Annotated in this window: 390 protein-coding genes and 1 tRNA gene (2 of these 391 cut by a window edge); 200 read left to right on the forward strand and 191 right to left on the reverse strand. The window is 70.1% G+C overall.

Going from position 1 to position 458,012, the window contains the following annotated elements; genetic code table 11:
* Positions 1–804, reverse strand: the 5' portion of a protein-coding gene (gene argA, locus R0232_RS17345) for an amino-acid N-acetyltransferase (protein ID WP_093341712.1). Its footprint begins 543 nt before the window's first position; the window shows 804 of its 1,347 coding nt (coding positions 1–804); its start codon is at positions 802–804; its stop codon lies beyond the left edge, outside the window.
* 43 nt (positions 805–847) lie between these two features.
* The gene (locus R0232_RS17350) at positions 848–2,863 is read right to left on the reverse strand and encodes an AAA family ATPase (RefSeq protein ID WP_431508862.1); all 2,016 of its coding nucleotides are present in this window, start codon (positions 2,861–2,863) and stop codon (positions 848–850) included.
* Positions 2,864–3,349: 486 nt separating this feature from the next.
* On the opposite strand from R0232_RS17350, the gene hrpA reads away from it, so the two are divergent.
* Complete coding sequence (gene hrpA, locus R0232_RS17355) at positions 3,350–7,135, forward strand: ATP-dependent RNA helicase HrpA (RefSeq protein ID WP_281077098.1); 3,786 nt, start codon at positions 3,350–3,352, stop codon at positions 7,133–7,135.
* A gap of 106 nt (positions 7,136–7,241) precedes the next feature.
* On the opposite strand, the gene R0232_RS17360 is transcribed toward hrpA, so the two are convergent.
* From R0232_RS17360 to lptF, 8 genes are all read right to left on the reverse strand, one after another.
* Positions 7,242–7,400 carry a DUF3309 family protein gene (locus R0232_RS17360; RefSeq protein WP_082321553.1) on the reverse strand — a complete coding sequence of 53 codons (159 nt, stop codon included), beginning with the start codon at positions 7,398–7,400 and terminating at the stop codon, positions 7,242–7,244.
* A 95-nt stretch (positions 7,401–7,495) separates the two neighbouring features.
* Entirely contained in the window at positions 7,496–7,963 is a 468-nt protein-coding gene (locus R0232_RS17365; protein WP_431508863.1) for a DUF3592 domain-containing protein, read from the reverse strand.
* A gap of 15 nt (positions 7,964–7,978) precedes the next feature.
* Positions 7,979–8,365, reverse strand: coding sequence for a rard protein (locus R0232_RS17370; protein ID WP_431508864.1), 387 nt, complete (start codon positions 8,363–8,365; stop codon positions 7,979–7,981).
* 37 nt (positions 8,366–8,402) lie between these two features.
* The gene (locus tag R0232_RS17375; RefSeq protein ID WP_431508865.1) at positions 8,403–9,572 is read right to left on the reverse strand and encodes a pyridoxal phosphate-dependent aminotransferase; all 1,170 of its coding nucleotides are present in this window, start codon (positions 9,570–9,572) and stop codon (positions 8,403–8,405) included.
* 53 nt (positions 9,573–9,625) lie between these two features.
* Positions 9,626–10,567 (reverse strand): CysB family HTH-type transcriptional regulator, encoded by a 942-nt coding sequence (locus tag R0232_RS17380; RefSeq protein ID WP_093341723.1) that lies wholly within the window; start codon positions 10,565–10,567, stop codon positions 9,626–9,628.
* A gap of 63 nt (positions 10,568–10,630) precedes the next feature.
* A complete protein-coding gene (locus tag R0232_RS17385; protein ID WP_431508866.1) occupies positions 10,631–11,005 on the reverse strand; it encodes a sirohydrochlorin chelatase in 375 nt (124 codons plus the stop codon).
* Complete coding sequence (lptG, locus tag R0232_RS17390) at positions 11,005–12,114, reverse strand: LPS export ABC transporter permease LptG (protein ID WP_093341727.1); 1,110 nt, start codon at positions 12,112–12,114, stop codon at positions 11,005–11,007. The genes R0232_RS17385 and lptG overlap by 1 nt, the downstream gene beginning before the upstream one ends.
* Positions 12,111–13,253 (reverse strand): LPS export ABC transporter permease LptF, encoded by a 1,143-nt coding sequence (gene lptF, locus R0232_RS17395; protein ID WP_398500235.1) that lies wholly within the window; start codon positions 13,251–13,253, stop codon positions 12,111–12,113. The genes lptG and lptF overlap by 4 nt, the downstream gene beginning before the upstream one ends.
* A 21-nt stretch (positions 13,254–13,274) precedes the next feature.
* Here lptF and R0232_RS17400 point away from each other — a divergent pair, with 21 nt between their 5' ends.
* From R0232_RS17400 to R0232_RS17415, 4 genes are all read left to right on the forward strand, one after another.
* Positions 13,275–14,822, forward strand: a complete 1,548-nt coding sequence (locus tag R0232_RS17400) for a leucyl aminopeptidase (protein WP_431508867.1) — start codon at positions 13,275–13,277, stop codon at positions 14,820–14,822.
* On the forward strand, positions 14,819–15,262 hold the full coding sequence (locus tag R0232_RS17405) for a DNA polymerase III subunit chi (protein WP_093341733.1): 444 nt from the start codon (positions 14,819–14,821) through the stop codon (positions 15,260–15,262). The genes R0232_RS17400 and R0232_RS17405 overlap by 4 nt, the downstream gene beginning before the upstream one ends.
* On the forward strand, positions 15,262–15,681 hold the full coding sequence (locus tag R0232_RS17410) for a hypothetical protein (RefSeq protein ID WP_208508718.1): 420 nt from the start codon (positions 15,262–15,264) through the stop codon (positions 15,679–15,681). Before R0232_RS17405 ends, R0232_RS17410 begins: the two co-directional genes overlap by 1 nt.
* Positions 15,682–15,830: 149 nt before the next feature.
* Complete coding sequence (locus tag R0232_RS17415; protein ID WP_093341737.1) at positions 15,831–17,039, forward strand: branched-chain amino acid ABC transporter substrate-binding protein; 1,209 nt, start codon at positions 15,831–15,833, stop codon at positions 17,037–17,039.
* A gap of 103 nt (positions 17,040–17,142) precedes the next feature.
* Here R0232_RS17415 and R0232_RS17420 read toward each other — a convergent pair whose 3' ends face one another.
* The 5 genes from R0232_RS17420 to R0232_RS17440 form a co-directional block, all read right to left on the reverse strand.
* Positions 17,143–17,532, reverse strand: coding sequence for a response regulator (locus R0232_RS17420; protein WP_093341739.1), 390 nt, complete (start codon positions 17,530–17,532; stop codon positions 17,143–17,145).
* A 138-nt stretch (positions 17,533–17,670) separates the two neighbouring features.
* The gene (locus R0232_RS17425; RefSeq protein WP_431508868.1) at positions 17,671–18,051 is read right to left on the reverse strand and encodes a hypothetical protein; all 381 of its coding nucleotides are present in this window, start codon (positions 18,049–18,051) and stop codon (positions 17,671–17,673) included.
* 211 nt (positions 18,052–18,262) lie between these two features.
* Positions 18,263–18,353, reverse strand: a tRNA-Ser gene (locus tag R0232_RS17430).
* Between the two features lie 44 nt (positions 18,354–18,397).
* On the reverse strand, positions 18,398–19,330 hold the full coding sequence (locus R0232_RS17435) for an SPFH domain-containing protein (RefSeq protein ID WP_093341743.1): 933 nt from the start codon (positions 19,328–19,330) through the stop codon (positions 18,398–18,400).
* A gap of 37 nt (positions 19,331–19,367) precedes the next feature.
* On the reverse strand, positions 19,368–19,793 hold the full coding sequence (locus tag R0232_RS17440) for an NfeD family protein (protein WP_093341745.1): 426 nt from the start codon (positions 19,791–19,793) through the stop codon (positions 19,368–19,370).
* Between the two features lie 208 nt (positions 19,794–20,001).
* Here R0232_RS17440 and R0232_RS17445 point away from each other — a divergent pair, with 208 nt between their 5' ends.
* Positions 20,002–22,299 carry an Orn/Lys/Arg decarboxylase N-terminal domain-containing protein gene (locus tag R0232_RS17445; protein WP_208508715.1) on the forward strand — a complete coding sequence of 766 codons (2,298 nt, stop codon included), beginning with the start codon at positions 20,002–20,004 and terminating at the stop codon, positions 22,297–22,299.
* A gap of 38 nt (positions 22,300–22,337) precedes the next feature.
* Here the strand turns inward: R0232_RS17445 and R0232_RS17450 are convergent, their stop codons facing one another.
* Together R0232_RS17450 and fabI are read right to left on the reverse strand one after the other, a co-directional pair.
* Positions 22,338–23,177 carry a DNA ligase gene (locus tag R0232_RS17450; RefSeq protein WP_431508869.1) on the reverse strand — a complete coding sequence of 280 codons (840 nt, stop codon included), beginning with the start codon at positions 23,175–23,177 and terminating at the stop codon, positions 22,338–22,340.
* A 141-nt stretch (positions 23,178–23,318) separates the two neighbouring features.
* Entirely contained in the window at positions 23,319–24,101 is a 783-nt protein-coding gene (fabI, locus tag R0232_RS17455) for an enoyl-ACP reductase FabI (RefSeq protein WP_431508870.1), read from the reverse strand.
* 38 nt (positions 24,102–24,139) lie between these two features.
* Here fabI and R0232_RS17460 point away from each other — a divergent pair, with 38 nt between their 5' ends.
* The 12 genes from R0232_RS17460 (at position 24,140) to R0232_RS17515 (ending at position 40,593) form a co-directional block, all read left to right on the forward strand.
* Positions 24,140–25,939, forward strand: coding sequence for an extracellular solute-binding protein (locus R0232_RS17460; protein ID WP_431508871.1), 1,800 nt, complete (start codon positions 24,140–24,142; stop codon positions 25,937–25,939).
* 40 nt (positions 25,940–25,979) lie between these two features.
* Positions 25,980–27,014, forward strand: coding sequence for a microcin C ABC transporter permease YejB (locus R0232_RS17465; RefSeq protein ID WP_093341754.1), 1,035 nt, complete (start codon positions 25,980–25,982; stop codon positions 27,012–27,014).
* A gap of 4 nt (positions 27,015–27,018) precedes the next feature.
* The gene (locus R0232_RS17470) at positions 27,019–28,077 is read left to right on the forward strand and encodes an ABC transporter permease (RefSeq protein WP_093341756.1); all 1,059 of its coding nucleotides are present in this window, start codon (positions 27,019–27,021) and stop codon (positions 28,075–28,077) included.
* Positions 28,074–29,720, forward strand: coding sequence for an ABC transporter ATP-binding protein (locus R0232_RS17475; RefSeq protein WP_431508872.1), 1,647 nt, complete (start codon positions 28,074–28,076; stop codon positions 29,718–29,720). The genes R0232_RS17470 and R0232_RS17475 overlap by 4 nt, the downstream gene beginning before the upstream one ends.
* A 40-nt stretch (positions 29,721–29,760) precedes the next feature.
* Positions 29,761–30,981 (forward strand): YbfB/YjiJ family MFS transporter, encoded by a 1,221-nt coding sequence (locus tag R0232_RS17480; RefSeq protein WP_431508873.1) that lies wholly within the window; start codon positions 29,761–29,763, stop codon positions 30,979–30,981.
* 234 nt (positions 30,982–31,215) lie between these two features.
* Positions 31,216–31,860 carry a ribosome maturation factor RimP gene (gene rimP / locus R0232_RS17485; protein WP_093341761.1) on the forward strand — a complete coding sequence of 215 codons (645 nt, stop codon included), beginning with the start codon at positions 31,216–31,218 and terminating at the stop codon, positions 31,858–31,860.
* A gap of 16 nt (positions 31,861–31,876) precedes the next feature.
* On the forward strand, positions 31,877–33,361 hold the full coding sequence (gene nusA, locus R0232_RS17490; RefSeq protein ID WP_093341763.1) for a transcription termination factor NusA: 1,485 nt from the start codon (positions 31,877–31,879) through the stop codon (positions 33,359–33,361).
* Between the two features lie 24 nt (positions 33,362–33,385).
* Positions 33,386–36,409, forward strand: coding sequence for a translation initiation factor IF-2 (gene infB, locus R0232_RS17495; RefSeq protein ID WP_093341765.1), 3,024 nt, complete (start codon positions 33,386–33,388; stop codon positions 36,407–36,409).
* A gap of 84 nt (positions 36,410–36,493) precedes the next feature.
* Positions 36,494–36,865, forward strand: coding sequence for a 30S ribosome-binding factor RbfA (gene rbfA, locus R0232_RS17500; protein WP_093341767.1), 372 nt, complete (start codon positions 36,494–36,496; stop codon positions 36,863–36,865).
* Positions 36,866–36,867: 2 nt separating this feature from the next.
* On the forward strand, positions 36,868–37,824 hold the full coding sequence (truB, locus tag R0232_RS17505) for a tRNA pseudouridine(55) synthase TruB (RefSeq protein ID WP_431508874.1): 957 nt from the start codon (positions 36,868–36,870) through the stop codon (positions 37,822–37,824).
* On the forward strand, positions 37,821–39,653 hold the full coding sequence (typA, locus tag R0232_RS17510) for a translational GTPase TypA (protein ID WP_093341770.1): 1,833 nt from the start codon (positions 37,821–37,823) through the stop codon (positions 39,651–39,653). Before truB ends, typA begins: the two co-directional genes overlap by 4 nt.
* A gap of 16 nt (positions 39,654–39,669) precedes the next feature.
* Positions 39,670–40,593, forward strand: coding sequence for a DMT family transporter (locus R0232_RS17515; protein ID WP_431508875.1), 924 nt, complete (start codon positions 39,670–39,672; stop codon positions 40,591–40,593).
* Positions 40,594–40,614: 21 nt separating this feature from the next.
* Here the strand turns inward: R0232_RS17515 and R0232_RS17520 are convergent, their stop codons facing one another.
* From R0232_RS17520 to R0232_RS17550, 7 genes are all read right to left on the reverse strand, one after another.
* Positions 40,615–42,543, reverse strand: a complete 1,929-nt coding sequence (locus R0232_RS17520) for a hypothetical protein (RefSeq protein ID WP_431508876.1) — start codon at positions 42,541–42,543, stop codon at positions 40,615–40,617.
* A gap of 115 nt (positions 42,544–42,658) precedes the next feature.
* Positions 42,659–43,054 carry a COG4315 family predicted lipoprotein gene (locus R0232_RS17525; RefSeq protein WP_093341773.1) on the reverse strand — a complete coding sequence of 132 codons (396 nt, stop codon included), beginning with the start codon at positions 43,052–43,054 and terminating at the stop codon, positions 42,659–42,661.
* 79 nt (positions 43,055–43,133) lie between these two features.
* Entirely contained in the window at positions 43,134–43,952 is an 819-nt protein-coding gene (locus tag R0232_RS17530; protein WP_431508877.1) for an anti-sigma factor family protein, read from the reverse strand.
* Positions 43,953–43,956: 4 nt separating this feature from the next.
* The gene (locus tag R0232_RS17535) at positions 43,957–44,508 is read right to left on the reverse strand and encodes a sigma-70 family RNA polymerase sigma factor (protein ID WP_431508878.1); all 552 of its coding nucleotides are present in this window, start codon (positions 44,506–44,508) and stop codon (positions 43,957–43,959) included.
* 21 nt (positions 44,509–44,529) lie between these two features.
* Positions 44,530–44,913, reverse strand: a complete 384-nt coding sequence (locus tag R0232_RS17540) for a COG4315 family predicted lipoprotein (protein ID WP_093341776.1) — start codon at positions 44,911–44,913, stop codon at positions 44,530–44,532.
* A 108-nt stretch (positions 44,914–45,021) separates the two neighbouring features.
* Positions 45,022–45,498, reverse strand: coding sequence for an SsrA-binding protein SmpB (gene smpB, locus R0232_RS17545; protein WP_057591776.1), 477 nt, complete (start codon positions 45,496–45,498; stop codon positions 45,022–45,024).
* 85 nt (positions 45,499–45,583) lie between these two features.
* Entirely contained in the window at positions 45,584–46,582 is a 999-nt protein-coding gene (locus tag R0232_RS17550) for an AraC family transcriptional regulator (protein ID WP_395347486.1), read from the reverse strand.
* 131 nt (positions 46,583–46,713) lie between these two features.
* Between R0232_RS17550 and R0232_RS17555 the strand changes: the two genes are divergently transcribed.
* The 6 genes from R0232_RS17555 to R0232_RS17580 all read left to right on the forward strand — a co-directional run bounded on the left by R0232_RS17555 (position 46,714) and on the right by R0232_RS17580 (position 51,530).
* The gene (locus tag R0232_RS17555; RefSeq protein ID WP_431508879.1) at positions 46,714–47,502 is read left to right on the forward strand and encodes an SDR family oxidoreductase; all 789 of its coding nucleotides are present in this window, start codon (positions 46,714–46,716) and stop codon (positions 47,500–47,502) included.
* A gap of 51 nt (positions 47,503–47,553) precedes the next feature.
* Entirely contained in the window at positions 47,554–48,828 is a 1,275-nt protein-coding gene (locus R0232_RS17560; protein WP_431508880.1) for a styrene monooxygenase/indole monooxygenase family protein, read from the forward strand.
* A 2-nt stretch (positions 48,829–48,830) separates the two neighbouring features.
* Complete coding sequence (locus R0232_RS17565; RefSeq protein ID WP_431508881.1) at positions 48,831–49,373, forward strand: flavin reductase family protein; 543 nt, start codon at positions 48,831–48,833, stop codon at positions 49,371–49,373.
* Positions 49,374–49,424: 51 nt separating this feature from the next.
* The gene (locus R0232_RS17570) at positions 49,425–50,663 is read left to right on the forward strand and encodes a dienelactone hydrolase family protein (protein ID WP_431508882.1); all 1,239 of its coding nucleotides are present in this window, start codon (positions 49,425–49,427) and stop codon (positions 50,661–50,663) included.
* Positions 50,664–50,740: 77 nt separating this feature from the next.
* On the forward strand, positions 50,741–51,187 hold the full coding sequence (locus R0232_RS17575; protein WP_093341784.1) for a type II toxin-antitoxin system RatA family toxin: 447 nt from the start codon (positions 50,741–50,743) through the stop codon (positions 51,185–51,187).
* Positions 51,188–51,194: 7 nt separating this feature from the next.
* Positions 51,195–51,530 carry an RnfH family protein gene (locus R0232_RS17580; RefSeq protein ID WP_431508883.1) on the forward strand — a complete coding sequence of 112 codons (336 nt, stop codon included), beginning with the start codon at positions 51,195–51,197 and terminating at the stop codon, positions 51,528–51,530.
* A gap of 15 nt (positions 51,531–51,545) precedes the next feature.
* Here the strand turns inward: R0232_RS17580 and R0232_RS17585 are convergent, their stop codons facing one another.
* Positions 51,546–52,064 carry a DUF4124 domain-containing protein gene (locus R0232_RS17585; RefSeq protein WP_431508884.1) on the reverse strand — a complete coding sequence of 173 codons (519 nt, stop codon included), beginning with the start codon at positions 52,062–52,064 and terminating at the stop codon, positions 51,546–51,548.
* Positions 52,065–52,266: 202 nt separating this feature from the next.
* On the opposite strand from R0232_RS17585, the gene guaB reads away from it, so the two are divergent.
* The 4 genes from guaB (at position 52,267) to guaA (ending at position 56,136) form a co-directional block, all read left to right on the forward strand.
* Positions 52,267–53,736 carry an IMP dehydrogenase gene (gene guaB / locus R0232_RS17590; protein WP_093341788.1) on the forward strand — a complete coding sequence of 490 codons (1,470 nt, stop codon included), beginning with the start codon at positions 52,267–52,269 and terminating at the stop codon, positions 53,734–53,736.
* 90 nt (positions 53,737–53,826) lie between these two features.
* Positions 53,827–54,075 (forward strand): type II toxin-antitoxin system Phd/YefM family antitoxin, encoded by a 249-nt coding sequence (locus R0232_RS17595; RefSeq protein WP_431508885.1) that lies wholly within the window; start codon positions 53,827–53,829, stop codon positions 54,073–54,075.
* Positions 54,072–54,506: a type II toxin-antitoxin system VapC family toxin gene (locus tag R0232_RS17600; RefSeq protein WP_057591696.1), complete on the forward strand. Its 435-nt coding sequence runs from the start codon at positions 54,072–54,074 to the stop codon at positions 54,504–54,506. The genes R0232_RS17595 and R0232_RS17600 overlap by 4 nt, the downstream gene beginning before the upstream one ends.
* 10 nt (positions 54,507–54,516) lie before the next feature.
* Positions 54,517–56,136 carry a glutamine-hydrolyzing GMP synthase gene (gene guaA / locus R0232_RS17605; protein WP_431508886.1) on the forward strand — a complete coding sequence of 540 codons (1,620 nt, stop codon included), beginning with the start codon at positions 54,517–54,519 and terminating at the stop codon, positions 56,134–56,136.
* A 58-nt stretch (positions 56,137–56,194) separates the two neighbouring features.
* Here guaA and R0232_RS17610 read toward each other — a convergent pair whose 3' ends face one another.
* The 7 genes from R0232_RS17610 to R0232_RS17640 all read right to left on the reverse strand — a co-directional run bounded on the left by R0232_RS17610 (position 56,195) and on the right by R0232_RS17640 (position 65,374).
* Positions 56,195–57,157 carry a zinc-dependent alcohol dehydrogenase family protein gene (locus R0232_RS17610; RefSeq protein WP_431508887.1) on the reverse strand — a complete coding sequence of 321 codons (963 nt, stop codon included), beginning with the start codon at positions 57,155–57,157 and terminating at the stop codon, positions 56,195–56,197.
* A 63-nt stretch (positions 57,158–57,220) separates the two neighbouring features.
* Entirely contained in the window at positions 57,221–57,523 is a 303-nt protein-coding gene (locus tag R0232_RS17615) for an ArsR/SmtB family transcription factor (protein WP_395352673.1), read from the reverse strand.
* Positions 57,524–57,577: 54 nt separating this feature from the next.
* Positions 57,578–58,615 carry an MBL fold metallo-hydrolase gene (locus tag R0232_RS17620; protein ID WP_431508888.1) on the reverse strand — a complete coding sequence of 346 codons (1,038 nt, stop codon included), beginning with the start codon at positions 58,613–58,615 and terminating at the stop codon, positions 57,578–57,580.
* A gap of 35 nt (positions 58,616–58,650) precedes the next feature.
* On the reverse strand, positions 58,651–59,241 hold the full coding sequence (locus R0232_RS17625; protein WP_431508889.1) for a TetR/AcrR family transcriptional regulator: 591 nt from the start codon (positions 59,239–59,241) through the stop codon (positions 58,651–58,653).
* A 199-nt stretch (positions 59,242–59,440) separates the two neighbouring features.
* Positions 59,441–60,385 carry an ornithine cyclodeaminase family protein gene (locus R0232_RS17630; RefSeq protein WP_431512903.1) on the reverse strand — a complete coding sequence of 315 codons (945 nt, stop codon included), beginning with the start codon at positions 60,383–60,385 and terminating at the stop codon, positions 59,441–59,443.
* A 31-nt stretch (positions 60,386–60,416) separates the two neighbouring features.
* On the reverse strand, positions 60,417–63,875 hold the full coding sequence (locus R0232_RS17635) for a molybdopterin-dependent oxidoreductase (protein WP_431508890.1): 3,459 nt from the start codon (positions 63,873–63,875) through the stop codon (positions 60,417–60,419).
* 17 nt (positions 63,876–63,892) lie between these two features.
* Positions 63,893–65,374, reverse strand: a complete 1,482-nt coding sequence (locus R0232_RS17640; RefSeq protein ID WP_431508891.1) for a short-chain fatty acid transporter — start codon at positions 65,372–65,374, stop codon at positions 63,893–63,895.
* A 123-nt stretch (positions 65,375–65,497) separates the two neighbouring features.
* Here R0232_RS17640 and R0232_RS17645 point away from each other — a divergent pair, with 123 nt between their 5' ends.
* On the forward strand, positions 65,498–66,436 hold the full coding sequence (locus R0232_RS17645) for a LysR family transcriptional regulator (RefSeq protein WP_431508892.1): 939 nt from the start codon (positions 65,498–65,500) through the stop codon (positions 66,434–66,436).
* 42 nt (positions 66,437–66,478) lie between these two features.
* On the opposite strand, the gene R0232_RS17650 is transcribed toward R0232_RS17645, so the two are convergent.
* Positions 66,479–67,345 (reverse strand): pirin family protein, encoded by an 867-nt coding sequence (locus R0232_RS17650; protein ID WP_431508893.1) that lies wholly within the window; start codon positions 67,343–67,345, stop codon positions 66,479–66,481.
* A 131-nt stretch (positions 67,346–67,476) separates the two neighbouring features.
* On the opposite strand from R0232_RS17650, the gene R0232_RS17655 reads away from it, so the two are divergent.
* The 3 genes from R0232_RS17655 (at position 67,477) to R0232_RS17665 (ending at position 70,046) form a co-directional block, all read left to right on the forward strand.
* Positions 67,477–68,379, forward strand: a complete 903-nt coding sequence (locus tag R0232_RS17655) for a LysR family transcriptional regulator (protein ID WP_208507833.1) — start codon at positions 67,477–67,479, stop codon at positions 68,377–68,379.
* 225 nt (positions 68,380–68,604) lie between these two features.
* Entirely contained in the window at positions 68,605–69,213 is a 609-nt protein-coding gene (locus tag R0232_RS17660; protein ID WP_431508894.1) for a nitroreductase family protein, read from the forward strand.
* A 176-nt stretch (positions 69,214–69,389) separates the two neighbouring features.
* On the forward strand, positions 69,390–70,046 hold the full coding sequence (locus R0232_RS17665; protein ID WP_431508895.1) for a 2'-5' RNA ligase family protein: 657 nt from the start codon (positions 69,390–69,392) through the stop codon (positions 70,044–70,046).
* Positions 70,047–70,054: 8 nt separating this feature from the next.
* Here the strand turns inward: R0232_RS17665 and R0232_RS17670 are convergent, their stop codons facing one another.
* Positions 70,055–70,714, reverse strand: coding sequence for an outer membrane beta-barrel protein (locus R0232_RS17670; protein ID WP_208509108.1), 660 nt, complete (start codon positions 70,712–70,714; stop codon positions 70,055–70,057).
* 262 nt (positions 70,715–70,976) lie between these two features.
* Between R0232_RS17670 and R0232_RS17675 the strand changes: the two genes are divergently transcribed.
* Positions 70,977–71,828 (forward strand): NAD(P)-dependent oxidoreductase, encoded by an 852-nt coding sequence (locus tag R0232_RS17675; RefSeq protein ID WP_431512904.1) that lies wholly within the window; start codon positions 70,977–70,979, stop codon positions 71,826–71,828.
* On the opposite strand, the gene R0232_RS17680 is transcribed toward R0232_RS17675, so the two are convergent.
* Positions 71,829–72,644 (reverse strand): AraC family transcriptional regulator, encoded by an 816-nt coding sequence (locus tag R0232_RS17680; protein WP_431508896.1) that lies wholly within the window; start codon positions 72,642–72,644, stop codon positions 71,829–71,831.
* A gap of 55 nt (positions 72,645–72,699) precedes the next feature.
* Complete coding sequence (locus tag R0232_RS17685; RefSeq protein WP_093341826.1) at positions 72,700–73,614, reverse strand: LysR family transcriptional regulator; 915 nt, start codon at positions 73,612–73,614, stop codon at positions 72,700–72,702.
* A gap of 128 nt (positions 73,615–73,742) precedes the next feature.
* Between R0232_RS17685 and R0232_RS17690 the strand changes: the two genes are divergently transcribed.
* The 6 genes from R0232_RS17690 to R0232_RS17715 are packed head-to-tail and all read left to right on the forward strand — an operon-like array spanning position 73,743 to position 78,182.
* On the forward strand, positions 73,743–74,735 hold the full coding sequence (locus tag R0232_RS17690; protein WP_431508897.1) for a 2Fe-2S iron-sulfur cluster-binding protein: 993 nt from the start codon (positions 73,743–73,745) through the stop codon (positions 74,733–74,735).
* Between the two features lie 30 nt (positions 74,736–74,765).
* A complete protein-coding gene (locus tag R0232_RS17695; protein ID WP_208509105.1) occupies positions 74,766–76,025 on the forward strand; it encodes an aromatic ring-hydroxylating dioxygenase subunit alpha in 1,260 nt (419 codons plus the stop codon).
* Positions 76,022–76,504, forward strand: coding sequence for an aromatic-ring-hydroxylating dioxygenase subunit beta (locus tag R0232_RS17700; protein WP_431508898.1), 483 nt, complete (start codon positions 76,022–76,024; stop codon positions 76,502–76,504). The genes R0232_RS17695 and R0232_RS17700 overlap by 4 nt, the downstream gene beginning before the upstream one ends.
* Before the next feature lie 3 nt (positions 76,505–76,507).
* Entirely contained in the window at positions 76,508–76,876 is a 369-nt protein-coding gene (locus R0232_RS17705; protein ID WP_208509103.1) for a chorismate mutase, read from the forward strand.
* Positions 76,873–77,832, forward strand: a complete 960-nt coding sequence (locus R0232_RS17710; protein ID WP_431508899.1) for a Bug family tripartite tricarboxylate transporter substrate binding protein — start codon at positions 76,873–76,875, stop codon at positions 77,830–77,832. The genes R0232_RS17705 and R0232_RS17710 overlap by 4 nt, the downstream gene beginning before the upstream one ends.
* Positions 77,833–77,861: 29 nt before the next feature.
* Complete coding sequence (locus R0232_RS17715) at positions 77,862–78,182, forward strand: non-heme iron oxygenase ferredoxin subunit (RefSeq protein ID WP_093341836.1); 321 nt, start codon at positions 77,862–77,864, stop codon at positions 78,180–78,182.
* Here the strand turns inward: R0232_RS17715 and R0232_RS17720 are convergent.
* Entirely contained in the window at positions 78,161–78,778 is a 618-nt protein-coding gene (locus R0232_RS17720) for a DUF2726 domain-containing protein (protein ID WP_431508900.1), read from the reverse strand. The two genes, R0232_RS17715 and R0232_RS17720, sit on opposite strands and share 22 nt — an antisense overlap.
* A 186-nt stretch (positions 78,779–78,964) precedes the next feature.
* Between R0232_RS17720 and R0232_RS17725 the strand changes: the two genes are divergently transcribed.
* Positions 78,965–79,447 (forward strand): RidA family protein, encoded by a 483-nt coding sequence (locus R0232_RS17725; RefSeq protein ID WP_093341840.1) that lies wholly within the window; start codon positions 78,965–78,967, stop codon positions 79,445–79,447.
* Position 79,448: 1 nt separating this feature from the next.
* Here the strand turns inward: R0232_RS17725 and R0232_RS17730 are convergent, their stop codons facing one another.
* Positions 79,449–80,510, reverse strand: coding sequence for a DUF72 domain-containing protein (locus tag R0232_RS17730; protein ID WP_431508901.1), 1,062 nt, complete (start codon positions 80,508–80,510; stop codon positions 79,449–79,451).
* 66 nt (positions 80,511–80,576) lie between these two features.
* Here R0232_RS17730 and R0232_RS17735 point away from each other — a divergent pair, with 66 nt between their 5' ends.
* From R0232_RS17735 to R0232_RS17770, 8 genes are all read left to right on the forward strand, one after another.
* Complete coding sequence (locus R0232_RS17735; RefSeq protein ID WP_431508902.1) at positions 80,577–82,064, forward strand: sensor histidine kinase; 1,488 nt, start codon at positions 80,577–80,579, stop codon at positions 82,062–82,064.
* Positions 82,061–82,690, forward strand: coding sequence for a response regulator transcription factor (locus R0232_RS17740; RefSeq protein WP_093341845.1), 630 nt, complete (start codon positions 82,061–82,063; stop codon positions 82,688–82,690). The genes R0232_RS17735 and R0232_RS17740 overlap by 4 nt, the downstream gene beginning before the upstream one ends.
* 122 nt (positions 82,691–82,812) lie before the next feature.
* Positions 82,813–83,331 carry a GlcG/HbpS family heme-binding protein gene (locus R0232_RS17745; RefSeq protein WP_208509097.1) on the forward strand — a complete coding sequence of 173 codons (519 nt, stop codon included), beginning with the start codon at positions 82,813–82,815 and terminating at the stop codon, positions 83,329–83,331.
* On the forward strand, positions 83,328–84,032 hold the full coding sequence (locus R0232_RS17750; RefSeq protein ID WP_431508903.1) for an ankyrin repeat domain-containing protein: 705 nt from the start codon (positions 83,328–83,330) through the stop codon (positions 84,030–84,032). The genes R0232_RS17745 and R0232_RS17750 overlap by 4 nt, the downstream gene beginning before the upstream one ends.
* 70 nt (positions 84,033–84,102) lie before the next feature.
* The gene (locus R0232_RS17755; RefSeq protein ID WP_296787924.1) at positions 84,103–84,756 is read left to right on the forward strand and encodes an FMN-binding negative transcriptional regulator; all 654 of its coding nucleotides are present in this window, start codon (positions 84,103–84,105) and stop codon (positions 84,754–84,756) included.
* Position 84,757: 1 nt separating this feature from the next.
* Positions 84,758–84,982 carry a hypothetical protein gene (locus R0232_RS17760; protein WP_431508904.1) on the forward strand — a complete coding sequence of 75 codons (225 nt, stop codon included), beginning with the start codon at positions 84,758–84,760 and terminating at the stop codon, positions 84,980–84,982.
* The gene (gene tadA / locus R0232_RS17765; protein ID WP_431508905.1) at positions 84,972–86,078 is read left to right on the forward strand and encodes a tRNA adenosine(34) deaminase TadA; all 1,107 of its coding nucleotides are present in this window, start codon (positions 84,972–84,974) and stop codon (positions 86,076–86,078) included. Before R0232_RS17760 ends, tadA begins: the two co-directional genes overlap by 11 nt.
* Positions 86,075–87,088, forward strand: coding sequence for an LD-carboxypeptidase (locus tag R0232_RS17770; protein ID WP_431508906.1), 1,014 nt, complete (start codon positions 86,075–86,077; stop codon positions 87,086–87,088). Before tadA ends, R0232_RS17770 begins: the two co-directional genes overlap by 4 nt.
* An 88-nt stretch (positions 87,089–87,176) precedes the next feature.
* Here the strand turns inward: R0232_RS17770 and R0232_RS17775 are convergent, their stop codons facing one another.
* Complete coding sequence (locus R0232_RS17775; RefSeq protein ID WP_431508907.1) at positions 87,177–87,512, reverse strand: hypothetical protein; 336 nt, start codon at positions 87,510–87,512, stop codon at positions 87,177–87,179.
* 346 nt (positions 87,513–87,858) lie between these two features.
* Here R0232_RS17775 and R0232_RS17780 point away from each other — a divergent pair, with 346 nt between their 5' ends.
* From R0232_RS17780 to R0232_RS17830, 11 genes are all read left to right on the forward strand, one after another.
* On the forward strand, positions 87,859–88,803 hold the full coding sequence (locus R0232_RS17780) for an adenylate/guanylate cyclase domain-containing protein (RefSeq protein ID WP_431508908.1): 945 nt from the start codon (positions 87,859–87,861) through the stop codon (positions 88,801–88,803).
* A gap of 134 nt (positions 88,804–88,937) precedes the next feature.
* Complete coding sequence (locus R0232_RS17785) at positions 88,938–89,285, forward strand: hypothetical protein (protein ID WP_208510616.1); 348 nt, start codon at positions 88,938–88,940, stop codon at positions 89,283–89,285.
* A gap of 210 nt (positions 89,286–89,495) precedes the next feature.
* Positions 89,496–91,337 carry a DUF1800 domain-containing protein gene (locus R0232_RS17790; protein ID WP_431508909.1) on the forward strand — a complete coding sequence of 614 codons (1,842 nt, stop codon included), beginning with the start codon at positions 89,496–89,498 and terminating at the stop codon, positions 91,335–91,337.
* A 43-nt stretch (positions 91,338–91,380) separates the two neighbouring features.
* Positions 91,381–92,853, forward strand: a complete 1,473-nt coding sequence (locus R0232_RS17795; protein WP_431508910.1) for a DUF1501 domain-containing protein — start codon at positions 91,381–91,383, stop codon at positions 92,851–92,853.
* Between the two features lie 5 nt (positions 92,854–92,858).
* Positions 92,859–93,227, forward strand: coding sequence for a hypothetical protein (locus tag R0232_RS17800; protein WP_398494211.1), 369 nt, complete (start codon positions 92,859–92,861; stop codon positions 93,225–93,227).
* A 170-nt stretch (positions 93,228–93,397) separates the two neighbouring features.
* On the forward strand, positions 93,398–94,108 hold the full coding sequence (locus tag R0232_RS17805) for an STN domain-containing protein (protein WP_431508911.1): 711 nt from the start codon (positions 93,398–93,400) through the stop codon (positions 94,106–94,108).
* The gene (locus tag R0232_RS17810; RefSeq protein WP_431508912.1) at positions 94,105–94,608 is read left to right on the forward strand and encodes a sigma-70 family RNA polymerase sigma factor; all 504 of its coding nucleotides are present in this window, start codon (positions 94,105–94,107) and stop codon (positions 94,606–94,608) included. Before R0232_RS17805 ends, R0232_RS17810 begins: the two co-directional genes overlap by 4 nt.
* Before the next feature lie 50 nt (positions 94,609–94,658).
* Positions 94,659–95,678 (forward strand): FecR family protein, encoded by a 1,020-nt coding sequence (locus R0232_RS17815; protein ID WP_431508913.1) that lies wholly within the window; start codon positions 94,659–94,661, stop codon positions 95,676–95,678.
* Between the two features lie 113 nt (positions 95,679–95,791).
* Positions 95,792–107,776, forward strand: a complete 11,985-nt coding sequence (locus R0232_RS17820; protein WP_431508914.1) for a filamentous haemagglutinin family protein — start codon at positions 95,792–95,794, stop codon at positions 107,774–107,776.
* A gap of 218 nt (positions 107,777–107,994) precedes the next feature.
* Positions 107,995–108,414, forward strand: coding sequence for a DUF4177 domain-containing protein (locus tag R0232_RS17825; RefSeq protein ID WP_208509218.1), 420 nt, complete (start codon positions 107,995–107,997; stop codon positions 108,412–108,414).
* Positions 108,415–108,559: 145 nt separating this feature from the next.
* Entirely contained in the window at positions 108,560–109,384 is an 825-nt protein-coding gene (locus tag R0232_RS17830) for a cupin domain-containing protein (protein WP_281077470.1), read from the forward strand.
* A gap of 7 nt (positions 109,385–109,391) precedes the next feature.
* On the opposite strand, the gene R0232_RS17835 is transcribed toward R0232_RS17830, so the two are convergent.
* The gene (locus R0232_RS17835; RefSeq protein WP_208509217.1) at positions 109,392–110,312 is read right to left on the reverse strand and encodes a LysR family transcriptional regulator; all 921 of its coding nucleotides are present in this window, start codon (positions 110,310–110,312) and stop codon (positions 109,392–109,394) included.
* Positions 110,313–110,406: 94 nt separating this feature from the next.
* Here R0232_RS17835 and R0232_RS17840 point away from each other — a divergent pair, with 94 nt between their 5' ends.
* Complete coding sequence (locus R0232_RS17840; RefSeq protein WP_208509216.1) at positions 110,407–111,354, forward strand: threonine/serine dehydratase; 948 nt, start codon at positions 110,407–110,409, stop codon at positions 111,352–111,354.
* Positions 111,355–111,377: 23 nt separating this feature from the next.
* On the opposite strand, the gene R0232_RS17845 is transcribed toward R0232_RS17840, so the two are convergent.
* Positions 111,378–111,731 (reverse strand): hypothetical protein, encoded by a 354-nt coding sequence (locus R0232_RS17845; protein ID WP_208509215.1) that lies wholly within the window; start codon positions 111,729–111,731, stop codon positions 111,378–111,380.
* A gap of 217 nt (positions 111,732–111,948) precedes the next feature.
* On the opposite strand from R0232_RS17845, the gene R0232_RS17850 reads away from it, so the two are divergent.
* The 19 genes from R0232_RS17850 (at position 111,949) to R0232_RS17940 (ending at position 153,978) form a co-directional block, all read left to right on the forward strand.
* On the forward strand, positions 111,949–112,674 hold the full coding sequence (locus R0232_RS17850; RefSeq protein WP_431508915.1) for a TonB family protein: 726 nt from the start codon (positions 111,949–111,951) through the stop codon (positions 112,672–112,674).
* 10 nt (positions 112,675–112,684) lie between these two features.
* Positions 112,685–113,245, forward strand: coding sequence for an RNA polymerase sigma factor (locus tag R0232_RS17855; RefSeq protein WP_431508916.1), 561 nt, complete (start codon positions 112,685–112,687; stop codon positions 113,243–113,245).
* Positions 113,246–113,291: 46 nt separating this feature from the next.
* Positions 113,292–114,254 carry a FecR family protein gene (locus R0232_RS17860; protein ID WP_431508917.1) on the forward strand — a complete coding sequence of 321 codons (963 nt, stop codon included), beginning with the start codon at positions 113,292–113,294 and terminating at the stop codon, positions 114,252–114,254.
* A 145-nt stretch (positions 114,255–114,399) separates the two neighbouring features.
* Entirely contained in the window at positions 114,400–127,986 is a 13,587-nt protein-coding gene (locus R0232_RS17865) for a filamentous haemagglutinin family protein (RefSeq protein ID WP_431508918.1), read from the forward strand.
* Between the two features lie 274 nt (positions 127,987–128,260).
* Entirely contained in the window at positions 128,261–129,922 is a 1,662-nt protein-coding gene (locus R0232_RS17870) for a ShlB/FhaC/HecB family hemolysin secretion/activation protein (protein ID WP_431508919.1), read from the forward strand.
* Positions 129,923–129,999: 77 nt separating this feature from the next.
* A complete protein-coding gene (locus tag R0232_RS17875) occupies positions 130,000–131,883 on the forward strand; it encodes a DUF2341 domain-containing protein (protein ID WP_296787966.1) in 1,884 nt (627 codons plus the stop codon).
* Between the two features lie 10 nt (positions 131,884–131,893).
* Complete coding sequence (locus tag R0232_RS17880) at positions 131,894–132,304, forward strand: ExbD/TolR family protein (protein ID WP_057590202.1); 411 nt, start codon at positions 131,894–131,896, stop codon at positions 132,302–132,304.
* Positions 132,305–132,314: 10 nt separating this feature from the next.
* On the forward strand, positions 132,315–133,061 hold the full coding sequence (locus R0232_RS17885; RefSeq protein ID WP_431508920.1) for an energy transducer TonB family protein: 747 nt from the start codon (positions 132,315–132,317) through the stop codon (positions 133,059–133,061).
* Positions 133,062–133,111: 50 nt separating this feature from the next.
* Complete coding sequence (locus tag R0232_RS17890) at positions 133,112–134,911, forward strand: putative porin (protein ID WP_093342445.1); 1,800 nt, start codon at positions 133,112–133,114, stop codon at positions 134,909–134,911.
* A gap of 10 nt (positions 134,912–134,921) precedes the next feature.
* The gene (locus R0232_RS17895) at positions 134,922–135,692 is read left to right on the forward strand and encodes a hypothetical protein (RefSeq protein ID WP_296787973.1); all 771 of its coding nucleotides are present in this window, start codon (positions 134,922–134,924) and stop codon (positions 135,690–135,692) included.
* A 22-nt stretch (positions 135,693–135,714) separates the two neighbouring features.
* Entirely contained in the window at positions 135,715–136,656 is a 942-nt protein-coding gene (locus tag R0232_RS17900; RefSeq protein WP_431508921.1) for a peptidylprolyl isomerase, read from the forward strand.
* Positions 136,657–136,702: 46 nt separating this feature from the next.
* Positions 136,703–137,242 (forward strand): YbjN domain-containing protein, encoded by a 540-nt coding sequence (locus R0232_RS17905; protein WP_431508922.1) that lies wholly within the window; start codon positions 136,703–136,705, stop codon positions 137,240–137,242.
* A gap of 26 nt (positions 137,243–137,268) precedes the next feature.
* Positions 137,269–137,502 carry a hypothetical protein gene (locus R0232_RS17910; protein ID WP_093341882.1) on the forward strand — a complete coding sequence of 78 codons (234 nt, stop codon included), beginning with the start codon at positions 137,269–137,271 and terminating at the stop codon, positions 137,500–137,502.
* A 231-nt stretch (positions 137,503–137,733) separates the two neighbouring features.
* Positions 137,734–138,330, forward strand: a complete 597-nt coding sequence (locus R0232_RS17915) for a secretin and TonB N-terminal domain-containing protein (RefSeq protein ID WP_431508923.1) — start codon at positions 137,734–137,736, stop codon at positions 138,328–138,330.
* The gene (locus R0232_RS17920; protein WP_431508924.1) at positions 138,327–138,845 is read left to right on the forward strand and encodes an RNA polymerase sigma factor; all 519 of its coding nucleotides are present in this window, start codon (positions 138,327–138,329) and stop codon (positions 138,843–138,845) included. Before R0232_RS17915 ends, R0232_RS17920 begins: the two co-directional genes overlap by 4 nt.
* 112 nt (positions 138,846–138,957) lie before the next feature.
* The gene (locus R0232_RS17925) at positions 138,958–139,968 is read left to right on the forward strand and encodes a FecR family protein (RefSeq protein ID WP_431508925.1); all 1,011 of its coding nucleotides are present in this window, start codon (positions 138,958–138,960) and stop codon (positions 139,966–139,968) included.
* 122 nt (positions 139,969–140,090) lie between these two features.
* Positions 140,091–152,639: a filamentous haemagglutinin family protein gene (locus R0232_RS17930; RefSeq protein ID WP_431508926.1), complete on the forward strand. Its 12,549-nt coding sequence runs from the start codon at positions 140,091–140,093 to the stop codon at positions 152,637–152,639.
* Between the two features lie 71 nt (positions 152,640–152,710).
* Positions 152,711–153,457 carry a S1 family peptidase gene (locus R0232_RS17935; protein WP_431508927.1) on the forward strand — a complete coding sequence of 249 codons (747 nt, stop codon included), beginning with the start codon at positions 152,711–152,713 and terminating at the stop codon, positions 153,455–153,457.
* Positions 153,458–153,495: 38 nt separating this feature from the next.
* Entirely contained in the window at positions 153,496–153,978 is a 483-nt protein-coding gene (locus R0232_RS17940) for a hypothetical protein (RefSeq protein WP_093341889.1), read from the forward strand.
* A 22-nt stretch (positions 153,979–154,000) separates the two neighbouring features.
* Here R0232_RS17940 and R0232_RS17945 read toward each other — a convergent pair whose 3' ends face one another.
* The 8 genes from R0232_RS17945 to R0232_RS17980 all read right to left on the reverse strand — a co-directional run bounded on the left by R0232_RS17945 (position 154,001) and on the right by R0232_RS17980 (position 163,242).
* Entirely contained in the window at positions 154,001–154,573 is a 573-nt protein-coding gene (locus R0232_RS17945; protein ID WP_208511738.1) for a hypothetical protein, read from the reverse strand.
* The gene (locus R0232_RS17950; RefSeq protein WP_431508928.1) at positions 154,570–155,658 is read right to left on the reverse strand and encodes a S41 family peptidase; all 1,089 of its coding nucleotides are present in this window, start codon (positions 155,656–155,658) and stop codon (positions 154,570–154,572) included. The genes R0232_RS17945 and R0232_RS17950 overlap by 4 nt, the downstream gene beginning before the upstream one ends.
* Before the next feature lie 31 nt (positions 155,659–155,689).
* Positions 155,690–156,058, reverse strand: a complete 369-nt coding sequence (locus tag R0232_RS17955; RefSeq protein WP_431508929.1) for a response regulator — start codon at positions 156,056–156,058, stop codon at positions 155,690–155,692.
* Positions 156,059–156,159: 101 nt separating this feature from the next.
* On the reverse strand, positions 156,160–157,383 hold the full coding sequence (locus tag R0232_RS17960) for a hybrid sensor histidine kinase/response regulator (RefSeq protein ID WP_431508930.1): 1,224 nt from the start codon (positions 157,381–157,383) through the stop codon (positions 156,160–156,162).
* On the reverse strand, positions 157,373–157,978 hold the full coding sequence (locus tag R0232_RS17965) for a chemotaxis protein CheB (protein WP_208511741.1): 606 nt from the start codon (positions 157,976–157,978) through the stop codon (positions 157,373–157,375). Before R0232_RS17965 ends, R0232_RS17960 begins: the two co-directional genes overlap by 11 nt.
* A complete protein-coding gene (locus R0232_RS17970; RefSeq protein ID WP_177239297.1) occupies positions 157,975–158,757 on the reverse strand; it encodes a CheR family methyltransferase in 783 nt (260 codons plus the stop codon). The genes R0232_RS17965 and R0232_RS17970 overlap by 4 nt, the downstream gene beginning before the upstream one ends.
* Before the next feature lie 146 nt (positions 158,758–158,903).
* A complete protein-coding gene (locus R0232_RS17975) occupies positions 158,904–162,407 on the reverse strand; it encodes a response regulator (RefSeq protein WP_431508931.1) in 3,504 nt (1,167 codons plus the stop codon).
* 142 nt (positions 162,408–162,549) lie between these two features.
* The gene (locus R0232_RS17980) at positions 162,550–163,242 is read right to left on the reverse strand and encodes a DUF899 family protein (protein ID WP_431508932.1); all 693 of its coding nucleotides are present in this window, start codon (positions 163,240–163,242) and stop codon (positions 162,550–162,552) included.
* Positions 163,243–163,447: 205 nt separating this feature from the next.
* On the opposite strand from R0232_RS17980, the gene R0232_RS17985 reads away from it, so the two are divergent.
* From R0232_RS17985 to R0232_RS18030, 10 genes are all read left to right on the forward strand, one after another.
* Positions 163,448–165,793 carry a helicase C-terminal domain-containing protein gene (locus R0232_RS17985; RefSeq protein ID WP_431508933.1) on the forward strand — a complete coding sequence of 782 codons (2,346 nt, stop codon included), beginning with the start codon at positions 163,448–163,450 and terminating at the stop codon, positions 165,791–165,793.
* On the forward strand, positions 165,780–166,436 hold the full coding sequence (locus R0232_RS17990) for an alpha-ketoglutarate-dependent dioxygenase AlkB (protein ID WP_431508934.1): 657 nt from the start codon (positions 165,780–165,782) through the stop codon (positions 166,434–166,436). Before R0232_RS17985 ends, R0232_RS17990 begins: the two co-directional genes overlap by 14 nt.
* 46 nt (positions 166,437–166,482) lie before the next feature.
* A complete protein-coding gene (locus tag R0232_RS17995; RefSeq protein ID WP_431508935.1) occupies positions 166,483–167,835 on the forward strand; it encodes an MATE family efflux transporter in 1,353 nt (450 codons plus the stop codon).
* Positions 167,836–167,903: 68 nt separating this feature from the next.
* Positions 167,904–168,773 (forward strand): helix-turn-helix domain-containing protein, encoded by an 870-nt coding sequence (locus R0232_RS18000; RefSeq protein ID WP_431508936.1) that lies wholly within the window; start codon positions 167,904–167,906, stop codon positions 168,771–168,773.
* Positions 168,774–168,810: 37 nt separating this feature from the next.
* Entirely contained in the window at positions 168,811–169,425 is a 615-nt protein-coding gene (locus R0232_RS18005; protein ID WP_431508937.1) for a DUF938 domain-containing protein, read from the forward strand.
* Positions 169,426–169,709: 284 nt separating this feature from the next.
* Positions 169,710–170,729 carry a patatin-like phospholipase family protein gene (locus R0232_RS18010; RefSeq protein ID WP_408908411.1) on the forward strand — a complete coding sequence of 340 codons (1,020 nt, stop codon included), beginning with the start codon at positions 169,710–169,712 and terminating at the stop codon, positions 170,727–170,729.
* Positions 170,730–170,766: 37 nt separating this feature from the next.
* On the forward strand, positions 170,767–171,294 hold the full coding sequence (locus R0232_RS18015; RefSeq protein WP_431508938.1) for an RICIN domain-containing protein: 528 nt from the start codon (positions 170,767–170,769) through the stop codon (positions 171,292–171,294).
* Positions 171,295–171,418: 124 nt separating this feature from the next.
* Positions 171,419–171,823 (forward strand): nuclear transport factor 2 family protein, encoded by a 405-nt coding sequence (locus R0232_RS18020; protein WP_431508939.1) that lies wholly within the window; start codon positions 171,419–171,421, stop codon positions 171,821–171,823.
* A complete protein-coding gene (locus R0232_RS18025) occupies positions 171,820–172,401 on the forward strand; it encodes a TetR/AcrR family transcriptional regulator (protein WP_208511671.1) in 582 nt (193 codons plus the stop codon). Before R0232_RS18020 ends, R0232_RS18025 begins: the two co-directional genes overlap by 4 nt.
* Positions 172,402–172,482: 81 nt before the next feature.
* Entirely contained in the window at positions 172,483–172,953 is a 471-nt protein-coding gene (locus tag R0232_RS18030; protein ID WP_431508940.1) for a Rid family hydrolase, read from the forward strand.
* On the opposite strand, the gene R0232_RS18035 is transcribed toward R0232_RS18030, so the two are convergent.
* Positions 172,919–173,464, reverse strand: a complete 546-nt coding sequence (locus tag R0232_RS18035; protein WP_431508941.1) for a hypothetical protein — start codon at positions 173,462–173,464, stop codon at positions 172,919–172,921. The genes R0232_RS18030 and R0232_RS18035 overlap by 35 nt on opposite strands.
* A 90-nt stretch (positions 173,465–173,554) precedes the next feature.
* On the opposite strand from R0232_RS18035, the gene R0232_RS18040 reads away from it, so the two are divergent.
* The 7 genes from R0232_RS18040 to R0232_RS18070 all read left to right on the forward strand — a co-directional run bounded on the left by R0232_RS18040 (position 173,555) and on the right by R0232_RS18070 (position 179,383).
* On the forward strand, positions 173,555–174,148 hold the full coding sequence (locus R0232_RS18040; RefSeq protein ID WP_431508942.1) for a DUF4304 domain-containing protein: 594 nt from the start codon (positions 173,555–173,557) through the stop codon (positions 174,146–174,148).
* A 136-nt stretch (positions 174,149–174,284) separates the two neighbouring features.
* Entirely contained in the window at positions 174,285–175,298 is a 1,014-nt protein-coding gene (locus R0232_RS18045) for an acyl-CoA dehydrogenase (protein ID WP_431508943.1), read from the forward strand.
* Positions 175,286–176,068, forward strand: a complete 783-nt coding sequence (locus R0232_RS18050; protein ID WP_431508944.1) for a PIG-L deacetylase family protein — start codon at positions 175,286–175,288, stop codon at positions 176,066–176,068. The genes R0232_RS18045 and R0232_RS18050 overlap by 13 nt, the downstream gene beginning before the upstream one ends.
* Positions 176,065–176,685, forward strand: coding sequence for a class I SAM-dependent methyltransferase (locus tag R0232_RS18055; protein ID WP_431508945.1), 621 nt, complete (start codon positions 176,065–176,067; stop codon positions 176,683–176,685). The genes R0232_RS18050 and R0232_RS18055 overlap by 4 nt, the downstream gene beginning before the upstream one ends.
* A 183-nt stretch (positions 176,686–176,868) precedes the next feature.
* Entirely contained in the window at positions 176,869–177,177 is a 309-nt protein-coding gene (locus tag R0232_RS18060; RefSeq protein ID WP_431508946.1) for a plasmid stabilization protein, read from the forward strand.
* Between the two features lie 25 nt (positions 177,178–177,202).
* Entirely contained in the window at positions 177,203–178,066 is an 864-nt protein-coding gene (locus tag R0232_RS18065; RefSeq protein WP_431508947.1) for an NmrA family NAD(P)-binding protein, read from the forward strand.
* Between the two features lie 96 nt (positions 178,067–178,162).
* Positions 178,163–179,383, forward strand: coding sequence for an esterase-like activity of phytase family protein (locus R0232_RS18070; RefSeq protein ID WP_431508948.1), 1,221 nt, complete (start codon positions 178,163–178,165; stop codon positions 179,381–179,383).
* Positions 179,384–179,417: 34 nt separating this feature from the next.
* Here the strand turns inward: R0232_RS18070 and R0232_RS18075 are convergent, their stop codons facing one another.
* On the reverse strand, positions 179,418–180,479 hold the full coding sequence (locus tag R0232_RS18075; RefSeq protein ID WP_431508949.1) for an aldo/keto reductase: 1,062 nt from the start codon (positions 180,477–180,479) through the stop codon (positions 179,418–179,420).
* Positions 180,480–180,673: 194 nt separating this feature from the next.
* Here R0232_RS18075 and R0232_RS18080 point away from each other — a divergent pair, with 194 nt between their 5' ends.
* From R0232_RS18080 to R0232_RS18095, 4 genes are all read left to right on the forward strand, one after another.
* Positions 180,674–181,666: an AraC family transcriptional regulator gene (locus R0232_RS18080; protein WP_431508950.1), complete on the forward strand. Its 993-nt coding sequence runs from the start codon at positions 180,674–180,676 to the stop codon at positions 181,664–181,666.
* A gap of 116 nt (positions 181,667–181,782) precedes the next feature.
* Positions 181,783–181,962, forward strand: coding sequence for a DUF3606 domain-containing protein (locus tag R0232_RS18085; RefSeq protein WP_093341927.1), 180 nt, complete (start codon positions 181,783–181,785; stop codon positions 181,960–181,962).
* Positions 181,963–181,985: 23 nt separating this feature from the next.
* The gene (locus R0232_RS18090; protein WP_431508951.1) at positions 181,986–182,909 is read left to right on the forward strand and encodes a cation diffusion facilitator family transporter; all 924 of its coding nucleotides are present in this window, start codon (positions 181,986–181,988) and stop codon (positions 182,907–182,909) included.
* A gap of 182 nt (positions 182,910–183,091) precedes the next feature.
* Positions 183,092–183,505 (forward strand): hypothetical protein, encoded by a 414-nt coding sequence (locus R0232_RS18095; protein WP_431508952.1) that lies wholly within the window; start codon positions 183,092–183,094, stop codon positions 183,503–183,505.
* A 115-nt stretch (positions 183,506–183,620) separates the two neighbouring features.
* Here R0232_RS18095 and R0232_RS18100 read toward each other — a convergent pair whose 3' ends face one another.
* Positions 183,621–183,818 carry a hypothetical protein gene (locus R0232_RS18100; protein ID WP_208511682.1) on the reverse strand — a complete coding sequence of 66 codons (198 nt, stop codon included), beginning with the start codon at positions 183,816–183,818 and terminating at the stop codon, positions 183,621–183,623.
* A gap of 306 nt (positions 183,819–184,124) precedes the next feature.
* On the opposite strand from R0232_RS18100, the gene R0232_RS18105 reads away from it, so the two are divergent.
* Complete coding sequence (locus R0232_RS18105; protein WP_208511683.1) at positions 184,125–185,360, forward strand: class I SAM-dependent methyltransferase; 1,236 nt, start codon at positions 184,125–184,127, stop codon at positions 185,358–185,360.
* 10 nt (positions 185,361–185,370) lie between these two features.
* On the opposite strand, the gene R0232_RS18110 is transcribed toward R0232_RS18105, so the two are convergent.
* Positions 185,371–185,772 (reverse strand): VOC family protein, encoded by a 402-nt coding sequence (locus R0232_RS18110; RefSeq protein WP_431508953.1) that lies wholly within the window; start codon positions 185,770–185,772, stop codon positions 185,371–185,373.
* A gap of 235 nt (positions 185,773–186,007) precedes the next feature.
* Here R0232_RS18110 and R0232_RS18115 point away from each other — a divergent pair, with 235 nt between their 5' ends.
* Complete coding sequence (locus R0232_RS18115) at positions 186,008–186,472, forward strand: (2Fe-2S)-binding protein (protein WP_093342451.1); 465 nt, start codon at positions 186,008–186,010, stop codon at positions 186,470–186,472.
* 1 nt (position 186,473) lies between these two features.
* Complete coding sequence (locus tag R0232_RS18120; RefSeq protein ID WP_431508954.1) at positions 186,474–188,669, forward strand: molybdopterin cofactor-binding domain-containing protein; 2,196 nt, start codon at positions 186,474–186,476, stop codon at positions 188,667–188,669.
* A 9-nt stretch (positions 188,670–188,678) separates the two neighbouring features.
* On the opposite strand, the gene R0232_RS18125 is transcribed toward R0232_RS18120, so the two are convergent.
* Both R0232_RS18125 and R0232_RS18130 read right to left on the reverse strand, forming a co-directional pair.
* Positions 188,679–189,494 (reverse strand): thioesterase family protein, encoded by an 816-nt coding sequence (locus R0232_RS18125; RefSeq protein WP_431508955.1) that lies wholly within the window; start codon positions 189,492–189,494, stop codon positions 188,679–188,681.
* Positions 189,487–190,482, reverse strand: a complete 996-nt coding sequence (locus tag R0232_RS18130; RefSeq protein WP_431508956.1) for a Rieske 2Fe-2S domain-containing protein — start codon at positions 190,480–190,482, stop codon at positions 189,487–189,489. Before R0232_RS18130 ends, R0232_RS18125 begins: the two co-directional genes overlap by 8 nt.
* A gap of 172 nt (positions 190,483–190,654) precedes the next feature.
* Here R0232_RS18130 and R0232_RS18135 point away from each other — a divergent pair, with 172 nt between their 5' ends.
* The 3 genes from R0232_RS18135 (at position 190,655) to mgrA (ending at position 194,105) form a co-directional block, all read left to right on the forward strand.
* Positions 190,655–191,302, forward strand: a complete 648-nt coding sequence (locus R0232_RS18135) for a TetR/AcrR family transcriptional regulator (RefSeq protein WP_431508957.1) — start codon at positions 190,655–190,657, stop codon at positions 191,300–191,302.
* Positions 191,299–192,954 (forward strand): acyl-CoA dehydrogenase family protein, encoded by a 1,656-nt coding sequence (locus R0232_RS18140; RefSeq protein ID WP_431508958.1) that lies wholly within the window; start codon positions 191,299–191,301, stop codon positions 192,952–192,954. The genes R0232_RS18135 and R0232_RS18140 overlap by 4 nt, the downstream gene beginning before the upstream one ends.
* Positions 192,955–193,064: 110 nt before the next feature.
* Positions 193,065–194,105, forward strand: a complete 1,041-nt coding sequence (gene mgrA, locus R0232_RS18145; RefSeq protein WP_208511690.1) for an L-glyceraldehyde 3-phosphate reductase — start codon at positions 193,065–193,067, stop codon at positions 194,103–194,105.
* Between the two features lie 18 nt (positions 194,106–194,123).
* Here mgrA and R0232_RS18150 read toward each other — a convergent pair whose 3' ends face one another.
* Entirely contained in the window at positions 194,124–194,330 is a 207-nt protein-coding gene (locus R0232_RS18150) for a dodecin (protein WP_093341942.1), read from the reverse strand.
* A gap of 171 nt (positions 194,331–194,501) precedes the next feature.
* On the opposite strand from R0232_RS18150, the gene R0232_RS18155 reads away from it, so the two are divergent.
* Complete coding sequence (locus R0232_RS18155; protein ID WP_208511691.1) at positions 194,502–194,702, forward strand: hypothetical protein; 201 nt, start codon at positions 194,502–194,504, stop codon at positions 194,700–194,702.
* Positions 194,703–194,719: 17 nt separating this feature from the next.
* Here R0232_RS18155 and R0232_RS18160 read toward each other — a convergent pair whose 3' ends face one another.
* The 13 genes from R0232_RS18160 to mltG all read right to left on the reverse strand — a co-directional run bounded on the left by R0232_RS18160 (position 194,720) and on the right by mltG (position 206,201).
* Entirely contained in the window at positions 194,720–195,895 is a 1,176-nt protein-coding gene (locus R0232_RS18160; RefSeq protein WP_431508959.1) for a c-type cytochrome, read from the reverse strand.
* A gap of 25 nt (positions 195,896–195,920) precedes the next feature.
* Positions 195,921–196,727, reverse strand: coding sequence for an ABC transporter ATP-binding protein (locus tag R0232_RS18165; protein WP_431508960.1), 807 nt, complete (start codon positions 196,725–196,727; stop codon positions 195,921–195,923).
* The gene (locus tag R0232_RS18170; protein WP_296782601.1) at positions 196,721–197,833 is read right to left on the reverse strand and encodes an ABC transporter permease; all 1,113 of its coding nucleotides are present in this window, start codon (positions 197,831–197,833) and stop codon (positions 196,721–196,723) included. Before R0232_RS18170 ends, R0232_RS18165 begins: the two co-directional genes overlap by 7 nt.
* A gap of 172 nt (positions 197,834–198,005) precedes the next feature.
* Positions 198,006–199,298, reverse strand: a complete 1,293-nt coding sequence (locus R0232_RS18175; protein ID WP_431508961.1) for an acyl-CoA dehydrogenase family protein — start codon at positions 199,296–199,298, stop codon at positions 198,006–198,008.
* 71 nt (positions 199,299–199,369) lie between these two features.
* On the reverse strand, positions 199,370–199,963 hold the full coding sequence (locus R0232_RS18180) for a phosphatase PAP2 family protein (protein ID WP_431508962.1): 594 nt from the start codon (positions 199,961–199,963) through the stop codon (positions 199,370–199,372).
* A 178-nt stretch (positions 199,964–200,141) separates the two neighbouring features.
* Positions 200,142–200,537 (reverse strand): hypothetical protein, encoded by a 396-nt coding sequence (locus R0232_RS18185; protein ID WP_256222424.1) that lies wholly within the window; start codon positions 200,535–200,537, stop codon positions 200,142–200,144.
* A 632-nt stretch (positions 200,538–201,169) separates the two neighbouring features.
* The gene (locus R0232_RS18190) at positions 201,170–201,385 is read right to left on the reverse strand and encodes a hypothetical protein (protein ID WP_431508963.1); all 216 of its coding nucleotides are present in this window, start codon (positions 201,383–201,385) and stop codon (positions 201,170–201,172) included.
* Positions 201,386–201,545: 160 nt separating this feature from the next.
* Complete coding sequence (locus R0232_RS18195; protein ID WP_093341954.1) at positions 201,546–202,211, reverse strand: ankyrin repeat domain-containing protein; 666 nt, start codon at positions 202,209–202,211, stop codon at positions 201,546–201,548.
* On the reverse strand, positions 202,211–203,017 hold the full coding sequence (locus R0232_RS18200; protein ID WP_203201000.1) for a TatD family hydrolase: 807 nt from the start codon (positions 203,015–203,017) through the stop codon (positions 202,211–202,213). The genes R0232_RS18195 and R0232_RS18200 overlap by 1 nt, the downstream gene beginning before the upstream one ends.
* A gap of 73 nt (positions 203,018–203,090) precedes the next feature.
* Positions 203,091–203,513 carry a PilZ domain-containing protein gene (locus R0232_RS18205; protein WP_431508964.1) on the reverse strand — a complete coding sequence of 141 codons (423 nt, stop codon included), beginning with the start codon at positions 203,511–203,513 and terminating at the stop codon, positions 203,091–203,093.
* Positions 203,510–204,523 (reverse strand): DNA polymerase III subunit delta', encoded by a 1,014-nt coding sequence (locus R0232_RS18210; protein ID WP_296795452.1) that lies wholly within the window; start codon positions 204,521–204,523, stop codon positions 203,510–203,512. The genes R0232_RS18205 and R0232_RS18210 overlap by 4 nt, the downstream gene beginning before the upstream one ends.
* Positions 204,520–205,182 (reverse strand): dTMP kinase, encoded by a 663-nt coding sequence (gene tmk / locus R0232_RS18215; RefSeq protein ID WP_296782616.1) that lies wholly within the window; start codon positions 205,180–205,182, stop codon positions 204,520–204,522. Before tmk ends, R0232_RS18210 begins: the two co-directional genes overlap by 4 nt.
* Complete coding sequence (gene mltG, locus R0232_RS18220) at positions 205,179–206,201, reverse strand: endolytic transglycosylase MltG (protein ID WP_431508965.1); 1,023 nt, start codon at positions 206,199–206,201, stop codon at positions 205,179–205,181. Before mltG ends, tmk begins: the two co-directional genes overlap by 4 nt.
* Before the next feature lie 158 nt (positions 206,202–206,359).
* Between mltG and R0232_RS18225 the strand changes: the two genes are divergently transcribed.
* Together R0232_RS18225 and R0232_RS18230 are read left to right on the forward strand one after the other, a co-directional pair.
* Positions 206,360–207,292, forward strand: coding sequence for a YgfZ/GcvT domain-containing protein (locus R0232_RS18225; RefSeq protein ID WP_431508966.1), 933 nt, complete (start codon positions 206,360–206,362; stop codon positions 207,290–207,292).
* 214 nt (positions 207,293–207,506) lie between these two features.
* Positions 207,507–208,421, forward strand: coding sequence for a hypothetical protein (locus tag R0232_RS18230; protein ID WP_431508967.1), 915 nt, complete (start codon positions 207,507–207,509; stop codon positions 208,419–208,421).
* A gap of 7 nt (positions 208,422–208,428) precedes the next feature.
* On the opposite strand, the gene R0232_RS18235 is transcribed toward R0232_RS18230, so the two are convergent.
* Genes R0232_RS18235 through R0232_RS18245 form a run of 3 tightly spaced genes read right to left on the reverse strand, consistent with a single transcriptional unit; the run spans position 208,429 to position 211,173 of the window.
* Positions 208,429–209,289, reverse strand: a complete 861-nt coding sequence (locus tag R0232_RS18235) for a YbgC/FadM family acyl-CoA thioesterase (protein WP_431508968.1) — start codon at positions 209,287–209,289, stop codon at positions 208,429–208,431.
* A 35-nt stretch (positions 209,290–209,324) separates the two neighbouring features.
* A complete protein-coding gene (locus tag R0232_RS18240) occupies positions 209,325–210,290 on the reverse strand; it encodes an alpha/beta hydrolase (RefSeq protein WP_431508969.1) in 966 nt (321 codons plus the stop codon).
* A gap of 1 nt (position 210,291) precedes the next feature.
* Positions 210,292–211,173 carry a 2-keto-4-pentenoate hydratase gene (locus R0232_RS18245; protein WP_431508970.1) on the reverse strand — a complete coding sequence of 294 codons (882 nt, stop codon included), beginning with the start codon at positions 211,171–211,173 and terminating at the stop codon, positions 210,292–210,294.
* An 83-nt stretch (positions 211,174–211,256) separates the two neighbouring features.
* On the opposite strand from R0232_RS18245, the gene R0232_RS18250 reads away from it, so the two are divergent.
* The 7 genes from R0232_RS18250 (at position 211,257) to R0232_RS18280 (ending at position 220,264) form a co-directional block, all read left to right on the forward strand.
* Entirely contained in the window at positions 211,257–212,393 is a 1,137-nt protein-coding gene (locus tag R0232_RS18250) for an iron-containing alcohol dehydrogenase (protein ID WP_431508971.1), read from the forward strand.
* Between the two features lie 166 nt (positions 212,394–212,559).
* Positions 212,560–214,905: a type VI secretion system Vgr family protein gene (locus tag R0232_RS18255; protein ID WP_431508972.1), complete on the forward strand. Its 2,346-nt coding sequence runs from the start codon at positions 212,560–212,562 to the stop codon at positions 214,903–214,905.
* 14 nt (positions 214,906–214,919) lie between these two features.
* Entirely contained in the window at positions 214,920–215,357 is a 438-nt protein-coding gene (locus R0232_RS18260) for a hypothetical protein (protein ID WP_431508973.1), read from the forward strand.
* A gap of 13 nt (positions 215,358–215,370) precedes the next feature.
* The gene (locus R0232_RS18265) at positions 215,371–218,028 is read left to right on the forward strand and encodes a DUF2169 family type VI secretion system accessory protein (protein ID WP_431508974.1); all 2,658 of its coding nucleotides are present in this window, start codon (positions 215,371–215,373) and stop codon (positions 218,026–218,028) included.
* Entirely contained in the window at positions 218,025–219,158 is a 1,134-nt protein-coding gene (locus R0232_RS18270) for a pentapeptide repeat-containing protein (protein ID WP_431508975.1), read from the forward strand. Before R0232_RS18265 ends, R0232_RS18270 begins: the two co-directional genes overlap by 4 nt.
* The gene (locus R0232_RS18275) at positions 219,155–219,832 is read left to right on the forward strand and encodes a DUF3540 domain-containing protein (protein ID WP_431508976.1); all 678 of its coding nucleotides are present in this window, start codon (positions 219,155–219,157) and stop codon (positions 219,830–219,832) included. The genes R0232_RS18270 and R0232_RS18275 overlap by 4 nt, the downstream gene beginning before the upstream one ends.
* A gap of 45 nt (positions 219,833–219,877) precedes the next feature.
* Positions 219,878–220,264, forward strand: coding sequence for a DUF4150 domain-containing protein (locus R0232_RS18280; RefSeq protein ID WP_057590264.1), 387 nt, complete (start codon positions 219,878–219,880; stop codon positions 220,262–220,264).
* An 11-nt stretch (positions 220,265–220,275) separates the two neighbouring features.
* On the opposite strand, the gene R0232_RS18285 is transcribed toward R0232_RS18280, so the two are convergent.
* The 4 genes from R0232_RS18285 to R0232_RS18300 all read right to left on the reverse strand — a co-directional run bounded on the left by R0232_RS18285 (position 220,276) and on the right by R0232_RS18300 (position 225,217).
* On the reverse strand, positions 220,276–220,590 hold the full coding sequence (locus tag R0232_RS18285) for a YciI family protein (protein ID WP_431508977.1): 315 nt from the start codon (positions 220,588–220,590) through the stop codon (positions 220,276–220,278).
* A 35-nt stretch (positions 220,591–220,625) separates the two neighbouring features.
* Positions 220,626–221,618, reverse strand: a complete 993-nt coding sequence (locus R0232_RS18290) for a tripartite tricarboxylate transporter substrate binding protein (RefSeq protein ID WP_431508978.1) — start codon at positions 221,616–221,618, stop codon at positions 220,626–220,628.
* Positions 221,619–221,735: 117 nt separating this feature from the next.
* The gene (locus R0232_RS18295; RefSeq protein WP_431508979.1) at positions 221,736–222,809 is read right to left on the reverse strand and encodes a patatin-like phospholipase family protein; all 1,074 of its coding nucleotides are present in this window, start codon (positions 222,807–222,809) and stop codon (positions 221,736–221,738) included.
* Positions 222,810–222,847: 38 nt separating this feature from the next.
* Complete coding sequence (locus tag R0232_RS18300; RefSeq protein WP_431508980.1) at positions 222,848–225,217, reverse strand: Tex family protein; 2,370 nt, start codon at positions 225,215–225,217, stop codon at positions 222,848–222,850.
* A 209-nt stretch (positions 225,218–225,426) separates the two neighbouring features.
* Between R0232_RS18300 and R0232_RS18305 the strand changes: the two genes are divergently transcribed.
* The 4 genes from R0232_RS18305 (at position 225,427) to R0232_RS18320 (ending at position 228,416) form a co-directional block, all read left to right on the forward strand.
* Positions 225,427–225,891, forward strand: a complete 465-nt coding sequence (locus R0232_RS18305; RefSeq protein WP_431508981.1) for a hypothetical protein — start codon at positions 225,427–225,429, stop codon at positions 225,889–225,891.
* Between the two features lie 65 nt (positions 225,892–225,956).
* Positions 225,957–226,334: a GIY-YIG nuclease family protein gene (locus R0232_RS18310; RefSeq protein ID WP_398493682.1), complete on the forward strand. Its 378-nt coding sequence runs from the start codon at positions 225,957–225,959 to the stop codon at positions 226,332–226,334.
* A gap of 103 nt (positions 226,335–226,437) precedes the next feature.
* Complete coding sequence (locus R0232_RS18315) at positions 226,438–227,007, forward strand: DUF2239 family protein (protein WP_431508982.1); 570 nt, start codon at positions 226,438–226,440, stop codon at positions 227,005–227,007.
* Positions 227,004–228,416, forward strand: coding sequence for an MATE family efflux transporter (locus R0232_RS18320; protein WP_208508021.1), 1,413 nt, complete (start codon positions 227,004–227,006; stop codon positions 228,414–228,416). Before R0232_RS18315 ends, R0232_RS18320 begins: the two co-directional genes overlap by 4 nt.
* A 3-nt stretch (positions 228,417–228,419) precedes the next feature.
* Here the strand turns inward: R0232_RS18320 and R0232_RS18325 are convergent, their stop codons facing one another.
* From R0232_RS18325 to R0232_RS18335, 3 genes are all read right to left on the reverse strand, one after another.
* Positions 228,420–228,896, reverse strand: coding sequence for a VOC family protein (locus R0232_RS18325; protein ID WP_057590272.1), 477 nt, complete (start codon positions 228,894–228,896; stop codon positions 228,420–228,422).
* A gap of 85 nt (positions 228,897–228,981) precedes the next feature.
* Positions 228,982–230,385: a sensor histidine kinase gene (locus tag R0232_RS18330; protein ID WP_431508983.1), complete on the reverse strand. Its 1,404-nt coding sequence runs from the start codon at positions 230,383–230,385 to the stop codon at positions 228,982–228,984.
* Positions 230,382–231,038, reverse strand: coding sequence for a response regulator (locus tag R0232_RS18335; RefSeq protein ID WP_093342454.1), 657 nt, complete (start codon positions 231,036–231,038; stop codon positions 230,382–230,384). Before R0232_RS18335 ends, R0232_RS18330 begins: the two co-directional genes overlap by 4 nt.
* A 116-nt stretch (positions 231,039–231,154) precedes the next feature.
* Here R0232_RS18335 and R0232_RS18340 point away from each other — a divergent pair, with 116 nt between their 5' ends.
* Positions 231,155–233,206 carry a prolyl oligopeptidase family serine peptidase gene (locus R0232_RS18340; protein WP_431508984.1) on the forward strand — a complete coding sequence of 684 codons (2,052 nt, stop codon included), beginning with the start codon at positions 231,155–231,157 and terminating at the stop codon, positions 233,204–233,206.
* A 3-nt stretch (positions 233,207–233,209) separates the two neighbouring features.
* Here the strand turns inward: R0232_RS18340 and R0232_RS18345 are convergent, their stop codons facing one another.
* The 8 genes from R0232_RS18345 to R0232_RS18380 all read right to left on the reverse strand — a co-directional run bounded on the left by R0232_RS18345 (position 233,210) and on the right by R0232_RS18380 (position 243,492).
* The gene (locus R0232_RS18345) at positions 233,210–235,618 is read right to left on the reverse strand and encodes a TonB-dependent siderophore receptor (protein ID WP_431508985.1); all 2,409 of its coding nucleotides are present in this window, start codon (positions 235,616–235,618) and stop codon (positions 233,210–233,212) included.
* 116 nt (positions 235,619–235,734) lie between these two features.
* A complete protein-coding gene (locus tag R0232_RS18350; RefSeq protein WP_431508986.1) occupies positions 235,735–236,781 on the reverse strand; it encodes a FecR family protein in 1,047 nt (348 codons plus the stop codon).
* An 88-nt stretch (positions 236,782–236,869) separates the two neighbouring features.
* Complete coding sequence (locus tag R0232_RS18355) at positions 236,870–237,373, reverse strand: RNA polymerase sigma factor (protein WP_296782652.1); 504 nt, start codon at positions 237,371–237,373, stop codon at positions 236,870–236,872.
* 140 nt (positions 237,374–237,513) lie between these two features.
* On the reverse strand, positions 237,514–238,341 hold the full coding sequence (locus tag R0232_RS18360) for an amidohydrolase family protein (protein WP_431508987.1): 828 nt from the start codon (positions 238,339–238,341) through the stop codon (positions 237,514–237,516).
* A gap of 27 nt (positions 238,342–238,368) precedes the next feature.
* The gene (locus tag R0232_RS18365) at positions 238,369–239,370 is read right to left on the reverse strand and encodes a hydroxyacid dehydrogenase (protein WP_431508988.1); all 1,002 of its coding nucleotides are present in this window, start codon (positions 239,368–239,370) and stop codon (positions 238,369–238,371) included.
* A 31-nt stretch (positions 239,371–239,401) separates the two neighbouring features.
* Positions 239,402–240,442 carry a LacI family DNA-binding transcriptional regulator gene (locus tag R0232_RS18370; RefSeq protein ID WP_208508577.1) on the reverse strand — a complete coding sequence of 347 codons (1,041 nt, stop codon included), beginning with the start codon at positions 240,440–240,442 and terminating at the stop codon, positions 239,402–239,404.
* A 49-nt stretch (positions 240,443–240,491) separates the two neighbouring features.
* A complete protein-coding gene (locus tag R0232_RS18375) occupies positions 240,492–242,447 on the reverse strand; it encodes a TRAP transporter large permease subunit (RefSeq protein WP_431508989.1) in 1,956 nt (651 codons plus the stop codon).
* A gap of 4 nt (positions 242,448–242,451) precedes the next feature.
* Positions 242,452–243,492, reverse strand: a complete 1,041-nt coding sequence (locus tag R0232_RS18380) for a TRAP transporter substrate-binding protein (RefSeq protein ID WP_431508990.1) — start codon at positions 243,490–243,492, stop codon at positions 242,452–242,454.
* Between the two features lie 454 nt (positions 243,493–243,946).
* Between R0232_RS18380 and R0232_RS18385 the strand changes: the two genes are divergently transcribed.
* A complete protein-coding gene (locus R0232_RS18385) occupies positions 243,947–244,480 on the forward strand; it encodes an HD domain-containing protein (protein WP_431508991.1) in 534 nt (177 codons plus the stop codon).
* On the opposite strand, the gene R0232_RS18390 is transcribed toward R0232_RS18385, so the two are convergent.
* Entirely contained in the window at positions 244,440–245,348 is a 909-nt protein-coding gene (locus R0232_RS18390) for a helix-turn-helix domain-containing protein (RefSeq protein WP_431508992.1), read from the reverse strand. The genes R0232_RS18385 and R0232_RS18390 overlap by 41 nt on opposite strands.
* 125 nt (positions 245,349–245,473) lie before the next feature.
* Between R0232_RS18390 and R0232_RS18395 the strand changes: the two genes are divergently transcribed.
* Entirely contained in the window at positions 245,474–246,292 is an 819-nt protein-coding gene (locus R0232_RS18395; RefSeq protein WP_431508993.1) for an alpha/beta fold hydrolase, read from the forward strand.
* On the opposite strand, the gene R0232_RS18400 is transcribed toward R0232_RS18395, so the two are convergent.
* The 10 genes from R0232_RS18400 to R0232_RS18445 all read right to left on the reverse strand — a co-directional run bounded on the left by R0232_RS18400 (position 246,280) and on the right by R0232_RS18445 (position 257,437).
* Positions 246,280–247,887, reverse strand: a complete 1,608-nt coding sequence (locus R0232_RS18400; RefSeq protein ID WP_431508994.1) for an MFS transporter — start codon at positions 247,885–247,887, stop codon at positions 246,280–246,282. The two genes, R0232_RS18395 and R0232_RS18400, sit on opposite strands and share 13 nt — an antisense overlap.
* 133 nt (positions 247,888–248,020) lie before the next feature.
* Positions 248,021–248,656: a PqiC family protein gene (locus R0232_RS18405; protein ID WP_431508995.1), complete on the reverse strand. Its 636-nt coding sequence runs from the start codon at positions 248,654–248,656 to the stop codon at positions 248,021–248,023.
* On the reverse strand, positions 248,653–250,305 hold the full coding sequence (locus tag R0232_RS18410) for an intermembrane transport protein PqiB (protein WP_431508996.1): 1,653 nt from the start codon (positions 250,303–250,305) through the stop codon (positions 248,653–248,655). Before R0232_RS18410 ends, R0232_RS18405 begins: the two co-directional genes overlap by 4 nt.
* Positions 250,302–251,030 (reverse strand): paraquat-inducible protein A, encoded by a 729-nt coding sequence (locus tag R0232_RS18415; protein WP_431508997.1) that lies wholly within the window; start codon positions 251,028–251,030, stop codon positions 250,302–250,304. The genes R0232_RS18410 and R0232_RS18415 overlap by 4 nt, the downstream gene beginning before the upstream one ends.
* The gene (locus R0232_RS18420; protein ID WP_431508998.1) at positions 251,027–251,665 is read right to left on the reverse strand and encodes a paraquat-inducible protein A; all 639 of its coding nucleotides are present in this window, start codon (positions 251,663–251,665) and stop codon (positions 251,027–251,029) included. The genes R0232_RS18415 and R0232_RS18420 overlap by 4 nt, the downstream gene beginning before the upstream one ends.
* A gap of 20 nt (positions 251,666–251,685) precedes the next feature.
* Positions 251,686–253,125 carry an MFS transporter gene (locus R0232_RS18425; protein WP_431508999.1) on the reverse strand — a complete coding sequence of 480 codons (1,440 nt, stop codon included), beginning with the start codon at positions 253,123–253,125 and terminating at the stop codon, positions 251,686–251,688.
* The gene (locus R0232_RS18430; RefSeq protein ID WP_208512690.1) at positions 253,125–254,342 is read right to left on the reverse strand and encodes a multidrug effflux MFS transporter; all 1,218 of its coding nucleotides are present in this window, start codon (positions 254,340–254,342) and stop codon (positions 253,125–253,127) included. Before R0232_RS18430 ends, R0232_RS18425 begins: the two co-directional genes overlap by 1 nt.
* A 70-nt stretch (positions 254,343–254,412) precedes the next feature.
* On the reverse strand, positions 254,413–255,708 hold the full coding sequence (locus R0232_RS18435) for an LLM class flavin-dependent oxidoreductase (RefSeq protein WP_431512905.1): 1,296 nt from the start codon (positions 255,706–255,708) through the stop codon (positions 254,413–254,415).
* 32 nt (positions 255,709–255,740) lie between these two features.
* Positions 255,741–256,610, reverse strand: coding sequence for a CmcJ/NvfI family oxidoreductase (locus R0232_RS18440; RefSeq protein WP_431509000.1), 870 nt, complete (start codon positions 256,608–256,610; stop codon positions 255,741–255,743).
* A gap of 17 nt (positions 256,611–256,627) precedes the next feature.
* On the reverse strand, positions 256,628–257,437 hold the full coding sequence (locus R0232_RS18445; protein WP_431509001.1) for an SDR family NAD(P)-dependent oxidoreductase: 810 nt from the start codon (positions 257,435–257,437) through the stop codon (positions 256,628–256,630).
* Positions 257,438–257,718: 281 nt separating this feature from the next.
* Here R0232_RS18445 and R0232_RS18450 point away from each other — a divergent pair, with 281 nt between their 5' ends.
* Positions 257,719–259,017, forward strand: coding sequence for an MFS transporter (locus R0232_RS18450; protein WP_431509002.1), 1,299 nt, complete (start codon positions 257,719–257,721; stop codon positions 259,015–259,017).
* Between the two features lie 6 nt (positions 259,018–259,023).
* Here the strand turns inward: R0232_RS18450 and R0232_RS18455 are convergent, their stop codons facing one another.
* The 3 genes from R0232_RS18455 to R0232_RS18465 form a co-directional block, all read right to left on the reverse strand.
* Positions 259,024–259,263 carry a hypothetical protein gene (locus tag R0232_RS18455; protein WP_296782680.1) on the reverse strand — a complete coding sequence of 80 codons (240 nt, stop codon included), beginning with the start codon at positions 259,261–259,263 and terminating at the stop codon, positions 259,024–259,026.
* A gap of 109 nt (positions 259,264–259,372) precedes the next feature.
* The gene (locus tag R0232_RS18460) at positions 259,373–259,996 is read right to left on the reverse strand and encodes a pyridoxamine 5'-phosphate oxidase family protein (RefSeq protein ID WP_431509003.1); all 624 of its coding nucleotides are present in this window, start codon (positions 259,994–259,996) and stop codon (positions 259,373–259,375) included.
* Positions 259,993–261,195 (reverse strand): MFS transporter, encoded by a 1,203-nt coding sequence (locus R0232_RS18465; protein WP_431509004.1) that lies wholly within the window; start codon positions 261,193–261,195, stop codon positions 259,993–259,995. Before R0232_RS18465 ends, R0232_RS18460 begins: the two co-directional genes overlap by 4 nt.
* 78 nt (positions 261,196–261,273) lie before the next feature.
* On the opposite strand from R0232_RS18465, the gene R0232_RS18470 reads away from it, so the two are divergent.
* Positions 261,274–262,176 (forward strand): LysR substrate-binding domain-containing protein, encoded by a 903-nt coding sequence (locus R0232_RS18470; RefSeq protein WP_431509005.1) that lies wholly within the window; start codon positions 261,274–261,276, stop codon positions 262,174–262,176.
* A 63-nt stretch (positions 262,177–262,239) separates the two neighbouring features.
* Positions 262,240–263,475 carry an MFS transporter gene (locus tag R0232_RS18475; protein ID WP_431509006.1) on the forward strand — a complete coding sequence of 412 codons (1,236 nt, stop codon included), beginning with the start codon at positions 262,240–262,242 and terminating at the stop codon, positions 263,473–263,475.
* Here R0232_RS18475 and R0232_RS18480 read toward each other — a convergent pair.
* Positions 263,468–263,857, reverse strand: coding sequence for a hypothetical protein (locus R0232_RS18480; protein WP_431509007.1), 390 nt, complete (start codon positions 263,855–263,857; stop codon positions 263,468–263,470). The genes R0232_RS18475 and R0232_RS18480 overlap by 8 nt on opposite strands.
* 107 nt (positions 263,858–263,964) lie before the next feature.
* Positions 263,965–265,659, reverse strand: coding sequence for a M24 family metallopeptidase (locus R0232_RS18485; RefSeq protein ID WP_431509008.1), 1,695 nt, complete (start codon positions 265,657–265,659; stop codon positions 263,965–263,967).
* Between the two features lie 81 nt (positions 265,660–265,740).
* On the opposite strand from R0232_RS18485, the gene R0232_RS18490 reads away from it, so the two are divergent.
* Positions 265,741–267,225 carry a PLP-dependent aminotransferase family protein gene (locus R0232_RS18490; protein ID WP_431512906.1) on the forward strand — a complete coding sequence of 495 codons (1,485 nt, stop codon included), beginning with the start codon at positions 265,741–265,743 and terminating at the stop codon, positions 267,223–267,225.
* A 108-nt stretch (positions 267,226–267,333) separates the two neighbouring features.
* Positions 267,334–269,610: a DNA/RNA non-specific endonuclease gene (locus R0232_RS18495; RefSeq protein WP_431509009.1), complete on the forward strand. Its 2,277-nt coding sequence runs from the start codon at positions 267,334–267,336 to the stop codon at positions 269,608–269,610.
* Between the two features lie 9 nt (positions 269,611–269,619).
* Here R0232_RS18495 and R0232_RS18500 read toward each other — a convergent pair whose 3' ends face one another.
* The 5 genes from R0232_RS18500 to R0232_RS18520 form a co-directional block, all read right to left on the reverse strand.
* The gene (locus R0232_RS18500) at positions 269,620–270,195 is read right to left on the reverse strand and encodes a methylated-DNA--[protein]-cysteine S-methyltransferase (RefSeq protein ID WP_431509010.1); all 576 of its coding nucleotides are present in this window, start codon (positions 270,193–270,195) and stop codon (positions 269,620–269,622) included.
* Positions 270,192–271,415, reverse strand: coding sequence for a YbfB/YjiJ family MFS transporter (locus tag R0232_RS18505; protein ID WP_431509011.1), 1,224 nt, complete (start codon positions 271,413–271,415; stop codon positions 270,192–270,194). Before R0232_RS18505 ends, R0232_RS18500 begins: the two co-directional genes overlap by 4 nt.
* Positions 271,416–271,487: 72 nt before the next feature.
* The gene (locus tag R0232_RS18510; RefSeq protein ID WP_431509012.1) at positions 271,488–274,694 is read right to left on the reverse strand and encodes an amidohydrolase family protein; all 3,207 of its coding nucleotides are present in this window, start codon (positions 274,692–274,694) and stop codon (positions 271,488–271,490) included.
* Between the two features lie 180 nt (positions 274,695–274,874).
* On the reverse strand, positions 274,875–277,946 hold the full coding sequence (locus R0232_RS18515; RefSeq protein ID WP_431509013.1) for an FAD-binding and (Fe-S)-binding domain-containing protein: 3,072 nt from the start codon (positions 277,944–277,946) through the stop codon (positions 274,875–274,877).
* Between the two features lie 29 nt (positions 277,947–277,975).
* Positions 277,976–278,683 (reverse strand): GntR family transcriptional regulator, encoded by a 708-nt coding sequence (locus R0232_RS18520; protein ID WP_261205684.1) that lies wholly within the window; start codon positions 278,681–278,683, stop codon positions 277,976–277,978.
* A gap of 131 nt (positions 278,684–278,814) precedes the next feature.
* Here R0232_RS18520 and R0232_RS18525 point away from each other — a divergent pair, with 131 nt between their 5' ends.
* The 3 genes from R0232_RS18525 (at position 278,815) to R0232_RS18535 (ending at position 281,981) form a co-directional block, all read left to right on the forward strand.
* A complete protein-coding gene (locus R0232_RS18525; RefSeq protein ID WP_422096961.1) occupies positions 278,815–280,059 on the forward strand; it encodes a pyridoxal-phosphate-dependent aminotransferase family protein in 1,245 nt (414 codons plus the stop codon).
* Between the two features lie 139 nt (positions 280,060–280,198).
* Complete coding sequence (locus R0232_RS18530; RefSeq protein ID WP_203201054.1) at positions 280,199–281,176, forward strand: Bug family tripartite tricarboxylate transporter substrate binding protein; 978 nt, start codon at positions 280,199–280,201, stop codon at positions 281,174–281,176.
* Positions 281,177–281,189: 13 nt separating this feature from the next.
* Positions 281,190–281,981 carry a fumarylacetoacetate hydrolase family protein gene (locus R0232_RS18535; protein ID WP_431509014.1) on the forward strand — a complete coding sequence of 264 codons (792 nt, stop codon included), beginning with the start codon at positions 281,190–281,192 and terminating at the stop codon, positions 281,979–281,981.
* Here the strand turns inward: R0232_RS18535 and R0232_RS18540 are convergent.
* The gene (locus R0232_RS18540; protein ID WP_431509015.1) at positions 281,930–282,892 is read right to left on the reverse strand and encodes a LysR family transcriptional regulator; all 963 of its coding nucleotides are present in this window, start codon (positions 282,890–282,892) and stop codon (positions 281,930–281,932) included. The two genes, R0232_RS18535 and R0232_RS18540, sit on opposite strands and share 52 nt — an antisense overlap.
* Before the next feature lie 103 nt (positions 282,893–282,995).
* On the opposite strand from R0232_RS18540, the gene R0232_RS18545 reads away from it, so the two are divergent.
* Both R0232_RS18545 and R0232_RS18550 read left to right on the forward strand, forming a co-directional pair.
* Complete coding sequence (locus R0232_RS18545; RefSeq protein ID WP_431509016.1) at positions 282,996–284,186, forward strand: MFS transporter; 1,191 nt, start codon at positions 282,996–282,998, stop codon at positions 284,184–284,186.
* 33 nt (positions 284,187–284,219) lie between these two features.
* The gene (locus R0232_RS18550) at positions 284,220–285,278 is read left to right on the forward strand and encodes an aldo/keto reductase (protein ID WP_431509017.1); all 1,059 of its coding nucleotides are present in this window, start codon (positions 284,220–284,222) and stop codon (positions 285,276–285,278) included.
* Here R0232_RS18550 and R0232_RS18555 read toward each other — a convergent pair.
* From R0232_RS18555 to R0232_RS18585, 7 genes are all read right to left on the reverse strand, one after another.
* The gene (locus R0232_RS18555; RefSeq protein ID WP_431509018.1) at positions 285,253–286,155 is read right to left on the reverse strand and encodes a 2OG-Fe(II) oxygenase; all 903 of its coding nucleotides are present in this window, start codon (positions 286,153–286,155) and stop codon (positions 285,253–285,255) included. The genes R0232_RS18550 and R0232_RS18555 overlap by 26 nt on opposite strands.
* 13 nt (positions 286,156–286,168) lie before the next feature.
* A complete protein-coding gene (locus R0232_RS18560) occupies positions 286,169–286,810 on the reverse strand; it encodes a hypothetical protein (protein ID WP_431509019.1) in 642 nt (213 codons plus the stop codon).
* A 5-nt stretch (positions 286,811–286,815) separates the two neighbouring features.
* Positions 286,816–288,213: a cytochrome-c peroxidase gene (locus R0232_RS18565; RefSeq protein ID WP_431509020.1), complete on the reverse strand. Its 1,398-nt coding sequence runs from the start codon at positions 288,211–288,213 to the stop codon at positions 286,816–286,818.
* Positions 288,210–290,531: a phosphoesterase gene (locus tag R0232_RS18570; RefSeq protein WP_431512907.1), complete on the reverse strand. Its 2,322-nt coding sequence runs from the start codon at positions 290,529–290,531 to the stop codon at positions 288,210–288,212. Before R0232_RS18570 ends, R0232_RS18565 begins: the two co-directional genes overlap by 4 nt.
* Positions 290,532–290,824: 293 nt before the next feature.
* Positions 290,825–292,261: an MFS transporter gene (locus R0232_RS18575; protein WP_431512908.1), complete on the reverse strand. Its 1,437-nt coding sequence runs from the start codon at positions 292,259–292,261 to the stop codon at positions 290,825–290,827.
* Between the two features lie 238 nt (positions 292,262–292,499).
* Complete coding sequence (locus R0232_RS18580) at positions 292,500–295,313, reverse strand: diguanylate cyclase domain-containing protein (RefSeq protein ID WP_431509021.1); 2,814 nt, start codon at positions 295,311–295,313, stop codon at positions 292,500–292,502.
* Positions 295,314–295,480: 167 nt separating this feature from the next.
* The gene (locus R0232_RS18585; RefSeq protein WP_431509022.1) at positions 295,481–296,191 is read right to left on the reverse strand and encodes an FMN-dependent NADH-azoreductase; all 711 of its coding nucleotides are present in this window, start codon (positions 296,189–296,191) and stop codon (positions 295,481–295,483) included.
* A 127-nt stretch (positions 296,192–296,318) separates the two neighbouring features.
* On the opposite strand from R0232_RS18585, the gene R0232_RS18590 reads away from it, so the two are divergent.
* The gene (locus tag R0232_RS18590; protein WP_431509023.1) at positions 296,319–297,260 is read left to right on the forward strand and encodes a LysR substrate-binding domain-containing protein; all 942 of its coding nucleotides are present in this window, start codon (positions 296,319–296,321) and stop codon (positions 297,258–297,260) included.
* Here the strand turns inward: R0232_RS18590 and R0232_RS18595 are convergent, their stop codons facing one another.
* Entirely contained in the window at positions 297,261–297,899 is a 639-nt protein-coding gene (locus tag R0232_RS18595; RefSeq protein ID WP_431509024.1) for a TetR/AcrR family transcriptional regulator, read from the reverse strand.
* Between the two features lie 94 nt (positions 297,900–297,993).
* Between R0232_RS18595 and R0232_RS18600 the strand changes: the two genes are divergently transcribed.
* Complete coding sequence (locus tag R0232_RS18600) at positions 297,994–298,866, forward strand: NAD(P)H-binding protein (RefSeq protein ID WP_431509025.1); 873 nt, start codon at positions 297,994–297,996, stop codon at positions 298,864–298,866.
* Positions 298,863–299,342, forward strand: coding sequence for a DUF1772 domain-containing protein (locus R0232_RS18605; protein ID WP_431509026.1), 480 nt, complete (start codon positions 298,863–298,865; stop codon positions 299,340–299,342). The genes R0232_RS18600 and R0232_RS18605 overlap by 4 nt, the downstream gene beginning before the upstream one ends.
* A gap of 3 nt (positions 299,343–299,345) precedes the next feature.
* Here the strand turns inward: R0232_RS18605 and R0232_RS18610 are convergent, their stop codons facing one another.
* Positions 299,346–300,251 carry an SDR family oxidoreductase gene (locus R0232_RS18610; RefSeq protein ID WP_093342066.1) on the reverse strand — a complete coding sequence of 302 codons (906 nt, stop codon included), beginning with the start codon at positions 300,249–300,251 and terminating at the stop codon, positions 299,346–299,348.
* Between the two features lie 351 nt (positions 300,252–300,602).
* Here R0232_RS18610 and R0232_RS18615 point away from each other — a divergent pair, with 351 nt between their 5' ends.
* On the forward strand, positions 300,603–303,233 hold the full coding sequence (locus R0232_RS18615) for an ExeM/NucH family extracellular endonuclease (protein WP_431509027.1): 2,631 nt from the start codon (positions 300,603–300,605) through the stop codon (positions 303,231–303,233).
* 39 nt (positions 303,234–303,272) lie between these two features.
* Here the strand turns inward: R0232_RS18615 and R0232_RS18620 are convergent, their stop codons facing one another.
* The 19 genes from R0232_RS18620 to R0232_RS18710 form a co-directional block, all read right to left on the reverse strand.
* Positions 303,273–304,211 (reverse strand): glutathione S-transferase family protein, encoded by a 939-nt coding sequence (locus R0232_RS18620; protein WP_431509028.1) that lies wholly within the window; start codon positions 304,209–304,211, stop codon positions 303,273–303,275.
* Between the two features lie 36 nt (positions 304,212–304,247).
* Complete coding sequence (locus R0232_RS18625; protein ID WP_431509029.1) at positions 304,248–305,897, reverse strand: isovaleryl-CoA dehydrogenase; 1,650 nt, start codon at positions 305,895–305,897, stop codon at positions 304,248–304,250.
* 26 nt (positions 305,898–305,923) lie between these two features.
* Positions 305,924–306,940 carry an NADP-dependent oxidoreductase gene (locus R0232_RS18630; RefSeq protein ID WP_431509030.1) on the reverse strand — a complete coding sequence of 339 codons (1,017 nt, stop codon included), beginning with the start codon at positions 306,938–306,940 and terminating at the stop codon, positions 305,924–305,926.
* 92 nt (positions 306,941–307,032) lie between these two features.
* Positions 307,033–307,494, reverse strand: a complete 462-nt coding sequence (locus R0232_RS18635) for a PaaI family thioesterase (protein WP_093342075.1) — start codon at positions 307,492–307,494, stop codon at positions 307,033–307,035.
* A 15-nt stretch (positions 307,495–307,509) separates the two neighbouring features.
* The gene (locus R0232_RS18640) at positions 307,510–308,307 is read right to left on the reverse strand and encodes an SDR family oxidoreductase (RefSeq protein WP_093342076.1); all 798 of its coding nucleotides are present in this window, start codon (positions 308,305–308,307) and stop codon (positions 307,510–307,512) included.
* 34 nt (positions 308,308–308,341) lie between these two features.
* Positions 308,342–308,644: a Dabb family protein gene (locus R0232_RS18645; RefSeq protein WP_093342078.1), complete on the reverse strand. Its 303-nt coding sequence runs from the start codon at positions 308,642–308,644 to the stop codon at positions 308,342–308,344.
* Between the two features lie 11 nt (positions 308,645–308,655).
* Positions 308,656–308,874 carry a hypothetical protein gene (locus tag R0232_RS18650; protein WP_296782740.1) on the reverse strand — a complete coding sequence of 73 codons (219 nt, stop codon included), beginning with the start codon at positions 308,872–308,874 and terminating at the stop codon, positions 308,656–308,658.
* Positions 308,875–308,888: 14 nt separating this feature from the next.
* Entirely contained in the window at positions 308,889–310,742 is a 1,854-nt protein-coding gene (locus R0232_RS18655; RefSeq protein WP_431509031.1) for an acyl-CoA dehydrogenase, read from the reverse strand.
* Between the two features lie 175 nt (positions 310,743–310,917).
* Entirely contained in the window at positions 310,918–312,093 is a 1,176-nt protein-coding gene (locus R0232_RS18660; RefSeq protein WP_093342083.1) for an acetyl-CoA C-acyltransferase, read from the reverse strand.
* Between the two features lie 37 nt (positions 312,094–312,130).
* Complete coding sequence (locus tag R0232_RS18665; protein WP_431509032.1) at positions 312,131–313,606, reverse strand: M20 family peptidase; 1,476 nt, start codon at positions 313,604–313,606, stop codon at positions 312,131–312,133.
* Between the two features lie 22 nt (positions 313,607–313,628).
* Positions 313,629–315,731: a 3-hydroxyacyl-CoA dehydrogenase NAD-binding domain-containing protein gene (locus R0232_RS18670; protein ID WP_431509033.1), complete on the reverse strand. Its 2,103-nt coding sequence runs from the start codon at positions 315,729–315,731 to the stop codon at positions 313,629–313,631.
* Positions 315,732–315,982: 251 nt separating this feature from the next.
* Positions 315,983–316,678, reverse strand: a complete 696-nt coding sequence (locus R0232_RS18675; protein WP_093342087.1) for an ABC transporter ATP-binding protein — start codon at positions 316,676–316,678, stop codon at positions 315,983–315,985.
* A 1-nt stretch (position 316,679) separates the two neighbouring features.
* Positions 316,680–317,456, reverse strand: coding sequence for an ABC transporter ATP-binding protein (locus R0232_RS18680; protein ID WP_431509034.1), 777 nt, complete (start codon positions 317,454–317,456; stop codon positions 316,680–316,682).
* Positions 317,457–317,459: 3 nt separating this feature from the next.
* Positions 317,460–318,770 (reverse strand): branched-chain amino acid ABC transporter permease, encoded by a 1,311-nt coding sequence (locus R0232_RS18685; protein ID WP_431509035.1) that lies wholly within the window; start codon positions 318,768–318,770, stop codon positions 317,460–317,462.
* A gap of 4 nt (positions 318,771–318,774) precedes the next feature.
* Positions 318,775–319,728 carry a branched-chain amino acid ABC transporter permease gene (locus R0232_RS18690; protein ID WP_431509036.1) on the reverse strand — a complete coding sequence of 318 codons (954 nt, stop codon included), beginning with the start codon at positions 319,726–319,728 and terminating at the stop codon, positions 318,775–318,777.
* A gap of 78 nt (positions 319,729–319,806) precedes the next feature.
* Positions 319,807–321,039 carry a branched-chain amino acid ABC transporter substrate-binding protein gene (locus tag R0232_RS18695; protein WP_093342094.1) on the reverse strand — a complete coding sequence of 411 codons (1,233 nt, stop codon included), beginning with the start codon at positions 321,037–321,039 and terminating at the stop codon, positions 319,807–319,809.
* Positions 321,040–321,240: 201 nt separating this feature from the next.
* The gene (locus tag R0232_RS18700; RefSeq protein ID WP_431509037.1) at positions 321,241–322,470 is read right to left on the reverse strand and encodes a branched-chain amino acid ABC transporter substrate-binding protein; all 1,230 of its coding nucleotides are present in this window, start codon (positions 322,468–322,470) and stop codon (positions 321,241–321,243) included.
* Positions 322,471–322,619: 149 nt separating this feature from the next.
* Positions 322,620–324,248 (reverse strand): 3-(methylthio)propionyl-CoA ligase, encoded by a 1,629-nt coding sequence (locus R0232_RS18705; RefSeq protein ID WP_093342097.1) that lies wholly within the window; start codon positions 324,246–324,248, stop codon positions 322,620–322,622.
* Between the two features lie 235 nt (positions 324,249–324,483).
* A complete protein-coding gene (locus R0232_RS18710) occupies positions 324,484–326,226 on the reverse strand; it encodes a carboxylesterase/lipase family protein (RefSeq protein WP_431509038.1) in 1,743 nt (580 codons plus the stop codon).
* A gap of 249 nt (positions 326,227–326,475) precedes the next feature.
* Here R0232_RS18710 and R0232_RS18715 point away from each other — a divergent pair, with 249 nt between their 5' ends.
* The 7 genes from R0232_RS18715 to R0232_RS18745 all read left to right on the forward strand — a co-directional run bounded on the left by R0232_RS18715 (position 326,476) and on the right by R0232_RS18745 (position 332,379).
* Positions 326,476–327,528 carry an AraC family transcriptional regulator gene (locus R0232_RS18715; protein ID WP_431512909.1) on the forward strand — a complete coding sequence of 351 codons (1,053 nt, stop codon included), beginning with the start codon at positions 326,476–326,478 and terminating at the stop codon, positions 327,526–327,528.
* 60 nt (positions 327,529–327,588) lie between these two features.
* Positions 327,589–329,115: a protein adenylyltransferase SelO gene (locus R0232_RS18720; protein WP_431509039.1), complete on the forward strand. Its 1,527-nt coding sequence runs from the start codon at positions 327,589–327,591 to the stop codon at positions 329,113–329,115.
* Positions 329,112–329,525, forward strand: a complete 414-nt coding sequence (gene msrB / locus R0232_RS18725; protein WP_057597047.1) for a peptide-methionine (R)-S-oxide reductase MsrB — start codon at positions 329,112–329,114, stop codon at positions 329,523–329,525. Before R0232_RS18720 ends, msrB begins: the two co-directional genes overlap by 4 nt.
* A 46-nt stretch (positions 329,526–329,571) precedes the next feature.
* Positions 329,572–330,117: a septation protein A gene (locus tag R0232_RS18730; protein ID WP_093342103.1), complete on the forward strand. Its 546-nt coding sequence runs from the start codon at positions 329,572–329,574 to the stop codon at positions 330,115–330,117.
* Between the two features lie 2 nt (positions 330,118–330,119).
* Complete coding sequence (locus R0232_RS18735) at positions 330,120–330,404, forward strand: BolA family protein (protein ID WP_093342105.1); 285 nt, start codon at positions 330,120–330,122, stop codon at positions 330,402–330,404.
* A gap of 135 nt (positions 330,405–330,539) precedes the next feature.
* Positions 330,540–331,325 (forward strand): peptidylprolyl isomerase, encoded by a 786-nt coding sequence (locus R0232_RS18740; protein WP_208509384.1) that lies wholly within the window; start codon positions 330,540–330,542, stop codon positions 331,323–331,325.
* Between the two features lie 112 nt (positions 331,326–331,437).
* Positions 331,438–332,379, forward strand: coding sequence for a helix-turn-helix domain-containing protein (locus tag R0232_RS18745; protein WP_431509040.1), 942 nt, complete (start codon positions 331,438–331,440; stop codon positions 332,377–332,379).
* A gap of 16 nt (positions 332,380–332,395) precedes the next feature.
* Here the strand turns inward: R0232_RS18745 and rnk are convergent, their stop codons facing one another.
* Positions 332,396–332,833: a nucleoside diphosphate kinase regulator gene (gene rnk, locus R0232_RS18750; protein WP_431509041.1), complete on the reverse strand. Its 438-nt coding sequence runs from the start codon at positions 332,831–332,833 to the stop codon at positions 332,396–332,398.
* 350 nt (positions 332,834–333,183) lie between these two features.
* Positions 333,184–337,224 carry a phosphoribosylformylglycinamidine synthase gene (purL, locus tag R0232_RS18755; protein ID WP_431509042.1) on the reverse strand — a complete coding sequence of 1,347 codons (4,041 nt, stop codon included), beginning with the start codon at positions 337,222–337,224 and terminating at the stop codon, positions 333,184–333,186.
* A gap of 185 nt (positions 337,225–337,409) precedes the next feature.
* Here purL and map point away from each other — a divergent pair, with 185 nt between their 5' ends.
* From map to R0232_RS18810, 11 genes are all read left to right on the forward strand, one after another.
* Positions 337,410–338,234 (forward strand): type I methionyl aminopeptidase, encoded by an 825-nt coding sequence (gene map / locus R0232_RS18760; protein ID WP_093342112.1) that lies wholly within the window; start codon positions 337,410–337,412, stop codon positions 338,232–338,234.
* A gap of 31 nt (positions 338,235–338,265) precedes the next feature.
* Positions 338,266–340,872 carry a [protein-PII] uridylyltransferase gene (locus R0232_RS18765; RefSeq protein ID WP_093342114.1) on the forward strand — a complete coding sequence of 869 codons (2,607 nt, stop codon included), beginning with the start codon at positions 338,266–338,268 and terminating at the stop codon, positions 340,870–340,872.
* A gap of 114 nt (positions 340,873–340,986) precedes the next feature.
* Positions 340,987–342,006: a GGDEF domain-containing protein gene (locus R0232_RS18770; protein WP_431509043.1), complete on the forward strand. Its 1,020-nt coding sequence runs from the start codon at positions 340,987–340,989 to the stop codon at positions 342,004–342,006.
* A 4-nt stretch (positions 342,007–342,010) separates the two neighbouring features.
* A complete protein-coding gene (locus tag R0232_RS18775; protein WP_431509044.1) occupies positions 342,011–344,035 on the forward strand; it encodes a diguanylate cyclase in 2,025 nt (674 codons plus the stop codon).
* A 327-nt stretch (positions 344,036–344,362) separates the two neighbouring features.
* Positions 344,363–344,836 carry a cellulose biosynthesis protein BcsD gene (gene bcsD / locus R0232_RS18780; RefSeq protein ID WP_093342118.1) on the forward strand — a complete coding sequence of 158 codons (474 nt, stop codon included), beginning with the start codon at positions 344,363–344,365 and terminating at the stop codon, positions 344,834–344,836.
* Positions 344,833–345,405 (forward strand): hypothetical protein, encoded by a 573-nt coding sequence (locus R0232_RS18785; protein ID WP_431509045.1) that lies wholly within the window; start codon positions 344,833–344,835, stop codon positions 345,403–345,405. Before bcsD ends, R0232_RS18785 begins: the two co-directional genes overlap by 4 nt.
* A 2-nt stretch (positions 345,406–345,407) precedes the next feature.
* Positions 345,408–346,235 carry a cellulose biosynthesis protein BcsQ gene (gene bcsQ / locus R0232_RS18790; RefSeq protein ID WP_296782783.1) on the forward strand — a complete coding sequence of 276 codons (828 nt, stop codon included), beginning with the start codon at positions 345,408–345,410 and terminating at the stop codon, positions 346,233–346,235.
* A complete protein-coding gene (bcsA, locus tag R0232_RS18795; protein ID WP_431509046.1) occupies positions 346,232–348,463 on the forward strand; it encodes a UDP-forming cellulose synthase catalytic subunit in 2,232 nt (743 codons plus the stop codon). The genes bcsQ and bcsA overlap by 4 nt, the downstream gene beginning before the upstream one ends.
* Positions 348,460–350,877, forward strand: coding sequence for a cellulose biosynthesis cyclic di-GMP-binding regulatory protein BcsB (gene bcsB / locus R0232_RS18800; RefSeq protein ID WP_431509047.1), 2,418 nt, complete (start codon positions 348,460–348,462; stop codon positions 350,875–350,877). Before bcsA ends, bcsB begins: the two co-directional genes overlap by 4 nt.
* Before the next feature lie 29 nt (positions 350,878–350,906).
* Positions 350,907–352,160 carry a cellulose synthase complex periplasmic endoglucanase BcsZ gene (gene bcsZ / locus R0232_RS18805; RefSeq protein WP_431509048.1) on the forward strand — a complete coding sequence of 418 codons (1,254 nt, stop codon included), beginning with the start codon at positions 350,907–350,909 and terminating at the stop codon, positions 352,158–352,160.
* Positions 352,136–356,458 (forward strand): cellulose synthase subunit BcsC-related outer membrane protein, encoded by a 4,323-nt coding sequence (locus tag R0232_RS18810; protein WP_431509049.1) that lies wholly within the window; start codon positions 352,136–352,138, stop codon positions 356,456–356,458. The genes bcsZ and R0232_RS18810 overlap by 25 nt, the downstream gene beginning before the upstream one ends.
* A gap of 70 nt (positions 356,459–356,528) precedes the next feature.
* Here R0232_RS18810 and R0232_RS18815 read toward each other — a convergent pair whose 3' ends face one another.
* Both R0232_RS18815 and R0232_RS18820 read right to left on the reverse strand, forming a co-directional pair.
* Positions 356,529–357,881: a putative bifunctional diguanylate cyclase/phosphodiesterase gene (locus tag R0232_RS18815; RefSeq protein WP_431509050.1), complete on the reverse strand. Its 1,353-nt coding sequence runs from the start codon at positions 357,879–357,881 to the stop codon at positions 356,529–356,531.
* A gap of 200 nt (positions 357,882–358,081) precedes the next feature.
* The gene (locus tag R0232_RS18820; RefSeq protein WP_296782794.1) at positions 358,082–358,417 is read right to left on the reverse strand and encodes a hypothetical protein; all 336 of its coding nucleotides are present in this window, start codon (positions 358,415–358,417) and stop codon (positions 358,082–358,084) included.
* A gap of 267 nt (positions 358,418–358,684) precedes the next feature.
* Here R0232_RS18820 and pgm point away from each other — a divergent pair, with 267 nt between their 5' ends.
* Both pgm and R0232_RS18830 read left to right on the forward strand, forming a co-directional pair.
* Positions 358,685–360,355 carry a phosphoglucomutase (alpha-D-glucose-1,6-bisphosphate-dependent) gene (gene pgm / locus R0232_RS18825; RefSeq protein ID WP_431509051.1) on the forward strand — a complete coding sequence of 557 codons (1,671 nt, stop codon included), beginning with the start codon at positions 358,685–358,687 and terminating at the stop codon, positions 360,353–360,355.
* A 13-nt stretch (positions 360,356–360,368) separates the two neighbouring features.
* Positions 360,369–360,779: a PPC domain-containing DNA-binding protein gene (locus tag R0232_RS18830; protein ID WP_431509052.1), complete on the forward strand. Its 411-nt coding sequence runs from the start codon at positions 360,369–360,371 to the stop codon at positions 360,777–360,779.
* 14 nt (positions 360,780–360,793) lie between these two features.
* Here the strand turns inward: R0232_RS18830 and R0232_RS18835 are convergent, their stop codons facing one another.
* The 3 genes from R0232_RS18835 to R0232_RS18845 are packed head-to-tail and all read right to left on the reverse strand — an operon-like array spanning position 360,794 to position 362,767.
* Entirely contained in the window at positions 360,794–361,852 is a 1,059-nt protein-coding gene (locus R0232_RS18835; protein WP_296782800.1) for an aldo/keto reductase, read from the reverse strand.
* Positions 361,849–362,217, reverse strand: a complete 369-nt coding sequence (locus R0232_RS18840; protein ID WP_093342132.1) for a TIGR04076 family protein — start codon at positions 362,215–362,217, stop codon at positions 361,849–361,851. The genes R0232_RS18835 and R0232_RS18840 overlap by 4 nt, the downstream gene beginning before the upstream one ends.
* Positions 362,218–362,230: 13 nt before the next feature.
* A complete protein-coding gene (locus R0232_RS18845) occupies positions 362,231–362,767 on the reverse strand; it encodes a helix-turn-helix domain-containing protein (protein WP_203201106.1) in 537 nt (178 codons plus the stop codon).
* 203 nt (positions 362,768–362,970) lie between these two features.
* Here R0232_RS18845 and R0232_RS18850 point away from each other — a divergent pair, with 203 nt between their 5' ends.
* On the forward strand, positions 362,971–363,270 hold the full coding sequence (locus tag R0232_RS18850; RefSeq protein WP_203201107.1) for a DUF3311 domain-containing protein: 300 nt from the start codon (positions 362,971–362,973) through the stop codon (positions 363,268–363,270).
* A complete protein-coding gene (locus R0232_RS18855) occupies positions 363,267–364,778 on the forward strand; it encodes a sodium:solute symporter family protein (protein WP_431509053.1) in 1,512 nt (503 codons plus the stop codon). Before R0232_RS18850 ends, R0232_RS18855 begins: the two co-directional genes overlap by 4 nt.
* Positions 364,779–364,785: 7 nt before the next feature.
* On the opposite strand, the gene R0232_RS18860 is transcribed toward R0232_RS18855, so the two are convergent.
* The 4 genes from R0232_RS18860 to R0232_RS18875 form a co-directional block, all read right to left on the reverse strand.
* Positions 364,786–366,141 carry a homoserine dehydrogenase gene (locus R0232_RS18860; RefSeq protein WP_431509054.1) on the reverse strand — a complete coding sequence of 452 codons (1,356 nt, stop codon included), beginning with the start codon at positions 366,139–366,141 and terminating at the stop codon, positions 364,786–364,788.
* A 264-nt stretch (positions 366,142–366,405) separates the two neighbouring features.
* The gene (locus R0232_RS18865; RefSeq protein WP_431509055.1) at positions 366,406–367,482 is read right to left on the reverse strand and encodes an amino acid ABC transporter permease; all 1,077 of its coding nucleotides are present in this window, start codon (positions 367,480–367,482) and stop codon (positions 366,406–366,408) included.
* Positions 367,479–368,486: an amino acid ABC transporter permease gene (locus R0232_RS18870; protein ID WP_431509056.1), complete on the reverse strand. Its 1,008-nt coding sequence runs from the start codon at positions 368,484–368,486 to the stop codon at positions 367,479–367,481. The genes R0232_RS18865 and R0232_RS18870 overlap by 4 nt, the downstream gene beginning before the upstream one ends.
* Positions 368,483–369,517 carry an amino acid ABC transporter substrate-binding protein gene (locus tag R0232_RS18875; RefSeq protein ID WP_203201111.1) on the reverse strand — a complete coding sequence of 345 codons (1,035 nt, stop codon included), beginning with the start codon at positions 369,515–369,517 and terminating at the stop codon, positions 368,483–368,485. Before R0232_RS18875 ends, R0232_RS18870 begins: the two co-directional genes overlap by 4 nt.
* Positions 369,518–369,737: 220 nt before the next feature.
* Here R0232_RS18875 and R0232_RS18880 point away from each other — a divergent pair, with 220 nt between their 5' ends.
* The gene (locus R0232_RS18880; RefSeq protein WP_093342144.1) at positions 369,738–370,127 is read left to right on the forward strand and encodes a DoxX family protein; all 390 of its coding nucleotides are present in this window, start codon (positions 369,738–369,740) and stop codon (positions 370,125–370,127) included.
* Between the two features lie 39 nt (positions 370,128–370,166).
* Here R0232_RS18880 and def read toward each other — a convergent pair whose 3' ends face one another.
* The 5 genes from def to smc all read right to left on the reverse strand — a co-directional run bounded on the left by def (position 370,167) and on the right by smc (position 378,149).
* Complete coding sequence (gene def / locus R0232_RS18885; RefSeq protein ID WP_057596930.1) at positions 370,167–370,706, reverse strand: peptide deformylase; 540 nt, start codon at positions 370,704–370,706, stop codon at positions 370,167–370,169.
* A 69-nt stretch (positions 370,707–370,775) separates the two neighbouring features.
* A complete protein-coding gene (locus R0232_RS18890) occupies positions 370,776–371,237 on the reverse strand; it encodes a hypothetical protein (protein WP_256222437.1) in 462 nt (153 codons plus the stop codon).
* Positions 371,238–371,348: 111 nt separating this feature from the next.
* Positions 371,349–373,442, reverse strand: a complete 2,094-nt coding sequence (gene ligA, locus R0232_RS18895) for an NAD-dependent DNA ligase LigA (protein WP_431509057.1) — start codon at positions 373,440–373,442, stop codon at positions 371,349–371,351.
* Positions 373,443–373,522: 80 nt separating this feature from the next.
* Positions 373,523–374,620 carry a cell division protein ZipA C-terminal FtsZ-binding domain-containing protein gene (locus R0232_RS18900; protein WP_093342147.1) on the reverse strand — a complete coding sequence of 366 codons (1,098 nt, stop codon included), beginning with the start codon at positions 374,618–374,620 and terminating at the stop codon, positions 373,523–373,525.
* A 13-nt stretch (positions 374,621–374,633) separates the two neighbouring features.
* On the reverse strand, positions 374,634–378,149 hold the full coding sequence (smc, locus tag R0232_RS18905; RefSeq protein WP_431509058.1) for a chromosome segregation protein SMC: 3,516 nt from the start codon (positions 378,147–378,149) through the stop codon (positions 374,634–374,636).
* A 148-nt stretch (positions 378,150–378,297) separates the two neighbouring features.
* Here smc and R0232_RS18910 point away from each other — a divergent pair, with 148 nt between their 5' ends.
* The 5 genes from R0232_RS18910 (at position 378,298) to R0232_RS18930 (ending at position 381,889) form a co-directional block, all read left to right on the forward strand.
* Positions 378,298–379,056 (forward strand): hypothetical protein, encoded by a 759-nt coding sequence (locus tag R0232_RS18910; protein ID WP_431509059.1) that lies wholly within the window; start codon positions 378,298–378,300, stop codon positions 379,054–379,056.
* A gap of 91 nt (positions 379,057–379,147) precedes the next feature.
* Entirely contained in the window at positions 379,148–379,504 is a 357-nt protein-coding gene (locus tag R0232_RS18915) for a helix-turn-helix domain-containing protein (protein ID WP_431509060.1), read from the forward strand.
* Positions 379,501–380,796: a type II toxin-antitoxin system HipA family toxin gene (locus tag R0232_RS18920; protein ID WP_431509061.1), complete on the forward strand. Its 1,296-nt coding sequence runs from the start codon at positions 379,501–379,503 to the stop codon at positions 380,794–380,796. The genes R0232_RS18915 and R0232_RS18920 overlap by 4 nt, the downstream gene beginning before the upstream one ends.
* Before the next feature lie 120 nt (positions 380,797–380,916).
* Positions 380,917–381,147: a hypothetical protein gene (locus R0232_RS18925; RefSeq protein WP_093342154.1), complete on the forward strand. Its 231-nt coding sequence runs from the start codon at positions 380,917–380,919 to the stop codon at positions 381,145–381,147.
* Between the two features lie 49 nt (positions 381,148–381,196).
* Entirely contained in the window at positions 381,197–381,889 is a 693-nt protein-coding gene (locus R0232_RS18930) for a mobilization protein (protein ID WP_093342156.1), read from the forward strand.
* Between the two features lie 7 nt (positions 381,890–381,896).
* Here R0232_RS18930 and fabG read toward each other — a convergent pair whose 3' ends face one another.
* The 10 genes from fabG to R0232_RS18980 are packed head-to-tail and all read right to left on the reverse strand — an operon-like array spanning position 381,897 to position 391,469.
* The gene (fabG, locus tag R0232_RS18935) at positions 381,897–382,628 is read right to left on the reverse strand and encodes a 3-oxoacyl-ACP reductase FabG (protein WP_296782834.1); all 732 of its coding nucleotides are present in this window, start codon (positions 382,626–382,628) and stop codon (positions 381,897–381,899) included.
* The gene (locus R0232_RS18940) at positions 382,625–383,101 is read right to left on the reverse strand and encodes a hydroxymyristoyl-ACP dehydratase (RefSeq protein ID WP_208513679.1); all 477 of its coding nucleotides are present in this window, start codon (positions 383,099–383,101) and stop codon (positions 382,625–382,627) included. The genes fabG and R0232_RS18940 overlap by 4 nt, the downstream gene beginning before the upstream one ends.
* A complete protein-coding gene (locus R0232_RS18945; RefSeq protein ID WP_431509062.1) occupies positions 383,098–383,862 on the reverse strand; it encodes a class I SAM-dependent methyltransferase in 765 nt (254 codons plus the stop codon). Before R0232_RS18945 ends, R0232_RS18940 begins: the two co-directional genes overlap by 4 nt.
* On the reverse strand, positions 383,859–384,680 hold the full coding sequence (locus tag R0232_RS18950) for a polysaccharide deacetylase family protein (protein ID WP_431509063.1): 822 nt from the start codon (positions 384,678–384,680) through the stop codon (positions 383,859–383,861). Before R0232_RS18950 ends, R0232_RS18945 begins: the two co-directional genes overlap by 4 nt.
* A 16-nt stretch (positions 384,681–384,696) precedes the next feature.
* Positions 384,697–387,114 (reverse strand): MMPL family transporter, encoded by a 2,418-nt coding sequence (locus tag R0232_RS18955; RefSeq protein WP_431509064.1) that lies wholly within the window; start codon positions 387,112–387,114, stop codon positions 384,697–384,699.
* Positions 387,111–387,764, reverse strand: a complete 654-nt coding sequence (locus R0232_RS18960) for a LolA-related protein (protein WP_431509065.1) — start codon at positions 387,762–387,764, stop codon at positions 387,111–387,113. The genes R0232_RS18955 and R0232_RS18960 overlap by 4 nt, the downstream gene beginning before the upstream one ends.
* Positions 387,721–388,737 (reverse strand): acyl-CoA synthetase, encoded by a 1,017-nt coding sequence (locus R0232_RS18965; RefSeq protein ID WP_093342166.1) that lies wholly within the window; start codon positions 388,735–388,737, stop codon positions 387,721–387,723. Before R0232_RS18965 ends, R0232_RS18960 begins: the two co-directional genes overlap by 44 nt.
* Complete coding sequence (locus R0232_RS18970) at positions 388,734–390,461, reverse strand: AMP-binding protein (RefSeq protein WP_431509066.1); 1,728 nt, start codon at positions 390,459–390,461, stop codon at positions 388,734–388,736. Before R0232_RS18970 ends, R0232_RS18965 begins: the two co-directional genes overlap by 4 nt.
* A 46-nt stretch (positions 390,462–390,507) precedes the next feature.
* Positions 390,508–391,158: a hypothetical protein gene (locus R0232_RS18975; protein ID WP_208513674.1), complete on the reverse strand. Its 651-nt coding sequence runs from the start codon at positions 391,156–391,158 to the stop codon at positions 390,508–390,510.
* Positions 391,159–391,163: 5 nt separating this feature from the next.
* Positions 391,164–391,469 carry a phosphopantetheine-binding protein gene (locus tag R0232_RS18980; RefSeq protein WP_057596224.1) on the reverse strand — a complete coding sequence of 102 codons (306 nt, stop codon included), beginning with the start codon at positions 391,467–391,469 and terminating at the stop codon, positions 391,164–391,166.
* Between the two features lie 101 nt (positions 391,470–391,570).
* On the opposite strand from R0232_RS18980, the gene R0232_RS18985 reads away from it, so the two are divergent.
* Positions 391,571–393,085 carry a helicase HerA-like domain-containing protein gene (locus tag R0232_RS18985; RefSeq protein WP_431509067.1) on the forward strand — a complete coding sequence of 505 codons (1,515 nt, stop codon included), beginning with the start codon at positions 391,571–391,573 and terminating at the stop codon, positions 393,083–393,085.
* Positions 393,086–393,108: 23 nt separating this feature from the next.
* Entirely contained in the window at positions 393,109–393,816 is a 708-nt protein-coding gene (locus tag R0232_RS18990) for a Crp/Fnr family transcriptional regulator (protein ID WP_431509068.1), read from the forward strand.
* A gap of 39 nt (positions 393,817–393,855) precedes the next feature.
* Here R0232_RS18990 and R0232_RS18995 read toward each other — a convergent pair whose 3' ends face one another.
* The 3 genes from R0232_RS18995 to R0232_RS19005 all read right to left on the reverse strand — a co-directional run bounded on the left by R0232_RS18995 (position 393,856) and on the right by R0232_RS19005 (position 397,562).
* A complete protein-coding gene (locus tag R0232_RS18995; RefSeq protein ID WP_431509069.1) occupies positions 393,856–396,198 on the reverse strand; it encodes a DUF6351 family protein in 2,343 nt (780 codons plus the stop codon).
* Between the two features lie 147 nt (positions 396,199–396,345).
* The gene (locus R0232_RS19000) at positions 396,346–396,987 is read right to left on the reverse strand and encodes a DUF1109 domain-containing protein (RefSeq protein WP_093342176.1); all 642 of its coding nucleotides are present in this window, start codon (positions 396,985–396,987) and stop codon (positions 396,346–396,348) included.
* On the reverse strand, positions 396,984–397,562 hold the full coding sequence (locus R0232_RS19005) for a sigma-70 family RNA polymerase sigma factor (protein ID WP_431509070.1): 579 nt from the start codon (positions 397,560–397,562) through the stop codon (positions 396,984–396,986). The genes R0232_RS19000 and R0232_RS19005 overlap by 4 nt, the downstream gene beginning before the upstream one ends.
* A 161-nt stretch (positions 397,563–397,723) precedes the next feature.
* Here R0232_RS19005 and R0232_RS19010 point away from each other — a divergent pair, with 161 nt between their 5' ends.
* From R0232_RS19010 to R0232_RS19055, 10 genes are all read left to right on the forward strand, one after another.
* Positions 397,724–398,155, forward strand: a complete 432-nt coding sequence (locus R0232_RS19010) for a hypothetical protein (RefSeq protein ID WP_093342478.1) — start codon at positions 397,724–397,726, stop codon at positions 398,153–398,155.
* Positions 398,156–398,198: 43 nt separating this feature from the next.
* Complete coding sequence (locus tag R0232_RS19015) at positions 398,199–398,681, forward strand: DUF6152 family protein (protein ID WP_208511535.1); 483 nt, start codon at positions 398,199–398,201, stop codon at positions 398,679–398,681.
* A gap of 127 nt (positions 398,682–398,808) precedes the next feature.
* A complete protein-coding gene (locus R0232_RS19020) occupies positions 398,809–400,161 on the forward strand; it encodes a GTP cyclohydrolase II (protein ID WP_208511534.1) in 1,353 nt (450 codons plus the stop codon).
* A complete protein-coding gene (locus tag R0232_RS19025; protein ID WP_431509071.1) occupies positions 400,158–401,588 on the forward strand; it encodes a URC4/urg3 family protein in 1,431 nt (476 codons plus the stop codon). Before R0232_RS19020 ends, R0232_RS19025 begins: the two co-directional genes overlap by 4 nt.
* A 58-nt stretch (positions 401,589–401,646) precedes the next feature.
* Positions 401,647–402,276 (forward strand): uracil phosphoribosyltransferase, encoded by a 630-nt coding sequence (gene upp, locus R0232_RS19030; RefSeq protein ID WP_093342184.1) that lies wholly within the window; start codon positions 401,647–401,649, stop codon positions 402,274–402,276.
* Positions 402,277–402,404: 128 nt separating this feature from the next.
* Positions 402,405–403,406 (forward strand): BMP family protein, encoded by a 1,002-nt coding sequence (locus R0232_RS19035; protein ID WP_057594817.1) that lies wholly within the window; start codon positions 402,405–402,407, stop codon positions 403,404–403,406.
* Between the two features lie 143 nt (positions 403,407–403,549).
* Positions 403,550–404,446 (forward strand): 5'-methylthioadenosine/S-adenosylhomocysteine nucleosidase, encoded by an 897-nt coding sequence (locus tag R0232_RS19040; protein WP_281078000.1) that lies wholly within the window; start codon positions 403,550–403,552, stop codon positions 404,444–404,446.
* 46 nt (positions 404,447–404,492) lie between these two features.
* Entirely contained in the window at positions 404,493–406,091 is a 1,599-nt protein-coding gene (locus tag R0232_RS19045; RefSeq protein WP_431509072.1) for an ABC transporter ATP-binding protein, read from the forward strand.
* Positions 406,091–407,155 carry an ABC transporter permease gene (locus R0232_RS19050; protein ID WP_172705451.1) on the forward strand — a complete coding sequence of 355 codons (1,065 nt, stop codon included), beginning with the start codon at positions 406,091–406,093 and terminating at the stop codon, positions 407,153–407,155. The genes R0232_RS19045 and R0232_RS19050 overlap by 1 nt, the downstream gene beginning before the upstream one ends.
* The gene (locus R0232_RS19055) at positions 407,152–408,075 is read left to right on the forward strand and encodes an ABC transporter permease (RefSeq protein ID WP_431509073.1); all 924 of its coding nucleotides are present in this window, start codon (positions 407,152–407,154) and stop codon (positions 408,073–408,075) included. The genes R0232_RS19050 and R0232_RS19055 overlap by 4 nt, the downstream gene beginning before the upstream one ends.
* Here R0232_RS19055 and R0232_RS19060 read toward each other — a convergent pair.
* Complete coding sequence (locus R0232_RS19060; RefSeq protein WP_431509074.1) at positions 408,054–408,950, reverse strand: hypothetical protein; 897 nt, start codon at positions 408,948–408,950, stop codon at positions 408,054–408,056. The genes R0232_RS19055 and R0232_RS19060 overlap by 22 nt on opposite strands.
* The gene (cysC, locus tag R0232_RS19065; protein WP_398501698.1) at positions 408,947–409,477 is read right to left on the reverse strand and encodes an adenylyl-sulfate kinase; all 531 of its coding nucleotides are present in this window, start codon (positions 409,475–409,477) and stop codon (positions 408,947–408,949) included. Before cysC ends, R0232_RS19060 begins: the two co-directional genes overlap by 4 nt.
* Positions 409,478–409,660: 183 nt before the next feature.
* Here cysC and R0232_RS19070 point away from each other — a divergent pair, with 183 nt between their 5' ends.
* On the forward strand, positions 409,661–410,110 hold the full coding sequence (locus R0232_RS19070; RefSeq protein WP_093342197.1) for a hypothetical protein: 450 nt from the start codon (positions 409,661–409,663) through the stop codon (positions 410,108–410,110).
* Positions 410,111–410,168: 58 nt separating this feature from the next.
* Entirely contained in the window at positions 410,169–411,449 is a 1,281-nt protein-coding gene (locus tag R0232_RS19075) for an amidohydrolase family protein (protein ID WP_296782877.1), read from the forward strand.
* 85 nt (positions 411,450–411,534) lie between these two features.
* On the opposite strand, the gene R0232_RS19080 is transcribed toward R0232_RS19075, so the two are convergent.
* On the reverse strand, positions 411,535–412,377 hold the full coding sequence (locus tag R0232_RS19080; RefSeq protein ID WP_431509075.1) for an NAD-dependent protein deacetylase: 843 nt from the start codon (positions 412,375–412,377) through the stop codon (positions 411,535–411,537).
* A gap of 114 nt (positions 412,378–412,491) precedes the next feature.
* On the opposite strand from R0232_RS19080, the gene R0232_RS19085 reads away from it, so the two are divergent.
* The gene (locus R0232_RS19085) at positions 412,492–412,902 is read left to right on the forward strand and encodes a GFA family protein (protein ID WP_431509076.1); all 411 of its coding nucleotides are present in this window, start codon (positions 412,492–412,494) and stop codon (positions 412,900–412,902) included.
* A 4-nt stretch (positions 412,903–412,906) separates the two neighbouring features.
* Here the strand turns inward: R0232_RS19085 and R0232_RS19090 are convergent, their stop codons facing one another.
* From R0232_RS19090 to icd, 9 genes are all read right to left on the reverse strand, one after another.
* Positions 412,907–414,589: a cyclic peptide export ABC transporter gene (locus R0232_RS19090; protein ID WP_431509077.1), complete on the reverse strand. Its 1,683-nt coding sequence runs from the start codon at positions 414,587–414,589 to the stop codon at positions 412,907–412,909.
* Positions 414,590–414,685: 96 nt separating this feature from the next.
* Positions 414,686–415,246, reverse strand: coding sequence for an N-acetyltransferase family protein (locus R0232_RS19095; RefSeq protein ID WP_431509078.1), 561 nt, complete (start codon positions 415,244–415,246; stop codon positions 414,686–414,688).
* Positions 415,233–415,628, reverse strand: a complete 396-nt coding sequence (locus R0232_RS19100) for a DUF3574 domain-containing protein (RefSeq protein WP_431509079.1) — start codon at positions 415,626–415,628, stop codon at positions 415,233–415,235. Before R0232_RS19100 ends, R0232_RS19095 begins: the two co-directional genes overlap by 14 nt.
* 73 nt (positions 415,629–415,701) lie before the next feature.
* A complete protein-coding gene (gene sbcB / locus R0232_RS19105) occupies positions 415,702–417,144 on the reverse strand; it encodes an exodeoxyribonuclease I (protein WP_431509080.1) in 1,443 nt (480 codons plus the stop codon).
* Positions 417,145–417,190: 46 nt separating this feature from the next.
* Complete coding sequence (gene cls, locus R0232_RS19110; RefSeq protein WP_431509081.1) at positions 417,191–418,636, reverse strand: cardiolipin synthase; 1,446 nt, start codon at positions 418,634–418,636, stop codon at positions 417,191–417,193.
* A 179-nt stretch (positions 418,637–418,815) separates the two neighbouring features.
* A complete protein-coding gene (gene clpA, locus R0232_RS19115; RefSeq protein WP_093342208.1) occupies positions 418,816–421,137 on the reverse strand; it encodes an ATP-dependent Clp protease ATP-binding subunit ClpA in 2,322 nt (773 codons plus the stop codon).
* 68 nt (positions 421,138–421,205) lie between these two features.
* Entirely contained in the window at positions 421,206–421,565 is a 360-nt protein-coding gene (gene clpS, locus R0232_RS19120) for an ATP-dependent Clp protease adapter ClpS (RefSeq protein WP_093342210.1), read from the reverse strand.
* A 741-nt stretch (positions 421,566–422,306) separates the two neighbouring features.
* Positions 422,307–425,141: a type VI secretion system ATPase TssH gene (tssH, locus tag R0232_RS19125; protein ID WP_431509082.1), complete on the reverse strand. Its 2,835-nt coding sequence runs from the start codon at positions 425,139–425,141 to the stop codon at positions 422,307–422,309.
* Between the two features lie 214 nt (positions 425,142–425,355).
* On the reverse strand, positions 425,356–426,615 hold the full coding sequence (gene icd / locus R0232_RS19130; RefSeq protein ID WP_093342214.1) for an NADP-dependent isocitrate dehydrogenase: 1,260 nt from the start codon (positions 426,613–426,615) through the stop codon (positions 425,356–425,358).
* A 223-nt stretch (positions 426,616–426,838) separates the two neighbouring features.
* On the opposite strand from icd, the gene R0232_RS19135 reads away from it, so the two are divergent.
* From R0232_RS19135 to R0232_RS19145, 3 genes are all read left to right on the forward strand, one after another.
* Complete coding sequence (locus R0232_RS19135; protein WP_057594841.1) at positions 426,839–427,162, forward strand: hypothetical protein; 324 nt, start codon at positions 426,839–426,841, stop codon at positions 427,160–427,162.
* A 167-nt stretch (positions 427,163–427,329) separates the two neighbouring features.
* Entirely contained in the window at positions 427,330–427,524 is a 195-nt protein-coding gene (locus R0232_RS19140) for a hypothetical protein (protein ID WP_093342215.1), read from the forward strand.
* Positions 427,525–427,628: 104 nt separating this feature from the next.
* Complete coding sequence (locus R0232_RS19145; RefSeq protein WP_093342217.1) at positions 427,629–428,099, forward strand: DUF192 domain-containing protein; 471 nt, start codon at positions 427,629–427,631, stop codon at positions 428,097–428,099.
* 108 nt (positions 428,100–428,207) lie between these two features.
* On the opposite strand, the gene R0232_RS19150 is transcribed toward R0232_RS19145, so the two are convergent.
* Together R0232_RS19150 and xseA are read right to left on the reverse strand one after the other, a co-directional pair.
* On the reverse strand, positions 428,208–428,789 hold the full coding sequence (locus R0232_RS19150; protein ID WP_093342218.1) for a superoxide dismutase: 582 nt from the start codon (positions 428,787–428,789) through the stop codon (positions 428,208–428,210).
* 59 nt (positions 428,790–428,848) lie between these two features.
* Complete coding sequence (gene xseA, locus R0232_RS19155; RefSeq protein WP_431509083.1) at positions 428,849–430,153, reverse strand: exodeoxyribonuclease VII large subunit; 1,305 nt, start codon at positions 430,151–430,153, stop codon at positions 428,849–428,851.
* A gap of 313 nt (positions 430,154–430,466) precedes the next feature.
* Between xseA and R0232_RS19160 the strand changes: the two genes are divergently transcribed.
* The 6 genes from R0232_RS19160 (at position 430,467) to adk (ending at position 434,498) form a co-directional block, all read left to right on the forward strand.
* Positions 430,467–431,099 carry a MotA/TolQ/ExbB proton channel family protein gene (locus tag R0232_RS19160; protein ID WP_093342221.1) on the forward strand — a complete coding sequence of 211 codons (633 nt, stop codon included), beginning with the start codon at positions 430,467–430,469 and terminating at the stop codon, positions 431,097–431,099.
* 55 nt (positions 431,100–431,154) lie between these two features.
* Positions 431,155–431,580 (forward strand): ExbD/TolR family protein, encoded by a 426-nt coding sequence (locus R0232_RS19165; protein WP_093342484.1) that lies wholly within the window; start codon positions 431,155–431,157, stop codon positions 431,578–431,580.
* 88 nt (positions 431,581–431,668) lie between these two features.
* The gene (lpxK, locus tag R0232_RS19170; protein ID WP_431509084.1) at positions 431,669–432,610 is read left to right on the forward strand and encodes a tetraacyldisaccharide 4'-kinase; all 942 of its coding nucleotides are present in this window, start codon (positions 431,669–431,671) and stop codon (positions 432,608–432,610) included.
* A complete protein-coding gene (locus R0232_RS19175; protein WP_057596378.1) occupies positions 432,591–432,773 on the forward strand; it encodes a Trm112 family protein in 183 nt (60 codons plus the stop codon). The genes lpxK and R0232_RS19175 overlap by 20 nt, the downstream gene beginning before the upstream one ends.
* Positions 432,770–433,537 (forward strand): 3-deoxy-manno-octulosonate cytidylyltransferase, encoded by a 768-nt coding sequence (gene kdsB, locus R0232_RS19180; RefSeq protein ID WP_431509085.1) that lies wholly within the window; start codon positions 432,770–432,772, stop codon positions 433,535–433,537. Before R0232_RS19175 ends, kdsB begins: the two co-directional genes overlap by 4 nt.
* 304 nt (positions 433,538–433,841) lie before the next feature.
* Entirely contained in the window at positions 433,842–434,498 is a 657-nt protein-coding gene (adk, locus tag R0232_RS19185) for an adenylate kinase (RefSeq protein ID WP_296784611.1), read from the forward strand.
* A gap of 73 nt (positions 434,499–434,571) precedes the next feature.
* Here the strand turns inward: adk and R0232_RS19190 are convergent, their stop codons facing one another.
* Positions 434,572–435,534 carry an asparaginase gene (locus R0232_RS19190; protein ID WP_431509086.1) on the reverse strand — a complete coding sequence of 321 codons (963 nt, stop codon included), beginning with the start codon at positions 435,532–435,534 and terminating at the stop codon, positions 434,572–434,574.
* A gap of 72 nt (positions 435,535–435,606) precedes the next feature.
* Between R0232_RS19190 and lexA the strand changes: the two genes are divergently transcribed.
* The 9 genes from lexA to R0232_RS19235 all read left to right on the forward strand — a co-directional run bounded on the left by lexA (position 435,607) and on the right by R0232_RS19235 (position 445,076).
* The gene (gene lexA / locus R0232_RS19195) at positions 435,607–436,281 is read left to right on the forward strand and encodes a transcriptional repressor LexA (RefSeq protein ID WP_431509087.1); all 675 of its coding nucleotides are present in this window, start codon (positions 435,607–435,609) and stop codon (positions 436,279–436,281) included.
* 177 nt (positions 436,282–436,458) lie between these two features.
* The gene (locus tag R0232_RS19200) at positions 436,459–436,842 is read left to right on the forward strand and encodes a hypothetical protein (RefSeq protein WP_431509088.1); all 384 of its coding nucleotides are present in this window, start codon (positions 436,459–436,461) and stop codon (positions 436,840–436,842) included.
* Between the two features lie 256 nt (positions 436,843–437,098).
* Positions 437,099–438,106 carry a D-2-hydroxyacid dehydrogenase family protein gene (locus R0232_RS19205; protein ID WP_093342231.1) on the forward strand — a complete coding sequence of 336 codons (1,008 nt, stop codon included), beginning with the start codon at positions 437,099–437,101 and terminating at the stop codon, positions 438,104–438,106.
* 4 nt (positions 438,107–438,110) lie between these two features.
* Positions 438,111–439,268: an MFS transporter gene (locus R0232_RS19210; RefSeq protein WP_431509089.1), complete on the forward strand. Its 1,158-nt coding sequence runs from the start codon at positions 438,111–438,113 to the stop codon at positions 439,266–439,268.
* Between the two features lie 168 nt (positions 439,269–439,436).
* Complete coding sequence (locus R0232_RS19215) at positions 439,437–440,957, forward strand: 3-hydroxyacyl-CoA dehydrogenase (protein ID WP_431509090.1); 1,521 nt, start codon at positions 439,437–439,439, stop codon at positions 440,955–440,957.
* A gap of 8 nt (positions 440,958–440,965) precedes the next feature.
* Complete coding sequence (locus tag R0232_RS19220; RefSeq protein ID WP_203201183.1) at positions 440,966–441,745, forward strand: oxepin-CoA hydrolase, alternative type; 780 nt, start codon at positions 440,966–440,968, stop codon at positions 441,743–441,745.
* Positions 441,746–441,822: 77 nt separating this feature from the next.
* Positions 441,823–442,542 carry a Crp/Fnr family transcriptional regulator gene (locus R0232_RS19225; protein ID WP_093342235.1) on the forward strand — a complete coding sequence of 240 codons (720 nt, stop codon included), beginning with the start codon at positions 441,823–441,825 and terminating at the stop codon, positions 442,540–442,542.
* A gap of 1 nt (position 442,543) precedes the next feature.
* Positions 442,544–443,632 carry a phosphotransferase gene (locus tag R0232_RS19230; RefSeq protein WP_431509091.1) on the forward strand — a complete coding sequence of 363 codons (1,089 nt, stop codon included), beginning with the start codon at positions 442,544–442,546 and terminating at the stop codon, positions 443,630–443,632.
* Positions 443,633–443,804: 172 nt separating this feature from the next.
* The gene (locus R0232_RS19235) at positions 443,805–445,076 is read left to right on the forward strand and encodes an acyl-CoA dehydrogenase family protein (RefSeq protein WP_203201185.1); all 1,272 of its coding nucleotides are present in this window, start codon (positions 443,805–443,807) and stop codon (positions 445,074–445,076) included.
* Between the two features lie 70 nt (positions 445,077–445,146).
* Here R0232_RS19235 and R0232_RS19240 read toward each other — a convergent pair whose 3' ends face one another.
* The 5 genes from R0232_RS19240 to R0232_RS19260 form a co-directional block, all read right to left on the reverse strand.
* The gene (locus R0232_RS19240; protein WP_431509092.1) at positions 445,147–445,629 is read right to left on the reverse strand and encodes a GNAT family N-acetyltransferase; all 483 of its coding nucleotides are present in this window, start codon (positions 445,627–445,629) and stop codon (positions 445,147–445,149) included.
* On the reverse strand, positions 445,626–446,963 hold the full coding sequence (gene glmM / locus R0232_RS19245) for a phosphoglucosamine mutase (RefSeq protein WP_431509093.1): 1,338 nt from the start codon (positions 446,961–446,963) through the stop codon (positions 445,626–445,628). The genes R0232_RS19240 and glmM overlap by 4 nt, the downstream gene beginning before the upstream one ends.
* A gap of 76 nt (positions 446,964–447,039) precedes the next feature.
* Positions 447,040–447,894, reverse strand: coding sequence for a dihydropteroate synthase (folP, locus tag R0232_RS19250; protein ID WP_431509094.1), 855 nt, complete (start codon positions 447,892–447,894; stop codon positions 447,040–447,042).
* A 71-nt stretch (positions 447,895–447,965) separates the two neighbouring features.
* A complete protein-coding gene (gene ftsH / locus R0232_RS19255) occupies positions 447,966–449,888 on the reverse strand; it encodes an ATP-dependent zinc metalloprotease FtsH (RefSeq protein ID WP_057591678.1) in 1,923 nt (640 codons plus the stop codon).
* A 160-nt stretch (positions 449,889–450,048) separates the two neighbouring features.
* Positions 450,049–450,756, reverse strand: coding sequence for an RlmE family RNA methyltransferase (locus tag R0232_RS19260; RefSeq protein ID WP_431512910.1), 708 nt, complete (start codon positions 450,754–450,756; stop codon positions 450,049–450,051).
* Positions 450,757–450,798: 42 nt separating this feature from the next.
* Here R0232_RS19260 and R0232_RS19265 point away from each other — a divergent pair, with 42 nt between their 5' ends.
* The gene (locus R0232_RS19265) at positions 450,799–451,278 is read left to right on the forward strand and encodes a YhbY family RNA-binding protein (protein WP_093342246.1); all 480 of its coding nucleotides are present in this window, start codon (positions 450,799–450,801) and stop codon (positions 451,276–451,278) included.
* A gap of 2 nt (positions 451,279–451,280) precedes the next feature.
* A complete protein-coding gene (locus R0232_RS19270) occupies positions 451,281–452,039 on the forward strand; it encodes a glycosyltransferase (protein WP_431509095.1) in 759 nt (252 codons plus the stop codon).
* 13 nt (positions 452,040–452,052) lie between these two features.
* On the opposite strand, the gene R0232_RS19275 is transcribed toward R0232_RS19270, so the two are convergent.
* The 5 genes from R0232_RS19275 to carA form a co-directional block, all read right to left on the reverse strand.
* Positions 452,053–452,472 (reverse strand): DUF4149 domain-containing protein, encoded by a 420-nt coding sequence (locus R0232_RS19275; RefSeq protein ID WP_057591674.1) that lies wholly within the window; start codon positions 452,470–452,472, stop codon positions 452,053–452,055.
* Positions 452,473–452,483: 11 nt separating this feature from the next.
* Positions 452,484–452,963, reverse strand: coding sequence for a transcription elongation factor GreA (gene greA / locus R0232_RS19280; protein ID WP_057591673.1), 480 nt, complete (start codon positions 452,961–452,963; stop codon positions 452,484–452,486).
* A 64-nt stretch (positions 452,964–453,027) separates the two neighbouring features.
* Positions 453,028–453,897 carry a Kdo hydroxylase family protein gene (locus tag R0232_RS19285; RefSeq protein WP_431509096.1) on the reverse strand — a complete coding sequence of 290 codons (870 nt, stop codon included), beginning with the start codon at positions 453,895–453,897 and terminating at the stop codon, positions 453,028–453,030.
* A gap of 8 nt (positions 453,898–453,905) precedes the next feature.
* Positions 453,906–457,154, reverse strand: coding sequence for a carbamoyl-phosphate synthase large subunit (carB, locus tag R0232_RS19290; protein WP_431509097.1), 3,249 nt, complete (start codon positions 457,152–457,154; stop codon positions 453,906–453,908).
* Positions 457,147–458,012: the 3' portion of a glutamine-hydrolyzing carbamoyl-phosphate synthase small subunit gene (gene carA / locus R0232_RS19295; RefSeq protein WP_431509098.1), read on the reverse strand. Its footprint extends 343 nt past the window's final position; 866 of the gene's 1,209 nt are visible here — the last part of the coding sequence; its start codon lies off the right edge, out of view — the gene reads right to left on this strand; the stop codon is at positions 457,147–457,149. Before carA ends, carB begins: the two co-directional genes overlap by 8 nt.

The raw sequence follows: 458,012 nt of genomic DNA on the forward strand, positions 1-458,012 counted from the left end.
CACGCCGGCCTTGCAGGCCTTCACGCAGTGCTGCAGGTAGAAGGCGGTGTCGGTCGGTTTCTGCGCCGGCGGCAGCGCGGCCAGCAGCTTCTCGGCGGCGTCCAGCGGCAGCTCGGTGTCGATCGGGTTGTCCTCGCTCTCGGGCAGCTCGCTGTGGATGCGGATGCCCGGGGTCTCGGTCAGGAAGATCAGCTTGTCGGCCTGGATCGAGATCGCCACGCTGGTCGCGACTTCCTCCATCGTGAGGTTGAAGGCCTCGCCGGTGGGCGAGAAACCGAACGGCGACATCAGCACCATCGCGCCGAAGTCGAGCGTGCGGCGGATGCCGGCCGAGTCGACCTTGCGCACGAGCCCCGAATGCTTGAAGTCCACGCCGTCGACCACGCCCACGGGCCGCGCGGTGATGAAGTTGCCCGAGATCACGCGCACCGTCGAACCCGCCATCGGCGTGTTCGGCAGGCCCTGGCTGAACGCGGCCTCGATCTCGTAGCGCAGCTGGCCCGCGGCTTCCTGGGCCGAGTCGAGCGCCACCGCGTCGGTGATGCGGATGCCGTGCGAGTACTTCGCCTCGTGGCCCTTGGCGGCGAGCTGCTCGTTGACCTGCGGGCGGAAGCCGTGCACCAGCACGATCTTCACGCCCATGCTCTGGATCAGGGCCAGGTCCTGCGCGATGCTCTGGAGCTTGCCGGCCGCGATCGCCTCGCCCGCGAGCCCGACCACGAAGGTCTTGCCACGGTGCGTGTGGATGTAGGGCGCGACGGAGCGGAACCAGGGCACGAAGGTGAAATTGAAGACGGTCGACATGGGGCGTGATTGTGCATTCTTGGGCGCGTTTTGGTGCAGCGCATCAGGCCAGGGCGCGCAGCAGCCGCGCGGCGCCCCCGGCCGGCGGCGTGCCGCGGGCCTTGAACGACGCGAGCTGGGTGGCGTAGGCGTCCAGCGGTTCGGCCTCCGGCGCGGCCGGCGGGCCCGCCGTGGCGAGCGGCAGGCCGAGCAGCGCGGCGAGTTCGGCCGGCGCGATCGAGCCCTGCGCCATCAGCGCATCGACCACGGCCAGGAAGGCCGTCGCGTGCGACTCGATCAGCTCGAGCGCGCGGATGTGCTCGCGCGCCAGGATCTGCTCGATCTCCCGGTTGGTGGCTGCCACGTCGGTGTTGAGGTTGTCGTTGGCGTCGGTCGTCACGTCGGTGCGGCTCCAGCGGCTGCCGAAGGCGTGGTGGCGCACGTGGCGCGCCGCGGTCTCGGTGGCCTGCGCCAGGTCCTGCTCGGCGCCGGTGGTGGCGCCGGCATCGCCGAACACCAGCCGCTCGGCCGCGCGGCCGGCCAGGCTCACGCAGATGCTGTCGAGCGTGTTCTGCTTCGACCAGGCCTTGCGCTTCACGTAGCTGTTGTAGCCGCCCTCGAACGAGGCCACGTTGATGCGGATCTCCTGCGGCGCGCGGCCGAACAGCAGCGCATAGACCAGCCCGTGGCCGGCCTCGTGCACCGCCAGCAGCGCGCGGAAGTCGGCATTGGCGCGCTGCTTGAGCCGGTTGAGCTCGAGCACCACCGGGAACTCGCGCCGCGCGAGGCGAAAGCGCGCCACCATCTTCGCCTGGCCCTGCGCACCCGGCGATCCGTCGCCCGCGTCCAGCATCAGCCACACCGGCTCGGCGCCGTTGGCGCCCTGTTCGAGCGCCCAGAGCGCCGCGTTGACCAGGGTCGCGCTGAGGATCGCGTGGATCGACGAGAACAGCGGCCGCGTGCCCTGCGCGGGGAACACCGCGTTGGCGTAGATCTGCTCGTAGACGCTGGCGTCGAGCACGAAGCGCACGCCCGAGCTCTCCTGGATCTCGCCCACGTAGCGGTCGCAGATCGAGAGGATCAGGCGCACGTAGGTCGCGCGGTCGAACGAGGGATAGATCACGTGGTTGTTGCCCAGCCGCGCGATCTGCTCGGGCTTGAAGCGTTCGGCCAGCGCCTTCTTGACGTCGATCAGCGAGAGTTTCTTCGTCAGCGCGTGGAAGATGTCTGCGTCGGTGTCGCAGTCCTCGACCCGCTTGGCGGTCTCGGCATACATCTCGTCGAGGTTGCCCGAGACGAAGACCAGCAGCTTCGAGTAGTCGGTCTCCCAGCTCTCCTGCGAGGCGCGGAAGGCGCGCAGCCGCTCCTGAATCTCGGCCGGCTTCCAGGTCATGATGTCGAGCAGCGATTCGCGCAGCTTGAGGCAGCGCTTGAACTCCTGCGCCTCCCACGGCGAGAGCTGCAGCCGGCGCTTGCGGCGCGGCTTGCCGTCCTTCTGGTCTTCCTCGTCGTCGTCCTCGTCCACGCCCTTGCGGTCCTGGTCGTACTCGGCCCAGGCCAATGAAGACTCGATCTCGCCGAGCACCGACAGCGAGGGCGGCAGGCGGCCGTCGGACAGCAGCGCCCAGACGTCCTGGTAGCGCTCGACCTTGGCTTCCTTGCCGTGCTTGTCGACGGTGCGAAAGCGCTGGAACTCGTCGAGCACCAGGATGCCGCGCTCGCCCTCGGCGATGCCCGACTCGGCCAGCATGGCCGAGATCGAGCCGGCGCTGCGGTGCCCCGAGCCGTGGCTGAAGCCGTCCATCTGCACTTCGATGAAGCGGTCGTAGAAGCCCAGGTGCTGGGCCAGGCGGCGCACCAGCTGCGTCTTGCCGGTGCCCGTGAGGCCCCAGAGGCAGATCACGACTGGGCGGCCGATGAGCTGCGGCAGCACGTACCAGGCGCGCAGCGAATCGATCACGCGATCGATGATGTCGTCGATGCCGAAGAGCTCGGTCTTCAGCGAATGGGCCACGGCCTGCAGGTGGCGCGAGCGCTCGGCGAGTGTCGCATGCAGGTCGGAATGGATGTCGTTGGACATGGCGGTCTTTTTCTTCTTCGGATGATGTTTCGGGAGACGGGAACGCGGCCGCTTCCCCGCGAACGGGGAGAGGCTGCATGCGAGGCGCTGGTCGGGATCAGGGCGGCGCGCTTCGGACTGCTGCCGAAGCGCGCGGGCGGCGTTCCGTGAAGGAGAACGCGGCGCGCGCGGGCTTCGTCAGGCCGGGCGGGTCGACTTGACCCCGCCACGTGCACTCACGTGGCCTGCGCGCAAACGCAGCGAGGGGGGGACAAGGATGGTGGTCATGGCCGCGATCGTAGCGGCGCGGGCTCGTGGCGTAAAGAATATTTACGCCGCGGTGTGGATGTGCTGCAACATCCATCGCGCGCGCCGATAATCGACGGTTTGCCCGAAGAGAACGGGCGCCTGCGCTTGCGACCCCCTCCCTTGACGACCACGACGACTTCCTCCCTTCGCATCGACTTTCCCGAATCGCTGCCGGTCTCGGCCCGGCGCGAGGAGATCATGGCCGCCATCCAGGCGCACCAGGTGGTGATCGTCTGCGGCGAGACCGGCTCGGGCAAGACCACGCAGCTGCCAAAGATCGCGCTGGCGCTGGGCCGCGGCAAGCTCAATGCCGAGCCCGGCAAGGGCCGCCTCATCGGCCACACGCAGCCGCGCCGCATCGCCGCGAGCTCGGTGGCCAAGCGCATCGCGGAAGAACTCAAGACGCCGCTGGGCGACGTGGTCGGCTTCAAGGTGCGCTTCCAGGACCGCCTGTCGCGCGATGCCTCGGTCAAGCTGATGACCGACGGCATCCTGCTGGCCGAGACGCAGACCGATCCGCTGCTCAAGGCCTACGACACCATCATCATCGACGAGGCCCACGAGCGCTCGCTGAACATCGACTTCCTGCTCGGCTACCTGCGCGAGATCCTGCCGCGCCGGCCCGACCTCAAGGTGATCGTGACCTCGGCGACCATCGACGCCGACCGCTTCGCGCAGCATTTCGCCTCGGCCAAGGGACCGGCGCCCACGGTGTTCGTGTCGGGCCGCACCTTCCCCGTGGAGCAGCGCTACCGCCCCTTCGAGGAATCGCGCGACCACGACCTCAACGACGCCATCGCCGATGGCGTCGACGAGCTCTGGCGCGATCCGCACCACGCGGGCGACATCCTGGTCTTCCTGCCCGGCGAGCGCGAGATCCGCGAGGCCGCCGACCATCTGCGACGGCACCTCACGCACCAGCCGCTGTACCGCAATGCCGAGGTGCTGCCGCTGTTCGCGCGCCTGTCGCAGGCCGAGCAGGACCGCATCTTCGACGGCCACACCGGCCGGCGCATCGTGCTGGCCACCAACGTGGCCGAGACCTCGCTCACCGTGCCGGGCATCCGCTACGTGATCGACGCGGGCACGGCGCGCGTGAAGCGCTACAGCTTCCGCAGCAAGGTCGAGCAGCTGCTGGTCGAGCCGATCAGCCAGGCCGCCGCCAACCAGCGCGCGGGCCGCTGCGGCCGCGTGGCCAACGGCATCTGCATCCGCCTCTACGACGAGAAGGACTTCGAAGGCCGGCCGCGCTTCACCGATCCCGAGATCCTGCGCTCGTCGCTGGCGGGCGTGATCCTGCGCATGAAGTCGCTGCGGCTGGGCGACGTGTCGCGTTTTCCCTTCCTCGAGGCGCCGTCGCCGCGCGCCATCGCCGACGGCTACCAGCTGCTCAACGAGCTCGGCGCGGTCGACGATGCCAACGAGCTGACCGCCACCGGCGCCGAGCTCGCCAAGCTGCCGCTCGACCCGCGCGTGGGCCGCATGATCCTCGAGGCCCGTTCGCGCGGCGCGCTCGAGGAGGTGCTGGTGATCGCCTCGGCGCTCAGCGTGCAGGACGTGCGCGACCGCCCGATGGAAGCGCAGCAGCAGGCCGACCAGGCGCATTCGAAGTTCGACGACGAGAAGAGCGAGTTCAGCGGCTACCTGCGGCTGTGGAAGTGGATCGCCGACGCGCGCGGCGGCCATGGCGACAGCCACAAGCTCAGCAACCGCCAGTACGAGCAGCTGCTGCGACAGAACTTCGTCAACGTGCGCCGCGTGCGCGAATGGCGCGACATCCATTCGCAGCTGCTCACGGTGGTCACCGAGCACAAGTGGCGCATCAATGCCGAGCCCGCGGGCTACGAGCCGCTGCACCTGTCGATGCTGGCCGGCCTGCTCGGCAACGTCGGCTGGAAACTCGAGGACGACGAGGCCTACCTTGGCGCGCGCGGCATCAAGTTCTACAAGCATCCCGGTGCGCACCTGAAGAAGAAGCCGGGGCGCTGGATCGTGGCGGCCGAACTGGTCGAGACCACGCGGCTGTTCGGCCGCGGCATCGCCAACATCGAGCCGCAGTGGCTCGAGGAAGTGGGCGGGCATCTGCTGAAGAAGCAACTGCTCGATCCGCACTGGGAGAAGAAGAGCGCGCAGGTGGCCGCGCTCGAGCGCGCCACGCTCTACGGCCTGGTGGTCTACAGCGGCCGGCGCGTCGACTTCACGCGCGTCGACCCGGTCGCCGCGCGCGAGATCTTCATCCGCGAGGCGCTGGTCGGCGGGCAGTGGGACAGCCGCTTTCCGTTCCTCGCGGCCAACCGCAAGCTGGTGCGCGAGGTCGAGGGCCTCGAGCACAAGTCGCGCCGGCAGGACGTGCTGGTCGACGACGAGCTGATCTTCGCCTTCTACGACGCGCAGTTGCCGGCCGACGTGGCCAGCGGCACGACCTTCGAGAACTGGTACCGGCAGGCCTCGAAGGAGCAGCCGCGGCTGCTGTTCCTCTCGCGCGACGAGCTGATGCGCCACCAGGCGGCCGGCATCACCACCCAGTCGTTCCCGCCGACCTTGCGGCTCGGCGGCGTGGATTGCGCCGCGACCTACCTGCACGAACCCGGCGACGCCAAGGACGGCCTCACCGTCAGCGTGCCGCTGTTCGTGCTCAACCAGGTCAGCGAGGAACGCTGCGAATGGCTGGTGACGGGCATGCTCAAGGACAAGATCCAGGCGCTGCTCAAGAGCCTGCCGCAGCGTCCGCGCTCGCGGCTGGTGCCGCTGCCCGAGTCGGCGGCGAAGCTGGCCGAGGCACTGTCGGAGCCAGAGCTGTTCGGCACGGGCTCGCTGACCGACGTGCTGCTCAAGCGCGTGCGCGACATGACCAGCATCGACGTGAAGCGCGCCGACTTCAAGCTCGACATGCTCGCGCCGCACCTGTTCATGAACCTGCGCGTGGTCGACGAGCACGGTCGCCAGCTCGGCATGGGGCGCAACCTCGGCGCGCTCAAGGCCGAGCTCGGCGCGAAGGCGCGCGGTGCGTTCCAGGCGCTGGCCGGGCTCAACGTGAAGGCCTCGGCCGAACCCGCCAAGACCGCGGCACCCGCCGACGCGCGCCGCGCCCAGGAGGCCGCGCCAGCCGCGCCCGCCACCCCGGCGCTGCCGGCCGGCCAGCGCTACACCGCCTGGAGCTTCGGCGAACTGCCCGAGCTGATGGAGGTGCGCCGCGGCGCCCAGTCGCTGGTGGGCTTCCCGGCGCTGCGCGACGAGGGCGACGCCGTCACGATCGAGGTCTTCGACGAACCCGCGGTCGCGGCCGCGAAACACCGCGCGGGCTTGCGCCGGCTGTTCGCGCTGCAGCTGAAGGACGCGCTCAAGTACCTCGAGAAGAACATCCCCGATCTGCAGAAGATGGCCGTGGCCTACATGCCGCTGGGCACCGCGGACGAGCTGCGCGCGCAGATCGTCGAGGTCGCGATCGACCGCGCCTTCCTGCAGGAGCCGCTGCCGGCCGACGAGTTCGCCTTCAAGCGGCGGCTCGACGAGGGGCGCGGACGGCTGACCCTGATCGCCAACGAGGTGGCGCGGCTGGCCGCGACGATCCTCGCCGAATACGCCGCGGCGGCGCGCAAGATCAAGGACACGAAGATCCAGCCCGAGTCGGTGCAGGACGCCGCGCAGCAGCTGCAGAAGCTGGTCGGCAAGCGCTTCATCGCCGATGCGCCGTGGACGCAGCTGCAGCATTTCGCGCGCTACCTCAAGGCCATCGTGCTGCGGCTCGACAAGCTGCGCGGCGACCCGGCGCGCGACACCGCCAAGCTGGCCGAGCTGCGGCCCCAGGAGCAGCGCTACTGGCGGCTGGTGGCCGAGCGCAAGGGCGTGGTCGACGATCGCATGCTCGAGTTCCGCTGGCTGCTCGAGGAGCTGCGCGTGAGCTTCTTCGCGCAGGAGCTGCGCACGCCGCAGCCGGTGAGCGTGAAGCGGCTCGACAAGGCCTGGGCGCAGTTGCAGGCCTGACGGACCGTTCGACGTTCCAAAGAAAAAGCCCGCTGTCGCGGGCTTCGTCCGAAGAGGCCTTCGCCTCGTCACGAAGGGCGAGGCAGCACGCCGCCTCGCCCGCGCGTCATATCCTGCCCATCAGCACCAGGATGATCACGATCACGAGCACGAGGCCAAGACCGCCGCTGGGACCATAGCCCCAGGTACGGCTGTGTCCCCAGCTCGGCAGCGCGCCGATCAGCAGAAGGATCAGGACGATCAGCAGAATGAACGAGAGCGACATGTTTTCTCCAGGGACGTTGTTATCGAGCCTCGATGCTCGTGACCCCGGGGTGCGCGCAGCGCAAGAGAGCCGCGCCTTCGCCGGTCAGGACTGTCCTACCGTGAGCGTCGGCGCCCGCGCCGGGTAGGCTGTGCCGGTGCGGCGGCCGCGGCGATGGCGAGCACCACCACGACCACCAGGAAGGCCGTGCCCATGGCACCGAAGACGATGGACATGCCCCAGAGCGAGAAGAAGCTGTCGATGCGCGCGTTGCGCGGATTGCCGGGCGCATGCAGCACCCGCACCGCCTCGCCGACTTCGTAGGAGGGCGGGTTGCTGCTGGTCGAGGACTCGAAATCGATCGTCTCGCCCGCGGCCGTGCGAAAGCGCACGCGCGGCTTCCAGGTGCCGTCGCCGTCGTCGTCCGACTCCACGTGCAGCAGGTCGATCACCTCGCCCTGCGCGTGCACCGCGGACCGGATGAAGTAGACGGTGTGGGCCGCCACGAGCAGTGCCACCACGAACAGGGCCGCGCCGACGCCGCCGAAGACCTTCTGCAGGGTACGAAGCTGGGGATTCGCCATGGCGCGTGTCCCCCTTCAGCCGCCGCGGTGCGATGCGCCCGCAGCGAAGTCGCCGAGCAGGCCGCCGAGGCTCGCGAGCAGCAGGCAGAAGGCGAGGAAGCCCACGGTGCGCAGCAGGCCGAGCAGCGCCTGCCGCCAGGGCCGCGTGCGCAGGAAGAACACTGGGACGCCCAGCAGCGGGAACACGCCCGCGAACAGCGCGATGCGCCCGCGCGGCACCTGGCCGCGCGCGAGCAGGTCGGCGCGGCACCAGGCGTAGCACAGCGCGGTGATCAGCGGCATGTGCAGCATGTCGACGACCGAGTACTGCCGACCCGGCAGCATCGGCACGAAGGCGTCGGCCACGCCGGCGGCGAAGAAGGACAGCGCCAGCGCGCCGAGGATGAGCCGGGGCGCCTTCATCGCGTGCGGTCCCGTGGCCCGGCGCCGGTCGATGGGCTCAGAGCTTGGCGAGCCGGTCGAGCGCGGCGACCAGCGTCTCGTCCTTCTTGGCGAAGCAGAAGCGCACCACGCGCTGGTCGAAGCCGTCGCCGTAGAAGGCCGACAGCGGGATCGCCGCCACGCCGATCTCGCGCGTGAGCCAGAGGCAGAAGTCGGCTTCGGAGAGATCGCTGACCGCCGAGATGTCGACGCACTGGAAGTAGCTGCCTTCGCTGCGCAGCAGCTTGAAGCGGGTCTTGGCGAGGCCGGCGGCGAACAGGTCGCGCTTGCGCTGGTAGAAGGCCGGCAGCTCGAGGTAGGGCGCGGGGTTGGCCATGTAGCGCGCCAGCGCATGCTGCATCGGCGTGTTGACGGTGAACACGTTGAACTGGTGCACCTTGCGGAACTCGGCCATCAGCGGTGCCGGCGCGGCCACGAAGCCGACCTTCCAGCCGGTGACGTGGTAGGTCTTGCCGAAGCTGCTGACGATGAAGCTGCGCGCCGCCAGGCCCGGGAAGCGAGCCACGCTCTCGTGGCGCGCGCCGTCGTAGACCATGTGCTCGTAGACCTCGTCGGCGATCACGAACACCTCGGTGGGCGCGAGCAGCTCCTCGAGCCGGCGCATCTCGGCCTCGGTCCACACGGTGGCGCTCGGGTTGTGCGGCGTGTTGACGATGATCGCGCGCGTGCGCGGGCTCAGCGCGGCCGCGATGCGGTCGAAATCGGGGCGGAAGGTGCCCGGCACCAGCGGCACGCGCACCACGCTGCCGCCCGCGAGTTCGATGTTGGGCACGTAGCTGTCGTAGCAGGGCTCGAGCACGATCACCTCGTCGCCCGCGCGCACCACCGCGAGGATGGCCGTGATGATCGCCTGCGTGGCGCCCGCGGTCACCGTGATCTCGGCCGCGGCGCTGTAGCGGTGGCCGTAGAGCGCCTCGATCTTGGCCGCGATCGCATCGCGCAGCGCGGGGATGCCGGGCATCGGCGGGTACTGGTTGTGGCCCGCGGCCATGGCGGCCGTCACGTCCTCGAGCAGCTGCGGATCGCAGTGGAAATCGGGGAAGCCCTGGCCCAGGTTGACCGCGTTCTTCTCGGCCGCGAGCGCGGACATCACGGTGAAGATGGTGGTGCCGACGGCGGGCAGCTTGGTCGCGATCTCGGGCGTGCGGGGGGAAAGGGCGGTGCTCATGGTGGGATGCGTGGGAGGAAAGTCGGGACGAGCGCGTGAACCTCGGCGGGCGCTCAGAGTTCGTAGTCCTGCTGGTGGCCGCTCAGGGCCTTGGCGATCAGGTTGCGGTCGAGCCGGTCGGACAGCAGCTCGGCGAACTTGAACACGAAGTTGCGCAGGTAGGCGCTGCGCTTGAAGGCCACGCGCGCGATGTTCTGGCCGAACACCTGGCCCATCGGGCGCACCACGAGGTCGGCATTCGATTCGTCGCGCACCGCCATCTCGGCCACGATGCCCACGCCGAGCCCGAGGCGCACGTAGGTCTTGATCACGTCGGAGTCGATGGCTTCGAGCGCGATGCGCGGCGCAAGCTTCTTCTGCGCGAAGGCATGGTCGATGCGCGTGCGGCCGGTGAACGAGGGGTGGTAGGTGATGATCGGCTCGGACGCCAGGTCCTCGAGCGAGATGCGCTCCTTGGTCGCCAGCGGATGTTCCTTGGGCAGCACCAGCACGTGCTGCCACTCGTAGCAGGGCAGGGTCACGAGCTCGGTGTAGTCGGCGAGCGATTCGGTCGCGATGCCGATCTCGGCCACCTCGTCGATCACCATGCGCGCCACCTGGTCGGGCGAGCCCTGGTGCAGGCTCACGTTGACCTTGGGATAGGCCTCGCGCAACTTCGCCACCGGCACCGGCAGCACGTAGCGCGCCTGCGTGTGGGTGGTGGCGATCGACAGCGTGCCGCTGTCCTGGGCGCTGAACTGCTCGCCGATGCGCTTGAGGTTGCCGACCTCGCGCATGATCAGCTCGATGCTCGCGATCACGTGCTGGCCCGGCTCGGTCACGCGCTTGAGGCGCTTGCCGTGGCGCGCGAAGATTTCCACGCCGAGTTCTTCCTCGAGCTCGATGATCGCCTTCGACACCCCGGGCTGGGAGGTGTGCAGCGCCTTGGCGGCCTCGGTCAGGTTCAGGTTGCGCCGCACGGCTTCCTGAACAAACTTGAACTGGTGCAGATTCATATCAAATTCCGTCTTATTGCGGAATTTATTATGCCTTCGGAATCTATGGAAATTGCCTAATGTTCAGATTTCCACCGCAATTCGGGCCAGCAGGTCGATCACCTGCGGCGATTCCCCCACGGTGGGCGCGAGCGTGAAGGCCAGCGCGGGCCATTCGGCGCGCAGCGCGTCGAGCTGGCGCGGAATGTCCTCGCGTGCGTGCTTGCCCATGCCGAGGAACAGCGGCACCACGCGGATCGCGTGGGCGCCTTCGTCGACCAGCGCGGCCGCCGCGGTGCGCAGGTCGGGCTCGGCCAGCTCGAGGTAGGCGCAGCGCACCCGGGCCTCGGGAGACAGCGCGCGCGTTCGCGCCGCCACGGCCTCGATCGGCTCGCGCCAGCGCGGGTCGCGCGAGCCGTGCGCCAGCAGCACGATGCCCTGCACCGTCGGCGTGGCCATCAGCGTCTGAGCACCAGCCAGCTGAAGGCCGCCAGCGACATCACCGAATAGATGAGCCCGGGCGCCGCCGCCGTGATCCAGGGCGACCAGTTGCTGAGATTGCCGAGGTAGCCGAACACGTTGTTCAGCAGGAAGAAGCTGATGCCGATCATCACGCCGCCGAACACGTAGGTGGTGATGCCGGCCTGGCGGAAGTGCAGGTAGGCGAAGGGCAGGGCGAGCACCACCATCACCAGGCAGGACAGCGGATAGAACACCTTGCGCCAGAACTCGATCTCGTAGCGCTGCGCGGTCTGGCCGTTGGCGTCGAGGTGGCGGATGTAGTCGAACAGGTCGATGGTGCTCATGCGGTCGGGCCGCAGCAGCGCCACCGAGACCATCTCGGCGGTCAGCGAGGTCGGCCAGTTGAGCTCGGCCATCCGTGTGGTGGCAACATGCGCCTTGCCTTCGGCGGCGCGGGTGTCGTAGTCCTGCTGCTCGATCTCCGACAGCACCCAGTAGCCGCGCTCGATGCGCGCCGTGGCGGCGGTCATCTGCTTACGCAGGTAGCCCTTGTCGTCGAACTCGAAGATGCGCGCGGTCTTGAGCCCGCCGTTGCGCGAGATCGACAGCACGTTGACGGCGTAGGACGCCTTGTCCTGCCGCTCCTTGAGCCAGGCGCCGGTGTTGCCCACGAAGGTGAAGGTGCCCTGGTAGCGCGATTTCACGAGCTGGGCGGCGCGCTCGGCGGCAGGCGCGAGGTAGTCGCCCACCGCGAAGGTCAGCACCACGAAGCCCAGGCCCAGCACCAGCAGCGTGCGCAGCGCGCGCCAGGGACCGAGGCCGCTGGTGCGCAGGATGGTGTATTCGGAGCTTTGCGCGAGCCGCGCCATCACGAAGATGCAGCCGATCAGCACCGTGATCGGCAGCAGTTCGTAGAGATGGCTCGGCAACAGTAAGGTCACGTAGAGCAGCGCCTGCGCCGGCCCGTAGGCCAGGCTCTCGGGGCGGCCCACGGCCTGCAGCTCGTCGACGAAGTCGAAGAAGAAGAACAGGCTCAGGAAGCCGAGGGTCACGAAGGCCACGGCCTTCAGCGCCTCGATGTAGATCAGGCGACGGATGGTTCTCATGGCGTGGGCTCCAGCCGGGTGGTGGAGGGCGGCGGCGTGGGTCCGGAGGCCTGGCCGCCGCGGCTCTTGCGGCGCGCCCAGTTGTTGTTGCGCAGCGTGAGCCACGAGATGGCGAACAGCGCCACGCCGCCGTGCAGCAGCAGCATGAAGCCGCCCATGCCGTAGCGGCCCGAGCTGATCCAGCTCTGGCCCAGGTTCAGCAGGTTGTAGTAGATGACGAAGGCGAACAGCGCGAACAGCAGGTTGCCGCTGCGGCCTACGCGCGGATTGACGCTGGAGACGGCCAGGGCCAGCAGCACGAAGTTGATGGCCGCCAGCAGCATGCCCACGCGCCAGGCGAGTTCGCCGCGCGCCGCGGTTGCGTTGAAGTCGCCGAGCAGCGACAGCGTGGTGCGCGCGCGGGGCGGCGTGGCGTCGCTGGTGCCGGCGGCGCTGCCGCCGGCGCGCGTGCCGTAGGTCTCGAACTCGCTGATCTTCAGGGCGCCGTTGGGCAGCAGCGGGCGCTCCAGGCGCTGGCCATTGCTCAGCATCAGGTAGCGCGAGTTGCCGAGCGTCTCGATACGGCCGCTGCGCGCCGAGGTCGTGATCTGCAGGTTGCGCTCGACCGACCAGATGAAGACGTTGGTGGCGGTGGCGCTGTCGGCGGAGTCCTTGTCGATGAAGAACACCCGCAGCCGGCCGGCCGATTCACGGAATTCGCCGGGCGACACGCGCTCGAGGTCGCCGCGCTGCTCGTACTGCTGGCGCATGCCCATGGTCTGCGAGTTGGCCCAGGGCCAGCCGATCAGCGCCATCGCGGCGATCAGCAGCAGCACCGGCCAGGCGAAGCGGAACAGCGGCTCGACGAAGTCGGACAGCCCGCGGCCGCTGGAGAACCAGATCACCATCTCGCTGTCGCGGTACATGCGCGACAGGGTGCCGACGATGGCGATGAACAGGCTCAGGCTGAGGATGGTCGGCATGTAGCCGAGCACCGTGTAGGCCATGACGAGGAACACTTCGGACGGGTTCACGCTGCCCTTGGAGGCCAGTCCGAGCGTGCGGATGAGCATCATGGTCATCACGATGGTGACCAGGACCACGAGGGTCGCTCCGAAGCTGCGCGACAGCTCCTTGCGTAGGGAAGAATGGAATAACATCGTTCGAGGAAAAAAAGGATTATGGACTTTCAACTCAAGACCCTCACAGTCGCCCGCGCAGCGGCCGAAAAATCCGACGTCCTGATCGTGCTCGTGGGCAGTGCGCCGCTCGCGTCCAAGGACCCCCTCTCCGTCCAGATCGCGGCCGCCCGCAAGGCCGGCGACCTGCCCGACAAGGCCGGCAAGCTGCTGTCCCTGTACCGGCCCGAGGACGTGGCCGCCGCCCGCGTGGTGCTGGCGGCCATCGGCGACGGCAAGCCGGCCTCGGTGCGCAGCGGCGTGATCGCCGCGGTCAACGCCGCCAAGGCCTCGTCGCCCAAGCGCGTGGTGCTGGCCTTCGCCCAGGACGCCGAACCGGCGGCCGTGGCGAGCGCCGTCATCGCGGCCGCCGACGCCAGCTATGTCTACACCGCCACCAAGTCCAAGGCCGAGCCGCGCAGCATCCGCCAGGTGACCGTGGGCGTGGCCGATGCGGCTACGGTCGGCGCGGCCTTCGAGCAGGCACGCGCCACCGTCGAGGGCATCGAGTTCGCCAAGGAGTGGGGCAACCGCCCCGCCAACCATGCCACGCCGACGATGCTGGCCGAGGCCGCCAAGGGCCTGGGCAAGCTGCCCGGCATCAAGTGCGAGGTGCTCGGTCCCAAGGAGGTCGACAAGCTCGGCATGGGCGCCTTCGCGGCCGTGGCTCAGGGCTCGGCCGAGCCGCTGCGCTTCATCGTGCTGCGCTACCAGGGCGGGTCCAAGGACCAGGCGCCCGTGGTGCTGGTCGGCAAGGGCATCACCTTCGACACCGGCGGCGTCTCGCTCAAGCCGGCGGCCGAAATGGACGAGATGAAGTTCGACATGTGCGGCGCCGCGAGCGTGCTCGGCACCTTCCGCGCGCTGGCCGGCATCAAGCCCGCGATCAACGTGGTCGGCCTGATCCCCTCGTGCGAGAACATGAACGACGGCCGCGCCATCAAGCCGGGCGACGTGGTCACCAGCATGAGCGGCCAGACCATCGAGATCCTCAACACCGATGCCGAAGGCCGGCTGATCCTCTGCGACGCGCTGACCTACGCCAAGCGCTTCGACCCCGCCGCCGTGATCGACATCGCGACGCTCACGGGCGCCTGCGTGGTGGCTCTGGGCGGCGTGCGCAGCGGCCTGTTCTCGAGCGACGACGCGCTGGCCGCGGCGCTCGAGGCGGCCGGCGAGAGCTCGCAGGACCGCTGCTGGCGCCTGCCGCTCGACGACGAGTACGCCGAGGGCCTGAAGACCAACTTCGCCGACGTGGCCAACGTGGCGGGTCGCGCGGGCGGCGCCATCACGGCGGCCAAGTTCCTGCAGCGCTTCACGGCCGACTTCGCCTGGGCGCACCTGGACATCGCGGGCACCGCGTGGAAGAGCGGCGCGGCCAAGGGCTCGACCGGCCGACCGGTCGGCCTGCTGGTCTCGTACCTCACGCGCCGCGCGCAGGACGGCGCGACCGGCGCCGGCGAGGGCAAGGCGAAAGCCAAGGCCGAGCGGAAGACCGAGGGCAAGTCCGAGAGCAAGGCGGCGGCCCGCAAGGCGCGTTCGGTGCAGTGACGGACATCGGCTTTCACTACAACGCGCCGGACAAGCTCAGCTACGCCTGCCGGCTCGTGCGCAAGGCCGTCGCCACGCGCGGCATGCGGGTGGTGGTGGTCGGCGAGGCGCAATGGCTCGACGCGATCGACGCCGGCCTCTGGCAACTGGCACCGACCGAGTTCGTCGCCCACTGCCGCGGCGATGCGCCGGCCCACGTGCTGTCGCGCTCGCCGGTGATCCTGGCCGACGAGGGCGCCGAGTCGGCCGCGCTGCCGCACCGCGAACTGCTGGTCAATCTCGGTGCGCAGGTGCCCGCGGGCTTCGAGCGCTACGAGCGCCTGATCGACATCGTGAGCAACGAGCCCGACGACCGCCAGATCGGCCGCGCGCGCTGGCGCCACTACGCCGACCGCGGCTACACGATCCAGCCGCACGACTTCGCGAGGAGCGCATCCTGATGACCACTCCGACCCGCACGCCGCCGCGTTTCGTTCCCACGCTCACGACCGTGCTCGACCTGCCCGCCGAGCCGGTCGCGGCGCATTCGCCCTTGGCGGACAACGCGGGGCCGGATGCCGTCGCGCCGGCCATGCCCGACCCGTCCCAGGCCGTCGCATTGCCGCCCGCGGTGCAGCGTTCCGAGGCCGACATCGTGCGGCTCGAGGAGCAGTTGCTGCACCGTGTTCTGCAGCGCGTGGACTTCTCGCTCGAGGAGCGTTTGAGCGACACCGTGGCCGCCGCCGTGCAGCAGCAACTCGACGCGATGGTGCCGCGTTTGCGCGGCGAAATCGAAGCCGTTTTGCGTGCGTTGGTGATCGAGGCGATGGCCGCCGAACTCTCGGAAAACCCAGGGTCTACGCCAACTTTCGAGGGGTGAAGCTTCAGCTAAACTGCGCGCCAGGTCGGGTGGGCCAAAGCTGGAGGGTTAGGGTGGCCCGGGTCTGCGGCGCGGAACTTGCGAGGTCAGGAGCGCCCGGATCACACGACCGGTTTCTCAATCTCATCATCCATGTTCTGGAGGTTCTCATGCAATTGAAATGGACTGCGGTCGCTCTGGCTGCACTCACGCTGGTGGCTTGCGGCAAGAAAGAAGAAGCTGCGGCACCCGCTGCTGCCCCGGCGCCCACCGCGGCCGCCCCGGCACCCGCTGCACCTCCCGCCGATGCACTGGTCGTGAAGATCGGCCACGTGGCTCCGACCAGCGGTCCGATTGCCCACCTCGGCAAGGACAACGAGTTCGGCGCCAAGATGGCGATCGAGGAACTGAATGCCAAGGGCCTCAAGATCGGCGACAAGGTCGCCAAGTTCGAGCTGGTCGCCGAAGACGACGCAGGCGATCCGAAGCAAGGCACGGCCGTGGCCCAGAAGCTGGTCGACAGCAAGGTCAACGGCGTGGTCGGTCACCTGAACTCGGGCACCACCATCCCCGCCTCGAAGCTCTACAGCGACGCCGGCATCCCCCAGATCTCGCCTTCGGCAACGAACCCCAAGTACACCCGCCAGGGCTTCAAGACCACCTTCCGCGTGGTGGCTGACGACACGCAACTCGGCGGCACGCTGGGCAAGTACGCGGTCGAAACGCTCAAGGGCAAGAACATCGCCGTGATCGACGACCGCACCGCCTACGGCCAGGGCGTCGCCGAAGAATTCGAGAAGTCGGCCAAGGCCGCCGGCGCCACCATCGTGGGCCACGAATTCACCACCGACAAGTCGACCGACTTCAACGCCATCCTGACCAAGCTCAAGGCCGCCAAGCCCGACGTGCTGTTCTTCGGTGGCATGGACGCCGTCGGCGGCCCGATGCTCAAGCAGGTCAAGCAGCTCGGCCTGAACGTCAAGTTCATGGGCGGCGACGGCCTGTGCACCGGCGAACTGCCGAAGCTCGCTGGCGATGCCATCGGCGAAGACATGGTGGTGTGCGCCGAAGCCGGCGGCGTGGACGGCGACTTCAAGCAGCCGCTGGAAGACTTCAAGGCCAAGTTCAAGACCAAGAACGGCGTCGACGTCCAGATCTACGCACCGTACGTCTACGACGCGGTCAACGTGCTGGCCGAAGCGATGGTCAAGGCCGGTTCGGCCGATCCCGAGAAGTACCTGCCCGAAGTGGGCAAGATCCAGTACAAGGGCGTGACCGGCCCGATCGCCTTCGACGAAAAGGGCGACATCAAGGGCGGCGCCCTGACGCTCTACACCTACAAGGGTGGCCAGCGCACGCAGATCGCCGTGGTGCGCTGATCGGCTTCGATCCGCGTTCCAACGAGAAAGGGCCTTCGGGCCCTTTTTTCGTGGGCGCTCGAAACGGCGGGGGAGAAGAAAGAGAAGGGCGGGTGCCCGCCGTTCAGAGCGGTGCGAGTCCCGAGGGGCGGTCGGTGTTGCAGTACTCGATGAAGGCGTCGAGGTCGCGCGACTTGTCGAACACCGCGTCCGCGCCGAGCGTCTCGCAGCGCGCGCGGATGTCGGCCGTCACGTAGTTGCTCAGCACCACCGCGCGCTGGCCGGGAAGGCGTTCCTTGCAGCCCGCGAGCACGCCCAGGCCCGAGCCTTCCTTGAGGAACAGGTCGACGATCAGCAGCTGCCACTCGGCCGGATGGGCGCGCAGCCACGCCAGCGCTTCGGATTCGGTTTCGGCAAAGCCAACGACTTGGGCATTCACCAGGTCCTCGAGTGCCGGAACCAGGTTGTCCCTGATGGTCTTGTTGTCCTCGACGAGGAACGTGATGAGGGCCATGCCACGGATAGGGTGTGAGAACCAATAGCGTAGCGTGCCGCGCGCGCTTGCTGCGTAGGAGAAAGGAGACGGAGAAACGCGGCGTGTCCCTATTTCATACGATGTCCGCGGCACTCCGCCGCCGGCGCGCGGGTCGCGTCAGTCGTTCGCGCGCTTGCCTGTGCCGGGCTCGGCCGCGGTGGCCTGCCGAGCCTCGAGCTTCTTCACGCGGGCCGCGCTCTCGTCGCGCTGGGCCGTGGCCTCGATGCGCTTCTCGATCTCCTCGCTGAGCGCCGCGTTGACCTCGGCGAGCTGCTCGGCCGATTGCGCGAGCTTTTCCTCGAGCTGGCTCGTGTGCGCGATGGCCAGCGCCACCTCGCCCACCTGCACTTCCTCGGGCAGCTCCTGCTCGAGCACCGTGTTGACCACCGCGAGGTTGTCGGAGGCCTTCTGCACGTCGGCGGCGACCTGCTCGGTTTTTTCGAGCGTGCGGTCGAGCGACGTGCTGCCGTGCGGCTTGGTGCTGGGATGTCCTGCCATGCGGCGCCTCCTGGGGAACTGAAAACCTGGGGATCGTACCGCCAGACGGGTCGGGGAGGGCGGTGTGAGGTCTGCGCGGGAGGTGGGGTCAGTCCGGCGCACGATGAGGGCAAGGGGCGCGCCACGCAACAGGCGCCCACAAAAAAGCCCAAGTGCCAATGGCAACTCGGGCTTTCTGCATGTTCGCGAACGGTTGCGAACAACGACTCTCTGGCGGAGCAGGCGGGATTCGAACCCGCGGAGGGCTATTAACCCTCACACGCTTTCCAGGCGTGCGACTTAAACCGCTCATCCACCGCTCCGAAGCCCACGATTGTAGCAGTCGCCGGGGCCGTTTCCGGAAGCCTCAGGCCGTGGGACCCGAGGATTTGCCGGCCTGCACCATGCGCATGGCCGAGGCGATCAGCGCGGCGGTCTCGGTCATGTTGCTCGGCACGATCAGCGTGGTCTTGGAATCGGCCGCGACCTTGCCGTAGGCATCGACCGCGCGTTCGGCCACCTTGAGCTGCACCGCCTGCTCGCCGCCCGGCTGCTGGATCGCGGCCGCCACGCGCTCGATGGCGTCCGCCGTCGCCGTGGCCACCGCGGTGATCGCGGCCGCCTCGCCCTGGGCGTTGTTGATCTGGGCCTGCTTCTCGCCCTCGGAGCGCGCGATGAAGGCCTCGCGTTCGCCGGTGGCGATGTTGATCTGCTCCTGGCGCCGGCCCTCGGAGGCCGCGATCAGCGCGCGCTTCTCGCGTTCGGCCGTGATCTGGCGCTGCATCGCCTGCAGGATTTCCTTCGGCGGCGTCAGGTCCTTGATCTCGTAGCGCAGCACCTTCACGCCCCAGTTGAGCGCCGCCTCGTCGATGGCCGCGACCACCTGGGCATTGATGACGTCGCGCTCCTCGAAGGTCTTGTCGAGCTCCAGCTTGCCGATCACGCTGCGCAGCGAGGTCTGGGCGAGCTGGGTCACGGCCACGATGTAGTTCGACGAGCCGTAGCTGGCGCGCATCGGGTCGGTGACCTGGAAGTAGAGGATGCCGTCGACCTGCAGCTGCGTGTTGTCGCGCGTGATGCAGATCTGGCTCGGCACGTCGAGCGGGATTTCCTTCAGGCTGTGCTTGTAGGCCACCCGGTCGATGAACGGGATCAGGAAGTTGGGGCCGGGCGTCATGGTGCCGTGGTACTTGCCCAGGCGCTCGCGCACCCAGGCGTTCTGCTGCGGCACGAACTTCACCGACTGGCTGATGAAGATGATCGCGATGACCAGGATGATGATGGGGACCGAATATTCCATGGCTCTGTACCTTTCCTCTTTCGTTCTCGGGTTCTAGCTAGACCTTGTCGACCACCAGCCGGCTGCCGACGACCTCGACCACGCGGTGTTCTCCGGTGGAGGGCGCATGGCCCGCGCGCTGCACGACGGTCCACTGGGCGCCGCGGTAGCGCACGGTGGCGGTTCCGTCGGGGTTCCATGCCTCGACCTGCACGCTCTCGCCGATGTCGAGATTGAGGTCGCGGTTGGCTTCGGTGGGTGGGGGCGGCGGGCGCTTGCGCTGGATCGAGTACCAGGTCAGCACCGCCACCACGCCGACGACGGCGGCCACGAGCAGTTGCGTGACGGTGCCGAAGCCCAGGTGGGCGGAGATCGCCGCGGCGGCGAACCCGCCGGCCAGCAGCAGCAGGTAGACCGTGCCGGACAGGAGCTCGACCACGATTGCCGTGCCAGCGATCAGCCACCAGATCGTGGAATTCGCCATGACATCTCCTCTGTAGTTGTTTCAGGCGACGCCATTCTGAGGCATGCGCTCCGGGCGGCCCGGACTCGCCTGCACTTTGTGGGGGCTCCCGGCGCGGCGGCGAAAAGCGGGTCGCACCGGCATTCGGCGGACATTCGACGCGTCGGCGAATTCTTCATCTGAATTCCGTACACTTCGCGCCTCATTGCCTGTCCCGGAGCTCCGCCCCATGAAATTCCGCTTTCCCATCGTCATCATCGACGAGGACTTCCGCTCCGAGAACACCTCGGGCCTCGGTATCCGCGCGCTCGCGCAGGCCATCGAGACGGAGGGCTTCGAGGTGCTGGGCGTCACGAGCTACGGCGACCTGAGCCAGTTCGCTCAGCAGCAAAGCCGTGCCAGCGCCTTCATCCTGTCGATCGACGACGAGGAATTCACGGTCGGCCCCGACCTGGATCCGGCGGTGCTGAACCTGCGCAATTTCATCGGCGAAGTGCGGCGCAAGAACGCCGACGTGCCGATCTACATCTACGGCGAGACCAAGACCTCGCGCCACATCCCGAACGACATCCTGCGCGAGCTGCACGGCTTCATCCACATGTTCGAGGACACCCCCGAATTCGTGGCGCGCCACATCATCCGCGAGGCCAAGAGCTACCTCGAGGGCGTGCAGCCGCCGTTCTTCAAGGCGCTGATCGACTACGCGGAAGACGGTTCGTACTCGTGGCACTGCCCGGGCCACTCGGGCGGCGTCGCCTTCCTCAAGAGCCCGGTGGGCCAGATGTTCCACCAGTTCTTCGGCGAGAACATGCTGCGCGCCGACGTCTGCAACGCGGTGGAGGAACTGGGCCAGCTGCTCGACCACACCGGCCCGGTGGCGGCCAGCGAGCGCAACGCGGCGCGCATCTTCAATGCCGACCACTGCTTCTTCGTGACCAACGGCACCAGCACCAGCAACAAGATGGTGTGGCACCACACGGTGGCGCCCGACGACGTGGTGGTGGTGGACCGCAACTGCCACAAGTCGATCCTGCACGCGATCATCATGACGGGCGCGATCCCGGTGTTCATGAAGCCCACGCGCAACCACTTCGGCATCATCGGCCCGATCCCCAAGAGCGAGTTCGAGCCCGAGGCCATCAAGGCCAAGATCAAGGCCAACCCGCTGCTGGCCGACGTCGATGCCAACAAGGTCAAGCCGCGCGTGATGACGCTCACGCAGTCGACCTACGACGGCGTGATCTACAACACCGAGACCATCAAGAACACGCTCGACGGCTACGTCGACACGCTGCACTTCGACGAGGCCTGGCTGCCGCACGCGGCTTTCCACCCGTTCTACGGCTCCTACCACGCGATGGGCAAGCGCCGCGTGCGGCCGAAGGAATCGCTGGTGTTCGCGACCCAGTCCACGCACAAGCTGCTGGCCGGCATCAGCCAGGCCAGCCACGTGCTGGTGCAGGACTCGCAGAACCGCCAGCTCGACCGCGACCTGTTCAACGAGGCCTACCTGATGCACTCGTCGACCAGCCCGCAGTACGCGATCATCGCGAGCTGCGACGTGGCCGCCGCGATGATGGAGCCGCCCGGCGGCACCGCGCTGGTGGAGGAGAGCATCCTCGAGGCGCTCGACTTCCGTCGCGCCATGCGCAAGGTCGAGGAGGAGTTCGGCAAGGACGAGTGGTGGTTCAAGGTCTGGGGCCCCGAGAAGCTCGTGGACGAGGGCATCGGCGTCCCGGACGACTGGATCATGCACGGCGAGAAGAACGGCAAGAGCCGCTCGAAGAAGTCGCCGCGCAACTGGCACGGCTTCGGCGAGCTGGTCGACGGCTTCAACATGCTCGACCCGATCAAGTCGACCATCGTGACGCCGGGCCTGGACCTCGAGGGCAACTTCGCCGAGACCGGCATTCCCGCCAGCGTGGTGACCAAGTTCCTGGCCGAGCATGGCGTGATCGTCGAGAAGACCGGCCTCTACAGCTTCTTCATCATGTTCACCATCGGCATCACCAAGGGCCGCTGGAACACGCTGCTGACGGCGCTGCAGCAGTTCAAGGACGACTACGCGCGCAACCAGCCGATGTGGCGGATCATGCCGGAGTTCTGCCAGCAGCACACGGGCTACGAGCGGCTCGGCCTGCGCGACCTGTGCCAGCACATCCACCAGCTCTACGCGCGCTACGACGTGGCCCGCCTGACGACCGAGATGTACCTGAGCGACCTCACGCCGGCGATGAAGCCCAGCGACGCCTTCGCCCACATCGCGCACCGCAAGACCGAGCGCGTGGAGATCGACGAGCTCGAGGGCCGCATCACCACCAGCCTGATCACGCCGTACCCGCCGGGCATTCCGCTGCTGATCCCGGGCGAGGTCTTCAACAAGAAGATCGTCGACTACCTGAAGTTCTCGCGCGAGTTCAACACGCAGTGCCCGGGCTTCGAGACCGACATCCACGGCCTGGTGGCGCGCGTCGACGAGACGGGCAAGAAGCGCTACTACGCGGACTGCGTGCGGAAGAGCGCCTGAGCGCCGGGGCGCGAAGCGGGCAGGGTGCGAGGGGCGGCTCAGCCGTCCTCGCGCACGCGCATGAAGCGTGCGAAGCGCGGCAGCCCGCCGGCCGTGAGCCCGTTGTAGCGGTAGGTGACCCAGCTGCCGATCGCGGGCGGCTGCTCGCGCTCGGCATCGCTCAGGCCGGTGCCCAGCTTGAAGCGCTGGCCGCCGGGCATCTCGACCAGCAGCGCCCCGAGCCGATGGGCATGCCTGCCCTTGCCGGGCACGTGGCCGACCACGCGGGCTTCCGCGTCGTCATGGGTCTTGACCTTGAGCAGGTCGTTGTTGCGCTCGGCACGGTAGAGCGAGGCGCCGCGGTGCAGCATCAGGCCTTCGCCGCCCATCTTCACGGTCTTGTCGAGCAGCGCCTGCAGCGCCTCGGCCGTGGTCGCGCGCTCCTGCGGCACCGCCACCACCCAGGGCGCGTCGGTGATCGGCAGCAGCCTGCGCAGCACGCCGAGGCGGGCGGTGAAGTCGCCGCCCTGGGCCGGCAGGTCGAACACCATGAACTTCATCTCGTGCCAGGCGACGTCGTTGGGCGTCTGGCTGCGCACCGTCGACACCGCATGCGAGAAGCGTCCGCGGCCGGCCCAGAGCTCGCCGTCGAGCGGCTGCCTGGGCAGCGCGGCGGTGAACCAGGCCGGCGCCAGGATGCGCTCGCCGCCGCGCGTGAAGAGCTGCCGGCCGTCCCAGTACGCGCGCACGCCGTCGTACTTCTCGCTGACCCAGTAGTCGGCCAGCGACATGCCCGGCTTGTAGACCTCGGCCAGCATCAGCGCGGGCGCGCCGGCGTGCGCCGGCAAGGTCAGCGCAAAGCCCAGGGTGGCGAGCAGCAGGGAACGTCGATGGAGCACGGGTGCTATGAAATGAGTAGCTGGAAACGACCGATGGATGCCCATTTGTGGCCGAAGTTCCTTCGCGAGACAAGCGCCGCGCGACCGGCGCGCATCGCCGTCCGACGGGCGCGAGAGCGCGCCCGGGAGCCGGGGTGCCGCTTACTCGGCCATGCCGACGACGACGTTGCTGAAGCCGCCGTCGACGTAGGTGATCTCGGCCGTCACGCCGCTCGCGAGGTCGCTCAGCAGGAAGGCCGCCACGTTGCCGACTTCCTCGATCGTCACGTTGCGGCGGATCGGCGAGGCCTCGGCGACGGCGCCGAGCATCTTGCCGAAGCCCTTGATGCCGCTGGCCGCGAGCGTCTTGATCGGGCCGGCGCTGATGCCGTTGACGCGCACGCCCTTCGGACCCAGCGAAGCCGCCGTGTAGCGCACCGAGGCCTCGAGCGAGGCCTTGGCCAGGCCCATGGTGTTGTAGTTGGGCAGCGCGCGTTCGGCGCCCAGGTAGGTCAGCGTGAGCAGGGCCGACTTGTCGTTGAGGTAGGGCTGGGCCGCCTTCGCCATGGCCGGGAAGCTGTAGGCGCTGATGTCGTGCGCGATGCGGAAGCCTTCGCGCGACAGGCCCTCGAGGAAGTCGCCCGCGATGGCCTCGCGCGGCGCGAAGCCGATGCTGTGCACGAAGCCGTCGAAGGTCGGCCAGACCTGCGACAGGTCGGCGAACAGCTTCTCGATCTGGGCATCGTCGCCGACGTCGCAGTCGAAGATCAGCTTCGAGCCGAAGTCGGCCGCGAACTCGGTGATGCGGTCCTTGAAGCGCTCGCCGACATAGCTGAAGGCGAGCTCGGCACCCTGTTCATGGCAGGCCTTGGCGATGCCGTAGGCGATGGAGCGGTTGCTCAGCACGCCGGTGATCAGGAGTTTTTTGCCGGAAAGAAAGCCCATGGAGTTGCCTCGTGAAAATCTCGGGGCAGAATTCTCGCATGCGAGGTTGGCTGCTCTGGTTCGGTTTGGCGCTCTCGGCGGCCCCTTCGTGGGCCGCCCATGCGTACGCGCAATTCGGCGACGTCAAGTACGCGCCGGGCTTCACGCACTTCGGCTACGTGAATCCGAACGCCCCCAAGGGCGGTGAATTCAGGCTGGTGCCGCCGACCCGGCCCACCAATTTCGACAAGTTCAATCCGTTCACGCTCAAGGGCACCGGGCCCTCGGGCCTCGGCCAGCTGATGTTCGAGAGCCTGATGACCGGCAACTCGGAGGAGCCGACCACCGCCTACGGCCTGCTGGCCGAAGACATCGACGTGGCGCCCGACGGCCTCTCGGTCACCTTCAGGCTCAACCCCAAGGCCCGCTTCAACGACGGCTCGCCGGTGCTGGCGGCCGACGTGGTCTATTCGTTCCAGACCCTGATCGGCCCGCTCGCGGCCCCGCAGTACAAGACCATCTATGCCGAGGTCAAGAAGGCGAGTGCGGTCGGCGAGCGCACGGTGCGCTTCGACTTCGCGAGCCCGAACCGCGAGCTGCCGCTGGTGGTCGGCGGCATGGCGGTGTTCAGCCGCAAATGGGGCGGCGGCAAGCCCTTCGACCAGATCGTGACCGAGGTGCCGATCGCCTCCGGTCCCTACAGGCCCGCGAGCGACCGCCTGGGCCGCGACATCACCTACGTGCGCCGCGCCGACTACTGGGGCGTCGACCTGCCGGTGCGCAAGGGGATGTTCAACTTCGATCGCGTCGCCTACAAGGTCTACCTCGACGAGACCGCGCGCTTCGAGGGCCTGAAGGCCGGCGAGTTCGACTTCATGCGCGAGTTCGTCTCGCGCAACTGGGCGCGCCAGTACAAGGGCAAGCAGTTCGACAACGGCGAGATCGCCAGGCGCGCCTTCGAGAACCACAACCCCGGCGACTTCCAGGGCTACATCTTCAACACGCGCCGCGACAAGTTCAAGGACGTGCGCGTGCGCCAGGCCATCGCCCTCGCGATGGACTTCGAGTGGCTCAACCGCCAGCTCTTCTACGGCATCTACACGCGCGTGCAGGGCTACTTCCCGAACAGCGACTTCCATGCCGACGGCCTGCCCGGGCCGGACGAGCTGGCGCTGATGGAGCCGCTGCGCGCCAAGCTCAAGCCCGAGGTGTTCGGTCCCGCGCCGGTGCCGGCGAGCACCGATCCGCCCGGCAGCCTGCGCGAGAACCTGCGCAAGGCGAGGGCGCTGCTGGCCGAGGCCGGCTGGACCTACCGCGACGGCGCGCTGCGCAACGCGAAGAACGAGGCCTTCACCATCGAGTTCCTCAACGACCAGCCCTCGCTGATCCGCGTGGCGACGCCGCTGCAGACCGCGCTCAAGAAGCTGGGCATCGAGATGAGCTTTCGCACCGTCGACTTCTCGCTGTCGCAGCAGCGCATGCAGAACTACGACTTCGACATGACCTCGATGCGGCTGCCGGGCAACACCGCGCCGGGCGGCGAACTGTTCGAGCTGTTCGGCTCGAAGTCGGCCGAGACGCCGGGCTCCTCCAACTACTGGGGCATCGCCGATCCGGCGGTCGACGCCATCGTCGGCAAGGTGGTGACGGCCACCACGCGCCCCGAGCTCACCACCGCCTTGCGCGTGCTCGACCGCGTGCTCTCGGCCGGCTACTACTCGATCCCGATGTACTACGGCAGCGCCTTCCTGGTCGGCTACCGGCCGGCCGGCGTGGTGCTGCCGCCGACGATTCCGCCGTACTACGATGTCGGCGATTGGGCCCTCGCGACATGGTGGGCCTCGCCGGCCAACAAGTAGCGCCCGCCGCACGAGAAGAGATCCGGAGCACGACAACCGCATGGCCAGCTACATCCTCAAGCGACTGCTGCTGATGATTCCCACGCTCCTGGGCGTGCTGATCATCACCTTCGGCGTGATCCAGTTCGTGCCGGGCGGCCCGGTCGAGCAGATGGTGGCGCAGTTGCAGGGCCGCGATTCGGGCGGCGAGCGGGCCGCGAGCAGCGGTGCCGGCTACCGCGGCCGCCAGGGCCTCGATCCGCAGCGCATCGAGGAGATCAAGAAGCTCTACGGCTTCGACAAGCCGGCCCACGAACGCCTGTGGACCATGCTCAAGTCCTTCGCGCGCTTCGACCTCGGCACCAGCTTCTACCAGCGCAAGGACGTGTGGGAACTGGTCAAGGAGAAGATGCCGGTCTCGATCAGCCTGGGCCTGTGGACCTTCTTCATCAGCTACCTGATCGCGGTGCCGCTGGGCGTGGCCAAGGCGGTGCGCGCCGGCTCGCGCTTCGACTTCTTCACCACGCTGATCGTGCTCGTGGGCTATGCCATTCCGGGCTTCGTGCTCGGCGTGGCGCTGCTGGTGATCTTCGGCGGCCAGCTGCAGTGGTTCCCGCTGCGCGGCCTCACCTCGCCGAACTGGGAGAGCCTGAGCTGGGGGGCGCGCATCGTCGACTACCTCTGGCACATCGCGCTGCCGGTCACGGCCATGGTGATCGGCAGCTTCGCCGTGACGGCGATGCTGACCAAGAACTCCTTCCTCGAGGAGATCCGCAAGCAGTACGTGCTGACCGCGCGCGCCAAGGGCCTCGCCGAGCGGCAGGTGCTCTGGAAGCACGTGTTCCGCAATGCGCTGATCCCGATCATCACGGGCTTTCCGGCCGCCTTCATCGGCGCCTTCTTCACCGGCTCGCTGCTGATCGAGACCCTGTTCACGCTCGACGGCCTGGGCCTGCTGAGCTACGAGAGCGTGATCCGGCGCGACTACCCGGTGGTGCTGGGCACGCTCTACCTGTTCACGCTGATCGGGCTGGTGACCAAGCTGATTTCCGATCTCTGCTACGTCTGGGTCGATCCGAGGGTGAAGTTTGACTGAATCGATGCCCACTCCCGCCGCGCCGCGTCCGCCGGCCAAGTCGGACAGCCCGGGCCGGCGCGCCTGGCGCCGTTTCCGCCGCAATCCGCTGGGCTTCTGGAGCCTGGTCCTGTTCTCCGTGCTGGTGGTGCTGAGCCTGTTCGCCGAGCTGCTGTCCACCGACAAGCCGCTGGTGGTGCGCTACGAGGGCCAGACCTACTTCCCGGTGCTGCGCGACTACTCCGAGAAGACCTTCGGCGGCGACTTCGAGACCCCGGCCGACTACCTCGATCCCTTCATCCGCGACCGCATCACGGCCGGCGCCAACTGGGCGCTCTACGCGCCCAATCCCTACGGTCCGCGCACGCTCAACTACTTCGCCAAGCAGCCCAATCCGGCCGCGCCCTCGGGCGAGAACCTGCTGGGCACCGACGACCGCGGGCGCGACCTGCTGGCGCAACTGATCTACGGCTTCCGGGTCAGCGTGCTGTTCGCGCTGGCGCTCACGGTCGTGGGCGTGGTGTTGGGCATCGCCATCGGCGCGATCCAGGGCTTCTTCGCGGGCAAGACCGACCTGTTCCTGCAGCGGCTGCTCGAGATCTGGGGTTCCATGCCCGAGCTCTACCTGCTGATCATCTTCAGCGCCATCTTCACGCCCAGCGTGCTGCTGCTGCTGGTGCTGCTGAGCCTGTTCGGCTGGATGGCGCTGGCCGACTACGTGCGCGCCGAGTTCCTGCGCAACCGCCAGATGGACTACGTGCGCGCCGCACGCGCGCTCGGCGTGAGCAACCTGCAGATCATGCGGCGCCACATCCTGCCCAACAGCATGGTGCCGGTCGTCACCTTCCTGCCGTTCCGCATGAGCGCGGCGATCCTCGCGCTGACCTCGCTCGACTTCCTCGGGCTCGGCGTGCCGCCGGGCACGCCCTCGCTGGGCGAACTGCTCAACCAGGGCAAGGCGAACATCGACGCCTGGTGGATCTCGATGTCCACCTTCGGCGTGCTGGTCTTCACCTTGATGCTGCTGACCTTCATGGGCGACGCGCTGCGCGACGCCCTCGATCCACGGAAGGCCGACAAGTGAAGCCGGGCGAATCCTCCCTCGCGGCCGGCGCGCCGCTGCTCGACGTGCGCGGCCTGCGCGTGGCCTTCGGCGGCAAGCCGGTGGTGCACGGCGTCGATTTCCGGATCGCGGCCGGCGAGAAGTTCGCGCTGGTGGGCGAGTCGGGCTCGGGCAAGACCGTCACCGCGCTGTCGCTGCTGCGGCTGGTGCAGAACGCCGAGCTCTCGGGTTCGGCGCGGCTGTTCGATGCAGAGCGTGCGCAGGACGGACGTGACCTGCTGTCGATCCCCGAGCGCGAGCTGCGCGGCATCCGCGGCAAGGAGATCGCGATGATCTTCCAGGAGCCGATGACCGCGCTCAACGCGCTCTACAGCGTGGGCGACCAGATCGCCGAGGTGCTGCAGCTGCACGAGGGCCTGCCGGCACGCGCCGCGCAGGAGGCTGCGGTGCAACTGCTGGCCGACACCGGCATTCCCGAGCCGGCGCGGCGCGCGCGCGCGCTACCGCACCAGCTCTCGGGCGGCCAGCGCCAGCGCGCCATGATCGCCATGGCGCTGGCCTGCCGGCCGCGCCTGCTGCTGGCCGACGAACCGACCACCGCGCTCGACGTGACGGTGCGGGCCCAGATCCTCGAACTGCTGGCCGAGCTGCAGCGCAAGTACGGCATGGCGGTGCTGCTGATCACCCACGACCTGAACCTGGTGCGGCATTTCGCCGACCGCGTCGCGGTGATGGAGCAGGGCCACATCGTCGAGCACGGCCCGGTGGCGACCGTGTTCGAGGCGCCGCAACATCCCTACACGCGCAAGCTGATCGACAGCCATCCCACGCGCGACGTGACGCCCGCGCCGGCGCGGCCCGACGCGGCGCCGATCCTCTCGGCCTCGGGCTTGCGCGTGAGCTACCCGGTGCCCAGGCCCGGTTTCGCCGGCTGGTTCGGCAAGGGCGAGTTCGTGGCGGTGCAGGGCGCCGAGTTCCGCATCGCGCCCGGCGAAACCCTGGGCGTGGTCGGCGAGTCGGGCTCGGGCAAGTCGACCCTGGCGCTGGCCGCGCTGGGGCTGCTGCGCTTCCAGGGCGCGCTCAAGGTCGAGGGGCAGGGCTGGGGGCAGGGCCAGGCTTCGGACCTCGCGCTGCGGCGCGCGATGCAGGTGGTGTTCCAGGACCCGTTCTCCTCGCTGTCGCCGCGCATGACCGTCGAGCAGATCGTCGGCGAGGGCCTGCTGGTGCATGCGCCCGAGCTCAAGGCCGCCGACCGGCGCGCGCGGGCGCTGCAGGCGCTGGCCGACGTCGGGCTCACCGAGGCGCAGTTCCCGGCGCTGCTCGACCGCTATCCGCACGAGTTCTCGGGCGGGCAGCGGCAGCGGCTGGCGATCGCGCGCGCGCTGATCGTCGATCCGCGCCTGCTGGTGCTCGACGAGCCCACCAGCGCGCTCGACGTCACGATCCAGAAGCAGGTGCTGGGGCTGCTGCAGCGGCTGCAGCGCGAACGCGGGCTGAGCTATCTGCTGATCACGCACGACGTGGAGGTGATCCGCGCCATGGCGCACCAGGTCATCGTCATGAAGGACGGGGCGATCCTCGAATCGGGCCCGGTCGACCGGGTGCTCGACGCGCCCGAACACCCCTACACGCAGAAACTGGTGGCCGCCGCGCAACTGGCCTGACGGCGATCGCGACCCACAACAACGAGCATTGCGCGAAAAGATGTCGGAAATCGGACAAGACAGGCGCGGCGCCTGGCGGGCGGCGCTCGCCTGCATGGTGACGCTGGCGGTGGCCATGGGGCTGGGGCGCTTCGCCTTCACGCCGATGCTGCCGATCATGCTGCACGAGGGCAAGCTCGAGCTCGAGGCCGGCGGGCTGCTGGCCTCGCTCAACTACCTCGGCTATTTCGTCGGCGCGGTGAGCTGCGCCGCCATCGGCGTGCGCGCCAAGACCATGGTGCGCGGCGGCCTGCTGGCCACCGCCGTGCTGCTGATCGGCATGGGGCTCTTGCACAGCTTCGGTGCCTGGGGCGTGCTGCGCGCGGCGGCCGGCGTGATGAGCGCCTGGGTGTTCGTGTTCGCCTCGAGCTGGGGCCTGCGCCGGCTGGCCGAAACGCGTTCGCCGGCGCTCGGTGGCGTGATCTACACCGGCCCCGGCGTCGGCATCGCCATGACGGGGCTGCTGGGCGGGGCGCTCGGCCGCTGGGGATCGGAAACCGGCTGGATCGGCCTGGGCCTGCTGGCGCTGGTGCTGATCGCGGTGATCTGGCGCGTCTTCAACGACGGCGAGCAGGCCGTGGCCGGCGGCGCGGCGCCCGCGCCGGTCGCGGCGCCGAGCGCGCAGGACTCGGCCGCGGCGCGCGCCGACGCCCTCTGGCTGGTGGCGCTCTACGGGCTGGCGGGCTTCGGCTACATCATCACCGCCACCTTCCTGCCGGTGATCGCGCGCCAGGCGCTGCCGGGCTCGTTCTGGCCCGACTATTTCTGGCCGCTGTTCGGCGCCGCCATCATCCCGGGCGCCCTGATCGGTGCGCGCGCGCCGGTGCACTGGGACAACCGGCTGCTGCTGGCGATCGCCTATGCGCTGCAGGCGGTCGGGGTGGTGCTGTCGGTGGCCTGGCCCAGCGTGGTCGGCTTCGCCCTCGGCAGCTTGCTGCTGGGCATGCCGTTCACCGCGATCACGCTGTTCGCGGTGCGCGACGCGCGCCGGCTGCGCGGCAACGCGGCGGCCGGGCTGATCGGCTATGCGACCGCCTCGTACGGCGTGGGGCAGATCATCGGCCCGCTGTTCGCGGCGCCGCTGGCGCAGCGCACCGGTTCGTTCCAGATCCCGCTGCTGGTGGCGGCGGCCGCGCTGGCGCTGGGCGCGGTGCTTTTCGCGGCCGTCTGGGCGCGTTCCAGGCGCGTCGCCGCCGCCCGCGAAAGGGCCGCCACGCCCTGAGCCGTGCACGGGTGTGGCCCGCTTGCAGAAGTGGCCCTTCATTTATCACAGAAGTGGCATATAATTCGAGGCTCACGACCAAACGGGCGGGTACCAACCGCCCGTTTTTTTTGGTCCATCCGTTCTCGGATCGCTGGGCAAGACCCGGTTTCTCACGGATTTTTTATCGATCGCGCGGTACCTGGCGGGCGGGTCCTGCGCATCGTTGACTGAATAAAAGGCACCTTCGAACACGTGGCATTGCAGCAGACAGTGGAACAAACCGTGGCCGGTCTCGGCTACGACCTGGTCGAGATCGAACGCTCGGCGGGAGGATTGCTGCGCGTGACGATTGATTTGCCGTGGACGGCCCCCACATCGGAGGCTCTCGCCGCCGGCACTCCCGAGCCCTTCGTCACGGTCGAGGACTGCGAGAAGGTCACGCGACAGCTCCAGTTCGCGCTCGAGGTGGATGGCGCCGACTACAAGCGGCTCGAGGTGTCCTCGCCGGGTATCGACCGTCCGCTGCGCCACGAGAAGGATTTCGAGCGCTTCGAGGGCGAGGTGATCGACATCACGCTGAAGGCGCCGATCGGCGAGGCGGCGGCCGGCCAGGTGTCGGCCAATCGCAAGAAGTTTCGCGGCACGCTCGAGCGGGCCGCACAGGCGGAAGGGGCCGACGGCCCTCAGGGCTGGCAGATCGTCTGGAGCGACGAGCCGGAGCCCAAGCCGGGTCAGAAAGTCAGCAGGAAGCGCGCGCCGGCACCGTTGCAGGCGCTGGGCTTCGTGCTGGACGAGCTGCGCGAAGCGCGGCTGGCACCCATCGTGGATTTCAAGGGGCGCAAGCCCAGGGCCCGTCAGGGCTCGCAGGACATTGGCGGAACAAAGGTTCCGGACTGACTAGAGGAGTGGTGGCATGAATCGCGAAATGTTGATGTTGGTGGATGCGATCTCGCGCGAGAAGAACGTCGAGCGTGACGTCGTCTTCGGCGCGGTCGAGTCCGCGCTGGCGCAGGCCACCAAGAAGCTGTACCAGGGCGAGGTGGACATCCGCGTCGCCGTCGACCGCGACAGCGGCGACTACGAGACCTTCCGTCGCTGGCACGTGGTGCCCGACGAAGCCGGCCTGCAGCAGCCCGACCAGGAAATCCTGCTGTTCGAGGCCAAGGAAGAGATGCCCGACATCGAGGTCGACGAGTACATCGAGGAATCGGTGGACTCGGTGCCGATCGGCCGCATCGGCGCCATGGCCGCCAAGCAGGTGATCCTGCAGAAGATCCGCGACGCCGAGCGCGAGATGCTGCTCAACGACTTCATGTCGCGCGGCGACAAGATCTTCGTGGGCACCGTCAAGCGCCTGGACAAGGGCGACATCATCGTCGAGGCCGGTCGCGTCGAAGGCCGCCTGCGCCGCAGCGAGATGATCGCCAAGGAAAACCTGCGCAACGGCGACCGCGTGCGCGCCATGATCATGGAGGTCGACCTGACGCTGCGCGGCGCGCCGATCATCCTGTCGCGCTCGGCCCCCGAGTTCATGATCGAGCTGTTCCGCCAGGAAGTGCCCGAGATCGAGCAGGGCCTGCTCGAGATCAAGAGCTGCGCCCGCGACCCCGGTTCGCGCGCCAAGATCGCCGTGCTCTCGCACGACAAGCGCGTCGATCCGATCGGCACCTGCGTCGGCGTGCGCGGCACGCGCGTCAACGCCGTGACCAACGAGCTCGCCGGCGAGCGCGTGGACATCGTGCTGTGGAGCGAGGACCCGGCCCAATTCGTGATCGGCGCCCTGGCGCCGGCCAACGTGTCGTCCATCGTGGTGGACGAGGAAAAGCACGCCATGGACGTGGTGGTCGACGAGGAAAATCTCGCGATCGCGATCGGCCGTGGCGGCCAGAACGTGCGTCTGGCTTCCGAGCTCACCGGCTGGAAGATCAACATCATGGACGCCAACGAGTCGGCCCAGAAGCAGGCGAACGAAACCGACGCCGCGCGCCGCCTGTTCATGGAGAAGCTCGACGTCGACGAGGAAATCGCGGACATCCTGATCTCCGAGGGCTTCACCAGCCTCGAGGAAGTGGCCTACGTGCCGATCTCCGAGATGCTCGAGATCGAAGCCTTCGACGAAGACACGGTCAACGAACTGCGCTCGCGTGCCAAGGATGCGCTGCTGACCATGGAAATCGCCAAGGAAGAGGGCGTCGATACCGTCTCGCAGAACCTGCGCGACCTCGAAGGCCTGAACCCCGACCTGATTCCGAAGCTGGCCGAGGCGGGGGTGAACACCCGCGACGACCTGGCCGACCTCGCGGTCGATGAACTCACCGAGATCACCGGCCTGAGCGCCGATGACGCCAAAACCCTCATCTTGAAGGCCCGCGAACACTGGTTCGCTGGCCAAGAGTGATGGTCATGGAGGCACGAAACGAATATGTCCAGTACCACTGTCGCCGAGTTCGCGAATGAACTCAAGAAGACTCCCGAAACCTTGCTCGATCAGCTTCGCAGCGCCGGCGTGCCCAAAGCGGCCGCCAGCGACGCGCTGACCGAGTCGGACAAGCAGCGCCTGCTCGGTTTCCTGAAGGCCAGCCACGGCACTGTCGAGCCCGAGCGCAAGAAGATCACGTTGACCAAGAAGTCGACCAGCGAGATCAAGCAGGCCGACGCCACCGGTCGCGCCCGCACGATCCAGGTCGAGGTGCGCAAGAAGCGCACCTTCATCCAGCGCGACGAAGGCCCCGCGGGTGCCGTCGAGGCCCCGGCACCGGTTGCCGCCGCGCCCGTCGCCGCGCCGGCCGAGCCGGCCGCGCCGCGCATCGATGAAGCCGAACTCGCCCGCCGCGAGGAGGAAGCCCGCCGCCAGGCCGAGCTGATCCGCCGCCAGGAAGAAGAGCTGGCCGAGAAGCGTCGCCAGCGCGAGGAAACCGAAGCGCGCGAACGCGAGAAGGTCGAACGCGCCGAGCAGGCCGAACAGGCCGAGCAGGCACGCCAGGAAGCCGCGCAGGCGGCTCGCCAGGAAGCCCAGAAGAAGGCCGAGACGGCCGCCGAAGCGGCCAAGCCGGTCGCGCGCAGCTCCGCCAATAGCGCCGCCAAGGCCGAGGCCGAAGTCGCCGCGCTGAAGGAAGCCGCGGAAGCGCAGGTCGTCGCCGCCAAGCAGGCCGCCGAGGCCAAGGCCGCGGCCCAGGCCGCCGCCACGCAGGCCAAGGAAGACGCGAAGGCCAAGGCCGCCGCCGAATCCAAGGCCCGTGCCGACGAGGAAGCCGCGCGTGCGCGCGATCTCGACGAGCGCCGCCGCAAGGCTCTGGCCGAAGCCGAAGCCATCCGCGCCATGATGAATGCACCGGCCCGCGTGCTGGTGCCGCACAAGGTCGAGAAGCCGGTCGCCGAGGTCAAGCCCGCCGGTGGCGTCAAGGGCACGCTGCACAAGCCGACCGCGCCCGCGGCCCGCGCCGGAGCTCCGGCCGCGCCGGGTGCTGCGGCTGCGCCTGCCGGCGGTGCCGCCGGCAAGGAAGTGAAATCGGCCAAGCTCTCCTCGAGCTGGGCCGGCGACACCGCCAAGAAGAAGGAAATCAAGACCCGCGGCGACGCGAGCGGCGGCGTGGGCCGTGGCAACTGGCGCGGCGGTCCGCGCGGACGCCGCGGCAACGACCGTGGCCACGACGACCAGCAGCACGCACCGGCAGCACCGGTCGAGGCCCGCATCATCGAGGTGCACGTGCCGGAAACCATCACGGTGTCCGAGCTCGCGCACAAGATGTCGGTCAAGGCGTCCGAGGTGATCAAGCAGCTGATGAAGCTGGGCCAGATGGCCACGATGAACCAGGCGCTCGACCAGGACACCGCGATGATCGTGGTGGAGGAAATGGGTCACAACGCGGTGGTTGCCGCACTCGACGATCCCGAAGCCTTCACCGACGAGGACGTGTCGGCGCAAACCGCCGAAGCCCTGCCGCGCGCACCGGTCGTGACCGTCATGGGCCACGTCGACCACGGCAAGACCTCGCTGCTGGACTACATCCGCCGCGCCAAGGTGGCCGCGGGCGAAGCCGGCGGCATCACGCAGCACATCGGTGCCTACCATGTGGAAACCGAACGCGGCATGGTGTCGTTCCTCGACACCCCGGGTCACGAGGCGTTCACCGCCATGCGTGCCCGCGGTGCGCAGGCCACCGATATCGTGATCCTGGTGGTGGCGGCCGACGACGGCGTCATGCCCCAGACCAAGGAAGCCATCAAGCACGCGAAGGCGGCGGGTGTGCCGATCGTGGTCGCGATCAACAAGATCGACAAGCCCGATGCCAACCTGGACCGCGTGAAGCAGGAACTGGTGGCCGAAGAGGTGGTGCCCGAGGAGTACGGCGGCGACGTTCCGTTCGTCGGCGTCTCGGCCAAGACCGGCCAGGGTATCGACGACCTGCTCGAGCAGGTGCTGCTGCAGGCCGAAGTGCTGGAACTCAAGGCGCCGGTGGATGCCGCCGCCAAGGGCCTGGTCATCGAAGCCCAGCTCGACAAGGGCCGCGGCCCGGTCGCGACCGTGCTGGTTCAGTCCGGCACGCTCAAGACCGGCGACGTGGTGCTGGCCGGCTCGACCTATGGCCGCGTGCGCGCCATGCTCGACGAGGACGGCAAGCCGACCAAGACGGCCGGTCCGTCGATCCCGGTCGAGATCCAGGGCCTGACCGAAGTGCCGCAGGCCGGCGACGAGTTCATGGTGATGAGCGACGAGCGCCGTGCGCGCGAAATCGCCACCTACCGTGCCGGCAAGTTCCGCAACACCAAGTTGGCGAAGCTGCAGGCCGCGAACCTGCAGAACATGTTCACCGACCTGTCGGCGGGCGAAGTGCAGACGCTGCGCATCATCATCAAGGCCGACGTGCAGGGCTCGCAGGAAGCGCTCGCGCAATCGCTGCTCAAGCTCGCGACCGACGAGGTCAAGGTGCAGGTGGTGTATGCAGGCGTGGGCGGCATCAGCGAAAGCGACATCAACCTCGCGATCGCCTCGAAGGCGGTGGTGATCGGCTTCAACGTGCGGGCCGATGCCGGCGCGCGCAAGCTGGCCGAGGGCAATGGTGTCCAGCTCAACTACTACAGCATCATTTACGACGCGGTGGACGAGATCAAGGTCGCCATGTCGGGCATGCTGGCACCGGAGCGCCGCGAGGAAATCATCGGCTCGGCCGAGATCCGCACGGTGTTCGTGGCCTCGAAGATCGGTACCGTGGCCGGTTCGTACGTCACCTCGGGCTATGTCACCCGCAGCTCGCACTTCCGCCTGCTGCGCGACAACGTGGTGGTCTACACCGGCGAAGTCGACTCGCTCAAGCGCATGAAGGACGACGTCCGCGAAGTGCGCGAAGGCTTCGAGTGCGGTATCAAGCTCAAGAACTACAACGACATCAAGGAAGGCGATCAACTCGAATTCTTCGAAATCAAGGAGATCGCCCGGACGCTGTAAACGGACGGTCGAACGCGCAGGTCGCGAAGCGCCGAGCTTCGCGATCTGCGCTTTCCACATCCGGGAACGCTTCCGCATTCGCCAATGCCCAAAAGAAAAGCCGCCACTCCCAACCGCGCCTTCAAGGTCGCCGATCAGATCCAGCGCGATCTGACGGAGCTGATCGCGCGCGAGTTGAAGGACCCGCGCGTGGGCATGGTCACGTTGCAGGCGGTGGAAGTCACGCCCGACTATGCGCACGCGAAGATCTTCTTCAGCCTGCTCACCGGCGACGTGGACGAGACCACCGAAGCGCTCAACCAGGCCGCGGGCTTCCTGCGCAACGGCCTGTTCAAGCGCCTGCACATCCATACCGTGCCCACGCTGCACTTCGTGTTCGACCGCACCACCGAGCGTGCCGCCGACATGAACGCGCTGATCGCGCAGGCCGTCGCTTCGCGTTCGAAAGACGACTAGCCATGAATGCGCCACGCACAAGGGTGCAGCGGCGCCCTGTGCATGGGGTGTTGCTGCTCGACAAACCGCTGGGACTGTCCAGCAACCAGGCCTTGCAGAAGGCCAAGTGGCTGCTGCGCGCCGAGAAGGCGGGCCATACCGGCACGCTCGATCCGCTGGCCACCGGCGTGCTGCCGCTGTGCTTCGGCGCGGCCACCAAGTTCAGCCAGCTGCACCTCGACGCCAACAAGACCTACGTCGCCACCGCGCGGCTGGGCATCCGCACCGCCACCGGCGATGCCGAGGGCGAGGTGATCGCCGAGCGCCCGGTCCAGGTCACGGCCAATGACCTGGCGCGCGCCGAGGCGCTGTTCACCGGCCCGATCCGCCAGGTGCCGCCGATGCACAGCGCGCTCAAGAAGGACGGCAAGGCACTCTATGAATACGCGCGCGAGGGCATCGAGGTCGAGCGCGCGCCGCGCGACGTCGTCATCCATGCGCTGAAGATCGCGCAGACCGCGGCCGATGCCATCCGCATCGAGGCCTCGGTCAGCAAGGGCACCTACATCCGCACCCTGGGCGAGGACATCGGCGAGGCGCTGGGCTGCGGCGCCCACCTGAGCTCGCTGCGCCGCACCGCCACCGGCGGCTTCGTGGCGGCCCAGTGCATCACGCTCGAGGCCCTCGAGGCCATGGACGAGGACGAGCGGCTGGCCCGGTTGTTGCCTGCCGAATGCCTGGTCGAGGGCCACACGATCGTCACGCTGGGCAGCGAGGATGCAGGGCGCTTTCTGTCCGGCCTGCGTCGGCGCGGGCCGTGGGCCGATGCGGCCCGGGTCGCGGTGTTCGGCGAATCGCCCCCGACCTTCCTCGGCACGGCCCACGTGGCCGCCCATGAACTGATCCCGGGGCGCTTGCTGAACCCCATCGAAATCCAGCAAATTCTTTTGAACGCACCACAGACCGAAGCGACACCATGACCAAGCAAATCCGCAATATCGCCATCATTGCCCACGTGGACCATGGCAAGACCACGATGGTCGACCAGCTGCTGCGCCAATCGGGCACCTTCGCCGAGCACGAGAAGGTCGTCGACACGGTGATGGACAACAACGCGATCGAAAAGGAACGTGGCATCACGATCCTGGCGAAGAACTGCGCCGTGACCTGGCAGGGCACGCACATCAACATCGTCGACACCCCCGGCCACGCGGACTTCGGCGGTGAAGTGGAACGCGCGCTGTCGATGGTCGACGGCGTGGTGCTGCTGATCGACGCGCAGGAAGGCCCGATGCCGCAGACGCGCTTCGTGACCAAGAAGGCACTGGCCCTGGGCCTGAAGCCGATCCTGGTGGTGAACAAGGTCGACAAGCCCGGCGCCAACCCCGACAAGGTGGTCAACGCCGCCTTCGACCTGTTCGACAAGCTCGGCGCGACCGACGAACAGCTCGACTTCCCCGTGGTCTACGCCTCGGGCATCAATGGCTGGTCCTCGCTCGAAGAGGGCGCGCCCGGCGAGCAGTGGGGTCCCGACATGTCGGCCCTGTTCGACACCATCCTGAAGCACGTGCCCTCGCAGAAGGGCGACCCGGCCGCGCCGCTGCAGCTGCAGATCTCGGCCCTCGACTTCTCGACCTTCGTCGGCCGCATCGGCGTGGGCCGTATCAGCCAGGGCACCCTGAAGCCGATGATGGACGTGCTGGTGATGGAAGGCCCGGACGGCCAGTCCGTCAAGGGCCGCATCAACCAGGTGCTGACCTTCCAGGGCCTGGACCGCGTGCAGGCCACCGAAGCCGGCCCGGGCGAGATCGTGCTGATCAACGGCATCGCCGACATCGGCATCGGCGTCACCGTGACCGACCCCGCGAGCCCGGCGCCGCTGCCGATGCTCAAGGTCGACGAGCCCACGCTGACCATGAACTTCTGCGTCAACACCAGCCCGCTGGCCGGCCGCGAAGGCAAGTACGTCACCAGCCGCCAGATCTGGGACCGCCTGCAGAAGGAACTGCAGCACAACGTGGCGCTGCGCGTGAACGAGACCGACGAAGAAGGCGTGTTCGAGGTCATGGGCCGCGGTGAACTGCACCTGACCATCCTGCTGGAGAACATGCGCCGCGAAGGCTACGAGATGGCCGTCTCGAAGCCGCGCGTGGTGTTCCGCAACGTCAACGGCGAGAAGCACGAGCCGATCGAGCTGGTGACGGCCGACATCGAGGAGCAGCACCAGGGCGGCGTGATGCAGGCCCTGGGCGAGCGCAAGGGCGAACTGGTCAACATGGAACCGGACGGCCGTGGCCGCGTGCGCCTCGAGTACCGCATCCCGGCGCGCGGCCTGATCGGCTTCACCAACGAATTCCTGAACCTGACGCGCGGTTCGGGCCTGATCAGCAACATCTTCGACAGCTACGAACCGCACAAGGGCGAGATCGGCAGCCGCAAGAACGGCGTGCTGATCTCGATGGACGACGGTGAAATCTTCACCTACGCCCTCGGCAAGCTCGACGACCGCGGCCGCATGTTCGTGAAGGCGAACGATCCGGTGTACGAAGGCATGATCGTCGGCATCCACAGCCGCGACAACGACCTGGTGGTGAACGCCACCCGCACCAAGCAGCTCACGAACTTCCGCGTCTCGGGCAAGGAAGACGCGATCAAGATCACGCCGCCGATCGACCTCACGCTCGAATACGGCGTCGAGTTCATCGAGGACGACGAGCTGGTCGAGATCACGCCCAAGAGCGTGCGCCTGCGCAAGCGCTTCCTCAAGGAACACGAGCGCAAGCGCGCGAGCCGCGAATCGGCCGTCTGAGGACCGCCTCCGCGCCATGCCCCTGCACCTGACCCACGGCGGCGCCGTGGGGCTGATGGTGGCCGTGACCCTGATGTGGGGCACGGCGGGCATGGTCACGCGCCATCTCGAGGGCGCGCACAGTTTCGAGATCACCTTCTGGCGCGGCCTGTTCACCGTGCTGTCGCTGTGCGCGATCCTGCCGCTGTGGCGCGGGCCGAAGGTGTTCCGCGCGCTGCTGGCCGGCGGGCGCGAGCTCTGGATCTCGGGCCTGTGCTGGGCCGTGATGTTCACGGCCTTCATGGTGGCGCTCACGCTGGCGTCCACCGCCAGCGTGCTGGTCACCATGTCGCTCGGGCCGCTGCTCACCGCGCTCGCGGCGCGGCTGTTCATCGGCCACAGGCTGCCGGCGCGCACCTGGCTCGCCATCGTGGTGGCGGGGCTGGGCATCGGATGGATGTACGGCGCGCAGCTGCTCGGTGGTGCGGGTGGATCGCTGCTGGGCACGCTGGTGGCGTTGTGCGTGCCGCTGGCCGGCGCCGCCAACTGGACCGTGGTGCAGCATGCGCAGGCCAAGGGCCAGCGCATCGACCTCGTGCCCGCGGTGCTGATCGGCGCCGTGCTGTGCACGCTCGCCACCTTGCCGCTGGCCATGCCGTTCCGCGCCAGCGCGCACGACCTCGGCCTGCTGGCTTTTCTCGGCCTGTTCCAGCTCGCGATCCCCTGCGTGCTGTCGGTGCTGTGCGCCAGTGTGCTGAAGGCGCCCGAGGTGGCGCTGCTGGCCCTGCTCGAGGTGATCTTCGGCATCGCGCTGGCCTGGCTCGGTGCGAACGAGAGGCCGGCCCCCAGCGTGCTGACCGGCGGCGCCATGGTGATCGGCGCGCTGCTGTTCAACGAGCTGCTGGCGCTGCGCGGTCGGCGCACGACGGTGGCCGACCAGGCCGTGCCGGGCGCGCACTGAGCGCGCCAATCGGCGCGCGGGTTATCGCGTCTTGGGCGGCGGCAGCTTCGGCATCACGAGCGTCGGCGGGGGTGGCGGCGGTTCGGGCAGTTCGAGCGGTCCCAGCGCGGCATCGCTCACGCCCTGTTTCATGAGCCGCGCCTCGACCACCGCCATCGCGAAGCTGCGCTCGAAATCGCCGGCCACGCGCCAGATGCCGGTGTCGTCGGGCGCCAGCGTGATCTCGGCGCGCAGCGGCAGCGACGCTGCATTGCTGGGGCGCACGCCGCCGAGCGCGCCGAGCCGGCGGTCGTCGTAGACCATCACCACCGGGCAGACCTGCTGCTGTCCGTCCCCGGCCTGGCAGGCGCCGGCGGGTTCGATCTCGGTCAGCGTGAGCCTGGGGTCCGGATCGATCGCCATGAGCGGCGCTTCGCGCAGCGCGCGCAGGCGTTCCTGCAGGTTCTTGGGCGCCCGCATGCGCGCTTCCAGGTTGTCCACGCCTTCGCGCAGCGCGTCCGCGAGCGCCAGCCGGCCGACCGGCTCGGCGTTGTGCTGCGGGCGGCCTTCGGCATCGAGCGCGCCGAAGCGCGCCTCGACGATCGCCGCCTCGGCGCCGCGCACCACCGTGTCGCCGTTCGAGCCGCCGCTGTCGGACCCGATGGTGAAACCGATGGTCTCGGTCTTCCCGTCGCGCGACAGCGTGGCCAGGCAGCCGCGCACGTTGTCGGCCTTGAGGAAGCCGATCTCGTGCAGCGCGCTCACGCGGGCCTCGACGCCGGGCTCGGAACGCAGCCGCTCGTCGTTGCTGGTGCTCGATACCAGGCCGTCGAGTTCGCGCCGCGCGAGGTCGCTGTTGCAGGCCGGCAGGGCGCTCAGCTTCCACAGGTACGCGCCCGCCGCGCCGATCATCGCGATCACCGCGAGCACGCCGAGCCAGCGCGGGGGCCGCAGCCCCGTCGAGCGCTTGCGCGCCATGACTTTCGAACTCGCGTTCTCGGCCGCGATGCGTTCGCGCGCCTGAGCGACGATCTGCCGCCGCTCGTCCGCGCCGACGAAGGCCGGCTCGGACTCCACGCGTGCGGCGATGGCCTCGAAGCGTTCTTCCTCGAGCCAGCCGTCGGTCACCAGCCAGGCGAGGGCGGTGGCCGGATCGGCGCGCTGGTCGGACACCAGCGGCACCCACGGCAGCGCCTCCTCGAGGTCTTCGGCGTCGAGCAGGCCGTCGTCGCGCAGTGCCTGCACCACCGCATGCGAGAGGCCGAGCGCGCCGGCCTCGAGCAGCTCGTCGGATTCGTCGAGCGTGTCCTCCGCGTCCTCGGCCATCGAATCGCCGTGGGTCGCGACGATGCGCTCGATCAGCGCATCCTGGTCCTCGTTCTCGGCCGGCAGCAGCCCGCGCAGCCGCATCCAGGCATAGGCATGGGCCGGCGTCGGCGGCTTGGGCAGGCTCGCGTATTCGGGATGGGCGCGCGCGATGGCGAGCCGGGGCGCGTCGACCAGGCCCTGGAGAACCAGAGCCTCGAAGGGCTCGGGGTCGAGCCAGGCGTGCGCGGCCTCGGGGTCGGGAGCGGCGCCGCTGACCGGCACGCGCTCCAGCGCCTCGTCGCGCGCCTCGGCGTCGAGGCGGCCGTCCGCGTGCAGCGCGAGCACGGCCTCGCGCACGATGCCGCGCTCGCCGAGCCGGTGCAGCGCCTCGGCCTGCTCGGCGACCTCCGCGGCCTCGTCGCGCGTGCCGCGGTCGAGTTCGTTGCGCTCGACGCGCCGGTCGAGCTGGATGCGCATCACGTGCGAGGCCACGGGATCGATCAGCCCCTGCTGCTGCATCCAGTCCAGCGCATGGGCCGGGCTCGGCAGCGGCGCCAGCGTGGGGAAGCCGGGGTGGGCCAGCACGGCATCGTGCTGTTCGTCGGTGATCAGCCCCAGGGGGAGCAGGGCGGCGAAGGCGTCGAGATTGGCATTCGAAGGCATCGGGCCATTCTGCCGTCTGTGCGCGCCGGGCCCGGAAACGAAAAAGGCGGCCGTTGCGGGCCGCCTTCGTGGCGTGGATCACCCGGGCGCGAGCCCCGGGGTGACGAGCGCGGTCTCAGGGACGCGCGAGCTTCCAGGCGCCGTTGGCGAAGCCGTCGCCGGTCTTGTCGCCCGGCTTGGCGTCCTTGGCCCAGTAGTACAGCGGCCAGCCCTTGTAGGCCCATTGGCGCTTGCCGTCCTCGCGGATGATGATGGTGTAGCCACCCATCGGCCGGGCGGTCTCGGCCACGCCCAGCGGCGGCCAGTTGGTCGCGCACTGGCCGTTGCAGGCCGAGGTGCCCGAACCGGCGGCATCCTTGGTGAAGGTGTAGAGCGTCATGCCGTTCGGGCCGACGAGCACGCCGTCGGCGGTGCGCGTCGGGGTGTCGGGCGCGCTGGCGCTCTGGTTGGACATGCTGCCGCAGCCGGCGAGCAGGGCGGCCGCGAGGATCGAGGCGCTGAGCAATTTCATGCAGTTTCTCCTTCGTTGAGTGATCGCGAACATGGAAATGAGGGAATGCATGCGCGAACCGGCCGAGTGTATGCCGCGCTCAAGACAGATCCCGGTAGGCCAGCGTCGCCAGTTTCATCAGGGTTTCGCGCGGCAGCCGGCCGGCCACCGCGTAGCCGAAACCCTGGTCGACCCAGTAGAAGCTGGGCACGGCGCCCTCGGTGGCGAAGCGGAACGCGGTCTCGGGCGCGGAGGGCGGTTTGGCGCCCGCGGTCTTGGGATCGAGCTGGCCGACATAGAGCGTGACGCGCTCGCCGGCCGCATCCTCGAACATGAACTGGGCCCGGGCGCCGTTCTCGCCGGGCAGCAGCCGGCCGCCGACCAGCGTGTAGCCCAGGGTCGAGAAGTCCGGCACCTTGAGCGGCCGGTCGAGCCGCCGCGACAGCCACTGCACCAGGTGCTGCTGCTCGGCCGCGGCGACCTCGACCGGATGGCGCTTCTCGGGCGTGTAGATCTGGTGCGCGAGCGAGGCCGCATGGACGAATTCGCGCACCGCCGGCGCACGCGCCAGCGCGGTGCCCGGGCGCTGGGTGGCGCTCCACTGGGCATTGCCGAGCCAGCCGGCGCCGAAGGCGACCAGCAGGCCGGCCGCGATGCCGCCCCAGCGCCACCAGCCGTCGCGCGGCGCGGCCTCGCGTTCGAGCACGGCCGACAGGTGGGCCGGCGCGGGTTCATGGAGCAGCTCGGCATGCAGTTGCCGCAGCGTGTCGCGCTGCGCCTGCCAGAGCGAGACCCGGGCCGAGAGGGCCGGATCGTCCGCCAGCGCGGCCTCGACGGCGGCGCGGCGCTCGGGCGCGAGCTGGCCGTCGACCCAGGCGTGCAGTTCGTCGTCGGAAGGGGGCGGGGCGGGGCGGTTCATGGCGTTACTTGAGGCGGCGCAGGCCGGGGCGCGGGGCCGCACTGCCCGCCAGTGTGCCCGCCGACGTGCCGGCTACGGCCGCGCCGTCGAGCAGTTCCTGCAGCCGCACGCGGGCGCGCGACAGCCGCGACATCACGGTGCCCAGCGGAATGCCGAGCACCTTCGCGACCTCGGCATAGGACAGGTCTTCGAGCGTCACCAGCAGCAGCACGGCGCGTTGCTCTTCCGGCAGCTGCAGCAGGCAGCGCTGCAGGTCGAGGCGCACGCCGTGGTCGCGGCCGGGATCGACGCCGCCCTGCTGTTCGAGCGGCAGTTCGTCGAGCGACACGGCCGCATGCGGCGGCGGCGCGCGGCGCACCTGGCTCGCGAAGAGGTTGTGCATGATCGCGAACAGCCAGGCACGCAGGTCGCTGCCCGCCACCCACAGCCGCCACTTGCTGCAGGCACGCTCGAGCGTGTCCTGCACCAGGTCGTCGGCCGCCCAGGCATTGCCGGTCAGCGCGCGCGCATAGCGGCGCAGGCCGGGAATGTGCGGGGCGAGCTGGCGGGCGTCCATGGAAGGCGGAAAGGCCCGGGCTCAGGGCTTGGCGGTCTTCCAGCTGCCGTTGACGCCGTCGCCGGTCTTGTCGCCGGGCTTCGTGTCCTTGATCCAGTAGTACAGCGGCCAGCCCTTGGCGGCCCACTGCTTCTTGCCGTCGTCGCGCGTGACGATGCTGAAGTCGCCCGCGGCCTTGTCGCCATCGGCCGCCATGTATGGCGGCCAGTTGGTGGCGCACTGGCCGTTGCAGACCGACTTGCCGTTGCCGGCCGTGTCCTTGTCGAAGGTGTAGAGGGTCATGCCGTTGGGGCCGACCAGGGCGCCGTCGGCGGCCTTGGGTTGGGCCGCGGCGGGCAGCGAGAGGAAACCGGCGGCCAGCAGCGTGGCGGCGAGGAAGGGAAGGCGGCGCGAGGTCAGCGGCATGGAAGAGCTCCTGGTTGTGGCGCCGGACGATCCGGCGACACCTGCATGAACGCCCGCGGCGCCGCGTTTATTCCATGGCCGCGCAAAAAAAAGCGCGAACGCCGCGGCTCAGCGGCTGCGGCTCTTCATCGCGCGCTCGACTTCGCGCTTGCCTTCGCGGTCCTTGATGGTGTCGCGCTTGTCGTGCTCGGCCTTGCCCTTGGCCAGCGCGATCTCGCACTTCACCTTGCCGGCCTTCCAGTGCAGGTTCAGCGGCACCAGGGTGTAGCCCTTCTGCTCGACCTTGCCGGTCAGGCGGCGGATCTCTTCCTTGTGCAGCAGCAGCTTCTTGGTGCGCACCGAGTCGGGCGTCACGTGGGTCGAGGCGCTCTTGAGCGGGTTGATCTGGCAGCCGAGCACGAACATCTCGCCGTCGCGGATCACCACGTAGCCGTCGGTGAGCTGCACCTTGCCTTCGCGCAGCGCCTTCACTTCCCAGCCTTCCAGCACCATGCCGGCCTCGAAGCGTTCTTCGAAGAAATAGTTGTACGCCGCCTTCTTGTTGTCGGCGATGCGGGAGGAGGTGTCTTGTTTCTTGGTGGCCATCGTTGTCATTTGGGGGCGCATGGCGCCCGGACAACCGCCCGGCATGCACAGGGCGTGGATTCTATGAAAGTGGCCGCGGGGACCTTCAGCGCTGCCGCTGCAGCGTGCGATGGGGCGATTCGCCGAAGCGGCGCGCGTAGTCCTGCGCGAAGCGCCCGAGGTGGGCGAAGCCGAACTGCAGCGCGACCGAGGTCACGGTGGTGTCGGCGCCCGGCTCGCTCAGGCGCTCGTGCACCGCGAGCAGCCGCCGCTCGCGCAGGTAGGCCATCGGCGTCTGGCCCGCATGCTGGCGGAAGGCCACCTGCAGGCTGCGCACGCACAGCCCGCTGGCCGAGGCGATCTCGTCGACCGTGAGCGCATCGGGCAGGTGGGCCTCGATGTACTCGCGGGCACGGCGCAGCGCGCGCGGCGAGACGTCGCCGCGCTCGGCGCCCAGGCGCGCGCTCTGGTTGTGCGGCAACTGGCCCAGCAGCGTGTGGATCAGGCCCGATTCGGCCTGGGCCAGGAAGGGCGTGGTCAGCGGCGTGCGGCCGCACGAGAGCTCCTGCGCGAGGAATTCGACCAGGTGCTTCACGCTCGCGCCCGCGCCCTCGTCGAGCGCGATCTCGGGCTCGAACTCCAGCGGCCGCGCGCCGGCCGCCTCGCCGCACAGCGATTCCCAGTGGCGCTGCACCACCGCCTTGCCGATCTTCACGATCAGGTGCGGCGTGTCGTCGCCCCAGCGCATGCGCAGCGGCTGGCTCGGCGAGGCCAGCGAGGCCCGGTGCGCGTCGGAGGTGAAGCTCTGGCCGGCCCACTCGATGCGGGCGTTGCCCCTGAGCGGGATCTGCAGCAGATAGAAGTCGCCGAGGCAGCCGGGATCGATCTCGACCTCGGCGCCGTACTGCACGTAGTTCAGCGAGATGTCGCCCAGCGGCGCGACGTGGTGGCGTGCGTCGAAGCGCGAGCTGCCGTGCCCGAGGTGCAGCCGGTGCGGACAGAAGATGCGCGCCACCTCGTCGCGCGCCTCGTCGAGGTCGGGCGTGGCGATGACGGCATAGCGCGACAGGGGAAGCGAGGCCGATGCAGCGACAGCGTGTTCCATGCGGGGCGGCGTGGGGGCAGCGAATAAATGCGTTTGCGGACAGCGGCTGCGCAATCCGGATTGGGGTCTGAATCCTTCAAATCTAAAGTAACTGCAAGCAATTGACAACGGGACCAACCAGGAGAAAAGGCATGAGCGACAAGGACTTGCAGGACAGGACGGTGCTCGTCACCGGTGGCGCGACCCTCATCGGTGCGGGCGTGGCCCGTTGCCTGCGCGATGCCGGTGCACGCGTGGTGCTGGCCGACATCGACGTGGCGCGCGGCGAGGCGGTGGCGCGCGAGATCGGTGCGAAATTCATCGCCACCGACATCACCGATGACGCCGCCGTGCAGGCCTGCGTCGAGCAGGCGGCCGATGCCGAGGGCCGCATCCACGCGCTCGTGAACCTGGCCTGCAGCTACCTCGACAACGGCCTGGCCTCGCCACGCGGCGAATGGCAGGCCGCGCTCGACGTCAACGTGGTCTCGGCCGTGATGATGGCGCGCGCCACGCTGCCCTTCATGCAGACCGCGGGCGGCGGCGCCATCGTCAACTTCACCTCGATCTCCTCGGGCGTGGCCCAGACCGGCCGCTGGCTCTATCCGGTGAGCAAGGCCGCGCTGGTGCAGCTCACGCGCAACATGGCGCTGGACCTGGCGGCGATGAACGTGCGCGTCAATTCCGTCTCGCCGGGCTGGACCTGGTCGGCCGTGATGGACCAGCTCACCGGCGGCAACCGCGCCAAGACCGACGCGGTGGCCCGGCCCTTCCACATGCTCGGCCGCGTCGGCGACCCGGTCGAGGTCGGCCACGTGGTGGCCTTCCTGTGCTCGCACAAGGCTTCCTTCGTCACCGGCGCCGACTGGGCCGTGGACGGCGGCTATTCGGCCCTGGGCCCGGAGCAGGGCGAGCCGGCCATTCCCAAGCTCGCGGCCTGAAGGCGGCCGGCGCATCCCTTTCATCATCCCACCCACGAACGAGGCATACCCATGAGCAACATCGCATCGCAGGGCGCCAAGCCGCGCCGTTTCATGATCGTCGGCGCGGGCCAGTCGGGCCTGCAACTGGCGCTGGGCCTCCAGCGCGAGGGCCACGAGGTGACCGTGGTCTCGAACCGCAGCGCCGAGGACATCCGCACCGGCCGCGTGATGTCGAGCCAGTGCATGTTCGACGCCAGCCTGCAGATCGAGCGCGACCTCGGCATCGACCAATGGGCCGACGCCTGCCCGCCGGTCGAGGGCATCGGCTTCGCCGTGCCGCATCCCGAGAAGCCCGGCGAGAAGCTGCTCGGCTGGTCGCACCGCCTCGACGCGCCCGCGCGCTCGGTCGACCAGCGCGTGAAGGTGCCGGCCTGGATGAAGACCTTCGAGGAACGCGGCGGGCAGATCCTGTTCCAGGACGCGGGCATCGAGGACCTCGAGCGCTGGACCCAGTCGCACGACCTGGTGATCGTGGCCGCCGGCAAGGGCGAGATCGCGCAGATGTTCGAACGCGACGCGCAGCGCTCGCCCTACGACAAGCCGCAGCGCGCGCTGGCCCTGACCTACGTGCACGGCATGACGCCGCGCCCCGAGCATTCAGCCGTCAACTTCAACCTGATCCCCGGCGTCGGCGAGTACTTCGTGTTCCCCGCGCTGACCGTGACCGGGCCGTGCGAGATCATGGTGTTCGAGGGCGTGCCCGGCGGCCCGATGGACTGCTGGGCCGACGTGAAGACGCCCGCGCAGCACCTCGAGCGCTCGCTGTCGATCCTCGACACCTTCACGCCCTGGGAGGCCGAACGCTGCCGCGACGTGCGCCTGACCGACGACAACGGCATCCTGGCCGGCCGCTTCGCGCCCACGGTGCGCAAGCCGGTCGGGCGGCTGCCCTCGGGCCGCGCCGTGCTCGGCATGGGCGACGTGGTGTGCCTCAACGACCCGATCACTGGCCAGGGTTCGAACAACGCCGCCAAGTGCGCCGATGCCTACCTGCGCGCCATCCTGGCGCAGGGCGAGGGCGCCTTCGACGCGGACTTCATGCAGTCGGCCTTCGACGGCTACTGGCGCTATGCGCGCCACGTCGTCGAGTGGACCAACGCGATGCTGCAGCCGCCGCCCCCGCACGTGCTCGAGGTGCTGGGCGCGGCCCAGGGCAACGCGGCCGTGGCACGGCGCTTCGTCAACGGCTTCAACGATCCGCGCGACTATGCCGAGTTCTTCATGACGCCCGATGCGAGCAGCGCCTACCTGCGCTCGCTGGCGCCGCAACCGGAGGCGGCCTGACCATGCGCGGCGAGTTCCGGGCCATCGAGTCGCTGCGCTGCGAACCCAACGTGGGCGCGGGCGACTTCCGGCGCGCCATGCGCTGCCTGGTCGGCGCCGTGACCGTGGTCACGAGCACCGACGGGCAGACGCCCGTGGGCCTCACGGCCACGGCCGTGACCTCGTTCTCGGCCGAGCCCGCGCGCATCCTGGCCTGCGTCAACCTGCAGGGCAGCAGCTTCCGCACCATCGCGCAGAGCCGCCGCATGGCGGTCAACCTGCTCGCGCTCGACCAGTCGGCGCTGGCGCTGGCCTTCTCGCGCCAGGGCGAGGCCGGCGAGCGCTTCGATTCCGCGCACTGGGAGACGCTGGTGACCGGCGCGCCCGTGCTGCGCGGCGCGCTCGCGGTGTTCGACTGCGTGGTCGACGAGATGATGGTGGCGCACAGCCACGCGATGCTGATCGGCGAGGTCAAGGCCGCGCGCATCACCGACGCGCAGGGGCTGCCGCTGCTCTATGCCTGCGGCCAGTTCACCACCCTGCGCGACGAGTGCGTGCCGGCCTGAGCGCCGGCCGTACCACCCCACGACTCAGAGATTCGGAACAAGGAGAAAGACATGACAGCTCAGAAGGGCCGCTGGTTGCAGGTGCCGGCCATCGACGGCAGCGGCAGCTTCCGCGCCTACCTCGCCACCCCGGCCTCGGGCAAGGGCCCCGGCATCGTGCTGGCGCAGGAGATCTTCGGCGTCAACGCCACCATGCGGCAGGTGGCCGACTACTACGCGGAAGAAGGCTACGTGGTGCTCGCGCCCGACCTGTTCTGGCGCCAGCAGCCCGAGGTCGAGCTCGGCTATGCGCCCGACGACTGGCAGAAGGCCTTCGCGCTCTACAAGGGCTTCGACGAGGACAAGGGCACCGAGGACGTGGCCGCTTCGCTGGCGCTGCTGCGCTCGCTGCCCGAGCAGCAGGGCAAGGCCGGCGTGCTGGGCTTCTGCATGGGCGGCAAGCTCGCCTACCTCGCGGCCTGCCGCACCGACGCCGACGTCTGCGTGGGCTACTACGGCGTGGGCATCGAGCAGCGGCTCGAGGAGGCCGACCGCATCCAGGGCCGGCTGGTACTGCACATCCCCGAGCTCGACGGCTTCTGCCCGCCCGAGGCGCGCTCACGCATCGTCGAGACGCTGGTCGCGCGGCCGGGCTGCGAGCTCTACGTCTATCCGGGCGTCGACCATGCCTTCGCACGGCTGGGCGGCGACCACTACCACAAGCCTTCGGCGCTGATGGCGCACGAGCGCAGCGTGGCCGCGTTCCGCCGCGAGATGGGGCCGCACTACGACTTCTCGGCGCTGTGGGACAAGCACTGCGAGTACGAGTTCGCCACCCGCAACGTGGCCGACACCATGGCCACCATGGTGGCCGAGCCCTACGTCAACCACATCCCGACCATGACCGGCGGCGTGGGGCACGCGATGCTGAGCCGCTTCTACCAGCACCATTTCGTGAACAGCAATCCGCCCGACACGCGGCTCGTGCCGATCTCGCGCACCGTGGGCGCGACGCAGATCGTCGACGAGATCCTGTTCAGCTTCACCCATACCTGCGAGATCGACTGGCTGCTGCCGGGCGTGGCGCCCACGGGCAGGCCGGTGGAGATTCCGCTGGTGGCGATCGTGAAGTTCCGTGGCGACAAGCTCTACCACGAGCACATCTACTGGGACCAGGCCAGCGTGCTGGTGCAGGTGGGACTGCTCGATCCGAAGGGCCTGCCGGTGGCCGGCGTCGAAACCGCACGCAAGCTGCTCGACGAGACGCAGCCCTCGAACACGTTGATGGCGGCCTGGTCGCGTTCGGGCTGAAGCGGCGGACTCTCGTCCGGCGAGAGGAGGGAGCCACGGAGGCTCCCTACAATGAATCGGTCTCTCGATCCGATTCAATGAAAACAGTCAACAAGTCCGTTCTCATCTGGTACAGCGCCGAAGAGATGTACGCGCTGGTCACCGATGTGGCGAAGTACCCCCAGTTCCTGCCCTGGTGCGACAAGGCGCGCGTCATCGAGCAGGACGAGGCCGGCATGACCGCCGAGGTCGGCCTGGCCTTCGCGGGCCTGCACCAGAGCTTCACCACGCGCAACACCCACGTGCCCGGCCGCGAGGTGCAGCTCAAGCTGGTCGACGGGCCGTTCTCCAACCTCGACGGCCACTGGAAATTCGTGCCGGTGGGCGAGGGCGGCGAACGCGCCTGCCGCGTCGAGCTGCACCTGAGCTACGGCTTCAGCAACTTCGCGCTACAGGCCCTCGTGGGGCCGGTGTTCGACACCATCGCCTCGAGCCTGGTCGAGGCCTTCGTCAAGCGCGCCGAGCAGGTCTACGGCGCGCCCTGAAGCACCGATGATCGAGGTGACCCTGAGCTGCTCGCCGGCACCGCGCGAGGTGTTCGAGGAGCCGCTGCGCCTGGCAGCGGGCGCCACCGTGAACGATGCGATCCGCGCCAGCACGCTGATGCAGCGCTTTCCCGCGCTCGATTGGCGCGAGACGATGACGCCCGGCATCTGGGGCCGGACCGCCGATTGGGACGATGCGCTCGAAGACGGCGACCGCGTCGAGCTGTGCCGCGCGCTCGAGGTCGACCCGAAGGTGGCGCGGCGCGAGCGCTTCCAGCAGCAGGGCGCGCGCGGCACCGGGCTGTTCGCGAACCGGCGCAAGGGCGGCAAGGCGGGGTACTGAACCCCTTAGCGCGGCTTACTTGCAGTCGCTGTCGATCACCGACTGCAGCCGGCGCTGCTCGGCCACGCGCTGGTTGTCGTCGAGGATCTCGCGCTCGCCCTTGGCGTTGACGCGCGCGATGCGCATGCCGCTGTCCATGGTGGCCTTGCTCTCGCGGGCGCGGCTGCAGTTCTCGGCCTTGGCCTTGGCGAGCTTCGCGGCCTCGGCCGCCTGCTTGGCCTTCTCGTCGGCCTCGGCCTTCTTTGTCTTTTCCTCGAGGTCCTTGTCGACCGTCGGCGCCTTCGGCGCGGCTGGTGCCGCGGGTGCCTCGGCGCCCTTGTCGGTGGTGGCCGTGCCCTCGGGCGCCGCCACGCCCGAGCCGGTGCGCGCCGGCGGGCCGGCGCGACGCACGATGTTCTTCTCGGGAATGTCGGTCGGCGGCGGCTGGTCGCTGAAGACCTTCTTGCCGTTCTTGTCGATCCATTGCCATTGGGCGTCCGCGGCCAGGGGCAGCAGGCAGATCGATCCGAGCAGGAGGCTGAGCAGGAGCTTCATGGGGCGCAAGTCTAGCGATGCCTTACGTTTTGCAACAGGCAGTGATTGGTTTTCGCCGCGGTCCGCAGACCGGGCAGTGGGCAAATGGCGACGCGGGAGGCGACGGGCGGGCGATAGGCCCGCACCGCGCGGGGCCGAGCCGCGGTCAGCCCGGCAGCATACCCCGCGGCCTCGTTACAATCCGTCTTTTGGAGCCTCACCCATGCGCCTTCTCGGCAAAGCGCTCACCTTCGACGATGTGTTGCTGGTGCCAGCGTTCTCCCAGGTCCTGCCCAAGGACACCTCCCTCGCCACCAAATTCTCCCGAAACATCACGCTGAACATCCCGCTCGTCTCGGCGGCGATGGACACCGTGACCGAAGCCCGCCTCGCGATCGCCATCGCGCAGGAAGGCGGCATCGGGATCGTGCACAAGAACCTCACCGCGCAGCAGCAGGCCGCCGAAGTGGCCAAGGTCAAGCGCTACGAATCGGGCGTGCTGCGCGATCCGGTGGTGATCACGCCCACGCACTCGGTGCGGCAGGTGATGGCGCTGTCGGACCAGCTCGGCATCTCGGGCTTCCCGGTGGTCGACGCCGGCCGGGTGGTCGGCATCGTGACCGGGCGCGACCTGCGCTTCGAGAACCGCTACGACGTGCCCGTGAGCGAGATCATGACGCAGCGCGACCGGCTGATCACCGTGCCCGATGGCACCACGCTGGCCGAGGCCAAGGCGCTGCTCAACAAGCACAAGCTCGAACGCCTGCTCGTGATCAACAGCGACTGGGAGCTCAAGGGCCTGATCACCGTCAAGGACATCACCAAGCAGACCACCTTCCCCAATGCCGCGCGCGATGCCTCGGGCCGCCTGCGCGTGGGCGCGGCGGTCGGCGTGGGCGAGGGCACCGAGGAGCGCGTCGAGGCACTGGTCAAGGCCGGCGTCGATGCCATCGTGGTCGACACCGCGCACGGCCACAGCAAGGGCGTGATCGAGCGCGTGCGCTGGGTCAAGCAGAACTATCCGCAGATCGACGTGATCGGCGGCAACATCGCGACCGGCGACGCCGCGCGCGCGCTGGCCGAGGCCGGTGCCGACGCGGTCAAGGTCGGCATCGGCCCGGGCTCCATCTGCACCACCCGCATCGTGGCCGGCGTGGGCGTGCCGCAGATCATGGCGGTCGACAGCGTCGCCACCGCGCTGCACGGCAGCGGCGTGCCGCTGATCTCCGACGGCGGCGTGCGCTACTCGGGCGACATCGCCAAGGCCATCGCGGCCGGCGCCAGCACCGTGATGATGGGCAGCATGTTCGCCGGCACCGAAGAGGCGCCGGGCGAGATCGTGCTGTACCAGGGCCGCAGCTACAAGAGCTACCGCGGCATGGGCTCCATCGGCGCGATGCAGCAGGGCAGTGCCGACCGGTACTTCCAGGAATCGACCACCGGCAACCCCAACACCGACAAGCTCGTGCCCGAGGGCATCGAGGGCCGCGTGCCCTACAAGGGCTCGATCGTCTCGATCATCTACCAGATGGCCGGCGGCGTTCGCGCCAGCATGGGCTACTGCGGCTGCGGCACCATCGAAGAGATGAAGAACAAGGCCGAGTTCGTCGAGATCACCACCGCCGGCATCCGCGAGAGTCACGTCCACGACGTGCAGATCACGAAGGAAGCGCCGAACTACCGCGCCGAGTAACGCGGTGGCTGAACCTGATTCTGGCCAGACCTTGAGAGTCGGGCCAGATCAGGTTTAGAATTCGGGCCAGATTCAAATTTTCTGGCCCCAATGCAATCCATCGGCATCGCTGAAGCCAAGAACAACTTCTCGGCCCTGATCGACTCGGTCGAGAAGGGCGAGGAGGTGCGCATCACCCGCCACGGCAAGGAGGTGGTGCGCATGCTGCCGGTGCGGCGCAAGCCGGTGATCACCGACGAGCAGATCGCGCGCGAACTGGGCCAGATCGACGCGCTGCATGCCGCCATCCTTCCCGGCACCTCGGCCCGCGCGCTGCTGAACCAGGGCCGCCAGCCATGACCGCCTTCGTCATGGATGCCTCGGTCACCGCCGCCTGGCTGTTGCCCGACCACGCCAACGAACACACGCGCAGGCTCTACGCCGCCATCCGCCGCGACGAGGTCGAGCCGCAGGCGCCCAATGCCTGGCAGTGGGAGTGCGCCAACGTCATCGCCAACGGCGTGCGCAGCGGCCGCATTCCCTCGTCGGCCGTCGAGGGCCTGTGGAGCGTGCTCGATGCCATCCGCCATCGCGTCGAGCTGCACGAGCTCGCGCCGGCCCAGCACAAGGCCGTGCTCGCCGTCGCCATCGATGCCGGCGTGTCGCTCTATGCCGCGGGCTACCTCTGGCTCGCGCGCTCGCTCGGTCTTCCGCTCGCCACCTTCGACGAGCAACTCATCCAGGCCGCGCCGCAAGCGGGCGTCCGGCTGTTCGACATCTCAACGCTCTGAGTCCCAGCCCATGCAACACGACAAGATCCTCATCCTCGATTTCGGCTCGCAGGTCACCCAGCTCATCGCGCGCCGCGTGCGCGAGGCCCATGTGCTCAGCGAAGTGCATCCCTGCGACGTCAGCGACGAGTGGGTGCGCGAGTACGCCGCCGACGGCCATCTCAAGGGCGTGATCCTCTCGGGCAGCCATGCCAGCGTGTACGAGGAGACCACCGACAAGTGCCCGCAGGCCGTGTTCGACCTCGGCATTCCCGTGCTCGGCATCTGCTATGGCATGCAGACCATGGCGCACCAGCTCGGCGGCAAGGTCGAGGGCGGCCACAAGCGCGAGTTCGGCTTCGCCGCCGTGCGCGCCCACGGCCACACCGCGCTGCTCGAGGAGATCGCCGACTTCACCACGCCCGAAGGCCACGGCATGCTCAACGTGTGGATGAGCCACGGCGACAAGGTCACCGAGCTGCCGCCGGGCTTCAAGCTCATGGCCAGCACCGACAGCTGCCCCATCGCCGGCATGGCCGACGAGACGCGCCGCTACTACGCCGTGCAGTTCCATCCCGAGGTCACTCACACCGTGCAGGGCAAGGCCATCCTCGAGCGCTTCGTGCTCGGCATCTGCGAGGCCAAGCCCGACTGGGTCATGCGCGACCACATCGCCGAGGCCGTGCAGAAGATCCGCGAGCAGGTGGGCGACGAGGAGGTCATCCTCGGCCTGTCGGGCGGCGTCGATTCGAGCGTGGCCGCCGCGCTGATCCATCGCGCCATCGGCGACCAGCTCACCTGCGTCTTCGTCGACCACGGCCTGCTGCGCCTCAACGAGGGCGACATGGTCATGGAGATGTTCGAGGGCAAGCTGCACGCCAAGGTCATCCGCGTCGATGCCAGCGAGTTGTTCCTCGGCAAGCTCGCCGGCGTGAGCGACCCCGAAGCCAAGCGCAAGATCATCGGCGGCGAGTTCGTCACCGTGTTCAAGCAGGAAGCCGCCAAGCTCAAGGCCGGCGACGGCGGCCACAAGGGCGCCACCTTCCTCGCGCAAGGCACCATCTACCCCGACGTCATCGAGAGCGGCGGCGCCAAGAGCAAGAAGGCCGTCACCATCAAGAGCCACCACAACGTCGGCGGCCTGCCCGAGCAGCTGGGCCTGAAGCTGCTCGAGCCGCTGCGCGACCTGTTCAAGGACGAGGTGCGCGAACTCGGCGTCGCGCTCGGCCTGCCGCCCGAGATGGTCTACCGCCACCCGTTCCCCGGTCCGGGCCTGGGCGTGCGCATCCTCGGCGAAGTGAAGAAGGAATACGCCGACCTGCTGCGCCGCGCCGACGCCATCTTCATCGAGGAGCTGCGCAACTTCACCGACGCCGAGACCGGCAAGACCTGGTACGACCTCACGAGCCAGGCCTTCACCGTGTTCCTGCCGGTGAAGAGCGTCGGCGTGATGGGCGACGGCCGCACCTACGACTACGTCGTCGCGCTGCGTGCCGTGCAGACCAGCGACTTCATGACCGCCGACTGGGCCGAGCTGCCGTATGCGCTGCTCAAGAAGGTGTCGGGGCGGATCATCAACGAGGTGCGGGGGATCAACCGGGTGACTTACGACGTGTCCAGCAAGCCGCCGGCGACGATCGAGTGGGAGTGAGGTCGGGTCCTTCGCGGACTGTCGCCCGCGAAGAAAACCCCATCGGCCTTCAAGAGACCTATGACCCGACCGTAATCGCGATCTTTCCTCGCACCCCGTTGTTGGGACTTTCCAGCCGCGCATGGGCAAGCGGAATGTCGGCCAGCGAATAGACGGCGCCCACGTGCGGCCGTAGCTGCCCGCGCTCGATCAAGGCGCTCAACTCATCGAGCTTGCCGCGGTTCTGTCGCGTGAAGACGAAGTGGTAGCTCGCGTTCTTGCCCCAGGCCTGGACGAGGTTCTGCGGCCGTGCGATGTCCACGATGCTGACGACGCGGCCCAGTTGGGCCAGGGCGTCGGGGCTGCGCGACAGGGTGTCGCCGCCGATGGTGTCGAACACGACATCGACGCCGCGGCCACCCGTCTCGCGCAGGACGGCGTCGACGTAGTCCTCCTTCTCGTAGTCGATGAGCACGTCGGCACCCAGGCTGCGTGCGAACTCTAAGTTGGCTTCGCGCACTGTCGTGAACACCCGGGCTCCGATGGCTCTGGCGAGCTGGATCGCCACATGGCCGACGCCTCCCGCGCCGCCGTGCACCAGGATGCTTTCGCCCACCCTGAGCGCCGCGCGCACGACCAGCGCTTCCCACGCCGTGCCACCCACCAGGGTCAGGCTCGCCGCCTCGAGATGGCTCAGCGAGGAGGGCTTCTTGCCGACGATGCCTTGGGCGGCGACGTGGTACTCGGCATAGCTGCCCGGCCCGTCGAAGATTTGCGGCGTGTACCAGACCTCGTCTCCCGGAGAGAAGGCCGTCACGCCCGGCCCGACTTCTTCGACCACACCCGATACATCGTGCCCGGTGATGGCCGGCAGTGGCACCAGGTCGGGATAGTCGCCGCGTCGGACCTGGTAATCGAGCGGATTGATCGAGGTCGCATGGACCCGGACCAGGACCTGTCCCGCATGGGGCACAGGGCGGGGCAGGTCGCACAGTTCGAACGATTCGGGGCCACCGAACGATGTGAGTCTCAGGGCTTTCATGGCATGTCCTTCATTTCTATAAAAAGGGATATCGGGAATTTCCGATGTTTCAGGGTAAAAAAGTCAAAGCTCCTTGCCGATGAGCTCGGCAAGGGCGCTGATGGTTGCCTCGTTGCGCTTGTAGTAGGTCCACTGGCCGATGCGCCTGACTTCGACCAGGCCCGCTCGCTGCAGGGTCGCCAGGTAGTCCGACACCGTCGACTGCGACAGCCCGACGCCTTCCTGGATGCTGCTGACGCAGACGCCCACCGTCAGGACGTCGCCTTCGTCCTGCGGAGGGAAGTTCTTCGCGGGATCCTTCAAGCCCTTCAGGATGTCGAGGCGCGTCCGGTTCGAGAGGGCCTTGAAGACTTCGAGCAGTTCCATGCGTCGATCATATCGAAATTTACCGATATCTCAATGCCGACGCCGTGATACCCCTCAGTTTCCGCCGGCCACCCACCACGCACGCCCAGTGCGCGGCGCCTCCAGCGCCACCCGTTCTCCCATCACCGGCGTGGCCAGCTTCACATCGCGAGCCTGTGCCAGCGCCTGGATGCGCTCGAACGGCTCGTTCCACGCATGCATCGCCAGGTCGAAGGTGCCGTTGTGCACCGGCAGCAGCCAGTGCCCGCGCAGGTCCAGATGGGCCTGCAGCGTCTGCTCGGGCTGCATGTGGACGTCGGCCCATTGCCTGTCGTAGGCGCCGGTCTCGAGCATGGTCACGTCGAAGGGACCGTAGCGATCGCCGATGGTCTTGAAGTCGGCGTGGTAGCCGGTGTCGCCGCTGAAGAAGAGCCGCAGGTCGCCGGCCAGGATCACCCATGAAGCCCACAGGGTGCGGTCCTCGTCGAGCAGGGTGCGGCCCGAGAAATGCTGCGCGGGCACGGCCGCGAGGCGGATGCCGCCGACGATGGTCTCGTCCCACCAGTCGAGCTGCCGCACCCGCGCCGGGTCGACGCCCCAGCCGATCAGGCGGTCGCCCACGCCGAGCGGCGTGACGAACACCTCGACCTTCGGCGCGAGCCGCGCGATGGCGGCGCGGTCCAGGTGGTCGAAGTGGTCGTGCGAGAGGATCACGCCCTTGATCGGAGGCAGGTCGTCGATGTCGATCGGCGGCGCATGAAAGCGCTTGGGGCCGGCCCATTGCACCGGCGACGCGCGCTCGGAGAACACGGGGTCGGTGAGCCAGAACTCGCCGTCGAGCTTGAGCAGCAGGGTCGAATGGCCGAGGCGGTAGAGGCTGCGGTCCGGCGCCGCCAGCAGGGCCGCGGTCGTCAGCGGCCGCACCGGGATCGGGGTGCTCGGCACGGTGGTGTCGCTCTTGCCGGTCAGGACCCGCCAGCCGATCGCCACGGTCTTCAGGAAACCCATCGGCGCGCGCGGCACGACATTGCGATAGACGCCGTCGCGCTGCTGCGGCGACTGGGGATGGGCCGTGGGGCGCGAGCCGCAGGCGCAAAGCGAGAAGGTGGACATGGCGAGGACTCCGTTCGTGAACAGGTGGAAGGGGCTCAGGCGCCGGCCGCCGGGCCGGGACGGCCGCAGACGAGGCGCACGGCGGTGCGGATGCCGGCCTGGTACTCGGCCGGCGTGCGGGCGTAGTGCTTGAGGCCGTGCGAGGCGGCATACAGGTGCTGCGCCAGCGCCTTGGCCGTGAGGCCGGCGCCGCGCCAGGGCACGGCGTCGCCGCTGGACTGGATGGCGCGCGCCAGTTCCTTGGGGACGGCCTGGTCGAACTCCTCGAGCACCGGGCCGACCAGCTCGCGCGCGGTCGCGACGATCTCGTTCATGTGCTCGAGCGACATCTGCGAACCGTCGTTCTGCGCGTGCAGCGCCGCGAAGGCGCCGACCAGCCGCTCCTCGATCGGCAGCTCCTCGCGCGCCAGCGCGGCCCGCATGGCCGCGAGGCCGCATTCCGCGAACCAGGTGACGGCCTGCTTGAAGAGTTCGTCCTTCGCGCTGAAGTGCAGGTAGAGGCCCTGGCGCGAGATGCCGGCGGCGCGCGCGAGGTCGTCCATCGAGGTCTTGCGGTAGCCGTAGCGCAGGAAGACGCCGATCGCGGCCTCCATGATCGCGACGCGCCGGTCGGGGGTGGCAGCCATCAGCGGGGCGCTCCGGCAAGGCCGAAGGAGATCGGGGACAGCGAAGGCATGGGGCGAACTCGACGGTGAGGGTGGATGTTCAAGGTCCCCGCCGGTCGACGCGCCGCGAAGCTCGGCCGCCGGTCCGTGAGGACAGGCGTCGAACTTTACAGTATTGATCTATTTTGTCAATTTGGTGCGGAGGTCGAAACCCCGCTCCTCACGCGGTTTCAACGCTCTCGTAGACGAGGATCGCCGCCGCGAGGTCCTCGAGCGCCGTGCCAACGGCCTTGAAGACGGTCCGTCCATCGGTCTCTGTTCGTCCCTGGACCCGGCCGGCTGCGAGGTCGGCCAACTCTCCCGCAACGTCCGTGGCCGCGAACACGCCGCGCGACATCGGACCGAGCAGCTCGCCGCTCTTCTGCAGCGCCTCCCGCGTGTCGATGAAGAGTTTCGCGCCGACGAACGCGGCGTCGTCGGCCTCGCGCATCTGCGGCGTGAAGCTGCCGATCAGGTCGAGGTGGCTGTGCGGCCGCAGCCAGGCGCCCTCGATCACCGGCTGCGTCGCGAGCGTGGCGCAGCTCACGATGTCGGCTTCGCTCGCGGCCTGGGCGAGGTCGGTGGCGACGAACGCATCGATATCTTGCGCTTGGAGGCGCGCGGCGAGTTCCTTCGCCGCCGCTTCGTTGCGATCCCAGACCGCGATGCGCTCGATCGGCCGCACGGTGCGAAACGCCTCGGGAACGAGGCCACCGACACGGCCGCAACCGACGACGAGCAGGCTGCGCGCTTCCACGGGTGCGAGGTAGGAGGCGGCGAGGGCCGACGCGGCGGCGGTGCGGCGCGAGGTGATCTCGTTGCCATCGATCTGCGCCAGCGGCTCGCCCGTGCTTGCGTCGTAGAGCGTGTAGGTCGAGAACAGCCCGGGCAGGCCGCGTTCGGCATTGCCCGGGAAGATGTTCACCGTCTTGATGCCCAGGTAGCGGCCCTCCTGCCACGCCGGCATGATCAGCACGGTTCCGCCCGCTTGTGGAGCCTGGTTCTGGAGCGTGTGTACATGCCGCAACGGCACTTCGCAGCCGGCGACGAACATGTCGCGCAGCGCGGGGATCAGGCGCTCGAAGCGCAGGGCGCGGCGGGTGGTTTCGGTATCGATGGTTCTCATGGGGCGGCGGGGTGGAAACGGAGGGCGGGGCTCATGCATCGAGCACGAGGTCTTCGAGCGGCACGGCCTGGCATGTCAGGCACACGGCCGGGTCTTCGGGTTCACGGCCATGCAGGTGCGCGACCTTGCCGGCGATCACGCGCACGGCACAGCTTTCGCATTGCCCCACGCGGCAGCCGCTGGGCAGTTGCAGGCCCAGCGATTCGCCGAAGCTCAGCAAGCTGCCCTGCCTGGGCGTCCACGTGGCCGGCCCGCGGCCCGAGCGCGTGAAGCGGACATCGAACTGCTGGGGACCGTCGGTCGGTGGCGCGGCGGGCGAACGGAACACCTCGCTGAAGATGTCGAAGCGCGGAACGCCGCGCGCCACCAGTCCCGCGATGACGCTGTCCATCATCGCGGGCGGCCCGCACAGGTAGAAGCGCGCCCGCTGCGCAATCAGCGCGTCGTCCACCACGCCGGCATCGATGTAGCGGTCCGACTGGTAGTCGATGCCGAGGCGGTCCTCGGGCAGCGGTGCGTTGTAGTGGTCGATCACCTGCAGTCGGGGCAGGCGCGCGCGGTGGTGTGCGATGCGTTCGCGGAAGGCGTGCGTCGCGCTGTTCTGGTTGGCGTAGTAGAGCCGGATCGCGGGGCCTTCGGCGCCATCGGGCAGCGACTCGAGCAGGCTGATGAACGGCGTGATGCCGATGCCGCCCGCGAACAGCACCAGCGGCTGGGACGAACGGCGCGGAATCACGAAGCCACCCGACGGTGCCCGCAGCTCGACCGTGTCGCCGAGCTTCAGCTCGCGATGCAGGTGGCCCGACATGCGCCCCTGGTACGGCGTGCCGTCGGCCGCGCGGCCGCGCTGGTGCCGCACCGCGATGCTGTAGCCGCGCCGATCCTCTTGCTCGGCCGCACCGGTGAGCGAATAGGCTCGCGAGACCGGCGTGCCATCGCCCAGATCGAGCTTGAGTTCGACATGCTGGCCGGGCCGGTAGTCGGGCAGGGCGCCATCGTCGACGGGCTCGAAGTGGATGCCCAGCACGCCCTCGGCCTCGGGCCGCAGTTCTTCGATGCGAAAGCGGCGCGTGCCCGTCCATGCGCGCTGTCGCAACGCCGTGGCGGGATCGCGTTCGATGTCGCAGAGAAAGGAACGGTGCGGCACCGAGCCGCTGACCGGGTCGCAATGGTCGGCCGAGATCAGCGCATTGAAATTGCTGCTCGACGCACTATCGACCGGCAGGCCCTCGCGGTCCAGCTCGCTGCAGCCCTGCCACCAGCCGAACTCGGCCACGACGAGGTCGTCGGCCAGGTCGGGCGTGATGCGCGCGACGAAGCGGGCCTCGCCCACGCGCGTGCGGATGCGCAGCCAGTCGCCGTCGACGATGTGCTTGGCCTGCGCGAGCGCGGGGCTCAGCTCGGCCACCGGCTCGGGCGCGCGCCTGCGCAGCGAGGGCAGGCTGCGATGCTGGCTGTGGCAGTAGAGACCGTTCTTGGCCGAGCTCAGCACGTAGGGGAAGCGGCCCTGTCCGGTCGCCCTGGCGTCGCGCGGCGTGTCCGCGGGCTCGACGAAGCTCGCCACGGGCGGCTGGCCGTGGCGCAGCAGGGTTTCGGAATAGAGCTCGACGCGGCGCGTGGGCGTGTCGAAGCCTCGCACGCCGGTGAGCGTTTCGCGCGCGTACTTCCGCTCGCCCGCGTCGATGTCGCAGGCCACGCCTTCGGGCCGTTCGCGCAGCTGCGCCACCGTGAGATCCAGTGGCTCGAGAATGTGGTTCCACCCGGCCTCCAGGCTGCCGTCGAAGAATGCGTCACCCATGCCGAGGCGTTGCGCGAGATCGAACAGCACCTCGTTGTCGGAGCGCGACTCCCCGCGCGGCGCCACCATGCGCTGGCGCAGTTGCACCCAGCCGGCCGCGCGGTCGTCGATCTCGAAGCCGATGCGCAGGCCCTCGCGCTCCCAGGGCGTGTCGATCGGCAGCAGGATGTCGGCGTAGCGCGCGGCCGGCGTCTCGAACAGGTCGCAGTGCACGTGGAACTCGAGCTGCGCCAGCGCCTGCTGCGCGAGCGCGGTGTCGGCCTGCGAGACCGGGAGGTTGGTGCCGAAGGCCATCATCGCGCGCACCTTGTAGGGCTCGCCCTCGACGATCGCGCGATAGGTGTCGCGCGCGGTCACCCAGCCATGGGCGGGCGGGCCGATCGGCCGTTCCTTCAAGCCGAGCGCCTTCGCGCGCTGAGCAGCGGGCAGCAGCGAGAGCGCATTGACCGTGTTGACGCGCGGACCGATGCGCACGCGGTTGCCGCCGATGCGATCGAAGCTGCCGCACAGCGCGTACAGCATGGCGACCGCGCGTTCCGACTGGGTCGCGTTGGTGTGCTGGCCGATGCCGGTCCAGGCGTGATAGGCCGTGCGGTGCCCGCCGCCGAACAGCTCGGCCGCGGCGCGCAGCGGGGCTTCGGGCACGCCGGTGATGCGTTCCACTTCTTGCGGCGTCCAGGCGGCGCAGGCCTGCGCCAGCAGATCGAAGGCCGGGCGACACGCGAGGCGCTGGCCGTTCTCCATCGTCACCGTGACCGCACCGCGCAGGCGGAAGTGAGCCGAGCCTTGAGCTCGTGCGGCCCGAGCGGTGTCGTAAGGCACTGCCCCCTGGTCCGCATCGCTCCAGACCATGAAGCGGTCGCCCCCGGCATCGGGCCGCAGGTCGCGCTCGCGCAGCAGATGCCCGTCGTCGTCGCGCACCAGCAGCGGCGCATTGGTCCAGTCGCGCACGAAGGCCGCATCGAAGCGGTCGTCCTCGATCAACAGGCGGATCAGCCCGAGCGCGAGCGCCGCGTCGGTGCCGGGCCGCACCGGCAGCCACACCTCGGCCTGGCGCGCCAGCGCCGTGGGGCGCGGATCGACCACGATCATCCGCGCGCCTTTCGCGCGGCCCTTCGCGATGGCGTTGGCCTGGGCCAGCCAGGTGTTGGTGGGGTTGTGGCCCCACAGCACGATCAGCTCGGCCTGCGCATAGTCGGCCGGCGGCATGCCGCAGCCGAAGGTGAAGGCATGGGCGAAGTCCTTGTGCCAGTTGCAGACCTCGGTCGCGTAGCAGATGTTGGGGCTGCCGAAGAGGCGCACGAAGCGCTCGATCCAGTCGATGCTGTCGGACAGCGGCGTGCCGCTCGGCGTGGTGACCGCGAACACCACCGATTCGGCACCGCTCTCGGCCTTGATGGCCCCCAGGCGCCTGGCGGTCTCGGCCAGCGCCTCTTCCCAGCCGATGCGCACCCAGCCCGGATCCGGGTCGCCCTTGGGCCGCGTGCGGCGCATGGGATGCAGCACGCGATGCGGGCTGTGCACGAGCTCGGGCGCGGCCTTGCCCTTCATGCACATCGCCTGGCCGGTCGGGTGTGCCGTGTCGGGCCGCACCGACACCAGCATGTCGCCGCGCACCTCGTTGAGCGTGCCGCAGCGCGAGCGGCAGAGCGTGCAGTAGCCGGGCTTGGTTTGCGTCGTGGCCGCGTCCATTCGAGTGCCCGGTCCGTTCAGGGCATCACGGGTGCCACGTAGCTCAGCGTGCGGCCCAGGAACCACAGCATGAAGAGCACCAGCGGCGCATGGACGAGCAGCTGCAGGAAGGTGAAGCCGACGATGTCGCGCGCCTTCAGCGAGAGCACGCCCAGCAGCGGCAGCATCCAGAACGGGTTGATCAGGTTGGGCAGCGCCTCGGCCGCGTTGTAGACCTGCACCGCCCAACCGAGGTGGACCTTGAGTTCGTTGGCCGCCTGCATGACGTAGGGCGCCTCGATGATCCACTTGCCGCCGCCCGAGGGAATGAAGAAGCCCAGGATGGCGGAGTACGCGCCCATCACCACCGCGAAGCTGTCGACGCTGGAGATGCTCACGAACAGGTGCGCGATGCGGTCCGACAGCGTGTGGCCGCCGTCGCCCTTGGCAGCGGTCAGCATGGCCGCGATGGCGCCGTAGAGCGGAAACTGGATGATCACGCCCGCGGTCGAGGGCACCGAGCGCGACACCGCGTCGAGAAAGCTGCGCGGGCGCCAGTGCAGCAGCATGCCGATCATCAGGAACAGCAGGTTGTAGGTGTTGAGCCCCGCGATCGCGATCAGCGGGCTCTTGGCCATGAACTCCTGCGCGAGCCAGCCGAAGCCGAGCGCGCACAGCAGCAGCGTGAGCAGCGGGCTGCGTTCGAGCCATTCGCCGGGGCGCCGCGCGGCGGTCGCGTCCGTTGCCGGCTTGGCCTCGGCCAGGTCGATGCCCAGCTCCTGCGCCGTGACCGCGCTCTCGGCCGTCGGTGCGGACCACAGCGCGATCGCGACCGAGACGGTGATCAGCACCAGCGCCATCACCATCGATTGCCACAGGAAGATGGTCTGGCTGAACGGGATCACGCCGGTGATGTCGAGGATGCTCTTGGGCAGGCTGGCGGCGTTCGCCTGCAGCTGAGCCGCCGAGGAGCTCAGGCCGAGCGCCCAGGTCGCGCCCAGCCCGAGATAGGCGGCCGCGCCGGCGGCGCGGTAGTCCATGCGCAGTTCGGTCCGGCGCGCCAGGGCGCGCACGTAGAGCGCGCTGAAGATCAGCGAGATGCCCCAGTTGAACAGCGACAGGATCATGCTGATCGCCGCCACGTAGGCGATGGCCTGGCGCCCCGACACGGGCACCGATGCCAGGCGACCGATGAAGCGCGCGGCCGGCGGCGAGGTCGCCACCACGTAGCCGCCGATCGCGACCAGCGCCATCTGCATCGTGAAGACGATCAGGCTCCAGAAGCCGTCGCCGAAGGACTTGGCCACGACCAGCGGGCTCGATCCATTGAGCAGCGCCGCGACCGCGACCACCGCCGCCGCGATGGCCGCGAACACGTAGGCATCGGGGAACCAGCGCTCGGCCCAGGCGGTGAAGCGCAGGCCCAGTCGGCTCAGCAGGCCGGGACCCGCAGGGCCAGGGTGCGCGGCGGAAGGGAGCAGGGCGTCTTGCCCAGGGGCTGTTCTTGATGTCGAGGGCATGGTGTCTCCAGTGGCTGGGCCTGGGGCGTCTTTCGCGCCCGGAATGTCGTGCGGGGCGACTATGGGCGAATGCCTGCGCCAATTCAAATATTGAATATCAATAGAGTGATATAGGATCGATCTATGTCGATCACGATCAAGCAGCTGCAGCACTTCGTCGCCACGGCCCACACGGGCCAAGTCTCGCGCGCGGCGCAGCGCTGCTACGTGAGCCAGCCTTCGTTGACGACCTCGCTGCGCAATCTCGAGACCGCGCTGAAGGTCCAGCTCTTCACGCGGCATTCCGACGGGCTGCGGCTCACGGTGCATGGCGAAGGCTTCCTGCGCCACGCGCAGCACATCCTGCGCACGCTCGAAGTAGCGGTGGAGGAGACCCACGGCTCGGCGTCCTCGGTCGAAGGGCGCGTGCGCATCGCCATCACGGACACGGTGTCCGAATACATGCTGCCGAAGATCATCGGCGCCATGCGCCGGCAGTTGCCGTTGATCGAGTTCGAACCGGTCGAGCGCAACCGCGAGGAGATCGAGGCGGGGCTGCGCAGCGGCGAGTTCGACCTGGCCGTGGTGCTGGTCTCGAACCTCTCGCAGGCGCCCGACATCCGGCGCGAGAACCTGCTGAAGTCGCAGCGGCGCCTGTGGACCTCGCTCGACCATCCATTGGCGACCGGGCAGTCGGTGTCATTGAAGGAGATCGCGGAGCTGCCCTTCGTGCTGCTCGACATGGACGAGCACGTGGAGACCGTGGGCCGCTACTGGGGCGCGGCGAAGCTCGCGCCCAAGGTCGTGTTCCGTACCAAGTCGATCGAGGCCGTGCGCAGCCTGGTCGCGCAGAACGTCGGCGTGACGATCCTGTCGGACCTGGTGTTCCGCCCGTGGTCGCACGACGGCGGGCGCATCCGCCGCACGGCGATGGCGGGCGCGGTGCCGTCGATGGACCTGGGGCTGGCCTACCGGCGCAGCGGCGTGCTGTCCGAGGCGGTCGCCGCCTGCGCGAGCACCTTGAGGCTGCTGGCCAAGACGGTGACGCGCGAGTCGGATCTGCGGGCTGGCGACGGCCCCTGAAAAAAGCCCCCGCGTCTTCCCGAAACGCGGGGGCTCGATCGCTCAGGCCGGCATGCGCCCGAAGCGGCCGCTGTTGAAGTCGGCCATGGCCTGGCGGATCTCGGCCTCGCTGTTCATCACGAACGGGCCGTAGCCCACCACGGGCTCGTCGATCGGTTCGCCCGACAGCCACAGCACCGTCGCGTCGCTGTTGGCCTCGATCTCCACGCCGCTGCCGGCGGTGGCCAGGTGCACCAGTTGCCCTTCGCGCGCGATCGTCTCGCCATTGACCAGCACCGTGCCATGCAGCACGACCAGCGCCAGCGTGCGGCCTTCCTTCGCCTCGAAGCGACCGGTGCGGCCCTGGGCGATGCGCAGGTCCCACACGTCCATCGGCGTGAAGGTGCGCGCCGGGCCGCGGTGACCGTCGAACGCGCCGGCGATCACGCGCACCCGGCCCGCGCCTTCGGGAAGGTCCACCGACGGGATCTGCGCGTCGAGCAGGGTCTGGTAGCCGGGCTCGGCCATCTTGTCCTTCGCGGGCAGGTTGACCCAGAGCTGCACCGTCTCGATCGTGCCGCCGCGCTCGGTGAAGGCACGCGAGTGGAACTCCTCGTGCAGGATGCCGCCGCCGGCGGTCATCCATTGCACGTCGCCCGGGCCGATCAGGCCGCCCGCGCCGGTGGAGTCGCGATGCTCGACCTCGCCCTGGTAGACGATGGTCACGGTCTCGAAACCTCGGTGCGGATGCTGGCCCACGCCGCGCGGGCGGACGGCCGGTTCGAAGGCGGTCGGCGCCGCATGGTCGAGCAGCAGGAACGGGCTCAGGTGCTTGCCCAGGCCGTCGTAGTCGAACAGCGAGCGCACCGGAAAACCGTCGCCCACCCAGTGCGTGCGAGGGGCGCTGTAGACACCGAGAACCTTCTTCATCTTCATCTCCTTGCGTCGCCAGGACGAGGGTCCTGGCCGATGGATAGAGAATATGGGTTGAACGATGAATGCGGTAGATGGCGATATTTGCCATCAGCGTTCTATTCTGTGAACGATGAGGTGTGCGAGCGATGAAGGACCTGAACGACCTCTACTACTACGTGCAGGTGGTGGACCACGGCGGCTTCGCGCCCGCGGGCCGCGCGCTGGGCATGCCCAAGTCCAAGCTCAGCCGGCGCATCGCGCTGCTCGAGGAGCGCCTGGGCACGCGCCTGATCCAGCGCTCGACGCGGCGCTTCGCCGTCACCGAGCCGGGCCAGACCTACTACGGCCACTGCAAGGCGATGCTGGTCGAGGCCGAGGCAGCCGACGAGGCCATCGCGCTGACCCATGCCGAGCCGCGCGGCGTGGTGCGCATGACCTGCCCGGTGGCGCTGCTCGACACGCGCATCGGCGACATGGTGGCCGCCTTCATGGTCGCGTACCCGCGCGTGCAGATCCACCTCGAGGAAACCAACCGCCGCGTCGACGTGGTGGGCGAGGGCGTCGACGTGGCCATTCGCGTGCGGCCGCCGCCGATCGAGGACAGCGAGCTCGTGATGCGCGTGCTCGCCGAGCGCGGGCAGTGCCTGGTCGCGCATCCGCAACTGCTGTCGGGCGGCATCCCGCGCGTGCCCGCCGACCTTGGCGGCCTGCCGAGCATGGACCTGGGCCTGCCGCAGCACGAGCATGTGTGGACCCTGATCGGGCCCGATGGCGCGCAGGCGGCCATTCGCCATCAGCCGCGCCTCGTCACGCGCAGCATGCTGGCGCTGCGCGCCGCGGCCCTCGCGGGCGTGGGCGTCGTGCAGCTGCCCTCGATGATGGTGCGCGAGCAGATCGCGCGCGGCGAGCTGATCCACGTGATCCAGGGCTGGGCGCCGCGGCGCGAGATCATCCACGCGGTGTTCGCTTCGCGGCGCGGGCTGCTGCCGGCGGTGCGGGCGCTGGTGGACTTCCTGGCGGAGCGCTTCGCGGCGCTGGACGAGGACTGAAGCAAGCCGCCTTACACGCACCCCGTGCGCGGGCAATGCGCCGCCGATACGATGGCCGCCTGTTCGTCGCCCCGTCGAACGATGGTGCAGCGCTCCCGCCGTCCCGCGCGAAGCGCCCGATGCCAGCCACCTCGCACCCGTCGCGAGGCCAGCCCGCCCCTGAAGCCCTTCAGCATCTGCCATCGGCGCGGCGATCCCCTCGTTTCAAAGTCAAAGGACGCCGAGATGCACCCGGATACCGCCATGCTTCGCCCGAGCCAGCGCGAAGCGCTCGACCTGCTGCTGCAACGCCATTCGCCCTGGCCGCTGACCGATCCCGCACCGCCGCAGCGGGAGCTCGACCTCGTCTTCCAGGCCGCGCTGCGCGCACCCGACCACGGCCAACTGCAACCCTGGCGCTTCATCACCATCCGCGGCGATGCCCGCATCGCGCTCGGCGAAGTGTTCGCACGAGCCGCGCGGCAACGCGATCCCGAAGAAGACGGCGAGCGCTTCCGCAACAAGGCGATGGCCGCGCCGCTGCTGATCGCGCTCTGCGCGCACGTGCTGGCGCCGCACAAGATCCCCGAGTCCGAGCAGGTGCTGGCGGTCGGCGCCGCCGCGATGAACATGCTCAATGCGCTGCACCTGCTGGGCTATGGCGGCTTCTGGGCCACGGGGCTCAACAGCTACGACCCGCGGGTGCAGCGCGCGCTGGGCCTGGGCGAGGCGGACCGGCTGCTGGGCTTCCTCTACGTCGGTACGGCGAAGGAGGCGACGCGCGCGCCCGAGCGCCGTGCGCCCGAGTCCTTCGTGCGCGAATGGACGGGCCCGGCGATCGACGCGGCGCGCTGAAATTTCTTCGCGCGGCGGTCCCGGATCGCGCCGGGCATCTGTACCATTCAGCCCCCCAACGAATGCCATCCGCCGTGCGGCCCTCGACCGCCACCGCACGCGCCCCCACGCTTGACTGCCGCCATCCGCCACACCTGCCGCCGCGCGCCCACGTCCCCGCACGAGGGCCGACGCGCATGAAGTCCCGCCGCACCGCCCCCGCGAGCGAACAGCAACTGCTGCTGCCCGGCATCGACGCACCGCCGCCACCGCTGCGCACGCGCAGCCGCGCCACGCCCGGCGAACGCGCGCCGCGCAAGCCGCCGCCGGCGCATGTGCTGTTCTTCGCGATCCATCCCGGCGAGGAAGATGCCGCGCGCATCGCGGCCTGGAGCGCGCAATGGCATGCGGAACGGGACCTCCGCGCCATGCATGTGGAGCCCGACCGGTTGCACGTCACGCTGCATGACCTGGGTGAGCACGACGAGTTGCCGCGCGACAAGGTCGAGCTCGCGATCGCGGCCGCCTCGCGGCTGCACCTGCCGTGCTTCGAGGTGGCGTTCGACAGCGCGATGCGCTTCGCCAAGGGTGCCTGCGTGCTGCTCGGCGGCGAGAACGCCGAGGTGGCCGCGCTCGCGGCCTTCAGGCAGCGCCTGGGCGAGGTGCTGGCCGATGCGGGCTTCGCGCCCAAGCGCGCCTTCACGCCGCACCTCACGGTGTCGTACATGCGCGGCGCGATGGAGCCGGCCACGGTCGAGCCGGTGCGCTGGACCGCCGCGAGCTTCGCGCTGATCGACAGCCGGCGCGCCGAGGGCGTGCACGAGGTGCTGGGCCGCTGGGCGCTGCCGGGCTGACGCCGGCGTCAGAAGTTCGCGCGCACGCCCACGGTCAGCAGGCCGGCCTTGGCGTGCTTCGAGACCTTGCCGAAGTAGTCGTAGTCGGCGGTGATCGAGAGATTGCGCGTCACGGCGTACTCGGCGCCGAAGCCGGCCATGAGGCCGGTGCCGTTGCCGCCGATGCTCTCGCCGCCGAACAGGCGGTGGTTGTTGCCGGCCGAGACCCGGCCGTGCGCCACGCCGAGCCGGCCGTTGAGCGCGAACGACTCGCCCAGCGGCAGCCGCGCGGTGGCGGCCGCGTAGAACACCTGGCCGGTGCCGTTCTCGAGCACCGAGTTCGCGCCGAACACGCTGTAGCTGGTGTTCCACTGCTTCACGCGGCCCAGCCGCGCATAGCCGCCTTCCACGCCGAAGGTGTCGGTGAAGCGGTAGCCGCCATAGACCTTGAACGCGGTGCCGCTCTTGCTGTTCTTCTCGCCGCCCCAGGGCACGGGCACGCGCGAAGACGAGGGCAGGCTGTAGCTCGAGCGGCCGATGGCGCCGCCGACGTACAGGCGCGTGGGTTCCTTGCCGTACTCGGCGGCACCGGCCTTCATCGACGCGGCGGCGCCCAGCAGCAGGGCGGACAGGAGGAGGGCGGTGCGCAGGGACGAGGTCTTCGGAAGCGAGGCGGGGTTCGAATGCATGGAATGCCTGGAAAAGTGGGATGAAAAAGAAGGGAGCCAACGGCGGCACGCGGTGCGCCGTTGGTTGCGTTCATTCTCGAAACCGAGCCTGAAGAAAGGCTGCGCCTCCCCTGAAGGCTTCGTGAAGGTGGCCGCCGCACAAAGCTTCAAGACGCGGCCTGCGCCGAGGGCTAAGGTGCCACGCCATTCCCCATCCATTCATGCATTCACGGAGACGCGGTTGACTGACATCGGACCCCTCGGATTCATCGGACTCGGCGTCATGGGCCAGCCCATGGCGCTCAACCTCGCGCGCGCGGGCACGCCGCTCGTCGTGTGGAACCGCTCGCCCGCGCGCGCCGAGCCCCTGCGCGAAGCCGGCGCGCAGGTCGCCGACACGCCCGCGCAGGTGCTGCGCCGCACGCGCATCGCGATCCTGATGCTGGCCCACGGCGAGGCGATCGACGAAGCGCTGGGCCGCGGCACGCCGGCCTTCGCGGACAACGTGGCGGGGCGCACCATCGTCCACATGGGCACCACCTCGGCCGCGTATTCGCAGGGGCTGGCCGACGCGGTCCGCGCCGCGGGCGGGCGCTATGTCGAGGCGCCGGTCTCGGGTTCGCGCAAGCCGGCCGAGGCCGGGCAGCTGGTGGCGATGCTGGCCGGTGACGCGGACGCGGTGGAAGCGCTGCGGCCGCTGCTCAAGCCCATGTGCCACGAGACCGTGGTCTGCGGCCCGGTGCCGCAGGCGCTGCTGATGAAGCTCTCGGTCAACCTGTTCCTGATCACCATGGTCACGGGCCTCGCGGAGGCCTTCCATTTCGCCGACCGCCACGGGCTCGACACGCGCAAGCTGGTGTCGGTGCTCGAGGCCGGGCCGATGGCCAGCGCCGTGTCGCGCATGAAGGCGCAGAAGCTGCTCGCGCAGGACTTCGAGGTGCAGGCCTCGATCACCGACGTGCTCAAGAACAACCGGCTGGTGGCCGAGGCGGCGCGCGCGGCCGGCGTGGCCTCGCCGCTGCTCGATGCCTGCCATGCGCTCTATGGCGAGACGCAGGCGCTGGGCCTGGGCGCGCTCGACATGGCGGCCGTGGTGCGCGCGATCGAGGCGCGCACCGACGCCGGCGCGCGCTGATCAGCCCAGCGCCGCGCTCCAGCGCGCGGGCGTGAGGCCGTAGGCCTGCTTGAACTGGCGCGACATGTGGCTCTGGTCGGCGAAGCCGGCCGCGTCGGCCGCATCGGCCAGCGAGCTGCCGCGCCGCAGCAGTTGGCGCACCGCGTCGAGCTGGCGCAAGGTGCGGAAGCGGCTCGGGCTGGTGCCGAAGGCCGCGCGGAACTGGCGCGCGAGCGACCAGCGGTCGAGCCCGGCCAGGCGCTCGAGCGCCGCCATCGCGGGGCGCTCGGTCGGCGTGGCGGCGATGTGGTCGCGCACGCGCGTGAGGCCCGCGAGTTCGAGCGAGCCGGGTGCCTGGGGCTGCCCGGTGGCGGCGTTGGCCAGCAGTTGCGCCACCGCGACCGCGAACTCGGTGCGCAGCACCTCGTCGTCGATCGCGGCGTCGAAGTCCCAGAGCTCGCGCGCGGTGCGCGGGCCCGTGCCGAGGGCCCGCAGCCGCGTCGCATCGAGCACCGGCTGCGCCACGAAGGGCAGCGGCTTGCCGTGCAGCGCGCGCTGCACCAGCGCCGGGTCGACGTAGAGGATGCGGTAGCCGAAGCCGTCGTCGGTGCCCGCGCCGCCGTCGTGCAGCTCGTCGGGATGCAGCACGTGGCACTGGCCCGGCAAGCACTGCTGCTGCGTGCCGCGGTAGCGAAAGCGCTGCACGCCCGCGAGCGTGATGCCGATCGCATAGGTGTCGTGGCGGTGCGGCGAGAAGGCCTGGCCGTGCAGATGGGCCTCGAGGCGTTCGATGCCTTCGGTGCCGGGAGCGATCCGGATGCGGGGGGAGGGCGCCATCGTGATGCGGAAAAGGGCGATGGCCGTGTTTGTACGCCGAACCCGAAGACCGTGCTCAGTCGCCGTCGGCGAACTGGTCGAACAACAGGCCGCGCAGCCACTGGTTGCCCGGATCGCGGTGCAGCTTGGCGTGCCAGAACAGGTTGATCGCGATCTGCGGCAGCGCCACCGGGTGCGGGCGCCACACCAGCCCGAAGGGCTCGGCGATGCTCTGCGCGAGCCGCTCGGGCACGGTGGCGATCATGTCGCCCGAACGCAGGATGTGGCCGATGGCCACGAAGTGCGGCACGCGCAGCCGGATGCGCCGCTGGATGCCCTGCGCGGCCATCACGTCGTCGGCCTTGCCGTGGCCGGTGCCCGCGGCCTGCACCAGCACGTGGTCGGCCGCGACGAAATCCTTGAGCGACACGCTGCGCTTCTTCGCGAGCGGATGGCTGCCGGCGAACAGGCACACATAGCGCTGGCGGAACAGCCGGCGCTGGAACACGCCCGACTTGAGTTGCGGCAGCAGCCCGATCGCCAGGTCGACATGGCCGGCCTCGAGCTCCTCGCGCAGGTTGGTCGCGGTGTTGTTGCGCACGGTGCTGATGGTCACGCCCGGTGCAACCGCCGACAGCGCGGCCATCAGCTTCGGCGTGAAGTAGATCTCGCCGATGTCGGTCATCGCGAGCGCGAAGGCGCGCGTGCTGGTGGCCGGGTCGAACACCACCTGCTGGTTGAGCGCGGTGTGCAGCGCGCCCATGGCATAGGCCACCGGCTCGGCCAGCTGCAGCGCGAAGGGAGTGGGCTCCATGCCGCGCGCGGTGCGCAGGAACAGCTCGTCGCCCAGCAGCTTGCGCAGCCGCGCGAGCGCGTTGCTGATCGCGGGCTGCGACAGGCCCAGCGATGCGGCCACGGCCGACACGCGTTTCTCGGCCAGCATGCGGTCGAACACCAGCAACAGGTTGAGGTCGATGTCCTTGAGCTGCATGCCGGACCTTTATTCATTTCGGTGATGAAGAGGATTCACGGAATTCTATTGGTCAATCGGAGACGGCCGCGCATCATCCGTCCCCGAGACAACCGGCGCAGCGCGCCCGCCCACGAGAAGAACATCCGATGGACCTGCACATCCACCCCCTGGCCCGCACGCTCGAGGTCCGCCCCGGCGCGAACCTGCTCGAGGTGCTGCGCGAGCACCATGTGCCGGTGTCGTACAGCTGCATGGCCGGGCGCTGCGGCACCTGCCGCTGCAAGCTGGTGTCGGGCCAGGTGCTCGACGCGGGCCAGGATGCCATCCGTCCCGACGGCCAGGGCGAGCGCTACGTGCTGGCCTGCCAGGCCACCCTGACCGAGAGCTGCGCGATCGAGATCCCCGATCCCGACGAGGTGGTGGTGCATCCGGCGCGGGTGCTCAAGGCCACGGTGACCGGCATCGAGACGCTGACCCACGACATCCGCCGCCTGCGCCTCAAGCCCAACAAGCCGCTCGAGTTCTCGCCCGGCCAGTACGCGCAATTGCAGTTCGCGCCGGGACTCGCGCGGCCGTACTCGATGGCGAGCCTCGGCCGCGACGACGAACTCGAGTTCCATGTGCGCCGCGTGCCCGGTGGCCGCGTCACCGCGCATGTGTTCGAGCAGCTGCGCGTGGGCGACGCGGTGCGCGTCAGCGGTCCGCTGGGCACCGCCTACCTGCGCACGAAGCACCGCGGGCCGATGCTCTGCGCGGCCGGCGGCACCGGGCTGGCGCCGATCCTGTCGATCGTGCGCGGCGCCATCGAGGCCGGGCTCACGCAGCAATCGATCCATCTCTACCTCGGCGTGCGCTCGGGGGCCGACGTCTATGGCCTCGCCGAACTGCGCGAACTGCAGGCGCTGCATCCGCGCCTGACGGTGCAGGTGGTGGTGGTCGCCGGCCCGGCCGAGGCCGGCCAGCGCCTCGGCCTGATCACCGACGCGATACGCGCCGACTGGCCCGGCAGCCTCGAGGGCTGGCGCGCCTACCTCTGCGGTTCGCCGCCGATGGTCGAGGCCGTGACGCAACTGGTGCGCGGCCGCGGCCTCGCGCCCGAGCAGATCCATGCCGATGCCTTCTACCTGCAAGGCACCTGAAGAATTGCCGGAAAGACAAGGAGACCCGCGATGACAACGCAAGCCGTGTTCCCCATCGAGCTGCGCTGGGAGAACGAGCAGACCAGCCGCATCCCGTTCAAGGCCTACACCGACGAGGAACTGCACAGGAAGGAGCTGCAGCGCTTCTTCTACGAGAAGCACTGGTGCTACGTCGGCCTCGAGGCCGAGATCCCGAACCCCGGCGACTTCAAGCGCACCGCCGTCGGCGAGCGCTCGGTGATCCTGGTGCGCGACATGGAGGGCGAGATCCACGTGGTGGAGAACGTCTGCGCGCACCGCGGCATGCAGTTCTGCCGCGAGCGCCAGGGCAACCGCAAGGACTTCGTCTGCCCCTACCACCAGTGGAACTACTCGCTCAAGGGCGACCTGCAGGGCGTGCCGTTCCGCCGCGGCGTGAAGCAGGACGGCAAGGTCAACGGCGGCATGCCGGGGGATTTCAAGCTCGAGGAGAACGGCCTCAACAAGCTCAAGGTCGCGCGGCGCGGCGGCGTGGTGTTCGCCTCTTTCGACCACGACATCGAATCCTTCGAGGACTTCCTCGGCCCCGAGATCCTGCGCTACTTCGACCGGCTGTTCGACGGCCGCAAGCTCACCATCCTCGGCTACAGCCGCCAGCGCATCCCGGGCAACTGGAAGCTGATGCAGGAGAACATCAAGGACCCGTATCACCCGGGCCTGCTCCATACCTGGTTCGTGACCTTCGGGCTCTGGCGCGCCGACAACAAGTCGGAGCTCAAGATGGATGCGCGCGGGCGCCACGCCGCGATGATCTCCACGCGCGGCAGCGCGGGCAAGGCCGCGCAGGTGACGCAGGTCTCCAGCTTCAAGGAGAGCATGCAGCTCAAGGACCCGCGCTTCCTCGACATCGTGCCCGAGCCCTGGTGGGGCGGGCCGACCGCGGTGATGATGACGCTGTTCCCGAGCCTGATCCTGCAGCAACAGGTCAACAGCGTGTCGACGCGCCACATCCAGCCCGTGGGCCACGATGCCTTCGATTTCGTCTGGACCCATTTCGGCTTCGAGGACGACAGCGAGGAGATGACGCAGCGCCGCCTGCGCCAGGCCAACCTGTTCGGGCCGGCGGGCTTCGTGTCGGCCGACGACGGCGAGGTGATCGAGTTCTCGCAGCAGGGCTTCGAGCAGAAGCCCTACCACCGCACGCTGGCCGAGCTCGGTGGGCGCGAGGTCGAGAACACCGACCACATGGTGACCGAGACGCTGATCCGCGGCATGTACCGCTACTGGCGCGAAGTGATGGAGGCCGCATGAAGCAGCTCGACCCCGCCGCCTACCTCGAGCTGGCCCGGCTCTACGCGGCCTATGCCCATGCGGTCGATTCGGGCCAGTGGAGCCTTTGGCCGGCCTTCTTCACCGAGCAGTGCAGCTACCGGCTGCAGCCGCGTGAGAACCACGAGCGCGGCCTGCCGCTGGCCACGCTGTCCTTCGAGAGCCGCGGCATGCTCGAGGACCGCGTCTACGGCATCCAGGAGACGCTGTTCCACGACCCGTACTACCAGCGCCACGTGGTCGGCCTGCCGGTGGTGCACGGCGTCGACGACGACGGCGCCATCCACAGCGAGGCCAACTACGCCGTGTTCCGCACCAAGCTCGACGGGCCCTCGACCGTGTTCAACGTGGGCCGCTACATCGACCGCATCGTGCCCACGGCCGAGGGCCTGAAGTTCGCGTCGCGCCTGTGCGTGTTCGACAGCGAAATGATCCCGAATTCCATCATCTATCCGATCTGAGCCATGCAGGACAAAGAACCCGAGACCCACGGCGCGCCGCTGCGCCGCTTCACCGACCCGGCCTACCGGCCGCTGTGCGCCAACCTCGCCGAGGTGCGCGAGAACATCGACGCGCTCGACCGCAGGATCGTCGCGCTGCTGGCCGAGCGCGGCCGCTACGTGAAAGACGCGGCGCGTTTCAAGCGCGATGCCTTCCAGGTCTCGGCGCCGCAGCGCCAGCAGGAAGTCATCGACAAGGTGAGGGCGCTGGCCGAGCAGGAGGGCGCCTATCCCGAGGTGGTGGAGGCCGCCTATCGCGCATTGATCGCGGGCTTCATCGCGCGCGAGCAGCAGGACCACCTGGGCATGGTGGACGTGGAGGCGCGGCCATGAAGACCCTGTTCGTGCTCGCGGCCACGGCCGCCATCGCCATGACGGCCCAGGCCCAGGACTGGCCGCAGCGCCCCGTGCGCGTGATCGTGCCCTTCGCCGCGGGCGCCTCGCCCGACATCCTCGCGCGCATCGTCAACGACAAGCTCGCCGCGCGCATCGGCCAGCCGCTGATCGTGGAGAACAAGCCCGGCGCGGGCGGCAACAGCGGCACCGACCAGGCCTCGAAGGCCGCGCCCGACGGCTACACCTTCCTGCTCTCGGTCAACGCGCCGCTGGTCTACAACACCATCCTCTACAAGAACCTGCCGTACGACCCGTTCAAGGACCTGGTGCCGGTGTCGCTCGCCGCCACCACGCCCAATGTGTGCGCGGTGTCGAACGGCATGAACGTCGAGTCGGTCAAGGGCTGGCTCGACGCGATGAAGCGCAACCCGGGCCAGTTCAACTTCGCCTCGACCGGCAACGGCTCGATCTCGCACCTGGGCGTGGAGCTCATCAAGCTCAAGACCCAGTCCTTCGCGGTCCACATTCCCTATGCGTCCTCGGGCCAGGCCGTCACCGCGATCATCCAGGGCGACGTGCAGTTCGCCTGCCTGCCGCCGGTGTCGGTGATGCCGCAGGCCAAGGCCGGCCGGCTCAAGGCCATCGCGGTGACCTCGGCCGAGCGCTCGGCGCTGCTGCCCGAGCTGCCGACCCTGCGCGAATCGGGCCTGCCCGACATCCAGGCCGTGCCGTGGTTCGCCTACATGGCACCCAAGGGCACGCCCGATGCGATCGTGCAGCGCATGAGCCGCGAGATCGCCGCGGTGCTCAAGGACCTCGAAGTGCAAAAGCGCCTGCAGACTGCGTACTTCGATCCCGTGGGCAGCACGCCCGAGGCGCTGGCGAAGTTCATGGGCGAGGAACTGCGGCGCTGGAAGCCGGTGATCGAGCGCACGGGCCTCAAGCCCGACTGACAGCCACCCACGCCACGAAGGAAAAGAACATGACCACGATCACCTGGATCGACGCCGCGGCGGTGGACGACGTCCCCGCCGACGACGTGATCGGCATCGACGTGCAGGGCCGCGACATCGCGCTCTACGGCACCGAGGACGGCATCCATGCCACCGACAACATCTGCACCCACGGCCATGCGCGGCTGTGCGACGGCTTCCTCGAGGGCCACGAGATCGAGTGCCCGTTGCACCAGGGCCGCTTCGACGTGCGCAGCGGCAAGGCGATGTGCGCGCCGCTCACCGAGGACCTGCGCAGCTACCCGGTGAAGATCGAGGGCGGGCGGGTCTACCTCGCGTTCGAGGGCTGATCGGCGGGCAGCTCGCGCGGGCGCTCGCGGCGCCGGCGCTTGGCCTTCGACGGATGCCACTGGTGCGTCGAGGGCTTGAAGGCCGGCCGCTCGAGCGTCATCGCCTCGAGGAAGCGCGGGCCGATCTGCAGCCGCGGCGTGGCCAGCGAGGGATCGAAGTCGGCCTCGACACGGCCCACGTCGGGCACGCGCGCATAGCGCAGCACGCGGTAGCCGGCATCGACCAGCAGCGCGTCGTGGGCCTCGCGCAGCGCGCGCTCCTTGCGGCCGGCCTTCTCGTCGAGCCCGACCACGGCCACCACCTCGAAGTTGCGGTCGCAGATGACGAAGTCGGCGATCTTGCGGCCGAAGCCGCTGCGCGCGGCGCGGGTGCGCGCCGTGAGCAGGGCGCCGAAGCTCACCTGCGGCAGCACCACGAGGTCGGGCAGCGTCTGCACCAGGCGGTGGTACATGGCCTGCTGGCGTTCGTTGAGCGGCGCGCGCGGGCGCGGGCGTTCGACGAAACCGCCGCGGCTGTCGTTGCGTTTCTGGGCGATCAGCACGACCAGGAGCAGGGCGAGGGTCGCCAGAACGACCACGAATAGAAATGTATTCATCTGTAACTCTCCTTCAGCGGCGAGTCTCGCACGAGTGAAAGCGAGGGCCTTGGCAAGCCCCTCGAAGCCTCGGACCAGGGCTTGCGCGCGGCCTCTGTTGCGGCTGCATTTCGCGGGCTCTGTATCTGTTCGCGGCGCGCCGGTGCGGCGAAGATGGCGCCTTTTCTTTCAGCTGGAAATTCCGCCATGACCGCCTCCGCCCATCGCCAACAGACTGCCGACCGCATCGCCGCCGCGCTCGGCCACAGCTTCGAGGGCGAGATCCGCGTCGGCGGCCACTACGCGTCGGCCGTGCGCGATGGCCAGACCGTCTACATCAGCGGCCAGGTGCCGCGCGTGGGCACCACGGTGATGGTCACGGGCCGCGCGGGCGATACCGTCTCGCTCGAGCAGGCACGCGAGGGCGCGCAGATCTGCGCGCTGCGCGCGCTCGCGATCCTGCGCCGCGAGCTCGGCTCGCTCGACGCGGTGCGCCAGGTGCTGCGCGTGGGCGTGTTCGTGCAGTGCAGCGCCGACTTCACGCAGCACAGCGAGGTGGCCGACGCGGCCTCGGACCTGCTGCACGAGGTGTTCGGCGACGCGGGCGTGCATGTGCGCACGGCGGTCGGCGTCTATGCGCTGCCGAAGAACGCGACGGTCGAGGTCGAGATGACCGTCGCGGTCGACTGATTCAGCGCAGCAGCAGGTCCGCCACTTCCTGCGCCAGGGTCGCCACGGTGCGCGGCGCGCAGCCCTCGGCGTTGTTGCTCACGGTGACGAAGGCGTTCTGCCCGGCCTTCACGGTGCCCGCGATCACGCGCGCCAGCGCCTGGCGCGTCTCGGGATCGGGGTCGACGATCTTGTCGAACGGGCCGTAGAGCTTCTCGGCGTCCTCGTAGCCGTAGCGGCCGTGGCGCCGGTGCAGGTTCCAGCGGCACACCAGCGGGCGCGGCCACAGCGCGCGCAGCATCGGCAGCTGGTCCTCGATCGGCGGCATCTTCGCGTGCAGGCCCAGGCACCAGGTGGCGCCCACGCTGCGCAGCATGGCGGCGAACTCGGGCGTCATGAGCTGCGGATCGCGCACCTCGACCGCGACCACCGCGTCGGGCGCGGTCGGCGTGAGCGCCGGCAGTGCGGCGATCATCGCGGCGAGGCGCTCGAGCAGCAGCGGCACATCGGCCAGCACGGGCCGCGGCAGCGGGCTCAGCTGGAACACCAGCGCGCCGATGCGGTGGCCCAGGCCCTGCAGCGCGGGCTCGGCGAATTCGCGCACCGCGAGGTCGGCACTGAGGAAGGCCGGATTGATCTGCGTGCCGCGGCCGCTCTCGTCGCGCACCGTGGCATCGGTCACCACGCTCGGCGCCTTCACCACGAAGCGGAAGTCGTCGGGCACCATCGCCGCGTAGCGCGCGTACTGGCTTGCGGTGAGCGCGCGGTAGAAGTTGCGGTCCAGGCTCACGGTGCGGAACAGCGGATGCTGGCCATAGGCCGCGAGGCCGTTCTTCGACAGCACGGTCTCGGCGTACTCGCCGTCCCACACGAGGCCGGCCCAGCCCGGGTAGTTCCACGACGAGCCGCCGAAGCGCAATTGCGGCGGCAGCTGCAGCGCGAGGTCGACCAGCGCGGGATCGGCCGGTGCCGGCTGCACGGTGCCGCCGCGCGATTTCTTCGCGGCCGGGGCGTCGTCCGTGGGAGGGGCGGGCGTCGCCGAAGGGGGAGATCCGGGGAGGTCGGGGAAAAGATGGTCCTGCATTGCACTGATGCCTCGGGCGCGCATTCTCGCCCGGCCGGCGCCTGCCTGCCGGGCACAATCCGCGCCATGAAACAGTGGTTGCGCACCCGCGGCGGATGGTGGCTGGCCTGGCTGGCGCTGTCGGCCACGGGCGCGGTCTGGCTCGCGCGCGCGGAGATCGAGCGACTGCACCAGGCCTTCGACACCGACGCGCGCATCGCGCACCGCCTGATGAGCCAGCAGGTGGTGCAGTACGACGCGGTGCTGGCCACGCTCGCGCTGCTCGAGCCCGCGAGCGGCGGCGGCGCCGCCGACCGTCCCGAACAGCGGCTGCCCGCCGTGTACGCGTCGATCCTCGGCGTGCAGCGGCGCGCGCGCGACGAGGCCTGGCCGCCGGGTCCGCAGGCCGAGGCGCTGGCGCGGGCCGAGGCGCGCTCGCGCGAACTGCACCGCGCCGAATACGCGGCGCTCGACCTGCCGCACGGGCGCTACCTGCTGGCGATCGGCGCCGACCCGGTCAGCTACGCGCTGGCCATCGACCTCGCGGGCACCGTGCCTTGGCGCGACTGGCCGATGAACCCGCAGCAGAGCCCGGTGCGGCTGAGCCTGCAGCGCGATGGCCAGCAGCTGGTGCTGCAGCCGGGCCGCATCGGCGAGGGCGGCTGGCGCTTCGACTTCACCAAGGTGCTGGCCTCGCCGAGCCAGCCCTTCGACCTCGTCGCGCAGCGCCAGGTGGGCTGGTCCGAACTGCCCTGGCGCGCGATCGCGCTGTGGACGCTGGCGATGGCGCTGCTGGTCGCGGGCCTGTGGACCGCGCAGCGCCAGCGCGTGGCGCGCCGCCGCGCGGAAGAGCTGTTGCGGCTCGGCCAGGTCGCGCGGCTCAACGCGCTCGGCGAACTGTCGGCCGGCCTCGCGCACGAACTCAACCAGCCGCTGACGGCCGTGCTCGCCAATGCGCAGGCCGCGCGCCGGCTGCTCGACGAGGAGCCGCCCGACATCGCCACCGCGCGCGGCGCCATGGGCCAGGCGGTCGAACAGGCGCGGCGCGCGGCCGGCGTGGTGGGGCGGCTGCGGCGCGTGATCGAGCGGCCCGAGGCCGGCGGCGAGCTGCGCCCGCTGGCGCTGCACGAGGTGGTGCGCGATGCGATGCACCTGTTGGCGCCCGAGTTCGAGCAGCGCGGTGTCGCGGTGCGCTTCGATGCCGCGGCCCAGCCGCCGCTGCGCGTGCTCGGCGAACCGGTGGCGCTCGAGCAGATCGTGCACAACCTGCTGATGAACGCGCTGCAGGCGCTCGAAGGCGTGCCCGCGGGCGAACGGCGCATCGAGGTCGAGCTCGCGCGCCAGGGCCAGGAAGGCACGCTGGCCATCGTCGACAGCGGCCGGGGCATCGCGCCCGAGGCCCTGCCGCGGCTGTTCGAACCCTTCTTCAGCACGCGCGAAGGCGGCCTGGGGCTGGGCCTGAGCCTCAGCGAGACGCTGGCCAGCGGCATGGGAGGCAGCCTGGAGGCCGCCCACGCGCTGCCGCGCGGCGCGCGCTTCACCCTGCGGCTGCGGCTGGAAGAAAGCGCCCGATGAACGTCCAACCCCAATCCCCGCTGGTGCACCTGATCGACGACGACCAGGCCGTGCGCGACAGCCTCGCGCTGCTGATCGGCACCGTGGGCCTGCGCGTGCAGGCCTGGGCCGATCCGCAGGCCTTTCTCGCGGGCTTCGACCGCAGCGGCATCGGCGCCATCGTGCTCGACGTGCGCATGCCCGGCATCGGCGGGCTGACCGTGCTCGACCGGCTGGTGGCGCAGGGCGTGGACCAGCCCGTGATCATGCTGACCGGCCACGGCACGGTCGAGATGTGCCGCCGTGCCTTCAAGGCCGGCGCGGCCGAGTTCCTCGAGAAGCCCGTGGACGACGAACAGCTGCTCGAGGCGCTGCAGCAGGCGGTGCGCCAGCACGTGCGCTCGCGCGAGCGTTCGCAGGCCGACCAGGCGGCGCGCGAGCGGGTGGCGCAGCTGTCGGAGCGAGAGCGCGAGGTGCTGGCCTTCATCGTCGCCGGCCTCACCAACAAGGAGATCGCGCGCGAGCTCGCGCTGTCGCCGCGCACGGTGGAGACGCACCGCGCGAACCTGTTCGCCAAGCTCGAGAGCGATTCGCTGGCGCAGCTGATCCGGCGCTACGCGCTGCTGGTCGACGGCGACGCGGCCTGAGCGGCGCTCCGTAGAACTACGGAGCGCGGCCCGCAGCCGTACGAATGGCCGCGCCGACGCGGCTTTCCTACAGTGGCGCAGCCGCCGGCAACGGGCCGGCGCCACTCACTGGAGACCCTTTCATGCATTCGTCGCTTCGCCTCGCCACCCTCGCTGCCGCCGTCGTCGGCCTGGCCGCCTCCACCCTGGCCCAGGCCCAGACCGCCGCGCCCGCCGCAGTGCGCACCGAGCGCAACATCTCGCTCGCGCTGGCCAACCAGATCGCCGCCGAGGCCGTCGCCGCCTGCGCCGCCAACGGCTACAACGTGGCCGCCACCGTGGTCGACCGCGCCGGCACCGTGCGCGCCGTGCAGCGCGCCGACAACGCCGGCCCGCACACGCTGGCCTCGAGCGAGCGCAAGGCCTGGACCTCGGCCTCGGCCAAGAGCCCCACGCAGGCCATGATGGAGAACGCGCAGAAGAATCCCGGCGCCGCGAACCTGGTCTACCTGCCGGGCTTCCTGCTGCTGGGCGGCGGCGTGCCCGTGAAGTCGGGCAACGAGGTGATCGGTGCCGTGGGCGTGGGCGGCGCGCCCGGCGGCCACCTCGACGACCAATGCGCGAATGCCGCGCTCGAGAAGGTCAAGGGCCTGCTGGGATGAGAACGCCGCGCGCGCTTCGGCTCGCCGCCGGCCTGGCGCTCGCGCTGGCCGCGGGCGTGCCGGGTGCGGCCATGGCCCAGGTAGCGCCCAGCGTGGCCGAGGCCAAGGCCTACGAGGGCCTGCATCGCGCGGCCTGGCAGGGCGACCTGCCGCGGCTGCGCACGCTGATCGCGGGCGGCGCGACGCTCGATGCGCGCGATGCCCGTGGCCGCACGGCGCTGCAGGTGGCCACGCATGCGCGCCAGCGCGAGGCGATCCGCCTGCTGGCGCAGGCCGGCGCCTCGCTCGACCTGCTCGAGGACGACCGCTACGACGCCGTGACCATCGCCGCGGTGGCCGACGATCCGGCCACGCTGGCGCTGTTGTTGTCGCTGGGCGCGAGCGCGAAGCAGGTCACGAGCCGCTACGACGGCACCGCGCTGATCGCGGCCGCGCACCTGGGCCACGACGAGGTGGTGCGCCAGCTGATCGCGGCCGGCGCGCCGCTCGACCACGTCAACAACCTGCACTGGACCGCCACCATCGAGGCCGTGGTGCTGGGCGACGGCGGCGCGCGGCACCAGCGCACGCTGGCGGCCCTGATCGGCGCGGGCGCCAGGCTCTCGCTGGCCGACCGGCAGGGGCGCACGCCGCTGCAGCTCGCGGTGGCGCGCGGCTACACGGCGATGGCCGACCAGTTGCGGGCCGCCGGCGCGCCTTGAGCAGAACGCGGGGCGCGGGCGCCGGGCGGCTCGGGGACAATCGGGCCTCGCCGTCCCAAGGATTCGTCCCATGTACATGCCCCCGCAGTTCAACGCCAAGGATCCCGCCGTCGCGCTCGAGCTGATGCGCGCCCATCCTTTCGCGAGCCTGATCTCGACCGACGACGACGGCCTGCCGTACGTGACGCACCTGCCCCTGGTGGCCGAGCAGAGGACGGGCGAGGGCGGCGGGCTGGTGCTGTGGGGCCACTGCGCCAAGCCCAATCCGCACTGGCGCTACCTGCAGGCGCGGCCGCGCGCGGTCGCCACCTTTCTCGGGCCGCATGCCTACCTGTCGCCGCAGGTCTATCCCGACCTCGCGCGCGTGCCGACCTGGAACTACCTCGCGGTGCACTGCACGGTCGAGGCCCGGCTGGTCGAGGACGCACCGGCCAAGGACGCGCTGCTCAAGCGCCTGATCGGCGAGCACGAGCCGGCCTATGCGCAGCAGTGGCGCGACCTCGGCGAGGAATTCCAGCTCAAGATGCTGGCCGGCATCGTGGGCTTCGAGCTGCGCGTGACCGCGCTGCAATGCAAGATCAAGCTCAACCAGCACCGGCGCGAATCGCATGCGGCGATGCACGAGCGCTACGCGGCCGGGTCGGGCGACGAGCGCGCGCTGTCGGTGTGGATGGAGCGCCTCGGGCTGACCGGTGCCGAGGCGCCCGCGAAGGGCGCGGCCTGAGATGCGCGGACTCGGACTGATCGGCCTCGTGGTGGCGCTCGCGATCGTCGCGCTGGTGGCGAAGAAGCAGTTCGCGGGCGTGGCCGCGCCGGTGGTGTCGACCGGGGGCGATGCCACGACGCCCGCCACGGTGCGCGACCAGGCGCGCCAGGTGCAGGACCAGTACAAGCAGGCCCTCGACGCCGCGATGCAGCAGTCGCAGCGCAAGATGCCCGATGACGAGTGAGCCCCTGAACGACGACGGCTTCATGGCGCTCGCGCTGGCCGAGGCGCGGCGCGCGGCCGAGGCCGGCGAGGTGCCCGTGGGCGCGGTGCTGGTGAAGGATGGCCGCGTGATCGCCACCGGCCGCAACACGCCCGTGGGCGGCCACGATCCGAGCGGCCATGCCGAGATCAATGCGCTGCGCGCCGGGGCCGAGGCGCTGCGCAACTACCGGCTCGAGGGCTGCGAGCTGTTCGTCACGCTCGAGCCCTGCGCGATGTGCGCGGGCGCGATGCTGCATGCGCGGCTCGCGCGCGTGGTCTATGGCGCCACCGATCCCAAGACCGGCGCGGCCGGTTCGGTGCTCGACCTGTTCGCGCTGCCCCAGCTTAACCACCGCACGCAAGTGCGGGGCGGCGTGCTGGCGGCCGACTGCGCGGCGCTGCTGCAGGACTTCTTCCAGCGCCGACGCACGGCCGCGCGCGAGCAGGCGCAGCCGCTGCGCGACGATGCGCTGCGCACGCCGCCCGAGCGCTTCGAGGCGCTGGCGGACTACGCCTTCGCGCCGCACCACGTGCAGGACCTGCCGTCGCAGCGCGGCTGGCGCCTGCACTACGTCGACGAAGGGCCGGCCGATGGCGGTGCCGTCGAGGCGACCTGCCTGTGCCTGCATGGCCCCGGCGAATGGGGCTATGCCTTTCGCCATCTCGTGGGCCTGCCCGGGCTGCGCGTGCGGGTGCCCGACCTGATCGGCTTCGGCAAGAGCGACAAGCCCAAGCGCGAGGCCGCGCACAGCCTCGAGTGGCATCGCGACCTGCTGCTCGAATGGCTGGCCCGGCTGCCGCCCGCGCCGATGGTGCTGCTGCACTCGCAGGCCGGCGCGGACCTGGCGGCCGCGCTCCATGCGGCCGCGCCCGCGGGCCGCTTCGCGGCGCTGCTGGCCGCGCCCGAGGGCGGCGAGCGCGTGCGCGATGCCTGGCGCGCGCCGTTCCCCGACCGCGGCTTCGAGGCCGCGCTGCGCGCGCTCGGCCCGCTGGCCCGGTCCTCGGGGCCGGATCGCGCGCAGGCATTGGCACTGGCCGAGGCCGCGCGCGCCGCGATGGGATACTCGACGCCGTGAGCAACAAGCACATCTACATCTATTCCCCCTCCAGCGCGGTGCGCGACAAGGCCGCGTTCCGGCGCGGCGTGGCGCGCCTGAAGGCACTGGGCCACGAGGTCGAGGTCGACGAGGCCGCGCTGTCCTTCCACCAGCGCTTCGCCGGCGACGACGCGACCCGCCTCGCGGCCATCGGCCGCGCGGCCGCGAGCGGGGCCGACATCGCGTTGATCGCGCGCGGCGGCTACGGCCTCACGCGCATCCTCGACGGCGTGCCGTTCAAGAAGGTGGCCAAGGCCATCGAGCGCGGCACCGAGTTCGTCGGCCTCAGCGACTTCACCGCGCTGCAGAACGCGCTGCTCGCGAAGACCGGCGCCGTGACCTGGGCCGGCCCCGCGGTGGGCGAGGACTTCGGCGCCGAGGCCGGGCCCGACGACATCATGGAAGCCTGCTTCGACGATCTCGCGAACGGGCAGGGCGAGGGCACCGGCTGGCGCATGCCGGTGCGCGATGCCGGGATCAAGCTCAAGCCCGTGCACGACGCCGTGCTGTGGGGCGGCAACCTCTGCGTGCTGACCAGCCTGCTCGGCACGCCGTACTTTCCGGCGGTCGACCAGGGCGTGCTGTTCATCGAGGACATCAACGAGCATCCGTACCGCATCGAGCGCATGCTCGAGCAACTGCGCATGGCCGGCGTGCTCGGCCGCCAGCGCGCCATCGTCTTCGGCCAGTTCACCGGCATGCGCAAGGTGCCGGGCTACGACCGCGGCTTCGGCCTCGACACCGTGATCGACCGGCTGCGCGCGCAATTGCGCAAGGTGCAGGTGATCGCGGGCCTGCCGTTCGGCCACGTGCCGACCAAGGTGCTGCTGCCGGTGGGCGCGAAGGTCGAGCTCGCGGCCGACGGGCGCGACGTGTTCATGGTGTGGGGCCATCACCCGCACGGCAGCGCCAGGCCGCACGGGCATGCGCATGGCCACGATCACGGCCACGCGCACGGCGACCACGCCGACCACGGCCACGCGCACTGAGGCGCCGCGCGCGCCCAAAAAAAAGGCGGCCCGGAGGCCGCCTCGAAGCGAACGACAGGCAGCTCGCGACCGCCTGCCGTCCGTTACATCAGTGGTGGGGAATGCGCTGGTGCGTGCGCGGTCCCATCGAGCCCGGCAATCCGCCTTCGAACATGCTGTTGATGCCCTTCATCTTGCGGCGCGCGGCGGTTTCGCCGTCGATCGCGCTCAGCGCGGTCATCACGTCCTGGCGCAGATACCAGAGGGTTTCGACATCGGCGGCGAAGCGCACGCGCTGACTCACGCGTTGCACCGAGTGGCCGCCGTGCGATTGCAGCAGCGACAGCATCGCGCTGCGGATGCGGCCGAGCTGCAGATCCTTGGTGCGCGCACTGGCACCACCCGAAAGGTGCAGCAGACGAAGCAGACGGCGGATGATCGACATGGCGAGTTACGTAACACCAGGAGCAAAGGTGACGGTTACCTTAATCGGGCGATGATCAAGACACAAGTTGTGGAACATTGTTTCTTGTTTGAAAACAACACACTTTACGTAGCAGTTCGAGCAAAAACTGAGGAGTGTTTTCTAAAGTATTAAGGCAAATGCAGGACTTTTCCTACATAGCCCACAGTATTTATCTGACAGCTCACTCTTCCTCTTCAGAATAGTGCGACTTGGTGAAGGATTTGACGGTACAAACCCGTCCAGGGATGACCGGATTTCGGCGTTCTCCGTGTCCGGTCGGAGATAAGAAAACTCAAAACAACGGCGGTGAGGCCGAATTCAGAACATGGTTGTCAACTCCACTGTGGTGTTTGCGGACCTGACCGGGAGCACCCGGGTCTTCGAGGCGATGGGCAATGCCCGGGCCACCGAGACGGTGACGCGCCTGACGCAATGGATCGGGGCGGTGTGCGAAAAGCATGGCGGCCGGGTGGTGAAGTCGCTGGGCGATGGCGTGTTCGCGCTCTTCGCCGAAGGCGCGGGCGCGATCCAGTCGGTGATCGAATTGCAGCGCCAGCACCAGAAGCGCCTGCTGGCCTGGCCCGCGCCGCTGCGCATGGAACTGCAGATCGGCGTGGCCAGCGGCGAGGTGCTCGAGGTCGACGGCGACTGCTTCGGCGACGCGGTCAACCTGGCCTCGCGGCTCAGCGATCTCGCGGGGCCGAGCCAGATCTGGGCCACCGAGTCGGTGATCGCCCAACTGCCCGAGGGCTCGGTCCATCACCGCGACCTCGGCCCGATCAACATCCGCGGCCGCAGCGAGCTCTCGGTGGTGCATCGCATCGACTGGCAGGAGGACGTGACCGCCTCGCTGACGGTGCCGGCCGCGCTGATGGCGAGCCGCCATGCCGATTCGAACTTCGGCCAGATCGAGCTGAGCTGGCTCGACGTGCGCTCGATGTTCCGCACCGAGCAGTTGCCGATCCACCTGGGCCGCGTCGACGACGCCGAGTTCGTGGTCAACGATCCGCGCGTGTCGCGCCTGCATGCGCGCATCGAGCTGCGCCAGGGCAGTTGCGTGCTGACCGAAATCAGCACCTACGGCACCTGGGTGCGCTTCCACGGCAATGCCGGGCCCAGCAGCGAGATCGCGCTGCGGCGCGAGGAATGCGTGCTGCACGGCAGCGGCGAGATCGGGCTCGGCGCGCCGCTCAGCGATTTCAGCGCGCCGACCATCGCCTTCAACACCATGGGCGGCGACGTGCTGCTGTCGCGCCGCTCGGTCGGCTGAAGGGCGGCCGCCTCGTCACGTTTGGCTACCAGAAGCGGTGGCCGGGCGTGCACGGGGCGCGGGGGCCGGGCGTTGCTCGTGCATCGGACCGCCGTTCGCGGTCGTTTCCAGCCAGCCTGGACCGGGAGCCCTCAGTGAACCTCAAGCCTTCTTCTTCCTCGTCCCGCGGCCTGCACCTGGCCGCGCTCGCCGCCGTGGCGGTCGCCTCGCTGTTCGCGGCCGGTGCCGCCAACGCGCGCGGCCACTGGTCGATCGAGATCGGCACGCCCGGCGTGGGCTATCCGCCCCCGTACTACGCGCCGCCGCCCGTCTACTACGAGCCCGCGCCGATCTACTACGCGCCGCCCCCGCCGGTGTATTACCGCCCGCCGCCGCCCGTGTACTACCGGCCGGCACCGCTGATCGCGCCGCCGCCGGGCCGGCTCTACTACGGCCCCGGCTACCCGTACCGCGCGCCCAACGATGACGGGGACGACGACTGACGCGCCCAGTGTCCGCCTGAGCGCTTGCTGAAGACAATTCACGACAGGAATTGTCAAATTGTGTTTCCTGAGCGACGAAAAAGTCACACAAGTTCACATTTCTAAGCCGAAAGTCCGTCGGTTTCAGCTCCTCGATCCACGGAAACCGGTAGGGCATGAGCCTTGCCTCCTGAGCCCCATCGGCGCGCGGGCGCCGCAGGAGCGAGGGTCATGTTCGACACGGAAGAAGCCGGCCAGCAGGCAGCGGCTCATGAGACGGGGGATGCGCCGCTGGCGCGGGACGGGGACGGCCACGGCACGCCCACCCACACGGGATCGGCCAAGGCGCTGAAGGGCCTGGCGCTGTTCGCCATGCCGGCGCTGATCGCGGGCTGTGGCGGCGGAGGAGGCGGCGGTGGCGCGGGCGGCGGCATCTTCCCGGGCGCGGGCGGCGGCGCCAACCCGCAGCCCGATCCGGCCACGCCGGCCGACACCGGCCCCTACCACTACCTGCAGGCCAAGAGCGACGCCGAAGCCGCGCGCTTCCTGCTGCAGGCGCAGTTCTCGGCCTCCGAGCCGGAGATCGCCGCGGTGCGCAGCCTTGGCTTCCTGCCCTGGCTCGAACAGCAGTTCAGCGCGCCGCGCACCCAGACTGCCTGGGAATGGGTCGAGAGCCAGCCCTACAACGCCACCGACATCGACGCCACCGTCTGGCGCCAGCTCATGCTGTCGGGCGACGCGGTGCGCAAGCGCATGGCGCTCGCGCTCAGCGAGATCTTCGTGGTCTCGGCCAACGACATCGGCTCGAGCTGGCCGACGCACATGATGGCCCAGTACTGGGACATGCTGGCCGTGGGCGTCTCGGGCAACTTCCGCCAGCTGCTCGAGGCTGTGACGCTCGATCCCGCGATGGGCTTCTACCTCAACACGCGCGGCAACCAGAAGGAGAACAACCGCGGCCGCCAGCCCGACGAGAACTATGCGCGCGAGGTCATGCAGCTCATGAGCATCGGCCTGCAGCAGCTCGAGGCCGACGGCACGCCGAAGACCGGCGCCGACGGCCAGCCGCTCGACAGCTACACGCAGAACGACGTGACGCAGCTCGCGCGCGTCTTCACCGGTTACGACCTCGACATCAAGCCCGGCGAGGAGAACGGCTTCCGCCCGCCGGGCGCGAGCTACACCGTCGAGACCAGGGACTGGACCACGCGGCCGATGGTGCTCGTCGCGAGCCGCCACTCGATGCTCGAGGCGAAGTTCCTCGGCGCCACCGTGCCCGCCAACACGCCCGGCGCCGCCGCGCTCAAGATCGCGCTCGACACGCTGTTCAACCACCCGAACGTCGGCCCCTTCATCGGCCGGCAGCTGATCCAGCGGCTGGTCACGAGCAACCCGAGCCCGGCCTACGTGAAGCGCGTGGCCGCGGCCTTCGCCGACAACGGCGCGGGCGTGCGCGGCGACATGAAGGCGGTGTTCGCCGCCGTGCTGATCGACGACGAGGCGCGCGCGCCGGCCGGCCTGGCCAACCCCGACTTCGGCCGCCTGCGCGAACCGATGCTGCGGCTCGCGCAATGGGGCCGCAGCTTCGGCGTGAGCTCCACCAAGGGCACCTGGCGCATCGGCGACCAGAGCAATGCCAGCTACGGCCTGGGCCAGAGCCCGTTGCGCTCGCCCTCGGTCTTCAACTACTTCCGGCCCGGCTACGTGCCGCCGGCCACCGCCATCGCCGAGCGCAAGCTGGTGGCGCCCGAGTTCCAGATCGTCAACGAGTCCAGCGTGGGCGGCTACCTCAACTTCCTGCAGAACGCGCTGCCCTACGGCATCGACAACGGCGACGTGCGCGCCGCCTACGCGGCCGAGAAGGCGCTGGCGCTCGACCCCGCGGCACTCGTGAAGCGGCTCAACCTGCTGCTGACCGGCAACCAGCTCTCGAGCGCCACCGTGAGCCTGATCGTCAATGCGCTCGCCACGCCCGCGCTCAACGCCAGCAGCAGCGAGGGCGCCCGGCTCAACCGCGTCTACGCGGCCGTGATGCTGGTGATGGGCGCGCCCGAATACCTGGTGCAGAAATGAACCCCATGACCCCGACGAACACGGCCAGCCAGGAGCGGCGCCCATGCATCTGATCGATCCCGCGCGCCACACCCGGCGCGCCTTCCTGCGCCGCTCGGGCCAGCTCGCGATGGCCGGCACCGCGCTGCCGTTCGCGCTCAACCTCGCGACCATGGGCGAGGCCGCGGCCCAGGCCGCGCCCGGCGACGACTACAAGGCGCTGGTCTGCGTCTTCCTCTACGGCGGCAACGACTACGCCAACACGGTGGTCACGTACGACACCGACAGCTACGGCAAGTACAGCCAGATCCGCGGCGGCAACGGCGATGCCGGCGGCGGCATCGCGATCGCGCGCGCCCAGCTGCTGCCCACCTTGCTCGCGCCCACCAGGGCGCTCGCGGACGGACGCCAGTACGCGCTGCATCCGTCGATGACCGCGCTGGCCGACCTGTTCCACAACGAGGGCAAGGTGGCGGTGCAGCTCAACGTCGGCCCGCTGATCGCGCCGATCACGCGCGCCCAGTACGACAGTGGCAACCGCAAGTCCTGGCCGGTGCCGCCCAAGCTGTTCTCGCACAACGACCAGCAGTCGGTCTGGCAGTCGTCCTCGCCCGAGGGCTCGACCGTGGGCTGGGGCGGCAACATCGGCGACCTCGTGCTGTCGGGCAATACCGGCGCGCTGTTCACCTGCATGTCGGTGTCGGGCAATGCCGTGTTCCTCTCGGGCGACCAGGCGCTGCAGTACCAGGTCGGCACCGGCGGCGCGGTGCGCATCTACAGCGTGGGCACCAACACCGGCAACCTGTTCGGTTCCGACACCGTCAAGGCCGCGATGCAGCAGCTCGCGCAGCAATCGCGCGGCCACACGCTCGAGGAGGAATACAGCAAGGTGGTCCGGCGCGCGGTCAAGGCCGAGGGCCAGGTCACGGCGGCGATCCAGAGCGACTTTCCCGCCGGTGCCTTCCCGGCCAACAACGGCCTCGCGAGCCAGCTCAAGATGGTCGCGCGCCTGATCCGCGGCCGCGCCTCGCTGGGCGTGAAGCGCCAGGTCTTCTTCGTCTCGATGGGCGGCTTCGACCTGCACGACAGCCTGATGACCATCCAGCCCGGCCTGATGCAGCGGCTGTCCGATGCGATGGCCGCCTTCCATCGCCAGATGGCGACGCTGGGACTCGCCGACCAGGTCACGGCCTTCACGGCCTCCGACTTCGGCCGCACGCTCTCGTACAACAGCGACGGCTCCGACCACGGCTGGGGCGGCCATCACTTCGTGGTCGGCGGCGCGGTGAAGGGCAGGGCGATCTACGGCACGCCACCGCCCGTGAGCATCGGCAACACCGCGGCCGATGCCGACCAGTGGCACGTGGGCCAGGGCCGCCTGCTGCCCACCACCTCGGTCGACCAGTACGCCGCCACGCTCGCGCGCTGGTTCGGCGTGCCCGACAGCCAGCTCGACGGGATCCTGCCGAACCTGAAGAACTTCGGGCGCACGGCGAACGGCATCGCGTATCCGCGCGACATCGGGTTCATGGGATGAACATCATGGGCCACGTGACACTGATGGGCAGCCTCGACAGCGTCGAGGGCGGCATCAGCGTGGACTTCGGTCCGAAGCCGCGGCGCGAGGCACCGCCCTCGACGCCGGGCCTCGGCCTGGCGCGGCGCCGGCCCTTCGCCAGCGTCGCAGCCGCGATCGCGGCCATCGAGGCGCTGGACCGCGAGCTGCGCAAGTTCGAGCTCGCGGTCGACGACGTGCTGCAGGACTATCTCGGCGTGCAGATGGCGCAGATCACCGACTGCGCGCTGACGCGCGGCTGGGAGCCCGTGGGTTTCGTGCAGGACGAGGGCTTTCGCGTCTACCGCTACGAGCGCGTGCGCGGCCGCTCGAGGCAGGCCGGCACGGGCCGCTGAAGCGCCGGGCGGCCAGCGCGGCGCCGCCTGTCATCGTACCGACACGAATCCGTCACGCAGCGCAGTCACCATCCGGCTCGCCCAGGCTGCGATGGTCCCGACGTCCACGGCCCGGCTCCTCCGAACACGCCGCGCATGCACCTTTCCTGCACCTCCTTCCTCGATCCGGCATGCCCGCAGCGGGTTCACAGCTCGCGGCGGGACTGATGGCGGTGGCGGTGCTCCTGGGCGGCATGCCGGCCGCGCGCGCCGACGCGCCACGGACCGCCGTGGCCGACCCCGCGGCGCCGATGCACTTCGACATTCCGCGCCTGCCGCTGGCCGCGGCGCTGAGCCGCTTCCATGCGCAGACCGGCCAGTCGCTGCTCTACGACGACGCGATCGCCGACGGACGCATGGCCGGTCCGCTGCAGGGCGAGCACACGCCCGAGGCCGCGCTGCGCGAGCTGCTCGCGGGCAGCGGCATCGTGGTGCGCTACACCTCGCAGGCGGCCTTCATGCTGATGCGGCCCGAGGCGCCCGCCGCCGGGACGTCGCCGGTTGCCCCGACGGCCGACACGCGAACCGCCATCGCGGCGACCGCCGCGCGCCGCGCTTACTACGCGCAGTTGCAGGCCCGCGTGACCGCCGCGCTGTGCGGCGATCCCGTCACCATGCCCGGCAGCTACCGGCTGGCGCTCAACCTCTGGATCGATGCCGGGGCCCCGGTGGTCGAGCGCGTGGTGCTGCATGCCACCGGCAACGAACGGCGCGATGCGCGCATCGCCGCGCGGCTCACCGGCCTGGCGCTCGAGTCGGCGCCGCCCGAGGGCCTGGCGCAGCCGATCGCGCTGCTGATCCTGCCGCGCCAGCCGGCGCAGACCGGCGATTGCCGCCCATGACCGCCGGCCTGCTGAACTTCCTGGTCGAGCGCTACGACGTGCTGCGCCGCAAGCTCTCGCACCGGCTCGGCTCGGTCGAGCTGGCCGAGGACGTGCTGCACGACACCTACGTCAAGCTCTCGGTGCGCGCGCCGGCCGGCCCGGTGCACAGCCCGCAGAGCTTCCTCTTGCGTACCGCGGTCAACATCGCGATCGACCGCATCCGCGCCGACCGGCTCGAGCTCTCGGGCGAGGAGGTCGACGAGCTGCTGATGACCGACGAGAAGGCCATCGACCCGGCGGTCGCGGTCGAGGCGCGCATCGACCTCGAGGCGGTGGCGCGCGCGATGGAGCTGCTGCCGCCGCTGCGCCGGCAACTGCTGTTTGCCTCGCGCGTCGAGGGCATCCCGCAGAAGGAGCTGGCGCAGCGCTACGCGATCTCGCTGCGCCGCGTCGAGCGCGAGATCCACCTGGCGCACGAGTTCTGCGTCGAACAGATGCGAGGGCCGCGCAAGGATTGATCGAATTGGCGGTCGGCCCCGGCGCCGAACGTCCAGTCAGCAGCACACCGATGATCTCGAACATGGCCGACGACGATTCCGAAGTCCTTGCCTCCCGTCTCGACGAGGAGGCGCGCGCCTGGGTGCGCCGGCTGCGCTCGGGCGCGGCCACGCGCAAGGACGCGCGTCAGCTCGCGCAGTGGCGCGCGCGCGGCCCGAGCCATGCGCAGGCCTTCGAGCGCGCCAAGCGCGAGTGGCAGGCGATCGGCGGCGTGGCGCAAGCGCACCAGCGGCTCTTTCCCGAGGCCGCCGCCGCGCCGGGCCGCGCGGCGGTGCAGGCCGCGGTGGCGGTCGATACGCGCCGGCGCTGGCTGCTCGGCGCGGGCTTCGCGAGCGCGGGCGCCGCGGCCATCGCGGCGGTGGTGCATCCGCCGCTGGCGCTGTGGCCCTCGTGGTCCGAGCTGGTGGCCGATTACCGCACCGGCACCGGCCAGCAGGCCACGGTGACGCTGGCGGCCGACGTGGAGCTGATGCTCAACACCCAGACCAGCCTCGCGGTGCAGCCCGGCGCCGCGGCCGGCGGCGGCGAGCGCATCCGGCTGATCGCGGGTGAGGCCACGCTGCGGCGCGGCCCCGGCGCGCCCTTCGTCGAGCTGGTCGCGGGCGAGCTGCGCATCGTGCCCGGTGTGGGCAATGTCGCCGTGTGGCGCCAGGACGAGCGCTACCGCGTGAGCTGCATCGAGGGCCGCGTCGAGGTGATGCATCCCACGCGCACCATCGCGCTGCGCGAGGGCGAGCAGATCTGGTGCGGCGCGACCGGCGTGTCGCCGGTGGCGCAGGTGGACATGGCGCAGACCCAGGCCTGGCGCCGCGGCGAGCTGGTGTTCCGCGCCACGCCCCTGAGCGAGGCGGTGGACGAGATCAACCGCTACCGCAACGGCCGGGTCGTGCTGGCGAGCGACTCGCTCGCGCGCCACCGGCTCAGCGGGCATTTCCGGATCAATGCGCTCGACGAGGCGATCGAGCAGATCGAGGTGCTGTTCGGCGCGCGCGCGACACGCTGGCCGGGCGGGATCGTGATGCTGGGCTGAGCGCGGCCGCGGGTCCGCAAAAAAAGTCGGATTTCCTTGGCGGGTCTTCGCTGCGCCAACGTCTAGGTCAGGACTTCAACGACCGACCCCGACGCCTACACGGACCCGCCACCATGTCTTCGACCCCGCGACGCGCCACCGACCGAACCCCGCCGCACCATCCACCCCGCGCCACGGGCGCCATCCCGCGCCAGGCGCAGCCGCTGCATCCGGTCGCCTGGGCCATCGCCGGCCTCGCGATGGCGCTGGCCACAGGCGGCGCGCAGGCGCAGCGCGCCTTCAGCGCCGGCTGGATGGCGCAGAAGAACATGGCGCAGGCCACGGCCACCGCCACCGGCCGGCTGCCCAACGGCCAGCCCGCCGCGCTGCTGACCCACCCGCAGGCGCAGCAGCAGCGCGCCAACGCCGAGCTGCAGCGCTCGCTCGACAACCTGCAACTGGCCGCGCGCGGCATCGCGGCCCAGCAGGCGGCCCAGGCCGCGGCGCGGCTGGCCGCGCAGGGCGAGGCCTCGGTGCCCGACGGCCTGGCCGAGGGCGGCCTGCGCGTGGACGGCAACAGCCTCAGCGCGGGCTGGCTCAATGCGCAGGCACCGCAGCAGACGCAGGCCGACGGCCGCACCACGGTCGCGATCCGCCAGACCGGCGAGCGCGCCATCCTCAACTGGGAGACCTTCAACGTCGGGCGCAACACCACGGTCGAGTTCCAGCAGCAGCCCGACTGGGCGGTGCTCAACCGCGTCAACGATCCGCAGGCGCGCCCCAGCCGCATCCAGGGCCAGATCAAGGCCGACGGCACGGTGCTGATCGCCAACCGCAACGGCGTGGTGTTCAGCGGCACCAGCCAGGTCGACACGCGCAACCTGGTGGCGGCCGCGGCCCGCATCGGCGACGAGCAGTTCAGGAACAACGGCCTCTACAGCGCCCAGGTCAACGGCCAGCCGCAGCCGGTGTTCACCGACGCGCTGGGCAAGGTCGAGGTGCAGGCCGGCGCGCGCATCGCGACCCGGCAGCCCGTGTCGGTCACGCAGGGCGGCGGCTACGTGCTGCTGCTCGGTCACGAGGTCGAGAACGCCGGCAGCATCGCCACGCCGCGCGGCCAGGCACAGCTCGCGGCCGGCGACAGCTTCGCGATCCGCAAGGGCGTGGGCACCGAGGCCAACACCTTCTCGACCACGCGCGGCAACGAGATCGCGCCGCAGTTCGCGCCCGACAGCACGGCCGGCTTGGTGCGCAACAGCGGCCTGATCGTCGCGAGCGAGGGCGACATCACGCTGGCCGGCCGCACGGTGCGCCAGGACGGCGTGGCGCTCGCCACCACCACCGTCAACGCGCGTGGCACGGTGCACCTGCTGAACTCGGCGGCCGATGCCAAGGGGCGCGTGGCCACGGGCCGCGAGGCGGTCACCGCGGTGCTGATCGACGCGGACGACCGATTCACCGCGCTGGACAGCCAGCGCGACGTGCTGATGGCCGACTCGGCCCGCCTCGACCGGCTGCGCACCCAGGCCACGCCCGGCGTGTTCGACAACCTCTCGCGCCAGCAGGACCGCCGCGACCTGTCGCGCGTGGAGATCGTGTCGGGCGGCGACGTGCAGTTCGAGGGCGGCTCGCTGGTGCTGGCGACCGGCGGCCAGGTCGCGGCGAGCGCGGCGCGGCGCGTGCTGGTGGCGAACGAGGCACGGCTCGACGTGGCGGGCGCCGTCGGCGTGAGCGTGGCGATGGCGTCGAACAACGTCCAGGTCAACATCCAGGGCAACGAGCAGCGCGACGCGCCGCTGAACCGCGACACCGGCAAGCTCAACAACGCCAACGTCTGGATCGATCGCCGGCGCCTGAGCTACGTGCCGGCCAAGCCGGGCGTGTACGACAGCGATCGCTACTACACCGCCGGCGGCCTGCTCGAGGTCGGCGGCTACCTGGGCAACCAGCCGCACGGCATCGGCGAATGGCTGGCGCAGGGCGGCACCGTCTCGCTGGGCGCGGCCGAGGTCGTGACGCAGCGCGGCTCGGCGATCAACCTGTCGGGCGGCTCGATCGACGTGCGCACCGGCTATCTCCAGCAGAGCTGGCTCAAGGGCAGCGACGGGCGGCTGTACCGGCTCGACAAGGCACCGGCCGACATGGTGTTCGAGGGCGTGTACCGCGGCTTCGAGGACGCGCATGCGCGCTGGGGCAGGAAGACCACCGGCTATTTCTACAACCCGCTGATCGGCCCGCAGCGCCTGCTCGAGAACGGCTACACGGTGGGGCGCGATGCCGGCCGGCTGGTGGTGAGCGCGCCCACGGCGGTGCTCGAGGGCGACATCGAGGCGACGGTGTTCCGCGGCCCGCGCCAGACGCAGGCGCGCAGCGCGGCGCAGGACGGCTATGCGCAGTCGCAGCTCGCGGTGGCGCGGGCCGGCACGCTGGCGCTGCGCCGCATGGGCGGCGTGGGCGTCGACGGCGCCTTCGACACCCGGGTGCGCATCGGCGAGGTCGCCGACGTGGCCGATGCGCTGGCGGGCGACCCGGCCGCCGCGCTGCCCGCCGAGCGCATCGGCACCGCCTTCCTCGATGCCGCGCGGCTGTCCGGCTTCGGCCTGGGCGGGCTCGAGATCGTCGCCAACGGCGAGGTGCGCATCGAGCGCGCGCTGCGGCTGGCCGATGGGGGCCGGCTCGAGATCGTCGCGCCCACCACGCGCATCGAGGCCGACGTGAGCGCGCGCGCCGGCAGCATCGTGGTCGGCAACGTCGCGCCGGTGGCGACCACCAGTTCGCCGAGCCTCGGCACGCTGCTGCTGCGCGACGACGGCGCCTCGAGCTTCGTGCTCGCGCCGGGCGCGCGGCTCGACCTGCGCGGACTCTGGAGCAACCAGCAGCGCGAGGGCGGCGACATCGACGGCGAGGCCAGCACCGCCTTCGTCGACGGCGGCAGCCTCTCGGTGCGCATGACGCACGGCAGCATCGCGCTCGAGCGCGGCAGCGTGGTGGACGTGTCCTCGGGCGCGACGCTGGCGCGCAACGGCCGGCTCGTGGGCGGACGCGGCGGCAGCGCGAGCCTGCTGGCCGGCGCGGCCTTCGTCGAGGCCAACCTCGAGGAGAACCCCGCCGGCGTGCAGCTGCGCCTGGACGGCGAGCTGCGTGCCAGCGGCGTGCTGGGCGGCGGCACGCTGACGCTGCAGTCGCCCGCGAGCGTGGTGTTCGGCGAGCACGCCCTGCTCGAAAGCGGCCGGCTCGCGGCCGGCACGGCGGTGCCGCTGGCGGTGGTGCTCGCGCGCGAGGTGCGCATCGCGCTCGGCGAGCGGCTGCCGATGCGCGCCTCGACCACGCTGACGGTGACGGTGCAGGACGTCGCCCTGGCCGACTACGTCTCGGCCCAGATCACGACGCCGATCGTGACGGGCGCCGACTGGGTCGTGCCAGTGGGTGTCACGCTCGGCACCTCGCTCGGGTCCCTGGAGGCGGGCAGCCGCATGCCCGCCGGCACCCGGATCGACTTCATCCAGGGCCAGCTCATGCCGGGCACCGTGCTGCCGTCGGCGGTCTTTCCCGCCGGCCTTCCGACCTTTCCCTACACCTTCACCCAGCAGGCCGGCGAGCGCGCCGCGATCCCGACGGTCTATGCGCCGGGACGGATCGTCGATGGCGACACGCGCTTCGCGCAGGACGTCGACTTCGTGCCGGCGCAGCGGCTCGATCCGGCGCTGCTGCAAAGCGGCTTCTCGCGCTACCGCCTCACCAGCTTCGGCGGCGTCCTGGTGAACGAGGACCTCGCGCCGCGCATGCCGGTGCTGCGTGCCGCGGCCGATGCGCGCGAACTGCCGAGCGGCACCGACACCGCGCGCGCGCTCGAGCGCTGGCTGCCGCCGCTGTACGCGGAGGATGCGCTGCGGCACCGCCTGACGGCGCGCACCGGCGCCGACCTGAGCCTGCATGGCGCCGAACTGCTGCTGCCGGGCGGCGTGCAGATCGATGTCGATCCCGGCCGCCAGGCGCGGCTGGTGGCGCAGGGCCAGCTCACGGTCGAGGGCCGGGTGGTCGCGCCCGGCGGCGACATCGTGCTGACCAGCGCCGTCACGCGCGGCACGAACGCCCTGGGCCTCGCGCCGCTCGGCACCTCGATCTGGATCGGCGGCGACGCGGTACTCGACGCCGCCGGCCGCGCGTACACCGCCTTCGACGGCGACGGCCTGCGCTACGGCATCGCGCCCGACGGCGGCTCGATCCGCATCGGCCTCGAGGACCACACCCGCGCCAGCCGCGATTTCCTCAAGACCACCGGCGCGCACGTGATCATCCGGCCCGGCGCGCGGCTCGACGCCTCGGGCGCCTACGCCGAGGTCGACACGGCGCAGGACAACCTGCCGCCCGGCGGTGCGCGCCTCCAGCGGCTGGCCGGCGACGGCGGCCTGATCCGCATCGGCTCGTCGCGCGGCATCCTCAACGACGGCAGCCTGCGCGCCGCCGCGGGCGGCGAGGGCGCGGCCGGCGGCACGCTGAACCTGGCGCTCGAGAACCCACCGGGCAACGCGCACCGCGTGCAGGTCATGACGCTGACGCAGGACCGCGTCGCCAGCGGCGCCGCCGCCGGCCTGCGGCCCGGCGTGGCCGACGGCTCGCTGGTCGATGCGCGTGCGCGCCTGAGCGCCGAGGAGGTGCGCGCGGGCGGCTTCGGCACGCTGGAACTGTGGAACCGCGACATCCTCGAGATCGAAGGCGACCTCGAGCTGCGGCTGCCCGAGAGCCTGATCCTGCGCCGCGGCGCCTTCGCCGCTTCCACGGCCGCGCCGCCCGCGCGGGTCGTGCTGGCCGCGCCGTACGTGCTGCTCGACGGCAAGGTCGCCATCGAGGTCCAGGCACCGGAATTCCTGTCGGGGCTGGTGCCCCGGAGCACCTCCACCGCCAACAGCGGCCGCCTCGACATCCAGGCCGAGCTGATCGACGTGCGGGCCTCCAACCCGTTCGGCCCGACCGGCGTGAGCCAGGGCCTCGTGGCCACGCCCTTCGGCTGGCTGGTCGAGGCCCGGCCGCTGGACCTCCACGGCTTCGACGAGGTGGCGCTGACCAGCCGTGGCGACGTGCGCTTCACCAACGGCACGCTCGAGACCGGCGGCAACCTCACGGTGACCGCGGCCCAGCTCTATCCCACCACCGGCGCCACCGGCGAGCTGCGCGTGGCCCTGCGCTCCGTCGTCGGCCAGACGGACAGCTACGATCCCGCGCGCCGGCTCACGATCCGCGGCACCGGCGCGCCGCCCGCGATGCCGGCCTCGGCCTTCGGCACGCTCACGCTGGCGGCGGCCACCATCGACCAGGGCGGCGTGGTGCGCGCGCCGCTGGGCTCGATCATCTTCGGCACCAAGCCCGCCTTCGGCATCGGCACGTCGCCGCTGCGCGAGCAGATGTTCGAGGTGCTGCTGCGCGACGGCAGCCTCACCTCGACCAGCGCCGCCGGCATGGTCATGCCCTACGGCGGCACCGTGGACAACATCCGCTACGCCTACAACGGCCAGACGGTCGAGTACCTGCCGCTGGGCTCGGTGGCCGGCCGGCCCGAGCTGTATTCCGAGCAGTTCGTGCGCCCCGGCGTGGCCTTCGGCCAGTCGCGGATCACGGCCGAGGCGGGCGCGGTGCTCGACGTGTCGGGCGGCGGCCGGCTCACCGGCGCCGGCTTCTTCACCGGGCGCGGCGGCTCGGTCGACGTGTTGCGCACGCCGCTGGTCGACGCCAATCCCTTCTACGGCTTCAGCAGCGCGGGCGCCGGCGTCTATGCGCTGGTGCCGGGCTTCGCGGGCGGCTACGCGCCGGTGGCCCCGGATGCGGGCGCCGGCGCACCGCGCATCGGCCAGCAGATCCGCTTCGATGCGCCCGTGGGCGGCCTGCCCGCGGGCACCTACACGCTGATGCCCTCGACCTACGCGCTGCTGCCCGGTGCCTGGCGCATCGAGCTCGGCGGCGGCTCGGGCCAGGCCTTCGAGTCGCTGCGCGCCAGCGGATCGGTGCGCGCCAGCGGCTACCTCGGCATCGCCAACACCGCCGTGCGCGACGCGCTGCCCACCGCCGTCACGCTGACGCCGGGCAGCGCGGTGCGCAGCCTCTCGCAGTACAACGAGACCAGCTACGCCGACTTCGCGCTCGCGCGCGCCGCCACCTTCGGCGAGGTGCGCGCGCGCCTCGAGCGCGACGGCCAGAGCGTGCACATCGACACCGGCAGCGCGACCGGCCGGGCACTGTCCTTCGAGGGCGTGGCGCGGCTGCGCGGCGAGGCGGGGGCTGGCACGGGCAGCGCGGCCGCGCTCGACGGCAACCTGTTCCTCACCGGCCGGCGCGCGGCGGAGGTGGTGGCGTCGGGGGCTGTGGCCACGCCGGGCTTCGTCTCGTTCGACGCGGCGCAGCTCTCGGCCTTCGACGCGGGCACGCTGATCGTGGGTGGCGTGTACGGCCTGCGCGACGTGTTCGTGGTGGTCGGCTCGGGCCAGGTGCCGGTCGGTCCGCACGTGGTGATCACGGGCGCCGAGCAGGCGGCCGTGGTCGTGCGCGACGGCGCGCGGCTCGCGGCGGGCCAGGTCTTCCTGACCGGGCACGAGGTGCGCGTGGAGCGCGGCGCGCTGGTCGACACCTCGCGCAGCAGCACCGCCGGCTTCGATTCCAGCTACGGCTACGTCTACCTCGATTCGGCGAGCCAGGGCGCCAACGCGATCCTCGCGGTGGGCAACGGCGTCTACGACTTCGCGCCGCCGCAGGGCGATCCGTCGGCGACGCGGGGTTCGATCACCATCGCGGACGGCGCGATGCTGCGCACCCGCGGCACCGTGAGCTTCCTGAGCAGCGGCCCGGTGACGCTCGGCGAGGCCGAGATCAACGCGCGCTACCTGGCCATGGCCGCGCCCGCGATCAACGTCGGCACGCGCGAATCCTTCGCGGCCGCCGAGGCGCAGGGTGCGATCGCTCCCGGCGTGCGCCTGAGCCAGGAGATGCTCGAGCGGCTGCTGCGGCCCACGGTGCCGGGCCAGACGCCGATCGAGCAGCTCACGCTGACCGCGGGCAACGCGCTCAACTTCTTCGGCAGCGTCGACCTCGACCTGCGCGCGGCGCACGGCGCGGGCATCGCGCCCGCGGTGCTGCAGCTGAACACGCCCGCCGTCTACGGCTGGGGTTCGGCGGGGGACAGGGCGCGCGTCGCGACCGACACGCTGATCTGGAACGGCCTGTCCACCGGGGCGGGCACGCCCGAAGCGCCGTTCGCGAGCCGCGCGCCCGGCGCGGTGGCGCCCGGCGGCCCGGGCACCGGCGCCGGCAGCCTCGTGGTCGATGCACGCCGCATCGAGTTCGGCTACGGCCCGCTGCAGCGGGCGCAGGACCAGGTCGCGCTCGACCGGCTGATCCTGGGGTTCTCGCGCGTAGCGCTCGACGCCACCGAGCGCATCACGGCCAACCGGCGCGCGACGCTGTCGGTGTACCGCGAGGGCGCCGATGCGGCCAGCCGCCGTGGCGGCGAACTGCTGCTGAACACGCCGCTGCTGACCGGCGAGGCGGGCTCGTTCATGGCCTACCGCGCGGGCGACGCGGTGCGCGTGACGGCGCCGCAGTGCGCGGGCAGCGGCGGCGCGGGCGTCGCGGGTGCCGAAGCACTGGGCGCCGAAGTGCGCCTGGCCGGACGCTCGATCGAGCTCGACACCGCCGTGGCGCTGCCCAGCGGCCGGCTGGTGCTGGAGGCCGAGCGCGACGTGCGGCTCGGCGGCGGCGCGGCCATCGACCTCGCGGGGCGTGCGCTGGGCTTCTTCGACCTCACGCGCTTCAGCAGCGGCGGCGACCTGCTGATCGAATCCGCCCATGGCGCGGTCGAACAGGCCGCCGGCTCGCGCATCGACGTCTCGGCGGCGGGCAAGCCGGCGGGCTCGGTCCGCGTCACCGCCACGGGCGCCGACGGCCGCGTGCAGCTCGCGGGCGCCATCCTCGGCGCCTCGCCGGCGGCGCGCGAGTCCGGCAGCATCGACATCCGCGCCCGCTCGCTCGACGACTTCGCGGGACTCAACCGGCGCCTGAACGAGGGCGGCGTCTTCGGCGGCCGCGGCTTCGTCGTGAAGACCGGCGACCTCGCGATCGGCGACGAACTGCGCGCCAACCGCATCGAGGTGTCGGCCGACGGCGGCTCGCTCACCGTCAACGGCCGCATCGACGCCAGCGGCGAGGACGTGGGCAGCATCCGGCTGGCCGCGCGCGACCGGCTGCTGCTGGCGCCGGGCGCGGTGCTCGATGTGCATGGCACGCGCCTGGCGCTCGACGGCCGCGGACAGGTCATCGAGGCCTCGAACCGGGCCCAGGTCGAACTCGCATCCGCGGCCGGCACGGTGCGGCTCGACGCCGCCGCCACCATCGACCTGCGTTCGGCCGACGCGGTGGCGCGCGGGCGCCTCGAGATCAACGCACCGCGCCTCGGTGCCGACGGCGTGGCGGTGGACGCGGCCGCCGGCCTCACGGTGCGCGGCGCCGAGAGCATCGCGGTCAATGCCTTCGCGCGCCACGCGCCGGCCGATGGCGTGGTCGACAGCGCCTACCTCGAGACGCTGCACGCCGACAGCCGCGCGTTCATCGACGCGGCGAACGCCAGCGGCGCCACCCGCGCGCGGCTCGCGGGGTTGCGTGCCTTCGGCGATGCCTTCCACCTGCGCCCCGGGCTTGAGCTGCGCAGCGAGGGCGACCTCACGGTGCGCGGCGAGCTCGATTTCTCGGGCTGGCGCTACGGGCCGGGCGCCGATGCATCGCGGCGCGGCTCCGGCGAGCCCGGCGTGGTCGTGCTGCGCGCGGGCGGCAACCTGGTGATCAACGGCAGCATCTCCGACGGCTTCGCGCCGCCACCCGACACGCCCGACGACTTCGGCTGGAGCCGGCGCCCCGACGGGCAGGGCCGCATGATGGTCGTGGCCGACATGCTCGCGCCGGGCATGCGCTCGTGGTCGATGCGGCTGGTGGGCGGTGCCGACCTCGCGTCGGCCGACACCCGCGGCGTGACCGCGGCATCGCTGCTCGGCGCGCGCGGCGACGTGCTGCTCGACGATCCGCACCTCTCGTCGACGCAGTCGGGACCCGAGGACGCGATCTCGGTGGTGCGCACCGGCACCGGCTACCTCGACGTGCTGGCCGGGCGCGACTACCGGCAGTCCTCGCGTTTCGGCGTCTACACCGCCGGCACCCAGATCGCCGGCAGCGAGGCCTGGGACGCCCCGCGCGCGCGCACCTGGGACGGCTCGGTGCTCGGCTATCCCGACTACGAGGCCACGCTCAACGCACGCCGCATGTTCTTCACCGAGGGCGGCGGCGACCTGCTGCTGTCGGCGCAGGGCGACGTGCGCGGCTTCGCGATCGGCGACACCGGCAACCTCAAGTCGAGCAACGGCATCGGCTACTGGCTCTGGCGCCAGGGCGGCGCCGAGCTCGGGCAGCGCGCGGCCTGGGGCATCAATCTCGGCCAGTACACCCTGTCGCCGCTCTCCGGCGGCATCGAGCTGGCGGGCTTCGGCGGCATCGGAACGCTGGGCGGCGGGCACCTGAGCGTGCGCGCCGGCGGCGATGCCGGATCGACCTCGAACCTCGGCCTGACCGACTTCGGCGGCACGACCTCGGCGCTCGACCTGGTCGTGGCTTCCAGCGGCCGCGTCGGCGCCGACGGCACCGTGCTCGCATCGGGCGGCGGACGCCTGAGCGTGGACGTCGGCGGTCGCATCAACGCCGGCCGCGATATCGGCGAGATACCGACCACCGGCGGCCAGCTCGTCAACCTGCGCGGCGACAGCCGCGTCAGGGCGGGCGCGGTGGGCATGACGCTGGAATCGGGCTATGGCCTGAAGTCCGATCTCGACCCGCGCGCGGTCGACGCGCAGGCGCCGCGCGACCGGCTCGGCTACGGCTGGCTCGGCCTGGTGGTCGGCGACGGCACCATGGCCGTCGATGCGCGCGGCGACCTGATGGCGCTCACCTCGCGCGACGCCGGGCGTGTCGTGCTGCTCGGCGGCGCGACGCAGGCCTCGTTCGACGGGCAGGAGAATCCGGCGCTGACCTCGTTCACGCTGTGGACCGAGCGCAGCGGGCTCGAGCTCTTCTCGGCCGGCGGCGACATCCAGCAGCGCAAGTCGATCACGAACAACGGGGAGTGGATCCGCTACGACCCGGGCCGCCTGTCGGCGATCGCGGCCAACGGTTCGATCGCCACCAACATCACGCTCGCGCCGTCGCGCCAGGGTCGGCTCGAGCTGCTGGCGCGCGACCGGGTGTCCGGCACCTCCGCGATGTCGAGCGGACCGCTGTCCGCGCTGGCGACGCCCGAGCGCCCGCTGTGGCTGATGGGTTCCCCCGGCGCGTGGGTGGCCGGCAACTTCTACGGACCGCTCGATGTGCCGTCGCCGGAGGCGGACCTCTACGACCTGCTGATCGAGGGCAGCGTGCTGTTCGGCCACGGCGTCGACCGCGCGACCCTGCTGCACGCACCGGGCAGCGAGCCGATCCGCCTGTATGCCGTGCGCGGCGACATCCTGGCCAACACCGGCCGCTATGTCGCGCGCTACGAGGGCGGTGCCGCGGTGGAGAACTTCTACATCGCCGGCAAGCCGGTGCAGATGCGCGCCGGTCGCGACATCATCGCGACCGGCTACATCGCGCACAGCGGCGCGCTCGACATCTCGCTGCTGGATGCGGGGCGCGACGTGCTGAACGCCACGCTCGACGTGGCGGGGCCCGGCCTGCTGGACATTTCGGCCGGGCGCAACATCCTGCAGGGGCAGCCGCTCTCGGGCAACCAGGTGAGCGCATCCACGCTGCGCAGCATCGGTCCGGTCGCCGAGGGCGACACCCGTCCCGGCGCCTCGATCGTGCTGTCGGCCGGCGTGGGCGCGGGCGGGCCCGACTACGCCGGCTTCGCCGCGCGCTATTTCGATCGCGCCAGGCTCGCCGATGCCGCCAGCCCGCTGGCCGACCAGGCCGGCAAGGTCGCGAAGACCTACGAGGACCGGTTGCTGGCCTGGCTGCGCGAACGCTTCGGCTATGCGGGCGGTGCCGAGGGCGCGCTCGCGGCCTTCCTCGCGCTGCCGGCCGAGCAGCAGGGCGTGCTGGTGCGCGAGGTCTTCTACGAGGAGTTGCGCCAGGGCGGCCGCGAATACAACGACCCCGAGAGCCGGCGCGTGGGCAGCTACCTGCGCGGGCGCGAGGCGATCGGCGCCTTGCTGCCGCCAGCCGATGCCCAGGGGCAGCCGGTCGAGCGGCGCGGCAGCATCGTGTTCCAGGGCGCGGCGGGCACGCACACGCTGTTCGGTGGCGGCATCCAGGTGCTCGCGCCCGGCGGCGGGCTCACGCTCGGCGCGAACGGCGTGCTGCCGCCGCCGAGCACCGGCCTGCTCACGCAGGGCGCGGGCGAGGTCGAGATCTTCACGCGCGGCAGCGTCCTGCTGGGCCTGTCGCGCATCATGACCACCTTCGGCGGCGGCATCCTGGCCTGGTCGGCCGAGGGCGACATCAACGCCGGGCGCGGCGCCAAGACCACCGTGGTCTATACGCCCCCCAAGCGCAGCTACGACGCCCTCGGCAATGCCACGCTGGCGCCCAACGTGCCGAGCACCGGCGCCGGCATCGCCACGCTGGCACCGATCGCCGAGGTGCCGCCGGGCGACGTCGACCTGATCGCGCCGCTGGGCACCATCGATGCGGGCGAGGCCGGCATCCGTGTCTCGGGCAACGTGAACCTCGCGGCCTTGCAGGTGGTCAACGCGGCCAACATCCAGGTCAAGGGGGAATCGAGCGGCCTGCCCGTGGTGGCCTCGGTCAACGTGGGCGCGCTCACCAGCGCCAGCGCCGCCGCCTCGCAGGCCGCGATGGCCGCGCAGGACACGGTGCAGCGCGAACGCACGGCCGCGCGGCAGGCGCTGCCCTCGGTGTTCACGGTGCGCGTGCTGGGCTTCGGCAACGAGCCCATGCCCGGCACACCCGCCGCGCCGGCCGGCAACGATGCCGCGCCGCAGCGCACCGGCTATCGCAGCGGCAGCGCGGTGCAGGTGCTCGGCGATTCGGCCATGGGGCCGGCCGAGCGCAACCAGCTCACGCCGGCGGAGCGGCGAACGCTGGGGTATTGAGAAGGGCGCCCGGCATCGCGAAGAGAGGCTGCGCAACGCAGCCTCTCTCGCGCTATTCGGCCAGGGTGGGGCGACTTTCTGCAGGATTCCGGTCCGCTGTCGCAAGGCTGTCGTACGTTTGCCAGGGTGTTGCCGCAAGCCATGCGTGAAGCTTTCCGGCGCTTCCATGCATCATTGCCGCGGCCCTTCACACACCAAGCACCGGGACAACACAAGGAATGAACATCAACGCCGAATTGGTCAAGCGACTCCGGTCCGAGAAGTCCTGGACGCAGGAAGAACTGGCGATCGCCTCGGGACTCAACTTGCGCACGGTGCAGCGCATCGAGAAAGAGGCGTCGGCTTCGCTGCAGTCGAAAAAGGCGCTGGCCTCGGCCTTCGGCGTCGCCATCAAGGACCTGGAACTCGTGGAATCACCCGCCATGCCCAAGCACGAATACAAGACCCTCGATATCGCGTGGAAGCAGGGATTCCTGGCCGGCATCAAGGCGGCGCCGTTGCCGGACCTTCGGTCCCTGTTGAACAAGGAAGGCCAGGACGGCTGGCGCCTGGTCCAGATACTGACGCCTGACCTCCTGATGTCGGGCAAGGCCACGGAGAAGCTGGTGGCGATCCTCGAGCGGCCGATCGTGGACTGACAGGCCCGTAGGGCAGAGTCCGTTGGCCCTACACTCGCTCTCCCCACGAAGTTCCGGAGTACCAGAAGCAGGAACCCGGCGGGCCCGCAGGTCGCCGCATCCGCCACGCACTCCTTCTTCGATGTCGATGTCAGGGAGAGATGCAATGAGAACGAACGTGAGCGCGGTGCTGGCCGCGGACTGGCTGCTGGGCTGCGCGCAGCTGCCCGGCATCGAGCGGATGACACGGGAACAGGCCTCCATCAAGGCCATGGAAACGCGGCCCGCACCGACGTCCGACGAGGCCAGGCTGTCGGGCTACGTGCAGTCCTCGCTGCCGGTCTGCATGGCCTTGCTGCTCACGATGCAGGGGGCTGCAGGACGTCAAGGTCAGGGAGGCCGCCGCCTATTGCGATTGCATCCAAGGCGCCAGCGTCGAGGGACTGACCGGCGCCGACCTCGACGAATTCAGGACACCGGGCCTCGATGGCAAATACGCCTCCGAGAGGGGATTGCTGATCGGCAGCGGAATGGCAGCGCGCGCGAATGCCGCCATACCGGCATGCCGGGCGAAAACGTTGGCTGCGTATTGACTTCGCGCCGCACTGTGGCGCATCCGAGCGATCGTTCGGGTCGCATTCAATCCAGGGAGTTTCGATCCATGAATCCAGTGAATCCAGGCATCGCGTTGCCGGCATCGTCGATGCCGTGGGAGCCCACCGCAGTGGCGCGCTTCAACGACAACCAGATCATGGTGGTCAAGGCACAGGGCGCTTACGAATGGCACCGGCATGACGACACCGATGATTTCTTTCTGGTCCTCAAGGGAAGCCTCACCATCGAAATGCGCGACCGCAGCGTCACGGTCGCGGCCGGCGAACTGTTCGTGGTTCCACGCGGCGTGGAGCATCGTCCCGTTGCGCAGGAGGAAGCTCATTTCCTGCTGATCGAGCCATCGGGCACCCCGGGCTCGGCGACCGGAGGCGGCTGAACGGCGCTCAATGCGCGGTCATCAGTGACCGCAGCAGCGAGACGGCTCTTTGCGCCGCGGGGGCCAATGGCCGCGCGGCGGAACGGACCAGGGTGATCTTCGTCTTCGACAGGCGCTTCTCCCGCAGCGCGACGGTGGTCAATGCGCCGGCCTCGACTTCATCGAGAACCGCATGCCGCGGCAGGAAGGTCACGGCGATTCCGTTGGCAGCGATCTGGCGCATCAGGGCGATGGAGTTGGTCTCCATCGCCAGATCGAGCTGAATGCCACTCAGCGCAGCGACCCGATCGATTTCCTGCCGGATGCCGAAACTCCTGTCGGGCATCACGACGGGGTATCCGACCGTTTCGGCGACCGAGCAGGACTTGCTGCGTGCCAGCGGATGCGTGGCCGAAACCACCAGGTACAGCGGCTGTCGCATGAATGCGAGTTCGATGAGGTCGCCGCGCGGGGCGGGGCCGAACAGCAGTCCCAGATCTGCTTGTTGCTCCGCCACCATGTCGGCCGCTGCGTTGGAGCCGACGATCGCCAACGACATCCTGACCTGCGGATTCGCAGGATGGAATGCCTTGGCGAACTCCGAGAGCAGGCGAGGGATGACGCCCTCGATTGCGGCGATCCGGACATGGCCTCTGGGCAGTTTCAGGTATTCGTCGAAGCGCGCACGGAAGTCCGCGGTTTCTTCCGCCTGCCTGGACAGGAATTCCAGCAACAGCGTGCCGGCCGCGTTCAACCGCATGCCCCTGGCTTCGCGGCTGAAGAGGCGGGCGCCGAAGTGATCCTCGAGCATCCGCACTTGCCGGCCGATGGCACTGGTCGCCACACCCAGCGTTTCCGATGCGGCCGTCAGAGATCCGGTTCGCGCAACCTCGCGGAAGTAGCGCAGCACCGTGGTTTCGATCATCGGCAGCCCCTTCATGCTTTCCATTGATTCGCAAGCTTGTTGCCAATCGACCCCCTGTGATTGGCAAGGAACACAGCATACGCTCGGGTTCGTCCACCATGAATTCAGAGGATCTCCCATGGGCTCTGTCATTTCGCGAGAAGCCATCGAGGCGGCACATGCCCGGATCGGCAACTTCGTTCGCAAGACACCGGTGCTCGAACTGCCGCGTGGCGAACTGTCCGACCGGGCCCAGGTCTGCCTGAAGCTCGAGTTGTTGCAGCGCACCGGATCGTTCAAGCCACGCGGCGCGTTCAACAACGTGCTTCAGCGCGAGGTGCCGGCGGCCGGTATTGCCGCCGCATCGGGCGGCAACCATGGCATTGCCGTGGCCCATGTCGCGAGAACGCTGGGGATCCGGGCCACGTTGTTCGTTCCCGAGAGCGCGAGTCGCGTCAAGATCGACGCGATCCGGTCGCTCGGCGCGGATCTGAGGCTGCATGGCACGTCCTACGATGAGGCGCAGTCGGCTTGCCTCGACCACGTGGACCGGACGGGCGCGCTGCACGTGCATCCGTTCGACGACGAAGCCACGATCGCGGGACAGGGAACGATTGGCAAGGAATGGGAGGCCCAGTGTCCGAGCCTCGACGCCGTTCTGGTGGCGACGGGCGGAGGTGGCCTGGTCAGCGGGATGGCCTCTTGGTACGCAGGACGAGGGGTGAAGGTGATCGCCGTGGAGCCGATAGGGGCGAACGCACTGCACGCATCGATGGCAGCCGGACATCCCGTTGCGATCCAGGTCCGATCGATCGCGGCAGATTCGCTGGGGCCCAGCAGGGTCAGCGATCGTGTCCACGAGATCTGCGCGTCATCGGTCGATCGCGTCGTGCTGGTTTCGGACGACGCGATCGTTCGAGCGCAGGCCTTGCTGTGGCAAGCCCACGGTCTGATCGCGGAGCCCGGAGGCGCCACCGCGCTGGCTGCCTTGCTCGACGGGGCCTTCGTTCCGGCGCAGGGGAACCGCGTCGGCGTGCTTCTTTGCGGGCGCAATGCGGTGCTGGATGCCCGAACTTTCGGGGACTGAGGCTTCTTTCGGGCGCGTGGCCCTCAACGCCCCGGCATCAACGGCGACACCGGCGCCACCGTCGGCGGCCGCTGCGGATACACCGAGGTGCCGAAGGTATTGCCCATGCGGGTGCTGGTGGCCGCGCGGTTGAACAGGCCGAGCTGGTTCGAGGGCCGGTTGGCGATCGCTTCCGAGGCCAGTTGGGGCGTGCCGTCGGCGTCGCGCGGCGCCGACGCGGGCGGGCGCATCTTCTGCGTCAGGCAGTCGTAGGAGGGCGCGCGTTCGCCGTTCACCGTCACCTCCACGCAGGGATTGGCCGGGGCGGCTTCCTGCGCCATGGCGCCCTGGCCGCCGAGGGCGGCCAGCATCGCGATCCATCCACAGGCTGCGCGCATCGAAGTCTCCGATCCCTGGAAGAAAAAAACGCGCCAGTGTAGGCCGGAAACAAGTCGCGGCGGTGTCGCGAACTCGGGAGTCCGTCACCTGTCATGGGTCGGTCATGTCAGCCGAATAGCCTCAGGCCGCGAACATCGAGCCAGGCCGCGAGGCGGACGGCCGCGCCAGTCGTCCACCCATCCCCGCCGCACCTCCTTGCCTCCCTGTCCCCGTCCCATGACACGAGCTTCCAATCCGGGCAGTGCCCTGTCGCTGTCCTGGTGCCTGGTCGTGCTGCTGATGATGGGCGCGCGCTTCGCCCATGCGCAACTGCCCGCTCCGCGCGAAGCGGCCGGCGCGGTGAATTTCGACCTGCGGGCCCAGCCGCTGCATGACGCGCTGGCCGAGTTCGCCCGCCTCACGGGCCATTCGGTGCTGGTCAGCAGCAGCCTGACGGCGGGCCGCGACGCTTCGTCGGTGCAAGGGCGCCTCGCACCGCGCGAGGCGCTGCGGCAGCTGCTCACGGGCTCGGGCCTGGTGGCGCGCTATGTCGGCGAACAGTCGTTCACGCTGGTGCCCGAGTTCGAGGCGGAGGCGAACGGTCCGGCCGCCCCGCGTGACGAGGCCCCCGCCGGCAGCGACGAAGCCGCCGCCGAGCTGCGCGCCTACGCGGCCCCGCTGCAATCCTCGATCACGCGCGTGCTGTGCATCGCGCAGCCCGATGCCTTCGGCCGCTACCGGCTCGGCGTGCAGCTGTGGATCGACGACGACGGCACGGTGCGCGACATCCGGGTGCTCGAGGGCAGCGGCCAGCGGGAGCGCGACGCGCGCGTGCTGCGCAGCCTGCGCGACCTGGTGGTGGACGCGCCGCCGCCCACGCTGCAGCAACCGATCACGATCCTGCTGACCCCGCGCACCGACCCGGCGCGCGATTGCCGGCCCCATCGGTCGCGCGCGGGCTGAGGGAGCGGCGATGCCCGACCGCTTCAAGGCCGCACTGCGGACGCTGTTCCTCGCGCGCTACGCCCAGTTCAGGAAGCACCTGCACATGCGGCTGGGCTCGGAGGACCTGGCCAACGACGCGCTGCAGGAAACCTACCTGCGGGTGGAGAACAGCACGGTGCGCAGCGAGGTGCGCTATCCCTCGGCCTACCTGTTCCGCATCGCGCTCAACGTGGCCGAGGACCAGCGCAAGAGCAATGCGCGCCTGCTGAGCGTGGGCGAGGTCGAGGCGCTCTACGACATGGCCGACGAGATGGCCGACCCGGCGCGCGGCGCCGAGGCGCGCGACCAGCTCGCGGCGCTCGAGCGCGCGCTGGCCGAGCTGCCGCGCCGGCGCAAGGCGATCGTGCTGGCCGCGCGCGTGGACGAGATGCCGCACAAGGACATCGCGACTCGCTACGGCGTCTCGGTGCGCACGGTCGAGAAGGAACTGCGCGCCGGCCTCGAGCATTGCTGCGAGCGATTGGGCCGGGATTTCATCCAGCGCTTCGGTCCTGGCGCCGGAAAACAGTCGAAGCAAGATGAAGGCTGAAAACGATGAAGCCGCGCCCATCGACGAACCCGGAGATCCCGACGCGATGAAGACCCTGCAACGCGAAGCCCAGGCCTGGGCGGTGCGGCTGGCCTCGGGCCAGGCGAACGAGGACGATGCGCGCGCCTTCAAGGCCTGGTGCGCGCGCAGCCGCGCCCATGCGCAGGCCTTCGCGCAGGCGCGCGAGGTCTGGCGCGCGATGGCGCCGGCCGGGCTGCAGCTGCGCCGGCAGGAAGAGCGCGCGGCGCGCGGCCGGCTGCCGATGCCGGGCCGCCGCGCCTGGCTCGGCGGCGCGGTGGCGGCCTCGGTCGCCTACCTCGCGGTGTCGCCGCCGCTCGGGCTCTGGTCGCCGGTGACCGACTGGAACGCCGACTACAGCACCGCGACCGGCGAGCAGCGCGAGGTGCACGTGGCCGGCGGCGTGGTGCTGCAACTCAACACGCGCACGCGCGTGAACCTGCGCCGCGCGGCGGGCGATGGCGGCGGGGGCGACAGCGTCGAACTCGTGGCCGGCGAGGCCGAGTTCGCCAACGAGGCCTCGGGCTCGGCGCACTTCACCGTCACGGCCGCGGGCGGCACGGTGTCGGCGCAGCGCGCGCGCTTCAATATCCGCAACCTCGACGGCGAGGTCTGCGTGACCTGCCTGTCGGGCCAGGTCGAGGTGGCGCGCGGCACGCAGCGCGTGCGGCTCGACGAAGGGCGGCAGCTGCGCTGGAGCGCGGCCGGCCTGGGCGCGGTCGCGGCGGTCGACACCGGCGCGGTCAGCGCCTGGCGCCGGCGCCAGCTGGTGTTCGACCGGGTGCCGCTGTCGGAGGTGGTGGCCGAGGTCAACCGCTACCGCCATGGCCGGCTGGTGATCACCAACGCGGCGCTGGGGCGCACCAAGGTACAGGCCAGCTTCTCGATCGACCGGCTCGACGACGTGGCCTTCCTGGTGCGCGACGTCTACGGCGCCGAGCTCACGCAACTGCCGGGCGGCATCGTGCTGCTGGGCCTGGCCAGCGCCTGAACGCCGGGGTGGCGCGGGCCGTTCGTGAAGTTTTCGTGACATGGTGCAGTCGCGCCGTGGCTTCGCTGTCATAGCTCGGTAGACCACGAGGCCGCGGCCTCGCGGCATCGATCGAGCAACGCAACACGAACCCATGGAAGTCCGCATGCAACGCAGCAGCAGCACGGTGTCCCGGCGCAACGAGAGCAGCCCCTTTTCATTCACCCCGCACAACCGCTTGCGGCCGCTGGTCCATGCCATCGCGCTGATGCTGGCCGCGGGCGCCACGGTGCCCGCCGCGCATGCGCAGCGCGCCTTCAGCGGCGCCTGGATGGCGCAGAAGAACATGGCGCAGAGCACCGCGCTGGCCACCGGCCGGCTGCCCAACGGCATGCCGGCCTCGGCGCTGGTGAGCCCGCAGGCGCAGCAGCAGCGCGCGGGCGAGCAACTGCAGCGCTCGATCGGCAACCTGAACCTCGCGGCGCGCGGCATCGCGGCCCAGCAGGCGGCGCAGGAAGCGGCGCGGCGCACGGCCATCGCCAGCGGCCAGGGCGTGCCCGACGGCCTGGCCGAGGGCGGGCTGCGCGTGGACACGGCCAGCCTCACGGCCGGCTGGGCCAATGCCAATGCGCCGGTGGAATCGCGCAGCGGCGGCCAGACGCAGGTGACGATCGCGCAGACCGCGCCGCAGGCGATCCTCAACTGGGAGACCTTCAACGTCGGGCGCAACACCACGCTGAAGTTCGAGCAGCAGCCGAGCTGGGCCGTGCTCAACCGGGTCAACGATCCGCAGGCGCGGCCCTCGCAGATCCAGGGCCGGATCCAGGCCGACGGCACGGTGATGGTGGTCAACCGCAACGGCATCGTGTTCAGCGGCAGCAGCCAGGTCGACACGCGCAACCTGGTGGCCTCGGCCGTCGGCATGAGCGATGCGCAGTTCAGGAAGGGGCTCTACAGCGAGGCCCAGGGTACGAAGTTCATCCCGAGCCTGGCCAACGACCTGCAGACCACGGCCAACAGCTTCAGCCATGGCGCGGCCACGGGCGACGTGGTGGTCGAGGCCGGCGCGCGCATCGCGACGCGCCGCCCCGAGACGGTGACCGAGGCCGGCGGCTATGTGCTGCTGGCTGGCCGCGAGGCGCACAACCACGGCCAGATCAGCACGCCGAACGGCCAGGTCATGCTGGCCGCGGGCGATGCCTTCGTGATCCGCAAGGGCCTGGGCACCGACGAGAACCAGGCCTCGACCACGCGCGGCAACACCATCACGCCGCTGCGCCTCGAGGGCAGCGGCGCCGGGCTGGTGCGCAACACCGGGCTGCTGCAGGCGGAGCAGGGCGACATCACGCTCACGGGCCGCGACGTGCGCCAGCAGGGCGTGGCGGTGTCGACCACCTCGGTCCACACGCGCGGCACGGTGCACCTGCTCAACGACACGGCCGATGCCGCGGGCAAGGTGACGCTCGAGACCGGCAGCGTGACGGCGATCCTGCTCGACGAGAGCGCGACCACCGCGCTCGACGTGCAGCGCAACGCGATGATCAAGGACTCGGACAAGGCCGGCGACGGCGTGGCGCACCGGCGCGACCAGTCGCTGGTGCGCATCGCCAGCGGCGGCGAGGTCGAGTTCCTCGGCGACTCGCTCACACTGGCCACCGGCGGCCAGGTGCTGGTCGACGCCACCAGGCGCAGCAGCGTGCGCGAGGGCGCGCGCATCGATGTGGCGGGCGCGGTCGGCGTGCGCGTGGCGATGGAGGCCAACAACGTCGAGATCAACGTGCAGGGCAACGAGCAGCGCGATGCGCCGCGCAACCGCGACGGCCGCGCGCTGTTCAACAACAACATCTGGCTCGACCGCCGCTACCTGGTGCGCGTGCCCGCGGGCACCAACGGCTACGAGACCGACCGCTGGTACACGGCCGGCGGCCTGCTCGAGGTCGGCGGCTACCTCGGCATCGCGGGCCACGGCATCGGCGAATGGTCGGCGCAGGGCGGCACGGTGCAGTTCGGCGGCGGCGAGCTGCGCACGGACAAGGGATCGAGCATCAACCTCGCGGGCGGCACGCTCGACGTGCAGACCGGCAAGATCCGCCAGACCTGGCTCAAGGGCTCGGACGGCCGGCTCTACGAAGCCTCGCGCGCGCCCGGCGACCTGCTCTACACCGGCCTGTACAAGGGCTTCGAATCGGAGCACAAGCGCTGGGGCGTGACCGACGCCTTCTACAACCCGCTGATCGGCGCCAAGGAACGGCTCGAGAACGGCTACACCGTGGGCCGCGACGCGGGCCGGCTGGTGGTGGCCACGGCCAAGGCGCAGCTCGAGGGCGACATCGACACCAGCGCCTTCCAGGGCCAGGGCCAGACGCAGGCGCGCGACAAGTCCTTCGACGGCTACCGCCAGGCGCAGACCGCGGTGGCGCTGCGCGGGCAACTGATCGTCGGCAAGCAGACGCCGGTCTACGACAAGGCGACCGAGGGCCTGCGCTACATGGAGGACGCGGTGGCGCAGCGCATCGCCATCGGCGGCGCGGCCGAGGAGGGGCTGGACCTCCACCTCGACGCCGGCTGGCTCGACGCGCTCGAACTCGGCGCGCTGCGCCTGCATGCCTCCGACAGCATCGCGGTGCGCGAGGCGGTGCGCGTGGCGCCGGGCGGCGACATCGCGCTGCATGCCACGCAGGTGCAGGTCGACGCGGGACTCGAAGCGCGCGGCGGCAGCATCGCGTTGGGCAACGTGTTCCAGAAGTGGAGCGCCAGCCTCGGCTGGGTCGACCGCCTCGCGGCGCCGCTCAAGCCCGAGCTCGCGGCCGGCGTGAAGATCGCCGACAACGTGCTGCTCGATGCGCGCGGCCTGTGGTCCAACCTCGCGCTCGACCGCGCGGGCACCGCGGGCGTGCCCTTCGTGGCGGGCGGCAGCATCCGCGTGCAGTCCAGCGGCGACGTGGTGCTGTCGCAGGGCGCGGTGCTCGACACCTCGGCCGGCGCCATCTACCGCGCCGACCACAGCGTGCAGGGCGGCCGCGGCGGCGACATCGCGCTGGCCGCCAATGCCTACCAGGCCGGCACCGCGGGCCAGCCGGTCGGCGAACTGGTGCTCGGCGGCGCGCTGCGCAGCCAGGGCATGAAGGGCGGCGGCACGCTGCGGCTGCAGTCGGGCGGCGCGGTGGTGATCGGCGGCGAGATCGCGGGCGGCCGCGGCGTGCTGGCCGCGGGCGAGGTCGCGCCGATCGACCTGATCGCGAGCGAGGGCTTCGTGGTGAAGGCCGGCGCCACGCTGCCGGCCGACTTCAGCTACATGCGCACGCGCGCCCAGCCCGGCGAGGCGCTGGGCGCGGCGCCGCGGGTGGACCGCGCGCGGCCCGAGACCCACCTGACGCTGGCCGCGAGCTGGACCCCGCCGAAGCCCATCGGCAACAACGACAGCTACGTGCTGCAGACCGCGGCCGGCCAGTCCTACTCGATCTATTCGTGGAGCCAGGTGCCGACGCTGCCGGCCGGCACGGTGATCATCGGCCTCGCGAACCAGTCCGGCAGCGGCTTCCCGAGCCGCTACGTGGTGTCGCCCGAGGTGTTCCCGCAGGGCATGGGCATCCAGCCGACCGCGGCCATGCTCCCGGCCGGCACCGCGGCGCCGCGCGACCTCGAGTTCGCGGCCGGCACGCGCATCGCCGTGGGCGCGCGCTTCGACCGCGACGTGGCGGTCGGCCGCGTGCTGCATCTCGACGGCGAGCTGCTGCGCACGGGCTTCTCGCGCTACGAGCTCGTCGGCCACCAGGGCCTCGCGGTCGCGCCCGGCGCCGCGCTGCGCGTGGAGATGCCGGTGCAGCGCGCCGACACCACCGCCGCGCGCAGCCTGCCCACGGGCGCCGACACCGCCGGCGTGTTCCAGATCTGGCTGCCGCCCGAGTACACCGAGAACGCGGCCAAGGGCCTGCTGACGCAGCGCCAGGGCGCCGACCTGCAGCTCACGGCCGGCTGGGGCTACGGCTCGCTGGCCCCGCTGGACGTGGGCCGCGACGCGCGGGTGCAGGTCGATGCCGGCCGCGCCATCACGCTCGTCGGCAACGGGCAGCTCACCGTCGACGGCACGCTGCGCGCCGCGGGCGGGCGCATCGAGCTGCAGAACTTCGGCTACGGCTCCGACGGCGCCTCGTCCAAGGGCCATGACCGCTCGATCTGGCTCGACGACCACGCGGTGCTCGACGTGTCGGGCGAGGCCCGCATCGCGACCGACCTGCGCGGCCGGCGCTACGGCCTGGTCGGCGACGGCGGCAGCATCCAGATCGGCGGGCGCTACAACGCCAGCGCCACCAGCACGGTGGGCGCCGACAACTTCATCGTGGTGCGCCCCGGCGCGCGGCTCGAGGCCTCGGGCACCAGCGCGACGCTGGACCTGCCGCTGGCCGGCGCCACGGCGGTCGCCTCCGACGGTGGCCTGATCTACCTGAGCAGCTTCAACGGCCTGTTCATCGACGGCACGCTGCGCGCCGCGGCGGGTGGCGCGGGCGCGGCCGGCGGCACGCTGGGCCTGACGCTGGAGGCGCCGGCCTATCCCGAGGCCAACGCGCCCGACGCGCGCGTGCGTTCGCTGCGCGAGATCAAGGTGGGTGCGCGGCAGGGCCCCGATTCGCTGCGCGCCGACCTGCGCCCGGGCCAGGCCGATGCCGCGCTCGCCTACGGCCGTGCGCGCATCGGCGTCGACCGCATCGAGGCCGGCGGCTTCGACAGCCTCTCGCTGCTGGTCAACGGCGTGATCAGCTTCGAGGACGGCGTGAACCTGCGGCTCGGCCAGGCCCTGCGCATGACCTCGGGCAGCTTCAGCCTCGCGCAGGGCTCGGGCGACGGCTCGCAGGTGCTGCTGGCGGCGCCCTACGTGCGCCTCGGGGGCAACACCGGCCTGGGCCGCGACAGGTACATCCTGCCGATCCCGGTCAATCCGCGCGTGCCGCGGCTGGCCGCCGGCTCGGGCCTGCGCATCGAGTCCTCGGTGCTCGACGTGATCGAGACCGTGGCCTTCGGCACCGCGGGCGCCCAGCCCGAGCTCGAGGGCAACGTGCAGGTCGAGCGCGACGGCTTCGAGCGCCTCGAGCTGCGCAGCCAGGGCGACCTGCGGCTGCAGGCCTCGCTGGTGCGCGACCGCACCTCGCTCGAGACCGCGGGCGACCTGGTGCTCGCGGCCAGCCAGATCTATCCGGCCACCGGCGCGCGCGCCGAGATCCGTGCCGGCAAGATGGGCCAGTTCGACACCTGGGGCAACTACAAGAACCTCTACGACCCGGCGCGCAGCCTGCGCGTGGAGCGCATCGGCGAAGGCGAACCCGCGGTGCCGTACTCGGCCTTCGGCACGCTGCTGCTGATGTCGGCCAACGTCGACCAGGGCGGCGTGGTGCGCGCGCCGCTGGGCAGCGTGACGCTGGGCCGTCCCGAGGGCCAGTCCGAGGACCTCGCCTCCACGGTGCTGCTGCGCGCCGGCAGCATCACCTCGACCAGCGGCGCCGGCCTGGCCATGCCCTACGGCGGCACCAAGGACGGCCTGACCTACGTCCACAACGGCCTCGACGCCGGCTACGTGGGCATCGGCGGCTCGGCGTCGGCCTTCGGCGGCGTCACGCTGCTCGGCGAGCGCATCGACGTGCAGGGCGGGGCGCTCATCGACCTGTCGGGCGGCGGCACGCTCACGGGCGCGGCCTTCCTCTCGGGCCGCGGCGGCTCCACCGACGCGCGGCTCAACCCGCTGGTGCAGAGCGGCACCGGCCGCGCGGCCTTCGTGCTGCCGGGCCTCGCGACCAACCCGGTCTACGCCATCGTGCCGGGCGCGCAGCCCGGCGCCGCGCCGATCGCGCCCGAGAAGGGCGCTGGCGACCCGATGGTCGGGCGCCAGGTCACCATCGGCGCGGGCGTGCCGGGCCTGCCGCCGGGCACCTACACGCTGCTGCCCTCGACCTACGCGCTGCTGCCGGGCGCCTTCCGCGTCGAGCTCAACGGGCTGGCGAGCGGCCAGGCGGCCTTCGGCGCCACGCAGGCGATGCGCAACGGCTCCTTCAGCACCGCGGGCCGGGTCAGTGTCGCCAACACCGGCATCCTCGACGCGCTGACCACGCAGCTGGTGGTGACGCCGGCCGACCTGCTGCGCACCTATTCCCAGTACAACGAGACCAGCTATGCCCAGTTCGGCCTCGACTGGGCCGCGCGCGACGGCGTGCCGCGCCCGCGCCTGGAACGCGATGCGGGCCGGCTGACGCTGACCCCGGGCATCAAGCCGCTGGAGGACCGCGGCATCCGCATCGCCGAGGGCACGGTGCGGCACGCGGCCGCGCCGGGCGGCTTCGGCAGCGAGCTGGTGGTGAGCGGCCCCACGCGCATGTTCGAGATCGTGGCCGCGGGCAAGGGGCCCACCGACGGCTTCACCGGCGTCACGCTCGACGCCGGCATGCTCAACGGCATCGGCGCGGGCACCATGGCGATCGGCGGTGCGCCGCAGTCGCGCTTCGAGTCGGAGCGCAACACCCAGTCCTCGTACCTTGCGGGCTTCGGCACGGCCTACCAGGCCGCCAGCGGCATCGTGCTGCGCGAAGGCGCCATGCTGTCGGCGCCGCAGGTGTTCCTGGTCGCGGGCCAGCGCGACGGCGGCATCGTGCTCGAGCAGGGCGCGGCCATCGACACGCTGCGCCGCGGCCCGGTCTCCTGGGACTCGAAGGCCGGCTACGTCTTCAAGCCCGGCGATGTGTCGGTGCTCGCGGTCTCCAACGGCTGGCTCGACATGCTCGCGCCGTCGCTGGTCACCGACACCCGCTACGGCCAGGGCCCGATCCGCATCGGCGTGTGCGGCGGTAGCGTGCAGTGCGGCGGCACCACGCGCCTCTATGCCGAAGGCACGATCACGGCCGCGACCGACAGCGCCTTCGAGCTCGGCGAGTCGGTGCGCTACGGCGCGCGCAACCTGGTGCTGGCCGTGGGTGGCATCAACGTCGGCAGCGCCGAGGCGCTGGAGCGCGCCCGCGCGGGCGGCGCGCTGCCCGCGGGCATGACGCTGAACCAGCAGGTGCTCGACCGCCTGCTGCGCGGCGACACCAGCGCCGGCGCGCCCGCGCTCGAGAACCTGATCCTGACCGCGCGCGACTCGGTCAACTTCTACGAATCGGTGCGGCTGTCGACGCTGTCCTCGGCCAACGGCCAGCCCTCGCTGGCGCAACTGGTGCTGACCACGCCGGCCATCTACGGCCATGGCGGCGCCGGCGACGTGGCGCGCATCGAGACCGACACGCTGGTGTGGAACGGCTCGGCCTCGCCGGCCGGCGGCGTGATGAGCGGTGGCGCCGGCACCGGCAGCGGCCGGCTCGAGGTGGACGCGCGCGAGATCGTGTTCGGCTACGCGGCCCAGACCCAGCCGAAGTCGGTGATCTCGCACGACCGCCTGACCCTGGGCTTCGGCACGGTGGCGCTGAACGCCAGCGAACGCATCACGGCCAACCACCGCGGCAGCCTCGGCGTCTACCAGTCGCAGGGGGCCTGGAACGACAGCACCAAGGCCTTCGACCGCAGCGGCGGCGAGCTGCTGATCGCCACGCCGCTGATGACCGGCAAGGCCGGCTCGGTCAACGCCATCCGCGCGGGCGGACGCATCGCGGTGACGACCCCCGAGGGCGCGGTCGTGCCCGCCATCGATGCGGTGGCACCCGAGGCGCTCGGCGCCGAGCTGCGCCTCGACGCGGGCGGCCAGCTGAGCTTCGACACCGCGGTGCGTCTGCCCAGCGGCAAGCTGAGCCTGGTCGCGCAGGGCGACCTGCTGCTGGGCGAGCGTTCGATGCTCGACCTCGCGGGCCGGCGCGTCGATTTCTTCGACGTCAGCAAGTACGGCTGGGGCGGCGATCTGGTGCTCGAAAGCCGCGGCGGCAACATCGCGCAGGCGGCGGGCGCGCGCATCGACCTGTCGGCGCGCAACAACCGCGCGGGCCGCCTCGATGCATTGGCGCTCGACGCCGGCGCGGGCACGATCGACCTGCGCGGCGCCATCGCGGCCGGCAGCAGCGGCGCCTATGACGCGGGCGGCACGCTGGTGCCCTACGCAGCGGGCGACATCGAGCTGCGCGCGCAGACCATCGCCGACTTCCAGGGCCTCAACGCGCGCCTCAACGAGGGCGGCGCTTTCGGCGTGCGCAGCTTCCAGCTCAAGCGCGGCGACCTGGTGGTCGGCGACGAGCTCAAGGCGCGCGAGATCAACCTCTCGGTCGACGGCGGCCGGCTCACGGTCGCGGGCCGCATCGACGCCAGCGGCGAGCAGGCCGGCAGCATCCGGCTGGCCGCGCGCGACGGCGTGTCGCTCGCGGGCACGGCGGTGCTCGATGCCAGCGCCAGCGTGCTGCGGCGCGACAGCTACGGCCAGGCGATCGACGCGCCCAACCGCGCGGTCATCGAGCTCGATGCCGGCAGCGGCACGCTCTCGATCGCCAGCGGCGCGCGCATGGACCTGCGCGTGGCCGGCGCCGCGAAGGACTACGGCACGGTGGCGCTCAATGCACCGCGCCGCGGCGCCGACGACGTGGCCATCGAGGCCGCGGGCAGCATCGTGATCCAGGGCGCGAAGTCGGTCGCGGTCAATGCCTTCGTCACCGACAAGAGCGCGACGAAGGGCACGGACACGAGCGTCGACGGCCGTACCTACCAGGTCATCGACCAGGCCTACCTCGACCGCCTGCACGGCCAGAGCGAGACCTTCATCGAGGCCGCGCTGCGCAACGGCGCGCTGATGAACGGCCGCCTCGCGGGCCTGCGCGCGCAGGGCGAGCGCTTCCACCTGCGCCCCGGCGTGCAGATCGTGACCGACGCCGCGATCAACCCCGACGGCGACCTGCACGTGGACGGCGACATCGACCTCTCGGGCCACCGCTACGCGAGCGTGAACCCGCGCACGCAGAAGACCCTGGCCTACGGCTCGGGCGAACCGGGCGCGCTGGTGATCCGCGCGCCGGGCAATCTCGAGGTCTTCGGCAGCATCAACGACGGCTTCGACGGCTCGCGCCTGGTGCGCGGCGCCACGCCCGACGACAAAGGCTGGATCCTGCCGAGCGGCCGGATTCCCTTCGGCGGCGACCTCGTGATCCCGCACGGCGGCCTGGTCACGCTCGACACCGGCACCGGCTTCGAGCAGGGCCGCACGCTGAACTTCGACCTGCCGGCCGCCGCCGTGACGCTGCCCTCGGGCACGCAACTGCCGGGGGCGATGGTGCTCGACCAGCCGCTGACCGTGCCCGCGGGCCTGGTGCTCGGCGCGGACGTGCGCGACGCCGCGGGCAAGCTGCTGCACGCGGCCGGCTCGGTGCTGGGCGAGCCCGTGACGCTGCCGGCCGGCACGCGCCTGGCCGCGGGCTTCCGCCTGCCGGCCGCGGTGCGCATGGCCGCGGGCATCTGGCCCGCGGGCGTGCCGCTGCCGGTGGGCATGTCGCTGTCGCGCCCGCTCGCGCTGGCCAAGGGCGCGGTGGTGCCCTCGGAAACCCAGGTCAAGCTGCCCGGCGGCGTCGAGATGATCAACCTGCGGCCCGCCGATGCCGACGGCAACCAGGGCCGCACCTGGGCGCTGGCGCCGATGCTGCCCGCGGGCTCGCTGTCGTGGGACCTGCGCCTGGTGGCCGGTGCCGACCTCGGCGCCGCCGACACGCGCCTCGCGCAGCCGCACGCCAGCGGGCGGCTGCAGCTGGCCGACACCCACTTCGGCCTCGGCGCGAAGGTCAGCGACGTGCCGGGCACCGGCTCGCCGGCTACCTACTTCTGGGGACCGGACGCGGGCGAGAAGCTGGTGATCGATTTCTTCGGCGAGTACGTGCTGAGCTTCCAGATCGTTCCGGGCACGCCCATCACGCCCGAGCAGGTCGAGGAGCTCCAGATGATCGGCCTGGTCAGCAGCGACCCCGGCGAGATGAACGACTTCGGCTACGGCCAATACGCCACCGTCGACAAGCCGGCCGTGCCGCCGGACCGCGTCGCGGCCTACCACCCGGCGCGCGAGCAGCTGTTCAGCGTGCTGCGCACCGGCACCGGCGACCTCGACCTGGTCTCGGGCGGCGACCTCACGCTGCGCTCGCCCTATGGCGTCTACACGGCCGGCACCGCCACGGCGCCCGGCGTGGGCGGCGCGGCCGACCGGCTCTACGACCAGGCCCGCGGCCTGCTCAAGGACGGCTCGCTCCTGTTCCCCATCGAAGGCAAGCCCTACGAGCACCTGATCGACGGCGGTGCGCGCAGCCTCTACGCGGCCTGGTATCCGGAGCAGGGCGGCAACCTGCTGCTGCGCGCCGGCGGCGACCTGCGCGGCGACCTGGTCGGCAGCGGCGGCACCCCGCGCCAGGGCTTCGAGCTGTCCGAGATGCGCGGCCAGATCGGCTCGACCGCCACCGGCACCTGGCTCTGGCGCCAGGGCAGCGGCAGCGTCGCGACCGGCGCCGACGCGCGGCCCGCGGCCTGGTGGATCAACTTCGGCACCTACGTGGTGGGCTCGAACGGCGAGTACTACCCGTACGGGGGCAACAGCTACAACAACGACCCCTACCTCGTGGGCTTCACCGGCTTCGGCACGCTGGGCGGCGGCAACCTGGTGGTGGAGGCCGGGCGCGACGCCGGCATGATCGGCCCGCGCGGCGAGGTCTACTTCAACGACGGTCCGCTGCGCAGCTACACCACCCGGGTGCCGCGCAGCGAAGGCCTGCACCTGGCCGTGGCCAGCACCGGCCGCATGACGCCCGGCGGCGAGCTCGTGCTCACGGGCGGCGGCGACCTCGACCTGCGCATCGGCGGCACCCTGAACCCGAACGCGACGCTGCGCAGGAACGAGCACGACCTCAACAGCACGCTGGTCAACCTGCGCGGCGCGCTGCGCGTGCAGGCCGGCGCCATCGGCGGCATCGACGTGGGCGTGGGCACGCGCGACCAGCTCGACTCGCGCGGCGGCGATCCCTACAGCGCGGGCCGCGCCGGGGCCAGCGGCGGACCGGTGCTGGTGCTCGGCGACTCGGCGGCGCGGCTGGACGCGCGCGGCGACCTGGTGCTCGGCGGCGTGGCCGACGCGGGCCGCACCAAGCTGCTCAACGCCACGCCGTTCGGCTACCAGGGCAAGGAATACACGGGCCAGGGCTACAGCTGGTTCTCGCTGTGGACCCCGGCCACCGGCGTGGACCTGTTCAGCGCCGGCGGCAACCTCACGCCGACCACCGCCTGGGGCGAGGGCGGCGTGAACGAGGACGTGGTGAAGGCGCGCCGCGACACCAACCTCGGCGCGACCTACCAGGGCCATTTCTATCCGTCGATCCTGCGCGCGGTCGCGGCCAGCGGCAGCCTCTACTACGGCGTGGGCACCGCGAACCTGCTGGCCAACAACGGCGCGGCCTTCACGCGCACCGAGTTCGGCCTCACGCTCTCGCCGGCACCGCAGGGCGGGCAGTACGCCAATGCCACCGGCAAGGGCGTGCTCGAGCTGCTGGCGCGCGACTCGATCCAGGCCAGCGGCTATGCGATCACCGCGTCGACCGCCGACCCGGCGGCGCTCACCAGCCCGTTCCGCCCGGGCTTCATGGGACTGATCGCCTACACCGGCGGCGGCCCCTACGGCCTGAGTCCGATGCTGGCGCACAACCTGCATCCGTCGGTGGTCGACGAGCAGACCGACTGGCTCGCCAACGCCAGCGGCCGCTATGCGAATGCGCCGCTGTTCACCTTCGCGAGCCAGGCCACCTCGGCCTATGCCGCGGCGGGCCAGGAGCCGGCGCGCTACTACGCGGTGGAAGGCGACATCGTCGGCCTGCGCTTCGGCCAGATCGCGAGCCTGGGCCACCTGGGCCAGAAGGGCACGCGCTACGACGGCTCGATCCCGGTGGCGGTGCGCGCGGGCCGCGACATCACCGACTCGGGCACGCGCCTGGGCCAGAAGGACACCATCGGCGAGGGCCGCGGCAACCTGATCTCGCACGGCCTGGCCGACGACATCTCGGTGGTCGAGGCCGGCCGCGACATCCGCCACAGCAGCTTCTACGTCACCGGCCCGGGCCTGCTCGAGGTGACGGCCGGGCGCAACCTCTACTTCGCCGACCGCGGCGAGGTCAAGACGCTGGGCGCCGTGGTCGACGTGAAGCCCGGCGACCGCAGCAGCGGTGCCAGCGTGGCGGTGTCGGCCGGCATGGGCGCGGGCGCCGACTGGCAGGCCTTCGCGAAGCGCTACCTCGATCCGGCCAACCTGGCCGATCCGGGCCAGCCGCTGGCCGACCAGCCGGGCAAGGCCGTGGCCGTCTACAACGGCGCGCTGTCGCTCGCGCAGTGGCTCGTGCGCGAATTCGGCTACGACGGCGACGAGGCCGGCGCCCCGGCCTTCCTGGCGCGCAAGCAGGTGGAGCTCGACCGCGAGCGCCAGCAGGCGCTCTCGCGCGGCGACAGCGCGGCCAACCGCTCGCTGGCGCGCGAGTACAAGGTCGAGAGCCGGCTGCACCTGGTCAACTGGCTCACGGAGCGCTTCGGCGGCGCCAACCGCCTCGGCCTGCACTTCGACGCCGCCACCATGGATGCGCGCGCCTTCTTCGCGGCGCTGCCGGCCGAGCAGCAGCGCGCCTTCCTGCGCAACGTCTACTACGCCGAGCTCAAGGCCTCGGGCCGCGAATACAACGAGGAGGGCGGCAAGCGCCGCGGCAGCTACCTGCGCGGCCGCGAGGCCATCGCGACCCTGCTGCCCGACACCGATGCCGAGGGCCGCCCGCGCAGCTACGAGGGCGACCTCACGCTGTTCAGCAGCGCGCTCTACATCGACGGCTACGTGGTCAGCAACGGCGTCGGCAAGGACCGTCCGACGCCGGGCAGGACCTACATCACCAAGGCCGAGTGGGAGGCGCTGGGCAGCCCGGGCTACGACGTGAACTTCTACGACGTGCTCGATGCCGGCATCCACACCCAGTTCGGCGGCGACGTGCACGTGATGACGCCGGGCGGGCGCACGCTGGTGGGCGTGGACGGCGGCTTCGTGCCGGGGCCGGGCTCGGGCGTGATGACGCAGGGGGAGGGCGACGTCAACATCTACGCCCACGGCAGCATCCTGATGGGCCAGAGCCGCATCTTCACCACCTTCGGCGGCAACATCCTGGGCTGGTCGGCCGAGGGCGACATCAACGCCGGGCGCGGTGCCAAGACCACGGTGGTCTACACGCCGCAGCGGCGCGTCTACGACGGCGTGGGCAACGTCACGCTGTCGCCCAACGCGCCGACCACCGGCGCGGGCATCGCCACCCTGAACCCGATCGCCGAGATCCCGCCGGGCGACATCGACCTGATCGCGCCGCTGGGCACCATCGACGCGGGCGAGGCCGGCATCCGCGTCTCGGGCAACGTCAACCTCGCGGCGCTGCACGTGGTGAATGCCGAGAACATCCAGGTGCAGGGCAAGTCCACCGGCATCCCGGTGGTGGCGGCGGTCAACGTCGGCGCGCTCTCGAACGCCAGCGCGGCGGCCGCGCAGGCCGGCATCGCGGCGCAGGACTCGCTGCAGCGCGAGCGCGCCGAGGCGAGGAAGGCCTTGCCCTCGGTCTTCACGGTGCGGGTGCTGGGCTTCGGCAACGAGGCGCCCGAAGGCGCGCCGGCCGGCAACGGCGGCGCGCGCGAGCGCGGCACCACCGGCGCCGCCTACGACCCCAAGGGCGTGGTGCAGGTGCTCGGCGCCGGCGCGCTGAGCACCGCGCAGATGCAGTCGCTGACGCCGGGCGAGCGCCGCAATCTGAAGCAGTAGGACGAAGGACCACGCGGCATCCGCCGCGTCATTCCAGGAAGGGCCTCCCGCGTGGAGGCCCTTCTTCTTATGTGCGACGAGGACCCCGTGCAGGACCCGTCCGACTTTTCTTGATGAAGTTTTCGTGACAAACGACAGTCGCCGCGCTTGCCGGGCGTCTAGGAAACGTACGCAGCGGCGACATGAAGGCTCTCCACCATGGGCCGCTGCCGAGCGAGCTTCATCCTTGAGAACCGAGCTGGAAATGCATGACTTGAAGAAGAACGCCCCACCGATGTGCTGGAGAGCGGTGTGGCTGGCAGTGCTGGCGCTGAGTGCGCACGGCGTCGCGTCGGCGCAAGCCGCGGACACCGCGCCGGCGGCCGCCGCACCCGCCGACACCCAGGCCCCGAACCAGAACCCGCCCCCCGCGGCCGCGGCAACTGCCGCGCCGGCCGCACCCGAACGAAAGGTCGACGTCACCGAATACATCGTGCGCGGCAATACCGCGCTGGACGCTCGCGCGATCGAGAAGGCGGTCACGCCCTTCCTCGGTCCCGAGCGCACCCTCAAGGACATCGAGGGCGCGCGCGACGCGCTGCTCGCCGCCTACCAGGCCGCCGGCTACCAGTCGGTCTACGTGGACCTGCCCGAACAGCAGGTCGCGCAGGGCGTGGTGTTCCTGCAGGTCAGCGAGACCCGCGTGGGCCGCGTGCGCGTGGTCGGCGCCGAGTACAACTCGCCGCTGGACGTGCGCGACCAGGTGCCCGCGCTGCAGGAGGGCACCGTGCCCGACTTCAACAAGGCCCAGTCGCAGCTCGCCGCGCTCAACCGCGGTCCGAAGCGGCAGGTGATGCCGCTGGTGCGTCAGGGCGCGATGCCCGGCACCATGGACGTGGACCTCAAGGTCGAGGACCAGAGCCCGTGGCGCGCCAGCGTCGGCCTGAACAACGACTACAGCGCCGACACGCGCAAGCTGCGCGCCTCGGCTTCGATCGGCCACGACAACCTGTGGCAGCTCGGGCACAGCGCCTCGATCAGCTTCTTCGGCGCGCCGCAGGACCTGAAGCAGACGCAGGTGGTGTCGGCCTCGTACCTGGCGCCGCTGCCCAACAGCAACTGGTCGCTCGAGGGCTCGGCCTTCTGGTCCGACAGCAACGTGGCCACCGTGGGCGGCACCGACGTGCTCGGCAAGGGCCACTCGCTCGGGATCAAGGCCACCTACACGGTGCCCAACGCCGGCAACTGGTGGCATTCGTTCAGCGCCGGCGTCGACCTCAAGAACAACCGCGAGGCGCTCACGCTCAAGAACAGCAGCGACGAGGTGCCGCTCAAGTACGCGCCGATCACGCTGTCGTACTCGGGCCTGCGCCAGACCGAGAAGAGCCAGTACGGCGTGGGCGTGTCGCTGGTGGTGGGCACGCGCAGCTTCTTCAGCTACGGCAGCGACCAGGCGCAGTTCGACTACAAGCGCTACAAGTCCTCGCCGAGCTTCATGGTGCTGAAGACCGACCTCAACGGCAGCTACACCTTCGAGGGCGGCTCGCAGCTCGCCTTCCGCGTCAACGGCCAGATGACCGACTCGCCGCTGGTGTCGAGCGAACAGATCGCCGCCGGCGGCATGAACTCGGTGCGCGGCTATCTCTCGGCCGAGGCCACCGGCGACTACGGCGTGGTCGGCTCGGTCGAATGGCGCACGCCGCCGCTGACCTGGCTCAACCCCTGGGTCGAGGGCTGGCGCGCCTATGCCTTCTTCGACGGCGCGCGCCTGCGCCTGAAGAACCCGCTGCCCGAACAGGCCGACCGCTTCGCGCTCGCCTCGGTGGGCCTGGGCACCACCTTCAAGGTCGGCCAGTACTTCTCGGGCCGCATCGATGTCGGCCGTCCGCTGAAGGACGGCCCGCGCACGAAGAAGGGCGACACGCAGGTCAATTTCAGCATCAACGCCAGCTACTGATCACCGAACCCGAATCCGAACGCGGCAACGCCACTTTCAAGAATTTTTTTCCACGAGCTTTCCGGAGAACCCCTGTCATGCGACGCTTTCTTTTCCTCGCGCTCACGCTGTTGAGCACGCTCCTGCCGGGCCTGGCCCATGCATGGTGGCAGCCCGAATGGGCCTATCGCAAGCCGATCACCGTGGACGGCGGCCCGCAGGCCGGCGCCATCGGCAGCGACGCCGGCCGCGTGCCGGTGCTGGTGCGCCTGCACACGGGCAACTTCAAGTTCGAAGGCGTGAGCGAGACCGGTGCCGACCTGCGCTTCGTGGCCGGCGACGACAAGACCGTGCTCAACCACCAGATCGAGCAGTTCGATCCGCTGCTGGGCATCGCGCTGGTCTGGGTCGACGTGCCCAACGTCTCGGCCGGCACGCCGCAGAAGCTCTGGATGTACTACGGCAACCCCAAGGCCCCGGCCTCGGGCAACGGCCAGCGCAGCTTCGATCCCGACTACACGCTGGTCTACCACTTCGCCGAAGGCGCGGTGCCGCCGCGCGACACGACCGCCTACGGCAACAACGGCCAGACCCCGACCGTGCCGGCCGAAGGCACGGTGATCGGCAAGGGCGCGCAGTTCGCCGGTGCGCCGCTGATGCTGCCCGCCACGCCCTCGCTGGCACTGGCCGCCGGTTCCAGTTTCACCTTCTCCGCCTGGGTGCGGCCCGACCAACTCGGCGCGCGCCAGGTGATCTATGCGCGCCGCGACGGCGCGGGCGAACTGCTGGTCGGCATCGACCAGGGCGTGCCCTTCGTGCAGGTCAACGGCCAGCGCAGCACCCCGGCGCAGCCGGTGCAGGCCGGCCAGTGGTCGCACATCGCGGTCAAGGCCGAGGGCGACAGCGTCGCGCTGTACGTCGGTGGCCGCCCCGCGGTGTCGCTGGCCGCGCGCCTGCCGGCGCTCAACACGGCCGCCGCGCTCGGCGCCGACGTGGCCGCCACGCCGGTCGCACCGGCCGCCGGCCAGAACGCTCCCGCACCCGCCGCCTGGGCGCCGTTCACCGGCGCGATCGACGAAGTGCGCCTGTCGAAGGTCGCTCGCGGCGATGCGCTGCTGCTGGCCGACGCCGTCTCGCAAGGCGCCGAATCGCGCCTCACGGCCTTCGGTGCCGACGAGCAGCAGGCCGGCAAGAGCCACTTCGGCTTCATCCTGGCCGCGATGCCGCTGGACGCCTGGATCGTCGTCGGCCTGCTGGGCCTGATGATGGTGCTGTCGTGGGCCATCATGATTGGCAAGGGCCGCAGCTACGGCGCCACCTCGCGCGCCAATGCCCGCTTCATCGAGCACTTCCGCGAAGCCGCCGGCGCCCCGCTGGACCGCCTCGCGATCAGCAACACCGTGTCGCAGGAAGTCCGCGACGACTCCTCGCTGTGGCGCCTCTACCAGGTGGCGATCGAAGAGATGCGCCGTCGCCACGAACGCGGCTATGACCTGAGCGCCGTGTCGAGCGCGACCATCGGTGCCATCCGCGCCGCCATGGACGGCGTGATGGTGCGCGAGACCGAGCGCATGTCCAAGCGCATGAACTGGCTCTCGACCACCATCGAAGGCGCGCCCTACGTCGGCCTGTTCGGCACCGTGATCGGCATCATGCTGGTGTTCGTGGTGGCGGCGATGGCCGGTGCCGTGGACATCAACTCGGTGGCACCGGGCATGGCGGCCGCGCTGCTGTGTACCGCCGCCGGCCTGGGCGTCGCGATCCCCGCGCTGTTCGGCTACAACTGGCTGGCCTCGCGCTCGGACGCCATCGGCGCCGACATGGCGGTGTTCGTCGACGAGTTCGTGACGCGCCTGGCCGAAGAGCAGGGCGAGGGCAGGTCGGTGCCCGCGGCCGTCGCGGCCCAGGGCGGCGCGCGCCGCACGGCCGACGACAACGCGGCACGTGGCGGCTGGACCTCGCCGGCACAGGTTCCGGCCTGAGGCGACGCACATGCCCAACGCAGCCAAGTTCGCCGTGCGCAAGCGCACCGGCGGCATCAACATCACGCCGTTCGTGGACGTGCTGCTGGTCGTGCTGGTGATCTTCATCCTCACCAGCAACGCCAGCATCCCGGGCATCAAGGTCGACCTGCCGAAGGCCAGTTCCTCGGTGGCGCTGGAGAAGCCCAAGACCAAGGCCATCACGATCGACAACGCGGGCAACGTGTTCCTCGACGCCTACCCGGTGTCGCTGCCGGAGCTCGAGGAGCGCCTGCGCACCGAGAAGGCCCTGTCGCCCGACTTCCCCGTCATCGTGCGCGGCGATTCGAGCGTGCAGTACGCCAAGGTGGTCGACGTGCTGGACCTGCTGCGCCGCATCGAGCTGAACCAGATCGGCCTCGTGACCGGCAAGCAGAAGTGAGGACCGGCGCGTGAAACCTCGCGATCCGACTTTCGCCTTCGTGGGCCGCGCCGCGGCCGGCGGCGGCGCGCCTGCCGACGCGCACACGCTGTGGCGCCGCTGGGGCGGCTGGGCCATCGGCACGGTGCTGCTGGCGCTGCTGGCGGCGCTCGTGTGGTATCTGCTGGCCGACACCGCGAGCCAGAAGCGCGTGGTGGCCGACGCTCCCACGCTGATGCTGCCGCCGCCACCGCCCCCGCCGCCCGAACCCGAGAAGCTGCCCGAGCCCGAGCCGGAAAAGATCAAGCCGGTGACCGAGCCCGAGCCCAAGCCGATCGAGCCGCTGGAGCCGCCGAAGGACGACACCCCGCCCAGTCCCAACAAGGACCTCGGCGACCCCGTGACCATGGACAGCGCCGCGCAGGCGGGCAGCGATGCCTTCGGCATCCAGGCCGGCAGCGGCGGCGGCATGAGCGGCACCGGTGCCGGCGGCGGCCTGGGCAGCGGCTCGTTCTCGCGCTATGCCGCGAGCGTGCTGCAGCAGGCGCTGCTGCGCGACCCGCGCACCCGCAACCTGGGCTTCGACGACATCCAGATCGACATCTGGCTCGACGCCGAGGGCCGGACCACGCGGGCGCAACTGGTGCGCGGCACCGGCACCACCGACATCGACGAAGCGGTGCTGGCGATGGTGCGCGGCCTCGAGCGCTTCGACGAGAAGCCACCGGCCTCGCTGCGCTTCCCGATGCGCGTGTCCATGAAGGGGCGCCGGCAGTGACGCACGCCGAAGCCCCGCCCATCCCCCCATTCAATCCTGTGAACGAAGCGATGAACCCCTCCAAATATTCCCCAGCCCGACGCCTCGCGCCGGCCCTGCGCCAGGGCGCGCTGGCCGCCGCCGTGGCCGCGGCCTTCGCGCTGGCCGCGGGCGGCGCGGCCGCCCAGTCGGCCCCGGCCGGACCGGCCGGCGAGACCGCCATGGTCAAGCTGATCCGCGGCCTGATCCAGAGCGGCACGCTCGCCAAGGACGTGGGCGAGGCGCTGCTGGCGCAGGCCCAGGCCGAAGCCATGGCCTCGCAGCAGGCCCAGCAGCGGCTGGCCGCCGTGTCGGCCGGTGCCGTGGCCGGCGCCAGCGCCGGTGGCCTGCGGCTCGAGCCGGGCGACGTGCGCGTGCCCTACATCTCGCAGACCGTGCGCGACCAGATCCGCGACGAGGTCAAGGCCCAGGTCATGGCGCAGGCCAAGGACGAAGGCTGGGCCGCGCCCAACGAAACGCCCGAGTGGAGCAAGCGCATCCGCTTCGAAGGCGACGTGCGCGTGCGCAACGAGTCGCGCAGCTATGCGGGCAACAACAGCAACATCGAGATCAACTGGCCCGACCTCAACAAGAGCAGCGGCTACGACGTCAACCCCAACACCAACCTCGCGCTGCCCTCGCTGCTCAATACGCGCCAGGACCGGCGCAACCTGTTCCGCGCCCGAGCCCGCGTGGGCATCTTCGCGGACCTCAGCGAGAACACCAAGGCCGGCGTGCGCCTGGCCTCGGGCAGCGACGACAACCCGGTCTCGACCACCCAGACCCTGGGCGGCGGCCTGAGCAAGAAGAGCGTCTGGCTCGACCAGATGTGGATCTCGCACAAGCCGGTCGACTGGCTCACCGTCACGGGCGGCCGCTTCGGCAACCCCTTCATGTCGACCGACACGCTGTTCTCGAGCGACCTCAACTTCGACGGCATCGCGTTCCAGTTCGACAAGGCGCTGGCCAGCAACAAGGACCTGTCGCTGTTCGGCACGGTGGGCCTGATCCCGCTCGAGTACTCCTCGGACAACGCGCCCAGCCGCAGCCAGGACAAGGCCAAGAGCGAGAACAAGTGGCTGTTCGGCGCGCAGGTCGGCGCCGACTGGAAGATCGACGACGACAACCGCCTGCGCGGCGCGCTCGCGTACTACAACTTCCGCAACATCAGCGGCAAGGTCTCCGAGCCCTGCGCGCTGTACGCGGGCGCCGACGGCTGCAGCACCGACTGGTCGCGCCCGGCCTTCATGCAGAAGGGCAACACGCTCATGCTGCTGCGCGACATCTCGCTCGACCCGCTCAACCCGGCCGGCACGCCGCAGCCGCAGTACGTGGGCCTGGCCTCGAAGTTCCGCCTGGTCGACCTGAACATGCGCTGGGACACCAAGGTCGCGGGCAACAACCTGCGCCTGGACGCCAACTTCATCCGCAACACCGCCTACGACGCCAACGACATCTGGCGCCGCGCGGGCATCCGCGGCGCCATCGTCAACAACTTCGGCAACACCGGCGGCACCACCCAGGCCGACTACAAGAGCGGCGGCAACGCCTTCATGCTGCAGGCCACCTACGGCCGCCCGGCACCGGCCGCGCGCGGCGACTGGAACGTGCTCGCGGGCTACAAGCGCATCGAACCCGATGCGCTGCCGGACGGCTACAACGACTCGACCTTCCATGGCGGCGGCACCAATGCACGCGGCTACTTCCTCGGCGGTTCGTACGCGTTCGACAAGAACCTCTGGTTCACCGGCCGCTGGATCTCGACCAAGGAGGTCTATGGTCCGCCGCTGTCGATCGACACGCTGCAGCTCGAACTCAATGCGCGCTTCTGAGGACGTCGCCGTGGCCCGATCCCATTTCAAGACCCCAGCGCTCGTCCTGGCGCTCGCCTTCGCCGGTCTGGCCGGCCTGGCCGGCGGCGCGCACGCCCAGGGCGCGCCGGCCGCGGCCGGCGCGCAGAGCATGGAAGAGCGGCTGCGTGCGCAGCTGCGCATCACCACCTCGCAACTGCAGCAGGCGCAGAACGAGCTGGCCGCGCTCAAGGCCGGCAAGCCCGTCGCCGCGGCACCGGGCGCAGCCGCGCCCGCGCCGGCGGCCGAAGTCGAGGCGCTGCGCAAGGACCTCGCGCGCGCCCAGTCCCAGCTCGCCGGCGAGCGCCAGGCGCGCGAGCAGGCCAGTGCCGGCGTCGAGCAGATCCGCCAGCAGGCGCAGGCCGCGGCCGAGAAGTCCGGCGGCCAGATCGCGCAGTTCCGCAGCGCCTACGAGGAGTTGCTGCGCACCGCTCGTGCTTCCGAAGCCGAGCGCCAGCGCCTCGTGGCCGAGACCGGCACGCAGCGCACCGCGCTCACCCAGTGCGAGGCGAAGAACACCCAGCTCTATGCCGTGGGCCAGGAGGTGCTGCGCGCCTACGAGACCATGGACATGGGCAGCGTGTTCGCCGCGCGCCAGCCGTTCGCGGCCCAGAGCCGCGTGAAGTTCGAGCAGATCGCGCAGCAGTACGGCGACAAGCTGTACGAAGGCCGCTTCGACGCGCGCGCCGTCAATGCACCCAAGCCGGCCGAGGCCGCGGCCACGCCGCCGGCCGCCGCCGCCTCGGCACCCGCCGCGAAGTGAGCGGCCAGAAGGAACCCAGCCCATGAACCCGAAGAAACCCCTTGCTCCCGCGCGCCTGCGCACGCTGGCCGCGCTGCTGCTGGCCTCGTCGGCCTGCCTCGGCGCCGCGGCGCAGCAGATCGCCGCGCCCACGGGCGCGCCGGTGGTCGCCCGCCTGGGCGAGCTCACCGTGCGCCAGGACGAGGTCGAGAAGCTGCTGCAGGCCTTGCCCGATGCCGAGCGCGCGGCCGTCAAGGACAACCGCGCCAGCGTCGAGGGCTGGCTGCGCCAGCGGCTGCTCGGCGAGGCGCTGCTGAAGGAGGCACGCGACAAGGGCTTCACCGACAAGCCCGAGGTCAAGGCCAAGATCGACGCCGCGGTGCGCGAGCTCACGGCCCGCATCGTGACCACCGGCTACCTCGAGTCGGTGAGCCAGGTGCCGGCGGGCTATCCGTCGGATGCCGAACTCGCTGCCGCCTACGAGCAGGGCAAGGCCGGCTTCAACCTGCCGGCCACCTACCGCGTGGCACAGATCTTCCTCGCCACCCCCGACACCGCACCCGCGGCCGTCGCCAAGGTGCGCGAGGAAGCCCAGAAGCTGGCGCGCGAGGCGCGCGGCACCGACTTCGCGGCGCTCGCGCGCGCGAAGTCGCAGGACAAGAGCAGCGCCGAGCGCGGCGGCGAGGTCGGCAACCTGCCGCTCGCGCGCATGCTGCCCGAGGTGCGCGATGCCGTCGGCAAGCTCAAGGCCGGCCAGGTCGGCGACCCGGTGCAATCGGCCGCCGGCTTCCATGTCGTGAAGCTGCTCGAGAGCCAGCCCGCGCGCACCGCCACGCTCGACGAGATGCGCCCGCAGCTGCAGGCCGCGCTGCGCCAGCAGCGCCAGCAGCAGTTGATCCAGGCCCACCTGGCGCAGCTCGCGCCGGCCACGCAACTGAGCATCGATGCCGCCGCGCTCGACGCCGCGCTGCGCAAGACCAACTGAACCGCCTTCCACAACCAACAACCACCATCCACAGACAGGGAACCTCATGACGAACACCCCGACCGACACCACCGCAGCCGCCACGCCCGCCGAGGCCCTCGACCTGCTCGACGCGGTCACGCCCGAACAGGTCTCCGACGCCATCAAGGCCGCCGGCGCCGCCGTCTCCACCATCGAGCAGGACGGCGTGGTCCGCCTGCACAGCGCCAGCCACGGCATCGGCTTCCAGGTGCTGTGGGGCAATCCCGTCACCACCACCCAGTACACCGACTTCACCTTCAGCTGCCCGCTGCACGTGCAGGGCGGCACGCTGCCCGAGGCCGTGCTGGCCGCCTGGCACCGCAGCAAGCGCTTCGCGCGCGTCGCGCAGCACGGCGACTTCGTGGTGCTCGAGATGGACGTGGTGGTCGCCGGCGGCGTGACGCCCGCGCACCTCGCGTTCAGCGCCCGCCTGTGGATGCAGATGATGGGCGAGTTCTTCCTGCACCTGCGCAACTACGGCCCGGCCGCCGCCACGCGCGGCGATGCCGCCAACGGCGCAGCGCCGGCCGCTGGTGCCGCCGACCGGGTCGAAGCCGCCGCCTGAGCGCGCGCCGAACGCATCCCAGCGCGATGCCCGACAGCCTTCGTTCCGGGGAGTCCTTCGACGGCCACGACTCGCCGACGCTGCGCGCGATCCACGCCACCGCGCGCCAGGTGCAGCGCGCGCGGCGCGCGGAGACCGTGCGGCTGCGGCAGCGCGAGGCGCTGCTCGACATGCTCGCGCGCGTCATGGCCGACCTGCACATCACCAACGCCGAGCTCAACGCGGCGCGGCGCGCGCTCGCGCCGACGCGGCCGAAGTGAAACGCACGGCGCGCGTCACGCCGCCGTCAAACTTTCTGCCTAGCATCGCCGCCGAACAACGGCCGCGCCGCGGTGCCGCCGCTTCGCTCCCTTCCTCCGAAATGGCATGAGCATGTCCCGCGTATGGCAACCACGGTCCCGTCGGCCGGTGCGCTCGCACTGGCGGGGTGCATGGCGTTCCTGAACCCGATCGCCGCCGCAGAACCTGCGTTGCCATCCGCTCCCTCGACGATGCCGTCCGCCGGACTGCTGCGCTTCGACCTGCGCGTGCAGCCGCTGCAGGGCGCGCTCGATGCCTATGGCGCGCTCACCGGGCGCTCGGGCTTCTACACGGCCGAGTCGATCGCGGGACGCAGCAGCGCGGCGGTGCAGGGCCGCTACACGCCCGAGGTGGCGCTGCAGCGGCTGCTCGAGGGCACCGGCCTCGCGGTCCACTACACGGCGCCCGATGCCTTCGTGCTCGAACCCGGCGCGCCGGCAACCGCTGAAGCACCGGCCGAGGCGGCGCGCGCACCGGGGCCCGACGACGGGCTGGTGCAGGCACGCGTCAACGAGGCCTTCTGCGGCGACCCGCGACTGGCCGCGGGCGATTTCCGCGCGGCGCTGCGTTTCGGCCTCGATGCGCAGGGCCGCGTGGTGCGCCCGCTGCTGCTCGGTTCCACCGGCGATGCCGCGCGCGACCGCGCGGTGCTCGCGGCGCTCGCCGATGTGCAGCTGGGCCGGCCGCCGCTGGCCGGCGCCGAGCAGCCGCCCTACGTGATGCTGATCGCGCCGCGCGCGGAGGGCGGTGGCTGGCACTGCGATGCGCGCATGGGGGCGGCACGGTGAGCGGTTCCAGCTTCGGCATGCTGCGCGACTACCTGGTGGGCCGCTACGACGACCTCAAGCGCCGGCTCACGCTGCAGCTCGGCAGTGCCGACCTCGCGGGCGATGCGCTGCAGGACACCTGGCTGCGGCTGCAGGCCGGCGCCACCGAGGCGCAGGACCCGCGCGAGCCCGTGCAGTACCCGCTGAGCTACCTGATGCGCATGGCCACCAACGTGGCGCTCGACCGCATCCGGGCCGAGGCGCGCTTCATGAACGGCGAGGAGGTCGAGCAGGTGTTCGCCGAGCTCAGCGACCCCGCGCCCGGCCCGGCGCAGGAGGCGCTGGGGCGCTCGGAGCTCGCGCGGCTGGCCGCGATCATCGAGGAGATGCCGCCGCGCCGGCGCCACGTGCTGATCCTGGTGCGCGTCGACGAGATGCCGCGCCAGGAGGTGGCCGACCGGCTCGGCGTGTCGCTGAGCCTGGTCGACCGCGAACTGCGGCGCGCGCACGAGTACATCGTGGAGCGCACGCGATGAAATTCCTCACTGCCGCCGTGCAGTTCCGGGCCGCGACAAACGTCTGGAAGAAGAGGGCGCCGCGCACAGGCGCGCCGCGGCCCGGTGTTGGTTCCTTGCGAGGCCGTTGAACGTGTCCGATTCGTCCCCCATGCCGCCGCGCGATGCCGAGGCCCTCGAGCGCCAGGCCCATGCCTGGGTGCAGCGCCTGGCCTCGGGCAGCGCGCGGGCCCGCGATGCGCGCGCGCTCAAGCGCTGGTGCGCGCTCAGCGAAGCCCATGCCCAGGCCTTCGGCCGCGCCCACCGGCTGTGGCGCGACATGGCCGGCGCGGCCGCGCTGGCCGGTGCCGACGATCCCGCGCTCGCGGCCTTCCGCGCCGCGCCGCGGCCGGCGGCGCAGGCCGTGCGCACGCTGCCGCGCCGCGCCTTCCTGGGCGCTGGCATCGCCACCGCGGCGGTCGCGGCCGGCGTGGTCGTCATGCATCCGCCGCTGGGCCTGTGGCCCGCGCCCGAGAGCTGGCAGGCCGACTACCGCACCGGCACCGGCGAGCAGCGCAGCCTCGCGCTCGCGCCCGACCTCACGGTCGAGATGAACACGCGCAGCAGCATCGCGCTGCAGGCCGCGCAGGGCGAGACCGCCGGCATCGAGCTGATCGGCGGCGAGGTCGCGGTCGATGCCACGCGGCGCGGCCGGCCCTTCACCGTGAGCGCGGCGCTCGGGCGCATCGAGGCCGTCGACGCACGCTTCGAGGTGCGCCACACCGATGCGCGCAGCGTCTGCGTGCGCTGCCTCGAAGGCCAGGTGCGCGTGACGCTCGGCGCCGAGTCGCTCGCGCTGCGCGCCGCGCAGGAACTGGTGTACGAGGGCCGCCAGCCGCAGCCGGTGCGCAGCATCGAGGCCGGCGAGCGTTCCGATTGGCGCGAGGGCGTGCTGCGCTTCCAGCGCACCGCGCTCGCGCAGGTGGTCGACGAGATCAACCGCTACCGGCCGGGCCGCGTGATGCTGCTGGGCAGCGGGCTCGCGGGCAAGCCCGTCAGCGGACGCTTTCACATCCACGACCTCGACAAGGCGCTGGCGCAGATCCAGCGGCTGTTCCGGCTCGAGCTCACGGCCTTGCCGGGCGGCATCGTGATCCTTCACTGAGGCGGCGTTCTTCGCCGCCGATGCGAGGCGAGGTGTACAGCTTTCGACGTCGGCATTCGTCTATGGGCAAAGCCATCGCATGGCTTCCTGTCCATTCGAAACGCCACTGAAAGATTCCTGTCATGCCGCCCCTCCATCCTGCCCCGGTGAAGCCCGCGTTCCCCGCACGCCCTGGCCGCCGCACCGGACCGCGACGCCTCGCACCCCTGGCCCATGCCGTCGCCGTCGTCCTCGCGGTCGGCGCGGCGGGCGCGGCGCATGCGCAGCAACGCGCATTCAGTGCCGGCTGGATGGCGCAGAAGAACATCGCGCAGGGACAGGCGATCGCCACCGGGCGCTTGCCCAATGGCCTGCCGGTGTCCTCGCTCAACACGCCGAGTGCGCAACAGCAGCAGGCGCGCGAGCAGTTGCAGCGTTCGATCGGCAATCTGAATCTCGCAGCACAGAGCATTGCAGCGCAGCAGGCTGCACAGGCTGCGGCACGTCAGGCGGCGCTGGACGATCCTTCGTCGGTGCCCGACGGCCTCGCGGACGGTGGTCTTCGTGTCGACACCAATTCGTTGACCGCTGGTTGGCTCAATGCCCAGGCCCCTGTGCAATCGCAAGGCGGTGATGGCCGCACCACGGTCACCATCCAGCAGACCGGCGATCGCGCGATCCTCAACTGGGAGAGCTTCAACGTCGGCAAGCGCACCACGGTCGATTTCAAACAGCAGGCCGACTGGGCCGTGCTCAACCGCGTCAACGATCCGCAGGCGCGGCCTTCGCAGATCCAGGGACAGATCAAGGCCGACGGCACGGTGCTGATCGCGAACCGCAACGGCATCGTGTTCAGTGGCTCGAGCCAGACCGACACGCGCAACCTCGTGGCCGCGGCCGCGAAGATCGGCGATGACCAGTTCAAGGCGCGCGGCATCTACAGCGCGCAGGAGAGCGGGGCCTACACGCCGAGCTTCACCGATGCCAACGGCAAGGTCGAGGTACAGGCCGGTGCGCGCATCAACACCGCGGTGCCGACGACCGTCACGCAAGGCGGTGGCTATGCGCTGTTGCTCGGCAAGGAGGTCAGCAACGCGGGCACCATCACCACGCCGCGTGGCCAGGTGCAGATGGCCGCGGGCGACTTCTTCATCGTGCGGCCCGGTCAGAGCACCACGGGCAACCAGTACGCGACCACGCGCGGCAACGAGGTCGCGCCGCAGTTCAATGCCGACAGCACGGCTTGTGCTGTCACCAACACCGGCCTGCTGCAGGCGCCCGAAGGCGATATCACGCTCGCGGGCCGCAAGGTGGTGCAGGACGGCGTGGCGATCGCCACGACGACGGTGGACACGCGCGGCACGATCCACCTGTTGAACTCGGCGAGCGACAAGCTCGGCAGCGTCACCGTCACCTCACGCGGTCTCAATGCGATCCTGCTCGATGACCAGAACGGCCGCACCGCGCTCGACAGCCAGCGCGATGCGCTGATCGCCGATTCGGCCGTGCAGGACCTGGCACGCCGCACCGCGGCCTCGGGCGGCTTCGACAACCTTGCGCGCCTCGACGACCGGCGCGACCAGTCGCGCATCGAGATCGTCTCGGGCGGCGGCGTGGTGTTCGAGGGTGGATCCACCACGCTGGCCACCGACGGCCAGATCGCGGTGGCCGCGAGCAATGGCCGCAGCACGGTGGCCAATGGCGCGCGGCTCGATGTCTCGGGCGCGGTCGGCGTGCAGGTCGCGATGTCCTCGAACAACGTCGAGATCAACATCCAGGGCAACGAGCAGCGCGATGCCCCGCTGAACCGCGACACCACGCTGCTCAACAACAGCAATGTGTGGATCGACCGGCGCAAGCTGCTGCGCGTGGCGGCCGGCGTGGGCGGCTACGACAAGGAGCGCTGGTACACGCCGGGCGGCCTGCTCGAGGTCGGCGGCTACCTGGGCCTGCAGGGCCACACGGTGGGCGAGTGGGGCGCGCAGGGCGGCAGCGTGGTGTTCGCGGGCAACGAGCTGGTCGCGCAGGCGGGCTCGAACATCAATCTTTCTGGCGGCACGCTGGACGTGCAGACCGGGATGATCAGGCAGAGCTGGCTCAAGGGAGCGGACGGCCGGCTCTATGAAGTGTCGAGCGCGCCCGCGGACGTGCAGTACACGGGCCTCTACAAGGGCTACGAAGACGCGCACAAGCGCTGGGGTGACAAGACCACGGGCTTCTTCTACAACCCGCTGATCGGGCCGCAGCAGCGGCTGGAGAACGGCTACACGGTGGGCCGCGATGCGGGGCAGTTGATCGTCTCGACCGGTGCGGCCGTGCTCGAGGGCGACCTGACGACGACGGTCTACCGCGGCCCGCGCCAGACGATCCAGCGCGATGGCGGCATCGACGGCTATGCGCAGTCGCACGATGCCGCGGCGCTCGCCGCGCAGTTGATCCTCGGCAACTACACGACCGTGTTCAACGCCGACAAGACCAACGGACCGCAGGGCGTGTTCCACAACTTCACGCCGAGCTTCGGCCAGGTCGTGTTCGGCACCGCGCAGCCGGCGCTGGGCGACGGCATCGCGCCCGACGGGCCGCTGCCGCAGGCGCTCGAGGACGTGCTCCATGTCGACAGCGACCGCGTCAACGGCTGGAAGCTGGGGCAACTGATGGCCGGCGGCACGCGCAGCCTGACGGTGGAGGCGGCGCTCGCGGTGGTGCCGGGCGGCAGCATCGCGCTGTATGCGCCGCAGGTGGAGATCAACGCCGATCTCGTGGCGCGCGGCGGCCAGATCGCGCTGGGCAACGTGCTGCCCTCGGTGGCCGGCCAGGGCACCACGATCAGCATCGCGCTGGCGCCCGCCGCGGGCCAGCGTGCGCGGACCACCGTGGCCGCGGGCGCCACGCTCGACGCGAGCGGCCTGTGGACCAACCTGCTGGCCGACCCGCGCGACGATGCGGGCCTGCCCTACGTGGACGGTGGCAGCGTGTCGATCCGCGGCACCGGCGACGTGACCCTGGCGCAGGGCGCGGCGATCGACGTGTCCTCGGGCGCGGCGCTGCTGCGCAACGGCGCCCTGCGCGGCGGCCATGGTGGCGACGTGACGCTGGCGGCCGGCTACGTGACCGACGCCAACTCGACCGCGACCGACCCCACCGCGCTGCTCACGCTGGCCGGCGAGCTGCGCGCCTTCGGCGTCAACGGCGGCGGCACGCTCGACGTGCGCTCGGGCACCGCCGTCGGCATCGGCGGCCAGGCGCTCGACACCGACGGCCTGCTCGCGGCCGGGCAGGCCGCGCCGGTCAACCTGCGGCTGCTGCAGGACTACCAGCTGGTCGCGGGCGACATCGCGCCGATCGATCTCACGGTGACGCTGACCCGCCGGCCGGCCGGCTACACCGTGACGGGCCAGCAGGTCGAGATCCGGATCCCGGGCAATGCGCCGCTGGTGCTGGAGGCGGACTGGGTGGTGCCGTTCAACCTCTTCGATTCGAATGGGGTCCTCCATCGCATCGGCAGCACCGTGCCCGCGGGCACCACGGTGACCCAGGGCTTCTTCCTGCCGGTGGGCGTCACCATTCCCGCCGACGTGTTCCCGGACGGGCTGCCGATCGTGCCGACGCTGGTGCGCTACAACGCCGGCAGCGTGCTCGACATGCCGTTCACGCTGGCGGCCGGCAGCTCGCTCGCCGCCGGCGCGGTGCTGGCGCGGTCGGTCGCCGTGGCACCCACGGGCACGCTGTCGCCCACGCTGTTCCAGACCGGCTTCTCGCACTACGTGGTGACGGCGGGCGACGGCCTCGTGGTGGTGCCGGGCACGCGCATCGAGGTCGCCATGCCGGTGCTGCGCACCGATGTCGACGGCCTGCAGGCGTTGCCCGGCGGCAGCCGGCTCGCCACCGCGCTGCCGGTGTGGACGCCGCCGCTCTACCAGGAGGATGCGCAGCACGCCCGGCTCGCGCAGCGCGGCGGCGCGAGCATCGAGTTCGACGCGGGCTCGAGGATCGCCGGCCCGGGCCTGCTCGCGCCGCTGACAGTGGGCACCGATGCGCACATCGCGGTCGATCCGGGCCAGGCCATCACGCTGTGGAGCAACGGCGGCCAGTTGACGGTGGACGGCCGGCTCGACGCCTGGGGCGGCGCCATCTCGATCGCCTCGCAGCCGACTTCCCAGTTCAGCTACCAGGCCTCGACCACGCGCTCGGTCTGGATCGGCGACAACGCGGTGCTCGACGCGGCCGCGCGCGCCTACGTGGCGCGCGATGCGCAGGGCCGCGCCTATGGCGTCGCGCCCGACGGCGGCTCGATCGAGCTCGGCCTGTCCGATTCCTTCCTCGTGATCCGACCGGGTGCCGTGCTCGACGCCTCGGGCGCCTATGCCGAGGTCGATGGTTCGGCCGGCAGCGCCGCCGGCGTGCCCGCGCGGCCGCTCGCGCTGGCCGGTGCGGGCGGCAGCATCGGTCTGCATTCGTACGTCGGCATGGTCATCGACGGCACGCTGGTCGCGCGCGCGGGCGGCGCCGGCGCGGCCGGCGGCTCGCTGACCTTGGAGATGGCCAACCGGCGCTACCTCGCGGGCGTGGAGAACCTCTCCGACGCGGTGCAGACGATGCACGACATCACGCTGACGCAGCACTACCGCCCCGGCGGCCTGGCCGACGGCCTCGCGCCGGGCCAGGCCGACGCGGGCCTGAAGTACGGCGCGGCGGTGCTGTCGGCGGACCGGGTGGGCGCGGGCGGCTTCGATGCGCTGACGCTGTCGGCGCACGACCTGCTGCTGTTCGACGGCGACATCGACCTCCAGCTCGGCCGCAGCCTCAACCTGCGCAACGGCTTCCTGACGGTGGCCGACGCAACGCCCGATGCGAAGGTGCGGCTGGCCGCGCCCTACATCCGGCTCGACGGCGGCAGCTGGGATGGCGCCTCGGGCTATTTCAGCCCCGGCATCATCATCGGCGGCCGGGCCGTGGGCCGCCCGGCGCACGGCGACAGCGCGCTGACGCTCGACGCGGGCCTGATCGACATCTACGGCCGCATGCAGTCGGGCGTCGTCGCCGGCTACGGCGACGGTTCCGTGACGCCGAGCGGCCCGAGCGCCAGCCGCACCGTCGAGGCCGACGGCTTCGCGGCCGTCACGCTGCGCAGCGAGGGCGACATCCGGCTCGGCAATGCCGCCTTCGTCGTCACCGGCGACCTGCTGATCGAGGCGGCGCAGCTCTATCCGGTGAGCGGGCAGCGCGGCGTGGTGATCGCGGGCCAGGCCAGCCTGCCGAATTCCTCCAATGTCTGGGACCAGGCGCGCAGCCTGGTGATCCGCTCGAACGGCCGCGCCGCGCCGGTGCCCGATTCGGTGTTCGGCCAGCTGGTGCTGATGGGCCCGACGCTGGACCAGGGCGGCGTGGTGCGCGCGCCGCTGGGCACGATCGGGCTCAACGACATCGGCGGCTCGCTCTACGGCCCGGCCTGGATGAACAGCGTCATCGCCAATCCCGAGGCGCTGCCCTGGATGAAGCTGGTGCTGCGCGACGGCAGCCTGAGCTCGGTGAGCGCCGCGGGCCTGACCATGCCCTACGGCGGCACGCAGGACGGCCTCACGTACCGCGGCACCGACGGCACGCTGTTCAGCCTCGGCGGCAATTTCACGCAGCGGCTCAATTCCAATTCGCCGAGCGATTCCTACGTGCTGGCGCAGGGCATCTCGATCGGCGGCGGCTCGGTGGTGGCCGAGCCGGGCTCGGTGCTCGATCTCTCGGGCGGCGGCGACCTGCGCGGCGCGGGCTTCATCACCGGCCGCGGCGGCTCGGTGGACGTGCTGACGACGGCGCTGGCGAATGCCAACCCTGCGGCCTATGCGCCCGCCGCGAAGGGCAGCGCGGTCTATGCGATCGTGCCCGGCTACGCCTCGGCCTACGCGCCGGTGGTGCGCGACAAGGGCGCCGGCGACCCGGCCGTGGGCCGGCAGATCACGGTCGGCGCGGGGGTGCCGGGCCTGCCCGCCGGCACCTACACGCTGCTGCCCGCCAGCTATGCGCTGATGCCGGGCGCCTTCCGCGTGGAGGTGGGGGCGCGCATGGGGGCCCTGTCGGGCAGCACGGCCGCCACCGGTGCGCTGGCGGATGGCAGCGGCTCGTGGGCCACCACCGGCACGCTGGGCATCGCCGGCACCGGCATCCGCGACAGCCTGCCGAGCCAGGTGCTGGTCACGCCGGGCCAGACGGTGCGGCGCTTCTCGCAATACAACGAGACCAGCTACGCCGACTTCGCAAAGGCGCAGGCGGCGCTGTTCGGCAACGTGCGGCCGCTGCTGCCGGTCGACGGCAAGGTGCTGCGCTTCAGCTTCGCCCAGAACGACGCGGTGGCACCGCTGCAGTTCGAGGGCCGGGCGCTGCTGGATGCCGCCCCGGGCGGCCTGCGCGGCCAGGTCAACCTGCTGGGCGACAAGCCCATCGACATCGTCGGCGGCACCGCGCAGCCCAAGGCCGGCGCCATCGAGGTGTCGGCCGACATGCTCAATGCCTTCCGCGCCGACACGCTGGCGATCGGCGGCATCTACACCTTCTTCAACGGCCAGGATTCGTCGGGCGACAGCGCGCGCGTGTACTTCTCGAACGGCCTGGGCGCGGGCCTGGTGAACGTGCGCAGCGGCGCGACCTTGCGCGCGGGCCAGATCTTCCTGATCGGCAACCAGGTCGAGGTCGAGGGCGGCGCGGTGCTCGACACGCGCGGCATGGGCCGGCCCGGCGTCGATTCCGACCTGGGCTTCCTCTATGCCAATGCACCCGGCGTGTCGAGCGCCCCGTACTCGCCGGCGGTGTTCGCCGTGAGCAACGGCTGGCTCGATTTCCTGCCCGCGCTCGGCACGGGCCGGATCACGGTGCGCGACGGCGCCACGGTGCTCAGCGAAGGCACCATCGCCTTCGCCGCGCCCGGCGGGCTGGCGCTGGGCGACGTGAACCTGGGCGCGCGCTATCTCACGGTGGCGCAGGACCAGATCAACATCGGCACCGCCGCCAGCCTCGCGGCCGCGCAGGCCGCCGGTGCCATGCAGCCGGGCTGGCAACTGACCCAGGGCACGCTCGACCGCCTGCTGCGCCCCTCGGCCAGCACCGGCGTGCCGGCGCTCGAGCGGCTGAGTCTCACGGCCGGCGGCGCCTTCAACTTCTACGGCGCGCTGACGCTGGACACCGGCGACTCGCCGGTGCAGCTGGTGTTCAACACGCCGGCCTTCTACGGCCTGGGCGGCGACGCCGACACGGTGCGCATCGCCACGCGCGACTTCGTCTGGAACGGCATCGCCACGGGCAACGGCACCACCACGCCGTACGCGGGCGCGGCCCCGGTGGCGGTGCAGCCCGGCGGTCCGGGCACGGGCAGCGGCACGCTGGTGATCGATGCGCGCACGGTGCAGTTCGGCTACGACGCATTGAGCCAGCCGCAGCGCCAGGCCGAACTCGAGCGCCTGGCGCTGGGCTTCGGCGCGGTGAAGATCCAGGCGAGCGACCGCGTCACGGCCAACAACAAGGCCGCGCTGCTGGTGGGGCGCTCGCGCGACGCGGACGGCACGCTGCAGGGCGGCTCGCTGTCGATCGTGACGCCGCTGCTCACGGGCCAGGCCGGCTCGGCGATGCGCTATGTGGCGGGCGGCGACATCGACGTCTCGGCCCCCGCGGGCGCCGCTGCACCAGACACCGCCGCCATCGCCGAACTCGGCGCCTCGCTGAGCCTGCAGGCCCGGCGCGTGTCGCTCGACACGACGGTGGCGCTGCCCAGCGGCGTGCTCCGGCTGCTGGCCGACGGCGACATCGCGCTGGGCGAGGGCGCGCGCATCGACCTGTCGGGCCGTGCCGTGCAGTTCTACGACATCACCAAGTACAGCTGGGGCGGTGCCGCGACGCTGACGAGCACCAGCGGCAATATCGCGCAGGCCGCGGGCTCGCGCATCGACGTGTCGGCCGCGCACGAGGACGCGGGGTCGCTGACGCTCGACGCCAGGGCGGGCACGGTGACGCTGGCCGGCGCGCTGTTCGGCGCGGGCGGCGGCGCCGGCTTCGACGACGGCAAGTTCGACCTGACGACGCGTGCCATCTCCGACGCCGACTTCGCGGCGCTCAATGCGCGCCTCAACGATGCCGCCTTCTTCGGCGCGCGCGGCTTCGTCGTGAAGCAGGGCGACCTGAACGTGGGCGACGGCGTGCGCGCGCGGCAGGTGAGCATCGCCACCGACGCGGGCCGCCTCACGGTCAACGGCACCATCGACGCCTCGGGCGCCACGCCCGGCAGCATCCGCCTGAACGCCAGCGGCGACCTCACGCTGGCGGCCGGCGCGGTGCTCGACACCCATGCCACCACGCTGGTCACCGACAGCTACGGCGTGCCCATCGATGCGTCGAACCGCGCGAAGATCGCGCTGGGCAGCACCGGCGGCACGGTGCGCCTCGAACCGGGCGCGACGCTGGACCTGCGCTCGCCCGACGGTATCGCGCGCGGCCATCTCGACATCGACGCGCCGCGCCTGGGCAGCACCGGCCCCAGCGCGACCGGTCCCGATGCGCCGGCCAACGCCACCGGCGGCGACATCGCGATCGCGGCCGCGGGCCCGCTGAACATCAAGGGCGCGCAGGCCATCGCGCTGAATGGCGTGGCGCGCTACACCAACGCGCGGCCCGACCCCGACGACGCCAGCGGCCAGATCGTCGACCAGGACTACCTCGACCGCATCGACAGCGACAGCCGTGCCTTCGACACCGCCGCGCGCGGCAACGCCGACCTGCGCGCGCGCATGGCCGGGCTCACGGCCTATGGCGAGGCCTTCCATCTGCGCCCCGGCGTGGAGATCGCCAGCGGCACGCCCACGGGCAACCTCACGGTCAAGGGCGACCTCGACCTGTCGGGCTACCGCTACGGCCCCGCGGCCGACCGCGACCCGGCCTCGGCGCGCTACGGCGCGGGCGAGCCGATGTCGCTGGCACTGCGCGCGGGCGGCGACCTGAACATCCACGGCAGCATCAACGACGGCTTCGCGCCGCCGCCGGCCACGCCCGACGACAACGGCTGGCAGACCCGCCTGCAGGTGCTGTTCACCAACCAGCCGGCGCCGAAGGACGTCACGGTCAGCGTGCCCTTCAACGCCACCTGGGGCGATTTCTGGTACGTGTTCCCCGGCATCTTCTCGGGCGACTACCCGGTCGTGGTGTCGGGCTCGATCAGCGACGACTACGGCACTTACGGACCGGGCGACACGATCTACAACGGCTTCCTGGCCGGCACCATCACGGTCGCGGCCGGCACGGTGCTGACCGCGGTCGCGCCGGGCGGCGCCGACATCCTGCTCAGCGGCCCGCGTGCCGAGCCCGGCCGCCTCTGGGCCGCGTCGCAGATGCTGGCCGCGGGCAGCCTGTCGGCCTCGATCCGGCTGGTGAGCGGCGCCGACCTCGGCGCCGCCGACACGCGCCGGCTGCAGGGTGCCGCGCAACTGGCCGGCCGCGGCAACCTGGTGCTCGACGACCTGCACCTGGCCGGCACGACCACCCAGTTCACCGTGCAGGCGCCGAGCGTGGTGCGCACCGGCACCGGCGACCTCGAGCTCTACGCCGGCGGCAGCTACCGGCAGGAGTCGCTGTTCGGCGTGTACACCGCGGGCACCTCGGTGGCCGGCACCGGCAACGACTCGGGCTACAACGCGCCGCGCGCCAGGCTGCCCGACGGCAGCGTGCTCGGCGCGGGCAACGCGGACTACGAGCGCACGCTGCCCGCGCAGCGCCTGTGGTTCACCGAGAACGGCGGCGACTTCACGCTCTCGGCGCAGGGCGACATCCTCGGCTACCTGCAGCCCGAGACCCTGTCGACCGGCGAATGGCTGTGGCGCCAGGGCGGCGCGGAGATCGGCGAGCGCACGGCCTGGGGCCTGAACTTCGGCAGCTATGCCATCGACGGCTGGCCGACCCTCGCGCAGCCGCGGCTGGGCTTCGGCGGTTTCGCCGGCATGGGCACGCTCGGCGGCGGCAATGCCAGCGTGCACGCGGGCGGCAACATCGGCACCACGGGCTCCTTCACGCGCGGCCTGCTGGTCGCGGTGGGCAGCACCGGCCGCGTCGCCGACGGCGGCGTGCTGGCGCAGACCGGCGGCGGCAATCTCGACGTCTCGGCCGGCGGGCAGATCCGCACCGGCCTGTATGCCAACCTGCGCGGCGACACGCGCATGGCCGCCGCCGACGTGGGCAGCGTGGTGCTCAAGAACTTCGCCACGCCCAACAGCCAGGACCCGCGCGCGGTCGATCCGCACACGCCCTACAGCGGGCAGCGCGACGGCGTCGTGAACTTCGCGCCGGGCGACGGCGTGCTGCGCATCGAGACGCTGGGCGACCTCGCGATCGGCGCGGTGGTGGATGCGGGCCGCGCGGGCGAGCGCGTCGAGACGCAGGCCAGCAACGGCAGCTTGAGCGGCCCGACCGCCAGCTGGTTCACGCTGTGGACCGACCGCACGGCGCTCGACCTGTTCTCCGCGGGCGGCAACGTCTCGCCCTTCGGCATGCCGAACATGGATCCCGCGACCAACATCCAGGACGTGAACAGCAGCACGAGCATCATGCCGGCCACGCTGAGCGCGGTGGCGGCCGGCGGCAGCATCTACTACGCGACCGAGAGCCCCGGTGCCGGCCAGATGATGCCGTCGCCGGTCGGCCACCTGGACCTGCTGGCGCGCGATCTCGTGAGCGGCGACGCGACCAATTCCGTCACCTTCGGGCACAACGCGATCGGGCCGCTGGGCACGGCGCTGTCGAGCATGGTCACGCCGCTGCGCCCGGGCTGGCGCATGCTGCGCGACAACCCCAACAACCCGCTGGCCGCCACCAATTACTGGAACGCCAGCAAGCTGCAGCAATACGAGTGGGACGCGATGTACCAGAACAGCTTCGCCGACTACATCCCCGCGCACACCGGCACCGGGGGCACGCTGTTCAACTTCGGGCTCAACACCGTGAGCGACGCCAGCATGGCCGGCACCGGCGTGGCCTCGCACATCTATGCGGTCGACGGCGACGTGCTGGCGGTGCAGATCGGCAGCCTGCAGAACGTGAGCCTGGGCAACGGCGAGGCGCCGATCCCGACCTACCTGGCCTCCAAGCCGCTGCGCATCCTGGCCGGCGGCGACATCGTCAACAGCAGCGGCCTGATCGTGCAGAGCGACCCGGCCGAGATCTCGATGATCGCGGCCGGCGGCGACATCCTCTACACCAACTTCGGCATCGCCGGCCCGGGCACGCTCGAGGTGTCGGCGGGCGGGCAGGTCTACCAGGGCAACCGCGCCAGCCTGACCAGCCTGGGCGCCATCGCGCTCGGCGACCGGCGCCCCGGTGCCGACATCGTGGTGCAGGCGGGCCTGGGCGTCGGCCCGCGCGGGCAGGGCGCGAGCGACTTCGCGGGCTTCGCCGCGCAGTACCTCGACCCGGCCCGCGCGATCGACCCCTCGGCGGCGCTGGCCGACCAGCCCGGCAAGGTGGTGAAGACCTACGACGCCGAGCTCGCGCAATGGCTGCGCGAACGCTTCGGCTACGCGGCTTCGTCGCCGGCCGATGCGCTGGCGCATTTCCAGGCGCTGCCGCCCGAGCAGCAGCGCGTGTTCGTGCGCGCGGTGTTCTATGCCGAGCTCACGGCCGGCGGGCGCGAGTACAACGACCCCGACAGCAAGCGCTACGGCAGCTACCTGCGCGGGCGCAACGCGATCGCGGCGCTGTTCCCCGAACGCGACGCGAACGGGCAGCCGATCGCGCGCGCGGGCGGCCTCACGCTCTACCAGGGCAGCAACGGCAACGCCGGCATCCGCACCGTGGTGGGCGGCGACATCCAGACCCTGACGCCCGGCGGCAGCACCATCGTCGGCGTGGAGGGCGTGACGCCGGCGAGCGTGGGAAGCGTGAGTCCAGCGGGCCTCATCACCCAGGGCGAGGGCAGCATCGACATCTACAGCCAGGGCAGCATCCTGCTGGGCCTGTCGCGCATCATGACCACCTTCGGCGGCGACATCCTCGGCTGGTCGGCCACGGGCGACATCAATGCCGGGCGCGGTTCGAAGACCACGCTGGTCTACACGCCGCCCAAGCGCGAGTACGACACGCTGGGCAACGTGAAGCTGTCGCCGAACGTGCCGAGCACCGGCGCGGGGATCGCGACGCTCGATCCGATTCCGGAAGTGCCGCCGGGGGACGTGGACCTGATCGCGCCTCTCGGGACCATCGACGCGGGCGAGGCAGGGATTCGCGTGTCGGGCAACGTCAACCTCGCGGCCTTGCAGGTGGTCAATGCGGCCAACATCCAGGTCAAGGGCGAGTCGGCCGGGCTGCCGGTGGTGGCCTCGGTGAACGTCGGCGTGCTCACGAATGCGAGTGCCGCGGCCGCGCAGGCCACGATGGCGGCGCAGGACGTGATGCAGCGCGAACGCGCGAGCGCACGCCAGGCCTTGCCCTCGGTATTCACCGTGCGCGTGCTGGGCTTCGGCGACGAGGCGCCGGCGCCCGCGCCGGCACCGTCCGGCGGTGCCACGGGCGCACCGGCGGCACCCGCGCAGCGCAGCGTGCGCTACGACCCGGCCAGTCCGTTCCAGATGCTGGGGCAGGGCGCGCTCGACGCCGCCCAGCTCGCGAAGCTCACGCCCACCGAGCGCGCGCGGCTGGCCGAACTCGGCGGCGCCGGCGCGCGCGGCCGCTAGGCGCGGGAAGAGTTTCGTGAAACTTGCATGACAAAGCGCATTCGGCGGGCCGCTCATCCGTCTCTATGGCGATGACTTCCCTACGCCTTGCACGCCGCGTGGCGGCTGCCGCCTGCGCGGCCGCCGCCGTGCTCGCGACCGCCGAAGAATCGCCACCGCGCGTGCTCGAAGGCAACGCCAGCGGCGTGTTCCTCAACGAAGCCGGCGACGTGCTGACCGCGCGCCATGCCGTGACCGGCTGCCGCTCGCTGTTCGTGCTCAAGGACGGGCGCGTGGCCGAAGCCACGGTGCGCGTGACGAGCCCGCTGGCCGATCTCGACATCGCCGTGCTGCGCAGCGACATCAAGCCCTACCTGGGCGCGACCTTCCCGCGCAGCGAGGCGCTGCCCGCCGCGACGATCTCGGTGTTCTCCGAGGCCCATGGCCCGCTGCAGCGCATGGCCGACCGCTCGGCCGTGCTCGGCAACGCGCTCACCGTGCCGGGCGCCGAGGGCCTGCAGCTGCTGTCGGGCGCCAAGCCCGGCGCCAGCGGCAGCGCGGTGCTCGATGCCGGCGGCCTGCTGCTGGGCGTGGTGGTGGAGCGCATCGCGGCCGCGCCCGGTGCCAGCGGCGGCACGCTGAGCCGGCTGCCCAGCCTGTCGGGCAGCGGCGCGGCCGCGGGCTCCACGCGCGTGCGCGCCGAGACCGCCGCGCGCATCAAGCATTTCCTGCGCGACAACGGCGTGGCCTACAGCGAGAGCGACACCCCGCAGCTCGGCCCCCAGCAGTCGCCGGCCGCGCGCGCCGCCACGCTGTCGGTCGGCGTGCTGTGCGGCTGAGCCGGCACCGATTTCCAGAACCTTCCCCGAAAGAACGCATGTTCCCCTCGCACCGTCATTCCGCCGCCGCGCCGCGGCCCTGGGCCAGCCTGTTCCGCGCGCTCGGCCTCGCCGGCCTCGGCCTGGCCGCCGTGCACATGCCCGTGCAGGCCCAGCCCGCGCCCTCGGCGCGCGCGCCGGTGCCGCAGCACTGGATCAGCTATGCCGAGCTGGCCGGCAACCAGTTCCAGGGCCGCCTCAGCGACCCGGCCGACGAGACCGTGCAGCGCCTGCATGCCTGGATGCAGCAGCGCCTGCTGGAAGAGGGCCGCACCCTGCCGCCGCCGCCGCTGATCGTGCGCGTGTGGGTCGCACCCGACGGCCGGCCCGAGCGCGTGGCCTTCGATTCGCTGGGCAATGCGCAGGCCGATGCCGACCTGCGCCAGTTGCTGACCGCGCAGCCGCTGTCGGAGCCGCCGCCGCGGGACATGCGGCAGCCGATGGTGTTGCAGCTGACGTTGAAGGTGCTGACGGCGAGTTGAGCGGCGCGAGGCGCCTGCGGGTTCAGGCGCCGGGCTTGGCCCTGCTCTGAAGGATCGCCTCGAAGACGCGCGCCAGTTCCGCGGCGTCCTCGCCGGCATGGTGGGTATGCGGCAGGTCCTTGAGGTCGAGCTCGAACTTGATCTTGCCCTTGCGGCTCTCGACCCACTCGATGCCCTTGAGTCCCATCCAGTAGCTTCGCAGGTCGATGCCCGAGCCCGTGTTGCCGAACGGGCTCTTGCCGAGGAACCGGATGAAGTACCAGTGGATGAACATGCCGTCCCAGACGGCGGGGCCGGCCAGGAACACGGGGCGGCCGATGCGCCGCAGCGAATGGACCCAGGTTTCGGCCGCGCGCATCGCTGCTTCGGCCGTTGGGGCCTGTGCGATCAGCCGGTCGCGATCGAGGCCCGAAACGGCGAGGGCGCGCGGATCGAAGTCCTCCGAGATCGGCTTCAGCTCGGTGTAGAAATTCAGGTCGGGCCTGCCCACCACGGCCAGTCCCAGCGAGATCATGCTGTACGGGCCGGGAATCGGGCCATCCGCCTCGACGTCGGCCGCGACGTAGAGCTCCGGCAGTTTCTCGGAAGGGTTCATGGCCGTGCGCCGGTGGTTCCGCGTTTCGCCGCGGCCTCCGCCGCCTCGATCGCCGCGCTCACATCGCCCACGGTCGCGGGATCGCTGTCCTTGCCGACCAGCTCCTTGAGCGCCGCCAGGTGCGCCACGCCCAGCGCCTCGTCCGCGCCGGCTGGCAGATCGGGCACGACGCCCGTGCCTTCCCAGTTGGTGCGCGTGATCGGGTTGATCGAGCGCGCGAAGGGGATCGTGACCTCGAAGTGATCGTTCAACCGATGGTTCCTGGAGGGATGGGCGCCGCCCTTGGTGCGTTCGCCGACGATGCGGGCGCGCTTCAGCGCCTGCAGGTTGTACGCGAACTCCTCGCCACCCGAGAAGGTCTGGCTGCTGGTCAATACATAGACCGGCCGGTTCAGGTAGCGCGGGCCGCGCAGCCTGGCGCGGGTCCAGTGCGACTCCACGCGGTGGCCTTCGCGATGCAGCACGTCGTTGAGGTGCACCTTGCCGTCGAGCAGATGGCTGCTGACCTGGGCCACGCCTGCGGGCCAGCCGCCGCCGTTCTGGCGCAGGTCGACGATCAGGGCATCGGTGTGGCCGAGGAAATCGAAGACGGCCGCGGCGGTCTTCGCCAAGGCCTCGGGCTCGTCGAAACAGCGCAGGTCGATGTAGCCGACGTTGCCGGCCATGCGCTCGGCCTTGTAGAAGCAGTGGTTGTGGCGCACGTACTGCCGCGCCAGCTGTGCTCGCGCCGCCGCGGCGGCCTTCGGATCGGCCGGCTTCGGCAGCGGCTCGGGGCTGAAGCCCACGAGCAGGTGCCTGTCCTGGTTCACCGACTGCAGATCCTGCTCGAGTTGCGCGCGCAGCGCGTCGGCCGTCTCGATGCCCGCATAGGCCCCGTCGCGCAGCCGCGCGCGCAGGTGGGCCGCGATGGCCTCGGCCGGCGCGGGCAGCACGTAGTGGGCCTGCATCAGCTCGGCGGTGCGGGCCACGAGGCGGTCGCGCTCGGCGGGCGCGATGGGAACGGTGTCGGGGGACTGCGCGGCGGCCGATGCGGCCAGCGCGCTCAGCGCAAGGGCGAGGAGGGCGGAGGGAAGAAAGCGGCGCATGGCCGCGATGCTAAGGCAGCGGAAAAAGGCCTCAGCCCGCGGCCGCGAGGATGTCCTCGAGCGCGCCGATGTCGATCGGCTTCTGCAGATGGTGGTCGAACAGCTTGCGCCCGTCGGGGCCGCCCGCGGCGCCGGCATCGGCGGCCGAGAAGCCCGAGATCGCGATCAGCAGCTTGGGCGCGCCCTGGGCCTCGGTCTCGCGCAACCGGCGCGCGACCTGGGTGCCGGGGATGTCGGGCAGCGTGAGGTCGATCAGCGCGGCATCGAAGCGTTCGGCGGCGGCGGCGGTCAGCGCCTGCTGGCCGGTGTAGGTGCAGCGGGCGGTGTGGTCCTGCAGGGTCAGCAGTTCCTGCAGCAGGTCGGCTGCGGCTTCGTTGTCGTCGACGATCAGCACGTTCACGGCGGTCGGTCCTTGGTGGCCTTTGCGGCCTTTGGTTTTCTGAGAATGTCCGGAATGGAACATTGTCCCGGCACGGCGCCGCGCGTGGGGTAGGAGCAAGCCTACGGTTGTGCCGATCCACGCGGCGCGGCCAGCGGCAGCTCGACGCTGAAGGTCGATCCCTCGCCCGGCGCGCTCTCGACGCCGATGCGCCCGCCGTGCAGGTCGACGATCTGGCGTGTGATGTACAGGCCCAGGCCGAGCCCGGCCGCATGCTTGCGGCTGTGCTCGGTGCGCTCGAACTGCTCGAAGATGCGCGCCTGGTCCTCGGCCGCGATGCCGATGCCGCGGTCGCGCACGCTGACGCGCGCGAAGCCGTCGTCGCCGGTGCCCACCTGTTCCACCGCCATCTCGACCGGCCGGCCGCCGCCGTAGCGCAGTGCGTTGGTCAGCAGGTTGGTCAGCACCTGCTCGATGCGGAACTCGTCCCACACGCCCGGCAGCTCGGCCGGTGCCCGCAGCGAGATCTCGGAGCCGGCGGCCTCGGCCTGCTGGCGCAGGTTCTCGACCACGGCGCGCGCGAGCTGCGCGAGGTCGGTCGGCTTGGGCTGGATCGAGAGCGCGTCCTTGCGCATGCGCGTGACGTCGAGCATGTCGTCGATCAGCCGCACCATGTTGCGGATCTGCCGCTGGTCGCGCTCGATCATCGCGGGCAGGCGGTCGGCCGTGAAGGCCGCGAGGTTGCCCTTGGACACGTGCAGCTGGCGCAGCTGGGCCTCGAGGTAGAGGGTGTTGAGCGGCGTGCGCAGCTCGTGCGAGACCATCGACATGAAGTCGTCGCGCATGCGCACCGCGCGCTCGAGCTCGCGCTGCGTGACCTGCAGCTGCACCACCAGTTCCTCCTGCTTGCGGTGCGCGTGGGCCAGCAGTTCCATCTCGTGGCGCAGCGCCTTGCGGTGGCGGTGCAGGTCGACGAACACGTTGACCTTGCTGATCACGGCATGCGGGTCGAGCGGCTTGTGCAGGAAGTCGACGGCACCGCTCTCGTAGCCCTGGAAGGCGTAGTTGCGCTCGCGCCCGGCGGCGCTGACGAAGATCAGCGGGATGTGCCGCGTGCGCTCGGTGCCGCGCATCATCTCGGCCAGCTCGAAGCCGTTCATGCCGGGCATCTGCACGTCGACGATGGCGAGCGCGAACTCGTGCTCGAGCAGCAGCGTCAGCGCCTCCTCGGCCGACTGGGCACGGAACACGGGCCGCCCGGGCGCGCGGATCAGCGCCTCGAGCGCCACCAGGTTCTCGGGCAGGTCGTCGACGATCAGCAGCTTGCTTTCGACGTCAATTTCCATGAGCGGTCTCCAGGTGCATCAGCAGGGTGTGGAGATCGCGCAGCGGCAGCACGAAGTCGGGCGAATGGCGCGCTATGGCGGCGTTGGGCATGACGGAAACCAGGGCTTCTTGGGGGTCCTGCACGGCGGTCAGCCCGCCGGCACGGTGAATGCGGTCCATGCCCTCGGCGCCATCGTCGTTGGCACCGGTGAGCAACACGCCGGCGAGGCCGGCGCCGTAGACGTCGGCCGCGGAGGCCATCAGCACGTCGATCGAGGGGCGCGAGAACAGCACGGGCGGCTCGCAGCTCAGCGAGAAACAGCGATCGCGTTCGATCGACAGGTGGTAGCCGGGCGGCGCGAAATAGAGCGTGCCGGGAACCAGCGGCATCTTGTCGGCCGCCTCGCGCACCGGCATCGCGACGCGCTCGCCGAACACCTCGGCCAGCCGGCTGTCGTGCCCCTCGGGCAGGTGCAGCACCACCACCTTGGGGATGCGGCTGACCAGGGGCAGGCCGATCAGCAGGGCGAGCAGCGCGTCGATGCCGCCCGCGGAGGCGCCGATGACCACCGCCTCGACGCGGCGGCGCAGGTGGGAGGGCAGCGCCTGTCTCACGTGGCCTTCCTGTAGATGCGCTCGGGGCGCGCCAGCGGCTCGAAGCGCTCGGCGTAGGCCGAGAAGTCGATGCTCTCCTTGGCGCCCAGGCCGAGGAAGCCGCGGTGGCTCAGCGACTCGTGGAACAGGCCGAGCGCACGGTCCTGCAGCTCGCGGTTGAAGTAGATCAGCACGTTGCGGCAGGACACGAGCTGGGTCTCGGCGAACACGCTGTCGGTGGCCAGGCTGTGGTCGGCAAAGATGGTGTCGGCGCACAGCGAGGGGTCGAAGCGCGCGGCGTCGTAGGCCGCGGTGTAGTAGTCGGAGAACGCGCGCAGCCCGCCCGCGCGCTGGTAGTTGGCGGTGTAGCCGCGGATCGCCTCGAGCGGAAAGATGCCCTGGCGCGCCTTCTCGAGCGAGGCCGGGTTGATGTCGGTGGCATAGATCTGCGTGCGCTCGAGCAGGCCTTCCTCGCGCAGCAGGATGGCGAGCGAGAACACCTCCTCGCCGGTGCTGCAACCCGCCACCCAGACCTTGACCGACGAATAGGTGTGCAGCAGCGGCACCACGTGCCGGCGCAGGCCCAGGAAGTAGGCCGGGTCGCGGAACATCTCGCTGACCGGGACGGTGAGGAACTGCAGCAGGCGCCCGAACAGCGCTGCGTCGCGCAGCACCCGGTCCTGCAGCGCCGAGATCGAGGGCAATCCGAGCTGCGTGAGCGCATGCAGCACGCGGCGCTTCTGCGAGGCCAGCGTGTAGTCGCGGAAGTCGTAGCTGTACTTGAGGTAGATCGCCTCCATCAGCAGGCGCAGCTCGATCTCGGTGTCGCTCAGCGGCTGCGGCGGCGCGGCGATCGCGCCCGGCACGGCGGGCGAAGCGGGCAGGACCGGGCGGCCGGTCGACGGCCGTTCGGGCGGCGAGGGCGGCGAGGGCGGCGGCGATCCGGTCACAGGCGCTCCATCTTCGGCATCCATACGCGCAGCAGCGAGAACAGGCGGTCCAGGTCCACCGGCTTGGCGAGGTAGTCGCTGGCGCCCGCGGCCAGGCATTGCTCGCGGTCGTCCTTCATGGCCTTGGCGGTGATGGCGATCACCGGCAGCTTGGCGAAGCGCGGATCGGCGCGCAGGTGGCGCGTGGCCTCCAGGCCATCCATCTCCGGCATCATGACGTCCATCAGCACGAGGTCGATCTCCTTCACGCGGTCGAGCTGCTCGAGAGCCTCGCGGCCGTTGCGGCCGATCTCGACCTTCGCGCCGCGCTGCTCGAGCGCACTCGTGAGCGCGAAGATGTTGCGCACGTCGTCGTCCACCAGCAGCACCGTGCGGCCCTCGAAGATCCGGTCGCGTCCGCGCGCGGCCTTGAGCATGCCCTGGCGCTCGCTCGACAGTTCGGCCTCGACCTTGTGCAGGAACAGGGTCACCTCGTCGAGCAGCCGCTCGGGCGAGCGCGCGCCCTTGATGATGATCGAGCGCGAGTAGCGGTGCAACTCGGCCTCCTCCTCGCGCGTGAGGTTGCGCCCGGTGTAGACGATCACGGGCGGGAACGAGACGATGTCCTCCGAGGCCATGCGCTTGAGCAGCTCGCTGCCCTGCATGTCGGGCAGCTTCAGGTCGGTGATCATGCAGTCGAAGATGCGGCTGCGCAGCAGCTCCAGCGCCTCCTCGCCCGAGGCCACGTCGACGATCTCGATGTCGTCGTCGCCGATCAGCTGGATCACGCTGCGGCGTTGCAGGTCGTCGTCCTCCACCAGCAGCACCGTCTTGACCTTCTGCGTGAGCTTCTCCTCCAGCCGCGCGAACACGCGCGTGAGCTCGTCGCGCGTGGCGGGCTTGCTCGCATAGCCGATCGCGCCCATGTGCAGCGCGGCCTCGGCGTTGTCGGCGGCCGAGACCACGTGGATCGGGATGTGGCGCGTGAGCGGCGAGTCCTTCAGGCGCTGCAGCACGTCCAGGCCGGTGCTGTCGGGCAGCCGCATGTCGAGCAGGATCGCGTCGGGCACGAACTCGCTGGCCAGCGCGAAGCCGTCGGCCGCGCCGTGCGCGACCAGGCAGCGGTAGCCGAGCTCGTGCGCCAGGTCGTAGAGGATGTGGGCGAACTGCGGCTCGTCCTCGATCACGAGCACGCGCCGCACCTGCAGGTCGCGCGGCAGCGCGCGGTCGTCGGCGAACTGCGGCGCGGGCACCACGGGGGCCGGCGCGGCCGGGGCCGGGGGCACGGCGGGCACCGGCGCGCGCGGCGGCAGGCGGGCCGGCGCGGCACCCACGGCGCGCGACGGCGCGGCGGCCGGCTCCTGCTGCGAGGGCGCCTGCGGTGCCTGCGCCGGCAGGTGCAGGGTGAAGGTGCTGCCCTGGCCCGGTTCGCTCTGCACGCTGAGCGTGCCGCCCAGCAGCTGCGTGAGGTCGCGCGAGATCGACAGGCCCAGGCCGGTGCCGCCGTAGCGGCGGCTGGTGGTGCCGTCGGCCTGGCGGAAGGCCTCGAAGATCACTTCCTGCTGGTGCGGCGCGATGCCGATGCCCGAGTCGGAGACGGCGAACGAGGCGCCGCCGTCGGCCGTGCCCGAGATCACCAGCGAGACCTCGCCCTGCTCGGTGAACTTGAGCGCGTTCGACAGCAGGTTCTTGAGGATCTGCTCCACGCGCTGGCGGTCGGTGACCAGCGAGGCCGGCGCGGCCGGATGCAGCTCGAGGCGGAAGCTCAGCCGCTTCTCGTCGGCCAGCGGGCGGAAGGTGCTCTCCAGGCCCTGCGCCAGGCGGTCCAGGCGCGTGTCCTCGGGCACCAGGTCGAGCTTGCCGGCCTCGACCTTGGCGATGTCGAGGATGTCGTTGATCAGCACCAGCAGGTCGTTGCCCGAGGCATAGATCGACTCGGCGAACTTCACCTGCTCGGTGCTCAGGTTGCCCTGCGGGTTGTCGCCCAGCAGCTTGGCCAGGATCAGCGCGCTGTTGAGCGGCGTGCGCAGCTCGTGCGACATGTTGGCGAGGAATTCCGACTTGTAGCGGCTCGCGCGCTGCAGCTCGTCGGCGCGTTCCTCGAGGTCGCGCTGGGCGTGGCGCAGCGCCATGTTGCGTTGGTCGAGCGCCTCGGTGCGTTCGGACAGCTGGCTGTTGGTCTGCTCGAGCTCGGCCTGCTGGTTCTCGAGCATGGCCTGCGAGGCGCGCAGCGCGCGCGACTGCTCCTCGAGCTCCTCGTTGGCGGTGCGCAGCTCTTCCTGCTGCACCTGCAGTTCCTCGTTGAGCTGCTGGGTCTCGGCCAGCACGTCCTGCAGCTGCTCGCGGTAGCGCGCCGCGGCCAGCGAGGTGCCGATGTCCTCGGCCACCACCTCGAACAGGTCGCGCGCGCGCTGGTCGGGCGTGCCGGGCAGGCCGAGCTCGACCACGCCGTTGGACACGCCGTCGTTGGCCACCGGCAGCAGCACCACGGCGCGCGGGCGCATCTCTCCCAGGCCCGAGTTGACCTTGAGGTAGTCGGCCTCGACCGGGTCGATCAGCATCAGCCGCTTCTCGGCGGCGGCCTGGCCGACCAGGCTCTCGGTGGGCGAGAACACCTGCTGCGCGCTCTCGGCCTCGACCGAGAAGCCGTAGCTGGCCGCGCGGCGCAGCGGGCCATGGCGCTCGCGCACGTAGAGCGCGCCCACGGTGCTACCCAGGTGGCGCGAGAAGAAGGCCAGGATCTTGCGGCCCATGTCGGCGGCGCTGAGCTCGCCCACCAGTTCGCCGACCAGCTCGGTCTGGGCCGTGCGCAGCCAGGCCTGCTCGGTCAGGCGCTCGGTGTGCGCCTCCTGCTCCTGCAGCACCGCGTCGTAGCTCTCGGACAGGCGCACCAGCTGCCGGCGGCCGAAGTAGGCGACCAGGCCGCTCAAGGTGAGCGTGAACAGCAGGAACAGGCCCACCACCATCCAGCTGGTGCGCTTGACCTCGGCGTTGCGCTGGAAGCGCAGCGACTGCTCGGTGTTGATGAAGTTGTCGAACTCGTTGCGGATGTCGTCGGTCAGGCGCTTGCCGCGGCCCAGCTTGACGGCCGCCTCGAAGTCGCCGCCGCTGCGGCGCGCGGCGATCATGTCGGCCGCGAACTCGTTCCAGGCGCCTTGCAGCGAGCCGATGCGGTCGACGCGCTCGATCTGCTGCGGGTTGTCGCCCACCAGCTGGCGCAGCGCCGCGGTGTCGGTCTTCACGCGCGCCAGCGCGGCGTCGTAGGGTTCGAGGAAGCGGTCCTGCCCGCTGATCAGGAAGCCGCGCATGCCGGTTTCCATGTCGATGGAGCGGCGCTGCAGCTCGCTGGCGCTGCGCACCACCTGGTCGGTGTGCTCGACCCAGGCGATGGTCGACAGCAGGTACAGGATCAGGGCGACGAAGACGACGGCACCGAACAGGCCCCCGAGCAGCGGCAGCTTGATGTTGCGGCTCAGCAGGCGCTCGAAGTCGGCGGTGTCGATCGCGGCAGCAGTTTTCATTTCGAACGTAGTTGTGAACGAACAATTGACATTGTCTTCGACCGGACGGGACGGGCGGCGCGCGGCCGCCCGCCCGGCCCCGGAACGGCGGCAAGGCGCGAGGGAAGAGGAGGGGAGGAGAGGCCGCGGGCCTCCCCGGTGCTCAGTACTCTAGCCGCGGATACCAGTCGCTGCCGCGGCCGGCCGGCGTCAGGTCGAGGATGTTCCACAGCGGCGTGGGATCGACCGCGAGGCGCGGATCCTGGCCGGGGTCGGCGGTTTCGGCCAGCTCCGGCGCCCAGAAGTGATGCACGCGGCCCTCGCGCCGGACCCAGACGTCGAGGGCCGGCCATTCGCTGCCGTCGGGCGCGAGGCCGCGGTAGTCGCGCGCGAAGTCGTCGCCGACCGTCTCGTGGAACCGCAGGTTGCGCCAGCCGCGCTCGCGCGCGAAGGCCAGCTGGCGCGCCACCGGCGAGCGGCCGAGCACCGCGAACGCCACCTTCTGCGCGATGTCGCGCACCGGCACGTCGAGCGCGCCCAGGAAGGCGGTGCACATCGGGCAGGGCCGTTCGCGCTGCGGGCCGTACATCCAGAAGTAGGTGACCAGGGTGTCGTGGTCGCCGAACAGGTGGTCGAGCCCGACCGTGCGGCCGTTCTCGTCGCGGAAGCGGTAGGGCGGCGGCTCGCCGCCCAGCGGCAGTTCGCGGCGCTGGGCGGCCACGCGCTCGACGTGGCGGCGCAGCTCGATCTCCTCGGCGAGCAGGGCGGTGCGGGCCTGGCGGTAGGCCGCGCTGTCGTTGGGGTAGGGCCGGCTCGCGGCGGCGGCGAGTTCGGTGGCGGGTTTCAGGGCAGTCATCGGTGTCTCCTTTCGGAAGTCGGACAGGCAGGGCGAAGGCGGTGGCACATCGGACCTTTCCCGACAGGCCGCCGCTGCCGGTTCGGCCCGGAAATGCCCGTGCGCTCCAGCCTACGCGGCGGCAGGGATACTGTAGATTCCACCAGCACACTGGATGAATATCCATATACTGGCGGCCGCCGCATCCTGTCGAAGCTCCACGCCGATGTCCCGCGAAGCCCTCTGCGCCACCGTTGCGCCCGTCTCCGTCAAGGCGCTGTGCGCCTTCGGCGCGAAGGCCGGCGACCTCGACCTGCGCTTCGTGCCCGCGCCCAGCGCGCAGGAAGGCATGGCGGGCCACGCGCTGGTGCAGGGGCGCCGCGGCGAGAACTACCAGAGCGAGGTCGCGCTGCAGTCCGAATGCGGGGCCCTGCTGGTGCGCGGCCGCGCCGACGGCTACGAGCTGCAGTCGGGCAGTGCCCGCGTCGAGGAGATCAAGACCTTCCGCGGCGACTTCGACGCCATCCGCGGCAACCACCGCGCGCTGCACTGGGCGCAGGCGCGCTGCTACGGCTGGATGCTCTGCGAGGCCGACGGCCATGCGGCGATCACCGTGGCGCTGGTCTACCTCGACCTCGCGAGCGGCGAGGAAACCGTGCTCGAGGAACTGCACACGCGCGAGGAGCTGCAGGCCCACTTCGAGGACCTCTGCGGCCGCTACATCGCCTGGGCCGAGCGCGAGGGCCGGCATCACGCGGCGCTGGCGGACCTGCTGGGCGCGCTGGCCTTTCCGCATGGCGCCTTCCGCACCGGCCAGCGCGAGCTCGCCGAGGCGGTCTACCGCGCCGCCTCGAAGGGCCATTGCCTGATGGCGCAGGCGCCCACCGGCATCGGCAAGACGCTGGCCACGCTGTTCCCGCTGCTCAAGGCGCGCGCGGCAGGCCGCGTCGACAAGGTGTTCTTTCTCACGGCCAAGACCTCGGGCCGCGCGATCGCGCTCGAGGCGCTGCGGCTGCTCGAACGCCAGGCCGCTGCGGGCGGCGAGGCGCCGGCCGATCCGCTGCGCGTGCTCGAACTGACCGCGCGCGAAAAGGTCTGCGAGCACCCGGGCCGGGCCTGCCATGGCGATGCCTGTCCGCTCGCCAAGGGCTTCTACGACCGGCTGCCGGCGGCGCGCGCCGAGGCCGCGCGCGCCGCCTGGCTCGACCGTCCGGCGCTGCGCCGCATCGCGCTCGCGCACGAGGTCTGCCCCTATTTCCTGGGACAGGAAATGGCCCACTGGAGCGACGTGGTGGTCGGCGACTACAACTACTACTTCGACGGCAGCGCCTTCCTCTGGGCCACCATGAAGGAGCGCGAATGGCGTGCCGCGCTGCTGGTCGACGAGGCCCACAACCTGCTCGAGCGCGCACGCGGCATGTACACCGCGCCGCTCGACGACGGCGCGCTTGAGGAGGCCCACCGCGCCGCGCCGGCCGCCGTGCGCGGCCCGCTCGCGCGGCTGCACCGCGAATGGGGCGCGCTGCAGGAGGCGCAGCAGGCCAACGCGGTCGATTACGAGACCGCCGACGAGATCCCCGAGCGCTTCGCGCGCAGCCTGCAGGCCGCCAACACCGCGATGGCCGAGCACTTCGCGGCCACGCCCGATGCGGCGCAGGGCCCGCTGCAGCGCTTCTTCTTCGATGCGCTGCATTTCGCGCGGCTGGCCGAGAGCTTCGGCGACCACTCGGTGTTCGAGCGCACGCTGGGGCCGAACGGCTCGCGCGGGCTGGCCATCCGCAACCTCGTGCCCGCGCCCTTTCTCGAAGGCCGCTTCGCCGATGCCGCCTCGGCCGTCTGCTTCTCGGGCACGCTGTCGCCGTTTCCGTTCTACCGCGATGCGCTGGGCCTGCCCGAGGACGTGGCCGTGCTCGACGTCGACTCTCCGTTCAGCGGCCGCCAGCTCCATGTCGAGGTGGCGATGGACGTTTCCACGCGCTGGCGCGACCGCGCGCACTCGCTGCGCAGCGTGGCCGGCATCATCGGCAGCCAGTACGCGCGCCGGCCCGGCAACTACCTGGCCTTCTTCAGCAGCTTCGACTACCTCGAGCAGGCCTGCGCCGCCTTCGTCGCGCGGCATCCCGAGGTGCCGGTGTGGAGCCAGACCCGCGGCATGCCCGAGGCCGATCGCCAGGCCTTCGTCGAGCGCTTCGCCGTCGGCGGCCGCGGCATCGGCTTCGCGGTGCTCGGCGGCGCCTTCGGCGAGGGCATCGACCTGCCGGGCACGCGCCTCGTGGGTGCCTTCGTCGCGAGCCTCGGGCTGCCGCAGTACAACGCGCTCAACGAGATCACGCGCGAGCGCATGGACGCGCGCTTCGGCAAGGGCTACGAGTACACCTACCTCTACCCGGGCCTGCAGAAGGTGGTGCAGGCCGCGGGCCGCGTGATCCGCACAGAGCAGGACGAGGGCGTGCTGCACCTGCTCGACGACCGCTTCTCGCGCGCCGAGATCCGCGAGCTGCTGCCGCGCTGGTGGGAGGTGCGCCTTGGCGGGCAGGGTGGGCCGGGGAGGGGCGGCGATGCGCGCCGCTAGACGCATCGAGCACGACGCGCAGCCCGACCTGTTCGGTGCCGCGCCGGTCGCCGCCATCGACGGGCTGCGCTATGCGCCGGAGTTCCTGAGCCCCGCCGAGGAGGCCGAGCTGCTGGCCATCGTCGGCGGCTTCACGCTGCGCGAGATGCGCTACAAGGCCTACACCGCGCGCCGCCGCGGCATCGGCTTCGGCGGCCGCTACGACTTCGACGCCAACCGGCTGCTGCCCGGTGCGCCGCTGCCCGAATCGCTGCATCCGCTGCGGCGCCGCGCCGCGGCTTGGGCCGGCATCGACGAGGCCGAGCTCACCCATGCGCTGATCTCCGAGTACCAGCCCGGCACGCCGCTGGGCTGGCACCGCGACGTGCCCGACTTCGAGCACATCGTCGGCATCTCGCTGCGCGGCGACGCCGTGATGCAGCTGCGGCCCTACCGGCGCGACGGCCACTACGCGGCCAACGATCCGATGGTGCAGCTGGGGATCGAGCCGCGCTCGATCTACCTGCTGCGCGGCGCCGCGCGCTGGGAATGGCAGCACGCGATTGCGCCGACGCCGGCGCTGCGCTACTCGATCACCTTGCGCACGCGCTCGCGGCGAAGGGTGGGCGCGCCCGGCCCGGCGTGGCACGACGACGACCGCTGAGCCACGCCGGAGGCCGGGGCAGGGCGCGCGCTACGATCCGCCCCCCATGGAGTCCACTTCCACACGCCCCCTCTGGCAACGCTTCCTGGTCTTCCTCGGACCGCTGGTCCTGACCAACGTGCTGCAGGCGCTCGGCGGCACGGCCATCACCATCTACCTGGGCAAGCTGCTCGGCACGCGCTCGCTGGCCGCGGCGGTCAGCTTCTTTCCGCTCTTCATGTGCTGCATGGCCTTCGCGATCGGGCTGGGCACGGGCGCCTCGGTGCTCGTGGGCCAGGCCTGGGGCGCGCGCGACACGGACAAGGTGCGGCGCGTCGCGGGCTCGGTGCTGCTGGGCACCTTGCTGCTGTCGTGCGTCATCGCGGGCATCGGCGCGGCGGGGATCGGCCCGGTGCTGCAGGCGCTGGGCACGCCGGGCGACGTGCTCGCCGATGCCGTGGGCTATGCGCGCGTGCTGTTCGCCGCGATGCCCGTGCTGTTCGTGCACCTGATGCTGGCGGCGCTGCTGCGCGGCCTGGGCGATACGGTGACGCCGCTCAAGGCGCTCGCGGTGGCGTCCTCGGTCTGGGTGCTGCTCACGCCGGCCTTCATCCTCGGCTGGCTCGGGCTGCCGCGGCTCGGCACCCAGAGCGCGGCCTGGGCCAGCATGACGGGCAACGCGCTGGCCGTGCTGTGGCTGGCCTGGCACCTGCATCGCAAAGACAGCCTGCTCGCACCCGCGAAGCTGCGTGAGCACCTGCGCTGGAACGCGCCCGTGCTCGCGACGGTGGCGCGGCTCGGCGTGCCCACCGGGCTCTTCTTCATCACGAGTTCGCTGGCCGACGCGATGCTGCTGTCGCTCGTGAACCGCCACGGTCCCGGCGCGACGGCCGCCTGGGGCACGGTGGGCCAGGTGATGGCCTATGTGCAGTTCCCGGCGATGTCGATCGCCATCGCCGCCTCGGTGTTCGCGGCGCAGGCCATCGGCGCCGGCCGCCTGGACGAGATCGACCACGTCAAGCGCGTGGGCCTGTGGATGAACCTCGCGCTCACGGCCGGGCTGGCCGCGCTGGTGTCGCTGGCGGCGCCGCTCGCGGTGAGCCTGTTCAGCAACGACCCCGTCGTGATCGAGCTCGCGGCCTCGGTGCTGCGCATCACGGTCTGGGGCAGCGTGGCCTTCGGCATGGCGAGCGTGTTCACGAGCGTGATGCGCGCGGCCGGCACGGTGCGCGTGCCCACGGCGATCTCGCTGGGCTGCCTGGCCGTGCTGCTGTTTCCGCTGGCCTGGGTGCTGCAGCAGGCGCTCGGCCTGCGCGGCGTCTGGGTCTCCTATCCGCTGACCTACCTGGTGGCGCTGGGGCTGCAGGCGCTGTACTTCCACGGCGTGTGGAAGCGCAAGCCGATCCGGCGGCTGATCTAGCGAACGCGAAGGGCTCGACAGCAAGTTCGGTCAGGACGCGCCGCGCCCGCGTGGCCGATGATCGCGGCATGGACCGACCCACCCCCGACCTGATCGCCGAGCTCATCGCCTGGATCGAGGCGCGGCTCGACGACACGCTCACGCTCGATCGCATCGCGCAGCAGGCGGGACTGTCGCCGTATCACTTCTCGCGGCTCTTCACCGCGCGCATGGGCCGCAGCGTGATGGCCTATGTGCGTGGCCGCCGGCTGGTGCGCGGCGCGCGCCGGCTCTGCGACGAGCCGGAGCTCAAGCTCGTCGAGCTCGCGCTCGATTGCGGCTTCGAGTCGCAGGAAGCATTCACCCGCGCGTTCAAGCGCATCTTCGGCGTGTCGCCCGGACGCTTTCGCGCCGGCTTCGCGCTCACACCCATCGAAGGCCAATATCCCATGAACCTGCCCATCAGCACCTCCACCGCCGTGACCCGGCTGCCCGACCTCGTGCGCCTCGAGGCCTTCAGCATCGCCGGCCCGGCCCGGCGCTTCGACCAGGAGAGCCGCGCCGAGATTCCGCAGCTGTGGTCCGCCCTGATCGGCGCCTTGCCGTTCAAGGGCCAGGAACCGAGCTGGGCCACCTACGGCGCGGTCTGGAGCGTCGACCGGGAGGAGGGCAGCTTCGACTACATGGCGGGCGTGGGCATCGCGCCCGGCAGCACCTTGCCCGCGGGCTTCAGCGAGAAGCGCATCCCGGCCGCGACCTATGCGGTGTTTCGCATCACGCTCGACGGATCGGCGCTGCACCCGCAGGTGAAGAACGCGATGGCGACCATCTGGGGCCAGCTGATCCCGGCCTCGGGCCTCAAGCTGGCCGACAGCCCGGACTTCGAGCTCTACGACGGAAAGTTCGAACCCACGCGGCCCGGTGCGGTGATCGATTTCCACGTGCCGGTCGAGGGCTGATAGCCTCCGGCTCCCGCCCATCGCCACCGAGCACCGCATGTCCGATCTTTCCTTCAGCCCCGCCGCCGACCGCAACAAGCAACCGATTCTCGAGCGGCTGCGCGACCTCCTCGGCGATGAGGGCGCGGCGCTCGAGATCGCCTCGGGCACGGGCCAGCATGCCGAGTGGTTCGCGACGGCCTTGCCCAGCTGGACCTGGCAGACCAGCGATGCCGATGCGCGCGCGCTGCCCGCGCTCGCGCGCCGCGTCGAGCAGGCCGGGCTGCCCGGCCTCAGGTCGCCCGTACTGCTCGACGTGATGGATGCACCCTGGCCCTCGCAAGGCGCGGCCTTCGCGCAGGATTTCGATGCGATCTACTGCGCGAACATGCTGCACATCTCGCCATGGGCCACCTGTGCCGCGCTGATGCAGGGCGCGGCGCGGCATCTGCGGCCCGGGGGCGTGCTGGTCACCTACGGGCCTTACTTCGAGGAAGGCACGGTGCCGGCGCCGAGCAACCTCGCGTTCGACCGGAGCCTGCGCGAGCGCGATCCGGCCTGGGGCATCCGCCCGTTGAAGGACGTGGAAGCGCAGGCGCGCGATGCGGGACTGCGCCTGCATGCGCGGCACGAGATGCCCGCGAACAATCTGCTGCTGGTGTTCGGGCATTGACGGTCACGATGCCGTCACATCGATCTGCCAATCGAAAGCTGCAATCTCAATTCCATCGAATGCATTGCAATGCGATCATTCGCCATGTCGAATAGACCATCCAATTGATGCGGAATTATCTATTCCGCCATTGAACTTTCTTCTCGCAACGGATTGCCGTGGGCGCTAATCCATTGGGTTGTACAACATTCCAATTCAGCGGGAATCCACTCGTAGACGACGATTGACGGCGAAGAAGAGACTCCGCGTCCCATCTCGGGATATGTCCTAAAGGAGTCTTTCCAGTGGCAAAGAAATTCACCATCCTGGCTTTCGTGGGCGGCGGAATTCGCGGACTCATGTCGGTCACGATTCTCAAGCGACTGAAGGAATACAGGCCCGACCTGATTCGCGATGTCGACCTGATCGCGGGTTGCTCGACCGGCTCGATCATCACGAGCGAATTGCTGGCGGGCAAGACGCCCGAGGAGATCATCCATCTCTTCACGCACGGCGAGCTGAACTTCTACGACAACATGAACACCGATCCGACGGCGCCGGCCTATCCGATCAAGTCGGTGTACGAAACGCAGGACCTGCTGCACGGCGCCAAGAAGGTCGGCGACGAGACCCGGAAGAAGGTGCTGTTCGTGACCTTCAACGTGGGCGGTCTCGAACTGGTCGACGGCATCGTGGTCCCCAAGCCGTGGTCGCCCTGGATGGTCACCAACATGCTGACCGAGGCCGACCTGAAGGACGGCTTCGACGGGCATGTGAACTACCCCATCGCCAAGGCCGCGACCTCGAGCGGCTCGATGCCGGGCCAGCTCAATTCCTTCGAAGGCAATGTCGACGGCGCCTTCTTCAACCACGATCCCACGATGGCCGCGATCGCGCTGGCCGTGCACAACGGACACAAGCTCGAGGACATCTCGGCCATCACCATCGGCACCGGATTGATGCCCGACTGGGTCGCGCCCAACACCTACGAATGGGGTGCGCGCCAATGGATGGACGGCGTGCCGAATCCGTTCGAGAACACGACACCGTTCCTGATGAACCAGGAGCGGTCCTCGCCGATGCTCGACATGTGCCTCAACGGCACCTCGGACAACCTGATGCCGACCCTGGCCAAGCTGATGCTCGGGGACCGCTTCACCAACCTCAATCCGCGGCTGCCGTGTTTCATCCCCGAGAACTCCACGAGCCCGCAGGCCATCTCGCTGCTGGAAGACCACGGCAACAAGCTGGATCTCGAGACGGCCTACCAGCTCATCGACAAGTACTGGCCGGGCGGTTCGAGCGATCAGCCGCTCGAGCCCTGAACGCCGCCATTCCCACCCATTGCGAACAGGAGAAATGATGCCGATCACCGACCCGGGATTCATTGCACCCGATGCCTACTTCATCACGCCGGAACAGCCCTTCGTCATCGGCCAGTTCGGCAAGCCGAGCCTGGTCCTCGACGTCTACGGGAACAACCCCGCCCCGAACCGGCAGGTCATCGCCTATCCGCCGAACGATGGACCCAACCAGGCGTGGCGCTTCATCCCCGCGGGCGCACCCGGCTGGTGGTACCTGCAGACGACCATGACCACCGGCTTCGTGCTCACCCTGGCCACCGAGCAGAACGTGGTGGTGGCGCCGATCTCCAAGGACGATGACCAGCGCAAGAACCAACTCTGGTGCCTGATGCCCAGCGAAGTCCTCGGCTACTGGTTCATCCAGAGCAAGTCCGTGGTGAGCAACGAGCTCAATGCCAAGGTCATCGGTACCAGCAATGCGGCGGCGCCGTCGATCCCCGACCCGATCGCCGTCGTGGTCGACGTGGACTATGCGAACTACACGCCGCTGGTCTGGTCGTTCAGGCCCATCCCCGTGACGGGCTGACGCGCCGCCCCTCGCGTGAGCGGGGGCATCGGTCGTCGATATTTGATCGATCGTTACAGTAAGCCATAGAATCGATTCGAGGGGCCGGTACGGGACCGGCCCCTTCTTTTTGGGGGATGTAGACATGACCGATGCCGCGGTGCGAGAACTCGTGGAAACCCTGTTCCGCAAGAACCGGGAAGGCGCCGATCCGGCCGAGATCGCCACCCTGTTCAGCGAGGACGTCGACTGGTTCATCGCGGGCGACACGGCAACCGTGCCGTGGATCGGCCGCAAGAGCGGCCGGCATGGCGTGGCCGAGTTCTTCCGCCAGCTGCGCGAACACGTGGCGCCCGAGCGCTTCGCGATCGACGCCATCCTCGTGGGGCCCGGGCGTGCCGTGGTGCTCGGCGACCTGGCCACGCGCGTGAAGCGCACCGGCCGGCTGATCGAGACCGCCTTCGCCTTCGACATCGGCGTACGCGACGGCCTGATCGTGCGCTACCACATGCTCGAGGACAGCTGGGCCGTGGCCGAGGCCACGCGGTGAGCGGCCGGCCGCGCGGCTTCGACGACACCGCCGTGGTCGAGGCGGCGATGGACGTGTTCTGGTCGAACGGCTACGACGGCAGCTCGGCCGAGGCGCTGTGCCAGCAGACGGGCCTGGGTCGCGGCAGCCTCTACAACGCCTTCGGCAGCAAGCAGCAGCTCTACGAGCAGGCGCTGCTGCGCTACCAGGAGCTCGGCATCGAGGCGCAGACGCGCATCCTCAACGGACCCGGCAGCGCGAAGGAGCGGCTGCGCGGCCTGATGCTGTGGGGCATCGAGGGCGACCTCGATCCGCGCCAGCGGCGCGGCTGCATGGCGTTGCTCGCGGCGCTGGACCGCGCGGGCAAGGACCCGGCGGTGGCCGAGATCAGCCGCGTCTACGTGGTGCGGCTCGAACAGCTGCTGTGCCACCTGTTCGCGGTGGGGCAGCGCAACGGCGAGTTCCGCGGCGAGCGGCAGCCGCTGGAGATGGCGCGCGCCTTTCTCGCGAGCTACTACGGCCTGCGCATCCTCGGCCAGTCGATGCCCGATCGCGCCTTTCTCGAGGACGCGATGGAGGGGACGCTCGCGAGGCTTTGACGCCGGCCTGCGTTTCATGACGGCGGACCTTCGCGGTCCGCTTTTTTGGCCAAATTCTTGAACAATCATTCCATTGAAACGATGAACCCGATTTCCATCGACGGCATGCGCGAGATTCCCACGCGCACCGGCAAGGTCGTGATCCCCGACGCGCTCGCGGCGGATGTCGCGCAGTTCCACTACGCACCCGCGCGACGCGCCGGCGATGTCGTCCATCTCTCGGGCATCGTGGCCTGCCAGCGCGGCCCCGAGGCGATGGACGAGCCCGGCTTCGAGGACGAGCTGCGCAGCGTCTTCCGCCAGATCGAGCGCCTGCTGCTCGCCTGCGACGCGCGGCTCGACGACGTGGTCGAGCTGCAGATGTTCCATGTCTTCGGCAGCGCGAAGCTGCGCCTGGACAAGGCCGGCCAGCTCGCGGCCATGGCGCGCGTGCGCGACGAGTTCTTCGCGGCGCCTTATCCCGCGGCGGTGGAACTGGCCGTCGCCGAGCTGAACCCCGACGGGGGACTGGTCGAGATCAAGGCGACGGCGTTCGCGCCGCTCGGGCGCTGAGACCGGGGTCGGCCGCGTCGCGGTCGATCTCCGCGACCAGGGCGTGCAGCCAGCTGCGATGCGCCGCGAAGCTCGTCAGACCATCCTCGGCGGCTTCGCGCGATGCCAGGTGGCGATCGAGGAAGCGGAAGCCCACGGAGTCGGCGGCCTGTCGCAGCGTCTCGATGGTGAGGTCGCATTCGTAGAGGAAGTCGAAGCGGCTGGCCCAGAAGCCTTGCTCGGTGCGGGCCAGCACTTCGAAGGCGCCGGGGTCCTCGATGCTGAACTCGATGAACGCCAGGCCGTCGTGCTGGCGCCAGACGGCCGCGACGCGGCTGTCGCGGTCCCACAGCGGCACCAGCGCCGGGCCCTCGGGCACTGCAGCGCCGTGGTAGACATAGAAGGGCGGTCCGAGGCAGCAGCCCCTGAAGGCCTCCTGCAGGCAGTCGCCCGATGCGAGCCGCTGCATGGCCTCGGACACGCCGAGCTCGCGCAAGGCCGCCATCCGCTGATCCTGTGCCACCACTGCCATCCGTCGTTCTCCTGAAACGCGGGGGCGAGCATAGCGAACACGATGGCGCGGTCAGAATGCGCCTTTCCATCCACTCGCACCACGAAGCCGATGACCACCCGAGCCGCCTTCCTCAAGCTGCTGACCCGCCAGCTCTATCCCGTGCTCCAGGCCGAAGGCTTCGAGGGCACGGGCCAGACCTTGCGACGCATCGAGGGCCCGGTGATCCATGTGTTCAACGTGCAGGGCGCGAGCGGCGGCAAGCAGTGCTACCTGAACCTCGGCGCGCACCTCGATTTCCTGCCGACCGAAGGCGGTGGCCAGGTCGCGCCGACGGAGATCGAGGAATCGCATTGCGTGTTCCGCGACCGCATGGACCCGCCGCCCGGACCGGCCTACGGCTGGGCCTATGGCAGCTCGATGGCGGAAACCGAGGAGACGGTCGCGTTCATCGTGAGCGAATGGTCCGGACCCGGACGCGCCTTCTTCGCGCGGCACGGCAGCTATCCGCAGGGCTTCGTGCAGATGCTGCGCGAGACCGATCCGACCGCGATCCATGCGCGCACGGCACTGCACCTCGCGCGGATCGCGGTGCACCTGGGCGAGCGGTCGATCGCCCAGGCACTGGTCGACACGGGCCTGGCGAAGGCACCCGAGCGCGCCACCAGCCTGAAGGCGGATCTCGAGAAGGTGCTCGGGGACTGATCGCGCTCGGTGGAGGGGCGCGTCACCGCTGCTCCTACAAGGCCGGAGGCTGCCTGCCGACGGGACGGGGGAAAGGCGCTGTCTATGGTCGCGTGAGTTCAACAGGCCCACACAGACACGGCGACGCCCACGATCCATGACGGAGGACCTCAGCAGCGACACCCTCGAGCGGCTTCGGCTTCCCGCCGATCCTGCGGCCGCACTGACCCGCCTCGTCGAAGCCGGCGCCGACCGCGTGCCCTGGCCCGCCCAGGGCCGCACGCTGATGCGCTGGCGTGCGTTGGCCGAGGTCGCGGCACACGATCTCTCGCTGGCCAAGCTCTACGAGGGCCACACCGATGCGCTCGCGATACTGGCCGAGCTGCATGGCCCCGCCGTGCCGCCCGGCTCGCGCTGGGGCACCTGGTGCGCCGAACCGCCCGATGCGCGCGTCGCCATGCGGCCCGAGGAGGGCTGTCCCGGCGCCATGCGGCTCGACGGGCGCAAGGCCTGGTGCTCGGGCGCCGCGGGTCTCACGCATGCGATCGTCAGCGTGCACGACGAGGAGGGCCGTGCCTGCCTCGCGGCCGTGTCGCTCCGGCAGCCGGGCGTTCGCGTCTCGGATGAAGGCTGGGAGGCTGTCGGCATGGCGGCGAGCGCGAGCGTCGACGTGCATTTCGACCATGCGCTCGCGGTGCCGGTCGGCAGGCCGGGCGATTACGTGAGCCGGCCGGGCTTCTGGCAGGGCGGTGCGGGCATCGCGGCCTGCTGGTGGGGCGGCGCGCTCGGCATCTCGCGCCAGGTGCTCGCGCTCGCGGCACGGGGCGCCAAGCCGGACGCGCATCGGCTCGCGCACCTTGGCGCCATCGATGCCGCGCTGGCCGGCGGCGCCGCGGTGCTGCAGCAGGCCGCGCACTGGATCGACACCCATCCGGCCGACGACGCCCGCCGCGTGGCCCTGAATGCGCGCCTCGTGGTGGAGCAGTCCGCCGAAACGGTGCTGCGCCACGCGGGCCGCGCGCTCGGTGCCGCGCCGCTGTGCCGCGATGCGCGCTTCGCGCGCGCGATGGCCGACCTGCCGGTGTACTTGCGCCAAAGCCATGCCGAGCGCGACCTGGCCGCGCTGGGGCAGATCGTTTTCGACGAAAGGAGTGCCGCATGGGCGCTGTGACGAACAAGGCACTCGACGACCCGGCCCGCCGTGCGATCCGCGGCGACGGCACCACCGAGGACGAATGGAACGACTGGCCCGGGCTGGCCCGACTCCCCGCCATCGATGCGGAACAACTGGTGCCCGCGGGCGCGCGCGTCGTGGTCGTGGCGCCGCATCCCGACGACGAGGTGCTCGCGGTCGGCGGCCTGCTGGCGCAGCTCGCGCAGCAGGGCCGCGAGGTGGTGGTGATCGCCGTGACCGACGGCACCGCCAGCCATCGCGGATCGGCCGTGTGGCCGCCCGAGCGGCTGGCGCGCAACCGCCCGCGCGAAAGCCTGCGCGCGCTCGAGCGGCTGGGCCTGTCGATCGAGCCGGTGCGGCTCGCGCTGCCCGACGGCGGGCTGCAGGCGGTGCAGGCCATGCTGGCGGCGCAATTGGTGTCGCTGCTGCGGCCGCACGACGTGGTCTTCACGACCTGGCGCCGCGATGGCCATCCCGACCACGAGGCCACGGGCCAGGCCTGCGCGCTGGCGGCCGCGAGCGCGGGCGCGCGGCTGGTCGAGGTGCCGGTCTGGGGCTGGCACTGGGCACGTCCCGCGGATGCGCGCATGCCATGGCGGCACGCACGGCGCCTGCTGCTCGACCCCGAGGCGCTGCGGCGCAAGCGCGATGCGGTGCGCGCCTTCACGAGCCAGTTGCGGCGCGATCCATCGACCGGTGCGCCGCCGGTGCTGCGCGCCACCACGCTGGCGCGCGCGCAGCGGCCGTACGAAGTGGTCTTCCTGTGAGCAGCGACACGCACCGCCCGTACTTCGACGCGCTCTACGCGGCCAGCGAGGACCCTTATGCGCTGCGCGCGCGCTGGTACGAGGCACGCAAACGCGCGGTGCTGCTCGCCGCATTGCCGCGGCCGAACTACCGGGACGCGTTCGAGCCCGGCTGCGGCATCGGCGAACTCACGCTGGAACTGGCCCCGCGCTGCGACCGGCTGCTCGCGAGCGATTTCTCGGCGCAGGCGGTGGCGACCGCGCGGCGGCGCACGGCCGGGCTCGGCCATGTCGAGGTACGACAGCAGACGCTGCCCGAGGACTGGCCGCTCGAGCCACAGCCGGGCCCCGGCCGTTTCGATCTGATCGTGCTCAGCGAGATCGGCTACTTTCTGGATCGCGAGGCCATGGGCCGCGTGGCCGCCTGCTGCGAACGCACGCTGGATGTCGACGGCACGCTGGTGGCCTGCGACTGGCGCCCCGACTTCGCGCAGCGCAGCCTCTCGACCGCCGACGTGCACGGCGCACTGGCCGCGCTCGGCCTCGCGCGGCTGGTGCTGCACGAGGAGGACGACTTCGTGTTGCAGGTGTGGGCGCGCGACGCGCGCTCGGTCGCCGAGCGCGAAGGCATCCGCTGATTGGATCGCCATCGCGGAGGGCCGGAGGCCTGAAGCACCGCCTTCTGCCACACACCTCGATGCATCCCTGTGGCGTCGCCGACGACGGACAGCACTGACGCAGGCCGCTTGGCTTTTCTTACCCGGGGTGCACGCGGCGCGCGCAGCATGGTTTTCATCTTCATCCACACAGGAGCGATGACCATGCCAAGAGGCGACAAGTCGTCCTACACGGACAAGCAGAGACGCAAAGCCGAACACATCGAGGACGGCTACGAGAAACGCGGCGTGGGCAAGGGCGAGGCCGAGCGCCGTGCCTGGGCCACCGTCAATGCCGAGACCGGCGGCGGCAAGAAGAGCGGCTCGGGCCGCGGCAAGGTCGAGAACCATGCGCCGTCGCGCAAGGGCGGCCACAAGGGAGGTGCCGCGGCGGCGAGCCGGCCCGCAGCCGCGCGATCGGCCTCGGCGCGCAAGGCCGCGGCCACGCGCAAGCGCAACGAGCAGCGCGGTTGAGCGCAAGCACACTCACGGAGACACCATGCACATCATCCTCGGAGCCACCGGCCACGTGGGCTCGGCCCTGGCCGAAGCCCTGCTGGCCAAGGGCCAGCCCGTCACCGTCATCACGCGCCAGGCCGCGAAGACCGGGGCGCTGCGCAAGAAGGGCGCCAAGGTCGCGGTGGTCGACGTGTTCGACGTCGCCGCGTTCCAGCGCGTGCTGGCCGGCGGCAAGCGCCTGTTCCTGCTGAACCCGCCCGCGGCGCCCTCGACCGACACCGCGGCCGAGGAACGGCGCAGCCTGCGCAGCATCCTGCGCGCGGTGGAAGGCGCCGACCTCGAGAAGATCGTGGCCGAGTCGGCCTATGGCGCGCAGCCCGGCGAGCGCATCGGCGACCTCGGCGTGCTCTACGAGATGGAGCAGGCGCTCGCGGCCCAGCCGGTTCCCACCGCCGTGATCCGCGCGGCCTACTACATGAGCAATTGGGACCTGTCGCTGCAGACGGCGCAGCAGCAGGGCGTGGTCCACACCATGTACCCGGTCGACTTCGCGCTGCCGATGGTGGCGCCGCGCGACCTGGGCCAGTTCGCGGCCCGGCTGATGGAAGGGCCGGCCAAGGACTCGGGCCCGCACCACGTGGAAGGGCCCGAGGCCTACACCAGCGCGGATGTGGCCGAGGCCTTCGCGCTGGCGCTGAACAAGCCGGTGCGCGCGGTCCAGACGCCGCGCAGCCAGTGGGAGCATGCGTTCAAGGCGATGGGTTTCTCGGACGCGGGCGCGGCCTCGTATGCGGCGATGACGCGCGTCACGCTCGAGAAGAAGTACGAGGCCGAGAACCCCGAGCGCGGGCGCGTCTCGCTGCGCGAATACATCGCGGCGCTGGTGCGCCGGAACACGGGCTGAGCGGGGGCGCTCCCGGCGTCGTGGGCGGCGCGGCTTCACCGAACCGTCATCTGCCCTGCCTAGCATCCGGCGCTTCGCCCACTCGCGCAGCGCCCGATGCCTTCCTTCGCACCTCCCTTCAAGCCCGCCGCTCTTCGTCTTCTGGCAGCGGCGCTCTGCGCGGCCACGGTCCTGACCGCCTGCGGCGGGGGTGGCGACGGCGCCGTGTTCCTGCCGGTGGCACCGGCGCCCGCGCCCGCGGCGCCGCCACCCGCGCCGGCGCCCGCACCCGAGCGCAGCGTGCAGAGCGTGCGGCTGATCGGCGAACAGGTACTGGCCAACGACCTGAAGATCGACGGCGTGCAGGTCGGCGGGCTCTCGGCGGTCGACTACGACCCGGCCACCAGGCTCTGGTATTTCCTCAGCGACGACCGCGTCTCGTCGCGCTTCCACACGGCCGAGCTGGACTACGACGGCCAGCGCTTCTCCTCGGTGCGCTTCCGTTCGACGATCGCGCTCAAGGACATGAACGGCAAGGTCTATTCCAACGTCTCCGGCAGTCCCAGCATCGCGGCCGATCCCGAATCGTTCCGCATCGACCCGCAGGGCGGCGGCCTGTGGTGGGGCAGCGAGGGCGACCGCGCACGCGGCCTCGATCCCTTCGTGGCACGCATGGCCATCGATGGCGTGGCCAACCTGATCCTGCCGGCGCCCGCGATGTTCAGGATGTCGCCGACGCAGGAGAAGGGCTCGCGCAACAACGCGACCTACGAGGCGCTGAGCTTCTCGGCCGACGGCAAGAGCCTGTGGGTCGGCATGGAAGCGCCGATCTACGAGGACGGCCCCTTGCCCATGCCCACGAGCGGCGCGGTCTCGCGCTTCACGCAGTTCGACCGCGCGGGCGCGGTGCTGCGCCAGGTGGCCTATCCGATCGATGCGATCCCCAAGGCGCCCACCGGACCGAACGCCGACAACGGCGTGTCGGAGATGCTCGCGATCAACGAGCACCAGTTCCTGGTGATCGAGCGCGCGGGCGTGCAGGCCGCCGACGGCAACTACAGCAACTACATCCGCCTCTACGAGATCGAGACCGAGGGCGCCACCGACGTGCGCGGCCTCGCCAGCCTCGTGGGCGCCGACTACAAGCCGGTGCGCAAGCGCCTGGTGCTCGACCTCAACACGCTGGGGCTGGCCAAGCTCGACAACATCGAGGGCATCACCTGGGGACCGAAGCTGCCCAACGGCAACGACACGCTGGTGCTGGTGTCGGACAACAACTTCAACACCGCGAGCCAGATCACGCAGCTGCTGGCCTTCGAGGTGCAGCCGAAGAAGTAGGGCAGGGCCGCCGCGCGGCGGCCCTTTCGTCGGCTCAGCCGCGCGACAGCGAATCCGCCACGCGCTGGCGCCGCACGCCGCCCTGGCGCTCGAGCATCCAGCCCGGGTACTCGGCCGGCAGCGCGCTGACCTTGTCGAGCCGCGCGAGCTCGTCGGCATCGAGCTGGATGGCGGTGGCGGCGATGTTGTCGTCGAGCTGGTCGACACGCTTGGCGCCGATGATCACGCTGGTCACCACCGGCTGGTGCAGCAGCCAGGCCAGCGCGATCTGCGCCACCGAGACATTGCGCGCCTCGGCCAGTTCGCGCATGACGTCGATGCAGTCGAAGGCGCGTTCCTTGTCGACCGGCGGAAAGTCGAAGGCGATGCGGCGGCTGCCCTGCTCGGCCTGCTGCGCCTCGCCCGCGCGGCTGTACTTGCCGCTGAGGAAGCCACCGGCCAGCGGGCTCCAGACCATCAGGCCGACCTCCTCGCTGCGCAGCATCGGCACCAGTTCGCGCTCGAGGTCGCGGCCCGCGATGGTGTAGTAGGCCTGCAGCGATTCGAAGCGTGCCAGGCCCTTGCGCTCGGCGATGCCCAGCGCCTTGACGATCTGCCAGGCGGCCCAGTTCGACACGCCCACGTAGCGCACGTGGCCGTGGCGCACCAGGGTGTCGAGCGCCTCCACGGTTTCCTCGATCCGCGTGGCGGGGTCGAAGCCGTGGATCTGGTAGAGGTCGATGTGGTCGAGCTGCAGCCGCTGCAGGCTGGCCTTCACGCCGTCCATGATGTGGTAGCGCGAGGCGCCGGCCGAGTTGACGCCCTTGCTGCCGGTCTCGCCGAGCACCTTGGTCGCCACCACCACCTTGTCGCGCGGCACCTTGAGGTTCTTGAGCGCCTGGCCGGTGATGATTTCCGACTGGCCTTCGGAATAGACGTCGGCGGTGTCGATGAAGTTGATGCCGGCGTCGAGCGCGCGGCCGACGAGCGCCTCGGCGTCGGATTGCTGGAGATCGCCGATCTGGCCCCAGATGCCCGAAGACCCGCCGAAGGTCATGGTGCCGAGGCAGAGTTCGGAGACGAAGAGGCCGGTGCGGCCGAATTTGCGGTATTGCATCGAAAGAATTCCTTTGCGTTGGGAAGCCCGGAGGGCTGCGAAAAGTATCCGGCCGGGCACCGCCCCGGGGCCAGCGCGTTCCTGCAAAGGTCTTGCCTAATTCTCCAGACCGGTGGCCGCAGGCGTGCGCTGGCGCCAGGGCAGGTTTAAGCTCCGAGCCGCTTGTTTCTCCACCGTGACAAGGACCCCGCCACATGTCCGACGAAACCCCCGACATCCTTTCCGCCATCGGCACGCCGCTGCCGCTCGAACCCGAACTCGACGAAGCCCGCAAGGAGCTGGTGCGCCTGATCAACCTGGTGACCGGCGGCCGCGACGGCTCCGTCGACACCGCGGTGCCCGGCCTGTTCGTCTACTGCGTCAGCAAGCCCGACGGCCCCAAGCACGCGATGCAGACGCCCGCGCTGGGCCTGATCGCGCAGGGTTCCAAGCGGATCATGGTGGGCGACGACATCTACGTGTACGACCCGATGCACTACCTGGTGACCTCGGTCGACCTGCCGGTGTGCGGCCAGGTGCGCGTGACCAGCGAGCAGGAGCCCTACCTGGGCGTGCGGCTCGAGCTCGCGGTCGACGAGATCGGCGAGCTGATCCGCAACGAGCAGCTGCCGGCCAAGGCCAATGCACCGGCCTCGCGCGGCATGTACGTCAACCGCATCGCGATGCCCGTGCTCGAGCCGGTGCTGCGGCTGCTGCGCCTGCTGGAAACGCCCGAGGACGTGCCGATCATGGCGCCGCTGATCAAGCGCGAGATCATGTACCGGCTGCTGGTGAACGGCGAGGGCGCGCGGCTGCGGCAGATCGCGCTGCAGGACAGCCACACCCAGCGCGTGGCCAAGGCGATCAGCGCGCTGCGCGTGAACTTCGCGCAGTCGCTGAAGGTGGAGGACATGGCGCGCGCGGTGCACATGAGCGTGTCCTCGTTCCACCACCACTTCAAGGCCGTGACCGCGATGAGCCCGCTGCAGTACCAGAAGCAGCTGCGCCTGCAGGAGGCCCGGCGGCTGATGCTGCTGACCGGCGCCGACGTGGCGACGGCGGCGCACGACGTGGGCTACGAAAGCCCCTCGCAGTTCGCGCGCGAATACGGCCGCATGTTCGGCGCGCCACCGCTGCGCGACAAGCGGCGCTGGCTCGGGGAAGCGGGCAACGACGCGCTCGGGGCCGCATCGCGCGAGGCCGCCTGAGCTTCCTGCCTGCGCCGCGCGCATGGATGCCGTCCTGCACGCGCTGTCGTCCGCGTCCGGCCTCGTGGCGCCGCGCGCTCGCGACACTGCGTGGCTTCAACGCAGGAGAACGCCCGATGTCCGAAGACCTTCAGATCCGCATCCCCAGGGACGATGACCGGATCGACGTGACCGATCTCAAGGAAGTCGACTACTGGACCGAATGGTTCGGAGTGTCGGAAGAGCGGCTTCGCACCGCCGTCGCCTCGGCCGGCACCCAGCGGGACGACCTGCGCATCTATCTCGGCCTGCCCTGAGGCCGGGGCCGGCCAGCCCCGCCATGGCCGAATCCCGCATCGCCATCTACGGCGCGATCGGCGCCAACATCGCCATCGCGGTCACGAAGTTCGTCGTGGCCGGCATCACCGGCAGTTCGGCGATGCTGTCCGAGGGCATCCATTCGTCGGTCGACACCTTCAACGGCATATTGCTGCTGGTCGGCCTGCGCCTGAGCAAGCGCCCGGCGAGCGTGGAGCATCCGTTCGGCCATGGCAAGGAGCTCTACTTCTGGAGCCTTATCGTCGCGGTGCTGATCTTCGGGCTCGGCGGCGGCGTGTCCTTCTATGAAGGCATCGAGCACATCCGCCATCCCGAGCCGCTGCGCGATCCGACCTGGAACTACGTGGTGCTCGCGGCCGCGGCGGTGTTCGAGGGCACGAGCTTCCTGATCGCGCTGCGGCAGTTCCGCGCCCAGGCCGGCGGCACGCCGTTCTGGCAGGCGCTGGACCGCAGCAAGGACCCGACCACCTACACCGTGCTGGCCGAGGACTCGGCCGCGCTGGCCGGCCTCGCGGTGGCGGCGCTGGGCATCTACCTCGGGCACCGCTTCGACATGCCGGTGTTCGACGGCGCGGCCTCGATGGTGATCGGCCTGCTGCTCGCGGGCGTGGCGCTGCTGCTGATCGCCCAGTCGCGCGGCCTGCTGATCGGGGAGGGCGTGCGGCCCGAGACGGCGCGCGCGATCCGCGAGCTGGCGATGGCGCAACCGCGCGTGGAGGAGGTGGGCCGCGTGCTGTCGATGTACATCGGACCCGACCAGGTGCTCGCGATCGTCGACGTCAATTTCAAGGACGACACCGACACCGGCGAAGCCGCCGCGGCCATCGCCGCGATCGAGCGGCAGGTGCGCGCGCGCTTTCCGATGATCAAGCGGCTGTTCATCGAGGCCAGCGACGCGCCGCCCGAGCCCGCCCCCCATTCCTGATCGCTGACGCCGCGCCGCGCGAACACGCTGGCGCGACAGCGTGGTGACAGCCCCTACATCGCCCCGGATCGGCTGACAACCCCTCGTCAGGACGGAAACAATTGCTTGCATTCACTTGTAAAGAATGGTTTCATTCTGTTCAGAAATAAGGGAGCCAACTGAGCAGCGAGAAGGGAGCCAGCGTGAACCATCACGTGTCGACGCTTCGAAACCTGGCACGTCCGGCAATGCTTGCCCTGTGCCTTCTGCCGCTGGCGGCCCAGGCCGCCGACGGGACCATCCACTTCACTGGCGCGATCGTCGGCGCACCCTACGAGATGCGCGTCGATGCCAGGCCGGCCACGCTCTCCCACCGCGTGACGGCGAACGGCACCACCGAGATCCGCTTCCTGCGCCAGGAGATCGACCGGCCCAGCGCCAGCGTGCGCGTCGATGCGCTCGGCGCGCAGCCGCTGGCCATCGCGTTCGTCGATGCGCAGGGGCGGACGACGCCGCTCGCGCAACGCAGCGAGCGGGCGATCGGGCAGGACGGAGGGGTGTTGTCGCTGGCGGCGCAGGCGGCCGCCACTGCGCTCGTGACCGTGCGCTACGACTGAGCGCTCCCCCGGAACAGTCGGGGGAAAAGATTCGGACCATCCCCGGCGCAAGGCCGGGTGGAGCGGTGCGCGCCCCGCGGGCGCGTCTGTTCAGGCGATGGTCAGGGCCGGACGATTACCGTCGCGCGACGGCTTCGCGGCTCGCGCGGGCGGCCACGGCCGCATTCACCGCGTTCTCGGTCGCCATGCGCCGGCCGCCGCACAGGGTGCACTGGTAGTAGCGCAGCCACGGAAGCCAGCGCATCCAGGTGCGGCGCGGGATGCGTTCGAGATGAGCCAGCCCGCAGGCGCAGTTGGAAGATGAAATAGCCATCGGCATTGGAATTCAAGGTTGGTGTTCATCCGAGCTTTTTCCCTAGCCGAGGCTCTGAGGCCTGTGCGCAGCTTCGTTACGATTCCCGCAATTATTCTTTGTAAATAGTGCATTTGTATTACAGATTGTCAGATTTCTGAATACTGTAGTTTTCCGGCACCCCGCCGCCGCACCCACGGCTTCCCGTCAGATTCGAACGCTAAGTCGTGTCGCCATCAGGTCGAGCGCGGCATGTCCCTGCACATCGGAAGGAATCTCGCTATCGTGCTTTCCCGAATCGCAAGCAACACCAACACGGAGAAATGCATGCTTTGGGAAAAGAAGGTCGAACAGTGGAGCGCGGCCGTCCGCGCACGTGCCAATCTGCCCGCGCGGCTGACCTTGTGGGACGGCAAGTCGTACGACTTCGGCGACTTCAGCGGCCCCGCCGTCACCCTGCACGTGAAGTCGCCCTCGGCGCTGTCGCTGATGCTCGAGCCGACGCTGGCCAACCTCGGCGAGGCCTACGTGCAGAGCAAGATCGACATCGAGGGCAAGCTCACCGACATCATCGACATCGCCTACGCGCTCGCGAAGAGCTCGCTCGACAGCAGCACCGGCGCCGGTGCCAGCGCGCTCAAGAGCATGGCGCGCTACTTCACGCACACCAAGGCGTCGGACCGCAAGTCGATCCAGTACCACTACGACGTCTCGAACGCCTTCTACCAACTCTGGCTCGACCCGAACATGGTCTATTCGTGCGCCTACTTCGAGAACGGCGACGAGGACCTCGAGACGGCGCAGCTCAAGAAGATCGACCACATCCTCACCAAGATCCAGCTGCAGCCGGGCCAGACCCTGCTCGACATCGGCTGCGGCTGGGGCGCGCTCGTGATCCGCGCGGCGCAGAAGTTCGGCGCGCGCTGCGTGGGCGTGACCCTGTCGCAGAACCAGTTCGACCTCGCGACCGAGCGCGTGCAGGCCGCGGGCCTGGCCGACCGCATCGAGATCCGGCTGCAGGACTACCGCGACGTGGGCGGGCAGTTCGACCGCATCACCAGCGTCGGCATGTTCGAGCACGTGGGCCGCAAGAACCTGCCCGAGTACTTCCAGCGCGTGCGCGAGCTGCTGGCCGATGACGGCGTGGTGATGAACCACGGCATCACCTCGTCCGACCCCGAGGGCGGCGGCGTCTCGTACGGCGGCGGCGACTTCATCGACCGCTACGTGTTCCCGAACGGCGAGCTGCCGCACATCGGCCTGGCGCTGCAAGCCATGCAGCAGGGCGGCCTCGAGGCCTTCGACATCGAGAACCTGCGCCGCCACTACGCGCGCACGCTGCGGCTGTGGAGCGACGCCTACGAGGCGCACACCGAGCAGGTGCGCGCCATGGTCGACGAGGAGAAGTTCCGCATCTGGCGCGTGTACCTCGCGGGCTGCGCCTATGCGTTCGAGAACGACGACGTGGCGATCTACCAGATCGTGGGCCGCAAGGCCGGCCGCGCCGCCAGGACGCTGCCCTGGTCGCGGCGCTACATGTACGCCGGCGCGGTCGCGGCCTGAGCGGGCCGCATCAGCCCGCGCCGCGGCAGCCGGCCTCGACGTTGTTGCCGTCGGGGTCGAGCACGTAGGCGCCGTAGTAGTGCATCTCGGCCGGCCCGCGCGGGCCGGGAAAACCGTTGTCGATGCCACCGGCCTGCAGCGCCGCGCGGTGGAAGGCATCGACTTCCTGCGGCGTCTTCGCCGAGAACGCGAGGTGGATCGGGCTGGCCGACACCTGGTGCGCGCCGTTCCAGAAGGCCGGCTGGTCGGTGCCGATCCAGACGAAGGGCACGGTCCGCTCAGTGCTGCGCACGAGCAGGAACGAATGGGCGCTGTTGTCGATGGTCCGCAGGCCGAGCGCGCCCGCGACCGCGTCGTAGAAGCGGCGCGCGGCGCGCAGATCGCGCACCCTGAAGCCGATGTGGTCGAACATGGTGATCCTTTCCTGGGGGCCCGTGCATGGTCGACACCAGATCGGCGCCCGGGAACGGCCGCGCCGCGCATCGTGCGGCCGGACATCGCCTACGCACGATGTCCCGAAAGGAGGCTTGCGCGTCCTGCAGGAATTCCCGCGGCGTGACATCCTCCGGTCGGCCTGCCTGCGTGCCGCACCGCCCCGGGTGCGTCGCGGGGGCAGCGAACCACCCCACGACAAGGACACGAACAACATGAAAGTCAATGGAATCGAACGCCCGCTCGACGTCGACGGCGACACGCCGGTGCTCTGGGCCTTGCGCGACGTGCTCGGCATGACCGGTACCAAGTTCGGCTGCGGCATGGGCCTGTGCGGCGCCTGCACCATCCATGTCGACGGCGCGCCCACGCGGGCCTGCCTCACGACGGTGGAATCGGTGGGCAAGGCGAACGTGAGCACCATCGAGTCGCTCGCCGCCACGCGCGTGGGCCGCGCGCTGCAGAAGGCCTGGCTCGACCTCGACGTGGTCCAGTGCGGCTACTGCCAATCGGGCCAGCTGATGTCGGCCACCGCGCTGCTGAGCAAGAACACGGCGCCGAGCGACGAGGAGATCGATGCCGCGATGAGCGGCAACGTCTGTCGATGCGGCACCTATGTGCGCATCCGCACGGGCATCAAGGAGGCGGCACGCGCGCTCTCCGGAAAGGCGGTGGCCTGAGATGCTGATCGATCGACTGACGGAACACGCGCCGGTGGATTCGCCCGCGCTGTCGCGCCGCGGCTTCCTGAGCATCGGCGCCGCGCTCGGCGGCGGCCTGCTGATCGGCGTGGGCCTGGGCGCCGTGCCCGATGCGGCAGAGGCCGCAGGAGCCTCGGCGGGAACCCCGCCCTGGGCGCCCAATGCCTTCGTGAAGATCGCGCCCGATGGCCGCGTGACCGTGACCATGGGCTACATCGAGATGGGGCAGGGCACCTACACCAGCGTGCCGATGCTGATCGCCGAGGAGCTCGAGGTCGACCTGGCCGCGGTGCGCGTCGAGCATGCGCCGCCCGACGACAAGCTCTATGGCAATCCCCTGCTGGGCTTCCAGGTGACCGGCGGCTCGACCACCATCCGCGCCGCCTACGAGCCGCTGCGGCGTGCCGGCGCCACCGCGCGCACGGTGCTCGTGCAGGCCGCGGCCCAGCGCTGGAAGGTCGCGCCCGACAGCTGCAAGGCGGCCCGCGGCGAGGTCGTGCATGCAGCCAGCGGCCGGCGCCTGAAGTACGGCGCGCTGGTCGCCGACGCCGCGAAGCTGCCGCTGCCCGAGAAGGTCGCGCTCAAGGCACCGGCCGATTTCCGGCTGATCGGCACGCCCGCGAAGCGGCTCGACTCGCCGGCCAAGGTGGACGGCAGCGCGCTCTACGGCATCGATGCCAAGGTGCCGGGCATGAAGGTCGCCACGCTCGCGCAGTCGCCGGTGTTCGGCGGCCGCCTGCGCAGCGTGGACGACAGCAAGGCGAAGGCGGTGCGCGGCGTGCGCCAGATCGTGCGGCTCGACGACTGCGTGGCGGTGGTGGCCGACCACATGGGCGCGGCGAAGAAGGGCCTGGCGGCGCTCGCGATCGAATGGGACGGCGGCGCCAACGCGGGCATCGATTCGGCGGCGATCGTCGAATCGATGAAGCAGGCTTCGCTGCAGACCGGTGCGGTGGCGCGCAACGAGGGCGACAACGCGGCGGCGATGACCGGCGCGGCGCAGCGCCTCGAGGCCGTGTACGAGGTGCCGTTCCTGGTCCATGCGGCGATGGAGCCGCTGAACTGCACGGTGCATGTGCGGCCCGACGGCTGCGAGGTGTGGGTCGGCACGCAGGTGATCACGCGCGCGCGTGCCGCGGCGGCGACCGCATCGGGCCTGCCGGTGGAGAAGGTCACGGTGCACAACCATCTGCTGGGCGGCGGTTTCGGTCGCCGGCTCGAGGTCGACAGCATCACGCGCGCGGTGCAGATCGCGAAGCAGGTCGACGGCCCGGTCAAGGTGGTGTGGACGCGCGAGGAGGACACGCAGCACGACATGTACCGGCCGTACTTCTACGACCGCGTGAGCGCGGGCCTCGATGCGCAGGGCCGGCCGGTGGCCTGGCGCCATCGCATCACGGGCTCGTCGATCCTCAAGCGCTGGCTGCCGCCGGCCTACAACAACGGCTTCGATCCCGAAACCATCGACGGCGCCGAGAAACCGCCCTATGCGCTGCCGAACATCCGCATCGAGTACGTGAACCACGAGCCGCCGGTGCCCACGGCCTTCTGGCGCGGCGTGGGACCGACTCACAACGTGTTCGTGGTCGAGAGCTTCATCGACGAGCTCGCGCATGCGGCCAAGGCCGATCCGGTGGACTACCGGCGCGCGCTGCTGGGCGCCAACCCGCGCGCCAAGGCCGTGCTCGAGCTCGCGGCCCAGAAGGCCGGCTGGGGCACGCCGCTGCCGCCGCAGCGCGGGCGCGGCGTGTCGCTGCAGTTCGCGTTCGGCACCTTCATGGCGCTCGTGGCCGAGGTCGAGGTGCCGAAGGATGGCGGCGAGCCGGTGGTCAGGCGCGTGGTGTGCGCGCTCGACACCGGCGTGGTGGTCAACCCCGACACGGTGCAGGCCCAGGTGCAGAGCGGCGTGATCTTCGGCATCTCGGGCGCGCTGTGGGGCGAGGCGACGGTGAAGGACGGGCGCATCGAGCAGTCGAACTTCCACGACGTGCGGCCGCTGCGCATCAACGAGACGCCGGCGATCGAGACCCACATCGTGGCCAGCGGCGAAGCGCCCGGCGGCATGGGCGAGCCCGGCACCTCGGGCATCGCGCCCGCGATCACCAACGCGATCTTCGCGGTGACCGGCAAGCGCGTGCGCAAGCTGCCGGTGTCGCGCGGGCTGACGAGCGCTTGAGCCGAAACGCTAGCGCGCGAAGACGAGCAGCGTCTGCGTCGCGAAGCCGAAGCGGCCGCGCTCGTCGTGCAGCTGGCTGAAGGTGCAGCCGCTGCCGTCGGGCGCGACCGTGGTCACGGCATCGAGGCCGATCCAGTCGCCGACCGGCTGCCGCGCGAGCTGCAGCGAGAGGTCGGCGTTGGCGAAGTTGAAGCGCTCGACCGGCAGCACCCAGCTCAGGCCATTGCCGAAGTCGGCCGCGGCGGCGGCGCGCATCGCGGGCGAATTGGCCGCGCCCGCGACCAGCGGCACGCGCAGCCGAAACCAAGCAGCCGCCGGTCCCGGTGCCGCGGCATCGCCGGCCGCCACGCGGCTTTCGGTCGCCGTGTAATAGAACGAGCGCACGTCGGGCAGGCCCGGGATGCGCAGCGGTGCCGTGCAGTCCGACGGTGCCGGCATCGACAGGGCAGGGGCCAGCGGCCTTTGCAACGCTTCTTCGGGCGGCACCACGGGCTGCGTGCGCACCAGCAGCGCATGCGCCTTCGCCACCGGCTTGCCTTGGGCCAGCAGCGAGATCTCCACGCGCGCGGTGGTGCGGCCCGCCTCGGTCGTGACGGCGGACGACAGCAGGTCGACCGGCACCGGCCGGATCAGCTCGACCGTGAGCCGCGCGAGCTGCCAGCCTTCGCCCTCCATGGCCGACTCGGCGATGTGCGCAAGCAGGCCGCAGGGCGCACCGCCATGCTGCGCGCGCGGATCCCAGGGACCGCGCGCGAGCTCGCTGGCGCGCCAGGTGTTCGCGTCCTCGCGCACGAAGACGGCATCGGTGGCGGCGAGCTCATGCATGGGCGGCGATCTCGATGCGGCGCAGGGGCGCGGGGGCCGGGACTTCGTCCTCGGTCTCGAACTGCTCGGCCCAATGGCGGAAGCGCATGATGGGTCCGTCTCCCTCGGCGAGGCTGGGGCGCTTCCAGCGCATCTTGTGCTCCCAGATCGGCACGTCCTGGCTCACCTGGTGGATCGCCTCGTCGATCAGCGCGAGGCTCATGTCGGGCGAGACGATGCCCTGCAGCCGCGCCATCAGGCTGAAGCTCACGGCAACCCGGCCGGCCTCGATCGGCACCACCGAATCGACGAACAGGATCTCGGCCAGGTCGGCGATGCGAAAGCGCACCGTCGCGAAGTAGGGGCCGTACAGCGAGGTCTGGAGGAAGCCCGGCAGCCGGCCGCGCGGCGTGTTGAAGTCGTGCAGGATGTTCACGTGCAGCGCCGGTCCAGCGGGCTCGAAGCGGTCGAGCCGCGCCAGCGTGGCCACGCCGTGCAGATGGTGGAAGTGCGTGGTGTCGACGATGTTCTCCTGCACCTCCTGCCAGATCGTCGCGACCTCCCAGCGCTGGCGCCGGTAGCGCGACCACTGCGCATCGCCATGCTCGGGCATCGCCGGCACCTCGAAGCTGGGCGCGATGCCGCGCGGATGCCACCAGACCATCACCAGCCCGTTGCGCTCGACCAGCGGCCAGGACTTCAGGTGCCGCATCTCGAGGCGCGGATTCGGGCTGTAAGGAATGTCGGTGCAGGCGCCGTCGCCTGCGAACTGCCAGCCGTGGAACGGACAGCGCAGCGAGGTGCCGCAGACGCGGCCGCCATGGCCCAGGTGGGTGCCGAGGTGCGGACAGTGCGCATCCATCGCATGGGCCTGGCCCTGCATGTCGCGCCACAGCACGAACTCGCGGCCCATGGCCGTGAGGGGCTGCACCTCGCCCTTGCGAAGGTCCTCGCTGTAGGCAGCCTGGAACCAGCCATGACCGAAAGAGGAGTCGTCGAACCTGCGCATGGAGAAGCTTCCTTGGTGGTTGAACTGGACGCCGTGGCCGCCGGCGGCGTGATCGTTGCGATGCGGCCGAGGCGTCGAAGTATAGGGAGCCGGAGTGCAATTGCAATAAGAAATGAACTGTGATTCAATTCTTCGCGTGACCTACCGACGCACATCCAAAGTCGAAGAGCGCATGACGCTCACGCGCGAACGCATCGTGCTGGCCGCGCTCGAACTCGTGGCCACCCATGGCTACGGCGGCACCACCATGCCGATGGTCGCGGCCACGGCCGAGGTCTCGACCGGCTTGCTCTACCAGTACTTCCCGTCGAAGACCGACCTGTTCGACGAGGTCTTCCGCCAGGCCTCGCAGCGCGAGATCGACGCCTGCGCCGCCGCGGCCGCCTCCGGGAGCGGTGCCGGCGAGCGATTGGCCGCGATCATCCGCACCTTCGCGCACCGCGCGCTCAAGCGGCCCAAGCTCGCGTGGGCCCTGCTGGCCGAGCCGGTGGCGCCGCAGATCGACGAGGACCGGCTGCGCTTTCGCGAACCCTATCGCGCAATCTTCGTGACCGTGATCGAGGACGGCATCGACAGCCGCGAGTTCCGCGCGCAGAACGCGCACACCAGCGCCGCGGCGATCGTCGGCGCGCTGGCCGAAGCCATGATCGGCCCGCTCGCGCTCGGCGTGCTGTCCAAGCGCGCGGCGCAGCGCGTGGTGGAAGACATCGTCGCGCTGTGCCTGGCCGCGGTGCTCGATCACGCCGCGCGAACCGCCCCCGCGAAGAAAGGGCAGGGCGCGAATGCGCCGGTTCCGCCTTCGGCAAAGGAGACACCATGACCGACTTCATCCAGCCCCATCCCGAGCTGTCGAACCGCTTCGCGAGCGACCGCACCCTGCACCACACGCTCGAACGCCTGCTGCCCGCCGAGGTCTTCGCCGACGCGAGCCCGCTGTTCCAGCGCATGGGCGAGCGCGCGATGCGCGAGATTCCCGCGCTGGCCGCGACGGCCGAGCACAACGTGCCGCGCCACGAGCCCTTCGATGCCTGGGGCCGGCGCGTCGACCGCATCGAGGTCGATCCGGCCTGGCATCGCCTGGTCGACATCGGCCTCGAGGAGGGCCTGGTCGCGTTGCCCTACGAGAACCCCTATGGCGAATTCACGCGCGTGGTGCAGGCCGGCCTCGTGAACCTGTACGACGGCGCGGGCGCGGTGGCCTCGTGTCCGCTGGTGATGACCGATGGCGCCGCGCGCCTGCTCACCCTGCACGACGAGGCACTGGCCGCGCGCTACAAGCCGAAGCTCACGGCGCGGCAAGGCGGCTGGACCTCGGGCCAGTGGATGACCGAGAAGGAGGGCGGCTCCGATGTCGGCCAGACCTCGACCGTCGCGCGTCCGCGCGGCGACGGCACCTGGTCGTTGCACGGCACCAAGTGGTTCACCTCGGCCACCACCTCGCAGATGGCGCTCGCGCTCGCGCGGCCCGACGACGCGGTGCCGGGCAGCCGCGGGCTGTCGCTGTTCCTGGTCGAGCTGCGCCGCCCGGACGGCAGCTGGAACCACATCGCCGTGCGGCGCCTGAAGGACAAGCTCGGCACGCGCGCCCTGCCGACGGCGGAGCTCGAGCTCGAAGGCACGGTCGCGGTGCCGGTCGGCGGCATCGATCGCGGCGTGGCCAAGATCGGCGACCTGCTCAACGTCGCGCGGCTGTGGGCCTCGTGGGGTGGTCCGGCGGGCGTGGGCCATCTGCTGATGCTGGCGCGCGACTACGCGACCCGCCGCCGCGTATTCGGCCAGCTGCTCACCGAGAAGCCGTTGCATGCGCAGTGGATCGCGCGCATCACGGCCGAGTACGAGGCGATGCTCGCGCTCAACTTCGAGACCGCGCTCGCGCTCAATCGCCACGAGCGCGGCACCGGCGCGCCCGGGCTGGCGCGCCTGCTGGCGCCGCTGACCAAGCTGGCCTGCGCGCGCCAGAGCATCTGGGCCGCGAGCGAGCTGGTCGAGAGCTTCGGCGGCGCGGGCTATGTGGAGGACACGGGCATCCCGCGCGTGCTGCGCAACCTGCATGTGCATTGCATCTGGGAGGGCACGACCTCGGTGCTCGCGCACGACGTGCTGCGGGCGCTGCGCGCGCCCGAGGCGGGCGAGGCCTTTCTCGCCGACATCGACGGGCGGCTCTCGACGCTCGCGGGCCATGGCACGCGCGCACCCGATGCCATCGTGCATGCGCGGCGCACGCTCGCGGAGCTGATGCCGCGCGCGCAGGAGAGCGATGGCCGGCGCCTGGCCTGGGGCATGGCGCGCACCTACCAATCGGTGCTGCTGCTCGAGGCGGCCGCATGGCGCCAGGCGCGCAAGGCCGACGGCTCGGGATGGACCGCATTGCGGCTGTTCCTGCAGGACGCGCTGGTGCCGCCGGTGCTGCCCGCATCGGACGAGGAACTCGCGGCGCTGGCCTTCGGGCGCGACACGGCCGTGGCGTCGTAAGGGAGCGGGTCGGCGGCCTGCGCGTCGACGCGATTGCCGCTATCCTCGAACGCGAAGTACCGGCGCCGACATGGCGCCTTTCTCTTTCTCTTCGCGCTCTTCCATCGCCCATGACCTACCTCGCCGCCTCCACGCGCTACGAATCCATGCCCTACCGAAAGGTGGGCCGCAGCGGCCTCGTGCTGCCCGCCATCTCGCTCGGCCTGTGGCACAACTTCGGCGACACCACGCCGATCGCCACCCAGCGCCAGCTGCTGCGCACCGCCTTCGACCTCGGCATCAACCACTTCGACCTGGCCAACAACTATGGCCCGCCCTACGGCAGCGCCGAAACCAATTTCGGCCGCCTGCTGCGCGAGGACTTCAAGCCCTACCGCGACGAGCTGATCATCTCGAGCAAGGCCGGCTGGGACATGTGGCCCGGCCCCTACGGGCAGGGTGGCGGCTCGCGCAAATACGTGCTGGCCAGCCTCGACCAGAGCCTGCAACGCATGGGCCTCGACTACGTCGACATCTTCTATTCGCACCGTTTCGATCCGCACACGCCGCTGGAGGAAACCGCCTCGGCGCTGGCCCAGGCGGTGCAGCAGGGCAAGGCGCTGTACATCGGCATCTCGTCGTACTCGGCCGGCAAGACGCGCGAGATGGCCGCGCTGCTGCGCGAATGGAAGGTGCCGCTGCTGATCCACCAGCCGGCCTACAACCTGTTCAACCGCTGGATCGAGAAGGACCTGCTCGGCGCCACCGAGGAACTCGGTGCCGGCGTGATCGCGTTCACGCCGCTGGCGCAGGGCCTGCTGACCGACAAGTACCTGCAGGGCGTGCCGGCCGATGCGCGCATCAACCGCCCGGGCGGTGGCTCGCTGAAGCCCGAGCACCTGTCGGATGCCAACATCGAACGTGCACGCGCGCTGAACGCGATCGCACAGCGCCGCGGCCAGTCGCTGGCCCAGCTCGCGCTGACCTGGACCCTGCGCGATCCGCGCGTGAGTTCCGCGCTGATCGGCGCGAGCCGGCCCGAGCAGATCGTCGACAACGTGGCCGCGCTCAAGGGTGCACCGCTGAGCGCGGAGGAGCTCGCCGAGATCGACCGCCATGCGGTCGAGGGCGGCGTCAACCTCTGGGAAAAACCATCGACCGACTTCGCCTGAACGAGCCGGCGCTCACGCTCACTCGAGCGTGAAGCCGATCTTCAGCGTGACCTGCCAATGGGCCACGCGGCCCTCGGCCACATGGCCGCGCGTCTCGACGACGGTGAACCACTGGATGTTGCGCACCGTCTCGTGCGCCTTGGCGATCGCGCCCTGGATCGCGTCCTCGATGCTGGTGGTGGACGAGCCGGTGAGCTCGAGGCTCTTGTAGACATGGTTCGACATGGTCGGTATCTCCTGATGTGCAGCGATGCAGAGGGAAGAAAGGATGCCGGTCCATCGTACGCCGCGCACCGCGCGGCAGGGCGATCACGGAATGCATCAGGTAACTCGCAATCCGTCTTTGAGTTGCCGCATGCCTTGCGCAGAATCGATGCGTTACCCATCGAGTCCCCCATGCCCTTGCGCACCTACCATTCCGTGGCCGACCAGGCCCAGCTCGTCATCTCGCGCACCGCCACCGCGTGGCGGGTGCCGCCCGCGTCGGCCCATGCGATCGCGCGCCGCGCGGCCTACGGCCATGTGCCGCGCCGTGCGCTGCGCCGCCTGCAGGCCATGGCCACGCTGCGGCCCGCGGTGCTGATGCATTCGTGGTGAACGACGGCGCCGCGCCGTCAATGCACGAAGCCGCCCTTCACGAAACGCACCGGCTGCGCATCCATGCGCGTGATCAGCGCGCCGAGCCCGTCGGCCGCGGCCACCGGGGTGCTTGCCGTTCCTGAGGCAGCCTCGGCACGGCACAGCAGGTCGTCGTCGCTCCATGCACTCTTGCCGGGCTCGCCGCGCGCGCGCAGCCAGCCCGCGCGATCGACCAGCAACTGCGTGCCCTCGAGCTTCTCGGTAGCCGCGATCAGCGAGAAAGCCTCCCACGCCGCGGGCGAATCGGCCACGCAGGCGATGCTCCGGTCGTCCTGTTTCGATGCAGCCGCGGGCTCGCGCTCGAGCAGCACCGTCACCAGGCGCGGGTCCTCGAGCAACGCACTTGCGTTATCGCCGGCGGCCACGATCCGCATGCGCTGGCCGCGCCAGCTGCTGAGCATGCGCACCGGCTTGCCGTCGCAACGCACCGCCATGTCGGGCGGGCTCACGGGCTGGGCCCACACGCCCGCCACGCGCAGGCTTTCGCCGGCGGCCTGGGCCTTCATGTAGTCGATCAGGGCCCAGGCGTCGCTTTCGCTCAATCGGCCTTGAAAGCCCGGCATCGTCAATGCGCCGTGGCGATCGCGCGTGCCGTGCAGCACGCGCCACAGCAGGTCGCCATCGGCACGGCGCCAGAGCAGCGGACCCGTGAGATTCGGTGGCCACACGGGCTGCGCCGCGGCCAGCGGACCCTGGCCGCGTCCGTCGCTGCCATGGCAGGCCACGCAGTTCTGCGCGTAGAGCGTGCGGCCGCGCGCGATGGCCTCGGCGCTGAAGCCCGCCGCGTGCTGCTGAAAGCTCGTGGGATGCGCGGGCACGAGGACCACATTGGCATCGGGCCAGGGTGCCAGCACCACGGGCAACACCGCGGCGCCCAGCAGCCAGATCCGGCGCCGGCGCCAAAGCAGCGCCAGGACCAGCACGAGCAGCGACAGTCCCAGCAGCACGACACTGATGCCGAGCCGGCGCGCCTGGCCCAGGTCGATCAGCAGGTTCTCGCCCGACAGCCGCTGGTCCCAGGGCCAGGCGGGCTGCCCGTGCGCATGCGCGACCAGGCCCAGCGTATCGAGCAGCCGCAGCAGCTGCAACTGCAGGGTCTGCAGCCCCTCGATCAGGACATTGAGCCAGGCCGCATCGGGCAGCGCGTTCATCGCGCCCGCGCCTCGAAGGCCGGTCTCACCAGGTCGCGTCCAGGCCCAGGTGGCGCAGCGCCTCGTGGCGCAGCTCGGCCAGGCGCGGATCGCCGCGATGGCGCGGATAGGGCAGGTCCACCACCAGCTCGGCCGCGATGCGCGCCGGCCGGTCGCTCAGCACGATCACGCGGTTGGCCAGGAACAGCGCTTCTTCGACGTCGTGCGTGACCAGCAGGGCCGAGAAGCCGTCGCGCTGCCAGAGGTTCACGAGCTCGCTCTGCATCGCGATGCGCGTGAGCGAATCGAGCTTGCCCAGCGGCTCGTCGAGCACCAGCAGCTGCGGGTCGTTGACCAGCGCACGCGCCAACGCCACGCGCTGCGCCATGCCGCCCGACAGTTGATGCGGATAGGCCTTCGCGAATTCGGTGAGGCCGACGCGCTGCAGCGCCTCGTCGACCCGGCCGCGCTGCGCGTCGAGCACGCCGCGCGCCTGCAGGCCCAGCGCCACGTTGTCCCAGACGCTGCGCCACGGGAACAAGGTGGGATCCTGGAACACCACGATGCGCGAGGGATCGGGTTTCTCGATGGTCTCGCCGTTCTGCGTGATGCGGCCTGTGGTCGCGGGCTCGAGGCCGGCCACCAGGCGCAGCAGCGTCGACTTGCCGCAGCCGCTCGGGCCGAGCAGCGCGACGAACTCGCCGGGGCGCACCTGCAAGTCGATGTTGTCGAGCACCTGCAGCACGCCCGTGGGCACTTCGAACCAATGGCTCACGCCGTGGATGTCGATCAGCGCGCCGGTGTTGGTGGCGGTGCCTTGCTCGATGGTGGGGGAGAGGACGGCTTCTACCATTTGACGGTTCCCTTCTGCCACGACAGCACGCGGTCGCGCACCTTGAACAGCAGCGTGATCAGGCCCGAGCAGAGCGCTGCCATGACCAGCAGCGCCGCATACATGTTGGCGTACGAGGCCCAGCCCTGGGCCCACTGCAGGTACCAGCCGAGGCCGGCCTTCACGCCCATCATCTCGGCCGTGATCAGCACCGAGAACGATGCGCCCAGGCCCATGAACAGGCCCACGAAGACCTGCGGCAGCGCGGCCGGAATGGCCACGCGCAGCACCAGGAAGCGCTCGGAGGCGCCCAGCGTGCGCGCCACGTCGTAGTAGCTCTTGCCGACCGAGGCCACGCCCGACCAGGTCAGCACCGCGACCGGGAAGAAGGTGGCGAGGCCGACCAGGAACACCGCGGCCACGTAGCTCGAGGGCGCGAAGAAGAAGGCCAGCGGCAGCAGCGCCGATGCGGGCACCGGGCCGAGGAAGCGCAGCAGCGGATGCACCCAGTAGCCCGCGATGCGCGACCAGCCGACCGCCACGCCCGTGACGAAGCCGACCAGCGCGCCGATCACGAAACCGTTGGCCAGCAGGCGCAGCGAGTAGGCGGTGGACAGGCCCAGCCGCTGCCAGTCCTCGTGCAGCACGTCGATCAAACTCTGCGGCGGCGCGAAGAAGGGGGAGGGCAGCACGGCGAGCTTGGCGGTGGCGATCTCCCACAGCGCGAGCACCAGCGCCGAGGCCACCAGCCACTGGCCGGCCGGGCGCAGCGTGCGCGCGACGCGGCCGGCACGCGGGCCGAGCAGCGCGATGACGAGGAAGACCGCGGCGATCACCAGCGTGGCATAGCCGAATTCCTCGGTGAAGTTCCAGTCGCTGAAGCCGATCGGCTTGTTGGGCCACAGCAGCGTGAGCAGGCCCAGCGCCAGCCATGCCGCGGCGGCCAGCACGCCGGTGCGCCAGAGGCCCGGCGGCAGCGCGTGGCGGCGAGCGAGCACGGTAGCGGCATCGGTGGCCACCGGTGCGGGCGGACGCGGCGCGCGGGGCAGGGGGGCCGCGGTGGTGCCGCGGAACTCCGGCGCGTTCAGCACGCCGGACACGTCGAGTGCGTGATCGGCCGAGGTCATGCCTGGGCGCTCCCGGTGGCAGGTTGATCGTCGTAGAGGGTCATGGGAATTGCTCCGCCGGAGGATGAAGAAGGGAAGGGCGAGTGTTGGCGCTGCACCCGCCCCGGCCAACGAATGAATGCACGCATGGATATGCGGATTCGTCGGCTGCGGCATGTCGCCGCCGGGGCCTTCAGGACGAGACGTTCGCGCCCACGGCCCAGTAGAAGGTGGGCCGGGCGCCGTTGAGCAGGTGGTCGCCGACCACGCGGCCCTTGTAGATGGTCGGGTTGTGCGAGGCCAGCGTGCGCGCGTTGCGCCAGTGGCGGTCGAGCCGGATGTCCTCCTGCAGCGCCGAGGCACCGCCGACGTCGAACAGCCGCGTGCCGGCCTGCAGCACCGCGTCGACGATGCCGGCCTGGGCCTTGGCGGTCTCGAGCTCGACCTGGAACAGCAGCGGCTCGGGGATCGCTTCGCCGCGCTGGCGCAGGCGGTCGATCTCGCCCAGGGTGCGCGCCACCGCCTGCACCGTCGAGCTCGCGACGAAGGCCGTGCTCGCGAGCTGCCCGACGACCTGCTGCACCAGCGGGTCCTCGCGCGGCGTGCTGCCGCTGCCGTGGCTGTAGACACGCTTGCGCGGCTGCACGAAGTCGACCGCGTCGCGCACGATGGCTCGCGCGATGCCGGCCAGGGTGGCGAGGTGCGTGAGCTGGAATTGCGCGGTCAGCGGTGTGGGCTGGTCGCGCACGTAGAGCAGCACGTGCGCCGGATCGACGCGCACGTTGCGAAAGCGCGTGGTGCCCGAGGCGCTCAGGCGCTGGCCGAAGCCGCGCCAGTCGTCGACGCGCTCCACGCCCGGCGCTTCGGAGGGCACCAGCGCGATCACGCGGTCGTTGCTTCCGTCGTCGTTGTGTCGCTGCGCCGAGACCGCGATCCATTCGGCATAGAGCGTGCCGGTGCTGTAGTACTTGTCGCCCTCGAGGCGCCAGCCGTCGCCGTCGCGGCGCAGCGTGGTCTGCATCTGGCCGAGCGGGCCTTCGCCGAGCTCGGTGGTGGCATTGCCGAAGATCACGCCGTCGGCCGCGAGCCGCAGCCAGGGGCCGTGCAGCGCGGGATCGATCTCGGCGAACAGGCGCTCGATGAAGCCGAAATGGGCGCGCAGGATCTGCGGCAGGTTGGAGTCGGCCTCGCCGAGCTCGATCAGCAGGTCGAAGAACTGCTCGACCGTGGCGCCGAGACCGCCTTGGGCGACCGGCACGCGCAGCGCGCCGAAGCCGGCCTGGGCCAGCCAGGCCACGGCGTCGTGGGCCAGCAGGCGTTCGTTCTCGCGTTGCACCGCGCCTTCGGCGATGCGCGCGAAGATCGGGCGGAAGCGGTCGGCGAGCTGGTCGTAGGAGGGCGGTTGGGGTTGCGAGGCGCGCGGCGGCACGGCCACGGGCGTTGGGTTGCCGGGCGCGGTGCGCGGCGGATGCGTGAGGGATTCCATGGGGCGACGACTTTGCAGCCGCGCCCTTCGATTGGGAAATGCGCTTTTCGAGTTTTCTTATGCCGCGCGGCTCAGGCGCGCGGCCTCGGCATCGTCGGCCAGCGCTTGCCCGCCAGGCCCGGCATGCGGGTGGCGAGTTGCTGCGCCCCGAGTTCCAGCATCCACCAGGCAGCGCCGAGCAGGCCCGCCATGAGCGCGCCGAACATCAGGCCGACCGCGATGTCGAGCGGGAAATGCACCCCCACGTGAATGCGCGCCCAGCCCGTGGCGGCCGCCACCGCGAACAGCGCGATGCCCGGCGCGCGCAGCGCCGGCCGCGCGAGGAAGGCGAAGGCCACCATGAACATCACCGAGGCATGCGTGCTCGGCAGCGCGGCGCTGGCGCCGTGCGGGATGTAGGCCGGCACCAGGCCCAGGATGAAGGGCCGCGGCATGTTGATGCGCGCCGCGATCTCCTGGCACAGCATGGCGGTGAGCCCGGCACCCGCGAGCATGAAGAGCACATAGGCCCGATGGCCGGGCCGGCGCCAGGCAGCGGCGCCGATCACGGCCGTGGAGAGCCAGGGACCGCCGAGCGCGAGCCCGACCGCGATCGCCAGCACCCAGGGTGTGGGATGGGGGCCGGCGGCGAGCCACTGCAGCAGATCAAGATGGAATGCGTTCATGCAGCCTCCCGGAACGAACGGGATGGGGCAAGGACAGTGCGCGGGCAGGCACGAGCGGCGCGGCAAGGGCGCGGACGGGCGAAGGACATGGAGGAGGCCTCGTGGGCGAAGTGAAGCGGCCCTGCCGCGGGGCGTCAGGGAAGCGATGGATGCGGCGCGCTCGCGCCGTCGGAATGGATCAGGCGAAGGACGGCGGTGCCGTGGTCGGCGGCAGCCGCAGCCAGGGGCGGGGCAGGGGAGGCGCCCCACTCCGCGCGCCGATGCGCCGCGGCGGTTCGTGACGTGCACCGGTCAGGCCGGTCGCCACGACGATGGTCAACGGCAGCAGCGCGAGCACGATGCCCATGAAGCCATCGAAGGCCGCGCTCAGGACATTGACCATGACCGTGCAGCAGGACGCCTGCGCGAACATGGTGGTCTCGAGGCTTTTCGCATGGCCGGCGCGCTCGTCGGGTTCGAAGCGCACGGTCTCGCCGGCATTGCGCACCTTGAGGCCGGGCTCGTCCTCGAGGCCGTCGCTGTGGAAATGCGCCGAGATGAACGGGTGCAGCAGCACCAGCCAAAGACCGATCACGCACCCGATGCATCGGTGCGCGTCGATCCATCGGCGGAGCCTGGCCAGCAGCATGCGGCGGATGCTAGGCGGCAAATATGAACAGAATATGAGTACTCGCCGAATTCATGCGGATTCGAGGGCCTCCCGAACGCCCCGAACTATCGGCGCCGTCCGACACGGACGTTCATCACGAAGACTGAGCATCCCGTTGTCCCGAGCGACTCCTCCTCCCTGGCTTGGGGCACCTACCGTGACAGCTGTAGGTTCTTGAGCGCCCGGCCTTCGTGCCGGGCGCCTTTTCTTTTGCGGGTTCGACGGGCTTCGTGGGGGACGGGGGCAGCGGTGGCCTCTTCAGCCGCATTTCCGCAATCACGGCGTCACAACGGTCTTGCCTCGCTTGGCTGCCATCTGGCCAAACAACAAGATCATTGATTTTACATAATGCACATTGTACGGATTAGCCGGAAAAGCAGAGAGGCGGGGTTTCGTGGGCCATGGCTCCAGCGCTGCAGGAATGTCGCTCGATGACGCGAATCCTTGGCCGCTCATAGCAACAACTCGATCCGGGTACTGCCGGCATGTGGCCCCCATGCCCACGACTGCGATCGCAGTCTCTGCACTCGCGGGCCCTCAGCCCCGCATGCGAAACCTCAATCCCGCGCGTCCAACCCGCCATCGATCGCCAGGTCCGCTTGCCGGATCTGCCGACGCCGACGCAGCGCCTCGCTCATGCCGTCACGCACACCGGCCTTGATGACCAGGTACAGGAGCCAGCCCACGAGCGTGCCGGCGATCAGGATCGCTGCGAGCACAGACATCTGCCATGCCAAGGCGCCGCCGCCGAGCTGCTGGATGGTGACTTGCATGGATGTTCAGGGCGAAAAAAAGGGCTTCATCGAAGCCCTCATTCTGTCCGCGCCTGTTTCCAACAAATACAAACTTCATCAAGCTTTCACTTGATTGGCAGGAAATAAGTCACGAACTACAGCCGCCAGAAACAAAAACTACTACTTTATTAACAATTTACTACCACTTCCCATCCTTCGGAACCGGCTTCGCCGCCGACGTCGCCGCGATCAGCGCCGCGGCTTCCGAACGATTGGCGCGGTTGGCGAAATCGACCGCGGTCATGCCCAGCTGGTTCTTCATCGTGACGTCCGCGCCCTCGGCCAGCAGCAGCTTCACCGCGTCGGTCGAACCGTACATCGCGGCCATCATCAGCGGCGTAGTGCCGTTGGGCGATTGCGCGTCGATGAAGGCGAAGTTGTCGAGCAGCTGCTTCATGATCGCCAGGTGCCCGCCGGTGGCCGCATAGTGCAGCGGCGTCCAGCCGGGCTTGTTGATGTCGGCATCGCGCTTGATGAGCTGGGTGACGAGGTCCTGCTGGCCCTTGATGGCAGCGAGCATCAACGGGCTCTCGTCCTTGGCGTTGCGCAGCTCGACATTGGTCTGCGGCGACTCGAGCAGCACCTGGATCACCTTCGGCGACGGCTCGCGCAGCGCGATCAAGAGGCCCGTCTGGCCGCGCTCATCGCGCGTGTTGGGGTCGAAGCCGCGTTGCAGCAGGCTGCGGACACCGCTCGGATTGTCGGCGCGCACGGCCCGGAAGAAGTCCTCGAAAGAACCTGCATGCGCGGAGAAAACTGCTGCAAAAGCAGACAGATAAACGAGCTTCTTGAAGTTTTTCTTCATCATTGTCGAACCCCCTTGAACAGTGTCTCGAAGTTGTCGCTGGTCGCCTGGGCCACGGCCTCGACCGGCAACTGCCTCAGCTCGGCGATCTGCCGCGCCACGTACGGCACGTAGGCCGGCGTATTGGTCTTGCCCCGGTACGGCACCGGGGCCAGGTACGGGCTGTCGGTCTCGATCAGCATGCGCTCGAGCGGCACGAAGGCCGCCACGTCACGCAGATCCTGCGCCTTCTTGAAGGTCAGGATGCCCGAGAAGGATATGTAGAAGCCGAGGTCCAGCGCGGCGCGTGCCACCTCGGCGGTTTCGGTGAAGCAGTGGAACACGCCGCCGGCCGCGCCCGCGGAGCCGTCCTCGCCCTCCTCCTTGAGGATCGCGATGGTGTCGGCCGAAGCCTCGCGCGTGTGGATCACGAGCGGCTTGCCGGTCTGCCGGGCGGCGCGGATGTGCACGCGGAAGCGCTCGCGCTGCCATTCGAGGTCGGCGATGCTGCGGCCGCCCTTGCGTTCTTCCATCTGGTAGTAGTCGAGACCGGTCTCGCCGATCGCCACCACGCGCGGCCGCGCGGCCAGGCGCACGAGGTCGTCGACGCTGGGCTCGAGCGTGTCCTCGGTGTCCGGATGCACGCCCACGCTGGCCCAGAAGTTGTCGTAGCGCGCGGCCAGTGCCTGCACGTCGTCGAACTCCTCGAGCCGCGTGCAGATGCACAGGGCCCGGTCGACCTGGGCGGCGGCCATGGCTGCGCGCACCGTGTCCATCTGGTCGGCGAATTCGGGAAAGGTCAGGTGGCAGTGGGAGTCGGTGAACATCGCCAGGAATCTGAGGAAACGAAGGGAGCCGGAAAACTGGCGAGCGCAATAGGCGGTCGGGCCGCCCCGGATGTCAGATCGTCTGCGTCGGCCGGTCGGAAGCCATCGAGCCGCCCAAGGCGGCCTCGATGCGCGCCTTGAGCTGGCGCGATTTCTCGTCGGACGGAAAGCGGATGCCCACGCCAGGCGCCCGGCTGCCGGCCGCGCGCGCCGGCGTGATCCAGGCGACCTTGCCGGCCACCGGATAGCGCTGCGGATCTTCGGGCAGGGTCAGCAGCACGTAGACGTCGTCGCCGAGCCGGTATTCGCGCGAGGTCGGAATGAAGATACCGCCCTCGGAGAACAGCGGGATGTAGGCCGCATAGAGCGCGCCCTTCTCCTTGATCGCGAGCTGGATGACGCTCGGCCGGTGCGGCGTGGCGCCACCCGCAGCGGCGGCGGAGGCGGCGGCAGCGGTCGCTGCGGAATTGGCGGAGGGGGCTGCGGGTTGGTTCATGGGCGGCGAGCGGCTGAGTTGAGGGTGCTGCGCGCTTCGCTCACGAGCGCTTCCAGCATGAGTCCTGCATTGAACGGATGTTCCGCGGTCCGGGCCGACGCGGCCAGCGATTTCGACCAGCGCGCCAGCGCGAGCCGCGACGGCGCGGCCGGCAGGTCGCCGGGTTCGAAGAAGCGCGGCGCGGCGCCATTGCCGACGGCCATCAGGTCGTGGCAGAGCTTCTGCAGCGCGCCGACCGCCTGGGCCGGCGCCTGGTCGGCCAGCGCGCCGACGTCGCCGCGCAGCACGGCCTTGGGTAGCAGCGCCCAGGCCTTGGGCGACTGGCCGGTGCGCGCGAGCCGCAAGGCGTCGCTCGGGCGTCCGCCGGCCGCGCGCAGCAGGGCGGCGGCATCCGCGGCGGGAACGTCCTGCGTTGCGAGCCAGGCCTCGGCCTGCTGGGTGTCGGGCCAGGGCAAGGTGAAGCCGAGGCAGCGGCTGCGGATGGTCGGCAGCAGTTGCCAGGCGGCCTCGCTCGCGAGCACGAAGCGCACGTCGCCCACCGGCTCCTCGAGCGTCTTGAGCAGCGCATTGGCGGTGATGGTGTTCATGCGCTCGGCCGGATAGACCAGCACCACCTTGCCGCGGCCGCGCGCGCTGGTGCGCTGCGCGAAACCGACCGCGTCGCGCATCGCCTCGACGCGGATCTCGCGGCTGGCCTTGCGCTTCTTGTCGTCGATGTCGGCCTGGGCCTTCTCGTCGAGCGGCCAGCCCAGGTCCAGCATCGCCACCTCGGGCATCAGCACGCAGAGGTCGGCATGGGTGCGGACCTCGATGGCGTGGCAGCTCGGGCAGTGGCCGCAGGCGGCGCCCTCCTCCGTCGGCTGCTCGCAAAGCCAGGCCGAGGCCAGCGCGAGCGCCAGGTCGTATTGGCCCAGGCCCGAAGGGCCTTGCAGCAGCCAGGCGTGGCCGCGCTGGCGCAACAGCTCGACCAGCGGCTGGCGCAGCCAGGGCGACAGTTCCGCTGCGCTCATGCGCGCCCCTCCCCGGCCAGGCCGCGCGCCACCAGCGCCGCCTCGACCTGTTGCCAGACCTGGTCGCGGCTCTGGCTCGCATCGATGCGCACGAAGCGCGCCGCATCGGCGGCCGCGCGCTCGGCATAGCCCTGCGCGACCTTGCGGAAGAACTCGACCGGCTGGGCCTCGAACTTGTCGGGCACGCGCGCGCCGGCCAGGCGCTGGGCCGCGATCTCGGGCGCGAGGTCGAACCACAGCGTGATGTGCGGCTGCAGCAAGGTCGCCTCGGACTGCCCACCGCGCCCGGCCTGCGCCCAGCGCTCGAGCGTGGACAGCACCTCGGCGTCGAAGCCGCGGCCGCCACCCTGGTAGGCGAAGGTGGCGTCGGTGAAGCGGTCGCACAGCACCACGTCGCCGCGCGCCAGTGCCGGCTCGATCACCTGCACGATGTGGTCGCGCCGTGCGGCGAACACCAGCAGCGATTCGGTCAGCGGGTCCATCGGCTGTTCGAGGATCAGCGTGCGCAGCGTTTCGGCCAGCGGCGTGCCGCCCGGTTCGCGCGTGCGCGTGACCGTGCGGCCCCGGCCCTCGAAGAGCGCCTGCAAGGCATCGAGGTGGCTGGACTTGCCGGCCCCGTCGATGCCCTCGAGCGTGAGAAAGAGTCCGCCAGCGTTCATTGGGCCGCCTTCGTCGCAGGGGTGCCGCCGCCGCGCTGGTAGCGGTTGACGGCACGGTTGTGGTCGTCGAGCGAGCTGCTGAACTGGCTGGTGCCGTCGCCGCGCGAGACGAAATACAGCGACTTGCTCTGCGCCGGCTGCACCGCGGCCAGCAGCGCGGCCTTGCCGGGCATCGAGATCGGCGTGGGCGGCAGGCCGTTGCGCATGTAGGTGTTCCAGGGCGTGTCGGTCTGCAGGTCCTTCTTGCGCAGGTTGCCGTCGAAGGCGGTGCCCATGCCGTAGATCACGGTCGGGTCGGTCTGCAGCGGCATGCCGATGCGCAGCCGGTTGTTGAAGACGGCGGCGATCTCGGCCCGGTCGGCCGCCTTGCCGGTCTCCTTCTCGACGATGCTCGCGAGGATCAGTGCCTGCTCGGCCGATTGCAGCGGCAGGTTGCTGCCGCGCGCGGCCCAGGCGGCCTCGAGTTTCTTGTCCATGGCGCGCATCGCGCGCTGCAGCAGCGCGATGTCGGTCGAACCCTTCGAATAGGTGTAGGTATCGGGGAAGAAGCGCCCTTCGGGGTGCTGGCCGGGCCGGCCGAGCCTTTCCATCAGCGCCTCGTCGCTCAGGCCCACGCTGTCGGGCTTGAGCTGCTCGGCCTTGGCAAGGGCGGCGCGCACCTGGCGGATGTTCCAGCCTTCCACCAGCACCAGGCTGCGCGTGGCTTCCTCGCCGCGCACCAGGATGTTGAGCAGCAGCTTGGGCGTCACGCCGCGGTCGAGCTCGTAGCTGCCGGCGCGCATCTGCCGGTCCTGGCCCGAGATGCGGAACCACAGGTAGAGCAGCTGCGGGTCGACCGCCACGCCGGCGTCGGCCACGGCCTGGGCGATGCCGCGCGGCGTGGTGCCGGGCTCGACCGACAGATCGACGTTGGGCGCCGGCAGCTTGAGCGGCTGGTGCACCCACCAGAGTCCGCCGGCACCGGCGGCCAGCGCGGCCAGGGCAGCGAGCAGGAAGATCGTGAGGAAGAAGCGGCGCACGGATCCGATGAAAGAGCGGAGGAGGATGAGGTGGCGGAACGGGCTGGACGGGGCTTTTCGCGGCAGCGTGGCGGCCGCTCGAGGCGGTGGCCCTGCAAGAAGAAAGGCTGCCGTCGCCGCGGTCCTGACGAATCAGGCCCGGCCATGATAATTCAGCGATGACCACAGTCGTTCTCAATGGCGTTGCGCCCCTCGCCCATCTGGGCGTGATCCGTGCCGAGGGCCCCGATGCCGCGGCCTTCCTGCATGGCCAACTCACTCAGGATTTCTCCCTGCTCGGCGCCGCCGAGGCCCGCCTGGCGGCGCTGTGCACCGCCAAGGGCCGCGTGATCGCGAGCTTCATCGGCATCCGCCCGCAGCCCGAGCTGGTGCTGCTGGTCTGCAGCCGCGACATCCTGGCCGCCACGCTCAAGCGGCTGTCGATGTACGTGCTGCGCGCCAAGGCCAAGCTCAGCGACGCGACCGAGCAGTTCGCGCTGTTCGGCCTCGCGGGCACCGCGCTCGCGGCCAACGGCCTCGACGCCTCGGCCGCACCCGGCCAGCGCCGCGCGATCGAAGGCATCGACGGCGGCAGCGCCATCTCGCTCTACCCGGCCGACGGCGTGCCGCGCGCGCTCTGGCTGGCCCCGGCCGGCAGCGCCGCGCCGCAGGGCGCGGCGCTCGACGCGGCCCTGTGGTCGTGGAGCGAGGTGCGCAGCGGCATCGTTACGCTCACGACCCCGGTGGTCGAGGCCTTCGTGCCGCAGATGATCAATTACGAATCGGTGGGCGGCGTCAACTTCAAGAAGGGCTGCTACCCCGGCCAGGAAGTGGTGGCGCGCAGCCAGTTCCGCGGCACGCTCAAGCGCCGCACCTACCTCGTGAAGGCCGACGGCGAAGTCGCGGCCGGCCAGGAAGTCTTTGCGGCCAGCGATGCCGAACAGCCCGTGGGCACGGTCGCGCAGGCCGCGCCGGCGCCCGACGGCGGCTGGGCCGCGCTGATCTCGATGCAGATCGCGGCGCTCGAGGCCGGCGGCCTGCATGCGGCCTCGGCCAGCGGCCCGGCGCTCCAGGTGGAACCTTTGCCTTATCCGCTGCTCGAAGATATCTGAGTCTCCGAACAGCACCGGGCGCCGACCACCGGCACCGCGCTGCAGCTTGAAGCCCAATCAGTGAGGCGTTTTGGGCTTCCAACGCCCGTCGTTCGGGCGCAAGGCGCTATCTTTCAGATAGCGCCTTTTTTTGTGCGTCTTTCTTGACCCCGTTGCCGCCGGTGCGCCGTAGAAGCCTGCACCGACCACTTCCGGCAAGGAAAGAGAGACCTCCATGAACCGCAGATTCTTCTCCACCGCCCTCGCGCTGGCCGCGCTCTCGGCCTGCACCCAGACCCCGGCGCGCCCCTACCTGCCGCCCTCGCCCGTCGACCGCCTCGGCGGCCTGATGGAAGTCAGCGTGGTCGACCGCGCCACCGGCCGCGAGCTGCCGATCCACCGCGCCAACGGCGAGTACTGGGTGGCCGGGCGTCCCGGCGCGCGTTATGCGCTGCGGCTGCGCAACCGCATGGGCGAGCGGCTCATGACCGTGATGTCGGTCGACGGCGTCAACGTGCTGACCGGCGAAACCGCGGGCGTGCAGCAGAACGGCTACGTGCTCACGGGCGGCGAGCGCGCCGACATCGCGGGCTGGCGCAAGAGCGATTCGCAGATCGCGGCCTTCGAGTTCACCGCCAACGGCAACTCCTATGCGAGCCGCACCGGCCGGCCCGATGAGGTCGGCGTGATCGGCGTCGCGGTGTTCCGCGAGCGCGTCGCACCGCCGCCGCCGCCCGTGCCGATGCCCTTCCCGCGCCGCGACGGCTACAGCCGCGAGGAGTCGGCGCCGCGCGGCGATTTCGAGGCCCGCAACAAGTCGATGGCGCCGGCGCCGGGAGCCGCGCCCTCGGCCGACAGCGCGGCCCCCGCGGAATCCTCCGCCATGGCCCAGTCGCGCAGCCAGCCCGCGCCCAGCCTCGGCACCGGCCATGGCCGCCGCGAGACCTCGTACGTCGGCCACACCACCTTCGAGCGCCTGCGTTCCTCGCCCGACGAGGTGGTGCGCATCCGCTACGACAGCCGCGAGAACCTGGTCGCCGCGGGCGTGATCCCGGCCAATCCGGCGCCGCGCTGGCCGCGTCCCGCGGGACCGTCGCCGTTCCCCGAATCCGAAGCGGGCTACGTGCCCGATCCGCCGCCGCGCTACTGAACGACGCTCAGCGCAGCACGCGCCGCATCTCGATGTGCGGGATGTCGGCCTCGACGAAGGGCTCGCCGTACACCGCATAGCCGAGCCGTTCGTAGAAGCGCTCGGCGCTGCGCTGCGCGTAGAGCGCGATCTCCGCATCGCCGCGCGCCCGGGCCGCGGCCTCGAGCGCCTGCACCACCGCCACGCCGTGGCCGCCGCTGCGCAGCGCGCGGTGCACCGCGATGCGGCCGATCATCGAGCGGCCGTCCTGCGCCGGCAGCAGCCGGCCGGTGGCGATCGCCTGGCCGAGCCGGTTGCGCACCACCACATGCGGCACGGCCGCGTCGTGCTCGTCCCACTCCATCGCCTCGGGCACCTTCTGCTCCTCGATGAAGACCGCGCGCCGCAGCGCCGCAGCGCCCTCGCCCAGCGTGGCCCAGTCGCCGGTGTCGATCGCGCGCATCGTCTCGCCGGCCTCGAAGCCCTCGAGGATCGCGCGCAGCGAGGCCGGCACCGGCTTCGAGGTCTGCGTGGCCGGGTCGGCGAACACGTAGACCAGTTCGCAGCCGACCAGGAATTCGCCCTGGCGGAACAGCCCGCCCTCGAAGGTCATCGACGAGGTGCCGATGCGCGCGCAGCGCATGCCCACGTCGATCACGTCGTCCATGCGCGCCGAGCCGCGGAAATCGATGGTCGCCTTGCGCACGTAGAGATCGCCGCCCAGCGAATGCATCGCCTCCTCGTAGGGCAGCGCGAGCGCGCGCCAGTAGTCGGCGATGGCGGTGTCGAAGTACATCAGGTAGTGCGCGTTGAAGACGATCTTCTGCATGTCGACTTCGGCCCAGCGCACGCGCAGGCGGTGGAAGAAACGGAAATCACTGCGTTGCATTCTTGTTGTCTCCAGGGGAAATGAAATCGGGGTCGTCAGGGCCGAAGCGCGTCGCGCAGCGCCTTCGCCGCATCGTCCTGCGCCTGCAGCGCCTCGGGCACCGCGCGGCCCATCTTGAGGAACTCGTGGATCACGCCGCGGTAGATCTCGAGGTCGACCGGCACGCCAGCGGCGCGCAGCTTGTCGGCATAGGCGATGCCCTCGTCGACCACCGGGTCGCACTCGGCCAGCGCGATCCAGGCCGGTGCCACGCCGTCCATGTCGTCGGCGATCAGCGGCGCGAAGCGCCAGTCGTCGCGGTCGGCCGGGCTGCGCACGTACTGGCCGAAGAAGTAGTCGATCAGCGCCTTGGTCAGCAGCGGGCCCTGGGCGTAGCGGCGGTGCGACTCGGTGTCCTGGTGGCCGGTGGTGCCGGGGTAGATCAGCATCTGCAACGACAGCGGCAGGCCCGCATCGCGCGCGAGGATCGCGCAGACCGCGGCCAGCGTGCCGCCCGCGCTGTCGCCGCCGACCGCGAGCCGCGCGGGATCGAGGCCCAGGCTCGCACCCTCGCGCGCGACGAAGGAGAAGGCATCCCAGGCATCGTCGGAAGCGGTCGGGAACTTGTGCGCGGGCGCGAGCCGGTAGTCGACCGACACCACGGCGCAGCCGCTCTTCTTGCAGAGGACGCGGCACAGCGTGTCGTGGGTGCGGATGTTGCCGACCGTGAAGCCGCCGCCGTGGAAGTACACCAGCACCGGCAGCACCTCGGCCGAGGGCGCGTAGAGCCGCGCGGGGATCGCATGGCCGTCGCGCGCGGCGATCTCGAAGTCCTCGATGCGCGCGAGCTCGGGCTTGGGCACCTCGAGCACGCCCGCGCCGCGTTCGTACGAGGCCTTGGCCTCGTCGGGCGTGAGCTGGTCGAGCGAGGGGTGGCCGGCGCGCGCCATGCGCTCGACCACGCTGGCCATCTTGGCGGTCAGCGGATGGGGAAGTCGTTGTGCGGTGGGATTCGTCGTCATGTCACTTGAAGGAAACGACCACGGGCTGGGCGCGCGCCAGGCCTTCGTAGGTCACGAGCACCGTCTGCCCCGCCTTGGGCGGCAGCAGCGGCGAGAAGGAACCGAGGCTGATGAGGTCGCCGGGCTTCATGGCGATGCCCTCCTTGCCGAGCGCGGCGGCCAGCCACACCACGGCATTGAGCGGATGCTCGAGGATGTCCGAGCCCTTGCCGCGCGCCAGTTCGTTGCCAGTGCCGTCCTTCATCACCACCGTCATGTCGCGCAGGCTCTGCAGCAACACGGCCTGGCCCGCGCTGTCGGCGGGCACGTCGATCGCCACGCCCTTGACGCCCAGGCGCGCCGCCACGTTGATGGCCGCGAGGCCCGGGCCGCCGAGCTTGGGCGGGGTCTGCACCGCGAGATCGGGCAGCTCGATGAAGGGGATCACCTGGTCGATGGCGGCGAGCACCTCGGCCGGCGTCTTCGCGGCGTTGATGTCGGCGCTCTTCACGCGCACCAGCATGTCGGCCTCGAACAGCGGCCGCGCGCCGAAGGCGGCATCGACCACCGCGCCGGTGTCGAGCACCATGTCGCGGTAGAGCACGCCCCACACCGGCTGGTCGTAGTTGAAGCGCTTCTGCACCGCGGGATTGGTGAGCCCGGCCTTGTAGCCGACCACCGGGCCGAGCTTGCGCGCATGCAGCGCATTGAGCTTCGCGCGCGTGCAGGAGGCATCGGTCTCGCCCATGTTCTCGAGGTCGGCCGCGGGCCGGTGGGCCTCGAGCGCGGCCGCGAAATCGGCGACCTGTTCGTCGCTGAGGCAGGCGGCCAGCGCCGGGGCGGCGGACAGTGCGGCGATCGCTGTGCCGAGCGCGACAGCGGCAAGGGTTTTCTTCGTGTGCAAGGTGCCTCCCTCCTGATAGTTTCGGTAGATTCGATGGTCCGCCATCGTACTGCCCGCAAGCTCCGGAACCCCTCCCCCACCCCATGGCCCTCATCCAATACCTGACCCAGATCCAGTTCGAATTCGGCGCGGTGAAGCTGCTGTCGAGCGAGTGCGCGCGCATCGGCATCCACCGCCCGCTGATCGTGACCGACGCCGGCGTGCGCGCGGCCGGCATCCTGCAGAAGGCGATCGACGCCATCGCCGACCTCGAGGTGTCGATCTTCGACCAGACCCCGTCCAACCCGACCGAGGCCGCGGTGCGCGCGGCCGTCGAGCTCTACCGCAGCGGCCGCTGCGACGGCCTGATCGCCGTGGGCGGCGGCTCGGCCATCGACTGCGCCAAGGGCGTGGCGATCGCGGCCACGCACGAAGGTCCGCTCAAGACCTACGCCACCATCGAGGGCGGCTCGCCGAAGATCACCGACCGCGCGGTGCCGCTGATCGCGGTGCCCACCACCAGCGGCACCGGCAGCGAGGTCGCGCGCGGCGCGATCGTGATCGTCGACGACCACCGCAAGCTCGGCTTCCACAGCTGGTTCCTGATGCCCAAGGCCGCGATCTGCGACCCCGAGCTCACGCTCGGCCTGCCGCCGCGGCTGACCGCCGCCACCGGCATGGACGCGATCGCGCACTGCATGGAGACCTTCATGTCGGCCGCCTTCAACCCCCCGGCCGACGGCATCGGCCTCGACGGCCTCGAGCGCGCCTGGGGCCACATCGAGCGCGCCACCAAGGACGGCAGCGACCGCGAGGCGCGCCTCAACCTCATGAGCGCCTCGATGCAGGGCGCGATGGCGTTCCAGAAGGGCCTGGGCTGCGTGCACTCGCTGAGCCACAGCCTCGGCGGCGTCGATCCGCGCCTGCACCACGGCACGCTCAACGCGTTGTTCCTGCCCGCCGTGATCCACTTCAACGCCGGTGCCGAGTCGGTGCAGAAGGAGCAGCGGCTGCAGCGCATGGCGCAGGCCATGCACCTCGATTCGGCCGGCGACCTCGGCGATGCGATCCGCGACATGAACGCGCGCCTGGGCCTGCCCAAGGGCCTGGCCGAAGTGGGCGTGACGCCCGCGCTGTTCGAGCAGATCATCGACGGCGCGATGGCCGACCACTGCCACAAGACCAACCCGCGGCTCGCCACGCGCGACGATTACCGCGCGATGCTCGAAGCCTCGATGTGAGGCCGGGCCGGGGCGCCGACCCCGGCCTTATAAACAGTTCGTCTTAAGCGCGCGGTCTTAGCGCGCCGCATGCGCCATCGCGTCATGTCGATGACATGAGGGCTTCCTAGACTGGCCTCGACGACCCGCACCCGCCGGGTCCTTCGAGAACAGGGAACACCTTCGAATGACGCGAACCATCCGGGTCCACACCGCACTGAGCGCCGAGCAACTGAAGTTTCGCGCGATGCGGGGACAGGAAGGCCTCTCCCGGCTCTTCGAGTTCGAGGTCGACATGGTCAGCACCAGCTTCAACCTCGACCTGAAGACGCTGCTGGGCACCTCGCTGAGCATCGAGGTCTCGGACGATGCCGGCCCGCGCTTCCTCAATGGCACCGTGGTGCGCTTCGAACTGCTGGGCCGCGCCAACGAGACCGGCCGCCATTACGTCTACCGCGCGCTGGTGCAGCCCTGGCTCTGGTACCTCACGCGCACCACCGACAGCCGCATCTTCCAGAACCGGAGCGTGCCCGAGGTGCTCGACGAGGTGCTCGGCAAGTACGGCTTCGAGTACGAGAAGCGCCTGACCGGCAGCTACCGCAGCTGGGAGAACTGCGTGCAGTACCAGGAGAGCGACTTCGCCTTCGCGAGCCGGCTCATGGAGCACGAGGGCATCTCCTACCACTTCGAGCATTCGAACGGCTCGCACCTGCTGGTGCTGGCCGACGATGCCGGCGCCTACCGGCCGCTGCCCGGCTACGCCAGCATCCCGTACCGGCCGCGCGATCGCGTGGTCGACGCGCTCGAGCCCTGCATCGACCGCTGGCGCGTGGCCGAGCAGATCACCTCGGGCCGCGTGATGCTCGACGACTTCGATTTCCGCAAGTCGCGCGCCTCGCTGCAGAGCGTGCAGCAGGACCCCAAGGGCCACGAGCATGCCTCGTACGAGGTCTACGAATGGCTGGGCGGCTACAGCGAGCACCAGCAGGGCGACACCTATGCGCGCATCCGCCTGCAGGAGCTGCAGTGCGCGCACGAACTGGCCGCGGGCCACACCAACGTGGCGGGCATGGCGCCGGGCTACCTGTTCTCGCTCACGCATTGCCCGCGCGAAGCCGACAACCGCGAGTACCTGGTCACCGAGACCCGCTACGACCTGCAGGAGCCCGAGTACTCGAGCGGCGGCAGCAGCGAGTCGGTGTGCGAGTTCGACTTCACCGTGCTGCCCTCTTCCGTGGTCTACCGGCCCGCGCGCAAGACGCCGCGCCCGCGCACCAACGGCCCGCAGACCGCCACCGTGGTCGGCCCGCAGGAGATCTGGACCGACCGCTTCGGTCGCGTGAAGCTGCAGTTCCGCTGGGACCGCTACGGCCAGGCCGACGAGAACAGCTCCTGCTGGGTGCGCGTGTCCAGCAGCTGGGCCGGCGCGAACTTCGGCACCATGCACATGCCGCGCGTGGGCCAGGAGGTCATCGTCGACTTCATCGGCGGCGAGCCCGACCGGCCGATCATCACCGGCCGCGTCTACAACAGCGACCAGATGCCGCCGTGGGAACTGCCTGCCAATGCCACGGCCAGCGGCATCCTCACGCGCTCGAGCGAAGGCGGCGCGGCCAACCAGGCGAACATGCTGCGCTTCGAGGACCGCACCGGCGCCGAGCAGATCCTGCTGCATGCCGAGCGCAACCTCGACGTGGAGGTCGAGGCCGACGAGACCCACACCACCGACGGCACGCGCACCACGCTGATCAAGGGCCACGAGTCGGCCACCTACCAGGACGGCGAGACGCGCGACATCACCGCGGGCGCGCAGGAGACCATCACCGGCGGCGACACCCGCGACGTGACCGGCGGCTTCGACGAGACCATCAGCGGCGGCGTCAACCAGCGCATCACGGGCGGCAAGAACCGCAACCTGGCCGGTGGCCTCAACGACACCATCACGGGCGGCGTCAACCTCGCGATCACCGGCGGCTTCCACGGCACCATCGACGGCCAGGAGATCCGCTTCGTGAGCGGCGGGCGCAACGACACCATCAACACCGTCAACAACGTGACGGTCAACGGTCCCTCGACCACCATCGTGACCGGCCCGACGGTGCACACCTCGCCCGACGTGACCTTCAACACCACCAACCACATCCACAACACGACGCAGCACGTCATCAACACCAACATCTACAACACGACCTCGACCACCTACAACAACACGACCAACAACTACACCAACAACTCCACCGTCTACAACAACAACTACGCATCGAGCGGCGACTGGCGGCTCGCGCGCGTGGGTGGCGTGGGCTTCCGGCTGAGCCTGGTGGGGATGTCGCTGGACGTGTGGGGCGCGCGGCTGCAGTACTACGCGGCGCTCAATGCGCAGCTCGCGACGGTCAAGATCGACGTGGCCATCTTCTCGCTGAAGAACGCGCCGCTGAAGATCAGCACCACGGGCCTGAAGATCGCCCAGAAGGGCATGCTGATCGCGACCGGCGGCCTGGCGGCGAAGTTCAAGGTGCTGACCCTGGTGGTCTGACGCACCCGGCAACGATGGAAATCCTCCTGTGGATCGTCTTCGCGGTGCTGATGGGCTCGATGCTGCTGGTGGCGGTGTCGGTCGTGATCGTGGCCACGCGCGAGAACCGCGCCTATTCGGCCGAGGCCAAGACCTGGGCGCGGCTGGCGCAGACCGGCATTCCCGCGCAGGCCGTGGTCGAGTCGCTCAAGCGCTCCGAGAATGAACTCTCGCGCGGCGGCTCGCAGGGCCAGACCGTGTATGCCGTGGAGCTCGCGCTGCGCGTGATCGGCACCGACGCCATCGTGGACGAGCGCCCCGCCATCGTGCGCACGCTGATCGACGAGGGACTGCTGCCGCAGTTCGCGGTGCCCGGCAAGCCGGTGCACCTGCTGCGCGATCCGAACGACGCCTCCATCTTCGCCATCGACCGCGCGCGCACGCCGCTCGAGATTCCGCGCGCTTCGCACTGAGCCGCGCCCGCCCGTGAAAACAGTCAAACCCCTGCGGCTGAGCGTCATCACGCGCCCCTTCCTGCGCCAGGGCCAGCAGCGCCTGGCACTCACGGTGATGGGCATGGTGTCGATGGACGAACAGCCGGTGCTGCTGCCCGAGACCGAATTCTGGAAGACGGTCTCCGAGGAACTGGGCCCCACCGGCGCCATCGACCTCGGCATGCCCAAGGCCTGCGCCGAGTTCCTGGCCACCGGCCATGCCTACACCCACCACCAGCCCGAGAAGACGGCCTGCGCGGTCGAGCTGCGCGTGGGCGCGCTGGCACGGCAGCTGGTGGTGTTCGGCGACCGCTACTGGGTCGACGGCCGCGCGAGCGCGCCGCAGCCCTTCGAATCGATGCGCCTGGACTGGAGCCGCGCCTACGGCGGCCCGGCCTTCGCCGACAACCCGCTGGGCATCGGCCAGCAGCCCGAACTCGTCAACGGGCTGTGGGTGCAGCGGCTGCCCAACGTCGAGCATCCGCAGCGCCGCATCGACCATCCGGGCCGGGCAATGGAGCCGGCCTGCCTCGGCGCGATCGACGTGAGCTGGCCCGCGCGCATGCGGCTGATCGGCAGCGACTACGGCGCGCACTGGCGCGAGCACCTGTTCCCCGGCTTCGCGCAGGACATGGACTGGCGGCTCTTCAACGCCGCCGCGCCCGAGCAGCGCTGGCCCCAGGCCGACCGCATCGCGGGCGGCACGCCCTACGAGATCTGGAACATGCACCCCGCGCAGCCCGTGCAGCGCGGCCGGCTGCCCGACTGGCGCGCGCGCGGCTTCGTGGCGCGCAAGACGCAGGCCGGCGGCGACGAGCCCGGGCACTTCGACGAGCTCGAGCTGCGGCTCACCACGGCCTGGTTCTTCCCGCACCGCGAACAGATCGCACTGATCTTCCATGGTGAGACCGCGATCGCCGAAGACGACGCCGCCGACATCACGCACCTCATGCCCGCGATCGAGCGCGCCGCCGATGCGCCGCGCCCGCTGGCCCACTACCTCGAGATCCTGCAGCGCCGCAGCGACCCCGAGACCGGCGCGCTCCACACCTTCCGCGACGAGGAGCTGCTGCCCGCCGAGACCATCGGCCCCTGGATCGACCAGCTCGAGGAAGAGGAATCGCCGCTGGTGCGCAACATGCGCGAACGCGCGCGCGTGCTGCGCGAGGACCTCGCCGGCAAGGGCGTGGCTGCCGGCCACAAGCCGCGCCACTTCAAGGAACGCGCGGTGCCCGAGCCCTTCACCAGGCGGCCGAGCCTCAGCGAGCTGCCCGCGTTCATGGAGCGCGCCAAGGCCTACGAGCGCGAACAGTTGCAGAAGCTCGAGGACGGCCGCCGCGACCTCGCGCGGCATGCGAAGGCCAACGCGCCCGAGTCGCGCAAGGTCGGCTTCGACACCGGCGAGATGGTCGACAACGCGCAGCGCACCGAGGTCAAGGGCCCGCCGGCCTTCGATGCGAAGACCGTGATGCAGGGACTGCTGGGCATCGCGCCCGCCACGCGCAGCCCGCAGATGCCGCCCGAGCAGCAACGCGCGCTCGAGCAGGCGGCCGAGAACGGCCGCCGCGGCCTGATCGACATGTACCGGCTCGGCGCCCAGCACCAGAGCGCGGCCGATGCGATGGACGCTGTGCGCGCGGCCGAGGCACGCGAACGCGTACTGCAGCTCATGGCGACCACGCGCGACCTCTCGGGCCTGGACCTGACCGGCGCCGATCTCTCGGGCATCGACCTGCGCGGCGCCCGGCTGCACCGCACCCTGCTCGAGAGCGCCTCGCTCGCGGGCGCGCAGCTCGACGGCGCCGATGCCACCGAGGCGGTGCTGGTGCGCGCGAACCTCGCGCATGCCTCGCTGGCCCACTGCGTGCTCGACCGCGCCAACCTGAGCCTCGCGCGCTGCGAGCGCACCTCGTTCGCGCACGCCCGGCTGTCCGAGACCACGAGCGAGAAGAGCCGCTTCGAGCACTGCGATTTCGGCGGCGCGCGGCTCGCGCAGCTGAACCTGTTCGGCATGCACTTCGAGGGCTGCCGCTTCGACGATGCGCACTTCGACTACGTGACCGTGCTCGAGGGCAGCCGGCTCGTGGACTGCAGCTTTCGCGGCGCCACGCTGCACAAGTTCGGCCTCATTGCCTGCGAGGTCGAGGGCCTGGACTTCGCAGGCGCTTCGCTCGAAGCCTGCGCCTGGGCCCACACCGTGGCCGACCGGCGCGTGAGCTTTCGCGGCGCCACGCTGCGCACCACCTGCTTCGTCGGCACCAGCAGCCTGCGCACGGTCGATTTCGAAGGCGCCACGCTGGTCCATTGCAGCCTGCGCGAGATGCAGCTCGAGGGCGCGCGCTTCGTGCGCGCCACGCTCGACACCTGCGATCTCTCGGGCTGCGTGCTGACCGGCGCCGACCTGAGCGCCATCGACGCCCCCGACAGCCTGTTCATCCGCGCCGACTTCACGCAGGCCTCGCTGCGCGGCGCCAATCTCATGAATGCCCATCTGCAGAAATCCCGCCTGCTTTCCTGCGACCTGCGCGAAGCCAACCTGTTCCGTGCCGATGTCTCGCAGACCGTGATCGACACGGTGACCGACACCCACGGCGCCTACCTCGAACAGGCCAAGACGCTGCCGCGCCGCGCGGCGGACCCGGTGCAATGACGCCGGAAACCCTGGCCCTGAAACTGCGCGGCGGCGAATTCATCGAGCGGCAGGACTTCCAGGGGATGCGATTCGATGGCCTGGATTTGAGCGGCGGCGCCCTGCGCGACTGCGATTTCTCCAACGCCAGCCTGCGCGGGGCGAAGCTCGCCGAATCGGCCTTCGATGCATGCCGCTTCGACGGCGCCGTGCTCGACGCGGCCGACCTGCAGCGCGCGGGCTTCCATCGCTGCAGCCTGGCACGCGCGAGCCTGCGCGGCGCCACGATGAGCCGCGCGGCCTTCAGCGACTGCGAGCTGCACGAGGTGGATGCCGCCGAGGCCCGGGCCGATCTCGCGGCTTTCCACCAGAGCCGGCTCGATGGCGCGAGTTTCGCGGGGGCCGAACTCACGAAGGCCGTGTTCGGCGAGTCGAGCCTGGCCGGCACCCGTTTCGACGCGGTGGCGCTGAACACCACCGTCTACTACCGGGCCGCGCTGCGCGGCGCGCGCTTCACGGGCGCCAGCTTCCACAACGTGATCTTCAGCGAGGCCGATCTCGCGGGCCAGGACTTCTCGGGCCAGCAGTTCCGGCTCTGCCAGTTCATCGATGCCGACCTCGGCGGCAGCAACTTCGACCGCGCGACGCTGATCCAGTGCAACTTCAAGGGCGCGAAGCTCGCGCGCGCGGTGCTCACCGCGGTGCATGCGCCGCAGTGCCTGTTTCCCGAAGCCGACCTGCGCCAGGCCGATGCGCGCGGCGGGCATTTCGACCAGAGCCTGTGGGTCGGTGCGCGGCTCGACGACGCCGACCTGTCGGATGCGCGGCTCGAGCAGTGCGTGTTCCACCGCGCGCAGTGCCGGCGCACCTCGTTCGCGCGCAGCCGGCTCGTGTATGCGGACTTCGCCTATGCCGACCTCGGCGAGGCCGACCTGCGCGGCGCCTTCTTCGAGCGCACGCAGATGCACCGCGCGCTGCAGTCCGGCACCCGATGGGGCGACCGCGGCGGCGTGCTCGACAGCGACCCGGCCCTGTTCGAGGCCGAACGCTTCTCGGCCGCGCGCCAGGACCGCCCGCAACGCGCGGGCCGCGACGGTTTCGGCCGGCCGCTGCCTTCCACTTCCGACGACCTCGAGGACCTCGCACCATGAGCCCTGCCGCCCTGCGCGAACGCGCCTCTTCCCCCGCCGCGCACGACGCGCCCGACATGCAGGCCTTGCTGCGCCGCCCACTGCCCGCGCCCGTCGCCTGGACCGGCAACGCCCTCGGCACCGTGCTGCAGGCGCTGCCCGGCGATGCCTTCCTCGTCGAGGCACAGGCCGGCGGCGAACGCTGGCAGTGCCCGCGTGCCGCGAGCTGCCTGCTGCAGCCCTCGGTCGGCGACACGGTGCTGGTGGCCGGACCGCGACGCGACCAGGCCTACCTGATCGCCGTCATCACGCAGGCCGATCCCGCACAGGCACGGCTCGCGGTCGACGGCGTGCTCACGCTGCAGGCCGGCACCCGGCTCGAACTGGCCGCGCCCGAACTCGATCTGCAGGCACGCAAGGCGCGGCTCGAGGTCGGCGAGATGGACTACCGCGGCGGCGAAGTGCGCATCACCACGCTGGTCGCGCGCTTCGTCGGCCGCACCTGCGAGACCGTGCTCGACCGGCTCAGCGTACTCACGCGCTCTAGCTTCAGGCTCACCGAGGAGGTCGAGCAGGTGCGCGCGGGGCAGATCGACTACCAGGCGGAAGAGACCCTGCGGCTGCACGCGAAGAACACGCTCGTGAGCAGCAAGGGGCTGGTCAAGGTGGATGCCGAGCAGATCCACATGGGCTGACCCGCGCCATCGACCACCGACGACCGCCAGAAAGGAACCGCCACCATGTTCGCCAACGCACAGATGATGGGCGTCGACCTCGCCTTCCCCGACGTGTGCAAGACGCCGCCGGCCTTGCCGATCCCCTACCCCAACATCGCGCTGGGCCCGACCGCGATTCCCAACGCCTGGAACATCCTCTACGGCGGCACGCCGGCCCACAACATGGCGACCGTCACGCCGATCACCAACGGCGACAACGCGGGCGTGCTGATGGGCGTGGTCTCGCAGACGGTGATGGGGCCCTCGCGCCACATCACGGGCGCCTTCACCGTGCTGCTCAAGGGCACGCCGTGCACGCGCATGACCAGCCTGTCGGTGCAGAACCGCTGCAACATCGTCGGCATGCGGATCGTGCCGAGCCAGTTCAAGGTGCTGGTGCTCGCGGCCTGACTCGCGATGTCTCAGGCCGCCGAGGCGGACGGCGCAGCGAACCAGTCCTCGGCCCAGGGCTGGCGCTTCACCGGCTGGAATTCGCTGAAAGCGAAGCGCGCGAGCTGTTCGCGGCTGAACGGGTCGTCGAGAAAGAAGGCCTGCAACTGTTCGAGCGACTCCGCGCGCGCCAGCATGAAGCCGCCGGTGGCCGGCACCTTCGGGCCCGAGCACAGCAGCAGGCCGGCGTCGTAGCCCAACTGCAGGTAGGCGCGATGCGCGGGCACGGATTCCTGGATGCGGGCCAGGGGCACGAGGTAGTCGATCTCGACGATGAAGTGCTTCATGAACGGCGGGCAAGCACCCGCCGTGCCAGCGATGGCTACTCGGCCTTCACGCCCGCGGTGCGGATCACCGCGCCCCACTTCGCGGTCTCCGACGCGATGAAGGCATCGAACTCCTCGGGCGTGCCGCCCGCCGGGAAAGTGCCCATCGCATCGAGCTTCGCGCGCGTCTCGTCGCTCTTGATGATGCGCGCCACCTCGTCCGACATGCGCTTGACGATCTCGCGCGGCGTGCCGGCCGGCGCGAGCATGCCGGCCCAGGTGCTGCCGGTGAAGCCCGCGAAACCCTGCTCGATGAAGGTCGGCACGTCCGGCACCGCGGGCAGCCGCTTGTCGCCCGCCACGCCGATCAGCCGAATCTTGCCGGCCTTGGCCTGGTTGATGAGCCCGGTCGGCGCATCGAAGAAGAGCTGGATCTGCCCGCCCATCAGGTCGGTCAGCGCCGGCACCGCGCCGCGGTACGGGATGTGGATCATGTAGGTCTTGGTGAGCGACTTCCACAGCTCGGTCGTGAGGTGTGCGGCCGAGCCGTTGCCCGACGAGCCGAAGCTCACCTTGCCGGGATTCGCGCGCGCGTAGTCGATCAGCTCGCGCGCGGTCTTGAACGGCGCATCGAGGTTCACCGCCGCGAGCAGCGGCGACACGCCCATCAGCGACACGCCCACGAGGTCCTTGCGCGGGTCGTAGGGCAGCTTCGGATAGAGCGAGGTGTTGGCTGCGTAGGCCGCGATCACCACGCCGAAGGTGCTGCCGTCGGGCGCGGCCTTGGCGACAGCATCCACGCCGATCAGGCTGTTGGCGCCGGGCTTGTTGTCGATCAGCACCGGCTGGCCCAGCCGGGTCTGCAGCCCGATCTGCACCAGCCGCGCCATCTGGTCGGTGAAGCCGCCGGGCGTGTAGGGCACGACGATGCGGATCGGCTTGCTGGGCCAGGCACTTTGCGCGAGCACCGGCAGGCCGAGCGTGGCGGCCGCACCGGCGGCGGAGGTGGCGATGGCGAAGCGTCGGCGCGACATCAGGGCATGGGGCATCGGGAACGGTCTCCTGCTTGTTATGGGCCGTCCGGGCCGGACGGCATGCAGGCCATTCTCGAAGCGCGGGCCGCGTGCCCGTTCAGGGTTTGCCCGGCGCGCGGTGGAGCGCGCCGCTCAGAGCGGAAGGATCTCGGCCGCGCTGCCGCGCGCCAGCCATTCCTGCAATTCGTCCGAAAGCCGCTCGGCCTCGCGCGTGGCCCGCGTCCAGGCAGCGATGCGCGCCTGCGCGTCGTTCTGGAAATGGATGAAGTCCTTGCGATCGGGCAGCTTGCCGTTGGGCAGGGTCTTCACCCAGTCGGGATCGGGCGCGAGCACCACCATGCGGTCGAGGAAGCCCGTGGACTTGTGGCGCCAGCGCAGCCCCTTGTCGAGCCAGCCCGGCACCACCGCGCGCTGGAAATGCGGGTACAGCACCAGGCCGTCGTCGACCGACTGGTAGTCGAGGTGCAGGTGGTAGTCGGTGATGCCGCCGTCCCAGTAGGCGCCGCGCGGCGCGCCCGGGATGTCGTGCACCGCGGCCAGCAGGAACGGGATCGAGCACGAGGCCTGCAGCACCAGGTTGAAGTTGTCCTCGCGCAGCGCATGCTGGCGGGTGCGGAAGTCGCGCGTGCCGAAGGGCAGCTCGGCGCCGGGCGTGGAGAACACGCAGCGCTCGAGCCAGGCGCCCAGGGTCTTGCGGTGCACGCTGTTCGAGGCGAAGGCGCCGAGGTAGCCGACCGGCGTGCGCGCCCTGCCCTCGCGCCCGAGGATGTGGCGCCCGCGCGAGGTCACCACGTGCAGCCGGTAGCGCGGATGCGCGAGCACCTCGCCGATGCGCCCGCCATAGAAGGCCTGCAGGCTCTCGGCGAAGCGTTCGCTCAGCTGGTGCGGGCTCAGCCGCTTCTGCCCCGGCGGCACCTCGAACTGCTGGCGCACATAGTCGTGCTCGAAGCGCTCGAAGGCCGCGACCGGATCGCCGAGGCAGGCCGTGGCCAGCCGCCAGGCGCCGATCGACGCGCCCACGAGGTGCACCGGCTGGTCCGATTGCGTGAGCCACTGGCCGAAGACGAAGCGGTCGATCGGCCCGAGGATCAGCCCCTTGGGACCGCCGGCCGCGCCGGGGATGGTGCGCACATCCTGCGGCCGCAGGCCCTGGACCTCGATGTGCCGGCGCGCGGCGGGGCCGGCGTAGATGCGCAGGGCTTTCATGCCAGGGCCATCAGCAGGATCCGTGCGCGTCGCGCGGATTACTTGCGCAACCCCTGCAACTTCGCAAACGCATTCGCCATCTGCCCCGAAGGCTGCGGCGTGTTGTCGCGGCGCGGCTGCTGGCCGCGGCCGGCGCCTTCGAAGCGGTTGTCGCGCGGGCCGTCGCGGCGCGCAGGTGCGGCGTCGAGCTTCATCGACAGGCCGATGCGCTTGCGTGCCACGTCGACCTCCATCACCTTCACCTTGACGATGTCGCCGGTCTTCACGACCTCGCGCGCGTCGTTGACGAACTTGTGGCTCAGCTGGCTCACGTGGACCAGGCCGTCCTGGTGCACGCCGAGGTCGATGAAGGCGCCGAACTGGGCGACGTTGCTCACGGTGCCCTCGAGGATCATGCCCTCCTGCAGGTCGGCGATGTCCTCCACGCCGTCGTTGAAGCGCGCCACCTTGAAGTCGGGGCGCGGGTCGCGGCCGGGCTTCTCGAGTTCGCCGAGGATGTCCTTGACGGTGATGACGCCGAACTTCTCGTTGGCGAACAACTCAGGCTTGAGCGTCTTGAGCATGTCGGCGCGGCCCATCAGCTCGGCGATGGGCTTGCCGGTCTTGACGATGATCTGCTCGACCAGCGGATAGGTCTCGGGATGCACGCCGGTGACGTCGAGCGGATCGGTGCCGCCGCGGATGCGCAGGAAGCCCGCGCTCTGCTCGAAGGCCTTGGGGCCGAAGCCCGTGACCTCGAGCAGCTGCTTGCGGGTGCCGAAGGCGCCGTTGGCATCGCGCCAGCGCACCACGGCCTTGGCCACGGCCGAGGAGAGGCCCGAGACGCGGCTCAAGAGCGGCACGCTCGCGGTGTTGAGGTCCACGCCCACCGAGTTCACGCAGTCCTCGACCACGGCCTGCAGGGTGCGCGCGAGCTCGCTCTGGTTCACGTCGTGCTGGTACTGGCCCACGCCGATGCTCTTGGGGTCGATCTTCACGAGCTCGGCCAGCGGGTCCTGCAGCCGGCGCGCGATGGAGGCGGCGCCGCGCAGGCTGACGTCGACGTCGGGCATTTCGAGGGCCGCGAATTCGCTGGCCGAATAGACCGAGGCGCCGGCCTCGCTGACGACCACCTTGTCGACCTTCATCTCGGGCGCGCCGGCCTGGGCGGCCATCTTGGCGAGCAGCTTGATCAGGTCGGCGGCGAGCTTGTCGGTCTCGCGGCTGGCGGTGCCGTTGCCGATGGCGATCAGGTTCACGCCGTGCTTGGCGCTGAGCTTGCCGAGGGTGTGCAGCGACCCTTCCCAGTCCTTGCGCGGCTCGTGCGGGAACACGGTCGCGGTCTCGACCAGCTTGCCAGTGGCATCGACCACCGCCACCTTCACGCCGGTGCGAATGCCGGGGTCCAGGCCCATCACCACGCGCGGGCCGGCCGGCGCGGCCAGCAGCAGGTCGCGCAGGTTGTCGGCGAAGACCTTGATCGCGACCTTCTCGGCGTCCTCGCGCAGGCGCGTGAACAGGTCGCGCTCGGTCGACAGCGCGAGCTTCACGCGCCAGGTCCAGGCCACGCACTTGCGCAGCAGGTCGTCGGCCAGGCGGCCGGCATGGCTCCAGCCCAGGTGCAGCGCGATGCGGCCTTCGGCGACGCTGGGCTTGCCCGGCTCGGGCTCCACCGGCAGCACCAGCTTGGCGTCGAGGATGTCGAGCGCGCGGCCGCGGAACACGGCCAGCGCGCGGTGCGAGGGCACGCGGCCGATGGGCTCGTCGTAGTCGAAGTAGTCGCGGAACTTGGCGACGTCGGCGTTGTTCTCGTCCTTGCCGCTCATCAGGCTGGACTTGAGCAGGCCCTCGTTCCAGAGCCATTCGCGCAGGCGCTGCACCAGCACGGCGTCCTCGGCCCAGCGTTCCGAGAGGATGTCGCGCACGCCGTCGAGCACCGCGGGCACGGTCGAGAAGTCGGGGCCGGGCTTGCCGTCGTCGAGCGTGGTGGCGGGCTGCAGGAAGGCCTTGGCCTCCACGGCGGGATCGAGCGTGGGGTCGGCCAGCAGCTTGTCGGCCAGCGGCTCGATGCCGAACTCGCGCGCGATCTGGCCCTTGGTGCGGCGCTTCTGCTTGAACGGCAGGTACAGGTCTTCCAGCTCCTGCTTGGTCGGCGCGAGTTCGATCGCGGCGCGCAGTTCGGGCGTGAGCTTGCCCTGCTCGTCGATGGCCTTGACCACCGCGGCGCGGCGGTCCTCGAGTTCGCGCAGGTAGCTCAGGCGCGCCTCGAGCTCGCGTAACTGGGTGTCGTCGAGGCCGTCGGTGGCTTCCTTGCGGTAGCGCGCGATGAATGGAACCGTGGCGCCCCCGTCGAGCAGTTCGACGGCGGCCTTCACCTGATGCTCGCCCACCTTGATTTCGGCGGCGAGCTGGCGAATGATTTTCTGCATTGCTGAGTGGCGTCCCTGTCGCTGCGACCGGCCGGCCGGTCGCGTTGGTCGAATGAAGCGCGCGAGTTTGCCATAGTGAAAATGGCGTCCGGCCTCCCGGCGCGGACACTTGTCCGACCGCTCCACGCCCCCAACTCCCCACCTTGCAACCACCCTCCTCCCCTGGCCCGCGCCGGCCGCCGTCCCGCTTCGGGAAGTTGTTACGGACGGTGTTCGCCGTGCTCCTGGTGCCCTTGCTGCTGTTCGAGGAATGGGGCTGGGAACCGCTGGCCGCGCTCGCGGCGCGGCTGGCCCGGCTGCCGCTGTGGGCGCGCGCCGAGGCCTGGCTGCGCGGCCTGCCGCCCTGGGGCGCGCTGCTGGCCTTCCTGCTGCCGGTGCTGCTGCTGTTGCCGGTCAAGGTGGTGGCGCTGTTCCTGTTCAGCCACGGCCACGCGGGCAGCGGCGTGGCGGTGCTGGTCGCGGCCAAGCTGGCCGGCACCGCGGTGGTGGCACGGATCTTCCAGTTGGTCGAGGGCACGCTGATGCGCATCCCGCTGTTCGCGCGCTGGTATCCGCGCTGGAAGGCCTGGAAGGACCGGGTGCTGTATCTCGTGCGGCAGAGCCGGCCCTGGCGGCTGGTGCATGCCTTCAACCGGCGCGCGCTGCGGGCCTGGAGGCGCCTGCGCGGCGTTTGAGGCGCGCGCCTATTTTTACCCGGGTATATTGATCCGATCAATTTAACCCGGGTAAAATTGGCGCCATGACACTTTCCCAGGAATCACGGCGCGCCCTCACCCGGCAGTACAAGGACAGCACGCTCCCCGCCGGCGTGTTCGCGATCCGCAACCTGAAGACGGGACGGGTGTTCGCCGCGGCCGCGCTCGACATCGTGGGCGCGATGAACCGCCAGCGCTTCGAGCTCAACCTGCGCAGCCACCGCAACAAGGCGCTGCAGCAGGACTGGATCGCGCTCGGCGCCGAGGCCTTCGCCTTCGAGGAACTGGCGCGCGTGAAGGAGCGCGACGATCCGGCCTTCGACCGCGCGGCCGAGCTCGAGGCGCTGTTCGAGCTCTGGGCCGAGGAGTCCGGCTGCCACGGCGCGCAGGGCTACAACGGCCCGGCGCGCCCGAGCGCCTAGGCCCTCGCCGGTGCCCGCCGCCCCTCTCGCCTTCCTCATTCGCCGGGCGCAAGAAAAGTCAGGCTTTCTTCATTGCGCCCGGGTAAATTACCGCTCCGCCTCCATGACCCTCGAGACTTCTTCCCTCCCGGCCTGCGCCGATCCCGCGTCCACCCTGACCGCCTTCGCCGGCTTCCACCGCATCGCACGCGGCTCGCGCGCCGAGCTGGTCGCCGCGCTGCGTGCGCGCACCGACGACACGCCGTACCTGGTGTTCGATGACCGCAGCGGCGCGCAGATCGACCTCGACCTGCGCGAGCCACCGGCGCCGGCCGGCGAGCCGCCGCGCGGCGTCGGCCGCCCCAAGCTCGGCGTGGTGGCGCGCGAGGTCACGCTGCTGCCGCGCCAGTGGGAATGGCTGGGCCGCCAGCCCGGCGGCGCCTCGGTCGCGCTGCGCCGGCTGATCGACGAGGCGCGCCGCGTCAACGCAGGGCGCGATGCCGCACGCGCGGCGCGGGAAGCCACCTACGGCGTGATGACCGCGCTGGCCGGCAACCTGCCCGGCTTCGAGGAAGCCATGCGCGCCCTGTTCGCGCTCGAGCGCGATCGCTTCGAGCAACACATTTCGACCTGGCCCGAGGACCTGCGGGCCCACCTCCAAGAACTCTCCGGCGCGAGCTGGACCCACGAATGAACGCCAAGACAGACACAGCCCCCAACCCGAGCGGCCTCCAGGGCACGCCCGTGGCACCCGTGGGCGCGCCGCGCGCCCTGTGGAAGACCTTCCTGTTCTTCCTCGCCCCCATGCTGCTGAGCAACATCCTGCAGTCGCTGTCGGGCACGCTCAACAACATCTACATCGGCCAGATGATCGGCGTGACCGCGCTGGCCGCGGTCTCGAGCTTCTTCCCGGTGTTCTTCTTCTTCATCGCCTTCGTGATCGGCCTGGGCGCCGGCGCCTCGGTGCTGATCGGCCAGGCCTGGGGCGCGCGCGACGTCGCCCGCGCCAAGGCGGTGGCCGGCACCACGCTGAGCGTAGGCATCCTGATGGGCCTGGTGATCGCGGTGTTCGGCGGCGCCTTCACCACGCCGCTGCTGGCGGCGCTGGGCACGCCGCCCGACGTGCTGGCCGAGGCCACGCGCTATGCGCGGATCATGCTGATCGCGATGCCCGGCGTGTTCGTGTTCCTGATCTCGACCGCGATGCTGCGCGGCGTGGGCGACACCGTCACGCCGCTGCTCACGCTGCTGATCTCCACCACCATCGGCATGCTCGTGACGCCGGCCCTGATCCGCGGCTGGGGCGGCCTGCCGCAGCTCGGCGTGACCAGCGGCGCCTGGGGTTCGGTGCTCTCGTTCCTGGTAGCGACCCTGTGGCTGGGCTGGCGCCTGCGCCAGCGCAACAGCCCGCTCGCGCCCGACGCGGCCTTCCTGCGCAGCATGCGCATCGACCCGCAACTGCTCAAGACCGTGCTCAAGGTCGGCGTGCCCACCGGCGTGCAGATGATCGTGGTGGCGCTGGCCGAGGTGGTGCTGCTGTCGCTGGTCAACGGCTACGGTTCCAGCGCCACGGCCGCCTACGGCGCGGTCAACCAGGTGGTGGCCTACGTGCAGTTCCCGGCCATCTCGATCGCGATCACGGCCTCGATCCTCGGCGCGCAGGCCATCGGTGCCGGCCGCGCCGACCGCCTCGGCGCCATCGCGCGCACGGCGCTGATGATGAACCTGCTGCTCACCGGCGGCCTGGTGCTGCTGGGCTACCTGTTCTCGCGGCCGCTGATGGGCTTCTTCATCACCAGCGCGCCGGTGATCGAGATCGCCCAGGAGCTGCTGCACATCATGCTGTGGAGCCTGGTGATCTTCGGCATGGCCTCGGCGCTGTCGGGGATCATGCGCGCCAGCGGCTCGGTGCTGGTGCCCACGCTGATCTCGATCGCCTGCCTGCTCGGGCTCGAGGTGCCGGTGGCCTGGTTCATGAGCCACCGCATCGGCCTGGACGGCATCTGGTATGCCTACCCGGTGACCTTCGGCGCGATGCTGCTGCTGCAGACCGCGTACTACCAGCTGGTGTGGCGCAAGAAGGCGATCAAGCGGCTGGTGTAGCGATCAAGCGCCGTCGAAGGCCTTCTTCACGGTGGCGATGTCGAGCTTGACCATCTTCATCATCGCCTCCATCGCGCGCTTGGCCTTGGCCGGATCCTTGTCCTGGAACATCCGGATGATCGCGTCGGGCGCGACCTGCCACGAGACGCCGAAGCGGTCGGTGAGCCAGCCGCACTGCACCGGCTGGCCGCCGCCCTCGAGCAGCTTGTCCCAGTAGTGGTCGACCTCGGCCTGGGTCTCGCACCTCACGTACATCGAGATGGCCGGGGTGAACTTGTACTCGGGGCCGCCGTTGAGCACCATGAACGCCTGGCCGTCGAGCTCGAAGGTGGCGGTGAGCAGCGAGCCCTTCTTGGCGGGATTCACGTCGCCCCACAGCAGGGTGTCGGTCACGCGCGAGTTCGGGAAGATCGCGCTGTAGAACTTCAATGCCTCCTCGCCATTGCCGTCGAACCAGAGGCAGGGAACGATCCTTTGCATGGGTATCTCCTTGGAGCTTGATTGATGAACCTGCAAGTTCAGTATCGAAGCTGCGCGCGGCCCCTGTCAACCCGGGCGATGCCCTTCAGCCGTAAGTGTTCGTGCGGCCCGACAGCGGCAGCCGGACGCTGAAACCCACGCCGCGCCCCGGCGCCAGGCCGTCGACGATGGCGACCTCGCCGCCCATGCGGTGCACCGCCTGTTTCACGATCGCGAGGCCCAGGCCCGAGCCCGGCGTCTCGTGCGCGCCCTCGCCGCGGTGGAAGCGCTCGAACACCCGCTCGCGCTCGGCCGCGGGAATGCCGGGCCCGTCGTCGGCCACCAGCAGCGCGAGGCGGCCGTCTTCCACGCGCAGCGTCATCGCCACCTGCGCGCCGTCGGGCACATGGCGGATCGCGTTGTGCAGCAGGTTCTCGAGCACCGACTGCAGCGCCGGCACGTCGACCTCGGCCGGCAGGCTGTCGGGCGCCTCGAGCGCCAGCTCGATGCCGCGCGCCATGGCCTGCGGCGCCGCCTGCGCGAGCAGCCCGCGCGCGAACTGCGCCACGTCGACGCGCCTCGGCGCAGAGGGCTGCGCATCGTCGAGCAGCGCCAGGTCGAGCAGTTGCTGCGTGAGATGCGAGGCGCGCGCGATCGCCTGCTCCAGGTGCAGTTGCGCGCGCTCGCGCTCGGCGGCATCGGCCGCGCCGGCCAGCGCATGGGCCTGCGCGGCGATCACAGCCATCGGCGTGCGCAGCTCGTGCGCCGCGTCGTGCACGAAGGCGCGCTCCTGCGTGAGCTTGTCGCGCAACTGGCGCAGCATGCGTTCGAGCGCCGAGGTCAGCGGCTTCAGCTCGGCCTGGGGCGGGTCGTAGCCGATCGGCGACAGGTCGCTGCTGCCGCGCCGCGCGATGAGGTCGGCCAGCCGCTGCAGCGGCCGCAGCCCGAGCCGCACCGCCAGCCACACCGGCAGCAGCACGATCGGGAAGGCCAGCAGCAGGTAGGGCAGCAGGCGCGTGGCGTTGCGCTCGAGCACCCACCAGCCCGTGATGCGCGGCTCGGCGAGCTGCAGCCGCCAGCGGCCCGCCTCGGTGCCGTGGACCCAGTACGAGACGCCATCGAAATCGCGCTCGATCACCTGCGGCGCCGGCGCGTCGAGCACCCGGTCGCCAAGCGAGGCCGAGCGGTAGAGCACCGCGCCATCGTCGCGCCGGCGCAGTTCCATCCACACGCTGCCGCCCGGATTGCCGCTGATGCGCAGGGTCCTGAACTGGGTCGCGGTCGAACGCATCACGCCCACCGCCTGCGCGTCGCTGTCGACCTCGCGCAGCGAGGCGCTCATCGCGCGGCCCAGCTTCTTCAGCCCCTGGTCGACCGCGAGCGCCTGGCGGAACTCGACGTAGAAATAGGCCAGCAGCATCAGCCAGACGCCGACGAAGGCGATCAGCATCGCGGCCAGCACGCGCCGGCCGATGCTCGGGCCGGGCCATCCGAATGACAGACGGCTCATGGCGTCAGCATGTAGCCCACGCCGCGCACCGTATGCACGCGCGTCGCGCCGATCTTGCGCCGCAGGTTCGACACATGGACCTCGACCGCCGCGAAGTCCAGCGGCTCGCCCAGCGGTTCCAGCCGCTGCGCGAGCACGCCCTTGGCGACCACCGCGCCGGGCTCGCGCGCCAGTTCGAGCAGCAGCCTGAATTCGCGCGGCGACAGCTCGAGCGCGCTGCCCGCGAGCGTGGCCTGGTGGCGCCGCGGCGCGATCGACAGCGGCCCCAGCGTCCAGACCTCGCTGGCCTGACGCGCCGAGCGCCGCAGCACCGCGCGGATGCGCGAGATCAGCTCGGCGGTGGCGAAGGGCTTGATGACGAAGTCGTCGGCGCCGCCGTCGAGGCCGGCCAGCCGGTCCTCGACCGCCGAGCGCGCCGTGATGACGATCACCGGCACCGTGCCGCCCTCGCCGCGCCAGCGCGCCAGCAGTTCGAAGCCGTTGCCGTCGGGCAGCGAGAGGTCGAGCAGCACGCAGTCGAACACGGCCGCGTCGGGCACGCGCGGCGCGTCGCGGGCGCGGCGCAGCCATTCGCTCGTGAGGCCGTCCACCTTGAGTGCGGCCTGCAGCGCGCGGCCCAGGTCGAGGTCGTCTTCGATCAGCAGGATGTGCACGCGGCGATTGTGCGCGCGCGGACCTTGGGGCCAGCCAAAGACGAACGTGCCATCTTTGGCTTCGCCCAAGGTCGGGCTTCGCACAATCGGCGGCCCCTTCTCCATGAACTGCAACCATGCCTCGCGACTTTCGACCCACCGCCCTGCTCGCCCTGGCCTGCGCCGCCGGCGCGTTGCTGCTGTCCGCCTGCGCCACCGCGCCCACCCATCCGGCGCTGGTCCAGGCCAGCCAGGACCGGACCCTGCCGCCGCTGGTGCCGATGCGCCGCTTCGTCGCCAACGTCGACACGGTCGGCGGCCACGTGCTGTCGCCCGATGGCCGCAAGCTGCTGTGGGTGCAGACCGTCGGCACCGACGTGGGCCTGGCCGTGCGCGACAGCGCCGACGCGGCCACGGTGCAGTCGGCCAGCACGCGCAGCTTCGCCACCGGCACGCTCGCGAACGCGTCCGCCTACACATGGCTGCCCGACAGCCGCCACATCGCCTACCTCAAGGACGCGAGCGGCGACGAGAACACGCAGATCTTCGTGCTCGACAGCCAGTCGCCCGAGGCCCGGCCCTGGGCCGTCACGCCCTGGCCCGGCGTGCGCTCGGCCGGCGTCATCGGCGGCGCGCCCGGCAGCCCGAACTTCTTCTTCACGAGCAACCGCAACGACCGCACCAGCCTCGACCTGTTCGAGGCCGACCCGCGCACCCGCAGCGTGCGCGAGGTGGCGCGCGGCGAGCCCGGCAGCCGCGTGGTCGCCTGGTATGTCGACACCCGGCGCGAGCCGGCCGCGCGCATGCGCCAGCTCGGCAGCGTCGACGGCTCCGACCTGCTGATGGAGCTGCGCCAGGCCGACGGCAGCTGGCGCCCCTTCAAGACCATCGAGGCCTTCGATGCCTATGCGCCGCTGCGCATCGACCGCGCCGGCGGCCGGCTCTGGGCGCTCGGCAACATCGGGCGCGACAAGCTGGTGCTGGTCGAGGCCGACCTGGCCACCGGCGCCGAGAAGGTGCTGGCCGAGGATGCGCAGGTCGACCTCGGGGCCGTCTACTTCCCGCCGAACGAGGGCGCGCCGCAGGCCTGGACCTCCGAGCCCGGCCGCCCGCGCATCCGCTACCTCGACGCCACGCTCGACGCGGAGGTGACCGCCGCCATGAAGCTTGCGCGCGAGCGCGGCTGGCTCGCCACCGAGCCCGTGATCGCGCGCCCGCAGAGCAGCACGCTCGACCAGCGGCGCATGGTGCTGCGCGCCGTCACCGAGACCGGCACGGTCGAACTGCTGCTCGACCGCGACAGCCAGGCGCTGGCACGCCTCACCCCGCCGCCGCGCGAGAACGGCGACGACTTCTTCTCGTCGACCGAGCCCTTCGCGTTCAAGGCCTCCGACGGCCTGCAGGTCCACGGCTACCTCGCGCGCCCGCGTGGCGTGCAGGGCCCGGCGCCGCTGGTGATCAGCATCCATGGCGGCCCGTGGACGCGCGACAGCTGGCTGCCCGCGGGCTTCAACACCGTGCAGATGCTCACGAACCGCGGCTATGCGGTGCTGCAGGTCAACTACCGCGGCTCGAGCGGCTACGGCCGCGCCTTCATGATGGCCGGCGCGGGCGAGACCAGCGGCCGGCTGCAGCAGGACATCGCCGAGGCCGCGCAGTGGGCCATCGACCAGGGCGTGGCCGATCCGCGGCGCATGGCGGTGCTGGGCGCCAGCTTCGGCGGCTTCTCGGTGCTCTCGCAGCTGATCCGCAAGCCGCACGACTACCGCTGCGGCATCGACATCGTCGGCGTGGCCAACTGGCCGCGCGTGATCGAGAACTGGCCGCCGTTCTGGCGCAACCGCCACTACTTCGCGCGCTTCTTCGGCGACGTGAACCAGCCCGAGGAGCGCGCGCGCATGCTGCGCGATTCGCCGGTGTCGCAGCTCGAGCGCATCGAGGCGCCGCTGCTGGTGATCCACGGCGCCAACGACGTGCGCGTACTGCGCCAGGATTCGGACGACGTGGTGGCCGAGCTGCGCCGGCTCGGCCGGCCGGTGGACTTACTGAGCTTTCCCGACGAGGGCCACAGCGTGCGCAAGTGGCGCAACCGGCTCGCGCTGTGGCGCAAGGTCGAGGACACGCTGGCCGGCTGCCTCGGCGGACGCAGCAACGGCTTCGACTTCTACGAGCTGATGCCGCGCTCCTGAGGCCTACCAGCGGTAGGTGGCCGTGGCCGTCGCGGTGCGCGGATAGCCGTAGTAGCAGTTGCCGTAGCCGCAGTTGGCGATGTAGGTCTTGTTGGTGAGGTTGCGCAGGTTCAGTGCCAGGGTCCAGCGATCGATGTCGTAGCCGAGCATGGCGTCGAGCACCGTGGACGCGGGCACCTTGCTCGGCCGCGCGGCCTCGCCGTCGCCGTAGTTCGTCCCGGTGTAGCGGGCACCGAGCCCGAGCTTCAAGCCATTGGCGAAGCGGTAGTCGGCCCACACGGAGAACCGGTGGCGCGGCACGGCCGTGGCCTGCTTGCCGATCTCGCTCGCGTTGCTGCTGGCCGTGACGATGGCCCGCGGCGTGTAGCTGTAGGAGGCCGTGAGGTTCATGCGCGGCGCGATCTCGGCCGTGGCCTCGAGCTCCAGGCCGCGCACCGAGATCTCGCCGGTCTGCCTGGGCATGGCATCGCCGTCGAAGCTGATGTAGTTCTTGCGCCGCAGGTCGAAGATGGCCGCGCTGTACATCGCCTTGCCGCCCGTGGGCTGGTAGCGCACGCCGGCCTCGAACTGCTTGCCGCTCTCGGGCTTGAACGGGTCGCCCGAGACCGGGTCGATGGTGGCGGTCGGCGCGAACGACTCCGAGTAGCTCAGGTACGGCGCCCAGCCGCTCGGATGCAGGTAGACCAGGCCGGCCCGGCTGGTGAACTTGTGGTCACGGATGCGCTGGGTCGAGCCGTCGAGGCGGCTGAAGACCGTGCTTTCGGCATCGTCGTAGCGCCCGCCCAGGGTCAGCGACCAGCGCTCGCCCCACTTGATCTGGTCCTGCAGGTAGAGGCCGGTCTGCGTCAGCCGGGTGATGCCGTCGAAATACGGCGCGGGCAATTCGATCGGCCCGCCATACACCGGCGCGTAGATGTTCAGCGGCGACGCGCTGCCGCCGCTGAAGGTGACCTGGTCGATCCGGGTGCGCTGGTAATCGAGCCCGACCAGCACCTTGTGCTGCGCCTCGCCCACGCGGAAGTCGGCCTGCGCCTGGTTGTCGAGCGCCACGGCGGCGATGTTCTCGCGGCTGCCGAACACGCTGCGCGCCATCTGCTGGAAGTTGACCGGATCGTTCGGCACATCGGGGTTCAGCGCGGTGAAGCCCCGCAGCTGCGTGCCCGTGTAATCGAGCTTCTGGTGCGCATAGCGTGCGTTCTGCCGCACCGTCCAGGTGTCGTCGATGCGGTGCTCGAACTGGTAGCCGACCATTTCCTGGTCCTGGTCGAAGCGGTCGAAGCCGGGCTCGCCGACGAACAGTCTGGAGGGGATGTAGCTGCCGATCGCGGTCGCATCGAGCGAGCCGACCTGCGGCCGCGCGCGCGTGTAGACACCGCTGCGCGTGCGGGTGAACTGGGACAGCAGCGTGAGCGTGGTGTCGCTCGACGGCTTCCAGGTCAGCGATGGTGCGATGTAGCTGCGGTCGTCGGCCTCCTTGGCCGCCGGCAGTTGCGCATCGCGCAGCAGTCCGGTGATGCGATAGAGCAGCCTGCCCTCGGCATCCAGCGCACCCGAGAAATCGCCCGCCACCTGCTTGCGGGCGTGGTCGCCCAGCTGCAATTGCAGCTCGTGCACCGGCTCCGCCGTCGGGCGCTTGCTGACCACGTTCACCACCCCGCCCGGCCCGCTCATGCCATAGAGCACCGACGAGGGCCCGCGCAGCAGCTCGATGCGCTCGGCGCCGTAGTTCTCGGTGCGCCACACGCCCCAGGTGCTGTTGTTGCGCAGCGGCAGGCCGTCGAGATAGAAGCCCGGCGAGTAGGCATCGAAGCCGCGCAGCGAGATCCAGTCGTAGCGCGAATCGGCGCCATAGGTGGTGGTCGACACGCCCGGCGTGTAGCCCAGCGCGTCCTTGAGGTTGGCGGCGCCCATGGCCTCGATGCGGTCGGCCGTGATCACCGAGATCGACTGCGGCGTCTCGATGATCGGCGTGTCGGTCTTGGTGCCGGTGGCGCTGCGCCGGGCCACGTAGCCCTGCACCCGGCTGGTGGCGCTCTGCTCGCCCTCGGCCTGCACGGTGACGGCCGGCAGCGACGCGTTGGAAGCGCCCGGCACCAGCGTGCGGATGACCACGGCATTGCCCTCCACGCTGGCCGACAGGCCGCTGCCGGCCAGCAACTGGTCGAGCGCCTGGCGCGGCGCGAGCCGGCCCGCGACCGCCGGCGCGGTCTTGCCCGCCACCAGGCTCTGCTGCACCACGAGCTGCACGCCGGTCTGGCGCGCCCAGTCGTTGAGCGCCTGGGCCAGCGGCTGGGCCGCGATGCTGATCTGCACCGGGTCGGCCGGCAGCGCCTGGGCCGATGCGGTCAGGTGGGCCAGCGCGAGCGCCAGGGCCAGGGCCAGCGGTGCCGGCTTCGATGTCAATCGGTTCATCTACGTTTCCAGACTTTGAATACAAATGGTTCTCATCTGGGTTGACGCACGACCCGTGGGAAATACCGTAGTCCCTCCGAAAATTTTTTTAGGCGCCGGGCCGCGGCGCCTCTTTCTCAGTGCGCGGCGACCAGTTCGGTGACCGCGCCGGCCTGCTTCAGCCGCACCGGCAAGGCGCTCGGCAGCGCGCGGCGCAGGGTGCGCGGATCGCGCGGATCGAAGGTGCCGGTCAGCCGCAGCGCCGCCACGGCCGGATCGTTCACCACCAGGCCGGTGCTGCCGTAGCGCTCGAGCTCGGCCAGCGCGCGCGCCAGCGGCGTGTCGACGAAGCTCAGCCGGTGCTCGCGCCAGGGCGCGATGCCCTCGCCCGGCACCGCCGCCACCGGGCCCAGCAGGCCCCGGGCATCGCTCTCGAGCTGCTGGCCGGCGACCAGGAAGACCGCCTCGCGCAGGCTCGCCGCCGAGGGCTCGGCCCAGGCACCGTCCTGCGCGCGGTCGCGCCGCGCCACGCGCACCCGGCCCTCGTCCACCGACACCCGCGTGCCGTCCGCGCCGTCGATTCCCGGCGTGTGGCGCACGGCGAAACGGGTGCCGACCACGCGCACCTCCAGCGGCCCGGCCAGCACCGAGAACGGCCGCTCTGCATCGGACTGCACGGCGAACACCGCCTGCCCCTCGAGCAGCCGCACCTCGCGCCGGTCGCGGAACAGCTGCACCTCGATGCGGGTCGCGGTGTCGAGCCGCAGGCGCGTGCCGTCGGGCAGCGGCAGGTCGAGCTGCTGGCCACGCCGGGTGGCGAAGGCCTGCACGAACACCGGCTGCGCCTGCAGCTCGCGCCAGCCCAGGTAGCCGGCGCCGACGGCCATGCCGGTGGCGGCCAGCGCCAGCGCCGGTTTCATGAAACCGCGCCGCGTGGGCGCGGCAGCGCGGCCCGCGAAGCCTTCGCGCCAGCCGGCCACGGTCGCGGCCGGGATCGCGTCGACGGCCCGCCAGCGCGAGGCCCAGGCACGCCAGGCCTCGGCGCGATGCGGGTCGGCCACCAGCCAGCCCTGGAACTCGCGCTCCTCGCTGGCGCTCCAGCCCTCGCGCTGGCGGCGCACGAACCAGTCGAGCACCTCCTCTCGCAGGCGCGATGCGTCTTCCGGTGATGGCGTCGAATTCATGAGGCGAGGGCGTCCCTGGAGATGGAGACGCACGAACGGGCGTCAACCCTGTAGGACGCGGTCTCTCTTCGGTTCATCGTGGATCCCTTCATTTCCCGCCACGCTCCAGGCAGTCCCAGCAGGCCGCCATCGCGATGCGCAGCTGCATCTCGACCGTGCGCACCGAGATGCCCATGCGCTCGGCGACCTCGGCATACGAGAGCCCGTCGAACTTGTAGAGCACGAAGGCCTCGCGGCAGCGCGGCGGCAAGCCCTCGATGGCGGCGATCATCGCGGCCAGCCCCTGGCTCGAGGCCAGCGCCGCATCGGGCTCGAAGCTCGCGGGGCCCATGCAGTCGTCGGGCTCGCCCAGGCCGTCCTCGGTCTCGGCGTCCGCCAGCCCGGCGCGCACGCTGCTGCGCCGGTGATGGTCGGTGACGAGGTTGCGCGCGACCCGGTAGAGCAGCGCCCGCGGATCGCGCACCACGCTGCCCGCGCGCTGCGCCTCGTAGACGCGCGCATAGCTCTCCTGCGCGAGGTCGGCCGCGGTGGCGCGGTCCGGCACCTTGCGGGACAGGAAGTTCAGCAGTTCGCGGTAATAGCGTTCGAACACGGGCGCGCCGGCACCGGCAAGGGTGGGTCGAAGTCCAGGAGGCAGGTTGGCTTCGACGCGGCGTGGCTGACCTGAGGCGGTTCAAGAAGACGGGAGCGCCGATTATGGCGGGCTTCGGATCCGCCCTCCCCGGGCCCGCGTCAGGCCTTGAACCCGTACAGCGCGGCCGGGTTGTCGACCAGGATGCGCCGGCGCGTGTCCTCGCTCGCGGCCCACGAGAACAGCAGGTCGTACAGCGGCGCGCTCTCGGGGCGCGGATCGCGTCCCGGGTGCGGCCAGTTGCTGGCCCACAGGCAGCGCTCGGGAAAGGTCTCGGCCAGCGTGCGCGCGAGCAGGCTCACGTCGTCGTAGCCGGGCGCGCCACTCTTCGAGGTCTCGTAGGGCTCCGAGAGCTTGATCCACACGCGGCCGGCATCGATCACGCGCAGCAGCGACTGGAACGAGGGATGGCTGGGCGCCACCGGTTCCAGGAACTTGCCGTTGTGGTCGAGCACCAGCCGGCACGGCAGCTTCCTGAGCACCTCCTCGTGCTCGGGCATGGTGCGGCCGTCGAGCTGCAGGTTGATCATCCAGTCGGCATCGGCCATGCGCGCGGCCATGCCCGGCAGCGACTCCCAGCCCAGCACGCCGCCGATCATCATGTAGCGCACGCCGCGCATGCCGCCCGCATGCAGACGCGCGATCTCGGCGTCGGGCGCGTCGGGCGCCAGCAGCGCGATGCCGCGCGCCGCCTCGCCGAACTGCGCCAGCGCATCGAGGGTACAGCGGTTGTCGAAGCCGTAGCCCGTGGGCTGCACCACCACCGCGCGCTCGATGCCCAGTGGTTGCTGCACCTGCTCGCGGTAGGCCGACACCGGCGAGTGCGGCGGCACCCAGGCGACGTTCGGGATCAGCGGGAAGCGGTCTTCGTAGATGTGGACATGGCAGTCGCAGGCGCCGGCATAGCGCGCGTTCCGGGTCGGTTCCATGGGGGCTCTCGGTGGATGGGAATGGGATCAGGCTGGCACGCCGAAGGCCTGGCGCCAGCGATGGGCTTCGGTGGCATTCACCGCGCCCTTCGGCATGCGGCCCTGGAAGATCTCGGCCAGTTGCGACACGGTTTCCATCGCCTGGTGCTCGACCGCGGGCGGCGTGAGGCCGCCGATGTGCGGCGTGGCGATCGCGCGCGGATGGCGCGCCACCGCGGGCGACGGCATCTGGTCGGGCGCGCGGCCCACGTCGAGCGCGCAGCCCGCGATCGTGCCGGCATCGAGTGCCGCGACCAGCGCGTCCTCGTCGACGAGGTTGCCGCGCGCGGCATTGATGAAGAAGGCACCGGGCTGCATGGCCGCGAAGGCGGCGGCGTTCATGAGGTTCTCGGTGTCTTCGGTGGCCGCCGCGAGGCAGACCACGAAGTCGGATTGGGCGAGCAGCTCGCCGAAGCCGGCCTGCGCGATGCCGGGCTGCGCCACCACCGCGAAGGGATCGTGCACCACCACGCGCATGCTGAGCGCCTGCGCCACGGTGCAGAGGTAGCGTGAGATTTGCCCATAGCCGATCACGCCGAGCGTGGCGCCGCGCAGCTCGCGGCCCATGGCGGGCGGCACCGGCAGGCCCGCGTGGTAGAGCGCGGTCGAGGCGCTGATGCCGCGCGCGAGGTCGATCATCGCGCCCACGATCCATTCGGACACCGAGGCGATGAAGCCCGCGCTGGCCTGCGTCACCAGTACGCCGTGGCGGCTCGCGGCCGCCAGGTCGATGTTGCGGATGTCGATGGCGCAGCGCACGAAGGCCTGCAGCTTGGGCAGCGCGGCGAACAGCGCCTCGTCGCCCACGGTCTGGCGGTAGGAGACGATGGCGTCGCAGTCGCGCGCCAGTTCGGCGATCTCGTGCGACGAGAGATCGCGGTCCTCGGGGTTGAAGCGCACCTGCGCGAAGGCGCGCAGCGCGTTGCTCGCGCGTTCGCCGAAGTAGTGGGCGAGCTTGCTCTGGGGATGGCTGACGAAAACCGTGGTCATGGACAAGGCAGGAAGAAAGAAGAAGGCGGCCTCAGCCGCGCGGTGGCGCCACGGAGTCGCGCGCCACCAGCGTGGGCGCGAACAGGAACTCGCCCGCGGGCAGCGCGCCGTCGGCCAGGCGGCTCATCACGCGCTCGACCATCACCTGCGCCATCTCGGGCACCGGCACGCGCACCGAGGTCATCGCGGGGTACATCAGGGTGGAGAGGAACACGTTGTCGATGCCGACCACCGACACGTCGTCGGGCACCGCGAGCCCGGCATCGCGAAAGCCCGCCATCAGGCCGTAGGCCAGCAGGTCGTTGACGCCGACCACGCCGGTGGGCCGCTCGGGCAGCTGCGCGAGCTGGCTGGCCTGGGTGCGGCCCAGCTCGCTCATCATCGAGTCGCCGTACTCGTCGACCGGCAGGCCCTCGACCACGCGCGCGCTGCCCTCGAGGCCGGCTGCGCGCGCGGCCGCGAGAAAGCCCTGGATCTTCTCGTTGCGGCTCATGGTGCGCCCCGAGGGCGTGACGAAGGCCAGCCGCCGGTGGCCCCGTTCGATCAGGTGCGCGGTGGCGATGCGCGAGGACTCGAAGCTGTCGACCGTGACGTGGTCGATCACCGAGGCCTCGCCGGGCGTGGCGCGCCGGTCGTAGCTCACCACCACCAGGCCGCGCTCGGCCGCGGCCTCGACGTGCTGCTCGTCGATCAGTGACGAGATGATGATCACGCCGCGCACGCCATGCGCCATCAGGTCCTCGAAGAAGCGCGCCTCGCGTTCCTTCTCGCGGTAGGTGTTGCCGATCATGATGCGAAAGCCATAGCGCTCCTGCGCCAGCGTCTCGACCTCGCGCGCGATGAAGCCGTACATCGGGTTGGCCATCGACGGCACCAGCAGGCCGATCAGCGGCGTGTGCCCGGTCTTGAGCTGCCGCGCCGAGGTGTTGGGCCGGTACTTGAGGTCGCGGATGGCGTCCTGCACCCGCTCGAGGGTGGCGGCCGCCATGCGGTCCACGCGGCCGTTCAACACGTTCGACACGGTGCTGGTCGAAACACCCGCCCGCTGGGCGACATCGCTGATTCTGCTCACGGTTTTCGGGGTCCTTTCGGGTTCATCGCGGTCCTGCAGTCGTGCGTCGTCACAGCCCCATGCGCGTGGGCAGCCAGACCGAGAAGGCCGGCACCAGCACCAGCAGCACCAGGGTGACGAACAGCACCGCGAGGTATTTCATCATCGGCCGCGCCACGTCCTTCACCTGGGTGCCGGTGATGGCGCAGGTGGCGAACAGCCCCAGCCCCACCGGCGGCGCGAACAGTCCGAAGCCCATGGCGATGACCATCACGGTGCCGAAGTGCAGCGGATTGACGCCCAGCTGCGCCGCGATCGGTGTCAGCAACGGCCCGAAGATGATGAGCGCGGGCGCGCCCTCGAGGATGGCGCCGAACACGATCATGATCAGCACCGAGAGCATCACGAACATGGTGCTGCCCCATGCGTGCGCGAACTCGATCATGAACGACGACAGGTACTGCGGGATCTGCTGGATTGTCAGCGCGAACGAGAGGCTGGACGCGGCCGCCACGATGAACAGGATGCTGCCCGCCATCGAGGCCGAGCGCACGAACAGCCGCGCCACCGACGACCAGGTGAGCTCGCGGAAGGCCAGCCAGCCCACCACCAGCGCATAGACCACGGCGAAGGACGAGACCTCGGTCGAGGTCGCGACGCCCGAGGTCACGCCCTTGCCGATCATCGCCACCATCACCAGCGCGACCAGCGCGCCGCCGAGCAGGCGGAACATGGGCGTGCGCACGTCGAAGGCCTGGTCGGGGTCGATGCGCGCACCGACGTAGATGGTGACCGCGGCCAGCGAGAGCGCGAGCACCACGGCGGGCACGAGGCCGGCCATGAACAGCCCGGCGATCGAGATGTTGGCGACGAAGCCCATGATGATCATGTTGATGCACGGCGGGATGGTCTCGGCCATCACGGCGGTGCAGGCCAGCAGGCCCGCGGTCTCGTTCGGGTCCTGTTTCGTCTTGCGCACGGCCGGCATGATGATGCCGCCGACCGCGGCGATGTCGGCCAGCTTGGAGCCCGAGACGCCCGAGAAGAAGGCGGTGGCCGTGATGGTGATCAGGCCCAGGCCGCCGCGCACGCGCCCGAACATGCGCAGCAGCAGTTCGATCAGCCGCGAGGACATGCCGTTGGATTCCATCAGCAGGCCGGCCAGCACGAAGAAGGGAATGGCGAGCAGCACGTAGTGGTCGGTGCCGGCCATCACCTGCTGCGAATAGACCAGCATCGGCAGCGAGGGATCGGCCATGAAGAACACCAGTGACGAGAGCGCGAGCACGAAGGCGATCGGCACGCCGAGCATCAGGCCGCCGAGGAAGCCGGCGGTCAGCAGCATCCAGGGCGCGATGGCGTGGCCGGGCACGAAGGCGTTCCAGCCCACGACGGCGGCGGTGAGCGCGATGCCGACGGCCAGGGTGCTCCACACGCGCCGGGCCGGTCCGTTGACGGCGTTGGCGAGGCCGAAGAGCGTCATGAACAGGCTGCCGATGACCACCGGGTAGACGTAGATCCATTGCGGCAGGCCGATCGGGGTGGTCATGTTGTAGGCGTCGAGCAGCAGCTCCCACGACGAGGCGAGCAGGCTGGCCGAGACGCCGACCACGATCCAGTTGCCGAACTGGATCAGCGCGGGCTGCCAGCGCGCGGGCAGCAGGCCGCGGAACAGGTCGACGCCCACGTGCTGGCTGCGCGCGAGCACGGTGGCGGCGCCGAAGAAGACCTGGATCACCATCAGCGCGCGCGCGACCTCCTCGGCCCAGTCGAAGGGATCGTGCAGGAAGTAGCGGAACACGACCGAGACGAAGACGATGAGAACATCGATCGCGAGCACGACGCCGGCCACGTTCTCCATGGCGCGCGTGAGCCAGGCGAGGCCGCGGCCCGCGGGGTGGGCGGTGCTGAAGCCCAGGGCGCGCGGATCGTGGCCGTGGCCCGCGGCCGGCAGCGGTGCAAGCGGCGGCAGGGGCGGCAGGACGGCGGGCGTGACCGGGGCCATCGGGGGCAGGACGCTGGACATGCGGTCAGGCGCGGGCGGCGTTGATGGCGGCGAACAGCGGCCCGGTTTCGGGGTACTGCTTGGCGAAGGCCGACCAGAGCCTGGCCTCCATCTCCTTGCGCACCTGGTCGCGCTCGTTCTTCGCCATCGGCGTGAAGCTCAGGCCCAGCTTCTTCAGTTCCTCGATGGCACTCTGCCCTTTCTCGGCGCCGATCTGGCGCTGCTGCGCGGTCGATTCGGCCGCGGCCTTGAGGAAGGCCGGGCGCAGGTCGGCCGGAATGCGGTCCATGGCGCGGCGCCCGGCGATGCAGACCATGGGGCTGAACAGGTGCTCGGTCATCCAGCAGTGCTTGACGACCTCATTGAGCTTGCTCGCGAGCACGGTGGCGGCATCGTGCTCGAAGCCGTCGACGACGCCGGTCTGCGCGGCCATGTAGAGCTCGCCGAAGGAGATGGGCGTGGGGATGGCGCCCATGATCTTGAAGGTCTCGATGAAGGCGGGCGTGGGCAGCACGCGCAGCTTGACGTTCTTCACCTCGGCCAGGGACTTCACGGGCTGCTTGGTGTAGACGTTGCGCGCACCGTAGTGCTGGCCCCAGGTGATGACCTGGCAGCCGGTGCTCTTGACGAGCATGTCGTTGAGCTTGGCGCCGACGCCGCCGTCGAGGGCCTTGGCGACGTGCTCGTAGCTGTCGAACAGGTAGCCGAGGTCGAGCATGCCGAACTGCGGCGTGACGGTGGCCCAGATCGAGGAGCCGGTGAGCATCATGTCGATGGAGCCGACCTTGACCTGCTGCACGACGTCGCTTTCCTTGCCGAGTTGGTTGTTGGGAAAGTAGTCGATTCGGATGCGCTCGCCGACGGCCTTCTTGAGGTTGACCTGCATGAGCTGATTCCACGCGAAGTGCGAGGAGTTGAGGTCGGCGACGTGCGAGGACGACAGGCGCAGCGCGACGGTCTTGTCCTGCGCGGCGACGAAGGGCGTGAATCCCGTGCCGGCGGCCGCCATCGCGAGCGGCAGGGCCGACGATGACTGGACGAAGCGGCGGCGTGAAATCGAGGTCATGGCTTGTCTCCTGTGGGGTCGAACGCCCGTTTTGTGGAACGATTTACTGTATCGATACACCAACTAGTCTGCAATGTCGTTTCGGTAGGTGTTTTCCTTCGTAAACGGCGGTTTTTTGGGGCGCTGGGGGCGCGTGCACAGGACAGCGGGTACTTCCCTCCGCGAATGTCCCCCGCCCTTCGGGCTCCTCCTTTATTTCGCTGCGGGAAGCACCCACTGCCCTGAGCACGAGGGCGCTGCGGTGGTGCCGGCGGTACAACGACCGTCGTGTCCAGGCTCACGCCGATGGGGTACTCCCCGCAGCGAAATAAAGGAGGAGCCGAAGGCGGGGGACATTCGCGGAGGGGAGTACCCCGTCGGCGTGAGCCCGTCCCCGTCGCATCTCCACGTCCCGCACGACAACGCGCCCTCCACGCCATTGCCACAGAACACACGACCCGCTAGGGTTGTCCGCATGACCCCAGAGACCTTCCCCGACGCCGCGAGAAGCTACGCCATCCAGATGCACGGCGACCAGAAGTACGGCGTGCATCCCTACGTCCATCACCTCGACGCAGTGGTCGCGCTGCTGCGGCCCTATGGGGAACAGGCGCAGGTCGTGGGCTACCTGCACGACGTGGTCGAGGACACCGAGGCCACCGTGGCCGACGTCGCCGAACGCTTCGGCACCCTGGTGGCCGGCTGCGTGGCGCTGCTGAGCGACGCGCCCGGTGCCAACCGCAAGGAGCGCAAGGCGCGGACCTATGCGGCCATGTCGCATGTGAAGGGCGAACAGGAACTCGCGCTGACCGTGAAGGCGGCCGACCGGCTGGCCAACGTGCGCGCCTGCGTCGCCGATGGCCATCGCGACCTGTGGGAGACCTACCGCGGCGAGCACGCCGCCTTCAAGGCCGCCGCCTACCGGGCCGGCCAGTGCGATCCGCTCTGGGCCGAGCTCGACACCCTGCTCAGCGACGCCGCAGCGCCTGCGCGTAGGCCGACGGCGTGAGGCCCAGCTCGCGCCGGAACGCGCGCGAGAAACCCGAGGCGCTCGCGAACTGCAGGCGCCACGCGATCGCCTCGATGCTCTCCTGGCCCGCGGCCAGCAACGACTTCGCGAGCTCGAGCCGCAGGCTGCCCAGATATTGATGCGGCGTGCGGCCCGTCGAGGCCTTGAACGCACGCACGAAATGGAAACGGCTCAGGCAGGCTTCGCGCGCAATGTCCTCGAGCGACAGCGCGCGTTCCACATGGGCCTGCAGATAGGCCTGCACGCGCGCCAGCCGCGCGGGCGACAGGCCTCGGCCCGCCGTGGCGGGACTGGCCGCCGGCGCGCCCGTGTGTCGCTGCCCGATGCGCGCCAGCAGCACATGGCCCAGCGTGTCGAGCAGCAGTTCGCCGCCGCTGCTTTCCTGCCGCAGCTCCTGCGCCATCGCCAGCCCGATCTGCGCCACCAGCGGATCGGCCAGCCCGCCCGCATAGGGCCAGTCGGCCAGCGCCGTGCGGGCCGCGAAGTCCGGGTCGAGCCCGCCACCCACGTAGAAGTGCAGCAGCTCCACGCCCTCCCCCTGCAGCCGCAGATGGTCGACCGGCACCCCGCCCGGGCAGATGCAGAAGCGGCCCGGCTGCGCCTCGAAGCGCTGCTCGGCCTCGCCGTCCGCGCGCCGCGACACCCGGCCATGGCCCGCGATGCCGATCGCCACCTCGGTCACCGGCTGCACGAAGCCGGGCGCGTCGACCGCCGCGTGCCGGCGGATCTCGGCGCCGAAACCGCGCCAGGGCCGCGCGAACGAATCGGCGAGCGCGAGGCTGCCGGCCGCCGCGTACTTGGCGCCGTAGCTGGACGATGCGGCAGGAAGAGCGGTCGCGTGGTTCACTGAGCAATCCCGGACAAGAACAGAGCAAGCGCGGAATCCTACGAACGGCGGGCCGCCGGTACAACCTCGCAGACCCCGACGCGGCGTCGCGGCCCCATCCCATCGATCACCTCGGAGACATCCCCATGCCCTTCCTGTCCCTGCCCTTCCATCGCCTGCGCTACGAAGACACCGGCGGCCACAAGCCCGCGCTGGTGTTCTGCCACAGCTTCGGCATGCGCGCCGAGATGTTCGCGCCGCAGTTGCGCCACTTCGCGGCCACGCACCGCTGCATCGTCTGGGACCAGCGTGCCCACGGCGAGAGCGCGGCCGAGCATCCCTTCGGCTTCTGGGACTCGGCGCGCGACCTGCTCGCGCTGCTCGACCACCTGGGCATCGACCGCGCGGCCATCGCCGGCACCAGCCAGGGCGGCTTCGTCGCGCTGCGTGCCGCGCTGCTCGCGCCTTCGCGCATCGCCAGCGTGGCGGTGTTCGGTTCCTCGATCGATGCCGAATCCGAGGCCACGCGCGAGGCCTACCGCGCCCTGGTCGCCGAGGTGCAGGCCTCGTCCTTCGAGGCGCCGCCGCTGCAGGCGATCGAGGCCATGGCCCATGTCTGCTTCGGCCCGGACTTCGACGCCGGTGCCTGGAAGCGTTCCTGGCAGTCGTGGAACCCGGTGCAGTGGCAGCTGGCCTTCGACGCGCTGGCCGGCCGCGATGCCATCGCGCCCTTGGTGGGCGCGCTGCGCATGCCGGTGCTGGTGATGCACGGCACGCGCGACAACGCCTACCCGATCGAGGTCGGCCGCCGCATCGCCGCGGCCATCGCGCAGGCGCGCTGCGTCGAGGTCGAGGGCGGGCAGCACTTCCTGAGCATCACCGATCCCGACGTGGTGAACCGCACGCTGGCCGCCTTCCTGGCCGAGCATGCGCAGCGCGTGCCCGAGCGGCTTCAGTCGGCCTGAACGGTGTCCTGAACGGCGCCCTTGCCGCCGATCATGCGCCACGCACTGGCCGCGCTGAGCAGCGCCAGCCCGGCGCTCAGCAGCATCACCCAGCGGAAGCCCGCCACGAAGGCTTCGGCCACCGCGCGCCGCAGGGCCTCGGCCGTGGCCGCATCCACGCCCGGCGGCATGGCGGCGCCGGCAAGCTTGGCGCGCTCGCCTTCGAAGAAGGCCGTCACCTGCGCCGAGGCGCCCACGGCCTGCAGGTGCTCGGCCAGCGCGGCGTCGAAGGCCCAGGCCATGATCGCGCCGAAGACCGCGATGGCCAGCACCGCGGCCGCGCGCGAGACCGCGTTGTTCACGCCCGAGGCCACGCCCGCGAGCTCGGGGCCGACCGCGTTCATCACGGTGGTGGTGAGCGGCGCCACGGTCACCGTCATGCCCAGGCCCAGCACCACCACGGCCGGCAGGAAGCCGCTCCAGTAGCTCGCGCCCACGCCGGGCAGCGCGAACAGCGCGAAGCCCACGGCCGCGATCGCGGGCCCGATCACCAGCGGCAGCCGCGGCCCGAAGCGGTCGACCAGCTGGCCGGCCCAGCCCGAGAGCGCGAACATGATGAGGATGAAGGGCAGCAGCGCCGCGCCGGCCGCCGTGGCCGACCAGCCCTGCACCTGGATCAGGTTGAGCGGGAAGAAATAGAGCCCGCCGCCGAGCGCCGCATAGAGCAGCAGGGTCAGCAGGTTGGCGCCGCTGAAGTTGCCGATGCGCAGCAGCGAGAGCGGCAGCATCGGCGCGCGCACGCGGCGCTCGACGGCGACGAAGCCCGCGCTGCCCGCGATGCCGATGGCCAGCGCCGCGAGCACGGCCGTCGAGGTCCAGCCCTGCGTGGGCGCCTCGATGAACGCATAGACGATGCCGCCGAGCCCGGCCGTGGCCAGCAGCGCGCCCCAGGGATCGAGGCCGCCGCCGGCCGAGGCGCCGCGGCTCTCGGGCACGTGGTGCCAGCAGATCCACAGCACCAGCAGCGCCATCGGCACGTTGACCAGGAAGGCCCAGGTCCACGAGAAATGATCGACCAGGAAGCCGCCGAGCACCGGCCCCACGGCGGCCGTGATGCCGCTGAAGCCCGACCAGGTGCCGATGGCCTTGCCGCGCTGCTTCTCGGGAAAGGCCGCGCTGATCAGCGCCAGGCTGCCCGGCACCAGCAGCGCGCCGCCGATGCCCTGCACCGCGCGCGCGGCGATCAGCTGCTGCACGCTGGCCGCGAGCGCGCAGGCCACCGACGAGAGCGCGAAGACCGCGACGCCGATCGCGAACACGCGGCGCCGTCCGAAGTGGTCGCCGAGCGCGCCGCCCACCAGCAGCAGCGCGGCCAGCAGCAAGGCATAGGACTCGACCACCCACTGCGCCTGGAAGGCGGTGGCGCGCAGGTCGGCCTGGATCGCGGGCAGCGCGACGTTGACGACGGTGCCGTCGATGAAGGCCATGCTCGAGCCGACGATGGCCGCGGCCAGCACCCAGGGCCTGGAGGCTTCGGGACAGGTCGTTTCCTCGGCGCCGGCGCGGCCGTGCCGGATCAGCGTGTCATCGCCGGGCGTCTTGCCGATCTGTGCCATCGAGGGTCTCCGCTTCGTTGGGGTCTCGTCGAATCGCGAGCTTCACCGACTTCCGCTCCCCTGCCACGACCCGCTGGGGAGAGCAGGCCCTCCCACCGTGCGCCCTGTCCTGCGCCGCCTCGGAGCGACTCGCTCAGAGCGCGCAGGCGGTCGCCGACGGATTGGCGCGCGCCGCGGCCACGCTGCGCGCCATCGCCGCGGCCACGGCGGCGGTCACGCGCTGGGCGCCCTGCGCCACCGCGTCCAAGCCGGTGCCCACCGGTTCGCCGGCCTCGAAGCTGCACACCAGCGTGCGCGGCTCGTCGGCGCGCCGCAGGGTCCAGTTGAAGGCCGCTTCGACACGGCCGCCGTCGACCGCGTCGAACTGCTTGAGCTGCGCCGCGATGCGCCACACCGGCTGCACGTTGGGGCGGCCGCCCTTGCTGACGTCGAGCGCGCCCAGGCGCGTGGCGATGCCGCTGGCCAGCGCGTCGCGCAGCTCGTTCTCGAACGACGAGGCCCAGCGGTGCTGCTCGAGCACCTCGACCTGCACGCTGCCGCCGGGCTTGCGCACCACCATCTGCGGCCGGGCCAGCCGTTCGGGCACGGCCACGGGCGCGAGCTCGATGGCCAGCGGCACGGTGCCGCTGGCGGCGGGCGCGGCGATCTGGTCCGCGGGCACGCTGCTCGCAAGGGTGTAGTAGCTGTCGGGCTTGCTCGCGCAGCCCGCGGCGAGCGTGGCCAGCACGGCGATGCCGGCGAGAAGGGTTCGGCTGTGCGTCTTCGTCATTTCTTGTCGTCCGGTTTGCCGCGCAGCAGCGATTCGGGATGGCGTTCGAGGTAGTCGGTCAGCACGCGCACCGAACCGGCGGCGCGCGTGAGCTCCTGCAGCATCTGGCGCGTGTCCTGCTGCAGCGGCGAGTCGTCGGCCAGCGTGCGCTCGGCCGAGTTCACGGTCTTGCGCACGTCCTTCATGGCCGCGGCCAGCTCGGGCGTCACGTCGTTGTTGATGCGGCTCACCGTCTGCTCGGTGGCGGTCAGCGTCTTGTTGAGCGTGGCCAGCGTGGTGCGCAGGTCCTGCGCGATCTGCTCGTAGGGCACCTTGTTGAGCTTGCTCGCGATCTCCTGCACCTGCGACTGGATCTCGTCGAGGCTGTTGGCCATGGTCGGCAGCTCGATCGGGCTCTTCGTCAGGTCGATCTTCGCGGGCGGCGCCTTCGGGAAGAAGTCGAGCGCGACATAGACCGAGCCCGTGATCAGGTTGCCGTTGCGCAACTGCGCGCGCAGGCCCTTCTCGGTGAGGAAGCGCAGGCGCTCCTGCTGCGAGAAGCGCGGTTCCTTCTCGTTCGTGCGATCGACGCTGCGGCGGCGCAGCCGGTCGGGATAGATCTGCACCAGCACCGGCATGCGGAACTCGCGCTCGGCGCGGTCGAACTCGACGCCGATCGACTTGACCTCGCCGATCACCACGCCGCGGAAGTCGACCGGCGCGCCCGGCACCAGGCCGCGCAGCGACTGGTTGAAGTACATCAGCAGGGTCTGCGAGGGGCCGTCGGGCTCCTTCATCGCGGTGACCTCGTCGGGCGCGAGCATGAAGGCGGTGTTCTCCTTCGCGAGCGGGCCCATGGCGTCTTCGGGCGCCTGGAACGCGATGCCGCCGAGCAGGATGGTCGCGAGCGACTGGGTGCGCAGCGTGAAGCCGCTGGCGCTGAGCTGCGCATCGATGCCGCTGGCCTGCCAGAAGCGCGTGTTGACGCCCACGAACTTGTCGTAGGGCGCGTTGACGAACACGCGCAGCGTCACGCCGCGGCCGTCGCCGTCGAGTTCGTAGGCCGCCACCTGCCCCACCTTGATGCGGCGGAAGTACACGGGCGAGCCGACGTCGAGCGAGCCGATGTCGGCGGCGCGCAGCAGGAACTGCTGGCCCGAGTCGTCGCGCGTGACGATGGGCGGCGTCTCCAGGCCCTTGAATTCGCCCGAGGTCTCCTTCGACACGCCGGCGTCGGCGCCGATGTAGGCGCCCGACAGCAGCGTGTTCAGGCCCGAGATGCCCGAGGTGTCGAGCCGCGGCCGCACGACCCAGAAGCGCGAGTCTTCCGAGGTGAAGCCCTCGGCCTCCTTGTTGAGCTGCACCAGCACGCGCACGTGCGAGCGGTCGCGCGCCAGCCGCAGGCTCTGCACCAGGCCGATCTGCACGTCCTTGTACTTGACGGCGGTCTTGCCGGCCTCCAGGCCCTCGGCGGTCTTGAAGGTCAGCACGATCTCGGGGCCGCGCTCCATCAGGATGCGCGCCACCAGCATCACGCCGACCAGCGCGGCCACGATCGGGATCAGCCAGATCAGCGAGGGCAGCCACTCGCGGCGGCGCTTGACCTGCGGCCTCGGCAATGGCGGCGCGGACGGCGCCGGTCGGTCTTGCGGTTGTTCTTCTTCACTCATGCTGCTTGTTCTTCCCTGTTCTCGAAATTCTCTTGCACGGCCTGTGCCTGCCGGCTGTCCCAGGTGAGCTTCGGATCGAAACTCAGCGAGGCCAGCATGGTCAGCACCACCACCGAGCCGAAGGCCGCGATGCCCACGCCCGCGGTGATCACCGCGAAGCCCTGGATCTGCACCAGCCCGGTCAACAGCGACACCACGAACACGTCGAGCATCGACCAGCGGCCGATGATCTCGATGATGTGATAGAGCTTGGCCCGCTCGTGCTGCCGCCAGGTGCTGCCGCGCTGCGCCATCACCACGAGCAGGAACAGCACCGCCAGCTTGAACAGCGGCACCAGGAAGCTCGCGATGAAGACGATGGCCGCGAGCCCGTAGGCGCCCGAGACCCAGAAATAGATCACCCCGCTGAGGATGGTGTCGTACTGCGCGCCGAACAGCGTGCGCGTGATCATCACCGGCAGCAGGTTGGCCGGGATGTACATGATGCAGGCCGCGATCAGGAAGGCCCAGGTGCGCGTGAGGCTCTGCGGCTTGCGCGTGTGCAGGTGCGTGCCGCAGCGCCCGCAGGCCTCGCCCTCCTGCGCGTCCCGCCAGACGGCCGCGCAGTGCGGGCAGGCCAGCAGGCCCAGCGAGGCGGCGGTGACGACCGGCGCGTCGGCGTGCGGCTCGTGCCCGGCAGGCTCCGGCTCGGGCGGGCGCGCGCGGCGCAGCGAAGGGAACTTCATGCGGAAGCCCTCTCCTCGTCCTCGTCGCCGGCGGCGCGGAAGGTCATCTCCCAGAACGCGCCCGGGTTGAACGACAGCACCGCCGTCAGCGTGACCGTGAGCGCCACGAAGGCCCACAGCGCGGGCCCGGGCACCACCGTCGCCATGCTCGAGAGCTTGACCACGGCCACCAGCACGCCGAGCAGGAACACCTCGATCATTCCCCAGGGCCGCAGCGACTGCATCAGCCGCACCAGGATCGCGAAACCCAGCGGGCGATGCTCGCGCCGCAGCGGGATCAGCAGGTAGACCAGGATGCACAGCTGCAGCAGCGGGAACAGGATGGTGGTGGCCAGCACCAGCAGCGCCACCACCGACATGCCCTCGGACCCGAGCACCACCACCGCGCCGGCCAGCGTGGTCTGGCTGCGCAGGCCCTGCAGCTCGATCTCGACGATCGGGAACAGGTTGGCGATCGCGAACATGATGAGGCTGGTCACGGTCAGCGGCAGGATGCGGCTTTCCTGCGCGCCCGGATGGCGGCCGATCTCGGTGCCGCAGCGCGCGCAATGGGCGACCTCGCGCGGCTGCAGTTCGGCGCGGGCATAGACCGCGTCGCAGCCCGGGCATACCACCGTGTCAGGTACTTCCTTCATGGGGCCGTACCCTAACCTATTCAGCCCGCGTGTCCCGTCGTCCTGAGCCGCAAGCTGCTGAAGATTGCGGCGATACCGGCACAACAGCCGGCCAGCACCAGCGCCACCACCGGCCCGTGGCCGCCGTGCGGGCTCCAGATGCTGAAGACGCCGGCCAGCACCACCGCGCCCAGGGTCTGGCCCGTGAGCCGCGCCGTGCCGAGCATGCCGCTGGCTGCACCGCTTCGGTGCGCGGGCGGCGAGGTCACGATGGTGTGGTTGTTCGGCGACTGGAACAGCCCGAAGCCCAGCCCGCACAGCGCCATGCGCCAGGCGATGTCGGCATTGACCGGATGCGCCGGCAGCAGCGCCAGCGAGAACAGGCCGGCAGCCATCAGCCCCAGGCCGATGCCGCCGAGCAGGCCGTCGGGATAGCGGCCGATCAGGCGGCCGGCCAGCGGCGCCATCGCCACGATCGCCAGCGGCCAGGCCGTGATCAGCAGGCCGGCCTCGAAATGGCTGCGGCCGTAGACGTCGAGCAGCAGGAACGGCAGCGCGATGTAGGCCAGCATCTGGGCGCAGAAGGCCGCCACCGAGGTGCCCATGGAGAGCGCGAACACCGGGATGCGCAGCAGGTCGATCGGGAACAGCGGCACCGCCAGCGAGCGCTGCCGGCGCAGGTAGACGAAGCCCACCGCCACGCCGGCCAGCAGCGTGAGCCAGGCGCTCAGCGGCGGGCCGCCCGCCTCCACCCCGCCCTCGCGCACGCCCAGGCGGTCGACGCCGAGGAACACCAGCGAGAACATCAGCACGTTGAGCGTCACGTCGACCGGCGAGAAGCGCAGGCCCGCGGCCGGCGCCACGCGGTTGAAGGGCAGCGCCTTCATGCCGAGCGCGAAGGTGACGATGCCCAGCGGCACGTTGATGGCGAACAGCCACGGCCACGAGGCCACCGACAGGATCGCCGCCGCCACCGAGGGCCCGGCCACCGAGGAGGTGGCGACCACCAGCGAGTTGATCGCCATGCCCTTGCCGAGCTGCGAGGACGGATAGGTCAGCCGCACCAGCGCCGCGTTCACGCTCATGATGCCGGCCGCGCCCAGGCCCTGGAAGGCGCGCGCGGCGATCAGCGTGGTCAGCGAGTTGGCGAAGGTGGCGGCCGCCGAGGACAGCGTGAACACCGCCATGCCCACCAGGTAGACGCGGCGGTAGCCGACCAGGTCGCCCAGCGAGGCCAGCGGCAGCAGCATCACGAGGATGGCGATCTGGTAGGCGTTGACCACCCAGATCGACTGCGAGGCGCTGGCGTTGAGTTCGCGCGCGATGCCAGGCAGCGCGAGGTTGACGATGGTGCCGTCGAGCACCGAGACGATCAGCCCGAGGATGATGACCAGCATCGACCAGCGCCGCGCGGGCTGATCGAGGCCGTCGATGACGCGCGCGCCGCCCTCGGTGCCCACGCTGGCCGCCACGCTGCTCATCAGGCCTCCTGCACCCGACGCGCCGGTTGCGTGCCGCGGTCGCCGCCCAGCGTGAGCCAGGTCAGCACGCCGGCGATCAGCGCGCCCGCGGCCATGCCGGTCACCATCGGCAGCGGGCCGCCGTCTGTGAAGGCCCCCACCACCGCCATCGCCACCGCGCCGGTCAGCATCTGCAGCGTGCCCAGCAGCGCCGAGGCGGTGCCGGCGATGGCGCCGTGCATCTCGAGCGCCAGCACGCCGGTGGTCGGGATCACGAAGCCCATGAAGCCCGAGGCGATGAAGTACAGCACGATCATCACCCACAGGCTGTCGCCGCCCATGGCGTAGTAGGCGAACATGGCGACCATCGCCACGCCGCAGCCGGCCACGCCGAACTTCACCAGCCGCGCCAGGCCGAAGCGCTCGCCGAGCGCGCCGTTGAACTGCGAGGCGCCGAAGAAGGCGGCGGCGTTCACGCCGAAGGCCACGCTGTAGAGCGCGGGCGACAGGCCGTAGTGGTCGATCATCACGAACGAGGAGTTCGCGAGGTAGGTGAAGAAGCCCGCCATCGCGAAGCTGCCGATGAACACCAGGCCGAGGTAGTGGCGGTCGCGCAGCAGCAGCCAGTAGGCCGAAAGCGCGCTGCCGATGCTGCTCTCGACGCGCTCCGAGGCCGGCCGGGTCTCGGCGAGCAAGGTGGCCATCATCGCGAGGCCGGCGACGGCCGCGATGGTGACGGCCCAGAACACGCCGCGCCAGCCAGTGACCGCGATCACGCCGCTGCCCACCAGCGGCGCGAGGATCGGCGAGATGCTGAACACCAGCATCAGCAGCGACATCAGCCGCGCGGCATCGGTGCCGGTGTGCAGGTCGCGCACCACCGCGCGCGGGATCGCCATGCCGGCCGCGGCGCCCAGGCCCTGGATGAAGCGCAGCGCGATCAGGGTCTGGATGTCGGTCGCCAGCGCGCAGCCCACGCTGGCGATCGCGAACACCGCGAGGCCCGCGTACAGCGGCGGCTTGCGGCCCACCATGTCGGAGACCGGCCCGTACAGCAGCTGGCCCGCGCCCAGCGAGATGAAGAAGGCCGTGAGGCTCATCTGGACCGCGCCGATGTCGGCGCGCAGGCTCTGGCCGATGGCCGGCAGGGCCGGCAGGTACATGTCGATGGCGAAGGGACCGATGGCGGAGAGCAGGCCCAGCAGCAGGGCCATGCGGAAGAAGGGAGAGGAACGCATTGGGGCGATTGTCGCCAATGCGCCGCCCGCGCGCCGGCGGCGCGCCCAGTGTCCCCTCGCCCCGGCCCCGCTAATCTTGCGAAAAGAAACGGTTGACCGGCCGCGGCAGGCCCAGGTTCTCGCGCAGGGTACGACCTTCGTATTCCTGCCTGAAGATGCCACGGCGCTGCAGTTCGGGCACCACGCGGTCGACGAAGGCATCGAGCCCGCCGGGCAGCCAGGGGAACATCACGTTGAAGCCGTCCGAGCCCTCGCTCTCGAGCCATTCCTGCATCTCGTCGGCGATGCTCTGGGCGGTCCCGACGAAGGCCAGGCCGCCATAGCCGCCCAAGCGCTGCGCGAGCTGGCGCACCGTGAGGTTCTCGCGCCGGGCCAGCTCGATCACGCGCTCGCGCCCGCTCTGGCTCGCGTTGGTGGGCGGCACCTCGGGCAGCGGGCCGTCGGGGTCGAAGCTGGAGGCGTCGTGGCCCAGCGCGATCGACAGCGAGGCGATCGCGCTGTCGTAGTGCACCAGGCTGTCGAGCTTGGCGCGGATCGCCTTCGCCTCGTCGACCGTGTCGGCCACGATGGTGAAGGCGCCCGGCAGGATCTTGAGATGCTCGGGATCGCGCCCGAGCTTGCGCATGCGCGACTTGACGTCGGCATAGAAGGCGCGCGCGTTCGCCAGCGTGCCCGGTGCCGCGAAGATCAGCTCGGCCGTCTCGGCCGCGAGCTGGCGTCCGGCCTCCGAGGCGCCGGCCTGCACGATCACCGGCCAGCCCTGCACCGGCCGCGCGATGTGCAGCGGCCCGCGCACCGACAGGTGCTCGCCCTTGTGGCCCAGCACGTGCAGCTTGGCCGGATCGAAGAAGCGGCCGCTGTCGACGTCGCGCACGAAAGCGTCGTCGGCCCAGCTGTCCCACAGGCCGGTCACCACGTCGTAGAACTCGCGCGCGCGGTCGTAGCGCGCGTCGTGCTCCATGTGGTCCTCGCGGCCGAAGTTCAGCGCCGCGTCGGGGTTCGAGGTGGTCACGATGTTCCAGCCCGCGCGGCCGCCGCTCAGGTGGTCGAGCGAGGCGAAGCGGCGCGCGATGTGGAACGGTTCGTCGAAGGTGGTCGAGGCGGTGGCGATCAGCCCCAGGTACTGCGTGTGCTGTGCCAGCGCCGACAGCAGGGTGAAGGGCTCGAACGAGGTGGCCGTGTGGCTGCGCTGCAAGGCCTCGATCGGCATGTTGAGCAGCGCGAGGTGGTCGGCCATGAAGAAGGCGTCGAAGCGCCCGCGCTCCAGCGTCTGCGCGAGCTGCTTGAGCCGCTCGAAGTTGAAGTTGGCGTCGGGCCAGGCGCCCGGATAGCGCCAGGCGCCGGTATGGATGCTGACCGGGCGCATGAAGGCGCCCAGCCGCAGCTGCTTGCGCGCGCTCACGGCTTGTCCCAGAACACCAGCGCGCGCAGCTCGATGCTGCGGCGTGGCGGCGCCTCGGGCGAGCCGGTCGGGTCCTCGAAGGCCGTGTGGGCCGTGAGCCGCGCCGTGCCGTCCTCGCGCGAATCGAAGATCTTCAGCAGCAGCGCCTCGTCGGGCCGCAGCCGCGGGAACCAGTACCAGCGGTGCTTCGGGTTCCAGGTGAAGGAATAGGTCTCGCCCACCTTGTCGGGGTAGATCAGGTCGCTGGGCACCAGGTCCGAGGGATCGATGGAGCGCGCATCGCACAGCGCGAGCGGCAGCCGCTCCACCGTGGCCAGCGGCCGCCACAGGTTGACGATCGCGAAGCGCTTCGCGAGCCGCTCGGCCGCCTCGTCGGGCGGCAGGTGGTCGGTGACGCGGCGCCGCGCCGAGGCCGGCGTCTGGTCGTCGTGCACGCGGCGCACCGGCTCGCGCAGTTCCGAGGTGCGGCGCGAACCCTGGGCGCTGTCGCGCAGCGTGTGGTCGAACACCACGATCTTCTCGGCCCCGGTCACGTCGCGCAGCAGCGCCTCGGACTCGCGGTAGTAGAGATCGCGGATGGTCGCGTCCTGCGAGAAGTCGGCCAGCACGCTGCGGTGCGCGATCTGGGTGAAGCCGCTGCGGTCGAGCGAGAGCTCGCGCAGCGCCACCAGCGGGCGGCCGTCGCGGATGGCCACGCGCCGCGCCTCGAGCTCGCCCGTGACCCAGGGCGTGCCCGGCGGCGGCTCGAAGGTGTAGCTCGCGGGCCGGCCCTGGCCCGGCTTCAGGTAGTTGAGCTCGGCCTCGACCGATGGCAGGGTGGCGATGAGCGGATGCTCGTGCGGACTGAATGGCGATGCGGAACTCATGCGCTCCTCGTTCTGAATCAGAAGGGTTCCTTGAACGGCCGCAGGTCGAGTTCCTGCGTCCAGGCGCTGCGATGCTGGGCATGCAGCTGCCAGTAGCTCTCGGCGATGGCATCGAGCTGCAGCAGCCCGTCCTCGCCAGCCTGCGCCGCGCGCTGGGGCGCCCCGCTGCGCAGCCGCTCGCCGTCGATGCCGCCGTCGATCACGACATGGGCGACATGGATGCCCTGCGGCCCGAACTCGCGCGCCAGGCTCTGGCTCAGCGAACGCAGCCCGGCCTTGGCGGCCGCGAAGGCCGCGAACGGCGGCTTGCCGCGCAGCGCGGCGGTGGCGCCCGTGAACAGCAGGCTGCCGCGCCCCGCGGGCGTGGCGCCGTCGAAGGGGTTGGCCAGCAGGCCGCGCAGCGCCTCGCGCGCGAACACGAAGCCGCCGAGCGTGCTGGTGCGCCAGGCCTGGGTGAACTGCTCGACCGAGATCTCGAGCGTGGGCGCGCGCGCCGCGCTGGAGGCATTGAACACCGCCACCGACAGCGGCCCAAGCGCGCGCACGCGCTGGCCGACGCCGTGCACCTCGGCCTCGCTCGCCACGTCGGCCGCGAAGGCATGGGCCGTGCCGCCCGCGGCCGCGATCTCGGCGGCCACGGCCTCGAGCTGCTGCGGCGTGCGGCCGGTCAGCGCGACGACCAGGCCCTCGTGAGCGAAGCGCCGCGCGAGCGCGGCACCGAGGCCCGCGCTCGCACCGACGCCCGCAATCCAGGCGACGGCGGGACCCCGGGAGGCGGTGGGTTCGGCGGGGGAGGAAGACGGGGAGGAAGCGGCGTTCGTGGACATCGGGGCGGGTCGCAAAGCGTGGATCGTCACGAAGGCTATACCCGCGCCCCGGGGGCCGGAACGATGGAAAAGCGATAACCATATGCGCGAACCGGTCGAGTCCCGGGCCCGATGCAGGCCGGCCGCGGAAGGTGCACAAGCGCCCTGCCCCGTGCTTTCCCGCCTCGGTCATTTCCGTGTCAGGAATGCCGGCCCGGCCGGCCTAACATGGTCCGGCGGCCGGCGACGGCCGCGGCTTTCCTCAACGCCTCCCATATCACACACACAACAGGAGACAACACGTGAATCCGATCGAGCAGAGAACCATCTCGAAGATGAGCTGGCGGCTGTTGCCGCTGCTCATGGTCAGCTATTTCATCGCCTACCTCGACCGCGTGAACCTCGGCTTCGCGGGCGCCGCCATGTCGAAGGACCTGGGCTTCAGCGCGGCCGTGTTCGGCAGCGCGGCCGGCATCTTCTTCATTGCCTACTTCCTGTTCGAGGTGCCGAGCAACATGGCGCTCGAGCGCTTCGGCGCGCGCCGCTGGATCGCGCGGATCATGTTCAGCTGGGGCATCCTGTCGGCGGCCCAGGCCTGGGTCGGCGGCTCGACCAGCTTCAACGTCGTGCGCTTCCTGCTCGGCATCGCCGAGGCCGGCTTCTTCCCCGGCGTCATCTTCTACATCACGCTGTGGTTCCCCTCGGCCTACCGCGCGCGCATCGTCGGCTGGTTCATGTTCGCGATCCCGATCTCCACCGTGATCGGCTCGCCGATCTCGGGCTTCATCCTCAACATGGACGGGATGGGCGGCATGCACGGCTGGCAGTGGCTGTTCATCCTCGAGGCGATCCCCTCGCTGATCCTGACCTTCTTCGTGCTGTTCTACCTGCCCGACGGTCCGAAGGACGCGAAGTGGCTCACGAACGAGGAGCGCACGTGGCTGCAGGGCACGCTCGATGCCGAGCGGCGCAACCGCGAGTCGATCAACCAGATCTCGTGGAAGCAGTCGCTGCTGAACCCGCGCGTGATCGGCCTGGGCTTCGTCTACATGGGCATCACGGTGCCGCTGTACGGCCTGAGCTTCTTCCTGCCGCAGATCATCAAGGGCTTCGGCGGGCTGGGCAACGTGGAGATCGGCTTCATCAACGCCTTCCCCTACCTGGTGGGTGCGATCGCGATGCTGTTCTGGACCCGCGCCTCCGATGCGCGCAAGGAACGCAAGTGGTTCCTGCTGATCCCGCTGGCCTGCATCTTCGTCGGCCTGGTGCTGGCGGCCGAGACCAGCGCGCCGGTGCCGAAGATGGCGGCCGTGACGCTCGCGGCCTTCGGCATCTTCAGCGCCCTGCCGACCTTCTGGACCCTGCCCACCGCGATGCTCAGCGGCACCGCCGCGGCCGCGGGCATCGCCTGGATCAACTCGATCGGCAACCTCGGCGGCTACATCGGCCCGACCATCTTCGGCACGCTCAAGGACCGCATGGGCAACGACATCTACGCGGTGATCTTCCTCGCGCTGCTGGCGGCCGTGGCCTTCGTGCTGGTGCTGATCATCGGCCACGACGCGCGCACCGAGCAGGCCGCGGCGCCCGGACGGGCCTGAGACCGTTCAGGCGCCAGCGCGCAGTTCCGCGCCGGCCAGCCGCGTCGCTTCCGCGGCCTTGGCGGTCTCGAGCTGGTGCCAGGCCTCCCAGCACTCCTTCGAGCAGCAGGGCCACCAGCCCAGCGGCCCGACCACCGCCACCTCGCCACAGCCGTTGCCGCACCAGCGCAGCACGAAGGACTTGGAGCGGCGGCGCGGCGCGGCGGGTGGCTGCAGGGATTCGAACGGGGAATGACCGGGGTGCATGGGCGGGGCTTTCTTCGCTGTCTTCGAGAGGCCGGAACGGGTCCGACCTCCTGAAGACGAACGAAGGGTGCCAAACCCTCAGTCCTTCGCAAAAAAAATTTGCGCCTCTTCAGTAAAGCGTGGCCTTCTGCCGCGCCGGCAGCTCGCGGTCGTAGCTCGCGCCGTCGAAGGCGGCATCGGTCAGCGCCGACAGGATCGCGCCGGGCGTGGGCACGTCGGGCCGCGCCTCGTCGGGCCGCGGCGCCCACAGCCGCGAACGCTGGATCGCGCGGGCGCACTGGAAGAACACGGTGTCCACGGCGATCTCGATCACGCACTGCGGCGCCTTGCCCTCCACCGCGAAACGCGCGAGCAGCGTGGGATCGGCCGTGATCCGCGCGCGGCCGTTGACGCGCAGGGTCTCGCCCACGCCCGGGATCAGGAACAGCAGCGCCACGCGCGGATCGGCCACGATGTTGCGCAGGCTGTCGATGCGGTTGTTGCCGCGGCGCTCGGGCATCCACAGCGTCTTCTCGTCCTTCACCGCCACGAAGCCCGGCGGATCGCCGCGCGGCGAGGCATCGAGGCCGTCCGGCCCGAGGGTGGCGAGCACCGCGAACGGCGAGGCCTCGATCAGCGCCCGGTAGGACGGATGCAGCCAGTCGATCTCCTTCTTGAGCGAGGCTTCGCCGGGCTGGCCGAACAGGGACTGGAGCTGGGCCAGGGTCTGGATCGCGTGCGGGTCGTGGGTCATGACGGTCGATGGTGAAGGGAATCCCGGGAGGGCTCGAGTTTCGCGGCACTGCGCCCGCAGGCGATGGCCATGGCGGCCAGCAGCACCGCCGCCACGCCGTAGACCCAGGCCGACGAGGCGATGGGCAGCAGCAGCCCGGCCAGCACCGGCCCGGCGCCCGCGCCGATGTCGCGCCAGGTCGAGCGCGCGGCCAGCGCCTGCACCCGCTCGGGTCCGGGCGTGCGGTGCGCGACGATGGGCGCGATCAGCGGCAGTTGCAAGGCGCGCAGCACCACGATCAGCGCCGCGCAGCTCCAGAGCCAACCGAGGCCGAAGCCCACCAGCGCCAGCGCCGTGAGCAGCGACAGGCTCACCAGCAGGCGCTCGGCGCCGAAGCGCTCGGCCATGCGGCCGCCCACGGGACCGAGCGCGATCTCGGAGAAGTAGCGCAGCGCCATCAGCACGCCGGCCACCACCACCGCCGCGCCCGGCAGCAGGTCCTTGCCGAGGTACGACAGGCCGACGATGAACAGGCCGTCGAGCGCCAGGCCTTCCATGAAGGACCAGCCGTCGAGGCTGTTCGGTCGCTGGAAGCGCTTGGCCGCCACCGCGACCGGATGCGGCGCCGTCGGCAGCCGGCGCGCGGCCAGCAGCCCGAGCAGCGCCACCGCGGCCAGCAGCCAGAAGATGGTGCGCGGCCCGCTCCAGTGCGCGAGCACCGCGCCCAGCGGCAGCGCCACCACCGGACCGAGCGCGATGAAGGCGCGCGAGCGGCCGCTGCGGCGCGCGGCGCCCACGGGGTCGGCCGTGGCCAGCGCCTGCGTCGAGAGGTTGAAGGCCGCGAAGCACAGGCCCCAGAGCAGCCGCAGCGGCAGCAGCGCCCACAGCCCCGAGAGCGTGGCATAGCCGAGGCAGCACAGCACCGCGCCCGCGACGGCCAGCGTGCAGGTGCGGCGGTCGCCGTGGCGCGCATAGAAGTCGGCCACCCAGCCATAGCCGGCGATGCGCACCAGCCGGTTGGCCGCGAGCAGCAGCCCCGCCTCGGCGAGCGTGACGCCGAACTGCGCGGCATACATCGGCAGCAGCAGGTAGAGCACCACGTCGCCCGGCAGCGCGAGCCCGAGCGAGAGCGCGGCGTGGCGGGAGTTGCGGTCGGTGGTGGAGACAGAGGCCGCGGACGTGGCGGGGACGGAAGCGGAGCGGCGGGAAGAAGATGACATCGAGCCCGCATCGTGCGCCCGCGGAGGCCGAGCCGACAAACGACATTAACGCGCCGCATGCGTGACAAAATCGCACGCATGCCGTTCCGTGAGCCTCCCCTGAACGCCGTGCGCGCCTTCGCGGCCGCGGCGCGCCACCTGAGCTTCACGCGCGCGGCGCACGAACTGCACGTCACCCACAGCGCGATCAGCCGCCAGATCAAGGGCCTCGAGGCCTTCCTCGGCGTGGCGCTGTTCGAGCGCCGCATCCGCCAGGTCGCGCTGACCGCCGAAGGCCAGCAGTTCTTCGCCGAGGTCGAGCCCGCGCTGGCGCAGATCGGCGCCGCCGCGCGTGCCTTGCAGGCGCAGGGCGCGGCGCGCACGGTGCGCATCAACGTGCGGCCCTCGTTCGCGGTGCGCTGGCTGATCCCGCGCCTGCCCTCCTTCGTCGAGCGCCATCCGGACATCGAGCCGCAGGTGGTCACGAGCACCGTGATGCCCGAGCAGGTGGCCGACAGCTTCGACATCGCGGTGCGCCGCGGGCTCGAGGGCTGGCCCGGCGCGATCGCGGTGCAGCCCTTCCTCGAGGACGAGGTGCTGGTGGTCGGCGCGCCCGCGCTGTTCAAGGCCCATCCGCTGCGCGACCTGCGCGCGCTGGCCGCGCACGTGCAGCTGTCGGCGCGCACGCGCAAGGAGGACTGGGAGGCCTGGAAGAAGCAGGTCGGCGCGCCTCGCGTGCGGCCGGCCGGACGGCTGCAGTTCGACCACCTGCATTTCGTGCTGCAGGCCGCGGTCGACGGCCTGGGCATCGCGCTCGCGCCGACCTCGCTGGTGTCGCACGACCTGGCCTCGGGCCGGCTGCACTCACCGCTGCCCGCGCTGCGCATGCGGCTCGAGCGCTACTACTACGGGCTCGCGCCGGGCGCGGCGCCCGAGGCGCGGCAGGTGGCGGACTGGTTCGAGGACATGCTGCTGGCGCAGCAGGCCGAAGCCGTGGGCTGAAGCCCGTCTTCACGGGTCCGTTTTCGGCCAGCCCGATGCGGGGCGGTCCGTGACCATCGGGTCATGTCCTCCACCCTGCCCCGCCCCTTTCTCCACCTGGCCCACGCCAACCTCGCGGCGCAGTCGGCCGAGCAGCTCGGCCTGGCCGCGGTGCCGCTGGTCGCGGTGATGGCCTATGGCGCGGGCGCCGCCGAGACCGGGCTGCTCGCGGCCGTGCAGACCTTGCCCTTCCTGCTGCTCGCGATGCCGCTGGGCCTGCTCGCCGATCGCATGCCGCGCCGGCGCCTGATGCTGCGCGCCGAAGTGCTGCGCGCGCTGTCGCTCGTGCTGATGCTCGCCGTGCTGGCGGCGCCGTGGTCGGCGCGCATGGGCATCGCGGGCATGGCGCTGCTGGGCTTCATCGGGGCGATCGGCACCGTGGCCTTCAGCGTCGCGGCGCCCGCGCTGGTGCCCGAGCTGGTGCCGCGCGAGGCGCTGGCGCGCGCCAATGGCCGCATCGAGCTGGCGCGCAGCGCGGCCTTCGCGGCCGGCCCCGCCGTGGCGGGCGCGCTCGTGGCCTGGACCGGCGCCGGCGCGGCCTTCGTGCTGGCGGCGGCGCTGTCGGCCGCGGCCGTGGCCCTGCTGTGGAAGCTCCCCGAGCCGGCGCGCCGCGTGCCCGCCGCGCGCCATCCATGGACCGAGCTGCGCGAAGGCGCGCGCTTCGTGCTGCGCCATGCCTGGCTGCGGCCGATGCTGCTGACCGGCGCCATCTTCAACATCGCCTGGTTCGTGCTGCAAGCCGGCTATGTGCCGCATGCGGTGCGCGCGCTCGGCCTCGGCGCACAGGGCGTGGGGCTCACGCTGGCGATGTATGGCGCGGGCATGGTGGCGGGTGCGCTGCTCACGCCGCGCATCGCGGCGCGCACGAGCCCGGGCCGCGCGATCCGCGTCGGTCCGTTCAGCGCCGTGCTGGCCGCGGTGTTGATGGCATCGACGCTGCGGTGGCCCAGCGCCGGGCTTGCGGCCTTGTCGCTGTTCGTGTTCGGCGCCGGGCCGATGGTGTGGACCATCAGCTCGACCACCCTGCGCCAGGGCGTGACACCCGCGGGCATGCTGGGCCGCGTCTCGGCCGTGTTCCTCACGGTGAATGCCGGCGCGCGGCCCGTGGGTGCCGCACTCGGCGCGGCGGCCGGCGCGCTCTGGGGCGAAGCCGGCTGCCTGCTGCTCGCGCTCGCGGGCTTCGTGCTGCAGGCGGCCGTGATCGCGCTCGCGAAGCTCGATGCCGCACCCTCGGAGGCGGCGTTGCGCAGCCCTACTTGAGCGTCGACCAGACCATCGCGCGGCAGCCCGGCTGGTTGGCGGGCGGCAGCAGGTCGCAGTTGCGCAGCGCCTGGCGCTGGTTGTCGTTCATGCGATCGTAGCGATCGCGGTCCCGGTCGCGTTCGCGCTCCCAGCCACCACCACCGCCACCACGGCGGCGGTAGTCGTCCGAGTGGCGACGCGATTCGATGTCCTGCAGGTTGTCGCGGCCCTGGCGCGAGAGGTTCTCGTTCTGCAGGCAGCGCGCATAGGCCGAGCTTTCGGGGCGGAAGCCATAGGCCATGCAGTTCTGCTCGTCGCGCATGCGCTGTTCGCGCGCATGCTCGCCGGGCGTCACGCAGCCCGCGAGCAGCGTGCCCGCGGCAAGGGCCGCGAGCGCCATGCGCGGCGCGGAAGAACGGAAGGTGCGAGGAAGAAAAAACGGCCTGGGTTCGATACGGTTCACAGTCATTGCCGAACTCTAGGCCGCAGAGCTAGGAATGATCTGAATCAATTCTTAAGAAGCACGTCCTCGAAGAAGGCGCCGATCGGCCGTTCGAGATCGCGCACCTGGACCTCGAGCACCCAGATGCCGTCGCCCGGAACGAAGTCGGCCTCGGCCAGGCGGTGCTTGCCGTAGAGCGCATGCGGAAAGTCCGAGACGCGGTGGCCTCCAGTCTCGCGCACCAGCGCGCAGCCCTGCGTGCGCGCGAGCTCGCTCGCGAAGTCGTAGAGCGCGGCGCCGCTCAGTCCCTGCCGCCAGGCCTCCTGCGCGCGTTCGAAGATGTCGCGCGCCGCGCGCGTGACGCGCGCGTGGCCGGCATCGGCACCGCGAACGAAGGTATCGCCGTAGTCGCCCTCGTAGCCGTCCCACACCGGACCCAGGTCGACGGTGTAGACGTCGTCTTCGCGCAGGCGCCGCTGCCGATCGACCGGCTCGCGCGAGGTGCGCTGCGTGTCGGGCCCGAAGCGCACATAGGTTGGATGCCAGTTGTAGGCGGCGCCGAGTCGCCGCAGATGCCGGTCGGCCACCGCGATCGCCTCGCCCGTGGTCATGCCCGGTTCGATCAGCGCAGCGATCTGCGGCAGCGCCTCCATCGAGCGGCGGCGCGCCTCGAGGATGCCGTCGCGCGTGAACGTGGCGCCCACCTTCTCCCAGGGATGGCGCGCGACATGCGGTGCGCCTTCCTTCGTGCTCGGGAGAAACACCTCCGAGACGAAGCGCGCCTTCGGCAGCCCCTCGGCCTGCAGCAGCGCGCGTGCGTCGCGCACCATGGCCGGGTTGCCGCAGGCATAGACGATGGTCCGTGCCCAGTCGTGCACGGCCTTCAATGCCGCGTGCTGCACATGCTGCTTGCCCTCCACGCGCGAAGACGGCACCGCGGTCCAGCGAAAGCCCGCGTGCACGCGCGCCATCTCGTCGAGCCATTCGGCCGCATAGCAATCGCCGGCCTCTGCCACGCCCCAGTAGAGCGACACCGTGCGGAACGCGCCGCCCGCGAGCGCCGTCTGCAGGATCGGCCGAACGCCCGCGAAGCCGGTGCCGGTGGCCAGCAGCACGAGGTGCTCGATTCCGTCGGCGGGTGCCTGCCACACGAAGGCGCTATGGGGCCCTTCGAGCTCGAGCAGGTCCGCGGGCCGCAGCGCCGCGAGACGCTGCTCGGTGAACAGGCCGCCCGGCATGCGGCGGATATGGAACTCGAGCCGGTTCGAGGCTTCGCCCTCTTCCGACGGCCGATTGGCGATCGAGAAGCTGCGGCGCTCGCCGTCCTCGAGCACGAACTGTGCATGCTGGCCTGGCGCGCAGCGGAACGGCTCGGCGCTCTGCAGTTCGACCACCAGTCGCGTGACCTTGTCCGTGAGCGGCTCGCAGATCACGACCTTCGCGGAATGCCGCGATGGCGCGAGCGCCGGCGCGCTCCAGTGCGCGAAGCGCAGCCGCAGGTCGCTGGTGGCGCGGCACTGGCACATCAGCAGTTCACCCGCGTCGACCTGGTAGGCCGCCTCCGAGGGCGGCGCGATGCGCTCGACGCCGCCCTCGAGCAACTGCGCGCGGCAGGAGCCGCATTCGCCGCGCTTGCACGAGAACGGCACGGCCACGCCCTGCGCCAGGGCCGCGTCGAGCAGGCTGCCCGCGTCATCGAGGGGAAATCGCGGGCCGTCGGGCGCGAGGGTGCAGAAGAAATGCGTGGGCTTCGTCGTCATGGGAGCTTCGTGGGTGGAATGCCTTGGACGCGAATCTAAATAGAATGTGGCCTTGCTTGTAGATCCATTTCGGAGAAAGCGATAAGGCCACTTTCCAGCCCCCCGCAGGCCCGGCGCACGCCATCGAGCCTCGATCTCGCGACCGAACCGCCGCGCGAGGGCGAGGCCAAGCAGGCCTGGATCTACCGCCAGATCCGCGCCCGCATCCTCGACGGCGCGCTGGCCAAGGGCGCGCGCCTGCCCTCCACGCGGCAGCTCGCGCAGCGCTGGCAGGTGTCGCGCGTGACCGTCGACGCGGCCTACGACCAGTTGCGCAGCGAGGGCTACCTGGTCAGCCGGGCCGGATCGGGCACCTATGTGGCGGCGCAGGTGCCCGACCGCTTCTTCGAGGCCGGCGACGCGAAGCGGCGCCCGGCCACGCCCCGTACGCGGCCGGCCTGGAAGACCGACATGGCGCCGCTCGCCGCCACCGAAGCCCACCAGGCCTTCATGGCGCGCGTGGCCGATCCCTCGCTGTTCCCGCTCGATCTCTGGCGCCGCACCTTGCAGGCCAGCGCGCGGCGCGTGACCGCGGCACAACTGGCCGACGACGATCCCTTCGGGCTGCTGGCATTGCGCGAGCAGATCGCCGGCTACCTCGGGGTGGCGCGTGGCATCGCCTGCGAGGCCGAGCGGATCGTGATCGTCTCGGGCATTCGCGAAGGGCTCGACCTCTGCGCGCGGCTGCTGCTGGCGCCCGGCGACAAGGTGCTGCTCGAGGACCCCGGCTACCTGCATGCCGCGCCGATCTTCGGCCACCACGGGCAGCAGCTGATCCATGTCCCGATCGATGCCGAAGGCTTCTCGGTCGCGCAGGCGCGCCAGCATGCGGGCGCGCGGCTCGCGCATGTCACGCCGGCGCACCAGTCGCCCAGCGGCCTCACGATGCCGGTATCGCGCCGGCTCGAACTGCTGTCATGGGCCGAGGCCGCGAAGGCCTGGGTGGTCGAGGACGACTACGACAGCGAGTTCAGCTACGACAGCGCGCCGCTGCCGGCCTTGAAGAGCCTCGATGCCGCCGATCGCGTGATCCACTGCGGCAGCTTCAACAAGACCCTGTTCGGCGCGCTGCGCATCGGCTACATGGTGCTGCCGCGCACGCTGGTCGCCGACTTCCGCCGCGCCTGCCACATCGCCGGGCGCTCCACCGGCGTGATCGAGCAGATGGCGCTGGCGCGCTTCCTCGAGAGCGGCGACTTCGCGCGCCATGTGCGGCGCGCGCGCATGGTCTATGCGCAGCGCCGCGACCTCGTGCTCGGCGGCCTGCGCGCGGCGCTCGAGCCCGCGCGGCTGCATGTCACCGGGGAACACGCGGGCTTTCACCTCGTGTGGTGGCTGCCGCCGGACATGGCACTGGCGCCGTTCCTGCGCGCGGCCGCGCAGCGCGGGCTGCGCTTCCAGGCGATCTCGGATTTCTGCCGGCGCAAGGACCTGCCGCCGGGGCTGGTGATCGGCTACACGGCGATGGACGACGAGGCGCTGCGCCAGCACGTCGACGAACTGCGGCGGCTGATCCAGAACGCCTGACGCGGCCGTGCCTTTGCATCGTCCTGTCATCAAGGCCCTCTAAAAGGCGAGCGAGACGGTCCGCGAATCCGCAATCGCCGCCGCCCCCGCGGCCAATTGGAGGAGAACATGAACGAGCCCGCCCATATCGGTGTCGCCGCGCGCCAGCGCATCCAGCAGCAGGCCGAACAGATCCAGCGCTCGCTCGATGCGATCGGCGCCGGCCGGCCCGGCGACGCCGAGCCCGAGATGCTGCGCCGCAGCGCCGTGCTGCAGCGGCGGATCGGACTGCCGGTGCAGGAGGCCGTGCGCGAGGCGCCGCATTCGGGCGCGGAGAAGGTCTGGGGCAAGACGATCGACTTCGTCGATGTCGCGTTCCTGCAGCGCGGCGCCTATGCGGCACGCGCCGTGGCACGGATCGTGACGCGCGACGGCCAGGGCCTCGGCACCGGCTTCATGATCTCGCCCGTGCTGTTCCTCACCAACAACCACGTGATCGGCTCCAAGGCCGACGCGGCGGACCTGCTGGTGGAGTTCGACTACGAGCGCGACCTCGCGGGACGCCCGCGCGTGCCCACGCGCTTCGCCTTCGCGCCCGAGGCCTGCTTCCTCACCAACGACCAGGACGACCTCGACTACACCGTGCTGGCGGTCAGCGGCCGCCTGAGCGGCCCCGGCGTGCTCGCGGGCTACAGCTTCCTGCCGATCTCCGCGGCCCGCGACAAGCACCAGCTGGGCGACCACGCGAACATCGTGCAGCACCCCGACGGCCGCCTGAAGGAAGCCGTGCTGCGCGAGAACCAGCTGGTCTCGCGCGCAAGCACCACGCTGCACTACGTGGCCGACACGGAGCCGGGTTCTTCCGGCTCGCCGGTCTTCAACGTGCTGTGGCAGGTGATCGCCCTGCACCACTGGGGATCGCCGCACCGCGACCTGCTCGACCAGAACGGAAAGCAGATCGCCAAGACGGTCAACGAAGGCATCCGGATCAGCGCCATCGTGACCGACATGAACACGCGCAAGAGCGGCTTGCCGGCGCGCGAGCGCGAGAAGATCACCGAGGCCATCGCCGCGGGCCTGGACCCGCAGGTGGTCTCGTCCGTCGAGTCCGCACCGGCCGTGGCGCATGACGCTTCGCTCGGTGCATCGGTCAACGTGGCCAGCGACGGCACGGCGACCTGGACCATCCCGCTGCGCGTGAGCGTGCAGCTGGGCGGCTACCCGGCCCGCGGCGGATCGCCAACGCCCGCGCAGGACACCGCGCCGCAACCGCATGCCGACGCGGCGCCGTCGAGCACCGGCGAAGAGGCGCGGGTCCAGGTCGATCCGGACTACGGCAACCGCGACGGCTACCAGCCCGACTTCCTGCCCGGCGTTGCCGTTCCCCTGCCCAAGCCGCGCGGTGCGGCGGCCCTGCGGGCGGTATCGGTCAACACCCGTCCCAAGGCGGGCCGGCCCAAGTACGAACTGCCGTACGAGCACTTCAGCGTGGTGATGCACAAGAAACGGCGGCTGGCCTGCTTCACCGCCACCAACATCGACGGACGGCTGGCCAAGAGCTACGACCGCAGCACCGGCGTCATCGCCGCCTTCCATCCGGGCGAGGAGGAAGCGGACGAGGCCCCGGAGGCCAGCGAGCTCTGGTTCATCGACCCGCGCATCCCCGAGGAAGAACAGACCCCGCCCGCGCTGTACGCGGGACAGACGGCCTACGACGCACAGGGCGCGGCCATCGTCGACAAGCGCAAGGCGGACCATGCGAACCGGATCTTCCAGCAAGGCCACCTGACCCGCCGGCAGGATCCGCTCTGGGGGCCGGACGACATCGTCGTGCGCGCCAATGCCGACACCTTCCACGTGACCAACCGGTCGCCGCAGGTGGGCTTCTTCAACATGGGCAAGAGGAAGCCGGGCGCCGAAGCCGCCGCGCACGCGGGCGGTACCCTGTACTGGCGCGCGCTCGAGGACTTCGCGCTCAACAACGCGGTGGCGGACCAGGCGCGCGTCAGCGTGTTCACCGGACCGGTCTTCGACGACGAGAACGACATTCCGTGGGAGCGCGGCATGCCCGAGATGGCCGGGTTCAAAGCCCCGCGCGAGTACTGGAAGATCGTGCTGCGCGTGGAGGACGACCGCCTGCAGGCGACCGCCCTGAGCATCGACCAGACGCCGCTCATCGACTACGTGCCCGAGGCCGCGATGTCCGAAGCGGCACTGGCGCGCGTGAGCTTCGAGAAGGTGAAGCGCTACCACGTGAGCATCGCGGAACTGGAGCGCAGGACGGCGCTGGATTTCGGCGCGAAGGTGCGTGGCGCCGACACCCATCCGGGCGGGGAGCGGCGCGAGGTCGCTTCCTTGAGCCAGTTGCTGAGCGTTCCGCGCGCGCCGGGCCGCCGGCGCCGCTGAAACTCGCTCCTAGAACAACGACGCCATCCCGTTGGGCCGCGCGCCCTCGATGTCGAGCATCCTGAGCTTGGTCAGCGCCCCGCCCCCGGCCGAGAAGCCACCGGGCTTGTTGCCGGCCGCGAGCACGCGGTGGCATGGCACCACGGGCGCGAAGGGGTTGAGGCCCATGGCCTGGCCCACCGCGCGCGCCAGCGTCTTGTCGCCCAGTTCCTCGGCGATCTCGCCGTAGGTGCGGGTCTGGCCCGGCGGAATGCGCCGCGCGAGCTCGTAGACGCGCCGATGGAAATCGGACAGGCCGCGCATGTCGAGCACGATGTCGCGCAGGTCGTCCTGCGCACCTTCGAGCAAGGCTTGCACCGCCGCGATCGCGCGTCGCGCCTCGGCGTTCGGCTCGGCCTCGGACAGCTCGGGAAAGCGCTGGCGCATGCGCCGGAGCGCTGGCTGCAGCGTGGGGTCGTCCTGCGGCAACTGCACGCCGACCAGCCCCTGCGGGCCCCAGGCGATGCCGCAGACGCCGAGGGCTGTGTCGAACACGGCGAAGCCGGGCGTGGCGGCCTCGTCGGCGAACGGAAGCGCCTCGTTCATGCGGGTTCCAGCGCATGCTGGCGCGAGGCCAGCACGGCACCGAGCCACAGCGCGATCGCCGACCCCACGAGGCCGCGCGCCAGCCCGCCCGGTCCGTCGGAGATCCAGCCGGTGATGGTCGGGCCCACGATCTGACCGAAGGCGAACACGATGGTGAAGACGCTGATGCCCTGGGCCCAGCGCGAGGACGGCAGGTTGTGGCGCACCAGCGCGGTGGTCGAGGCCACCACCGAGAGGAACACGCCGCCGAACAGCAGCCCCGAGACCAGCGCGATGGGCGCCGAGGCGCTGAGCACCGGCAGCAAGGTCGCCACGCCCAGCAGCCCGTTGAGCAGCGCCTGCGGCTGGCCGCCACGGTAGCGGTCGAGCAGCCCGGCCCACAGCCGCGACGAGGCGATGCAGGCGATGCCCAGCAGCGAATAGAACAGCGTGACGAAGCCCGCGCTCGCGCCCTGCTCGCGCAGCAGCGCGATCACGAAGGTCATGTAGCCGATGTAGCCGATGCCGAAGAAGGCATAGCCCGCGAGCGCCCAGCCGAAGCGCCGCAGCGCGACCGGCGCGCCGGTTGCGGCACCGGGCGCCGCGGCGGCGGGCGCGGGCGCGGGTCGATCGGGCAGCGCGCGGCCGGCCCAGGCCAGCAGCACCGTCGCCACGCCGCTGGCTACGGCCAGCGCCCACCAGGCCCAGGCCCAGCCATGCGGTTCGCCCGCGGCGGCCTGCAGCACCTGCGGCACGAGCAGCGCCGAGGCCAGGATGCCGAAGCCGGTGCCGCCGTAGTAGATGCCCAGCAGCAGGCCGCCGCGCGAGGCATCGGCCTCGCCGAGCCGCGCGGCCATCAGGCCGCCCGCCACGAACACCCAGGCGCTCGCGATGCCCGCGAGCAGCCGCTGCAGCAGCAGCGCGGGCGCCGCGGTGACGAAGCCGCTGCCGGCCATGAACAGGCTCGCAAGCACCGCGCCCACCACCAGCAGCCGGCTCACGCCGAAGCGCCGCATCAGCGCCGGCGTGACCAGCGCGCCGACCAGGTAGCCGACCGCGTTGGCGGTGTTCATGCCGCCCGCCAGCGCATAGCTCCAGCCGAGGTCGTCGCGCATCGGCGGCAGCAAGAGCGCATAGGCGAAGCGCGTGATGCCGAGCGAGACGGCCGCGCCCATCGACAGGGCGAAGGCCAGCCGCAAGGTGGGCGGCACGGGGGCGGAGGAAGTCAGGGTGGTCGACATCGGGCGGTGCGCGGGGGATGCACCATTCTGCGGCAGCCGGCGCCGCCGCGCTGTCGCGCCCGTCGCGGCCACTCAGTGCCCGTGGCTCATGCTCGCGCAGTCGCCCGGTTCGACGCGGCAGCGCCGGGCCAGGACCTCGACCGCCTGGCGGCGCTGGGCCAGGACCGGCGGCGCGCGAAACGGCGCCAGGATCTCGGCCAGCGACAGGCTCACGCCGTTCTTCATGACGTGCTCCACGGCCGCCGCCGCCTTCAGGTCCTCGAGCGGATTGCCACGCACCATCACCAGGTCGGCCAGCTTGCCGACCTCCACGGTGCCCAGGTCGCCATCGACCCGGCTCATCCGCGCGGCGTCGATGGTCAGGCTGCGCAACGCCTGGTGGTTCGACCCCACCAGGCCGGCCGCGCGCAGGTTGGTGTGCAGCGCGATGCCGGGCGCCACCAGCGGCGTGTCGGAGCCGATCGCCAGCCAGCCGCCGGCGCGCCGGACCTTGGCGACCTGCTCCGCCTCCTGGCGCACCGCCTGCAGCATGCGCTCGCCGGGCACCGCGGTGCCGGCCAGGGCCGGCAGGAAGCTCGGCGGAATCAGCAGCCCGACCCGCTCGTCGGCGAGCATCGCCGCGTCCTGCCCCACCAGCGCCAGCGAAGCGAACGAGGTCTCGACCAGCGGCATGCCGGCCTGCGCGTACAGGTCGTGCACGTCCTGGTAGCTGATGCCGCCGGTCGATTTCGACCAGCCGTAGCCCATGCGCTCGGTGGCCGACAGGTGCGTGGTGCCGCCGATGCCGGCGGCCGCGCCCGGTGCCACCAGGTGCGTGCCGGTCGGCACGCCCATGTCGAGCCCGGCCTGCGCGATCCTCGCCATGACCGGGATCGGCGCGCGCACATAGGACTTCAGGTAGTCCACGCCCATCGTCCTGGCCTTGGCGATCTCCAGGTCGGCCACTTCTGGCGTACGCAGCGTGCGCGAGAAGCCATAGGAGACCCGGTTGCCTTCCAGCAGCTGCGACGACGCGAACAGGCGGGGCCCGACGAGCTTGCCGGCGTTGAGCGCCTCGCGCATCTCGATGCCCTGGTGCAGCGCGTTCCCGACCGATTGCACCGAGGTGACGCCATAGGCCAGCATCGATGCGGCCACCTGGCCGAATCCGACATCCAGCGCATGGAAGTGGGAATCCCACAGGCCCGGCATCACCGTCAGCGCCGACGCATCGATGAACCGCGCCGCGGCGCGGGCCGCCGCCGGGTCGTGCGGACGGATCGCGACGATGCGGTTGGCCTCGATCACGATGTCGACGTCGCTGCGCAGGCTTTCGCTGTTGCCGTCCCACAGGCGCCCCGCGCGCACGATCGTCGTGCCCTTCGGGCTCGCCTGCGTCCACGAGAGCGTCACCGGCACTTCCGTCGCGCCCGATCCGTCGGCGGCGATGGTCTTGAGCTTGTCGGCGGCCTTGTAGAGGATGGTGCGCGAGTCGCCCGCCCACGACGGCAGGTCGGCCGCCTCGCGCGTGATCGCCACCGCCGGCCCCGCGGGCGCGCCGCTCGGCTGGAGCGGCATCACGTGCAGCACCGAATCCATGATGAAGGCGACCTTGGTGCCGTCGGGCGAGACGCTCGCGGCGCCCTCGTCGCGGTCGGAGACATGCCGCGGCGCTTCGGCCACCGCGTGGAGGGTGCTGGTCCGGCCCGCGATGTCGATCACGCGCAGCTTGTTGTAGCCCTCGCGGAAGCGGTTGTTCACGCGCTCGTTGTCGACCAGCAGCACCTTCTTGCCGTCGGGCAGCCAGGACGGCCGGCTCACCAGCGGCCCGCTCGCCGTGACGACGCTGCGGGACGTGCGCGAGGCCATGTCCCAGATGTCGATCTGCCCCGCGCTGGTGCTGTAGGCGATGCGGTCCCCGGCCGGCGACATCTTCGGCGCGTACATCGACTGGGCGCGGACCGCGGCCAGCCTCGTGCGCTTCATCGAGCCGATCTCGATCTGGTCGATGGTCAGCGCGCCCGCGTTGTCCTTCTCGGTGGAGAAGTAGACCGACAGCCCGTCGGGCGTGAACTGCGGACCAGCGTCGCGCGCGGTGTCGTGGGTCAGGCGCACCGGCGCCTGGCCGATCCGCATCACCCAGACGTCGTTGAGCGCAACGAAGGCCACGCTGCGCCCGTCCGGCGAGATGACCGGCGCGCTGATGCCGCGGACCGGCTGCGGACCCAGGATGTCGAAGCCGTGGTCCTTGCCCTGCCCGGGCACGGGCCGGCGCACCGTCAGCGTCGCGCCGAAAGGCACGCTGGTCGGCTCGGCGCCCTTCGCGTCGCGGATGCGGATGCGCCCGTCGGCCGTGTACATGAAGCGGCCATCCGCCAGGTGGCGCACCGGGAACGGAAACAGGTCCTCGCCCGCGGCCACGTCCTGGCCGCCGACCGTCAGCGCGCGGCGCTCGTTCTGGAACACCAGGCCCTTCCCGTCCGGCGTCCATGCGGGCATGGTGCCGGTGGCGACACGCACCGGCGGCTCGCCGCCGTCGATGCGCTTCGTATGGATGGCCGCCCCGGCCACGAAGGCCAGCTGCTTGCCATCGGGCGACACCGCCGGGTTGCTCTCGGCACCGGGCCCCGTGGTGAGCGCCGCATAGTCGGTCCCGGCGAGCGAGACGCGCCAGATCTTGTACTGCCCGTCGTTGCCTCGGTCCGAGGCGAAGACCAGGCTGCGGCTGTCGGGTGTCCATGCCGGCTCGCGATCGTCGTGGGGACCGCCGGTCACGCGTCGCAGTTCGGCGCCATCGGGCTTGACGACCCAGAGGCGGTAGTTGCCCTCGGCGTCGTAGTTCTGGAACGCGATCCACTGGCCATCGGGTGACCAGGCCGGCGCGGTCGGCTCCATCTCCCAGCCCGTCACGCGCCTGGCGTTGCCTCCGTCCATCGGGATGATCCAGAGCGCCCCCAGGGCCGTGAACGCGACCTGCCGGCCATCGGGCGACGGCGCGGCCGCCATGTTGGTGCCCTCGTGGAAGTTGACCGACACGTCGCGGGTCGCACCCCGCAGGGTGTTCAGGCTCGTGACCGGCAAGGGCGCCGCGACCGGCGCGTCCCCGGGCGGACCGAATGCGGCGGCGATCCGTCCGCCGTCGTTGCCGCCGCCGCAGCCGGCCATCGACCCGCAGGCGATGGCGAGCACGCCGAGCCGGACCGTGCGCGCGCGAGGTGGACGAGGCCGGCAGGGTGCGCGCGGCGCCGCGAGCGAAACCAGTGGGCGTGCAAGGGCCATCGCATGCTTTCGCATGGTCATGGTTGTCTCCGATTCTTCTTTTCCGCAACTGCGTTGCGGTTCGCACGCGAGGTGGATCCATCGCGCGGGCGGATTCTTTGCATCGCCCCTGACAATCAACTTACGAGAATTCATTGAAGAATTCAATGCCCCGAGGCATGGGGCGCCGCACGCGCGAAGGGGGCCGCCGACGGCTGCCGCTCAGTGCGCCGCGGCGTCCGCGTGCACCAGCAGCCGCTCGAGCAGCACTGCCACGTGCACCGCCTCGCGCTGCGCGCCATCGGCGATCTGGTGCCGGCAGCTCGTGCCATCGGCCACCACGATGGCACCGGGCTTGGCGCGGATCGCGGGCAGCAGGCTGGCCTCGGCCATGCGCATCGAGACCTCGTAGTGGCTGGCCTCGTAGCCGAAGCTGCCGGCCATGCCGCAGCACGAGCTCTCGATGAGTTCGGGCGCGGCGCCCGGGATCAGCTTCAGCACCTCGAGCACCGGGCTCACCGCGCCGAAGGCCTTCTGGTGGCAGTGGCCGTGCAGCAGGATCGGCGCCTCGGCCGGCTTGAGCGCGAGTTCGAAACCCCCGGCACGGACCTCGCGCGCGACGAACTCCTCGAACAGCAGCGCCTGCTTCGCCACGGTCTCGGCCTTCTCGCCGAAGCCCATCACCAGGGTCTCGTCGCGCAGCGTGAGCAGGCACGAGGGCTCGAGGCCCACCACCGGCACGCCCGCGCGCGCCAGCGGCAGCAAGGCATCGATCAGGGCCTCGGCCTTGCGCTTGGCTTCGTCGACCATGCCGCTGGCCAGGTAGGTGCGGCCGCAGCAATGGTGCGCGCCGCGCTTCTCGACCGTGTGCAGCACATAGCCCGCGGCCTGCAGCACGCGCGCGGCCGCGAGCGCGTTCTCGCTCTCGAAGGTGCCGTTGAAGGTGTCGACGAACAGCACCGCGGCCTTGCCGCCGCGCCGCGCGATCGCCAGCACGGTGTCGCGGTCGGCGAACAGGCCGGGCTCGCCGTCCCTGGCGCGCCAGAAGGTGTCGCTGCGCCAGGCCGGCAGCGAGCGCCTGGCCGAGAAGCCCAGCAGCTTCTCGCCGAGCCAGGCGGCGCCCGGCATGCTGTTGCGCAGGTTCAGGAGCCACGGCAGCCGGCTCGCGCGGTGCGCGTAGTCGGGCAACTGCGCCACCAGCCGGTCCCTGAGCGTGTGGCCATGGCGCCGCTTGTAGTGGGCCAGGAACTCGATCTTCATCTTGGCCATGTCCACGCCGGTCGGGCAGTCGCGCTTGCAGCCCTTGCAGCCCACGCACAGGTCCATGGTCTCGTGCAGGGCCTCGCCGGTGAAGGCGTCGGGGCCGAGCTGGCCCGACAGCGCCAGCCGCAGCGTGTTGGCGCGGCCGCGCGTGAGGTGCTGCTCGTCGCGCGTGACGCGGTAGCTCGGGCACATCGTGCCGGCGTCGAACTTGCGGCAGTGGCCGTTGTTGTTGCACATCTCGACCGCCTTGGCCAGGCCGCCGGTGCTGTCGCCGCCGGTGCCGGGCGCGGAGGTCTGCTCGGTCACCGGGTCGGCATTCACGTTCCAGGCCGACCAGTCGAGCACCGGCTTGAGCTCGATGCGGCGATAGGGCTTGGGCGCGGTCGGCGGCGCGAAGCGGAACAGCGCGCCGTCGTCCATGCGCGGCGGATCGATGATCTTGCCGGGGTTGAACAGGCCGACCGGATCGAGCTTGTGCTTGATCGCGCGGAAGGCCTCGTTGATCGCGGGCCCGAACTGCCACTCGATCCATTCGCCGCGGCACAGGCCGTCGCCGTGCTCGCCGCTGAAGGCGCCCTTGTACTTGCGCACCAGCGCCGAGGCCTCCTCGGCGATGGCGCGCATCTTGGCCCCGCCATCGGCGCGCATGTCGAGGATCGGCCGCACGTGCAGGGTGCCGACCGAGGCATGCGCGTACCAGGTGCCGCGCGAACCATGGCGCGCGAACACCTCGGTGAGCGCGTCGGTGTATTCGGCCAGGTGCTCGAGCGGCACGGCGCAGTCCTCGATGAAGCTCACCGGCTTGCCGTCGCCCTTGAGGCTCATCATGATGTTGAGGCCCGCCTTGCGCACCTCCCAGAGGTTCTTCTGGCGCGCCTCGTCGGGCATCTCGACCACGCTGCCCGGCAGGCCCAGGTCGCCCATCAGTTCCACCAGTCGAGCCAGCGCCTGCAGCAGCGGCGCCTTCTCGGCACCCGAGAACTCCACCAGCAGGATCGCGGCCGGCTTGCCGATCAGCGCGGTCTGCACCGTGGGCTTGAAGGCCGGGTTCGCGAGGCTCAGCTCGATCATCGTGCGGTCGACCAGCTCGACCGCGGTGGGTCCGAGCTTGACGATGTGCTGCGCGGCATCCATGGCCGCATGGAAGGTCGGGAAGTTGACGATGCCCAGCACCTTGGCGCGCGGCAGCGGCGCCAGCTTGAGCGTGAGGCTGCGCGTGTAGGCCAGCGTGCCCTCGGCGCCGATCAGCAGGTGCGCGAGGTTCACGCTGCCGTCGGCCGTGTAGGGCTTCTCGCTCTGGTTGTCGAAGATGTCGAGGTTGTAGCCGGCCACGCGGCGCATCACCTTGGGCCAGTTCGCCGCGATCGCCTCGCGGTGCTGGCGCGCGAGGCCGCGCACGAACTGCGCGATGCCCGCGGCGCGCACGCCCAGCGTGCCCACGGGCCCGAAGTCCACCAGCTCGCCGCTCGACAGCCAGGCGCTCGCGCCGAGCACGTTGTGCACCATGTTGCCGTAGGCGATGGAACGCGAGCCGCAGGAATTGTTGCCGGCCATGCCGCCCAGGGTGGCCTGGGCGCTGGTCGACACGTCGACCGGATACCAGAGGCCGTGCGGCTTGAGCTGCGCATTGAGGTGGTCGAGCACCAGCCCGGGCTCGACGGTGGCGGTGCCGGCCTCGAGGTCCAGGTCGAGCACGCGCCGGAAATGCTTGCTGTTGTCGATCACCAGCGCCGCGCCCGTGGTCTGGCCGCACTGGCTGGTGCCGCCGCCGCGCGCGAGCACCGGCACCTTGAGCTCGCGCGCCACGTCGATGGCGGTGGCGATGTCGCGCTCGGTCTTCGGCACGAAGGCGCCGACCGGCGTGATCTGGTAGATCGAGGCGTCGGTGGCGTAGCGGCCGCGCGAACCCGCGTCGAACAGCACCTCGCCCTGCGTCTCGGCGCGCAGGCGGCGCGCGAGCGCCTCGCAGGTGTCGTTGGGCGGCAGGACGGTTCCGGCGGGCTGGATGCGGCTGGCGGGTTCGATGAGCATCGTGGGTTTTCTTTGGGGGGAAAGCGCGCTCAGGGCGCCTTGGAACGGGTCTTCTTCGCGGGCGGATAGATCTCGCCCTCGCGCAGCAGCTCGAGCACGGTGTCGCGCTTGCGCAGCACGTGCGCAACCAGCACCTTGCGCATGGCGGCGGCATCGCGCGCGGCCAGCGCCTCGATCATCTGTTCGTGCTCGGCCACGGCGCTCTTCCACTTGGCCTCGTTCTGGTTGGTGCGAAAGCGCAGCGACTGCACGCGCGCATTGATCGAGCGGTAGGTGTTCGACAGCACCGGGTTGCCCGCGGCCTCGTTGATCGCCGAATGGATGCGCGCATTGAGCCGGTAGTAGCCCGAGAGGTCGTGGCGCGCATAGCAGGCCAGCATCTCGTAGTGCAGCGCGCGCACCTCGGACAGCTGCTCCTCGGTGATGCGGCGCGCGGCCAGTTCGCCCGACATGCCCTCGAGCATCGACAGCACCTCGAAGGTGTCGATCACGTCGGCCTCGGTGAGCTTGACGGCCACCGCGCCGCGGTTGGGCAACAGGTCGACCAGGCCCTCGGCCGCGAGCAGCTTGATCGCCTCGCGCAGCGGCGTGCGCGAGACGCGCAACTGCAAGCAGAGCTCGCGCTCGTTGAGCTTGGCGCCCGGCGCGATCAGGCCTTCGACCAGCATGGTGCGCAGCCGCGCCGCGACCTGGTCGTGCAGCGCGAGACGGGAGATTTCGATGATTTCGGCGGTCATGGGATGCGTTCTTTCGGCCTCGTGATTGCATTTTGAATGCAAAAAAGAACACCCACAACCCTTGAATTTCAGGGTAAACCAGCAGAACAAAATGAATTTTGAATGCAAAACTGGCGCCGAAAGGACCCGCCATGCTGCAACTCGACCTCCATCCCACCGGCCGTCACTTCCTCCAGATCCCCGGCCCTAGCCCGGTGCCCGACCGCATCCTGCGGGCCATGAGCCTGCCCACCATCGACCACCGCGGGCCCGAGTTCGGCACGCTGGGCCTGAAGGTGCTCGGCGGCATCCAGCAGATCTTCAAGACGAAGCACCCGGTCGCGATCTACCCGGCCTCGGGCACCGGCGCCTGGGAGGCCGCGCTCGCCAACACGCTGAGCCCGGGCGACCACGTGCTGATGTACGAGACCGGCCACTTCGCCTCGCTGTGGCAGAAGATGGCCACGCGCCTGGGCGTGTCGACCGAGTTCCTCGCCTATGCGGGCAGCGACGACCAGTTGCCGAACGCGCCGAGCTGGCGCCGCGGCGTGCAGGCCGAGCTGATCGAGGCGCGGCTGCGCAAGGACACCGAGAAGAAGATCAAGGCCGTGTGCGTGGTGCACAACGAGACCTCGACCGGCGTCACCTCCGACATCGCCGCCGTGCGCCAGGCCATCGACGCGGCCGGCCATCCGGCCCTGCTGATGGTCGACAGCATCTCGGGCCTCGCGAGCGCCGACTTCCGCCATGACGAATGGGGCGTGGACGTCACGGTCAGCGGCTCGCAGAAGGGCCTGATGCTGCCGCCGGGCATCAGCTTCAACGCGCTCTCGCCGCGTGCGCTCGAGGCCTCGAAGCGCGCGAAGCTGCCCAAGGCCTTCTGGGCCTGGGACGAGATCGTCGAGATGAACAAGGACGGCTACTGGCCCTACACGCCCAACACCAACCTGCTCTACGGCCTCTCGGAATCGCTCGACATGCTGCTGGGCGAAGGGCTGGACAACGTGTTCGCGCGTCACCGCCGCTGGGCCGCGGGCGTGCGCGCCGCGGTCCAGGCCTGGGGCCTGCCGATCCAGTGCGCCGACCCGGCCGTCTATTCGCCGGTGCTCACGGGCGTGATCACGCCCGAGGGCGTCGATGCCGATGCGCTGCGCCGGCTGATCCACCAGCGCTTCGACCTCTCGCTGGGCACGGGCCTGGGCAAGCTCAAGGGCCGCATGTTCCGCATGGGCCATCTCGGCGACAGCAACGACCTCACGCTGGTGGCGATGGTCGCGGGTGTCGAGATGGGCATGAAGCTCACGGGCATCAAGCTCGCGGGCAGCGGCGTGCAGGCGGCGATGGACCATTTCGCGAGCCATGCGGCCGCGCCGGTGGCACTGAAGAAGGCCGCCTAGCGACACAGGGAGCCTCGATCGATTCCAGGCCGCAGCGCGCCGCTCGAACGGCGCGGCGGCCTCGGCGCGAGGGCCGCACGGACATGCGCCCTTCCCGCCCCGCATCCGACACCCCCATCCATCCACGGAGACAAGCACGATGCAACGACGTTCCCTGATCCAGGCCGCGACCGCCGCGGCCGCCACGCTGGGCGTGCCCCGGCTGTTCGCGCAGGACTGGCCCAACGCGCCGGTGCGCATCGTGGTGGGTTTCCCGCCGGGCGGCGGCACCGATGCGCTGGCGCGCGTGGTGGCGCAGAAGCTCACCGTGATGTGGAACCAGCAGGTGATCGTCGAGAACAAGGCCGGCGTGGCCGGCGTGCTCGCGGCCGACTACGTGGCGCAGCAGCCGAGCGACGGCAGCACGCTGCTGATGGCCCACATCAACAGCCATGCGCTCGCGCCCAGCCTGCAGCCCAAGCTGCGCTACAGCGTGGAACGCGACTTCGTGCCGATCGTGCTGGTGGGCGTCACGCCCAACCTGCTGATCGCGAGCCCGGCGCAGAAGGCGCTCACGGTGAAGGACATCGTGGCCGCCTGCAAGGCCGCGCCCGGCACGCTGAGCTTCGGCTCGGCCGGCGCGGGCTCGGCGCAGCACCTGGCGCTCGAGATGTTCAAGCTGCAGGCAGGCGTCGATGCGCTGCACGTGCCCTACAAGGGCAGCGGGCCGCTCTTGGCCGACCTGATGGGCGGGCAGATCCAGTACAGCTTCGAGACCATGACCGCGGCCACGCCGCACGTGAAGAGCGGCCGCGTGCTCGCGGTGGCGCAGACGCGCACCCAGCGCGCCAAGGGCCATCCGAACGTGCCGACCATGCAGGAGCAGGGCTTCCAGGGCTTCGAGGCCACCACCTGGTACGGCCTCGCGGGCCCGGGCAAGCTGCCGGCGCCGATCGCGCAGAAGGTCAACCGCGACGTCAATGCCGTGCTCGCCATGCCCGACGTGCAGGAGAAGCTCGACACCTACGGCGCCGAGGACGGCGGCGGCTCGCAGGACAAGTTCAGGCAGTTCATCCACACCGAGATCGCCAAATGGGCCAAGGTGGTGAAGGACGGCAACGTGCGCGTCGAATCTTGAGAAGATCGGCGGCATGAACGCACACACGACCACCCTGCCCCCTTCTCTTTCCGCGCTGGCCGACGCCCTCGTCGCCGCGCGCCGCGCCGACCGCACGCTCGATGCCGTGCCCTGGCTCGACACGCTGCACGAGCCCGCCGAGGCCTATGCGGTGCAGGACGCGGTGGCCGCGGCACTCGGCTGGTTCGACGCGGGCACCCTGCCCGGCTGCTGGAAGTCCGGCGGCGGCTCGCGCAATGCGACGCTCACGCATGCGCCGCTGCCGCCCGCCGGCGTGCGCCAGAGCCCGGCCGATTGTTCCGACCTCGTGTTCCACCAGCCCGGCATCGAGGCCGAGATCGCGCTGCGCCTGGGCCGCGAGGTCACGCCGGCGCTGGCCGCCTCGCTCGCGCAGGAAGACGCGGCCGCGCTGGTCGATGCCATGACCGTCTCCATCGAGGTCTGCGATGCGCGCTGGCAGGACCGCGAGGCCGCCACGCCGTTGCTGCGGCTGGCCGACTCGCAGGTGCACGGCGCGCTGGTGCTCGGCGAATGGCGGCCCTTCGCCGCGATCGACTGGGCCTCGCAGCGCTGCGAAACCAAGATCGGCAACGCCGACACGGTGGTGCGCGAAGGCAGCCATCCGCTGGGCGATCCGGCCTGGCTGCTGCCGATCTGGCTGCGCCATCTCACGCGCCATGGCCAAAGCGTGCCGGCCGGCACGGTGGTCACGACCGGTTCCTGGATCGGCCTGCTGCCCTGCGCGCGCGGCGATCAGGTGACGGCCGATTTCCCCGGCATCGGCGCCGTGCGGCTGCGCGTGTAGCGCCCGCCGCCCACGCCCGAGCAGGCCACGAGGAAGTCGAGCACCGCGCGCACCCGCGCCGGCAGGGTGCCGGCCTTGCCGATGTAGACCGCGTGGATCGGCTCCACCTCGTTCGGGTTGAACTCCTCGAGCAGCGGCACGAGCCGGCCCGCGTCGATGTCGTGTTGCGTGTGATAGAGCGACAGCCGCGTGATGCCCGCGCCCGCGATCGCGAGGTGGCGCAGGGTCTCGCCATCGCCCGCGCGCACCGGGCCGGCCACCGGCAGCAGGATCGTCCGGCCGTCGATGCGGAACGGCCAGTCGGGCGCGCTGCGCCGGTAGGTCCAGCCCAGGCGGCTGTGCGCCTCGAGTTCCTGCGGCGTGCGCGGCGTGCCGTATTTCGCGAGGTAGGACGGCGCGGCCAGGATGGTCTGGCTGGTGTCGCCGATGCGCCGCGCCACCAGGTCGGAGGCCGGCAGCTGGCCCCAGCGGATCGCGATGTCGGCGCGCTCGTCCATCAGGTCGACGATGCGGTCGGTCAGCGCGATGTCGAGCGTGATCTGCGGATGCAGCTCGATCAGCTTCGGCACCAGCGGCACCAGCATGTGGTGGCCGAAGGACACGCTGGCATTGATGCTGACCCGCCCGCGCGGCGCCGCGCCCGCGGCCGCGCAGCGCTCGGCCTCGTCCATGTCGGCCAGCACGCGGTGGCTGCGCTCGTAGAAATGCAGGCCCTCGGGCGTGAGCTGCAGCTTGCGCGTGGAGCGGTGCACGAGCTGGATGCCCAGCCGCGCCTCGAGCCGCGCCACCAGCTTGCTGACGGCCGAGGGCGTCATGCCCAGCAGCCGCGCGGCGGCCGAGAAGCCGCCCGCGTCGACCACCTGCACGAAGGCCTCCATCTCGCCCGAACGGTTGACCTCGATGCGCGGCATGGCGTGTTCCCCGGTGGATTCGGCTTGTGAGTTGAATTCACAAGTGCGTTGACCGGCGGCATTCTAGTCAACGAGGGACTTCGTCCGCACAGTACAGGGCATCATGCCCATCGCTCTACTCGCCCTCACCGCCGGTGCCTTCGGAATAGGCACCACCGAATTCGTCATCATGGGCCTGCTGATGCAGGTCTCGACCGATCTCCAGGTCTCGATCACGGCCGCCGGCCTGCTGATCTCGGGCTATGCGCTCGGGGTCGCGGTCGGCGCGCCGCTGCTCACCATCGCCACCCGCCGGCTGCCGCGCAAGACCGTGCTGCTGGCGCTGATGGCGATCTTCACGCTCGGCAACATCGCTTGCGCACTGGCACCCAACTACGAGCTGCTGATGGCCGCGCGCGTGATCACCTCGCTCGCGCACGGCACCTTCTTCGGCGTCGGCTCGGTGGTGGCCACCGGCCTGGTGGCGCCCGAGCGCCGCGCCTCGGCCATCGCCATCATGTTCACCGGCCTGACCGCCGCCACCCTGCTGGGCGTGCCCTTCGGCGCCTGGCTGGGCCTGCACTTCGGCTGGCGCGCGGCCTTCTGGGCCGTGGCGCTGATCGGCGTGGCGGCCCTCGCGGTGCTGGCCGTGTTCGTGCCCCGCGTCGAGGGCGAGGCCAGGCCCGCGCCGCTGCGCGACGAGATCGCCGTGCTGGCCCGGCCCCAGGTGCTGCTGGGCCTGGCGATGACGGTGCTCGGCTTCGCCGGCGTGTTCGCCGTCTTCACCTACATCCAGCCGCTGCTGACCCAGGTCACGGGCCTGTCGGAATCCGCCGTGTCGCCGATCCTGCTGGTGTTCGGCGGCGGCCTGGCCGTGGGCAACATCCTCGGCGGCCGGCTGGCCGACCGCGCCGTGATGCCCGCGGTGCTCGGCACGCTGGCCGTGCTCGCGGTGGTGCTCGGCAGCATGCAGTTCGCGATCGGCACGCCGATCGCCGCGGTGGTCTTCGTCGGCCTGCTCGGCGTGGCCTCGTTCGCCACGGTGGCGCCGATGCAGCTGCGCGTGCTCGAGAAGGCCTCGGGCGCCGGCCAGAACCTGGCCTCGAGCCTCAACATCGCGGCCTTCAACCTCGGCAATGCGCTCGGCGCCTGGGCCGGCGGCGTGGTGATCGACCATGGCCCGGGCCTGCGCGCGCTGGGCTGGGCCGCTGCGCTGCTGACCGTGGCGGGCCTCGCGATCGCGCTGTGGAGCCGCGCGCTCGACCGCCGCGGCGACCGCACCCTGCCGGGCGACTGTGCCTCGGTGCGCGCCTGATCCATCGCTCATTCAAACAAAGGAGAAGTTCTCATGGAACAACGCTTTCTCGGCCGCTCGGGCTTCAAGGTGCCCGCCCTCGGTTTTGGCGCCGGCACCTTCGGCGGACAGGGTCCGCTGTTCAGCGCCTGGGGCAACACCGGCACCGACGGCGCGCGCCGTATCGTCGACATCGCGCTCGACGCCGGCGTGAACCTGTTCGACACCGCCGACGTCTATTCGAACGGTGCCTCCGAGACCATCCTCGGCGCCGCGCTCAAGGGCCGGCGCGACAAGGCCATCGTCTCGACCAAGCTCTCGCTGCGCGCCGGCGACGGTCCGAACCAGGTCGGCGCCTCGCGCCACCACCTGGTGGGCGCGACCGAGGCCGCGCTCAAGCGGCTGGGCACCGACTACATCGACATCCTGCAGTTGCATGCCTTCGACGCGATGACGCCGGTCGAGCAGGTGCTGGGCACGCTCGACGCGCTCGTGAAGTCGGGCAAGGTGCGCTACATCGGCATGTCGAACTTCTCGGGCTGGCAACTGATGAAGTCGCTCGCCGCTTCCGACCGGCTCGGCCTCGAGCGCTACGTGGCGAACCAGACCTACTACTCGCTGGTGGGGCGCGACTACGAGTTCGAGCTGATGCCGCTGGGCCTGGACCAGGGCGTGGGCGCGATCGTCTGGAGCCCGCTGGGCTGGGGCCGCCTCACGGGCAAGATCCGGCGCGGCCAGCCGCTGCCCGCGGGCAGCCGGCTGCACGAGACCGCCGGCTTCGCGCCGCCGGTGGACGACGAGCGCCTCTACCGCGTCGTCGATGCGATGGACATCGTGGCCGAGGAGACCGGCAAGACCCACGCGCAGATCGCGCTCAACTGGCTGCTGCAGCGGCCCACGGTGGCCAGCGTGCTGATCGGTGCGCGCGACGAGGCGCAGCTGACGCAGAACCTCGGCGCGCTCGGCTGGCAGCTGAGCGACGCGCAGATGGCGCGGCTCGACACGGCCAGCGCGATCGCGCCGCCCTATCCCTACTACCCGTACTGGAACGGGCAGTTCGCGGAGCGCAGCCCGGTGGCGGTGCCGATCAGCTCCCCGGCAACGGCCGGTTGACTTCGCCGGCCGCCATGAAGCGCTGCGAGCGCATCCACTTGGTCGCCACCCATTTCTCCCCGCGCTTCACCGGCGCGCCGGCATGCAGCGATGCGGTGTCGACCTGGCCATGGCGGTTGGCGTACTCGAAGTACACCGCGTGGCCGCGCTGCGGCGCGACCGACCAGCCCAGTTCGGGAAAGACGGTCTCGCCGCCCTCCTCCACGTCGTTGAGATAGCTCACCAGCGTGCTCAGGCGCTGGCCGCTGCGCGCCAACGAGGCCTGGTTGGCAGGGTTCGAGGGCACGAGGAAATCGAAGTGCGGCAGGCTCTGCGTGCCTTCGGGGTAGTACAGGATCTGCAGGCCCTCGCCGTGATCGACCGGCAACCCCATCAGCGCCGCCAGCCGCTCGTCGATGCGTGCCACCAGCGGGTTCTCGCGCAGGCGGAAGAACATGCCGAGGCTGCTGCGGTGCGCGCCGCTGCGCGCGCGTCCGCTCATCGGGTCGACCGTGGTCGAGGGCGCGAGCCGCGGCCTGGCCATCGCGATCAACGCCTCGCACTCCTCGGCATCGATCACGTCGCGAAGTACCGCAATCGCCGGCCGGTCCATGCGCGCGGCCACGCGCACCGTGCGGTCCGCGAGCCGGATCACATGGCCGGGCGCGAGCCGCGAGGCCTCGTGCGCATAAGGCTCGGCCACCTCGACCCTATCGACCGGCGGCGGGCTGCCGGTACGCAGCGCGAGCACGAATGCGTCGACGATGGTCCGGGCGGCCGACTCGGGCATCTGCTGCGCCTGCATGGCCCGCACCACCTCGGCCGGCGTGCAGCCTCGCTTCAGGTTCTGCAGTACCCAGTCGCTCAGCGCGGGGGAGAAACGCAACACGCTTTCCATGGGCCAGGGCTCGTCAGCCGTCCTTCGGGACCCAGCCGGCCTCGGTACGGCGGAAGGCCTGCTTGAGCTGCATGGTGCCGGCACCGCGCACCACGCGGTCGACCATGGGGAACACGCGCCGCACGTCGGCGTCGCCGGTCCAGGACGCAGCGTCGACCTTGTAGGTGTAGCTGACGACGGCTTCCTCGCCCTCCTTCGCGCCCTTCGGCAGTTCCCAGCTCACGACCTTGTCGAGCGCGAGCCGCGCGGCACAGAAGTCATGCGCGCCCTGGCGCGGCAGGAAGTACTTCTGGCCTTCGTCGGTCAGCACGTAGCGCGTGACGGCGGACTCGGGCTGGTCCTCGCTGGCCTGGACACTGGCTTCGGTCGAGCGCACCAGCCCCACGTGTTCCAGGACCGGCATCTGCACCGCATTGCGTCCATGGGCACGGATCTCGCGCTGCGTCACGTCGATCGGCCAGTGCTCCTTGCCCAGGCACAGGTCGCCACGCTGCGCGAGGTAGGTGTTCATCGCGGCGGTGAAGGTCTGCAGGTCGGCCTGCGGCCCGTGGCTGCAGCCGGCCAGCAACACAGCCGCCACGGCGCCAAGGGTGGCAACGGCAGCGGCCGGCATGAAGGCGCGCTGCAGGAAAAGTTTCTTGAGGAATTCGTTCATGGAAATCAATGGAGGCAGGCGTCTGGATCGGGCGGCGTCGCCGGCTTCGTGTCGGCGTCGCTCAGGGTGTTGAGGAAACAGGTCAGGTCGGCGAGGTCCTGTTCGGACATCGGCGGCTTCGAGCCCGCGCGGCGGCCGTCCATCGGCATCTGCGTGTCGATGTTGGGCCGGTAGGCGCGCGGCAGATCGTCGTACTTGCGCACCTTGCCGCCGACGTACTGCGTGGTGATCAGGCCATAGTCGGGAAAGCCCGGATCGTTGACCGCCTTGGGCTTGCCGCCCACGGTCGGATACCAGATTTCGGGATTGGTATCGCGCGTGTTGTAGAAGCGCAGGACCTGTGCGAGCGAGTGCATCACCCCGTTGTGGAAGAACGAGGTACGCGTCGCCACGTTGCGCAGGGTCGGCGCCTTGAACATGCCGCAGAAGCTGTCTGCCGCTCCGACGCCCGCAGGCAGATGATCGGTACGGATCGGGCCGCACACGCCCATGTCGAAGTAGGCCGGGTCCTTGTTGGCGGGAATGGCCGCGTTGCGCGGCACGCTGATCGCTTCGTACGAGAAGTCGGTGAACAGCGCCGAACTGCCGTTGAGTCCCGCGCCCTGGTAATGGCACGAAGCGCAGTTGCCGGTCTCGGGACTGGTGAACACCTTGAGGCCGCGCGCTTCGGCCGGCGTGAGCTGGCCGCCGATCTTGTTGCTCGCGTAGAGATCGAACTTGCTGCTGTACGGGTGGAAGCTCTCGTCCTCGAGCTGGAAAGCCTGCAGGGCCTTCATCGCGCTTTCGAAGGCGGCGTCCTGATCGTCGAACACCTTGTCGCCGAAGGCCTTGGCGATCAACGGCGCATAGTCGGCGGCCTGGAGCTTCTTCACCACGTCGGCGGTGCTTGCGTTCGCCATCTCGATCGGGTCGAGCAGCGGAATGCGCGCCTGCGCCGCCAGCGTCGGGGCGCGACCGTCCCAGGTCAGGCCGCCACCCGGGCCGGGCACGCTGATGCCGTCGGGGTTGTCGAGCAGGTCGGCATAGGGCGGCGTGATGTCCTTGTAGCGCAGCGAGGGCACCGCGCGCAGGCCGGCCTGGTCCATGTGGGCGCCGCCGAGCTGCACCGACAGGTCGTTGGCCGGGGCATAGGCATGCCCGGGATCGTGGCAGCTGGCGCACGACATCGCGCCCGAGCCCGAGAGGCTCTTGTCGAAGAACATTTTCTGGCCCACCTGGGCAGCGAGGCTCAGGTGGCTGGCATTGGCGGCCGGGGCCGTAGCGGCTGGCGCGGAAGCCGCCACGGCGGGGACCGCTGCAACGGGGTTCCCCCCGCTGCCGCCGTCCCCGCCGCAGGCGGTCAGCGCCACCGCAATCGCCGCGCTTCCGAAGAAAGCAGCGGCGGTCGCGATGGACAACCTCATTGCTTCAGCGACCAGACGTTGACCTGGCTGCCGTCCGGACCGGTCTGCGGCGAAAGCGCGGCGTCGGCCGACTGCTTCTGCGTGTAGCTCACCGGCGCCACGAACGCGTGGTTGATCGGCCGCACGCTGTCGAAGTGGGTGTCGGCGCTGCCCGCGTACTCCGGCAGGTTCAGGATGTTGTCCGAGACGAAGGCCTCGGTGTACTTCGAGCGGTTCATGTACGAACTGTCGATGGCCGGGTCGGCAAGCTGGAACATGTCCTGCAGCGTGCGCACGAACGAGAAGTGGCTGTAGGCGTCGCTGTCCGAAATGCCCTTGGGCGCGTCGGGCTGGTTGCTCAGGATGCCGAAGATGCTCTCGCCATGACCGCGGTTGCCGGACTGGTAGTTGTTGATGCTCGTGTCCTGCGACCAGGTGCCGTCGTCATTGCGCTTCAGCGGCGCCGGCACGTTGCTCGTGACGTTCTTCTTCAACGGGTTCCAGCCGCAGCAGGAGTTGAAGCCACCGGTGGCATTGCCTTCGTCGAACATCAGCACGATCGCCACGCGCTTGTTCGGGTTCTTCCAGAGATCGGAAGCCTGGATGCGCTTGACGGTGTAGTCGACGTAGTTGTCGCCGCGCGTGATGATCGGCGAGACCGCCGTCGCCGACACGTTGTTCGCCACGCTGCCGCAGTCGCTGGCGCTGACCGAGGCACCCGCACCGTTGGTCCCCTTCACCGTGATGCCGTGCATGTCGTCGCACTGGTCGGGCACGAGGAAGTTCAGGTTGCCGACGTTGCCGCTGGCGAGGTCGGTGCCGAGCTGGTCGTAGTCGTAGTCGGCGGGAATGTCGTAGGTGGTGCTGTTCTTGAGCGCGGCGTCCCACTGGCCACCGCCCATGGTGCGGTTGCTGTACTTCCATTCGGGCGCGCTGCGCACGTTCTGGTAAGCCATGCCCGGGTGGTGCTTGGTCTTGTAGAGGCCCGCGGGCAGCGGCAGCGTCAGCGTGGCATCGCCGAGCGTCGTGGTGTTCGGGCCCACGGTGCCCGGCGCGTAGACGTTGTCCTTGGCGCTGACATTGCTGTCGTTCACGCTGTCGATGCGGAAGTCCTGGCCCGGGTTCATCGACTCGCTGTACGTGCGCCAGGTCAGGCCGGCCGCCGTCATCGCGTTGAACAGGTTGGGCTTGCCGACGATGTTGTGGTTGACGCCTGCGGTCTGCATGCAGGTCGCGTTGAACGGCGAGCTGCGCTGGGCCGGCATGCTGATCTTGTCGGGCAGCGGGAGGTCCTGCACGGCGTTCGCACCGGTCGCATCGCAGTTCCACTGGCTGTCGTCGGTGATGCCCCAGTCGTCGGCACCGCCGAGCGCGGTGTAGTTCGGCTCGCTGGGGTTGCCGGTCGCGTAGTAGCTCACGAGCTGGTTGCCGGCCTTCAGGTAGGCGTTGATCTTCGGCGCGTAGGCCGAATTCACGATCGACGAGCTGGCCTTGTTCTCGAGCATCACGATGAAGATGTGGTCGTAGCGCGGAATGCCCTCGATGTTGAAGGCGGCCTGCTGCGACTGCGCGAAGGTGATCGCCTTGCGGGTCTCGGGCACGTTGGCGGTGACGCTGCTCACGTGCAACTTCCCGCCCAGCGTCGGATCGCCGCCGACCGAGGCCAGGGCATCGGGGAACAGGTCACCGCGGTCGAGCTTGGTGGTCGCATAGGCGAAGCGGTTGTTGAGCGCGTTCGATTCCGAGAGCAGCGCGGTCTGCGTCTTGCCGCTGGCGCTGGCCGCATCGCCGAGCACGGCGGACTCCGAGACGCCGATACGGGCCGCGAGATTCTTCTTCTCGGCGGCATAGCTCGAGCCGTTGGCATCGACCAGGCGAGCGACTTCGGCCGACAGCGGGCTCACGACCACGCTGCTGCCTTGTTCTGCCACCTGTTCGGCGCGGATGCGCAGCACTTCGCGCGTGGGCACGGCCGCCTGCGTGGCGGTGTTCTTCGCACTGGTGCCGATGTCGGCGATCAGCGCCGCGGCGGCAGGCAGCACGAGCGAGAACTTGCCGTTGGCATCGGTCTTGGTGCCGACCTCGCCGTCGTCGCAGCGGCCGTTGTCGTTCTTGTCGACGCAGACGGTGGCATTGGCGTAATAGCCTGCCGAGATCGTCGGATCGGTGGCACTGCCGGGCTTGAAGGCGCTGGCCGACACCACGCCGCTGAACGTGGTGCCGGTGCCATTGCCCGATTGGTCGCCAGGCGGGAGGAAGGCGAAGCCACCGCCGCCGCCACCGCCGCCGCAGGCGCTGAGCACGGAGGCCGCGAGCACCGTCAGTACGGGGCACAGCATGCCGGTCTTGATCTTGTGGATGGTTTTCAAAGTCGACTCTCGATCGTTGGGGAATGCGAACGGACGCACGGATTCGCCGAATCCGGCGGCCCTTGATTCAAGGACCGGTCGATGGTGGTTTTGCCAAATGTCAGTCCGAAGGCAGCAGACTTAGGCCCGCATTAGCGCTTTCTTTCGCCCTCGGAAACATCGAGCGCACGAGCGTGCGCGGCGTGCGCGGCACGCCGTAAAAGCAACGGATTTGCAGTTTCGCGCCCCGTGGTCAGGGCGCGGTCAGCGAGCCTGGGCGGCCGCTATTTCGGCGCGGCTTCGCGCCGTGCGAGCGCATGCATCTGCGTGGCTTCGCGCGGCAGCCACAGCGAGAGCGCGAACACCGCGAGGCCCACCACCAGCATCATCACGAAGGTGAGGTGCAGCGAGCCGCCGAGCGCGAGCCGCAGCGCCGCGTCGCCGGCCGCGGGCGAGGCCGGGCCCTGCAGCAGCAGGCGCAGTTGCTCGTCGGTGAAGGCGAGACGGCCGTCGGCGCGCGTGAGGCCGAAGTTGAAGACCGCGCCGAAGAAGGCCGCGCCGAGCGCGCTGCCGAGGTTGCGCGAGAACACGTTGGAGGCGGTGGCGCTGCCGCGCTGCGCGACGTCGACCGACTCCTGGATCAGGATCAGCGAGCTCAGGCTCAGCAGGCCCATGCCCAGGCCGATGACGAACGAGCCCACGCCCGCGAGCACCGGCGTGCTGCCCGCGGCGAGCAGCACGAAGCTCGCGCAGCCCACGGGGATCAAGGCCGCGCCGGCCACGAGGATGCGCCACAGCCCCACGCGCTGGAAGATGCGCGAGGTCAGCGTGGCGCCGATCGGCCAGCCCAGCATCACCATGGTCAGGGTGAGGCCCGCCGTGACCGACGAGCGTTCGAGCACCACCTGCACGTACATCGGCAGGAAGGTGGTGATGCCGATCAGCACCATGCCCGCGAGCAGGGCCGCGCCGTTGACGGTGGCGATGACGCGCGCGCCCCAGAGCTTGAACGACACCATCGGGTCGGCCGCGCGGCGCTCCTGCCACACGAACAGCACCACGGTGAGCGCGAAGGCCGCGGTCCAGCCCCAGGCGGAGGCGTCGTTGCCGATGCCGAACTCGGTGAGCGCGATCATCAGCGCCGCGATGCCGGCGGCGAACAGCACCGCGCCCACGATGTCGATCGAGGCGCGGCGCGTGGCCGGGGTCTCGTGCAGGAAGGCCCAGAAGCCCAGCGCGGCCGCGATGCCGATCGGCACGTTGATCCAGAAGATCCAGGCCCACGAGAGCTTCTGCACGATCAGCGCGCCGAGCATCGGCCCGAGCACGGCCGACACGGCCCAGACGCTCGCGAGGTAGCCCTGCACCTTGCCGCGCTCGCGCACTGGATAGAGGTCGCCCACGATGGTCAGCGCCACCGGCTGGATGGCACCGGCGCCGATGCCCTGGATCAGCCGGAAGCAGATCATGGCGGGCATCGACCACGAGAAGCCCGCGAGCAGCGAGCCGATGAGGAAGATGGCGATGCCCACGAACATCACGGGCTTGCGCCCGTAGAGGTCGGAGAGCTTGCCGAACACCACGGTCATCGCGGTCTGCGCGAGCAGGAACGAGGCGAAGACCCAGCTGTAGAGATGCAGCCCGCCGAGCTCGGAGGCGATCTGCGGCATGACGGTGGAGACGATGGTCGCCTCGATCGCGACCATGGCCATCGACGCCATGATCGACGCGATGACCAGCGGGCGGTGGGTGGTCTTGGTGGGTGGGGCTTCGGGTGTCACGCGGGACTTCCAGGGGAGCGCGGTGCGTCGGGGCACATCGGGGCGCGGGAAGCGCACGGGGCACGGGCACGGATTGCGAAGGGCTGCATGCTATAGCCATCACGAGCCCCTGTCCGCTGCTCGGACTCTTCGCAGGATCAGGCAAGTCGGCGAGCGCCCTGCCCGCGCCCTCGCCTCGTCAGCCTTCGCCTTCGGGCGGCTCGAGGAAGGACGGCGGCGTCTGCGGGAAGGCCGCCTTGCCCTGGCTGCCCTCGCCCGGCACGAAGAAGGCATAGCGGTTGCGGCCTGCGGCCTTGGCGGCGTAGAGCGCGGCATCGGCGCGCGCCAGCAGCTCGGCCGCCGTGACGGCCGACTCGGCCGGGCCGTGGAAGGCGATGCCGATGCTGGTCGCGACCTCGATGCGCTGGCCGTCGACGCGGAAGGCCGGGTGGTTGATCTGCGCCACGATCTTCGAGGCCACGGCCGCGACCGCCTCGCGCTGCTTGAGGTTCTCGATCACCAGCACGAACTCGTCGCCGGCCAGCCGCGCCGCCATGTCGCTGGCGCGCACGCAGGCCTTGAGCCGGCGCGCGTACTCGGCCAGCACCGCGTCGCCCACCGCATGGCCCAGCGTGTCGTTGATGGCCTTGAAGCGGTCGATGTCGAGGAACATCACGGCCAGCGAATGGCCGGTGATGCGCCCGCGCAGCACCGCGTCGGGCAGGAACTCGTTGAAGGCCAGCCGGTTCGGCAGGCCGGTCAGCGTGTCGATGCGCGCGAGCTCGATCAGCTGGCGCTCGACCAGCTTGAGCGCCGTGATGTCGAGCGCCAGCGAGAAGATGCCGTGCGTGCTGCCGTCGCTGCGCGTGTCGGGCACGTAGATCACCTGCGTCACGCGGTCGTAGCCCGCGCGCTGCGTGCGCGCCTCGAACTCCACCTTCTCACCGGCCAGCGCGCGCGCCAGCATCGGGCGGCGCGACAGGTAGACCTCGCGGCCCGCCACCTCCTCGAGATGGCGCCCTTCCACCTGCGCGGGCCCGAGGCCCAGCCATTCGTGGCTGGTGGCGTTGGCGAAGGTGATGCGCTCCTCGCGGTCGATGTAGGTGATCAGCGCCGGCATGCTGTTGGTGATGGCGCGCAGCCGCAGCTCGCTCTCGGCGGCGCGCAGCTCGGCTTCCTTCAGCGCCGTGATGTTGAAGGCCATCAGGTAGAAGCCCAGCACCTCGCCCTCGAGGTTGATGTCGGAGATCAGGTGGGTCTGGAAATGGCCGTCGCTGCCCTGGATCGGCGCGTCGACCGGGAAGTGCGCGTTCTTGCCGGCCAGCACCGAGGGCAGGTGCGGCCGGATCTGCGCGTACACCGCATCGCCGAGCGAGGAGCGCAGGCTCACGCCCGCGAGCGGGCCGTCGAACAGGTCGGCCAGGCGCCGCGCGCGGCTGTTGGCGAACAGGCAGTTCTCCTCGCGGTCGAAGTAGCCGACCAGCGCCGGGATGCTGTTGGTCACGTCGCGCAGCCGGCGCTCCTGCTCGGTCAGCGCCTTGCGCACGTTGACCTCGTCGGTGATGTCGAAGGTCATCGCGAACACGCCGCGCACCACGCCCTCGGTGTCGCGGTCGGGGATGTAGTGGGCCTTGTAGGTGCGGTCGCCGACGCCGCGCGCCGGGTTGCCGGCCTTCTCGATGATCACGGTCTCGCCGCGCAGCGCGCGCTCGTAGTACGGCGCGACGACCGCGAAGTCCTCGGCGCCGCGCGCCTCGGGCATCGGGCGGCCGACGAGCTCGCCGTCGTCGTGCATCGCCTTCACGTGCGCATTGACGAAGGTGTAGCGCAGCGCCGCATCGACATGCGAGACCAGCGCCGGGATGTTGTCGGCGATGGTGCGCACCTGGGCCTCGGAGCGCGCCAGCAGCTGCTCGCTCGCGCGCTGCTGCGCCATCAACTGGTCGAAGCTGCGCGCGAGCTCGCCGATCTCGTCCTGCGCATAGCTGGCCGGCGGCTCGGGCACGCCGGCGGCCGGATCCTGCGCCGACTGCATGCGCCCGTGCAGCGCGGCCAGCGGCGTCAGGCGCCGCCGCACGAAGCCCAGCGCGAGCGCGCCCGCGAGCAGCGCCGCCACCAGCCCGCCGCCCAGCGCCACGCGCTCGATCGCATCGATGCGCGCGAAGGCCTCGTCGCTCGGGTACATGGCGCCGACGATCCAGTTGGTCTGGTCGGTGCGCTGGAACGCGAACAGGCCGCGCACGCCCGATTCGTCGATGCCCTCGCTGGTGCCCTCGAAGCCCGCGATCGCGCGGCGGATCTCGGGATTGGCGCCGTTCTCGGTCGGCAGCCGGTTCAGGATGCGCGCCGCGTCGGGATGGTCGACCACCACGCCGTCGGCCGTGAGGATGAACAGGTAGCCGGTCTTCCCGAAGCGCACGTCGGCCAGGTCGCCGAGGATGTTGCGGTCCTTGAGGTTGATGGCGCCCGAGATCACGAAGCGCACCTTGCCCTGCGCATCGAGCACCGGCTCGGTGATGGCGATCTGCGCCAGCCCGTTCAACCGGTTGCGGTAGGGCCGCGAGATCAGGCCCAGCCCCGACTGCACCGTCTGCTGGAAGTAGGCGCGGTCGCGGATGTTGATGGTGCCGACCTGGCTGGCGTTGCTGAGGTTGGCCACCAGGTTGCCGTCGAGGTCGAGGAAGGCCACGTTGTCGAAGGCCAGGCGCAGCGACTTGTGGCGCTCGAGGAAGGCCTGCAGCGGCCGGCCGTCCTGGAAGTTCTGCGCCTCGACACTGTCGACGAAGGTCTGCAGCAGGATGCGGCGGCTGCCGAATTTCTGGTCGACGCCGGTGGCGATCGAGGAGACGCGCGCGAACTGCTCGCCGGTGATCGAGGCCCGCAGGCTGCCGCGCACCAGTTGCAGCGCGACCATCGCGATCGCGACGGTCGCGGCCAACACCACGGCGGCGACGCCGAGGCTGACGCGGGTATGGAGTCCGAAGCGGCGATGGAACGGTCGCGAAGGGGTCATGAATGAGATGGGAAGGCCAGTGGCGCGCCGGGGTTCCGTGCCGGCTCATGCGACCTGGGGCGAGTATCGGTGCGTTCGTCGGTCAGCGGAAGGTGAGAAACGTCATACACCTCCGCTTCCCCATACGCGGCGGCGGCCCGAACGGATGCAGCCGCCGCGTCCTCCCGTCAGGCGGCAACCAGTGCCTGCCCGGCCGCCGGGGCTGCGGCCGCCCCCGCAAGCGCATCCACCAGTGCGTCGACCTCGGCCTCGGCCCGGGCCAGCGAGTCGGCCAGCAGCGCGCCGCCGAACTCGTCGCCCTCGGCCGCGGCCTCGTGCACCTCGGTCAGGCCGATGTACGAGAAGGCCGTGCGCACCATCGCCTCGGCATGGTTCATGTGCGCGATGCGGCCGCCCGGTCCATAGCCGTGGTCGCCGCGCGCGCCCAGCAGCACCAGCCGCTTGCCGGGCGGCAGCATCGGCCAGTACGGCACGGCGCCGCGCGCGCGGTCGAAGCCGAAGGTGCGGCCCACGCGCACCACGTTGTCGATCCAGGCCTTGAACTGCGCCGGCACGCCGAAGTTGTACATGGGCAGGCCGACCACCACGAGGTCGGCCGCCAGCAACTGGTCGACCAGGCGGTCGCTCTCGGCCAGGCGCTCGGTCATCCATGGCTCGCGCTGCTCGGGCGCGGTGAAGGCGGCATGGATCCAGCGCCCATCGACGAAGCCCGGCGGCTGCTGGCCGACGTCGAGGTGCTCGACCGCGTCGCCGGGCCGCAGCGCATGCCAGCGCTCGACGAAGCGGGCCGACAGCCGGCGCGAGTGGGAGCCATGGGGATCGGTGCCGGAACGGCCCGCTCGGGCGCTGGTGTCGATGTGGAGCAGTCGGAGGGACATGGTCGGGGGTCCTTGAGATGAGTGAATAGATGTCTTTCGTCTCGCGATGCCAGAATGGCGATCGGCCGAGGCGTAGCCAGAATCTATGGGCCTCGCCGCCGCCTCACAAACGATCGTTTTTCCTCCAATGAACGAGCTGCATTCATCTGTCAGGGCGCCCAGGCGATTGCCGCCGCTGCTCGCGCTGCGCGCCTTCGAGGCCGCGGCGGCGCATGGCAGCTTCCTGCGCGCGGCGCACGAGCTGTCGGTCACGCCCTCAGCCATCAGCCACCAGGTGCGCGCGCTCGAGGACACGCTGGGCCAGCCGCTGTTTCGCCGGCTCACGCGGCAACTGGCGCTCACGCCCGCGGGCGAGCGGCTGTTCGAGGACCTGCGTCAGGGCTTCGACGCGCTCGAGGCCGGCGTCGAGCGGCTGCGCCGGCCGGCCGCCACCCAGGCTGTCACGCTGAGCACCAACACCGCCTTCGCCGCGCGCTGGGTGATTCCGCGCATGGCGGCCTTCCGCACGGCCTGCCCGGGCATCGAGCTCAGGCTGCATGCGAGCGACACGGTGGTCGACCTGGCGCGCGGCGAGGCCGACATCGCGGTGCGCCTGGGCAGCGGCCGCTGGCCGGGCCTGGCGGCGCGCGCGCTGATGCCCGAGCGCTACGCGCCGCTGTGCAGCCCGATGCTGGGCCTGGCGCGCGTGGAAGACCTGCCGCGGCACCGGCTGATCCATTGCGACTGGCAGCCGCAGGCCCATGCGCCGGCGCTGTGGCCGCGCTGGTTCGAGGAAGCGGGCATGGCGCCGCCGCGCGGGCGCTCCGCGAAGCAGTCGGCCAAGGAGGCGCCGGAGGCCGAGCTCTCGTTCTCCGACGAGACCCATGCGATCCTGGCCGCGCTCGGCGGCCATGGGGTGGCGCTGCTGAGCCTCACGCTCGCGGCCGAGGAACTGCGCAGCGGCGCGCTGGTCCAGCCCTTCGGGCCGGCGCTCGATACCGGACGCTACTTCCTGGCCACCGCGAACGGGCGCGAGCACGAGCCGGCGGTGCGCGCGGTCTGGGACTGGATCGCGTCGCAGGCGAGTTGATCAATCCTCGAAGGGCTCGGCGATCTCGCGCAGCGCCATGCGCTTGTAGGCCGCGACCAGCGCCGCGCCCTCCTCGCTCGCCACGCCGATCGCGAGGCGGATCGTGGCCTCGCCCAGCTCCCAGATCAGGAAGGCCGACTGCTCGATCTGCGCGCTGCGCGTTGGATCGGCATCGCCGTGCACCTTGCGCATGGCCTCGGCCAGCATGCCGCCGGCGATGCGGCTCTCGGCGATCTGCAGCCCGAGCAGTTGCCGGTCGGCCTGCATGCCGCTCCAGATGTCGCGCATCACGGGCCGCGCGCTGACGATCTCGAAATAGCGGTCGACCAGCGCCGAAAAGGCCAGCCGCAGGCTCGCGAGGTCGTGCACCTCGCGCAAACCCTCCTCGATGCAGCCGCGGCTGTGCAGGTTGATGCGCTCGGCCAGCACGCGGATCAGCGCGCTCTTGTCGGGGAAGTACTGGTAGAGCGAGCCGATCGAGATGCCGGCGCGCGCGGCCACCTCGCTCATCTTCAGCGAGTCGCTGCCGCCGCGCTCGATCAGCGCCGAGGCGCATTCGAGGATCAGCTCGACCCGCGCCTTGCTGCGCTCCTGCGTGGGGTTCTTGCGGGCGGCCGAGGCGGTGGCGATGGAATTCATGGCGGATCGGACTCGAAAAAACGGTTGACGCTCGAAATGTGAGGGAATATCATTTTTATGTGAGCAGTCCTCACATTAACCCAAGGATTCCGAGATGGCAATCGATCAGACCACAGTGCAGACGCGGGACGATGAACGTCCCATCCTCGTCCTGGGCGCCCATGGCAAGACCGGCGCGCGCGTCATGGCCCTGCTGCAGGCCGCCGGCCATGCGGTGCGCGCCGGCTCGCGCAACGCCCGCCCCGCCTTCGACTGGAACGACCGTGCCACCTGGGGTCCGGCGCTCGAGGGCGTGAGCGCCGTCTACATCGCCTACCAGCCCGACCTCTGCGTGCCCGGCGCGGTCGAGACCGTGAACGCCTTCTACCAAGCGGTCGCCAAGGCCGGCGTGCGCAAGACCGTGCTGCTGTCGGGCCGCGGCGAGCCCGAGGCCGAGGACGCCGAGAACGCGCTGCGCGCCACCGCGCTCGACTGGACCATCGTGCGCGCGAGCTGGTTCTTCCAGAACTTCAGCGAGAACTACTTTCTCGAGGAGATCGTCGCCGGCGAGATCACGCTGCCCGAGGGCCTCGCGCCCGAGCCCTTCGTCGATGCCGACGACATCGCCGAGATCGCGGTCGCCGCGCTGCTCGATCCCGAGGGCGGGCGCCATGGCGGCCAGCTCTACGAACTGACCGGCCCCGAGGCGCTGGACTTTCCCGAGGCGATCCGCCGCATTGGCCAGGCCGCGCACCGCGGCATCGGCTGCCGCATCGTGACCATGGACGACTACGCGGCCGCGCTGGGCCAGGCCGGCCTGCCGCCCGATCTCGCGTGGCTCGTGATCTATCTGTTCAAGACCGTGCTCGACGGCCGCAACACGCCGGTGGCCGACGGCGTGCAACGCGCGCTGGGCCGGCCGCCGCGCAACTTCGCCGACTACCTCGCGCGCACCGCGCCCACCGGCGTCTGGGGAGCCGCATCGTGAGCGGCAAGCTGCTGAGCGTGCTGGTGCTGGCCGGCGCGCTGTCTAGCGCGCTCGTCGCCGGCATGTTCTACGCGTTCTCGTCCTTCATCATGGCCGCGCTGGCACGTGTGCCGCCGGCCGAGGGCATGCGCGCGATGAACGCGATCAACGTGACCGTGATCACGCCGAGCTTCATGGCGCTGTTCATGGGCACGGCCGTGCTCGGCATCGGGCTTGCCATCTGGTCGCTGTTCTCGATCGCGCAGACCGACTCGCAGCTGGTGCTGCTGGGCGCCCTGCTCTACGTGCTCGGCTGCTTCGGCGTGACCATGGTCTTCAACGTGCCGCTCAACGACCAGCTGGCCGCCGCGCCCACCGAGGCGCTGTGGAACAGCTACCTGCGGACCTGGACCCTGTGGAACAGCGTGCGCACCGCCGCGGCCACGCTGTCGTCGGCCGTGCTGGTGGCGGTGGCGCTGCGGCAGGCCGCGGCCTGAGCGTCAGGGCGCGCGCAACTGCTCGCGCAGCTTGGCGCCGATCTCGGGCCGCTCGAGGAAGGGATCCGCGGGGTTGGTGATCGAGACGATGTTCTCCATGCGGCTGCGCACGTTGCCCAGCGCCTTCGGATGGCTGAAGACGTAGAACTGGTTGTCGCTGATCGCCTCGAAGACCTTGGCCGCGACCTCGGCCGCCGTGATCTTGCCGCTGCTCACCGCCTTGTTGCTCATGGCCTGGCCGATCAGCTGGCTTTTGGTGAGCTCGCTCTGCTTGGGCGCATCGGGCCGGTTGCGTTCGCTGCTGGTGATGCCGGTGGGCACGAAGTACGGGCACAGCAGGCTGGCGCCGATCTGGTCGGTGACCAGGTTCAGGTCCTGGTACATGGTTTCGGTGAGGCTCACGACCGCGGCCTTGGCGGCGTTGTAGATGCCCATGTTCGGCGGCGTCAGCAGGCCGGCCATGCTCGCGGTGTTGGTCACGTGGCCGCGGTACGAGGGGTCCTTCGCGGCGGCCTCGAGCATCATCGGCACGAACAGGCGCACGCCGTGGATCACGCCCCAGAGGTCGACGCCGAGCACCCAGTCCCAGTCGGCCACCGTGTTCTCCCACACCAGGCCGCCCGCGCCCACGCCGGCGTTGTTGAAGACGAAGTGCGGCGCGCCGAAGCGCTCCTTCACGGCGGCGGCCAACGCTTCCATCTGCGCCGCGTCCGACACGTCGACCTTGCGCGCCAGCACCTGCGCGCCGGCCGCTTCCATCTCGGCCTTGGCCTTGTCGAGTGCGTCCTGCTGCACGTCGACCAGCACGAGATTCATGCCGCGCGCCGCGCCGATGCGCGCGCATTCGAGTCCGAAGCCCGAGCCCGCGCCGGTGAGCACGGCGGTCTTGCCCTTGAAGTCCTGAATCATTGGATACGTTCCTTTGGAATGGCTCTGCGCCGAGCATTAGAGCGCGTCGGCGCGCACGCGGCTGTCGTTCGTGCGACGCAGCGCGAAGCCTTTGGTTTACGCATGGGCCGACAGGGCCGAAGGATGTCTCCGAAGCTACATACAAGCTGCCTATAACCCGCCGCAGCCCGCTCGCCGGACCTTCATCCATCCAGGAAATTTCCCATGATCCATGCAGCGCCGAGGCCGACCTGGCAACTCAGAACTTTGGTACTCGCGGCGGTCGTCGCATTGAGCGCGTGCGGCGGCGGTGGCGGCGGAGGCGTCTTCCCCTTCGTTCCTCCGCCGCCCACCGACACCGCGCCACCGCCCGTGCAACCGCCGCCGCCGGCACCGACCTGCGCCGCCGCGATTCCGGCCGATGCGCCGCTCGCGGCCATTCCCGCCGTGCAGGGCACGGGCCACCTGAGCCCGATGGCCGAGCAGGCCGTGACCGTGCGCGGCGTGGTGGTCGGCGACTTCCAGGCCACCGGCACCGGCGATCCCCGGCTCAACGGCTTCTTCGTGCAGTCGCTGGTGCCCGATGCCGATCCGCTGACCTCCGAGGGCCTCTTCGTCTACGCACCGGCCAACGCCACGCGCGTGGCGGTCGGCGACTACGTGCAGGTCTCGGGCACGGTCACCGAGTTCGGCCAGACCGCGGGCGCCGGTGCCAAGCCCGACAGCATCACGCAGATCGCGGGCAGCAGCGACAAGCCCGTGGCCGTCTCCATCTGCGGCTCGGGCCTCGCGATCGCGCCGACGCCGATCACGCTGCCCGTGGCCGACGAGTCCACGCTCGAGCGCTACGAAGACATGCTGGTCGAGATCGCGCAGCCGCTGGCCGTGTCGGAGCTGTTCGAGCTGGGCCGCTACGGCCAGCTGGTGCTGGCGCTCAACGGGCGCCAGTTCAACTCCACCAACGGCAACGCGACGGCCACGCACGAGCAGAACCTGCTCGCGCGCATCGTGCTCGACGACGGCGGCTCGCGCCAGAACCCGAACCCCATCCCCTATCTCAGCGCCGCGGGCACCGACGGCACGCGCCGCATGGGCGACACGACGCAGAAGGTCACGGGCATCCTGAGCCACAACTTCGCGGCCTACCGGATCCAGCCGACCGAGGCGACCAGCTTCGCGCAGGCCAATCCGCGCCCGGCCACCGCGCCCGCGGTCGGCGGTGCGCTGAAGGTCGCGAGCCTCAACGTGCTGAACTACTTCACCACCTTCCAGAATGGCGAGAACGCCGCGGGCCAGACCGGCCAGGGCTGCACGCTCGGCAGCGAGGCCGTGAGCGCGGGCAACTGCCGCGGCGCCAACAACCGCACCGAGTTCGACCGCCAGCAGGCCAAGATCGTGGCCGCCATCGCGGGCCTCGATGCCGACGTGATCGGCCTGATGGAGATCCAGAACACCGACGTGGCGACCGACAACCTCGTGGCCGCGCTCAACGCCAGACTGGGCGCGGGCACCTACGCCTCGGTGCGCAGCGGCAGCTTCGGCACCGACGCGATCAAGGTCGACATCCTCTACAAGCCCGCGAAGGTGCAGCGCGTCGGCGGCCTGGTGTTCCCCACCGGCACCGACCTCACGGACTACGTCGCGCCCAGCGGCCGGCCGCCGCTGGCGCAGCGCTTCAGCGCGGTGGGCAACCACGGCGGCTTCTGGTTCGTGGTCAACCACCTGAAGAGCAAGGGCAGTTGCCCGGGCACGGGCGACATCGACCTGGGCCAGGGCTGCTTCAACCTCGCGCGCACCCAGCAGGCGACGGCGCTCAACAGCTTCGTCGCCAAGCTCAAGGCGCAGGGCGAAGCCGACGTGCTGATGATGGGCGACTTCAACAGCTACCTGCTCGAGGACCCGACGAAAGTGCTCGAGTCGGCCGGCAACGAGAGCCTGCTCAAGCGCATGCCCGCCAACGACCGCTACACCTACGTGTTCGGCGGCGAGACCGGCGCGCTCGACCATGCCTATGCCTCGGGCTCGCTGGCCACGCAGGTCGCGGGTGTCGGCGTGTGGCACATCAATGCCGACGAGCCGACCGCGCTCGACTACAACACCGACTTCACGACCGACGACCGCTACGCGCCCACGCCGTTCCGCGCCTCGGACCACGACCCGGTGCTGGTGGGGCTGAACCTCGCGGCCGATGCGGCCGTGACGCTGCCGACGCTCAACGGCTCGATCCCCGAGGCCGTGGAGGCCGGGGACCCTTATGCCGTGACCATCGCCGAAGCCCAGCCCGGCGCCGGCGCCACGCTGAGTTCGCTCACGGTCGACTGGGGCGACGGCAGCGCCGCGACGACCGCGCCGGGCACCGGCACGTTCACGCACACCTATGCGGCAGCGGGCAGCTTCCCCGTCGTGATCACCCTGACCGACTCTTCTGGCCGGGTCGCCACGCGATCCAGCACCGTGACGGTCAGCAAGATCGAGTTCGTCCCGCCCGGTCCGCCCGACCTGTTCTTCAGCGAGTACATCGAAGGCAGCTCGAACAACAAGGCCATCGAGCTCTACAACCCGACCGACTCGACACTGGACCTGAGCCTGTACACGATCAGGCTCTATGCCAATGGCACGAGAACGCCGACCAGCACGCAGGTCCTGAGCGGCACGCTGGCAAAAAACAAGACGCTGGTGCTCGCGAACAGCAGTGCCGACCCGGAGTTCAAGCCCGCGGGAACGATCATCAGCAGCGTGGTCAACTACAACGGCGACGATGCGCTGACACTGGAAAAGTCGGGCACGGTCATCGACCGTTTCGGCCAGGTCGGCGTGGACCCTGGAACCGCCTGGACCCACGAAAAAATCAGCACGGTGAATCAGACGCTGCGCCGCAAGCCCGAGGTGAAGGCCGGCGACCGCAACCCGAGGCTGCCCTTCAATCCCTCGGAGCAATGGGGGCCTGATCTCCCCCTTGCCATCGACACCGCGGACGGCCTGGGCTCGCACACGGTGGACTGACCGGGACCGTCGGGCCGGCGATCAGCCGGCCCGGTGAGTTCAGCTCTCCGCCTTCTTCAGCACATAGCCGATGCGCGGAAAGTGCACATGCACCCGTCCCGTGCGCTCGCCGTTGCGCTCCAGCGTGTAGTGGGTGCGCGTGGCCGCCACCAGGGTGCCCGGCGTTTCCTCGAGCCCGAAGCTCTCGGCGCGCAGGGTGACGGCGCTGCCCAGCGGAATGCCGTGGTCGTCCTGGAAGGTGCTGTCGGTCAGCAGCGAATGCGGCGTTGCGGCCTTGGCCACGGCGATGGCTTCGTCGGCACCGAACTTGTCGGGCGTGCCATGGCCGATGGCCGCCATGCGGTTCATCCAGTCGACCACCGCGGGCGTGAGGTCGAGAATGCCCTTCACCGCCTCGATGCGGCGCGTGTACCACAGCGGGTGGTAGGCCGCGAAGTCGGCGATGCTGGGCACCTCGCCGAGCAGGAAGGGCTTGTCGTCGAGCATGTCGGACAGCCGGCGCAGATAGGACTTGTAGGCGCTGGTGGCATCGCCCGGGCGCAGCCGCGTCATGTTGCCGGCGCTCATCTTCGCGCGGTCCTCGCCGAAGGCCTTGGCGGCCTCGGGCGGCGCCTTGGCGAACACCTCGGCCGCGCCCTTGGGCTGCAGGTTCCAGGCCATCGCGGCCCAGAACAGGGTGGTGTCGGCCCACTGCGCGAGGATGCGCGACATGCCCTTCTCGGGCTCGGGGTACAGCGTGGGCGCGGGCTGCAGGTGCTCGAGCACGTCGGCGATCAGCGCGCTGTCGCAGTAGATGTCGGCGCCGATCTGCAGGAACGGCGTCTTGCGGTAGCCGCCCGTGAGCACCTCCACGTCGGGCTTGGGCATGATCGGCGGGATGAAGACCGACTTCCACGGCAGTTGCTTGGCGCCGAGGATCAGGCGCACCTTCTCCGAGAAGGGCGAGGTCGCGTAGTGGTGCAGGATCAGATCGGCCATCGTGGTTTTTCCTTGTGAGAGGGAGACAGTGTTCTTCTAGACCGGCTGCGCGCGCCGCACGATCGCATCGAAATCGGTGCCCGCGCCCAGCGTGCCGAAGGCATGGCCCCAGTCGCCGCCGAGGCGCGAGGCGCAGAACGCGCCCACCACGGCCGGCGGCGCGGTCTGCGCGAGCAGCGAAGCCTGCACGGCCAGCGCCACGTCCTGTGCCAGACGACGCGCCTCGACCTCGGAGGCCATCGCCTCGATGCGCGCGGGCAGCGCGTCGGCCAGGCGGTCGAGCGCCGCATGCTGGCCGCGCGCGGGCGCCAGTTCGTGCGCCAGCGCCGCCACCGCGTCGCCCTTGCGCAGGCCGCGCAGCAGGTCGAGCGCCATGATGTTGCCCGCGCCCTCCCAGATCGAGTTGAGCGGCATCTCGCGGTAGACGCGCGCCATCACGCCCTCGCCGCCCTCCTCCACGTAGCCGTTGCCGCCCAGGCATTCCATCGCCTCCTGGCCCAGCAGGCTGCCGCGCTTGCAGATCCAGAACTTGGCGACCGGCGTCAAGAGCCGCGCCATCAGCCGCTCGTGCTCGTCGGCGGGCCGGTCGAAGGCGCGCGCGAGGCGGATCGCGAGCGCGGTGGCGGCCTCGCTCTCGAGCGCCATGTCGGCCAGCACGTTCTGCATCAGCGGCTGCGCGATCAGCGGCTTGCCGAAGGCGCTGCGCTGCGCCGTGTGATTGAGTGCGAGCGCGAGGGCCTGGCGCATCAGCCCGCTGGTGCCGAGCGCGCAGTCCAGCCGCGTCATCGTGCCCATCTCGAGGATCTGCGGAATGCCGCGCCCCTCCTCGCCCACCAGCCAGGCGCTGGCGCCGTGGAACTCGACCTCGGAACTGGCATTGGCCTTGTTGCCGAGCTTGTCCTTCAGGCGCTGGATGCGGATCGCGTTGCGCGAGCCGTCGGGCAGCACGCGCGGCAGGAAGAAGCAGCTGAGCCCGGCCGGCGCCTGCGCCAGCACCAGGAAGGCATCGCACATCGGCGCCGAGAAGAACCACTTGTGGCCCGTGATCTCGTAGCGCTCGCCCCAGCCGTCGCTGTCCGCGCGCACCGCCTTCGTGGTGTTGGCCCGCACGTCGGAGCCGCCCTGCTTCTCGGTCATGCCCATGCCCATGGTCACGCCGGCCTTGTCGGCCACCGGCTTGAGCGCGGGGTCGTACACGAGGCTGCCGAGCTTCGCGCCCCAGTCGGCATGCACGGCCGCGTTGTCGCGCAGCGCGGGCGTGGCCGCGTAGGTCATCGAGATCGGGCACAGCATCGAGGGCTCGAGCTCGGTGAAGAGCATGAAGCCCGCGGCGCGCAGCACATGGGGCGATGCGGCCGCGCCGGGTTCGGCGCGCCAGGGCGTGCCGTGCAGGCCCGCGCCCACCGCCGCGGTCATCAGCAGGTGGTAGCTCGGATGGAACTCGACCTCGTCGATGCGCCGCCCGAAGCGGTCGTGCGTGTGCAGCTCGGGCGTGTGCACGTTGGCCAGCCGCGCATGCGTCTGCATGTCGGCCGAACCCAGCGTTTCGCCCAGTTGCCGCAGCGACTCCGTCGGCAGTTGCGGCGCATTGAAATTCAACGCATCGCGCAGGGGCCGGTTGGTGTCGAAGAGGTTGTAGCCGGCCAGTGGCGCCGGCTGGTTGAATACCTCGTGGGTCGCGTCCATGGCCGGCTCCTTCGCGTTCTCTTCTCTCAGATCAGCTTGACCAGCTGCTTGCCGAAGTTGCGGCCCTTGAGCAGGCCCAGGAAGGCCTCGGGCGCGGCCTCGATGCCCTGCGCGATCGACTCGCGCGGCTTGAGCTTGCCGCTGCCCACCAGCGCGCCGAGCTCGGCCAGCGCCTCGGGCCACACCTCCATGTGCTCGCTGACGATGAAGCCCTCGACCTTGAGCCGGTTGATCAGGATCAGCGCGGGGTTCGCGAGCGGCAGCGGCTGGCCGTCGTAGCCCGCGATCATGCCGCACAGCGCCACGCGCGCGAAGGCGTTGGTGCGCAGCAGCACGGCGTCGAAGATGTAGCCGCCGACGTTCTCGAAGTAGCCGTCGATGCCGTTCGGGCAGGCTTCCTTGAGTGCCGCGCTCATGGTCTTGACGTCGGGATGCTGGCGGTAGTCGATGCAGGCGTCGAAGCCCAGTTCGTCGGTCACGTACTTGCACTTGTCGGGCCCGCCCGCGATGCCCACCACGCGGCAGCCGCGCGCCTTGGCCAGCGCACCGAAGGCGCTGCCCACGGCACCGCTGGCGGCCGTGATCACCACGGTCTCGCCGGCCTTGGGCGCGATGATCTTGACCAGCCCGTACCAGGCGGTCACGCCCGGCATGCCGACCGCGCCCAGGTAGTGCGACAGCGGCACGTGGGTGGTGTCCACCTTCTTGAGCGCGCCGGGCTGCGAGGCATCGACCACGCTGTATTCCTGCCAACCACCGAAGCCCACCACCTTGTCGCCCACGGCGTACTTCGGATGCTTGCTCTCGACCACCTCGCCCACGGTGCCGCCCTGCATCACCTGGCCCAGCGGCTGCGGCTGGGCATAGCTCTTGGCGTCGTTCATGCGCCCGCGCATGTAGGGGTCGAGGCTCATGAAGTGGTGGCGCACCAGCACCTGTTTGTCCTGGAGCGCCGGGGTTTGCGCGGTCACGAGCCTGAAGTTGCTCGCGACGGCTTCGCCCTCGGGGCGGTTGTCGAGGATCTGCTGCTTGTTGGTCGGCATGGTCGTGTCTCCTGGAAACTGGATGGCGGCGCGCGAGGCGCCTTCGGACTGCGGCGGCGGAACGCTGTCCGCCGCCCTCGTGGTGTTCGCCGTCAGTCGGTCGACGGCGGGCGCATCGCGTTGGCGCTCGCCGGGCCGGTCGGCAGCCGGCGCTTCACGTACTTGAAGGTGCCGGTGGCATGGGCGCACACGCGCTCCTGCTCGTCGTAGATCTTGGCCTCGGTGAAGGCCAGCGTGGCGGTGCGGTGGATCAGCGTGCCGCGTGCGTGCAGCGGGCCGACCGAGGGCTGCATGAAGCTGGTCTTCATCTCGATCGTGACCACGCCGGTCTCGGGCGTCACGCTGCGCGCGGCCGCGGCCATGGTGATGTCGAGCAGCGTCATGCAGGCGCCGCCGTGCGTCACGTCGAAGGTGTTGAGGTGCTCGGGCTTGGCCGTGTAGCGGATCTCGGATTCGCCGTTCTCGAACTTCACGAGCTCGAAGCCCAGGTGGCGCGCGAACGGGATCTGGCTCGTGTACGAGCGGATGTTGATGTCGTCGGAGTCTTGGGTCATTGCTTCAGAACGTGTTCAGGCCGCGCCCAGCACCACGCTCACGCCGCCGTCGACGGCCAGCCACTGGCCGGTGATGTGCTTGCCGGCATCGCTCGCGTACAGCAGCGTCAGGCCCTTGAGGTCTTCGTCGTCGCCCAGACGGCCCAGCGGCGCCTGCGCGGCCATCTTCTCCTCGCCCAGCGACTTGATCAGGCCGGCCGCCATCTTGGTCATGAAGAAGCCCGGGCAGATCGCGTTGACGGTGATGTTGTACTTGCCCCATTCGGCCGCCAGCGTGCGCGTGAAGCCGATCACCGCGGTCTTGGAGGTGTTGTAGGCCAGGGTCTGCATCTCGGGTGGGTTGCCGTTGAGGCCCGCGATCGAGGCGATGTTGATGATGCGGCCGCTCTTCTTCGGGATCATGTACTGGTTGGCCACGTGCTGCGACAGGATGAAATAGCCGCGCACGTTGAGGTTCATCACCTTGTCCCAGGCCTCGACCGGGTGGCTCTCGGCCGGCGAACCCCAGCTCGCGCCGGCGTTGTTCACGAGGATGTCGATCGCGCCCAGGCGCTGCAGGGTCTCCTCGGCCAGGCGGCGGGTGTCCTCTTCCTTCGCGCAGTCGGCGGCGATCCAGCGCGCGTCGATGCCGGCGGCCTGCAGCTCGGCCGCGGCCTGCTCGAGGTCGTCGGCCTTGCGCGAGCTCAGCATGATCTTCGCGCCGGCCTCGCCGAGCGCATGGGCCATCTGCAGGCCCAGGCCGCGCGAGCCGCCGGTGATGAGCGCGGTCTTGCCGCGGAGGTCGAACAGTTGCTGGGTGGTGCGGGCGGTCATGGGAATGTCTCCGGGTGTCGGTGGTGTTCGGGGGTTAGAGCTCGTAATCCATGCACTGGCGGGCTTCGCGCACGGCGCCGATGAAGGGCTTGAGCGCGACGTGCTGCGGATGCTCGGCATAGGCCGCGAGCGCGGCGGCGTCGGTGAATTCCGAGTTGAGGATCAGGTCGTAGGTGGCTTCCAGGCCCGGCTGGGCCAGCGCGACCTCGAAGCGCACGGTGCCCGGCGACAGCGTCGCGCAAGCCTCGAGCAGCGCCTTGGCCTTGGCGAGGTTGGCGGCCTTGTCGGCGCCCTCGGCGTGCGCCTTGAACTTCCACATCACGATGTGCCTGAGCATGGCCTCGGTCCTTACTTGTCGTTCATGCGCGAGCGCACGTAGATCAGCACGAAGCCCACGGCGGTCGCGATGCCGCCGGGCACGGCCATGGCCCAGCCGGTGGCCGGCTCGGTGCGGCCGGTGGCGATGCCGAGGATGACGAGGAACAGGCCGCCGTAGATCAGGATCCAGATCCACTTCTCGAGCGTGGCATGCGGTTTCGGTGGCTTGGCGGGAGTGGGAGGGGTCATGGCAATGGCGGGCATCAGAATGCCTCTTCGGGCAAGGCGGTACAGGTCGGATCGCGGCTCTCGACCACGTTGAGCCAGGCGCCGTTCTTGGGCAGCTCGTAGTGGAAGAAATAGCGCGCGGCCGCCATCTTGCCAGCAGTCGCGGGCGCGGCCTGCGCCGGGTCGAGTTCGAGCGCGCGCTGCGCCACATCGAGCCACAGCCAGGCCAGCACCGTGTGGCCGAAGGCCTGCATGTACGGCACCGCGTTCACCAGCGCCTCGGCCGGGTCGCCGGTGGACCAGGCGGCCTCGGTGGCGCTGCCCACGCGCTGCAGCGCCTCGCCCAGCGCCTTGGCATGGGCGGCCAGCGCGGGCGCCTTGGCGGCGCGGCCGATGGTCTCGGTGATGCGGCCCGCCAGCAGCTGCAGGCCGCGGCCCTTCTCCATCAGCACCTTGCGGCCCAGCAGGTCGGCCGCCTGGATGCCGTGCGTGCCCTCGTGGATCATGTTGAGGCGGTTGTCGCGCCAGTACTGCTCGACCGGGAAGTCGCGCGTGTAGCCATAGCCGCCATGGACCTGGATCGCGAGCGAGTTGGCCTCGAGGCACCATTCGCTGGGCCAGCTCTTGGCGATCGGGGTCAGCACTTCGAGCAGCAGCCGCGCCTCGTTGGCCGCCTGCTCGTCGCCGGTCTTCTGCTCGTCGACCAGCCGCGCGCAGTAGAGCTCGAGCGCCAGCGCGCCCTCGCAATAGGCCTTCTGCGCCAGCAGCATGCGGCGCACGTCGGCGTGCTCGATGATGCGCACCTGCGGGCCGGCCGAGTCCTTGACCACCTTGGCCTCGCCGCCCTCGGGCTTCTTCACGAGGCGGCCCTGCGGCCGGCTCTTCGCGTAGTCGAGCGAGGCGTAATAGCCGGCCATGCCGAGCATGGTGGCGGCGGTGCCGACACCGATGCGCGCCTCGTTCATCATGTGGAACATGCAGTGCAGGCCCTTGCCGGGCGCGCCGACCAGGTAGCCCACCGCGCCGGCCTTGCCGCCGACCGGGTACTTGCCCTCGCCGAAGTTCAGCAGCGTGTTGGTGGTGCCGCGCCAGCCCAGCTTGTGGTTGAGGCCCGCGAGCGCCACGTCGTTGCGCTCGCCCGTGAGTTCGCCCTGCGTGTTCACCATGCGCTTGGGCACGATGAACAGCGAGATGCCGCGCGTGCCCGGCACCAGCTTGCCGTTCTCGTCGGGAATCTTGGCGAGCACGATGTGCACGATGTTCTCGGTCAGTTCGTGGTCGCCCGAGGAGATCCACATCTTGTTGCCCGTGAGCCGGTAGCGCGGGCCCAGCGGATCGTCCTGGAAGCCGTCGCCGTCGGGCACGGCGCGCGTGGCCACGTCGCTCAGCGAGGAGCCGGCCTGCGGCTCCGACAGGCACATGGTGCCGGCCCAGCGGCCGGAGAACTCGTTCTTGGCGAACACCTCCTTCTGCATCTCGGTGCCATGCACCATCAGCAGGTTGGCGTTGCCGCTGGTCAGCATGTTCGAGCCGATGCTCACCGAGGCCATCGCGAAGAAGCTGTTGGCCGCGGCCTGCACCGTGTAGGGCAGCTGCATGCCGCCGATGTCGTAGTCCTGCGCCGCGCTCATCATTCCCGATTCGACGAAGGCCTTGTGCGCGTCGTGCGTGGCCTGCGGCAGGATCACCTTCTCGCCGTCGAAGTGCGGCTCCTGCGTGTCGACGGTGCGGTTGAACGGCGCGTACTTCTCGCGCGCGATGCGCTCGCAGGTGTCGAGCACCGCGTCGAAGGTCTCGCGCGAGTGGTCGGCGAAGCGTTCGCGCGAGGCCAGCGTTTCGGCATGCAGCCAGTCGTAGAGCAGGAAATCGAGGGTGGGACGCAGGCTCATGGTGTGTTCCAGGAAAGCGGGATCGGGGTCGGACAGCGAGCGCGGAAGGCGCGGAAAGCCAAGAAAAAGTCGCAGAGAAAAACCAATGAAAATTCTGGTTTCTCTTCTGCGACTTCTGCGTAACCTTCGCGACTTCTGCGTCCGGAAGTCCGAATTCAGCGGTTCAGGACGAAGCTCAGATCACCTCGAACACGCCCGCGGCACCCATGCCGCCGCCGATGCACATCGTGACCACGACCTTCTTCGCGCCGCGGCGCTTGCCTTCGATGAGCGCATGGCCCGTGAGGCGCTGGCCGCTCACGCCGTAGGGGTGGCCCACGGCGATGGCGCCGCCGTCCACGTTGAGGCGGTCGGCCGGGATGCCGAGCTTGTCGCGGCAGTAGATCACCTGCACCGCGAAGGCTTCGTTGAGCTCCCACAGGTCGATGTCGTTGACCGTCAGGCCCAGGCGCTTGAGCACCTTGGGGATCGCGAAGACGGGGCCGATGCCCATCTCGTCGGGCTCGCAGCCTGCCACCGCGAAGCCCAGGAAGCGGCCCAGCGGCTTCAGGCCCTTGCGCTCGGCGTACTTCTCGTCGACCACCACGCAGGCGCCGCCGCCGTCCGAGAACTGGCTGGCGTTGCCGGCCGAGATCAGGCCGCCGGGAATGGCCGAGCGGATGCCGCTGATGCCTTCCTTGGTGGTGCCGGGGCGGATGCCTTCGTCGTTCTCGATCGTGACTTCCTTGGTGCGCAGGCCCATCACGGGATCGGCCACGCCGGCCAGCACGGTGATCGGCGCGATCTCGTCCTTGAAGCGGCCGGCCTCGAGCGCGGCGGTGGCCTTCTGCTGGCTCGCGGCGCCGTACTCGTCCATGGCGTCGCGGCCGATGTTGTAGCGCTTGGCGACCTGCTCGGCCGTCTGCAGCATGTTCCAGTAGATCTCGGGCTTGTGCTTCACGAGCCAGGGGTCGGCCAGCATGTGCTTGTTGGCTTCGTTCTGCACGCACGAGATGCTCTCGACGCCGCCGGCCACGTAGACGTCGCCCTCGCCCGCGATGACGCGCTGGGCGGCGGTGGCGATGGTCTGCAGGCCCGAGGAGCAGAAGCGGTTGATGGTCATGCCCGAGGTGGTGATCGGGCAGCCGGCGCGCAGCGCGATCTGGCGCGCGATGTTCGAGCCGGTCGCGCCTTCGGGCGTGGCGCAACCCATGATCACGTCGTCGACCTCGGCGGCCTCGATGCCGGCGCGGGCGATCGCATGCTGCACCGCATGGCCGCCGAGCGTGGCGCCGTGCGTCATGTTGAAAGCACCCTTCCAGCTCTTGGCGAGCGGCGTGCGGGCGGTGGAAACGATGACGGCGCTGGTCATGGTGAGGTCCTTTTCGAAGATGGAAGGGGAAGCCGGTTTACTGGGGCTGCGCAGCCGAGGTGTTGCGCAGGAGCTGGTGATAGAAGCCGATCATCTCGCCGTAGTTCGAGATCGCGAGGCGTTCGTTGGTGCCATGGAAGCGCGCGAGGTCCTCGTTCTTCATGCGGAAGGGCGAGAAGCGGAACACCGCGTCGCTCAGGATCGAGAAGTGGCGCGAATCGGTGGCCGCGGTCATGAGGCCGGGCGCGACGATGGCGTCGGGGAAGGACTGGCGCACCGAGCGCTCGATGGTGCGGTAGCCGGCGCTGTCGGTCGGCGAGACCGGCGAGGCCTCGGAGTTGCCGGGGTAGCGCTTGATCTTGATCTCTTCGTTGCCGAGCTGCTTGCGCAGGTGGGCCTCGACGCTGTCGATGGTGTCGCCGGGCAGCACGCGGAAGTTGACGGCGGCCTCGGCGCGGCCGGGCAGCACGTTGTCCTTGTTGCCGGCGCGCACGATGGTCAGCGCGGTGGTGGTGCGCAGCATCGCGTTGCTGCTCGGGCTCTTCTGCAGTTGGCCTTCGACCAGCGGCGCCGTGAGCCAGAGGTTGGACAGCATCACGCGGTTGATGCCGCTCATCTCGGGCGCGAGCGTGCCGAACATCTGGCCCGCCACGCCCTGGATGCCGCCGGGCATCGGGTTGGCCTCAAGCCGCGCAAGCGCGGCGCTCATGCTGCCGATCGCGCTGTGCGCGGGCGGCATCGAGGAATGGCCGGGCGCGGTGTCGAGCGAGAGGAAGAAGGTGGCGTAGCCCTTCTCGGCCAGGCCGATCAGCGCCGCTGGCTTGCTCAGGCCCGGCAGCACGCCGTCGAGCACCAGCAGGCCCTCGTCGAGCACCCAGTCCAGCTTCACGCCGCGCGACTTGAGCAGCTCGGCGATCGGCTGCGCGCCGCGCAGGCCGCTGACCTCCTCGTCGTCGCCCATCACGAGGTAGATGGTCTGGCGGGGCTTGAAGCCGCTGGCGATCAGCAGCTCGATGGCCTCCATCTGCGCGAACAGGTTGCCCTTGTTGTCGAGCGTGCCGCGGCCCCAGACGAAGCCGTCCTTGATCTCGCCGCCGAAGGGATCGACGCTCCAGGCCTTCTCGGTGCCCGGCGCGATCGGCACCATGTCCTGGTGCGCCATCAGCGCGATCGGTTTGGCCGCGGCATCGCTGCCGGTCCAGGTGTAGAGCAGCGCCTTCTGGCCCACCACTTCCTTCTTGAGGGTGGCGTGGACCTTGGGGAAGTTCTGCTCGAGGTAGGCATGCAGCCTGTCGAACTCGGCCAGGTTGGCGGCCGGGTCGTCGAGGCTGGACACGGTACGGATCGGGATCGCGCCCGCGAGCCGCTTGGCGGCGGCCTGCAGGTCGATGTCGAGCTTGGGCGCGGGCGCCACCGCGAGCTGGCGCGAGGGCGTGGTCCAGGTCTTGACCGCCACGACCGCCGCCAGCGCGACGAGCGCCAGCAGCAGTCCCAGGAGGATGCGTTTCAACATGGGCGGTCGCGGTCCCGGACGATCAGCCGAAGGACTTGCCTTCGGCCACCAGCTTCTGGATCAGCGCCGCGGGCTGCCAGAACTCGGCGTCGTCGCGCGGGTTCTTCGCGAAGCGCTTCATGGTCTCGGCCACGTTGTACAGGCCCACCTGCGAGGCGTAGTGCATCGGGCCGCCGCGCCAGATCGGGAAACCGTAGCCCGTGAGGTAGACCATGTCGATGTCGCCCGACTTCGAGGCGATGCCGTCCTCGAGGATGTGCGCGCCTTCGTTGACCAGCGCATAGACCAGGCGCTGCACGATTTCCTCGTCGGAGATCTTGCGCGGCGTGATGCCCAGTTCCTTGCGGTGGTCCTCGATCATCTTGTTGACGAGTTCCGAGGGGATCGCGTCGCGCTTGCCGGCCTGGTAGTCGTACCACCCTGCCCCGGTCTTCTGGCCGAAGCGGCCCAGCTCGCAGAGCTTGTCGGCCGTGCGGCTGTACTTCATGTCGGCGCGCTCGACGGCGCGGCGCTTGCGGATCGCCCAGCCGATGTCGTTGCCGGCCAGGTCGCCCATGCGGAACGGACCCATCGCGAAGCCGAACTTCTCGATCGCCTTGTCGACCTGCTGCGGCGTCGCGCCCTCGTCGAGCAGGAAGCCGGCCTGGCGGCTGTACTGCTCGATCATGCGGTTGCCGATGAAGCCGTCGCACACGCCCGAGACCACCGAGGTCTTCTTGATCTTCTTGCCGATGGCCATGACCGTGGCGAGCACGTCCTTGGCGGTCTGCTTGCCGCGCACCACCTCGAGCAGCTTCATCACGTTGGCCGGGCTGAAGAAGTGCATGCCGACCACGTCCTGCGGACGCTCGGTGAACGATGCGATCTTGTCGACGTCGAGCGTCGAGGTGTTCGAGGCCAGGATCGCGCCCTTCTTGGCGACGCGGTCGAGTTCCTTGAAGACCTTCTCCTTGACGCCGATCTCCTCGAACACGGCCTCGATGATCAGGTCGGCGTCCTTCAGGTCGTCGTAGCTCAGCGTGGTGCTCAGCAGCGCCATGCGCTGCTCGTACTTGTCCTGCTTGAGCTTGCCCTTCTTGACCTGGGCCTCGTAGTTCTTCTTGATGGTGGCGATGCCGCGGTCGAGCGCTTCCTGCTTCATCTCGAGGATCTTCACGGGGATGCCCGCGTTGAGGAAGTTCATCGAGATGCCGCCGCCCATGGTGCCGGCGCCGATCACGCCGACCGACTTGATCTCGCGCTTGGGCGTGTCCTCGGGTACGTCGGGAATCTTCGAGGCGGCGCGCTCGGCCATGAACAGGTGGCGCAGCGACAGCGACTCGGGCGTGAACATCAGCGCGGTGAACAGGCGGCGTTCCTCGGCCATGCCCTCGTCGAACTTGAGCTTGGTGGCGGCCTGCACGGCATCGATGCACTTGAGCGGCGCCGGGTAGTTCTTCGACATGCCGCCGACCATGTTCTTGGTGAACTGGAAGTAGGCATCGCCCTGCGGATGGCGGCACGGCAGGCTGCGCACCAGCGGCAGGTCGCCGCCCTTGGCCGCGACCGACTTCGCGAACTCGACGGCTTCGTCGAACACGGTCTCGGGCGAGGCGGCGAGCTTGTCGAACAGCTTCTGGCCCGGCAGGCTGGCGAGCACTTCGGACTTCACGGCCTCGCCGCTCACGATCATGTTGAGGGCAGTCTCCACGCCCAGCACGCGCGGCAGGCGCTGCGTGCCGCCGGCGCCGGGCAGCAGGCCCAGCTTGACTTCGGGCAGCGCGACATTGGTGCCCGGGGCCGCGACGCGGTAGTGGCAGCCGAGCGCGAGCTCGAGGCCGCCGCCCATGCACACCGAGTGGATGGCCGCGACGATGGGCTTGGTGGCGGCTTCGAGCGCGAGGATCACGCTCAGCAGGTTGGGCTCCTGCAGCGCCTTGGGCGTGCCGAATTCCTTGATGTCGGCGCCGCCCGAGAACGCCTTGCCGGCGCCGGTGATGACGATGGCCTTGACGGCATCGTCGGCATGGGCCTTCGACAGGCCGTCGGTGATGCCGATGCGGGTCGAGAAACCGAGACCGTTGACCGGGGGATTGGTCAGGGTGATCACGGCGACATCGCCGAGCACTTTGTATTCAGCCGTCATGCTGCGTTCCTTGGTGTGTGAAGAGAAAAAAGAAAAAGCACGAGTGTTCTTTTTCCGGGGATTCTAGGGCTTTGGCGCGGCGCAACAATGGCACGCAGTCGCTGGTGGGACAAGGGGAAAAAGGCGGGGGCAGAACGCAGAAGTCGCGAAGGCGTGCAGAAGCCGCGAAGGAAGCCGGAAATGGCCGTCCTTTCTGCGGCTTCTGCGCAACTTTGGTATTCCTTCTGCGTTCGGCTGCCCGATCCCGCTTCTCAGACCTCGAGCCATTCCTTGCGCGTCGCGCCGTCGGCGCGCAGGCTGGCGGGCGTGCCGTCGAACACGATGCTGCCGTGGCCCATGACGAGCGCGCGGTCGGAGATCGCCATCGCGATGGTGAGCTTCTGCTCGATCAGCAGCACCGAGATGCCCTTGTCCTTGAGGGTGCGCAGGTACTGCCCCACGAGCTCGACGATCTTCGGCGCCAGGCCCTCGGTGGGCTCGTCGATGATGATCAGGTCGGGGTCGCCCATCAGCGTGCGGCACAGCGTGAGCATCTGCTGCTCGCCGCCCGAGAGCACGCCGGCCTCGGTGTGCTGGCGCTCCTTGAGGCGCGGAAACATGCCGTACATGTCGTCGAACTGCCAGCGGCTGCCCTTGCCCGAGCCCTTCTGCCCCAAGAGCAGGTTCTGGTGCACAGTGAGCTTGGGGAAGATGTCGCGGTTCTCGGGCACGTAGCCGATGCCCAGGTGGGCGATCTCGTAGGCCTTGCGGCGCAGGATGTCCTGCTCCTTCCAGCGCAGCGTGCCCTCGGCATGCACCAGGCCCATGATGGCCTTGGCGGTGGTCGAGCGACCCGAGCCGTTGCGACCCAGCAGCGCGACGATCTCGCCGGGCTGCACGTCGAAGGAAACGCCATGCAGCACATGGCTCTTGCCGTAGTAGGCGTGGATGTCGTGAAGCTTCAGCATGTCAGTGTCCCGCCCCTTGCGCGTCCGCCACCGACGAACCGAGATAGGCCTCCTGCACGCGCGCATTGGCGCGCACCTCCGCGGGCGTGTCGAAGGCGATCACCTCGCCGTAGACCACCACCGCGATCTTGTCGGCCAGGCCGAACACCACGCCCATGTCGTGCTCCACCGTGAGCAGGGTCTTGCCGATGGTCACGTGCTTGATCAGCGCGATGAAGTGCGAGGTCTCGGTTTTGCTCATGCCGGCCGTGGGTTCGTCGAGCAGGATCACGTTGGCGCCGCCGGCGATGGTCACGCCGATCTCGAGCGCGCGCTGCTCGGCATAGGTGAGGTTCACCGCATGCACGTCACGCTTGCGTTCCAGGCCGATCTGGCGGATCAGTTCCTCGGTGCGCGCATTGGCGTCGTCGAGGTTCGAGAGGAAGCGCAGGAAGGTGTACTTGTAGCCGAGGCTCCAGAGCACGCCGCAGCGCAGGTTCTCGAACACGCTGAGCTTGGGGAAGATGTTCGTGATCTGGAAGCTGCGCGAGAGGCCCAGCCGGTTGATCTCGTAGGGCTTCTTGCCGTCGATGCGCTGCCCGTTGAGCAGCACCTCGCCGCTGGTGGGCGCGAGCCGCCCGCTGATCAGGTTGAACAGCGTGGACTTGCCCGCGCCGTTCGGCCCGATGACGGCCACGCGCTCGCCGGCCTTCACCGCGAGGTCCACGCCGCGAATGATCTCGGTCTTGCCGAAATTCTTTCGCAGCGCCTTGAGTTCCAGTGCGTATTCAGCGCTCATGTGTTACGCCGCCTCCCGACGCTTGATTTCCGTTTCGATCTCTTCCTGGGCCTGGCCCCAGACCCGCACGAAGCGTCGCCGCGCGACCTCGAGCGCGCCCAGGCCGACGGCCAGGATCGCGACCGCGCCGAGCCAGCTGCCCATGCCCGCGGTGTCGAGCGAGACACCGAAGAAGTTCAGCCGCGAGCCCATCGCCGCGTTGAGCTGGATGTGGTAGATCATCTCGATCAGCGCGGCCGCGCCGATCACCACCGGCACCAGCGCCGCGGCGAGCGCGAGGTAGAGCCACCAGAAGCGGTCGAACTTGCCGAACTTGGCCACGCGCAGGTTCATCATGATCAGGCTCGCGATGCCGCCGGGGGCGAACATCACCATGAACACGAACACCAGCCCGAAGTAGAGCTGCCAGGCCTTCGAGAGCTCCGACAGCAGGATCGAGGCGAACACCAGCAGCACCGCGCCGATCATCGGGCCGAAGAAGAACACCGCGCCGCCGAGGAAGGTGAACAGCAGGTAGCCGCCCGAGCGCACCGCGTTGAGGCTGTCGGCCGCGTTCACGATCTCGAAGTTGATCGAGGCCAGGCCGCCGCCGATGCCGGCGAAGAAGCCCGCGATGATGAACGCGAAGTAGCGCACGCGCTGCGTGTTGTAGCCGATGAATTCCACGCGCTCGGGGTTGTCGCGCACCGCGTTGAGCATGCGGCCCAGCGGCGTGCCGGTGAAGGCGAACATCAGCGCGGTGCACACGAAGCAGTAGAACGCGATCAGGTAGTAGACCTGGATCTGCGGCCCGAAGGTCATGCCGAGGAAGGGCGTGCCGTAGACGCGGTCGGTGGTGATGCCGCCCTCGCCGCCGAAGAAGCTCGGGAACATCAGCGCCATGGCGGCCACCAGTTCGCCGATGCCCAGCGTGATCATCGCGAAGGTGGTGCCCGACTTCTTGGTGGTGACGAAGCCCAGCAGGATCGCGAAGAACATGCCCGCGAGCCCGCCCACGAGCGGGATCAGCACCAGCGGCACCGGCACCGCGCCCTTGCTCGCGAGGTTCATCGTGTGGATCGCGATGAACGAGCCCAGCCCGACGTAGACGGCATGGCCGAAGCTCAGCATGCCGCCCTGCCCCAGCAGGATGTTGTAGCTCAGGCAGATGACGATGAGGTAGCCCATCTGCGAGAGCATGGTCAGCGCCAGGCTGCTCTTGAACAGGTGCGGCGCGACGATCAGGGCGATGGCGAACAGCGCCCAGATCAGGTAGCGCCCGATGTTCCAGGGCTTGAAGCGGTAGTAGCGCGAAGCTTGCGTGGTCGATGTCATGGCGTCAGTCCTCCCGGGTGCCCAGCAGACCCTTGGGCCTGAAGATCAGGATGAGGACCAGGAACAGGTACGGCAGGATCGGTGCGACCTGCGAGATGGTGAGCTTGAGCAGCTCGTAGCCGAAGGTCTGGTCGTTGACCGCGACGCCCAGCGCCTGCAGTCCGCCGGCCAGCGACTGGTCCATGGCGACCGCGAAGGTCTGGATCACGCCGATCAGCAGCGAGGCCAGGAAGGCCCCGGCCAGCGAGCCCATGCCGCCGACCACCACCACCACGAAGATGATGGAGCCGACCGAACCCGCCATCGCCGGCTCGGTGACGTAGGTGTTGCCGCCGACCACGCCCGCGAGGCCCGCGAGCGCGGCGCCGCCGCCGAACACCAGCATGAACACGCGCGGCACGTTGTGGCCCAGCGCCTCGACCATGTCGGGGTGCTTGAGCGCGGCCTGGATCACGAGGCCGATGCGCGTGCGCGTGAGCAGCAGCCAGACCGACACCAGCATCAGCACCGCCACCAGCATGATGAAGGAGCGCGACTTGGGGAACTGGGTGCCGTAGAGCGTGAACAGCGGGCCCTGGAGCTGCGCCGGCAGGCCGTAGGGCACGGTCGAGCGGCCCCACACCAGCTGCACCAGCTCGAGGATCAGGTAGGAAAGACCGAAGGTCACGAGCAGCTCGGGCACGTGGCCGAACTTGTGCACGCGCCGCAGGCAGTAGCGCTCGAAGCCGGCGCCCAGGGCGCCCACCAGCAGCGGCGCGAGGAACAGCGCCGGCCAGAAGCCGACGATGTTCGACAGCGTGTAGGCGATGTACGCGCCCAGCATGTAGAAGCTGGCGTGCGCGAAGTTGAGCACGCCCATCATGCTGAAGATCAGCGTGAGGCCGGAGCTCAGCATGAACAACAGCAGGCCGTAGCTCACGCCGTTGAGCAGCGAGATGACGAAGAATTCGACGTTCATCGGTCTTTCGGATCACATGAAAAAGAAAAAGGCCCGAGTGTTGAAGTCGGGCCTCGACCGTTCAGGGGCGTCCCGCGTTCAGGAGGGCCGCTTCATCTGGCACGTGGTGGGCGTGCTCGCCACGTAGGCTTCGTAGTACTTGACCGGGGCCAGCGTGTAGCCGGTGTTCTCCGGGCTGTACGGGTTCTTGGCGTCGGCCTTCTGCCAGCGCGTGATCCACAGGCCCTGCTGCAGCTGGTGGTCGGCCTTGCGCATCTCGACGTCGCCGTTGAAGCTCTTGAACTTCATGCCCTCGAGCGTGGCGGCCACCTTCACCGGCTCGGTCGACTTGGCGCGCACGAAGGCTTCGCTGAGCATCGCGTAGACCGTGTAGACGTCGGTGGTGTAGAGGTCGTCGTTGAAACGCTTCTTGAACTCGCCCATCAGCGGCTGGACCGGGCCCGGCGCGTTGTAGTGGCTGTAGCCGACCTGGTAGACCTTGCCGTCCGAGGCCGCGCCCATGGCGGTCGGCGTGCCGTTGGTGACGGCGTAGTAGGTGTAGAACTTGACGTTGAGGCCGGCATCGTTGGCCGCCTTGATCAACAGCGCGAGGTCGGAGCCCCAGTTGCCGGTGATCACCGAGTCGGCGCCCGAGGCCTTGATCTTGGCGATGTAGGGCGCGAAGTCGCGCACCTGGGCCAGCGGATGCAGGTCGTCGCCGACGACTTCGACGTCGGGGCGCTTGGTCTTGAGGTTTTCCTTCGCGAACTTCGAGACCTGCTGGCCGTGCGAGTAGTTCTGGTTGATCAGGTAGACCTTCTTGATCTCGGGCTGGTCCTTCATGAAGGTGGTCAGCGCCTCCATCTTCATCGAGGTGTCGGCATCGAGGCGGAAGTGCCAGTAGCTGCACTTGCTGTTGGTCAGGTCGGGATCGACGGCCGCGTAGTTGACGTAGAGCACTTCCTTGCCCGGGTTGCGGGCGTTGTGCTTCTCGAGCGCGTCGATGATGGCCAGCGCCGGGCCCGAGCCGTTGCCCTGCACCACGTAGCGTGCGCCCTGGTCCATGGCCGAGCGCAGCGCGGCGGTGGTTTCCTGGGGGCTGAGCTTGTTGTCGATGCCGATGATCTCGAACTTCACGCCGGCCACGTTCTTCTTGTTGAATTCTTCGGCCAGGAACTGGAAGGTCTTGAGCTGGTTGGTGCCGACCGCGGCCATCAGGCCCGACAGCGGGTCGAGCCATGCGATCTTGACGGTTTCACCCTTCTGGGCCAGGGCGCCGGCGGCGCTGGCGGCAAGGATGGCTGCGGTAGCGATTTTCAGAGCGAACTTCACGATCTATATCTCCTGGTCAAACCGATTCAAAAAACCTTGCACGAGCGTACAAGCCTTCGCAGCCCCTCCCCTCAGGGAATGCCCGTAAGGGAGATGCCGCGAGGCCCGTTTCTATCGCGCAGGCGACAGCGCATTTCTCCAATTTCTACCCACCGGTAGGCTGTTGCTACCGATGGGTAGGAAATGCGCGCACGAATAGCCTCAGGGGCGCTTCATCTGGCAGGTCGTCGGCGTGCTCGCCACGTACGACTCGTAATATTTCACGGGAACATTGGTGTAGCCGGTGTTCTCGGCGTCATAGGGGTACTTGGCGCTGGCCTTCTCCCAGCGCGAGATGTACAGGCCCTGCTGCAACTGGTGGTCGGTCTTGCGCATCTCGACCTCGCCGTTGAAGCTCTTGATCTTCATGCCCTCGAGCGCGGCCGCGACCTTGACCGGATCGGTCGACTTGGTCTGCGCGAAAGCGGCATCGAGCAGCGCGAACACGTGGTAGATCGACGCCTGCGTGAGGTCGTCGTTCATCTTCTTCTTGTAGCCCCCGAGCAGGCGCTGGATGTCGCCGCCCATGTTGTAGTGGGCATAGGCCACGGTGTAGACCTTGCCGTCGGAGGTGGCGCCCATGGCGGTGGGCGTGCCGGCGCCGGGCGCGTAATAGGTCAGGAACTTGACGTTGAGGCCCGAGTCGTTGGCCGCCTTGATCAGCAGCGACAGGTCGGAACCCCAGTTGCCGGTGATCACGGTGTCGGCACCCGAGGCCTTGATCTTGGCGATGTAGGGCGCGAAGTCGCGCACCTGGGCCAGCGGATGCAGGTCGTCGCCCACGATCTGGATGTCGGGGCGCTTGGTCTTGAGGTTTTCCTTGGCGTACTTGCTGACCTGCACGCCGTGCGCGTAGTTCTGGCCGAGGATGTAGACCTTCTTGATGTCCGTCTGGTCCTTCATCCAGGTGGTCAGCGCCTCCATCTTCATCGAGGTGTCGGCGTCCACGCGGAAGTGCCAGTAGCTGCACTTGCTGTTGGTCAGGTCGGGATCGACCGCCGCGTAGTTCATGAAGAGCAGTTCCTTGCCCGGGTTGCGCGCGTTGTTCTTCTCGACCGCGTCGATGATCGCGAGCGCCGGACCCGAACCGTTGCCCTGCATGATGTAGCGCGCGCCCTGGTCCTGCGCCGAGCGCAGCGCGGCGGTGGTCTCCTGCGGGCTGAGCTTGTTGTCGATGCCGATGATCTCGAACTTCACGCCCGAGGCGTTCTTCTTGTTGAACTCTTCCGCCAGGAACTGCGTGGTCTTGAGCTGGTTCGTGCCCACCGCGGCCATCAGGCCCGAGAGCGGATCGAGCCAGGCGATCTTGACGGTCTCGCCCTTCTGGGCGAAGGACGCGCCGGCACCGGCCAGCAGGACGCACACGGCGATGGACTTGAGGGCAAAACGCATGAAGAGTCTCCAGGTTGAAGGGCTGCCCGATTGGCTGCATCCGCAGCGTACAAGCGCACTTTTTTCGTCCGCACAGGGATTGCCCGCAAGCCGGGCCGCGGAGGTGGCCGTGCTATCGCCTAGGCGACACGGCCACCGCCCCACCCGCTTTACAGGCCGGGCAGCTTGTAGTCCTTGAGCTGCTCGCGCAGCCGGGTCTTGAGGATCTTTCCGGTGGCGCCCAGCGGAATCGCCTCGACGAAGACCACGTCGTCGGGGATCTGCCACTTGGCGGTCTTGCCTTCGTAGAACTTCAGCAGCTCCTCGCGCGTGACCTCGGCACCGGGCTTCTTCACCACCGCGACGATCGGCCGCTCGTCCCACTTGGGGTGGTAGACGCCGATGCAGGCCGCCATGGCGATGGCCGGATGCGAGACCGCGATGTTCTCGATGTCGATCGAGCTGATCCATTCGCCGCCGGACTTGATCACGTCCTTGCTGCGGTCGGTGATCTGCAGGTAGCCGTCGGCATCGATGGTGGCGACGTCGCCGGTGGGGAACCAGCCGTCGATCAGCGGATCGCCGCCCTCGCCCTTGAAGTACTCCTTGACGATCCACGGCCCCTTGACCAGCAGGTCGCCGTAGGCCTTGCCGTCCCAGGGCAGCTCGTTGTTCTCGCCGTCGACGATCTTCATGTCGACGCCGAAGATCGCGCGGCCCTGCTTGAGGCGCACCGCGAGCTGCTCCTCGGGCGACTGCTTCAGGTGCTTGTTCTTGAGCGTGCACAGCGTGCCCAGCGGGCTCATCTCGGTCATGCCCCAGGCATGCAGCACCTCGACGTCGTACAGGTCCTGGAAGGCCTTGATCATGGCCGGCGGGCAGGCGGAGCCGCCGATCACGGTGCGGTTCAAGGCGCTGAACTTCAGGCCGTTGGTTTGCATGTGGCCCAGCATCATCTGCCACACGGTGGGCACGCCGGCCGCGAAGGTTACGCCCTCGCCCTCGATCAGGTCGTAGACCGACTTGCCGTCGAGCGCCGGGCCCGGGAACACCAGCTTGCAGCCGACCAGCGCGGCCGAGTACGGAATGCCCCAGGCGTTGACGTGGAACATCGGCACCACGGGCAGCACCGAGTCGCGCGCCGAGATGCGCATCACGTCGGGCAGCGCCGCCGCATAGGCATGCAGCATGGTCGAGCGGTGGCTGTAGAGCGCGGCCTTGGGATTGCCCGTGGTGCCGCTCGTGTAGCACATGCTCGAGGCCGAGTTCTCGTCGAACACCGGCCATTGGTAGTCGGTGGACTGGCCGCCGACCCAGTCCTCGTAGCTCACGAGGTTGGGGATGCCGCTGTCGACCGGCAGCTTGTCGGGGCCGCACAGCGCGACCCACTTGCGGATGGTCGGGCACTTGGCATGCACGGCCTGCACCAGCGGCAGGAATGTGAGGTCGAAGCACAGGATCTGGTCTTCGGCGTGGTTGGCGATCCACGCGATCTGGTCGGGATGCAGGCGCGGGTTGATGGTGTGCAGCACGCGGCCGCTGCCGCTGACGCCGTAGTAGAGCTCCAGGTGGCGGTAGCCGTTCCAGGCCAGGGTCGCGATGCGGTCGCTGAACAGCAGTTGCTCGCCGTCCAGCGCATTGGCCACCTGCCGGGAACGCGATGCGATGTCGCTCCAGGTACAGCGGTGGATGTCGCCCTCGACCCGCCGCGAGACGATCTCGCCGTCACCGTTGTGGCGCTCGACGAACTCGATCAGCGACGAGATCAAAAGCGGTCGGTCTTGCATCAAACCCAGCATCTACAGGCTCCTTCTTTCAACAAAATTCAGCGGTTTCAAAGATTACGGCGATTCACGCAATTTATGTGCGTTCGCACAATGACAGAAACCCGCAGTCTGCGAGGACCGATCTGTCGTCCGGATGACAGCTGGCGTCCGCCGGAGCATGCAGACGCCTCGCCCCTCGCGCGACCTTCGCCACCACCCCGACGGCCATGGCCGTCGCGGTGGCGTGCCTTGCCGGTGCGCGCAGTGCTCAAGGCGCGCTGTTCTGCAGCTGCGTCTTGCTGGCGTCGAGCATGATCTTGCGCGGCCAGTTGGGCCAGGTCACGCCCAGGCCCGCATGGTTCGGATCGCCGGTGCGCGCGAACGCGGACAGGCTGCCGACCATCGCGTCCGACAGCGCCTCGCGGCCCGGCCGGTTCGCCTCGCCATAGGCGAAGGAGAAGATGTTGGTGCCGAAGTTGTGGAACATGAACACCGTGTCGAGGCCGTGCGTCGCGCCGTAGACGGTATTGAACGGCGCCACCTGCTGGCTCCAGTCGAAGCGGTAGTACCAGGTCTTGGTCGGCAGGTACTTCGCGACCGAGTCGATCTGCGCGGGCAGGCCGTTGAGGAAGATCGCGTTGGTCGCGAAATCCGAGGCCGCCTTCCATCCGGTCAGCGGCTTACCTACCGGCAGGTAGGGTGCGTTGATCAGGTCGGCCTCGGTGAGCGTGACCGGTGCATCGGGGTTGAAGTTGTACTGCAGCCCGAAGCGTTCGTAGTCGGTCGGCTTGAAGCCCAGGCCCTGCCCCGTGAAGGTGCCGAACAGGTTGGCGAACAGCGTGCCCTCGTCGCGCGTGTTGCCGATCAGCATCGGCACCTTGTTGAAGCGGCCGGCATCGACCTCGGCCCGCGAGTTCACGGGCAGGATGGTGCCGTCCTCGATCGGCGCGGGCGCGTTGCCCAGCTGCGGGTTCGCGAGCACGATGGCCAGCAGCTTGTCGGCCGGCAGGCCGCGCAGGTAGGTGGCGATCTGCGCATTGGTCTGCGAGGCCACCCAGGCATTGGCCGAGGTGGTGTCGACGGCCTTGCCGTCGGCGATGGCGATGGCCGCGAGCAGCCCCTTCGAATAGGTCTGCGCGGTGGCGCGCGTCGAGAAGGCCATGCCGCCGCTCAGCGGCACCGCCTTGTGCAGCAGCCCGGCCGATGCGCTCGAGACCACCAGGCCCCAGGTGTTGACCGCGCCCGCCGACTGCCCCATCACCGTGACGTTGCCCGCGTCGCCGCCGAAGGCGCCGATGTTGGCCTGGATGAACTTCAGCGCCTGCATCTGGTCGAGCAGCGCGAAGTTGCCCGAGTCGTTCTTCGCCTCGCCGTTCTTGAGCTGCGGCAGGTCGAGCCAGCCGAGCACGCCCAGCCGGTAGTTGATCGTCACGACGACGGCATTGCCGCGCTTGGCGAGCTGCGCGCCGTCGTAGCCCGGATCGGCCGTGTAACCCGAAATGTTGCTGCCGCCGTAGATGTAGACGATCACGGGCAGCTTGGCGGCGTCGCCGCTCGGGCGCCAGATGTTGAGCGTGAGGCAGTCCTCGTCGCCCACCGGCTTGCCGAAGCCCTCGCGGGTGCCGAGGCCGAAGGGTGCCTCGCCGGGTGCCGGGCTGAAGTAGCGCCCGCCTTGGGCACAGCTGCGGCCGAACTTGGCGGCGGAGCGCACGCCCTCCCAGGCCTTGGGATCGGCCGGTGGCGCCCAGCGCAGCGCGCCGACGGGGGCCTGGGCGAACGGAACGCCCTTCCACGACAAGGTGCCGGTGCCGGCGCTGTCGTCCACGCCCTCGATCTTGCCGGCGGTGGTCTGGCGCACCATCGGGCCGTCCGCGGCCGGTGGCGGCGCGGGCGGCGGCGGGGGTGGCGGTGCCACCGGGAAGAATCCGCTCGACCCCGAGCCGCCGCCGCCGCAGGCCACGAGGGCCATGCTGGCGGCCGCGATCGCGGCCATGGCGATGGCCGAAGCCACCCTTGTCTTCTGTCCTGCCGCACCCTGGCTTTTTCGTGCCGTTGCCATTTCTTGCATGTGTTTGTCTCCACACCGGGTTAATCGGAATTCCTGCATCGGTGCCCCGCGGCCATACTCCGGCCCGCCGAACCCGAAAAAAATTCTAGGAACGGGTGCCGTTTCCACCGCTATCGCAAGCGAGCCAATCGAATGACTTCAGGAGCCTCCAACCCGCGCCACGCGCGCCGGCCTGCGCGCCGTCCGGGCTGCATGCCGCAGCCCGAGTTGCGCACCAGCTCGTCGGCATGGCTCGAGGGGGTGCTGAGGATGTTCGAGGCCGAGGGCCTGGACGTGCCCTCGCTGCTGCGCGACGCCGGCTTCGACCCCGAGTCGCTGCTGCGGCAGAACGCGCGCATCCCGGTCGACGAGATCACCGTGCTGTGGCAACTGGCCGTGGCGCGCGCGGGCCGGCCCACGCTGGGCCTGCACCGCGGCCTGGCCGCCACCCACAGCAAGTTGGGCACCGTCGCCCACGTCATGGCCTGCTGCGTCGATCTCGGCGAGGCGATGGACCGGCTCGCGCGCTACATGCCCGTGATCTCCGATGCCACCGCCTTCTCGGTGCAGCCCGAGGCGCGCGGCAGCTGGATGGTGATGCAGCACACGGGCGGCAGCCTGCCGATCCCGCGCCAGCGCGTCGAGTACGCCCTGCTCACCATGCTGATGCAGTGCCGCTGGCTGATCCGGCGCGAGATGGAGCCGCTGGCGATCGAGTTCGCCTATCCGCCCCCCGACGACGACCGGCCGCACCGCGAGGCCTTCGGCTGCGAGGTGCGCTTCGGCGCCCCGGCCAACCGCATGCTGCTGTCGGCCGCCAACCTGGCGATGACGCTGCCCACCAGCCACCCCGAGCTCGGCGAGATGCAGGAACACCTGCTCGACGACCAGCTCGACCAGTTGGGCCAGACCACCACCAGCACCCTGGTCTGCGCCGAGATCGCGCGCCGCCTGCCGCACGGCGAGCCGCGCCGCCAGGACGTGGCCTCGGGCCTGGGCCTGGCCGAGCGCACGCTGCAGCGCCGGCTGCAGGAGGAATCGGTGTCGTTCCAGGCGCTGCTCGACCGCACCCGGCGCGAACTGGCGCAGCAGTACCTGGCACAGGAGCGCCACACGCTGACCGACGTGGCCGACCTGCTGGGCTTCGTCGACAGCAGCAACTTCTTCCGCGCCTGCAAGCGCTGGTTCGGCCTGCCGCCGGCGCAGTACCGCACCCGGCTGTGGCACGGCGACACGGCCGGCTCGCTGTTGCGCGCCGCCGCCTAGTTTCTTGCCTCCGAGGCCCCCCTTGGCCAGGGGTCTAGCGCTCTGCCGGACAATCGGGGCATGACGCCCACGAGCCTGCTTGCCGAAGAGAACCGCCCCACGTCGACCGAAACCCGGCCCGGGAGCGCCGACCTGGGCCTGGGCTGGGCCACCACCGGCTTCTCCACGCTCGGGCCGCGCTTCTACACCGAGCTGCGCCCCACCCCGCTGAGTTCGCCCACGCCGCCGTACTGGGTCGGCCACAGCGAGCGGGTCGCGCGCGAGCTGGGCCTGCCCGAAGGCTGGCGCAGCGACGCGCTGCTCGAGGCGCTGAGCGGCAACATCCCGCTCGAGGGCGCGCGGCCGCTGGCCAGCGTCTACAGCGGCCACCAGTTCGGCGTCTGGGCCGGCCAGCTCGGCGACGGGCGCGCGATCCTGCTCGGCGAAACCGCGGACGGCCTCGAGATCCAGTTCAAGGGCGCGGGCCGCACCCCCTACTCGCGCATGGGCGACGGCCGCGCCGTGCTGCGCTCGAGCATCCGCGAGTTCCTCTGCAGCGAAGCCATGCACGGCCTGGGCATCCCGACCACGCGCGCGCTGTGCGTGACCGGCTCCGACGCGCGCGTGCGCCGCGAGGAGATCGAGACCGCCGCGGTGGTGACGCGGGTGGCGACCAGCTTCGTCCGCTTCGGCCATTTCGAGCACTTCGCGGCGAACCAGCAGCACGAGGAACTGCGCGCGCTGGCCGACTACGTGATCGACCGCTACTACCCGGCCTGCCGCCACAACGAGCGCTTCGGCGGCAACCCCTATGCGGCGCTGCTCGAGGCCGTGAGCGAACGCACCGCCACCCTGCTGGCGCACTGGCAGGCCGTGGGCTTCTGCCACGGCGTGATGAACACCGACAACATGAGCATCCTCGGGCTCACCATCGACTACGGCCCGTTCCAGTTCCTCGACGGCTTCGATCCGCGCCACATCTGCAACCACAGCGACACCGGCGGGCGCTATGCCTTCAACCAGCAGCCCAACGTGGCCTACTGGAACCTGTTCTGCCTAGGCCAGGCGCTGCTGCCGCTGATCGAGGACCAGGAGCTCGCGCTGGCCGCGCTCGAGTCGTACAAGGCCGCGTTCCCGAACGCCTTCGAGAACCGCATGCGCGCCAAGCTCGGCCTCGCCGACGCGGCCGACGGCGACCGCGCGCTGATCGAGGGCGTGCTCAAGCTGCTGGCGGCCGAGAAGACCGACTACACGATCTTCTGGCGCCGCCTGGCCCGCTATCGCGCCGACGGCAACATCGAGCCGGTGCGCGAACTGTTCATCGACCGCGCCGGCTTCGACACCTGGCTGCTATCGTTTCTGGAGCGCCATGCCCACACCCCGCGCGAGCAGGCGGCCGAGCTGATGCTGCGCAGCAATCCGGAATACGTGCTGCGGAACCACCTGGGCCAGCAGGCCATCGAAGCGGCTGGCCGCAAGGACTTCTCGGGCGTGGCGACCTTGCTGGCCCTGCTGGAATCCCCATTTGAAGAACATCCCGGCGCGCAGGCGTATGCCGGGTTCCCGCCCGACTGGGCTTCCACGATCGAAATCAGCTGCTCATCATGAACACACCCGTCCAGAAAACCGATGCCGAATGGAAAGCGCTGCTCGCCGAAAAGGGCGCCGAGCCGGCCGCCTTCGAGGTGACCCGCCATGCGGCGACCGAGCGCCCCTTCACCGGCAAGTACGAAGCCCACTGGGACGACGGCACCTACCACTGCGTCTGCTGCGGCGCCAAGCTGTTCGAGTCGGCCACCAAGTTCGACGCCGGCTGCGGCTGGCCCAGCTTCTCGGAGGAAGCGGTGCCGGGCGCGATCCGCAACATCGTCGACCGCTCGCACGGCATGGTGCGCACCGAGAATGTCTGCGCCAATTGCGGCGCGCACCTGGGCCACGTCTTCCCCGACGGACCGACCGAGACCGGCCTGCGCTACTGCATGAACTCGGCCTCGCTCGACTTCCAGAAGAAGCCCTGAGCGGCGCCTTCTCCTTTTTCTTCCGGCCCCGCCACCATCCGACTGCATGAAACTGATCCTCGACTTCTTCCCGATCCTGCTGTTCTTCGGGGCCTACAAGCTCGCCGACATCTACACCGCCACCGGCGTGCTGATGGCCGCCACGGTGGTGCAGATGGCGATCATCTATGCGATGGAACGCAAGCTGCAGGCGATGCAGAAGGCCACGCTGGTGCTGATCCTGCTGTTCGGCACGCTCACGCTGGTGCTGCACGACGACCGCTTCATCAAGTGGAAGCCGACCGTGCTCTACGGCGCGATGGCGGTGGCGCTGGCCGTGGCCCTGTGGGCCTTCCGCAAGAACTTCCTCAAGATGCTGCTGGGCTCGCAGCTCGAGCTGCCCGACCGCATCTGGATGCGGCTGAACATCGCGTGGATCGGCTACTGCCTGTTCATGGCCGCCATCAACGGCTACGTCGCGGCCTACTTCACCACCGAGGCCTGGGTCAACTTCAAGCTCTGGGGCTACGTGTTCCCGATCGTGTTCCTGGTGGCGCAGGGCCTGTACATCTCGCCGCACCTCAAGAGCGGCGACGACAAGCCGGCCGCCTGAGCATGAGCAGCACCACCGCTTCGCATCCGCTGCCGACCGTGGCGGCCCTCGAGGCCGCGCTGCGTGCCGCACTGCAGCCGACGGCGCTCGAAGTCATCGACGAGAGCGCCGCGCACGCGGGCCACGCGGGTGCCAATGCCGAGGGATTCGGCACCCATTTCCGCGTGCGCATCGCCTCCCCGCTGTTCGAGGGAAAGCCACGCGTGGCGCGTCATCGGCTTGTGTATGATGCCCTCCAACTTTTCATCGCACAGGGTCTGCACGCCATCGCCATCGAGGTGCTCTGAGTCGTCCATCCACCGCCAGCCTCCGGCTGCCGGGCCCGGTTCTCCGCGGCGGCGCTCCCTCCCCTGTGTCTTTGCTCCGGTTTCCTCCACGCGCACTTTCATCCAACGCGCATTTCTCAGCCTGACATTCAATCCATGAAAAAACAAATCTTGCAGGCCGTCGCGGCCGCAGCGCTGCTTGGTGCCGTTCCCATGGCTGCCCTGGCGCAGAACGCAGCCATCGTCAACGGCAAGGCGGTGCCCAAGGCACGCATGGACGCGCTGGCCCAGCAATTGGCCGCGGCCGGCCGCCCGGTCACGCCCGAGATGCAAGGCCAGTTGCGCGAGGAAATCGTGGCGCGCGAAGTGTTCATGCAGGAAGCGCAGAAGCAGGGCCTCGACGCCACCGAGGACTACAAGAACCAGCTCGAGCTCGCCCGCCAGGCGATCCTGATCCGCGCCCTGTTCGAGAACTACCGCAAGACCAACCCGGTCTCGGACGCCGACGTGAAGGCCGAGTACGACAAGTTCGTCGCGGCCAACGGCGGCAAGGAATACAAGGCGCGCCACATCCTGGTCGAGACCGAGGACCAGGCCAAGAAGATCATGGCCGACCTGAAGAAGGGCGGCAAATTCGAGGACATCGCCAAGAAGCAGAGCAAGGACCCCGGATCGGGCGCCAACGGCGGCGACCTCGACTGGGCCAACCCCGCCAACTTCGTGCCCGAGTTCTCGGAAGCGATGATCAAGCTCAAGAAGGGCGAGACCACGCCGGCGCCGATCAAGACCCAGTTCGGCTGGCACATCATCCGCGTCGACGACATCCGCCAGGCCCAGTTGCCGAAGATCGAGGACATCAAGCCGCAGATCACGCAGCAGCTGCAGCAGCAGCGCCTGCAGAAGTACCAGGAAGACCTGCGCGCCAAGGCGAAGATCGAGTAAGCGGCGCGCCCTGCCCGCCCTCCCCCATGCAAGACGGCCTTCGGGCCGTTTTTCTTTGGGCTTGTTTCTTGCAAGAATCCGCGGCGCGCCATCGGCGCGGAGGGTGTCGACCATGGGCTTCTACCACTCGACCGAGGCGCTCGCGCCGCGGCACAAGACCGAGTTCTGGCGCGAATCGGTGTGCCGGCGCCTGATACCGGCGCGCGGCGAATTCGCACGCGACTTCGACGGCTGCCTCTCGGGCCAGCAGCTCGGCAGCCTCACGGTGTGCCGCATGCAGTCGAAGCCGCATACCTTCATCCGCACCGACCGGCTCGCGCGCGTCGCGCCCGACGACGACATCGTGGCCGCCTTCTTCCAGCGCGGCCAAGCCAACATGGCGCAGCAGGGCCGCACGCTGCGCGCGTCGGCCGGCGACATCGTGCTGTACGACGCGGCACGGCCCTTCGTGCACGAGCTCGCGCCCGAATCGCTGCTGCTGGTGCGCTTTCCGCGCCAGCAACTGCTGTCGCGCTTCCCGAAGGCCGAGCACATGATGGCGCTCAAGATCGCCGACGGCAGTTCGCTGGCCGGGCTGCTGCACGGCATGGCCGAGGAGGCGCTGCGCTTCGAGGCGCGCGACTCGGCGCTGGCCGCGCAGGCGCGCTTCGCCGCCGCCTTCCTCGATACGCTGAGCGCCGCGATGGAACTGCAGGACGTGGCCGAGGGCGCCGCCGCGGCCACGCGCCACGGCTCGATCTACGAGAAGGCCGTGCGCTACATCGACGCCCACCTGGACGACACCGGCCTGTCGATGGCCGGCGTGGCCGAGGCCGCGCATGTCTCGCCGCGCACGCTCACGCGCGTGTTCGCGGCCCACGGCACGACCGTGATGCACCACCTGTGGAAGCGCCGGCTCGAGCAGAGCTTCCACATCCTGTCCGAGGGCCGCGTGCAGCAGGTCACGCAGGCCGCCTACCAGTGCGGCTTCAGCGACCTCTCGCATTTCTCGCGCGCCTTCAAGAGCGCCTACGGCACCACGCCCGGCAGCCTGCTGAACGCGGCCGCCGGCTGACGCCGCAGCGAGCGCTTCAGCGCAGGTACTCGCCCGCCGCTTCGGGCTGGAACTGCAGCGCGGCCACGCGCGCCGAACCGTGCACGCCGGCCGGCGTGGTCCATTCCACCAGCTGCCCCACGCGCGCGCCCAGCAGGCTCGCGCCCACCGGCGACATCACCGAGACCTCGCCCTCGGAAGGCTTGGCGTCGCGCGGATAGCACAGCGTGATCGTGTAGCGCTCGCCGCTCGCGGGGTCCTCGAGCTCGACGCGCGAGTTCATCGTGACCAAGTCGGGCGACGCATCCTGCGGCGCCACGATCTCGCTGCAGTCGAGCATCTCCTCGAGGGCCTGCGCGATCGGATCGGTCGCGCCGCGCGTCTGCAGCGCATGCGCGGCGAGCTTGTGCAGGCGTGCATGGTCGAGCTGGGTGAGGGTTCGTTCGAGTCGCGTGAACGAGGCGGTGGCTTGCATGGATGGCTCCTGATGAAGTGAAGGCGTGCCGCAGGCTCCATCGAGGGAGCGGGACAGAACGGACGCGCCGGCGCGCGGGCTTGGAGGAGGCCCGGCGATCAGGAGGTGCGCGAAAGAAGAAAGGGAGGAGGAAGGATCGCCGGGCTCAGGAATGCCAGGGCGATCGGCGCTTGAGCGCCGTCATCCGCGCCGCGCGGCGCCGGCCACGCGCGAGCGCGCCCGGCAGGGCCGGTGCGGTCAGCGTGGAAGCGGAAGTGCGCAGCATGCGGCCGAGTCTACCGGCCCCGTCGCGCCGGCGGCCATCAAAGGCCCCACCGGTCTTGCCGGATTGGGGCCTTCGCGACCGGCTATCAGCCCACCCAGCGGCGGGCGTTGCGCCAGATGCGCATCCAGGGGCTGTGCGCGCTCGCGTCGCCGCCGTTCCAGCCCATCTGGATGTTGCGGAACACGCGCTCGGGGTGCGGCATCACCGCGGTGAAGCGGCCGTCGGCCGTGGTCACCGAGGTCAGGCCGCCCGCGCTGCCGTTCGGGTTGAACGGGTACTGCTCGGTGGGCTGGCCGTGGTTGTCGACGAAGCGCATGGCCGCGATGGCCTTCGACGCATCGCCACGGTGCTTGAAGTTGGCATAGCCCTCGCCGTGCGCGACCGCGATCGGCAGCCGCGTGCCAGCCATGCCCGCGAAGAACAGGCTCGGCGAATCGAGCACCTCGACCATCGACAGGCGGGCCTCGAAGCGTTCGCTCTGGTTGGTGGTGAAGCGCGGCCAGGCCTCGGCGCCGGGGATGATGTCGGCCAGCTCGGCGAACATCTGGCAGCCGTTGCACACGCCGAGGCCGAAGGTGTCGGCCCGGCCGAAGAAGCGCTTGAACTCGTCGGCCAGGCGCGGGTTGAAGGTGATGCTGCGGGCCCAGCCGATGCCGGCGCCCAGCGTGTCGCCGTAGCTGAAGCCGCCGCAGGCCACCACGCCCTTGAAGTCGGCGAGCCGCGCGCGGCCCGACTGCAGGTCGGTCATGTGGACGTCGAAGGCCTCGAAGCCGGCCTCGTTGAAGGCATAGGCCATCTCGACGTGCGAGTTCACGCCCTGCTCGCGCAGGATCGCGACCTTGGGCCGCGAAGCCAGCACCGCGGGTGCGGCGGGTTCGGCTAGCTCGAGGGCAGCCGGCAGATGCCAGTGCAGGCCCGGGTCGGCAGGCTCGCCGGCCGCCGCGTGCTCGGCATCGGCGCAGGCCGGGTTGTCGCGCTCGCGCGCGATCTTCCAGCTCACCGAGTCCCAGACCTGGTGCAGGTCGTGCAGGCTGGCGCTGAACACCGACTTGGCATCGCGCCACACCTCGAGCTTGCCCTTGCCGGCCTCGATGGCCGAGCTCGCGGGCCGGGTCTTGCCGACGAAATGGCTGTGGGTGCTCAGGCCATGGGCGCGCAGCACCTGCATGACTTCGTTGCGCTCGGCGGTGCGCACCTGCAGCAGCATGCCGAGCTCCTCGTTGAACAGCGCCTTGAGCGTGAGCTCCTCGCGCCGCGCGCTGACCTGCTGCGCCCAGTTCTTGGCGTCGCCGGTCTCCATGCGGCTGTCGGAGATGCCGTCGCCTTCGGTGACCAGCATGTCGACGTTGAGCGCCACGCCCACATGGCCCGCGAAGGCCATCTCGCAGGCGGCCGCGAACAGGCCGCCGTCGCTGCGGTCGTGCATGGCGAGCAGCTTGCCGTCGGCGCGCAGCGCGTTGACGGCATCGACCAGCGCCACCAGCTGCGCCGGATCGTCGAGATCGGGCACGATGTCGCCGCTCTGGCCCAGCGTCTGCGCCAGGATGCTGCCGGCCATGCGGTGCTGGCCGCGGCCGAGGTCGACCAGCACCAGCGTGCTGTCCTCCTCATCGGCGTCGAGCTGCGGCGTGAGCGTGCCGCGCACGTCGTCGAGCGAGGCGAAGGCGCTCACGATCAGGCTGACCGGCGAGGTCACCTTCTTCGTCTCGTCGCCCTCCTTCCACTGCGTGCGCATCGACAGCGAATCCTTGCCGACCGGAATCGAGATGCCCAGCGCCGGGCAGAGTTCGAGGCCGACGGCCTTGACCGTGGCGTAGAGCGCGGCATCCTCGCCGGGCTCGCCGCAGGCGGCCATCCAGTTGGCCGACAGCTTGACGCGCGACAGCTCGATCGGCGCCGACAGCAGGTTGGTGATCGCCTCGGCCACCGCCATGCGGCCCGAAGCGGGCGCGTCGTAGGCGGCCAGCGGGGTGCGCTCGCCCATGCTCATCGCCTCGCCCGCGAAGCCCCGGTAGTCGGCCAGGGTCACGGCGCAGTCGGCCACCGGCACCTGCCACGGGCCGACCATCTGGTCGCGATGGCTCAGGCCGCCCACGGTGCGGTCGCCGATGGTGATCAGGAAGCGCTTGGAGGCGACGGTCGGGTGCGACAGCACGTCGATCGCGGCCTTCTGCAGGTCGACGCCCGTGAGGTCGAGCGGCCGGAAGCTGCGCGCCACCGACTGCACGTCGCGGTGCATCTTGGGCGGCTTGCCGAGCAGCACGTCCATCGGCATGTCGACCGGCTGCAGCGCGGCACCCTCGTCGGCCACCAGCAGTTGGCGCTCCTCGGTCGCCACGCCGACCACCGCGAAGGGGCAGCGCTCGCGCTCGCAGAAGGCCTTGAACTGTTCGAGCGACTCGGGCGCGATCGCCAGCACGTAGCGCTCCTGGCTCTCGTTGCACCAGATCTCCTTCGGCGCCATGCCCGATTCCTCGAGCGGCACCGCGCGCAGGTCGAAGCGCGCGCCGCGGCCGGCGTCGTTGGTCAGCTCGGGGAAGGCATTGCTCAGGCCGCCCGCGCCCACGTCGTGGATCGCGAGGATCGGATTGGCCGCGCCCTGCTGCCAGCAGTGGTTGATGACCTCCTGCGCGCGGCGCTCGATCTCGGGGTTGCCGCGCTGCACCGAGTCGAAGTCGAGTTCGGCCGCGTTGGCGCCGGTGGCCATCGAGCTGGCGGCGCTGCCGCCCATGCCGATGCGCATGCCGGGGCCGCCGAGCTGGATCAGCAGCGAGCCGGCCGGGAAGCGGATCTTCTTGGTCTGCGTGGCGTCGATGCTGCCGAGGCCGCCGGCGATCATGATCGGCTTGTGGTAGCCGCGCTGCACCGTGTCGCGGTCGCTCGCCAGGGCCTGCTCGTACTCGCGGAAGTAGCCCAGCAGGTTGGGCCGGCCGAACTCGTTGTTGAAGGCGGCGCCGCCCAGCGGGCCCTCGGTCATGATCTGCAGCGGGCTCGCGATGTGCTCGGGCTTGCCGTAGTGGCCGTCCTCGGGCCAGAGCTTCGAGACCGTGAAGCCGGTCAGGCCGGCCTTGGGCTTGGAGCCGCGGCCGGTCGCGCCCTCGTCGCGGATCTCGCCGCCGGCGCCGGTCGAGGCGCCCGGGAACGGCGAGATCGCCGTCGGGTGGTTGTGGGTCTCCACCTTCATCAGCACATGGGTCAGCGCCGTGTCCTTGGTGTAGGCCGGCGTGCCCGCGGCATCGGCGCCGCGCGGGATGAAGCGCTCGACCTCGCCGCCTTCCATCACCGAGGCGTTGTCGGCATAGGCGATCACCGTGTGCTGCGGGTTCTGGCGCTCGGTGTGGCGGATCATCGAGAACAGGCTCTGCGGCTGCGCCGCGCCGTCGATCGTGAAGTCGGCGTTGAAGATCTTGTGGCGGCAGTGCTCGCTGTTGGCCTGGGCGAACATCATCAGCTCGACGTCGCTCGGGTTGCGGCCCAGCTTGGTGAAGGCATCGACCAGGTAGTCGATCTCGTCCTCGGCAAGCGCCAGGCCGAAGCCGGTGTTGGCGGCTTCCAGCGCCGCGCGGCCCTGGGCCAGCACGTCGACCGTGGCCATGGGCTGGGCCGGCAGTTCGCTGAACAGGCTGGCGGCCTGGTCGACCGTGGCGAGCACCGATTCGGTCATGCGGTCGTGCAGCGGGCCGGCCGCGGCGGCCAGTGCCTCGCCCTCGAGCACCGGCGCCTTGCCCAGCAGCGGCGCCTTGAGCTTCAGGTGGTATTGGGTGACGCGCTCGACCCGGCGCAGCGCCAGGCCGCAGTTGTGGGCGATGTCGGTGGCCTTCGAGGCCCAGGGCGACACGGTGCCCAGGCGCGGCGTGACGACCACCGCCGCCGAGGCCTTGGCCGCCGGCGCCTCGAAGGGCTCGCCGTAGCTCAGCAGCGCCTCGAAGCGCTCGCGGCCCGCGGCGTCGAGCGCGCCGTCGGTCACCACCAGGTGCACGAAGCGCGCGGCGATGCCCTCGATGCGCGGATCGACGGCCTGGAGCTTCGGCAGAAGCTGCCGCGCGCGGAATTCGCTGAGTGCGCTGCCGCCCTCGAAGATGGTTACGACGGGAAGGGCTGTGGAAACGGAAGCGGACTGCGTCACGATGGGTGGGGCCTTGGGGCCGCGTTGGGCTTTGGAGAGGTCTGGAAATCCGTGGGCGGGCGGCCGCTGACTGGGGCCGTCCGCGCAGGACGCGAATTTTAGGTCATGGCGAAAGCCTCGCCCGGGCGGGCGGCCAGAGCCCGTTCGGGCGCTGATTTCTTCGCCCGGATGGGATAATTCCACGCATGAGCATTACCTACAAAGACGCCGCGGGCATCGCCGCCATGCGCGTCGCCTGCCGCCTCGCGTCCGAGGTGCTGGACTACCTCACGCCCTTCATCAAGCCCGGCATCACGACCAACGACGTCGACCGCCTGGCCGCCGAGTACATGGTCAAGCAGGGCACCACCTCGGCCACGGTGGGCTACATGGGCGCCAGCAGCGTCCCTTTCCCCAAGTCGCTGTGCACCTCGGTCAATCACGTGGTGTGCCACGGCATCCCGAACGACAAGCCCCTGAAGAAGGGCGACATCATGAATGTCGACGTCACCGTCATCAAGGACGGCTGGTTCGGCGACAACTCCCGCATGTACGTCGTGGGCGATGCCTCGATCGCGGCCAAGCGCCTGTGCCACATCACCTTCGAGGCCATGTGGCACGGCATCCTGCAGGTGCGTCCCGGCGCCCACCTGGGCGACGTGGGCCACGCGATCCAGAAATTCGCCGAGGGCCAGGGCTTCTCGGTGGTGCGCGAGTTCTGCGGCCACGGCGTGGGCCAGCGTTTCCATGAAGAACCGCAGGTGCTGCACTACGGCCGCCCGGGCACCATGGAAGAACTCAAGCCCGGCATGATCTTCACCATCGAGCCGATGATCAACGCCGGCAAGCGCGAGGTGAAGGAAGACTTCAAGGGCGGCCAGTACGACGGCTGGACCATCGTCACGCGCGACCATTCGCTCTCGGCCCAGTGGGAACACACGGTGCTGGTCACCGAAACGGGCTACGAGGTGCTGACCCTGTCCGAGGGCAGCCCGCCGCTGCCTTCCTTCGTGAGCGCCATCAAGACATGAGCCGCGCGGCCGGCCGCGCCACCCCACCGCCATGATCGAAGCCGCCCGACACGACGTCGCGACGCTGCGCGAAGCCTACCGCGCGAAGAAGCTCGCCCTTTTCGAAACCCTGCGCTTCGCGCGCGCGCCCACGCGCAGCGTGCACACGGTGCTGCGCCAGCTCGCGGCGCTGGCCGACGAGAGCCTGCAGACGCTGTGGCAGGACGCCGAGTTCGGCGACGGCCTGGCGCTGGTGGCGGTCGGCGGCTACGGGCGCGGCGAGCTGTTCCCCTATTCCGACGTCGACGTGCTGCTGCTGCTGCCGCCCGAGGGCGGCGAGCAGGCGGTCGAGCCGGCGCGTCTCGAGGCCTTCATCGGCCAGTGCTGGGATGCCGGCCTGGAGATCGGCTCGAGCGTGCGCACCATCGAGGAATGCCTGGCCGAGGCCGAGAAGGACGTCACGGTCCAGACCTCGCTGCTCGAGGCGCGGCTGATCGTGGGCGACAAGAAGCTGTTCGCGACCTTCCGCAAGCGCTTCGGCACGGTGATCGACCCGCAGGCCTTCTTCATCGCCAAGTCGCAGGAGATGCGGCACCGGCACCAGAAGTTCGACAACACGCCCTACGCGCTCGAGCCCAACTGCAAGGAATCGCCGGGCGGCCTGCGCGACCTGCAGACCATCCTCTGGGTCGCCAAGGCCGCGGGCTTCGGCAGCCGCTGGGACGACCTGGCGCGCAACGGCCTGGCCACGCCCTTCGAGGCGCAGCAGATCAAGCGCAACGAGGCGCTGCTGTCGCTGATCCGCGCCCGGCTGCACGTGATCGCCAACCGGCGCGAGGACCGGCTGGTGTTCGACCTGCAGACCGCCGTGGCCGCGAGCTTCGGCTACGTGAGCGAATCGCAGCGCAAGTCGAGCGAGGCGCTGATGCGGCGTTACTACTGGGCCGCCAAGGCGGTCTCGCAGCTCAACCAGATCCTGCTGCTCAACATCTCCGAGCGGCTGCAGCCGATCGACGAGCTGCCGACGCCGATCAACGAGCGCTTCTTCGAGCGCGCCGGCCTGATCGAGATCGCGCGCGACGACCTCTACGAGAGCGAGCCGCACGCCATCCTCGAGACCTTCCTGCTCTACCAGAAGACCATCGGCGTGAAGGGCCTGTCGGCGCGCACGCTGCGCGCGCTCTACAACGCGCGCCACGTGATGGACAGCAAGTTCCGCAACGATCCGGCGAACCACGAGACCTTCATGCGGATGCTGCAGCAGCCCTACGGCATCACGCATGCCTTCCGGCTGATGAACCAGACCTCGGTGCTGGGGCGCTACCTGCGCGTGTTCCGCAGCATCGTGGGGCAGATGCAGCACGACCTGTTCCACGTCTACACGGTCGACCAGCACATCCTGATGGTGCTGCGCAACGTGCGGCGCTTCTTCATCGCCGAGCATGCCCACGAGTACCCGTTCTGCTCGCAGCTCGCGGCCGGCTGGGACAAGCCCTGGCTGCTGTACGTGGCCGCGCTGTTCCACGACATCGCCAAGGGCCGCGGCGGCGACCACTCCACGCTGGGCGCGCGCGACGTGGCGCGCTTCTGCAAGCAGCACGGCATCTCGCGCGAGGATTCGAAGCTGATCGAGTTCCTGGTCTCCGAGCACCTGGTGATGAGCCAGGTGGCACAGAAGCAGGACCTGAGCGACCCCGAGGTGATCGGCGCCTTCGCGCGCCGCGTGGGCAACGAGCGCTACCTCACGGCGCTGTACCTGCTGACCGTGGCCGACATCCGCGGCACCTCGCCGCGCGTGTGGAATGCCTGGAAGGGCAAGCTGCTCGAGGACCTCTACCGCTACACCCTGCGCGCGCTCGGCGGGCGCATGCCCGATCCCGACACCGAGGTCGAGTCGCGCAAGCGCGAGGCGCTGGTGCAGCTCGCGCTGCATGCCCAGCGCTTCGAGGCGCACAAGGCGCTGTGGGACACGCTCGACGTGGGCTACTTCATGCGCCACGACGCCAGCGAGATCGCCTGGCACGCGATGCAGCTGTCGCGCTTCGTGCCGCCGAAGAACGTGCCGATCGACCCGGCCGCGCCGCCGGTGGTGCGCGCGCACCTGTCGCCGGTGGGCGAAGGGCTGCAGGTGGTGGTCTACACGCCCGACCAGCCCGACCTGTTCGCGCGCATCTGCGGCTACTTCGACCAGGCCTCGTTCAGCATCCTCGACGCCAAGGTCCACACCACGAGCAACGGCTATGCGCTCGACACCTTCCAGGTGGTGACCACCTTCCTGCCCGACCACTACCGCGACCTGATCAACATGGTCGAGACCGGGCTCGCGCAGACCCTGACCGAGGCCGGCGCCCTGCCGCTGCCGAGCATGGGCCGGGTGTCGCGCCGGGTGCGCAGCTTCCCGATCAAGCCGCGCATCAGCCTGGTGCCCGACGAGAAGGCGCAGCGCTGGGTGCTCAGCATCTCGGCCAGCGACCGCGCCGGCCTGCTCTATTCGGTGGCGCGCGTGCTGGCACGGCACCACCTGAACCTGCAGCTCGCCAAGGTCACGACCCTGGGCGAGCGCGTGGAAGACAGCTTCCTCATCAGCGGTCCCGAATTGCAGGGCCAGCGCACCCAGGCCGCGATCGAGACCGAGCTGATGGAAGCCCTGGAGGCCTGAATGGCCCGCCCGGCGGCCCGCTCCGCCGGCCTGGTTTGCGACAAAAGTTCACAAATCCCATTGAATTGAATACCAAATGTTTCTTTTTTCTGTCTGAACGGCAGAATGGACCCCATGGACACATTGCTGACCCAGCTTTCGAGTTCCGTATCGTCGGCCAGGACCCTCGAGGACCTGACCCGTCCCATGCTCGAGATGCTCGAGGCCGTGACCGGCCTGGAATCGACCTATCTCACGCGCATCGACCTGGAGCACGGGCTCCAGCACATCCTGTATGCGCGCAACGTGCGGCGGCTGCAGATTCCCGAGGGCCTCGCCGTGCCCTGGGGCGACACCCTGTGCAAACGCGCCCTCGACGAAGGCCGTGTCTACACCGACAACGTCGCCGAATGCTGGGGTGATTCCGATGCCGCGCGCGAGCTCGGCATCCAGACCTATGTGAGCACCCCGGTACGCACCGACAGCGGCGGCCTCTACGGCACGCTGTGCGCGGCCAGCGCCGAGCGCCAGCCGCTGCCGGCCAACGCCACCAACGTGCTGGGCCTGTTCGCGCGGCTGATCGGCCACCAGGTCGAGCGCGAGCAGCTGTTCCAGCGACTCTCGGCGGCCAATGCCGAGCTCGCCACCCATGCCGCGACCGACGCGCTGACCGGCCTGCCGAACCGGCGCGCCTTCCTCGAGGGCCTGCGCCGCATGCTGGCCCAGGGCCAGCGCGACGGCACCGGCGTGCTGGTGGCCTTCGTCGACCTCGACGGCTTCAAGAAGATCAACGACCTGCACGGCCACGAGACCGGCGACGACTTCCTGGTGGCGATCGCGCGCCGGCTGCACGACACGCTGCGCGCCGGCGACCTGCTGGCCCGCCTCGGCGGCGACGAGTTCGTGGTGGTCGGCCCGGGCCCCGCGCTCGCGGGCGGCGAATCGCCGGCTGCGGCCGACGCGCTCGGCCAGCGCGTGGCGGCGGCCACGGTCGGCGATTTCCATCTCGGCACGGTCCGGATCGGCTACGAGGGCGCCAGCGTGGGCGCGGTGTCCGTCGACCCGCGCTTCACCACGGCCGAGGAAGCGCTGCGCCTGGCCGATGCCGCGATGTACCTCGACAAGCGCGGACGCAGCGGCCGACCGCACGGATGACCTGATGATCGGCCGGCCACGCGGGCGCCTCGAGCGCGTGTTCGGATCGCTCAAGGTCCGCCTCACGCTGGGCGGCATCGTGGCGCTGGCCCTGGGCATCGCGCTCAGCACCAGCGTGCTGCTGGGCATCGCCGAGCGCGACCTGCTCGCCGCGCAGCAGCAGCGCGAACTCGGCGAGTCGGCCCGCACCGCCGCCCTGCTCTCGCGCAGCGTGGTCCAGCTGCAGCGCGCGCTGCTGTCGGTCGCCGAATCGCTCGACGAGGCCACGCTCGAGGACCCCGTGGCACTCGCGCGCTTCATGGACAGCAAGCCGATCCTGCGCGGGCTCTTCACCGTGCTGTACATCGCGCGGCCCGACGGCGAGGTGCGCATCCTGGTCGATGCCGAGAACGGCGTCTCGCGGCCCGCGCTGCCGCTGACCCAGCGCAGCTATTTCCGCCGCACCCTGGCCGAGGGCCGGGCGATCGTCTCGGAGCCGCTGAATGGCCCGCTGTCGGGCGAGCCGATCGTGGTGTTCACGCAGCCGGCGCGCAATGCCTCGGGCATCTACGCGGTGTTCGGCGGCGTGCTGCGGCTGTCCAGCCGCGACCTGCTCGACGGCCTGGTCGATCCGCAGGCCGGCGACGACAACGCGCTGCTGGTCGTCACCACGCTCGACGGCCGCGTGCTCGCGCATCCCGACCGCCGCCGCATCATGAGCTCGCTCGCCGACGAACCGCGCCTGGGGCAGGCCTTCAAGGCCTGGACCGCCGAGCACAGCCCGGCGGAACCCGCGGGCGTGGCGCTGCCGCAGCCCGGCGAGATCGCCAGCGCCGCCGGCGTGGCCGGGCCCGACTGGATGGTGTGGCGCACGCGGCCCCAGTCCGAACTGACCGCGCCCTTCGCCACCGCGCGCGCGCAATCGCTGCGCTGGGCCGGCCTGATCGTCGCGCCGCTGGCGCTCGCGCTGTTCGCGCTGCTGTGGTGGGGGCTGCGGCCGCTGCGCCTGCTGGAGCGGCGCGCCCAGCACCTGTTCGACGGCAGCCTGGGCGCGGCCGACGGCTGGCCGCGCGCGGGCGGCGAGATCGGCCAGCTCGGCAACGTGCTGCGGCGCGTGGGCATCCAGCGCGCCGAACTCGAGCGGCTCAACGGCGAAAGCATCGCCAAGCTCGGCTCGGTGATGCGCGCGGCGCCGGTCGGCATCGCGCTGGTGCGCGACGGCCGCTTCGACCTCGCGAGCGACGAGCTCTGCCGGCTGCTGGACTGCGCGCGCGAGGACCTGCTCGGCCGGCTGACCAGCAAGGTGCTGGTGCCGCCCGAGCCCGGCGAAACCCCGCTGGCCGCGCTCGAGGCGCTGGCCTTCGGTGCCGACCAGGCCTACGTGGGCGAATGCCAGGTGCAGCGCGCCGACGGCAGCCGCTTCTGGGCCCGGCTGCGCAGCAAGCCGGTGGACGCGGCGCGCATGGAGCTTGGCACGATCTGGATCCTGACCGACATCGACCAGCAGCGCCGCACCCGCGCGGCGCTCGAGTGGTCGGCCGCGCACGACAGCCTGACCGGGCTGGCCAACCGCCAGCGCTTCGAGGCCCATGCGCAACGGCTGATCGCGGGACTGCCGGGCACCATGCCGGCCGCGATGGTCTTCATCGACCTCGACAACTTCAAGCGCGTGAACGACACCGGCGGCCACCTGACCGGCGACGCGATGCTGCGCGCGGCCGCCGGTGCCATCGCCTCGCGGGTGCGCGCGGGCGACCTCGCGGCGCGGCTGGGCGGCGACGAATTCGTGCTGCTGCTCGAGCGCTGCCGCCATGCCGACGCGGTGCGCGTGGCCGAGGCCATCGTCACCTCGATCGCCGAGATCGCCATGCCCTCGCTGCCCGAGGACCTGCGCATCGGCGCGAGCATCGGCGTGGCCAGCCTCACGCCACAGACGCTGAGCGTCGACGCCTGGCTGCACGCCGCCGACGAGGCCTGCTATGCGGCCAAGACCGCGGGCCGCGGTGTGGTCCGGGCGGGCTCGGCGCCGGCCGAGCGCGTGCCGGGTTGAGCGGCCGACTATCGACATCCTTCGGATTTCATCGCCAACCCGCCATCGCTGGCCGGGGCCACAAGGCCCTTCAAAATCCCACTAGTTCACACTTCCTGGGGAAACCCCGGATCCAGTGAATCCATTTGGCTGACGAATACGTAACACCTAAGTTACCAGTTCGATGCCACCGGCCCCACGCGAAAGTCGGGGCCACGGATCGCACTGAACGGAACAGGCCGGAATGCGACTGGTTCGTCACGAATTCCCGACAATCAGCCGTGAACTAATACCAACTCAGTAAACGATTGTTGTCAATCGTTAACCATTCCCAGAGAATGCCCCAGCATGGAAGAAACAAACGGGGACCTCGATCACTTTGAACGCCGAGCTTGCAGCGCGCAGTGGCTCGCATTCAATCGCGGCATGGCAGCCGAGCTTGCCGCCGGGCTCCCGCCCGAGGATCTGCATCAGCTTTTCTTCCGCATCGGCGAGAACGTGGCGCGCACCTTTCCGGTGCCTCCCTGCGCGAGCCTGGCTGAACTGGAAGCCGAGTTCAACGCCCGCTGGGACGGCATCGACTGGGGCTACAGCACCCTGCGCGAGGAAGCCGACGGCCTGCGCATCCGCCATGCCTGCAGCCCGCTGGCCATGGCTTTCGGGCCCGAATCGACTGGCTGGAGCAGCGGCTTCTTCGAAGGCGTCTACCAGACCTGGTTCGGCAGCCAGCGCCTGCCCGCCGCGCTGCGGGTGCAGGCGCTGCCGTCCCATCCGCAGCCCGGCGCGGTGATCGAACTCCGATTGGCGAGGTCTTCCCCATGAACAACGACGATCCATCCGCCGAGGACGTGGCCGGACTGTTCCGCAAGTTCGGCGGCGACTCGCATGTCTACAAGGAATTCGCGCCGCCCGAGCCCACCGACGGCGAAGGCCGCGCCGGCTGGCCGCTGCTGTCGGGCGCGCCGATCGAGCGCGCGCCCGAACCGCCGCCGGCTCCGGTACCGCCGCCGCCCGTTGCACCCGTGAAGCCGGTGGTGCAGGCCGCGCCCGTGCCGCCGCCGGCTCCGGTCATGGCCCCACCGCCCGTGGCGGTCCGCCCCGCGCCGGCCATCGCGCCCGCACGACCGGCCGCCCCGCTCGCGAGCCCGTTCGGCCCGGCGCCAACCGTGCCGCCGCCGGCCCAGCCCGTGCCCGCCTGGGCCGCCGCCCGGCCCGCTCCCGCTTTCGCCCCGGGGCCCGCCCCGGTCCTTCCCTCCACCGCCACGCCGACACCTCCCGCCTCGGACGCACGGAGCCCGACCGAGCTGGACGCGCTGTTCGCGCGCCTGGCGGGACCGCAGCGCCCCGAGCCCCCGCCGGGCCCCATGTCACGCTGGCGCCGGCCGACGTGACCATGGTCGTCATCCCCGTCATTTCATCCAAGGGCGGTGTTGGCAAGACCACCGTCGCCGCCAACCTGAGCACCGTGCTCGCCGAGCGCGGCCACCACGTGCTGGCGATCGACCTCGATCCGCAGAACGCGCTGCGCTTCCACCTCGCCAACGATCCGCACCAGTGCGTCGAAGGCCTGGCCGAGGTCGCGGCCGGCCAGCTGACCTGGACCCAGGCGATGCGCCCCGGCCATGGCGGCACCGTGGTGCTGCCCTTCGGCACGGTCGACGACGAACAGCAGATCGAGCTCGAGCAGCAGCTCGCGCGCTACCCGGGCTGGCTCGGCGACACGCTCGCGCGCTTCGCGCTGCCCGACGACACGCTGGTGGTGCTCGACACGCCGCCCGGCCCCACGGTCTACATGCAGCAGGCGCTGCGCACGGCGAACTTCTGCGTGGTCACGGTGCTGGCCGATGCCGGCTCCTTCGCCACCCTGCCGATCATCGAGCGCATGGTCGACAAGTACTGCCGCCCGCGCGCCGACTACGGCGGCAGCGCCTACGTGGTGAACCAGGTGGCGCCGAGCCGCCGGCTCAACCACGACGTGTTCGAGATGCTGCGCGCGCGCCTGCAGTCGGAACTGCTGGGCGTGCTGCACCAGGACGAATCGGTGTCCGAGGCGCTGGCCTCGGCGCTGCCGGTGCACCGCTACGCGCCCCTGAGCCAGGCGGCGCAGGACCTCTCGGTGTGCGCCGACCGGCTGCTGGCACGCATCGCCGCGGCCGCCGCGAACCGCGCCGCCCACGCACAGCCCGCGGCCGATCCGGCCTGGCAGATGGAGTCCCGATGAGCAGCAGCAAGGCGCAGCCGGCATCCGAGGCGGGCTCCGCGCCGCCTCCCTCGCCCGATACCCCGCTGGGCGCCGACCGCCCGCCGCGGCCCGCGCCGGCCTTCCTGCGCCTGTGGCCGGTGCGGCTGGTGGGCTGGCTGATCCTGCTGACGGCGGCGCCGGCGCTGATCATCGCGCCCATGACCTTCGAACAGCAGCTGGTGCTGTCGATCGGCATCTTCCTCGCGGCCCTGTTCGTGAACCGCTTCCGCGGCCACTTCGCGGGCCTGGTGCTGATGCTGCTGTCGGTGATCGTCTCCTCGCGCTACACCTACTGGCGCATCACCGAGACGATGTACATGGACAACATCGTCGACCTGGTGCTGGGCGTGGGCCTGCTCATGGCCGAGCTCTACGCCTTCGTCGTGCTGCTGCTGGGCTACATCCAGACCGCCTGGCCGCTGGGCCGCAAGCCCTCGCCGCTGCCCGCCGACCCGGCCGAGTGGCCGAGCATCGACCTGTTCATCCCGACCTACAACGAGCCGATGTCGGTGGTGCGCCCGACGGTGCTGGCCGCGCAGGCCATCGACTGGCCGCGCGACAAGATCAAGATCTACGTGCTCGACGACGGCCGGCGTCCCGAGTTCCGCGAGTTCTGCGATGCCGTGGGCGTGACCCACGTCACGCGCGACAACAACCGCCACGCCAAGGCCGGCAACATCAATGCCGCGCTCAAGAACACCAGCGCCGAGTTCGTCGCGATCTTCGACTGCGACCACATCCCCACGCGCTCGTTCATGCAGATCGCGATGGGCTGGTTCAACCGCGACGCGAAGCTGGCCATGGTCCAGCTGCCCCACTATTTCTTCTCGGCCGACCCCTTCGAGCGCAACCTCGACACCTTCGGCACGGTGCCCAACGAGGGCGAGCTGTTCTACGGCCTGATCCAGGACGGCAACGACCTGTGGAACGCCAGCTTCTTCTGCGGCTCCTGCGCGGTGCTGCGCCGCACGGCGGTCGAGGAGGTCGGCGGCATCGCGGTCGAGACCGTGACCGAGGACGCCCACACCGCGCTGAAGATGCACCGCCGCGGCTGGAACACCGCCTACCTCGCGCTGCCGCAGGCCGCGGGTCTCGCGACCGAAAGCCTCTCGGGCCACGTGGGCCAGCGCATCCGCTGGGCGCGCGGCATGGCGCAGATCTTCCGCGTCGACAACCCGCTGTTCGGCCGCGGGCTGCACTGGGCGCAGCGGCTTTGCTACCTCAACGCGATGCTGCACTTCCTGTACGGGCTGCCGCGGCTCATCTACCTGACGGCACCGCTGGCCTACCTGTACTTCGGCGCGAGCGTGATCCATGCCTCGGCCTCGATGATCTTCGCGTTCGCGCTGCCGCACATCCTGCACGCCAACCTGACCAACAGCCGAATCCAGGGGCGCTTCCGCTACCTGCTGTGGAACGAGGTCTACGAGGCGGTGCTGGCCTGGTACATCTTCCGGCCCACGCTGGTGGCGCTGATCAATCCCAAGCTCGGCAGCTTCAACGTGACGGCCAAGGGCGGCCTGATCCAGGAGCAGTACTTCGACACCTCGATCGCCAAGGCCAGCCTGGTGCTGCTGGCGCTGAACTTCATCGGCGTGGCGCTCGGGATCTGGCGCCTGACCTGGGTCGATCCGCAGAACATCGCCACCGTGTGGCTGAACCTGGCCTGGACCGTCTACAACCTCATGATCCTCGGCGCCTGCGTGGCGGCGGCCAACGAGTCGCGCCAGGTGAGGGCCGCGCACCGCGTGACGCTCGACGTGCCGGCGGCGCTGTACTTCGCCAACGGCCACTCGATGCGCTGCAACACCTTCGACTTCTCGACCGGCGGCCTGGGCCTGGAGCTGCCGACCGAGGTCAAGCTGGCGCCCGACGAACCGATCGAGGTGGCGCTGTTCCGCGGCGACGCGGAATCGCGCTTCCCCGCCACCGTGCGCTTCAGCAACGGCAAGCGCCTGGGCATCCGCTTCGCGCCGATGAGCTTCGCGCAGGAGCGCGCGCTGGTGCAGTGCACGACCGCGCGCGCCGACATCTGGGCCGCGCGCTGGGGCAACCATCCGCGCGTGGGCGTGCACCGCGTGCTGGCCCACCTGACGAGCATCAGCCTGGTCGGCTTCAAGGACATGTTCTCCCATTACTACCGGGCCGGCCTCTCGCGGCTGCGGCTGCCCAAGCGCTCCGTCGGAACGAAGAAGGAAACCGCGTGACGATCACTCCGAAAGCGCCGCGCCGCGGCGCCGCCCCCTCCTTCCGTCCGGCCGCCGGCGCCATGCTGGCCCTGCTGGCGCTGACCGCGGCCGGCACGGCCTCGACGCAGCAGCAGCGTCCGGGTGCACCCGCCGCGGCCGCGCCGGCCTTCGCACCCGCGACCGTGCCCTCGATCGCGCCGGCCGCCGTGCCCACGCTCGCGCTGCCGCCCCAGCAACTGCCCGGCGCGGCCGGCGTGCCGGTGCCCGTCGCCAGCACGGCCGCCGCCGGCGGCACGGTGCGCGAACTCAACCTCACGCAGCTGGGCATCGACTACGCGATCCAGCTGCGCGGCATCAGCGGCACCATCGGCATCCCGTTCAACATCCGCGCCGACGAGCTGGTGACCTCGGCCTCGTTCCGCCTCAACTACGCCTACTCGCCCTCGCTGATCCCCGAGCTGTCGCACCTGAAGGTGACGGTCAACGACGTGCTGGTCGCCACGCTGCCGGTGAACCGCGCCGACGGCGGCAAGCCGCAGACCGCCGACATCCCGATCGACCGGCGCCTGATCACCGAATTCAACCGCATCAACGTCGAGCTGATCGGCCACTACACGCGCGACTGCGAGGACCCGGCCCACACCAGCCTGTGGGCGCGCATCGATGCCTCGAGCACGCTGCGCCTGAACGTGTCGCCGCTCAAGCTGAGCAACGACCTCGCGACGCTGCCGCAGCCCTTCTTCGACCGCCGCGACGTGCGCCGCGCGCGCATTCCCTTCGTCTTCGGCAGCGCCGAATCGGGCCCGCTGCTCGAGGCGGCGGGCGTGGTTTCTTCGTGGTTCGGCGCGCTCGCCGACTACCGCGGCGCCGTGTTCCCGGTTTCGCGCGGCCAGTTGCCCAGCGGCCATTCGGTGGTGTTCGCCACCCCCGAGACCAGCCTGCCGGGCCTGGTGCTGCCCGCGATCCAGGGGCCGGCGCTGGCCGTGGTCGACCATCCGCAGGACCCGACCGCCAAGCTGCTGCTGGTGATGGGCCGCGACGCCAACGAGCTGCGCACCGCCGCCGCCTCGCTGGCACTCAACAGCCGCGCGCTGTCGGGCGCGACCAGCGCGATCGCCGCGTTCCAGGAGCCGCCCGCGCGCAAGCCCTACGACGCGCCGCGCTGGGTGCCCAGCGACCGCGCGCTGCAGTTCGGCGAGCTCACGACCGCGGCCGATCTCTCCGTGACCGGCTACAACCCCGACGTGGTGCGGGTCAACCTGCAGCTGCCGCCCGACCTGTTCACCTGGCGCAGCCGCGGCATCCCGCTCGACCTGCTCTACCGCTACACGCCGCGCGTGCGGCCCGACCAGTCGACGCTCAACGTCAACGTCAACGAGAACTTCATCGGCGCGATCCCGCTGCGCTCGGCCAACCCGGCCGGCGACCGCTGGTACAACCCGCTGGCCGTCAAGCTGATGCCCGACGGCACGCTGGCCGAACGCAAGGAAGTGATCCTGCCGCCGCTGGCGCTGGGCCCGCGCAGCCAGCTGCGCCTGCACTACTACTTCGAGCCGGTGGCCGGCCGCTGCATCCCGCAGCTCGACAACGTGCGCGGCTCGATCGACCCGACCTCGAAGATCGACGTCTCGGGCTTCCCGCACTTCATCGCCATGCCCGAGCTCGCGGCCTACGCCAACGGCGGCTTCCCGTTCTCGCGCATGGCCGACCTGTCGGACACCGCGGTGATCCTGCCCGACCAGGCCGACACCTCCGACACCGAGACCTACCTCGGCCTGATGGGCCAGATCGGCCGCGCCACCGGCTACCCCGTGCTGCGCGTGAAGGTGGGCCGCTCGGCCGAGGTCTCGCAGTGGGCCGACAAGGACCTGCTGGTGATCGGCAACCTGCAGAACCAGCCGTTGTTCACGCAGTGGGCCGAGCGCATGCCGCTCAAGCGCGCCGCGGCCGCCAACGGCAGCGGCGACGGCTCGCCGCAGTTCAAGCTCTCGAGCTGGATCGACACCGCGATCGACTTCGTGATCGGCGCGCGCACCCGCGAGGACTTGCCGGGCTCGATGCAGATCGCGGTCAGCGACGACGGCCGCGACGCGGTGCTCGCGGGCTTCGAGTCGCCGCTGCGCAGCGGCCGCAGCGTGGTCGCCGCGATCTCCAACAGCACCTCGAAGGACGCGCTGCTCAACGCGCTGATGACACCCGACCTGCTCAAGCGCGTGCAGGGCAGCATGGCCATCGTGCGCGACGCGCAGGTGCACAGCGTGCTCGGCAGCGAGACCTACTACGTCGGCCGCCTGCCGCCGATCGCCTGGCTGCAATGGAACCTCTCGCGCAGCCCGCTGCTGCTGGCGGCACTGGTGGTGCTGCTGGCCGTGATCGGCGCCGCGGTGGCCTATGCCAGCCTGCAGATTCGCGCGCGCCGCCGCCTCAAGTGACGACCCTCGCCCCGGAGACCGACCCCACGATGCCAGGTTCGAAGCCCACGCTTCCCCCTTCCGTTCCCGACCGGCGGCGCCGCTCGCTGTTCGCGGCGGCGGCCGCGTCCGCGCTGGCCTGGACCGGCACGCGCGCGGCCGCGCAGGCCACGCCGCCCGCCGCTGCCACCCCGCCCGCCGCGCCGATGCCCGCCACCTGCCATCCCGCCGCCGACTGGAACGCCTTCGTCGCGCGCCACATCCAGCGCGACGGCCGCGTGATCGACTTCAACACGCCGCAGCAGCACTCGACTTCCGAGGGCCAGTCCTACTGCATGTTCCTGGCGCTGGTGCACAACGACCGCGAGCTGTTCGCGCGCGTGCTGGGCTGGGCCGAGACCAACCTCGCCAACAGCAGCATCGCGAAGAACCTGCCGGCCTGGCAGTGGGGCCGCAAGCCCGGCGGCGGCTGGGGCGTGCTCGATCCGAATCCCGCCTCCGACGCCGACCTCTGGATCGCCTATGCGCTGATGGAGGCCGGCCGGCTCTGGAACGAACCACGCTACGCGAGCATGGGGCGCAGCCTGCTGGCCATGGTGGCGCGCGAGGAAGTGGTGCTGCTGCCGGGCTTCGGCCGCATGCTGCTGCCCTGGCCCAAGTCGGTGGCCACCGGCTCGGTGTGGCGGCTCAACCCGAGCTACATGCCGCTGCAGCTGCTGCGCTATTTCCAGCAGACCGATCCGCAGGGCCCCTGGGCCGCGGTGGCCGACAACACGGTGCGCCTGCTCGCGGCCACGGCGCCGCGCGGCTTCTCGCCCGACTGGTGCGCCTGGTCGGAGGACGCGCGCGCCTTCGTCGCCGATCCCGAGAAGGGTACGGTCGGCAGCTACGACGCGATCCGCGTCTACCTCTGGGCCGGCATGCTGGCCGAGTCCTCGCCCGACCGCCGGCCGCTGCTGCAGGCGCTGGCCGGCCCGAAACGCCTGCTGGCCGACCGGCAGCCGATCCCCGAGCTGGTCGACACCGCCACCGGCACCGTGCGCGGCATGGGGCCGCTGGGTTTCGCGGGCGCGCTGCTGCCCTACCTGAAGGCGCAGGACATGCCCGAGGCGCTGGCCACCGAGCTGGCGCGCCTGCCCAATTCGCGCGCCGACGGCCAGCCGTCGACCGCCCTGCTTCCCTACTACGAACAAATGCTGCTGCTCTTCGGCCAGGCCTGGCTGGACGGGCGCTACCAGTTCCTTCGGAACGGCCAGCTGCAAACCTCATGGAGACTGCTATGTCGACCCACCCGCACGGCATGACATCGCCGCGCCCGACCCGGTTGCGCCGCGCTCCGGGAGGCCTGCCCTCCGCGCGCTGGCTGGCCTGCCTGGGCCTGTTCGCCACCCTCGGCGCCGCCAACCCGGCGCACGCCCAGGCCGACGCCGCCACCGCCCTGATCGAACAGGGCAACTACTGGCAGTCGCAGGGCCGCGTCGACCTCGCCGAGGAGAGCTGGCGCAAGCTGCTGAGCGTCAACCCGCAATCGGCCGACGCGATGTACGGCATGGCGCAGGTCGAGCTCTCGCGCGGCAATGCCGAGCCGGCGCGCAGCTGGATCGCGCGGCTGCGCGCGGCCGCGCCCAACGACCCGCGCCTGTCGCGCCTGCAGCAGCAGGCGCAGAACCCCGGCCAGGGCAGCCTGCTGCAGCGCGCCCGCGCGGCCGCGCGCGCCGGCCGCGCGGCCGAGGCGGTGCAGCTGTACCGCGACCAGTTCGACAACCGCCCGCCGCCCGAGGCGCTGGCGCTCGAGTACTACCAGACGCTGAGCAGCACGCCGCAGGGCGCCGACGAAGGCCGCCGCGGCATCGAGCAGCTGGCGCGCGAATACCCCGAGAACGCCAGCTACAAGCTCGCGCTGGCGCAACTGCGCACCTACAGCGAGAGCACGCGGCGCGAAGGCATCCGCGCGCTGGTCGAGCTCGCGAAGCAGCCCACCGTGGGCGCGGCCGCGCGCACGAGCTGGCGCCAGGCGCTGATCTGGCTCGACGCGCGCGCGCCCGACATCCCGCTGTACCGCGAGTTCCTCGCCAACAACCAGAACGACACCGCCGTGGCCGCGCGCCTCGAAGCGCTCGAGAGTGGCCGCACCACTGCGGCCTCGGGCCCGGGCGTGCCGCTCGGCGAGGGCTACCGCGCGCTCGAGCGCGGCGATCCGGCGACCGCCGAGCAGCGCTTCCAGCAGGCGCTGCGCGCCAAGGCCGACGACAGCGAGGCGCTAGGCGGCCTGGGCCTGGTGCGGCTGCGCCAGGAGCGCTTCGCCGAGGCGCAGCAGTACCTCGAGCAGGCCGCGCGCGGCGGCAACACCAAGTGGAATTCGGCGCTGCAGAGCGCCACCTACTGGAACCTCGTGAACCAGGCCCGCGCCGCGCAGGGCCGCAACGACCTGCGCAATGCGCAGGCGCTGCTCGAGCGCGCGGTGCGCATCGACGGGCGCGAACCCGTGGGCCAGGTCGCGCTGGCCGACCTGCGCGCCGCCGCCGGCGAACTGCCGCAGGCCGAGCAAGGCTACCGCCGCGTGCTCGAGAGCAAGCCCTCGGACGGCCAGGCGCTGCGCGGCCTGATCGCGGTGCTGGGCCGCCAGGGCCGCGCCGACGAGGCGCTCGAACTCTCGCGCCGCCTCACGCCCGAGCAGGCGGCCCAGCTCGGCGGCCTGCGCGACATCCAGGTCGAGCAGGCGCGCGCCAGGGCCAAGCAGCAGGCCGATGCCGGCGACGCGGCCGGCGCGCAGCGCACGCTCGAGGACGCGATGCTCGCCGCGCCCGACAGCCCGTGGGTGCGGCTGGACCTGGCCAACATCTACCGCCGCCAGGGCCTGGTGGCCGAGGCGCGCGGCGTGATGGAGGGCCTGCTGATGTCGCAGCCCGACATGCCCGACGCGCTGTTCGCGAGCGCCCTGCTGGCTTCCGAGACCGGCGACGCCGCCGCCGGCATCCAGTACCTCGAACGCATCCCGGCCGGCTCGCGCACCCGCGAGATGGCCGCGCTGCAGCGCCGGCTCTGGGCCCAGTCGCAGGCGCAGCGCGCGCAGGCGCTGGCACGCCAGGGCCAGGTCGACGCCGCGCGCCAGCTGCTGGGCCAGGCCGAGGCCTCGCTGAGCAGCGACATGCCGAGCGAAATCTTCGGCCAGCTCGCGGGCGCCTATGCCGACATCGGCGATGCGCCGCGCGCGCTCGCGATGAGCCGCCAGCTGCTCGCGCGCACGCCGACACCGACCGTGGCCAACCGCCTGCTCTATGCCTCGGTGCTGCTCAAGACGCGCCAGGACATCGAACTGTCGGCCGTGCTGCGCCAGCTCGCGAGCACCAGCATGACCTCGTCCCAGCGCGCCGACTTCGATGCGCTGCGCATCGCCTACGCGCTGCGCCAGACCGATGCGCTGCGCGAGGCCGGCAACCTCGAGGCCGCCTACAACGCGATGGCGCCGGTGCTGGCCGAGCAGCCCGACGATCCGAAGGCATTGGCCGCGCTCGCGCGGCTGTACTCGGCCGCGCGCGACGAGAGCCAGGCGCTGGCGCTCTACCAGCGCGTGCTGCAGCGCAGCCCGACCGACCTCGATACCCTGCTGGCCGCCGCCGCGAGCGCGAGCGCGCAGCGCAACCACAGCGACGCCGAGAGCTACGTGATGGCCGCGCTCAAGCAGGCGCCGGACGAGTCGCGCGTGCTGACCGCGGCCGGCCGCGTCTACCGCAATGCCGGCGACAGCCGCAAGGCCGAGCAGTACCTGCGCGCCGCGGTCGAGGCCGACAGCCGGCTCGCGGCCGGCGGTTCGCCCGGCGCGCCCGGTGTGCCGGGCGGCCTGCCGCCCGCGAACCCCTTCGCCGGCATGACCGGCGGTGCCGCGAGCACGGCCCTGCCGGTGCCCGCGGGCGCCGGCGGCAATCCCTTCGCCCAGGCGCGGATGCAGCCGGTGGCCTACGCGGCGGCTGCCCCCGCGGGCGCGTACCCGGCCGCCTATCCCGTGCAGTACCCGGCCTATCCCGCCGCGCCCGCGAACGCGGGCTATCCGGGCGCGACGCCGTGGCCCGCGGGCTCGCAGCCCGCGGCCAATGCCAAGGGGCGCCGCACCACGAGCACCGCCGCGCCGGCCGCGAACACGCGCACCGCCGCGCGCACGGCCAACACGCCCCAGGCCACGGCCTACATCGCGCCGCCGCTGCAGCAGTACCCGGTGGCCGGCGCGCAGCCGGTGGCACCGGTCTACGCGCAGGCGCCGCAGGCCGGCTATCCGCCGGCCTACGTGCAGGGCGGCGGCCTGCTGCCGCTGCCGCGCCCTGGTTCGGCGCCGGCCGACCTCGGCTGGAACGCGGCACCGCGTGCCCAGCCGCCGGCCGATTCGGCCGCGGCGGAACTGCGCGAGCTCGAGGCCGCGCGCTCGGTCTCCATCACCGCGGGCACCGTGTTCCGCAACCGCGCGGGCGAAGCCGGCCTGAGCCGGCTGACCGACTTCGAGATTCCGTTCGAGGCCCGCTTCCCGGTCGGCGACGGCAAGATCGTCGTGGGCGTCACGCCCACCTTCCTCGACGCCGGCTCGCCCGCGGGCGACTGGGCCACCGCCAGCCGCTTCGGCGGCGGACCCGGCTCGGCCTTCACGGGCCTGCTGAACGGCACCACGGCGGGCCAGCAGAACGCCTCGGGCCTGGGCCTGAGCGTGGGCTACGAAGGCAAGAACTTCGGCGCCAGCATCGGCACCACGCCGCTGGGCTTCCAGCAGGTCAACCTGATCGGCAACGCCACCTTCAAGGGCGCCTTCGGCGATGCGTGGTCGTACAAGGCCGACCTGTCGCGCCGGCCGGTCACCGACAGCCTGCTGTCCTTCGCGGGCGCGAAGGACGAGCGCACCGGCGAGCGCTGGGGCGGCGTGGTCGCGACCGGCGCGCGCGGCGACATCGGCTACGACGACGGCACCTACGGCTTCTACGGCTACGGCGCGCTGCACGGCCTCACGGGCAAGAACGTGGCGAGCAACTCGCGCTTCGAGATCGGCGGCGGCAGCTACATCCACCTGCTGAGCGAACCCGGCAACAAGCTCACGCTGGGGCTCAACCTCGGCATCATGGGCTACGACAAGAACCTCAGCTACTACACCTTCGGCCATGGCGGCTACTTCAGCCCGCAGAGCTTCGTGAGCCTCGCGCTGCCGGTGGACTGGAGCGGTCGCAACAACCGGCTGTCGTGGCGCGTCAACGCCTCGCTGGGCGTGCAGGCCTTCAACCAGAAGGAAACGCCCTACTTCCCGACCGACAGCAACCGCAACGGCGATGCCGGCCGCGCGGCCGCCGGCGCGGCGTCGCTCGGCCTCACCAGCACGATCTACAACGGCCGCTATCCGAAGACCTCGAAGACCGGCCTGGCCTACAACCTCGCCGCGGTGCTCGAGTACCAGCTCGCGCCGAAGATGTACCTGGGCGGCTCGGTCGGCCTGAACAACGCGCAGGACTACCGGCAGTTCACCGGCAGCCTCTACCTGCGCTACGTGTTCGACGGCTCGAGCACGCTGGGCGTGCCCACGGGCACGACGCTGCGGCCGCTGGTGTCGCCGTACACCCCGCTGCTCTGAACGGCGACGGCCCACGAAAAAGCCGCGCGGCCCCGAGGGGCTTGCGCGGCTTTCGTCTTTTGAAGAGGGCTCAGCCGCCCGAAACCGACGGCCCCGCGACAGGCACCGCCTGCGCGCGGTGTTGCTGCGGACCCCACAGCGGCACGCGCTCGAAGTCCTGCACCCATTGCGGGATGTCGCAGGCCGACAGCGGCATCGAGATGCCGTAGCCCTGGGCCAGCGTGCAGCCCATCTCGAGCAGTGCCTCGCCGAGCTCGAGCGTCTCGACGCCCTCGGCCACGGGCGTGCGGCCCAGCGCCTTGAGCAGCGCGAGGATGCCCTGCACGATCGCGCGGTCCTGCTCGCTCTCGAGCATGCCGCGGATGAAGGACTGGTCGATCTTGACCGAGGACACGGGCAACTGGCGCAGGTAGGTCAGCGAGGAATAGCCGGTGCCGAAGTCGTCGATGGCCACCGGCACGCCCAGGCCCTTGCAGGCCTCGACGAAGCGGGCCACGGTGGAGAACTTGCTGATGGCGGTGGTCTCGAGGATCTCGAGCTCGAGCGTGCCGGCGCCCAGCTTGGGGAACTGCGCCAGGTGCTGCGCGAGCCGGTCGACGAAGTCCCAGCGCATCATGTGGCGCGGGCTCACGTTGACGCTGATCGCGGTGCGCAGGCCGGCCGAGCGCCACTCGTGCGCCTGCCGCAGCGCCGCGCCGATCACCCAGTCGCCCATGCGCTCGGCGAGCTCGTCGCCCTCGGTGAGCGGCACGAACTGCCCGGGCTGCAGCAGGCCGCGCTCGGGATGCTGCCAGCGGATCAGCGCCTCGACGCCCACCATCACGCCGCGCTGCATGTCGACCTTGGGCTGGTAGCAGAGGAAGAATTCGTCGCGCTCCAGGCCTTCCTGGATGCGCTGGCGCGCGCGCACCATCTGCTCGTCGGCATGGGCCTGCGGCGCGTCGAAGTAATGCACCCGGCCGTCGCCCGCGCGCTTGGCGAAGAAGGCCGCATGGCTGGCCTGGCGCAGCGCGAGCTCGGGCGGCGGGCCGCTGGCGTCGAGCAGCCGTGCGCCGAGGCTGGCCTCGAGGCTGACGGCATGGCCGCGCCATTCCCAGGGTTCGGCCAGCGCGGCCAGCATGCGTTCGAGCACCTGGTGGCATTGCGAATTGCCGATGCCCGCGAACACGGCCGCGAACTCGTCGCCACCGACATGGGCCAGCAGGCCCTCGCGCGGCAGTTGGGCCTTGAGGCGGCGGCGTGCTTCCTCGAGCGCGGCGTTGCCGCCGGCCATGCCCAGGCGCTGGTTCACGTCGGCGAAACGGTCGAGGTCGATGAAGCAGACGATGGCCAGCCGCTTGCCCTCGCGGGCCCAGTCGGCCAGCAGCGGGCGCAGCACCTCATCGGGCGGAAGGCGGTTGAGTCCGGAATCCGGCAGGGCCATGGCGGGAGGTTGCTTGGTCGACAAAGGGCTGAGTCCGGAAAATCGCAATCTATTGTTCTCTCAAAACTGACCGTGGAGCGATCCGTGCGGGGCGAATTGTGAGGTTCGCGGTCTTCGCGCAACACCGTGGCACCCAAGCGTTCGCGGATGCGGCGCCTGGAACGGGGAAGCGGGATCGAAGTGGCGGGTCGGGCTCTCTTCTATTGGCAGCTCGCTCCCACGATGCGGCCCGAGGGTTCGACCCTCACGTTGAGCCGGGTCGGATCGAGCACGGGGTCGGACGGGTCGGTGACCAGCAGGGTGCGCGCGAACTTCGCGCCGCTGCGCTGGCGCATCTCCTCGAGCAGCGGCGCGGTGACGCGCAGGCCCAGCGCGAAGCGCACGCCCTCGGCCAGACAGCTTTCGGGCGGCGGCGCGAAGGCCGGCGGCTCCGGCACCTCGGAGGTGAGGGGACGGTCCTTGGGCGGCGCCTGGCAGCCGGCGGCCAGCAGGAGCAGCGCCGTGAGAGAAAGCCAGTGTCGGCCGTGGATGCGCATTCGGGGGTTCCTTGAACGGGGCGTAGCTTAGTCGGGCGCGGACGCGAATTTGGGCGATCTGGGCGAAACGAGAACAAAAGTATCGACAAAATTCACGATCTCCCTACTGGATTCGGGAGGGGAAACGTTTGCGCAATCTTGGCATGCGATCCGGCGACCGGTCCAGTGGAGATGACGCGCCGATCTCCGACTGTGCCATCGGCGCCAGCCACCGTATCCTCGGAACACCCGGCCCGGCGCCGCCTTCAGAACCCTGGACACACACCGATGAGCCCTGCCTCCAAGACCTCGGCCCCCGCCGCCCTCCCCGGCCAGCCCGCGCCGCACGACCTGCTGGTGAACGTGCCGCGGCTGATCTCGGCCTACTACAGCGGCCGGCCCGATCCCTCGGTGGCCGCGCAGCGCGTGGCCTTCGGCACCTCGGGCCACCGCGGCTCGTCCTTCGACAACGGCTTCAACGAATGGCACGTGCTCGCGATCAGCCAGGCGATCTGCGACTACCGGCGCCAGAAAGGCATCGACGGGCCGCTGTTCCTCGGCATCGACACCCATGCGCTCTCCACGCCGGCCTTCAACAGCGCGGTCGAGGTGCTGGCGGCCAACGGCGTCGAGCTGATGCTCTCGCAGGACGACGAGTACACGCCCACGCCCGCGGTGTCGCACGCGATCCTGGTCTACAACCGCGGCCGCAGCACCGGATTGGCCGACGGCATCGTGATCACGCCCTCGCACAACCCGCCCGAGAGCGGCGGCTTCAAGTACAACCCGCCCAACGGGGGACCGGCCGGCACCGACATCACCTCGGCGGTCGAGGCCGCCGCCAACGGCTTCCTGGCCAACGGCCTGCAGGGCGTGAAGCGGCTGCCGCTGGCGCAGGCGCTCCAGGCCTCGACCACGCACCGGCACGACTACCTGAACACCTATGTGGAGGACCTCGCGCAGGTGCTCGACATGGACGCCATCCGCGACGTTCGGATCGACCTGGGCGTCGATCCGCTGGGCGGCGCGGGCGTGCACTACTGGCCCGCGATCGCCGAGCGCTACAAGCTCTCGCGCCTGACGGTGCTGAGCCAGGAGGTCGACCCGACCTTCCGCTTCATGTCGCTCGACTGGGACGGCCGCATCCGCATGGACCCGTCCTCGCCCGATGCGATGCACCAGTTGATCGCGCTCAAGGACCGCTTCGGCATCGCCTTCGCCTGCGACACCGACCACGACCGCCACGGCGTGGTGGCGGGCAGCAGCGGCCTGATGCAGCCCAACAGCTACCTCGCGGTGATGATCGACTACCTCTACACGCACCGCCCCGACTGGCCCGCCGCCGCGGCCGTCGGCAAGACCGTGGTGAGCAGCCGCATGATCGACCGCGTGGCCCAGCGCCTGGGCCGCCGGCTGTACGAGGTGCCGGTGGGCTTCAAGTGGTTCGTCGACGGGCTGGTCGACGGCTCGCTGGCCTTCGGCGGCGAGGAGAGCGCGGGCGCGACCTTCCTGCGCCGCGACGGCACCGCCTGGACCACCGACAAGGACGGCATCGTGCCGGCGCTGCTGTCGGCCGAGATCGCCGCGCGCACCGGGCGCGATCCGGGCGAACGCTATGCCGAGCTCACGCAGGCGCTGGGCCGGCCGGTGTCCGACCGTGTCGACGCGGCGGCCACGGTCGAGCAGAAGAAGCGGCTGTCGAGCCTGTCGCCCGCGCAGATCCGCTCGACCGAGCTCGCGGGCGAGAAGATCGTCGAGGTGCTGAGCCATGCGCCCGGCAACGGCGCGGCCATCGGCGGCGTGAAGGTGATCACCGAGAACGGCTGGTTCGCGGCGCGTCCCTCGGGCACCGAGAACATCTACAAGATCTACGGCGAGAGCTTCCAGGGCCAGGAGCACCTCGCGCGCATCCTCGAGGAAGCGCAGCAGGTGGTGGACGGCGCGCTCGCGGCGCCCTGAAACCGGTCGCGCGATGCGCACGCTGCCCCTGCGCCTCTCGCCCGGCGACGACCTGCGCGCGGCGCTCGACCGCGTGCTCGCGCAGCAGGCGGTGGACGCGGCCTTCCTGCTCTCGGGCATCGGCAGCCTGCGCGGTGCGCGGATCCGCTTCGCGGGCGCGCCCGAGCCCACGGCACTCGAGGGCGACCTGGAGATCCTCACGCTCGCGGGCTCGCTCTCGCCCACGGGTTCGCACCTGCACATCAGCGTGGCGGACGCACAGGGCCGGGTCTGGGGCGGCCATGCGGCGCCGGGCTGCGTGGTGCGCACCACCGCTGAAGTGTTGCTGGCGCTGCTGCCCGAATGGCGCTTCTCGCGCGAGCACGACGAGGCCACGGGCTATGCCGAACTGAGGATGTACGGGAAAGCGCTAGAGCGCGGCTGAGCCGGACAGGGGCCTCAGTGCGGCTTGTCGTTGAGGTCGTACTTCATGACGCGGCCATGCCGCCCCTCGATGTCGCGCTCGACCTCGTAGACGTCGCCGCTGTCCGGGCGGCGCTGCGCGAGCACCGCGTCGAGCGCCGCGAGGTCGGCCGCGTCGAGCTGCAACGCGAGCATGCGCAGGTGGTCTGGCAGATGGTCGCCGCGGCGCACGCCGACGATCACGGCCGCCACCTCGGGCTGCGCGAGCACCCAGCGCATCGCGACCGCCGACAGCGAGGTGCCGTGCCGCTGCGCGATCTTCTGCAAGGCTTGCAGCAGTGCCTGGAACAGATCCCAGCCGCCGAAGTCGTCGATGATCAGCTTGTACTTGACCAGCGAACGGTTCTCCAGCGGCTCGGCCGGTTCGCTCACGCCGAGCCAGCGTTCCGAGAGAAAGCCGCCGGCCACGCTGCCGTAGCACAGCAGCTTCACGCCGGCCTGCGCGCACCAGGCCGCGAGCCGCGTGCGCGGCCGCTGGTCGAGCAGCGAGTACTGCACCTGCATGCTGCGCAGCGGCAGGCCCGCGTCGCCCAGTTCGCGCGCGCGCTGCGTGTCGAAGTTGGTGCCGCCCAGCAGTTCGATCTTGCCGGCGCGCTGCAGCTCGGCCAGCCAGTGCGCGACCTCTACATAGCGCGGCACGCGGTAGTCCCACCAGTGGAACTGCACCAGGTCGAGCCGCTCCACGCCGAGGCGGCGCAGCGAGCGGTCGATGGTCTGTTCGACCTGCTGCTTGTCGATGCTCGGCAGCAGCGCGAGGTCGGGCACGAACTTGGTGTGCACGCGCAGCTGCGCGAGGCTGTCGGCGCCGTGGCGCGCGCGGTGCTCGCGGCGGAACTCGCCGATCAGTTCCTCGACGCCGGTGTAGATGTCGGCGCAGTCGAAGGTGGTGATGCCGGCCTGGTAGTAGGCCGACATGTCGGCGATGGCCGCGGCGCGGTCGATGCCGCCATGGCCGCCGGCGAGCTGCCAGCCGCCTTTGAGCATGCGCGAGATGGAATAGCCGGGGGCGAGTTCGGTGCGGGGGACGGTGCTCATGGTCGAAGGTCGGAAGGGTGGACCACGGCCGTGGTGTCGGCGTGGCGGAAGACGCGCGTGCCGATGCGCGTGATGCGCAGGCGCGAGGGGCAGTTCGGATCGGGACAGGCGATCTCGGCGTCGGTGCTCATCCAGTCGTTGCCGTCGGTGGCGCGCTGCTTGGCGGCCAGCAGCGGCAGCACCGCGCCCAGCGAATAGATCGAGAAGCCCTGCCCCGGCGGCAGGTGCAGCATCTCGCCGCGCAGCTCGAAGTGGTCGCCGGGCTGGCCGCAGTAGATGCGCGCGCCCTCGGGCGCGACCACCTCGACGCGCAGGTCGTGCAGCGTGAAGCTGCGCTCGGCGGCGGAATCGGTCGGTGTGCTCATGGGAGGCTCCTGCTCAGGGATTGGGCGGTGTCACCGACAGGATGATCTCGGTCGGCGCCTGCGAGGCGTTGATGTAGCGATGCGGCAGCCGCGCATCGAAGGAGATGCTCTCGCCGGCCTGCACCGGGTAGTCGACGCCCGCGACCTGCGCCACCAGCGCGCCGGCCACCACGTAGACGCACTCGGCCGAGGCATGGCCGCGCGGCTCGTCGGCCGACATCTGGCCCGGCTGCAGCACGGCGCGCAGCACCTCGAGCTGGCCCACGCCGGCGGTCAGCCGCTCGTAGGCGACCTGGCCTTGCGGCGCCGTGAGCATCGCGCGCCGTCCCGGCCGGCTGACCCAGACGGTGGGCGGCGCGGGGTCGGAGAACAGCGAGGACACCGATTCGCCGAATACGCCCGCGAGCCGGCGCAGGGTTTCGAGGCTGGGGTCGGTGACCGCGCGCTCGATCTGGCTCAGCAAGGTGGCCGACACGCCGGCCTGGGCCGCGAGCTCGCGCAACGAGAGGCCGCGTGCGGTGCGCAGTTCCTTGAGCCGTTCGCCGATCATGGGTGGGAATTTCCTTTTGTGCAGTCTGACAGCACGAATGAGGCAATGCTATGTGCCATGACGGTGCACGTCAAGCTGGCTGAACGCCCAGAATTGGCGCGTTATTTACAAGGAAAACCCGAACTCGACCCGCTTGTGCTTCGTGCACTTTCGCTGCACACTCCGCGCCCATCTCGTGCAGCAGCACTTCACAGGAGTTTCGAATGGCCGGCCCGTCTCCCTCCTCCATCGCATCGCCTCCCCGCCGCCGCGCCTACCGATGGCTGCTGGCCTTCCCCTTCGTCTGGCAGGCCGGCCTCGCGCCCGTGGTCAATGACATCGCGCTGCGGCCCTTCGGCCTGCCGTTCCCGATGGCCTGGCAGATGGCGGGCATCGTGCTCACGAGCGTGGCGATCGCGCTGGTGTTCCGGCTCGACGCGCGCCATGGCGTGGAGGACGAGGAAGCCGACTTCCTCGCGCGGCACCAGGACGCCGGTACCGACGGCCACGGGAGCGCGCGATGAAGCTCGCGATCGTCCTGGCCATCCTGCTCGCCACGGTCGCGGGCGCCATCGCCTATGGCCGCCGCACCCGGCGCGCCGCCACCTTGGCCGAATGGGCCGTAGGCGGCCGCAGCCTCGGGACCCTGCTGTTCTGGTTCATGAACGCGGGCGAGGTCTACACCACCTTCGCGGTGCTCGGCATCTCGGGCTATGCCTGGGCGCTGGGTGCGCCGGCCTACCTGGCCTTCTGCTCGGTGTCGATGAGCTATGCGGTCGGCTACTGGCTGATGCCGAAGATCTGGCGCGCGGGGCGCATCGGGCGCCTGCTCACGCAGTCCGACTTCTTCGCCGCGCGCTACGAGGCGCCCTGGCTCGGCGTGCTCACCGGCGTGGTCGGCATCGCCTCGCTGGTGGTCTACGTGCAGATCCAGCTCGTGAGCCTGGGCCTGATCGTGCAGCTCACGCTCGACGGCGCGGTGTCGAGCGAGGCCGCGACCATCGGCGCGGGCCTGTTGATGATCGCCTTCGTGTTCGTGGCCGGCGTGCGCTCGGCGGCCTTCGCGGCCGGCGTGAAGGACGTGCTGATGGTGCTGGTCGTGGTGCTGCTGAGCGTGACGGTGGCGAGCAAGGTGGGCGCGGCTTCGCTGCTCGACCTGTTCGCGCTGGCCGAGGCGAAGCATCCGGGCATCGGCAGCTTCCCGGGCCTCGATGCGAGCTCGCCGACCACCGCGATCTGGCTCATGACCTCGGCCATCAACATCGCGCTGGGCAACTGGGTGTTCCCGCACCTGTTCCAGATGTCGTACACGGCGCACAGCGCCACCGCGATCCGGCGCAACGCGATCTGGCAGCCGATCTACTCGCTGGCCTATTTCTTCATCATCCTGCTGGGTTTCGCGGCGCTGATCGCGGGCACGCAGCCGCCGGGCGGCAACCTCAACGCGGCGCTGCTGCAGTTCGTGTCCGACCGCTATCCGGCCTGGACCGTGGGCCTGCTCGCGGGCACCGGCTTCCTGTTGGCGCTGGCGCCGGGGTCGCTGCTACTGCTGACGGCCGGCTCGATCTTCACGCGCAACGTGGTGCGGCCCTTCAGGCCCGCGCTCGGCGAAGGCGCGGCGCTGGCGCTGTCGCGCGGCTCGCTGGTGTGCTTCGCGGCGATCGCCGTGTGGCTGTCGATCAGCCAGAAGGGCTCGCTGGTGAAGATCCTGCTCGACGCCTATTCGGCCATCGGCATGCTGGCGCCCGGCGTGTTCCTCGGCTTCCTCTGGAAGCGCACCAGCGCGCTCGGCGTGCTGGCCGGGCTGCTCGCGGGCTTCGCGGCTCTGCTCGCGCCGCCGGCCGCCAAGTTCTGGGCGACCGCGCTGCCGCAATGGGAGGCCGGGCTGATCGCGATGGCGATCAACGCGGCGGTGGTGGTGGCCGTGAGCCTCGTCACGCAGCGGCCGCGCGCCGCCGCGCTGGCACTGGGGCAGCTCGACGACGAGACACCGCGGGCCGCATCCGGCGGCCTGCCCGCGCGCGCCGCCTGAGCGGGCTTCAGCCTTCCAGCGTTTCCACGCGCAGCGTCGCGACCGCGCCGGCCACGGCCGGGTGCGACTGCAGCGCATGCACCGCGAGATCGAGCGCGCCCTGCGCCATCGGCTCGGTCAGCACCAGCACCTGCGCGCCGGCCGCGCAGGGCGCGGCCAGCGTCACCTGCCGCACCGGCACCTGCTGGCCCGCGAGCCAGGCCGTCACGGCCTCGATGCCGCCGGCCACGTGCACCGGCACGCGCAGGTAGTGCGCGCTGCGCACCGCCGCGCGCGGCAGCACCTCGAGCGCATTCATCGCATGCGCATGGAAGCCCAGGTGCGGCACGCGCTGCGCGGCCGGGGTGCCGGCCAACCGCGCCACGTCCACCAGGTCGGCGATCACGGCCGAGGCGGTCTGCTCCGAGCCCGCACCGGCGCCGTAGTACATCGTCACGCCCGAGGCGTCGCCCTTGACCATCACCGCGTTCATCGAACCGTTCACATGCGCCATCAGGTGCTCGGCGGGCACCAGCGCGGGCTGCACGCGCAGCTCGACGCCCTTCTCACGGCGGCGCGCCACGGCCAGCAGCTTGACGCGAAAGCCCAGTTGCTCAGCGCAGACCACGTCCAGCCCCTGCAGCGCCGTGATGCCCTCGGCCTGCACGTCGGCGAAGCGCAGCGGCATGCCGAAGGCATTGGCCGCGAGCAATGTGAGCTTGTGGGCCGCGTCGATGCCCTCGATGTCGAAGGTCGGATCGGCCTCGGCATAGCCGAGCGCCTGGGCCTGCGCGAGCGCGGCGCCGAAGTCCAGGCCCTCGTCGCGCATCTTGCTCAGGATGAAGTTGGTGGTGCCGTTGACGATGCCCGCCACCCATTCGATGCGGTTGGCCACGAGGCCTTCGCGCAGTGCCTTCACGATCGGGATGCTGACCGCCACCGCGCCTTCGTAGGCCACCGCCACGCCGTGGCGGCGCGCGGCCTCGAAGATCTCGCCGCCGTGCTCGGCCAGCAGCGCCTTGTTGGCCGTCACCACGTGCTTGCCGTGGGCAATCGCGGCCAGCACCCAGTCGCGCGCCGCGCCGGTGCCGCCGGCCACCTCGACCACCACGTCGAGCTCGGGATGGGTCGCGACGCGCATCGCATCGTCGGTGAGCGCCACGCCCTCGCCCACGATGCCGGCGGCGCGCGCGAGGTTGCGCGCGGCCACGATGACGATCTCGATGCCACGGCCGGCGCGCGCGGCGATCTGGTCGTGGTTGCGTGCCAGCACGCGGAAGGTGCCCGAGCCGACGGTGCCGATGCCGATCATGCCCACGCGCAGCGGGCGCATGGCCTGGCTGGGCACGACGGTTTCGAGGGACTGGACGGGATCGCGGTACATGGGCTTCTCCAAACGACAAAAACAAAAACCCAGCTGCCAGAGCTGGGTTTCATTCGTTCGGGGGAAGAGCGATCACCAGGTGGCTGCCGGAACGGCCACCTGCGCGTGCTCAGGTGGCCGCGGTGGTAATGGTGGTAATCATTCGTGCATCCATTGCCCGGTCGGTCCGCGTGGAGGCGGACGGCATCATGCGGCCCATGCGGGCGGCGCTCGATGCGAAGGCGGGGAGGAAACACGACATGGGGCCGGAGTGTACAGGACGCCTCAGGCCGGCTCGGCCTGGACCACGCGCGGCATGGCCGAGAGGCGCCCCTCGAGCCACACGCTGTAGCGCGAGAGCCCGAAGCACAGCAGCCAGTAGATCGCCGCGATGAACAGGTAGCCCTCGAGGTAGAACGGCCGCCAGGTCGGATCGCCGCCGAGCGACAGGCCGAGCGCGCCCGTGAGCTCGAACAGCCCCACCACCGTGACCAGCGAGGTGTCCTTGAGCGTGCCGACCACGTTGTTGGTCAGCGCCGGCACGACCAGCCGCAGCGCCTGCGGCAGCACGATGTCGCGCTGCACCGGCCAGCGGCCGAAGCCCAGCGCCATCGCGACCTCGGTCTGGCCGCGCGGCACGGCCTGCAGGCCGCCGCGGATGATCTCCGCCAGGTAGGCGGCCACGAACAGCGACAGCCCGGCCAGCACGCGCACCAGCACGTCGGGCTGCCAGCCCGCGGGCCACAGCAGCGGCAGCAGGAACGAGGCCATGAACAGCACCGAGATCAGCGGTACGCCGCGCACCAGCTCGATGTAGCTTGCGCAGAGCGTGCGCACCACCGGCCAGCCCGAGCGGCGCCCGAGCGCCAGCAGCAGCGCGAGCGGAAAGGCCAGCGCCAGCCCGACCACCGCGAGCCCGATGGTCAGCGGCAGGCCGCCCCAGCGGTTGGTCGGCACATGGCTCCAGCCGAACACGCCGCCGCGCATCAGCAGCACGAAGGCCGCGAGCGCCAGCAGCCACAGCGCCGGCAGCCACCAGCGCCAGCTGCGCGGCCAGGCGCTGAGCACCGTGACCGCCGACAGCAGCGCGACCGCGATCGCGGGACGCCATTGGTCTTCGTAAGGGAAGCGGCCGAACAGCATCGGCCGCCACTTCTCGGCCACCACGCCCCAGCAGGCGCCGTGCTGCACCGCGCGGCAGGCCTCGGCATCGGGGCGGAACACCGCGTGCACCACGGCCCACTCGACCAGGTGCCAGCCGGCCCAGGCCAGCAGCGCCGCGAGCAGCAGCGTGGCGAGCGTGCGCAGCGGCGAACCCCAGAGTTCGTGCCGCCAGGCGATCGGGCCTCGCACGGCCCTCATCGCCAGCCCCGCAGCGCGACGCGCGCGTTGTAGCGGTTCATGCCCAGCGAGATCACGAGCGACAGCAGCAGGTAGACCGCCATGATGATCGCGATGCACTCGAAGGCGCGGCCGTTCGCGCCGATGGTGGTGTTGGCCACCGACACCAGCTCGGGATAGCCGACCGCCACCGCGAGCGAGGAGTTCTTGACCAGGCTCAGCACCTGGTTGGTGAGCGCCGGCACGATCACGCGCAGCGCCTGCGGCAGGATCACGATGCGCAGTTGCTGCACCGGCGAGAAGCCCATCGCCTGCCCCGCGAGCACCTGCCCCTGCGACACCGACAGGATGCCCGCGCGCACGATCTCGGCCACGAAGGCGGCCGAGTAGAGCGATAGGCCCGCGACGATGGTCACGTACTCGGGGCTCAGCGCCGCGCCGCCGTTCACGCCGAAGTCGCCGCGCTCGGGCCATTCGAGGTGCGTGGGCCACCAGCCGCCCTCGCCCGCCACCGGCCACGGCACGCCGAGGCCGCCCTTGCTGAGCCACACGCCCGGCAGCAGCCGCACCGGCTCCGTCGGGTCGGGCAGCAGGTTCGCCATCACGAAGGCCAGCATCAGCAGTTGCACCAGCAGCGGCACGTTGCGCAGCAGCTCGACGTAGGCGGTGCAGATGCCGCGCACCAGCACATGCGGCGCGAGCCGGCCGATGCCGATCAGGGTGCCGAGCAGCACCGAGAAGACGACGGCCGGCACCGCGGCGCGCACGGTGTTGACGAGGCCGGCGAGGAAGGCTCGCCACGACGGCTGGCTGGCCTCGAAGTCGAGCCAGCCCTCGCTGATCGCGAAGCCCGCGGGCTCGGTGAGGAAGTCGAAGCCCGAGCGCACGCCGCGCGCGCGCAGCACCTCGAGCGCGTGGTGCACGACCCAGAAGGCGCCGGCCACCACGGCCAGCACCAAGAGCACCTGCACAGCCCAGGCCAGCCAGGCCGAGCGGCGCGCGCTGCCCGCGGCCCGCAGGCTCATCGCACCGGCGGTGCGTAGATCAGGCCGCCCTTGCTCCAGAGGTTGTTGGAGCCGCGCGGCAGCTTCAGCACCGACTTCGGCCCGACGTTGCGCTCGAAGATCTCGCCGTAGTTGCCCACGGCCTTGATGGCGCGATAGGACCAGTCCTTGTCGAGGCCCAGCAGCTTGCCGAGGTCTTCACCGGCGCCCAGCAGGCGCTGCTGCGCGGGGTCCTTGCTCGAGGCCTTGAGCTGTTCGGCGTTGGCCTCGGTGATGCCGGCCTCTTCCGCCTCGATCAGCGCATTGGGCACCCACTTGGCGATCGCGAACCATTCGTCGTCGCCGCGGCGCACCAGCGGCGCCAGCGGCTCCTTGGAGATCAGCTCGGGCAGGATCAGGTAGTCGTCGGGGTTCTGCGCCTCCTTGTTGCGCAGGCCGGCGAGCGCCGAGGCATCGGTGGTGAAGGCCTGGCAACGGCCCGAGAAGAAGGCCTTGAACGAGGCCTCGAAGCTCTCGAACACCACGGTCTTGACGGGGATGTTCTGGGCCCGGAAGTAGTCGGAGACGTTCTTCTCGTTGGTGGTGCCCGACTGGGTGCAGATGGTCGCGTTCTTCAGTTGCTTGGCGCTCGTGACCTTGAGCTTCTTCGGCACCAGGAAGCCCTGGCCGTCGTAGTAGGTGATGGTCGTGAAGTTGAAGCCCAGCGAGGCGTCGCGCGTGAGCGTCCAGGTGGTGTTGCGCGCGAGGATGTCGATCTCGCCGGCCTGCAGCGCCGAGAAGCGCTGCTGCGAATTGAGCGGCACGAACTCGACCTTCTTCGCATCGCCGAGCACGGCCGCGGCGATCGCGCGGCAGGTGTCGACGTCGAGGCCCGACCAGTTGCCCTGCGTGTCGGGCGCCGAGAAGCCGGCCACGCCATTGGTCACGCCGCACTTGACGCTGCCGCGCTGCTTGACCGCATCGAGGGTCTTGCCGGCGAAGGCGGGCGCGGCGGCGACCAGCGCGGCGGCGGCCGCGGCCAGGGCGAAGGCGGATCGGAATCGGGGCGTCATGGGTGGGTTCTCCTCAAGGGTCGCGGTCTGCGGTGGGGGTGTCTGCGCAAAGGCAAAAAGGCAGTGTACGAGGCGGCGCGCCGGGCCGCCAAAGAACAGGCGGTTGGATGCATATGCGAAGTCCGCGCAGGCACGACGGTCGCATGCGCGGATGCATGCCGTTTCTTCACTACCATACGGCCCTCGCAACATTTCGAACCATCACCGAGGAACCCCGACCATGTTCAAGTCCGACGACACCGGCAAGCTCATTCTTCGCGTCGCCCTGGGCATCTTCATCCTTCTGCACGGCATCGCCAAGGTGACCAAGGGTGTCGACGGCATCGGCGGCATGCTGGCCTCGCATGGCCTGCCGGGCGTGCTGGCCTACCTGGTCTACGTAGGCGAGATCGTCGCGCCGGTGCTGCTGATCATCGGCCTGTACACGCGGCCCGCGGCGGCGATCGTGGCGATCAACATGCTGGTGGCGATCTGGCTGGTGCACCGAAAGGACCTCGGCGCCCTCAACGGCCAGGGTGGCTGGGCGCTCGAACTGCAGGGCATGTTCCTGTTCTCGGCCATCGCGCTCGCGTTCACGGGCGGCGGCCGCTTCGGGCTCAACAGCAAGTAATTCGAGCCGCGCCACCGGGCCGCGGGCCCGGTCCGCCGCTCAATCGTCGTCGGCCGCGTCGAGGCCCGGGAACAGCACCTCGGTGTAGCCGAAGCGCGAGAAGTCGCGCACCCGCATCGGATAGAGCTTGCCCAGCAGGTGGTCGACCTCGTGCTGCACCACGCGCGCATGGAAGCCGCTGGCCGTGCGGTCGATCGGATCGCCGTAGGGATCGAAGCCCGTGTAGCGGATGTTCGAGAAGCGCGGCACCACGCCGCGCAGGCCGGGCACCGACAGGCAGCCTTCCCAGCCCTCTTCCTCGGCCTCGCCGATCGGCGTGATGACCGGGTTCAGCAGCACGGTGCGCGGCACCGGCGGGGCGTCGGGGTAGCGTGGGTTCACGACATCGGTGCCGAAGATCACCAGCTGCAGGTCGACACCGATCTGCGGTGCCGCGAGGCCGGCGCCGTTGACCGCATGCATGGTCTCGAACATGTCGCGCACCAGCAGGTGCAGTTCGTCGGTGTCGAAGGCGGTGACCGGCTGCGCGATGCGCAGCAGGCGCGGATCGCCCATCTTGAGGATTTCGTGGATGGCCATGGCGCGGATTATCGCGAGGGCCCGCGGGCCGCGCAGGCGGGCGCGTCGCGCCCACCCGGCGCTGTCGGCTTAATGGCCCGGGAGAGACGGCGCGATGTTCTGCGGCACATAGCCGGGCATGCCCGGCAAGGCACCCGGAACGCCGCGGCCGGTGCCGGGCGTGACCGGCACGGTGCGCTGCGGCTGCGGGCGCGGCAGCGCCACCGGCGGCACGACCGCGGGCGGGCGTCCGCCCCAGCCGGGACGTCCACCGCCATTGCCGTTCCAGCCCGGACGGGACGGGTACGGATAGGCGGGACGTCCGTAGTACGGCCGATCGCGGTAATAGGGACGGCGGTCGTAGTAGGTGCCGCCGCCGTTGATGTACACGGGCGCGGGCTGCACCACGACGGGATCGGAATAGTAGGGATCCGAATACCCCCCGCTATAGCCCCCGTTGTAGTACGGGTCGCCGGGCACCGCGACGCAGCCCGTGAGCAGCGCGAGGCCACCGGCCGCGAGGCATAAACCGAGAACACGAGTTTTCTGCATGAGGGTCTCCTTGTCAGCCTTCTGCGTTCATTCAACGTACCAGCTTGTAGGCCCTGTTGACTGCGCTGGTGTGAAGTCGCGTAACGGCCGGTAAGTCGAGAGGCCGTCCCCTCACTCCGCAGCCGGAGGCACGCCGTTGGCGAGTATGTCCAGCATACGCGCCTCGTCGATCACCTCGACGCCGATCTCGCGCGCCTTGTCGAGCTTGCTGCCGGCTTCCTCGCCGGCCACCAGGTAGTGGGTCTTCTTGCTGACCGAGCCGGCGACCTTGGCGCCAGCCGATTCCAGTTTGTCCTTCGCATCGTCGCGGCTCAGCGTAGGAAGGGTACCGGTGATGACGAAGGTCAGTCCCGCCAGCGGCTTGGGCACGCGCGCCGCGGGCTCGCCCTCCTCCCAGCTCAGGCCGCAGGCGCGCAGCTGCTCGACCACCTCGCGGTTGTGCGGCTGGTCGAAGAAGGTGCGCAGGCTCTGCGCCACCACCGGGCCGACGTCGTTGACCTCGAGCAGCAGTTCCTCGCTCGCATCCATGATCGCGTCGAGCTTGCCGAAGTGCTTGGCCAGGTCCTTCGCGGTGCTCTCGCCCACGTGGCGGATGCCCAGGCCGAACAGGAAGCGCGGCAGCGTGGTCTTCTTCGAGGCCTCGAGCGCGTCGACCAGGTTCTGCGCCGACTTGTCGGCCATGCGCTCCAGCCCCGCAAGCGTGGTGAAGCCCAGCTTGTAGAGATCGGGCAAGGTGCGGATCAGGTTGGCGTCGACCATCTGTTCGACCAGCTTGTCGCCGAGCCCGTCGACGTAGACCGCACGGCGCGCCGCGAAATGCAGGATTGCCTCCTTGCGCTGGGCACCGCAGAACAGCCCGCCGGTGCAGCGGTAGTCGGCTTCGCCCTCCTCGCGCACGGCATCCGAGCCGCAGACCGGGCACTTGTGAGGCATGGTGAAGACGGCGCCGCGCTCGCCCTCGGGCCGCGCCAGGCTCTCGGGCGTGACGCCCACCACCTCGGGGATCACGTCGCCCGCGCGCCGCACGATCACGCGGTCGCCCACGCGCACGTCCTTGCGGCGTGCCTCGTCCTCGTTGTGCAGGGTGGCGTTGGTCAGGGTCACGCCGCCCACGAACACCGGTGCCAGCTTGGCCACCGGCGTCAGCTTGCCGGTGCGCCCGACCTGCACCTCGATGCCGAGCACCTCGGTGATCTGTTCCTGCGCCGGGTACTTGTGCGCCACCGCCCAGCGCGGCTCGCGCGAGACGAAGCCGAGCTGGCGCTGCAGCTCGACGCTGTCGACCTTGTAGACCACGCCGTCGATGTCGTAGGGCAGGCTGTCGCGCTGGCGCCCGATGTTCTCGTGGAACGCGATCAGCTCGATCGCACCGGTCGCGCGCGCGGTCTGCGTCGCCACCGGGAAGCCCCAGGCATGGAACTGCTGCAGCCAGTCGAACTGGGTCGGGCAGTCGGGCCCGCCCTCGGCCGGCGGCGTGACCTCGCCGAGGCCGTAGGCGAAGAAGCTCAGCGGCCGCTCGGCGGCGATCGCCGGGTCGAGCTGGCGCACCGCGCCCGCGGCCGCATTGCGCGGGTTCACGAACACCTTCTCGTTCTTCTGGCCGGCCGCGATCTTCTGCCGCTGGCGCTCGTTGAGCCCCTCGAAGTCGGCGCGCTTCATGTAGACCTCGCCGCGCACCTCGACCACCGGCGGCGCGTTGCCCTTCAGGCGCAGCGGGATCTCGCGCACGGTGCGGATGTTCTGCGTGACCTCCTCGCCGACCTCGCCGTCGCCGCGCGTGGCGGCCTGCACCAGCACGCCGTGCTCGTAGCGCAGGTTCATCGCGAGTCCGTCGAACTTGAGCTCGCAGACGTAGGCGATCTGCGGACCGTCCTCGGCCAGGCCGAGCTCGCGCCGCACGCGCGCGTCGAAGCTGCTGGCACCGCCGGGCGTGATGTCGGTCTCGGTGCGGATCGACAGCATCGGCACCTTGTGGCGCACCTTGACGAAGCCGTCGAGCACCTTGCCACCCACGCGCTGCGTCGGCGAGTCGGGCGTGCGCAGCTCGGGGAACTCGGCCTCGATCGCCTGCAGCCGCTGGAACATCCGGTCGTACTCGGCATCGGGCAGCGCGGGCGCGTCGAGCACGTAGTAGAGGTAGGCGTTGTGGTGGAGCTTCTCGCTCAGGTCGGCGGCTTCGCGGGCCGCTTCGTCGCGCGTGGTCATGGGGTGTCTTCCGAAAAAACGATGCGGCCGCCCGACCGCTTCGTGGCGGGCTGGGCGGCCTTGTGCATGGTGGGAGCGGCTTAGCTGAACAGCCGGCGCGCCAGCGGCGAGCCCGCCGCGAGGTCGCGCGCATCGAGCGTGTCGTAGAGCTGCTCGAGGTCGGCGCCGATGGCGTCCATGGTCTCGTCGCGCAGCAGCTGGCCGTCGCTGTCGGTCACCACGCCGTCCATCTCGCGCGCCAGCGTGGCGGCGATCTCGCGCATGCGCGTGAAGGGCTGTTCGCCGCGGTCGACCTGGGGCACGTCGAGGCTCAGGCTCAGTTCGCGGATCGCCGACTGCGCCGGGTCGTCGGCCAGCGCGGCCTGGGTGTCGAAGGCCAGGCCCAGGATCGGCGGCAGGCCCAATTCGCTGGTCGGCAGCACCATGCGGCCCGGGATGATGCCGGCCACGAAGCCCAGCCGCGCGGCGTTCTGCTGCACGTAGCCCGGGCTCCAGGCCGCATGCAGCGCGCGCAGCACGAAGCCCAGCTGCGCATCGTGCGCGCTGGCGAACTGGTCGAGCTCGCGGGCGCGCGCCACCTCGTCGAGCATCTCGGGAAATTCGGGCGCGCCGTTCACCGTGTCGGCGAAGGCCTGGGCCTTCACCACGAACTCGGAATACTCGATCTCGTTGAGCGCGCCGGTGCGGTTGGCCAGTTGCACGCCGACCTGGAACGCACCGTAGCGCTGTCCCGGCACGGGCGGTTCCCATTGCCGCGAATGCTCGTTCAGGCCCTCGATGGCGACCGGCTTGCTGCCCGCGCGGCGCGTCGGCGGCATGGCGGCGATCGCGGCATCGCCCGAGGCCAGGCCGTCGAGCGAGATCGGCGCGATCACGTCGATCAGCGGATCGAGCCCGCCGCGCCGCTCGCCCGTTGGCACCGGTAGCGTGCCGGGAGCCGGCAGGTCGGGATCGAACAGCGGTTCGTGCCGGTCGTGCGTCGGCACCTGGCGCGGATCGATGTGCATCACCGGCTCGTAGCCGTCTTCGGACGGTGCGCGCTGCGCATCGGCCGGTTCGCCATCGGCCGCATCGGGCTGGCGCGGTGCGTTGCGGCGCGAGCGCAGGGCGTCATAGCCGATCACGGCCGCGAGGACGAGGCCACCGAGGATGGCCAGGGCAAGCGTGAGATTGCTCATGGGTGCGCGCGCCTCAGGCTGCCTCGACCATCGAGGCCGCCGCTTCCATGTCGACCGCGACGATGCGCGACACGCCCTGCTCCTGCATCGTCACGCCGATCAGTTGCTCGGCCATTTCCATGGCGATCTTGTTGTGGCTGATGAAGAGGAACTGGGTTTCGCGGCTCATGGCGGTCACGAGTTTGGCGTAGCGCTCGGTGTTGGCGTCGTCCAGCGGCGCATCCACTTCGTCCAGCAGGCAGAAAGGCGCGGGATTGAGCTGGAAGATCGCGAACACCAGCGCGATCGCGGTCAGCGCCTTCTCGCCGCCCGACAGCAGGTGGATGGTCTGGTTCTTCTTGCCCGGCGGCTGCGCCATCACCTGCACGCCGGAGTCGAGGATCTCGTCGCCGGTCATCATCAGCTTGGCGTTGCCGCCGCCGAACAGCTCGGGGAACATGCGGCTGAAGTGCTCGTTCACGGTCTTGAAGGTGCCGCCGAGCAGGTCGCGCGTTTCGGCGTCGATCTTGCGGATGGCGTCCTCGAGCGTGGTGATCGCCTCGTTGAGGTCGGCCGACTGGGCATCGAGGAAGACCTTGCGCTCGCTCGCCACCGCGAGCTCGTCGAGCGCCGCGAGGTTGACCGCGCCGAGCGCCACCACCTCGCGGTTCAGGCGGTCGATCTCGCCCTGCAGGCCGGTCAGCCGCACCTTGTCGGTCTCGATCGAGAGCGCGATGGCCTCGAGGTCGGCACCGGCATCGGCCAGCAGCTGTTCGTACTGCTCGAAGCCCAGGCGCGAGGCCTGCTCCTTGAGCTGGAATTCGGTGATGCGCTGGCGCAGCGGATCGAGTTCGCGCTCGAGCTGCAGCCGGCGCTCGTCGCTGGCGCGCAGCTTCAGCGTGAGGTCGTCGTACTGGCTGCGCGCCGCGCCCAGCGCGGTCTCGCGTTCGAGCTTGAGCGACAGCGCATCCTGCAACCCGGCCTGGGCGGCGGCATCCGACAGCCGGCTCAGTTCGCCGCGGGCGCGTTCGTCCTCGTCGGTCAGCGCCACAGTCTGCTGCGACGCGGTCTCGATCGAGCGGTTGAGCTCGCCACGGCGCGCGTCGAGCGTGCGCTGCGCGAAGGTGGCTTCCTGCGCCTGGCGCTCCAGGCTGCGATGCTGCTCGCGGCTGGCGGTCAGCGCGCGCCCGGCCTCGATCACGCGTTCGTCGAGCTCGGCATGGCGCTCCTGGCTGTCGGCCAATTGCATGTCGAGCTCCTCGAAGCGGCCCTCGGCGGCGATGCGGCGCTCCTGCAGCTCCTCGAGCTGGGCGTCGACCTCGCCGAGGTCGGCCGCGAGCTGCTCGCTGCGCGCGCGGGTCTGTTCGGCCAGCTGCGTGAGGCGCAGGGTCTCGACCTGCAGCTCGTGCGCGCGCGACTGCGTGTCGGCGGCTTCGCGGCGTGCCGATACCAGCCGCTGCGCGGCGTCGGCGTAGGCGGCCTCGGCGCGCACCAGCGCGGCACGCGCGTCTTCGCTGATCAGCGCCTGGGCGCGCAGCTGGCGGTCGAGGTTCTCCATTTCCTGCTGGCGCGCCAGCAGGCCGGCCTGCTCGGAATCGGGGGCGTAGAAGTTGACGCCGTGCGAACTCACGGCATGGCCGCTCTGCACGTAGATCGTCTCGCCGGGCTGCAGCGTGCCGCGCTGGGCCAGCGCCTCTTCGAAGCTCGCGGCGGTGTAGCAGCCATGCAGCCAGTCGGCCAGCAGCGCCTGCTGGCCCGCGTCGTTGAGGCGCAGCAGGCTCGACAACCGCGGCAGATTGGCGGCGCCTTCGGGCACGCCGGCGACCGGCGGGTTGTAGAAGGCCAGCTTGGCCGGCGGCGCGTCGTTGGCGAAGGCGCGGACCATGTCGAGGCGGCTGACCTCGAGCGCGCCCAGGCGCTCGCGCAGCGCGGACTCGAGCGCGTTCTCCCAGCCTTGTTCGATGTGGATGCGGCTCCACAGGCCCTGCAGGCCGTCGAGCCCGTGCTTGACGAGCCAGGGGGCGAGCTTGCCGTCGGTCTTGACCTTCTCCTGCAGCGCGCGCAGCGCCTCGAGGCGCGCCGACAACTCGGCATGGCGCGCCCCCTCGCTGTTCACCGCCTGCTGGCGCGCGCGGCGGTCGTCGTCGAGCCGCGGCACCGCTTCCTGCAGGTCCTGCAACCGCGCATCGGCCTCGCTGGCCGCTTCCTGCGCGGCCTCGAGCTGCTCCTGCATCGCCACCAGCTTCGCCTCGTCGGGCGCGGCCAGCGCCTTCTGGTCGGCGCGCAGCCGCTCGCTGCGCTGGTTGAGCTGGCGCGACTGCTCCTCGATGTTGCGCTGGTCGGCGGCCAGCACCTGGATCTGCTGCTGCACCTGCACGACGGCCGTGCGCTGCGCGTTGGCCTGGTCCTGCGCCCGCTGCTGCGCTTCCTCGAGCTCGGGCATGCGCGCGTCGTGCTCCTCGAGCTGGGCCGCCAGCAGCACGGCCTGCTCCTCGGCGTCGATGCCCTGGCCGGCCAGCGTCTCGATCTCGGCCTCGGCCTCGACGCGGCGGTTGTCCCATTGCGCGATCTGCTCGCGCAACTGCACCAGCCGCTGTTCCACGCGCTGGCGGCCCTCGACCACGAAGCGGATCTCGCCCTCGAGCCGACCGACCTCGGCGCTGGCTTCGTAGAGCTTGCCCTGGGCCTGGTTGACCAGGTCGCCGGCGCCGTAGTGGGCCTGGCGCACGGTTTCGAGTTCGTTCTCGATGTGGCGCAGGTCGGCGGTGCGCGACTCGAGGTCGTTGATCGCCTTCTCGGATTCGGCCTTGATGCGCGCCTTGTCGCTCTCGCTCTCGGCGCGCTTGAGGAACCACAGCTGGTGCTGCTTCCTGGTGGCGTCGCCCTGCAGCGCGTTGTAGCGCGCGGCCACCTCGGCCTGCTTCTCGAGCTTCTCGAGGTTGGCGTTGAGCTCGCGCAGGATGTCCTCGACCCGGGTCAGGTTCTCGCGCGTGTCGCCCAGGCGGTTCTCGGTCTCGCGGCGGCGTTCCTTGTACTTCGAGACGCCCGCGGCTTCCTCGAGGAACAGACGCAGTTCCTCGGGCTTCGATTCGATGATCCGGCTGATCGTGCCCTGGCCGATGATGGCGTAGGCGCGCGGGCCGAGGCCGGTGCCGAGGAACACGTCCTGCACGTCGCGCCGGCGCACCGGCTGGTTGTTGATGAAGTAGCTGCTGGTGCCGTCGCGCGTGAGCACGCGCCGCACCGCGATTTCGCCGAACTGGTTCCACTGGCCGCCAGCGCGGTGGTCGGCGTTGTCGAACACCAGTTCGACGCTCGAACGGCTGGCCTGCTTGCGGGTGGTCGTGCCGTTGAAGATCACGTCCTGCATCGACTCGCCGCGCAGCTCGGAGGCGCGCGATTCGCCAAGCACCCAGCGCACCGCATCCATGATGTTCGACTTGCCGCAACCGTTGGGCCCGACCACGCCGACCAGTTGGCCCGGCAGCAGGAAGTTGGTGGGTTCGGCGAACGACTTGAAGCCCGAGAGCTTGATGGAATTGAGACGCACGACTTGTCGGCCTGTCCTGGGTCAGTGTGTCCCCGCCCTGGAAGGCGGCTCAACAATTAACGCCAAGGTATTGATTTGTAAGGAAAATTGCACGGGCCCGCCGCTTGAAGCAGGCCGCCGCCCCAGCCGTGGATGATAACGTCAGGGCATGAGCGAATCCTCGGTTTCTCCCCTGAAAGACCGCCGCGCCTGGCTGCTGGCGGGCACCGGTGCCCTGCTCGGGCTCGGCGGCTGCGGCGCGTTCCAGAACACCCAGCGCGCCGAGCCCTACGCCAACCAGGAATGGCTGCAGTCGAGCGCCAACCGCATCGCCAACCTCTCGCTGCGCGACAACCTCGAATCGATACGGCGCGTGCAGACCACGCTCTACCGGCGCAATCCGCGCGAATGGCGCAAGTCGGCCGCCAGCATGGACGCCGCCAGCCAGCGCGCCTGGGCCGCCGTGACGCAGGGCCCCGACCTGCCCGAGCTGCGCGGCGCCACCGGCATCGAGGCGATCCGCCTGGCCTTCGACACCGGGCCGCAGGGCTACCAGGGCGACCGCGTGGCCGCGCTGGTGGTGGGCTGGGCCTCGATGCTCAAGCAGGCCAATGGCGACACCTGGGAGCAGAGCATGATCGACGGCATCAATGCCGAGAACAGCTACCGGGCCGCGCGCAACTTCGAGATCTCGTTGTGGCTGATCGCCTCCAAGACCGGCTCCGACGGCCAGCCGCTGCTGCTGGCCACCGAGATCAGCGAACGCGGCCGCAACCTCGTGGCCGACCGCGAGCTGTCGAAGGTGGTCGCGCGGCTCGACCTGCTGGCGGCCCAGGCCGACGAGAAGTACCGGCGTGCGGCGCTCGATTTCGGGCAGAACTGGGTGATGGGCGTGGTGATGCCTTTCTTCACGCTGGTGCCGCGCTGAATCCGGGCGGGCGGCACGCCACCGTCGCCGCAGCCCAGGGAGGCCTTGGGAAACATATTTCCGAATTGACCATTTACGGTAATATCTTTCCATGACCAAGCAGGAACTGATCGCCGCGCTGATCGCTCGCCGCGAGGCCTCCGGCCTCTCCGGGGCCGAGATCGCGCAGCGCTCGGGCCTGACCGAGCGGTCGGTGCGCAACGCGCTCGGCCCGCAGGGCAATCCGCAGATGTCCTCGCTGCTCGCACTGGTCGATGCGCTGGGGCTCGAGCTGCAACTGGTGCCCAAGGGCTTCGGCGCCAGCGCCGCGCTCGACACCGATGCCGGCTATCGCCCCGTGCCCACGCGCGTGGGTACCGCGGTGGCCGCCCTGGCGCTGCCGCCCGAGCCGCCGCCCTACCTGCGCGAAACTCCGGCCCGCCGCGGCGCGCGCAGGCGCTCGCCATGAACGTCAAGATCCTCGAGATCGCGCTCGGCGCGCGCCGCTTCGGCAAGCTGTTCCAGTACGCCGACCTGTGCCGCTTCGTGGCCGAGCCCGAGATCGTCGCGGCGCCGCCGGCCGAGGTGCTGTCGCTGTCGATGGTGGCGAACGATGCCGCCTCGCAGGCGGCCCTCTGGAGCGACATCAAGAATCCGCTGTTCAACGCCCAGGGCGGCCAATTGCCGCGTTTCTTCCAGAACCTGCTGCCCGAGGGCGTGCTGCGCAGCCACATCGCGCAGTTGCGCGGCTGCCGCGAGAACGACCATTTCGAGTTGCTCGCGGCCTGCGGCGGCGACCTGCCGGGCGCGGTGAGCGCGCGCCCGGTGTCGGTGGACCGCGCCACCTTGCAGCGGCTCATCACGCAGGACCAGGACGCGCTCGAGATGTCGGTGGTGGAGCTGCCGATGCCGCAGGGCATCTCGGTGTCGGGCGTGCAGCCGAAGCTGGGCCTGCGCCGCCAGGGCGGACGCTACGTGGCGCGCACCCGCGCCGGCGCCAGCACGCGCGTGATCGCCAAGCTGCCCGTGGCCGGGCGGCCGCACATGCCGCAGCTGGAGATGCTCTCGCTTCAGATGGCTGCCGCCGCGGGTGTCGAGGTCTGCCATGCCGAACTCGCGCCGCTTGCGGCAATCTCGGCCGAGCACAGCTACGCTCTGCCCGACGAGCCCGAATTCCTCGCGGTCACGCGCTTCGACCGCGAAGGCGCGCGCCGCATCCACTTCGAGGACTTCGCGCAGGTGCTGGGCTTCGACCCGCTGCACAAGTACGGCGGCAGCTACCTCGACATGGCGCTCGCGATGCGGGCCTTTCCCTCGCTCGGCGAGGAGGCGGTGCTCGAGCTGGTGCGCCGGCTCGCAGTCAACGAGCTGCTCGGCAACCCCGATGCGCACCTGAAGAACTTCGGCGTGCTCTATCCCGATGGCGCCTCGCCGCGCTTCGCGCCGGCCTACGACATCGTGGCCTATGCGGCGCTGCAGGGCGTCGAGGGCCATGCGCTCCCGCTGCTCCCCGCCACGGGCAACGCCGCGCCACGGCGCAGCGGCCTGTTCAGCCCCGCCAACGTGCGCGCCTTCTGCTTCTCGGCCGGCCTGCAAGAGCCGCAGGTGCGGCGCGTGGTCAGCGACACCGCGCGCCGCGCGCGCGAGCAGTGGCCCGCGATGATCGACGGCGCCACCCTGCCCGCGCCCTGGAAGGCGCGGCTGCAGCAGCGCCTGCAATCCCACCCCCTGCTGCAGGGAATGGCCCGGCGCGGCCAATAGGCCCCGGGTCTGGCGGAGCCGGCATCGCCGCGAGGCACGGGATACACACGCGCACAACTTTCCGCGATGATGCTTCCGCCCAGGTGACATAGTTCAACGCAACATGACGGGAATTGGCGCATGCGAGTCGGTATCGTGGTTCTGGAGTTGTTGATCGACGCGGGCGCGGCCTGCGCCGCCCTGGGCCTGCTCGGTGCCGGCAGCGCCGCCTTCTCGGCCGCGAGGCGCCGCTACATCGGCGGCGACGGCAGCCTCGCGGCGCCCTCCCCGCACGGCCAGCCCGACGACCACGTCGACAACGGCCATTCGGGCGATTCGTCCTCGCGCCGGGAGTCCGCCACCAGAAGCTGAGGCAAACTGTCGCCGGCTCCCTGAATCTTCCACATCTACCAGCGACACCATGAGCTCCATCAATTTCATCGGCGGCGAAAAAGGCGGGGTCGGCAAGTCGGTCACGGCACGGGTCCTGGCCCAGTACTTCATCGACCACAGCCGCTCCTTCACGGGCTTCGACACCGACCGCTCGCACAGCTCGTTCACCCGCTTCTACGAAGGCTTCGCCTCGCCTGTGGTGGTCGACAGCTTCGAAGGGCTAGACACCGTGGTCAACGGCTTCGAGACCCATCCGCAGCAGAGCGTGATCGTCGACCTCGCGGCGCAGACGCTGGCACCGCTGGCGCGCTGGATCAAGGAATCCGACCTGTTCGACGTCTTCGCCGAGATCGGCGTCACCGTCAATTTCTGGCACGTGCTCGACGACGGCAAGGACTCCTCCGACCTGCTCGGCACGCTGGTCGACACCTTCGGCAAGCGGCCCAACTACATCGTGGTGCAGAACTACGGCCGCGGCAGCGACTTCGGCACCCTGCTCGGTTCGCAGTCGATGTCCAAGGCCACCGCGAACGGCGCGCGCGTGATCGCGCTGCCGCGCCTGCACGAGGCCAGCATGCGCAAGATCGATGCGCAGAGCACCAGCTTCTGGAAAGCCGTGAACGACCGCGAAGGCCCGCACGCGCTGGGGCTGCTCGAACGCCAGCGCGTGAAGTCGTGGCTCGCGACCGCCTACGCGGCCTTCGACACGCTGCCGCTCTGAGCGCCAGCTAGATCATCCCGCCATTGACCGAGATCACCTGCCCGGTGATGTAGGCCGCCTCGTCGCTCGCGAGGAAGGCGGCCAGCGCCGCCACCTCCTCGGGCTTGCCGGCGCGCTTGGCGGGCACCATCTGCTGGATCAGCGCCGGGTCGAACGCCGCGTCGGCCATCGGCGAGGCGATGATCCCGGGCGCGATCGCATTCACCGTCACGCCGCGCGATGCCACCTCGAGCGACAGCGCCTTGGTCGCGCTGTTGAGCGCGCCCTTGGCCGCCGCGTAGTTCACCTGGCCCTTGTTGCCCACCAGCGCCGCCACCGACGAGATGTTGAGCACGCGTCCCCAGCGGGTGCGCAGCATCGGCAGCAAGAGCGGCTGGGTCACGCGGAAGAAGCCGTTGAGCGAGATGTCGATCACCTTGTGCCACTGCTCGGCGCGCATGCCCGGCAGCACCGCGTCGTCGTGCACGCCCGCGTTGTTGACGATCACCTGCACCGGCCCCGCCTCGAGCATGCGCGCGCAGGCGGCGGCGCAGGCCTCGTCGCTGCGCAGGTCGAAGACGTGGCATTCGGCCTTGCCGCCGGCCGCTGCGATCTTCGCGGCCAGCTGCTCGACCGCCTCGGGGCGCGAGTTCGCATGCAGCAGCACGGTCGCGCCGTCGCGCGCGAAGCGCTCGGCCATGGCGGCGCCGAGCGCGCCGCTGGCGCCCGTGATCAGGGCGCGTTTTCCTTGGAGGCTCATGATTCCTTCGGGGTGTCCAGGGCCAGCGGCGTGTTCAGCACCACCACCGCGCGGCCGTCGGCCAGCGCACGGCCTTCGCCGTCCCTGAGCCAGAACTCGTACATCACCTGCTGGGCGTCGCCCGACAGTCGCCGCGCCTCGACCTGCAGGCGCCCCTCGACCTCGTCGAGCCGCGCCACCGTCGTGCGCACGCTGCGCGTGCTCGCGAGGAAGCCGGCCGAGGGCCTGTCGCCTTCGCTTGCCAGCAGCCCGCCATGCAGCGCCATCGCCTGCGCGGCGTACTCGACGGCATTCGGCGCCAGCAGCCCGCTGGCCGTGCGCAACGGGTTGTCGGCCTGGCGGTGGGTGGTGGTGCTGCAGCGGATCGTCTCGGCATCCCAGCCCTCGAGCCGTTCGAGCAGGCACATGCTGCCGCGGTGCGGTATGCGCTGCGCGATGCCGTCGCGCTCGAGCGTCTGCGGCACGAAACTCATCGCGCGCCCTCCGAGGCGAGGTCGGCCACCAGCAGCACGTTGGCGAACGGCGTGCCTTCGCTCATCGGAATGCTTTGCACGCCGAAGCCCAGCCGCTCGAGCAGCGCCTTCCACTCGGCCAGCGGACGCCCCCAGGTCGGCGACACCTTGTGGCCGCGCACGCGCGTCACGGTGCGGTCGACCCACTGGCTGATCGCGAAGCCGCGGCGGCTCGAAGCATCGCCCACGCGCAGCAGCAGCCGCGCCCGGGGACTGCCGCCGCGCCGCAGCGCATCGCGCACGCGGCGCAGCACGCCTTCCTGCGCGGCATGGTCCACGTAGTGCAGCACGTCGAGGATCACGACCAGGTCGCAATCGGGCAGCTCGGCCGCGCACATGTCGGCGCAGAGCAGCCGCGGCGCAGGCTCGAGATGGCCGATCGAGGCCTCGGCGCGCGCCACGTCCTTGGGCATCAGCTCGATGCCGGTGTATTCGGCGGCGCTCGGCGTGGCGCCCCAGCCCGCGGGCCAGCGACCCTGCTGCTGCATCCGGCTCATCGAGGCCAGCAGGCTCGCGAACAGGCCCTGGCCGCAGCCGATATCGACCACGCGCCGATGCTGCGCATCGATCAACCCGCGTTCGAGCAGGCCGCGGAACACCGGATCGCGCCCGAGCTTGCCGCGCGCGAAGTGCCAGGCGAAGCTGCCGCCCTTTTTGTAGGGATCGGTCGCGGCCTCGTGCAGCTCGCGCCAGGCGCCGTCGGTCGAGAGCACGGCGCTCATTCCCGAAGCCCCTCGGGCAGGGTCACGGCGCGCAGTCCATCGGCGCGCAGGCGTTCGAGCAGCAAGGGCAGTACCTCCAGCAATACGGGTTCTCCACGGGCGGTGCGCGCGGCATTGCCGTCGTGCAGCAGCAGGATGTCGCCGGCCGCCAGGCCCCGAGTGAGGCGCGACAGCACGCGCTGCGCATCGCCCTCGCGGGTGTCGAAGCCGCGGCGGGTCCAGCTCACGAGCGACAGGCCGAGCCGGTGCAGCACCGGTTCCAGAAAGGGGTTGCGCAGCCCGGCCGGCGCGCGAAAGCAGCTCGGGCGCTGGCCCGTGACCTCGCCCAGGATCTGCTGCGCTTGCGCGATCTCGCTGGCGAAGCCGCGCGGGCCGAGAAAAGAGAAGTTGTGCCGGTGCCGCGCCGTGTGGTTCTGGATGCTGTGGCCGCGCGCCACGATCTCGCGCGCCAGCGCCGGCTGGGCCTGCACGCGCTCGGCGATGCAGAAGAAGGTGGCGCGCTGGCCATGGGCATCGAGCAGGTCGAGCACGCGCGGCGTCACCGCGGGTTCGGGGCCGTCGTCGATGGTGATCGCCACCTCGCGGCGCGCGACGGCCGCCGCGGGCAGCCGCGTGACATTGGGACCCAGCAGCCGGCTGCGCGGCGTGAGGCCGGCCGCGGTGATCAACGCATGGTTGAGCACGATCGCCCCGAGGGCCCAGGGCCAGGCGCCCGGCACCAGCAGGCCCGCGCCGACGGCGGCCGCGTGCCAGGCCGCGCTGGCGCGGATGGCCGGCGGCCAGGGCCAGGATTCGGGGACGGCGGGTGCGGTCGACATGGCGCGGGATTGTGCGTCAGCCGCGCGCGCCGCCGTCCGAAGACCCCGCCTCGCCCGCGGGTGGCGTCACGCGGCGCGCGAAGGCGGCCGACAGCAGCAACGCCAGCAGCGCGCCCGGCGCCACCACGCGGCCGATCGACGACAGCGCGGGAATGTCGGAGATCGCGATCAGGCCGAAGGAGACCACGGTCGTCAGGTTGGCGAGCATCAGCGAGGCCAGCGTGTCCTCATCGGCCCGGCCCGTCGTGCGCAGCTGGTCGAAGAACAGCGCGTAGTTCGAGCCCACCGCCACGATCAGCAGCAGCCCCACCAGGTGCAGGATGCCGAGCGCGGCCTGCATCACGGCCATGCCGCCGAGCGTGAGCATCACGGCGAACAGCAGCGGCTGGCACACCGCCAGCAGGCGCCGGCCCGAGCGCAGGTAGATGCCCAGCAGCACGACCACCGCCAGCGCGCCCAGCAGCACCTGCACGAAGGCCTCGTGCAGGTAGCGCTGGTAGAGGCTGCCGAGCTCGCGGCCCACGTCGACCACCTGCACCTCGGGCACGCCGGCGAGCGCGGCCTCGAGCTTCGCCTGCTCGAACTTCGGCCCCGGATGCAGCGCGATCAGCGTCGACCAGCCGCCGCCCGGGCGCTCGTACATCAGCGAGCTGACCACCGCGCGCAGCGGGCCTTCGCGGAGTTCGTCGAGCTGCACCGGCTTGAGCTGGCGCGCGGCCTCGACGTCGGCGATGAAGGGCGCGAGCCGGCTGGCCGGCAGCGGCAGGCCCTGCGTGGCCTCGGCCAGGCGGGTGCGCAGCGTGTCGGCATCGGGCAGGCTCGCCAGGCGCGCCTGCTGGGCCGCGATGCTCGGCAGCACGCGCGTCACGGTCTCGAAGCCGCCGAGTTCGCCGCGGTCGACCAGCGCGCCGAGCTTCGCGCTCGCGGCCTCGTTGTTGCGCAGCGCCGCCTGGGCATCGGCGCCGTTGGCCATCACGATGATGCCGCCGTCGCTGGTGCCGATGTCGTTGCGCAGCATCTCGTCGAGCTGCTGCTGCGCGCGCGGCACCGGGCTCATCGCGCTGAGGTCGGCGCGCCACAGGTGGCCGCCCTGCCACAGCACCAGCGCCACCGCGGCCACGCCCAGCGCCGCCAGCGGCCAGCGCAGGCGCGGCAGGTTGCGCACCAGCAGGCCTGCGAAGCTCGCCATCTGGCGCCGCATGCCCATGCCGGTGGCGCCGTCGGGCGCGAGCATCGGCAGCGCGTAGCGGGTGGCGACCGCGGCCGCGACCAGGCCGGCGATCGAGAACACGCCGAGCTGGGCCAGGCCCGGGAAGCCCGAGAACACCAGCGCCGCGAAGCCGCAGACCGAGGTCAGCAGCCCGATGCGCACCGTGGGCCAGTGCACCGTGCGCCAGCGCTGCCAGCCGGTGCCGGGCACGGCCGCGCCGCGCGCCTGGATCAGGTAGTAGATGGCGTAGTCGACGGTCTCGCCGATCAGCGTGCTGCCGAAGCCCAGCGTGAGCCCGTGCACCGAGCCGAAGACCCAGCTGACCGCCGCGGTGCCGATCACCACACCGGTGGCCACCGGCAGGAAGGCGATCACCAGCGCGCGCGGCGAGGCGAAGGCCAGCAGCAGCAGCCCGCCCATGACGATGCCGCCGACGATCGCGAGATGAATCGCCTCGGTCTTGATCTTGTCGCGGCTGAGCACGGAGAACACCGGCGGACCGGTCAGCAGCAGCTGCGGCTTGGCTTCGCCCAGATCGCGCGTGGCCGCCTCGTGGGCCGCATGCACGCGCGCGATCGCCACCGCCTGCGCGTCGAGGTCGCTGCCGGCGGCGCGCGTGGTCAGGATCATCAGCGCGCGCGGCGCGGTGCGCGACATCCACACGCCGCCTTCGCTGCGCGGCGCGCTGGCCGGCACCAGCTCCTCGGCGATGCGCGTGGTCTCGCCCGTGGGGTCGCGGTCGAGGAAGGGCTTGATCACGTTGCCGGCCGGCGTGCCGAGCATCGACAGCGTCTCGTTGATCGCGTCGCGCAAGCCCTCGACCGTGAAGCGCTCGGGCGCCACGCCCGGCGAGAGCTGGTAGCGGTGCTGGAACACCCAGGTGCCGGCCTCGGTCCAGTCGCCGGTGTCGCCGTTCTGGATCAGGTCGAACAGCTGGCTCTCGCGCATGCTCTTCGCCATCGCGCGCGACACCTGCGCGCGCGCCTCGGGCGTGCCGCCCTCGAGGCCCAGCATCAGGGTGCGCGAGGCCACGCCGCTTTGCAGCTGCTCGATCAGCACGCGCTGGCGCGCATCCGGGCTCTTGGGCAGGAAGGCCGACAGGTCGGCGTTGAAGTGGGTGCGCGAGATCTCGAACACGCCGGCCAGCAGCAGCGCCACCCAGACCAGCAGCACGACCGCGCGGCGCTGCCAGCTCGGCGGCCCCTGCGGCGCGGTCGCGCTCACGGCGTGCCGCGCCCGGCCGGCGCCGCCGCCGGTGCGGGGGCAGCCGCGGGACGGTCGGGCACGATGTTCATCACCGAGCGGTCGCCGCCGACGAACTCCATCTCGAGCCCGAGCACGTCGCTCGCGCGCCCGCTGATGCGCATGCTGCGCACCTGGGCCGCGAGCCGGCTGTCGATCGGCGTGAGGTCGAGCGCCCACTGGCTGGCCGAACCGGTCACGGTGCTGCGGAAGTAGCGCTGCAGCGTGGTGCCGTCGCCGCTGAGCGTGCCGCGCATGGCTTCGACCAGGCCCAGCAGCTCGGGCATGCTGTCGAGCGCGAGCGTGCGGTTGCGGCCGCCGCGCGACAGGGTCAGCGTGTTGCCCTCCACCGCCATGGTCTCGACGCGCGGCGACAGCGTGCGGCGCACCAGCTTGTCGGGCGCATCGAAGCTCAAGGTGCCACGCGCATCGAGCGGGCCTTCGAGGCCGTGCACGAAGCGCTGCTCGGTGAAGCGGGCCTCGCCGCTCTTCTGCTTGGCCAGCAGGCCCATCAGTTCGTTGAGGTCGAAGGCCCAGGCCGGCGCGGCGCCGAAGGCCAGCACGAGCAGCAGGGCCTGGATGAACCGTTCAAGCCGCCGCGGGCGCATCTGCATCTTCGAGCCAGAAATCATGGAAATTGAACCAGTTGTAGGGGTAGGCGCGGCACAGCGCCTCCAGGCGCGCCACATAGGCTTCGACCGCGGCGCGGATCAGCCGTTCGCGCTCGGCGGCATCGGCCGGGCGCTGGCCGAAGTCGGCCAGGCGTTCGAAGCGGACATCGTAGCGCGCACCGCCGTGGTAGACCCCGGCCATGAAGAACACCGGCCGCCGCAACAGCGCCGCGAGCCGGAACGGCCCGTCGTTGAAGCTGGCGGGCCGGCCCAGGAACGGCAGCACGATGTTGTTGCCGCGCTGCTGCGCCGGCTGGTCCTCGCTGCCGGGCAGCGTGCGGTCGGCCAGCATGCCGCCCATGCCACCGCCGTCGAGCCAGTCGCGCAGCGCGAGCATCGAGTGCGGCCGGCCCAGCGCGATCACGTGCGGCCGCGCCTCGGGCAGGCTGATCGCGTTGAGGATGGCGGTGATGCGCTGCGCGTTGTCGGGGTACATCAGCATCGCGAGGCGCATGCGCGCCTGGTCGGGCTGCTGGCGCTTGCAGGCGCCCATGGCCTCGAAGCTGCCCACGTGCGCGCCGAGCAGGAAGGCACCGCGCCCCTCGCCCGCCGCGTTCTCGAGCTCGACCTGGCCGTCCATGCGGAAGTCGAACAGGTCCATGCGACCGCGCAGGAAATACACCCGGTCGAGCACCGTCGAGGCGAAGGCATGGAGCAGCTTGAAGCCGTCGACCCAGCCGGCCTGCGGGCCGATGGCACGGAACAGGTAGCGCTTGATGTGGCGCCGCGGCGTGGGCGCGAACAAGAGGAAGTACAGCGCGATCGGCGGCAGCAGCAGACGCGTGATGCGCCGGCCGAAGAAGATCGCCATGAAGCAGATGAAGCGCAGCGCGAGCATGTTGCTGCGCTCGGGGGCGCGGGTCCAGTCGGCTGCCTCGGCCTCCGTCCGGGCCGCGGCGTTCACCGCGCGGGTCTCGGCCTCCGTGTGCTTCATCGCGGCGACTCTGCCACGGGGGTCCAGCGGCCGGTGACAGCCACCACGCCGTCGCAGCGCACGTCGAAGCGCACACCACCGCCGCTGGCCTCGGGGTTCAGCTCGATCGCCAGCGCGGCGCCCGGACGCACCGGCGCCAGGAACTTGGCCGCGGCCAGTGTGGGATGGGCGCCGAGCCGGGCCAGCAGCGCCGGCACGCGGCGGATCGCCTCCTGCACCTCGGCCAGCACCAGCGCGCCCGGCAGCAGCGGCTGGCCGGGAAAGTGGCCGGCGAACGCGGGATGGTCGACCGGCACCGTGTGCACAAGCCGCACCGGCGTGCCGTCCTCGGCCAGTTGCGCCAGCGCGAACTCGCGCAGCGCGCGCACCGTGAGCTTGCCCGTGCCCTCGCGCGGAAAATTCTTCACATGCACCACGCGCCGCGGCACGAAGACCGGCTCGAGCCGTTGCCGCAGCGCAGCAACGATGGCCGCCGCCGTGAGCTCGGGCGCCACCACGAAGGCGATCGGCCGCACCACGCCGTCGGCCACCTCGTCGGGCAGCCAGAAGGCGCCGTCGTCCACGCCGGGGATGCTGTTGAGGTGGTAGTTGAGATGAGCCAGCGAGCTGCGCCGGCCGGCCACGTGGATCAGGTCGTTGGCGCGGCCGAACAGGCGGAAGCGGCGTTCGTCGAGCAGCTCGAGCACGTCGGCCATCGGCGTCGGCTCGGGCAGGAAGTCGCCGCTGAAGATGAAGCGCTCGTTGCCGTCCTCGCCACCCGGCTCGGCATGCACGCGGATCTCGCCGAAGGTCTCCCAGACCTCGGTCTCGGTGGTGCGGCGCATCGCGACCTGGCCCGATTCGGTGCTGCCGTAGATCTCGAGCAGCACGCCGTGCAGCGCCTGCTCGGCCTGGGCGGCAAGCTGCGGCGACAGCGGCGCGGTGGCCGAGAGGATCAGGTCGACCTCTGGCAGCGCGATACCCGACAGCAACAGCGTCTTGAGGTGGAACGGCGTGGTCACCAGCGCGCGCGGCCGCGGCACCGAGGCCAGTGCCTGTGCCACGTCAGCCGGGAAGAAGGGCCGGCCGCTGTCGAAGGCGGCGCCGCCGAGCATCGCCAGCAGCACCGAGGATTCGAGCCCGTAGCTGTGCTGCACCGGCACCGTGGCGACCAGCGTCAGGCCCGCGAGCGAAGGAAGATCGAGCACGCGGCACAGGCGCTCCACCGCGACCGCCACGTCGCCCGTGAGCGTGCGCCAGGTCTTGGCATGCGGCTGGGGCGCGCCGGTGGAGCCCGAGGTCAGCAGGCTGGCCGCGTGGCGTTCGGCGTCGATCATGGGCACGGCCGCCGTGTCGGCAGCACCGCCGGCATCGCTCGGCGCTGGGCCGGCCGCCTTCTCGATCACCAGGCGCGCCATGCCGGGCGTCTGCAGCGCCGGGTCGTCGACCAGCGCGAACAGGCCGTCGCCATGCGATTCGCGCAGCCGCGACAGCGTGTCGGCGCGCGCGTCGGGCGGCAGCAGGCTGGCATGGCCGCGCACCAGGGCCGCGGCCATGCCGACGATGAAGTCGTAGCGGTCGGAACAGAGATTGACCGCGGCGCCCTGCGCGGGCAGCCGCGGCGCGAGGCGGGCCACGTCGGCCAGGAATTGGCGCGTGCTCAGCGGCACGCCGGCGCGCCAGGCGAGCGGCGCATCGGGATCGCGCTCGGCGAGCAGCGGCAGCAGGCCAGGATTCGGTGTCACGCGGTGCCTTTTCCTCTCTCGTGTCGGTCCGCCGGGCCGGCGAGGCTCAGCGCGGGCCGCCGCCGGCGCTGCTGTCGGCCGACGAACTGCCGTAGAAGGCGCGCACCGCATCGACCATGCGGGTGCGCTCGAACTCGGGGTGCAGCCGGTAGCGCAGCAGGTGTTCGCCGACGAACAGCAGCGCCACGCTGGCGGGCGTCAGCACGTTGGCCAGCAGCGACCAGGCCGAGAACGACAGCGTGAGGTAGACCACGATCGACGACAGCACCACCAGCGCGAAATAGCCGGTCCAGATGCGCGTGAGCTGCGTGGTGTAGGCGCGCATCGCGCCGCGCAGCGGATGCACGCGCTGCGCGAACTGGGTGATCAGCGGCACGCTGTCGCCGCGCAGCGTGGATCCGAACCAGCCGCAGAGCAAGGCATTGATGGCCACGTGCTGGAACACGTAGAGCCGGTTGGTGTCGCCCGCTTCGCCGCTGAGCACCAGCGCGAAGCCGGCCAGGCCCAGCACGACCACCGCGGCGAAGCCCCAGCGGCCGAAGCGGCTGGCGGCGAAGCCCATGGCGGCGAGCCACAGCGGCCCGAGCAGCACGACCACCGCCCACGGCTCGGTGGCGTGGAACAGCATCATCCAGTGGGAAGCACCGGCATAGGCCACCCCCACCAGCAGCAGGAGCGCCAGGCGCCATCGTGACATGGGGTTCAGGCCGCGCGGTTCTGGGCGACGTGGGCCGCGAGCGTGCGCAACGACTGGAAGATCTGCTGGTTGCGTTCGTCGTCCGAACGCAGCTGGAAGCCATAGCGGCGCGAGACCTCGAGCGCGACCTCGAGGATGTCGATCGAATCGAGGCCGAGGCCTTCGCCGTACAGCGGTTCGGTCGGGACGATGTCGGCTGGCGCCACCTCGAGGTTGAGGGCGTTCACCAGCAGCACGGCCAATTCCTGCTCGATCGGCGACTGTTCGGCATCGCCATCGGCGGGAATGGGGGGCTGAGCAGTCGAAGACAAGAAAAACCTCCAGAAACTTTTGCCGCAAGGGCGCGTGGGCCGTGGATTATAGGAGGGCAGCTTGATTAGACTGGCCGCCTCGACACGACCCGGAACCGTCCATGGCCGACCCTCTTCTGATCGCCCGCCACGAGAGCGTGGAATGCGCCCTCCTCCCTGCCCTCGCCAACCGCCACGGCCTCATCACCGGCGCCACCGGCACCGGCAAGACGGTCACGCTGCAGACCATGGCCGAAAAGCTGTCGGCCATCGGCGTGCCGGTGTTCATGGCCGACGTCAAGGGCGACCTGACCGGGATCAGCCAGAAAGGCGCCATCGGCGAGAAGATGGCCGCCACGCTCAAGGAGCGCGGCATCGACCTGCCCGAGCCGCTGGGCTGCCCCGTCACGCTGTGGGACGTGTTCGGCGAGCAAGGCCATCCGGTGCGCGCCACCATCTCCGACATGGGCCCGCTGCTGCTGGGCCGCATGCTCGACCTGAACGAAACCCAGTCCGGCGTGCTGAACCTGGTGTTCAAGATCGCCGACGACAACGGCCTGCTGCTGCTCGACCTCAAGGACCTGCGCGCCATGCTGCAGCACGTGGGCGAGAACGCGAGCCAGTTCACCACCGAGTACGGCAACATCAGCGCCGCCAGCGTGGGCGCGATCCAGCGCGGCCTGCTGCAGATCGAGACCCAGGGCGGCGACAAGTTCTTCGGCGAGCCGATGCTCAACATCGCCGACTTCATGCAGACCGTGGGCGGCAAGGGCGTGATCAACATCCTCGCGGCCGACAAGCTCATGAACTCGCCGCGCCTCTATGCCACCTTCCTGCTGTGGATGCTGTCGGAGCTGTTCGAGCAGCTGCCCGAGATCGGCGACCCCGACCAGCCCAAGCTGGCCTTCTTCTTCGACGAGGCCCACCTGCTGTTCAACGAGGCGCCCAAGGCGCTGGTCGAGCGCATCGAGCTGGTGGTGCGTCTGGTGCGCTCCAAGGGCGTCGGCGTGTATTTCGTGACCCAGAACCCGCTCGACATTCCCGATTCGGTGCTGGCCCAGCTCGGCAACCGCGTGCAGCATGCGCTGCGCGCCTTCACGCCGCGCGACCAGAAGGCGGTGAAGGCCACGGCCACCACCATGCGGCAGAAGCCCGGACTCGACATCGAGAAGGCCATCACCGAGCTCGCGGTCGGTGAGGCGCTCGTGAGCTTCCTCGACGAGAAGGGCCGCCCCAGCGTGACCGAGCGCGTCTACGTGCTGCCGCCCGGCAGCCAGATCGGCCCGATCACCGCCGCGCAGCGCCTGGCGCTGCTGGCCAACTCGCTGGTGGCGGGCGTCTACGAGAAGGCGGTCGACCGCGAATCGGCCTACGAGAAGCTCAAGGGCCGCGCCGAGACCGCGCCCGGGGCCCCTGCCGCGGGCAAGGCGGCGCCCGGCAAGCCGGCCGAGGAAGGCTCGGGCGCCGGCGGCATGCTCAACGACCTGCTGTTCGGCCACACCGGCCCGCGCGGCGCCAAGCACGACGGCCTGGTGCAGACCATGGCCAAGTCGGCGGTGCGCACCATGGGCACCTCGGTCGGCAAGGAGATCCTGCGCGGCGTGCTCGGCGGCATCTTCGGCTCGAAGAAGCGCTGAGCCGCGGCGCCGACGGCACCTCCATGTCCTCGGGCAAGACACCGGCCAGGGACATCGCGGCATTCTGGGAGCGCTGCATCTGGCCGCGCGTGCTCACCCAATGCGAACGCGAGACCGCCTACAAGACGCTCTACACGCGCGAGCACGGCCAGGGCGAATTCGTCTGCCAGCGCAACGAGATCGCCGACAGCTGGATCGGCGTGATCGAGGGCTTCCTGCGCGTGCAGGACACCTCGGCCGACGGGAAGCCCGTGATGTTCACGGGCGTGGCCGCGGGCGGCTGGATCGGCGAAGGCTCGCTGCTGAAGGTCGAGCAGCGCAAGTACGAGATCGCCGCCACCCGCCCCACCGTCACCCTGCACCTGCCGCGCGACACCTTCGCCTGGCTGCTCGACAGGAGCGTGCCGTTCAACCACTTCATGCTGTCGCACCTGAACGAGCGGCTCAGCCAGTTCATCGCCACGGTCAAGTTCGACCGCCTGCTCGAACCCACGGGCCGCGTCGCGCGCGGCATCGCGAGCCTGTTCCATCCGGTGCTCTATCCCAACACCGACGCCACCCTGCAGATCAGCCAGGAGGAAATCGGCTGGATGGTCGGCGTGTCGCGCCAGCGCGTGAACGTGGCGCTGCACGAGCTCGAGGCCGCGCAGCTCATCAAGACCGGTTACGGCTACATCAACGTGCTCGACCGGCAGCGCCTGTCGCGCTATCCGACCAACCAGCCGGGCTGAAACGCCCGCGCGCGGCGGGCGTCGCGGCGCGTCGACCGTTCAGAGCGGCGTCGACACCGGCGCGGCCGGCAGGTCCTGCCCGCCCGGGCCGCCGCGGAAGGTGGTCGGCGTCCACGGCACCTGCCCCACGCCCGGCTTGCTCCAGTCGCACACGCCATCGGGGAAGGTCGCCTGCAGCCGCACCTGCTGGCCGCCCGTGAAGACCGCGCCGGCGTAATCGGCCGATGCGAAGTCGATCGGCTTCAGCTGGCACTTGAACACGTCCTCCGACAAGGGTCCGCCAGACACGATGCGCACCGACTCGTAGGGCTTGACCGGGCAGGCGGCGCTGCCGAAGCCGATGTCGACCAGCTCGGCAGTGGTCATGCCCGCGGTCGCGATGCACTGGTCGACCGCGTCCGAGGGCTTGTTCTTCACGACCTTCTTCTCCTTCGTGTCGGCGGACCTGTCGGCCTCCATGGCGCTGAGCCAGCGGTCCATCATCAGGAAGGCCTGCCGGGTCAGCGCGACGCCGGTGCCGGCCGCGCTCGCCAGCACCACGTGGTTGTCGTGCCCGCCGTTGCCCGCGTCCAGGCGCGCGCGTTGCTGGTAAGTGCGCCAGGCCATGTGGATGTCGGCGCCGAGCTCGGGCCGCAGGTCGATGACCGGCACCTTCGCGAGGTTCTTCGCGTAGCTGACGAGGCCGCTGCGGTAGAGCGCGGTCATCGCGCTGGTCTGCATCCGGGCACGCGCCGCGGGAATGACGGCCTTGTCGCCCGACCAGATCATGTCCGCGTCCCAGCTGCCGATGCCTTCGTTGAGCGCGACGAACTCCTCGGGCGTGATGGCGCCGGAGCGCAGGGCCTTGAGCCCGTACTGCACGCCCGCGTTGTCGTAGGGCAGGTTCGGCACGGTGTTGCCGTTGAGCTCGGTGGTGCCGAGGATCGCGGTCATCACGTCGTGGATCGTGCAGCGCACGCCGTTGGGCCGCAGCGCCGGGTCGTACACCAGTGCCGCCGGAAAGCCGAGTCCGCAGTTGGTGGCCTGCACCGGGTTCTGCGGCGCAAGGAACGAATAGACCCATTGCGTGCAATACGCGGCCGTCGGATGGCCTTCGATGGCCGCGCGCGCCGCCGGCGACAGGCCGGCACCCGGGCCGGTGCCGTAGTAGCGCCAGAGGTTGCCGCAGTCGCGCGTCTCGATCCAGGTCGTCACCGCGTCGGGGTAGCTGTAGCCGGTCTGCAGGCCGTCGAGCAGGCCGGGCATCACCGAGGCCGGCACGGTCTGCATCATCGAGCCGCCCGAGCCGCCGTCGGACATGGTGTAGCGGATCTCGCCATAGGTGTCGATGATGTGTTCCTTGACCATCATGATGTTCTCGGTCGCGAGGAACTCGTTGTTGTTGTCGTTGTGGTTGGTGAGCTGCGAATTGACCGTCATGAAGCCGGCGCGCAACGCGTTGTCGTCGAACAGCGCCGTGCCCGGGTTCTGCTGGAAGCGGTTGCCCGAGGCCGAGGCGCCCATCTTCCAGAGCACCTTGCCGTTCCAGCCCTTCTGCGGCTCCCACGGCGTCCACGGCTTGGCGGGGTCGAAGTACACCGCCACCTGGTATTCGCTGCGGCCCATCGTGCCCAGCTCCACGCGCAGCAGCGCCTTCACGGTGTCGCCGCGGTCGGTCGTGAAGTTCGCGATCTCGGCGTCCTTCGGGCGCTTGGCCGGGTCGTACTGCAGGAAGCAGGCGTAGGGACCGAAGGGCTGCTGGCCGCAGTCGGTGCCCTCCTTGGCCTTGGGCTGGTAGTAGTAGGTGTAGATGGTGGGCGCGTTGCAGTCGGCGTCGACCGGGTCGGCGTCGAGCCCGCTCACCTGCGTGGTCGCGGTGGCCGAGAGGCCGGTGCCGGGCACCGTGACGGTCGTGACCGAGCCGGCCTTCGTGGCGCAGATCCACGGCTGCACCGGCGTGCCCGCGAAGATGTTGCCGCCGCGGGCGAAGTTCTCGATCGCGAGCTTCGCGCCCGTCTTCGTCGACTTGAGCGTGGCGGTGAGCATGTTGCTGCCCACGCGCAGCCCGGTCACGGTGCCGAGCACGCGGCCGTTGGCGCGCAGCGCAAAGGCGGAGGAGATGTCCTTGCCGTCGAGGTCCACCGCGAGGTCGAGCGCGCTCTTGCCCTCGGGCAGCACGATCTCGACGTAGGCATCGCCGTCGCTGATCATGTCGGCGCGGTTCGACAGCGTCCTGATCTTGAGTTCGCCCGTCGCCACCGGCGGTGGCGATTCCGGCTGCGAGCCGGAGGGCGGAAGAATCGGCAGTGCCACGCCGCCGCCACCGCTGCCGCCGCAGCTCGCGAGGGTGACGACCGCGCACAGGCCCAGGACCCGCAGTCCCGTTCTGAGGATGTCTCGCATCGATGTCTCCTGTTGTTGTGAGAGAAACGCGACGCGATTGCAATCCTTTCGCTCTTTTCGAACTGTTCAGCGAACGACATTTCGCCGCGGGACAGGGTTTGTCCCAGTGAGACGTACGAGCGCTCGCAGGCGCTGCCCGCGCCAGCCCTACCAGCGCAGCAGCCGCGGCCCCAGCAAGGCGCCCACCAGCACCGGCACCGCGATCCCGCTCACGTACCAGACCGCGAGGAACGGCGCCGTGAGCTCCATGCAGTGCAGCGCATAGACGGCCGCGCCCACGCCGCCGGCGAGCGCGCCGGCCGCCGCGCCCGCGAGCGCGGGCCGGGTCGGCGCGAGGCTGCGCAGTGCGGCCATGGCGCCGACGAACACCGGCAGCGCCATCACCGCGATGCTCATGGCGCAGACGCGCCACGACTGTCCCATCAGCGAGGGCATGCGCCCTTCCATCGGCGTATCGAACCAGGCCACCACGGCCAGCGCCCAGACCGCCAGCACCGGCAGCACGGCACCGATCCAGGCCCGACGCACCGGCACGCCCGGACGCGCGAGCCGCTGCGCCATCACGAAGGCCGCGCCCGCGATCGCCAGCGGAAACAGCAGCTTGACCCAGAACATCGGCCAGAACAGGGCCTGCAGCAGGTCGCGCCGCGGCCCGTATTCGACCAGCAGGATCGCCAGCGACAGCGGCGCGCCGATGGCCAGCGCCAGCCCCAGCCGCCGGCTTGCCGCCTGGCGCGGCACGGCCACCGGGCCGGCGGCGAGCATGGCGACCAGGTCGTCGGTCTTCATGCGGCGCTCCCGAAGCGCGCGGCCAGCGCCTTGAGCCCGCGGTGGATGCCCACCTTGACCGCCGATTCGGACATGCCCGTGAGGCTCGCGGTCTCGGCCACCGACAGGCCCTCGATCTTCACGTGCACGATCGGCAGGCGCTGGCGCTCGGGCAGGGTTTCGAGCAGGCCGCCGAGGTCGCGGCGCGCATCGCTGGCCTCGATCTCGGAGGCCGCGAACAGGCCCTGCTCATCGTCGAGCGGATCCTGCAGCGCCTCGCGCGAGGACTTGGCGCGCAGCAGGTCGATCATCTTGTAGCGCGCGATCGCATGCACCCAGGCCGTCAACGGCTGGTCGCTCTGGTAGGTATGGCGCTGGTTGTGCATGGCGAGCAGGCATTCCTGGACGAGGTCTTCCACATCATCGGGCCAGCCGAACAGCCGCCGGCCCAGGAAAGCGCGCAGGTGCGCGCTGAGTCGCTGCAGGAAGTCGCGGTACGCCTTCGCGTCGCCGTCGAGGCCGCGAAGGAAGAGGCTGCGCAGCGCCGCCTCGGCGTCGCTCGTGTGCATCCTGCTGCCTTCGTTGTTTCGTGCCATCGGACCGGCTGGTTACAGCCTCGTCGAAAAAGTTCCGCCGGATTGTGCCGCGCCGCCGCAAGGGCCCGTGCGGCCGCGGGCCTTGGCCCTGCCCCGCCGCTCGCTGGACTAAGCTGTTCCACCCCTCTCGAGGAGCGCCCATGTCGTCCGGCATCGCCCCGGTGTTCAAAGGACTCGTCTCGCATCCCTGGGCCTACCCGGCGCTGGAGGCGGTGCACATCGTCGGCATCGCGATGCTGTTCGGCGGCCTGCTGGTGTTCGAGCTGCGCGCGCTGGGCCTGGGCCGCGACCTGCCCGCGGCCCGGCTCGCGCGCCTCACGCTGACGCCCGCGCTGGCGGGCTTCGGCCTGTGCGCCGCCACCGGCCTGGCCATGTTCGCGGGCCAGCCCGGCGAGCTGCTGGCCAACCCGGCCTTCCGCCTCAAGCTGCTGCTGATCGCGCTGGCCGGCGCGAACGCGGCGCTGTTCCATGCGCGCGGCGGCTCCGCGCTGCTCGACGGACCTGCCGCAAAGACCGGACGGCTGCAGTGCCTGTTGTCGCTGGCCTTCTGGCTCGCTGTCATCATCTGCGGGCGCTGGATCGCCTATGCCTGAGCGGGCCCCGGCCCGCTCCCACCCTTCCTCCGAGGAGACCGCCATGCCGCTGCCAAGACGCGCCTTCGTTGCCAGTTCGCTGGGCCTCGGCCTGGGCCTCGCGCTGCCGGCGCGCGCGCACCATGGCTGGAGCAGCTTCGACCAGGAGCGCCCGCTCTACCTCGAGGGCCGCGCCACCCGCGTGATGTGGCGCAACCCGCATGGCGAGCTCGAACTCGAGCTGCCCGAGAAACCCGCGCTGCCGGCCGACCTGAAGCAGCGCGCGCTGCCGAAGCAGAGCGCCTCGGTCGACGGCCCCGCGCTGCTCGCCAAGGCCCAGTTGCCGACGCGGCGCGACCGCAAGTGGCTGGTCGAGCTCGCGCCGCTCACGCGGCTGTCGGCCTGGGGCGTGGAAGAGATCAAGACCGGCACGCAACTGGGCGTGCTGGGCTTCACCTTCACCGGCGAGAAAGGCGACGCGGTGCTGCGCGCCGAGTACCTGTTCGTCGACGGCAAGGTCTACGGGCTGCGCTCCTCACCGGCGTGACGGCCTGAGCTTCTTCCCGCGTTTCTTCTCGCGCCCTCCGCCGTGCCGCGCACGCGGCGTTGTCCGTCGTTCCCCGGCTTGCAAGCCATGCGGTCGATCGGTACATTGCATTTTTTGAGGGCCATTCATGTCCGTCGACAGCACTGCGATCCCTTCGTCCTCCGCCTCCCCCGTTCCTCCCGCCGTGCCGGTGCCACCGGTTTCATCGGCCGCCACGCTCCCGGTCCAGACCGTCGTCCCCACGCCCAGCGGCCACATCCGGCTGACCTCGCACAGCGGCGGTTTCGGCGCGCTGCCGATCCGCTGGGGCGCGGCCACCGCCACCGAGCGCGGGCCGATCGTCGGCACCACCACCAAGCGCGCGCACCGCAACGTCATCGGCACGCACAGCGGCTCGTACAGCGTTTACCGCGCGCTCGCGGTGGCGGCGGGCGCGCTCAAGCGCGAGCACAAGGCCGACCTCACGAACACCGCGCCCACCGACATCATCGGCCCCTATCCGCAGTGGGGCGAGCCCGGGCGCATCGTCTCGCTCGACCCCTGGGGCGCGCTGGTGGCCGATGCCTTCAAGAACGAACTCGCGGCCGGCTACGACATCCGTCCGACCATCGCCATCACCAAGGCGCACGTGATCCTGCCCGAGGTGATCGAGGCGCTGCAGAGCGGCCGCCTCAAGGCCGACGGCCATTTCCTCACGGCCGGCGGCGCCGCGATGGTGACCAAGGCCGCGATCGAGCCCGTCTGGTACCTGCCCGAGGTGGCGCGGCGCTTCGGCTGCTCCGAGACCGACCTGCGCCGCGTGCTGTTCGAGGAAACCGGCGGCATGTACCCCGAGCTGGTCACGCGCTCCGACCTCGAGGTGTTCCTGCCGCCGATCGGCGGGCAGACGCTCTACATCTTCGGCAACCCGCGCGACCTGGCCAATCCCGAGGTCGAGCTCACGGCGCGCATCCACGACGAGTGCAACGGCTCCGACGTGTTCGGCTCCGACATCTGCACCTGCCGGCCCTACCTCACGCACGCCATCGAGGAATGCATCCAGGGCGCGCAGCGCGGCGGCGTCGGCCTCATCGCCTACTCGCGCAAAGAGGGCCGCGCACTCGGCGAGGTCACGAAGTTCCTGGTCTACAACGCGCGCAAGCGCCAAGTCGGCGGCGACACCGCCGACCAGTACTTCGCGCGCACCGAATGCGTGGCCGGCGTGCAGGACATGCGCTTCCAGGAGCTGATGCCCGACGTCTTCCACTGGCTGGGCATCCGCAAGATCCATCGGCTGGTGTCGATGAGCAACATGAAGTTCGACGCCATCGTCGGCTCGGGCATCGAGATCGGCGAACGCGTGAACATTCCGGACGAACTGATCCCCGCCGACGCACGCGTCGAGATGGACGCCAAGATGGCCGCCGGCTATTTCACGCCGGGCCCGGTGCCGGACGCGGAGGAACTCAAGAAGGCCAAGGGCCGAGGACTGAACGAATGACGAGCAACAGCAGCAACAACAACAACGGCAGCGACGATTTCCGCAACCACCTGCCGGTCGACGGCTCGGGCAGCCTGCGGCCCGGCGACGAGGGCCGGGTCGATCCCGCGACCGAGTTCGCGGTCGATGCCGGCCATCCCGCGGGCGCCGCGCGCCTGCTGCGCAGCACCGCCGAAGTGCGCCGTCGCGCCGCCGGCCTGCTGGCGCGCGCGCGCCAAGGCGAATCGCGCTGGTTCCGCATCGGCGACGACAACGCCCTCGAGGACGCCGCGCGCACCGTGGCCGAGGTCACGCGCGAGCGCTATCCCTGGGACACCATCCCGTACCACAGCCGCTGGCGCCACTTCGAGACCGGCGGCGTCGACCGCCTGGCCCAGCTCGACGAGCTGCTCGGCGAGGCCGACGCGCGGCAGCGCGCGCGCGCCCACATCGACCTGGTGCTGGTCAGCGTGCTGCTCGACGCCGGCGCCGGCCCCGACTGGCGCTACACCGAACCGGCCAGCGGCGAGCGCTTCACGCGTTCCGAGGGCCTGGGCGTGGCGAGCTTCCATGCCTTCACCAGCGGCCTGTTCTCCTCCGACCCCGAGCGCCCGCTGCAGGCCGATGCCGCCGGCCTGCGCGGCCTCGTCAGCGACCGGCTAGGCGCCGCCTTCCAGGTCAGCGAAGTCAATCCGCTGGTCGGCCTCGCGGGCCGCGCCACGCTGCTGCGCCGGCTCGGCGAGGCGCTGGCCGAGCAGCCCGAGGTGTTCGGCGAGGACGGCCGGCCCGGCAACCTGTTCGACGCGCTCGTCGGCCCCTTCGGCCCGGCCGCGCCGCCCACCGCCGAGATCGGCGCGCACGCGATCCTGTCGCTGCTGCTCGATGCGCTGTCGCGCATCTGGCCCTCGGCCAATGCGGTCGACAGCATCGCGGCCGACGGCAGCGACAACCCTGGCGGCATCGGCTCGGGCGATCCCGCGCTGGCGCTCGGCGACTGCTGGCGCCACAGCGCGGTGCCGGGCCCGGGCCTCACCAACGGCTGGATGCCCTTCCACAAGCTGTCGCAGTGGCTGACCTATTCGCTGCTCGAACCCTTCGAGTGGGCCGGCGTGAAGGTGCGCCACCTCGAGGCCCTGACCGCGCTGCCCGAGTACCGCAACGGCGGCCTGCTGATCGACAGCGGCGTGATCGTGCCCAAGGACGCGGCGCTGCTCGAACGGCGCTGGAAGGCCGGCGACGAGTTCATCGTCGAATGGCGCGCGCTCACCGTGGCCCTGCTCGACGAACTGGCGCCGCGCGTGCGCAAGGTGCTCGGCCGCACCGAGGAACAGCTGCCGCTGGCCTGCGTGCTCGAGGGCGGCACCTGGGCCGCGGGCCGGGCACTGGCACAGCGCTTGCGTGACGGTGCGCCACCGCTGCAGATCGAGAGCGACGGCACCGTGTTCTAGCTCGCCAGTCTCTTAGACTTCCGGGTTTCGCCAACGCAGAACGAATCGAAGAATTCCAATGAGCAACGTCCACCTCCTCGACCACCCCCTCGTCCAGCACAAGCTCACGCTGATGCGCCGCAAGGACGCGTCCACCAACAGCTTCCGCCGGCTCCTCAACGAGATCAGCATGCTCATGGCCTACGAGGTCACGCGCGACATGCCGATGCAGGACGTCGAGGTCGAGACGCCGCTCGAGACCATGCAGGCCAAGGTCATCGACGGCAAGAAGCTGGTGCTGGTGTCGATCCTGCGCGCGGGCACCGGCATCCTGGACGGCATGCTCACCGTGGTGCCCGGCGCGCGCGTCGGCCACATCGGCCTGTACCGTGACCCGAAGACGCTGACCGCGGTCGAGTACTACTTCAAGATGCCCGGCGAGATGGACAGCCGCGACGTGATCGTGGTCGACCCGATGCTGGCCACCGGCAACTCGGCGGTGGCGGCGGTCGAGCGGCTCAAGGAACTCAATCCCAAGTCGATCAAGTTCGTCTGCCTGCTGACCTGCCCCGAGGGCGTGGCGACCATGCAGAAGGCGCACCCCGACGTGCCGATCTACACCGCCGCGATCGACCGCGAACTGAACGACCACGGCTACATCCTCCCTGGCCTCGGAGACGCCGGCGACCGCATCTTCGGCACCAAGTAAACGCAGACAAGAAGAGAAGCGGCCCGGTTCCTGCTTCGCAGCATCGGTCCACCGCCCCGCGCAGGGCGCGGTGCGACGATCCGAGCCCGCACCAGTTCCACCAGATCCATCACCCGAGGAGAAGCACCGTGACAGCACGCCGCCCCCTGATCGTTCGTTCCATCGCCATCGCCGCGGCCCTCGCGGCCGGCCTTCCCGGCCTCGCCCTCGCGCAGGCCAAGCTCAAGGTGGCGGCGGTCTACACCGTCCCCTTCGAGCAGCAATGGGTGGGCCGCATCCACAAGGCGCTGAAGGCCGCCGAGGCGCGCGGCGAGATCGAGTACAAGGCCACCGAGAACGTCAGCAACGCCGACTACGAGCGCGTGATGCGCGAATACGCCACCGGCGGCAACCAGTTGATCCTCGGCGAGGTGTTCGGCGTCGAGGCCGCGGCGCGCAAGGTCGCCAAGGACTTCCCGAAGGTCGCCTTCCTGATGGGCTCCTCGCTCAAGCCGCAGGCGCCCAACTTCAGCGTGTTCGACAACTACATCCAGGAACCGGCCTACCTCAGCGGCATGGTCGCCGGCGGCATGACCAAGAGCAACCGCATCGGCATGGTCGGCGGCTTCCCGATCCCCGAGGTCAACCGCCTGATGAACGCCTTCATGGCCGGCGCCAAGGAGACCAATCCCAAGGTCGAGTTCAGCGTGAGCTTCATCAACAGCTGGTTCGACCCGCCCAAGGCCAAGGAAGCGGCCTTCGCGATGATCGACAAGGGCGCCGACATCATGTACGCCGAGCGCTTCGGCGTCTCGGATGCCGCCAAGGAAAAGGGCAAGCTCGCGATCGGCAACGTGATCGACACCCAGGCCCAGTACCCCGACACCGTGGTCGCTTCGGCGCTGTGGAACTTCGAGCCCTCGGCCGACCGCGCGATCAAGCTGGTGAAGGAAGGCAAGTTCGCCGCCGAGGACTACGGCATCTATTCGCAGATGAAGTACAAGGGCTCCGAGCTCGCGCCGCTGGGCACCTTCGAGAAGAAGGTGCCGGCCGAGATCGTCGCCAAGGTCAAGGCCAAGCAGGCCGACATCCTCGCCGGCAAGTTCACCGTGAAGGTGGACGACGGCCAACCCAAGTCCACCGCGAAATGAGGTACACCCCCAGGCTTCGCGCACTTCGTGTCGCTTCTCCACCCCCCTTGCAGGGGGCAACACCTGCGGCCCGGCAAAGCCGGTTCCGCGGTGTTCCCCGAACGATCAGGGGCGTTCTTGCCGCCGCGGTATTCGGTCTTTCGCTGACTGGCTGCGTCGGTGTCTACAAGGGCACCGGCGTCAGCATCAACAGCGGCACCCGGCTCGACGACACGCCGCGCATCGCGGTCATCTCGGCCTTCGAGCCCGAACTCAAGCTGCTGCTCGCGCGCCTGCAGGGCGCGGCGAAGCACGGCGTGAACGGCGTCGAATTCACCACCGGCACGCTCGAGGGCAAGCCGGTCGTGCTGTTCCTCTCGGGCATCAGCATGACCAACGCGACCATGAACACGCAGCTCGCGCTCAACCGCTTCCGCGTCACGAACATCGTGTTCAGCGGCATCGCGGGCGGCGTGAACCCCGCGCTGCACGTCGGCGACGTGACGGTGCCGGCCCAGTGGGGCCAGTACCTCGAGGTGCTGATGGCGCGCGAGACCGCGCCCGGCAAGTACGCGGCCCCGCCCTTCATCACCGACGCCACCCTGCCCAACTTCGGCATGATGTTCCCGCGCCCGGTCGAGGTGCGCTCGGCCGCGCGCCCCGGCATCGAGCGCAAGTTCTGGTTCGAGGCCGACCCGAGGATGCTCGAGGTGGCGCGCGGCATCCGCAACGTCGATCTCGCGAGCTGCAGCGCCGGCAAGTGCCTGGCGCGCAAGCCCCAGCTCGTGGTGGGCGGCAACGGCGTCTCGGGCCAGGCCTTCATGGACAACAAGGCCTATCGCGAATACACCTTCAAGACCTTCCAGGCCAACGTGCTCGACATGGAGACCGCGGCCGTGGGCATGGTGGCCTACAGCAACGGCGTGCCCTACATCGCCTTCCGCTCGCTCAGCGACCTGGCCGGCGGCGGCGATGGCGAGAACGAGATGGGCACCTTCATGAACATCGCGGCCGACAACTCCGCGAAGGTCATGCTGGCGTTCCTGGCTGCGTGGAAGTGACACTCCTTGCCCCGCTGGACCGACGCGGGGAAGGAACAAGAGATTCATGAGCAGCACGACCGTCCTCCGCCTCCAGGGCATCACCAAGCGCTTCGGCAGCCTGGTCGCCAACGATGCCATCTCCCTCGACCTGCGCGCCGGCGAAGTGCTGGCGCTGCTCGGCGAGAACGGTGCCGGCAAGTCGACGCTGATGTCGATCCTGTTCGGCCACTACGTCGCCGACGAAGGCCGCATCGAGGTCTTCGGCGCGCCGCTCGCGCCCGGCAACCCCAAGGCCGCGCTGGCCGCGGGCGTCGGCATGGTGCACCAGCACTTCACGCTGGCCGACAACCTCAGCGTGCTCGACAACGTGACCATGGGCACCGAGCCGCTGTGGCGCCCGCTGTCGCGCCGCGCGGCCGCGCGGGCACGGCTGCTCGAGGTGGCGCAGCGCTTCGGGCTGCCGGTGCGGCCCGAGGCGACCATCGGCAGCCTGTCGGTGGGCGAGCGCCAGCGCGTGGAGATCCTCAAGGCGCTGTACCGCGGCGCGCGCATCCTGATCCTCGACGAACCCACCGCCGTGCTCACGCCGCAGGAGAGCGAGGCGCTGTTCGCCACGCTCTCGCAGATGGTGGCGCAGGGCCTGTCGGTGATCTTCATCAGCCACAAGCTCGGCGAGGTGCTGCGCGTGTCGCACCGCGTGGCCGTGCTGCGCGGCGGCAAGCTGGTGGCCGAGGCGGCCACGGCCGGCACCACGCAGGCGCAGCTCGCGCTGTGGATGGTCGGGCATGCGGTCGAGGCGCCGCAGCGCCGGCCCGCGAAGTCGGTCGGCGACGCGGTCTGCGTGCTCGACCGCGTGAGCACCGCGGCTTCGAAGAGCGGCGGGCAGGACCGGCTGCGCGAGGTCTCGCTGACGCTGCGCGCGGGCGAGATCACCGCGATCGCGGGCGTCTCGGGCAACGGACAGGTGGCGCTGGCCGAGCTGCTGTGCGGCACCCGCCGCGCCACCGCGGGCCGCGCGCAGCTCATGGGCCGCGCCCTGCCGCCCTCGCCCGCTCGGCTGGTGCAGCGCGGCGTGGCGCGCATTCCCGAGGACCGGCATGCGGTCGGCGTGGTCGGCGACCTGCCGGTGTGGGAGAACGCGGTGTCGGAGCGGCTGCGCAGCCCGGTGTTCTCGCGCGGCGCGATGTTCGTGAAGCGCGCGGCCGCGCGGCTGCATGCGCGCCGCATCGAGCAGGCCTTCGACGTGCGCGGCGCCGGCCTGATGGCGCCGGCGCGCTCGCTGTCGGGCGGCAACATGCAGAAGCTGATCCTCGGCCGCGCCCTGCTGCCGCCCGAGCAGCCCGAGCCCGGCCGCGACGAGGAACGCAGGTACCCGACCCAGGCCCCGCGCCTGATCGTGGCGCACCAGCCGACCTGGGGCCTGGACATCGGCGCGGTGGCCTATGTGCAGCAGCAGCTGATCGCCGCGCGCGATGCCGGCGCGGCCGTGCTCGTGATCTCGGACGACCTCGACGAGGTGCTGGCGCTCGGCGACCGCGTGGCGGTGATGCATGGCGGCCACCTGGGCGAGACACGCGCCGCTTCGGCCTGGACGCGCGAGGCGATCGGCCTGGCGATGGCCGGTGCCACCGCTTCCACCGCCGCGAAGGAGGCCACGCCATGATGCGGCTCGAACGACGCCACCAGGCCTCGCGCACCGCGCTGGTCCTGGCGCCCATCGGCGCGGTCGCCTTCACGCTCGCGATCAGTGCGCTGCTGGTGCTGTGGGCCGGCGCGCCCGTGGGCCGCACCTATGCGCTGCTGCTGCAGGGCGGCTTCGGCTCGGTGTTCGCCTGGAGCGAGACCCTCACGCGCGCGATCCCGTTGATCCTCACCGGGCTGGCCGCCACGGTCGCGTTCAAGGCGCGGCTGTTCAACATCGGCGCCGAAGGGCAGCTCTACGCGGGCGCGCTGGCCGCGGTCGCCGTGGGCGGCATGCATGGCGGCACCGGCTTCGAGCTGTCGCCCTGGCTGCTGTTCCCGCTGATGATGCTGGCCGCCGCCGTGGCCGGCGCGCTGATGCTGCTGGGCCCGGCGTTGATGAAGAACAGGCTCGGCGTCGACGAGGTCGTGACCACGCTGCTGATCAACTTCATCGTGCTGCTGGGCGTGTCGGCGCTGCTCGACGGGCCGATGAAGGACCCGACCGCCATGGGCTGGCCGCAGAGCGTGTCGCTGCAGTCGGACCTGGAGCTTGGCAAGCTGATCGCCCAGACCCGCGTCCACACCGGGCTGCTGTGGGCCGTGTCGCTCGCGGTGATGGTGTGGGCGGTCTTCAAGTACACGGTGCTGGGCTTCGACATCCGCGCCGTCGGCGCCAATGCGCGCGCCGCCGCCTTCGCCGGCGTGCCGGTGACGCGTACCGTGGTCTCGGTGGCGCTGCTGTCGGGCGCGCTGGCCGGGCTGGCGGGCGCGATCGAGGTCGCGGGCCGCACCAGCTACGTCACGCTCGACATGTCGCCCGGCTATGGCTACACCGGCATCGTGATCGCGATGCTGGCCGGCCTGCATCCGCTGGGCGTGATCGCGGCTGGCGTGTTCGTGGCCGGCGTGCTGGTCGGCGCCGACACCATGAGCCGCGCCGTCGGCGTGCCGACCTACATCGCCGACGTGATCGTCGCGGCCTCGCTGATCGCGGTGCTGGTGGCGACCCTGCTGACCCAGTACCGCGTGCGGAGGAGCCGATGACCGACCTGCTCGACATCCTCGCCAACCCGGCCTTCTGGGTCGCGGTGCTGCGCATCGCCACGCCGCTGATCCTCGGCACGCTCGGCGTGCTGCTGTGCGAGCGCGCCGGCGTGCTCAACCTCGGCATCGAGGGGATCATGGTCGCGGGCGCCTTCACCGGCTGGCTCGCCGTGTACCTGGGCGCGCCGCTGTGGGCGAGCGTGGGCATCGCGGCGCTCACGGGCGCCGTGTTCGGGCTGCTGCATGCCTTCCTGACCGTGGGCCTGGCGCTCTCGCAGCACGTGTCGGGGCTGGGCATCACCATGCTCGCGACCGCGCTGAGCTACTTCGGCTACCGCGTGAGCTTCCCGAAGGTCAACACGCCGCCGACCATCGTGCCCTTCGCGCCCATGGAGTGGCTGCACGTCCCGGTGCTCGGCGCCCAGACGCCGCTGACCCTGCTCGCGCTGGCGCTGGTGCCCGCGGTGGCCTGGCTGCTCTACCGCACGCCGCTGGGCCTGGCGCTGCGCATGGTCGGCGAGAACCCGCAGGCGGCCGAGAGCCAGGGCGTGTCGGTCGCGGCCACGCGCACCGGCGCCATCGTGGCCGGCTCGGCGCTGATGGGCGTGGCGGGCGCCTTCCTCACGCTGTCGGCCTTCAACGCCTTCTTCTTCAACATGGTCAACGGCCGCGGCTGGATCTGCGTCGCGCTGGTGGTGTTCGCCTCGTGGCGGCCGGGCAAGGCTCTGCTGGGCGCGCTGCTGTTCGCCTTCTTCGACGCGCTCCAGCTTCGCCTGCAGCAATCGGGCGATGCCTTCCTGCCGTACCAGCTGTACCTGATGCTGCCCTACCTGCTGTCGATCCTCGCGCTGGTGCTCGTGGCCCGCAAGGCCAGCTATCCGCAGGCGCTGATGAAGCCCTACCGCAAGGGCGAACGCTGAGGGGTGGCGGCCGGCAGCGCCGGTTCGCCGCCGCGGCGCAGCAGCTGCACCAGGGCACGCAGTGGCGCGGTGATGCGCCATGAACGCGAGTTGCGCAGCTCGGCGATCTGCCGCTCCAGCTGCGCGACACGGCGGCTCGCGTTGGCCAGTTCGCGCTTGAGCGCGCTGCGGTCCAGCGCGGCATGGTTCGGGAACGCGAGACGTGGCGTGCCCACGGCCTCGGCACCGGCGGCCGGCTCGGCCAGCTCGCGTCCGATGCGCACCTTCGACGGCTCCGCGACGCGGGCATGGGCGCGCAGGGCCGAAGCACGGTCGACGCCGTCGCCCAGCGTGGCGCTCAAGGCATCGTGGAGATAGTCCGGGTCCTCGATGAAACGCGGGAAGTCGAGCAGCACGATCGGCACGTTCCGCTTCACCAGCGCGTGCAGCAGCTCGTGGAAACCCAGCGAGAGCAGGCGCGCCTGGTCGATCGGGTTGAGCGAATAGACCACCCCGCCCGCCGTCGTGCCCCAGGTCTCCCATTGCTTGCAGTCGTCGTGCAGGCCGGGCATGGCATGGCGCGCGCGCAGCTCGTTGACGGTGCGGCTGGCGGCCGCCTCCACGATGCCGCGCATCGGGATGACGACGGCGTCGACCACGGTCTGCTCGTCGGCCAGCACGCGCTCCACGTACTCGAACAGCCAGGGCGACTTGATCACATAGGGCGCATCGGGGTCGTTCAGCGGCAGGTCCTCGAGGCCCGCGTTGGCGTCCTCGTCGTAGCCCCGGTACTGATCGCGCGCGATGTGGGTGTCCAGGCCGCATTCGGCGAGGTACTGCACCAGGAATGTCGTGCCCGCGCGGCCCGTGCCGGCGATCAGCAGGTGATGCTTCATGCGTGCACGCCGATCGGCGCGCCGGCCGCGCGCGGGGCCGTGCCGAAGGCCAGCATCAGCGATTCCACGGCGTCGGCCAGCCGGCAGGCCGAGGTGTCGATGACCAGATCGGGTGCCACGGGTGCCTCGTAGCTGTCGGAGATGCCGGTGAATGCCGCGATCTCGTTGCGGCGCGCCCGGGCATAGAGCCCCTTCACGTCGCGCTGCTCGCACAGCGCGAAAGGCGCATGCACGTGGATCTCGCGGTAGGCCTCGCCGACGATCTCGCGCGCCATCGCGCGCTGCGCCTGCAGCGGCGTGATGGCCGCGACGATCACGACCATGCCCTGCCGGCTCAGCAGCCGTGCGACCTCGGCCATCCGGCGGATGTTCTCGCTGCGGTCGGCCTGGCTGAATCCCAGCCCCTGGCTCAGGCCGGCGCGCACCTCGTCGCCGTCGAGCACGACGCTGGCCACCTGCTCGCCCTGCAGACGCGCCCGCAGGCCTTGCGCGATGGTGGATTTGCCCGCGCCGGACAGCCCGGTCATCCACATGACGCATGATGGACCGCCGGGATGCCCCGGCAGTGCCAGGACGCCAGGTCCGAAGTCAAGGTCATCGCGCTTCATTGTTTTCAAAGCGTAAGCGGCACCCCTCCGACTTTTGTCTCTGCAAGGTAAAAAATTCTGAGTAGAGAATTACGACGGCCCGCCATCGCCCTCCACACACCCATGCCGAACTTCCTCCAATCCGCCTCGATCGCCGCCGTGCTCGCGTGCGGCACGGCCGCCCATGCGCTGGGCACCGACTACGGCTACGACCGCTTCCAGACACCCGATGCCGTCACCTGGGTCCAGCTCTGCGGCACCTGGGGACCGAACCACCAGGGCACCTACCGCGTGGTGCATGCCGAGCAGTACGCGCAGTCTTTTCTCTATGTGCAATGGATGGCGCGCGACGCCAACGGCAGCCTGCAGGCCGCGCACACGGTCCCCATCGCCGAGCTCGACAACGACCATGCCGAGATCGCGCTCAGCGAGCTGACCTGCCGCGCCACGCCGCGCGGCATCGTGCTGACGGCCAAGGCCGACTCGGGGCACGACGACAAGCTGCGGCGCGTGACCATCGAGGTCGGCCCGGCACCGGGCCAGTACCGATTCCGGCCGCAGCGCACGCGCTGAGGCCAGCCAACCGGCCACGCCAGGCCGAATCTCCCCACAACGATCCCCAAGCCCCACGATGCTCGACCTCCTCCTCACCAACGCCACCCTCCCCGACGGCCGCACCGGCATGTCGATCGCCGTGCAGGACGGTCGCATCGCCGAGGTCACGGCCGGCCTGGCCGCGCCGGCGCACGACACGCTCGATGCCGCCGGCCAGCTGGTCGCGCCGCATTTCGTCGACCCGCATTTCCACATGGACGCCACGCTGAGCTACGGCCTGCCGCGCGTCAACCAGAGCGGCACGCTGCTCGAGGGCATCGCGCTGTGGGGCGAGCTCAAGCCGCTCTTGACGGCCGAGGCGCTGATCGAGCGCGCGCTGGCCTACTGCGACTGGGCCGTGGCCAAGGGGCTGCTCGCGGTGCGCTCGCATGTCGACACCAGCGATGCCAGCCTGCTGGCGGTCGACGCGCTGCTCGAGGTCAAGCGCCGCGTGGCGCCGTACCTCGACCTGCAGCTGGTGGCCTTCCCGCAGGACGGTGCGCTGCGCATCCCGGGCGGGCTCGAGAACATCGAGCGCGCGCTCGACAAGGGCGTGGACGTGGTCGGCGGCATCCCGCACTTCGAGCGCACCATGGCCGACGGCGCGGCCAGCGTGAAGCGGCTGTGCGAGATCGCGGCCGAGCGCGGCAAGCTGGTCGACATGCACTGCGACGAATCCGACGACCCGCTGTCGCGCCACATCGAGACCCTGGCCTTCGAGACGCAGCGCCTGGGCCTGCAGGGCCGGGTCACGGGCTCGCACTGCACCTCGATGCATTCGATGGACAACTACTACGTGAGCAAGCTGCTGCCGCTGATCGCCGAGGCCGGCGTGAGCGTGGTCTCGAACCCGCTGATCAACATCACGCTGCAGGGCCGCCACGACAGCTATCCCAAGCGCCGCGGCATGACGCGCGTGCCCGAGCTGCTGGCTGCCGGCGTCAACGTCGCCTTCGGCCACGACTGCGTGATGGACCCCTGGTACGGCATGGGCTCGGGCGACATGCTCGAGGTGGCGCACATGGGCCTGCACGTGGCGCAGATGACCAGCCAGGCCGGCATCCGCCAGTGCTTCGAGGCCGTGACCACCAATGCCGCGCGCGTGATGCACCTCGAGAACTACGGCCTCGAGGCCGGTTGCGATGCGAGCTTCGTGCTGCTGCAGGCGCGCGATCCCGTCGAGGCGATCCGGCTGCGCGCCACGCGCCTGAAGGTGTTCCGCAAGGGCCGGCTGCTGGCCGAGACGCCGGCGGCGACGGCCTCGCTGCACCTGCCGGGCCGCGGCGACGCGACGAGCTGGAGCCTGCCGAAGGCCTGAGCCTTCGCGCCGCTCGCGCAACTCCGCCGGCCGGGTGACTGCACCACGGCGGTGGATGGCTTCATCCGCTCGTTGCGATAGCTAGCTAGGCCGCGCGCGGTTCGGGCGCCATCGCCTCGGCCAGGGCCGCGAGCGCCTCGCCCACTGGCCGCTCGACCTTGAGCGCCAGCAGATCGTCGGCACGCGTGCGCCCGAGGTTCACCGCCGCCACCGGCTTGCCGGCCGCCGCGGCTGCCTGCACGAAGCGGAAGCCCGAATAGACCATCAGGGACGAGCCCGCCACCAGCACCGCATCGGCGGCCTCGAGCGCCGCGAAGGCCGCGGCGACGCGCTCCCGCGGCACGCTCTCGCCGAAGAACACCACGTCGGGCTTGAGCAGGCCGCCGCAATGGGCGCAGGCCGGCACGTCGAAGGCCGAGAAGTCATGGCCCTCGAGATCGGCATCGCCGTCGGGTGCCGCGCGCGCCTCGAGCGCGGCCCAGCTCGGATTGCGCGCGCGCAGTTCGCGCTGCAGCTCAGCGCGCGGCAGGCGGCGTTCGCAGCCCATGCAGCGCACGGTGTCGATGCGCCCGTGCAGGTCGATGGTGGCGCGGCTGCCGGCGGCCTCGTGCAGGCCGTCGACGTTCTGCGTCAGCAGCAGGCCGACGCGACCAGCGGCCTCGAGCCGCGACAGCGCGTGGTGCGCGGCACCCGGCCGGGCCAGCGCCATGGTCGGCCAGCCGATCAGGCTGCGCGCCCAGTAGCGGCGTCGGGTCGCCTCCTCGCCCATGAAGGCCTGGTAGGTCACGGGCGACGGCCGCTTCCATTCGCCGCGTGCATCGCGGTAGTCGGGGATGCCCGATTCGGTGCTGCAGCCCGCGCCAGTCAGCACGAACAGCTTGCGGTGGCGCGTGGCGAAGTCGGCGAGCGCGGCGGCGGTGGCGTCCATGCGGGGAGCATACGTGGGCCAGGCCAGGGCCGTGCGCACGGGGGAAATCGGGGCCGCCGTTGCGGCCGCGCGCCGTCCTTCCTACGATGCCGGCATCCCCCACGAGGAGCTCGCATGAAAGTCCAGGGCGCCTGCCATTGCGGCCGCATCCGCTACGAAGCCGAGGTCGACCCCGAGAAGGTCGCGCTGTGCAACTGCACCGACTGCCAGGTGCTCTCGGGTACGGCCTACCGCGTGTCGGCCACCGTGCCGGCCGCGAGCTTCCGGCTGCTCGCGGGCACGCCGAAGGTCTACGTGAAGACGGCCGAGAGCGGCACGCGGCGGCGCCAGAGCTTCTGCGAGCACTGCGGCACGCCGATCGCATCGAGCGCGGACAGCGACACGCCGCCGGCCTACTCGCTGCGCATCGGCCCGCTGGCGCAGCGCGCGCTGCTGCCGCCGCGGCGCCGGCAATGGTGCCGCTCGGCGCTCGACTGGTCGCAGGACCTCGGCGCGCTGCCCGCGGTCGAGGGCCAGGCCACCTGAAATCTCAGGCGGCGGCGATGCGCCCGTCGCGGAAGTGCACGACGCGGTCGGCCACGCCGAAGTAGCGGTCGTCGTGCGAGATGACGACCCGCGTGTGGCCCTTGGCGCGCAGCTCCGGCAGCAGCTCGGTATAGAACTGGTGGCGAAAGCTCGGATCCTGGTCGGCCGCCCATTCGTCGAACACCATCACGGGCCGCGCCTCGACCCAGGCATGCACCAGCGCGAGCCGCTTGCGCTGGCCGGTCGAGAGGTCGACGGTGCTGAAGGCGCCGTCGTTGACCGCCACCTTGCCCTCGAGCGCGAGCCGCGCCAGGCCGGCACGCGCGAGGTCGTCGCGCTGTGCGTGCGTGAGGCCGGGCTCGTCGGTCAGCGCCTCGAACAGGTGGAAGTCCGAGAGCACCGGCGAGAACAGCTGGCGGTAGGTGTCGCGGCTCGCGTCGGTCACCGCCTCGCCATCGACGGTCAGCGTGCCGGACTGCGGCAGGTAGAGGCCGGTCAGCAGCTTGAGGAAGGTGGTCTTGCCCGAGCCGTTGTCGCCCGCGATGAAGAGGATCTCGCCGCGCGCGATGCGCAGGTCGATCGGGCCGAAGACGAACGGCGCGGCGACCTGCGCGGCTTGCGCGCCCTCCTCGGTTTCCGCGGGCGCGAAGGCGTAGCGGACGCCGCTGAGCGCGATGGCCTCGGCGAAGGCGGGGCGTGCGCCCGTGCCGACGACGGCATCGGCCAGACCGGGTTCCGGGCTCTCGAAGCGCTCGGTCAGTTCGGCGACCCGACCCAGCGCCACGCGCGCCCGCGCGAAGAACGGCAGGAAACCCAGCACCTGGTCCATCGGCCCCTTGAGGTAGAGCAGCGCCAGCACGAAGCCGCTGAGCGCCTCGGCCGACAGGTTCCAGAACCGGGCCGCGCCGAAGACCACGGCGATGAACAGGAAGTACAGCGCCGAGCCGGCCTCGTGCGCGAACGAGAAGGCATCGCCGGCCTTCACGCTGGCCTGGCGGATGTCGTCGACGCTGCGCAGGATCTCGCCCTGGTAGACCTGCGCGCGACGGCCGCGGCTCAGGCGCAGCTCCTTGGCCGCGTCGCCGAGCCGGCGCCAGGCCTTGTGCAATGCATCCTCGCCCTCGCGCGCCGCGTCGAAGCCGGCGATGGCGCGCTCGAGCGCCAGCCGGTGGATCGCGATGCCGCCCGCCATCACCACGGCCAGCAGCGCCGCGAGCTGCCACGAGAGCCAGACCAGCCACCCCAGGCAGCCGAGCACGATGGTCGCGGAGACCACCGTCATCGGCAGGCCCAGGCACAGGCCGCTCACCATGCCGATGTCGTGCGTCAGCACGGGCGTCAGCCGGTGGGTGCGGAAGCGCTCGAGCTCGTCGATGGGCGCCGCGAGGATCCGCTGCGCGAGCCGGGTCCGCAGGCTGCGCAGGATGTCCTGCCCGATGCGGTTGGTGAGCGCATCGGAGAGCACGCGCCCGGCCAGCGTGAGCAGTGCGAGGCCCACGAAGGCCAGCGCCAGGCCCGAGGCCAGGCCGCCCTCGACATGCAGCATGCGGTTGATGAGCGCGAGCAACGCGACCGTCGCGGCGCTGCCGCCGACGCCCGCGAGTGTCGCCACGCCAAGGCCGAGCGCGTGGCGGCGCAGCAGGCCGTTCGGGCCCAGGAAGAGATCGGTGGTGGAGGTTTGGGGCATTCGGGCTGGTTCGGCGAAACGAAGGCCGCATGGCGCGGTCCGGCAGCGAGAAGGCCGCGGATCGTAGCAGCCGGGCGAAGCCGCCCTGCCCCGGGCTCAGCCTTGCGAGTGGCCGGGCTGCAGCAAGTCGCACCACATGTGCACTTTGCCCAGCAGTTGGCCGTCGAGCGCGATCGCCAGCGGCTCGACGCCGAAGGGCCGGAAGCCGCAGCGTTCGTAGAGCCGCTGGGCGGCATCGTTGCCTTCGGTCACGGTGAGCTGCACCAGGCGCAGGCCCGGCCGCTGGCGGGCGTGGTCCAGCAGCGCCAGCACCAGCCGGCGGCCGAAGCCCGCCTGCCGGGCCGATTCGGCCACCGACATGCCGAACAGCGTCGCCTTGTGCCGTGCGCGCTCGCGCCGCTCGAAGCTCAGACCGGCCGCGCCGACCAGCCCGCCGGCGTCGAAGGCACCGTAGACCACGTCGGCCGTGTCGTCGCCCGGCGCTAGCCGCTCTTCCCACCAGCGCAACGGCAAGGCGCCGCGCTCGGCCGCCGTCGAGGTGAAGGCGCTGCGATGCCGCTCGTAGGCATCGAGCATGCGCGCGCGATAGGCCACCGCATCGGCAGGCACCAGCCGCCGGACGACATCCGTTGCAGTCTTCTGTTCAGAACCGGACACAGACGGCCTGCCTTTCCTGCAGCACGGCCTCCTGCGCGAAAGCCTGGCGGTAGGCCGCGATGACCTGGGCGATGGCCGCGTCGGCCTTGTCGTCGCGCGGATGCAGCAGCACCACGATCTTCGAGGGCTCGCGCACCACCGCGCCCGCCTCGCCGCGCCACTGGCCCACGGCGTTGATCACGGTGAGGCCCTGCGGGAAGGCCGGGGTCAGGATGCCGTCGAGGAAGCGCAACCACTCGGCCTCGGACACCTGGCCGCCGGTGGGAATGGCGCGGCCGAAATAGAGGGTGTCGCGCTCGAAGGGCGAGAGGCCTGGGGCGCAGGCCGCACCCGGCGATGCGGCAGGCGAAGTGGCGAACGAGCCGCATCCTGCCAGCGACATCGCCAGCATCGCGGCTGCGAGCCCGCGTGGGAATCGTCGCGTCGACGGCATCGGCATGAACGACCCCGCAGGTTCAGCGCGACGGCGCGATCGCGTCGGCGTAGTCGTAGAGCGCGCCCAGCAGTTCCTCGCCCTGCTCGTCCACCGTCTCGGACAGCGCATCGATCTCGGCGAACAGGCCCTCGACGGTGCGGGCACCGCCCTCGCCCTCGAACAGCCGCGCCGCGCGGTGCTCTTCCCAGCGCTGCGTCTCTTCCTCGCTCAGCGTCTCGGGCCAGTTGCGCGCGCGGTAGCGGAACACGATCTCCTCGAGCCGCCCATCGTCGAAACCGGTGCGGTCCTTCGCGAGCTCGGCCGGCGAGAGCGCGCGCAGCTGGTTGAGCCGGCGCCGGTCGCCGTTGCCGACGAAGCCGCCGTAGAGGTCCTCGTCGACATCGGGCGTGGCCTCCTTCGGCCGTTCGTAGACCTTGGCCCAGATCGCGCTCATATCGGGCAGGTCGCGCGCGATCGCGGCATGGCGCATGGCCGTGTCGAGGTCGATGCCCCAGCGCTCGGCCATGGGCGCCGCCAGCGTGCGCAGGTTGCCCACCACCATCGGCGACTTGTTGAGGTGCACGCCCTTGATCGGCAGCCGTACCACGCCCTCGGGCAGTTCGGCGGCGCGCGTGAACATGCGCAGGCGCACGGTGTCGGCGTCGAGGTCGCGCAGCTCGCTCGGGTCGTGCGCGAGGTCCCAGGCCAACAGCTCGTTCTTGTTGGTGGGATGGCTGGCCAGCGGCCACATCACGGCCAGGCAGCCGCGCTCGGCCGGGAACATGCCCGAGACGTGCAGGAAGGGCTTCGCGGTCTCGCGCACCGCCGGCAGGCCGAGCTCGCTGGCCACGCGGTCCTTGCGGTGCAGCGCGAAGGCGAAATCGAACAGCTTGGGCTGGGCGTTGCGGATCAGCCGCGCCAGCGCGATGGTGGCGCGTACGTCCGACAGCGCATCGTGCGCCGACTCGTGCAACAGGCCGTTGGCCTTGGCGAGGTCCTCGAGCTTGAAGCTGGCGCTGCCGTCCTCCTTCTTCGGCCACTGGATGCCGTCGGGCCGCAGCGCATAGGTCAGGCGCACCACGTCGAGCAGGTCCCAGCGGCCGCATTCGTTCTGCCACTCGCGCGCATAGGGATCGATGAGGTTGCGCCAGAACAGGAAGCGCGTGACCTCGTCGTCGAAGCGGATGGTGTTGTAGCCCACACCAATGGTGCCGGGCTGCGAGAAGGCGCGCTCGATCTGCGCCGCGAACTCGTGCTCGGGCAGGCCGCGTTCGAGGCACAGCTGCGGCGTGATGCCGGTGATCAGCGTGGCCTCGGGACTCGGCAGGTAGTCGGGCGCGGGCTTGCAATAGATCATCAGCGGCTCGTCGATCTCGTTGAGCGCCGCGTCGGTGCGGATGGCGGCGAACTGCGAGGGCCGGTCGCGGCGCGGCACGGCGCCGAAGGTTTCGTAGTCGTGCCAGAGGAAGGTTTGAGCGGTCATGTCGTTGTGGGAAAGCGAAAGCGGATACCGGGTGCGGCGCCCGACCTCAGAGCAGCGGCGACGACAGCCGCGCGATCGAGTCGCCGAGCCGTTGCCAGAAAGGCTGCGGACGGTGCGCGCGCACCGCGGCCGAGCTGTGCAGGTCGGTCTCGAACTGCGCCGCCAGCGGCCGGGCCAGGGCCGGACCATAAACCACCGCGCAGACCTCGAAGTTGAGCCGGAAGCTGCGGTTGTCGAAGTTCGCGGTGCCGATCATCGCGCAGTCGTCGTCGACCACCAGCGTCTTGGAGTGCAGCATGCGCGCCTTGTACTCCCACACCTTCACGCCGGCGGCGATCAGTTCGTCGAAGTAGGAGCGCGCGGCGGCGCTCACGATGGCCGAATCGCTGCGCCGCGGCACCAGCAGCCGCACGTCGACACCGCGCAGCGCAGCGCTGGTGAGCGCCATCAGCGCGGGCTCGCCGGGCACGAAGTACGGCGTGGTGAGCCAGGCGCGGTGGTTGGCGCTGTGGATCGCCTCGACATGCATGCGGTGGATGGCCTCGAGCGTGTTGTCGGGTCCGCTGGTGACGATCTGCACCGGGATCTCGCCGGCCTCCACCTTTGGCAGCATGGCGTCGAGCCCGTCGCCGAAGCTGTGCAGGTCCTCGCCGGTGGCATAGGTCCAGTCCTCCATGAAGGTGGTCTGCAGCCAGCGCACCGCGCTGCCTTCCACGCGCAGGTGCACGTCGTGGTAGGCGTCGGGACGCGTGCGCTTGTCTTCCTCGTCCGTGATGTTGACGCCGCCGGTGAAGCCTACGCGGCCGTCGCACACCACGATCTTGCGGTGGGTGCGGTAGTTGGTGACGGGCCGCAGGCGGCGGCCGATCTTGGTGTCGTGGAACAGCGCCACCTGCACGCCCGCGGCCAGCATCGGCGCCATGAACTTGCGGCCGATGCGCTTGGAGCCCAGCGCGTCGATCAGCAGGCGCACCTTCACGCCCTCGCCCGCGCGCGCCACCAGCAGGTCGCGCAGCGCGGTGCCGATGGTGTCGGGCTCGAAGATGTAGTACTCGAGATGCACGTGGTCGCGCGCCGCGCGCACCGCCTCGAAGATCGCGTCGAAGGTGCGCGCCCCGCCCGAGAGCAGTTCGACGCCGGTGGCGCTCGATACCGGGATGCCGCAGGTCGCGGTGCCCAGCCGCGCCATCTGCTGCAGCGCCGGTGGCGCATGCTCGGCCGCGTCGCGCAGCCGCGCCAGGTCGGCCTGCGCATTGGCGTTCGCGCGGGTGCGCAGGCGCTTGAGCCGCTGCTTGCGCAGGCGCTGCGGCCCGAGGAAGTAGTAGATGACGAATCCCGCGAACGGCAGCAGCGCCAGCGACAGGATCCAGCTCATGGTCGATACCGGCGCGCGCTTCTGCATCACGATCCAGACCGACAGCACGGCGATGTAGCCGCTCCATGCCAGGGAGAGGCCGGTTTTCCATTCGGGACTGAGTTCGGGGAGGATCAAGGCGAAGCGATCGGACGTCGGGGCCGGCCCGAGGACGCCGCAGGCATCGGGAAAAGGCGCGATCGGCTTGGCCGCACGCCGCTTTCCATCCCTGAAGCGCCCGCCCGAGGAAAAGAAAAAAGGCCGGCAGCGCGATGCTACCGGCCTTTTGAGGGCGAATGTCCCGTCGATCGGCGGGATCAGCCGGTCGCGGCTTCCTCGGCCTCGGGCTTGGACTTGCCTTCCTTCTTCGGCAGCGGCTGGATGTCGAGCAGCACTTCGTCCTTCTCGTCGAGGTCGACTTCCAGGCGCCCGCCTTCGGTCAGGCGGCCGAACAGCAGTTCGTCGGCCAGTGCACGACGGATCGTGTCCTGGATCAGGCGCTGCATCGGCCGTGCGCCCATCAACGGATCGAAGCCCTTCTTCGCCAGGTGCTTGCGCAGCTTGTCGGTGAACGTGACCTCGACCTTCTTCTCGGCGAGCTGCGTTTCGAGCTGCAGCAGGAACTTGTCGACCACGCGCAGGATGATCTGCTCGTCGAGCGCCTTGAAGTTGACGATGGCATCGAGCCGGTTGCGGAATTCGGGCGAGAACAGGCGCTTGATGTCGCCCATTTCGTCGCCGGCCTGCCGCGGGTTGGTGAAGCCGATGGTCGCCTTGTTCATGGTCTCGGCACCCGCGTTCGTCGTCATGATGATGATGACGTTGCGGAAGTCGGCCTTGCGTCCGTTGTTGTCGGTCAGCGTGCCATGGTCCATGACCTGCAGCAGCACGTTGAAGATGTCCGGATGCGCCTTCTCGATTTCGTCGAGCAGCAGCACCGAATGCGGCTTCTTCGTGACGGCCTCGGTCAGCAGACCGCCCTGGTCGAAACCGACGTAGCCCGGAGGCGCGCCGATCAGGCGGCTCACCGCGTGACGCTCCATGTACTCCGACATGTCGAAGCGGATCAGCTCGATGCCCATGATGTAGGCGAGCTGCTTGGCCGCTTCGGTCTTGCCGACGCCCGTGGGACCCGAGAACAGGAACGAGCCGATCGGCTTGTCGCCCTTGCCCAGGCCCGAACGCGCCATCTTGACCGCGGAGGCCAGCACTTCGAGTGCCTTGTCCTGGCCGAACACCACGCTCTTGAGGTCGCGCTCGATCGTCTGCAGTTTGCCGCGGTCGTCGTTGCTGACGTTGGCCGGGGGAATGCGCGCGATCTTCGCGACGATTTCCTCGACCTCGGTCTTGCTGATGGTCTTCTTGCGCTTGCTCGCCGGCAGGATGCGCTGGGCCGCACCCGCTTCGTCGATGACGTCGATCGCCTTGTCGGGCAGGTGACGGTCATTGATGTACTTGGCGCTCAGTTCGGCCGCGGCCTGCAGTGCGGCCACCGCGTACTTCACGCCATGGTGTTCCTCGAAGCGCGACTTCAGGCCCTTGAGGATGTCGACGGTTTCCTGCACCGAGGGCTCGACCACGTCGACCTTCTGGAAACGACGCGACAGGGCCGCATCCTTCTCGAAGATGCCACGGTATTCGGTGAAGGTGGTCGCACCGATGCACTTGAGCTGGCCGCTCGAGAGCGCCGGCTTCAGCAGGTTCGACGCGTCGAGCGTGCCGCCCGAGGCCGCGCCGGCACCGATCAGCGTGTGGATCTCGTCGATGAACAGGATCGCGTTCGGCTTGTCCTTGAGCGACTTGAGCACGCCCTTGAGGCGTTGTTCGAAGTCGCCGCGGTACTTGGTGCCCGCGAGCAGCGCGCCCATGTCGAGCGAGAACACGTTCGACTCGGCCAGGATCTCGGGCACGTCGCCCTGGGTGATGCGCCATGCCAGGCCCTCGGCGATCGCCGTCTTGCCCACGCCGGCCTCGCCTACCAGCAGCGGGTTGTTCTTGCGCCGGCGGCACAGGATCTGGATCACGCGCTCGACCTCGTACTCGCGGCCGATCAGCGGATCGATCTTGCCGTCCTTGGCCATCTGGTTGAGGTTCTGCGTGAACTGTTCGAGCGGCGAGGCCTTCTCGTTCTTCTCGCCGCCGCCCTCTTCGCTCTCGTTCGAGGAGGCTTCGCTGTTGCCCTTGACGGCTTCCGGCGGATCGCTCTTCTTGATGCCGTGGGCGATGAAGTTCACCACGTCGAGGCGGGTCACGCCCTGCTGGTGCAGGTAGTAGACCGCGTGCGAGTCCTTCTCGCCGAAGATCGCGACCAGCACGTTGGCGCCGGTGACTTCCTTCTTGCCGTTGCCGGTGGACTGCACGTGCATGATGGCGCGCTGGATCACGCGCTGGAAGCCCAGCGTGGGCTGGGTGTCCACATCGTCGGTACCCGCCACCTGGGGCGTGTTGTCCTTGATGAAGTTGGTGAGCGACGCCCGCAGGTCGTCGACGTTGGCCGAGCAGGCGCGCAGAACTTCCGCGGCGCTCGGGTTGTCCAGCAAAGCGAGCAGCAAATGCTCCACGGTGATGAACTCGTGGCGCTGTTGCCGGGCCTCGACGAAGGCCATGTGCAAGCTGACTTCCAGTTCCTGGGCAATCATGTGATTTCCTTTTTGCCTTGCTGTAAATAAGTTCTCAGATGGGTTGGAGCTTGCCTAAATCAACAGGTTCATTCCACGGGTTCGCTGACACATTGCAAAGGATGCCCTGCCTGCTTGGCCGCCTCCATCACCTGGTTGACCTTGGTGGCCGCCATGTCGCGGGAATAGACCCCACAGACGCCGCGGCCATCGAGGTGGATCTTGAGCATGATCTGGGTGGCGCTTTCGCGGTCCTTGCTGAAGTACTCCTGCAAGACGACGACCACGAACTCCATGGGCGTGTAGTCGTCGTTGAGCATGACCACCTGGTACATCTGGGGGGGCGCCGTTTTCTGCGGACGCCGCTCGAGGACGACCGAATCTCCGTCGTCTCGCGCCGGTTTGCGCACCGGTGGCGTGGGAGGGGTCGAAGGAATTCTCGTTGCCATGAAAAAGATTCTATAGAGCGTGCAAGCGCCGTGCCGGCTCGGGAAAAGCTGGTGGCGAGAATTCGACAAATCAAGAGGCTTGCGTCTCATACGCCGTCAAAAATCCGTTCAACGGATTTTGACGATATCCGGCTTGAATATTCCGCGGAACAGGCTTTCGGGGGACCGGCAATTTGGGCTTTTGGGCGTGTTCGGGGGGCGGCAGTTCCGTTGGGAGATCGGTGATTTCCTTGGCGCTGAGGTCTTGCAGCCGGGGTTCTGGGCCGGAATGGGCTCTACAGCCCGGGAGCGCTTTCGCCTTTTTCGCCGCGCCTGTCGGGCCGAATGGCTTCCTCCACCGCCTGCCTCGGGGTCCTCGCCCCCTGCGTCCTGTCCGTAAACGTCACGACGACAGCCCGCCGTCTCACCCATCGGCAGCCAGAGCGTTCACGAGCCCGGGGGTTCACCTGCAACAACTTCGGCAGGCAGCACGGCCGGCACCGGCGAGGTGCGCCAGCGGAATGCCCGCTGCAGCGCCGCCCCGTCGGAGACACAAATGGCTTGCCAAACTGTTCCAGTTGACGCGGTTCGGGTGCACCGGCGCAGCGCTCGCCAACCGATTCGGCGCCGCCTTGGTCGCCACCCGACAGCCGCCTGGGTTCAGGCACCCGTTTTCAACGGAAATCCGTAGCAATCCACCCGCAGATGTATGTCATGGCCGGTTGAAATTCAAGCCGAGGGATGAACCCAGGTGAAAGCACCTCAGGCGTACTCGATGTGGCAGGCGATGCGTTTCCCGGCACCGCCTGGCGATCCGTCCGCAAGCATCCCGGCGCCATGGCTTCGGAGGCTCACGTGCATGCGGACGATCTCGCGCTTGTCCCGCAGTGCGTCGAGCCAGTGCCCCGACAGGACCGGCAACAGCTGCTGCTCCATGAACGCGACGAGTTGCCGCGCGCCGGTGTCGTGGACCCGGCATCGCCCGATGACATGAGCGACGAGATCGTCCGCGTAGCTCAGATCGATGCCGTGCTGCTCGCCCAGCCGGTCCGCGATGCGTTGCAGATGAAGCGCGGCGATGCCGGCCATGACCGGCGTCGACAGCGGCAGGTACGGCACCACCGTCACGCGGTCGAGAAAGGCGGCGGAAAAGACGCGGCGCAACGGTACCGCCAGGCCTGAACACAAGGCGTCGGCCGAGGGCATCGCTGCCGGGTTCCTGCAGGCGTGCTCGATGAAGGCCAAGCCGACGCTGCTGGTGAGCAGGATCGTGGTGTGGCGAAAGTCGACGCGTTGTCCTTCGCCGTCCTCCAGCCATCCCTGGTCGAACACCTGGCAGAAGAGCTCGTGCACATCGGGATGGGCCTTCTCGACCTCGGCCAGCAGCACGACACCATAGGGCCGGCGGCGAACGGCTTCCGTGAGCACGCCGACCTCCCCGTATCCGACGCCGCCCGAAGGCGTGCCCCGAAGCATCGCCACGCTGTGAGGCTCCTGGAACTCGCTCATGTTCAGGGTAATGAGGGTCTGCTCGCCGCCGTGCATCGCCTCGGCCAAGGCCAGCGCCGTTTCGGTCTTGCCGACACCGGGAGGCCCGGCCAGCAGGAACACGCCGGCGGGCTTGCACGGATCCGTGAATCGCGCGTGCGCCGTCTGGATGCGCCGCGCGATGATGTCGAGCGCACCCGCCTGCCCGAGCACGCGCCGCTCGAGCACCTGTCGAAGCTGAAGCACGGCCAGGGCCTCGTCGGTGAGCAACCGTCCGGTGGGGATACCGGTCCACTCGGCGACGATCTTTGCAACCACCGCTTCGTCGACCTGAAGGAAGACCTGCGGAGTGTCTTGCTGAAGGCCTTGAAGCTCCTGCTCGAGCACCGATGAATCGAGGTGCGGAGGATGGTCCGGCTCACCCTCCCCCTCCGTTCTTTCTTCTACCCTCAGCGCCTGGATCTGCCGGACCAGCGCCTTCTCCCCCCGCCACTTGTTCTTCTGCGCTCTGAGCTCATCGCGGATCTGCTCGAGCGAATCGCGCACCGCGATCAGCCGTGCCAGCCGGGTCTCGCAACCCCGGGCCATCCTGGTTTCGTCGCGCAGCAGCCCGACCTCGGCCGCAAGCGCCGCGATCCGCTGCCGCAGGCCCGTCACGGCCGGAGGCGGCACATGCAGCGACATGGCCACGCGCGCACAGGCCGTGTCGAGCAGGCCGATGGCTTTGTCGGGCAACTGCCGCGCAGGCAGGTAGCGATGCGACAGCACGACGGCGGCGCGCACCGCTTCGTCGAGCACGGTCACGCCATGGTGCACGGCGAAGGTGGTGGCGAATCCCCGCACCATGTCGATGGCGTCCGCCGCCTGCGGCTCCATGATCTGCAGCACCTGGAAGCGGCGCGCGAGCGCCGGATCCTGTTCGACGTGACGCCTGCATTCGCGCCGAGTGGTGGCGCCGATGACGCGCAACGCACCGCGCGCAAGAACTGACCTCAAGAGATTGGCGGCATCTCCCGCTGCATCCCGGTCACCTGCGCCGACCAACGCATGCAACTCCTCGATGAACAGGATCACCGGCCGAGTCGACTGCGTCGCCTCCTGCAGCAGCGCCTCGAGCCTGTGCTCGAACTCGCCCTGCGCGCCGGCCCCGGACAACAATGCGCCGACGTCGAGGCTCAGCAGTCGCGCATGGCGCAACTTCGGCGGGACCTCGGCCTTGGCGATCGCCAACGCGAGCCCCTCGACGACCGCGGTCTTGCCTACGCCGGCCTCGCCGGTGAGCAAAGGGTTGTTCTGGCGCCGACGCAACAGGATGTCCACCATGGCAGCGATCTCCTGACCACGGCCGATGACGGGATCGATCCGCTCGGCACGCGCATGCTCGGTGAGATCGGTGCAGTAGGCGGCCAGCGCGGAGCCGGTCGGGGTGACTGCTGCCATCGCGAGACCGGCTTCGCCGGGAAACACCGGCACGGCGTCCGAGCCATCGCGAGGTCCTTCCGCTTCTTCGGGTGACCCCTTCACGAGCGCGAGCAGTTCATCGGGCCGCCGTTCGATCGCGAGGGCCCGAAATGCGGGCGAGATCTCGAACAGCACACGCCGAAGCTCCGGGGTCTGCAACAACGCGCTCATCAGTTGCACTCCACGGATGCAACGGCTGCCGAACTCGAGACTGGACAAGAGCCAGGCACGCTCGATCGCGGCTTCGATGTGGTGCGAGAAGTCGCTCAACGACGAAGTGCCGGCGGGCAGGCACGACAAGGCCGCGGCAAAACCCTTGTCGAGCAGTGGCAGGCTGATGCGATGGTGATGGCACAGGCGATGCAGGTCGCCATCGCCGGCCTGACGGAGCTGGTGCAGCCAGTGCACGAGTTCGACATGCGGATTGCCGCGCAGCTTGGCGAACGCCGTCGCCGATTCGATCGCACGAAACAGCGTCGGGTCGAGCTTCAGGAACAGTGCTCGGCGGGACAAGGTCATGGCTGGCCATCCCCTCGCCCGCACGGCGTGCATGCCTGCGCGAAGCGATACGCGGCTTGCGCGCATGGCGGCATCGATCGCGACTTCTTCCTGCCCCTCATCGTGCGCTCCCTGATCCTCGATGCGCACGATTCTGTCGAGGCGATAGCGTGTTTTTTCGTCCCCAGTTTTCAGCAATAGTTAAATGCGCACGGGCATCATCCCGTCCGTGATCTTTGCCCCCACCGAATCTTTCCGGAGCGTCAAAAGAGGCGTGCGCGGCAAAGAAAAAGCCCCCGAGGCTCGCGAGAACCTCGGGGGCTTATGGCTGTCGCTTCGGCGTTCGAGAGCGCCGAGGGCGGGATCACATGTTGTCGATCATCACCTGGCCGAAGCCCGAGCAGCTCACTTGCGTGGCGCCGTCCATCAGGCGGGCGAAGTCATAGGTGACCTTCTTGCTTGCAATCGACTTTTCCATCGCGCTGATGATCAGGTCGGCGGCTTCCTTCCAGCCCATGTGGCGCAGCATCATTTCGGCCGAGAGGATTTCGGAACCGGGGTTCACGTAGTCCTTGCCGGCGTACTTGGGCGCGGTACCGTGGGTGGCTTCGAACATGGCGACGGTGTCGCTCAGGTTCGCGCCCGGGGCGATGCCGATGCCACCGACCTGCGCGGCCAGCGCGTCGGACACGTAGTCGCCGTTGAGGTTGAGCGTGGCGATGACGCTGTACTCGGCGGGACGCAGCAGGATCTGCTGCAGGAATGCGTCGGCGATGCTGTCCTTGACGGTGATGTCCTTGCCACTCTTCGGGCTCTTGAACTTCATCCACGGGCCGCCGTCGATGAGTTCGGCGCCGAATTCCTTCTGGGCCAGGGCGTAGCCCCAGTCACGGAAGCCACCTTCGGTGAACTTCATGATGTTGCCCTTGTGCACCAGCGTGACGCTCGACTTGTCGTTGTCGATCGCGTACTGCAGCGCCTTGCGCACCAGGCGCTCGGTGCCTTCCCTCGACACCGGCTTCACGCCGATGCCCGAGGTGTCGGGGAAACGGATCTTCTTGACGCCCATTTCCTCTTGCAGGAACTTGATGAGCTTCTTGGCCTTGTCGCTCTCGGCTTCGAACTCGATGCCGGCGTAGATGTCTTCCGAGTTCTCGCGGAAGATGACCATGTTGGTCTTGTGCGGCTCGCGCACCGGGCTGGGCACGCCTTCGAAGTACTGGATGGGGCGCAGGCAAACGTAGAGGTCGAGTTCCTGGCGCAGCGCGACGTTCAGCGAACGGATGCCGCCGCCGACGGGGGTGGTCAGCGGGCCCTTGATCGAAACGACGTAGTCGCGCACGGCGTGCAGCGTTTCTTCGGGGAGCCAAACATCGGGACCGTAGACCTTGGTCGACTTTTCACCGGCATAGACTTCCATCCAGTGGATCTTCTTCTTGCCACCGTAGGCCTTGGCCACTGCCGCATCCACCACCTTCAGCATCACGGGCGTGATGTCCAGTCCAGTGCCGTCGCCTTCGATGAAGGGAATGATCGGCTGGTCGGGCACATTGAGCGAGTTGTCGGCGTTGACCGTGATCTTCTGGCCTTCGGTCGGGACTTTGATGTGCTGGTAGCTGGACATGAGGGGAGGAAGACTCCGGAGTGGAAGTAATTCGGTGACGACTGTCTGCGAATTCAGACAGCGAGGGGGATTCGCTGTACAGCCCGCGAACAAATCGCTGTACATTTTAGACGCAACCCATCAGTGGGCGTTTGTCAACCTGCGGGCCGCCGGCCTCGTTAGTGCCTGACCTTCTGCTCGCCGGGAGGCGTTTCCAACCAATTCTCGATAGAGGAATCCATCAATGAGCAAACTTCTCGCAGTCATGATCGCTGGCCTGTTCGCAGCCGGCGCCTATGCCCAAAACCCGGCTGGCACCACCCCCGAGCAAGGGAACGCCAGCAACAGCAAGGCGCAGCAACGCGCTGAAGCCCGTAAGGACGCACGTCCCGCTGGCAAGGTGGCCGCTCCGGCCGGCGACATCGCCAAGACGCCCGAAGGCGGCGCCATCGGCACCGACAAGGCTGCTACCTCCGGCGAGAAGCGCGCTGAAACCCGCGACCAACGTCGTCGCAACAAGGACGGCAGCGTGAAGCGCAAGTCGACCCAAGGCGGCACGCCCAACTAAGGATTCGTCCTCTTGAAAGAAAGCGCTCCATCGGGGCGCTTTTTTTTCGCCCTCATTCTTTGCTCATTCTTCCGGGGCCCGCACTGTCAACCGCAACGAATGCTTTCCGTTGAACACGCACCTCCACAGGGAGGTGGTCCATATCTAACAATCTCAAAGGATTTGTCATGAAGAAGCTGTTCGCTGCCCTGGTCGCCGGTCTTGTCGCATTCGGTGCCTTTGCCCAACAACCCGAACCCGCCGCAGCAGCTCCCGCCGCTGCCGCCACCAAGGCCAAGGCCCCGGCCAAGAAGCACGCCGCCGCCAAGAAGCACAAGGCTCGCAAGGTCGCCAAGGCCCACGTCGCCACCAAGAAGGCGTAAGCTAGCCGCCTTCACAGGCCATGCCCGCCAGGCCCGCTTCCGCGGGCTTTTTTCATGGGGCCGGGCACGGCCTTCTTTGTATGGAAGAGTCTGAAAGAACCCCGATGCTCCAGCGTTTTGCCGCCCTGTTGGCCTTCTCCGTCGCCGCTTCCGCCGCCCTGCTCGCTCCGGCCCACGCCCAGCAGGAACCCCAAACCAACCTTGCCCGCACCAAGCTGTCGATCGGCCTGTACACCATCGATGCGCAGATCGCCCAGGCGCCGGTCGAGCGCCAGGTCGGCCTGATGTTCCGCAAGGAGATGCCGCAGGCCGAAGGCATGATCTTCGTGTTCGAGCAGCCCGCCACCCAGTGCTTCTGGATGCGCAACACGCTGCTGCCATTGACGGCCGCCTTCGTGGCCGAGGACGGCCGCATCGTCAACCTGGCCGACATGAAGCCGCAGACCGACGACTCGCATTGCTCCGAGGAGCCGGTGAAGTACGTGCTTGAAATGAACCAGGGCTGGTTCAAGAAGAAGAACATCAAGAAGGGCGCGAAGATCACCGGTGAGCTGTTCGCCGCGGGCAAGCGCTGAGTCCCCTCGCTGGCCGCACACCGCCGACCGATTTCGGTTGGCCCAATAAAAAGCCCCGCGTCGCGGGGCTTTTTCATGAAGGCACCGCGATGGTGCCCCTCGTCGATCTCAGCCGAAGTTCTTCTCGGCGAAGTCCCAGTTGACCAGCTTGGCCAGGAAGGTCTCGACGAACTTGGGACGCAGGTTGCGGTAGTCGATGTAGTAGGCGTGTTCCCAGACGTCGACCGTCAGCAGCGCCGTGTCGGCGGTCGTCAGCGGCGTGCCGGCGGCGCCGGTGTTCACGATGTCCACGCTGCCGTCGGGCTTCTTCACCAGCCAGGTCCAGCCCGAACCGAAGTTGCCCACGGCCGACTTCACGAAGGCTTCCTTGAAGGCATCGAAGCTGCCCCACTTGGCATCGATGGCCTTGGCCAGCGCGCCGCTCGGAGCGCCGCCGCCTTGGGGCTTCATGCAGTTCCAGAAGAAGGTGTGGTTCCAGATCTGGGCCGAGTTGTTGTAGATGCCGCCGCTGGACTTCTTGATGATCTCTTCGAGCGTGAGCGACTCGAACTCGGTGCCCTTCTGCAGGTTGTTGAGGTTCACCACATAGGCGTTGTGGTGCTTGCCGTAGTGGTACTCGAGGGTCTCCTTCGAGTACTCGGGCGCCAGCGCGTCGAGGGCGTACGGCAGGGGTGGGAGCACATGTTCCATGGTTTTTTCTCGTGGGTTGGTTGTGGGGAATCAATGATTCTAGAAAGGAATCGTGGCACTCACGTCGGACGCGTTCCCGTCGCGCCGCGTGACCCGACGGTCAGATCGACGGAGCCATCGGCCAGGCGGGCAACGACGGCATCGCCGGGTGCGAGCGCCTTCGCGCTGACCACGGCGCGCCCGTCGGTGTCGGTGATCCAGGCATAGCCGCGCTGCAACACGAGCGCGGGATCGAGCAGACGCAGCCGCAGCGCGACACGCTCCAGGCGCTCGCGGCGCTGCACCAGCGCGCGCTCGAACTTCGAAGGGAAATCGTTGGCCAGCGTCTGCGCCGCCTGCGAATGCCGCTGCGTCCTCGACAGCACCGCATAGTGCAGGCGCTGCGCATGGTGCGCGAGCCGCAACTGCTGCCGTGCCACCAGCGACGAAGGACGGCCCAGCCGGCCCGCGGCCTGGTCGAGCCGCTGGCCCAACACGTCGAGCCGCGCACCGATGGCGTCGTCGAGCCGCTCCTCGAGCAACGTCAGGGCATCGAGCCACAGCGCCTGCGGCGCGCTGACCAGCTCGGCCGCGGCGGTAGGCGTCGGCGCGCGCAGGTCAGCGCAGAAATCGGCGATGGTGAAGTCGGTTTCGTGGCCCACGCCGCTGATCAGCGGTACCGGGCTCTGCACGATGGTGCGTGCCAGGCTCTCGTCGTTGAAGGCCCAGAGGTCCTCGATCGATCCGCCGCCGCGCACCAGCAGGATGACGTCGACCGCCGGTTGCATCGCGTAGAGCGATTGCAGCGCGCGCACCAGTTCGCCGGGTGCAGCGGCGCCCTGCACCGCCGCGGGCGCCACCGTCACGGGAATGTGGGGCACGCGCCGGCGCAACGCGGTCACCACGTCATGGAGCGCCGCGGCGCCCAGCGAGGTGACGACGCCGATCGCGCGCGGCATCACCGGCAGCGCGCGCTTGCGCGCCGGGTCGAACAGTCCCTCGGCCTCGAGACGCGCCTTGCGCTGGAGGAACTGCTCGAACAGGGCGCCCTGCCCGGCCCGGCGCAGGCTTTCGACCACCAGTTGCAGATCGCCGCGCGGCTCGTAGACCGCGAGACGCCCGCGCACCTCGACCTGGTCGCCGTCGCGCGGCGAGAAATCGAGCAGGCCGGCCGCGCGGCGGAACATGGCGCAGCGCAGCTGGCCCGACTCGTCCTTGAGCGAGAAGTAACAATGTCCACTTGCCGCACGCGAAAAACCGGAGATTTCGCCGCGCACGGAAACCGGATTGAAGCGGGCATCGAGCGCATCGGCGACCGCGCGGCACAACGCGCCGACGGCCCAGACGCGCGGTCCGGAAACCGGATTGGGGTCACGCAAGTTCACAAAACCGCCGAATCGTGATTTGGCACTCTTCCACAACGGGTGCCGTGGCTCGGGCGCCAGGGCCCTGGGGTCGGACAATTGCACGGTTTCTCGTGCAAGTTGTTGATTTCATTTAAAAAAGCGGTGCCCAAAATTCAATCGATCTAATGGAAAGCCCAGTTGGCGCGGCTCGCGGCAACTTGCGCAGCGGGTTAATCACAAAGTTATCCACAGAATCTGTGCGTCTTGGCCGACACGCAAACAAGCCGTGTGGCGATGGTGGGCTCGGTGGATAATCGCCGCGCATTGACAGCCTACGGGGCCGGAGGATTCCTTGTTTTCCATCATAGTTGCTGCAGGTTGGCCCATCTGGCCGCTGCTCGCTTGCTCGGTGATTGCACTCGCACTCGTTATAGAACGTTTCACAAGTCTCAAGACAGTGAAGGTGCTTCCGCCCAAGCTGCTCGACGAAACCATCACCGTGTCGCACAACGCGGTACCCGGCCCCGATGTGGTGACCAAGCTGGAAAACAACTCGATGCTCGGCCAGGTGCTGGCCGCCGGCCTGCGGGCGCTGAACGCCAATCCGCGCTGCACCGAGGACGACCTGCGCGCAGCCATGGAAGCCTCGGGCCGCACCGTGGCGCACCGGCTGGAACGCTACCTGCCCGCCCTCGCCACCATCGCTTCGGCCGCCCCGCTGCTCGGTCTGCTGGGCACGGTGATCGGCATGATCGAGATCTTCGGCTCGCAGTCGCCGACCAGCGGTGCTGTCGGCTCGGGCAACCCGGCGCAGCTCGCGCACGGTATCTCGATCGCGCTCTACAACACGGCCTTCGGCCTGATCGTCGCGATCCCGACCCTGATCTTCTGGCGCTACTTCCGCAGCCGCGTCGACGAGTACCTGCTGAACCTGGAACTCTCGGGCGAGCGCTTCGCGCGCCATCTCAACGCGATGCGCAAATGAGGGCGCTCCCCGCCTTCATGGCCGCCACCGGGAGCGCCCGGTGAGCCGCGGCCGCATGCAGTTTCGCCATGGTGCGCGCGACGAGCCCGAAATCAACCTGATCCCGTTCATCGACGTGCTGCTGGTGGTGCTGATCTTCCTGATGCTGTCGACCACCTACAGCAAGTTCACCGAGATGCAGCTGCGGCTGCCGACGGCGGACGTGGACGCGCAGCGCGACTACCCGAAGGAAGTGATCGTCGGCGTGTCGGCCGACGGGCGCTATTCGATCAACAAGACGCCCATGCCCGACCGCAGCGTGGACACCGTGGCGGCGGCGCTCGCCGCGGCCGCCACCGGCGGCAAGGACAGCGTGGTGATCATCAGCGCCGATGCCAGCAGCCCGCACCAGGCCGTAGTCACGGTGATGGAAGCGGCGCGGCGCGCGGGCCTGATGCAGATCACCTTCGCCGCCCAGTCGACGGCGCAAGCCGGGCACTGAGTTGCCGTCGCAGGGGCGCAATAGCACCCACGCCGGCGCAACCGCCCCGCGGCTTCGGCGCGCCTGGCTGTCGCGCGGACCACTGGCGATGCTGCTGTGGCCGCTGTCCCTGCTCTTTCGCACCCTGGTGGCGCTGCGCGCGCTGCTCTATCGCCTCGGCTGGCTGCAGGCCGAACGCGTGCCGGTGCCGGTGGTGATCGTCGGCAATGTGATCGCCGGTGGCGCGGGCAAGACGCCGGTGGTGATGGCCGTGGTGCAGCATCTGCGCGCGCGCGGCTGGCAGGTCGGCGTGGTGTCGCGCGGCTACGGCCGGCACACGGACGACTGCCGCGAAGTCCTGCCCGACAGCGATCCGCGCGAGGTCGGCGACGAGCCGGCACTGATCCGGCGCAGCACCGGCGCGCCAGTGTTCGTGGCGAGGCGTCGCGCCGAGGCCGCGCGCGCGTTGCTCGCCGCCCACCCCGCCACGCAAGTCGTCGTCAGCGACGACGGCCTGCAGCACCTGGCGCTGGCGCGCGATATCGAGATCTGCGTGTTCGACGACCGCGGTATCGGCAACGGCTGGCTGCTGCCGGCCGGCCCCTTGCGCGAACCCTGGCCGCGCGATTGCGACCTGGTACTGCACAGCGGCGAGCACTCCGCGTTCCCCGGTGGCTTCACCGCCACGCGCCAACTGGCGACCTACGCGGTGGCCAGCGACGGCGCCCGGACGCCACTGGCCTCGCTGGCTGCGCGCCCCATCACAGCACTGGCGGCGATCGCACGGCCCGAAGCCTTCTTCGAGATGCTGCGCGCGCAAGGCATCGAACCCGAACGAACCATCGCCCTGCCCGATCACCACGATTTCGCCGACTGGCACGACGAGGTGCCGGCCGGCCATCTGCTGCTCTGCACAGAGAAGGACGCGGTCAAGCTCTGGCGCAAGGAGCCTCGTGCGCTGGCCGTGCCGCTGCTGTTCGCCCCCTCCGAAGCCTTCCTTGCGGCGCTCGACGCAAAGCTATCATCGACCGATGGACACCAAGCTGCTTGAACTGCTCGTCTGCCCCGTCACCAAGGGCCCCCTGACCTGGAATCCGGAGAAGCAGGAACTCTGTTCGCGCAGTGCGCGCCTGGCCTACCCGGTGCGCGACGGCATTCCGGTGCTGCTCGAGAACGAGGCCCGCACCCTGTCCGACGACGAGCTCGGGCTGTGAGCTTCACGGTTCTGGTGCCGGCCCGGCTGGCATCGACGCGGTTGCCCGACAAGCCGCTGGCCGACATCGCGGGCGTACCGATGGTGGCGCGCGTGGCGCAGCGAGCGGCGCAGTCCGGCGCGGCGCGCGTGGTGGTGGCGGCGGACCATGCCTCGATCCTCGCGGCCTGCCAGACCCACGGGGTGGAGGCCATCCTCACCCGTCAGGACCATCCGAGCGGCAGCGACCGCCTCGCCGAGGCCTGCGAACAGCTCGGCCTCGACGGCGACGCGGTGGTGGTCAATGTGCAAGGCGACGAGCCGCTGATCGACCCGGCGCTGATCGACGCCGTGGCCGCGGCGCTCCTCGCGCGGCCCGACGCCGCCATGAGTACCGCGGTGCATGCGATCGATTCGGTGGCCGACTATCTCAATCCGAACGTCGTGAAGGCCGTGCTCGACGCGCGGGGCAATGCGCTCTATTTCAGCCGTGCGCCGATTCCCTGGTGGCGCGATGGTGCCGCGCCGGGCGTGCCTCCGACGCAACTGCCTTCGCCAGCGCCACTGCGCCACATCGGCATCTACGGCTACCGTGCGGGTTTCGTGCGCCGGTTCCCCTCGCTGCCGCCCTCGCCGCTAGAAACCATCGAGGCACTCGAGCAGCTGCGCGCGCTGTGGCATGGGCATCGCATCGCGGTGCATGTGAGCGACGCGGCGCCGGGACCGGGCGTAGACACGCCGGAAGACTTGACGCGGGTGCGAGCACTGTTCGGCGCCGCGAACTGAGCGCTGGCCTAGCGGCGGCCGGCCGCTGCGATCAGTCACGCGGATGCCATCCAGGCCTGGAAGTTCCAGGCTTCGAGGGACAGTCCAATCTTCGGCCAACTTGCCCGATCCATCTACGAAGAGCCGGCTTCGGAGCGCAAGGAGTCTCGATCATCGCTTTCGGGCCATCGCCATCGCGGATGCCCGGCGAAATTGTTCACGGGGCCGCGTGCTATCCTCGACGCAACTCCGTCCGCGGCACTTTGTCTTCATCGAAGGGTGCCTGCGCGACGTGACACAAATCCAAGAACCCTCCGAGGACACCATGAGACTGATTTTGTTGGGCGCGCCCGGGGCGGGCAAAGGCACGCAGGCGGCCTTCATTTGCCAGAAGTACGGCATTCCGCAGATTTCCACCGGCGACATGCTGCGCGCCGCCGTCAAGGCTGGCACCCCGCTGGGCCTGCAGGCCAAGGCCGTGATGGATGCGGGTGCGCTGGTCAGCGACGACCTCATCATCAATCTCGTGAAGGAACGCATCGCCCAGCCCGACTGCGCCGAAGGCTTCCTGTTCGACGGCTTCCCGCGCACCATTCCGCAAGCCGACGCGATGAAGGCCGCGGGCGTCAAGCTCGACTACGTGCTCGAGATCGACGTGCCCTTCAGCGACATCATCGAGCGCATGAGCGGCCGCCGCTCGCACCCGGCCTCGGGACGCACCTACCACATCAAGTTCAACCCGCCCAAGGTCGAAGGCAAGGACGACCTGACCGGCGAGGAACTGATCCAGCGCAAGGACGACGAGGAAGAGACCGTGCGCACGCGGCTCGACGTCTACAGCCAGCAGACCCGTCCGCTGGTCGACTACTACTCGGCCTGGGCCAAGACCGATCCGGCCGCCGCGCCGAAATACCGCGCCATCCAGGGCGTGGGCACGGTCGAAGAGATCACGCAACGTGCACTGGCCGCACTGAGCAGCTGATCCCCGACTCGAATCGCGAGCCGCGTGCGGGCCTCGAGGCCCGCGACGCGGCTTTTTCTTTGGCGTCCCGACTTCAGAGCAGCTCGAGCGTCAGCGCGATGCGCGCCTTGACGGGCGTCAGCGCGCCCGCATCGCGCAGGCGGTCGCCCGGCTTGGGCAGGATGCGCCCTTGCGTGCAGCGGGTGGCGCGCAGCACCGCGATGCCGGCCTCCTGCGCCTCGAGCGCCGCCGCCTCGAGCGCATGGTGCAGCGTGCCGTTGCCGGTGGTCGCCAGCACGAGGCCCCGCAGAGGAGACGCCGCCGTGCCATCGGCACGCAGCGCATGGATCAACGCGCCGCTCGCACCTGCGTGGCTCATCACGATCTCCACGCGCGGCCATGCGGCCTCGTCCTCGGGAAGACGGTCGAGGGCCGCGCCTGCTTCCGAAGCCGGCCAGTCACGCACGCGCCGTACCTCGCCCTCCTCCACGTAGCCCACCGGCCCCGCGTCGCCCGCGTCGAAGGCATCGAGCCGATAGGTGTGCACCTTCTGCACGTCGAAGGCACCGCGCACCGTGCCCGCACATACCGCGGTCACGCCCTGCGCGCCCGGTGTCGCGGCCACGGCGATCGCATCGCGCACGTTCTGCGGACCGTCGGGCGACAGCGCGGAGGCCGGGCGCATGGCGCAGGTCAGCACGATGGGCTTGCGCGGCGCCAGCACCGACTGGAGGAAGAAGGCGGTCTCCTCGAGCGTGTCGGTGCCGTGGGTGATCACCACACCGGCCACGTCGGGCTGCGCCAGCCAGTGGGCGCAGCGCAGCGCCAGTGCGCGCCAGATCGCGAAGGACATGTCCTTGCTGTCGACCTGGGCCACCTGCTCCGCCGCCAGCGTCACGCCCGCGGGCGCCTCGATGCCGCCGAGCAGGTCGGCCACGCCCACCTCGCCGGCGGTGTAGCCGATGTTGTCGCCGCTGTTCGCCGCGCGGCCCGAGATGGTGCCGCCGGTGCCGAGCACCACCACGCGCCGCGGATTCGAAAGGGATGAAGTCACCATGACTTGCCAACTTTGAAAAACTGGTTAAAAATACAGGTACTGGATGTTCAGCCAGTGCCGCAAGGAACCACCATGCAGTTCGCCGTGAAGCTTACCGCCCGCCAGCAGCAGATCCTCGATCTGATCCAGAGCGCCATTGCCCGTACCGGGGCGCCGCCCACTCGCGCCGAAATCGCGAGCGAGTTGGGCTTTCGCTCCGCCAATGCCGCCGAGGAGCATCTGCAGGCGTTGGCCCGCAAGGGCGTCATCGAACTCGTGAGCGGTACCTCGCGCGGCATCCGCCTCAAGGGCGATGCACTGCGCTCGCTGGCCGAATCGCGCAACAGCCAGTTCTCGCTGTCGCTGCCCGGCATGGCCCAGCTCGCGCTGCCGCTCATCGGCCGCGTCGCGGCCGGTTCGCCGATCCTCGCGCAGGAGCATGTCGATCAAACCTACTACGTCGAGAACACGCTGTTCCAGCGCCAGCCCGACTACCTGCTCAAGGTGCGCGGCATGTCGATGCGCGACGCCGGCATCATGGACGGCGACCTGCTCGCCGTGCAGGCCACCAAGGAAGCGCGCAACGGCCAGATCGTGGTGGCGCGCCTCGGCGACGAAGTGACCGTCAAGCGCCTCAAGCGCAACAAGCAGGTGATCGAGCTCCACGCCGAGAACCCCGACTACCCGACCATCGTGGTCCAGCCCGGCGAGTCCTTCGAAATCGAAGGCCTCGCGGTCGGCCTGATCCGAAACACCATGCTGATGTAGGCCTGCCGATCCGGCCCGGCGGTCTGCATCGCCGAGCCGCTCCGCGGATCCGCATCACGCATACCCCATCCGGTCGCCGCAGGTGGCGGGCGTATGGCGCTTTGTCGCCATCACCCTGCTGCGCCCGATGACAACGAATCCTGCCTGTGTTCAACCTCAAACCTTCTTGGAGTTCACATGGGAATCGCCCTCCTCACCTTCGTCGATCTTTGGATGCCGCTGCAGTCGCTTGCGAGCCGCTGGTTGCCCGCCCGCCCCGTACACCGTCGCGATGACGACCTGTGCGCCAGCGAGTTGCGCTACGTCTCGGTACGGCCGTCGTGCACGGCACGCGGCGACAGCGGACAGAACGCCGTCATGGCCGCAGCCGTCGCCCAGGCACCTTCGCGTCCGCTGCGGGTGGTGCGCGTCGTCGACCGCCAGCAGGGTGGCGCGCGCAACAACAACCGCGTGGTGATTTCGGGCCGGATGGCGGATGTGTGCGCCGAGCTTGATCGCCTCGCCGCGCTCGAGGCACTCGAAACCGCCGCCGTGTCGCCCCGCCCCGTGCACCTGCACTGAGGGAGACGGCCCCGGCGTTTCACGCGGTCGCTCGATCGCGTGGATGCGTGAGGTCTTGGCTCAGGGGGTGAAGAAACCGTGGCAGCCGGTTTGTTCACACCCTGTCAGGAAGGCAGTGCCAACGTCGCTCCTTTGCCCGCCTTTGCCCTCGCTTCTCCCGCCTTTGCCCCCGTTTTCACCCCTTTCGGGGCGCAGGGGCCGTATCCAAACGTTCAACGGCGCGCCGATTCCATGCTGCGAGGCACAATGGCATGCCATGAATATTGTGATCCTCGACGATTACCAGGATGCGGTGCGCAAGCTGCACTGTGCTTCGAAGCTCGATGCCTACGCAGCCAAGGTCTACACCAACACCGTCAAGGGCATCGGTCAACTCTCGGTGCGGCTCAAGGACGCCGATGTGATCGTCCTGATCCGCGAGCGTAGCCAGATCTCGCGCCAACTGATCGAGAAACTCCCCAAGCTCAAGCTGATCTCGCAGACGGGCCGCGTCAGCAGCCACATCGACGTGGCCGCCTGCACCGAGCGCGGCGTGGCAGTGGCCGAGGGCTCAGGCTCACCGCAGGCCCCGGCCGAACTGACCTGGGCACTGATCATGTCGGCGATGCGCCGGCTGCCCCAGTACATCAGCAACCTCAAGCACGGCGCCTGGCAGCAGTCGGGGCTCAAGTCGGCCTCGATGCCACCCAATTTCGGGCTCGGCTCGGTGCTCAAGGGCAAGACGCTCTGCGTCTGGGGCTATGGCCGCATCGGCCAGCTCGTGGCGCGCTACGGCCAGGCCTTTGGCATGCAGGTCGTGATCTGGGGCCGCGAGGCGAGTTGCGCCAAGGCGCGCTCCGACGGCTTCCAGGTGGCGCAGAGCCGCCAGGAGTTCTTCGCGATGGCCGATGTGCTGTCCGTGCACCTGCGGCTCAACGACGAAACCACCGGCCTGATCACGCTCGAGGACCTCTCGCGCATGAAGCCGACCTCGCTGTTCGTCAACACCTCGCGCGCCGAGCTGGTCGAGCCCGATGCGCTGCTCGCCGCGCTCAACCGCGGCCGCCCCGGCCTGGCGGCGATCGACGTGTTCGAGAGCGAACCGCCGCTGCAGGGCCATGCGCTGCTGCGCCTCGAGAACTGCATCTGCACGCCGCACATCGGCTACGTGGAGCAGGAGAGCTACGAGATGTACTTCGGCCAGGCCTTCGACAACGTCGTGAGCTTCATCAAGGGCAACCCCACCAACATCGTCAACCCCGGCGCGTTGCAGGTCCGGCGGTGAAGCCGTGAGCCAGCCGGCGCCGAGGGGCGCACTCTGGGCGCTGCTCGCCGGCAACTTCGTGATCGGCACCGGGGTGATGGTGGTGCCGGGCACGCTCAATGAAATCAGTGTTTCGCTCGAGGTCAGTGCCGCCACTGCGGGGCAACTGATCACGGCCGCGGCCTTCGTCACCTGCCTCGGCGCACCGTTGCTCGCGGCCGCGGTGGCCGGCTGGGACCGACGCCGGCTGCTGGCCCTCACGATGCTCTGGTACGCGGCCTGGCACGCGGTGTCGGTCTTCATGCCCAGCTTCGGCGCCCTGCTGCCCGTGCGCATGCTCGCGGTGATCGCACCGGCCATCTTCACGCCCCAGGCCGCCGCCTGCGCCGGCATGCTGGTGCCGCCCGAGCAGCGCGGGCGCGCGGTCACCTTCGTCTTCCTCGGCTGGTCGATGGCCTCGGTGCTGGGCCTGCCCATCGGCGCGCTGATCGGCGGTCACTTCGGCTGGCGCGCGGCCTTCCTCGCGATCTCGGCGCTCAGCGTCGTGAGCGCGGTCTCGGTGTGGCTCACGCTGCCCGGCGGCATCCGGCCGGCGGCGCTCACGGCCGCGGCCTGGGCGCGCGTGCTGCGCAGCCCGGTGCTGATGGGCATCGTGTCGATCACCGCGCTGCAGGGCGCGGGCCAGTTCGTGCTGTTCAGCTACTTCGGCCCGATCCTCAAGCAGCGCTTCGGCGCCGATGCCACGGCGCTGAGCCTGATGTGGGGCTGGTTCGGCGTCTGCGGCCTGCTGGGCAACATGGTCGTGAGCCGCATCATCGACCGCGCGGGCGCCGGTCGCATGGTGCTGGCGACCACGGGCCTGATCGCGCTGAGCCTGGCGCTCTGGCCGCTGGCGGACAGCCTGTTCTGGATCGCGGTGGTGGTCTCGCCCTGGGGACTGGGCTGCTTCTCGACCAACTCGGCCCAGCAGGCACGGCTGGTGGGCCTCGCGCCCGCGCTGGCGCCGGGCTCGGTGGCGCTCAACAGCTCGGGCATCTACATCGGCCAGGCCTTCGGCGCCGCGCTCGGCGGCTGGCTGCTCGCGCGCGACGCCATGCACTGGATGAGCTGGGTCGGGCTCGCGCTGCTGCTGGTCGCCATCGTGCTCAGCGTGAGCATCGACCGCAGCCGCCGGGCGGCCTGACCGGCGCGGCGAAACCCGGTCGCGCCGGCTCCCGCAAGCCTCCCCGAGAAACACCGGGGAAACCCTTCTCCCGCCAGACTGCAAAATCGCTGCTGCAGCGGCCGGCGTGCGCGCACGCGCCAGCGGCCCGCCCGATACCTCTCAACCTTTGAAAAACCCCAGCCACACATGACAGTGAACTACACCCGGATCGGCGTCGTCGGCGCCGGTGCCATGGGGCGCGGCATCGCCCAGATCGCGGCCCAGGCCGGCAGCGAGGTGCTGCTGCTCGACAGCTTCGAGGGCGCCGCGGCGCGCGGGCGCGATGCCATCGTCGCCCAATGGAACAAGCTGCACGAGAAGGGCCGCATCGACGAGGCCACGCGCGACGCCCAGATCGCGCGCGTACGGATCGCCGAGTCGGCGCAGGCACTGGCCGGCTGCGACCTCGTGATCGAAGCCGTGGTCGAGAACCTCGAGGTCAAGCGCAAGCTGTTCGCCGAGCTCGAAGCCATCGTCGCGCCCGACGCCACGCTGGCCACCAACACCTCCTCGCTGTCGGTGACCGCGATCGCGGCCGGCCTCAAGCACCCCGAACGCTTCGCGGGCTTCCACTTCTTCAACCCGGTGCCGCTGATGAAGGTGGTCGAGGTGGTGGCCGGCTTCAAGACCGCGCCCGAGGTCTGCAGCCGGCTCGCGGGCTATGCCACGCAGATGGGCCATAGCGCGGTGCAGGCGCAGGACACGCCCGGCTTCATCGTCAACCACGCCGGCCGCGGCTACGGCACCGAGGCGCTGCGCATCGTGGGCGAAGGCGTGGCCGACTTCGTGACCGTCGACCGCATCCTGCGCGAGCAGGCGGGCTTCCGCCTCGGCCCCTTCGAGCTGCTGGACCTGACCGCGCTCGACGTCTCGCACCCGGTGATGGAATCGATCTACCGCCAGTACTACGACGAGCCGCGCTACCGCCCGAGCGTGATCACCGCGCAGCGTCTCGCGGCCGGCGCGCTGGGCCGCAAGACCGGCGAAGGCTTCTACCGCTACGAGGACGGCGCGATGCAGCAGGCCCCTGAGGCACCGGCGCCGAAGGTCGATACGCTGCCCGCCGTGTGGGTCTCGCCGCGCGCCGCACGCCGCGCCGAACTGCTGCGCCTGGTCAACACGCTGGGCGCGCAGATCGACAGCGGCGCCTCCGCCGCGCCGCAGTCGCTGATCCTGGTCGCGCCGCTGGGCTTCGACGTCACCACGGTCGCGGCCGTCGACCGCCTCGATGCCACGCGCACCATCGGCATCGACATGCTGATCGACGACGCCGCCAGCAAGCGCCGCGTGCTCGCCACCAACCCCGCCACCCGGCGCGACATGCGCGACGCCGCGCACGCCCTGTTCGCGCGCGACGGCAAGGCCGTGAGCGTGATCCGCGACAGCGGCGGCTTCGTCACGCAGCGCGTGATCGGCACCATCGTCAACATCGCGGCCGACATGTGCCAGCAGCGCGTGTGCACGCCAAGCGACCTCGAGACCGCGGTGCAGCTCGGCCTCGGCTATCCGCGCGGCCCGCTGGCCATGGGCAACCTCTACGGGCCCACCAACATGCTCGAGGTGTTGTTCAATATGCAGACCGTCTATGGCGATCCGCGCTATCGCCCGAGCCCGTGGCTGCGCCGCCGCGGCGCGCTGGGCCTGAGCCTGCTGCACGAGGAAGAGTGAGCCGCGACATGACCGCCGAACTCAAGAGCACGAGCGAAGGTCGCACCATGGTGCTGACGATCGCCAACCCCAGCCAGCGCAACGCGCTCGGTCCCGAGATCTATGCCGCCGGCATCGAGGCGCTCAACGGCGCCGAGAACAGCAGCGAGATCCGCAGCGTGGTCATCGTGGGCGAAGGCCCGTGGTTCTGCGCCGGCGGTTCGCTGCAGCGGCTGCAGGCCAACCGGCAGCGCGAGCGCTCGGTGCAGGCCGAGAGCATCGAGGGGCTGCACAACTGGATCGATTCGATCCGCACCTTTCCGAAGCCGGTGATCGCGGCCGTCGAGGGACCGGCCGCGGGCGCGGGCTTCTCGCTCGCGCTGGCCTGCGACTTCGTGGTGGCCGCGCGCGACGCGGTGTTCGCTGCCTCATACAGCAATGTCGCGCTGTCGCCCGACGGCGGACTGAGCTGGCATCTCGCGCAGATGCTGCCGCGCCAGCTCGCGAGCGAATGGCTGATGAACGGCGAGCGCATCGGCGCCGAGCGCCTGCATGCGCTGGGCCTGGTGAACACGCTGAGCGATCCGGGCCAGGCACTGGCCGGTGCGCTCGCGCTGGCCGCCAAGCTCGACGAACGTGCGCCCAACTCGCTCGCGAGCATCAAGGAACTGCTGAGCGAAGGCCGCGGTGCCACGCTCTCGTCGCAGCTGAGCCAGGAGCGCGACCACTTCGTGCGCAACCTGCACCACGCCAATGCCGGCATCGGCATCGCCGCTTTCCTCGAGAAGAAGAAGCCCCAGTACGAGTGAGTACGCGTGACGGGCGGCGGCGCCTCGCGTCGCTCCCGTGACAACCCTACGCCTTTCAGTCGCCGACAGGACAGACCATGGACGACCCCATTCTTACCATCGAAGAACGTGAAGCGATCAACAGTGGTCGCTGGTTCTCTTCCCTCTCCCCTTCGCTCAGGCACGACATCCTCCGATGCGCATTCGTCAGACGGTACAAGGACGGCGACCTGATCGCCGCACGCGGCGATCCGCCCGAGCACTGGATCGCCTGTGCCAGGGGCGCGGTGCGCGTGAGCTCCACGGCCGTCTCGGGCAAGCAGGTGACGCTGACCTACGTGGAGCCGGGCATCTGGTTCGGCGACGTGGCGATGTTCGACGGGGACCGGCGCACGCACGATGCCTATGCGCATGGCGACAGCACCATCCTGTGCGTGGCGCGCGCCGACTTCCAGAAGATCCTGGCCGCGCACGTCGAGCTCTACGAGGCGCTGATGCGCCTGCAGGCACGGCGCATCCGCACGCTGTTCGGGCTGGTGGAAGACCTCAACACATTGCCGCTGCGCGCGCGGCTCGCCAAGCAGCTCATCCACCTGGTGCGCAGCTACGGCGTGCCCAACCTGGACGACGGCAGCCAGATGCGCATCGGTCTGCAGCTGGCGCAGGAAGAACTCGCGCAGCTGCTGGGCGCCTCGCGCCAGCGCGTGAATCAGGAACTCAAGACCATGGAACGCGAGGACATCATCCGCATCGAGCCGGCCGGACTGGTGGTGCTCGATCGCGCGGCACTGATGCGCGTCTCGGAATCGGATCGATAGCATGAGCCAGGATTTTTCGAACTTCGTCGGCACCCGCGCGGTGTCGCAGCAGCACGCCTTCGACGTCGACGCACTGTCGGCCTGGCTCGAGAAGAACCTCGAGGGCTTCAAGGGTCCGCTCACGGTCGAGATGTTCAAGGGCGGCCAGTCCAACCCGACCTACAAGCTGGTCACGCCCACGCAGAGCTACGTGATGCGCGCCAAGCCCGGCCCGGTCGCCAAGCTGCTGCCCTCCGCGCATGCGGTGGAGCGCGAGTTCAAGGTGATGAGCGGCCTGGCCGGCACCGACGTGCCCGTGCCGCGCATGCACTGCCTGTGCGAGGACGAGGCCGTGATCGGCCGCGCCTTCTACGTGATGGAGTTCATGCAGGGCCGCGTGCTCTGGGACCAGTCGCTGCCGGGCATGGGCAATGCCGAGCGCAGCGCCATCTACGACGAGATGAACCGCGTGATCGCGGCGCTGCACACGGTGAAGTACGCCGAGCGCGGCCTCGCCGACTACGGCAAGCCCGGCAACTACTTCGAGCGCCAGATCGGCCGCTGGAGCAAGCAGTACGTGGCCTCGATCACGCAGCCCATTCCCGAGATGGACAAGCTCATGGAGTGGCTGCCGGCGCACATGCCCGCGAGCGCGCGCGACGAGAACATGACCTCGATCGTGCACGGCGACTTCCGGCTCGACAACCTGATGTTCCACGCCACCGAGCCGCGCGCGATCGCGGTGCTCGACTGGGAGCTGTCGACGCTGGGCCACCCGCTGGCCGACTTCAGCTACCACTGCATGTCCTGGCACATCTCGGGCGCGACCTTCCGCGGCATCGCGGGCCTCGACCACGCGAGCCTGGGCATCCCGACCGAGAGCGAATACATACGCAGGTACTGCGAGCGCACCGGTCTCACCACGCCCCAGGCGCTGGCGCCCGACTGGAACTTCTACCAGGCCTACAACCTGTTCCGCATGGCCGCGATCCTGCAAGGCATTGCCAAGCGGGTCGAGGCCGGCACCGCATCGAGCGAGCAAGCCGTGGCCTCGGGCCGCGGTGCCCGTCCCATGGCCGAAATGGCCTGGCAATTCGCGCAGCGAGCATGAGCCTCCCGGCCTTTCACGTCGCCCTCCGGCATGTGATCCGCCGCCCCTCGCGGGGGAGGCCCGGCCCGCTCGTGCGCTCACGAAACGCACCACGCACCCTGTGCGCACACGGCCGTACCGGCGGCTAGGCACCACCCGAGCCGCCCGCCCTTCACCCCCAACGGAGACCCCCATGGATTTCGAATACTCGGCCAAGACCAAAGACCTCCAGAAGCGCGTCAGCGCGTTCATGGACGAATACATCTATCCCGCCGAAGCCGAATACAGCGCCGAACTCGCGGCCAACACGGCAGCCGGCAAGCGCTGGACCGCGCTCAAGACCGTCGAGAAGCTCAAGGACAAGGCCAAGGCCCAGGGCCTGTGGAACCTGTTCCTGCCGGTCGACAGCGCGGCCGCCTCGGGCTATGACGGCGCCGGCCTCACCAACCAGGAATACGCGCCGCTGGCCGAGATCATGGGCCGGGTGCCATGGGCGTCTGAAGCCTTCAACTGCTCGGCGCCCGACACCGGCAACATGGAGACCATCGCGCGCTACGGCTCCGACGCCATCAAGGCACGCTGGCTCAAGCCGCTGCTCGAAGGCCAGATCCGCTCGGCCTTCGCGATGACCGAGCCCGACGTGGCCTCGAGCGACGCGACCAACATCTCGACGCGCATCACGCGCGAGGGCGACGAGTACGTCATCAACGGCCACAAGTGGTGGATCTCGGGCGCCGCCGATCCGCGCTGCGCCGTGTTCATCACGATGGGCAAGAGCGATCCCGAGGCACCCAAGCATTCGCAGCAGAGCATGGTGATCGTGCCGGCCGACGCCAAGGGCATCCGCATCGTGCGCCCGCTCAACGTGATGGGCTACGACGACGCGCCGCACGGCCACGTCGAGATGTACTTCGAGAACGTGCGCGTGCCGGTGGACAACATCCTGCTCGGCGAAGGCCGCGGCTTCGAGATCGCCCAGGGCCGCCTCGGCCCGGGACGCATCCACCACTGCATGCGCCTGATCGGCCTGGCCGAGCGCGCGCTCGAGCTGATGTGCCGCCGCGCTTCGTCGCGCGTGGCCTTCGGCAAGACCGTGGCTTCGCAGACCGTGACGCAGGAACGCATCGCCGAGGCGCGCTGCAAGATCGACATGGCCCGCCTGCTCACGCTCAAGGCCGCCTGGCTCATGGACGTGGCCGGCAACAAGGTCGCGAAGAACGAGATCGCGATGATCAAGGTGGTGGCGCCGAGCATGGCCTGCCAGGTGATCGACTGGGCCATGCAGGTGCATGGCGGCGGCGGCATGTGCGACGACTTCCCGCTCGCCTACGCCTATGCTGGCGCACGCACGCTGCGCTTCGCCGACGGTCCGGACGAAGTGCACCGCAACGCGATCGCCAAGTGGGAGCTGGGCAAGTACGCACCGGGCAAGGCCGAGGCCGAGATGCCGGTCACGCGCTTCTGAGCGAGCGGCTTCCCCAAAAGAAAAGGGCGCGATCTTCGCGCCCTTTTTTTCTGCCGCCCGTGAAGAAGGCTCAGAGCTTCTTCTGCATGAACATCGCGCTGCCGAAAGCCGGGTCGAGCTGGTAGTCGGCGAAGCCTTCGCGCTCGTAGGCCTTGCGCGCGGACACGTTGCCCGACAGCACCTCGAGCGTGAGCTTGCAGGCGCCGCGCGCGCGGGCCTCCTGCTCCACCTTTTCGAGCATGCGCTGCGCGAGCCGCTGGCCGCGGTGGCTGGGCGCCACGACCACGTCGTGCACGTTCACCAGCGGACGGCAGGCGAAGGTCGAGAAGCCTTCCACGCAGTTGATCAGTCCAACCGGTTGGCCGTCGTCGTAGGCGAGCACGCTGAAGGCCTGCGGCCGGGCCGCGAGCGCGGCCGGCAGGTCGGCGCGCACCTGCGCGCTCAGGGGCGTGCCGCCACCGGCCGGATCGCGCGCATAGCCATCGAGCAGCTCGACCAGCGCCGCGGCCTGCGCAGCGTCGCGGTAGTCGGCGAGCACGACCTCGATCGTCACTTCGCGCCTTCCACCGTGGCCACGAGGCGCCTGGCGCTGGCCTCGGCCACCTGCGCGTCGCGTGCCTCGACCATCACGCGCAGCAGCGGCTCGGTACCGCTGGCACGGATCAGCACGCGGCCGGCATCGCCGAGCTCGGCCTCGATGCGCTTCGTTTCGCTGGCCAGGGCCGCGTTGTCCTGCCAGTTCTGGCCAGGCGAAAGGCGCACGTTGATCAGCGTCTGCGGGAACAACGTCACGCCCTCGAGCAGCTGCGCCACGCTCTTGCCGCTACGCACGCAGGCCTGCAGCACCTGCAGCGCGCTCACGATGCCGTCGCCGGTGGTGTGGCAGTCGAGTGCCAGCAGGTGGCCCGAGCCCTCGCCGCCCAGCAGCCAGCCGTGCTTCTCGAGTTCCTCGAGCACGTAGCGGTCGCCGACCTTGGCGCGCACGAACTCGATGCCCTGCCCGCGCAGCGCCACCTCGACCGCCTTGTTGGTCATCAGCGTGCCGACCACGCCGGCCGGCTTGTTGCCGCGCGCGATGCGCTCGGCCACCATCAGGTAGAGCAGCTCGTCGCCGTTGAACAGGCGGCCGCTGGCGTCCACCAGCTGCAGCCGGTCGGCGTCGCCGTCGAGCGCGATGCCGTAGTCGGCCTTCTCGGCCGTCACGGCCGCGATCAGGGCCTCGGGATGCGTGGCACCGAAGCCGTCGTTGATGTTGAGGCCGTCGGGCGTGCAGCCGATGCTCTGCACCTCGGCACCCAACTCGTGGAACACGTCGGGCGCCACCTGGTAGGCCGCGCCGTGGGCCGCGTCGACCACCAGCTTCAGGCCGCGCAGGGTGAGGTCGTTGGAGAAGGTGCTCTTGCAGAACTCGATGTAGCGGCCGGCTGCATCGTTGAGGCGGCGCGCCTTGCCCAGGCTGGCCGACTCGACCCAGACCGGGTCTTCCTCGAGCGCGGCTTCCACCGCGAGTTCCCATTCGTCGCTGAGCTTGGTGCCCTGCGCGCTGAAGAACTTGATGCCGTTGTCGGGGTAGGCGTTGTGGCTCGCGCTGATCACCACGCCGAGGCTGGCGCGCTGCGCGCGCGTGAGGTAGGCCACGCCCGGCGTCGGCAGCGGGCCGAGCAGCACCACGTCCACGCCGGCCGAGTTGAAGCCCGATTCGAGCGCCGACTCGAGCATGTAGCCCGAGATGCGCGTGTCCTTGCCGATCAGCACGGTGGGACGGGCCTCGGTCTTCTTGAGCACGCGGCCCACCGCGTGCGCGAGGCGCAGCACGAAGTCGGCGGTGATCGGCGAACGGCCGACGGTGCCACGGATGCCATCGGTGCCGAAGTACTTGCGAGTCATGTTCTTGTCTTTGCTTTGGATGTTTGAAGGAATATTTCTGGGGAAACCTGGCCCGGTTGCCGTGGCGATCCGATGGCTATGCGACGGCCTTCATCGCGCGCCAGACCGCGAGCGCGGCGACCGTGTCGCGCACATCGTGCACGCGCACGATGGCAGCACCATGATCGACCGCGAGCACGGCGGCCGCCACGCTGGGCACCGTGCGCTGCGCGGCCTGCTCGATGCCGGTGACGACGCCGATCGAGGACTTGCGCGACCAGCCCAGCAGCAGCGGATGGCCCGCGCCGAGCAGCTCGCGCTGCCGGGCGAGCAGCGCGAAATTCTGCGCCACGGTCTTGCCGAAGCCGATGCCGGGGTCGAGCGTGATGCGCGCGGGCGCAATGCCGAGGGCACCCAGGGCGTCGAGCTGCACGCGCCAGAAGTCCAGCACCTGCGGCACGACCTCGCCGTCCATCGGCGCGGCCTGCATGGTCTGCGGATCGCGGTGCATGTGCATCAGGCAGATGCCGCACGACGGATGCGCAGCGACCGCCTCGCGCGCGCCAGGTTGGCGCAGCGCCCAGATGTCGTTGACGATGTCCGCGCCGAGGTCGAGCACCGCGCGCATGACCTCGGGCTTGTAGGTATCGATGGAGATCGGTACGTCGAGCTTCACCGCCTCGCGCACCACCGGCAGCACGCGCGCCAGTTCGGCCTCGAGCGGTACGGCGGGGCTACCGGGTCGGGTGGATTCGCCGCCGATGTCGAGGATGTCGGCGCCCTCCTCCAGCAACTGCTCGCAATGGTGCAGCGCGGCCGCGGTGGAGGCGTGGGCGCCGCCATCGGAGAAGGAGTCGGGCGTGACGTTCACGATGCCCATCACGCGCGGCTGCGCGAGGTCGATCGTGAAGCGGGAGGTCTGCCAGACGGGCATGGTCGGGAGCATCGTCATGCGGCTGCGACGGCCCGAACATGGAAAACGGGGCCTGAGGCCCCGTTGCTGTTTGATGCCAGACGCACTTCTCAGGCGGCGGTCGGCGAAGGTTCCGGATTCACGGCCGGCGTGCCGCCGTTGCCGCCACCGTTGCTGCCCGAGGGGGGCGTGCGCGGCGTCCAGTCCTTGGGCGGGCGCGGCTCCTTGCCGGCCATGATGTCGTCGAGTTGCTCGGAGTCGATGGTTTCCCATTCGAGCAAGGCCTTGGCCATGGCGTGCATCTTGTCGCTGTTCTCTTCGATCAGGCGACGCGCCAGCGCGTACTGGTCGTCGATGATGCGGCGCACTTCGGAGTCGACCTTTTCCATGGTCTGCTCGCTCATGTTCGTGGTCTTGGTCACCGAGCGGCCCAGGAACACTTCGCCTTCGTTCTCGGCATAGACCATCGGGCCGAGCGCATCGCTCATGCCGTACTTCATGACCATGTCACGCGCCAGGTTGGTGGCACGTTCGAAGTCGTTGCTCGCGCCGGTGGTCATCTGGTGCATGAACACTTCCTCGGCGATGCGGCCACCGAACAGCATGCTGATCTGGTTCAGCATGTACTCTCGGTCGTAGCTGTAGCGGTCCTGCGCCGGCAGGCTCATGGTCACGCCGAGGGCGCGGCCGCGCGGAATGATCGTGACCTTGTGGACCGGGTCGCACTTGGGCAGCAGCTTGCCGATGAGGGCGTGGCCGGACTCGTGGTAGGCCGTGTTGCGGCGTTCTTCCTCGGGCATGACCATGCTCTTGCGCTCGGGGCCCATGAAGATCTTGTCCTTGGCCTTCTCGAAGTCCTGCATCTCGACCACGCGCGCATTGCGGCGGGCGGCCATCAGGGCGGCTTCGTTGCAGAGGTTGGCCAGGTCGGCACCCGACATGCCGGGCGTGCCGCGCGCGATCACGCTCGGGTTCACGTCCTGGCCCAGCGGGACCTTGCGCATGTGCACGCCGAGGATCTGTTCGCGGCCACGGATGTCGGGCAGCGTGACATAGACCTGGCGGTCGAAACGGCCCGGACGCAGCAGTGCGGCGTCGAGGATGTCGGGACGGTTGGTCGCGGCCACGACGATCACGCCGAGGTTGGTTTCGAAGCCGTCCATCTCGACCAGCATCTGGTTGAGGGTCTGCTCGCGCTCGTCGTTGCCGCCGCCGAGGCCGGCACCACGCTGGCGGCCCACTGCATCGATTTCGTCGATGAAGATGATGCAGGGCGCGTTCTTCTTGGCGTTCTCGAACATGTCGCGCACGCGGGCCGCGCCCACGCCGACGAACATTTCGACGAAGTCGGAACCCGAGATCGAGAAGAAAGGCACCTTGGCTTCGCCGGCGATCGACTTGGCCAGCAGGGTCTTGCCGGTGCCGGGCGGGCCGACCAGCAGCAGGCCGCGCGGAATGCGGCCGCCGAGTTTCTGGAAGCGCTGCGGGTCCTTGAGGAAGTCGACGACTTCGCGCACCTCTTCCTTGGCCTCGTCGCAACCAGCGACGTCGGCGAAGGTGACGGTGTTGTTGTTCTCGTCCATCATGCGCGCCTTGCTCTTGCCGAAGCTGAAGGCACCGCCCTTGCCGCCGCCCTGCATCTGTCGCATGAAGTAGACCCACACGCCGATCAGCAGCAGCATCGGGCCCCAGCTGACCAGCAAGGTCATGAGCAGGGAGCCTTCTTCGCGCGGCTTGACGTCGAACTTGACGTTGTTGGCGATCAGGTCGCCAACCAAGCCGCGGTCGAGGTAGGTGGCCGTGGTGCGGATCTTGCGGTCGTCGTTGGTGATCGCGACGATCTCGCTGCCGCCCTGGCCTTCCTGGATCGTGGCGCTCTTGATGCGGTTGCCGCGGACTTCCTCGAGGAAGTCCGAATAACCGATATTGCCTGCGCCGGCGGCGCCGCGGGTGTCGAACTGCTTGAACACAGTGAACAACACCATCGCGATGACAAGCCAGACGGCAACCTTGGAAAACCACTGATTGTTCAAACGAAGCTCCAGTCGAAAGCGCGTGACGGGAAGATGAAAATACGCGCTTGGGTACGCAGTTGCGCCCCATTTTAGGCTTTTCAAGCTGCGAAAAGCTCGGATTTCCCTAAAGCAGCCATAGCCTGACAAGGGTTTGGGCGGTTTTCGGTATCAACGCGTATCAGACGCCGGTTTTCAGGCCGATTCCGACCATGAAGGTCTCGGACGATCGGTCGCGCGAAGCCTTCGGTTTGAACGGCTTCACGATGCGGAAATGGGCCTTGAAGAGCTTCACGAGCTGGTCGTAGCCGCTGCCGTGGAACAGCTTGGCCACCAGCGCGCCCTCGGGTTTGAGGTGGTGCTGCGAGAAATCGATGGCCAGCTCGATCAGGTGAGCGATCCGCGCTGCGTCGGCCGACTCGATGCCCGAGAGGTTGGGCGCCATGTCCGACACCACCACGTCGGCCTTGCGGCCGCCGAGCGCCTCGGTGAGCTGCGCCAACACGCTGTCCTCCCGGAAGTCGCCCTGCAGGAAGTTCACGTCCTCGATCGGCTCCATCGGCAGGATGTCGATCGCCACGATGGTGCCCTCGAGCGCCCCCGTGGCCGCCCCGCCCGGCGACATGCGCCGGCGCACGTACTGGCTCCAGGCGCCGGGCGTCGACCCGAGGTCGACCACCAGCTGGCCGGGCTTGATGAGGCCCAGCGCCTCGTCGATTTCCTTGAGCTTGTAGGCCGCGCGGGCGCGGTAGCCCTCCTTCGTGGCCAGTTTCACGTAGGGATCGTTGATGTGGTCGTGCAACCACGCCTTGTTGACTTTGTTGGGCTTCGCCTTGGTGCTCATGGATTGGCCTGGGTGCCGGGCCCCGGTTTCTTCGGGGGCCGGCAGCTCGGCTCGTGGAGGTGCTGATCTACGTCCGATAATACGGGGATGCCCGCCATTCAACTTACCCCTGCCGAGCGCAAGGTGCACCGCGCCGAAGCTCACCACCTGGATCCGATCGTCATGGTCGGTGGCGACGGGCTCACCCCTGCCGTGAAGAAAGAGGCCGATGCGGCCCTCAAGGCCCACGGCCTCATCAAGGTGCGCGTCTTCTCCGACGACCGCGCCGCGCGCGAAGCGATGCTGCAGGAGCTGGCCGACGAGCTCGATGCCGCCCCGATCCAGCACATCGGCAAGCTGCTGGTGCTGTGGCGTCCGAAGCCCGAGAAGGAACGCGTCGTCGACGAGGACCGCATGCCCGGCCCGCGCGACGTGAAGATCGTCAAGTACAGCAAGCGCGGCGGCCAGCGCCCCGAGATCAAGACCCTGCGCGTGCTCGGCAACCAGCGGCTCACGCCCGGCGGCACGATCAAGCGCGCCAAGGCCAAGCGGCCACTGTCGGCCAAGAAGCGCAACCAGGCGGACTGAGCTTGGCGCCAGCACAGGGCGCCACGCGCCACATCCTCTGCATGAAGTGGGGCACCAAGTACGGCCCCGAGTACGTCAACCGCCTCTACGCCATGGTGCGCCGCCACCTGAGCGGCGATTTCCGCTTCGTCTGCCTGACCGACGACGGCCAGGGCGTGCGGCCCGAGGTCAGCTGCCTGCCGATCCCGCCGCTGAACCTGCACCTGGCGCCGGGCCAGCGCGACGGCGCCTGGAAGAAGCTGACGACCTTCGAGGCCGATCTGCACGGCCTGCGCGGCACCGCCCTCTTCCTCGATCTCGACGTGGTGATCGTCGGCAGCCTCGATGCCTTCTTCGAGCACCCCGGCGACTTCCTCATCATCCGCGACTACGACCGTTTCTGGCGGCGCGGCCGCATCACCGGCAACTCCTCGGTCTACCGCTTCGAACTCGGCGCACATGCCGACGTGCTCGGCTATTTCCGTGCCAACCTCGACAAGGTTCAGGCCGAGTACCGCAACGAACAGACCTACCTGTCCGACGTGCTGCACAAGCAGCGCAAGCTGGCCTACTGGCCCGACGGCTGGTGCCCGAGCTTCAAGTACCACGGCATCCCGGCCTGGCCCTCCAACTACTGGAAGGCGCCGTTCGTGCCGCAGGACGCGCGGATCATGGTGTTTCACGGCGAGGTCAACCCGCCCGATGCGCTGGCCGGCCGGCGCAACCGGCGCTTTCGATACATCCGCCCGGCGCACTGGGTCGCCGAGCACTGGACCGAGTAGGTCCTTCCGGGCTTCAGCGCGGCCGCTGGCCGCCGCTCATGCGCCAGAGCAGCACGCTGGCGCACAGCCACTGCACGAGGTACATGCCGCTGCCCACCGAGTGCCAGAGCTTGAGGTTCTCGCGCGCCACGATGCGCGGCGCCACGGCGTACTGCTGCAGCAGCGCGAGCAGCATGGCGGCCAGCACCAGGAACAGGGCCGTCAGCACCGGCGGGGTCATGCCGTCGTCGGCCTTGGCGCGGAAATGGATCAGCAGGATGAGTCCGCACAGCAGCGCGATCCAGCTCTGGGCCTCGAACAGCTGCGCCGCGAAGTTGCCGGCCACCGAGGGATTGCCGAGCCGCGCGAACAGCATCGGCACGACGAGAAAGCCGATGGTCGTGAGGCTGCCCCACCAGAGGGCGGCCAGCATCAGCGCGACACGGTCTTTCATCGCGATGCCGCTCAGAGGTAGCTGACCGCCACGATCTCGTAGCGCTTGAGGCCACCGGGCGTCTGCACCTCGACGCTGTCGCCCTCTTCCTTGCCGATCAGCGCGCGCGCGATCGGGCTCGACACGTTGATCAGGCCCTGCTTCAGGTCGGCTTCGTCCTCGCCCACGATCTGGTACTTGACCGGATCGCCGCTGTCCTCTTCCTCGAGCTCGACCGTGGAGGCGAACACCACCTTGCCGCCGGCATCGAGCTCGGTCGGGTCGATCACCTGCGCGGCCGAGAGCTTGCCCTCGATCTCGATGATGCGGCCCTCGATGAAGCCCTGGCGGTCCTTGGCGACTTCGTACTCGGCGTTTTCGCTGATATCGCCCTGGGCGCGTGCCTCGGCGATGGCATTGATGATCGCGGGCCGCTCCACCGTCTTGAGGCGGCGCAGTTCGTCGCGCAGCTTCTCCGCGCCGCGCTTGGTGATGGGGATGGTTGTCGCCATATATCGTTCTCCATAAAGCGAAACCGCCGAACGCTGCCGTTCGGCGGTCGATGGGGGAAGGCTCTCAAACGAGAGGTCGTCCGGTCAGCCGGCTCAGGATGGCGAGCGGGCTCGAAGCGGGATTGTATTGCTTCGCCGCGTCCAGGTGCAGGGTCTGTTCGAGCATGTACTGCCCGGCCATCACCGCGTGCGAGGTCTGGTCGGAGAAGCACACCCAGACCGAGCCGGGCGGGAACTCGGCGTTCTCCTGCGGCGAGGTCTGCTGGTAGTCGAGGTCCGACTTCATGCCGTCGTGCAGCTGCAGCATCAGGTGGTCGTATTCGCTGCGGAAGGACTTGGTCACGTGCAGCGCCTGCAGCAGCCTGGCCTGCCAGCGCGCATAGGGCTTGGCGCGCGGCAGGAAGCGGCGCGCGATGTCCTCGAAGGGCTCGCCCACGCGCCACACGCGCGGTGCGCCGTCGGGATTGACGTTGGTGAACACGCGCAGGATGCGCTCGCCGTAGTTGGGCCGCGAGGGAAAGGCGTCGACATGCAGCCGCCGGTCGTCGGCGCGCCACGACTGCACGCGCGTCTCGACCTGCGCCGGGCGGTAGCTGGTGGGCGCGAGCCGCAGCGCGGGCGTGTAGTGCGGCAGCAGCCCATGGATGAGCTGCTGCGCCTGCGCGCGAAAGCGCCCGACCATGCCGGCCGCGAGCCGTTGCACCGCCTCGTCGCCCACGGCGCCCTTGAGCTTGCCGTTGGCGTCGAGGCTGATGTTGCGCACGTCGGGCGACAGCAGCGCGGGCGTGAGCAGCGCGCGTTCCTGCGGCAGCAGCTCGAAGCCCAGCCGCGGAAAGTACAGCACCTTGCCGGCCTCGAGTTCCGCGATCCACGCCTCGTTGGGCGTGGCCGCGTTCCAGTCGTTCAGTGCCAGTTCGACGAGCTGCGTTTCCATGGCGAGGCTCAGGCCGTGGCCAGCTGCGCGTGCATCTCCTGCACCGAGATCACGTCGAGGTCGTCCATGTAGCGCATGCCTTCGACCGCGGCTTCGGCGCCGAAGATCGTGGTGAAGGTGGTCACGCGCGCCAGCAGCGCCGAGGTGCGGATCTGGCGCGAGTCGGTGATCGCGTTGCGGCGTTCCTCGACCGTGTTGATGACCAGCGCGATCTCGTTGTTCTTGATCATGTCCACGATGTGCGGACGGCCTTCGGTCACCTTGTTCACCGTCGCGCATTCGATGCCCGCGGCATTGATGGCCGCGGCCGTGCCCTTGGTCGCGATCAGCACGAAGCCGAGCTGCGACAGGCCGCGCGCGACTTCGACCGCGCGCGTCTTGTCGTTGTTCTTCACCGAGATGAAGACCTTGCCCGACTTCGGCAGGTGCGTGCCGGCGCCGAGCTGCGACTTCACGAAGGCCTCGCCGAAGGTCTTGCCCACGCCCATCACCTCTCCGGTCGACTTCATCTCGGGGCCGAGGATGGTGTCCACGCCCGGGAACTTGACGAACGGGAACACGGCCTCCTTCACGCTGAAGTACGGCGGCGTGACCTCCTTCGTCACGCCCTGCGACGCGAGCGACTGGCCGGCCATGCAGCGGGCCGCCACCTTGGCGAGCTGGATGCCGGTGGCCTTGCTGACGTAGGGCACGGTGCGCGAGGCGCGCGGATTGACTTCGAGCACGTAGATCGCGTCCTTGCCGTCCTTCTGCTGGATCGCGAACTGCACGTTCATCAGGCCGACCACGTTCAGCGCCTTGGCCATCGCGGCGCTCTGGCGCTTGAGCTCGGCCACGGTCTCGGCCGACAGGCTGTAGGGCGGCAGCGAGCAGGCGGAGTCGCCCGAGTGCACGCCCGCCTGCTCGATGTGCTCCATCACGCCGCCGATCAGGGTCTGGCCCTCGGCGTCGCGCAGGCAGTCGACGTCGCATTCGACGGCGTCGTTGAGGAAGCGGTCGAGCAGCACCGGCGAGTCGTTGCTGACCTTGACCGCCTCGCGCATGTAGCGCTCGAGGTCGCGCTGCTCATGCACGATTTCCATCGCACGGCCGCCGAGCACGTAGCTCGGGCGCACCACCAGCGGATAGCCGAGGGCCGCGGCCTTCTCGAGGGCTTCGGCTTCGGTGCGCGCGGTGGCGTTCGGCGGCTGCAGCAGCTGCAGTTCGTGCAGCAGCTTCTGGAAGCGCTCGCGGTCTTCGGCCGCGTCGATCATGTCGGGCGAGGTGCCGATGATCGGCACGCCGTTGGCCTCGAGGTCGAGCGCGAGCTTCAGCGGCGTCTGGCCGCCGTACTGCACGATCACGCCGACCGGCTTTTCCTTGTCGACGATCTCGAGCACGTCCTCGAGCGTGAGCGGCTCGAAATACAGGCGGTCCGAGGTGTCGTAGTCGGTCGACACGGTTTCGGGATTGCAGTTGACCATGATGGTCTCGTAGCCGTCCTCGCGCATCGCGAGCGCGGCATGCACGCAGCAGTAGTCGAACTCGATGCCCTGGCCGATGCGGTTCGGACCGCCGCCGAGCACCATGATCTTCTTCTTGTCCGTCGGATCGGCCTCGCACTCGTCCTCGTAGGTCGAGTACATGTAGGCGGTGTTGGTCGCGAACTCGGCCGCGCAGGTGTCGACGCGCTTGTAGACCGGGCGCACGCCCAGGGCGCGGCGCTTCTCGCGGATGGCCGTGTCCGTGGTCTTCAGCTGCTTGGCGAGCCGGCGATCGGAGAAGCCCTTCTTCTTCAGCGCGAGCAGCGTGTCCTGGTCGATGTCGTCGAGCGACTTGGTTTCCAGCTCGAGCTCGATCTTCACGATCTCCTCGATCTGCACCAGGAACCACGGGTCGATCTTGGTCAGCGCGAACACTTCGTCGACGCTCAGGCCCATCGCGAAGGCATCGCCCACGTACCAGATGCGCTCGGGTCCGGGCTCGCCCAGTTCCTTCTCGAGCACTTCACGGTCCTGCGTCTTCTCGTTCAGGCCGTCGACGCCCACCTCGAGGCCGCGCAGGGCCTTCTGGAACGATTCCTGGAAGGTGCGGCCCATCGCCATCACCTCGCCCACCGACTTCATCTGCGTCGTCAGGCGCGAATCGGCCTGCGGGAATTTCTCGAAGGCGAAACGCGGGATCTTGGTGACCACGTAGTCGATCGAGGGCTCGAACGACGCGGGCGTGGCACCCCCGGTGATCTCGTTGCGCAGCTCGTCGAGCGTGTAGCCCACGGCCAGCTTGGCCGCGACCTTGGCGATCGGGAAGCCGGTGGCCTTGGAGGCCAGCGCCGACGAACGCGACACGCGCGGATTCATCTCGATGACGACCATGCGGCCGTCCTTCGGGTTGATGGAGAACTGCACGTTCGAGCCGCCGGTGTCGACGCCGATCTCGCGCAGCACGGCCAGCGAGGCGTTGCGCAGGATCTGGTATTCCTTGTCGGACAGCGTCTGCGCGGGTGCCACGGTGATCGAGTCGCCGGTGTGCACGCCCATCGGGTCGAGGTTCTCGATCGAGCAGACGATGATGCAGTTGTCGGCCTTGTCGCGCACGACTTCCATCTCGTACTCTTTCCAGCCGAGCAGCGATTCCTCGATCAGCAGCTCGTTGGTCGGCGAGGCTTCGATGCCGCGCTTGCAGATGGTCTCGAACTCGTCCGGGTTGTAGGCGATGCCGCCGCCGGTGCCGCCGAGCGTGAAGCTGGGACGGATCACGGTCGGGAAGCCGAGCGTCTTCTGCACGGCCCAGGCTTCGTCCATCGTGTGCGCGATGCCCGAGCGCGCCGACCCGAGACCGATCTTGGTCATCGCGTCCTTGAACTTCAGGCGGTCCTCGGCCTTGTCGATGGCTTCGGGCGTGGCGCCGATCAGCTCGACCGGCTTGCCCGTGGCCGCGCCCTGGTACTTGTCGAGCACGCCGTTGCGCCAGAGGTCGAGCGCGCAGTTCAGCGCGGTCTGGCCGCCCATGGTCGGCAGGATCGCGTCGGGGCGTTCCTTGGCGATGATCTTCTCGACCGTCTGCCAGGTGATCGGCTCGATGTAGGTGACATCGGCCGTGGCCGGGTCGGTCATGATCGTCGCGGGGTTGCTGTTGATCAGGATGACCTTGTAGCCCTCCTCGCGCAGCGCCTTGCACGCCTGCACGCCGGAGTAGTCGAACTCGCAGGCCTGGCCGATGATGATCGGGCCGGCGCCGATGATGAGGATCGATTTGAGGTCTGTGCGCTTAGGCATGCTCTTTCTCCGTCTTTTCCGTATTGTTCTTTTCCATGAGTGCCGTGAAGCGATCGAACAGGTAGCCGATGTCGTGCGGGCCGGGCGAGGCTTCGGGGTGGCCCTGGAAGCAGAACGCCGGCTTGTCAGTGCGGGCCAGGCCCTGCAGCGTGTTGTCGAACAGGCTCACGTGCGTGGGGCGCAGGTTCGCCGGCAGCGACTTCTCGTCGACCGCGAAGCCGTGGTTCTGGCTCGTGATGCTGACGCGGCCGCTGTCGAGGTCCTTGACCGGATGGTTCGCGCCGTGGTGGCCGAACTTCATCTTGAAGGTCTTCGCGCCCGAGGCCAGCGCCATGATCTGGTGGCCCAGGCAGATGCCGAAGGTCGGGATGCCGGTTTCGATCAGTTCCCTGACCGCGGTGATCGCGTAGTCGCAGGGCTCCGGGTCGCCGGGACCGTTGGCCAGGAAGATGCCGTCGGGCTTGAGCTTGAGCACGTCGGCCGCGGGCGTCTGGGCCGGCACCACGGTGATGCGCGCGCCGCGCTGGGCGATCATGCGCAGGATGTTCTTCTTGACGCCGTAGTCGAAGGCCACGACGTGGAAGCGCGGCGTGATCTGCACGCCATAGCCCGGCTTGCCGTTCGAGTTGGCGAGCTTCCACTCGGTCTCGGTCCACTCGTAGGTCTGCTGCACCGACACCACCTTGGCGAGGTCGAGGCCGGCCATGCTCGGCGCGGCCTTGGCGGCGGCGATGGCCTTGTCGATCAGCGCCTGGGTGACCGCTTCCCCTTCGGCCAGTCCCAGGATGCAGCCGTTCTGCGCGCCGTGCGTGCGCAGGTGGCGGGTCAACTTGCGGGTGTCGATGTTGGCGATGGCGA

It is taken from the genome of Variovorax sp. DAIF25, from assembly GCF_050711835.1.
Lineage (GTDB): Bacteria > Pseudomonadota > Gammaproteobacteria > Burkholderiales > Burkholderiaceae_C > Variovorax.

Bases quoted from the DNA above. Each gene is read 5' to 3' on its own strand.
- R0232_RS17915 (WP_431508923.1), top strand. From the start codon at position 137,734: ATGCCGTCCGCCGGACTGCTGCGCTTCGACCTGCGCGTGCAGCCGCTG.
- R0232_RS18690 (WP_431509036.1), bottom strand. From the start codon at position 319,728: ATGAACGTCGAATTCTTCGTCATCTCGCTGCTCAACGGCGTGAGCTAC.
- R0232_RS18160 (WP_431508959.1), bottom strand. From the start codon at position 195,895: ATGAACGCGCTGCCCGATGCGGCCTGGCTCAATGTCCTGATCGAGGGG.
- folP (WP_431509094.1), bottom strand. From the start codon at position 447,894: ATGACGATGCTCCCGACCATGCCCGTCTGGCAGACCTCCCGCTTCACG.
- R0232_RS18570 (WP_431512907.1), bottom strand. From the start codon at position 290,531: ATGCTGTGCCCCGTACTGACGGTGCTCGCGGCCTCCGTGCTCAGCGCC.
- R0232_RS19060 (WP_431509074.1), bottom strand. From the start codon at position 408,950: ATGAAGCATCACCTGCTGATCGCCGGCACGGGCCGCGCGGGCACGACA.
- R0232_RS17810 (WP_431508912.1), top strand. From the start codon at position 94,105: ATGACCGCCGGCCTGCTGAACTTCCTGGTCGAGCGCTACGACGTGCTG.
- R0232_RS19230 (WP_431509091.1), top strand. From the start codon at position 442,544: ATGAGCCAGGATTTTTCGAACTTCGTCGGCACCCGCGCGGTGTCGCAG.
- R0232_RS18340 (WP_431508984.1), top strand. From the start codon at position 231,155: ATGCCTCGCGACTTTCGACCCACCGCCCTGCTCGCCCTGGCCTGCGCC.
- R0232_RS18075 (WP_431508949.1), bottom strand. From the start codon at position 180,479: ATGCAATACCGCAAATTCGGCCGCACCGGCCTCTTCGTCTCCGAACTC.
- R0232_RS18375 (WP_431508989.1), bottom strand. From the start codon at position 242,447: ATGTCCAGCGTCCTGCCCCCGATGGCCCCGGTCACGCCCGCCGTCCTG.
- tmk (WP_296782616.1), bottom strand. From the start codon at position 205,182: ATGAACGCTGGCGGACTCTTTCTCACGCTCGAGGGCATCGACGGGGCC.
- R0232_RS18815 (WP_431509050.1), bottom strand. From the start codon at position 357,881: ATGGCCCTGCCGGATTCCGGACTCAACCGCCTTCCGCCCGATGAGGTG.
- R0232_RS18830 (WP_431509052.1), top strand. From the start codon at position 360,369: ATGCGCACGCTGCCCCTGCGCCTCTCGCCCGGCGACGACCTGCGCGCG.
- tadA (WP_431508905.1), top strand. From the start codon at position 84,972: ATGACGAGTGAGCCCCTGAACGACGACGGCTTCATGGCGCTCGCGCTG.
- R0232_RS17750 (WP_431508903.1), top strand. From the start codon at position 83,328: ATGAGAACGCCGCGCGCGCTTCGGCTCGCCGCCGGCCTGGCGCTCGCG.
- R0232_RS18650 (WP_296782740.1), bottom strand. From the start codon at position 308,874: ATGACCCCTCCCACTCCCGCCAAGCCACCGAAACCGCATGCCACGCTC.
- R0232_RS18745 (WP_431509040.1), top strand. From the start codon at position 331,438: ATGGGCTTCTACCACTCGACCGAGGCGCTCGCGCCGCGGCACAAGACC.
- R0232_RS18855 (WP_431509053.1), top strand. From the start codon at position 363,267: ATGAAGCTCGCGATCGTCCTGGCCATCCTGCTCGCCACGGTCGCGGGC.
- R0232_RS18050 (WP_431508944.1), top strand. From the start codon at position 175,286: ATGGGCGCTGTGACGAACAAGGCACTCGACGACCCGGCCCGCCGTGCG.
- R0232_RS18880 (WP_093342144.1), top strand. From the start codon at position 369,738: ATGTTCAAGTCCGACGACACCGGCAAGCTCATTCTTCGCGTCGCCCTG.
- R0232_RS18530 (WP_203201054.1), top strand. From the start codon at position 280,199: ATGCAACGACGTTCCCTGATCCAGGCCGCGACCGCCGCGGCCGCCACG.
- R0232_RS18285 (WP_431508977.1), bottom strand. From the start codon at position 220,590: ATGAAGCACTTCATCGTCGAGATCGACTACCTCGTGCCCCTGGCCCGC.
- R0232_RS19000 (WP_093342176.1), bottom strand. From the start codon at position 396,987: ATGAAGACCGACGACCTGGTCGCCATGCTCGCCGCCGGCCCGGTGGCC.
- R0232_RS18350 (WP_431508986.1), bottom strand. From the start codon at position 236,781: ATGAATTCGACGCCATCACCGGAAGACGCATCGCGCCTGCGAGAGGAG.
- smpB (WP_057591776.1), bottom strand. From the start codon at position 45,498: ATGGCCACCAAGAAACAAGACACCTCCTCCCGCATCGCCGACAACAAG.
- R0232_RS19015 (WP_208511535.1), top strand. From the start codon at position 398,199: ATGCCGCTGCCAAGACGCGCCTTCGTTGCCAGTTCGCTGGGCCTCGGC.
- lpxK (WP_431509084.1), top strand. From the start codon at position 431,669: ATGCTGCTGTGGCCGCTGTCCCTGCTCTTTCGCACCCTGGTGGCGCTG.
- R0232_RS17600 (WP_057591696.1), top strand. From the start codon at position 54,072: ATGACCGCCTTCGTCATGGATGCCTCGGTCACCGCCGCCTGGCTGTTG.
- R0232_RS18015 (WP_431508938.1), top strand. From the start codon at position 170,767: ATGCCGATCACCGACCCGGGATTCATTGCACCCGATGCCTACTTCATC.
- R0232_RS17670 (WP_208509108.1), bottom strand. From the start codon at position 70,714: ATGCATTCGAACCCCGCCTCGCTTCCGAAGACCTCGTCCCTGCGCACC.
- R0232_RS18635 (WP_093342075.1), bottom strand. From the start codon at position 307,494: ATGACCCAAGACTCCGACGACATCAACATCCGCTCGTACACGAGCCAG.
- R0232_RS18545 (WP_431509016.1), top strand. From the start codon at position 282,996: ATGCCCATCGCTCTACTCGCCCTCACCGCCGGTGCCTTCGGAATAGGC.
- R0232_RS18005 (WP_431508937.1), top strand. From the start codon at position 168,811: ATGTCCGATCTTTCCTTCAGCCCCGCCGCCGACCGCAACAAGCAACCG.
- R0232_RS17740 (WP_093341845.1), top strand. From the start codon at position 82,061: ATGAACGTCCAACCCCAATCCCCGCTGGTGCACCTGATCGACGACGAC.
- R0232_RS18260 (WP_431508973.1), top strand. From the start codon at position 214,920: ATGGAAATCCTCCTGTGGATCGTCTTCGCGGTGCTGATGGGCTCGATG.
- R0232_RS17555 (WP_431508879.1), top strand. From the start codon at position 46,714: ATGAGCGACAAGGACTTGCAGGACAGGACGGTGCTCGTCACCGGTGGC.
- mgrA (WP_208511690.1), top strand. From the start codon at position 193,065: ATGACCTACCTCGCCGCCTCCACGCGCTACGAATCCATGCCCTACCGA.
- R0232_RS18515 (WP_431509013.1), bottom strand. From the start codon at position 277,946: ATGCTCATCGAACCCGCCAGCCGCATCCAGCCCGCCGGAACCGTCCTG.
- R0232_RS18295 (WP_431508979.1), bottom strand. From the start codon at position 222,809: ATGAAAGCCCTGCGCATCTACGCCGGCCCCGCCGCGCGCCGGCACATC.
- R0232_RS18870 (WP_431509056.1), bottom strand. From the start codon at position 368,486: ATGAGCCTGCGGGCCGCGGGCAGCGCGCGCCGCTCGGCCTGGCTGGCC.
- R0232_RS18165 (WP_431508960.1), bottom strand. From the start codon at position 196,727: ATGGTAGAAGCCGTCCTCTCCCCCACCATCGAGCAAGGCACCGCCACC.
- R0232_RS18035 (WP_431508941.1), bottom strand. From the start codon at position 173,464: ATGGCAGTGGTGGCACAGGATCAGCGGATGGCGGCCTTGCGCGAGCTC.
- R0232_RS18765 (WP_093342114.1), top strand. From the start codon at position 338,266: ATGATCGAAGCCGCCCGACACGACGTCGCGACGCTGCGCGAAGCCTAC.
- R0232_RS18865 (WP_431509055.1), bottom strand. From the start codon at position 367,482: ATGAGGGCCGTGCGAGGCCCGATCGCCTGGCGGCACGAACTCTGGGGT.
- R0232_RS19285 (WP_431509096.1), bottom strand. From the start codon at position 453,897: ATGGAAACGCAGCTCGTCGAACTGGCACTGAACGACTGGAACGCGGCC.
- R0232_RS17875 (WP_296787966.1), top strand. From the start codon at position 130,000: ATGCGACGCTTTCTTTTCCTCGCGCTCACGCTGTTGAGCACGCTCCTG.
- R0232_RS18505 (WP_431509011.1), bottom strand. From the start codon at position 271,415: ATGTCGACCACCCTGACTTCCTCCGCCCCCGTGCCGCCCACCTTGCGG.
- hrpA (WP_281077098.1), top strand. From the start codon at position 3,350: ATGGCCGCCATCCAGGCGCACCAGGTGGTGATCGTCTGCGGCGAGACC.
- R0232_RS19165 (WP_093342484.1), top strand. From the start codon at position 431,155: ATGCAGTTTCGCCATGGTGCGCGCGACGAGCCCGAAATCAACCTGATC.
- R0232_RS17620 (WP_431508888.1), bottom strand. From the start codon at position 58,615: ATGTCCACCTTCTCGCTTTGCGCCTGCGGCTCGCGCCCCACGGCCCAT.
- R0232_RS17515 (WP_431508875.1), top strand. From the start codon at position 39,670: ATGCCCCTGCACCTGACCCACGGCGGCGCCGTGGGGCTGATGGTGGCC.
- R0232_RS17460 (WP_431508871.1), top strand. From the start codon at position 24,140: ATGCGAGGTTGGCTGCTCTGGTTCGGTTTGGCGCTCTCGGCGGCCCCT.
- R0232_RS18175 (WP_431508961.1), bottom strand. From the start codon at position 199,298: ATGGAATCCCTCACGCATCCGCCGCGCACCGCGCCCGGCAACCCAACG.
- R0232_RS17480 (WP_431508873.1), top strand. From the start codon at position 29,761: ATGTCGGAAATCGGACAAGACAGGCGCGGCGCCTGGCGGGCGGCGCTC.
- R0232_RS17950 (WP_431508928.1), bottom strand. From the start codon at position 155,658: ATGCGCCGCTTTCTTCCCTCCGCCCTCCTCGCCCTTGCGCTGAGCGCG.
- R0232_RS18045 (WP_431508943.1), top strand. From the start codon at position 174,285: ATGACGGAGGACCTCAGCAGCGACACCCTCGAGCGGCTTCGGCTTCCC.
- R0232_RS18610 (WP_093342066.1), bottom strand. From the start codon at position 300,251: ATGATTCAGGACTTCAAGGGCAAGACCGCCGTGCTCACCGGCGCGGGC.
- R0232_RS18470 (WP_431509005.1), top strand. From the start codon at position 261,274: ATGCCGTTCCGTGAGCCTCCCCTGAACGCCGTGCGCGCCTTCGCGGCC.
- R0232_RS17690 (WP_431508897.1), top strand. From the start codon at position 73,743: ATGGACCTGCACATCCACCCCCTGGCCCGCACGCTCGAGGTCCGCCCC.
- R0232_RS17565 (WP_431508881.1), top strand. From the start codon at position 48,831: ATGCGCGGCGAGTTCCGGGCCATCGAGTCGCTGCGCTGCGAACCCAAC.
- R0232_RS18630 (WP_431509030.1), bottom strand. From the start codon at position 306,940: ATGCCGACCAACAAGCAGCAGATCCTCGACAACCGCCCCGAGGGCGAA.
- lptG (WP_093341727.1), bottom strand. From the start codon at position 12,114: ATGAGAACCATCCGTCGCCTGATCTACATCGAGGCGCTGAAGGCCGTG.
- R0232_RS18310 (WP_398493682.1), top strand. From the start codon at position 225,957: ATGACACTTTCCCAGGAATCACGGCGCGCCCTCACCCGGCAGTACAAG.
- R0232_RS19215 (WP_431509090.1), top strand. From the start codon at position 439,437: ATGACAGTGAACTACACCCGGATCGGCGTCGTCGGCGCCGGTGCCATG.
- bcsD (WP_093342118.1), top strand. From the start codon at position 344,363: ATGGAAGAAACAAACGGGGACCTCGATCACTTTGAACGCCGAGCTTGC.
- R0232_RS18945 (WP_431509062.1), bottom strand. From the start codon at position 383,862: ATGAGCGCCGTGCTCTCGACCGACGGCGCCTGGCGCGAGCTGCACGAG.
- R0232_RS18585 (WP_431509022.1), bottom strand. From the start codon at position 296,191: ATGTCCCTCCGACTGCTCCACATCGACACCAGCGCCCGAGCGGGCCGT.
- R0232_RS18455 (WP_296782680.1), bottom strand. From the start codon at position 259,263: ATGCACCCCGGTCATTCCCCGTTCGAATCCCTGCAGCCACCCGCCGCG.
- R0232_RS17865 (WP_431508918.1), top strand. From the start codon at position 114,400: ATGCAACGCAGCAGCAGCACGGTGTCCCGGCGCAACGAGAGCAGCCCC.
- R0232_RS19265 (WP_093342246.1), top strand. From the start codon at position 450,799: ATGCCCGCCATTCAACTTACCCCTGCCGAGCGCAAGGTGCACCGCGCC.
- R0232_RS17440 (WP_093341745.1), bottom strand. From the start codon at position 19,793: ATGGCGAATTCCACGATCTGGTGGCTGATCGCTGGCACGGCAATCGTG.
- R0232_RS18130 (WP_431508956.1), bottom strand. From the start codon at position 190,482: ATGCGCAGGTTCGACGACTCCTCTTTCGGTCATGGCTGGTTCCAGGCT.
- R0232_RS17805 (WP_431508911.1), top strand. From the start codon at position 93,398: ATGCCCGCAGCGGGTTCACAGCTCGCGGCGGGACTGATGGCGGTGGCG.
- R0232_RS18200 (WP_203201000.1), bottom strand. From the start codon at position 203,017: ATGTTCACCGACTCCCACTGCCACCTGACCTTTCCCGAATTCGCCGAC.
- cysC (WP_398501698.1), bottom strand. From the start codon at position 409,477: ATGACCGGGCTGTCCGGCGCGGGCAAATCCACCATCGCGCAAGGCCTG.
- R0232_RS17385 (WP_431508866.1), bottom strand. From the start codon at position 11,005: ATGGCCACGCCGACGGTGCAGGGCATCGTGCTGCTGGCGCACGGCTCG.
- R0232_RS17980 (WP_431508932.1), bottom strand. From the start codon at position 163,242: ATGACTGCCCTGAAACCCGCCACCGAACTCGCCGCCGCCGCGAGCCGG.
- R0232_RS18255 (WP_431508972.1), top strand. From the start codon at position 212,560: ATGACGCGAACCATCCGGGTCCACACCGCACTGAGCGCCGAGCAACTG.
- R0232_RS18205 (WP_431508964.1), bottom strand. From the start codon at position 203,513: ATGAACCAACCCGCAGCCCCCTCCGCCAATTCCGCAGCGACCGCTGCC.
- R0232_RS18595 (WP_431509024.1), bottom strand. From the start codon at position 297,899: ATGAATTCCATCGCCACCGCCTCGGCCGCCCGCAAGAACCCCACGCAG.
- R0232_RS18090 (WP_431508951.1), top strand. From the start codon at position 181,986: ATGGCCGAATCCCGCATCGCCATCTACGGCGCGATCGGCGCCAACATC.
- R0232_RS17400 (WP_431508867.1), top strand. From the start codon at position 13,275: ATGGACTTTCAACTCAAGACCCTCACAGTCGCCCGCGCAGCGGCCGAA.
- R0232_RS18740 (WP_208509384.1), top strand. From the start codon at position 330,540: ATGAAAAAACAAATCTTGCAGGCCGTCGCGGCCGCAGCGCTGCTTGGT.
- def (WP_057596930.1), bottom strand. From the start codon at position 370,706: ATGGCCATCCACGAAATCCTCAAGATGGGCGATCCGCGCCTGCTGCGC.
- R0232_RS18410 (WP_431508996.1), bottom strand. From the start codon at position 250,305: ATGAGTGAAGAAGAACAACCGCAAGACCGACCGGCGCCGTCCGCGCCG.
- icd (WP_093342214.1), bottom strand. From the start codon at position 426,615: ATGTCCAGCTACCAGCACATCAAAGTCCCGACCGAAGGCCAGAAGATC.
- R0232_RS18195 (WP_093341954.1), bottom strand. From the start codon at position 202,211: ATGAAGAAAAACTTCAAGAAGCTCGTTTATCTGTCTGCTTTTGCAGCA.
- R0232_RS18270 (WP_431508975.1), top strand. From the start codon at position 218,025: ATGACGCCGGAAACCCTGGCCCTGAAACTGCGCGGCGGCGAATTCATC.
- R0232_RS18430 (WP_208512690.1), bottom strand. From the start codon at position 254,342: ATGCGTTCCTCTCCCTTCTTCCGCATGGCCCTGCTGCTGGGCCTGCTC.
- R0232_RS18465 (WP_431509004.1), bottom strand. From the start codon at position 261,195: ATGTCATCTTCTTCCCGCCGCTCCGCTTCCGTCCCCGCCACGTCCGCG.
- R0232_RS19235 (WP_203201185.1), top strand. From the start codon at position 443,805: ATGGATTTCGAATACTCGGCCAAGACCAAAGACCTCCAGAAGCGCGTC.
- R0232_RS17735 (WP_431508902.1), top strand. From the start codon at position 80,577: ATGAAACAGTGGTTGCGCACCCGCGGCGGATGGTGGCTGGCCTGGCTG.
- R0232_RS17905 (WP_431508922.1), top strand. From the start codon at position 136,703: ATGACGAACACCCCGACCGACACCACCGCAGCCGCCACGCCCGCCGAG.
- R0232_RS19005 (WP_431509070.1), bottom strand. From the start codon at position 397,562: ATGGCACGAAACAACGAAGGCAGCAGGATGCACACGAGCGACGCCGAG.
- R0232_RS18105 (WP_208511683.1), top strand. From the start codon at position 184,125: ATGCTTTGGGAAAAGAAGGTCGAACAGTGGAGCGCGGCCGTCCGCGCA.
- fabG (WP_296782834.1), bottom strand. From the start codon at position 382,628: ATGAGCCTCCAAGGAAAACGCGCCCTGATCACGGGCGCCAGCGGCGCG.
- R0232_RS18990 (WP_431509068.1), top strand. From the start codon at position 393,109: ATGTCCTCGGGCAAGACACCGGCCAGGGACATCGCGGCATTCTGGGAG.
- R0232_RS18720 (WP_431509039.1), top strand. From the start codon at position 327,589: ATGACGCCCACGAGCCTGCTTGCCGAAGAGAACCGCCCCACGTCGACC.
- R0232_RS17745 (WP_208509097.1), top strand. From the start codon at position 82,813: ATGCATTCGTCGCTTCGCCTCGCCACCCTCGCTGCCGCCGTCGTCGGC.
- R0232_RS18730 (WP_093342103.1), top strand. From the start codon at position 329,572: ATGAAACTGATCCTCGACTTCTTCCCGATCCTGCTGTTCTTCGGGGCC.
- R0232_RS18495 (WP_431509009.1), top strand. From the start codon at position 267,334: ATGAACGAGCCCGCCCATATCGGTGTCGCCGCGCGCCAGCGCATCCAG.
- R0232_RS18280 (WP_057590264.1), top strand. From the start codon at position 219,878: ATGTTCGCCAACGCACAGATGATGGGCGTCGACCTCGCCTTCCCCGAC.
- R0232_RS19205 (WP_093342231.1), top strand. From the start codon at position 437,099: ATGAATATTGTGATCCTCGACGATTACCAGGATGCGGTGCGCAAGCTG.
- R0232_RS18240 (WP_431508969.1), bottom strand. From the start codon at position 210,290: ATGACGACGAATCCCACCGCACAACGACTTCCCCATCCGCTGACCGCC.
- nusA (WP_093341763.1), top strand. From the start codon at position 31,877: ATGAATCGCGAAATGTTGATGTTGGTGGATGCGATCTCGCGCGAGAAG.
- R0232_RS18575 (WP_431512908.1), bottom strand. From the start codon at position 292,261: ATGGCGTCGATGGCCATGGTCGCGATCGAGGCGACCATCGTCTCCACC.
- R0232_RS17860 (WP_431508917.1), top strand. From the start codon at position 113,292: ATGAAGACCCTGCAACGCGAAGCCCAGGCCTGGGCGGTGCGGCTGGCC.
- R0232_RS18155 (WP_208511691.1), top strand. From the start codon at position 194,502: ATGCCCTTGCGCACCTACCATTCCGTGGCCGACCAGGCCCAGCTCGTC.
- R0232_RS17695 (WP_208509105.1), top strand. From the start codon at position 74,766: ATGACAACGCAAGCCGTGTTCCCCATCGAGCTGCGCTGGGAGAACGAG.
- R0232_RS17830 (WP_281077470.1), top strand. From the start codon at position 108,560: ATGAGAACGAACGTGAGCGCGGTGCTGGCCGCGGACTGGCTGCTGGGC.
- R0232_RS17470 (WP_093341756.1), top strand. From the start codon at position 27,019: ATGCCCACTCCCGCCGCGCCGCGTCCGCCGGCCAAGTCGGACAGCCCG.
- R0232_RS17650 (WP_431508893.1), bottom strand. From the start codon at position 67,345: ATGAAGAAGGTTCTCGGTGTCTACAGCGCCCCTCGCACGCACTGGGTG.
- R0232_RS17660 (WP_431508894.1), top strand. From the start codon at position 68,605: ATGCACCCGGATACCGCCATGCTTCGCCCGAGCCAGCGCGAAGCGCTC.
- R0232_RS19020 (WP_208511534.1), top strand. From the start codon at position 398,809: ATGTCCGTCGACAGCACTGCGATCCCTTCGTCCTCCGCCTCCCCCGTT.
- R0232_RS18345 (WP_431508985.1), bottom strand. From the start codon at position 235,618: ATGAACCGATTGACATCGAAGCCGGCACCGCTGGCCCTGGCCCTGGCG.
- R0232_RS17360 (WP_082321553.1), bottom strand. From the start codon at position 7,400: ATGTCGCTCTCGTTCATTCTGCTGATCGTCCTGATCCTTCTGCTGATC.
- R0232_RS18590 (WP_431509023.1), top strand. From the start codon at position 296,319: ATGAACGAGCTGCATTCATCTGTCAGGGCGCCCAGGCGATTGCCGCCG.
- R0232_RS18735 (WP_093342105.1), top strand. From the start codon at position 330,120: ATGAGCAGCACCACCGCTTCGCATCCGCTGCCGACCGTGGCGGCCCTC.
- R0232_RS17990 (WP_431508934.1), top strand. From the start codon at position 165,780: ATGCGCGCCGCTAGACGCATCGAGCACGACGCGCAGCCCGACCTGTTC.
- R0232_RS18180 (WP_431508962.1), bottom strand. From the start codon at position 199,963: ATGAACGCATTCCATCTTGATCTGCTGCAGTGGCTCGCCGCCGGCCCC.
- R0232_RS17890 (WP_093342445.1), top strand. From the start codon at position 133,112: ATGAACCCCTCCAAATATTCCCCAGCCCGACGCCTCGCGCCGGCCCTG.
- R0232_RS19090 (WP_431509077.1), bottom strand. From the start codon at position 414,589: ATGCCCCAAACCTCCACCACCGATCTCTTCCTGGGCCCGAACGGCCTG.
- R0232_RS19175 (WP_057596378.1), top strand. From the start codon at position 432,591: ATGGACACCAAGCTGCTTGAACTGCTCGTCTGCCCCGTCACCAAGGGC.
- R0232_RS18125 (WP_431508955.1), bottom strand. From the start codon at position 189,494: ATGCATGAGCTCGCCGCCACCGATGCCGTCTTCGTGCGCGAGGACGCG.
- R0232_RS17375 (WP_431508865.1), bottom strand. From the start codon at position 9,572: ATGAGCACCGCCCTTTCCCCCCGCACGCCCGAGATCGCGACCAAGCTG.
- typA (WP_093341770.1), top strand. From the start codon at position 37,821: ATGACCAAGCAAATCCGCAATATCGCCATCATTGCCCACGTGGACCAT.
- R0232_RS18440 (WP_431509000.1), bottom strand. From the start codon at position 256,610: ATGAGTTCCGCATCGCCATTCAGTCCGCACGAGCATCCGCTCATCGCC.
- R0232_RS17635 (WP_431508890.1), bottom strand. From the start codon at position 63,875: ATGGACGCGGCCACGACGCAAACCAAGCCCGGCTACTGCACGCTCTGC.
- R0232_RS18445 (WP_431509001.1), bottom strand. From the start codon at position 257,437: ATGTCCACGAACGCCGCTTCCTCCCCGTCTTCCTCCCCCGCCGAACCC.
- R0232_RS18210 (WP_296795452.1), bottom strand. From the start codon at position 204,523: ATGAGCGCAGCGGAACTGTCGCCCTGGCTGCGCCAGCCGCTGGTCGAG.
- R0232_RS18925 (WP_093342154.1), top strand. From the start codon at position 380,917: ATGCGAGTCGGTATCGTGGTTCTGGAGTTGTTGATCGACGCGGGCGCG.
- R0232_RS18150 (WP_093341942.1), bottom strand. From the start codon at position 194,330: ATGTCGAACCATGTCTACAAGAGCCTCGAGCTCACCGGCTCGTCCACC.
- pgm (WP_431509051.1), top strand. From the start codon at position 358,685: ATGAGCCCTGCCTCCAAGACCTCGGCCCCCGCCGCCCTCCCCGGCCAG.
- R0232_RS18290 (WP_431508978.1), bottom strand. From the start codon at position 221,618: ATGCCCCATGCCCTGATGTCGCGCCGACGCTTCGCCATCGCCACCTCC.
- R0232_RS17645 (WP_431508892.1), top strand. From the start codon at position 65,498: ATGTCGATCACGATCAAGCAGCTGCAGCACTTCGTCGCCACGGCCCAC.
- R0232_RS17615 (WP_395352673.1), bottom strand. From the start codon at position 57,523: ATGGAACTGCTCGAAGTCTTCAAGGCCCTCTCGAACCGGACGCGCCTC.
- R0232_RS18460 (WP_431509003.1), bottom strand. From the start codon at position 259,996: ATGACCCACGACCCGCACGCGATCCAGACCCTGGCCCAGCTCCAGTCC.
- R0232_RS18975 (WP_208513674.1), bottom strand. From the start codon at position 391,158: ATGTCACGATGGCGCCTGGCGCTCCTGCTGCTGGTGGGGGTGGCCTAT.
- R0232_RS17715 (WP_093341836.1), top strand. From the start codon at position 77,862: ATGACCACGATCACCTGGATCGACGCCGCGGCGGTGGACGACGTCCCC.
- R0232_RS17420 (WP_093341739.1), bottom strand. From the start codon at position 17,532: ATGGCCCTCATCACGTTCCTCGTCGAGGACAACAAGACCATCAGGGAC.
- R0232_RS17665 (WP_431508895.1), top strand. From the start codon at position 69,390: ATGAAGTCCCGCCGCACCGCCCCCGCGAGCGAACAGCAACTGCTGCTG.
- R0232_RS17720 (WP_431508900.1), bottom strand. From the start codon at position 78,778: ATGAATACATTTCTATTCGTGGTCGTTCTGGCGACCCTCGCCCTGCTC.
- R0232_RS18435 (WP_431512905.1), bottom strand. From the start codon at position 255,708: ATGCGCCCGGTCAGCATCCATACCGGCGCCTGGCGCTATCCGGGCGCC.
- R0232_RS18580 (WP_431509021.1), bottom strand. From the start codon at position 295,313: ATGACCCCTTCGCGACCGTTCCATCGCCGCTTCGGACTCCATACCCGC.
- R0232_RS17535 (WP_431508878.1), bottom strand. From the start codon at position 44,508: ATGGACGCCCGCCAGCTCGCCCCGCACATTCCCGGCCTGCGCCGCTAT.
- R0232_RS19275 (WP_057591674.1), bottom strand. From the start codon at position 452,472: ATGAAAGACCGTGTCGCGCTGATGCTGGCCGCCCTCTGGTGGGGCAGC.
- R0232_RS18565 (WP_431509020.1), bottom strand. From the start codon at position 288,213: ATGAGGTTGTCCATCGCGACCGCCGCTGCTTTCTTCGGAAGCGCGGCG.
- R0232_RS19145 (WP_093342217.1), top strand. From the start codon at position 427,629: ATGCTCCAGCGTTTTGCCGCCCTGTTGGCCTTCTCCGTCGCCGCTTCC.
- R0232_RS18030 (WP_431508940.1), top strand. From the start codon at position 172,483: ATGAACCCGATTTCCATCGACGGCATGCGCGAGATTCCCACGCGCACC.
- R0232_RS19075 (WP_296782877.1), top strand. From the start codon at position 410,169: ATGCTCGACCTCCTCCTCACCAACGCCACCCTCCCCGACGGCCGCACC.
- R0232_RS18900 (WP_093342147.1), bottom strand. From the start codon at position 374,620: ATGAGCAATCTCACGCTTGCCCTGGCCATCCTCGGTGGCCTCGTCCTC.
- R0232_RS17995 (WP_431508935.1), top strand. From the start codon at position 166,483: ATGGAGTCCACTTCCACACGCCCCCTCTGGCAACGCTTCCTGGTCTTC.
- R0232_RS17940 (WP_093341889.1), top strand. From the start codon at position 153,496: ATGTTCCCCTCGCACCGTCATTCCGCCGCCGCGCCGCGGCCCTGGGCC.
- greA (WP_057591673.1), bottom strand. From the start codon at position 452,963: ATGGCGACAACCATCCCCATCACCAAGCGCGGCGCGGAGAAGCTGCGC.
- R0232_RS18625 (WP_431509029.1), bottom strand. From the start codon at position 305,897: ATGGACGCGACCCACGAGGTATTCAACCAGCCGGCGCCACTGGCCGGC.
- R0232_RS17560 (WP_431508880.1), top strand. From the start codon at position 47,554: ATGAGCAACATCGCATCGCAGGGCGCCAAGCCGCGCCGTTTCATGATC.
- R0232_RS18360 (WP_431508987.1), bottom strand. From the start codon at position 238,341: ATGGAACCGACCCGGAACGCGCGCTATGCCGGCGCCTGCGACTGCCAT.
- R0232_RS18555 (WP_431509018.1), bottom strand. From the start codon at position 286,155: ATGGAAAGCGTGTTGCGTTTCTCCCCCGCGCTGAGCGACTGGGTACTG.
- R0232_RS18940 (WP_208513679.1), bottom strand. From the start codon at position 383,101: ATGAGTTTCGTGCCGCAGACGCTCGAGCGCGACGGCATCGCGCAGCGC.
- R0232_RS18070 (WP_431508948.1), top strand. From the start codon at position 178,163: ATGCCTTCCTTCGCACCTCCCTTCAAGCCCGCCGCTCTTCGTCTTCTG.
- R0232_RS18915 (WP_431509060.1), top strand. From the start codon at position 379,148: ATGACCAAGCAGGAACTGATCGCCGCGCTGATCGCTCGCCGCGAGGCC.
- R0232_RS17580 (WP_431508883.1), top strand. From the start codon at position 51,195: ATGATCGAGGTGACCCTGAGCTGCTCGCCGGCACCGCGCGAGGTGTTC.
- R0232_RS18985 (WP_431509067.1), top strand. From the start codon at position 391,571: ATGGCCGACCCTCTTCTGATCGCCCGCCACGAGAGCGTGGAATGCGCC.
- R0232_RS17775 (WP_431508907.1), bottom strand. From the start codon at position 87,512: ATGTCGATCATCCGCCGTCTGCTTCGTCTGCTGCACCTTTCGGGTGGT.
- R0232_RS18785 (WP_431509045.1), top strand. From the start codon at position 344,833: ATGAACAACGACGATCCATCCGCCGAGGACGTGGCCGGACTGTTCCGC.
- R0232_RS17465 (WP_093341754.1), top strand. From the start codon at position 25,980: ATGGCCAGCTACATCCTCAAGCGACTGCTGCTGATGATTCCCACGCTC.
- R0232_RS18115 (WP_093342451.1), top strand. From the start codon at position 186,008: ATGAAAGTCAATGGAATCGAACGCCCGCTCGACGTCGACGGCGACACG.
- R0232_RS17825 (WP_208509218.1), top strand. From the start codon at position 107,995: ATGAACATCAACGCCGAATTGGTCAAGCGACTCCGGTCCGAGAAGTCC.
- truB (WP_431508874.1), top strand. From the start codon at position 36,868: ATGAATGCGCCACGCACAAGGGTGCAGCGGCGCCCTGTGCATGGGGTG.
- R0232_RS18850 (WP_203201107.1), top strand. From the start codon at position 362,971: ATGGCCGGCCCGTCTCCCTCCTCCATCGCATCGCCTCCCCGCCGCCGC.
- R0232_RS18640 (WP_093342076.1), bottom strand. From the start codon at position 308,307: ATGACCGCCCGCACCACCCAGCAACTGTTCGACCTCCGCGGCAAGACC.
- R0232_RS17870 (WP_431508919.1), top strand. From the start codon at position 128,261: ATGTGCTGGAGAGCGGTGTGGCTGGCAGTGCTGGCGCTGAGTGCGCAC.
- R0232_RS18085 (WP_093341927.1), top strand. From the start codon at position 181,783: ATGTCCGAAGACCTTCAGATCCGCATCCCCAGGGACGATGACCGGATC.
- R0232_RS18250 (WP_431508971.1), top strand. From the start codon at position 211,257: ATGGCCCTCATCCAATACCTGACCCAGATCCAGTTCGAATTCGGCGCG.
- R0232_RS18920 (WP_431509061.1), top strand. From the start codon at position 379,501: ATGAACGTCAAGATCCTCGAGATCGCGCTCGGCGCGCGCCGCTTCGGC.
- R0232_RS18110 (WP_431508953.1), bottom strand. From the start codon at position 185,772: ATGTTCGACCACATCGGCTTCAGGGTGCGCGATCTGCGCGCCGCGCGC.
- bcsQ (WP_296782783.1), top strand. From the start codon at position 345,408: ATGGTCGTCATCCCCGTCATTTCATCCAAGGGCGGTGTTGGCAAGACC.
- R0232_RS17845 (WP_208509215.1), bottom strand. From the start codon at position 111,731: ATGCGCGCAGCCTGTGGATGGATCGCGATGCTGGCCGCCCTCGGCGGC.
- R0232_RS17840 (WP_208509216.1), top strand. From the start codon at position 110,407: ATGGGCTCTGTCATTTCGCGAGAAGCCATCGAGGCGGCACATGCCCGG.
- lptF (WP_398500235.1), bottom strand. From the start codon at position 13,253: ATGTTATTCCATTCTTCCCTACGCAAGGAGCTGTCGCGCAGCTTCGGA.
- R0232_RS18320 (WP_208508021.1), top strand. From the start codon at position 227,004: ATGAACGCCAAGACAGACACAGCCCCCAACCCGAGCGGCCTCCAGGGC.
- R0232_RS17630 (WP_431512903.1), bottom strand. From the start codon at position 60,385: ATGAGAACCATCGATACCGAAACCACCCGCCGCGCCCTGCGCTTCGAG.
- R0232_RS18190 (WP_431508963.1), bottom strand. From the start codon at position 201,385: ATGCAAGTCACCATCCAGCAGCTCGGCGGCGGCGCCTTGGCATGGCAG.
- R0232_RS17725 (WP_093341840.1), top strand. From the start codon at position 78,965: ATGACCGCCTCCGCCCATCGCCAACAGACTGCCGACCGCATCGCCGCC.
- R0232_RS18620 (WP_431509028.1), bottom strand. From the start codon at position 304,211: ATGGCCGATCTGATCCTGCACCACTACGCGACCTCGCCCTTCTCGGAG.
- R0232_RS17640 (WP_431508891.1), bottom strand. From the start codon at position 65,374: ATGCCCTCGACATCAAGAACAGCCCCTGGGCAAGACGCCCTGCTCCCT.
- R0232_RS17780 (WP_431508908.1), top strand. From the start codon at position 87,859: ATGGTTGTCAACTCCACTGTGGTGTTTGCGGACCTGACCGGGAGCACC.
- R0232_RS17595 (WP_431508885.1), top strand. From the start codon at position 53,827: ATGCAATCCATCGGCATCGCTGAAGCCAAGAACAACTTCTCGGCCCTG.
- R0232_RS17550 (WP_395347486.1), bottom strand. From the start codon at position 46,582: ATGGAACACGCTGTCGCTGCATCGGCCTCGCTTCCCCTGTCGCGCTAT.
- R0232_RS18775 (WP_431509044.1), top strand. From the start codon at position 342,011: ATGATCGGCCGGCCACGCGGGCGCCTCGAGCGCGTGTTCGGATCGCTC.
- R0232_RS19025 (WP_431509071.1), top strand. From the start codon at position 400,158: ATGACGAGCAACAGCAGCAACAACAACAACGGCAGCGACGATTTCCGC.
- sbcB (WP_431509080.1), bottom strand. From the start codon at position 417,144: ATGACCGCTCAAACCTTCCTCTGGCACGACTACGAAACCTTCGGCGCC.
- R0232_RS19135 (WP_057594841.1), top strand. From the start codon at position 426,839: ATGAGCAAACTTCTCGCAGTCATGATCGCTGGCCTGTTCGCAGCCGGC.
- R0232_RS19150 (WP_093342218.1), bottom strand. From the start codon at position 428,789: ATGGAACATGTGCTCCCACCCCTGCCGTACGCCCTCGACGCGCTGGCG.
- R0232_RS17700 (WP_431508898.1), top strand. From the start codon at position 76,022: ATGAAGCAGCTCGACCCCGCCGCCTACCTCGAGCTGGCCCGGCTCTAC.
- R0232_RS17445 (WP_208508715.1), top strand. From the start codon at position 20,002: ATGAAATTCCGCTTTCCCATCGTCATCATCGACGAGGACTTCCGCTCC.
- R0232_RS17880 (WP_057590202.1), top strand. From the start codon at position 131,894: ATGCCCAACGCAGCCAAGTTCGCCGTGCGCAAGCGCACCGGCGGCATC.
- R0232_RS17970 (WP_177239297.1), bottom strand. From the start codon at position 158,757: ATGGAGGCGATCTACCTCAAGTACAGCTACGACTTCCGCGACTACACG.
- R0232_RS18325 (WP_057590272.1), bottom strand. From the start codon at position 228,896: ATGCAAAGGATCGTTCCCTGCCTCTGGTTCGACGGCAATGGCGAGGAG.
- R0232_RS17900 (WP_431508921.1), top strand. From the start codon at position 135,715: ATGAACCCGAAGAAACCCCTTGCTCCCGCGCGCCTGCGCACGCTGGCC.
- R0232_RS17685 (WP_093341826.1), bottom strand. From the start codon at position 73,614: ATGCAGCTCAAGGACATCGACCTCAACCTGTTGCTGGTGTTCGACCGC.
- R0232_RS17815 (WP_431508913.1), top strand. From the start codon at position 94,659: ATGATCTCGAACATGGCCGACGACGATTCCGAAGTCCTTGCCTCCCGT.
- R0232_RS18890 (WP_256222437.1), bottom strand. From the start codon at position 371,237: ATGCAGAAAACTCGTGTTCTCGGTTTATGCCTCGCGGCCGGTGGCCTC.
- bcsZ (WP_431509048.1), top strand. From the start codon at position 350,907: ATGCCAGGTTCGAAGCCCACGCTTCCCCCTTCCGTTCCCGACCGGCGG.
- R0232_RS18300 (WP_431508980.1), bottom strand. From the start codon at position 225,217: ATGCAGAAAATCATTCGCCAGCTCGCCGCCGAAATCAAGGTGGGCGAG.
- R0232_RS17680 (WP_431508896.1), bottom strand. From the start codon at position 72,644: ATGGCGCCCTCCCCCCGCATCCGGATCGCTCCCGGCACCGAAGGCATC.
- fabI (WP_431508870.1), bottom strand. From the start codon at position 24,101: ATGGGCTTTCTTTCCGGCAAAAAACTCCTGATCACCGGCGTGCTGAGC.
- R0232_RS18680 (WP_431509034.1), bottom strand. From the start codon at position 317,456: ATGAGCGCTGAATACGCACTGGAACTCAAGGCGCTGCGAAAGAATTTC.
- R0232_RS18715 (WP_431512909.1), top strand. From the start codon at position 326,476: ATGCCGCAGCCCGAGTTGCGCACCAGCTCGTCGGCATGGCTCGAGGGG.
- R0232_RS17800 (WP_398494211.1), top strand. From the start codon at position 92,859: ATGGGCCACGTGACACTGATGGGCAGCCTCGACAGCGTCGAGGGCGGC.
- R0232_RS17960 (WP_431508930.1), bottom strand. From the start codon at position 157,383: ATGGAAATTGACGTCGAAAGCAAGCTGCTGATCGTCGACGACCTGCCC.
- R0232_RS18655 (WP_431509031.1), bottom strand. From the start codon at position 310,742: ATGAGCCTGCGTCCCACCCTCGATTTCCTGCTCTACGACTGGCTGCAT.
- R0232_RS18550 (WP_431509017.1), top strand. From the start codon at position 284,220: ATGGAACAACGCTTTCTCGGCCGCTCGGGCTTCAAGGTGCCCGCCCTC.
- R0232_RS17760 (WP_431508904.1), top strand. From the start codon at position 84,758: ATGCGCGGACTCGGACTGATCGGCCTCGTGGTGGCGCTCGCGATCGTC.
- R0232_RS17610 (WP_431508887.1), bottom strand. From the start codon at position 57,157: ATGAAAGCCCTGAGACTCACATCGTTCGGTGGCCCCGAATCGTTCGAA.
- R0232_RS17820 (WP_431508914.1), top strand. From the start codon at position 95,792: ATGTCTTCGACCCCGCGACGCGCCACCGACCGAACCCCGCCGCACCAT.
- R0232_RS19220 (WP_203201183.1), top strand. From the start codon at position 440,966: ATGACCGCCGAACTCAAGAGCACGAGCGAAGGTCGCACCATGGTGCTG.
- R0232_RS18875 (WP_203201111.1), bottom strand. From the start codon at position 369,517: ATGACGCCCCGATTCCGATCCGCCTTCGCCCTGGCCGCGGCCGCCGCC.
- R0232_RS18000 (WP_431508936.1), top strand. From the start codon at position 167,904: ATGGACCGACCCACCCCCGACCTGATCGCCGAGCTCATCGCCTGGATC.
- R0232_RS17850 (WP_431508915.1), top strand. From the start codon at position 111,949: ATGACACGAGCTTCCAATCCGGGCAGTGCCCTGTCGCTGTCCTGGTGC.
- R0232_RS18535 (WP_431509014.1), top strand. From the start codon at position 281,190: ATGAACGCACACACGACCACCCTGCCCCCTTCTCTTTCCGCGCTGGCC.
- R0232_RS18770 (WP_431509043.1), top strand. From the start codon at position 340,987: ATGGACACATTGCTGACCCAGCTTTCGAGTTCCGTATCGTCGGCCAGG.
- guaA (WP_431508886.1), top strand. From the start codon at position 54,517: ATGCAACACGACAAGATCCTCATCCTCGATTTCGGCTCGCAGGTCACC.
- R0232_RS18525 (WP_422096961.1), top strand. From the start codon at position 278,815: ATGCTGCAACTCGACCTCCATCCCACCGGCCGTCACTTCCTCCAGATC.
- R0232_RS17350 (WP_431508862.1), bottom strand. From the start codon at position 2,863: ATGTCCAACGACATCCATTCCGACCTGCATGCGACACTCGCCGAGCGC.
- R0232_RS18480 (WP_431509007.1), bottom strand. From the start codon at position 263,857: ATGGCGCTCGCGGCCCTTGCCGCGGGCACGCTGCTCGCGGGCTGCGTG.
- R0232_RS18365 (WP_431508988.1), bottom strand. From the start codon at position 239,370: ATGACCACGGTTTTCGTCAGCCATCCCCAGAGCAAGCTCGCCCACTAC.
- R0232_RS18645 (WP_093342078.1), bottom strand. From the start codon at position 308,644: ATGCTCAGGCACATCGTGATGTGGAAGTTCAAGGCGCACGCCGAGGGC.
- R0232_RS19055 (WP_431509073.1), top strand. From the start codon at position 407,152: ATGACCGACCTGCTCGACATCCTCGCCAACCCGGCCTTCTGGGTCGCG.
- R0232_RS18135 (WP_431508957.1), top strand. From the start codon at position 190,655: ATGACGCTCACGCGCGAACGCATCGTGCTGGCCGCGCTCGAACTCGTG.
- R0232_RS17435 (WP_093341743.1), bottom strand. From the start codon at position 19,330: ATGGAATATTCGGTCCCCATCATCATCCTGGTCATCGCGATCATCTTC.
- R0232_RS18475 (WP_431509006.1), top strand. From the start codon at position 262,240: ATGTCCTCCACCCTGCCCCGCCCCTTTCTCCACCTGGCCCACGCCAAC.
- msrB (WP_057597047.1), top strand. From the start codon at position 329,112: ATGAACACACCCGTCCAGAAAACCGATGCCGAATGGAAAGCGCTGCTC.
- R0232_RS17540 (WP_093341776.1), bottom strand. From the start codon at position 44,913: ATGCCGCTGACCTCGCGCCGCCTTCCCTTCCTCGCCGCCACGCTGCTG.
- R0232_RS18060 (WP_431508946.1), top strand. From the start codon at position 176,869: ATGCCAAGAGGCGACAAGTCGTCCTACACGGACAAGCAGAGACGCAAA.
- R0232_RS18415 (WP_431508997.1), bottom strand. From the start codon at position 251,030: ATGAAGTTCCCTTCGCTGCGCCGCGCGCGCCCGCCCGAGCCGGAGCCT.
- R0232_RS19100 (WP_431509079.1), bottom strand. From the start codon at position 415,628: ATGTCGCTGGCAGGATGCGGCTCGTTCGCCACTTCGCCTGCCGCATCG.
- R0232_RS18965 (WP_093342166.1), bottom strand. From the start codon at position 388,737: ATGAAGCACACGGAGGCCGAGACCCGCGCGGTGAACGCCGCGGCCCGG.
- R0232_RS18065 (WP_431508947.1), top strand. From the start codon at position 177,203: ATGCACATCATCCTCGGAGCCACCGGCCACGTGGGCTCGGCCCTGGCC.
- R0232_RS18960 (WP_431509065.1), bottom strand. From the start codon at position 387,764: ATGATTTCTGGCTCGAAGATGCAGATGCGCCCGCGGCGGCTTGAACGG.
- R0232_RS17945 (WP_208511738.1), bottom strand. From the start codon at position 154,573: ATGAACCCTTCCGAGAAACTGCCGGAGCTCTACGTCGCGGCCGACGTC.
- adk (WP_296784611.1), top strand. From the start codon at position 433,842: ATGAGACTGATTTTGTTGGGCGCGCCCGGGGCGGGCAAAGGCACGCAG.
- R0232_RS17790 (WP_431508909.1), top strand. From the start codon at position 89,496: ATGTTCGACACGGAAGAAGCCGGCCAGCAGGCAGCGGCTCATGAGACG.
- R0232_RS17530 (WP_431508877.1), bottom strand. From the start codon at position 43,952: ATGAACCGCCCCGCCCCGCCCCCTTCCGACGACGAACTGCACGCCTGG.
- R0232_RS17705 (WP_208509103.1), top strand. From the start codon at position 76,508: ATGCAGGACAAAGAACCCGAGACCCACGGCGCGCCGCTGCGCCGCTTC.
- map (WP_093342112.1), top strand. From the start codon at position 337,410: ATGAGCATTACCTACAAAGACGCCGCGGGCATCGCCGCCATGCGCGTC.
- R0232_RS18705 (WP_093342097.1), bottom strand. From the start codon at position 324,248: ATGCTGGGTTTGATGCAAGACCGACCGCTTTTGATCTCGTCGCTGATC.
- R0232_RS17585 (WP_431508884.1), bottom strand. From the start codon at position 52,064: ATGAAGCTCCTGCTCAGCCTCCTGCTCGGATCGATCTGCCTGCTGCCC.
- R0232_RS17675 (WP_431512904.1), top strand. From the start codon at position 70,977: ATGGGCCAGCCCATGGCGCTCAACCTCGCGCGCGCGGGCACGCCGCTC.
- R0232_RS18275 (WP_431508976.1), top strand. From the start codon at position 219,155: ATGAGCCCTGCCGCCCTGCGCGAACGCGCCTCTTCCCCCGCCGCGCAC.
- R0232_RS17930 (WP_431508926.1), top strand. From the start codon at position 140,091: ATGCCGCCCCTCCATCCTGCCCCGGTGAAGCCCGCGTTCCCCGCACGC.
- R0232_RS17975 (WP_431508931.1), bottom strand. From the start codon at position 162,407: ATGAAAACTGCTGCCGCGATCGACACCGCCGACTTCGAGCGCCTGCTG.
- R0232_RS17575 (WP_093341784.1), top strand. From the start codon at position 50,741: ATGAAAACAGTCAACAAGTCCGTTCTCATCTGGTACAGCGCCGAAGAG.
- R0232_RS19080 (WP_431509075.1), bottom strand. From the start codon at position 412,377: ATGGACGCCACCGCCGCCGCGCTCGCCGACTTCGCCACGCGCCACCGC.
- R0232_RS18700 (WP_431509037.1), bottom strand. From the start codon at position 322,470: ATGCGTTTTGCCCTCAAGTCCATCGCCGTGTGCGTCCTGCTGGCCGGT.
- R0232_RS18665 (WP_431509032.1), bottom strand. From the start codon at position 313,606: ATGTTGAAACGCATCCTCCTGGGACTGCTGCTGGCGCTCGTCGCGCTG.
- R0232_RS18675 (WP_093342087.1), bottom strand. From the start codon at position 316,678: ATGCTGAAGCTTCACGACATCCACGCCTACTACGGCAAGAGCCATGTG.
- R0232_RS17655 (WP_208507833.1), top strand. From the start codon at position 67,477: ATGAAGGACCTGAACGACCTCTACTACTACGTGCAGGTGGTGGACCAC.
- ligA (WP_431509057.1), bottom strand. From the start codon at position 373,442: ATGACCACGCGCGACGAAGCGGCCCGCGAAGCCGCCGACCTGAGCGAG.
- carB (WP_431509097.1), bottom strand. From the start codon at position 457,154: ATGCCTAAGCGCACAGACCTCAAATCGATCCTCATCATCGGCGCCGGC.
- R0232_RS19225 (WP_093342235.1), top strand. From the start codon at position 441,823: ATGGACGACCCCATTCTTACCATCGAAGAACGTGAAGCGATCAACAGT.
- R0232_RS18380 (WP_431508990.1), bottom strand. From the start codon at position 243,492: ATGACCTCGATTTCACGCCGCCGCTTCGTCCAGTCATCGTCGGCCCTG.
- R0232_RS17910 (WP_093341882.1), top strand. From the start codon at position 137,269: ATGCCCGACAGCCTTCGTTCCGGGGAGTCCTTCGACGGCCACGACTCG.
- rbfA (WP_093341767.1), top strand. From the start codon at position 36,494: ATGCCCAAAAGAAAAGCCGCCACTCCCAACCGCGCCTTCAAGGTCGCC.
- R0232_RS17625 (WP_431508889.1), bottom strand. From the start codon at position 59,241: ATGGCTGCCACCCCCGACCGGCGCGTCGCGATCATGGAGGCCGCGATC.
- R0232_RS18600 (WP_431509025.1), top strand. From the start codon at position 297,994: ATGGCAATCGATCAGACCACAGTGCAGACGCGGGACGATGAACGTCCC.
- R0232_RS17425 (WP_431508868.1), bottom strand. From the start codon at position 18,051: ATGGCAGGACATCCCAGCACCAAGCCGCACGGCAGCACGTCGCTCGAC.
- R0232_RS17410 (WP_208508718.1), top strand. From the start codon at position 15,262: ATGACCACTCCGACCCGCACGCCGCCGCGTTTCGTTCCCACGCTCACG.
- infB (WP_093341765.1), top strand. From the start codon at position 33,386: ATGTCCAGTACCACTGTCGCCGAGTTCGCGAATGAACTCAAGAAGACT.
- R0232_RS19050 (WP_172705451.1), top strand. From the start codon at position 406,091: ATGCGGCTCGAACGACGCCACCAGGCCTCGCGCACCGCGCTGGTCCTG.
- R0232_RS17415 (WP_093341737.1), top strand. From the start codon at position 15,831: ATGCAATTGAAATGGACTGCGGTCGCTCTGGCTGCACTCACGCTGGTG.
- R0232_RS18510 (WP_431509012.1), bottom strand. From the start codon at position 274,694: ATGACCATGCGAAAGCATGCGATGGCCCTTGCACGCCCACTGGTTTCG.
- glmM (WP_431509093.1), bottom strand. From the start codon at position 446,963: ATGACTCGCAAGTACTTCGGCACCGATGGCATCCGTGGCACCGTCGGC.
- R0232_RS17525 (WP_093341773.1), bottom strand. From the start codon at position 43,054: ATGAAATTGCTCAGCGCCTCGATCCTCGCGGCCGCCCTGCTCGCCGGC.
- R0232_RS18040 (WP_431508942.1), top strand. From the start codon at position 173,555: ATGACCACCCGAGCCGCCTTCCTCAAGCTGCTGACCCGCCAGCTCTAT.
- R0232_RS19070 (WP_093342197.1), top strand. From the start codon at position 409,661: ATGCCGAACTTCCTCCAATCCGCCTCGATCGCCGCCGTGCTCGCGTGC.
- R0232_RS17570 (WP_431508882.1), top strand. From the start codon at position 49,425: ATGACAGCTCAGAAGGGCCGCTGGTTGCAGGTGCCGGCCATCGACGGC.
- clpA (WP_093342208.1), bottom strand. From the start codon at position 421,137: ATGATTGCCCAGGAACTGGAAGTCAGCTTGCACATGGCCTTCGTCGAG.
- R0232_RS18395 (WP_431508993.1), top strand. From the start codon at position 245,474: ATGCCCTTCCTGTCCCTGCCCTTCCATCGCCTGCGCTACGAAGACACC.
- R0232_RS18910 (WP_431509059.1), top strand. From the start codon at position 378,298: ATGAGCGAATCCTCGGTTTCTCCCCTGAAAGACCGCCGCGCCTGGCTG.
- R0232_RS17835 (WP_208509217.1), bottom strand. From the start codon at position 110,312: ATGGAAAGCATGAAGGGGCTGCCGATGATCGAAACCACGGTGCTGCGC.
- R0232_RS18140 (WP_431508958.1), top strand. From the start codon at position 191,299: ATGACCGACTTCATCCAGCCCCATCCCGAGCTGTCGAACCGCTTCGCG.
- R0232_RS19140 (WP_093342215.1), top strand. From the start codon at position 427,330: ATGAAGAAGCTGTTCGCTGCCCTGGTCGCCGGTCTTGTCGCATTCGGT.
- R0232_RS18120 (WP_431508954.1), top strand. From the start codon at position 186,474: ATGCTGATCGATCGACTGACGGAACACGCGCCGGTGGATTCGCCCGCG.
- R0232_RS19190 (WP_431509086.1), bottom strand. From the start codon at position 435,534: ATGGTGACTTCATCCCTTTCGAATCCGCGGCGCGTGGTGGTGCTCGGC.
- guaB (WP_093341788.1), top strand. From the start codon at position 52,267: ATGCGCCTTCTCGGCAAAGCGCTCACCTTCGACGATGTGTTGCTGGTG.
- R0232_RS17855 (WP_431508916.1), top strand. From the start codon at position 112,685: ATGCCCGACCGCTTCAAGGCCGCACTGCGGACGCTGTTCCTCGCGCGC.
- R0232_RS17985 (WP_431508933.1), top strand. From the start codon at position 163,448: ATGTCCCGCGAAGCCCTCTGCGCCACCGTTGCGCCCGTCTCCGTCAAG.
- R0232_RS18235 (WP_431508968.1), bottom strand. From the start codon at position 209,289: ATGCAACGCAGTGATTTCCGTTTCTTCCACCGCCTGCGCGTGCGCTGG.
- R0232_RS18820 (WP_296782794.1), bottom strand. From the start codon at position 358,417: ATGCGCATCCACGGCCGACACTGGCTTTCTCTCACGGCGCTGCTCCTG.
- R0232_RS18845 (WP_203201106.1), bottom strand. From the start codon at position 362,767: ATGATCGGCGAACGGCTCAAGGAACTGCGCACCGCACGCGGCCTCTCG.
- R0232_RS18100 (WP_208511682.1), bottom strand. From the start codon at position 183,818: ATGGCTATTTCATCTTCCAACTGCGCCTGCGGGCTGGCTCATCTCGAA.
- R0232_RS18685 (WP_431509035.1), bottom strand. From the start codon at position 318,770: ATGACATCGACCACGCAAGCTTCGCGCTACTACCGCTTCAAGCCCTGG.
- R0232_RS19200 (WP_431509088.1), top strand. From the start codon at position 436,459: ATGGGAATCGCCCTCCTCACCTTCGTCGATCTTTGGATGCCGCTGCAG.
- R0232_RS18860 (WP_431509054.1), bottom strand. From the start codon at position 366,141: ATGTACCGCGATCCCGTCCAGTCCCTCGAAACCGTCGTGCCCAGCCAG.
- R0232_RS18950 (WP_431509063.1), bottom strand. From the start codon at position 384,680: ATGTCGACCGCACCCGCCGTCCCCGAATCCTGGCCCTGGCCGCCGGCC.
- bcsA (WP_431509046.1), top strand. From the start codon at position 346,232: ATGAGCAGCAGCAAGGCGCAGCCGGCATCCGAGGCGGGCTCCGCGCCG.
- R0232_RS18420 (WP_431508998.1), bottom strand. From the start codon at position 251,665: ATGAAGGAAGTACCTGACACGGTGGTATGCCCGGGCTGCGACGCGGTC.
- R0232_RS18835 (WP_296782800.1), bottom strand. From the start codon at position 361,852: ATGAGCACCGTCCCCCGCACCGAACTCGCCCCCGGCTATTCCATCTCG.
- R0232_RS18485 (WP_431509008.1), bottom strand. From the start codon at position 265,659: ATGACGACGAAGCCCACGCATTTCTTCTGCACCCTCGCGCCCGACGGC.
- R0232_RS19045 (WP_431509072.1), top strand. From the start codon at position 404,493: ATGAGCAGCACGACCGTCCTCCGCCTCCAGGGCATCACCAAGCGCTTC.
- R0232_RS17795 (WP_431508910.1), top strand. From the start codon at position 91,381: ATGCATCTGATCGATCCCGCGCGCCACACCCGGCGCGCCTTCCTGCGC.
- R0232_RS18020 (WP_431508939.1), top strand. From the start codon at position 171,419: ATGACCGATGCCGCGGTGCGAGAACTCGTGGAAACCCTGTTCCGCAAG.
- R0232_RS18520 (WP_261205684.1), bottom strand. From the start codon at position 278,683: ATGACCGCCGAAATCATCGAAATCTCCCGTCTCGCGCTGCACGACCAG.
- R0232_RS17370 (WP_431508864.1), bottom strand. From the start codon at position 8,365: ATGAAGGCGCCCCGGCTCATCCTCGGCGCGCTGGCGCTGTCCTTCTTC.
- upp (WP_093342184.1), top strand. From the start codon at position 401,647: ATGAGCAACGTCCACCTCCTCGACCACCCCCTCGTCCAGCACAAGCTC.
- R0232_RS18330 (WP_431508983.1), bottom strand. From the start codon at position 230,385: ATGAGCCGTCTGTCATTCGGATGGCCCGGCCCGAGCATCGGCCGGCGC.
- R0232_RS18930 (WP_093342156.1), top strand. From the start codon at position 381,197: ATGAGCTCCATCAATTTCATCGGCGGCGAAAAAGGCGGGGTCGGCAAG.
- R0232_RS19085 (WP_431509076.1), top strand. From the start codon at position 412,492: ATGAAAGTCCAGGGCGCCTGCCATTGCGGCCGCATCCGCTACGAAGCC.
- R0232_RS18540 (WP_431509015.1), bottom strand. From the start codon at position 282,892: ATGCCGCGCATCGAGGTCAACCGTTCGGGCGAGATGGAGGCCTTCGTG.
- R0232_RS17365 (WP_431508863.1), bottom strand. From the start codon at position 7,963: ATGGCGAATCCCCAGCTTCGTACCCTGCAGAAGGTCTTCGGCGGCGTC.
- R0232_RS18385 (WP_431508991.1), top strand. From the start codon at position 243,947: ATGACCCCAGAGACCTTCCCCGACGCCGCGAGAAGCTACGCCATCCAG.
- R0232_RS17935 (WP_431508927.1), top strand. From the start codon at position 152,711: ATGACTTCCCTACGCCTTGCACGCCGCGTGGCGGCTGCCGCCTGCGCG.
- R0232_RS18405 (WP_431508995.1), bottom strand. From the start codon at position 248,656: ATGACGAAGACGCACAGCCGAACCCTTCTCGCCGGCATCGCCGTGCTG.
- R0232_RS18400 (WP_431508994.1), bottom strand. From the start codon at position 247,887: ATGGCACAGATCGGCAAGACGCCCGGCGATGACACGCTGATCCGGCAC.
- clpS (WP_093342210.1), bottom strand. From the start codon at position 421,565: ATGGCAACGAGAATTCCTTCGACCCCTCCCACGCCACCGGTGCGCAAA.
- R0232_RS17710 (WP_431508899.1), top strand. From the start codon at position 76,873: ATGAAGACCCTGTTCGTGCTCGCGGCCACGGCCGCCATCGCCATGACG.
- R0232_RS18810 (WP_431509049.1), top strand. From the start codon at position 352,136: ATGTCGACCCACCCGCACGGCATGACATCGCCGCGCCCGACCCGGTTG.
- lexA (WP_431509087.1), top strand. From the start codon at position 435,607: ATGCAGTTCGCCGTGAAGCTTACCGCCCGCCAGCAGCAGATCCTCGAT.
- rnk (WP_431509041.1), bottom strand. From the start codon at position 332,833: ATGCAAGCCACCGCCTCGTTCACGCGACTCGAACGAACCCTCACCCAG.
- R0232_RS18425 (WP_431508999.1), bottom strand. From the start codon at position 253,125: ATGAGCAGCGTGGCGGCCAGCGTGGGCACCGAGGGCGGCGCGCGCGTC.
- R0232_RS18170 (WP_296782601.1), bottom strand. From the start codon at position 197,833: ATGACCTCGGCCGATCACGCACTCGACGTGTCCGGCGTGCTGAACGCG.
- R0232_RS18840 (WP_093342132.1), bottom strand. From the start codon at position 362,217: ATGAGCACACCGACCGATTCCGCCGCCGAGCGCAGCTTCACGCTGCAC.
- R0232_RS17520 (WP_431508876.1), bottom strand. From the start codon at position 42,543: ATGCCTTCGAATGCCAATCTCGACGCCTTCGCCGCCCTGCTCCCCCTG.
- R0232_RS18560 (WP_431509019.1), bottom strand. From the start codon at position 286,810: ATGAACGAATTCCTCAAGAAACTTTTCCTGCAGCGCGCCTTCATGCCG.
- R0232_RS18660 (WP_093342083.1), bottom strand. From the start codon at position 312,093: ATGACCAGCGCCGTCATCGTTTCCACCGCCCGCACGCCGCTCGCCAAG.
- R0232_RS17730 (WP_431508901.1), bottom strand. From the start codon at position 80,510: ATGCAGGACCATCTTTTCCCCGACCTCCCCGGATCTCCCCCTTCGGCG.
- R0232_RS18670 (WP_431509033.1), bottom strand. From the start codon at position 315,731: ATGACGGCTGAATACAAAGTGCTCGGCGATGTCGCCGTGATCACCCTG.
- R0232_RS18225 (WP_431508966.1), top strand. From the start codon at position 206,360: ATGACCACAGTCGTTCTCAATGGCGTTGCGCCCCTCGCCCATCTGGGC.
- R0232_RS17755 (WP_296787924.1), top strand. From the start codon at position 84,103: ATGTACATGCCCCCGCAGTTCAACGCCAAGGATCCCGCCGTCGCGCTC.
- R0232_RS18500 (WP_431509010.1), bottom strand. From the start codon at position 270,195: ATGAACGAGGCGCTTCCGTTCGCCGACGAGGCCGCCACGCCCGGCTTC.
- R0232_RS18230 (WP_431508967.1), top strand. From the start codon at position 207,507: ATGAACCGCAGATTCTTCTCCACCGCCCTCGCGCTGGCCGCGCTCTCG.
- R0232_RS18080 (WP_431508950.1), top strand. From the start codon at position 180,674: ATGTCCGACGAAACCCCCGACATCCTTTCCGCCATCGGCACGCCGCTG.
- R0232_RS17380 (WP_093341723.1), bottom strand. From the start codon at position 10,567: ATGAATCTGCACCAGTTCAAGTTTGTTCAGGAAGCCGTGCGGCGCAAC.
- R0232_RS18315 (WP_431508982.1), top strand. From the start codon at position 226,438: ATGACCCTCGAGACTTCTTCCCTCCCGGCCTGCGCCGATCCCGCGTCC.
- R0232_RS18995 (WP_431509069.1), bottom strand. From the start codon at position 396,198: ATGCGAGACATCCTCAGAACGGGACTGCGGGTCCTGGGCCTGTGCGCG.